This window comes from Spiroplasma phoeniceum P40, from assembly GCF_003339775.1.
GTDB classification, from domain to species: Bacteria; Bacillota_I; Bacilli_A; order Mycoplasmatales; family Mycoplasmataceae; genus Spiroplasma; species Spiroplasma phoeniceum.
On sequence record NZ_CP031088.1, the window covers coordinates 519,043 to 980,415 of the forward strand.

General features: G+C 25.6%; 577 protein-coding genes, 6 tRNA genes, 27 pseudogenes and 2 riboswitches (1 of these 612 only partly in view). Of the genes and pseudogenes, 240 read left to right on the forward strand and 370 right to left on the reverse strand.

All coding sequences use genetic code 4. From position 1 onward, the window contains the following. The 4 genes from SDAV_RS03350 to SDAV_RS03360 all read right to left on the reverse strand — a co-directional run. Positions 1–82, reverse strand: partial view of a hypothetical protein gene (locus tag SDAV_RS03350; RefSeq protein WP_151202504.1) — the beginning only. 389 nt of this gene lie to the left of the window's left edge; 82 of the gene's 471 nt are visible here — the first part of the coding sequence; its start codon is at positions 80–82; its stop codon lies beyond the left edge, outside the window. Positions 83–277: 195 nt separating this feature from the next. After that, positions 278–568, reverse strand: coding sequence for a hypothetical protein (locus tag SDAV_RS03355; RefSeq protein ID WP_114564544.1), 291 nt, complete (start codon positions 566–568; stop codon positions 278–280). A gap of 192 nt (positions 569–760) precedes the next feature. Beyond that, positions 761–913 carry a hypothetical protein gene (locus SDAV_RS11880; protein ID WP_186823461.1) on the reverse strand — a complete coding sequence of 51 codons (153 nt, stop codon included), beginning with the start codon at positions 911–913 and terminating at the stop codon, positions 761–763. Between the two features lie 17 nt (positions 914–930). After that, a complete protein-coding gene (locus SDAV_RS03360; protein WP_114564545.1) occupies positions 931–1,233 on the reverse strand; it encodes a hypothetical protein in 303 nt (100 codons plus the stop codon). Between the two features lie 433 nt (positions 1,234–1,666). On the opposite strand from SDAV_RS03360, the gene SDAV_RS03365 reads away from it, so the two are divergent. From SDAV_RS03365 to SDAV_RS03410, 9 genes are all read left to right on the forward strand, one after another. After that, positions 1,667–1,894 carry an integrase core domain-containing protein gene (locus SDAV_RS03365; protein ID WP_245938505.1) on the forward strand — a complete coding sequence of 76 codons (228 nt, stop codon included), beginning with the start codon at positions 1,667–1,669 and terminating at the stop codon, positions 1,892–1,894. Positions 1,895–2,648: 754 nt separating this feature from the next. Next, positions 2,649–3,218: a hypothetical protein gene (locus SDAV_RS03375; RefSeq protein ID WP_114564547.1), complete on the forward strand. Its 570-nt coding sequence runs from the start codon at positions 2,649–2,651 to the stop codon at positions 3,216–3,218. 12 nt (positions 3,219–3,230) lie between these two features. After that, positions 3,231–3,989: a hypothetical protein gene (locus tag SDAV_RS03380; protein ID WP_114564548.1), complete on the forward strand. Its 759-nt coding sequence runs from the start codon at positions 3,231–3,233 to the stop codon at positions 3,987–3,989. Between the two features lie 14 nt (positions 3,990–4,003). Next, positions 4,004–4,735 (forward strand): hypothetical protein, encoded by a 732-nt coding sequence (locus SDAV_RS03385; RefSeq protein ID WP_114564549.1) that lies wholly within the window; start codon positions 4,004–4,006, stop codon positions 4,733–4,735. A gap of 29 nt (positions 4,736–4,764) precedes the next feature. Then, positions 4,765–6,789: a hypothetical protein gene (locus SDAV_RS03390; RefSeq protein WP_245938506.1), complete on the forward strand. Its 2,025-nt coding sequence runs from the start codon at positions 4,765–4,767 to the stop codon at positions 6,787–6,789. A gap of 419 nt (positions 6,790–7,208) precedes the next feature. After that, a complete protein-coding gene (locus SDAV_RS03395; protein WP_114564550.1) occupies positions 7,209–7,454 on the forward strand; it encodes a hypothetical protein in 246 nt (81 codons plus the stop codon). A 187-nt stretch (positions 7,455–7,641) separates the two neighbouring features. Continuing rightward, entirely contained in the window at positions 7,642–8,043 is a 402-nt protein-coding gene (locus SDAV_RS03400) for a hypothetical protein (RefSeq protein WP_114564551.1), read from the forward strand. After that, positions 8,036–9,103, forward strand: a complete 1,068-nt coding sequence (locus SDAV_RS03405) for a PBSX family phage terminase large subunit (RefSeq protein ID WP_114564552.1) — start codon at positions 8,036–8,038, stop codon at positions 9,101–9,103. Before SDAV_RS03400 ends, SDAV_RS03405 begins: the two co-directional genes overlap by 8 nt. Beyond that, entirely contained in the window at positions 9,087–9,971 is an 885-nt protein-coding gene (locus SDAV_RS03410; RefSeq protein WP_245938507.1) for a DDE-type integrase/transposase/recombinase, read from the forward strand. The genes SDAV_RS03405 and SDAV_RS03410 overlap by 17 nt, the downstream gene beginning before the upstream one ends. A 483-nt stretch (positions 9,972–10,454) precedes the next feature. Here the strand turns inward: SDAV_RS03410 and SDAV_RS03415 are convergent, their stop codons facing one another. Next, positions 10,455–12,662, reverse strand: a complete 2,208-nt coding sequence (locus SDAV_RS03415; protein ID WP_114564553.1) for a hypothetical protein — start codon at positions 12,660–12,662, stop codon at positions 10,455–10,457. A gap of 71 nt (positions 12,663–12,733) precedes the next feature. Then, entirely contained in the window at positions 12,734–14,776 is a 2,043-nt protein-coding gene (locus tag SDAV_RS03420; RefSeq protein WP_114564554.1) for a hypothetical protein, read from the reverse strand. Positions 14,777–15,024: 248 nt separating this feature from the next. On the opposite strand from SDAV_RS03420, the gene SDAV_RS03425 reads away from it, so the two are divergent. The 6 genes from SDAV_RS03425 to SDAV_RS03455 all read left to right on the forward strand — a co-directional run bounded on the left by SDAV_RS03425 (position 15,025) and on the right by SDAV_RS03455 (position 17,493). Continuing rightward, complete coding sequence (locus SDAV_RS03425; RefSeq protein WP_151202505.1) at positions 15,025–15,378, forward strand: HNH endonuclease; 354 nt, start codon at positions 15,025–15,027, stop codon at positions 15,376–15,378. Between the two features lie 144 nt (positions 15,379–15,522). After that, positions 15,523–15,702 carry a hypothetical protein gene (locus SDAV_RS03430; protein WP_071937570.1) on the forward strand — a complete coding sequence of 60 codons (180 nt, stop codon included), beginning with the start codon at positions 15,523–15,525 and terminating at the stop codon, positions 15,700–15,702. 24 nt (positions 15,703–15,726) lie between these two features. Further along, the gene (locus tag SDAV_RS03435; protein WP_114564556.1) at positions 15,727–15,894 is read left to right on the forward strand and encodes an AAA family ATPase; all 168 of its coding nucleotides are present in this window, start codon (positions 15,727–15,729) and stop codon (positions 15,892–15,894) included. A gap of 13 nt (positions 15,895–15,907) precedes the next feature. After that, a complete protein-coding gene (locus SDAV_RS03440; protein ID WP_114564557.1) occupies positions 15,908–16,252 on the forward strand; it encodes a hypothetical protein in 345 nt (114 codons plus the stop codon). 500 nt (positions 16,253–16,752) lie between these two features. Beyond that, positions 16,753–17,082 (forward strand): AAA family ATPase, encoded by a 330-nt coding sequence (locus tag SDAV_RS03450; protein WP_114564559.1) that lies wholly within the window; start codon positions 16,753–16,755, stop codon positions 17,080–17,082. A gap of 153 nt (positions 17,083–17,235) precedes the next feature. Continuing rightward, positions 17,236–17,493 (forward strand): hypothetical protein, encoded by a 258-nt coding sequence (locus SDAV_RS03455; protein WP_114564560.1) that lies wholly within the window; start codon positions 17,236–17,238, stop codon positions 17,491–17,493. A gap of 178 nt (positions 17,494–17,671) precedes the next feature. Here the strand turns inward: SDAV_RS03455 and SDAV_RS03460 are convergent. The 26 genes and pseudogenes from SDAV_RS03460 to SDAV_RS13025 all read right to left on the reverse strand — a co-directional run. Further along, a pseudogene (locus SDAV_RS03460) lies at positions 17,672–18,307 on the reverse strand (thiamine pyrophosphate-dependent enzyme); the annotation flags it as partial. A 37-nt stretch (positions 18,308–18,344) separates the two neighbouring features. After that, entirely contained in the window at positions 18,345–19,331 is a 987-nt protein-coding gene (locus SDAV_RS03465) for a lipoate--protein ligase (RefSeq protein WP_114564561.1), read from the reverse strand. A gap of 5 nt (positions 19,332–19,336) precedes the next feature. Further along, positions 19,337–20,695: an FAD-dependent oxidoreductase gene (locus SDAV_RS03470; protein ID WP_114564562.1), complete on the reverse strand. Its 1,359-nt coding sequence runs from the start codon at positions 20,693–20,695 to the stop codon at positions 19,337–19,339. Between the two features lie 233 nt (positions 20,696–20,928). Further along, positions 20,929–21,870 (reverse strand): 3'-5' exoribonuclease YhaM family protein, encoded by a 942-nt coding sequence (locus tag SDAV_RS03475; RefSeq protein WP_114564563.1) that lies wholly within the window; start codon positions 21,868–21,870, stop codon positions 20,929–20,931. A gap of 44 nt (positions 21,871–21,914) precedes the next feature. Further along, a complete protein-coding gene (locus SDAV_RS03480; RefSeq protein WP_114564564.1) occupies positions 21,915–23,765 on the reverse strand; it encodes a 2-oxo acid dehydrogenase subunit E2 in 1,851 nt (616 codons plus the stop codon). Between the two features lie 42 nt (positions 23,766–23,807). Beyond that, complete coding sequence (locus SDAV_RS03485; protein WP_114564565.1) at positions 23,808–25,484, reverse strand: phospho-sugar mutase; 1,677 nt, start codon at positions 25,482–25,484, stop codon at positions 23,808–23,810. Between the two features lie 524 nt (positions 25,485–26,008). Continuing rightward, complete coding sequence (phoU, locus tag SDAV_RS03490; protein ID WP_053390556.1) at positions 26,009–26,668, reverse strand: phosphate signaling complex protein PhoU; 660 nt, start codon at positions 26,666–26,668, stop codon at positions 26,009–26,011. A gap of 20 nt (positions 26,669–26,688) precedes the next feature. Continuing rightward, on the reverse strand, positions 26,689–27,498 hold the full coding sequence (pstB, locus tag SDAV_RS03495) for a phosphate ABC transporter ATP-binding protein PstB (protein ID WP_114564566.1): 810 nt from the start codon (positions 27,496–27,498) through the stop codon (positions 26,689–26,691). After that, positions 27,498–29,603 carry a phosphate ABC transporter permease PstA gene (gene pstA, locus SDAV_RS03500; protein ID WP_114564567.1) on the reverse strand — a complete coding sequence of 702 codons (2,106 nt, stop codon included), beginning with the start codon at positions 29,601–29,603 and terminating at the stop codon, positions 27,498–27,500. Before pstA ends, pstB begins: the two co-directional genes overlap by 1 nt. Positions 29,604–29,605: 2 nt before the next feature. Then, complete coding sequence (gene ptsS, locus SDAV_RS03505) at positions 29,606–30,928, reverse strand: phosphate ABC transporter substrate-binding protein (protein ID WP_114564568.1); 1,323 nt, start codon at positions 30,926–30,928, stop codon at positions 29,606–29,608. An 89-nt stretch (positions 30,929–31,017) separates the two neighbouring features. After that, entirely contained in the window at positions 31,018–33,984 is a 2,967-nt protein-coding gene (locus tag SDAV_RS03510) for a chromosome segregation protein SMC (RefSeq protein ID WP_114564569.1), read from the reverse strand. 168 nt (positions 33,985–34,152) lie between these two features. After that, the gene (locus tag SDAV_RS03515) at positions 34,153–35,595 is read right to left on the reverse strand and encodes a uracil-xanthine permease family protein (protein WP_114564570.1); all 1,443 of its coding nucleotides are present in this window, start codon (positions 35,593–35,595) and stop codon (positions 34,153–34,155) included. Positions 35,596–35,847: 252 nt separating this feature from the next. Next, entirely contained in the window at positions 35,848–37,386 is a 1,539-nt protein-coding gene (gene guaA / locus SDAV_RS03520; RefSeq protein ID WP_114564571.1) for a glutamine-hydrolyzing GMP synthase, read from the reverse strand. Beyond that, on the reverse strand, positions 37,387–37,911 hold the full coding sequence (gene hpt / locus SDAV_RS03525; protein WP_114564572.1) for a hypoxanthine phosphoribosyltransferase: 525 nt from the start codon (positions 37,909–37,911) through the stop codon (positions 37,387–37,389). Between the two features lie 105 nt (positions 37,912–38,016). After that, a riboswitch (purine riboswitch) is annotated at positions 38,017–38,114 on the reverse strand. Positions 38,115–38,205: 91 nt separating this feature from the next. Beyond that, positions 38,206–38,526: a hypothetical protein gene (locus SDAV_RS03530; RefSeq protein ID WP_114564573.1), complete on the reverse strand. Its 321-nt coding sequence runs from the start codon at positions 38,524–38,526 to the stop codon at positions 38,206–38,208. Positions 38,527–38,882: 356 nt separating this feature from the next. After that, positions 38,883–39,956 carry a hypothetical protein gene (locus tag SDAV_RS03535; protein WP_186823462.1) on the reverse strand — a complete coding sequence of 358 codons (1,074 nt, stop codon included), beginning with the start codon at positions 39,954–39,956 and terminating at the stop codon, positions 38,883–38,885. Between the two features lie 455 nt (positions 39,957–40,411). Then, a pseudogene (locus tag SDAV_RS03540) lies at positions 40,412–41,035 on the reverse strand (ribonuclease HII). Beyond that, positions 41,028–41,918 carry a ribosome biogenesis GTPase YlqF gene (ylqF, locus tag SDAV_RS03545; protein ID WP_114564575.1) on the reverse strand — a complete coding sequence of 297 codons (891 nt, stop codon included), beginning with the start codon at positions 41,916–41,918 and terminating at the stop codon, positions 41,028–41,030. Before ylqF ends, SDAV_RS03540 begins: the two are co-directional and overlap by 8 nt. Before the next feature lie 55 nt (positions 41,919–41,973). Beyond that, positions 41,974–42,822, reverse strand: a complete 849-nt coding sequence (locus SDAV_RS03550) for a P-loop NTPase family protein (RefSeq protein WP_114564576.1) — start codon at positions 42,820–42,822, stop codon at positions 41,974–41,976. 66 nt (positions 42,823–42,888) lie between these two features. Continuing rightward, positions 42,889–43,245, reverse strand: a complete 357-nt coding sequence (rplS, locus tag SDAV_RS03555; RefSeq protein WP_114564577.1) for a 50S ribosomal protein L19 — start codon at positions 43,243–43,245, stop codon at positions 42,889–42,891. Positions 43,246–43,269: 24 nt separating this feature from the next. Further along, positions 43,270–44,001, reverse strand: coding sequence for a tRNA (guanosine(37)-N1)-methyltransferase TrmD (gene trmD / locus SDAV_RS03560; RefSeq protein ID WP_114564578.1), 732 nt, complete (start codon positions 43,999–44,001; stop codon positions 43,270–43,272). A 1-nt stretch (position 44,002) separates the two neighbouring features. Beyond that, a complete protein-coding gene (locus tag SDAV_RS03565; RefSeq protein WP_114564579.1) occupies positions 44,003–44,494 on the reverse strand; it encodes a ribosome maturation factor RimM in 492 nt (163 codons plus the stop codon). Continuing rightward, positions 44,495–44,746, reverse strand: a complete 252-nt coding sequence (locus SDAV_RS03570; RefSeq protein WP_114564580.1) for a KH domain-containing protein — start codon at positions 44,744–44,746, stop codon at positions 44,495–44,497. It lies immediately after the preceding gene. A gap of 25 nt (positions 44,747–44,771) precedes the next feature. After that, entirely contained in the window at positions 44,772–45,131 is a 360-nt protein-coding gene (gene rpsP, locus SDAV_RS14350) for a 30S ribosomal protein S16 (protein ID WP_114564581.1), read from the reverse strand. Between the two features lie 383 nt (positions 45,132–45,514). After that, positions 45,515–45,967, reverse strand: coding sequence for a hypothetical protein (locus SDAV_RS13020; RefSeq protein ID WP_245938510.1), 453 nt, complete (start codon positions 45,965–45,967; stop codon positions 45,515–45,517). Continuing rightward, positions 45,918–46,097 (reverse strand): hypothetical protein, encoded by a 180-nt coding sequence (locus SDAV_RS13025; protein ID WP_245938511.1) that lies wholly within the window; start codon positions 46,095–46,097, stop codon positions 45,918–45,920. The genes SDAV_RS13020 and SDAV_RS13025 overlap by 50 nt, the downstream gene beginning before the upstream one ends. A gap of 81 nt (positions 46,098–46,178) precedes the next feature. On the opposite strand from SDAV_RS13025, the gene SDAV_RS13950 reads away from it, so the two are divergent. The 7 genes and pseudogenes from SDAV_RS13950 (at position 46,179) to SDAV_RS03615 (ending at position 49,023) form a co-directional block, all read left to right on the forward strand. After that, complete coding sequence (locus SDAV_RS13950; protein ID WP_281268838.1) at positions 46,179–46,304, forward strand: hypothetical protein; 126 nt, start codon at positions 46,179–46,181, stop codon at positions 46,302–46,304. Positions 46,305–46,413: 109 nt separating this feature from the next. Then, positions 46,414–46,590 carry a hypothetical protein gene (locus tag SDAV_RS03585; RefSeq protein WP_114564582.1) on the forward strand — a complete coding sequence of 59 codons (177 nt, stop codon included), beginning with the start codon at positions 46,414–46,416 and terminating at the stop codon, positions 46,588–46,590. Continuing rightward, positions 46,559–46,810, forward strand: coding sequence for a hypothetical protein (locus tag SDAV_RS03590; protein ID WP_114564583.1), 252 nt, complete (start codon positions 46,559–46,561; stop codon positions 46,808–46,810). The genes SDAV_RS03585 and SDAV_RS03590 overlap by 32 nt, the downstream gene beginning before the upstream one ends. 317 nt (positions 46,811–47,127) lie before the next feature. Then, positions 47,128–47,582: pseudogene (locus SDAV_RS03595) on the forward strand (DUF3627 domain-containing protein). Between the two features lie 152 nt (positions 47,583–47,734). Further along, a pseudogene (locus SDAV_RS14355) lies at positions 47,735–47,939 on the forward strand (DUF2649 domain-containing protein). Continuing rightward, positions 47,939–48,506: pseudogene (locus SDAV_RS14360) on the forward strand (hypothetical protein); the annotation flags it as partial. The pseudogenes SDAV_RS14355 and SDAV_RS14360, both read left to right, overlap by 1 nt. A 100-nt stretch (positions 48,507–48,606) precedes the next feature. Then, the gene (locus SDAV_RS03615; protein WP_114564585.1) at positions 48,607–49,023 is read left to right on the forward strand and encodes a lipoprotein; all 417 of its coding nucleotides are present in this window, start codon (positions 48,607–48,609) and stop codon (positions 49,021–49,023) included. Positions 49,024–49,034: 11 nt separating this feature from the next. On the opposite strand, the pseudogene SDAV_RS03620 reads toward SDAV_RS03615, so the two are convergent. Next, positions 49,035–50,357 (reverse strand): annotated as a pseudogene (locus SDAV_RS03620) (spiroplasma phage ORF1-like family protein); the annotation flags it as partial. A 328-nt stretch (positions 50,358–50,685) separates the two neighbouring features. On the opposite strand from SDAV_RS03620, the gene SDAV_RS03625 reads away from it, so the two are divergent. The 4 genes from SDAV_RS03625 to SDAV_RS03640 all read left to right on the forward strand — a co-directional run bounded on the left by SDAV_RS03625 (position 50,686) and on the right by SDAV_RS03640 (position 51,711). Then, positions 50,686–50,835, forward strand: a complete 150-nt coding sequence (locus tag SDAV_RS03625; RefSeq protein WP_071890527.1) for a hypothetical protein — start codon at positions 50,686–50,688, stop codon at positions 50,833–50,835. Next, positions 50,835–51,044 carry a hypothetical protein gene (locus SDAV_RS03630; protein WP_114564586.1) on the forward strand — a complete coding sequence of 70 codons (210 nt, stop codon included), beginning with the start codon at positions 50,835–50,837 and terminating at the stop codon, positions 51,042–51,044. Before SDAV_RS03625 ends, SDAV_RS03630 begins: the two co-directional genes overlap by 1 nt. A 266-nt stretch (positions 51,045–51,310) precedes the next feature. Next, positions 51,311–51,460 (forward strand): hypothetical protein, encoded by a 150-nt coding sequence (locus tag SDAV_RS03635; RefSeq protein ID WP_114564587.1) that lies wholly within the window; start codon positions 51,311–51,313, stop codon positions 51,458–51,460. After that, positions 51,460–51,711 carry a hypothetical protein gene (locus SDAV_RS03640; RefSeq protein WP_114564588.1) on the forward strand — a complete coding sequence of 84 codons (252 nt, stop codon included), beginning with the start codon at positions 51,460–51,462 and terminating at the stop codon, positions 51,709–51,711. Before SDAV_RS03635 ends, SDAV_RS03640 begins: the two co-directional genes overlap by 1 nt. Positions 51,712–52,104: 393 nt before the next feature. On the opposite strand, the gene SDAV_RS03645 is transcribed toward SDAV_RS03640, so the two are convergent. Then, positions 52,105–53,088: an IS30 family transposase gene (locus tag SDAV_RS03645; protein WP_114564589.1), complete on the reverse strand. Its 984-nt coding sequence runs from the start codon at positions 53,086–53,088 to the stop codon at positions 52,105–52,107. 309 nt (positions 53,089–53,397) lie between these two features. On the opposite strand from SDAV_RS03645, the gene SDAV_RS03650 reads away from it, so the two are divergent. Genes SDAV_RS03650 through SDAV_RS03670 form a run of 5 tightly spaced genes read left to right on the forward strand, consistent with a single transcriptional unit; the run spans position 53,398 to position 60,155 of the window. Further along, positions 53,398–53,793 (forward strand): hypothetical protein, encoded by a 396-nt coding sequence (locus SDAV_RS03650; protein ID WP_114564590.1) that lies wholly within the window; start codon positions 53,398–53,400, stop codon positions 53,791–53,793. Positions 53,794–53,795: 2 nt separating this feature from the next. After that, on the forward strand, positions 53,796–55,256 hold the full coding sequence (locus tag SDAV_RS03655) for a PBSX family phage terminase large subunit (protein WP_114564591.1): 1,461 nt from the start codon (positions 53,796–53,798) through the stop codon (positions 55,254–55,256). Further along, a complete protein-coding gene (locus SDAV_RS03660) occupies positions 55,256–55,534 on the forward strand; it encodes a hypothetical protein (protein WP_105298871.1) in 279 nt (92 codons plus the stop codon). Before SDAV_RS03655 ends, SDAV_RS03660 begins: the two co-directional genes overlap by 1 nt. Then, positions 55,527–56,921, forward strand: coding sequence for a hypothetical protein (locus SDAV_RS03665; protein ID WP_114564592.1), 1,395 nt, complete (start codon positions 55,527–55,529; stop codon positions 56,919–56,921). The genes SDAV_RS03660 and SDAV_RS03665 overlap by 8 nt, the downstream gene beginning before the upstream one ends. Before the next feature lie 3 nt (positions 56,922–56,924). Beyond that, positions 56,925–60,155 (forward strand): hypothetical protein, encoded by a 3,231-nt coding sequence (locus SDAV_RS03670; protein ID WP_114564593.1) that lies wholly within the window; start codon positions 56,925–56,927, stop codon positions 60,153–60,155. 30 nt (positions 60,156–60,185) lie between these two features. Here the strand turns inward: SDAV_RS03670 and SDAV_RS03675 are convergent, their stop codons facing one another. Then, complete coding sequence (locus SDAV_RS03675; protein WP_114564594.1) at positions 60,186–60,713, reverse strand: lipoprotein; 528 nt, start codon at positions 60,711–60,713, stop codon at positions 60,186–60,188. A gap of 181 nt (positions 60,714–60,894) precedes the next feature. Next, positions 60,895–60,985 (reverse strand) — tRNA-Ser (locus SDAV_RS03680). Between the two features lie 241 nt (positions 60,986–61,226). Here SDAV_RS03680 and SDAV_RS03685 point away from each other — a divergent pair. The 7 genes from SDAV_RS03685 (at position 61,227) to SDAV_RS03715 (ending at position 66,916) form a co-directional block, all read left to right on the forward strand. Beyond that, entirely contained in the window at positions 61,227–61,688 is a 462-nt protein-coding gene (locus tag SDAV_RS03685) for a hypothetical protein (RefSeq protein WP_105299328.1), read from the forward strand. A 15-nt stretch (positions 61,689–61,703) separates the two neighbouring features. Beyond that, entirely contained in the window at positions 61,704–62,987 is a 1,284-nt protein-coding gene (locus tag SDAV_RS03690; protein WP_114564595.1) for a hypothetical protein, read from the forward strand. A gap of 428 nt (positions 62,988–63,415) precedes the next feature. Next, positions 63,416–63,643: a hypothetical protein gene (locus tag SDAV_RS03695; RefSeq protein WP_114564596.1), complete on the forward strand. Its 228-nt coding sequence runs from the start codon at positions 63,416–63,418 to the stop codon at positions 63,641–63,643. Positions 63,644–63,645: 2 nt separating this feature from the next. Further along, entirely contained in the window at positions 63,646–64,584 is a 939-nt protein-coding gene (locus SDAV_RS03700; RefSeq protein WP_114564597.1) for a hypothetical protein, read from the forward strand. Further along, positions 64,574–65,902, forward strand: a complete 1,329-nt coding sequence (locus SDAV_RS03705; RefSeq protein WP_114564598.1) for a hypothetical protein — start codon at positions 64,574–64,576, stop codon at positions 65,900–65,902. Before SDAV_RS03700 ends, SDAV_RS03705 begins: the two co-directional genes overlap by 11 nt. Positions 65,903–65,904: 2 nt before the next feature. Further along, positions 65,905–66,504, forward strand: a complete 600-nt coding sequence (locus SDAV_RS03710; RefSeq protein ID WP_114564599.1) for a hypothetical protein — start codon at positions 65,905–65,907, stop codon at positions 66,502–66,504. A gap of 115 nt (positions 66,505–66,619) precedes the next feature. Continuing rightward, positions 66,620–66,916 (forward strand): hypothetical protein, encoded by a 297-nt coding sequence (locus tag SDAV_RS03715; RefSeq protein ID WP_114564600.1) that lies wholly within the window; start codon positions 66,620–66,622, stop codon positions 66,914–66,916. A 35-nt stretch (positions 66,917–66,951) separates the two neighbouring features. Here the strand turns inward: SDAV_RS03715 and SDAV_RS03720 are convergent, their stop codons facing one another. From SDAV_RS03720 to SDAV_RS03765, 13 genes are all read right to left on the reverse strand, one after another. Further along, a complete protein-coding gene (locus tag SDAV_RS03720; RefSeq protein WP_114564601.1) occupies positions 66,952–67,230 on the reverse strand; it encodes a hypothetical protein in 279 nt (92 codons plus the stop codon). Then, positions 67,223–67,441 carry a hypothetical protein gene (locus tag SDAV_RS03725; RefSeq protein WP_114564602.1) on the reverse strand — a complete coding sequence of 73 codons (219 nt, stop codon included), beginning with the start codon at positions 67,439–67,441 and terminating at the stop codon, positions 67,223–67,225. Before SDAV_RS03725 ends, SDAV_RS03720 begins: the two co-directional genes overlap by 8 nt. 4 nt (positions 67,442–67,445) lie before the next feature. Beyond that, positions 67,446–67,913, reverse strand: a complete 468-nt coding sequence (locus tag SDAV_RS03730; protein WP_114564603.1) for a hypothetical protein — start codon at positions 67,911–67,913, stop codon at positions 67,446–67,448. Beyond that, positions 67,913–68,584, reverse strand: coding sequence for an ERF family protein (locus tag SDAV_RS03735; RefSeq protein WP_114564604.1), 672 nt, complete (start codon positions 68,582–68,584; stop codon positions 67,913–67,915). The genes SDAV_RS03730 and SDAV_RS03735 overlap by 1 nt, the downstream gene beginning before the upstream one ends. Further along, on the reverse strand, positions 68,568–69,221 hold the full coding sequence (locus SDAV_RS03740) for a hypothetical protein (protein WP_114564605.1): 654 nt from the start codon (positions 69,219–69,221) through the stop codon (positions 68,568–68,570). The genes SDAV_RS03735 and SDAV_RS03740 overlap by 17 nt, the downstream gene beginning before the upstream one ends. Next, entirely contained in the window at positions 69,212–69,637 is a 426-nt protein-coding gene (locus SDAV_RS03745) for a single-stranded DNA-binding protein (RefSeq protein WP_114564606.1), read from the reverse strand. Before SDAV_RS03745 ends, SDAV_RS03740 begins: the two co-directional genes overlap by 10 nt. Next, positions 69,637–69,885: a hypothetical protein gene (locus SDAV_RS03750; RefSeq protein ID WP_114564607.1), complete on the reverse strand. Its 249-nt coding sequence runs from the start codon at positions 69,883–69,885 to the stop codon at positions 69,637–69,639. Before SDAV_RS03750 ends, SDAV_RS03745 begins: the two co-directional genes overlap by 1 nt. Further along, positions 69,885–70,193, reverse strand: a complete 309-nt coding sequence (locus SDAV_RS03755; RefSeq protein WP_114564608.1) for a pentapeptide repeat-containing protein — start codon at positions 70,191–70,193, stop codon at positions 69,885–69,887. The genes SDAV_RS03750 and SDAV_RS03755 overlap by 1 nt, the downstream gene beginning before the upstream one ends. 1 nt (position 70,194) lies before the next feature. Then, entirely contained in the window at positions 70,195–70,332 is a 138-nt protein-coding gene (locus SDAV_RS11885) for a hypothetical protein (protein ID WP_157092848.1), read from the reverse strand. Between the two features lies 1 nt (position 70,333). Beyond that, positions 70,334–70,501, reverse strand: coding sequence for a hypothetical protein (locus tag SDAV_RS11890; RefSeq protein WP_186823344.1), 168 nt, complete (start codon positions 70,499–70,501; stop codon positions 70,334–70,336). Between the two features lie 154 nt (positions 70,502–70,655). Beyond that, positions 70,656–70,784 (reverse strand): hypothetical protein, encoded by a 129-nt coding sequence (locus SDAV_RS13970; protein ID WP_281268810.1) that lies wholly within the window; start codon positions 70,782–70,784, stop codon positions 70,656–70,658. Positions 70,785–70,793: 9 nt separating this feature from the next. After that, complete coding sequence (locus tag SDAV_RS03760) at positions 70,794–71,075, reverse strand: hypothetical protein (RefSeq protein WP_114564609.1); 282 nt, start codon at positions 71,073–71,075, stop codon at positions 70,794–70,796. A 517-nt stretch (positions 71,076–71,592) separates the two neighbouring features. Next, positions 71,593–71,829 (reverse strand): hypothetical protein, encoded by a 237-nt coding sequence (locus SDAV_RS03765; RefSeq protein WP_114564610.1) that lies wholly within the window; start codon positions 71,827–71,829, stop codon positions 71,593–71,595. Between the two features lie 88 nt (positions 71,830–71,917). On the opposite strand from SDAV_RS03765, the pseudogene SDAV_RS03770 reads away from it, so the two are divergent. Beyond that, positions 71,918–72,244, forward strand: a pseudogene (locus SDAV_RS03770) (spiroplasma phage ORF1-like family protein); the annotation flags it as partial. A 14-nt stretch (positions 72,245–72,258) separates the two neighbouring features. Here SDAV_RS03770 and SDAV_RS03775 read toward each other — a convergent pair. Then, entirely contained in the window at positions 72,259–72,783 is a 525-nt protein-coding gene (locus SDAV_RS03775) for a lipoprotein (protein WP_114564611.1), read from the reverse strand. Positions 72,784–72,899: 116 nt separating this feature from the next. On the opposite strand from SDAV_RS03775, the gene SDAV_RS12585 reads away from it, so the two are divergent. The 6 genes and pseudogenes from SDAV_RS12585 (at position 72,900) to SDAV_RS03795 (ending at position 76,270) form a co-directional block, all read left to right on the forward strand. Next, positions 72,900–73,076 carry a hypothetical protein gene (locus SDAV_RS12585; protein WP_222611589.1) on the forward strand — a complete coding sequence of 59 codons (177 nt, stop codon included), beginning with the start codon at positions 72,900–72,902 and terminating at the stop codon, positions 73,074–73,076. Then, positions 73,060–73,989: a DDE-type integrase/transposase/recombinase gene (locus tag SDAV_RS03780; protein ID WP_222611590.1), complete on the forward strand. Its 930-nt coding sequence runs from the start codon at positions 73,060–73,062 to the stop codon at positions 73,987–73,989. Before SDAV_RS12585 ends, SDAV_RS03780 begins: the two co-directional genes overlap by 17 nt. 318 nt (positions 73,990–74,307) lie before the next feature. Then, the gene (locus tag SDAV_RS03785) at positions 74,308–74,511 is read left to right on the forward strand and encodes a DUF2649 domain-containing protein (protein WP_114564286.1); all 204 of its coding nucleotides are present in this window, start codon (positions 74,308–74,310) and stop codon (positions 74,509–74,511) included. Next, a pseudogene (locus SDAV_RS03790) lies at positions 74,511–75,077 on the forward strand (hypothetical protein); the annotation flags it as partial. The gene SDAV_RS03785 and the pseudogene SDAV_RS03790, both read left to right, overlap by 1 nt. Before the next feature lie 105 nt (positions 75,078–75,182). Further along, positions 75,183–75,353 (forward strand): hypothetical protein, encoded by a 171-nt coding sequence (locus SDAV_RS12590; RefSeq protein ID WP_222611591.1) that lies wholly within the window; start codon positions 75,183–75,185, stop codon positions 75,351–75,353. Further along, positions 75,341–76,270, forward strand: a complete 930-nt coding sequence (locus SDAV_RS03795) for a DDE-type integrase/transposase/recombinase (RefSeq protein WP_222611592.1) — start codon at positions 75,341–75,343, stop codon at positions 76,268–76,270. The genes SDAV_RS12590 and SDAV_RS03795 overlap by 13 nt, the downstream gene beginning before the upstream one ends. Before the next feature lie 772 nt (positions 76,271–77,042). Here the strand turns inward: SDAV_RS03795 and SDAV_RS13975 are convergent. Both SDAV_RS13975 and SDAV_RS03800 read right to left on the reverse strand, forming a co-directional pair. Beyond that, a complete protein-coding gene (locus SDAV_RS13975; protein ID WP_281268840.1) occupies positions 77,043–77,168 on the reverse strand; it encodes a hypothetical protein in 126 nt (41 codons plus the stop codon). A 245-nt stretch (positions 77,169–77,413) separates the two neighbouring features. Continuing rightward, entirely contained in the window at positions 77,414–78,502 is a 1,089-nt protein-coding gene (locus SDAV_RS03800) for a DDE-type integrase/transposase/recombinase (protein ID WP_114564612.1), read from the reverse strand. Between the two features lie 116 nt (positions 78,503–78,618). Between SDAV_RS03800 and SDAV_RS12595 the strand changes: the two genes are divergently transcribed. Continuing rightward, positions 78,619–79,071, forward strand: a complete 453-nt coding sequence (locus tag SDAV_RS12595) for a lipoprotein (RefSeq protein WP_222611536.1) — start codon at positions 78,619–78,621, stop codon at positions 79,069–79,071. An 11-nt stretch (positions 79,072–79,082) separates the two neighbouring features. On the opposite strand, the gene SDAV_RS03810 is transcribed toward SDAV_RS12595, so the two are convergent. The 32 genes and pseudogenes from SDAV_RS03810 to SDAV_RS03950 all read right to left on the reverse strand — a co-directional run bounded on the left by SDAV_RS03810 (position 79,083) and on the right by SDAV_RS03950 (position 99,427). Further along, complete coding sequence (locus SDAV_RS03810) at positions 79,083–81,254, reverse strand: spiroplasma phage ORF1-like family protein (RefSeq protein WP_114564613.1); 2,172 nt, start codon at positions 81,252–81,254, stop codon at positions 79,083–79,085. A gap of 11 nt (positions 81,255–81,265) precedes the next feature. After that, entirely contained in the window at positions 81,266–81,502 is a 237-nt protein-coding gene (locus SDAV_RS03815) for a hypothetical protein (RefSeq protein WP_015967964.1), read from the reverse strand. After that, a complete protein-coding gene (locus SDAV_RS03820) occupies positions 81,502–81,897 on the reverse strand; it encodes a hypothetical protein (protein WP_114564158.1) in 396 nt (131 codons plus the stop codon). The genes SDAV_RS03815 and SDAV_RS03820 overlap by 1 nt, the downstream gene beginning before the upstream one ends. Further along, positions 81,890–82,903, reverse strand: a complete 1,014-nt coding sequence (locus SDAV_RS03825) for a hypothetical protein (RefSeq protein WP_114564614.1) — start codon at positions 82,901–82,903, stop codon at positions 81,890–81,892. The genes SDAV_RS03820 and SDAV_RS03825 overlap by 8 nt, the downstream gene beginning before the upstream one ends. Then, complete coding sequence (locus tag SDAV_RS03830; protein WP_105298526.1) at positions 82,903–83,106, reverse strand: DUF2649 domain-containing protein; 204 nt, start codon at positions 83,104–83,106, stop codon at positions 82,903–82,905. The genes SDAV_RS03825 and SDAV_RS03830 overlap by 1 nt, the downstream gene beginning before the upstream one ends. Positions 83,107–83,108: 2 nt before the next feature. After that, positions 83,109–83,258, reverse strand: coding sequence for a hypothetical protein (locus tag SDAV_RS03835; RefSeq protein ID WP_004027789.1), 150 nt, complete (start codon positions 83,256–83,258; stop codon positions 83,109–83,111). Beyond that, complete coding sequence (locus SDAV_RS03840) at positions 83,258–83,605, reverse strand: hypothetical protein (protein WP_114564615.1); 348 nt, start codon at positions 83,603–83,605, stop codon at positions 83,258–83,260. The genes SDAV_RS03835 and SDAV_RS03840 overlap by 1 nt, the downstream gene beginning before the upstream one ends. A 1-nt stretch (position 83,606) precedes the next feature. Beyond that, positions 83,607–84,056, reverse strand: a complete 450-nt coding sequence (locus tag SDAV_RS03845; protein ID WP_105298614.1) for a DUF3627 domain-containing protein — start codon at positions 84,054–84,056, stop codon at positions 83,607–83,609. Beyond that, the gene (locus SDAV_RS03850; protein ID WP_114564616.1) at positions 84,040–84,399 is read right to left on the reverse strand and encodes a hypothetical protein; all 360 of its coding nucleotides are present in this window, start codon (positions 84,397–84,399) and stop codon (positions 84,040–84,042) included. The genes SDAV_RS03845 and SDAV_RS03850 overlap by 17 nt, the downstream gene beginning before the upstream one ends. A gap of 380 nt (positions 84,400–84,779) precedes the next feature. Further along, positions 84,780–85,031: a hypothetical protein gene (locus SDAV_RS03855; protein ID WP_071937632.1), complete on the reverse strand. Its 252-nt coding sequence runs from the start codon at positions 85,029–85,031 to the stop codon at positions 84,780–84,782. Continuing rightward, complete coding sequence (locus tag SDAV_RS03860; protein WP_114564587.1) at positions 85,031–85,180, reverse strand: hypothetical protein; 150 nt, start codon at positions 85,178–85,180, stop codon at positions 85,031–85,033. Before SDAV_RS03860 ends, SDAV_RS03855 begins: the two co-directional genes overlap by 1 nt. A 324-nt stretch (positions 85,181–85,504) precedes the next feature. Next, the gene (locus SDAV_RS03865; protein ID WP_114564617.1) at positions 85,505–85,708 is read right to left on the reverse strand and encodes a hypothetical protein; all 204 of its coding nucleotides are present in this window, start codon (positions 85,706–85,708) and stop codon (positions 85,505–85,507) included. Position 85,709: 1 nt separating this feature from the next. After that, positions 85,710–86,390, reverse strand: coding sequence for a kinetochore Spc7 family protein (locus tag SDAV_RS03870; protein WP_114564618.1), 681 nt, complete (start codon positions 86,388–86,390; stop codon positions 85,710–85,712). A 257-nt stretch (positions 86,391–86,647) separates the two neighbouring features. Next, positions 86,648–86,854, reverse strand: coding sequence for a hypothetical protein (locus SDAV_RS03875; protein WP_114564619.1), 207 nt, complete (start codon positions 86,852–86,854; stop codon positions 86,648–86,650). Continuing rightward, positions 86,854–87,192 carry a pentapeptide repeat-containing protein gene (locus tag SDAV_RS03880; protein WP_114564620.1) on the reverse strand — a complete coding sequence of 113 codons (339 nt, stop codon included), beginning with the start codon at positions 87,190–87,192 and terminating at the stop codon, positions 86,854–86,856. Before SDAV_RS03880 ends, SDAV_RS03875 begins: the two co-directional genes overlap by 1 nt. Before the next feature lies 1 nt (position 87,193). Continuing rightward, positions 87,194–87,331, reverse strand: a complete 138-nt coding sequence (locus SDAV_RS11895; RefSeq protein WP_186823463.1) for a hypothetical protein — start codon at positions 87,329–87,331, stop codon at positions 87,194–87,196. A gap of 27 nt (positions 87,332–87,358) precedes the next feature. Beyond that, positions 87,359–87,538, reverse strand: a complete 180-nt coding sequence (locus SDAV_RS03885) for a hypothetical protein (protein WP_114564621.1) — start codon at positions 87,536–87,538, stop codon at positions 87,359–87,361. A gap of 224 nt (positions 87,539–87,762) precedes the next feature. Then, positions 87,763–87,894 (reverse strand): hypothetical protein, encoded by a 132-nt coding sequence (locus SDAV_RS13980; protein WP_281268841.1) that lies wholly within the window; start codon positions 87,892–87,894, stop codon positions 87,763–87,765. A gap of 289 nt (positions 87,895–88,183) precedes the next feature. Then, on the reverse strand, positions 88,184–88,417 hold the full coding sequence (locus tag SDAV_RS03890) for a hypothetical protein (protein ID WP_114564622.1): 234 nt from the start codon (positions 88,415–88,417) through the stop codon (positions 88,184–88,186). Between the two features lie 221 nt (positions 88,418–88,638). After that, complete coding sequence (locus SDAV_RS03895; RefSeq protein WP_114564623.1) at positions 88,639–89,109, reverse strand: hypothetical protein; 471 nt, start codon at positions 89,107–89,109, stop codon at positions 88,639–88,641. Next, positions 89,109–89,597: a hypothetical protein gene (locus SDAV_RS03900; RefSeq protein ID WP_114564624.1), complete on the reverse strand. Its 489-nt coding sequence runs from the start codon at positions 89,595–89,597 to the stop codon at positions 89,109–89,111. The genes SDAV_RS03895 and SDAV_RS03900 overlap by 1 nt, the downstream gene beginning before the upstream one ends. A 154-nt stretch (positions 89,598–89,751) precedes the next feature. Further along, on the reverse strand, positions 89,752–90,069 hold the full coding sequence (locus tag SDAV_RS03905) for a helix-turn-helix domain-containing protein (protein WP_114564625.1): 318 nt from the start codon (positions 90,067–90,069) through the stop codon (positions 89,752–89,754). 126 nt (positions 90,070–90,195) lie between these two features. After that, a complete protein-coding gene (gene asnS, locus SDAV_RS03910; protein WP_114564626.1) occupies positions 90,196–91,563 on the reverse strand; it encodes an asparagine--tRNA ligase in 1,368 nt (455 codons plus the stop codon). 20 nt (positions 91,564–91,583) lie between these two features. Continuing rightward, positions 91,584–92,293: pseudogene (gene deoD / locus SDAV_RS14610) on the reverse strand (purine-nucleoside phosphorylase). Between the two features lie 238 nt (positions 92,294–92,531). Next, complete coding sequence (locus tag SDAV_RS13045) at positions 92,532–92,831, reverse strand: MurR/RpiR family transcriptional regulator (protein WP_334199350.1); 300 nt, start codon at positions 92,829–92,831, stop codon at positions 92,532–92,534. A gap of 207 nt (positions 92,832–93,038) precedes the next feature. Next, on the reverse strand, positions 93,039–93,170 hold the full coding sequence (locus SDAV_RS13985) for a hypothetical protein (protein ID WP_281268842.1): 132 nt from the start codon (positions 93,168–93,170) through the stop codon (positions 93,039–93,041). A 4-nt stretch (positions 93,171–93,174) separates the two neighbouring features. After that, on the reverse strand, positions 93,175–93,990 hold the full coding sequence (locus SDAV_RS03925; protein WP_114564627.1) for a MurR/RpiR family transcriptional regulator: 816 nt from the start codon (positions 93,988–93,990) through the stop codon (positions 93,175–93,177). 5 nt (positions 93,991–93,995) lie between these two features. Further along, on the reverse strand, positions 93,996–94,952 hold the full coding sequence (tsaD, locus tag SDAV_RS03930) for a tRNA (adenosine(37)-N6)-threonylcarbamoyltransferase complex transferase subunit TsaD (protein ID WP_114564628.1): 957 nt from the start codon (positions 94,950–94,952) through the stop codon (positions 93,996–93,998). Positions 94,953–95,091: 139 nt separating this feature from the next. Next, on the reverse strand, positions 95,092–95,355 hold the full coding sequence (locus tag SDAV_RS03935) for an HPr family phosphocarrier protein (RefSeq protein ID WP_114564629.1): 264 nt from the start codon (positions 95,353–95,355) through the stop codon (positions 95,092–95,094). 125 nt (positions 95,356–95,480) lie between these two features. Next, positions 95,481–97,676, reverse strand: coding sequence for an ATP-dependent helicase (locus SDAV_RS03940; RefSeq protein WP_114564630.1), 2,196 nt, complete (start codon positions 97,674–97,676; stop codon positions 95,481–95,483). Positions 97,677–97,714: 38 nt separating this feature from the next. Further along, on the reverse strand, positions 97,715–98,449 hold the full coding sequence (locus tag SDAV_RS03945) for an RDD family protein (RefSeq protein WP_245938516.1): 735 nt from the start codon (positions 98,447–98,449) through the stop codon (positions 97,715–97,717). Between the two features lie 3 nt (positions 98,450–98,452). Further along, positions 98,453–99,427, reverse strand: coding sequence for a glycosyltransferase family 2 protein (locus tag SDAV_RS03950; protein ID WP_114564632.1), 975 nt, complete (start codon positions 99,425–99,427; stop codon positions 98,453–98,455). 118 nt (positions 99,428–99,545) lie between these two features. On the opposite strand from SDAV_RS03950, the gene SDAV_RS13990 reads away from it, so the two are divergent. Both SDAV_RS13990 and SDAV_RS13995 read left to right on the forward strand, forming a co-directional pair. Beyond that, positions 99,546–99,845 carry a hypothetical protein gene (locus SDAV_RS13990; protein WP_281268844.1) on the forward strand — a complete coding sequence of 100 codons (300 nt, stop codon included), beginning with the start codon at positions 99,546–99,548 and terminating at the stop codon, positions 99,843–99,845. Continuing rightward, positions 99,776–100,018 (forward strand): hypothetical protein, encoded by a 243-nt coding sequence (locus SDAV_RS13995; RefSeq protein ID WP_281268845.1) that lies wholly within the window; start codon positions 99,776–99,778, stop codon positions 100,016–100,018. The genes SDAV_RS13990 and SDAV_RS13995 overlap by 70 nt, the downstream gene beginning before the upstream one ends. Positions 100,019–100,054: 36 nt before the next feature. Here SDAV_RS13995 and SDAV_RS03960 read toward each other — a convergent pair whose 3' ends face one another. The 30 genes from SDAV_RS03960 to rpsJ form a co-directional block, all read right to left on the reverse strand. Beyond that, on the reverse strand, positions 100,055–100,234 hold the full coding sequence (locus SDAV_RS03960) for a hypothetical protein (RefSeq protein WP_114564633.1): 180 nt from the start codon (positions 100,232–100,234) through the stop codon (positions 100,055–100,057). 145 nt (positions 100,235–100,379) lie between these two features. Next, complete coding sequence (gene map / locus SDAV_RS03965) at positions 100,380–101,123, reverse strand: type I methionyl aminopeptidase (protein WP_114564634.1); 744 nt, start codon at positions 101,121–101,123, stop codon at positions 100,380–100,382. Positions 101,124–101,195: 72 nt separating this feature from the next. Continuing rightward, positions 101,196–101,555, reverse strand: a complete 360-nt coding sequence (gene rplQ / locus SDAV_RS03970) for a 50S ribosomal protein L17 (protein ID WP_114564635.1) — start codon at positions 101,553–101,555, stop codon at positions 101,196–101,198. 15 nt (positions 101,556–101,570) lie between these two features. After that, on the reverse strand, positions 101,571–102,524 hold the full coding sequence (locus SDAV_RS03975; RefSeq protein WP_114564636.1) for a DNA-directed RNA polymerase subunit alpha: 954 nt from the start codon (positions 102,522–102,524) through the stop codon (positions 101,571–101,573). 15 nt (positions 102,525–102,539) lie between these two features. Continuing rightward, positions 102,540–102,929: a 30S ribosomal protein S11 gene (gene rpsK / locus SDAV_RS03980; protein WP_004028449.1), complete on the reverse strand. Its 390-nt coding sequence runs from the start codon at positions 102,927–102,929 to the stop codon at positions 102,540–102,542. A gap of 18 nt (positions 102,930–102,947) precedes the next feature. After that, positions 102,948–103,313, reverse strand: coding sequence for a 30S ribosomal protein S13 (gene rpsM, locus SDAV_RS03985; protein WP_004028448.1), 366 nt, complete (start codon positions 103,311–103,313; stop codon positions 102,948–102,950). A gap of 17 nt (positions 103,314–103,330) precedes the next feature. Beyond that, complete coding sequence (rpmJ, locus tag SDAV_RS03990) at positions 103,331–103,444, reverse strand: 50S ribosomal protein L36 (protein ID WP_004028447.1); 114 nt, start codon at positions 103,442–103,444, stop codon at positions 103,331–103,333. A gap of 37 nt (positions 103,445–103,481) precedes the next feature. Continuing rightward, positions 103,482–103,700, reverse strand: a complete 219-nt coding sequence (gene infA, locus SDAV_RS03995; protein WP_114564637.1) for a translation initiation factor IF-1 — start codon at positions 103,698–103,700, stop codon at positions 103,482–103,484. Positions 103,701–103,725: 25 nt separating this feature from the next. Next, on the reverse strand, positions 103,726–104,364 hold the full coding sequence (locus tag SDAV_RS04000; RefSeq protein WP_114564638.1) for an adenylate kinase: 639 nt from the start codon (positions 104,362–104,364) through the stop codon (positions 103,726–103,728). 18 nt (positions 104,365–104,382) lie between these two features. After that, a complete protein-coding gene (secY, locus tag SDAV_RS04005) occupies positions 104,383–105,783 on the reverse strand; it encodes a preprotein translocase subunit SecY (protein ID WP_186823484.1) in 1,401 nt (466 codons plus the stop codon). Positions 105,784–105,809: 26 nt separating this feature from the next. After that, complete coding sequence (gene rplO, locus SDAV_RS04010; RefSeq protein ID WP_114564640.1) at positions 105,810–106,247, reverse strand: 50S ribosomal protein L15; 438 nt, start codon at positions 106,245–106,247, stop codon at positions 105,810–105,812. A 12-nt stretch (positions 106,248–106,259) separates the two neighbouring features. Next, entirely contained in the window at positions 106,260–106,733 is a 474-nt protein-coding gene (rpsE, locus tag SDAV_RS04015) for a 30S ribosomal protein S5 (protein ID WP_151202541.1), read from the reverse strand. A 159-nt stretch (positions 106,734–106,892) separates the two neighbouring features. After that, on the reverse strand, positions 106,893–107,258 hold the full coding sequence (gene rplR / locus SDAV_RS04020) for a 50S ribosomal protein L18 (protein WP_114564642.1): 366 nt from the start codon (positions 107,256–107,258) through the stop codon (positions 106,893–106,895). A gap of 21 nt (positions 107,259–107,279) precedes the next feature. Beyond that, positions 107,280–107,819, reverse strand: coding sequence for a 50S ribosomal protein L6 (rplF, locus tag SDAV_RS04025; protein ID WP_114564643.1), 540 nt, complete (start codon positions 107,817–107,819; stop codon positions 107,280–107,282). Between the two features lie 24 nt (positions 107,820–107,843). Beyond that, a complete protein-coding gene (gene rpsH / locus SDAV_RS04030; protein WP_114564644.1) occupies positions 107,844–108,233 on the reverse strand; it encodes a 30S ribosomal protein S8 in 390 nt (129 codons plus the stop codon). Positions 108,234–108,252: 19 nt separating this feature from the next. Then, positions 108,253–108,438, reverse strand: coding sequence for a type Z 30S ribosomal protein S14 (locus SDAV_RS04035; protein WP_004028437.1), 186 nt, complete (start codon positions 108,436–108,438; stop codon positions 108,253–108,255). A 13-nt stretch (positions 108,439–108,451) separates the two neighbouring features. Beyond that, a complete protein-coding gene (rplE, locus tag SDAV_RS04040) occupies positions 108,452–108,994 on the reverse strand; it encodes a 50S ribosomal protein L5 (protein WP_114564645.1) in 543 nt (180 codons plus the stop codon). 19 nt (positions 108,995–109,013) lie between these two features. After that, the gene (rplX, locus tag SDAV_RS04045; protein WP_114564646.1) at positions 109,014–109,334 is read right to left on the reverse strand and encodes a 50S ribosomal protein L24; all 321 of its coding nucleotides are present in this window, start codon (positions 109,332–109,334) and stop codon (positions 109,014–109,016) included. A gap of 10 nt (positions 109,335–109,344) precedes the next feature. Further along, positions 109,345–109,713 (reverse strand): 50S ribosomal protein L14, encoded by a 369-nt coding sequence (rplN, locus tag SDAV_RS04050; protein ID WP_004028433.1) that lies wholly within the window; start codon positions 109,711–109,713, stop codon positions 109,345–109,347. 21 nt (positions 109,714–109,734) lie between these two features. Beyond that, a complete protein-coding gene (rpsQ, locus tag SDAV_RS04055; RefSeq protein WP_186823485.1) occupies positions 109,735–109,995 on the reverse strand; it encodes a 30S ribosomal protein S17 in 261 nt (86 codons plus the stop codon). After that, positions 109,992–111,002, reverse strand: a complete 1,011-nt coding sequence (rpmC, locus tag SDAV_RS14615; RefSeq protein WP_114564648.1) for a 50S ribosomal protein L29 — start codon at positions 111,000–111,002, stop codon at positions 109,992–109,994. Before rpmC ends, rpsQ begins: the two co-directional genes overlap by 4 nt. Positions 111,003–111,005: 3 nt before the next feature. Further along, positions 111,006–111,419, reverse strand: coding sequence for a 50S ribosomal protein L16 (gene rplP / locus SDAV_RS04065; RefSeq protein ID WP_004028429.1), 414 nt, complete (start codon positions 111,417–111,419; stop codon positions 111,006–111,008). Next, positions 111,419–112,177 (reverse strand): 30S ribosomal protein S3, encoded by a 759-nt coding sequence (rpsC, locus tag SDAV_RS04070; protein WP_114564649.1) that lies wholly within the window; start codon positions 112,175–112,177, stop codon positions 111,419–111,421. The genes rplP and rpsC overlap by 1 nt, the downstream gene beginning before the upstream one ends. 19 nt (positions 112,178–112,196) lie before the next feature. Continuing rightward, a complete protein-coding gene (gene rplV, locus SDAV_RS04075; RefSeq protein ID WP_114564650.1) occupies positions 112,197–112,535 on the reverse strand; it encodes a 50S ribosomal protein L22 in 339 nt (112 codons plus the stop codon). A gap of 28 nt (positions 112,536–112,563) precedes the next feature. Further along, positions 112,564–112,839 (reverse strand): 30S ribosomal protein S19, encoded by a 276-nt coding sequence (gene rpsS / locus SDAV_RS04080; RefSeq protein WP_114564651.1) that lies wholly within the window; start codon positions 112,837–112,839, stop codon positions 112,564–112,566. Positions 112,840–112,922: 83 nt separating this feature from the next. Continuing rightward, positions 112,923–113,759 carry a 50S ribosomal protein L2 gene (gene rplB, locus SDAV_RS04085; RefSeq protein WP_114564652.1) on the reverse strand — a complete coding sequence of 279 codons (837 nt, stop codon included), beginning with the start codon at positions 113,757–113,759 and terminating at the stop codon, positions 112,923–112,925. A 55-nt stretch (positions 113,760–113,814) separates the two neighbouring features. After that, positions 113,815–114,102 carry a 50S ribosomal protein L23 gene (gene rplW / locus SDAV_RS04090; protein WP_114564653.1) on the reverse strand — a complete coding sequence of 96 codons (288 nt, stop codon included), beginning with the start codon at positions 114,100–114,102 and terminating at the stop codon, positions 113,815–113,817. Then, positions 114,102–114,728: a 50S ribosomal protein L4 gene (rplD, locus tag SDAV_RS04095; protein WP_114564654.1), complete on the reverse strand. Its 627-nt coding sequence runs from the start codon at positions 114,726–114,728 to the stop codon at positions 114,102–114,104. The genes rplW and rplD overlap by 1 nt, the downstream gene beginning before the upstream one ends. A 22-nt stretch (positions 114,729–114,750) precedes the next feature. Beyond that, entirely contained in the window at positions 114,751–115,527 is a 777-nt protein-coding gene (gene rplC, locus SDAV_RS04100; RefSeq protein ID WP_114564655.1) for a 50S ribosomal protein L3, read from the reverse strand. 64 nt (positions 115,528–115,591) lie between these two features. Next, positions 115,592–115,900 (reverse strand): 30S ribosomal protein S10, encoded by a 309-nt coding sequence (gene rpsJ, locus SDAV_RS04105; RefSeq protein WP_114564656.1) that lies wholly within the window; start codon positions 115,898–115,900, stop codon positions 115,592–115,594. A 256-nt stretch (positions 115,901–116,156) separates the two neighbouring features. Between rpsJ and SDAV_RS04110 the strand changes: the two genes are divergently transcribed. Next, positions 116,157–116,546: a hypothetical protein gene (locus SDAV_RS04110; RefSeq protein WP_245938517.1), complete on the forward strand. Its 390-nt coding sequence runs from the start codon at positions 116,157–116,159 to the stop codon at positions 116,544–116,546. Positions 116,547–116,672: 126 nt separating this feature from the next. Here the strand turns inward: SDAV_RS04110 and SDAV_RS04115 are convergent, their stop codons facing one another. The 14 genes from SDAV_RS04115 to SDAV_RS04180 all read right to left on the reverse strand — a co-directional run bounded on the left by SDAV_RS04115 (position 116,673) and on the right by SDAV_RS04180 (position 131,362). Beyond that, positions 116,673–117,143, reverse strand: a complete 471-nt coding sequence (locus SDAV_RS04115; protein WP_114564657.1) for a 23S rRNA (pseudouridine(1915)-N(3))-methyltransferase RlmH — start codon at positions 117,141–117,143, stop codon at positions 116,673–116,675. Beyond that, positions 117,143–118,366, reverse strand: coding sequence for a lipoprotein (locus SDAV_RS04120; protein ID WP_114564658.1), 1,224 nt, complete (start codon positions 118,364–118,366; stop codon positions 117,143–117,145). The genes SDAV_RS04115 and SDAV_RS04120 overlap by 1 nt, the downstream gene beginning before the upstream one ends. A 54-nt stretch (positions 118,367–118,420) precedes the next feature. Beyond that, on the reverse strand, positions 118,421–119,797 hold the full coding sequence (gene dnaB, locus SDAV_RS04125; protein WP_114564659.1) for a replicative DNA helicase: 1,377 nt from the start codon (positions 119,795–119,797) through the stop codon (positions 118,421–118,423). A gap of 3 nt (positions 119,798–119,800) precedes the next feature. After that, positions 119,801–120,253: a 50S ribosomal protein L9 gene (gene rplI / locus SDAV_RS04130; RefSeq protein WP_245938518.1), complete on the reverse strand. Its 453-nt coding sequence runs from the start codon at positions 120,251–120,253 to the stop codon at positions 119,801–119,803. Between the two features lie 79 nt (positions 120,254–120,332). Beyond that, positions 120,333–121,262 carry a hypothetical protein gene (locus SDAV_RS04135; protein WP_114564661.1) on the reverse strand — a complete coding sequence of 310 codons (930 nt, stop codon included), beginning with the start codon at positions 121,260–121,262 and terminating at the stop codon, positions 120,333–120,335. Between the two features lie 183 nt (positions 121,263–121,445). Beyond that, positions 121,446–121,521 (reverse strand) — tRNA-Ala (locus SDAV_RS04140). Positions 121,522–121,539: 18 nt separating this feature from the next. Further along, positions 121,540–121,616 (reverse strand) — tRNA-Ile (locus SDAV_RS04145). Positions 121,617–121,708: 92 nt separating this feature from the next. After that, positions 121,709–122,824, reverse strand: a complete 1,116-nt coding sequence (locus SDAV_RS04150; RefSeq protein ID WP_114564662.1) for a hypothetical protein — start codon at positions 122,822–122,824, stop codon at positions 121,709–121,711. A 126-nt stretch (positions 122,825–122,950) separates the two neighbouring features. Continuing rightward, positions 122,951–123,691, reverse strand: a complete 741-nt coding sequence (locus tag SDAV_RS04155) for a tRNA pseudouridine synthase A (RefSeq protein ID WP_114564663.1) — start codon at positions 123,689–123,691, stop codon at positions 122,951–122,953. Continuing rightward, on the reverse strand, positions 123,691–124,662 hold the full coding sequence (locus SDAV_RS04160; protein WP_114564664.1) for an energy-coupling factor transporter transmembrane component T family protein: 972 nt from the start codon (positions 124,660–124,662) through the stop codon (positions 123,691–123,693). The genes SDAV_RS04155 and SDAV_RS04160 overlap by 1 nt, the downstream gene beginning before the upstream one ends. Before the next feature lie 5 nt (positions 124,663–124,667). Then, a complete protein-coding gene (locus SDAV_RS04165) occupies positions 124,668–125,585 on the reverse strand; it encodes an energy-coupling factor transporter ATPase (RefSeq protein WP_114564665.1) in 918 nt (305 codons plus the stop codon). After that, positions 125,573–126,439 carry an energy-coupling factor transporter ATPase gene (locus SDAV_RS04170; RefSeq protein ID WP_114564666.1) on the reverse strand — a complete coding sequence of 289 codons (867 nt, stop codon included), beginning with the start codon at positions 126,437–126,439 and terminating at the stop codon, positions 125,573–125,575. The genes SDAV_RS04165 and SDAV_RS04170 overlap by 13 nt, the downstream gene beginning before the upstream one ends. Before the next feature lie 159 nt (positions 126,440–126,598). Further along, positions 126,599–129,592 (reverse strand): DNA translocase FtsK, encoded by a 2,994-nt coding sequence (locus tag SDAV_RS04175; RefSeq protein ID WP_114564667.1) that lies wholly within the window; start codon positions 129,590–129,592, stop codon positions 126,599–126,601. A gap of 102 nt (positions 129,593–129,694) precedes the next feature. After that, the gene (locus SDAV_RS04180) at positions 129,695–131,362 is read right to left on the reverse strand and encodes a ribonuclease J (RefSeq protein ID WP_114564668.1); all 1,668 of its coding nucleotides are present in this window, start codon (positions 131,360–131,362) and stop codon (positions 129,695–129,697) included. 290 nt (positions 131,363–131,652) lie between these two features. Between SDAV_RS04180 and coaD the strand changes: the two genes are divergently transcribed. Next, on the forward strand, positions 131,653–132,075 hold the full coding sequence (coaD, locus tag SDAV_RS04185) for a pantetheine-phosphate adenylyltransferase (RefSeq protein WP_114564669.1): 423 nt from the start codon (positions 131,653–131,655) through the stop codon (positions 132,073–132,075). 35 nt (positions 132,076–132,110) lie between these two features. On the opposite strand, the gene SDAV_RS04190 is transcribed toward coaD, so the two are convergent. The 4 genes from SDAV_RS04190 to SDAV_RS04205 all read right to left on the reverse strand — a co-directional run bounded on the left by SDAV_RS04190 (position 132,111) and on the right by SDAV_RS04205 (position 137,469). Then, positions 132,111–133,385, reverse strand: coding sequence for a glucose-6-phosphate isomerase (locus tag SDAV_RS04190; RefSeq protein ID WP_114564670.1), 1,275 nt, complete (start codon positions 133,383–133,385; stop codon positions 132,111–132,113). Between the two features lie 56 nt (positions 133,386–133,441). Further along, the gene (locus SDAV_RS04195) at positions 133,442–133,765 is read right to left on the reverse strand and encodes a S1 RNA-binding domain-containing protein (RefSeq protein ID WP_114564671.1); all 324 of its coding nucleotides are present in this window, start codon (positions 133,763–133,765) and stop codon (positions 133,442–133,444) included. Between the two features lie 127 nt (positions 133,766–133,892). Then, complete coding sequence (gene topA / locus SDAV_RS04200) at positions 133,893–135,887, reverse strand: type I DNA topoisomerase (protein WP_114564672.1); 1,995 nt, start codon at positions 135,885–135,887, stop codon at positions 133,893–133,895. Positions 135,888–135,972: 85 nt separating this feature from the next. Then, positions 135,973–137,469 carry a hypothetical protein gene (locus SDAV_RS04205; RefSeq protein WP_114564673.1) on the reverse strand — a complete coding sequence of 499 codons (1,497 nt, stop codon included), beginning with the start codon at positions 137,467–137,469 and terminating at the stop codon, positions 135,973–135,975. Positions 137,470–138,549: 1,080 nt separating this feature from the next. Here SDAV_RS04205 and SDAV_RS14000 point away from each other — a divergent pair. From SDAV_RS14000 to SDAV_RS04240, 11 genes are all read left to right on the forward strand, one after another. Beyond that, the gene (locus SDAV_RS14000; protein WP_281268810.1) at positions 138,550–138,678 is read left to right on the forward strand and encodes a hypothetical protein; all 129 of its coding nucleotides are present in this window, start codon (positions 138,550–138,552) and stop codon (positions 138,676–138,678) included. A gap of 13 nt (positions 138,679–138,691) precedes the next feature. Then, the gene (locus tag SDAV_RS04210) at positions 138,692–138,892 is read left to right on the forward strand and encodes a hypothetical protein (RefSeq protein ID WP_114564674.1); all 201 of its coding nucleotides are present in this window, start codon (positions 138,692–138,694) and stop codon (positions 138,890–138,892) included. Beyond that, positions 138,885–139,043, forward strand: a complete 159-nt coding sequence (locus SDAV_RS11900; protein ID WP_162475811.1) for a hypothetical protein — start codon at positions 138,885–138,887, stop codon at positions 139,041–139,043. Before SDAV_RS04210 ends, SDAV_RS11900 begins: the two co-directional genes overlap by 8 nt. A 5-nt stretch (positions 139,044–139,048) precedes the next feature. Continuing rightward, on the forward strand, positions 139,049–139,195 hold the full coding sequence (locus SDAV_RS11905) for a hypothetical protein (RefSeq protein WP_162475906.1): 147 nt from the start codon (positions 139,049–139,051) through the stop codon (positions 139,193–139,195). A 44-nt stretch (positions 139,196–139,239) separates the two neighbouring features. Beyond that, positions 139,240–139,377, forward strand: coding sequence for a hypothetical protein (locus SDAV_RS11910; RefSeq protein ID WP_186823464.1), 138 nt, complete (start codon positions 139,240–139,242; stop codon positions 139,375–139,377). A gap of 1 nt (position 139,378) precedes the next feature. Next, a complete protein-coding gene (locus SDAV_RS04215; RefSeq protein ID WP_114564675.1) occupies positions 139,379–139,687 on the forward strand; it encodes a pentapeptide repeat-containing protein in 309 nt (102 codons plus the stop codon). Continuing rightward, positions 139,687–139,833 carry a hypothetical protein gene (locus tag SDAV_RS04220; RefSeq protein WP_114564676.1) on the forward strand — a complete coding sequence of 49 codons (147 nt, stop codon included), beginning with the start codon at positions 139,687–139,689 and terminating at the stop codon, positions 139,831–139,833. Before SDAV_RS04215 ends, SDAV_RS04220 begins: the two co-directional genes overlap by 1 nt. A gap of 590 nt (positions 139,834–140,423) precedes the next feature. Next, positions 140,424–140,756, forward strand: coding sequence for a hypothetical protein (locus SDAV_RS04225; protein ID WP_114564677.1), 333 nt, complete (start codon positions 140,424–140,426; stop codon positions 140,754–140,756). A gap of 1 nt (position 140,757) precedes the next feature. Beyond that, complete coding sequence (locus tag SDAV_RS04230) at positions 140,758–141,234, forward strand: hypothetical protein (protein ID WP_114564678.1); 477 nt, start codon at positions 140,758–140,760, stop codon at positions 141,232–141,234. An 83-nt stretch (positions 141,235–141,317) separates the two neighbouring features. Beyond that, on the forward strand, positions 141,318–141,533 hold the full coding sequence (locus SDAV_RS04235) for a hypothetical protein (protein WP_114564679.1): 216 nt from the start codon (positions 141,318–141,320) through the stop codon (positions 141,531–141,533). Between the two features lie 63 nt (positions 141,534–141,596). Continuing rightward, on the forward strand, positions 141,597–142,400 hold the full coding sequence (locus tag SDAV_RS04240; protein ID WP_186823465.1) for a hypothetical protein: 804 nt from the start codon (positions 141,597–141,599) through the stop codon (positions 142,398–142,400). A gap of 208 nt (positions 142,401–142,608) precedes the next feature. Here the strand turns inward: SDAV_RS04240 and SDAV_RS04245 are convergent, their stop codons facing one another. The 20 genes from SDAV_RS04245 to rsmG form a co-directional block, all read right to left on the reverse strand. Beyond that, positions 142,609–142,881, reverse strand: a complete 273-nt coding sequence (locus SDAV_RS04245; protein WP_245938519.1) for a hypothetical protein — start codon at positions 142,879–142,881, stop codon at positions 142,609–142,611. Between the two features lie 332 nt (positions 142,882–143,213). Beyond that, complete coding sequence (gene arcC / locus SDAV_RS04250; protein WP_114564681.1) at positions 143,214–144,146, reverse strand: carbamate kinase; 933 nt, start codon at positions 144,144–144,146, stop codon at positions 143,214–143,216. Positions 144,147–144,182: 36 nt separating this feature from the next. Then, positions 144,183–145,688 (reverse strand): YfcC family protein, encoded by a 1,506-nt coding sequence (locus SDAV_RS04255; protein ID WP_114564682.1) that lies wholly within the window; start codon positions 145,686–145,688, stop codon positions 144,183–144,185. A gap of 35 nt (positions 145,689–145,723) precedes the next feature. Continuing rightward, entirely contained in the window at positions 145,724–146,728 is a 1,005-nt protein-coding gene (argF, locus tag SDAV_RS04260; protein ID WP_114564683.1) for an ornithine carbamoyltransferase, read from the reverse strand. Between the two features lie 39 nt (positions 146,729–146,767). After that, a complete protein-coding gene (locus SDAV_RS04265) occupies positions 146,768–147,967 on the reverse strand; it encodes an arginine deiminase (RefSeq protein ID WP_114564684.1) in 1,200 nt (399 codons plus the stop codon). 357 nt (positions 147,968–148,324) lie between these two features. Then, on the reverse strand, positions 148,325–149,200 hold the full coding sequence (locus SDAV_RS04270; RefSeq protein WP_114564685.1) for a hypothetical protein: 876 nt from the start codon (positions 149,198–149,200) through the stop codon (positions 148,325–148,327). A gap of 68 nt (positions 149,201–149,268) precedes the next feature. Beyond that, on the reverse strand, positions 149,269–150,033 hold the full coding sequence (locus SDAV_RS04275; RefSeq protein WP_114564686.1) for a hypothetical protein: 765 nt from the start codon (positions 150,031–150,033) through the stop codon (positions 149,269–149,271). After that, positions 150,011–150,919 carry a 16S rRNA (cytidine(1402)-2'-O)-methyltransferase gene (rsmI, locus tag SDAV_RS04280; protein ID WP_114564687.1) on the reverse strand — a complete coding sequence of 303 codons (909 nt, stop codon included), beginning with the start codon at positions 150,917–150,919 and terminating at the stop codon, positions 150,011–150,013. Before rsmI ends, SDAV_RS04275 begins: the two co-directional genes overlap by 23 nt. Continuing rightward, on the reverse strand, positions 150,909–151,478 hold the full coding sequence (gene pth, locus SDAV_RS04285) for an aminoacyl-tRNA hydrolase (protein ID WP_114564688.1): 570 nt from the start codon (positions 151,476–151,478) through the stop codon (positions 150,909–150,911). The genes rsmI and pth overlap by 11 nt, the downstream gene beginning before the upstream one ends. A 15-nt stretch (positions 151,479–151,493) precedes the next feature. Further along, entirely contained in the window at positions 151,494–152,786 is a 1,293-nt protein-coding gene (purB, locus tag SDAV_RS04290; protein WP_114564689.1) for an adenylosuccinate lyase, read from the reverse strand. Further along, a complete protein-coding gene (locus tag SDAV_RS04295) occupies positions 152,786–154,087 on the reverse strand; it encodes an adenylosuccinate synthase (protein ID WP_114564690.1) in 1,302 nt (433 codons plus the stop codon). Before SDAV_RS04295 ends, purB begins: the two co-directional genes overlap by 1 nt. Positions 154,088–154,154: 67 nt before the next feature. Beyond that, complete coding sequence (locus SDAV_RS04300; protein WP_114564691.1) at positions 154,155–155,750, reverse strand: CTP synthase; 1,596 nt, start codon at positions 155,748–155,750, stop codon at positions 154,155–154,157. 84 nt (positions 155,751–155,834) lie between these two features. Beyond that, positions 155,835–156,380 (reverse strand): DNA-directed RNA polymerase subunit delta, encoded by a 546-nt coding sequence (rpoE, locus tag SDAV_RS04305; RefSeq protein ID WP_114564692.1) that lies wholly within the window; start codon positions 156,378–156,380, stop codon positions 155,835–155,837. 18 nt (positions 156,381–156,398) lie between these two features. Then, positions 156,399–157,628 carry an HD domain-containing protein gene (locus SDAV_RS04310; protein ID WP_114564693.1) on the reverse strand — a complete coding sequence of 410 codons (1,230 nt, stop codon included), beginning with the start codon at positions 157,626–157,628 and terminating at the stop codon, positions 156,399–156,401. A 7-nt stretch (positions 157,629–157,635) separates the two neighbouring features. Further along, complete coding sequence (gltX, locus tag SDAV_RS04315) at positions 157,636–159,084, reverse strand: glutamate--tRNA ligase (protein WP_114564694.1); 1,449 nt, start codon at positions 159,082–159,084, stop codon at positions 157,636–157,638. Between the two features lie 26 nt (positions 159,085–159,110). Further along, on the reverse strand, positions 159,111–159,569 hold the full coding sequence (gene ispF / locus SDAV_RS04320) for a 2-C-methyl-D-erythritol 2,4-cyclodiphosphate synthase (protein ID WP_114564695.1): 459 nt from the start codon (positions 159,567–159,569) through the stop codon (positions 159,111–159,113). Between the two features lie 12 nt (positions 159,570–159,581). After that, positions 159,582–160,682, reverse strand: coding sequence for a redox-regulated ATPase YchF (gene ychF, locus SDAV_RS04325; RefSeq protein WP_114564696.1), 1,101 nt, complete (start codon positions 160,680–160,682; stop codon positions 159,582–159,584). Between the two features lie 21 nt (positions 160,683–160,703). After that, positions 160,704–161,600 carry a ParB/RepB/Spo0J family partition protein gene (locus SDAV_RS04330; protein ID WP_114564697.1) on the reverse strand — a complete coding sequence of 299 codons (897 nt, stop codon included), beginning with the start codon at positions 161,598–161,600 and terminating at the stop codon, positions 160,704–160,706. After that, positions 161,590–162,360 carry a ParA family protein gene (locus SDAV_RS04335; RefSeq protein ID WP_114564698.1) on the reverse strand — a complete coding sequence of 257 codons (771 nt, stop codon included), beginning with the start codon at positions 162,358–162,360 and terminating at the stop codon, positions 161,590–161,592. Before SDAV_RS04335 ends, SDAV_RS04330 begins: the two co-directional genes overlap by 11 nt. Positions 162,361–162,424: 64 nt before the next feature. Next, positions 162,425–163,123, reverse strand: a complete 699-nt coding sequence (gene rsmG / locus SDAV_RS04340) for a 16S rRNA (guanine(527)-N(7))-methyltransferase RsmG (RefSeq protein WP_114564699.1) — start codon at positions 163,121–163,123, stop codon at positions 162,425–162,427. A gap of 94 nt (positions 163,124–163,217) precedes the next feature. On the opposite strand from rsmG, the gene SDAV_RS04345 reads away from it, so the two are divergent. Beyond that, positions 163,218–163,721, forward strand: coding sequence for an isochorismatase family protein (locus SDAV_RS04345; protein ID WP_114564700.1), 504 nt, complete (start codon positions 163,218–163,220; stop codon positions 163,719–163,721). Positions 163,722–163,729: 8 nt separating this feature from the next. On the opposite strand, the gene SDAV_RS04350 is transcribed toward SDAV_RS04345, so the two are convergent. The 26 genes and pseudogenes from SDAV_RS04350 to tpiA form a co-directional block, all read right to left on the reverse strand. Next, positions 163,730–164,335, reverse strand: a complete 606-nt coding sequence (locus tag SDAV_RS04350; protein ID WP_114564701.1) for an HNH endonuclease signature motif containing protein — start codon at positions 164,333–164,335, stop codon at positions 163,730–163,732. Between the two features lie 9 nt (positions 164,336–164,344). Then, positions 164,345–164,938, reverse strand: a complete 594-nt coding sequence (locus tag SDAV_RS04355) for a DNA-3-methyladenine glycosylase (RefSeq protein WP_114564702.1) — start codon at positions 164,936–164,938, stop codon at positions 164,345–164,347. Positions 164,939–164,984: 46 nt separating this feature from the next. Beyond that, a complete protein-coding gene (gene nusG, locus SDAV_RS04360; RefSeq protein WP_114564703.1) occupies positions 164,985–165,638 on the reverse strand; it encodes a transcription termination/antitermination protein NusG in 654 nt (217 codons plus the stop codon). Positions 165,639–165,669: 31 nt separating this feature from the next. Beyond that, entirely contained in the window at positions 165,670–166,107 is a 438-nt protein-coding gene (gene secE, locus SDAV_RS04365; protein WP_114564704.1) for a preprotein translocase subunit SecE, read from the reverse strand. An 11-nt stretch (positions 166,108–166,118) separates the two neighbouring features. After that, positions 166,119–166,268 carry a 50S ribosomal protein L33 gene (gene rpmG / locus SDAV_RS04370; protein ID WP_114564705.1) on the reverse strand — a complete coding sequence of 50 codons (150 nt, stop codon included), beginning with the start codon at positions 166,266–166,268 and terminating at the stop codon, positions 166,119–166,121. 53 nt (positions 166,269–166,321) lie between these two features. Next, on the reverse strand, positions 166,322–166,885 hold the full coding sequence (locus SDAV_RS04375; RefSeq protein ID WP_245938520.1) for an RNA polymerase subunit sigma: 564 nt from the start codon (positions 166,883–166,885) through the stop codon (positions 166,322–166,324). 19 nt (positions 166,886–166,904) lie between these two features. Beyond that, positions 166,905–167,639, reverse strand: a complete 735-nt coding sequence (rlmB, locus tag SDAV_RS04380; RefSeq protein WP_114564707.1) for a 23S rRNA (guanosine(2251)-2'-O)-methyltransferase RlmB — start codon at positions 167,637–167,639, stop codon at positions 166,905–166,907. Positions 167,640–167,700: 61 nt separating this feature from the next. Further along, positions 167,701–168,297, reverse strand: a complete 597-nt coding sequence (locus SDAV_RS04385) for an FAD-dependent oxidoreductase (protein ID WP_281268848.1) — start codon at positions 168,295–168,297, stop codon at positions 167,701–167,703. Beyond that, positions 168,254–168,598 carry an FAD-dependent oxidoreductase gene (locus tag SDAV_RS14005; protein WP_281268849.1) on the reverse strand — a complete coding sequence of 115 codons (345 nt, stop codon included), beginning with the start codon at positions 168,596–168,598 and terminating at the stop codon, positions 168,254–168,256. Before SDAV_RS14005 ends, SDAV_RS04385 begins: the two co-directional genes overlap by 44 nt. Before the next feature lie 51 nt (positions 168,599–168,649). After that, positions 168,650–168,874: an FAD-dependent oxidoreductase gene (locus tag SDAV_RS13055; RefSeq protein WP_245938521.1), complete on the reverse strand. Its 225-nt coding sequence runs from the start codon at positions 168,872–168,874 to the stop codon at positions 168,650–168,652. Between the two features lie 19 nt (positions 168,875–168,893). Next, complete coding sequence (cysS, locus tag SDAV_RS04390; RefSeq protein WP_114564708.1) at positions 168,894–170,231, reverse strand: cysteine--tRNA ligase; 1,338 nt, start codon at positions 170,229–170,231, stop codon at positions 168,894–168,896. Positions 170,232–170,242: 11 nt separating this feature from the next. Continuing rightward, the gene (gene mnmG, locus SDAV_RS04395; RefSeq protein ID WP_408641554.1) at positions 170,243–172,126 is read right to left on the reverse strand and encodes a tRNA uridine-5-carboxymethylaminomethyl(34) synthesis enzyme MnmG; all 1,884 of its coding nucleotides are present in this window, start codon (positions 172,124–172,126) and stop codon (positions 170,243–170,245) included. A gap of 22 nt (positions 172,127–172,148) precedes the next feature. Beyond that, a complete protein-coding gene (gene metG / locus SDAV_RS04400; RefSeq protein WP_114564710.1) occupies positions 172,149–173,729 on the reverse strand; it encodes a methionine--tRNA ligase in 1,581 nt (526 codons plus the stop codon). A 157-nt stretch (positions 173,730–173,886) separates the two neighbouring features. Further along, entirely contained in the window at positions 173,887–174,264 is a 378-nt protein-coding gene (locus SDAV_RS13060; RefSeq protein WP_245938522.1) for a hypothetical protein, read from the reverse strand. Positions 174,265–174,533: 269 nt separating this feature from the next. Next, the gene (gene gap / locus SDAV_RS04410; protein WP_114564711.1) at positions 174,534–175,532 is read right to left on the reverse strand and encodes a type I glyceraldehyde-3-phosphate dehydrogenase; all 999 of its coding nucleotides are present in this window, start codon (positions 175,530–175,532) and stop codon (positions 174,534–174,536) included. A gap of 172 nt (positions 175,533–175,704) precedes the next feature. Continuing rightward, positions 175,705–175,995 (reverse strand): annotated as a pseudogene (locus tag SDAV_RS04415) (phosphate ABC transporter ATP-binding protein); the annotation flags it as partial. A gap of 24 nt (positions 175,996–176,019) precedes the next feature. Further along, the gene (locus tag SDAV_RS04420; protein WP_114565581.1) at positions 176,020–176,931 is read right to left on the reverse strand and encodes an ATP-binding protein; all 912 of its coding nucleotides are present in this window, start codon (positions 176,929–176,931) and stop codon (positions 176,020–176,022) included. A gap of 28 nt (positions 176,932–176,959) precedes the next feature. Then, a complete protein-coding gene (locus SDAV_RS04425) occupies positions 176,960–178,207 on the reverse strand; it encodes a DnaD domain protein (RefSeq protein WP_114564712.1) in 1,248 nt (415 codons plus the stop codon). Positions 178,208–178,372: 165 nt separating this feature from the next. After that, complete coding sequence (locus SDAV_RS04430) at positions 178,373–179,077, reverse strand: folate family ECF transporter S component (RefSeq protein WP_114564713.1); 705 nt, start codon at positions 179,075–179,077, stop codon at positions 178,373–178,375. Between the two features lie 3 nt (positions 179,078–179,080). Then, on the reverse strand, positions 179,081–180,205 hold the full coding sequence (locus SDAV_RS04435) for a folylpolyglutamate synthase/dihydrofolate synthase family protein (RefSeq protein WP_114564714.1): 1,125 nt from the start codon (positions 180,203–180,205) through the stop codon (positions 179,081–179,083). Between the two features lie 9 nt (positions 180,206–180,214). After that, positions 180,215–183,052 carry an excinuclease ABC subunit UvrA gene (gene uvrA, locus SDAV_RS04440; RefSeq protein WP_114564715.1) on the reverse strand — a complete coding sequence of 946 codons (2,838 nt, stop codon included), beginning with the start codon at positions 183,050–183,052 and terminating at the stop codon, positions 180,215–180,217. Between the two features lie 195 nt (positions 183,053–183,247). After that, complete coding sequence (locus tag SDAV_RS04445) at positions 183,248–183,571, reverse strand: hypothetical protein (protein WP_114564716.1); 324 nt, start codon at positions 183,569–183,571, stop codon at positions 183,248–183,250. Positions 183,572–183,722: 151 nt separating this feature from the next. Continuing rightward, a complete protein-coding gene (locus tag SDAV_RS04450; RefSeq protein WP_245938523.1) occupies positions 183,723–184,268 on the reverse strand; it encodes a hypothetical protein in 546 nt (181 codons plus the stop codon). A 23-nt stretch (positions 184,269–184,291) separates the two neighbouring features. Continuing rightward, positions 184,292–184,594, reverse strand: coding sequence for a GIY-YIG nuclease family protein (locus SDAV_RS04455; RefSeq protein WP_186823467.1), 303 nt, complete (start codon positions 184,592–184,594; stop codon positions 184,292–184,294). 4 nt (positions 184,595–184,598) lie between these two features. Then, positions 184,599–186,131 carry an ABC-F family ATP-binding cassette domain-containing protein gene (locus SDAV_RS04460; RefSeq protein WP_114564717.1) on the reverse strand — a complete coding sequence of 511 codons (1,533 nt, stop codon included), beginning with the start codon at positions 186,129–186,131 and terminating at the stop codon, positions 184,599–184,601. 122 nt (positions 186,132–186,253) lie between these two features. After that, positions 186,254–186,991: a triose-phosphate isomerase gene (gene tpiA / locus SDAV_RS04465; protein WP_114564718.1), complete on the reverse strand. Its 738-nt coding sequence runs from the start codon at positions 186,989–186,991 to the stop codon at positions 186,254–186,256. Positions 186,992–187,289: 298 nt separating this feature from the next. On the opposite strand from tpiA, the gene SDAV_RS04470 reads away from it, so the two are divergent. The 3 genes from SDAV_RS04470 (at position 187,290) to SDAV_RS14620 (ending at position 188,055) form a co-directional block, all read left to right on the forward strand. Further along, on the forward strand, positions 187,290–187,547 hold the full coding sequence (locus SDAV_RS04470) for a hypothetical protein (RefSeq protein WP_114564719.1): 258 nt from the start codon (positions 187,290–187,292) through the stop codon (positions 187,545–187,547). Beyond that, entirely contained in the window at positions 187,534–187,908 is a 375-nt protein-coding gene (locus tag SDAV_RS04475) for a hypothetical protein (RefSeq protein WP_114564720.1), read from the forward strand. Before SDAV_RS04470 ends, SDAV_RS04475 begins: the two co-directional genes overlap by 14 nt. Positions 187,909–187,971: 63 nt before the next feature. Next, positions 187,972–188,055 (forward strand): lipoprotein, encoded by an 84-nt coding sequence (locus tag SDAV_RS14620; RefSeq protein ID WP_186823486.1) that lies wholly within the window; start codon positions 187,972–187,974, stop codon positions 188,053–188,055. A 279-nt stretch (positions 188,056–188,334) separates the two neighbouring features. Here the strand turns inward: SDAV_RS14620 and SDAV_RS04480 are convergent, their stop codons facing one another. Next, positions 188,335–188,640 carry a hypothetical protein gene (locus SDAV_RS04480; RefSeq protein ID WP_151202506.1) on the reverse strand — a complete coding sequence of 102 codons (306 nt, stop codon included), beginning with the start codon at positions 188,638–188,640 and terminating at the stop codon, positions 188,335–188,337. A gap of 311 nt (positions 188,641–188,951) precedes the next feature. Between SDAV_RS04480 and SDAV_RS04485 the strand changes: the two genes are divergently transcribed. The 9 genes and pseudogenes from SDAV_RS04485 (at position 188,952) to SDAV_RS04530 (ending at position 194,679) form a co-directional block, all read left to right on the forward strand. Continuing rightward, positions 188,952–189,101 carry a hypothetical protein gene (locus SDAV_RS04485; RefSeq protein WP_083436084.1) on the forward strand — a complete coding sequence of 50 codons (150 nt, stop codon included), beginning with the start codon at positions 188,952–188,954 and terminating at the stop codon, positions 189,099–189,101. Beyond that, complete coding sequence (locus SDAV_RS04490) at positions 189,101–189,352, forward strand: hypothetical protein (RefSeq protein WP_071937632.1); 252 nt, start codon at positions 189,101–189,103, stop codon at positions 189,350–189,352. Before SDAV_RS04485 ends, SDAV_RS04490 begins: the two co-directional genes overlap by 1 nt. Before the next feature lie 385 nt (positions 189,353–189,737). Then, positions 189,738–190,187 carry a DUF3627 domain-containing protein gene (locus tag SDAV_RS04495; RefSeq protein WP_015967971.1) on the forward strand — a complete coding sequence of 150 codons (450 nt, stop codon included), beginning with the start codon at positions 189,738–189,740 and terminating at the stop codon, positions 190,185–190,187. Positions 190,188–190,339: 152 nt separating this feature from the next. Beyond that, positions 190,340–190,543 (forward strand): DUF2649 domain-containing protein, encoded by a 204-nt coding sequence (locus SDAV_RS04505; RefSeq protein WP_114564286.1) that lies wholly within the window; start codon positions 190,340–190,342, stop codon positions 190,541–190,543. After that, the gene (locus SDAV_RS04510) at positions 190,543–191,556 is read left to right on the forward strand and encodes a hypothetical protein (RefSeq protein ID WP_114564722.1); all 1,014 of its coding nucleotides are present in this window, start codon (positions 190,543–190,545) and stop codon (positions 191,554–191,556) included. The genes SDAV_RS04505 and SDAV_RS04510 overlap by 1 nt, the downstream gene beginning before the upstream one ends. Continuing rightward, positions 191,549–191,995, forward strand: a complete 447-nt coding sequence (locus SDAV_RS04515; RefSeq protein ID WP_114564723.1) for a hypothetical protein — start codon at positions 191,549–191,551, stop codon at positions 191,993–191,995. Before SDAV_RS04510 ends, SDAV_RS04515 begins: the two co-directional genes overlap by 8 nt. A gap of 15 nt (positions 191,996–192,010) precedes the next feature. Then, the gene (locus SDAV_RS04520) at positions 192,011–192,247 is read left to right on the forward strand and encodes a hypothetical protein (RefSeq protein ID WP_015967964.1); all 237 of its coding nucleotides are present in this window, start codon (positions 192,011–192,013) and stop codon (positions 192,245–192,247) included. Between the two features lie 11 nt (positions 192,248–192,258). Beyond that, positions 192,259–192,504 (forward strand): hypothetical protein, encoded by a 246-nt coding sequence (locus SDAV_RS04525; protein ID WP_222611595.1) that lies wholly within the window; start codon positions 192,259–192,261, stop codon positions 192,502–192,504. After that, positions 192,504–194,679 (forward strand): annotated as a pseudogene (locus tag SDAV_RS04530) (spiroplasma phage ORF1-like family protein). Before SDAV_RS04525 ends, SDAV_RS04530 begins: the two are co-directional and overlap by 1 nt. Before the next feature lie 11 nt (positions 194,680–194,690). On the opposite strand, the gene SDAV_RS12600 reads toward SDAV_RS04530, so the two are convergent. Further along, entirely contained in the window at positions 194,691–195,149 is a 459-nt protein-coding gene (locus SDAV_RS12600; protein WP_222611596.1) for a lipoprotein, read from the reverse strand. 116 nt (positions 195,150–195,265) lie between these two features. Between SDAV_RS12600 and SDAV_RS04540 the strand changes: the two genes are divergently transcribed. Continuing rightward, the gene (locus SDAV_RS04540; RefSeq protein ID WP_114564724.1) at positions 195,266–196,354 is read left to right on the forward strand and encodes a DDE-type integrase/transposase/recombinase; all 1,089 of its coding nucleotides are present in this window, start codon (positions 195,266–195,268) and stop codon (positions 196,352–196,354) included. Between the two features lie 420 nt (positions 196,355–196,774). Continuing rightward, a pseudogene (locus tag SDAV_RS14705) lies at positions 196,775–197,647 on the forward strand (IS30 family transposase). A 162-nt stretch (positions 197,648–197,809) separates the two neighbouring features. Here the strand turns inward: SDAV_RS14705 and SDAV_RS04560 are convergent. Further along, entirely contained in the window at positions 197,810–197,983 is a 174-nt protein-coding gene (locus SDAV_RS04560) for a hypothetical protein (RefSeq protein WP_114564728.1), read from the reverse strand. Positions 197,984–198,307: 324 nt separating this feature from the next. On the opposite strand from SDAV_RS04560, the gene SDAV_RS04565 reads away from it, so the two are divergent. After that, positions 198,308–198,664 carry a rhodanese-like domain-containing protein gene (locus tag SDAV_RS04565; RefSeq protein WP_114564729.1) on the forward strand — a complete coding sequence of 119 codons (357 nt, stop codon included), beginning with the start codon at positions 198,308–198,310 and terminating at the stop codon, positions 198,662–198,664. Here the strand turns inward: SDAV_RS04565 and SDAV_RS04570 are convergent. The 11 genes from SDAV_RS04570 to SDAV_RS04615 all read right to left on the reverse strand — a co-directional run bounded on the left by SDAV_RS04570 (position 198,654) and on the right by SDAV_RS04615 (position 212,349). Beyond that, a complete protein-coding gene (locus SDAV_RS04570) occupies positions 198,654–200,072 on the reverse strand; it encodes an APC family permease (RefSeq protein ID WP_114564730.1) in 1,419 nt (472 codons plus the stop codon). The genes SDAV_RS04565 and SDAV_RS04570 overlap by 11 nt on opposite strands. A gap of 64 nt (positions 200,073–200,136) precedes the next feature. Next, a complete protein-coding gene (gene whiA / locus SDAV_RS04575) occupies positions 200,137–201,072 on the reverse strand; it encodes a DNA-binding protein WhiA (RefSeq protein WP_114564731.1) in 936 nt (311 codons plus the stop codon). Positions 201,073–201,136: 64 nt separating this feature from the next. Beyond that, positions 201,137–203,527: a preprotein translocase subunit SecA gene (secA, locus tag SDAV_RS04580; RefSeq protein ID WP_114564732.1), complete on the reverse strand. Its 2,391-nt coding sequence runs from the start codon at positions 203,525–203,527 to the stop codon at positions 201,137–201,139. Between the two features lie 130 nt (positions 203,528–203,657). Further along, positions 203,658–204,896, reverse strand: a complete 1,239-nt coding sequence (locus tag SDAV_RS04585; RefSeq protein ID WP_114564733.1) for a phosphoglycerate kinase — start codon at positions 204,894–204,896, stop codon at positions 203,658–203,660. 63 nt (positions 204,897–204,959) lie between these two features. Then, entirely contained in the window at positions 204,960–205,901 is a 942-nt protein-coding gene (gene trxB, locus SDAV_RS04590) for a thioredoxin-disulfide reductase (RefSeq protein WP_114564734.1), read from the reverse strand. After that, complete coding sequence (locus SDAV_RS04595; protein ID WP_114564735.1) at positions 205,885–207,090, reverse strand: prolipoprotein diacylglyceryl transferase; 1,206 nt, start codon at positions 207,088–207,090, stop codon at positions 205,885–205,887. The genes trxB and SDAV_RS04595 overlap by 17 nt, the downstream gene beginning before the upstream one ends. A 21-nt stretch (positions 207,091–207,111) precedes the next feature. Then, the gene (gene hprK, locus SDAV_RS04600; protein WP_114564736.1) at positions 207,112–208,035 is read right to left on the reverse strand and encodes an HPr(Ser) kinase/phosphatase; all 924 of its coding nucleotides are present in this window, start codon (positions 208,033–208,035) and stop codon (positions 207,112–207,114) included. Positions 208,036–208,074: 39 nt separating this feature from the next. Next, the gene (gene uvrB / locus SDAV_RS04605; protein ID WP_114564737.1) at positions 208,075–210,039 is read right to left on the reverse strand and encodes an excinuclease ABC subunit UvrB; all 1,965 of its coding nucleotides are present in this window, start codon (positions 210,037–210,039) and stop codon (positions 208,075–208,077) included. Positions 210,040–210,202: 163 nt separating this feature from the next. Beyond that, a complete protein-coding gene (locus SDAV_RS13065) occupies positions 210,203–210,475 on the reverse strand; it encodes a hypothetical protein (RefSeq protein WP_245938524.1) in 273 nt (90 codons plus the stop codon). Positions 210,476–210,627: 152 nt separating this feature from the next. Next, entirely contained in the window at positions 210,628–210,852 is a 225-nt protein-coding gene (locus SDAV_RS13070) for a hypothetical protein (RefSeq protein ID WP_245938525.1), read from the reverse strand. Between the two features lie 474 nt (positions 210,853–211,326). Continuing rightward, positions 211,327–212,349, reverse strand: coding sequence for a ribose-phosphate diphosphokinase (locus SDAV_RS04615; RefSeq protein ID WP_186823468.1), 1,023 nt, complete (start codon positions 212,347–212,349; stop codon positions 211,327–211,329). 135 nt (positions 212,350–212,484) lie between these two features. On the opposite strand from SDAV_RS04615, the gene SDAV_RS04620 reads away from it, so the two are divergent. Next, entirely contained in the window at positions 212,485–212,712 is a 228-nt protein-coding gene (locus SDAV_RS04620) for a NifU family protein (protein ID WP_114564739.1), read from the forward strand. Between the two features lie 338 nt (positions 212,713–213,050). Here the strand turns inward: SDAV_RS04620 and SDAV_RS13075 are convergent, their stop codons facing one another. From SDAV_RS13075 to SDAV_RS04635, 4 genes are all read right to left on the reverse strand, one after another. Further along, positions 213,051–213,650 carry a hypothetical protein gene (locus tag SDAV_RS13075; RefSeq protein ID WP_245938526.1) on the reverse strand — a complete coding sequence of 200 codons (600 nt, stop codon included), beginning with the start codon at positions 213,648–213,650 and terminating at the stop codon, positions 213,051–213,053. A gap of 123 nt (positions 213,651–213,773) precedes the next feature. Continuing rightward, positions 213,774–214,193 (reverse strand): hypothetical protein, encoded by a 420-nt coding sequence (locus tag SDAV_RS13080; protein ID WP_245938527.1) that lies wholly within the window; start codon positions 214,191–214,193, stop codon positions 213,774–213,776. A 9-nt stretch (positions 214,194–214,202) separates the two neighbouring features. Then, complete coding sequence (gene rpiB, locus SDAV_RS04630; protein WP_114564740.1) at positions 214,203–214,634, reverse strand: ribose 5-phosphate isomerase B; 432 nt, start codon at positions 214,632–214,634, stop codon at positions 214,203–214,205. Between the two features lie 66 nt (positions 214,635–214,700). Then, entirely contained in the window at positions 214,701–214,988 is a 288-nt protein-coding gene (locus SDAV_RS04635) for a hypothetical protein (RefSeq protein WP_114564741.1), read from the reverse strand. A 148-nt stretch (positions 214,989–215,136) separates the two neighbouring features. Here SDAV_RS04635 and rpsT point away from each other — a divergent pair, with 148 nt between their 5' ends. Further along, positions 215,137–215,388, forward strand: a complete 252-nt coding sequence (rpsT, locus tag SDAV_RS04640; protein ID WP_114564742.1) for a 30S ribosomal protein S20 — start codon at positions 215,137–215,139, stop codon at positions 215,386–215,388. A gap of 72 nt (positions 215,389–215,460) precedes the next feature. Here rpsT and SDAV_RS04645 read toward each other — a convergent pair whose 3' ends face one another. The 9 genes from SDAV_RS04645 to SDAV_RS04685 all read right to left on the reverse strand — a co-directional run bounded on the left by SDAV_RS04645 (position 215,461) and on the right by SDAV_RS04685 (position 225,434). Further along, positions 215,461–216,951 (reverse strand): hypothetical protein, encoded by a 1,491-nt coding sequence (locus SDAV_RS04645; RefSeq protein ID WP_114564743.1) that lies wholly within the window; start codon positions 216,949–216,951, stop codon positions 215,461–215,463. A 35-nt stretch (positions 216,952–216,986) separates the two neighbouring features. After that, positions 216,987–217,952 carry a DNA polymerase III subunit delta gene (holA, locus tag SDAV_RS04650; protein ID WP_114564744.1) on the reverse strand — a complete coding sequence of 322 codons (966 nt, stop codon included), beginning with the start codon at positions 217,950–217,952 and terminating at the stop codon, positions 216,987–216,989. Between the two features lie 100 nt (positions 217,953–218,052). Then, entirely contained in the window at positions 218,053–218,703 is a 651-nt protein-coding gene (locus SDAV_RS13085; protein WP_245938528.1) for a ComEC/Rec2 family competence protein, read from the reverse strand. An 835-nt stretch (positions 218,704–219,538) separates the two neighbouring features. Further along, positions 219,539–219,763, reverse strand: coding sequence for an integrase core domain-containing protein (locus tag SDAV_RS04660; RefSeq protein WP_281268863.1), 225 nt, complete (start codon positions 219,761–219,763; stop codon positions 219,539–219,541). A 63-nt stretch (positions 219,764–219,826) separates the two neighbouring features. Further along, complete coding sequence (locus SDAV_RS04665; RefSeq protein WP_114564745.1) at positions 219,827–220,096, reverse strand: hypothetical protein; 270 nt, start codon at positions 220,094–220,096, stop codon at positions 219,827–219,829. 162 nt (positions 220,097–220,258) lie between these two features. Then, positions 220,259–222,859, reverse strand: coding sequence for an extracellular solute-binding protein (locus SDAV_RS04670; RefSeq protein ID WP_114564746.1), 2,601 nt, complete (start codon positions 222,857–222,859; stop codon positions 220,259–220,261). Continuing rightward, positions 222,843–223,811 (reverse strand): spermidine/putrescine ABC transporter permease, encoded by a 969-nt coding sequence (potB, locus tag SDAV_RS04675; RefSeq protein WP_245938529.1) that lies wholly within the window; start codon positions 223,809–223,811, stop codon positions 222,843–222,845. Before potB ends, SDAV_RS04670 begins: the two co-directional genes overlap by 17 nt. A 12-nt stretch (positions 223,812–223,823) precedes the next feature. Further along, complete coding sequence (potA, locus tag SDAV_RS04680) at positions 223,824–224,876, reverse strand: spermidine/putrescine ABC transporter ATP-binding protein (protein WP_114564748.1); 1,053 nt, start codon at positions 224,874–224,876, stop codon at positions 223,824–223,826. 24 nt (positions 224,877–224,900) lie between these two features. Then, on the reverse strand, positions 224,901–225,434 hold the full coding sequence (locus SDAV_RS04685; protein ID WP_114564749.1) for a helix-turn-helix domain-containing protein: 534 nt from the start codon (positions 225,432–225,434) through the stop codon (positions 224,901–224,903). 395 nt (positions 225,435–225,829) lie between these two features. Here SDAV_RS04685 and SDAV_RS04690 point away from each other — a divergent pair, with 395 nt between their 5' ends. Further along, the gene (locus tag SDAV_RS04690; protein ID WP_114564750.1) at positions 225,830–225,979 is read left to right on the forward strand and encodes a hypothetical protein; all 150 of its coding nucleotides are present in this window, start codon (positions 225,830–225,832) and stop codon (positions 225,977–225,979) included. Positions 225,980–226,682: 703 nt separating this feature from the next. On the opposite strand, the gene SDAV_RS04700 is transcribed toward SDAV_RS04690, so the two are convergent. Then, the gene (locus SDAV_RS04700) at positions 226,683–227,660 is read right to left on the reverse strand and encodes an IS30 family transposase (RefSeq protein ID WP_114564751.1); all 978 of its coding nucleotides are present in this window, start codon (positions 227,658–227,660) and stop codon (positions 226,683–226,685) included. Between the two features lie 302 nt (positions 227,661–227,962). On the opposite strand from SDAV_RS04700, the gene SDAV_RS04705 reads away from it, so the two are divergent. The 5 genes from SDAV_RS04705 to SDAV_RS04725 are packed head-to-tail and all read left to right on the forward strand — an operon-like array spanning position 227,963 to position 234,683. Beyond that, complete coding sequence (locus SDAV_RS04705) at positions 227,963–228,364, forward strand: hypothetical protein (RefSeq protein ID WP_114564752.1); 402 nt, start codon at positions 227,963–227,965, stop codon at positions 228,362–228,364. Next, complete coding sequence (locus tag SDAV_RS04710) at positions 228,357–229,817, forward strand: PBSX family phage terminase large subunit (protein WP_114564591.1); 1,461 nt, start codon at positions 228,357–228,359, stop codon at positions 229,815–229,817. Before SDAV_RS04705 ends, SDAV_RS04710 begins: the two co-directional genes overlap by 8 nt. Further along, complete coding sequence (locus tag SDAV_RS04715; protein ID WP_105298871.1) at positions 229,817–230,095, forward strand: hypothetical protein; 279 nt, start codon at positions 229,817–229,819, stop codon at positions 230,093–230,095. Before SDAV_RS04710 ends, SDAV_RS04715 begins: the two co-directional genes overlap by 1 nt. Further along, a complete protein-coding gene (locus SDAV_RS04720) occupies positions 230,088–231,482 on the forward strand; it encodes a hypothetical protein (RefSeq protein WP_114564753.1) in 1,395 nt (464 codons plus the stop codon). The genes SDAV_RS04715 and SDAV_RS04720 overlap by 8 nt, the downstream gene beginning before the upstream one ends. A gap of 3 nt (positions 231,483–231,485) precedes the next feature. Beyond that, complete coding sequence (locus SDAV_RS04725; protein WP_114564754.1) at positions 231,486–234,683, forward strand: hypothetical protein; 3,198 nt, start codon at positions 231,486–231,488, stop codon at positions 234,681–234,683. A 31-nt stretch (positions 234,684–234,714) separates the two neighbouring features. Here SDAV_RS04725 and SDAV_RS04730 read toward each other — a convergent pair whose 3' ends face one another. Next, positions 234,715–235,224, reverse strand: a complete 510-nt coding sequence (locus SDAV_RS04730; protein ID WP_114564755.1) for a lipoprotein — start codon at positions 235,222–235,224, stop codon at positions 234,715–234,717. Positions 235,225–235,531: 307 nt separating this feature from the next. Here SDAV_RS04730 and SDAV_RS04735 point away from each other — a divergent pair, with 307 nt between their 5' ends. Beyond that, positions 235,532–235,927, forward strand: coding sequence for a hypothetical protein (locus tag SDAV_RS04735; RefSeq protein ID WP_114564756.1), 396 nt, complete (start codon positions 235,532–235,534; stop codon positions 235,925–235,927). 27 nt (positions 235,928–235,954) lie between these two features. On the opposite strand, the gene SDAV_RS04740 is transcribed toward SDAV_RS04735, so the two are convergent. Further along, on the reverse strand, positions 235,955–236,179 hold the full coding sequence (locus tag SDAV_RS04740; RefSeq protein ID WP_114564757.1) for a hypothetical protein: 225 nt from the start codon (positions 236,177–236,179) through the stop codon (positions 235,955–235,957). Between the two features lie 218 nt (positions 236,180–236,397). On the opposite strand from SDAV_RS04740, the gene SDAV_RS04745 reads away from it, so the two are divergent. The 7 genes from SDAV_RS04745 (at position 236,398) to SDAV_RS04775 (ending at position 242,088) form a co-directional block, all read left to right on the forward strand. Beyond that, positions 236,398–236,859 carry a hypothetical protein gene (locus SDAV_RS04745; protein ID WP_105299328.1) on the forward strand — a complete coding sequence of 154 codons (462 nt, stop codon included), beginning with the start codon at positions 236,398–236,400 and terminating at the stop codon, positions 236,857–236,859. A 15-nt stretch (positions 236,860–236,874) separates the two neighbouring features. Next, positions 236,875–238,158 (forward strand): hypothetical protein, encoded by a 1,284-nt coding sequence (locus SDAV_RS04750; protein ID WP_114564758.1) that lies wholly within the window; start codon positions 236,875–236,877, stop codon positions 238,156–238,158. Positions 238,159–238,466: 308 nt separating this feature from the next. Next, on the forward strand, positions 238,467–238,814 hold the full coding sequence (locus SDAV_RS04755) for a hypothetical protein (protein ID WP_114564759.1): 348 nt from the start codon (positions 238,467–238,469) through the stop codon (positions 238,812–238,814). A 2-nt stretch (positions 238,815–238,816) separates the two neighbouring features. Then, positions 238,817–239,755: a hypothetical protein gene (locus SDAV_RS04760; protein WP_114564597.1), complete on the forward strand. Its 939-nt coding sequence runs from the start codon at positions 238,817–238,819 to the stop codon at positions 239,753–239,755. Then, positions 239,745–241,073, forward strand: coding sequence for a hypothetical protein (locus tag SDAV_RS04765; RefSeq protein ID WP_114564760.1), 1,329 nt, complete (start codon positions 239,745–239,747; stop codon positions 241,071–241,073). Before SDAV_RS04760 ends, SDAV_RS04765 begins: the two co-directional genes overlap by 11 nt. A 2-nt stretch (positions 241,074–241,075) precedes the next feature. Continuing rightward, entirely contained in the window at positions 241,076–241,672 is a 597-nt protein-coding gene (locus SDAV_RS04770) for a hypothetical protein (RefSeq protein WP_114564761.1), read from the forward strand. Between the two features lie 119 nt (positions 241,673–241,791). Then, positions 241,792–242,088, forward strand: a complete 297-nt coding sequence (locus SDAV_RS04775) for a hypothetical protein (RefSeq protein WP_114564600.1) — start codon at positions 241,792–241,794, stop codon at positions 242,086–242,088. 35 nt (positions 242,089–242,123) lie between these two features. Here the strand turns inward: SDAV_RS04775 and SDAV_RS04780 are convergent, their stop codons facing one another. The 20 genes and pseudogenes from SDAV_RS04780 to SDAV_RS04850 form a co-directional block, all read right to left on the reverse strand. Further along, positions 242,124–242,402 carry a hypothetical protein gene (locus SDAV_RS04780; RefSeq protein WP_114564762.1) on the reverse strand — a complete coding sequence of 93 codons (279 nt, stop codon included), beginning with the start codon at positions 242,400–242,402 and terminating at the stop codon, positions 242,124–242,126. After that, on the reverse strand, positions 242,395–242,613 hold the full coding sequence (locus SDAV_RS04785; RefSeq protein WP_114564602.1) for a hypothetical protein: 219 nt from the start codon (positions 242,611–242,613) through the stop codon (positions 242,395–242,397). Before SDAV_RS04785 ends, SDAV_RS04780 begins: the two co-directional genes overlap by 8 nt. A gap of 4 nt (positions 242,614–242,617) precedes the next feature. Next, positions 242,618–243,118 carry a hypothetical protein gene (locus SDAV_RS04790; protein ID WP_114564763.1) on the reverse strand — a complete coding sequence of 167 codons (501 nt, stop codon included), beginning with the start codon at positions 243,116–243,118 and terminating at the stop codon, positions 242,618–242,620. Continuing rightward, the gene (locus SDAV_RS04795) at positions 243,118–243,789 is read right to left on the reverse strand and encodes an ERF family protein (protein WP_114564764.1); all 672 of its coding nucleotides are present in this window, start codon (positions 243,787–243,789) and stop codon (positions 243,118–243,120) included. Before SDAV_RS04795 ends, SDAV_RS04790 begins: the two co-directional genes overlap by 1 nt. Further along, entirely contained in the window at positions 243,773–243,910 is a 138-nt protein-coding gene (locus SDAV_RS11920; protein ID WP_155522151.1) for a hypothetical protein, read from the reverse strand. The genes SDAV_RS04795 and SDAV_RS11920 overlap by 17 nt, the downstream gene beginning before the upstream one ends. A gap of 108 nt (positions 243,911–244,018) precedes the next feature. Then, a complete protein-coding gene (locus tag SDAV_RS04800; protein WP_114564765.1) occupies positions 244,019–244,426 on the reverse strand; it encodes a hypothetical protein in 408 nt (135 codons plus the stop codon). Then, positions 244,417–244,842 carry a single-stranded DNA-binding protein gene (locus SDAV_RS04805; RefSeq protein ID WP_114564606.1) on the reverse strand — a complete coding sequence of 142 codons (426 nt, stop codon included), beginning with the start codon at positions 244,840–244,842 and terminating at the stop codon, positions 244,417–244,419. The genes SDAV_RS04800 and SDAV_RS04805 overlap by 10 nt, the downstream gene beginning before the upstream one ends. After that, entirely contained in the window at positions 244,842–245,129 is a 288-nt protein-coding gene (locus SDAV_RS04810; RefSeq protein ID WP_114564766.1) for a hypothetical protein, read from the reverse strand. Before SDAV_RS04810 ends, SDAV_RS04805 begins: the two co-directional genes overlap by 1 nt. Continuing rightward, positions 245,129–245,437, reverse strand: coding sequence for a pentapeptide repeat-containing protein (locus SDAV_RS04815; protein WP_114564118.1), 309 nt, complete (start codon positions 245,435–245,437; stop codon positions 245,129–245,131). The genes SDAV_RS04810 and SDAV_RS04815 overlap by 1 nt, the downstream gene beginning before the upstream one ends. A gap of 1 nt (position 245,438) precedes the next feature. Continuing rightward, positions 245,439–245,681, reverse strand: a complete 243-nt coding sequence (locus SDAV_RS04820; protein WP_114564767.1) for a hypothetical protein — start codon at positions 245,679–245,681, stop codon at positions 245,439–245,441. Position 245,682: 1 nt separating this feature from the next. Next, a complete protein-coding gene (locus SDAV_RS11925; RefSeq protein WP_155522097.1) occupies positions 245,683–245,820 on the reverse strand; it encodes a hypothetical protein in 138 nt (45 codons plus the stop codon). Between the two features lies 1 nt (position 245,821). Continuing rightward, the gene (locus SDAV_RS11930) at positions 245,822–245,989 is read right to left on the reverse strand and encodes a hypothetical protein (protein ID WP_186823344.1); all 168 of its coding nucleotides are present in this window, start codon (positions 245,987–245,989) and stop codon (positions 245,822–245,824) included. A 13-nt stretch (positions 245,990–246,002) separates the two neighbouring features. Then, the gene (locus tag SDAV_RS14010) at positions 246,003–246,131 is read right to left on the reverse strand and encodes a hypothetical protein (RefSeq protein ID WP_281268852.1); all 129 of its coding nucleotides are present in this window, start codon (positions 246,129–246,131) and stop codon (positions 246,003–246,005) included. Positions 246,132–246,140: 9 nt separating this feature from the next. Next, positions 246,141–246,422 carry a hypothetical protein gene (locus tag SDAV_RS04825; RefSeq protein WP_114564768.1) on the reverse strand — a complete coding sequence of 94 codons (282 nt, stop codon included), beginning with the start codon at positions 246,420–246,422 and terminating at the stop codon, positions 246,141–246,143. A 529-nt stretch (positions 246,423–246,951) separates the two neighbouring features. Next, positions 246,952–247,188 carry a hypothetical protein gene (locus SDAV_RS04830; RefSeq protein WP_114564610.1) on the reverse strand — a complete coding sequence of 79 codons (237 nt, stop codon included), beginning with the start codon at positions 247,186–247,188 and terminating at the stop codon, positions 246,952–246,954. Positions 247,189–247,686: 498 nt separating this feature from the next. Continuing rightward, positions 247,687–247,926 carry a hypothetical protein gene (locus tag SDAV_RS13090; RefSeq protein ID WP_245938601.1) on the reverse strand — a complete coding sequence of 80 codons (240 nt, stop codon included), beginning with the start codon at positions 247,924–247,926 and terminating at the stop codon, positions 247,687–247,689. Between the two features lie 70 nt (positions 247,927–247,996). Next, a pseudogene (locus SDAV_RS13095) lies at positions 247,997–248,203 on the reverse strand (hypothetical protein); the annotation flags it as partial. Between the two features lie 235 nt (positions 248,204–248,438). Continuing rightward, positions 248,439–248,840 carry a PTS sugar transporter subunit IIB gene (locus SDAV_RS04840; protein ID WP_245938530.1) on the reverse strand — a complete coding sequence of 134 codons (402 nt, stop codon included), beginning with the start codon at positions 248,838–248,840 and terminating at the stop codon, positions 248,439–248,441. Positions 248,841–249,019: 179 nt separating this feature from the next. Beyond that, positions 249,020–250,639, reverse strand: coding sequence for a hypothetical protein (locus tag SDAV_RS04845; RefSeq protein ID WP_114564769.1), 1,620 nt, complete (start codon positions 250,637–250,639; stop codon positions 249,020–249,022). A 72-nt stretch (positions 250,640–250,711) separates the two neighbouring features. Continuing rightward, positions 250,712–251,518, reverse strand: a complete 807-nt coding sequence (locus tag SDAV_RS04850; protein ID WP_114564770.1) for a hypothetical protein — start codon at positions 251,516–251,518, stop codon at positions 250,712–250,714. Between the two features lie 182 nt (positions 251,519–251,700). On the opposite strand from SDAV_RS04850, the gene SDAV_RS04855 reads away from it, so the two are divergent. Further along, entirely contained in the window at positions 251,701–252,042 is a 342-nt protein-coding gene (locus SDAV_RS04855; protein WP_114564771.1) for a hypothetical protein, read from the forward strand. Positions 252,043–252,094: 52 nt separating this feature from the next. Here the strand turns inward: SDAV_RS04855 and SDAV_RS13100 are convergent, their stop codons facing one another. The 4 genes and pseudogenes from SDAV_RS13100 to SDAV_RS13110 all read right to left on the reverse strand — a co-directional run bounded on the left by SDAV_RS13100 (position 252,095) and on the right by SDAV_RS13110 (position 253,284). Then, complete coding sequence (locus SDAV_RS13100; protein ID WP_245938531.1) at positions 252,095–252,319, reverse strand: hypothetical protein; 225 nt, start codon at positions 252,317–252,319, stop codon at positions 252,095–252,097. A 276-nt stretch (positions 252,320–252,595) separates the two neighbouring features. Further along, entirely contained in the window at positions 252,596–252,778 is a 183-nt protein-coding gene (locus tag SDAV_RS13105) for a hypothetical protein (protein ID WP_245938532.1), read from the reverse strand. A 21-nt stretch (positions 252,779–252,799) separates the two neighbouring features. Beyond that, positions 252,800–253,030 (reverse strand): annotated as a pseudogene (locus SDAV_RS14370) (MBL fold metallo-hydrolase); the annotation flags it as partial. After that, positions 253,003–253,284 carry a hypothetical protein gene (locus SDAV_RS13110; protein ID WP_245938533.1) on the reverse strand — a complete coding sequence of 94 codons (282 nt, stop codon included), beginning with the start codon at positions 253,282–253,284 and terminating at the stop codon, positions 253,003–253,005. The gene SDAV_RS13110 and the pseudogene SDAV_RS14370, both read right to left, overlap by 28 nt. Positions 253,285–253,607: 323 nt before the next feature. On the opposite strand from SDAV_RS13110, the gene SDAV_RS13115 reads away from it, so the two are divergent. The 4 genes from SDAV_RS13115 (at position 253,608) to SDAV_RS04870 (ending at position 255,211) form a co-directional block, all read left to right on the forward strand. Continuing rightward, positions 253,608–253,802, forward strand: coding sequence for a hypothetical protein (locus tag SDAV_RS13115; RefSeq protein WP_245938534.1), 195 nt, complete (start codon positions 253,608–253,610; stop codon positions 253,800–253,802). A gap of 27 nt (positions 253,803–253,829) precedes the next feature. After that, complete coding sequence (locus SDAV_RS13120) at positions 253,830–254,138, forward strand: hypothetical protein (RefSeq protein WP_245938535.1); 309 nt, start codon at positions 253,830–253,832, stop codon at positions 254,136–254,138. 283 nt (positions 254,139–254,421) lie between these two features. Further along, entirely contained in the window at positions 254,422–254,700 is a 279-nt protein-coding gene (locus tag SDAV_RS13125; protein WP_245938536.1) for a hypothetical protein, read from the forward strand. A gap of 265 nt (positions 254,701–254,965) precedes the next feature. Continuing rightward, the gene (locus tag SDAV_RS04870) at positions 254,966–255,211 is read left to right on the forward strand and encodes a hypothetical protein (protein WP_114564772.1); all 246 of its coding nucleotides are present in this window, start codon (positions 254,966–254,968) and stop codon (positions 255,209–255,211) included. A gap of 68 nt (positions 255,212–255,279) precedes the next feature. Here SDAV_RS04870 and tyrS read toward each other — a convergent pair whose 3' ends face one another. The 3 genes from tyrS to SDAV_RS04885 are packed head-to-tail and all read right to left on the reverse strand — an operon-like array spanning position 255,280 to position 257,448. Continuing rightward, positions 255,280–256,542 (reverse strand): tyrosine--tRNA ligase, encoded by a 1,263-nt coding sequence (gene tyrS, locus SDAV_RS04875; protein WP_114564773.1) that lies wholly within the window; start codon positions 256,540–256,542, stop codon positions 255,280–255,282. Between the two features lie 43 nt (positions 256,543–256,585). After that, the gene (locus SDAV_RS04880) at positions 256,586–257,092 is read right to left on the reverse strand and encodes a hypothetical protein (RefSeq protein ID WP_114564774.1); all 507 of its coding nucleotides are present in this window, start codon (positions 257,090–257,092) and stop codon (positions 256,586–256,588) included. A gap of 2 nt (positions 257,093–257,094) precedes the next feature. Continuing rightward, positions 257,095–257,448, reverse strand: a complete 354-nt coding sequence (locus SDAV_RS04885; RefSeq protein ID WP_004572327.1) for a hypothetical protein — start codon at positions 257,446–257,448, stop codon at positions 257,095–257,097. A 176-nt stretch (positions 257,449–257,624) separates the two neighbouring features. On the opposite strand from SDAV_RS04885, the pseudogene SDAV_RS14625 reads away from it, so the two are divergent. Together SDAV_RS14625 and SDAV_RS04895 are read left to right on the forward strand one after the other, a co-directional pair. Continuing rightward, a pseudogene (locus SDAV_RS14625) lies at positions 257,625–258,973 on the forward strand (spiroplasma phage ORF1-like family protein); the annotation flags it as partial. Positions 258,974–259,451: 478 nt separating this feature from the next. After that, positions 259,452–260,302, forward strand: a pseudogene (locus tag SDAV_RS04895) (IS30 family transposase). 220 nt (positions 260,303–260,522) lie between these two features. Here SDAV_RS04895 and SDAV_RS04900 read toward each other — a convergent pair. The 8 genes and pseudogenes from SDAV_RS04900 to SDAV_RS04935 form a co-directional block, all read right to left on the reverse strand. Next, a complete protein-coding gene (locus tag SDAV_RS04900; RefSeq protein ID WP_114564775.1) occupies positions 260,523–261,353 on the reverse strand; it encodes an HAD family hydrolase in 831 nt (276 codons plus the stop codon). A 43-nt stretch (positions 261,354–261,396) separates the two neighbouring features. After that, positions 261,397–262,548 carry a methionine adenosyltransferase gene (gene metK / locus SDAV_RS04905; protein ID WP_114564776.1) on the reverse strand — a complete coding sequence of 384 codons (1,152 nt, stop codon included), beginning with the start codon at positions 262,546–262,548 and terminating at the stop codon, positions 261,397–261,399. 108 nt (positions 262,549–262,656) lie between these two features. After that, positions 262,657–262,762: riboswitch (SAM riboswitch) on the reverse strand. A gap of 51 nt (positions 262,763–262,813) precedes the next feature. Further along, on the reverse strand, positions 262,814–263,752 hold the full coding sequence (locus SDAV_RS04910) for an alpha/beta hydrolase family protein (protein WP_114564777.1): 939 nt from the start codon (positions 263,750–263,752) through the stop codon (positions 262,814–262,816). Between the two features lie 16 nt (positions 263,753–263,768). Beyond that, positions 263,769–264,569, reverse strand: coding sequence for a TIGR00282 family metallophosphoesterase (locus SDAV_RS04915; RefSeq protein WP_114564778.1), 801 nt, complete (start codon positions 264,567–264,569; stop codon positions 263,769–263,771). 12 nt (positions 264,570–264,581) lie between these two features. After that, positions 264,582–264,902, reverse strand: a complete 321-nt coding sequence (ylxM, locus tag SDAV_RS04920; RefSeq protein WP_114564779.1) for a YlxM family DNA-binding protein — start codon at positions 264,900–264,902, stop codon at positions 264,582–264,584. Further along, positions 264,902–265,888, reverse strand: coding sequence for a signal recognition particle-docking protein FtsY (ftsY, locus tag SDAV_RS04925; RefSeq protein WP_114564780.1), 987 nt, complete (start codon positions 265,886–265,888; stop codon positions 264,902–264,904). The genes ylxM and ftsY overlap by 1 nt, the downstream gene beginning before the upstream one ends. Positions 265,889–265,917: 29 nt before the next feature. Continuing rightward, positions 265,918–266,295, reverse strand: coding sequence for a zinc-binding dehydrogenase (locus tag SDAV_RS04930; protein WP_245938537.1), 378 nt, complete (start codon positions 266,293–266,295; stop codon positions 265,918–265,920). A gap of 420 nt (positions 266,296–266,715) precedes the next feature. Beyond that, positions 266,716–267,685 (reverse strand): annotated as a pseudogene (locus tag SDAV_RS04935) (IS30 family transposase). A 200-nt stretch (positions 267,686–267,885) separates the two neighbouring features. Between SDAV_RS04935 and SDAV_RS04940 the strand changes: the two are divergent. From SDAV_RS04940 to SDAV_RS11935, 5 genes and pseudogenes are all read left to right on the forward strand, one after another. Beyond that, a complete protein-coding gene (locus SDAV_RS04940) occupies positions 267,886–269,349 on the forward strand; it encodes a P-loop NTPase fold protein (RefSeq protein ID WP_114564781.1) in 1,464 nt (487 codons plus the stop codon). Positions 269,350–269,584: 235 nt separating this feature from the next. After that, entirely contained in the window at positions 269,585–270,586 is a 1,002-nt protein-coding gene (locus SDAV_RS04945; RefSeq protein ID WP_114564782.1) for a rolling circle replication-associated protein, read from the forward strand. 756 nt (positions 270,587–271,342) lie between these two features. After that, positions 271,343–271,657 carry a hypothetical protein gene (locus tag SDAV_RS04955; protein WP_114564139.1) on the forward strand — a complete coding sequence of 105 codons (315 nt, stop codon included), beginning with the start codon at positions 271,343–271,345 and terminating at the stop codon, positions 271,655–271,657. A 1-nt stretch (position 271,658) separates the two neighbouring features. After that, complete coding sequence (locus SDAV_RS14015) at positions 271,659–271,790, forward strand: hypothetical protein (protein WP_281268853.1); 132 nt, start codon at positions 271,659–271,661, stop codon at positions 271,788–271,790. A 143-nt stretch (positions 271,791–271,933) separates the two neighbouring features. Next, positions 271,934–272,107, forward strand: a pseudogene (locus tag SDAV_RS11935) (spiroplasma phage ORF1-like family protein); the annotation flags it as partial. A 10-nt stretch (positions 272,108–272,117) separates the two neighbouring features. Here SDAV_RS11935 and SDAV_RS04965 read toward each other — a convergent pair. Further along, positions 272,118–272,507, reverse strand: coding sequence for a lipoprotein (locus tag SDAV_RS04965; RefSeq protein WP_114564784.1), 390 nt, complete (start codon positions 272,505–272,507; stop codon positions 272,118–272,120). A 116-nt stretch (positions 272,508–272,623) separates the two neighbouring features. Here SDAV_RS04965 and SDAV_RS04970 point away from each other — a divergent pair, with 116 nt between their 5' ends. The 4 genes from SDAV_RS04970 to SDAV_RS04985 all read left to right on the forward strand — a co-directional run bounded on the left by SDAV_RS04970 (position 272,624) and on the right by SDAV_RS04985 (position 276,222). Beyond that, on the forward strand, positions 272,624–273,712 hold the full coding sequence (locus tag SDAV_RS04970) for a DDE-type integrase/transposase/recombinase (RefSeq protein ID WP_114564612.1): 1,089 nt from the start codon (positions 272,624–272,626) through the stop codon (positions 273,710–273,712). A gap of 564 nt (positions 273,713–274,276) precedes the next feature. Further along, positions 274,277–274,990: a rolling circle replication-associated protein gene (locus tag SDAV_RS04975; RefSeq protein ID WP_114564785.1), complete on the forward strand. Its 714-nt coding sequence runs from the start codon at positions 274,277–274,279 to the stop codon at positions 274,988–274,990. Positions 274,991–275,073: 83 nt separating this feature from the next. Then, the gene (locus tag SDAV_RS04980; protein ID WP_114564786.1) at positions 275,074–275,328 is read left to right on the forward strand and encodes a hypothetical protein; all 255 of its coding nucleotides are present in this window, start codon (positions 275,074–275,076) and stop codon (positions 275,326–275,328) included. A 507-nt stretch (positions 275,329–275,835) separates the two neighbouring features. Then, a complete protein-coding gene (locus tag SDAV_RS04985; protein ID WP_186823469.1) occupies positions 275,836–276,222 on the forward strand; it encodes a hypothetical protein in 387 nt (128 codons plus the stop codon). A 671-nt stretch (positions 276,223–276,893) separates the two neighbouring features. On the opposite strand, the gene SDAV_RS11940 is transcribed toward SDAV_RS04985, so the two are convergent. The 13 genes from SDAV_RS11940 to SDAV_RS05040 all read right to left on the reverse strand — a co-directional run bounded on the left by SDAV_RS11940 (position 276,894) and on the right by SDAV_RS05040 (position 282,581). Next, a complete protein-coding gene (locus SDAV_RS11940) occupies positions 276,894–278,309 on the reverse strand; it encodes a spiroplasma phage ORF1-like family protein (RefSeq protein WP_186823470.1) in 1,416 nt (471 codons plus the stop codon). Positions 278,310–278,319: 10 nt separating this feature from the next. After that, complete coding sequence (locus tag SDAV_RS04995; RefSeq protein WP_114564788.1) at positions 278,320–278,559, reverse strand: hypothetical protein; 240 nt, start codon at positions 278,557–278,559, stop codon at positions 278,320–278,322. Further along, positions 278,559–278,849 carry a hypothetical protein gene (locus tag SDAV_RS05000; RefSeq protein ID WP_114564789.1) on the reverse strand — a complete coding sequence of 97 codons (291 nt, stop codon included), beginning with the start codon at positions 278,847–278,849 and terminating at the stop codon, positions 278,559–278,561. Before SDAV_RS05000 ends, SDAV_RS04995 begins: the two co-directional genes overlap by 1 nt. Positions 278,850–278,855: 6 nt before the next feature. Continuing rightward, positions 278,856–279,623 carry a hypothetical protein gene (locus SDAV_RS05005; RefSeq protein WP_245938538.1) on the reverse strand — a complete coding sequence of 256 codons (768 nt, stop codon included), beginning with the start codon at positions 279,621–279,623 and terminating at the stop codon, positions 278,856–278,858. A gap of 236 nt (positions 279,624–279,859) precedes the next feature. Then, on the reverse strand, positions 279,860–280,057 hold the full coding sequence (locus SDAV_RS05010; protein WP_105299343.1) for a hypothetical protein: 198 nt from the start codon (positions 280,055–280,057) through the stop codon (positions 279,860–279,862). A 211-nt stretch (positions 280,058–280,268) separates the two neighbouring features. After that, positions 280,269–280,478, reverse strand: a complete 210-nt coding sequence (locus SDAV_RS05020) for a hypothetical protein (protein WP_245938539.1) — start codon at positions 280,476–280,478, stop codon at positions 280,269–280,271. 86 nt (positions 280,479–280,564) lie between these two features. Continuing rightward, positions 280,565–280,741, reverse strand: a complete 177-nt coding sequence (locus SDAV_RS11945) for a hypothetical protein (RefSeq protein WP_186823471.1) — start codon at positions 280,739–280,741, stop codon at positions 280,565–280,567. 1 nt (position 280,742) lies between these two features. Next, positions 280,743–280,922, reverse strand: a complete 180-nt coding sequence (locus tag SDAV_RS05025; protein WP_105298542.1) for a hypothetical protein — start codon at positions 280,920–280,922, stop codon at positions 280,743–280,745. 1 nt (position 280,923) lies between these two features. After that, entirely contained in the window at positions 280,924–281,193 is a 270-nt protein-coding gene (locus SDAV_RS05030; RefSeq protein ID WP_114564791.1) for a hypothetical protein, read from the reverse strand. Positions 281,194–281,389: 196 nt separating this feature from the next. Beyond that, on the reverse strand, positions 281,390–281,521 hold the full coding sequence (locus SDAV_RS14020) for a hypothetical protein (RefSeq protein WP_281268771.1): 132 nt from the start codon (positions 281,519–281,521) through the stop codon (positions 281,390–281,392). 1 nt (position 281,522) lies between these two features. Further along, complete coding sequence (locus tag SDAV_RS11950) at positions 281,523–281,696, reverse strand: hypothetical protein (RefSeq protein ID WP_186823329.1); 174 nt, start codon at positions 281,694–281,696, stop codon at positions 281,523–281,525. Between the two features lie 9 nt (positions 281,697–281,705). Then, positions 281,706–281,900 (reverse strand): hypothetical protein, encoded by a 195-nt coding sequence (locus tag SDAV_RS05035; RefSeq protein WP_114564792.1) that lies wholly within the window; start codon positions 281,898–281,900, stop codon positions 281,706–281,708. 381 nt (positions 281,901–282,281) lie between these two features. Further along, positions 282,282–282,581, reverse strand: a complete 300-nt coding sequence (locus SDAV_RS05040) for a hypothetical protein (RefSeq protein WP_114564793.1) — start codon at positions 282,579–282,581, stop codon at positions 282,282–282,284. A 926-nt stretch (positions 282,582–283,507) separates the two neighbouring features. Here SDAV_RS05040 and SDAV_RS14025 point away from each other — a divergent pair. From SDAV_RS14025 to SDAV_RS14030, 11 genes are all read left to right on the forward strand, one after another. Beyond that, a complete protein-coding gene (locus tag SDAV_RS14025; RefSeq protein ID WP_281268854.1) occupies positions 283,508–283,636 on the forward strand; it encodes a hypothetical protein in 129 nt (42 codons plus the stop codon). 13 nt (positions 283,637–283,649) lie between these two features. Then, positions 283,650–283,820 carry a hypothetical protein gene (locus SDAV_RS11955; RefSeq protein WP_186823445.1) on the forward strand — a complete coding sequence of 57 codons (171 nt, stop codon included), beginning with the start codon at positions 283,650–283,652 and terminating at the stop codon, positions 283,818–283,820. A gap of 1 nt (position 283,821) precedes the next feature. Next, the gene (locus tag SDAV_RS05045) at positions 283,822–284,157 is read left to right on the forward strand and encodes a hypothetical protein (protein ID WP_114564794.1); all 336 of its coding nucleotides are present in this window, start codon (positions 283,822–283,824) and stop codon (positions 284,155–284,157) included. A gap of 140 nt (positions 284,158–284,297) precedes the next feature. Further along, entirely contained in the window at positions 284,298–284,651 is a 354-nt protein-coding gene (locus SDAV_RS05050) for a pentapeptide repeat-containing protein (protein ID WP_114564795.1), read from the forward strand. Further along, positions 284,651–284,923, forward strand: coding sequence for a hypothetical protein (locus tag SDAV_RS05055; RefSeq protein WP_114564796.1), 273 nt, complete (start codon positions 284,651–284,653; stop codon positions 284,921–284,923). Before SDAV_RS05050 ends, SDAV_RS05055 begins: the two co-directional genes overlap by 1 nt. Beyond that, positions 284,923–285,261, forward strand: a complete 339-nt coding sequence (locus tag SDAV_RS05060) for a hypothetical protein (RefSeq protein ID WP_114564797.1) — start codon at positions 284,923–284,925, stop codon at positions 285,259–285,261. The genes SDAV_RS05055 and SDAV_RS05060 overlap by 1 nt, the downstream gene beginning before the upstream one ends. A gap of 111 nt (positions 285,262–285,372) precedes the next feature. Further along, entirely contained in the window at positions 285,373–285,705 is a 333-nt protein-coding gene (locus SDAV_RS05065) for a hypothetical protein (RefSeq protein WP_114564798.1), read from the forward strand. A gap of 109 nt (positions 285,706–285,814) precedes the next feature. Further along, positions 285,815–286,561 (forward strand): recombinase RecT, encoded by a 747-nt coding sequence (locus tag SDAV_RS05070; RefSeq protein WP_114564799.1) that lies wholly within the window; start codon positions 285,815–285,817, stop codon positions 286,559–286,561. After that, complete coding sequence (locus SDAV_RS05075; protein ID WP_186823472.1) at positions 286,546–287,049, forward strand: hypothetical protein; 504 nt, start codon at positions 286,546–286,548, stop codon at positions 287,047–287,049. The genes SDAV_RS05070 and SDAV_RS05075 overlap by 16 nt, the downstream gene beginning before the upstream one ends. After that, on the forward strand, positions 287,027–287,254 hold the full coding sequence (locus SDAV_RS05080; protein WP_186823473.1) for a hypothetical protein: 228 nt from the start codon (positions 287,027–287,029) through the stop codon (positions 287,252–287,254). Before SDAV_RS05075 ends, SDAV_RS05080 begins: the two co-directional genes overlap by 23 nt. Next, on the forward strand, positions 287,247–287,372 hold the full coding sequence (locus SDAV_RS14030) for a hypothetical protein (RefSeq protein ID WP_281268855.1): 126 nt from the start codon (positions 287,247–287,249) through the stop codon (positions 287,370–287,372). The genes SDAV_RS05080 and SDAV_RS14030 overlap by 8 nt, the downstream gene beginning before the upstream one ends. A 78-nt stretch (positions 287,373–287,450) precedes the next feature. Here the strand turns inward: SDAV_RS14030 and SDAV_RS05085 are convergent, their stop codons facing one another. Then, the gene (locus SDAV_RS05085) at positions 287,451–287,747 is read right to left on the reverse strand and encodes a hypothetical protein (protein ID WP_114564802.1); all 297 of its coding nucleotides are present in this window, start codon (positions 287,745–287,747) and stop codon (positions 287,451–287,453) included. 108 nt (positions 287,748–287,855) lie between these two features. Between SDAV_RS05085 and SDAV_RS05090 the strand changes: the two genes are divergently transcribed. Both SDAV_RS05090 and SDAV_RS05095 read left to right on the forward strand, forming a co-directional pair. After that, on the forward strand, positions 287,856–288,431 hold the full coding sequence (locus tag SDAV_RS05090; RefSeq protein ID WP_114564803.1) for a hypothetical protein: 576 nt from the start codon (positions 287,856–287,858) through the stop codon (positions 288,429–288,431). Next, the gene (locus tag SDAV_RS05095) at positions 288,421–289,236 is read left to right on the forward strand and encodes a hypothetical protein (protein ID WP_114564804.1); all 816 of its coding nucleotides are present in this window, start codon (positions 288,421–288,423) and stop codon (positions 289,234–289,236) included. The genes SDAV_RS05090 and SDAV_RS05095 overlap by 11 nt, the downstream gene beginning before the upstream one ends. A gap of 277 nt (positions 289,237–289,513) precedes the next feature. Here SDAV_RS05095 and SDAV_RS14390 read toward each other — a convergent pair. The 7 genes and pseudogenes from SDAV_RS14390 to SDAV_RS05130 form a co-directional block, all read right to left on the reverse strand. Further along, positions 289,514–289,660 (reverse strand): annotated as a pseudogene (locus SDAV_RS14390) (hypothetical protein); the annotation flags it as partial. A 265-nt stretch (positions 289,661–289,925) separates the two neighbouring features. Next, the gene (locus SDAV_RS11960) at positions 289,926–290,081 is read right to left on the reverse strand and encodes a hypothetical protein (protein ID WP_186823494.1); all 156 of its coding nucleotides are present in this window, start codon (positions 290,079–290,081) and stop codon (positions 289,926–289,928) included. Positions 290,082–290,153: 72 nt separating this feature from the next. After that, positions 290,154–290,305: pseudogene (locus tag SDAV_RS05110) on the reverse strand (hypothetical protein). A gap of 179 nt (positions 290,306–290,484) precedes the next feature. After that, positions 290,485–290,817: an alcohol dehydrogenase catalytic domain-containing protein gene (locus tag SDAV_RS05115; RefSeq protein WP_245938541.1), complete on the reverse strand. Its 333-nt coding sequence runs from the start codon at positions 290,815–290,817 to the stop codon at positions 290,485–290,487. A gap of 134 nt (positions 290,818–290,951) precedes the next feature. Continuing rightward, positions 290,952–291,710 (reverse strand): hypothetical protein, encoded by a 759-nt coding sequence (locus SDAV_RS05120; RefSeq protein WP_114564805.1) that lies wholly within the window; start codon positions 291,708–291,710, stop codon positions 290,952–290,954. Positions 291,711–291,942: 232 nt separating this feature from the next. Continuing rightward, positions 291,943–292,269, reverse strand: coding sequence for a hypothetical protein (locus tag SDAV_RS05125; protein ID WP_151202508.1), 327 nt, complete (start codon positions 292,267–292,269; stop codon positions 291,943–291,945). A 176-nt stretch (positions 292,270–292,445) separates the two neighbouring features. Then, the gene (locus SDAV_RS05130) at positions 292,446–293,438 is read right to left on the reverse strand and encodes an IS30 family transposase (protein WP_114564344.1); all 993 of its coding nucleotides are present in this window, start codon (positions 293,436–293,438) and stop codon (positions 292,446–292,448) included. A 227-nt stretch (positions 293,439–293,665) separates the two neighbouring features. On the opposite strand from SDAV_RS05130, the gene SDAV_RS05135 reads away from it, so the two are divergent. From SDAV_RS05135 to SDAV_RS05160, 6 genes are all read left to right on the forward strand, one after another. Beyond that, positions 293,666–294,025: a hypothetical protein gene (locus SDAV_RS05135; RefSeq protein WP_114564345.1), complete on the forward strand. Its 360-nt coding sequence runs from the start codon at positions 293,666–293,668 to the stop codon at positions 294,023–294,025. After that, a complete protein-coding gene (locus SDAV_RS05140) occupies positions 294,025–295,542 on the forward strand; it encodes a hypothetical protein (protein WP_114564346.1) in 1,518 nt (505 codons plus the stop codon). The genes SDAV_RS05135 and SDAV_RS05140 overlap by 1 nt, the downstream gene beginning before the upstream one ends. 4 nt (positions 295,543–295,546) lie before the next feature. Further along, complete coding sequence (locus SDAV_RS05145; protein WP_114564347.1) at positions 295,547–295,846, forward strand: hypothetical protein; 300 nt, start codon at positions 295,547–295,549, stop codon at positions 295,844–295,846. A gap of 67 nt (positions 295,847–295,913) precedes the next feature. Further along, positions 295,914–296,384 (forward strand): hypothetical protein, encoded by a 471-nt coding sequence (locus tag SDAV_RS05150; protein ID WP_114564348.1) that lies wholly within the window; start codon positions 295,914–295,916, stop codon positions 296,382–296,384. Positions 296,385–296,387: 3 nt separating this feature from the next. Next, the gene (locus tag SDAV_RS05155; protein ID WP_114564349.1) at positions 296,388–298,238 is read left to right on the forward strand and encodes a hypothetical protein; all 1,851 of its coding nucleotides are present in this window, start codon (positions 296,388–296,390) and stop codon (positions 298,236–298,238) included. Positions 298,239–298,666: 428 nt separating this feature from the next. Continuing rightward, positions 298,667–298,891, forward strand: coding sequence for a hypothetical protein (locus SDAV_RS05160; protein ID WP_114564807.1), 225 nt, complete (start codon positions 298,667–298,669; stop codon positions 298,889–298,891). A gap of 7 nt (positions 298,892–298,898) precedes the next feature. Here SDAV_RS05160 and SDAV_RS05165 read toward each other — a convergent pair whose 3' ends face one another. Then, a complete protein-coding gene (locus SDAV_RS05165) occupies positions 298,899–299,813 on the reverse strand; it encodes a hypothetical protein (RefSeq protein ID WP_114564351.1) in 915 nt (304 codons plus the stop codon). 59 nt (positions 299,814–299,872) lie between these two features. Between SDAV_RS05165 and SDAV_RS05170 the strand changes: the two genes are divergently transcribed. Together SDAV_RS05170 and SDAV_RS05175 are read left to right on the forward strand one after the other, a co-directional pair. Next, positions 299,873–301,279, forward strand: coding sequence for a hypothetical protein (locus SDAV_RS05170; RefSeq protein ID WP_114564352.1), 1,407 nt, complete (start codon positions 299,873–299,875; stop codon positions 301,277–301,279). Continuing rightward, positions 301,279–304,170: a hypothetical protein gene (locus tag SDAV_RS05175; protein WP_114564808.1), complete on the forward strand. Its 2,892-nt coding sequence runs from the start codon at positions 301,279–301,281 to the stop codon at positions 304,168–304,170. Before SDAV_RS05170 ends, SDAV_RS05175 begins: the two co-directional genes overlap by 1 nt. Before the next feature lie 16 nt (positions 304,171–304,186). Here SDAV_RS05175 and SDAV_RS05180 read toward each other — a convergent pair whose 3' ends face one another. From SDAV_RS05180 to SDAV_RS05190, 3 genes are all read right to left on the reverse strand, one after another. Then, a complete protein-coding gene (locus SDAV_RS05180; protein WP_114564809.1) occupies positions 304,187–304,546 on the reverse strand; it encodes a hypothetical protein in 360 nt (119 codons plus the stop codon). Positions 304,547–304,649: 103 nt separating this feature from the next. Then, positions 304,650–305,294, reverse strand: coding sequence for a hypothetical protein (locus SDAV_RS05185; RefSeq protein WP_114564810.1), 645 nt, complete (start codon positions 305,292–305,294; stop codon positions 304,650–304,652). Positions 305,295–305,310: 16 nt separating this feature from the next. Continuing rightward, complete coding sequence (locus SDAV_RS05190) at positions 305,311–305,649, reverse strand: hypothetical protein (protein ID WP_114564811.1); 339 nt, start codon at positions 305,647–305,649, stop codon at positions 305,311–305,313. A 182-nt stretch (positions 305,650–305,831) separates the two neighbouring features. On the opposite strand from SDAV_RS05190, the gene SDAV_RS05195 reads away from it, so the two are divergent. Genes SDAV_RS05195 through SDAV_RS05205 form a run of 3 tightly spaced genes read left to right on the forward strand, consistent with a single transcriptional unit; the run spans position 305,832 to position 308,224 of the window. Continuing rightward, positions 305,832–306,170 (forward strand): hypothetical protein, encoded by a 339-nt coding sequence (locus tag SDAV_RS05195; RefSeq protein WP_114564812.1) that lies wholly within the window; start codon positions 305,832–305,834, stop codon positions 306,168–306,170. Between the two features lie 45 nt (positions 306,171–306,215). Next, positions 306,216–307,622 (forward strand): hypothetical protein, encoded by a 1,407-nt coding sequence (locus SDAV_RS05200; RefSeq protein WP_114564813.1) that lies wholly within the window; start codon positions 306,216–306,218, stop codon positions 307,620–307,622. Between the two features lie 2 nt (positions 307,623–307,624). Beyond that, complete coding sequence (locus SDAV_RS05205) at positions 307,625–308,224, forward strand: hypothetical protein (RefSeq protein ID WP_114564814.1); 600 nt, start codon at positions 307,625–307,627, stop codon at positions 308,222–308,224. Between the two features lie 25 nt (positions 308,225–308,249). On the opposite strand, the gene SDAV_RS05210 is transcribed toward SDAV_RS05205, so the two are convergent. From SDAV_RS05210 to SDAV_RS14400, 39 genes and pseudogenes are all read right to left on the reverse strand, one after another. Continuing rightward, complete coding sequence (locus SDAV_RS05210) at positions 308,250–308,435, reverse strand: hypothetical protein (protein WP_114564815.1); 186 nt, start codon at positions 308,433–308,435, stop codon at positions 308,250–308,252. Positions 308,436–308,510: 75 nt separating this feature from the next. Then, positions 308,511–308,678 (reverse strand): hypothetical protein, encoded by a 168-nt coding sequence (locus SDAV_RS11965; protein WP_186823475.1) that lies wholly within the window; start codon positions 308,676–308,678, stop codon positions 308,511–308,513. A 101-nt stretch (positions 308,679–308,779) separates the two neighbouring features. Next, entirely contained in the window at positions 308,780–309,553 is a 774-nt protein-coding gene (locus SDAV_RS05215) for a DNA-methyltransferase (protein ID WP_114564359.1), read from the reverse strand. After that, positions 309,543–310,031: a hypothetical protein gene (locus SDAV_RS05220; protein WP_186823476.1), complete on the reverse strand. Its 489-nt coding sequence runs from the start codon at positions 310,029–310,031 to the stop codon at positions 309,543–309,545. The genes SDAV_RS05215 and SDAV_RS05220 overlap by 11 nt, the downstream gene beginning before the upstream one ends. Next, positions 310,016–310,927 (reverse strand): recombinase RecT, encoded by a 912-nt coding sequence (locus SDAV_RS05225; RefSeq protein WP_114564817.1) that lies wholly within the window; start codon positions 310,925–310,927, stop codon positions 310,016–310,018. The genes SDAV_RS05220 and SDAV_RS05225 overlap by 16 nt, the downstream gene beginning before the upstream one ends. A 1-nt stretch (position 310,928) precedes the next feature. After that, the gene (locus SDAV_RS05230; RefSeq protein ID WP_114564818.1) at positions 310,929–311,699 is read right to left on the reverse strand and encodes a hypothetical protein; all 771 of its coding nucleotides are present in this window, start codon (positions 311,697–311,699) and stop codon (positions 310,929–310,931) included. Next, positions 311,699–312,037 (reverse strand): hypothetical protein, encoded by a 339-nt coding sequence (locus SDAV_RS05235; protein WP_114564819.1) that lies wholly within the window; start codon positions 312,035–312,037, stop codon positions 311,699–311,701. The genes SDAV_RS05230 and SDAV_RS05235 overlap by 1 nt, the downstream gene beginning before the upstream one ends. Continuing rightward, positions 312,037–312,285 carry a hypothetical protein gene (locus SDAV_RS05240; protein WP_114564117.1) on the reverse strand — a complete coding sequence of 83 codons (249 nt, stop codon included), beginning with the start codon at positions 312,283–312,285 and terminating at the stop codon, positions 312,037–312,039. Before SDAV_RS05240 ends, SDAV_RS05235 begins: the two co-directional genes overlap by 1 nt. Beyond that, positions 312,285–312,593 carry a pentapeptide repeat-containing protein gene (locus SDAV_RS05245; protein ID WP_114564820.1) on the reverse strand — a complete coding sequence of 103 codons (309 nt, stop codon included), beginning with the start codon at positions 312,591–312,593 and terminating at the stop codon, positions 312,285–312,287. Before SDAV_RS05245 ends, SDAV_RS05240 begins: the two co-directional genes overlap by 1 nt. Before the next feature lies 1 nt (position 312,594). Further along, positions 312,595–312,732: a hypothetical protein gene (locus SDAV_RS11970; RefSeq protein ID WP_157092848.1), complete on the reverse strand. Its 138-nt coding sequence runs from the start codon at positions 312,730–312,732 to the stop codon at positions 312,595–312,597. 1 nt (position 312,733) lies between these two features. After that, positions 312,734–312,904, reverse strand: a complete 171-nt coding sequence (locus SDAV_RS11975) for a hypothetical protein (protein ID WP_186823477.1) — start codon at positions 312,902–312,904, stop codon at positions 312,734–312,736. Between the two features lie 13 nt (positions 312,905–312,917). Beyond that, entirely contained in the window at positions 312,918–313,046 is a 129-nt protein-coding gene (locus tag SDAV_RS14035; protein ID WP_281268794.1) for a hypothetical protein, read from the reverse strand. A gap of 504 nt (positions 313,047–313,550) precedes the next feature. After that, positions 313,551–313,802 carry a hypothetical protein gene (locus SDAV_RS05250; RefSeq protein WP_114564821.1) on the reverse strand — a complete coding sequence of 84 codons (252 nt, stop codon included), beginning with the start codon at positions 313,800–313,802 and terminating at the stop codon, positions 313,551–313,553. A 740-nt stretch (positions 313,803–314,542) separates the two neighbouring features. After that, complete coding sequence (smpB, locus tag SDAV_RS05255) at positions 314,543–314,974, reverse strand: SsrA-binding protein SmpB (RefSeq protein WP_114564822.1); 432 nt, start codon at positions 314,972–314,974, stop codon at positions 314,543–314,545. Between the two features lie 13 nt (positions 314,975–314,987). After that, complete coding sequence (rnr, locus tag SDAV_RS05260) at positions 314,988–317,105, reverse strand: ribonuclease R (RefSeq protein ID WP_114564823.1); 2,118 nt, start codon at positions 317,103–317,105, stop codon at positions 314,988–314,990. Between the two features lie 77 nt (positions 317,106–317,182). Further along, positions 317,183–317,479, reverse strand: coding sequence for a preprotein translocase subunit SecG (gene secG / locus SDAV_RS05265; protein ID WP_114564824.1), 297 nt, complete (start codon positions 317,477–317,479; stop codon positions 317,183–317,185). A gap of 110 nt (positions 317,480–317,589) precedes the next feature. Next, positions 317,590–318,423, reverse strand: coding sequence for an HAD-IIB family hydrolase (locus tag SDAV_RS05270; protein WP_245938542.1), 834 nt, complete (start codon positions 318,421–318,423; stop codon positions 317,590–317,592). 14 nt (positions 318,424–318,437) lie between these two features. Continuing rightward, positions 318,438–319,268 carry a Cof-type HAD-IIB family hydrolase gene (locus tag SDAV_RS05275; protein WP_114564825.1) on the reverse strand — a complete coding sequence of 277 codons (831 nt, stop codon included), beginning with the start codon at positions 319,266–319,268 and terminating at the stop codon, positions 318,438–318,440. Between the two features lie 143 nt (positions 319,269–319,411). Beyond that, positions 319,412–319,675, reverse strand: coding sequence for a FoF1 ATP synthase subunit delta/epsilon (locus SDAV_RS05280; RefSeq protein WP_114564826.1), 264 nt, complete (start codon positions 319,673–319,675; stop codon positions 319,412–319,414). Between the two features lies 1 nt (position 319,676). Next, positions 319,677–321,073, reverse strand: a pseudogene (gene atpD, locus SDAV_RS05285) (F0F1 ATP synthase subunit beta). 14 nt (positions 321,074–321,087) lie between these two features. After that, complete coding sequence (gene atpG / locus SDAV_RS05290; protein WP_114564827.1) at positions 321,088–321,945, reverse strand: ATP synthase F1 subunit gamma; 858 nt, start codon at positions 321,943–321,945, stop codon at positions 321,088–321,090. Between the two features lie 16 nt (positions 321,946–321,961). Then, a complete protein-coding gene (atpA, locus tag SDAV_RS05295) occupies positions 321,962–323,533 on the reverse strand; it encodes a F0F1 ATP synthase subunit alpha (protein WP_114564828.1) in 1,572 nt (523 codons plus the stop codon). 16 nt (positions 323,534–323,549) lie between these two features. Further along, positions 323,550–324,095: a F0F1 ATP synthase subunit delta gene (locus SDAV_RS05300; RefSeq protein WP_114564829.1), complete on the reverse strand. Its 546-nt coding sequence runs from the start codon at positions 324,093–324,095 to the stop codon at positions 323,550–323,552. 6 nt (positions 324,096–324,101) lie between these two features. Next, positions 324,102–324,632 (reverse strand): F0F1 ATP synthase subunit B, encoded by a 531-nt coding sequence (gene atpF, locus SDAV_RS05305; RefSeq protein ID WP_245938543.1) that lies wholly within the window; start codon positions 324,630–324,632, stop codon positions 324,102–324,104. 41 nt (positions 324,633–324,673) lie between these two features. After that, positions 324,674–324,976, reverse strand: a complete 303-nt coding sequence (gene atpE, locus SDAV_RS05310; protein WP_004028354.1) for an ATP synthase F0 subunit C — start codon at positions 324,974–324,976, stop codon at positions 324,674–324,676. Between the two features lie 52 nt (positions 324,977–325,028). Continuing rightward, positions 325,029–325,847 (reverse strand): FoF1 ATP synthase subunit A, encoded by an 819-nt coding sequence (locus SDAV_RS05315; RefSeq protein WP_186823479.1) that lies wholly within the window; start codon positions 325,845–325,847, stop codon positions 325,029–325,031. Further along, positions 325,834–326,292: an MG406 family protein gene (locus tag SDAV_RS14630; RefSeq protein WP_408641555.1), complete on the reverse strand. Its 459-nt coding sequence runs from the start codon at positions 326,290–326,292 to the stop codon at positions 325,834–325,836. Before SDAV_RS14630 ends, SDAV_RS05315 begins: the two co-directional genes overlap by 14 nt. After that, the gene (gene upp / locus SDAV_RS05325; protein WP_114564831.1) at positions 326,261–326,884 is read right to left on the reverse strand and encodes a uracil phosphoribosyltransferase; all 624 of its coding nucleotides are present in this window, start codon (positions 326,882–326,884) and stop codon (positions 326,261–326,263) included. The genes SDAV_RS14630 and upp overlap by 32 nt, the downstream gene beginning before the upstream one ends. A gap of 219 nt (positions 326,885–327,103) precedes the next feature. After that, positions 327,104–327,253, reverse strand: coding sequence for a hypothetical protein (locus tag SDAV_RS11980; protein ID WP_186823480.1), 150 nt, complete (start codon positions 327,251–327,253; stop codon positions 327,104–327,106). A 29-nt stretch (positions 327,254–327,282) separates the two neighbouring features. Beyond that, entirely contained in the window at positions 327,283–327,627 is a 345-nt protein-coding gene (locus SDAV_RS05330; protein WP_114564832.1) for a hypothetical protein, read from the reverse strand. A 137-nt stretch (positions 327,628–327,764) separates the two neighbouring features. Further along, positions 327,765–327,929, reverse strand: a complete 165-nt coding sequence (locus tag SDAV_RS13140) for a phospho-sugar glycosidase domain-containing protein (RefSeq protein WP_334199351.1) — start codon at positions 327,927–327,929, stop codon at positions 327,765–327,767. 104 nt (positions 327,930–328,033) lie between these two features. Next, the gene (locus SDAV_RS13145; RefSeq protein WP_245938544.1) at positions 328,034–328,258 is read right to left on the reverse strand and encodes a hypothetical protein; all 225 of its coding nucleotides are present in this window, start codon (positions 328,256–328,258) and stop codon (positions 328,034–328,036) included. A gap of 337 nt (positions 328,259–328,595) precedes the next feature. Continuing rightward, positions 328,596–328,943, reverse strand: a pseudogene (locus SDAV_RS05340) (PTS lactose/cellobiose transporter subunit IIA). Positions 328,944–328,946: 3 nt separating this feature from the next. Continuing rightward, positions 328,947–329,900 (reverse strand): ROK family protein, encoded by a 954-nt coding sequence (locus SDAV_RS05345; RefSeq protein WP_114564833.1) that lies wholly within the window; start codon positions 329,898–329,900, stop codon positions 328,947–328,949. Between the two features lie 14 nt (positions 329,901–329,914). Beyond that, on the reverse strand, positions 329,915–330,145 hold the full coding sequence (locus tag SDAV_RS13150) for a hypothetical protein (RefSeq protein ID WP_245938545.1): 231 nt from the start codon (positions 330,143–330,145) through the stop codon (positions 329,915–329,917). A 15-nt stretch (positions 330,146–330,160) separates the two neighbouring features. Then, positions 330,161–330,949, reverse strand: coding sequence for a Gfo/Idh/MocA family protein (locus SDAV_RS05350; RefSeq protein ID WP_245938546.1), 789 nt, complete (start codon positions 330,947–330,949; stop codon positions 330,161–330,163). 10 nt (positions 330,950–330,959) lie between these two features. Further along, entirely contained in the window at positions 330,960–331,133 is a 174-nt protein-coding gene (locus SDAV_RS13155; RefSeq protein WP_245938547.1) for a hypothetical protein, read from the reverse strand. 51 nt (positions 331,134–331,184) lie between these two features. Beyond that, on the reverse strand, positions 331,185–331,385 hold the full coding sequence (locus tag SDAV_RS13160; protein ID WP_245938548.1) for a family 1 glycosylhydrolase: 201 nt from the start codon (positions 331,383–331,385) through the stop codon (positions 331,185–331,187). A 207-nt stretch (positions 331,386–331,592) separates the two neighbouring features. Then, positions 331,593–332,438, reverse strand: a pseudogene (locus SDAV_RS14400) (family 1 glycosylhydrolase). 1,399 nt (positions 332,439–333,837) lie between these two features. On the opposite strand from SDAV_RS14400, the gene SDAV_RS05360 reads away from it, so the two are divergent. From SDAV_RS05360 to SDAV_RS11990, 3 genes are read left to right on the forward strand one after another with little or no spacing between them, the layout of a single operon-like run. Further along, positions 333,838–334,041: a hypothetical protein gene (locus tag SDAV_RS05360; protein ID WP_114564834.1), complete on the forward strand. Its 204-nt coding sequence runs from the start codon at positions 333,838–333,840 to the stop codon at positions 334,039–334,041. A 3-nt stretch (positions 334,042–334,044) separates the two neighbouring features. Then, positions 334,045–334,206 (forward strand): hypothetical protein, encoded by a 162-nt coding sequence (locus tag SDAV_RS11985; RefSeq protein ID WP_186823481.1) that lies wholly within the window; start codon positions 334,045–334,047, stop codon positions 334,204–334,206. A 45-nt stretch (positions 334,207–334,251) separates the two neighbouring features. Beyond that, positions 334,252–334,398, forward strand: a complete 147-nt coding sequence (locus SDAV_RS11990; protein ID WP_186823482.1) for a hypothetical protein — start codon at positions 334,252–334,254, stop codon at positions 334,396–334,398. Positions 334,399–334,480: 82 nt separating this feature from the next. On the opposite strand, the gene SDAV_RS05365 is transcribed toward SDAV_RS11990, so the two are convergent. From SDAV_RS05365 to SDAV_RS05375, 3 genes are all read right to left on the reverse strand, one after another. Next, on the reverse strand, positions 334,481–335,050 hold the full coding sequence (locus tag SDAV_RS05365) for a family 1 glycosylhydrolase (protein WP_245938551.1): 570 nt from the start codon (positions 335,048–335,050) through the stop codon (positions 334,481–334,483). Between the two features lie 74 nt (positions 335,051–335,124). Further along, on the reverse strand, positions 335,125–335,667 hold the full coding sequence (locus SDAV_RS05370) for a DUF402 domain-containing protein (protein ID WP_114564835.1): 543 nt from the start codon (positions 335,665–335,667) through the stop codon (positions 335,125–335,127). A 402-nt stretch (positions 335,668–336,069) separates the two neighbouring features. Then, positions 336,070–336,145: transfer RNA gene (locus SDAV_RS05375), tRNA-His, on the reverse strand. A 419-nt stretch (positions 336,146–336,564) separates the two neighbouring features. Here SDAV_RS05375 and SDAV_RS13175 point away from each other — a divergent pair. Then, positions 336,565–336,714, forward strand: coding sequence for a YigZ family protein (locus SDAV_RS13175; RefSeq protein WP_245938576.1), 150 nt, complete (start codon positions 336,565–336,567; stop codon positions 336,712–336,714). A gap of 378 nt (positions 336,715–337,092) precedes the next feature. On the opposite strand, the gene SDAV_RS05385 is transcribed toward SDAV_RS13175, so the two are convergent. The 5 genes from SDAV_RS05385 to SDAV_RS13195 all read right to left on the reverse strand — a co-directional run bounded on the left by SDAV_RS05385 (position 337,093) and on the right by SDAV_RS13195 (position 341,878). Next, positions 337,093–340,056, reverse strand: a complete 2,964-nt coding sequence (locus tag SDAV_RS05385) for a 2-oxo acid dehydrogenase subunit E2 (RefSeq protein WP_245938552.1) — start codon at positions 340,054–340,056, stop codon at positions 337,093–337,095. A gap of 168 nt (positions 340,057–340,224) precedes the next feature. Next, on the reverse strand, positions 340,225–340,509 hold the full coding sequence (locus tag SDAV_RS13180) for a hypothetical protein (RefSeq protein WP_245938553.1): 285 nt from the start codon (positions 340,507–340,509) through the stop codon (positions 340,225–340,227). Positions 340,510–340,564: 55 nt separating this feature from the next. Further along, the gene (locus tag SDAV_RS13185) at positions 340,565–341,119 is read right to left on the reverse strand and encodes an MATE family efflux transporter (RefSeq protein ID WP_245938554.1); all 555 of its coding nucleotides are present in this window, start codon (positions 341,117–341,119) and stop codon (positions 340,565–340,567) included. 33 nt (positions 341,120–341,152) lie between these two features. Continuing rightward, positions 341,153–341,566, reverse strand: coding sequence for an MATE family efflux transporter (locus SDAV_RS13190; protein WP_245938555.1), 414 nt, complete (start codon positions 341,564–341,566; stop codon positions 341,153–341,155). Positions 341,567–341,713: 147 nt separating this feature from the next. After that, positions 341,714–341,878, reverse strand: a complete 165-nt coding sequence (locus SDAV_RS13195; protein WP_245938556.1) for a hypothetical protein — start codon at positions 341,876–341,878, stop codon at positions 341,714–341,716. Positions 341,879–342,189: 311 nt separating this feature from the next. On the opposite strand from SDAV_RS13195, the gene SDAV_RS05395 reads away from it, so the two are divergent. The 11 genes and pseudogenes from SDAV_RS05395 (at position 342,190) to SDAV_RS14635 (ending at position 348,457) form a co-directional block, all read left to right on the forward strand. Further along, the gene (locus tag SDAV_RS05395; protein WP_114564836.1) at positions 342,190–342,369 is read left to right on the forward strand and encodes a hypothetical protein; all 180 of its coding nucleotides are present in this window, start codon (positions 342,190–342,192) and stop codon (positions 342,367–342,369) included. Next, the gene (locus SDAV_RS05400) at positions 342,338–342,589 is read left to right on the forward strand and encodes a hypothetical protein (RefSeq protein WP_114564837.1); all 252 of its coding nucleotides are present in this window, start codon (positions 342,338–342,340) and stop codon (positions 342,587–342,589) included. Before SDAV_RS05395 ends, SDAV_RS05400 begins: the two co-directional genes overlap by 32 nt. A 228-nt stretch (positions 342,590–342,817) precedes the next feature. Beyond that, positions 342,818–343,000 carry a hypothetical protein gene (locus SDAV_RS05405; RefSeq protein WP_233485479.1) on the forward strand — a complete coding sequence of 61 codons (183 nt, stop codon included), beginning with the start codon at positions 342,818–342,820 and terminating at the stop codon, positions 342,998–343,000. A gap of 344 nt (positions 343,001–343,344) precedes the next feature. After that, the gene (locus SDAV_RS05410) at positions 343,345–343,674 is read left to right on the forward strand and encodes a hypothetical protein (protein ID WP_114564838.1); all 330 of its coding nucleotides are present in this window, start codon (positions 343,345–343,347) and stop codon (positions 343,672–343,674) included. Further along, positions 343,667–344,107, forward strand: a pseudogene (locus SDAV_RS05415) (DUF3627 domain-containing protein). The gene SDAV_RS05410 and the pseudogene SDAV_RS05415 overlap by 8 nt, the downstream one beginning before the upstream one ends. A gap of 152 nt (positions 344,108–344,259) precedes the next feature. After that, on the forward strand, positions 344,260–344,463 hold the full coding sequence (locus SDAV_RS05420) for a DUF2649 family protein (protein ID WP_114564839.1): 204 nt from the start codon (positions 344,260–344,262) through the stop codon (positions 344,461–344,463). Beyond that, entirely contained in the window at positions 344,463–345,476 is a 1,014-nt protein-coding gene (locus tag SDAV_RS05425) for a hypothetical protein (RefSeq protein WP_114564840.1), read from the forward strand. The genes SDAV_RS05420 and SDAV_RS05425 overlap by 1 nt, the downstream gene beginning before the upstream one ends. After that, a complete protein-coding gene (locus tag SDAV_RS05430) occupies positions 345,469–345,864 on the forward strand; it encodes a hypothetical protein (protein WP_114564841.1) in 396 nt (131 codons plus the stop codon). Before SDAV_RS05425 ends, SDAV_RS05430 begins: the two co-directional genes overlap by 8 nt. Next, on the forward strand, positions 345,864–346,100 hold the full coding sequence (locus tag SDAV_RS05435; protein WP_114564842.1) for a hypothetical protein: 237 nt from the start codon (positions 345,864–345,866) through the stop codon (positions 346,098–346,100). Before SDAV_RS05430 ends, SDAV_RS05435 begins: the two co-directional genes overlap by 1 nt. A gap of 11 nt (positions 346,101–346,111) precedes the next feature. Beyond that, positions 346,112–346,357, forward strand: a complete 246-nt coding sequence (locus tag SDAV_RS05440; RefSeq protein WP_222611601.1) for a hypothetical protein — start codon at positions 346,112–346,114, stop codon at positions 346,355–346,357. Further along, positions 346,357–348,457 (forward strand): annotated as a pseudogene (locus tag SDAV_RS14635) (spiroplasma phage ORF1-like family protein). Before SDAV_RS05440 ends, SDAV_RS14635 begins: the two are co-directional and overlap by 1 nt. Before the next feature lie 156 nt (positions 348,458–348,613). Here SDAV_RS14635 and SDAV_RS05455 read toward each other — a convergent pair. After that, positions 348,614–348,817: a lipoprotein gene (locus tag SDAV_RS05455; protein ID WP_114564844.1), complete on the reverse strand. Its 204-nt coding sequence runs from the start codon at positions 348,815–348,817 to the stop codon at positions 348,614–348,616. 116 nt (positions 348,818–348,933) lie between these two features. Between SDAV_RS05455 and SDAV_RS12625 the strand changes: the two genes are divergently transcribed. Together SDAV_RS12625 and SDAV_RS14640 are read left to right on the forward strand one after the other, a co-directional pair. Further along, entirely contained in the window at positions 348,934–349,578 is a 645-nt protein-coding gene (locus SDAV_RS12625) for a hypothetical protein (RefSeq protein WP_222611602.1), read from the forward strand. A gap of 219 nt (positions 349,579–349,797) precedes the next feature. Beyond that, on the forward strand, positions 349,798–350,028 hold the full coding sequence (locus SDAV_RS14640; protein WP_255401093.1) for an integrase core domain-containing protein: 231 nt from the start codon (positions 349,798–349,800) through the stop codon (positions 350,026–350,028). A gap of 302 nt (positions 350,029–350,330) precedes the next feature. Here the strand turns inward: SDAV_RS14640 and SDAV_RS13200 are convergent, their stop codons facing one another. The 4 genes and pseudogenes from SDAV_RS13200 to SDAV_RS13215 form a co-directional block, all read right to left on the reverse strand. Beyond that, on the reverse strand, positions 350,331–350,594 hold the full coding sequence (locus SDAV_RS13200; RefSeq protein WP_245938557.1) for a hypothetical protein: 264 nt from the start codon (positions 350,592–350,594) through the stop codon (positions 350,331–350,333). Between the two features lie 87 nt (positions 350,595–350,681). Next, entirely contained in the window at positions 350,682–351,023 is a 342-nt protein-coding gene (locus SDAV_RS13205) for a hypothetical protein (RefSeq protein WP_245938558.1), read from the reverse strand. Between the two features lie 48 nt (positions 351,024–351,071). Then, a complete protein-coding gene (locus SDAV_RS14425) occupies positions 351,072–351,350 on the reverse strand; it encodes a PTS fructose transporter subunit IIB (protein ID WP_334199352.1) in 279 nt (92 codons plus the stop codon). Further along, positions 351,345–351,722: pseudogene (locus tag SDAV_RS13215) on the reverse strand (PTS sugar transporter subunit IIA); the annotation flags it as partial. The gene SDAV_RS14425 and the pseudogene SDAV_RS13215, both read right to left, overlap by 6 nt. A 202-nt stretch (positions 351,723–351,924) precedes the next feature. On the opposite strand from SDAV_RS13215, the gene SDAV_RS13220 reads away from it, so the two are divergent. Then, positions 351,925–352,242 (forward strand): hypothetical protein, encoded by a 318-nt coding sequence (locus SDAV_RS13220; protein WP_245938559.1) that lies wholly within the window; start codon positions 351,925–351,927, stop codon positions 352,240–352,242. A gap of 109 nt (positions 352,243–352,351) precedes the next feature. Here SDAV_RS13220 and SDAV_RS14645 read toward each other — a convergent pair whose 3' ends face one another. Together SDAV_RS14645 and SDAV_RS13230 are read right to left on the reverse strand one after the other, a co-directional pair. Further along, a complete protein-coding gene (locus tag SDAV_RS14645) occupies positions 352,352–352,576 on the reverse strand; it encodes a hypothetical protein (protein WP_408641556.1) in 225 nt (74 codons plus the stop codon). A 10-nt stretch (positions 352,577–352,586) separates the two neighbouring features. Then, entirely contained in the window at positions 352,587–352,769 is a 183-nt protein-coding gene (locus tag SDAV_RS13230; RefSeq protein ID WP_245938560.1) for a hypothetical protein, read from the reverse strand. Between the two features lie 157 nt (positions 352,770–352,926). On the opposite strand from SDAV_RS13230, the gene SDAV_RS05475 reads away from it, so the two are divergent. Further along, entirely contained in the window at positions 352,927–353,421 is a 495-nt protein-coding gene (locus SDAV_RS05475; RefSeq protein WP_114564845.1) for a hypothetical protein, read from the forward strand. Here SDAV_RS05475 and SDAV_RS05480 read toward each other — a convergent pair. The 43 genes and pseudogenes from SDAV_RS05480 to SDAV_RS05655 form a co-directional block, all read right to left on the reverse strand. Next, positions 353,414–354,424, reverse strand: a complete 1,011-nt coding sequence (locus SDAV_RS05480; protein ID WP_114564846.1) for a DUF3137 domain-containing protein — start codon at positions 354,422–354,424, stop codon at positions 353,414–353,416. The genes SDAV_RS05475 and SDAV_RS05480 overlap by 8 nt on opposite strands. Before the next feature lie 60 nt (positions 354,425–354,484). Then, the gene (locus SDAV_RS05485) at positions 354,485–355,099 is read right to left on the reverse strand and encodes a LemA family protein (protein WP_114564847.1); all 615 of its coding nucleotides are present in this window, start codon (positions 355,097–355,099) and stop codon (positions 354,485–354,487) included. A 112-nt stretch (positions 355,100–355,211) separates the two neighbouring features. After that, positions 355,212–356,402: an elongation factor Tu gene (gene tuf, locus SDAV_RS05490; protein ID WP_114564848.1), complete on the reverse strand. Its 1,191-nt coding sequence runs from the start codon at positions 356,400–356,402 to the stop codon at positions 355,212–355,214. A 118-nt stretch (positions 356,403–356,520) separates the two neighbouring features. Beyond that, positions 356,521–358,599 (reverse strand): elongation factor G, encoded by a 2,079-nt coding sequence (fusA, locus tag SDAV_RS05495; protein WP_114564849.1) that lies wholly within the window; start codon positions 358,597–358,599, stop codon positions 356,521–356,523. A gap of 21 nt (positions 358,600–358,620) precedes the next feature. Further along, on the reverse strand, positions 358,621–359,088 hold the full coding sequence (gene rpsG, locus SDAV_RS05500) for a 30S ribosomal protein S7 (RefSeq protein WP_114564850.1): 468 nt from the start codon (positions 359,086–359,088) through the stop codon (positions 358,621–358,623). Positions 359,089–359,113: 25 nt separating this feature from the next. Next, entirely contained in the window at positions 359,114–359,536 is a 423-nt protein-coding gene (rpsL, locus tag SDAV_RS05505; protein WP_114564851.1) for a 30S ribosomal protein S12, read from the reverse strand. A gap of 133 nt (positions 359,537–359,669) precedes the next feature. Then, positions 359,670–363,422 (reverse strand): DNA-directed RNA polymerase subunit beta', encoded by a 3,753-nt coding sequence (gene rpoC, locus SDAV_RS05510; RefSeq protein WP_114564852.1) that lies wholly within the window; start codon positions 363,420–363,422, stop codon positions 359,670–359,672. 14 nt (positions 363,423–363,436) lie between these two features. Then, positions 363,437–367,345, reverse strand: a complete 3,909-nt coding sequence (gene rpoB, locus SDAV_RS05515) for a DNA-directed RNA polymerase subunit beta (RefSeq protein WP_114564853.1) — start codon at positions 367,343–367,345, stop codon at positions 363,437–363,439. A gap of 455 nt (positions 367,346–367,800) precedes the next feature. Next, complete coding sequence (locus tag SDAV_RS05520) at positions 367,801–368,715, reverse strand: ABC transporter permease (protein ID WP_114564854.1); 915 nt, start codon at positions 368,713–368,715, stop codon at positions 367,801–367,803. Then, positions 368,715–370,871, reverse strand: coding sequence for an ABC transporter permease subunit (locus SDAV_RS05525; RefSeq protein WP_114564855.1), 2,157 nt, complete (start codon positions 370,869–370,871; stop codon positions 368,715–368,717). The genes SDAV_RS05520 and SDAV_RS05525 overlap by 1 nt, the downstream gene beginning before the upstream one ends. Further along, positions 370,855–372,417 (reverse strand): ABC transporter ATP-binding protein, encoded by a 1,563-nt coding sequence (locus SDAV_RS05530; RefSeq protein WP_114564856.1) that lies wholly within the window; start codon positions 372,415–372,417, stop codon positions 370,855–370,857. The genes SDAV_RS05525 and SDAV_RS05530 overlap by 17 nt, the downstream gene beginning before the upstream one ends. Positions 372,418–372,433: 16 nt before the next feature. Then, on the reverse strand, positions 372,434–373,837 hold the full coding sequence (locus SDAV_RS05535) for a BMP family ABC transporter substrate-binding protein (protein WP_114564857.1): 1,404 nt from the start codon (positions 373,835–373,837) through the stop codon (positions 372,434–372,436). Between the two features lie 266 nt (positions 373,838–374,103). Further along, complete coding sequence (locus SDAV_RS05540; RefSeq protein WP_114564858.1) at positions 374,104–376,587, reverse strand: hypothetical protein; 2,484 nt, start codon at positions 376,585–376,587, stop codon at positions 374,104–374,106. A gap of 19 nt (positions 376,588–376,606) precedes the next feature. Beyond that, complete coding sequence (locus tag SDAV_RS05545; protein WP_245938561.1) at positions 376,607–377,272, reverse strand: hypothetical protein; 666 nt, start codon at positions 377,270–377,272, stop codon at positions 376,607–376,609. Next, the gene (locus tag SDAV_RS13235; RefSeq protein WP_245938295.1) at positions 377,259–377,603 is read right to left on the reverse strand and encodes a hypothetical protein; all 345 of its coding nucleotides are present in this window, start codon (positions 377,601–377,603) and stop codon (positions 377,259–377,261) included. Before SDAV_RS13235 ends, SDAV_RS05545 begins: the two co-directional genes overlap by 14 nt. A 117-nt stretch (positions 377,604–377,720) precedes the next feature. Continuing rightward, positions 377,721–378,005 carry a hypothetical protein gene (locus tag SDAV_RS05550; protein ID WP_245938296.1) on the reverse strand — a complete coding sequence of 95 codons (285 nt, stop codon included), beginning with the start codon at positions 378,003–378,005 and terminating at the stop codon, positions 377,721–377,723. Between the two features lie 85 nt (positions 378,006–378,090). Continuing rightward, positions 378,091–378,630 carry an L-threonylcarbamoyladenylate synthase gene (locus tag SDAV_RS05555; protein ID WP_114564860.1) on the reverse strand — a complete coding sequence of 180 codons (540 nt, stop codon included), beginning with the start codon at positions 378,628–378,630 and terminating at the stop codon, positions 378,091–378,093. Between the two features lie 19 nt (positions 378,631–378,649). Beyond that, positions 378,650–380,080 carry a polypeptide chain release factor methylase gene (locus SDAV_RS05560; RefSeq protein ID WP_114564861.1) on the reverse strand — a complete coding sequence of 477 codons (1,431 nt, stop codon included), beginning with the start codon at positions 380,078–380,080 and terminating at the stop codon, positions 378,650–378,652. A 35-nt stretch (positions 380,081–380,115) separates the two neighbouring features. Next, on the reverse strand, positions 380,116–380,976 hold the full coding sequence (prmC, locus tag SDAV_RS05565) for a peptide chain release factor N(5)-glutamine methyltransferase (RefSeq protein ID WP_114564862.1): 861 nt from the start codon (positions 380,974–380,976) through the stop codon (positions 380,116–380,118). Then, positions 380,976–382,052 carry a peptide chain release factor 1 gene (gene prfA / locus SDAV_RS05570; protein ID WP_114564863.1) on the reverse strand — a complete coding sequence of 359 codons (1,077 nt, stop codon included), beginning with the start codon at positions 382,050–382,052 and terminating at the stop codon, positions 380,976–380,978. The genes prmC and prfA overlap by 1 nt, the downstream gene beginning before the upstream one ends. Positions 382,053–382,114: 62 nt before the next feature. After that, the gene (locus tag SDAV_RS05575; RefSeq protein WP_245938297.1) at positions 382,115–382,450 is read right to left on the reverse strand and encodes a hypothetical protein; all 336 of its coding nucleotides are present in this window, start codon (positions 382,448–382,450) and stop codon (positions 382,115–382,117) included. A 14-nt stretch (positions 382,451–382,464) separates the two neighbouring features. After that, positions 382,465–383,049 (reverse strand): thymidine kinase, encoded by a 585-nt coding sequence (locus SDAV_RS05580; protein WP_114564864.1) that lies wholly within the window; start codon positions 383,047–383,049, stop codon positions 382,465–382,467. 2 nt (positions 383,050–383,051) lie between these two features. Then, positions 383,052–384,014, reverse strand: a complete 963-nt coding sequence (locus tag SDAV_RS05585; RefSeq protein ID WP_114564865.1) for a DHH family phosphoesterase — start codon at positions 384,012–384,014, stop codon at positions 383,052–383,054. Between the two features lie 13 nt (positions 384,015–384,027). Beyond that, positions 384,028–385,956 (reverse strand): hypothetical protein, encoded by a 1,929-nt coding sequence (locus tag SDAV_RS05590; protein WP_114564866.1) that lies wholly within the window; start codon positions 385,954–385,956, stop codon positions 384,028–384,030. Positions 385,957–386,134: 178 nt separating this feature from the next. Next, positions 386,135–386,443 (reverse strand): 50S ribosomal protein L31, encoded by a 309-nt coding sequence (rpmE, locus tag SDAV_RS13240; RefSeq protein ID WP_114564867.1) that lies wholly within the window; start codon positions 386,441–386,443, stop codon positions 386,135–386,137. 83 nt (positions 386,444–386,526) lie between these two features. Continuing rightward, entirely contained in the window at positions 386,527–387,171 is a 645-nt protein-coding gene (locus tag SDAV_RS05600) for a nitroreductase family protein (RefSeq protein ID WP_114564868.1), read from the reverse strand. A gap of 28 nt (positions 387,172–387,199) precedes the next feature. Further along, a complete protein-coding gene (locus SDAV_RS13245) occupies positions 387,200–387,685 on the reverse strand; it encodes an NAD(P)/FAD-dependent oxidoreductase (RefSeq protein ID WP_245938298.1) in 486 nt (161 codons plus the stop codon). A gap of 28 nt (positions 387,686–387,713) precedes the next feature. Further along, positions 387,714–388,039: pseudogene (locus SDAV_RS13250) on the reverse strand (FAD-dependent oxidoreductase). A gap of 235 nt (positions 388,040–388,274) precedes the next feature. Next, a complete protein-coding gene (locus tag SDAV_RS13260; RefSeq protein ID WP_245938300.1) occupies positions 388,275–388,433 on the reverse strand; it encodes a hypothetical protein in 159 nt (52 codons plus the stop codon). A gap of 74 nt (positions 388,434–388,507) precedes the next feature. Next, entirely contained in the window at positions 388,508–390,049 is a 1,542-nt protein-coding gene (locus SDAV_RS05610) for a dicarboxylate/amino acid:cation symporter (RefSeq protein WP_114564869.1), read from the reverse strand. Between the two features lie 95 nt (positions 390,050–390,144). Next, positions 390,145–390,297 carry a hypothetical protein gene (locus SDAV_RS11995; RefSeq protein WP_186823324.1) on the reverse strand — a complete coding sequence of 51 codons (153 nt, stop codon included), beginning with the start codon at positions 390,295–390,297 and terminating at the stop codon, positions 390,145–390,147. A 74-nt stretch (positions 390,298–390,371) separates the two neighbouring features. Next, on the reverse strand, positions 390,372–390,758 hold the full coding sequence (locus SDAV_RS13265) for an ABC-2 transporter permease (RefSeq protein WP_245938301.1): 387 nt from the start codon (positions 390,756–390,758) through the stop codon (positions 390,372–390,374). After that, on the reverse strand, positions 390,749–391,012 hold the full coding sequence (locus tag SDAV_RS13270) for a hypothetical protein (protein WP_245938302.1): 264 nt from the start codon (positions 391,010–391,012) through the stop codon (positions 390,749–390,751). The genes SDAV_RS13265 and SDAV_RS13270 overlap by 10 nt, the downstream gene beginning before the upstream one ends. A gap of 97 nt (positions 391,013–391,109) precedes the next feature. Beyond that, entirely contained in the window at positions 391,110–391,241 is a 132-nt protein-coding gene (locus SDAV_RS14040; RefSeq protein ID WP_281268770.1) for a hypothetical protein, read from the reverse strand. 135 nt (positions 391,242–391,376) lie between these two features. Further along, positions 391,377–391,712 carry a YhgE/Pip domain-containing protein gene (locus SDAV_RS13275; RefSeq protein ID WP_245938303.1) on the reverse strand — a complete coding sequence of 112 codons (336 nt, stop codon included), beginning with the start codon at positions 391,710–391,712 and terminating at the stop codon, positions 391,377–391,379. Between the two features lie 92 nt (positions 391,713–391,804). Beyond that, positions 391,805–392,029: a 30S ribosomal protein S18 gene (gene rpsR / locus SDAV_RS05620; RefSeq protein WP_114564870.1), complete on the reverse strand. Its 225-nt coding sequence runs from the start codon at positions 392,027–392,029 to the stop codon at positions 391,805–391,807. Between the two features lie 18 nt (positions 392,030–392,047). Next, positions 392,048–392,488, reverse strand: a complete 441-nt coding sequence (locus SDAV_RS05625; RefSeq protein WP_114564871.1) for a single-stranded DNA-binding protein — start codon at positions 392,486–392,488, stop codon at positions 392,048–392,050. A gap of 23 nt (positions 392,489–392,511) precedes the next feature. Then, positions 392,512–392,961 carry a 30S ribosomal protein S6 gene (rpsF, locus tag SDAV_RS05630; RefSeq protein ID WP_114564872.1) on the reverse strand — a complete coding sequence of 150 codons (450 nt, stop codon included), beginning with the start codon at positions 392,959–392,961 and terminating at the stop codon, positions 392,512–392,514. Between the two features lie 113 nt (positions 392,962–393,074). Then, positions 393,075–393,761: an IspD/TarI family cytidylyltransferase gene (locus tag SDAV_RS05635; RefSeq protein WP_114564873.1), complete on the reverse strand. Its 687-nt coding sequence runs from the start codon at positions 393,759–393,761 to the stop codon at positions 393,075–393,077. Beyond that, positions 393,762–394,766 (reverse strand): class-II aminoacyl-tRNA synthetase family protein, encoded by a 1,005-nt coding sequence (locus SDAV_RS05640; protein ID WP_114564874.1) that lies wholly within the window; start codon positions 394,764–394,766, stop codon positions 393,762–393,764. It lies immediately after the preceding gene. Positions 394,767–394,774: 8 nt separating this feature from the next. After that, positions 394,775–396,277, reverse strand: a complete 1,503-nt coding sequence (lysS, locus tag SDAV_RS05645) for a lysine--tRNA ligase (RefSeq protein ID WP_114564875.1) — start codon at positions 396,275–396,277, stop codon at positions 394,775–394,777. Positions 396,278–396,294: 17 nt separating this feature from the next. After that, complete coding sequence (locus SDAV_RS05650; RefSeq protein WP_334199353.1) at positions 396,295–396,984, reverse strand: tRNA dihydrouridine synthase; 690 nt, start codon at positions 396,982–396,984, stop codon at positions 396,295–396,297. Positions 396,985–397,186: 202 nt separating this feature from the next. Continuing rightward, positions 397,187–397,525: a hypothetical protein gene (locus SDAV_RS05655; RefSeq protein ID WP_114564876.1), complete on the reverse strand. Its 339-nt coding sequence runs from the start codon at positions 397,523–397,525 to the stop codon at positions 397,187–397,189. Between the two features lie 528 nt (positions 397,526–398,053). Here SDAV_RS05655 and SDAV_RS05660 point away from each other — a divergent pair. The 24 genes from SDAV_RS05660 to SDAV_RS05760 all read left to right on the forward strand — a co-directional run bounded on the left by SDAV_RS05660 (position 398,054) and on the right by SDAV_RS05760 (position 410,919). Further along, positions 398,054–398,299 carry a hypothetical protein gene (locus SDAV_RS05660; protein ID WP_105298802.1) on the forward strand — a complete coding sequence of 82 codons (246 nt, stop codon included), beginning with the start codon at positions 398,054–398,056 and terminating at the stop codon, positions 398,297–398,299. A gap of 524 nt (positions 398,300–398,823) precedes the next feature. Continuing rightward, the gene (locus tag SDAV_RS05665; RefSeq protein WP_114564125.1) at positions 398,824–399,093 is read left to right on the forward strand and encodes a hypothetical protein; all 270 of its coding nucleotides are present in this window, start codon (positions 398,824–398,826) and stop codon (positions 399,091–399,093) included. Next, complete coding sequence (locus SDAV_RS05670; RefSeq protein ID WP_114564124.1) at positions 399,086–399,520, forward strand: DUF3627 domain-containing protein; 435 nt, start codon at positions 399,086–399,088, stop codon at positions 399,518–399,520. Before SDAV_RS05665 ends, SDAV_RS05670 begins: the two co-directional genes overlap by 8 nt. A gap of 152 nt (positions 399,521–399,672) precedes the next feature. After that, on the forward strand, positions 399,673–400,410 hold the full coding sequence (locus tag SDAV_RS05675; protein WP_114564877.1) for a DNA-methyltransferase: 738 nt from the start codon (positions 399,673–399,675) through the stop codon (positions 400,408–400,410). Between the two features lie 17 nt (positions 400,411–400,427). Continuing rightward, on the forward strand, positions 400,428–400,661 hold the full coding sequence (locus SDAV_RS05680; RefSeq protein WP_114564878.1) for a hypothetical protein: 234 nt from the start codon (positions 400,428–400,430) through the stop codon (positions 400,659–400,661). Then, positions 400,630–401,163 (forward strand): hypothetical protein, encoded by a 534-nt coding sequence (locus SDAV_RS05685; RefSeq protein WP_114564879.1) that lies wholly within the window; start codon positions 400,630–400,632, stop codon positions 401,161–401,163. The genes SDAV_RS05680 and SDAV_RS05685 overlap by 32 nt, the downstream gene beginning before the upstream one ends. Positions 401,164–401,299: 136 nt before the next feature. After that, positions 401,300–401,512: a hypothetical protein gene (locus SDAV_RS05690; RefSeq protein WP_114564880.1), complete on the forward strand. Its 213-nt coding sequence runs from the start codon at positions 401,300–401,302 to the stop codon at positions 401,510–401,512. Beyond that, entirely contained in the window at positions 401,505–401,663 is a 159-nt protein-coding gene (locus tag SDAV_RS12000; RefSeq protein ID WP_162475811.1) for a hypothetical protein, read from the forward strand. Before SDAV_RS05690 ends, SDAV_RS12000 begins: the two co-directional genes overlap by 8 nt. 5 nt (positions 401,664–401,668) lie before the next feature. After that, positions 401,669–401,815, forward strand: a complete 147-nt coding sequence (locus SDAV_RS12005) for a hypothetical protein (protein ID WP_186823325.1) — start codon at positions 401,669–401,671, stop codon at positions 401,813–401,815. Positions 401,816–401,859: 44 nt separating this feature from the next. Continuing rightward, complete coding sequence (locus tag SDAV_RS12010) at positions 401,860–401,997, forward strand: hypothetical protein (RefSeq protein ID WP_186823326.1); 138 nt, start codon at positions 401,860–401,862, stop codon at positions 401,995–401,997. A gap of 1 nt (position 401,998) precedes the next feature. Beyond that, entirely contained in the window at positions 401,999–402,337 is a 339-nt protein-coding gene (locus tag SDAV_RS05695; protein ID WP_114564881.1) for a pentapeptide repeat-containing protein, read from the forward strand. After that, positions 402,337–402,705, forward strand: a complete 369-nt coding sequence (locus tag SDAV_RS05700; RefSeq protein ID WP_114564882.1) for a pentapeptide repeat-containing protein — start codon at positions 402,337–402,339, stop codon at positions 402,703–402,705. The genes SDAV_RS05695 and SDAV_RS05700 overlap by 1 nt, the downstream gene beginning before the upstream one ends. Further along, entirely contained in the window at positions 402,705–402,911 is a 207-nt protein-coding gene (locus tag SDAV_RS05705) for a hypothetical protein (RefSeq protein WP_114564883.1), read from the forward strand. The genes SDAV_RS05700 and SDAV_RS05705 overlap by 1 nt, the downstream gene beginning before the upstream one ends. Positions 402,912–402,926: 15 nt before the next feature. Continuing rightward, on the forward strand, positions 402,927–403,214 hold the full coding sequence (locus SDAV_RS05710) for a hypothetical protein (RefSeq protein WP_114564884.1): 288 nt from the start codon (positions 402,927–402,929) through the stop codon (positions 403,212–403,214). A gap of 33 nt (positions 403,215–403,247) precedes the next feature. Beyond that, a complete protein-coding gene (locus SDAV_RS05715; RefSeq protein ID WP_114564885.1) occupies positions 403,248–403,925 on the forward strand; it encodes a hypothetical protein in 678 nt (225 codons plus the stop codon). A gap of 5 nt (positions 403,926–403,930) precedes the next feature. Then, positions 403,931–404,650, forward strand: a complete 720-nt coding sequence (locus SDAV_RS05720) for a PD-(D/E)XK nuclease family protein (protein ID WP_053391426.1) — start codon at positions 403,931–403,933, stop codon at positions 404,648–404,650. A 90-nt stretch (positions 404,651–404,740) separates the two neighbouring features. After that, entirely contained in the window at positions 404,741–405,175 is a 435-nt protein-coding gene (locus SDAV_RS05725; RefSeq protein WP_114564113.1) for a single-stranded DNA-binding protein, read from the forward strand. Beyond that, a complete protein-coding gene (locus SDAV_RS05730) occupies positions 405,166–405,408 on the forward strand; it encodes a hypothetical protein (protein ID WP_105298834.1) in 243 nt (80 codons plus the stop codon). Before SDAV_RS05725 ends, SDAV_RS05730 begins: the two co-directional genes overlap by 10 nt. Before the next feature lie 119 nt (positions 405,409–405,527). Continuing rightward, positions 405,528–406,382 carry a recombinase RecT gene (locus tag SDAV_RS05735; RefSeq protein WP_114564886.1) on the forward strand — a complete coding sequence of 285 codons (855 nt, stop codon included), beginning with the start codon at positions 405,528–405,530 and terminating at the stop codon, positions 406,380–406,382. A 4-nt stretch (positions 406,383–406,386) separates the two neighbouring features. After that, positions 406,387–406,740, forward strand: coding sequence for an HNH endonuclease (locus SDAV_RS05740; RefSeq protein WP_071937496.1), 354 nt, complete (start codon positions 406,387–406,389; stop codon positions 406,738–406,740). 12 nt (positions 406,741–406,752) lie between these two features. Then, entirely contained in the window at positions 406,753–407,865 is a 1,113-nt protein-coding gene (gene dcm / locus SDAV_RS05745; protein ID WP_114564887.1) for a DNA (cytosine-5-)-methyltransferase, read from the forward strand. Positions 407,866–407,882: 17 nt separating this feature from the next. Continuing rightward, the gene (locus tag SDAV_RS05750; protein ID WP_114564888.1) at positions 407,883–408,452 is read left to right on the forward strand and encodes a hypothetical protein; all 570 of its coding nucleotides are present in this window, start codon (positions 407,883–407,885) and stop codon (positions 408,450–408,452) included. Between the two features lie 257 nt (positions 408,453–408,709). After that, on the forward strand, positions 408,710–409,213 hold the full coding sequence (locus SDAV_RS05755) for a hypothetical protein (RefSeq protein WP_114564889.1): 504 nt from the start codon (positions 408,710–408,712) through the stop codon (positions 409,211–409,213). A gap of 2 nt (positions 409,214–409,215) precedes the next feature. Continuing rightward, the gene (locus tag SDAV_RS05760; RefSeq protein WP_114564890.1) at positions 409,216–410,919 is read left to right on the forward strand and encodes a terminase large subunit; all 1,704 of its coding nucleotides are present in this window, start codon (positions 409,216–409,218) and stop codon (positions 410,917–410,919) included. A 42-nt stretch (positions 410,920–410,961) separates the two neighbouring features. Here SDAV_RS05760 and SDAV_RS05765 read toward each other — a convergent pair whose 3' ends face one another. Continuing rightward, the gene (locus SDAV_RS05765; RefSeq protein WP_114564891.1) at positions 410,962–411,699 is read right to left on the reverse strand and encodes a hypothetical protein; all 738 of its coding nucleotides are present in this window, start codon (positions 411,697–411,699) and stop codon (positions 410,962–410,964) included. 767 nt (positions 411,700–412,466) lie between these two features. Between SDAV_RS05765 and SDAV_RS05770 the strand changes: the two genes are divergently transcribed. From SDAV_RS05770 to SDAV_RS05855, 18 genes are all read left to right on the forward strand, one after another. Next, the gene (locus tag SDAV_RS05770) at positions 412,467–413,678 is read left to right on the forward strand and encodes a phage portal protein (RefSeq protein ID WP_114564892.1); all 1,212 of its coding nucleotides are present in this window, start codon (positions 412,467–412,469) and stop codon (positions 413,676–413,678) included. Beyond that, positions 413,653–415,440 (forward strand): phage major capsid protein, encoded by a 1,788-nt coding sequence (locus SDAV_RS05775; RefSeq protein WP_186823327.1) that lies wholly within the window; start codon positions 413,653–413,655, stop codon positions 415,438–415,440. The genes SDAV_RS05770 and SDAV_RS05775 overlap by 26 nt, the downstream gene beginning before the upstream one ends. Positions 415,441–415,463: 23 nt before the next feature. After that, a complete protein-coding gene (locus SDAV_RS05780) occupies positions 415,464–415,832 on the forward strand; it encodes a phage head-tail connector protein (RefSeq protein ID WP_114564894.1) in 369 nt (122 codons plus the stop codon). Next, the gene (locus SDAV_RS05785) at positions 415,822–416,148 is read left to right on the forward strand and encodes a hypothetical protein (protein WP_071937189.1); all 327 of its coding nucleotides are present in this window, start codon (positions 415,822–415,824) and stop codon (positions 416,146–416,148) included. The genes SDAV_RS05780 and SDAV_RS05785 overlap by 11 nt, the downstream gene beginning before the upstream one ends. A 10-nt stretch (positions 416,149–416,158) precedes the next feature. Next, entirely contained in the window at positions 416,159–416,557 is a 399-nt protein-coding gene (locus tag SDAV_RS05790) for an HK97 gp10 family phage protein (protein WP_071937188.1), read from the forward strand. 5 nt (positions 416,558–416,562) lie between these two features. Continuing rightward, a complete protein-coding gene (locus SDAV_RS05795; protein ID WP_071937187.1) occupies positions 416,563–416,940 on the forward strand; it encodes a hypothetical protein in 378 nt (125 codons plus the stop codon). Between the two features lie 15 nt (positions 416,941–416,955). Further along, positions 416,956–417,543, forward strand: coding sequence for a major tail protein (locus tag SDAV_RS05800; protein ID WP_114564895.1), 588 nt, complete (start codon positions 416,956–416,958; stop codon positions 417,541–417,543). Beyond that, positions 417,536–417,868 (forward strand): hypothetical protein, encoded by a 333-nt coding sequence (locus SDAV_RS05805; RefSeq protein WP_114564896.1) that lies wholly within the window; start codon positions 417,536–417,538, stop codon positions 417,866–417,868. Before SDAV_RS05800 ends, SDAV_RS05805 begins: the two co-directional genes overlap by 8 nt. Before the next feature lie 187 nt (positions 417,869–418,055). Next, positions 418,056–419,603 carry a phage tail tape measure protein gene (locus SDAV_RS05810; protein WP_114564897.1) on the forward strand — a complete coding sequence of 516 codons (1,548 nt, stop codon included), beginning with the start codon at positions 418,056–418,058 and terminating at the stop codon, positions 419,601–419,603. A 9-nt stretch (positions 419,604–419,612) separates the two neighbouring features. Next, the gene (locus SDAV_RS05815; RefSeq protein ID WP_114564898.1) at positions 419,613–420,539 is read left to right on the forward strand and encodes a phage distal tail protein domain-containing protein; all 927 of its coding nucleotides are present in this window, start codon (positions 419,613–419,615) and stop codon (positions 420,537–420,539) included. A 16-nt stretch (positions 420,540–420,555) separates the two neighbouring features. After that, on the forward strand, positions 420,556–422,010 hold the full coding sequence (locus SDAV_RS05820; protein ID WP_114564899.1) for a hypothetical protein: 1,455 nt from the start codon (positions 420,556–420,558) through the stop codon (positions 422,008–422,010). A 147-nt stretch (positions 422,011–422,157) separates the two neighbouring features. Next, positions 422,158–422,248: transfer RNA gene (locus SDAV_RS05825), tRNA-Ser, on the forward strand. A 515-nt stretch (positions 422,249–422,763) separates the two neighbouring features. Continuing rightward, complete coding sequence (locus tag SDAV_RS05830; protein ID WP_114564094.1) at positions 422,764–423,270, forward strand: Panacea domain-containing protein; 507 nt, start codon at positions 422,764–422,766, stop codon at positions 423,268–423,270. After that, complete coding sequence (locus SDAV_RS05835) at positions 423,263–423,667, forward strand: hypothetical protein (RefSeq protein ID WP_114564093.1); 405 nt, start codon at positions 423,263–423,265, stop codon at positions 423,665–423,667. The genes SDAV_RS05830 and SDAV_RS05835 overlap by 8 nt, the downstream gene beginning before the upstream one ends. 479 nt (positions 423,668–424,146) lie before the next feature. After that, on the forward strand, positions 424,147–424,749 hold the full coding sequence (locus tag SDAV_RS05840; RefSeq protein ID WP_114564900.1) for a hypothetical protein: 603 nt from the start codon (positions 424,147–424,149) through the stop codon (positions 424,747–424,749). A 15-nt stretch (positions 424,750–424,764) separates the two neighbouring features. After that, positions 424,765–426,396, forward strand: a complete 1,632-nt coding sequence (locus SDAV_RS05845) for a hypothetical protein (RefSeq protein WP_114564901.1) — start codon at positions 424,765–424,767, stop codon at positions 426,394–426,396. 15 nt (positions 426,397–426,411) lie between these two features. Next, positions 426,412–426,693, forward strand: a complete 282-nt coding sequence (locus tag SDAV_RS05850; RefSeq protein ID WP_071937173.1) for a hypothetical protein — start codon at positions 426,412–426,414, stop codon at positions 426,691–426,693. Continuing rightward, positions 426,674–426,886, forward strand: coding sequence for a hypothetical protein (locus tag SDAV_RS05855; protein ID WP_114564225.1), 213 nt, complete (start codon positions 426,674–426,676; stop codon positions 426,884–426,886). Before SDAV_RS05850 ends, SDAV_RS05855 begins: the two co-directional genes overlap by 20 nt. A 36-nt stretch (positions 426,887–426,922) precedes the next feature. Here the strand turns inward: SDAV_RS05855 and SDAV_RS05860 are convergent, their stop codons facing one another. Further along, positions 426,923–427,444 carry a lipoprotein gene (locus SDAV_RS05860; protein ID WP_114564902.1) on the reverse strand — a complete coding sequence of 174 codons (522 nt, stop codon included), beginning with the start codon at positions 427,442–427,444 and terminating at the stop codon, positions 426,923–426,925. Positions 427,445–427,595: 151 nt separating this feature from the next. Between SDAV_RS05860 and SDAV_RS05865 the strand changes: the two genes are divergently transcribed. From SDAV_RS05865 to SDAV_RS05990, 27 genes are all read left to right on the forward strand, one after another. Further along, a complete protein-coding gene (locus tag SDAV_RS05865; RefSeq protein ID WP_114564903.1) occupies positions 427,596–428,003 on the forward strand; it encodes a hypothetical protein in 408 nt (135 codons plus the stop codon). 201 nt (positions 428,004–428,204) lie between these two features. Continuing rightward, positions 428,205–429,533 (forward strand): Mbov_0401 family ICE element transposase-like protein, encoded by a 1,329-nt coding sequence (locus SDAV_RS05870; protein ID WP_114564904.1) that lies wholly within the window; start codon positions 428,205–428,207, stop codon positions 429,531–429,533. A 631-nt stretch (positions 429,534–430,164) separates the two neighbouring features. Next, on the forward strand, positions 430,165–430,410 hold the full coding sequence (locus SDAV_RS05875; protein WP_105298802.1) for a hypothetical protein: 246 nt from the start codon (positions 430,165–430,167) through the stop codon (positions 430,408–430,410). A 442-nt stretch (positions 430,411–430,852) separates the two neighbouring features. After that, on the forward strand, positions 430,853–431,122 hold the full coding sequence (locus tag SDAV_RS05880; RefSeq protein WP_114564125.1) for a hypothetical protein: 270 nt from the start codon (positions 430,853–430,855) through the stop codon (positions 431,120–431,122). After that, positions 431,115–431,549 (forward strand): DUF3627 domain-containing protein, encoded by a 435-nt coding sequence (locus SDAV_RS05885; protein WP_114564124.1) that lies wholly within the window; start codon positions 431,115–431,117, stop codon positions 431,547–431,549. The genes SDAV_RS05880 and SDAV_RS05885 overlap by 8 nt, the downstream gene beginning before the upstream one ends. A 152-nt stretch (positions 431,550–431,701) precedes the next feature. After that, complete coding sequence (locus SDAV_RS05890) at positions 431,702–432,433, forward strand: DNA-methyltransferase (protein ID WP_114564123.1); 732 nt, start codon at positions 431,702–431,704, stop codon at positions 432,431–432,433. Positions 432,434–432,450: 17 nt separating this feature from the next. Then, on the forward strand, positions 432,451–432,684 hold the full coding sequence (locus SDAV_RS05895) for a hypothetical protein (protein ID WP_114564122.1): 234 nt from the start codon (positions 432,451–432,453) through the stop codon (positions 432,682–432,684). Continuing rightward, positions 432,653–433,192 carry a hypothetical protein gene (locus SDAV_RS05900; protein ID WP_114564121.1) on the forward strand — a complete coding sequence of 180 codons (540 nt, stop codon included), beginning with the start codon at positions 432,653–432,655 and terminating at the stop codon, positions 433,190–433,192. Before SDAV_RS05895 ends, SDAV_RS05900 begins: the two co-directional genes overlap by 32 nt. Before the next feature lie 336 nt (positions 433,193–433,528). Beyond that, positions 433,529–433,699, forward strand: a complete 171-nt coding sequence (locus SDAV_RS12015; protein WP_186823328.1) for a hypothetical protein — start codon at positions 433,529–433,531, stop codon at positions 433,697–433,699. Between the two features lies 1 nt (position 433,700). Continuing rightward, positions 433,701–434,036, forward strand: a complete 336-nt coding sequence (locus tag SDAV_RS05910) for a hypothetical protein (RefSeq protein WP_114564119.1) — start codon at positions 433,701–433,703, stop codon at positions 434,034–434,036. A 1-nt stretch (position 434,037) separates the two neighbouring features. After that, positions 434,038–434,175, forward strand: a complete 138-nt coding sequence (locus SDAV_RS12020) for a hypothetical protein (protein WP_157092848.1) — start codon at positions 434,038–434,040, stop codon at positions 434,173–434,175. Between the two features lies 1 nt (position 434,176). Beyond that, positions 434,177–434,485 (forward strand): pentapeptide repeat-containing protein, encoded by a 309-nt coding sequence (locus SDAV_RS05915; protein WP_114564118.1) that lies wholly within the window; start codon positions 434,177–434,179, stop codon positions 434,483–434,485. After that, the gene (locus SDAV_RS05920; protein ID WP_105298404.1) at positions 434,485–434,691 is read left to right on the forward strand and encodes a hypothetical protein; all 207 of its coding nucleotides are present in this window, start codon (positions 434,485–434,487) and stop codon (positions 434,689–434,691) included. Before SDAV_RS05915 ends, SDAV_RS05920 begins: the two co-directional genes overlap by 1 nt. A gap of 15 nt (positions 434,692–434,706) precedes the next feature. Continuing rightward, entirely contained in the window at positions 434,707–434,955 is a 249-nt protein-coding gene (locus SDAV_RS05925) for a hypothetical protein (protein WP_114564117.1), read from the forward strand. Beyond that, the gene (locus SDAV_RS05930) at positions 434,955–435,299 is read left to right on the forward strand and encodes a hypothetical protein (protein ID WP_114564116.1); all 345 of its coding nucleotides are present in this window, start codon (positions 434,955–434,957) and stop codon (positions 435,297–435,299) included. Before SDAV_RS05925 ends, SDAV_RS05930 begins: the two co-directional genes overlap by 1 nt. Then, positions 435,299–435,976, forward strand: a complete 678-nt coding sequence (locus SDAV_RS05935; RefSeq protein ID WP_114564115.1) for a hypothetical protein — start codon at positions 435,299–435,301, stop codon at positions 435,974–435,976. Before SDAV_RS05930 ends, SDAV_RS05935 begins: the two co-directional genes overlap by 1 nt. A gap of 5 nt (positions 435,977–435,981) precedes the next feature. Next, positions 435,982–436,701, forward strand: a complete 720-nt coding sequence (locus SDAV_RS05940; RefSeq protein WP_114564114.1) for a PD-(D/E)XK nuclease family protein — start codon at positions 435,982–435,984, stop codon at positions 436,699–436,701. 90 nt (positions 436,702–436,791) lie between these two features. Continuing rightward, positions 436,792–437,226 carry a single-stranded DNA-binding protein gene (locus SDAV_RS05945; RefSeq protein ID WP_114564113.1) on the forward strand — a complete coding sequence of 145 codons (435 nt, stop codon included), beginning with the start codon at positions 436,792–436,794 and terminating at the stop codon, positions 437,224–437,226. Further along, on the forward strand, positions 437,217–437,459 hold the full coding sequence (locus tag SDAV_RS05950; RefSeq protein WP_114564112.1) for a hypothetical protein: 243 nt from the start codon (positions 437,217–437,219) through the stop codon (positions 437,457–437,459). Before SDAV_RS05945 ends, SDAV_RS05950 begins: the two co-directional genes overlap by 10 nt. Before the next feature lie 119 nt (positions 437,460–437,578). Next, positions 437,579–438,433 (forward strand): recombinase RecT, encoded by an 855-nt coding sequence (locus SDAV_RS05955; RefSeq protein ID WP_114564111.1) that lies wholly within the window; start codon positions 437,579–437,581, stop codon positions 438,431–438,433. Between the two features lie 4 nt (positions 438,434–438,437). Continuing rightward, the gene (locus SDAV_RS05960) at positions 438,438–438,791 is read left to right on the forward strand and encodes an HNH endonuclease (RefSeq protein WP_071937496.1); all 354 of its coding nucleotides are present in this window, start codon (positions 438,438–438,440) and stop codon (positions 438,789–438,791) included. A gap of 12 nt (positions 438,792–438,803) precedes the next feature. Then, a complete protein-coding gene (gene dcm / locus SDAV_RS05965) occupies positions 438,804–439,916 on the forward strand; it encodes a DNA (cytosine-5-)-methyltransferase (protein WP_114564109.1) in 1,113 nt (370 codons plus the stop codon). Positions 439,917–439,933: 17 nt separating this feature from the next. Beyond that, the gene (locus tag SDAV_RS05970) at positions 439,934–440,215 is read left to right on the forward strand and encodes a hypothetical protein (protein WP_114564108.1); all 282 of its coding nucleotides are present in this window, start codon (positions 439,934–439,936) and stop codon (positions 440,213–440,215) included. 78 nt (positions 440,216–440,293) lie between these two features. Continuing rightward, positions 440,294–441,028 carry a DNA-methyltransferase gene (locus tag SDAV_RS05975; RefSeq protein WP_114564107.1) on the forward strand — a complete coding sequence of 245 codons (735 nt, stop codon included), beginning with the start codon at positions 440,294–440,296 and terminating at the stop codon, positions 441,026–441,028. After that, positions 441,015–441,692, forward strand: a complete 678-nt coding sequence (locus SDAV_RS05980; protein WP_105298385.1) for a type II restriction endonuclease — start codon at positions 441,015–441,017, stop codon at positions 441,690–441,692. The genes SDAV_RS05975 and SDAV_RS05980 overlap by 14 nt, the downstream gene beginning before the upstream one ends. Before the next feature lie 361 nt (positions 441,693–442,053). Then, positions 442,054–442,557, forward strand: a complete 504-nt coding sequence (locus tag SDAV_RS05985) for a hypothetical protein (protein ID WP_114564889.1) — start codon at positions 442,054–442,056, stop codon at positions 442,555–442,557. Between the two features lie 2 nt (positions 442,558–442,559). Beyond that, complete coding sequence (locus SDAV_RS05990) at positions 442,560–444,263, forward strand: terminase large subunit (protein ID WP_114564890.1); 1,704 nt, start codon at positions 442,560–442,562, stop codon at positions 444,261–444,263. 42 nt (positions 444,264–444,305) lie between these two features. On the opposite strand, the gene SDAV_RS05995 is transcribed toward SDAV_RS05990, so the two are convergent. Beyond that, positions 444,306–445,043, reverse strand: coding sequence for a hypothetical protein (locus SDAV_RS05995; RefSeq protein WP_114564891.1), 738 nt, complete (start codon positions 445,041–445,043; stop codon positions 444,306–444,308). Positions 445,044–445,810: 767 nt separating this feature from the next. On the opposite strand from SDAV_RS05995, the gene SDAV_RS06000 reads away from it, so the two are divergent. The 18 genes from SDAV_RS06000 to SDAV_RS06085 all read left to right on the forward strand — a co-directional run bounded on the left by SDAV_RS06000 (position 445,811) and on the right by SDAV_RS06085 (position 460,229). Further along, positions 445,811–447,022, forward strand: a complete 1,212-nt coding sequence (locus SDAV_RS06000; protein WP_114564892.1) for a phage portal protein — start codon at positions 445,811–445,813, stop codon at positions 447,020–447,022. Continuing rightward, positions 446,997–448,784 (forward strand): phage major capsid protein, encoded by a 1,788-nt coding sequence (locus SDAV_RS06005; RefSeq protein WP_186823327.1) that lies wholly within the window; start codon positions 446,997–446,999, stop codon positions 448,782–448,784. Before SDAV_RS06000 ends, SDAV_RS06005 begins: the two co-directional genes overlap by 26 nt. Positions 448,785–448,807: 23 nt before the next feature. Continuing rightward, entirely contained in the window at positions 448,808–449,176 is a 369-nt protein-coding gene (locus tag SDAV_RS06010) for a phage head-tail connector protein (RefSeq protein WP_114564894.1), read from the forward strand. Then, positions 449,166–449,492: a hypothetical protein gene (locus tag SDAV_RS06015; protein ID WP_071937189.1), complete on the forward strand. Its 327-nt coding sequence runs from the start codon at positions 449,166–449,168 to the stop codon at positions 449,490–449,492. The genes SDAV_RS06010 and SDAV_RS06015 overlap by 11 nt, the downstream gene beginning before the upstream one ends. A 10-nt stretch (positions 449,493–449,502) precedes the next feature. Then, a complete protein-coding gene (locus SDAV_RS06020; protein ID WP_071937188.1) occupies positions 449,503–449,901 on the forward strand; it encodes an HK97 gp10 family phage protein in 399 nt (132 codons plus the stop codon). 5 nt (positions 449,902–449,906) lie between these two features. After that, the gene (locus SDAV_RS06025; protein ID WP_071937187.1) at positions 449,907–450,284 is read left to right on the forward strand and encodes a hypothetical protein; all 378 of its coding nucleotides are present in this window, start codon (positions 449,907–449,909) and stop codon (positions 450,282–450,284) included. 15 nt (positions 450,285–450,299) lie between these two features. After that, positions 450,300–450,887, forward strand: coding sequence for a major tail protein (locus SDAV_RS06030; protein WP_114564895.1), 588 nt, complete (start codon positions 450,300–450,302; stop codon positions 450,885–450,887). Continuing rightward, entirely contained in the window at positions 450,880–451,212 is a 333-nt protein-coding gene (locus SDAV_RS06035; RefSeq protein ID WP_114564896.1) for a hypothetical protein, read from the forward strand. The genes SDAV_RS06030 and SDAV_RS06035 overlap by 8 nt, the downstream gene beginning before the upstream one ends. 187 nt (positions 451,213–451,399) lie before the next feature. After that, positions 451,400–452,947 carry a phage tail tape measure protein gene (locus SDAV_RS06040; RefSeq protein ID WP_114564897.1) on the forward strand — a complete coding sequence of 516 codons (1,548 nt, stop codon included), beginning with the start codon at positions 451,400–451,402 and terminating at the stop codon, positions 452,945–452,947. A gap of 9 nt (positions 452,948–452,956) precedes the next feature. Continuing rightward, on the forward strand, positions 452,957–453,883 hold the full coding sequence (locus SDAV_RS06045; protein WP_114564898.1) for a phage distal tail protein domain-containing protein: 927 nt from the start codon (positions 452,957–452,959) through the stop codon (positions 453,881–453,883). Between the two features lie 16 nt (positions 453,884–453,899). After that, the gene (locus tag SDAV_RS06050) at positions 453,900–455,354 is read left to right on the forward strand and encodes a hypothetical protein (protein WP_114564899.1); all 1,455 of its coding nucleotides are present in this window, start codon (positions 453,900–453,902) and stop codon (positions 455,352–455,354) included. Positions 455,355–455,501: 147 nt separating this feature from the next. Further along, positions 455,502–455,592 (forward strand) — tRNA-Ser (locus tag SDAV_RS06055). A 586-nt stretch (positions 455,593–456,178) separates the two neighbouring features. Then, positions 456,179–456,613, forward strand: coding sequence for a type II toxin-antitoxin system antitoxin SocA domain-containing protein (locus SDAV_RS06060; RefSeq protein WP_114564905.1), 435 nt, complete (start codon positions 456,179–456,181; stop codon positions 456,611–456,613). Beyond that, complete coding sequence (locus SDAV_RS06065) at positions 456,606–457,010, forward strand: hypothetical protein (protein WP_114564093.1); 405 nt, start codon at positions 456,606–456,608, stop codon at positions 457,008–457,010. The genes SDAV_RS06060 and SDAV_RS06065 overlap by 8 nt, the downstream gene beginning before the upstream one ends. 479 nt (positions 457,011–457,489) lie before the next feature. After that, positions 457,490–458,092, forward strand: a complete 603-nt coding sequence (locus SDAV_RS06070; RefSeq protein ID WP_114564900.1) for a hypothetical protein — start codon at positions 457,490–457,492, stop codon at positions 458,090–458,092. 15 nt (positions 458,093–458,107) lie between these two features. Next, a complete protein-coding gene (locus tag SDAV_RS06075; protein WP_114564901.1) occupies positions 458,108–459,739 on the forward strand; it encodes a hypothetical protein in 1,632 nt (543 codons plus the stop codon). A 15-nt stretch (positions 459,740–459,754) separates the two neighbouring features. After that, positions 459,755–460,036 carry a hypothetical protein gene (locus tag SDAV_RS06080; RefSeq protein WP_071937173.1) on the forward strand — a complete coding sequence of 94 codons (282 nt, stop codon included), beginning with the start codon at positions 459,755–459,757 and terminating at the stop codon, positions 460,034–460,036. Continuing rightward, positions 460,017–460,229, forward strand: a complete 213-nt coding sequence (locus SDAV_RS06085; RefSeq protein WP_114564225.1) for a hypothetical protein — start codon at positions 460,017–460,019, stop codon at positions 460,227–460,229. Before SDAV_RS06080 ends, SDAV_RS06085 begins: the two co-directional genes overlap by 20 nt. A gap of 36 nt (positions 460,230–460,265) precedes the next feature. Here the strand turns inward: SDAV_RS06085 and SDAV_RS06090 are convergent, their stop codons facing one another. After that, positions 460,266–460,787 carry a lipoprotein gene (locus SDAV_RS06090; protein ID WP_114564902.1) on the reverse strand — a complete coding sequence of 174 codons (522 nt, stop codon included), beginning with the start codon at positions 460,785–460,787 and terminating at the stop codon, positions 460,266–460,268. A 151-nt stretch (positions 460,788–460,938) separates the two neighbouring features. Here SDAV_RS06090 and SDAV_RS06095 point away from each other — a divergent pair, with 151 nt between their 5' ends. Beyond that, the gene (locus SDAV_RS06095; protein WP_114564903.1) at positions 460,939–461,346 is read left to right on the forward strand and encodes a hypothetical protein; all 408 of its coding nucleotides are present in this window, start codon (positions 460,939–460,941) and stop codon (positions 461,344–461,346) included. Positions 461,347–461,373: the final 27 nt, after the last annotated feature.

Genomic DNA, 461,373 nt, shown 5'->3' on the forward strand with positions numbered 1-461,373 from the left:
TTTGTTTGTTTATTAAAATATGCGTTTTATTTTTTATTTCTTGTGAAATTAAATTTTGGTTTAAATAAATTTTTTTTATCATATTTAACACATACATCACTTTTTTTGCTTTTAATTTTATTTTTCCTAAAGATTAATATCTAATAGTATTTTAAAAATAAATAATTAATTAAACCAAAAAATCACTTCTTAACGAACTGGTTCTATATTTTTGTCTGACTCTTTTTGTCATTTAATATCAGATAAATAATTTATCACTGTCACTGTATAACTAAATTTATCTTCAACTAATTTTATCTTCCTTACTTTCTAACTTACTTGGTAAATTATTAATATCTTTAATTAGGCAATATCTATGATTATTACTTTCACAATATTTTAAGTGAATTTCAATTGTTATTTCATCAGTTTGTAAACTTTCTCAATCATATGTAAGTTTATCTTCTTCACAAAGTAAATAAAATTCTTCTTTAAATAAATGTTTTGATTTTAGTTTTTTAATTTCTTTATCTTTTTCAGCAAGTTCTTTTTTAAGTTTGTCATATTTAATTAATTCTGTTATATTCATTATTTTTTCTTTCTAAGAATATATGATTTTTTTGCTAAAACACAATAATCATTACTGCATCATAAATATTTATCATCACCATCTATTTTTGATCTACATTTAGGACAACTTTTCCTCATTATTTTTTCCTTTCTTATTTATCAGAAATAAAGAACCAACTAATGTTAATAAATAGTTGGTTTAATTTATTTTTTATCTTATTTGATTTAAAATATTTTCAATATTGTTAACTTTGTCAATTAAATCTTCCATAATTTGTTCTAAATTACTTAAATTATTTTCTGTTGTTGCTTTAATTTCGTTAATTAAATCGCTAATCGTATTTTTGATATTATTTTTAACCATTTTATAATTTCTCCTTTCTAATTTTTAATATTAATAATTCATCATTTATTTTTCTTAAAAATTAATTTTTTAATAATTTGATGGTTATTTTTGCATTTTAAAGTCAAAAATCAAATACTATAACTTATTTTTTGTTTATTAATAAATTCTAATTTTGCTAAGCAATGCCGAGCATACTTTTTACAATATCATCCGCCTTTTCTGTTTTTAGTTAATTTTGTAAAGTACTCATTGATATAACACTGACATTTATTAATTAATACTGTCTTATTTGCTAATTTAATTTTTAACTCTTTTCAACAGAGTTCTTTAAAAGACACTTTCAAAACCTCCTTATAAATAGTAAAATTTCTAAATTTTTTTATTGTGGAACACTTACCCTTTAACCATTGCAGGTTAAAGATTTATCCCCAAACCACGATAACTCTTTTATATTGCCTAAAAGAATTGCCTCCATTATGTCGTAGCGGTACGGCCACCCCTGTATTGTTTATCCTCGCTTGCTTGATTTAACGACATTCCAAGTAGGAGAGTTTTATTTAGTTGGTTTTGCTGTTATTTTCTTATACTAAGCAAGGTTAACGACAATTTTAACCTAATTAAAAAAGATAGAATTTTATATCTATCTTTTTCTTAGTTTTTGGGGTATGATTTATACCAACCGAATATTTTACGCGGTCTAATTATCATAATAATCAAAAAATTAGTGTTAAAAAGACTAATTTTACTCAATTTTTAACAGATAAAAATATTTTGCATCAAACAACACCAGTTCGCTCTCCACAGTCAAACGGTAAGATTGAAAGATTTCATCAAAATTATACTAAATTATTTGTATTTGAAGAAAAAATATTAAATGCAGTTATTTTACAGAATAAATTAAATGATTATTATTATTTTTATAATTTTGAAAGAGTGCATAAGTCTTTAAATTTTCAGACACCATTTAATTTTTTGAATAGTTTAAGTTTAATTAAATAATTTTAAATTATTAAGTTTTTGTGTTTAAACTAAATAAGTTTATTATATTTTAATTAATTAATAATATGTAAATTAACTCATAAAATATGTTATTAAAATAATAAAATATGTATTTATTAATTAAAATTTAATAAATTCTAGAAAAAATAGAGTTGTTGGTGAAAATACATCGGGAATATTTGGTGAAGAAGAAGAAGAAGAACTTGAAATAAAAACATTTTTTCATAGTTCAAAACAAGAATATGAAAAGGCACAAGCAGAATATAAACCAGCAGCAGAAAAATATATAAAAACAGAAGAAAAATATAATGAAGAAAAAGACGAATTTATAATAAAAACATTTGATTATGAAATCTTTTTAGGAAAAGAAAATAATAGTTATACAATAAAAGATAAAAATGTTACAAAACAAAAACTTAATTATGAAAAAGTAAAATTAGAAGAAGTAAAAAAAGAATTTAATTTCAGCAGGAATAAGAGAAGGAATATTGTTTGTTTCTATTTCGTTTGATATTCTCATAAAATTTATTCTGATAATCAACGTAACTTTAATTTTTGTCTAATATAGAGTTTATAACTTCAAGATTAATGATTATTTTCTGGTGGCATTTTAATCGTTTAATCTTGCTTTTTTATGTATAGCCGGTACCTAAAAAATTTATTCTAAGCTTTTATTAAGAAAGATAGTATTTTTAAAAGAAAATGCTATAATCATTGTAAACAAAGGAGAAATTATTAAATTAGGTGATTATTGATGGAGAAAGCAACACAAGATTTTCAAAAAAATGATGTTCTGTTAACAAGAATGTATTTTACTACACCAATGGAAGTTATTGCTAGAATTATGATTTTAATTGGACAAGCGGTTATGCTAGGAGTAATTATTATTGTATCAGCTTCTTTAGCAATGATTGCAACTAGTAAATTACCAATTCCTGCCGTTTTTAATAATTTTGGTTTAGCTGATGGTGTTTTTCGTGGTCTTACCATTGTTATTGCTCTGTTTGGGATTATCTTTTCTTTAATATTTGTAGTTCCAACATTAATTGTTCGTAATATTAAACTTTTAAAGGTAACTGGAATTATTTTTAATACAGTCGGATGCATCTTTGTTTTACTAATGTTAGGATTAAGCATTATTGCATATCTTTATATTCCTGTTCGACTAAATTTACCAGGGATAATTATGGGTGGACTTTGTATGTTAATGTTATTTTGAGGCAGTTTTTTATTATGATTCTCAGCAATTTGTCAGCAGAAACGAATTAATCTTGCTGTTGCTGAAAGTTTAGATTTTAGTTCTAAATTAAATATAGTTGAATAGGAAGGTGCTTTAATGAAAAAAACAGAAAATAGTAAAACAATAAATCAAGAACAATCAGCAAAAGTAGTAAAAAAAATGCAGTTTGTTGTTGATAATCGTCCGCTAGTTTTAAAAAATTTAGATAAAACTGTTATTGATCACACCGTAAAATCATTAGGGGAATATGAATTAAATCGAAAGCAACAAATTCGTCCATTACCTTACCAATACAACATTGAAGCAAGTAAGTATTATTTTTCTACTAAAAGTGAAACAATAGCGAGAACTTTAATTGTCTTTTCACAATTATTGTTAATTTTAGTTGCTCTAATATATATTCCAACGTTAGGGCAGGTAGGAGCACAATTTATTATTTCTTTATTATCCAAATTTAAAACTCTATTTACTGATCAAATTGTAGCAATTGGTCAACCAATTGTAATTGGAATAATTATTTTATTAGCTATTTTATGGGTTACAACATTCTTTTTTATAACAATTCCAATTTTAATTACTAAAACATTAAAAACTGTTAATATTTGAATAATTATTGTTAGTATTGTTGGTAATATTAATTGCTTTTCAATTCTTGGATTAGCTATTTTACAATTTATTTATGCTAAAAATTCAGTTGCTGGATTAAATATTAACCCATTTGTTTTACCTTCAATTGCGATTGTTGCTTTTTGTTGTTTTATATTGGGGTGCTTATTTTTAAAAAGTGATTGTAAAAAATATCAAACCAAATTAGAAAATGAAATATCAAACCAAATTAGAGCACTAAGAGAGTAAGGAGAAAAGCTATTATGTTAACAAAAATTAGTTCAAAACGAGATGAATTAGCACTCCAATGAAATACACGAATTGAAGTTGCAGCACGTTTATTAGTTATTAGTTTTTCAATTTTAGGAACTTTTATGGGTTATTTTATTAGTGCTGGTTGTGCAATGTCTTATAATAATATTAAAAATTTAACAGGTGTTATTTCCCATCGAACTTATGAATTACATTATATTATTGCTGGTATTGTTGCTCTAATTTGTGCTTGTTTTTTCTTTTGTTTTATTGGTTTGCCATATGTAAAATTAAAAAAAGCAGCTAGTTTTAAAAGTTGAATTATTATTTCAAGTATTTTTGCAATAATATATTATACAACATGTTTTACCTTAGCAGTAATTTTTATGAATATGTTTAACAATATGAATAATTATTTTATTGTGGGTTTTACTTTAATTATTATTTGTTTTTTAGTAATTTTTTTATCATATTTTTTATTATGACGTGAAGTAAAAAAACAATGAATTTTACGAAAAAAAATTGAGTATTTAGCAGATGAAGATCAAATGAAACAAGTAGAAACAAAATTAGCAACTTTAGAATTACGACGTCAGCGCCTTGTTGAATTAGAAAAGATTAAGTATAATAAAGAAAAGTATAGTTTAAATCATTTAAAGGAAAAAAAGAAAAATATTTATGTACAAAAACCTGTTTTAGAAGAGAAAAAACAAGAAGCTTTAAAATCATCTAAACAAGAATAATATAATAAATATTAGAGGAGACTGTATTAATGAATAAAGAAGATAACAATAATAATGTGGTTAAATTAACAACTAAACCAGTTCGTCGAAAAATTTCTCGGAAAGCAAATTTAAATCTTTTTGCTATTATTGCAATAATAGCAATTACTGCTGGGTTAGGTGGAGTTATTTACTCAATTATTGCTGCTTCTTTTTATCATGATAAAAATCCGTGAGCAAATGCTATTTTGTTAGATGATAAAATTACAAAAAAGGTTAATTCACAATTGTCAAAAGCATTAGTTGATTCTAATGGGGTTGCAAAACCAGATCATTTAACTAGTTATGTTTGGTTTAATGCTGGTGAAAAAGATGGAATTGATATTTATGCTAATCTAACTAATATTCAAATTATTCAAGATATTTTTGCAAAAAATAATTGAATTGAAGATAATTTAAGTATTGTTGAAACAATGCTAAAAGGAACAGGGGCTAGTTTATCAGGAACCAAAGTAATTTATCAAAATAATCTTTTGAATTTAGTTTTGCGACCAAAAATTTTATCTTATCCATATAATGATGGTGATGATAAATATGGTTTAGTAACAATTGTCCCAGTGGATTATCAACAAGGACTCTTTACATATAAAGTTCGTTTTTCTTTGCAATTAATTGCAACTGATTTTACTGGTTATTATATTGATTTAAAGAAAACATTTGATTATACATATGATACAACAGAGGGTGCTTTTCCAGTTGCTTTAACATTAAGTCAACTTTTAAATTTAATTAGCAACCAAAAAATTATTAATTTAGTTCAGAAATATCATATTAGATTAGATAGCGACAATGAAGTAATTTTAAATAGTCTTTTAAGTGAATATTATCCAATTGCAAAACCAGATAATAGTATTCTTATTAATGAAGAAATTGCAAACAAAGATGGTGTTCCTTTTGCACCAATTGTTAAAACACCATCGGCAAGTGACTTAACATTAAATATTAAGTATGATTCTAAAAAATTTAGTTCATTGCAGCAATTTGGTACTAATCTTTTTAATTATCATGATAAAAATTATTCAGCAATTGCTAATATTTTTACTAAAATTGGAGTTACAATGCCAACATTTGAAAATGTTAAAAATAGTTATGATTTATATGATCGAAACAGTGAAGATACTTTTCTTGCTGATGAAATGATTAACCAACGAGTAAACTCTTATCGAGGATTTATTAAGGAAATGGGGATTGATTCCGATAATATTACTGATAATTTTAATTATGTTACTAATGATAATAGCCAGTATGTTTGAGGCTCAGAACATCAAATTTTTTATAATGAAGTTAAAATTAAATTTTTAAATATTAATAACAATTTAGGAAATAATATTTATCGAAGTCCAACTAAAATTTACTATGACCAACAACGTTATACAAATACTTCAATTAATTTCCAAGCATTTGATTTATCGGCAAATGTTCAAGATGTTATTGAAAAAGTTCAATATGATGATTCTGCAGTAGAAATTGATCGTCGTTTAACAAATCAAAGTGGAATTATTAAAACTCATTTAAAAGATTATTTATTAAAGAAATTAAATAACCCCTATATTAAAATTGATAATATTGTAAAAGAGATTACTGTTGGTGTTACAAATCATGCTTCTACAATTAAAGGAACAGTTTTTGTAAAACAGTCACCTATTAATGGAACTTTGCGTGGGAATGATAATAAAGTATATCAAGATAAATTGTTAACTTTACCAAAAATTGATATTACAGTACGTTTTTCTTATGATGGTACTAGCAGTAACACCTATAATTTATCTTATCAATATGATGCTGCACCTAAAGTAGTTAAAGATTGACGTGGTGTTGATAAAAATAATCTCAGTGTTTTACAAAGTGATTTTAACTTTTTTGAAAATTATACAACCCTTGATAAAATAACAAGTTTAGAAAATGATTATCGTGAAGAAATAATTGGTGTTGCTAATATATGAGAAAATAATAATCCAATGGGAGCAGGAAATAAATATAATAATTATGACTGTATAAAAAAAAGTAGGGTATAAAAATATAAAGAAATTAAATAAGAATAATTAAACCATTTACTAAAATGGTTTTTTTATTTTAAAAAACCTAAAATAACTAATTGATTCAAAACAAGGACAGCATCTTTAAATATTTATAATTTTTAAAATAATAAAAAAGTTGTTTCCTTTCAGAAAAAAACATATTAAATTAAGAAATTAGTAAATAACACACATACTAACTTAGTAAAGGTGTTGTCCTTGTTTTGTTTCACTTAGTTATATTAATAAATCAATCGTTAAATATTAGATTGGAAAAACTAAAAATGGAAAAAATCAATATTATGATTAAATGCAGTAAATGCGGAATGCCAAAGCGAATTCATAAAGTTAAACATCGCGGAAAAACAGAATGATTTGAAGATATTTATTATGGTTAATATTAAATTTGATTTATAAAAATGAAAATTATTAAACAACAAAAAATATGTGATGTTATTAATTGTTATAAATTATCATCATTTATCACCGAAGAATTTGAAACAAATAAAATTTTATGAACTTGTGAAAATCACAAAGTTTTATTAAATCAAATTAAGTATATAAACAAAGAAAAAATTTGACTTTATAATAATTTGGAAAATTCAAGGATAGATTCTGATTGAAAAACTGGGTATTTAAAAATCTTTTTTAGTAAAATTAAATAATTCTAATATAACAAGATGAATAACTCATCTATGGCACACTAGTTATGTTATTTGATTTATTAATTTTAATTTTATATTTCTTTTATTAAACTTGTTAATAGTATTTTTCAGTGTGCCAATTTTTACTATTTTATATTTTTAATAATGTTAATATAATATCAATTTTAATATGCAAAAAGGAGTAAAAATGAAAGAATTTAATCCAAAAACAGCAAGTTTGGCAACTTTTTATCGTAAAATAGAACAATTTTGAGAAAATAAATCACCTAATAAACCATATACTTTGAATGATTTAACCAATGAATTTAACCTTTCTCGCAAGTGAAGATATGATACTTATGCGAGCGAAAAGATAGTTCCTTTGCTTGAACGACAAGTTGATAAAATTGAAAGTGAAATAATTAATTTTATGATGAAATCACCTGATGGTGCTAAATTATATTGACAACGAGCATTTAATTATAAATATTCATTACAAGAAAAAGAAATGGAAAAAGAATTAAACTTAAATAATCAACAACCAATCATTGTTAATTTGCAAACTGACATTAGAGATATTAAAAAAGAAGAAAGTGATAATAATGCTTAATCATTTTACTTATTTGTTAGAAATTCCTTATTGGTTATTACAAAATAGTAGTATTGGTAATAAATATCCATTTACTAAAAAGTTTGAATTAGTTAATGAAATTAATCAAATTGGAACACGATATAGTGGTAAGACTATTTCAAATATTAAAATGTTTGGTGAATTATTAAAAATTAGTTTATTAATTAAAGAACCAATTTGTATAATTGCTAGTATGTATTGGAGTAAAGATTTAAAAGATAGTGTATTTCAAAATATATGAAATATGTTAGATGAAAATAATATTCCTTATACTATTAATTTATCAAATTTTACTTTTACTCTATCAAATGGTAGCAAAATATATTGTAAAGGTTTACATTCACCAAGTAGGAAAGAAAAATTGAAAGCCCTTTCTGACTTAAACAAATATAAATTAGTAATTGATTGACGAGAAGAATGTGATCAATTTCAACAAAAAGACTTAAGTGATTTAGAGTTTGCTATTCGTGGTTATCAAAATAAAATAACAATTAATACATGTAACCCTGAAAGTTTAAAAAGATATATTGTTGGTTATTGTAATCAATTATTACCTTTTAATGAAGAAATAATGCGTAGTAAATATGAACAAATAAAATATATTGAAAAATGAAATATGAAAATTATTATTCATTATTCTAGTTGAAGATTAAATTATGAACTACCACAAGATAAAGTTAATGAACAATTAAGATTAGAACAATTAGATATTGAAAGAGCAAAAGTGTGGAGTTGAGGTTTACCAGGCAATACTAGTGGGTCAATCTTTGCAAGATATATTGATATTATGCAAGCAACAGATATTATACAACCAACAAAATTATTAGGTGGTGTTGACTTTGTAGAAACCACACACATTTTTTATTTTTGGTTTTTACAGTTTTGGAAAGTAAATTTTTTTAATATTTTTAATTGAGGAGTTGAAATTATGAAAACAAAGCAATATTTTATTTTGCGGTCCCTAGTGAAAAAGTATGGTAAAGATAATGTTATTAATACTGTTAATAAGATTGCAAAAGATATTGAAATTAAAAAGTAAAAGAATAAATTATTCCGCTAATAAATTACGCGGAATAATTTATTCAGTAGTGTTTTTAATGGAGCAAAGCGACAACGAGCGGAGCGAGTTTGCAAATTTCAATTTTTTAGTTTTTTGTGATTTATATTTTGAATATTGTAATAAACATGATGGTGGTGTTTTATCTTTGTTTTATAATTTAAAAAAAGGAATTCATGGAGAAGAATTAAAAAATAAAGCACCAAAAAATTTAAAAACATTTTTTCGTTGACTTAAAAAAGATGAAAGATGATTAAAAATAAAAAATAAAATTAAAGAAATTAAAAAACAACATCCAAAATATGAAGTTAAAGAAATAGGTTTGTTACAGATGGACGCTAAATATTTTGTACCAAGTAAATTTCCAGTTGATAAAAAGTATTATGTTTATGATTTTATTGATGAAAAAACAAGATTAGCATTAGGATATGTTTATGATAAATTAAGTACTGATAATGCTATTGATGCTGTTAAAAAAGCAATTAGTGATTTTAAAAATATATTTGGTATTATAATAACACGGATTAGAACTGATAACGGTTCTGAATTTATTAATAATTATCGTAATAATCAAAAAATTAGTGTTAAAAAAACTAATTTTACTCAATTTTTAACAGATAAAAATATTTTGCATCAAACAACACCAATTCGCTCTCCACAGTCAAACGGTAAGATTGAAAGATTTCATCAAAATTATACTAAATTATTTGTATTTGAAGAAAAAATATTAAATGCAGTTAGTTTACAGAATAAATTAAATGATTATTATTATTTTTATAATTTTGAAAGAGTACATAAGTCTTTAAATTTTCAGACACCATTTAATTTTTTGAATAGTTTAATTAAATAATTTGCGAATTATTATTTTTTGTATTTAAACTAATTTTTAGTTTGTTTAATTTTATATTTTTTATTTATTTATTTTATGATATTTTTTTATTATAAATAAATATTTTTATTATTTTCTTGTAATCTTTAAAATGTGTGTGGTATACTACAAAAATATGATAAAATTACCTTTTTGTAGTTTTAATATCTGTTAAATTTTTCTTAAAAATTAACATAATAAAATAATCATTTGGTCTAAAATTTAGATAAAAAATCTTGAATATTCTATCTAAATCTATTTAGGTTTGAAACTGACTTTGAAAAATTTTTAGTCTTGTCAGTTTCAGATAGTATATCTAAGCCTACAGATGCACTAATTTTTGATTTACCAAATTTATTTTATGCATATGAAATTAGTACATAGACAGCTGGTTTTCTAATTTTAGGAACTACTTAACTTTTATTCTATCTAATAAAAGAAAAAACTCTTCTTTTTTGAAGAGTTTTAAGGTTGATAAATTAAGTTTATTTTTAACATAAATGTACCATTAGCGAATTGGCCAGTTGATGTTTTAACCTTAATAATCAATTCTTGTTGTGGATTATTTTCTGTTGGGAAATTAAATTGTTCAATGAATTCTTCTGATTCTGTATCATAAGATAATAATTCTCATAAAATATTTGGTTGTTGTCCTTTTAAACTTGGATTTTTTATGATTCCATCATATAGGATTGCATTAACCATATTTTTTACTAATTCTTTTTTATTTGCTAATGTTCTTGGTAAACTACGAATAAAGATTAGCAACATTGAACTTGTTAAATCAAGATTAAACTTAATTGGGACAGTTGGGGTTAAATTTAATTTAAGAGTAACTTGACCTTTAAAAATAGCATTATTTTTAGATGAAAACTGCAACTCTAAAGGAATTTTATTATCACTACTACTTACATCATATTTATTAATCGCTTCATTTAGTTGTTGACAAATTGACTCAAAGTAGTTTCAATCCGTTTGAATTTTAGAAAGCCCAAAAGTTGGTTCATCTTCAACAATAAATATTGGATTTTTAATAATATCGCCTCAAATTTGATGAGCTAAATATGGCACTTGGTTGTCCGAACTACTTTGTTTTCTTGGCACAAATTGATAAGTTTTATAGGATAAATCAACTACGGGGTTTTCTTCAATTGGCTTATTAACCATTTTAATTTGACCGTGAACAGTAACTTTAAAATCACGACCAGCAACCTCTTGTTTTCCAGAAATATTCATTACATAAGTTTCTCATTTTCCACTTTTTTTAGTTTCTTTTAAAGCATTACTTAGTCTGTCTAGGTCTTGAGGTTCAAAATTCACTAAATCACCTGATAAATGCGGATTCCATGCCTTATTATTAATCAGTTTATATCATACTAAATCTAAAACTGAGTTTGTTGTGTGTTTATCATCTTCAGCCAATAAAATTGGGTCTAATGCTAATAACCCAGGATCAATTCCTTGATTAATTAATGTTAATGTGATTGTAATATTGCCTTTAAACATTGGGTCAGTGTTAAGATTAAGTGCCTGCAAAGTAAATTTTTCTCTTTGCCCAATATTAGGTCAATTCTTATTAAATATTGATTGTCAACTTGTGGTGTCAAAATTAGTTAATGCTGGGCCACCATTAATGTTTGTTTCACGCATTACTAATTTTCAAATTCAATCTTTATCAACATTTGGTCGTTCTTGTTGAGTTACAATAATTGGAATTGATAATTCTATTGTTGGTGGTAATTCAATTTGATCTTTAAAAATGAATCCAACAACTCTCATATAATGATGAATGCTTTCATCAATTGGTGTTGCTAAAAAATTCAACTCTGTATTACTACCAATATTTTGTTCTGTTACAGTACTTCAATCAATTTGATAGTCATTATAATCACTTGAAACTTGCGAATCATTGTTAAACTGTTGTTTAATTTCTTTTCACACTAAGTCATATAACTTTGCTAGTTCTAAGTTATTCTGCTGTAATTTCAAATTAACCATAGCACGATAACTAATAATGCTTAATTTAATTGTAATTGTCCCACTAAAAAGACTTGTTGGCGTATTTGCTTTGCCATTATATTCAGCAAACATTGTTACAGGCAATGCTTTGTTATAATCTCCTGCCAATTGAAAACCTGAGATATCATAAGTTTCTGCATCAATTGGCGTTTCTGGTTTAAAACTACCAACGGCCTTTTCTCAAATCTCATTATATAATTCCTCAACATTTTCATATTTTGTGACATCTCATATATTTTCTAAGTTAACATTTTGACTAATATCCATTGACAACTTTTTAACTAAAGTAAAACGAACGGTAATTGAACCAATATATGGAATATTTTCATCGTGGCGAATTGTTAAAACAACATATCCAGTTTGTGGTGTATTAGCAGTAACCGGTTTTACCATATTTTCCGAATCAGTAATTTCAACAAAATCTAAAAGTAAATCTTGAGAAAGCCTTCCTTCAATTTTTGCTTGATTAAAAATTGATTCTTCTACAGTCATATTATCATCAGTAACAATAACATTATTAGTTAAAGTGAATTCTGTTGAAATATTCTCTCTTCCAGCAATTTTTGATGGAGAAGGCGTTCCGCATGATATAACACTAACTATCGGAGCACTTGTAGTCAGAAATGTTGTTAGGAGTGTTAAAATTTTACGCATGTAAATCCCTTCCTTTTCAAACATTAATACTTATTATCATTATACACATTTTCATCTTTTATACATAAATTTTAAATATAATTAATATTAAAACGGAAAGTAATTGATTGAAGATGGTCTGGAACATTTTCTTTTGCTTTTAATTCTAATTTAATATCAAGAACAGTTAAATTACTATATCTTTCTTCACTGCTAATTTGCAATGCATAAAATCAATCATTAAAAGTAGCAGCACTATTATGATAATTATTTAAAGGTGTAAATGTGATAATATCGTCTGCAATTCCATTAGCATAATCTATTTGTGATACATTATCACTAATGTTTAAATTGTTTCCTGCCATTTGACTAATATTTTGTATAAATTCCCATGTACGATTAACAATTTGTTTTTGTAGTATTGCTTTAAATGAAGTTACATCATGTGGAATATTTCGAACATCAATATCAATGTAATTTAATGGTTTTTGTGCTCAATATAAATTAGCACTTCAATATTTTGTAAATAAAATATTTCGTTTTTGTTTATCACTAATTAAATAGGCATCATGATCACCGGGATTAACTAAATTAGTAATTGAATGTAACGATGGTTGATCAATTATTACATAGTTTGTTTTTGCCACTTGATTATTATTAAAACTAATTGTTAAATCACCATTTTCTTGAATCGTTCTTTTAACAACAGTATAATCTGCTTTTTCAATTATTCCATATGATTGAAATGGTAAAATATTTCAATCATAAACTCATTTATATTTTGAACTATTAGGGTTACTCAAAACATCTTCTTGTAATTCTCTAATTGCTGTTGCTAATGAATATTTTCCATTTAAAACATCTTTAATTTGCTCTCCCAATCGATTTGCAATCACATTTTGAATTGTTTCACCTTGTGGTAAAAACATAAAGTAAAATTGCTCTGGTTGGTTAACATTTAAAGGTTTTGGTTGAAGATGTTGATATCAAAATTGTCATTCGGTTGGTACAAGTTCTTTTGGTAAGACTAAACCACGATTTTGTGATGTTTCTAAAATATTAATTAAAAAAATTAATAATTGTGGAATATATTTACCATTAATTTGAGTATCTGTTTTTTCAAAACTTTGCTCTGAATCACCCTTTTTATATGCTGACTGAATTACCCGATTAATATCAAGCATATAATGCGTACTATCAATAACAGTTCCTGGAAGCAGTTGATCATTTTGATTAACACTTGAAATAGCAAAATTACTATATGGATTATAATCACCAATAAATTCTTTATCATTTCCTTTATTTTCTGCATAAAAAGCAGCAAAACGTTCTTTATAGGCAGCATAAACTTGATCTGCTAACGCCAAACTATCATTAGTACCATTAATCATAATATTATTAGCTTGTTCACCTAGAACATTTGTTTGTTTTTCTCAAACTGTTGGTTTTAAATAATCTTTGTTTCTTGTTTCTCCTAATTTAAAACTTAAAAAGTTTGATAAAAATCCTTGATTTCCAACAAATAGGGTTGGCATTCAAACCAGATTTTTTTGGATTACGTCTTCGTATTTGATTTTTAAAAATAATAAATTTTTCATCAAATTAAATTGGTTTTTTTGCACATCAGCAAGACTTAACTGTTGTGCCCCTCGTGAATCAGTATAAATATCTAAAATTTGAATTTGCTTAGGATCTTTGTATTTATTCTTAAAAAAGATATTTTTTGTAATGTATAAACTAGGTGCTTTTTCAAAAATTAAATTATAAGCATATTCTAATCGTAATGATCTCGCACGAGCGCGAGTTTGTGCAACTTGCCCAGTATTACGGTCAGGAGGAATTTCATAAGTTTCAAAAACCGGAGTTGTTGTTGTATTATCGCGTAGTTTTGTTTTTGCAAAGTTAACTTCAAAATAATCCCCATCATTAACATCAGGCAAGGGTCCATCAGTTTCAATTCCACCATAATTTAAAATATTTGCTAAAAATGACACACCAAAATAAGCAGAGGGAATTAAAGCACCAAGATATAACACAGCACAAATTGCGGCAAGTCACCCTTTTTTACGTGATGCTACAGTAACATTCTTTGTTAAGTTATTAAGTTTATGTCAACTACCTGGTTTTCTTGCCATTGAAATCTCCTTTAGTAAGCTTAATAATAGACTTATTGAATGGGTTTATTATAACAAAATTAATATTAAATGCAAAGTAACCTTTTTGAACAAAATTAAGCTTTTTAATTGTTCTTTTTAAATAAAAAGTGGTAGTAAGAAAAAAGATGAATTAAATCTAAATTTAGAACAAGAATTTAGCAGTAATGAAATAAATGATGATGAAGAAATTGCTAAAACTGTTGATGAAATTTTTTCTGATTAAGAAAATGAAAAATAATTGAAAAGATTATGATAAAAATCGTCCAATTAGACATAAATTTTATCGCAATAAAAAATGAGTAAAAATAAGAAACGATTATTTTAATAGCAAAATGGGAATATGTAAACGATGTTATCAAAAAAGATATATAGTTAATGGCGTTATTGTTCACCACAAAGAATATATTACCGATCAAGATTTTATTAATTGAAACATTGATAAACTTTTTGCATGAAAAAATTTAGAACTATTATGTATGAAATGCCACAATAAAGAACACAAAACCGAAAAAGGATATCGCGATAATGTCATAATTGACGAAAAAACTGGCAAAGTAAAAATAATCGATAAAGAAGAATAAAGACTTTGATAAAGCAAGCAAAGTTGTTTCAGAAACACAACTTTATAAACAAGCTGGTAATAGCATTGTGATTGATGTATTAGAAAAGATTTTTATAAAAATGTTTAAAACAGAAAAGAAAAATTAACAAAGGAAGTGAAAAAAATGAATAGTTATAAAATAATAATAGGATATTATAATAAAATTTGTTCTGTTTGTAATAAAGAAATTCCAATTATTTTTACCCAAGCAGGATTATTAAAAATTAATGAAAATGAAAATCAATTACTTTATAATGGACATTTTAAATGTATAAAAAATAAGTATGATAAGATTAATTTATAAATATTAAAATAAGGAAAAAATATTATGGAATATAATTTTAAAATTAGTTTATTCAAAAGCATTGCAGAAGAACAAGAATTAACATTATATACAAATAAGCTAAATATTATTTTTGGAGAAAATAGTTCTGGTAAAACTGTTCTATTAGATGCTATAAAATGGGTATTAGGAGAAGATAATAACTTATATTAAAAATTATGATAAATTGGATAATTTTATTTTTAAAATAGAACAAATTAATAATTTAAAATTTAGTGAAAATGAAAAATTTATAACTTTTACCAGAAAATATAATGAGGGTACATTATGGGAAAACAATGAATTTGATTATGAAGGTAATCCTACTTTTATAAATAAAATTAAAAGAGAAATTTATGAAAAATATGAAAATTATTGACCAAAAAGTTTTTTAACTGTAAATAAAGATTTAAATGATGAAAAAATATTAATTTCTTTTAAAGAAAATATTACTCATCAAGATACTAAACCAAAAGTATTAAATAAATTAGTAAATAATAAAGAAATGAATCTAAAAGCAAAACAAAAATAGATTTTATTTATATTTTAGATAAATTTAATAAACTTAATTTTGATTTTTATAAAAATAATGATTATGATATTTCTTCTGCAACAGAAAATATTTCTTTCCCCTTAAATGAAATAACAAAAATATATTCAGATAATAAAAATTCAGATAATAAATATTTAAAATTATTTTGTGATTTCTTTGGAGGAAAAAAATCGCGGAAGAAATTAATAAATTTATTAATTTGAATAATATAACAGAATACGATAAACAAATTCGTAATAATTTTAAAAAAGTAATAGAGAATAATACTAATGAAAAAATTAAAAATATTTTTTTAAATATATTTTCAATCAATAAATTATTTTTATTACTAAAAATAAAATTAGAAAATGATTATTTAGAGTTATGTGTGGAAGATCAAAATAATTCTAGATTATTTGGTGGACAATCACCAAAAGAACAGAGTCAGGGATATAAACAAATTTTTTATTTAATAGCTATTTTAGAAGGAATAAAATTAATTGACGAAAACAAAAAAAGAATTAATTCTAATTCCAATAGTTGTTTTATTTGATGAACCCGATAAAAATATTCATTATTCTATTCAAAAAGAATTATCAAAATATTTAATAAAATATATTAACGAAAATAAAAATATTTTAATAGTTATTGCTACACACTCGGGATTTTTACTTTCTGAAGAAAAAGAAGAAAATAATGAAGAAAATAATATAATTATTACTAAATTATTAGAAAATGGTCAAACAGAAATTAAAGAATATGATGAAGTAAAAAAAATGATAATATTGATTTTGATAATTCAATTTTTCCTATTAATTCCTTTTATTTAATTTCTAACTGATATAAAAAAATAGAAGAAATAATTAAAAAAGTAAATTAGCATTTTGATATAATGAAGAGGAATATATTAAAAAATATAATAAAGATATTAATATAGAAAAAATTAGATTGAAAAAAATTTAAAAGATAGATATTTATATTTTTTGAGTGATGGAAAAAGATATAAAGATATTTTACATACAACAGAGAATGCAAATATTAGCGAAAGAACAATATCTAATATTTTTAAAAATGCCGATTTAGAAGAAACCGATTACATTAGTAATAAAAATAACAATAAAATTAAAATTCCAAATAATATTTTATATATTCAAATTGACGGAGCTTTTGTTCCTATGAGAGAAAATAAAAAAAAGAATTGAAAAGAAAATATTTTTTTCAACTATGCATGTAGGTATTAATGAAGAAAAATCAACTAAAACAAGAAAAGTAATTAAAAAGAAAAAGGGTGTTTTTCAAATAATGGATAAAAATGTTACTAAAAATAAAAAATCTAGTTTTAATAATTTTATTGACAAAATTTTTAAACTAATGTATACTTATGATATTAATGAAAATACTATAATATTAGTATTAAGCTGCAAAGTTTATTGCTTTCGTTGCTTTACGACGCGGAGTTGAAATTGCATACTGATTATTTTCCACAATAAAAATTGCTGGAACTTCATGTAACTTCGCAAGGTTCATTGCTTCATAAAATTCTCCTTCAGAAGAACCACCATCACCAGTTGTTGTAATAACAACACCATGACGTTTATTATATTTTTCAGAAAATGCTAACCCAGTTGCATGCGAATATTGTGTTGCAATTGGAATATTAATTGGTAAAGTATTAATTCCTTCTGGCATATAACTTCCCATTTCATTTCCACATCAATATAACATAATATTGCGCATTGGAACACCTGTTGCTAATCAAGCAGCATTATTTCGATATGCTGAGGAAAATCAGTCTTTTCCTTTAATAATTTGCATTCCATATGCTACTTCAGTTGCTTCTTGACCAGTTGATGAAAGAAATGATAGCATTCTTCCTTGTCTTTGAATTTTATTTTGAAAATCATCTTGGCGACGTGATAAGCACATTAATTTATACGCTGTTAAAACCTCATCGTCACTAATTTTTGGCACCAAATCTGGTTTAACAATCTTTCCCGTTGCATCCATAATTTGAAGCATTTCATTTTTTAACGAATCAAATTTGTTAAAATACATCTTTTTGATTCCTGCCTTTCCTGTTTTTTAAATATTTTTAGGTAAAAATAACATCTAAAATTTCTTGTAGTTCAAATTTATTCCCAAAAATATCTTTAATATTAATTTCTAATAATTTTGTTTTAATTTTATCCAGATTATATTCACAACCTGTTAAAAGAGTTTCAAGTGGCTCTGTTCCACTAGAACCTAAAAAATCACCAAAAAATTTAATGTTCGTAATTTTTCCTTCATTAACATTTAAACGCACATCAACGGTACCTTTTCCTTCATATCGAATTTTATTCTGATAACTAAATTCAGGTGAATTACCAAAGTTTCATTCCCATGTTTGATATTTTTCATCAGCTAGTTTATTAACTGCCGCAATAATATCTTGTGGTAAATCTAACACTGGTGTTCCTTGTGCTAAAAACTCATTAGTAATAAATAGCATAAATTCATCAATTGTAATATCATTTGTTAATAATGGTCGAATATTAGTTACTCGTGCCGGAATTGATTTAATTCCTTTTGAAATAATTTTATCTTGACTAACATTTAAGTATTTTTGCATTTTACTTAAATCAACATCAAATAAAAATGTTCCATGGTGTAGCAACCGATTTTTATACTTTATTTGTGCATTACCAGAGATTTTTTTGCCATCAATTTCAATATCATTTTTACCAGCAAACTTAGCATTTAAACCAAGTTTTTGTAAAACATTAATAATAGGTTGTAAAATACTTTCATAATTTTGCGCAATTTTATCATCTTTATTAACAATAATGGAAAAACACAAATTACCATCATCTTGATAAACAGCCCCACCACCTGTTATTCGACGAGCAACATTCACCTTATCAGTTTCAACCGCTTGTAAATTAATTTCTTCAATCGTATTTTGATTTCGACCAATAACAATTGTATTAAAATTTTTTCACAAAAAGAAAATGTTGTCTTTAATATCACTTTTTAAAAGATACTCATCTAAAGCCAAATTAAAATAAACATCTGTAGAAGAATTTTTAAAACAAATCATTTTTCTTATTTTTTAAAGTAATTTAATCCTAATACTTCTAAGCCTGGTAAAGTAATAAAGTTATATGGCTTATTAAAATGTGGCAAGAAGAAAATATCAATTAATGGTAGTTCATCAATTGTAACTCCCTTCATAATTGCTAATGAAAACATATACATAACTTCGGTATGATTAGCCTCTGAAGCTATTTGTGCACCAATAATTTTTCTTGTTTTTTTGTCTCAAAGAATTTTAATTAAAACTTCTTGATATGTATCCATAAATTCTGGACGATCATTATCAGTAAATGTAATTTGATCGTAATCAAATCCTAAATCTTTTGCCACCGTTTCTGTCATTCCTGTTGAAGCTAGCGCTCAACCAAAAACATTAATTGCATTTGAACCTTGGAATCCTGGTGATGCTAAACCTGCTGGTTTTAAAGCATTAACAGCTGCAATAACTCCTGTTCGGACAGCATTTGTTGCTAAAGCAATATATGCTGGCTGTTTCTTAGCATTATCATAAACTTCAACACAATCACCAATTGCAAAAATATTTGGGTCTGATGTTTGCATATATTGATCAACTTTAATGGCTGCATTTTTGTCTAAATCAATAACACCATTTAAAATTTCTGTTGCAGGTTTAAAACCAACTGACCAAATTACTAAATCAGCATCATATGAACCTTTATCTGTTACTACTTTTTTTACTTTATTATTTTTACCCTTAAATTTAATAACTTTTTCGCCACCACGTAAATTAACAACCGCTTTACGCATTGCTCCTTCAACTTTATCAGTAAAAGGTTTATCGTAATAACGTGGCATAATGCGATCTGAAATATCAACTAAAGTAACATTTTTTCCTTTTTGATGAAAAGCATCAACTAATTCAACGCCAATGTATCCTGCCCCACATACAACAACATTTTGAATATTTTTGTCATCATTTGCTTTTTTTACTAATTCCCCATGTTGAAATCATTTAACAATATGAACACCTTCCTGCTTAATTCCTTCAATTGGTGGAATAATTGGTCAAGAACCAATCGCTAAAATCAATTTATCATAATTATCATCAAATTCATTTCCTGATTTTAGATCTTTTACACGAATTTTTTGATTTTTATTATCAATTGATAATACTTCATGCTCCATGTTTACTTTAATACATTCATTTTTTAATACTTCTGGTGAAGCATAAAATAAACCGTTTGGATCTTTTACCTCTCCTGAAACTCATAGTGCAATTCCGCATCCTAAAAATGAGATATTGTTGTTTTTATCATAAGTAACAATTTCTGCTTTCGGATCTAATCGTCTTAAGGTTCTAACAGCAGTTGTACCTGCATGGTTAGTTCCAACTACAATAATCTTCATGTTATATTCTCCTTTTCTATTCTTAGTAGTATTAATAGTTCTTTCGATATAACTAAATGTGCCAATAGTTATTTTGTTATGGCATTTATTCCTGAAAATTAAATCATACCGTAATGCTATTATATACCTGTCATAAAAAAGAAAAAAGAAAAATCATAATTAAAAACAGAAAAAAATTGCAAAAAATATAAAATTTTAAAAAAATTTTAAACTTTTTACAATTAAACTAACCATTATTTTTCAAAATGTTTTAAAAATCAACGGCCTTCAACAGATAACAAGCGTTGTGTTTGCTCATTAAGCAATGTTTTTTCTAGTTCTTTATCAATACGGTAAATTCGTGCATCTAAATTATCTAAAAATGATAAGATTTCTGCTTCTAATAAGTGTGGTTCAACAGGTGAACCATATTCCAATCGACCATGGCTAGATAAAATCATATGTTCTAATAAAACAATTTTTGCTGAATTTAAATTATTACTTTGGGCAAGATGATTTAATTCATTTGCCATAATTGAAATATGACCAAGTAATTTTCCTTCAAATGAAAAATCATTCGTAGCACCACTTGTAATTTCAATAACTTTTCCTAAATCATGTAAAATAACACCACAATATAATAGTTCCGCATCAATTAAACGATCATGATAAACATTGACAACATTTTTTGCCATTTGCAGCATAGTTAAACTATGCCAAATTAAACCTGATTTAATTTCATGATGATTACGAATAGCAGCTGGTCAAATTTTAAATTGCTCACCATATTTTGCTAAAATTAAAGTCATAATTTCACGATATTCAGTTGTTTTCATTTTTTTTACTGTTATAATAATTTCATCATACATTGCATCTGCTGGAAGCGGCGCAACTTCAATAAAATCATCTAGATTAATACTGGCATTATCAACAATATTATAACTATTAATTTTTGCTTGTAAAACTTTTCGATACTCAATAATATTAATATTTACTTTGTAACAATTACCTTTAATTCAACTTTCAATGTCAGCAGGACGAGCATCTCATAACCTTGCTTCAATTGTTCCAGTACGATCTTTCAAGGTTATTGATAAATAAGTGCTGCCATTAGATGCTGTCCCTTGGGTCACCTTATCAGCAATTACGATTAATTCTACATTATTAACTTCTTTTGTTAAATCTTTAATATTCATTTTTCCCCTCCTAGAAATAAAAAAGTGAGTAATGACTTTTTATCTTATAATAAAAGCCCTGGATTTGATAATAAATATGCAACATAATGGATAAATTTACTTGCTTCAGTAATATCAATTACAGCTTCATTATACCCCAATGTAATTACCATAATATCACGAATTGCAATATCATTTTTTTCAACCACAACAGGTTTTTTAAAAATAATACCCATTGCAATTGCGGCAACATTATCATCTGGAATTGTAAATGTTCCCCGTGTTATTCCATATTCACCATAATTTATAATTGAGAATGAGGCATCTTGACAGTCTTTTTCTTTTAATTCATTATTAATACTTTTACTTATTAATTTTGTTACCTTTGAAGCAATTTCTTTAATTGAAACATTTTTTAAATTATATAAAACAGGCATTTTTACTGCAGTATCACTATCTACACTAAAAGCAATATTATAAAATCATTTTAATAAAATTTTATTTTTCTGACTAATAAAGGATGCATTTAAAACAGGGGTTTTTTTTAATCCATCATAGACTGCTTTAACATAAAAAGGCAATAATGTTAATTCAATATCATTTTGTGAATATGCTTCACGCATAATTGACAATAAACTAACTAACTCACTAACATCAACTTCAACATCAATAAAACAATGGACAATATTTTTTTTACTTTCCATAATTTCTTTTGCACGAATAATTGCTTCTTGATTTAATTTTACCTTGTCAACTTGCAAAGTTTGTGGATTTTCTTTTATTTTATGTTCTGAAGAAACGGAATGTTCCCTTGACGTTGCATCTTCTGACTTATGCTTTTTAAGATTAGAGGAAACAGACGAATGAACCGTCGAATGTGACTTTGAATGTTCACCATGATGTCCCTTCGGCTTATCCTCTACTGGCTTATGCTTTTCATAATGCGACGAAGCAGACGAATGAACCGTCGAATGTGACTTTGAATGTTGACTATGATGCTCCTTCGGCTTATTTTCCACTAATTTATCTTGCTCTAAATTTATAATAGGTTCCATTTTTGAATCATCAACATTATTTATACTTTGAGCAAAATTACTTTTTAATTCTTCTTTTGTATAATTTTCTTGTTTGTATTCTTCTCTATCAAAGGGTTGATGATGTAAGGGGTCTAGTTTTTTATCATCAACTTGTTTTCTCACAGCCATTTCTGCTGTAAATGCTAAATCACGTTCTAAATTTTCAAGTTCTTCAATAACTTCTTCTTCAATTGTTATTGTTGCTAAATCATCTTTAACAATTGCCAAATCTTCTTTTAAATCACCCAAATCTTTTTGCAATGTTTCAATATTTTCTTCACTAGGAATATTCTCAAGAACATTTTCAACTTTATCTTTAAACGGAAATGTCTTTGAATCATTATTCTGGCTAAAAAATGGGGTTGAATCTTGTTCTATATTTTCTTCTGATAAATCAATTTCAATTGAATCTTCAAAATCATCTTGTGGATTTTCACCAGCTACTTCACGTGCTAGTAATGTTTCAATTAATTCTTCGCGAAAAATTTCTGTTTCTGATTTTTTAACATCAATTGGTGACCGATTTTGTACATTATATTTTCCAGAACCATTAAAATAAATATTATTATAGGGTTGCTCAAAATTATTGCCATGTTCATTAAGGGTTGCCTCAAATGGTAATAAATCTAATAAAACATCACCACTATTAATAACTTTATTTTCATAAACAATAAGATTTAACACTTCACCAGTAATTGGCGCTTTAATTTCATAAACTTTATTTTGTGTAATAATGTTAGCAAGTTTATCCCCCTTTTGGACAACTTGTTTATTTGTAACAAAAATTTTATCAACAATTCCTTTGCAATTATCATCTGCTTCAAAAATAATTTTTGCCATACCCAACCCCCCGTATTTTCTAACTATATATTAGCATAACTTTTATTCTTTTAAATAATTAGTTTCTAATTCTTGGTACATTGCTTCCATTTTTCTTTTTGCTTCTTCATTTGTTTTATCAACACAAACAAAATAGAATTTTATTTTTGGTTCTGTTCCACTTGCACGAACTGCAAATCAACTACCATCTGCAAAATAAAACTTTAGTAAGTCTTGGCCTGGCATTTCATATAAACCATGCAAATAATCTTCTTTTTTAATACATTTAATTTTATCTAAACTAGTAATTGTTTCTTGTCGTAATTTTTTTAACATATTATTAATAATTTTTTTGCCATCAATTCCATCACGAACTAAATTAACTGTTTTACAATAAAAATAACCAAATTTATTATATTGTTCAACTAAAACATCATATAATGTTTTTCCTTGATTATGATAATACCAACAAGCTTCTGATAAGACTAATGATGATTGAATTCCATCTTTATCACGAGTTATGTCTTTTAAAACATAACCATATGCTTCTTCAAATCCAAATAAAAATTCTAGACCTTTATCTGCTGCTTTGCTCATTTGATCCCCAATTCATTTAAAACCAGTTAATGTTTTAATAACTTGAACACCATAACTTTCAGCTACTTTATCTGATAAATTTCCAGTAACAAAAGTATTATACATAACCCCATTTTTAGGTAATGTTTTTTGACGTTGATAATGGGAAAATAAATACTCAATTAATACCGGAGCTGTTTCATTTCCAGTCATTAAATAATACTCATTATCTTTAATTTTAACACCAATTCCTAAACGATCAGCATCAGGGTCATTTAAAATAATGACGTCAGCATTAATTTTTTTCGCATATTTTAATGCTAAATCATAACATTCTGTTAATTCTGGATTCGGATTAGGGGCAAAAGTAAAATTAGGATCATTATCAAATTGCTCTTCTACAATCGTAACATCATAGCCACATTCTTTTAAAATTCGTGGAGTTCATTCTTTACTTGTTCCATGCAAATTAGAAAAAACAATCTTAATATTACGTTTTTGATTTGGATAAAAATGCATTGCTTTAACATCGCTGACATAATTATCCTCGACTTCTTTTGCAACATATGTAATTAAAGTTGAATCTGGATTTAAAGTTAAAGTAAAAACTTCTTCTTTAATTTTTAAGTAATTTTCACCAATGACATCAGTTGCGACTGGCAAAAACTGTGAACCATTATGATCATAAATTTTATAACCATTATATTCACGCGAATTATGACTTGCTGTAATAATAACACCCGCTACCGCTTTTATTTTCCGAATGGTATAAGAAACCATTGGAGTTGGGCGAAGGTCATTATTAGTAAATAAAATTGCTTTAATATTATTACTAGCAAAAATATTTGCTACTTCTTGTGCAAATTCAGCTGAAAAATGACGGTTATCATGCCCAATTACAATTCCTTTTGATTTTAAATCTGTCGCAGAATAAATTGTTTTTAAATATTGCATAAAAGCTAATGTTGCTCTTCGAATTGTATATAAATTCATTTTTCCGGTTCCTGGACCTAATAATCCTCGCAATCCAGCAGTTCCAAATTCTAAATCATCTGAAAAAGCAGCAATTAAATCTGCTTCAGACATTTGTTGAAATTCAGTGGCTAATGTTGGATCTAAATTTTTAGCATCTTTCCATAATTTTAAATTATCTAAATATGACATCTTAATTCTCCTCTTTTTTTAACAAGCAACAAAGTTTTTGGTTTTAACCAAAATACATTCTTGTTTGCTACAACCAATAATTTTCACCTTATATAGTAAATTTTTCTATTTTGATTTTATCTATTTTATTGTCTTCATATTATTTAATGAGGATATTTTCTAGATAGAATTTTATAGATACTTAAATTAGTACTTATTACTATTGAAACAATAATTAAATACCAACTATAATTCAATATTATTTTCTTTTTTTGATTAAAACAATCTTTACAAAGATTTTTAATTTGTTCATTTCCTATTAACAATTTCATTAAGTGTAATTCTTCATTTTCAACATTTCATTGTATTTATTACAAATTTTCACATCTTTTTGTCACCTTCTTTATTTTTTATATACATTATAAATTATACTTTTATTTTTAAAAATTTAGCAATAAATTTAATTATATTAAATATAAAATTACAATTAATAAAAATTTATTGATAATTTTGCATTAAAAATGATCTTCATCATGAAGACCATATTAAATTGGTAATTCAAAATCATAAATTTTTCCTTCAATAATATAAATTAATGTTTCAGCAATATTAATGATATGTGTTCCAGCCCGTTCAATTGAACGTAATTGTTGCATTGTTAAAGTAATAACTTTAATTTCTTCTTTTGATTTTGCTTCACGAATTTTTTCAATTAAAGCATCATTTTCAACTTTATAAATCTTGTCTAATTCAGTATCATATTTTAAAATATTATATGCTGACTCAATTCGTTCTTCCTCAAAAATATTTGACACTTCTGTTAACATTTCAATGACTTTTGCAACTAATTTTTTTAAAAAATTAATTAACTTTGTTGAAGGTTTATATTTGATATAATAACGACAAATACTTTTTGCATAATCTGCAATACGTTCAACTTCCTTAACAATCAAAATGAAACCAACTATTCGTCGTAAATCTTTTGCAACCATTTGTTGTTTTGCAATTTTTCATAGTGAAACTTCAATGAAAGCCTCTTGCATTTTATTAATTGTTTCATCAGCGGAAATAACACTTTGAGCAAGCTCAACATCATTTGTTTCTAAACATTTAACCATATCATCATATTGATTTTTTGTCATTGCAATCATATCAATAATCATTTGTTTTGTTTGTGCTAAATCATTTTCAATTTTTATGCTCATATTTTGTCCCCCTCCTTTCGTTATTCAAAACGCCCAGTAATATAATCTTCTGTTTTTTTATTAGCCGGGCGAGAGAAAATAATCTTAGTTTTATTATATTCAATTAATTTCCCTTTTGCAAAAAAAGCAGTATAATCAGCAACTCGTGCGGCTTGTTGCATATGGTGGGTTACTAAAAAAATTGTAAAATCTTTTTTTAGTTGGGTAATTAATTCCTCAATTTTTGATGTTGAAATTGGATCTAATGCACTGGTTGGTTCATCCATTAACAAAATTTTAGGTTTCATCGCAATTGCCCGGGCAATACATAAACGTTGTTGTTGTCCCCCCGATAATGCAAAAGCAGAATCTCGTAAATTATCTTTTACTTCATCTCATAATGCTGCTCGTTTTAAACTTTCAACAACAATACTATTAACTAATTTTCGATCACGAACTCCTTGATTCCGTGGTCCATAAGCAACATTATCATAAATTGACATTGGAAATGGTGAAGGTTTTTGAAATACCATCCCAATGTCTGTTCGTAATTTAACAATATCTGTTTCAGGACTATAAATATTCTTCCCATTAATTAAAATTTCACCTTTAAAAATTGACTTTGGCTCAACATCATTCATTCGATTAAATAAACGCAATAATGTTGATTTTCCTGATCCTGAGGAACCAATAAAAGCAGTAACAGTATGTTCTTTAATTTTCATTGAAATATTAAAAAGAGCCTGCTTGTTTCCTTTGTAAAAAAAGTCAACATTTTTTACTTTAATTAAATCTGGATTATTATCTGATGAATCAAATGTTGGATTCTTAATAATTACTTTTGGATCCATTATTTTTCCCCCTTCTTCTTCTTCTTCTTCTTCTTCGTCTTATTTTCTTCATGGCGTTGTTTTTTCTTTGGTACAAATTTTTTTCAAAAATTATTAAAACTTTGTTTTTGATGAAGATAATTTTCTTTTGAAAAGAAAAATTTCAAGTTATTAATTCGATTTTTTCACTTCGCTCTAAATCCAATATTAACATAATTTGGTGCAAATTTCTTCCCTAAAATATGGGCCAAACTATTTGATAACCAAATTAAAACCATAATCGCAAAAGCTAATTCAAACATAATTCGCATTGCTCCTGCTGTTGCTCCTTCTTTTGAGAGCATTAGAATTTGTGTTGTCATACTTGCCCCTGGTGACATAAATCCAGCAATTGGTAACCGTGCCGCGGTTCCTAATGTTAAATAAACTGGCGCTGATTCACCAATAACACGTCCAATTGATAAAATAATGGCAGTAATAATACCTGGCATCGCATTTGGTAAAACAACTTTGAGCGTTGTTGATGTTTTGTTAGCTCCTAATGCTAATGAGGAATGTCGCAATGAGTTTTCAACACCTGATAAAGCATCCTCAATACTACGAATCATAATTGGTAAAATAACAATTGTTAAGGTTAAACCAGAGCTTAAAATGGATAATGGTAAACGACAAACACCAATAAAGAAAGCTAATCCAAAAGTTCCATAAATAATACTTGGTGTTGATGATAAAACATCAATTGCAAAACGCACCACTTTTGCAAAAATGCTATTTGGACGGGCATATTCATTTAAATAAATGGCAACCATTAATGATAATGGTATCGCAAAAATTATTGAACAAATAACTAATAACAGAGTAACTAAAAATGTTGAAAGAATTCCTGCTCCGCCATCAAAGGTTGATGTTGAAATTAGATCACTTCATACCATTCCAAATAATCCTTTTCAAATAATTGTAGTTAAAATAACTAATGTAAATGATACAACAATTACAGTTGAAGAGATTAAAAAGAACATTCCGATTCCATCTTTAAACTTTTTCAAACCCATTTTTTTTTCAATATGTTCATAAAATAACTTATTAATTTTATTAGCATTATATGATTTACTTAATCGTAAACCTTTTGTTGTTTTACGAGCATGATAGTTTAGTTTTCGATTATGAAATGCTTGTGATGAAATAATAAAAATATTAATAATACAGACGATAATAAATAATACTAGTCCAATTGCATATAATGCTGATTCATGCATTGGCCCTGAATTTTCCAACATTTCTAATCCAATTGTTGATGCTAAAGTTGCTATTGATAAAAAAATAAAATTAATAAAACCATTTCCAAGTTTTAAACCATCTGGTGCGTTTCCAGCAATCATCATCACCGCCATTGTTTCTCCAATAATCCGTGCAACTCCCATCATAATAGCAGTAATAATTTTAAATCAAGCTGAACGTAAAACAATACGATAAGTTGTATGGGTTTTACTTAATCCTAATGCTAATGAACCAAATCGATATGAATCAGGAACATTTTCTAAAGCATTGATTGATAATGAAATCATAATTGGTAAACCCATAAAAGCTAAAGTAATTGATGTTACTAATAAGTTTGAGGTTGAAGGAGCGCCCATTAACATGAAAAGCGGTCCTAAAATTGCTAAAGCAAATAATCCAAAAACAACAGATGGAATTCCAGCTAGCAATTGGATAATACCAATCACTTTACGTTTAATCCTTGGACTTAAATATTCTGAAATATATAATGATGAAAAAATAGTTAACGGAATTGCAAATAGTAAAGCAATTAATAAGACAAAAAATGTTGCAATAATAATTCGTCAAATACCAAATTGACTATTATTAGCATTTCAAGTATTACCTGATAAAAAGCCTCAAAAACCACCAGGATAATGCTGGAAGAAATAAATTGATTTATAAATGATAAAACCAACTAGAGTTAATAAAATTAAAATTGTTAAAATCGCAAAACAATAAATAATAATTTTTGAAGTAAAATCAATAATTTGTTTTCGTCCGCGAAAATTATTTGTAAAACGAATTTTTCATAATGTTATTTTTTGGGAAAACGGTTGTTTTTCTTTCGTGACTTCTTTCTTGGACATAGTTAATTCTCCATTCCGTTATATTCATATTCATAATATGCTTGATATTTTTCGGGAAACTTTTTCACAATAATATCTCAAATACTTTGATAATCTGATTTAAAATTTCAAGCTACTTTTTCACTATCAGTTGTTCTTCCACTTTTTGCAAAAGTTGTATTATTATTATACTTTCGGAATAAAAAGTCATCAATTGATAATGGTTCTTCGCCTTCTTCCATATATCAATATGCAGGATCATGTGGACTTAACTTAAAATTTCGATCATAATAAGGATTATCTTTCCCATTTCGTAGTTTTGGTTTTGTTTTTGAATATGGTAATGGATCTAACATTCATGCAATAAAAGGTAAGGCATTATTGAATTGTTTTCCTTGATAATTAATAATTCCAGTAAAGGGTCTTGTTAAAGAATAAGCTGGATTAAATTCATAATTATTATCAATAACTTTATATGGTAATTCTGGTTCTGTACTTCCTTTACTAATAACACTAGCAATTGCTTTTGGCCCTAAATCTTCATTGCTAATAATTCTTTTAATATATGAAAAAGAAATATAACCAATTGACCCAGGAGTAGTTGAAATTGCTTGATACATTGAGCCATTTGATGAAGCTACTTGATTTGTTTCATATTTTTTGCTTTTAATTACTGCTGATTCAAAAAAATCTCTTGTCCCACTTCCAGACTCACGTGTTAAAGTATAAAATTTATTGCTACCACTACTACAAACTAATTGCGAACCAAAAGCTTGTTGTCAAGTAAAATTTGGATCAGTATAAATCTTACGAATTAATTCAGTTCCTTCTCCACCAAAAAAACTTTGAAATTGTAACGAATCTTGGTGTGGTTTAATTTGACAACCATTTGGTAAATGATATACCAAGATAATATAATCACGGGCAAAAACAAAACGACCAGTATGATAATCTGCTCATAGTTGTTGAACATTAGAGCGGTTATCCCCTGGTTTAGGTGTTGAATTAACATCTTTTGATAAAAAACCAAAAGAATAACTACCATTTTTTACACCAACTAAGGCAGCAGCACTTCCTAATGAATTATATAAAATATCTTCTTTGTTATCACGTTTATATTGTTCCGTAATATTTGCCATTACTTGGGTAACTGATGTACTCCCTCCAGCAACAATTACATTACTCGCCGATGCAATTGTTCAAATAATAATTGATATTACTAATACCAAAGCAGAGCCAACTAAAGTAAACATTTTATGATGGCTAATCTCTCCTACTACACTCTTAAGAAAATGTTTTTTTTCTTTCTTTTCCTTAACAGCCTTAGTAGATTCGTTTGGCTTCATTCGTTAAGTTTCCTCCCCTTTATATGGTTTTATTTCTTTAAAACTTATTTATACTAATTGTATCAAAAAAATAAAAAATCATAAATAATTTATGCTTTTTTATTTTCAAGTTTATTCTCAAATTCTTTAATCATTTCAGCAGCTTGTTGTAATTTAATTCCAACAATTTTTGTAACTCCTTTTTGTTGCATTGTTGCCCCATATAATAAATCACAATGTTCCATTGTTCCAACGCGATGGGTAACAACAATAAATTGAGTGGTATCAACAAAACTACGAATATACTTAGCAAATCGCTCAACATTTGCTGGGTCTAATGGTGCTTCTGCTTCATCTAAAATTACTAATGGAATTGGTCGGACTTTTAAAATCGCAAAAAGAACTGATAAAGCAACCAATGATTTTTCTCCTCCAGATAATAAATTTAAATTAGTAATATTTTTCCCTGGTGGTGATACTTTAATATCAACTCCTGTTTCTAATAAATTTTCTGGTTCAGTATAAATAATTCTTGCTGAACCACCCCCAAATAATACTTCAAAAGTTGAAGGTAAATTCTCATTTACTTCTTTAATTGTTTTATCAAACTGTTCTTTCATAATACTATCCATTTCATCAATTGACTTTAACAAGTTTTTAACCGAATCATTTGCATCGTTATATTCATTATTCATAAATTGAAAACGATCATTTTCCTCTTTATATTCTTCAATTGCTTCTAAATTAACATTGCCAATTTGAGATAAGTCACTTCGTAACTGTTTAATTTCATCACGAATTAAATCTTCATTATCAATTACCTTTAATTCCAATGTCTTAGCATGGTCATATGTCATTTGATATTCTTCTGTTAGTCTTGTTAGATTTTGCTGAATTTTAACATTAATAATCGATAAATCAGTATTCATTTTGCTAATTTGTTCTTGCAAAGCTGAAATATAATATCGTTTTTCTCCAATTTGATTATTAAGCTCATTGATTACTAATGACTGCTTATCTTTTAAACTACGGGCAACATTTAATTGTTGTTCAATTTTTGTTTTTAAAAGTTCTTTTTGTTTAATTTGATCCGTAATATTAAGCACTGCTTCATTTTCAACTATTTTTGTTTCATTAATATTTTTTGATGTTAGTAACTGATATTCATTTTGCAACTTTGTTTGGTCATACATAATAATTTCAATTTGTCGTTTCCCCGCCCCAATTGAAGCTTGATTTTCAGCAATAACTTCATTAATTTCATCTAATTGTCGTCGAAGCATATTTAATTGTTTTAAAATATGATGATATTCTTCAGTTTGCATTGCTAATTTTTCATTAAGAATTCTTAATTCTTTTTCTGGATTAACAATGGTCATCCGTGTTCGTCTAGAACCCCCTGTAACAGCTCCTTGCGGGCGAAGAATTTCGCCATCTAATGTAACAATATTATAACGATATTTTGTTAACTTTCCAATTTCTTGTGCACTATCAAAATCAGTACAAATCAAATAACGACTTAGTAAATAATCAACTGCAATTCGAAATTCTTTTTTTACTTTAACTAAATTATTTCCTAAGCCTAAATATCCTCGCACTGATTTAATTACAAATTCTTCATCACTGTTAAGATAGCGTGGCGATATTACATCTAACGGAATAAATGTTGCTCGTCCAGCACGGTTTTGTTTTAAATATAAAATTGCTCGTTTTGCACTATCAACATTTTTAACTAAAATATCTTGTAAACGCCCACTTAAAGCAGTCACAATTGCTTGCTCATATTTTTCATCAACATTAATAATATCTTGAACTAATCCCATAATTCCAGGCAAAACATTTTTATTATTAATAATATTTTTAACACCTTCATGTAAATTATCCTGATTTTCAAAATTATGTTGTGCACGTTCTAATTCACTTTCTAAACGAATAATTGTTTTATTAATTGCTCCTAATTGCTCATTTAACCCAGCTTGCTTTGTATTAAAAGTTTCACGTTGAGCACGATATTCTTGTTGCTGTGTTTCTAATGTTGCCAATTTTTCACGTTCATTTTGTAAGTTAACGGTTAATTCATTATAATCATTAACCATATTAGTAATAGTAATATCATTATTAGACATTTTTAAAGATGCTTCTTTATTATCTAATTCAATTTTATGTACTTTTAAATCACTAATTTCTGAAACTAAACTTTGAAATTCTTTAGTTAAAACATTAATTTTACTATCCAAATTAAAGTTTTCTTTGTTTAATTCATTATATTCAATTTCTTTATTTTTTAATTCTCGATCAGCATCTTGTTTTGTACTAATAATTTTTTTCTGCTGTAAGCGTGATTCTAATAATTTGTCATTAAAAAAAGTAATATCTTTTACTAAAACAGCTAATTCAATTTGATTTAATTTATCTTTTAATGTTGTATATTTGATTGCTTTTTCACTTTGTCGTTTCAAACTTGGTAATTTACGTTTGATTTCATTTAAAATATCTTTTAAACGTGCTAAATTCTCATTTGAACGGTCCAATTTTTTTAAAGCTTCTAATTTACGGCGTTTATATTTTGCAACCCCAGCAGCTTCTTCAAATAAAGCACGTCGTTCTAATGGTTTTGCTTCTGCAAAAGCATTAATATTTCCTTGTGAAATAATTGCTAATGATGACTTTGTTAAACCACTATCCATTGCAAAATCCTGAATGTCTTTTAAACGAACTCGTTGTTTATTAATAAAATATTCATTTTCACCAGTTCCTCGAAAAACGCGACGAATAATTTCGATTTCATAATAGTCCATTGAAAAAATCCGGTTTGTATTATCAAAAATTAGTTTAACTTCTGCCATATTTAATGCTGGTTTTGTTTCTGACCCATTAAAAATAACATCTTCACTATTATTTCCACGAAGTGATTTAATTGATTGTTCACCTAAGCATCAACGAATTGCATCATTAATATTTGATTTTCCGCTCCCATTTGGTCCTACAATTCCTATCATTTCATGATCAAAATTGACTGTTAATGGATCAGCAAATGATTTAAAACCAAATGCCTCTAATTTTTTTAAAAATAACACTACTCATCACTTCCTTAAATCTCAAAATTAACAACCAATTTATTCTTTAATAATTATTCTATAAAAGTTTATTATTTGCAACTAAAATTAATAAAAACATCAAAATAAAGTTTCCTAATGAAAAATGAGAGTAAAATTTATTCTTATTTTATTCTTATTTATAAGTACTTACTTTTTCTTATTTTTTTCTCTTTTTTTACTCTTTTTTTGTTCTTTTTGTGTTTTAATAAATAACTTTAATTTTTCTCATCATTGAAAACCATTATTTTGATGATCTGGTAACAATAAATTTAAGAAAATTCCAGCAAATGATGCTAGTGCAACACCCGTAAATTGTAAATTACCAGTCCCTAAATTAAAATTAAAAAACGCCCCTCCTAATCCTAACACTAACATAATTGCTGTTACAAAAACATTTTTCATATTTGTATAATCAATTTTATTATTAATTAACACTCGAATTCCGTTTGTAGCAATCAAACCAAACATAATCATACTAATCCCGCCCATTACTGGTGCTGGCAACATTTGTACTAATTGATTCACTGGAGCAATAAATGATAATCCAATTGCAAACAAGGCAACCAATCCTGTTACTCATACCGAAGCAATTCGTGTCATCCCAACTACTGAAGCATTTTCACCATATGTTGTATTTGCTGGTCCACCAACTAAACCATCAAAAATAATTGAAACTCCATCAGCAACTAATGTCCGATGCATTCCAGGGTCTTTAACAAAATTTTTTCCTGTCATTTGCACCATACTAATATGATCACCAATATGTTCAGCAATCGCAATAATTGCCAAGGGACTAATTGATAAAATAGCTGGCCCAATATTACTTGCTTTTAAATCTCAAATTTTTTTAAACAATGGATATCATTGTCATTGACTTGGGTCAGTAATTTTTGATGTATCTAAAATTTGATATTCTGTTCCAATTACGAAATGAAGAATTACACATAATAAATATCCTGCGACAACACCAATAATGACTGGAACTACCTTAGCAAATCCTTTACATTTCAAAGCGATAATTGCTGTTACTAAAAAGGTAAAAATAGCAATTCCAATCTTATTCCAATGTGAATAAGGTTGCTTTCAAGCAGTTGGATTAAAACCAGCATTATTAATTGCACTTGGGGCAATAATAATAATAATAATAATTAATGGTCCAACAATTACTGCTGGTAAAATTCGTTCTAAAAATTTATTACCAATAAAATATACTAATACTCCAAAAGTGATATAAATAACACCAACCATCATTACGGCAATAAAAACCGCATTGCCATATAAAGGGAAATACACCCCCATTGCTCCCATATATGCAAACGAACTTCCCAAATACATTGGTACTTTTGCAGCGGTAATTGCAATATAAATTAATGTTCCAACCCCCGAACAAAACAAGGCCATTGCAATGTTCATAACTTCAACTCTAGCTGTTTGATTAATAATTAATGGTACTAACAACGTAGAACCAAACATAGCAAAAACATGCTGTAATGCTAAAATTGACCATTGCAAAAATCTTTTTGGGCGATCATGCGGACCTAATAATAATTTAATATTATTTTCAATTAAAGTATTTTGTTCTTTTTCCATTATTTTTTCTCCTTCTTTTTTAAAATTGCATAAAAAAACTAGTTTGTAAATTATTACTAACTAGTAAATTGCATTATTAACATTAATTATTGTTTTATTTTGTAGAATATTAAAGATATCAAAAACAATCTTCTTTTTTTGTAAAAAAACTTCAAATTATTTAATCAAACCAATTTGCATTTTGTACCTAAACATTCCTGCAAATAATGATAACATTTTTTAATATTAATGTAAAGAATTACTAATATTTTTTTATTCCCATTCAATTGTTCCTGGTGGTTTTGATGTAATATCATAAGTAATTCGATTAATTCCATTAACTTCACTTACAATTCGAGCTGATACTTTTTCCAATAATTCAAATGGCAGCCAACTTCAATTTGCTGTCATAAAATCAGTTGTATCAACACTGCGCACAACAGCAGTATATCCATATGTTCGTACATCGCCCATTACACCAACTGACTGAACAGGTAATAAAACAACAAATGCTTGTGCAACTTGATCATATAAATTTGCCCGATATAATTCATCAATAAAAATTTGATCAGCTGCTTGTAATAAAGCTACTTTTTCTGCGGTAATTTCACCAATAATTCGGACTGCTAAACCTGGTCCTGGAAACGGATGCTTATACACAAATTTAGAATCAATGCCCAATGCTTCACCAGTTCGGCGAACTTCATCTTTAAATAATTCACGTAATGGTTCAATTAATTGAAATGGTAAATCCTTTGGTAATCCCCCAACATTATGATGCGATTTAATTGTGGCAGATGGTCCCTTCACTGAGACAGATTCAATCACATCTGGATAAATTGTTCCTTGTCCTAATCATTTAACATTTTGAATTTTTATTGCTTCTTCATTAAAAATTTCAATAAATAAATTCCCAATAATTTTTCGCTTTTCTTCTGGATTAGTAAATCCCTTTAAAGCAGTTAAAAATCTTTCTTGCGCATTAATTTTAATAATATTTAATTTAAATTTTTCTTGAAATTTTTGTAAATCATTTCATCCACTATTTTGGCGTAATAATCCGGTGTCAACAAAAATACATGTTAATTGTTTTCCAATTGCTTTATGTAATAAAACTGCACAAACACTAGAATCAACACCACCTGATAATGCTAAAACAACATTATCAGTTCCAACTTTATTCTTAATCTCAGTTGTTGCTGCTGAAATAAACTCTGTAATTTTTCATTTTGGCTGACAACCACAAATGTTAAAAACAAAATTGCTTAATAATTGTTGGCCAATTAAAGTGTGGGTTACTTCTGGATGAAATTGTAAACCATAAATTTTCTTTTCTGAATGTTTAATTGCACTAATTGAATTTTCACTATGAGCAATTTGAATAAAATTTGTTGGCATGCCTTCAATATGATCAGCATGACTCATTCACACTTGTGATTTAACAGGGATGTTCGCAAATAAATCTTCTTGATTATCAATAATTAATTCTGAAAAACCAAATTCTTGTTTTGTTGCTCGTTGTACTGTCCCTTCATGTAAATGACTTATTAATTGCATTCCATAACAAATTCCTAAAACAGGAACTTTTAATTCAAACAATTGTTTATCAATTAAAAATGCATCTTCTGCATAAACAGAAGCAGGCCCACCTGATAAAATAATTCCTTTCATTGGTGTTGTTTTAATTTTTTCTAATGCTGTATTATATGGTCATACTTCACAATATACTTCTAAGTCACGGATCCGGCGGGCAATTAATTGAGTGTATTGTGACCCAAAATCTAAAATAATAATTTTATTTGTTGTTTTCATTTATTCACCTCTCCATATGTATACATTTGGTAATTGTCGAAATTGGTCATTATAATCAAAACCATAACCAACAATAAACTCATTTGGAACAATAAATAGTGCATCATAGGGATAATTAAAATTTGGATGCATAGCAATTTTATCTGCTAAGCAAACTACTTGTAAACTATTTGGTTTTTTTGCTTGAATTTGTTCAATCACAGCCGATAAAGTTTTACCGGTATCAATCAAATCTTCAATTAATAAAACATCTTGTCCAGTAATATCTTTTGAAATATCCTTATGAATAGTAAGTTTATTTGTTGACTGAGTTCCAATGTAACTTGAAATACTCATTGTATCAATCACAATTTGAATTTTAAGTTGTTTTAACAAATCACTCATAAAAAATAATGCTCCATTTAGTAAACCAATACAATATAATGTTTTGCCTTCGTATAATTTATTTAATTTTTCCGCATAATCCTTAATTTTATTTTGAATTTTATCCTCTGGTAGATATAATTCTAATTTGTCTATTTGCACAATTGTTATTCTCCTTTACAAAATAAAAAAATAAAAGCATAAACTATCATTGCTAATGTGCGAAATAGGTTATGCAAATTATTTTTGTTAAATTTACGAAAATAAAACAAAAAAATTATGCCCTATAGTATCTTAATGACGGTAAGATGTAGAAACATTAGTCCATAATACTAACATATATCAGCATTTTATCTTTTTATCACACGTTAACTATAACTTATTCTTAAAATTAATGCAAGATAATTTATAAAACTTTAATGTGGAAACCATATACATTTAAGACCAGTTCTATCGTTAGATTAAGTATACCGATTTTTTATTAATTTTTAAATCAACTAAATTAAATCTAAAAAATGACAAAGTACATTCAAATGCATTAGTAGCAGCCAATTTATTTCAGCCAGGACGTTCGTCTCTAATATTCGTTTTTTCGTAATTAATACATTTATATAATTCATCATATAGGTAACCATATTTTTTTGTAACTATATCTTCACCATTAATATTTTTATTAACAGTTAAATTTTTTGAAAAATATATTCTTCCAGAAGATAACAAGCGTTTTATCGTAAAATGTCGATCAAATATTTTTCATCCTTTTTCACCCGTAACCAAAATCCGACTAATACTATTTTCAAGACTTTTTTAATCTCAATTATGATTAATAATTAATTTTTCTCAAACAAAATCGCCTACTGTTCGTACATCATGCCCAATTCTATATTTTAATCTTCTTTTAATTTATGGTATTTTAAAGATCAATCATTAACTTTATTTGCCATACTAGAAACCTTTTTAGTCATATCTTTAAATTCAGTAGTTGAAATTGATTGTTCTTCTAAAATATAAATTTCAGTTGGAAAATTATTTTTATTATTTCTATCCCAACTAAAATTTGTACAGCATCGTCTTTCCCTTGAATACTATCTGCATAATCAGACCCAACAGCTATAAAACTAAATCAATATTTATTAAAATCTTTTCATCAAAATTCAGTTGGATCAAAAAACTTTGCTCCTTCTATATAGTTCTTTTCGATAACTATATTTTTCCAAAGCAAATTGACGTTCTTTTCCTAAAAATAAAGAATCGTATGTTTGTGGATTATTTTCCTTTAAAATTTCAGTATCTTGATTAATGTATTTTTCAATAGTATTAAAATTATCTTCTGTTATTTGTTCTTTGGTTAATAAATATAAGTTTTCTGAATTATAATCTAAATTTTCATTTTGCATAGTAAAACTTAATGATGACACGTTTTTTAACAAAGCTTCGGATGGATTAGTTGGATCAATTAATTCTGATAAAGAAAAACTTGGTTTTTCTGTTATATAAACTCTAATTTTTTTACCCTTAGAAATTTGTGTACAACAAATTGTAATTTTATTAAATGAAGCTCTAATTCCATTTTTAACATTATTTCCTGTTAACGATAATAACGGATAAATTCAATAATCTTTTACTTCGGCTTCGGAATATATTAAATCATTGTCAATTTCCTCCTTTTCAATTCCCTTTTTGCTCATCATTTGAATCGATGAAGCAATATTCTTGTCAGTTGTTAAATCAATTGTTACTTTTACTTTTCATTTTGAAAAATCAATATCTTTAATATCATTTTTTTCTGAAATATTACATTCATTCAAAAACATTAAAATTTTTTTACCAAAATTCGACAAAAAATTTAAAAATAACATTTTTTCTCGTTCAATAGTTGGTGATGTTAAAAATTGTTTTGCATAAATTTCAGCTGTTGTTTGTTGAACTGATTTAATTTCATCAATATTAGGAATGCCTAAGTCTTCTTTTATTTCATTTCACATATCATTTCTAGTATTTCGCATAGTTTGAATTATACTACGTGGTTGTCATGTGACAATTTGCTCTTGTAACGTATTCGAATATTGATCAAAAGCATTAGGTTTGATGTCGCTAAATTTTTTTAAAAGTAGTTGTTCCATAAATTTATAATTCTGCTGGGTAACATTTTCTGGTAAAACATCTTTACCGTTTCGCATAATTCCCCCACGTTCTCAAAATGGCAAAACTACTAATTATTCATCGTATGCTGCTAAAGTAACTAATTTATTATCGATATGTTTCGTTCGTGGTAAACCTTCTTTATTAATTTTTAAAATTTCTATTGGTAAAAATTTTTGCTTTATTTTTTCATTTTTTTCTAATTTTAAACTGTTAATTGTATCTAAAGTAAATATTTTTTTATATTTTTTAGAATCAACTTGTTTATTATTGGTTAAATCTCATATACTTCTTGTTATTGTTATTTTATTTTGAAAGATAGAAACTATTTCATTTAAAGTATAAATTAAATCTTCATAAGCAATTTTTTCTTTTGTTTCTAAGGCTTGATAAATTTTAAGTCAGTCCCCATCATATTTTAATGCAAAAAAACTTGACGCATATTAATTCCTTTCTATTTAATAATTAGAATTTTCTTAATATAAGAAATATAACATTAACAGTTTTACTTTTGTTATTTTTATTTATAATTAACATTATTTTTTAACATAGCTTCATGAACAGGGCGATAAGTTTTCCCATGCAATGATGTAATTCCAAATTCTTGTAATGCTAATAAATGTTTTTTGGTTCCGTACCCTTTATTATTTTTAAAATCATATTGTGGATAATCTTGATCAAATTTGAGCATTAAATTATCTATTGTTACTTTTGCTAAAATTGAAGCTGCCGCAATTGATTGTGAAAGACTATCTCCTTTAATAATTGCTTGGTGATGATAAGATGGTCCTAACTTTTCTGCATCAGTTAAAATTATATCTGGTTTAACCATTAAATTATCAATTGCTTGTTTTATACCAATAATACTTGCTTGCTTGGGATTCAAAGTTTCAACCATTGCAACAGAAATAATCTCAATCGTATAACTAATTGCAATAGACATAATTTCATCTGCTAATTTATTTCGTTACTTTACTGTTAATTTTTTAGTATACTTAATTTCATCGTTAACATAATTTAGCGGTAAAATAACAGCGCTAACAACTAAAGGACCTGCTAAACACCCACGGCCAGCTTCATCAGTTCATGCCATAATTGTTGTATTAGGATATGAAATTAAAATCTCTTGTTCAAATTTATTCATAATTAATTGTTCCTTTTCCAGGTGGAAACTCAAAAGACATTAAACCAAAATTATTATTTCATAAATTATTTAAAAAATCAGTAACAATATTATTAACATTATATTCATCAACTTTATGAAAACGATTTTTTTGCATTACTAATAATAATTCAAAAAGTTTTTGTTCATCTGTTACATCAAAATTATCACTTGGTAAAAGATGATATTGCTTCGCTAACAAAGAAAAATAATATTTATGCATTCATTTTATTGCAGCTAAGCAAATTTCTTCTTTTGGTAAAATATCTTCTTTGATTGACCGTGTAAAAGCTAAATTCATTGCTACTTGTGGGTCATTAATTTTAGGCCATAAAATTCCCGGAGTATCAACTAAATCAATTTGATGATTTAATTTTAATCATTGTTGACCTTTTGTTACACCTGGTTTATTGCCAACTCGAGTTGAATTTCGTTTTATTAAAGCATTAATAAAAGTAGATTTTCCAACATTAGGAATACCAATTACGATTACTTTTAGTTTTGGTGATTTAATTCCTCTATTTTGATCACGTTCAATTTTACCAGCTAAAACAAAATAAATTTTTTCAATAATTAATTTTGTAATATTGCCATGCTTACTATTCAATGGTAAAACAGCAATCTGTTGCGATTTGTAATATTCAAGTCATGCCTTGATGGCAACTGGGTCCGCTAAATCTTTTTTATTTAAAATAATTAACTTTGGTTTTAAACCACGTAAGTTATCAACCAATGGATTTGAAGAGGAAAACGGAATTCGACTATCAACAATTTCAATTACTAAATCAATTAATTTACTTTGCTCATCAATTTGTTTAATTGCCTTTGCCATATGGCCAGGAAACCAATGAATATTTGTTGTCATTTTATTTTCCTCCTTTTAATCTTTTTTTAATAATTTTTATCATTTTAAATAAAAATTATTTAACATAATCTTCAACTCATTCCAATGAAATTGCGGGAATTTTCTTCCCTTTTTTAATATCTTCTAAAAATTTAGCACATAGAAGTAAATTATCGGTTGTTTCACTATCAGGTAAAGATAAATTTGTTGTCATTAATTTAATAAATTCTTTAACAATTTGTTTTACTGATGATTTTGGTTGAATTCGAACACTATATGCTGTTTCTAATTTTTTTTGATATTTTGTTAATAACAATTGGAATGCTTTAATTGCTACTATTTCTGTATTATCCTCTATTTTAAAAAGTCCTAAAATTTGTGTATTTCAATAAACATCTGGTTGAGAAAAATTAATCCCTGTAATTGGTACTGTGTCAATAAATTCAACATTATTATAACGATAAATTTTTTCACGGGTAAAAAATATTCCTCTTCCTTTTTCAAATTTTTCATTATTATCAAATATTTTTTCTAATAAAAGTTCTTTATTACTATCTGGTAAACTAATAATTAATATCTTCTTATTAGCATACTTTTTTAAAAGTTTCTTAAAATTGGCTAAACACCTATGATATTCTTTACTAGTTTGCTCTTCATGACATAATAACATTTGACAATAAATTTCTTGGCTATGATAATATTCCATTCATTTTTTTGTTTGCTCAACATCAGCTTTTTGTGTGTTTGAAAATAAAATTATTCTTTTCACATCATTTAATTTCGCATAATTTAAAAGATTAGCACCAGAATGTGCAATTCTTGCATCAACTACTTCAATAATAACATCAGCTGTTTCAGCAAGTTTATAAACCCTCTTATTATTTTTAATAAATTCTTTGGGAATTGAAAATTTCTTATCACACATAATTGTGTTTCCTCCTTGTGTTATTATTTTAATACAAATTAAAAATACTTTATCAGTATTTTAGGGTTATTTTGTTTTAATAATCTCTTTAATTCGAGCAGCTTTACCAGTTCGATTACGCATGTAATAAATTCTAGCACGACGAACTCGTCCATATTTTACAATTTCAATCTTATCAATTAATGGCGAATGTAAAGGGAATTTTCTTTCAACGCCAGTTCCATTACTAATTTTACAAATTGTAACTGATTCTGCAATTCCGCTACCTTGTAACTTAATTACTACTCCTTCAAAAGCTTGAATTCTAAACTTATTTCCTTCCTGGATTTTATAATGTACTTTAATTGTATCTCCTGAAGAAAATTGTGGCAAATCACTACGAAGTTGATCTTTTGTAATTTCTTCTGTTAAATTCATCTTCATAACTTTTTTTCCTTTCTACGGTCGTTAAACCTTTTTTTCGTTTTTAATTTTTTCTAATAATATTTGTTGTTCTGTGGTTAAATTTTTTTTTTCTAAAAGGTCGGGACGTTTTAATCAAGTTTTTTTTAATGCTTCATATTCTCGTCATTGGGCAATTTTCTGATGATGACCACTTAATAAAACTTCAGGAACATAATGGCCATCATATTCAACTGGTTTTGTATAAACAGGATAATCTAATAGATTGTTAGAAAAAGAATCATTGAGATGTGATTGTGTATTAATTACATTTTCACATAAACGAGTAACACTATCAATTACAACCATACTAGCTAATTCACCGCCAGTTAAAATATAATCACCAATTGATAATTCATAATCAATATAATATAAAATTCTTTCATCAAAACCTTCATAATGCCCACAAACTAAAATTAAATCATTATCATTTGCTGCAAATTGTTGCACTTGTTCTTGCACATATTGCTTACCTTGTGGTGTTAACAAAATTGTTACACTGTCTTTTGTTTGGTGAGCTTTAATCGCTGCTACTAATGGTTCAATCATTAAAACCATTCCTTCACCACCACCATATTGGTAATCATCAACTTGATGATGTTTGCCAATGCTATAATCACGAATATCAACAATTTTAATTGCAATTAATTTTTCATAAAGTGCTTTTTTAATAATTGATGTTGTCATAAAATTATTGAACATTTCTGGAAATAAAGTTAATACTGTAAACTTTTTCATTTTAAATAACCTTTTTTAAAATAATTTCTTGTTGTTGCAGATCAACTTGTTCAACATATGCATCAACATTTGGAATCATCATTAATGTACCATCTGTTGTTTTAATTTCAAAAACAAGATGTGCCTTAGTTTCAAATTGATTTACTAAAATCCCAATTTTTTTTTGATTATGAAAGACTGTAAAATTAATTAAATTTTCCTGATTAATAACTTCTGTATAATTCAAATCTGCTTTTTGAGCAAATAAATAGCATTCTTTAAAAGCTATTACCTCATTAATATTAGTAAACTCTTTAAATTTTAAAATATAATCTTGCTTAGTAGCAGTAATTTTAATTAATGTTACTTGCGTATACATCATTTGAACTTGAATAAACATTAATTTATTAAGCAATTTATTTATATTTTTAATGTTTATTAATAAAGTTGCTTTAAGTTCACCTTTAATTGCATGGGGCTTTTTAAGTTTAAAAATTTTTAACAAAGTTTCCATCTATAAAACCTCAAACTTAATATTAACTTTATTTTGATCAACATGTGCTCTAATATTTAATAAAGTTCTTAAGCTATTAGCAATTAATCCTGCTTTACCAACAACATATCCTAACACTTCTTCATTACACATTACTAATAAATTAATTTCTCCTACATTTGTCGATGGCATTTGACGAATTTCATAATATAATTCATTATCATCCTGACAAATTAACGGATTAATTAAATTTTTAAGTTCAGTAATATACATTAATTAACACCACACTTAATTACAACTATTTTTTGGCATCTGTTGTTGTCTTTGCCTTCGGTTTCTTTGTTAAGTTTGCTTTTTTATCTGTTGCTGCCTTTTCTTTTGTACTCTTTGTTGTTTTAGCAGCATATTTTTCATTATGCAATTTAGTCATTAAGCCTTCTTTACTTAACAAATTACGAACAGTATCAGTTGGTTGTGCTCCTGTTAATAATCATTTGTAAGCAAGATCATGATTAATTTTTACATCACCATTAATAGGATTATATGTTCCAATTAACTCAATATATTCTCCATCACGTTTGACACGAGCATCTGTTGCAACAATTCGGTAGAATGATGCTTTCTTTTTACCTATTCTTTTTAAACGTAATTTTACCATTAATAATTTCCTTTCTAATTCTGCGTTCATGTTAAACTATAAAACTTAACATCCTTTATATAATACCTGAAATTAAAAAAGAGTCAAGTTTTTTAACTTAACACTTTATTTTTTGCTAATCATATTTTCCTTCTTAAGGAAAATCATTTTTAAAAACATTTAACACTGATTGTGTAATAAAAACATCTTTTTTATGTAATGTCATCCCTTTTCCACTAATTCCAAATATTTTTTCATTTACCCGTTTGTTTAATGTTTCGCCTTGATATTTAGAATGTAACTTATTATTTAAAAAAATATATAAATATTGTAAACCAATGAATAAGGTTAAAATACAAATAAAAGAAAAAGTTAAAATTAATCACCCCCATTCTTGAAACACATTAAGAAAAAAAATAATGATATCAAGTATCAGGTGGTCTTTTTTCTAAATTACGCAGTGTTCCTCGAATTAAAATTACAATAAAATAACAAACTGGATAAATTAAAATTAATCATAATGCTAATTTATAATGTTGTTTTAAATTATATTCAAAAGTCCCGACTGTTAAAATATAACTAATAATCATACTAATTGGAATTACTAAGTGCAAAACAATTGTCGATATTCAAGCATATACATTGTATTGATTAGCATCTTGTGTACTTGTAAAAATTACAAGTCAAAAAACTACCATTGTAATTGTAATATATATTGTCACAGCTAATTTAATTAAATAACTAGGACTTTGAATTTTAAACTTGTTTTCAAATAAATAAATGAAAAAATAAACAGCAACAATATAATTAGTTTGCGTTGTAAAAAAACGAATAATAATTTGATACTCGTTCTGCATATCCTAAATCACGAAATTGAGGTTGTGGACTAATTATTGCTAACACTAAATCAGTAATTAAAAAAAATAAAATTAAAAATAAAACACTTAATCGTACATAAAATAAAATTTTAGTATTTCACTTTAACATAAAAAAACCTCCTAATAATTAATATTATGCATTTTGTAATTGAAGTGCAACAAATCAACTTTGAAGGGAGTTGATTTTTTAATGGAAAGAAAACATTATTTTATTTTGCGGTCCTTAGTAATTAAGTATGGAAAAGATATTGTTATTAATACTGTAAATAAAATAGTAATTAATAATGTAAAAGATAATGTAAAAGAAAATAAATAAATTATCAGCGTAATTTATTAGCGGTAATTTATTTAATATTGTTTATTTTGAGCGTAGCGAATACGCAGAGCGTGACGCGATATTTAAAAATTTTGAAATGAGATATATTATGCCAACTTGATTAACTACAATATTTAGTGTTGTTATTATATTAGGGATTTTTGCTTGAATTGGTTTATCAATTTATCAAAAAATTAAACAAATTCGAGGAAAGAAAAAAGAAAAAAAATTGAAAGAAAGAAGGATAAAAAATAATGTTAGGTATGTATTTAACAACGGGGGTTAATTTTTTAACAGCACCTACACCTAAAACTATGACTGAGGGTATGACTGGGATTTGAACTGGTTTGACTAGTGCATTATGAAAAGTTAAAGAAGGTATAACAAATATTTTACCTGAGATAATGGTTTTCTTAGGTGAAGCGTGAATTATATTAATTTCATTTGCTATATTTTGTATTATTAAAATCTTAAACTTTTTCCGTGTTATGGTTAAAGGATTTTAATATTTATTATTTATCATGTATTTTGATTGTGGCACACTAGTTTTTATATGTGATTTGATGTAAAAAATGAATTTATTAAATAGAAAAATGAACTTATTATATTTACTATTAAAGTTCTTAATAGTTATTTTCAGTGTGCCAATTTTTATTATTTTATATATTTAAAAATGTTTATTAACAGTGTTTATTAAACATTAAATAAACAATATATTAGCATTATGTATAACATTGTTAATAATCAGTGTTTATTGCAATAAATAAACATTATATAAACATTATTTATAACATTGTTTATTAAACAAATATTTAGTTAGGAGATGATAAAATTGAGTAATTTTGTTAAGAAAAATCAGAATGTAGAAAATTATTTTATTAGTAAGGAATTTATCCCTTTTACAACAGATAAAGCAAGTTTTATTAATTTACCTAATCATAATCGCCATATTGGTTTTTGATTGAGTAATAAGTTTATTTATCCGAGTGAAAAACATTCGGAACAAGTAGCAATCGGTTTAATTTATGATAATTCTTATCCTATTATATTATAAAGTATGATGAAAATTTAAAGCGAAATATTTGAAAGTATTTAACTGGAACCGAATTAATCAATTTATATAATCAATATAAACAAAATTATTTTACTAAAATGAAAAAAGCTTTATTTTTAAGTGAACCTAAAAAAGTAAAAGCAAATAATAACAATAATAATTTAACAAATTTAAGTGTTGAAAAAGGACAAGAATTAATTAATGATTTAGAAAGTTTAAATTAAATGAGTTTATATGATTATTGAGTTCAATTTATTAGTTATATTATTGGTTCAAATGCCCCTGATTTTTTATATGTTATATCGTTTGTGTTATTTATTGTTTTGTTTTTTGGAATGTTTTTTAAACTTATTCAAAAAATGTGGAGTTTTTAAATATGCAAAATGATTGACAAGAATTCAAAGAGTTTTTTATTTATATCTTTTTGTTTATAGATAAGACGAATGTTGAAAGTATTACAATGTGGAATTTAACGCAAAAATGAATATTTAACTTTGATGGTTGGTGTTTGAATTGTGATTTTGTTTTTAACTTGGTTTTTGTTGTGAATGGTTTTTAAAATAGTTGGATATTTTAAATAATAAAAAAATTTATATTTTTCTTTAAAAACTATTGTTATATTAGTGGTTCAATGCTTTTGTTTAGTTTAATTGATTTATTACTTTGGATAATTTCTTTGTATTGTGTTGGTTTAGTATTTTGAATATTATTTGCTTTGCAATGTGTATATTTTGTGTGATGATTGTGAAAAAATATTTTTTATCAGTTAAATGCTTTTCGGTTAGTGAATTTTGTTTAAGATAATCCGTTATCGGTAATTATTGGTAAGTTAGGAACTGGTAAAACATTACTTTTAACTTATTTGTCGCAAACTATGAAATTATTGACAGATGAAATTTATAGTAATTATCCGTTAGAAGATGATAAAGTTAAAGTTTTAACATTTAAAAATTTAGATTTTACAGATAGAACAAAAACCGGTTCCCCCAGATGATAGTGTTATTTTATTTGATGAAAGTTATTTGTATATTGATGGAACTAGTCCTAACAATGAGAAAAAAGTTCATAGTGGTAAAATACCGTGAATTGTTTTAGCGAGACATTTTGGTAATCGTGCGTTGTTTACTGCTCAGAGTGAGGGTATGCTAAGTCATTTTTTCATATAGATTGCTCCTTTTTATTGTTTTATATATAATTGATATGTGATAAAATCAATTATATATAAAACAATAAAAAGGAGCAATCTATATGAAAAAATGACTTAGCATAATAGGAGCAATTGGATTAACCGCAACAAGCACAACAACATTAATCAGTTGTAAAAAAGAAAATAATAATGAAAACGGTGGAGGGGATAATAAACCAGAACCACAATATAATCCACAACAACCACCAGAAGGTAGTAATTGAAAATTAATTAATTATAAAGATGTTGATATAAATAATAATAATGAAAAATATTATTTTGGAATTAGAGTTTATGGTTCTGTTAATAATTGAATACCTTATGGTCCAATAAAAGGTAAAGAAATTAAACAAATTTCAAACTTTTATGGTTGTAAAGCAATTTATCGCTGAGATGGTGATAGTCAACCCGAAACACCAACCATTGATAAAAACACTGGTGAAATTACTGACTGAAAAGAACAAAAAGGAACTGAATAACAGTTCCTTTTTTATATTAATCGCACAAATTTCATAAAAATAATTAATAAAAAAATATTTGTTATTGTAATATACAATGCTGGATTAAATTTTCATACCTCAAATATTTGACTAAAAAAACTATATACTGTTTCAAAAACCTTACCAACACCACTCGCTAATTCATTAACTTGTTTAACACCGGGAATAGTATTGACAATTCAAATCACCGCATTTTTAATATGAGCACCAAAATCTTATCAACCCTCTGGCGTTACATATTGCACTTGTCATCATTGTTTATCGGGGAACAACCCACCATTATTAATCTCTTGTCAGTTATAAATCCCAAAATTAAAATCATAATATCGGTACATATCATTCTCTTTTTGTGCTTGCAATTCAAAAACATTATAACCGATTTTTTGTTCTTCAATTTTTTTATACTTTAAACCATATTTATCTTTTAAAGCATCTTCAAAAACATAACCCGAATTTGAGTTAATATTATAATTATTAGCAACCGAAAAATCATAATTAAAAACACTACCATAATTATTAATCGTATAAAACCGATTTTTAAATGCTGAATATAATTTAATGTCTAATTGCTTATATTTATCTGAAAAATAAAAATATCGTGGATAAATTTTAAAACCATTATTTACTAACAAACCATATTTTTTATTATAACCTTGAACATAAGTGTTATTCTCTAAATCAAAAATCGTACGTAAATAATTAGTATAAAATTTCTGTGAAATCTTAAACATACTATTTAATAATTTATCAAATTGTAATTTATCGTTAATATTTTCACTCAACAAAATATTATTAAAATTTTGTAATTTCAACGCAAAAAAGTTAACTAAAACAGTATCATATTGTAAATTATCAATATATCCATTTTCAATAAACGAACTACGATTTTGAAACACTGGCACCAATGCACTTGCAAAAAACGACTGTAAAAACTTAGATAAATCAAACTGACCGCTAAACTGTTGATAATACTTTAAATCTTTACTATTTAATGATGAATAAATTGAACCATTAAAATTAAAAACTTCACCCATTCCCGTTCGCATAAAACTAAAATTAAAACTTAAATCATCATTATTAATATTATTTAACTCTAAACTACCAGAAATAATTAAATTTGCTTCATCAACAGTCAAAATCATCCGATAAATTGCTTTTTTAATATTTTTAACATCCAATTCATCAACCGTCTCAAAATAAAAAATTATCCGCTTTGTACCAACGTTATTCGGATTTTCATAATCCGCACTACCACCTTGCTGAACTCTAATATTTTCTTGCAAAACAGAATATAAAGACAAACCAATAAATTTGTAGAAACCACATACATTTTGTATTTTTGGTTTTTACAGTTTTGGAAAGTAAATTTTTTTAATTTTTTTAATTGAGGAGTTGAAATTATGCAAACAAAGCAATATTTTATTTTGCGGTCCCTAGTGAAAAAGTATGGTAAAGATAATGTTATTAATACTGTTAATAAGATTGCAAAAGATATTGAAATTAAAAAGTAAAAGAATAAATTATTCCGCGTAATTTATTAGCGGATAATTTATTCAGTAGTGTTTTTAATGGAGCGAAGCGACAACGAGCGGAGCGAGTTTGCAAATTTCAATTTTTTAGTTTTTAGAAAGGAGATGTATTATGCCAACTTGATTAACGACAATATTTAGTGTTGTTATTGTATTAGCAATTTTTCTTTATTTTGGTTTATTAATTTATCAAAAAATTAAACAAATTCGAGGAAAGAAAAAAGATAAAAAAGAAATTGAAAGAAAGGAGAGTAATAAATAATGTTAGGTATGTATTTAACAACAGCGTTTAATTTTTTAACAGTAACTACACCTACACCTAAAACTATGTCTGAGGGTATGACTGGGATTTGAACGGGTTTAACTAGTGCATTATGAAAAGTTAAAGAAGGTATAACAAATATTTTATGTAGAAACCACATACATTTTGTATTTTTGGTTTTTACAGTTTTGGAAAGTAAATTTTTTTAATATTTTTAATTGAGGAGTTGAAATTATGCAAACAAAGCAATATTTTATTTTGCGGTCTCTAGTGAAAAAGTATGGTAAAGATAATGTTATTAATACTGTTAATAAGATTGCAAAAGATATTGAAATTAAAAAGTAAAAGAATAAATTATTCCGCGTAATTTATTAGCGGATAATTTATTCAGTAGTGTTTTTAATGGAGCGAAGCGACAACGAGCGGAGCGAGTTTGCAAATTTCAATTTTTTAGTTTTTAGAAAGGAGATGTAATATGCCAACTTGATTAACGACAATATTTAGTGTTGTTATTGTATTAGCAATTTTTCTTTATATTGGTTTATCAATTTACCAAAAAATTAAACAAATTCGAGGAAAGAAAAAAGATAAAAAAGAAATTGAAAGAAAGGAGAGTAATAAATAATGTTAGGTATGTATTTAACAACAGCGTTTAATTTTTTAACAGCACCTACACCTAAAACTATGACTGAGGGTATGACTGGGATTTGAACGGGTTTGACTAGTGCATTATGAAAAGTTAAAGAAGGTATAACAAATATTTTACCTGAGATAATGGTTTTCTTAGGTGAAGCGTGAATTATATTAATTCCATTTGCTATATTTTGTATTATTAAAATCTTAAATTGATTCCGTGTTATGGTTAAAGGATTTTAATATTTATTATAATCGATTATATATCTTAGTTAAGGCACACTAGGAATTTTTAGTGAAATAATTGTTTTAATTGGTGATACCATTCATGATAATCAAAAAATAGATGCTATCACATTTGTAAAAAATGAATTTATTAAATAGAAAAATGAACTTATTATATTTACTATTAAAGTTCTTAATAGTTATTTTCAGTGTGCCAATTTTTATTATTTTTATATTTATGTATTATGTAAATTCAAGTAGCAAAATCTGTCTCTTGTTAATTTGATAATAACATCATTTTTAACAAATGCAACTCTTTTTTTAAAAAAATAAAATATTTTATAAATATAGCTTAATTTAACCATATTTAAGCACACTAAAAAAGCATTTATTAAATTTTAATTAATAAATTTACTTAATATTCTGTAAAAACATTTCTTTTGCACTTATTCAATTTAAACACGGTCGGAGTTTATCATTTATAACATTAACTACTCAATCAATTTGTTTTTGACTAACATTATTAAAATCAGTGTCCTTAGGAAAGCGTTTTCTAAATTCACGGTTAATTCTTTCAATTAAGGGTTTTTGTTTTGGTGAACCAGGGTCACAATAATAAACATTAGAACCAGTAATCTTTTCCATCTCTTCAAATTTACTAAATTCTTTACCTCTATCTGTTATTATTCCTTTAATTTTTCCAATTAAATTATTACTTATAACAATATCTTTAAACTTTTCTACAACTTCATTAGCAGTATGATTTTCTAATTTCATAGCAAAGTATTTTTTACTTGATTGTTCTACTAAAACTAAAACAGCAGATTTATGGTCTTTTCCAACAACTGTATCCGCTTCAAGTCATCCAACATTAGAAACTTTATTTTCAATATCTCAAATTGACTTAAATCTTTCATCTAATTTGCCACGATTATCAGGTCTTTTCTTTGTTCTATTTCTTCTACCACCATTTAATAAATTTTTCTTTAACAAACCCAAAAGACCTAAATAAATTCATTTATACAATGTTTTTACACAAACGGGAAATTTAATCCCAAACTTTATTAAAAAACGCTGAATAATTTCTGCTGGTGAATCATGATAAGCATTAAATCTCAGATGAATGAAATTTAATTGCTCTTCTGTAAATTCAGGTAGTTTTTTAATACATTTTTTACGCTTTTTATAATAATCTTTTTGTGCTTCTATTGCTATATAATCTTCTATATTTTTAAATCGCTTAATTTCTCTTTTAACAGTATTCACACTGCGATTTGTTTGTCTTGCAATTTCAGATAAATTAAGCGTACCATTTTTCTTTTTACAACTATCAGATAAAAATAAATCCTTAAATAAATTTCGTTCATCATATTTTAGATGTGTATAATCTTTCATATATTCTGTCTCCAATCTTTTTAAAATTATTTATACACTATTTTTAAAAAACTATTGACAATTATTTTTAAAGTTATACAATTAATTTATAACAAGTTGCGAATATCTGTCTCTATACTTGTTTTACAAAAAAAGACTTGAAAAAGTCTTTTTTTAATTGTAAAATAAACATAATAAAAATAATATTAAGTTCTTTAATACATTTTGCTAAGTTTTTAGTTCTTGATAAGTTTGATAGGTTTTTATACTCTTTTATTTAATCATATTGTTTAAATAATAGCAATTTTAATATGCAAAAAGGAGTAAAAAATGAAAGAATTTAATCCAAAAACAGCAAGTTTGGCAACTTTTTATCGTAAAATAGAACAATTTTGAGAAAATAAATCACCTAATAAACCATATACTTTGAATGATTTAACCAATGAATTTAACCTTTCTCGCAAGTGAAGATATGATACTTATGCGAGCGAAAAGATAGTTCCTTTGCTTGAACGACAAGTTGATAAAATTGAAAGTGAAATAATTAATTTTATGATGAAATCACCTGATGGTGCTAAATTATATTGACAACGAGCATTTAATTATAAATATTCATTACAAGAAAAACAATTAGAACAAGAATTAAACTTAAATAATCAACAACCAATCATTGTTAATTTACAAACTGATATTAGAGATATTAAAAATGATGATAAGGAAAAATAATAATGCTTAATCATTTTACTTATTTGTTAGAAATTCCTTATTGGTTATTACAAAATAGTAGTATTGGTAATAAATATCCATTTGCTAAGAAATATGAGTTAGTTAATGAAATTAATCAAATTGGAACACGATATAGTGGTAAGACTATTTCAAATATTAAAATGTTTGGTGAATTATTAAAAATTAGTTTATTAATTAAAGAACCAATTTGTATAATTGCTAGTATGTATTGGAGTAAAGATTTAAAAGATAGTGTATTTCAAAATATATGAAATATGTTAGATGAAAATAATATTCCTTATACTATTAATTTATCAAATTTTACTTTTACTTTATCAAATGGTAGCAAAATATATTGTAAAGGTTTACATTCACCAAGTCGGAAAGAAAAATTGAAAGCCTTTTCTGACTTAAACAAATATAAATTAGTAATTGATTGACGAGAAGAATGTGATCAATTTCAACAAAAAGACTTAAGTGATTTAGAGTTTGCTATTCGTGGTTATCAAAATAAAATAACAATTAATACATGTAACCCTGAAAGTTTAAAAAGATATATTGTTGGTTATTGTAATCAATTATTACCTTTTAATGAAGAAATAATGCGTAGTAAATATGAACAAATTAAGTATATTGAAAAATGAAATATGAAAATTATTATTCATTATTCTAGTTGAAGATTAAATTATGAACTACCACAAGATAAAGTTAATGAACAATTAAGATTAGAACAATTAGATATTGAAAGAGCAAGAGTGTGGAGTTGAGGATTGCCCGGTAATACTAGTGGGTCAATCTTTGCACGATATATTGATATTATGCAAGCAACAGATATTATTCAACCAACTAAATTATTAGGTGGTGTTGATATTGCGAATGCTACTAGTCCCAAAGGACATACAACATCAGCGAGTTTTTGAATATATAATTCATTTGATAAAAAAGCATATAAAGTAGCAGAATATACACATTCAAATGCGACACAACAATTTAAAACTGAATTAGAACAAGTTAAAGATATTTTAGAGTTTTATAACAATCAATTAAATCAATATTTTAGTTTAATACAACAAGGTATATCAATTAATGTTGATGATAGTGCTTATTCAACATTACAAAGTTTAAACCGAGAGAAATATAATTATAATTTTGGTCAATATATGACATTTAAACCAGCACAAAAACAAAAATTTAAAATAAGACATCGTATTGAAGCATTTACAATGTTAATAAATACTAATCAATTAAAATGATTATGAGAAAAATGTCCTGTAAGTAAAACCCAATATGAATTAATTCAATGAGAAGATAAACCAGATGCCAGAGAAGAACGAATGTTAGACTTATATGATGATACATTTGATAGTGATTTCTATGCCTTACACTTTGAATTAATTCCAATGGTTAAACATAATAGTTCAGCAGATTATAAATTATGACAACAAAGGGAGTGAATAAATTAATGAAAAAAGATATATATGTAATACATGATGAGCGTGTAATAAATGCAAAAAGACCTTATATGTCTGTTTGTGGAAAAGTTAAAAAAAGACTTTGTAAAGAATTAAAAAAAGATAATATCGCAATATGTAAATTAAATTTATATAACGAGTATATTAAAAAATATCAAAAAGTTAAAGTATGTGTAAAAGTTTTATCAAATGAACCTAGTTTATTAACAGTAAATATAATTAATTATGCACTTATTTTAAAATTAAAGGAGCAAAATAACAATGAATAATAATACATATCCTACTTTACCAAACTTAAATGATATTAATAGTGTTTTAAAATATTATAATTATGATTGAACAATTAATTTAGCAAATATTATTGCTCGACATCAAATGCGATTAGTAAATGGTAAAGATATTTTATTTAAATCTCATCGTAAAGACATTTTAGAAAAATTAAATTGATGATATGAAACTTATAAAATAAAAGAAAAATTAGACAAAAATGAATTAACAGCAAGTTTAATGGGTAAAACTATCTTTGGTTTATTAGAAACATCAGATGGCAATATTGATTTATGAATTAATCCATTTAACTTTACTTCAAGAGTAAGTAAAATAAATGAAATTGAACAAGGTGCTGATATTTGATTAAATTATCATCAATCAGATAGTGGTTTTATTTTAAATTTAATTTGTACCAAAGATAAAATAATTATTAAAGGTTGACCTAAAAATAATGAAGTAGTTGTTGGGCAAAGTAAAACACAAATTAAAGATGATGTTAAACCTATTTTAGTACAAGAATTTAAAAATAAATTAGGTGTTGTACCTTTTTGAGAAATGATAAATGAACCTAATCCATTATTTTTATCTACATCAACTACATTAAATCCATGACCTACAATGGCAAATTGTTATAAATTACAATTTGATTTAGAAGATAGTTTTAATATTAAATCAAAAGAACGATGAGCAAATCGTACACATTGATATGGTCAATTAGATGATGATTTAATGACTTCTTATAATATGGGTAATAAAAAAGTATATCAAGATATTTTTGATGATATTTTTATTCAATCAGGTCAAACGGCAGCAGATGGTACATTGTCTCAATCTTTACAAGTAGTACAAGGGACACCAATCTTAGAAACATATACACAAGATCAAAAATCAATTATTGAACAAGTATATATAGCATGTAATTTTTCTAGTCCTTTTGGTGATGCCTCAGATAGTGAAGAAAATAAAACACAATCATTAATAAAAAAAACAAAAGATTTAGAAAAACAAGCATATTTACAAGCATATCGTAAGCAATATTATACTAAAATGTTTGATACTGTTTTAAAATATTATGGTTTATGAAATGGTGTTGGTGAACGACCTTATGGTTTTGATTTTGTTAGTGCTAGTTTAGTTGATCAAATGAGACAAAATGAATTAATTACTGCTAGATTAGAAAATAGAACAATGGAACCAATACGAGCAATTACTGAATATGATAATATTGATGAATTAGAAGCAACAAAATATTTTGAAAAAATTGAAAAATACTGAGATAAAATACAAACCAAAGAAATTGAACATAATAATAAATTAATAGAATATGATGAAACTGGTAATAATCAAAATGCTATCCAAGGTAGAACAGAAATAAAGGAGGATTAATAAATGAGTAGAATTAGCCCAGGTGCTATGAATGAATTAAGAGCACAAGCCCACGATACTTTAATGGATATAAGAGAAGACATCCGAAATAATCGACATTGAATGGTATTTCCTTTTAATGTTTATAGTTCATATATACCTGATACTGAAACCGGTTGAAAACCTAATAATGCTAAACCTAGTGATTATGGTAGTTATACCCGCATATTTGATAATATGGAAAGTACTATTGCTCAATGACAAGGCAGTTTAAAAATAGTTCAAAAATATAAAGGTGAAGAAATTAATATCTTAACGATAGATGATTTTAAAAATCAACCTATTAATTCAACGATATGAGCAAATAATGAAAAACCTTTTGCAATAAAATTAAAAGATGAAAATGAAAATAATTATTGAAAATTAATTGATGGTGAAAATATTTATGATATTAATAAAATGTTAGAATACTTAAAACAATATAAATTAAGTTATTTTATGAATAATGATAATAAAGCAGATAATTTTTATACAAAAGAAGTTAAAGTTGGTAAATATTGAGATGCTTATATGATTGATGATAGAAGTTCTATTCAATTTGGTGAAGCAAAATTTGAACAAGTATTTACTCAACAATCAACAGAACGACAATATACTTTATTAATTTTAGATGAAGATGCTGAGAAATTAAATATTAATGATTATTATAATTTTTATACTGTATTTAGTGATCGTGGTTTAAATATTGGTGGTGGTGATATTAATTCTGCACCCCAAGATAGACAATGATTATATCCCTCAAATGTTATTAATTATTATTCACCTTATGATGGTAGTTTTTTATGACAAGAAATTACTTTTTCAAGTATTAATGACAAAATTAGTCATAGTGGTTTATCAGTACGACAATTTATACAAACAAGTGCCCCAGGTGAGGGTTATTGTTTTCCTAAAATAACTTATGATGAAAAATTAAATAAAGGAATTGTTGAATTAGATGAGATTTTATTAAAAGACCCAGGCGTTAGAGCAATGGCAGTTAAATTTTATGGTAATCCTATTTTATTTGATATGCCAGTAATTGGGCGACCAATTATTAAGGGTGAATTTAATAAAAAAGTAATGAATTCAAGAGATTTATTAATGTATAACATGTATCCTGCTCCACCTGATAAAATAAATACTTATGCATCACCCGAAGTAAGTTGATATAACATTCAAGGGATACAACCAACAATGATAACAGGATTTAAAGATTGAAAACAAGATATGGAAAGTAGATATGACTTTTGAAGTTCAAAAAATAGTGAAGGTATTGTAATAACAGATAAAGCAACAACAACAGCAACTAATCCAACTGTTGGAACAACTATTAAGGAAGAAGATAATAATTCTGAATTTTATTGGTCTAAAAGTTGAAAAATAACACCACCAAATAAAGTAAAAGTAAATGAAAGTAATAAGGATAATATTATTAGTACCCAAGCATCATCTTATTTTAGGAGAAAAGATGAATTTGGTAATACTGTTGGACAAGTTCAAATTGAATATAATAAAATGGGTTCATGTAATGTTTGAGATATTTTAAATATGAATAATTTTATTAATCGGCAAATTACCGTATTACCTTTAAACTATACACAAAAATTAGTATTTAATCCTTTTACAATACCAGGTGGAGTTGGTAAATTCTTAAACTTTATTTCATTTGGTATTCCATGAGGATGAGTAATTAATCAAGATAAAAAAACTTGACCTAATTTTCAATGACTTAATGGTTTTATGAGTGCTAATGTTTATAGTTTTTATAATGATGCATTTTGAGGTGATAATGCCAAAGGTAAGGGTTATTTACCTTTTGAAATATTTAGAGAACAAGGTAATGATAAAGTTGGTGCTATTTTTGGAGCAAATGCTACTAGTTTAGGTTTTACTACTTTACTAACTGATAAATGTAAAGGTACTGTTTTAACTAACGATGGTAAACCAACAAGTCAGTTAGTTTATTCAACTTATAATTTAAAACAATTAAATCCTAAAACTAACCGAGTTTATTTAATTAATGAACAAACAAAAGCAGTTGATGCTCAAACACCAGTTAGTGATAGTGAAAAAGATAATGATTGTGAATTCTTACAAACACCAGATGGTACTGATTGTAGTTATATAATTGATATGTTTTCAATTCAAGCATTATATAAAGGTAATTTTGAAATTATCTTTTATGCTGATAATCCATATACAAATAATGAAGAAGATTATTTACGCTTATCAGTGTGGAGTTTTCGTGGTAAAACAAAAAGTGTATTAAATAATTATTTACGCGATATAACAACTAATTATAAAACTAGTTTCTTATTACCACACGACTATGAAATACCAACCTTTAATTATCCTCAATATGTTCTTCCACCAATACCATATAACTATCAACCTTATACAAAAGATATTATGCCTTCTGATGTAGTATTACCATTAAAAACTAAAATTACAGCACCAGCACAATGTAAAGTAGGTTCTAATACTCCTAATAGTTATATTAATTTATTTTCTGATGAATTTAAGGATGCTTATTATGAGGTTGAAATTGATTTAAAACAAATTGACCCAACAATTCAAAGTATTGAAAAATTTAAAAGTGCTTATAAAACTATTGAAATAAGTAATCTTAATAATTTACAAGTTGAATGTGGACCACCAAATATAGAAAATTTTATTCCTAATAGAAATGTTAATTTAAATGGTGGCCGTAATGATTGTTATGCTAATTTTGGTTTGTTATCTAATATAACTTTACAAGAAAGTGGTCGTTCACAAAGAGATAAAGTTAATTTTGATAATATAAGAACTTTGTATACAAATAATATAACTAATGAAATTCAAACATTTGAACCTATTGCACATACTAATGGATTACCAAATTATGATGATTATCAAAGTAGATATATAACTGAAAAGGGCAAAAATAGTGGCGATATTAAATTTTTACTTCAAATAACAAAATTATTTGATAATGATAAAGATAAAATCAAAGAAATATATTTACAAGCATATTACACTAATGATGTAAAATTAAAAATTAGATTTTCAAAAGTAATATTTACTCAATTATTTTTGCGTAATACTAATTACAATTTTCTATTTTTCTATTCTGGCAATGATAAAGAAATTATATTAGACGTCTCTAATCCAAATGTTTTAGGAATTAGAAATAAAGGCGATAGTCCAGTTAAAATTACAATTAAACCAAGATAAAAATAAAAAAGAGATTTAATATCTCTTTTTCTATTCCCCGTTAACTTTTATATTACCATCATTATCAATAATTAAGTCAGGTTCATTAGTATCTAAATTTCAACGATAAACTGATTTAAAATTATTACTATTTTCTTCTCAAATAAAAGTTGGTTCATTAATTGATTTAAAAATAATTAAATTAATCTTAGTATCATTACGTGAGTAATAGCGTAATTGAATTTTATATTTGCTTTTTTCTTCTATAGTCTTATATTGGTATTCATGCTTTTGAGGTATTATTTCTTCATAATTTTTAAACTTAGTAATATTTCAATTTTCACCTTTTCATACTACATAATATCATTTATTATCAACTTCATTAAATGGTTTTTCTTGTGGTGCTATTCATTCTAAATTATTTTTAATATTTTCATCAGCTGTATCTATTTTATTATTTTCTTTAAGTTTTGTTAATTCTTCGGGTGTATATTCTTGTGCTGTATTACAAGCAACTAAACTTGTTGTGCTTGTTCCTAGTAATGTAATTGCACCTATTATACTTAATAATCTTTTCATTGTATTCTCCTTCTTTATTTATTAGTTAAATTATATAATAAAAAATAAAAAAAAGAGATTTAATATCTCTTTTTTATTGTTATTACTTGTTTTAAGGGGTATATTAGCAATGAAATATATTAAGTTTAGAGTATTTTATTTATGGAGAATTATGAAATTAAGTAAAAAAACTCTAGTTAAATGGCGGAACAGGAGAGATTTGAACTCTCACATCGGTTACCCGACCTAACATCTTAGCAGGATGTCCTCTTGTCCAATTTGAGTACTGTTCCATATGGAAATACTAAAAATGTCGTATTTTACAGCATTTCAATTTTATTATAACACTTTTATGTTATTTGTTTAGTATTTATATATAAAAAGTATTGTATTGGTAAAATAATAGTGTAAAATAAAGTTAATGGTTTAATCTTTTGTTAAAAAAGCGTATTTCCGGTTTAAGCTTTCCGCCTTAAAAAGAGTTTATGCTGACTTGTTAATCGGACAAGAATAAAAAAAGAGAGGTTTATAAAAATGGCAATTACAAAAGAACAATTAATAGAACAAGGTTTAAGTGCTGAAATAGCAGATAATATATTAAATGAATTTAATAATGAAGCAAAACAAATTAGAGAAAGTTTGCAAAAAAGAACTGATACTATTTCAAAAGAAGAGTATTTAAAAGTTGCTAATGAATTAGATGAATTAAAAGCTTTTAAAGATGTTCCATCTACTAAAATTGAAGATATTAAAACTAATTTAGATAAAGTTAGTGGTAATTCTTTAAGTGAAAGAATGCAAACTTTAAAAGAATTAAAACCTGATTTGTTTGTTGAAGAACAACAATCAGTTTCACCAACTAATTTTATTAAAGATATGATTGAAAAATCTACTGAAAATAAAAATGATGAAATTGAAACTATTAAAGAAAAAGGTGCATATACACCTGATGAAGTTAAAAAATTAACTGATTTCACACTTAAAAACCTTAGATAATAAGGAGTGAAAATTATGGCAACAATTAATGTGCCACAAGTACCTTTTACATTACAAGGTAATACAACAGATCAAAAAGCATATGTTGATATGGTAAATGCTTTATTGCGTGGACCTTTATATAATGAATATGCAAGTATTATGCAATATGCAACAGCAACTGCTGAACAAGTTGCTTATTTACCTAATGCTGGACAAGCATTATATAATTTAACTCATCGTGTGGTATGACAAAATGATTATTCATTACCAAATGGTGGGACAACTCAAACTATGGGATTAACAAGAATTCCAGTTCCTATTGATAAAAGATTTAATTTAAAATTAATGAATGAAGCTTTTGATTTAGCATTATTAGAACAAAATATTAAAAATGGTGTTATTGCTGATGCTATTTCTAGTGTTGTTCAAAATAAATTTGTTAATTTAGAATGTGAATTAATACAAGGTATTTATGATTATTGTTTAGCAGATGGACAATATGAAGTAATTCCGTTTCGTACTTATACAGCAGATAATGCTGATGATGCTAATCGTGCGTTTTTTACATTAAATGAAACTTTAATTGAATTAACTAATCAAATTAGTAATTTATATTTTGGTTTACCAACAGATAAAATGTTTATGGTTTTAGGGCGAAGAGCTTATTTAGGATTAACACCTGCTTATTTAAAAGTAATTGGTTCACAAGCACAATTAAAAGCAATGGTTAATGGTGAATTATATGAAAATACAGCAATGGGTATTCCAGTATCTAAAAGTTTTCATTTAGAAAAAATATATACAAAAGGACAAGTTAATCGTGATAAAGGTTATGATTTTACTAATGTAAATGGTTTAATTATTAATAAACAAGTTTGAGCATATCCAATTAATATGGATACTATTCAACAAGTTTTAGATAATGATACTGCTAACCCTAAATGAATTGGTAAAGTTCAATATGCAACACCAACAATTTTATATCCAAAAACATGTAAAATTATTTTAGAAAGACAACCAACACAAACAGAAATTACACAAGCAATTAATAATTTAAATATAACTTACCGAGTTCCGATTGACTATACTATTGGTAAACCTGCTTTATCAACAGTTATTACAACACCTAATTTAGGTCAAATTACAATGGTTGGTGATACACCAACAACAGCAGAATTAGAAACTGCTATTAAGACAAAAAATACTAATTATCAAACTGGAGATGCAACATTCTCTGATATTACATCTACTGGCACATTAGCAACTGGAAATCCAAATAAATATAGTGGAACAGTTTCTTTAATTTATTCAAAGTAAGTAGTGCCGTAGATATTCACGATAAAATTAAAAATGTTGATAGTTTAACAAATGATGAAATAATTAAAGGAATTATTGTACCTCAAAAAGTATCAAGTGAAGATTTAAGACCGCTTTTAAATGATAAAGTTTTAAAAGCAGTTAAAGCGGTTGATGCAAGTTTAACAGCAGATGATTATGATTGATGACCGTTATATTATCAAGGTTCACCATCAAGTTATGATATTACTACAACAGATATTTATGTTGATATTTATATTGCTGGTAAAAATAAAGCAACTGGTGTTTCACAAGTTCAGTATTATAAAGTACAAAAAGTAAATCAAATAAGTATTAAACAATTTAATAAAGATAATATTGGAACTTTAAAAACACCTTGATATAGTGATGTTCCTGATTTAACTAAAAAAGCAGATGTAATTACTGAAATGAATACTGGTCTTATTAAAGCAATTCAAAAACTTAATGCTGGTTTAACAACTTCAGATTATATTGTTAATATTTTAGATTATGATCATTCAATATTTAATGATAGAGATGAGGGTAATTTTAGCAATAATGTTTCGGTACCATATAGTTTAATTGGTACAAATTGATTAACTGGTGAAACAACAGGAATGGAAATTACAGTTCCTGCTGCTACTAAAAAAACTTAATTATGAATTTATTAATTTTAAGAATATTAACCTTATTAGTTTCTAATTTAGAAAATAAAACATTAATAAATAAATTTGTTAATTTAATTAATAAAGTTAATCAAATTAAACAAACAGTATTAAAACCAATTAATTATACTACTGGTAAATATAAAAAAATTACTAATAAAGTTGAAGATATTTATCAGTGGTTAGACCCATTTACTTACTTAAATTTAATTAAAAAAGGTTATAAAAAAGAAATTCAACAAATATTAAATCAATTAGAAAAAGAAAATAATATTAAAAATAGAGAACAATTTAAAAATGAAAATTATCTAAATACTAATTGACAACCTTTAAATAGTAGTTGACTTGATAGTGGTATGTTTAATATTACAAATAAATTAACTTTAACGGGTAATTTAACTATTTTAATATATACAAAAACAGCAAAAAACCCTAAGTTTTATGGTCCATATGTTTATCCTAGTGTTCCAGTGGAAATTTGAAAATTATTAAGTAATGCTGTATCTAATGCAGGGACTTTATTTTGGCGTTATTGATTAAGAAAATGATTACCTAGTCATTTAAGAAATTATATTAAAAAACGATTACCACAAGCATTAAAAGAAAAATATCCAAAAGGAAATATTAAATTAACATTACCAACAGTTCAAAAATTACAGCAAATTAAAAAGTTTATTAATAATTTAAAGATTGGGCATTTTAATTTTAATTTTGCTGGTGAAATTAATAATAAAAAATGATATCGTGAACGCCGAAATGATATTAAAAATATTAAGAATTTATATAAAGCACCAGTTAATAGTAAATTTTATCAGGTTAATAAATCTATTAAAACAATTAATAAAAATAAAAGAAAAGTTAATAGTTATAAACCATCTAATTTAAAAAATAAATATCGTAATCAATTAAGGGGTGTTTTATATGGAAAATAATTTAAATAATTTGTTATTTATAACAGTTGAAGATGTTAAAGAAAGTAAACTTTGACAACCAATTAATGATAGAAAACAATCTGCTTATAATGATAATTTAATTTATAATGCTATTTTAAAAACTAGTTTATGAATGGATAGATTATCAGGTGGAACAATTTCCGATAAGATTAATAAAAAAGATTTATTTCCATGAGTAAAAAAAGATAATACAGGTGTAATTAAATATGATAAATGATTAAGTTATATTCAATCTGGTTGTTTATTAGCAGTTATAAATTGATATTTACCAAAAGGAGTAAATGATTTAACTGGTAGTGCATCATTTTCACAAGGTGGTGTTGCTTATTCACAAACTAATGACCCTGAAGCAAATGAAAATATTACTCGTGATGTTAAAAATGCTTTAAAATTAGCAGGTGAAATAATTGATATTATATCTAGTAAAACAAATATAAGACCATATAATTATAATTTAGGAAATTATGCTCATCCATGAGAAGAAGAATATAAATATATTACTAAAAAAACATTTTATGAAACATTATTATTTTGATTAAAAGAACGATTTCAAACAGATAATTCAATTAATATAACTTATCCTACTATTAATGATTTTAGTAAGATTGATTATAATGAGTATATTAAATTAATAGTGCCTTTTGATAATGATACGATTTATTATGAAAATAATGTATGAAAAGCAAAACAAGGCGGTGATATACCATCTGATGTTATTAAAGATAGTGATTTAAATAAAGATTATATTGATAAAGAAGATGGAAAATATATTGTTAAAAAAGCACAAAGTGGTAGTTCAATAACAGTTAATGCCCCATTACATCAAAAAGATGATAGTAGTTTAGAATTATTATTATCAGATGAATTTGGTGTTAAAAATAATAAATTATCTTTAAATCAAAGTTTTAAAGATACTTTTGAACAAGTAATAAAATGAATATTTGATATAGGTAAAAAAATAAAATGAGAAAAAGTAAGTATATCTTATACACCTGATAGTGCTAAGTATATTGATATTCCTGAATTTTCAGAAGAATATCGTTATCAAGTTTGATTATCACCAACTAATCGTAAAGGTGCTGAAGGTATGTTATGACTTGAACCACCTTATTTTACAGAAACAAAAGAAAATAAAACTTTATCTAAACATCAAGCAACTTGTTTTATTGATGATTTCGATAAAACCCCTTATAGTATTGCTTTATATAGTGCTAGTGGTCGGGTTTATTTAACTAATGGTTCAGAGGGTTCTAATATACCAATTAATAGTGTTCGTATTTTTCGACAAGAGGTGTAAATATGATAGATAAAGAAAATATTATTATTAAAAATAAAAATGGTACTTATTGACAAAGATTAGGTTTTGAACAAAGAAATCCAAGTCAAAGTTTTAAAGCATGAAAAAATCGTAAGTTTTTAAAATATGATAAATATCCATTTCATATTAAAAAAGCATATATTATGCGATATAATGCACTGTCAATTTTATATCATACTCCATTTTTAAGTTTATATGGTTTATTTTTTACTAGCTTACACTTTAATTGAATACCCACATTAGAACAAGTTAAAGAGTTTATGTTTGGTCAGCACAATATAACTGATGGTGGTTTTTTTGGATATGCTGGGATTGTTATATCATACCCAATATTACATGGTACTGCTTGATTAACAACAAAAATACCTAAAATACCAGCAATTAAATTACCGATTGGTAAATGTTTAGAGCAAGTTTATAAAATACCAAGTTATATCTTATATTTAATATTATTTGGTTGATTAATATTTCGTAAATATCTTAAAAAACATAATGTTAATATTTGTCATAATTGTAAAAAAACAATAGAACAAGTTAAAAGTTGAAATCAATATTGTCTTAAAAAAAGATGAAATAAATAGACTATATAGGGGTGGTAGATATTTTTGGGTGGTTATATAGTCTATTTTATAAATTATTTTGTTCTGAAAGAATAGATGGCCACTGTTTTAGTAAGGATAGAAAGGAAATAAAAAAATGAATATTTCAACAGATACATTAATGATTGTTTTACTTGTATTAGCGGGTTCAGTTGGAACTGGTAGTCTTGGCGTTCTTGGTTTATCTGCTAAAAAAATTAAAAAATATAAAGCAGAAATTAGAGAATTACGAACTGCTGTAATTGCTCATGAAAAGCATTTACGCGGTGCTGAAAGTGCAACAGAATTAGCAATTAAAACTGGACAAATTAAAAATGTCAAAAAACAAGTTAAAATTAATGATAAAGAATATGCTAAAAAAGAAGCGATTGAAAAACTTACAAATAGCATTTAAAAAAATAACCTTAATTGGTTATTTTTTATTTGTTATTATCACCATTTTCATTTTTCTCTTGTAAAATAAAATATATTTATTACAATAATAATTAAAATTGTTATTATTAACGCTATTAAAATGTTTTCATATTTTAAACATTCATCTATTCAACCAATTTCTATCATATAAGCATCAATTCTCTTTGTTTTTAATCCAAATTTAAACATAGCAATAAAAATTAAAATTGGCATAAATATTAATCATAATAATAAAAAATCAATTAATATATATAATAAAATTAACCGAGTTAACTTTTTATTTTTTTTACTCATTTTTATTATCTCCTTTGTTATTTACAATATAATAATTAATAAAATATTCTACTTTTTCTGAAAAAGTATAGTTTTGTGGTAAATTATTTCAGATTTTTTCTTGTTCGGTATTTAAGTAAAGATTAACAGTTTTACGAACCATACTAGAATAATATATTTTTCTTCTTTGATTATATTTTTCTTTTCGTTTTTTATTATATGTTTTCTTCATAATATTACCTCTCATAATTAGCAATTATAATTGCATCGCGGAGATGATTACTTATTTTTTCATTATTATATTTTCAACCTTTACCATATTGATAAGTTAAATTAGGATCTTTATCATATTTTCATAAACAACTATCATTATATTTACTTAAATTTTCAATATTTTTAACAACGGATTTAGTATATTTTGGTGATACTCAATTAATGTCACCTCAAAACTGTTTTTGTAAAACACCTAATAATCTCAATAAATCATCGCGGTCTTTTGAACCATTAGCACTTGTTGGTAAACAATCTTCAACATTAATAATCTCGCCTGATCGCTGATATTCTCAAATAATCTCAATAATATAATTATCATGATATTTTCAATCTTTATTTGTAAAATCTAGTTTTTTAATTAATTTATTATCTTCATAAATAACAATACCAGTAGTACCAGTACCTGATGGGTCAATACCTATTTTTATCATTATTTTAAAAACCTTTCTTTAAATTGATAATAAAAATCTTCACTTTGTTTTTTAATAATAACTGGTTCTAATTTTGTTGCACTTGTAGTTTCTTTAATAAATTTTTTTGCTTCTTCTTTAATATTTATATCTATTTTTGTATTTGTAATAAAATTTTTAATATTATTAAAATGTTCTAAACTCATTGAATTTGGATTATTATTTTCTTTAATAACTTGATTACTATTTTCTTTACTTATTTCAGTACTATCAGGATCTAATTCATCTGTTGCTATACCAAAAGTTTTACATAATCAATAACGAGCTCCATAAGTTAAAGCACTACCAATTGCTTTTGCAATATCTGAATTTTGTGCTGATAAAATAATTCCTAATTCTATTTTTTCACTACCTTTATAAAGTGTTAATAATCCTTTTGAATAATAATTTATTAATTTTCCACCTTTACTACTTTGTGTTTCTGTAAAACTTGGTTCTCCAACTGCTTGAATAGTATAAGTTATACCTTGTTTACGTAATTGTGGTTTTAAGGTTTGATAGAGGTCACTTTCTGTAAAATAATTATAATTATTATGGTCATTTCTGGCATTTTTACCAACAAAAAGATTTATATCAGATTGAATTTCTCCAATACTTTCAATTAAGGTTTTTGTTTTAGTTTCTTGTGGCATTTTCTCACTCCTCTCTTTCTTGTCATATTAAAATGGCTTCTTTAATTTGTTCTAAATCTTGTTTAGTAATATTAACTTTTTCTTTAATTACTATTTTTAATTTTGGATTTATAATTATCATTAATATTTTTTTATTATCTATACAAAAGTTTTTTTCTAATAAATAATAAAGTTTTAATTGTCAAATATAGCGTTCAATATCCGCTTTTTCATTAGAACTTGTAATTTTTCAATCACACATTATATATTCATTATCTGTTGTTATACCAATAAAATCAGTTGTACCACACATTAAAGGACTATAAAGTGTTTTTTCAGTTTCATAATGTCTAAATTTAATATCTTTAAAAGTTTCTTGATATAGTTTTATAAAATTTTTAAATAATTCACGATGTGATTTTATTTCACAATCAATAAATTCAATTAATTCATCATCAAAATTATTTTTTATTCAAACATCAATCATATTATGTATACATATTCCACGATTTTGTGCTAATTTTAAAATATTATCATCAATTTGCGAATAGTCTTTTGGTAATAAAATATTAACAATTTGACTAACACTAGGAATTAAAATGCTATACTTATGTAATTCATCATTATAAATATATAAAGGTTTTAAATCTAATCTCATAAAATTGCTTCATCATTACCAATATTTTGATTATCATTATTAAATAATTCTTTTGTATCAGATGAATTAAATTCTATTTTTTCTTGTGGTTTTTCAGATAAAGTATCTTTTTTTAAATTATTATTAGTTTGTAAAAATTCACAACTATAAACTCTTACCATTCATTGTATTTTATTATCTTTATCTTTATAAGATTGTAAAATACCTGTAATTGCAATTTGACTACCTTTTTGACAATATTGTTGTAATAAATTTGCTTGTTTATTTCAAACTTGACAAGGAATAAAATCAGTTTCTTTTTGGGTTGAATGTGGTCTTGCTACTGCTAATTGAAACATAGCATATTCTTTCCCATTTTGAGTTTTCTTAATTTCAATATCTTTTGTTGTTCTTCCAATTCCAATAAATTTATTCATTATTCATCCTCCTTACTAGGTAATTTGTCATATTTAGAATTATCTTTAAGATAAAATGTTATTCCATTATCGCAGCAAATTGAACTATGTTCTCATAAACAAGTTACTTTTTGAAAATCTTCTTTATATAATATTTGTTGTTTTAATTCTGTAAGTTCTTCTTTAAGTACATCATTATCACAAAATAAACAATAATCAGAGTTAATTTGATTAACAGGGCATTGACATTTTTTACAATATTTTGCCATTATTCATCCTCCTTAATAACAGTTAATTGGTCTAATTGTTTTTTTGTAATTCTAGCACCTAATAAACAAGCATTTTCTAAATTAGCACCTACTAAAAAAGCATTTCGTAAATTAGCACTTCGTAAATTAGCATATTCTAAATTAGCACATCATAAATTAGCACATCATAAATTAGCACCTTGTAAATTAGCACTTCCTAAATAAGCACCTTGTAAATCTAATGCTTCATATTCTAAATATTCATTTATTTTTTGTTCTTCAACAGTTATTCCTGTTAAATCTTTAATTAAATCTTGTAATGTTTTCATTTTATAATTCCTCCAAATTCTTTTCTGCAATTAAAGTATCAATATAGTCATAAGCACTTTCTTCTGAATGACATTCTTCTAATGCTTCATTAAATAAATCTTCTTTTGTGTAAACTTTGCCATCTTCATCTTTTCACATATTATTTATCTCCTTGTCATTTAATATTTTTATCTTCTAAATCAATAATGGTTGTTTGAGAACAACTTTTATTTTTAGCAGTATATTGTGCTTCTTCTAATGTATAAAATAATTCAGTATCTATTCCAGTAAATGAACTATTTGTTATTAATAAATATCTTTTTTCCATAATTTAATTCCTTCCTACTTTTAATCTTTTTAATTATTTTTTTAGTTTTAATGACTTGGATTATTCCATATATTGTAAAAGGTAATGACACTAAGCATGAAATAATATTTATTATGATTATTATTAATGTTCATATACTCATATTTAATTCCTCCTAATTCTTTTTATTTAATGCTCAATGTTCATCAGTAATTTCATTGTGGGTAAGGATATATTTATTTTGTTTATCACATTTAAAGCAATAACCTCAATATCTTTTTTTAAGACAATATTTCTTTTTCATATTTACCTCCTAAATTATTCCTTTTATTTTTTTCTCAAATTGTAATATTTTTCATCCATCTGATGCTAAATCTAAAATATCGTTAATTTTGTAATGTTCCATATAAGACGCAATAACACCTCATTTATCTTTAAATAAATTTAAGTACATTTTTGCTCATTCTAAACATTGAAAATCATAATGTTTTTTATGATGTAAAATACGACAATCAATAGGTTGACAATTAACTCAATCAAAAGATGTTGTTATTTCATCTCAAGTTTTATTAATATATTTACTTTTATATTCCATCATTTTTTCTCCTATCTTTAACTCGCTGGCACTCACTCCCAAGTGAAAGTGCCGAAGCGATAATTAGTTATATAAGTATTTATCTATTTATTTACTACGCCATCCGCTTTACTGGGGGTAAGCGGTGGCGGTGTTATGTTTGTTTTAGTATCTATTAAAAATCTGCAACTATATTTTTAAATTAGACGCCAGACATATATATGTCTTCCTTCTCCGTTCCTTTTTCAAGGAGGCAACGCTCAGTTTTTGAAATTAAATTTACTCGCATCAATTTGAAGGACCTAATGCTAATCGCAAATTTAATTGTTTGTGTCACCATCTCTATTTTTATTGTGGTTTGATGTTAGCCTTGGACACATCACCACTATCGCAAGTTATTAAAAATAATAACCAACGCCGATTTTCCTCTTTCCTCATACACTATTTCAGTACTTGCCTCGGACGGCTGTGGGAATGAGTTAATACTCATGTTCTTATGGAAGCACTTAGTTATTTAAAATAACCGTCCCACTCTGCATTAAGTTGTTTTATAAAATCAAATTTTTAATGAACCAGTTTCATAATCAAAGATAATTTTTGAATTTTCTAGTTTTTGATAAAATTGCTTTTGTGTTTTATCTTTTACTTTATTCAATAAATTTCTATGTTTTTCACAAGTTCATAAAACTTTATTTGATACAAATTCTTCGGTGATGAATGATGATAATTTATAACAATCATTAACATCACATATTTTTTGTTGTTTAATTATCATTACCTCCTTTTAGGAGTTGTTTTATTTCAAATAAAAAAACAACTCTAACAAGAGTTGCTTTTTTGCCGCTTCATCGTACATTATACATTTTAATTTTGGTATTTATAACTGACAAGAAATTAATAATGGTGGTTTGTTCCCTGATAAACAATGATGACAAGTACAATATGTAACGCCAGAGGGTTGATGAGATTTTGGTGCTCATATTAAAAATGCGGTGATTTGAATTGTCAATACTATTCCTGGTGTTAAACAAGTTAATGAATTAGCGAGTGGTGTTGGTAAGGTTTTTGAGACAGTATATAGTTTTTTTAGTCAAATATTCGAGGTATGAAAATTTAATCCAGCATTGTATAGTACAATAACAAATATTTTTTTATTAATTATTTTTATGAAATTTGTGCGATTAATATAAAAAAGGAACTGTTATTAAGAAGTTCCTTTTTGTTCTTTTCAGTCAGTAATTTCACCAGTGTTTTTATTAATGGTTGGTATTTCTGGTTCATCAACGCCATCTCAACGATAAACAGACTTAAAATAAGTTCCATCATCTTGTGACCAAGATGTTACAGGTCTTACAGCCCCTATTTTAATACGAAATAAGTTATCGCCCACTCTTGTTAATGCTAATTCATAATCTTCTTGTGTATCTAAAACTTTTCTTTTTTCTGAAAAATTAATATTTGGAAATTTAATAATTCTTCAATTATCATTTTCATCACCACGCCACACAACAAAATATCATTTATTATCAACTGTATTAAACGGTTTATCTTGTGCTATAACTTGTTTTCAATTACTACCTTCTGGTGGTTGTTGTGGATTATATTGTGGTTCTGGTTTATTATCTTCTCCACCGTTTTCATTATTATTTTCTTTTTTACAACTGATTAGTGTTGTTGTGCTTGTTGCGGTTAATCCGATTGCTCCTATTATGCTAAGTCATTTTTTCATATAGATTGCTCCTTTTTATTGTTTTATATATAATTGATTTTATCACATATCAATCATATATCAATTATTCGTATTAAATATTAATTTTATATATTTTTGATGGTAGGTGTAAATTAATGAAATATATTATTAATAATTTTAATTTGTTTGATTTACAAGCAAAATTAAAGAATTTTTTAAGTAAAAATTATAAAAATAAATATTATAAAAGAATAAAACAAAAAATATTTTCATATATTAATTTGTGTAATGATTATTATAATGGTAATTTTTTTTTTGAAAGATTTAATTAAAAAATATTTTAAAAATAAGTTTTCAACTTTTTATTATTGAGCGAATAAAATTTTAATTGCATATAAAAATAATGATTTTGCTGAATTATTATTAAAGTCAACAATTCCTAATAATATTAATTATCAATATAGTGATGATATTCGCAAAATTATTTGTGATTTATATTTTGAATATTGTAATAAACATGCTGGTGGTGTTTTATCTTTGTTTTATAATTTAAAAAAAGGAATTCATGGAGAAGAATTAAAAAATAAAGCACCAAAAAATTTAAAAACATTTTTTCGTTGACTTAAAAAAGATGAAAGATGATTAAAAATAAAAAATAAAATTAAAGAAATTAAAAAACAACATCCAAGATATGAAGTTAAAGAAATAGGTTTGTTACAGATGGACGCTAAATATTTTGTACCAAGTAAATTTCCAGTTGATAAAAAGTATTATGTTTATGATTTTATTGATGAAAAAACAAGATTAGCATTAGGATATGTTTATGATAAATTAAGTACTGATAATGCTATTGATGCTGTTAAAAAAGCAATTAGTGATTTTAAAAATATATTTGATATTATAATAACACGGATTAGAACTGATAACGGTGCTGAATTTATTAATAATTATCGTAATAATCAAAAAATTAGTGTTAAAAAGACTAATTTTACTCAATTTTTAACAGATAAAAATATTTTGCATCAAACAACACCAGTTCGCTCTCCACAGTCAAACGGTAAGATTGAAAGATTTCATCAAAATTATACTAAATTATTTGTATTTGAAGAAAAAATATTAAATGCAGTTAGTTTACAGAATAAATTAAATGATTATTATTATTTTTATAATTTTGAAAGAGTACATAAGTCTTTAAATTTTCAGACACCATTTAATTTTTTGAATAGTTTAAGTTTAATTAAATAATTTTAAATTATTAAGTTTTTGTGTTTAAACTAAATAAGTTTATTATATTTTAATTAATTAATAATATGTAAATTAACTCATAAAATATGTTATTAAAATAATAAAATATGTATTTATTAATTAAAATTTAATAAATTATTTTTTAGTGTGTTTAATTTTATGATATTTTTTTATTATAAATAAATATTTTTATTATTTTTATTATTTTCTTGTAATCTTTAAAATGTGTGTGGTATACTACATATCGTTTGTGTTATTTATTGTTTTATTTTTTGGAATGTTTTTTAAACTTATTCAAAAAATGTGGAGTTTTTAAAAATGCAAAATGATTGACAAGAATTCAAAGAGTTTTTTATTTATATCTTTTTGTTTATAGATAAGGCGAATGTTGAAAGTATTACAATGTGGAATTTAACGCAAAATGAATATTTAACTTTGATGGTTGGTGTTTGAATTGTGATTTTGTTTTTAACTTGGTTTTTCTTGTGAATGGTTTTTAAAATAGTTGGGTATTTTAAATAATGAAAAAGTTTATATTTTTCTTTAAAAACTATTGTTATATTAGTGGTTCAATGCTTTTGTTTAGTTTAATTGATTTATTACTTTGGTTAATTTCTTTGTATTGTGTTGGTTTAGTATTTTGAATATTATTTGCTTTGCAGTGTGTTTATTTTGTGTGATGATTGTGAAAAAATATTTTTTATCAGTTAAATGCTTTTCGGTTAGTAAATTTTGTTTGAGATAATCCGTTATCGGTAATTATTGGTAAGTTAGGAACTGGTAAAACATTACTTTTAACTTATTTGTCGCAAACTATGAAATTATTGACAGACGAAATTTATAGTAATTATCCGTTAGAAGATGATAAAGTTAAAGTTTTAACATTTAAAAATTTAGATTTTACCGATCGAACAAAACTAGTCCCACCCGATGATAGTGTTATTTTATTTGATGAAAGTTATTTGTATATTGATGGAACTAGTCCTCACGATGAGAAAAAAGTTCATAGTGGTAAAATACCGTGAATTGTTTTAGCGAGACATTTTGGACATCGTGCGTTGTTTACTGCTCAGCGTGAGGGATTGCTCCTTTTTATTGTTTTATATATAATTGATTTTATCACATATCAATTATATATCAATTATTCGTATTAAATATTAATTTTATATATTTTTGATGGTAGGTGTAAATTAATGAAATATATTATTAATAATTTTAATTTGTTTGATTTACAAGCAAAATTAAAGAATTTTTTAAGTAAAAATTATAAAAATAAATATTATAAAAGAATAAAACAAAAAATATTTTCATATATTAATTTGTGTAATGATTATTATAATGGTAATTTTTTTTGAAAGATTTAATTAAAAAATATTTTAAAAATAAGTTTTCAACTTTTTATTATTGAGCGAATAAAATTTTAATTGCATATAAAAATAATGATTTTGCTGAATTATTATTAAAGTCAACAATTCCTAATAATATTAATTATCAATATAGTGATGATATTCGCAAAATTATTTGTGATTTATATTTTGAATATTGTAATAAACATGCTGGTGGTGTTTTATCTTTGTTTTATAATTTAAAAAAAGGAATTCATGGAGAAGAATTAAAAAATAAAGCACCAAAAAATTTAAAAACATTTTTTCGTTGACTTAAAAAAGATGAAAGATGATTAAAAATAAAAAATAAAATTAAAGAAATTAAAAAACAACATCCAAGATATGAAGTTAAAGAAATAGGTTTGTTACAGATGGACGCTAAATATTTTGTACCAAGTAAATTTCCAGTTGATAAAAAGTATTATGTTTATGATTTTATTGATGAAAAAACAAGATTAGCATTAGGATATGTTTATGATAAATTAAGTACTGATAATGCTATTGATGCTGTTAAAAAAGCAATTAGTGATTTTAAAAATATATTTGATATTATAATAACACGGATTAGAACTGATAACGGTTCTGAATTTATTAATAATTATCGGAATAATCAAAAAATTAGTGTTAAAAAGACTAATTTTACTCAATTTTTAACAGATAAAAATATTTTGCATCAAACAACACCAGTTCGCTCTCCACAGTCAAACGGTAAGATTGAAAGATTTCATCAAAATTATACTAAATTATTTGTATTTGAAGAAAAAATATTAAATGCAGTTAGTTTACAGAATAAATTAAATGATTATTATTATTTTTATAATTTTGAAAGAGTACATAAGTCTTTAAATTTTCAGACACCATTTAATTTTTTGAATAGTTTAAGTTTAATTAAATAATTTTAAATTATTAAGTTTTTGTGTTTAAACTAAATAAGTTTATTATATTTTAATTAATTAATAATATGTAAATTAACTCATAAAATATGTTATTAAAATAATAAAATATGTATTTATTAATTAAAATTTAATAAATTATTTTTTAGTGTGTTTAATTTTATATTTTTTATTTATTTATTTTATGATATTTTTTTATTATAAATAAATATTTTTATTATTTTTGTTATTTTCTTGTAATCTTTAAAATGTGTGTGGTATACTACATCTTTTTCTTTAACTACATTATCGTTAGTGTCCGCTATTTCTGTATAAGATGGGGTATTTATATTATTTAATAAGGGTTCATCGATCATTTGCCCGTTATTTTTGGCGACATCAATATCTTTAAATGAAATATATTCAAAATTACCATCTTCTTTAATTTCTTTTTCATCTAAATCAATATCAGATATATCAATTCCATAAGCTAATGCTAATTTACGATATAATTTAGCTTAAACCATTTCTTTTGGTCATTTATTTCAAGGTGAATATTCACTATTACCACTAGGACTACTATTTCTTAAACGATCAATATCTGCTTTTCTTAATAAAATACCTTGATAATTTCCATTTTTATCTTTTGCAAAAGCAAAGCACCAATAATTTCATTATAATCACTAGTATTTGCATTAAAATTAATTTCATGTATTTTAGGACATGAATTTAAACTATCTCATTCAAATTTTTCACCTTTAAATATAATTGCTTTTCTTGGACTATACCCTGCTTCTTAAATTCTTTTACAATAAACCTTACTATCAATAACAGTAGTTAATTTATTTTTAAATGGAATAATATTAAAATCTTTACCAAAAATTAACCCTTTATTACTTAATTTGTAGTATACCACACACATTTTAAAGATTACAAGAAAATAACAAAAATAATAAAAATATTTATTTATAATAAAAAAATATCATAAAATAAATAAATAAAAAATATAAAATTAAACACACTAAAAAATAATTTATTAAATTTTAATTAATAAATACGTATTTTATTATTTTAATGACATATTTTATGAGTTAATTTACATATTATTAATTAATTAAAATATAATAAACTTATTTAGTTTAAACACAAAAACTTAATAATTTAAAATTATTTAATTAAACTTAAACTATTCAAAAAATTAAATGGTGTCTGAAAATTTAAAGACTTATGCACTCTTTCAAAATTATAAAAATAATAATAATCATTTAATTTATTCTGTAAACTAACTGCATTTAATATTTTTTCTTCAAATACAAATAATTTAGTATAATTTTGATGAAATCTTTCAATCTTACCGTTTGACTGTGGAGAGCGAACTGGTGTTGTTTGATGCAAAATATTTTTATCTGTTAAAAATTGAGTAAAATTAGTCTTTTTAACACTAATTTTTTGATTATTACGATAATTATTAATAAATTCAGAACCGTTATCAGTTCTAATCCGTGTTATTATAATATCAAATATATTTTTAAAATCACTAATTGCTTTTTTAACAGCATCAATAGCATTATCAGTACTTAATTTATCATAAACATATCCTAATGCTAATCTTGTTTTTTCATCAATAAAATCATAAACATAATACTTTTTATCAACTGGAAATTTACTTGGTACAAAATATTTAGCGTCCATCTGTAACAAACCTATTTCTTTAACTTCATATCTTGGATGTTGTTTTTTAATTTCTTTAATTTTATTTTTTATTTTTAATCATCTTTCATCTTTTTTAAGTCAACGAAAAAATGTTTTTAAATTTTTTGGTGCTTTATTTTTTAATTCTTCTCCATGAATTCCTTTTTTTAAATTATAAAACAAAGATAAAACACCACCAGCATGTTTATTACAATATTCAAAATATAAATCACAAATAATTTTGCGAATATCATCACTATATTGATAATTAATATTATTAGGAATTGTTGACTTTAATAATAATTCAGCAAAATCATTATTTTTATATGCAATTAAAATTTTATTCGCTCAATAATAAAAAGTTGAAAACTTATTTTTAAAATATTTTTTAATTAAATCTTTCAACAAAAAATTACCATTATAATAATCATTACACAAATTAATATATGAAAATATTTTTTGTTTTATTCTTTTATAATATTTATTTTTATAATTTTTACTCAAAAAACTCTTTAATTTTGATTGTAAATCAAACAAATTAAAATTATTAATAATATATTTCATTATTTTACACCTACCATCAAAAATATATAAAATTAATATTTAATACGAATAATTGATATATAATTGATATGTGATAAAATCAATTATATATAAAACAATAAAAAGGAGCAATCTATATGAAAAAATGACTTAGCATAATAGGAGCAATCGGATTAACCGCAACAAGCACAACATCATTAATTAGTTGTCAAAAACCAAATAATAATGAAAACGGGAAAGGAGATAATAAACCAAAACCATCATATAATCCACAACAACCACCAAAAGATAGTAATTGAAAATTAATTCCTAGGGTTAATGATGTTTTAGTACCACCCAAAATAATTGCTTCTACTGATAAAAATAAATATGTAAAAGAAGATGATAGGAAATATATTGTAATTTATCCATATCTAATCCAACAATGAAACATAATTAAAAAAGATGCAAAATATATTAATAATACCGCAGCATGAAGTTCAAAAGCAATAATTTATTATTGAGATGGTGATGGTGAACCCGAAACACCAACCATTGATAAAAACACCGGTGAAATTACTGATTGAAAAGAACAAAAAGGAACTGAATAACAGTTCCTTTTTTATATTAATCGCACAAATTTCATAAAAATAATTAATAAAAAGATATTTGTTATTGTACTATACAATGCTGGATTAAATTTTCATACCTCAAATATTTGACTAAAAAAACTATATACTGTTTCAAAAACCTTACCAACACCACTCGCTAATTCATTAACTTGTTTAACACCAGGAATAGTATTGACAATTCAAATCACCGCATTTTTAATATGAGCACCAAAATCTCATCAACCCTCTGGCGTTACATATTGCACTTGTCATCATTGTTTATCGGGGAACAAACCACCATTATTAATCTCTTGTCAGTTATAAATTCCAAAATTAAAATCATAATATCGGTACATATCATTCTCTTTTTGTGCTTGCAATTCAAAAACATTATAACCGATTTTTTGTTCTTCAATTTTTTTATATTGCAAACCATATTTATTTTGTAAATCACCGCCAAAAACATAACCCGAATTTGACTTAATATTATAATTATTAGCAACCGAAAAATCATAATTAAAAACACTACCATAATTATTAATCGTATAAAACCGATTTTTAAATGCTGAATATAATTTAATATCTAACTGTTTATATTTATCTGAAAAATAAAAATATCGTGGGTAAATTTTAAAACCATTATTTACTAATAAACCATATTTTTTATTATAACCTTGAACATAAGTATTATTCTCTAAATCAAAAATCGTACGTAAATAATTAGTATAAAATTTCTGTGAAATCTTAAACATACTATTTAATAATTTATCAAATTGTAATTTATCGTTAATATTTTCACTCAACAAAATATTATTAAAATTTTGTAATTTCAAAGCAAAAAAATTAACTAAAACAGTATCATACTGTAAATTATCAATATATCCATTTTCAATAAACGAACTACGATTTTGAAACACTGGCACCAACGCACTTGCAAAAAACGACTGTAAAAACTTAGATAAATCAAACTGACCGCTAAACTGTTGATAATATTTTAAATCTTTACTATTTAATGATGAATAAATTGAACCATTAAAATTAAAAACTTCACCCATTCCCGTTCGCATAAAACTAAAATTAAAACTTAAATCATCATTATTAATATTATTTAACTCTAAACTACCAGAAATAATTAAATTTGCTTCATCAACAGTCAAAATCATTCGATAAATTGCTTTTTTAATATTTTTAACATCCAACTCATCAACCGTCTCAAAATCAAAAATTATCCGCTTTGTACCAACCTTATTCGGATTTTCATAATCCGCACTACCACCTTGCTGAACCCTAGTATTTTCTAGCAAAACAGAATATAAAAATAAACTAATAAATTCTTTTACACGAGTTTGTTGATAACTATTTCAGTCAGTAATTTCACCGGTGTTTTTATCAATGGTTGGTGTTTCGTGTTCACCATCACCATCTCAATAATAAATTATTGCTTTTGAACTTCATGCTGCGGTATTATTAATATATTTTGCATCTTTTTTAATTATGTTTCATTGTTGGATTAGATATGGATAAATTACAATATATTTCCTATCATCTTCTTTTACATATTTATTTTTATCAGTAGAAGCAATTATTTTGGGTGGTACTAAAACATCATTAACCCTAGGAATTAATTTTCAATTATCTACTTTCAACTTAACTCTTGGATAATGATTTTCTTTATAACGATCAACATTCTCCACAATTTTTTTAGATACATCATACATCTTATATTTTACAGCAAAGGCATAAATAAAATCAGTTAAATCATTCAAAAAATTCTCTCTTTTAACATCATAAAATTTTTCAACCATATACCGATTTTTTAAACTATGTCATTGTTGATAATAATTCAAAAATACTTCATTAGGTTTATCATAAACAACTCCGGTGGAATAACTATCTTGTAAAAAATCTAAATACCATTTATCATTAAACAATAAATTTTTTGATGTTTTTAAAGTTGGATTAATAAAATAATTTGTTTCCGACCAATTTTCAAAAAAACTACTGCGTAAAAACATTGTATTAATAAAATCAGTTTCATTAATACCTTTACCAGTAATATTCTCTTGTTTAAGCGTATAATGCTCCTCATTTAAGGGTCTAAACGCCGTTAAAGTAATAAATGGAATAACCAAACCCAAAAAAGTTAAAATAAATATGGCAAATAAAGATAACGATTTTTTCATAAACTCAACTCCTAACTATACAATGTTTTTGAAACAATAAACCCAACAATATATAAACTTGATATCGTTAACATTAACGGATGACTAAACAAAACTGCCATTCTGCCAAATAATCAAATCAACCAAGTATCAGAATTATATAAATCCATAATAATATTTTTTGCTGATGTAAATTGATTAATAATAACAGTAATAAAACCAGTACCAAATATCGCAATCGCCGCCACCAATAAAACTAATTTAATCATTACTTTTTATCTCCTTTAAATTTAGTACTTCTAATATTTTTCGCTTGATATCTAATACTTTGTCGTTTAAGTTCTTTTTTAACTTGCTGCTTATTACTATTCTGATAAACATTTTTACCAACATTAATACCTTTTCGTACAGTTGACGAATATACTTGCGAAACACCATTATTAACTGTCGAACCTAAATTATTATATTGTGTTGATGTACCGTGAATTGCATAAATAGATAATTTAATAACCATAAAAAAGACTAAAAAATAAGCAATCGATGTATTTGTCATCGGTAATTTTGTATTTCAAATTACATCAAAAATAAACAAAAATATATCAAAAACAAAACTAAAAATCTTGTCTCAATTACTATTATTATTTTCAACTAATAAATTAATCATCTTTACTATTTCCTTTCTCTTTTTTAGGTTTTAAATTCTTTTTCAAAATATCAATATCAAATAACTCCAATCGTTCTTTAACACTTAATTTTGTGATTTCCGACCAATAATATTCTTTTTTATTAACAATTTCATCATTTTTTAAATCACGCACAAATTTTAATCATTGACTATCATATTTATTCGCAAATTCAAGGGGAATAATTATTTTAAAAAACCGAATTCCTAACCCAACATCCGACTTATGTTTTACTCTTTTACCTTCTGCTGTTCGTTCTACTGATTTTGTTTTTCAAATTTCATAATCCGTTATATCTTGGAAAATCCCAATTCGCATAATAAAGAAACGATTAAAAAAATTAAATCCTTTTTTAGCAACGGGTTTTTTCAATGAAATTGGAATAATAATCCCACTTGCTAACTGGCGAATATTATTTCAAATCATACCCTCACGCTGAGCAGTAAACAACGCACGATGTCCAAAATGTCTCGCTAAAACAATTCACGGTATTTTACCACTATGAACTTTTTTCTCATCGTGAGGACTAGTTCCATCAATATATAAATAACTTTCATCAAATAAAATAACACTATCATCGGGCGGAACTGGTTTTGTCCGATCTGTAAAATCTAAATTTTTAAATGTTAAAACTTTAACTTTATCATCTTCTAACGGATAATTACTATAAATTTCATCTGTCAATAATTTCATAGTTTGCGACAAATAAGTTAAAAGTAATGTTTTACCAGTTCCTAACTTACCAATAATTACCGATAACGGATTATCTCAAACAAAATTTACTAACCGAAAAGAATTTAACTGATAAAAAATATTTTTTCACAATCATCACACAAAATATACACATTGCAAAGCAAATAATATTCAAAATACTAAACCAACACAATACAAAGAAATTATTCAAAGTAATAAATCAATTAAACTAAACAAAAGCATTGAACCACTAATATAACAATAGTTTTTAAAGAAAAATATAAACTTTTTCATTATTTAAAATACCCAACTATTTTAAAAACCATTCACAAGAAAAACCAAGTTAAAAACAAAATCACAATTCAAACACCAACCATCAAAGTTAAATATTCATTTTGCGTTAAATTCCACATTGTAATACTTTCAACATTCGTTTTATCTATAAACAAAAAAATATAAATAAAAAACTCTTTGAATTCTTGTCAATCATTTTGCATCTTTAAAAACTCCACATTTTTTGAATAAGTTTAAAAAACATTCCAAAAAACAAAACAATAAATAACACAAACGATATAACATATAAAAACTCAGGGGCATTTGAACCAATAATATAACTAACAAATTGAACTCAATAATCATATAAACTCATTATAAAAAACCTCAATCATATTCATTTTTATAATCAAAACTAAACACACTAAATTCCACGGGTTTTTTATAACATTCCTCATATAAAAGTTCAAAAAATTCATGAGATAAGAATTTTTTGAATTTTTTATAACATTTTTTACATAAAAATGAAATCCTATATTCGCCACAAAACTTTCTAAAATAAACTTTTGCTTTTATAAATTTGTTAGAACAACCAAATAATTTAAAATAATATTCATTTGAATTATAAATAATATAACCATTATCACATAATTTATAACCTTTACTTTTTTCGTACTTTATTCTATCTTCTCTTTGTTCTTCTTTTATTGATTTAACTTCCATTTTATAATTCCTCCAAATCACGAATTAATTGTTCTTCTTTTTCAACACTTCAATTTGTTAAATTATTATTATTATTATTATTTGCTTTTACTTTTTTAGGTTCACTTAAAAATAACGCTTTTTTCATTTTAGTAAAATAATTTTGTTTATATTGATTATATAAATTGATTAATTCGGTTCCAGTTAAATATTTTCAAATATTTCGCTTTAAATTTTCATCATATTTTACAATAGGATAAGAATTATCATAAATCAAACCGATTGCTACTTGCTCTGAATGTTTTTCACTCGGATAAATAAACTTATTACTCAATCAAAACCCAATATGACGATTATGATTAGGTAAATTAATAAAACTTGCTTTTTCTGTTGCAAAAGGAATAAATTCCTTACTAATAAAATAATTTTCTATATTCTGATTTTTCTTAACAAAATTACTCAATTTTATCATCTCCTCACCTTACTGGTCTTAACATTGTGCCTTTTCCTAATCCTCCAATTATATTTTCTAACGGTAACATTCTTTTCTTTAACAACATAACTTTATATTCTTTAATTTCGCATATATGACATTGAATTATAAAAAATAAAAGAATAAATATTAAAAATAAAAATAAAGAAAAAAGTAAAATACCAACAATTATTTCTCTATTTGAAAACAAAACAAGACCTACAATAATTCCAATAAGAACAATGAAAAATTGAAAATAAACAAAACCAAAAACAAAATTCCTAATAATAAAATCTCTCTTTAATTTTTTACATTCCTTAGTTGTTTTAAATTTCATATCCATAAGATAATCTCCTAACTAAATATTTGTTTAATAAACAATGTTATAAATAATGTTTATATAATGTTTTTTAATTGTAATAAACACTGATTATTAACAATGTTATACATAATGCTAATATATTGTTTATTTAATGTTTAATAAACACTGTTAATAAACATTGTTAAATATAAAAATAATAAAAATTGGCACACTGAAAATAACTATTAAGAACTTTAATAGTAAATATAATAAGTTCATTTTTCTATTTAATAAATTCATTTTTTACAAATGTGATAGCATCTATTTTTTGATTATCATGAATGGTATCACCAATTAAAACAATTATTTCACTAAAAATTCCTAGTGTGCCTTAACTAAGATATAATCGATTATAATAAATATTAAAATCCTTTAACCATAACACGGAAAAAGTTTAAGATTTTAATAATACAAAATATAGCAAATGGAATTAATATAATTCACGCTTCACCTAAGAAAACCATTATCTCAGGTAAAATATTTGTTATACCTTCTTTAACTTTTCATAATGCACTAGTCAAACCCGTTCAAATCCCAGTCATACCCTCAGTCATAGTTTTAGGTGTAGGTGCTGTTAAAAAATTAAACGCTGTTGTTAAATACATACCTAACATTATTTATTACTCTCCTTTCTTTCAATTTCTTTTTTATCTTTTTTCTTTCCTCGAATTTGTTTAATTTTTTGGTAAATTGATAAACCAATATAAAGAAAAATTGCTAATACAATAACAACACTAAATATTGTCGTTAATCAAGTTGGCATATTACATCTCCTTTCTAAAAACTAAAAAATTGAAATTTGCAAACTCGCTCCGCTCGTTGTCGCTTCGCTCCATTAAAAACACTACTGAATAAATTATCCGCTAATAAATTACGCGGAATAATTTATTCTTTTACTTTTTAATTTCAATATCTTTTGCAATCTTATTAACAGTATTAATAACATTATCTTTACCATACTTTTTCACTAGAGACCGCAAAATAAAATATTGCTTTGTTTGCATAATTTCAACTCCTCAATTAAAAATATTAAAAAAATTTACTTTCCAAAACTGTAAAAACCAAAAATACAAAATGTATGTGGTTTCTACACTTTATTACTTAATTTAATAATTCCTAATGCTGTTATTTTAGCATTATCAGCATTATTAACTAATTGCATATAATTTTGTCCATTTTTCATTTTTAATTCTTCAAGTGCTAAAATATTTTCTTTTACATATTTATCATTAACTTTTAATTCATATTTAATAATTGCACCTTTAATATATTGTTGTAATTCATTTGTCATTTTATTTCACTCCTTTAATTTGAATATTTATTCCTTTAATACCAACTACTTTATTATCAGTATTTGTATCTCATTGTGCTTTAATTGTATTTTTAACTAATTTTTCATCAACAATTAAATATTTAATTAATTCCTTTAATTCATATTGATTAGCATTTTCTAAAAAATCATCATCAATACCTAATATTTCAATATCTTTAATTAATAATTTTTCTTTACGAAAATTGCTAGTAATAATTTTTAATTCTTGTTCTTGTTTTGCTACACTTTTAATTTCTAAAAATTGTTCTTTTTTATGATTTTCAACAATTTCATTTTGTTTTTGAAATTGAATATCAATGACACTATTTTTTAAATAATCATGATTATTCTTAATATTTTTTTCTAAATTTAAAATAACGTTTCTAATAGAATTTAATGGATCTTTAAAATTTTTTATTAATTCTAATAGTTCTCTAAAAACATAATCAATTTTTGAAACTACTAATTTTAAATCTTTTAGTGATTGTGATTTATATTCTCCATTTATTAATCAAGCTTGTTGTCTGTATATAAATTCTGCTAATTCTTGTCCATTTTCATCAATTCATTTTTTAATATTTAATGCTTTTAAACTTAATTCTTTAAAATCATTAACTTTAATTGCAAAAGGAAAAGAAACATTTTGAACTATATTTTTCATTATTTCACACCCTTACTAGGTAATTTGTCATATTTAGAATTATCTTTTAAATCAATTATTTTTTTTCAACTACAAGTTAAGCACCGATTAAAAAAATAATTATCTCCACAATTCATACAATGAGCAAATTATTTAAAATCTTCTTTATATAATATTTGTTGTTTTAATTCATCAAGTTCTTTTTTAAGTGCTTCATTTTCTGCTTTAAGTTTGTTAAATTTAATTGTTTCTGTTACATTCATTATTCTTCCTCCTCACTAGCAATATGAAATAAAACAATTAGCACATACATAATGCAATTTAGCTTTAAAATTTTGTCTTAATTCTCTAGCAGAACATTCGCTAACAATAAAATCAATTTCTTTTTGTGTATATCTTTTATCTGAAAAAGACCAATAATAACCATCATAAGGAATATTTAATCCGTCTTCTTGACAATCTTCACAATATTTTCTTTTTCCCATTATTCATCCTCCTCAATAACAATTAATTGGTCTAATTGTTTTTTTGTAATTCTAGCACCTACTAAACAAGCATTTTCTAAATTAGCACTTCGTAAATTAGCATATTCTAAATTAGCACATCATAAATCAGCACCTCTTAAATTAGCATTTTTTAAATTAACATCTTTTAAATTAGCACCAAATAAATCAGCACTTCGTAAATTAGCAACAGATAAATCAGCATCTATTAAATTAGCACCTTGTAAATATAATACTTCTTCTTCTAAATAATCACTTATTTTATCTTGTTCAACATCAATTCCTGTTAAATATTTTATCATTTCGTGTAATGTTTTCATTTTATAATTCCTCCAAATTCTTTTCTGCAATTAAAGTATCAATATAGTCATAAGCACTTTCTTCTGAATGACATTCTTCTAATGCTTCATTAAATAAATCTTCTTCTGTGTAAACTTTGCAATCTTCATCTTTTCACATATTATTTATCCTCCTTTAATATAAGTTCTAATATTCACATCATTTTCATTTAATATTTTCATTTTCTAAATCAATAATGTTTGTTATTCAACCATTTTTATTTTCAACATTAGCAGTAATTTTTGCTTCTTCTAATGTATAAAATGATTTAGATAAAATATCATTTGAAAAATCAATTTTCATAATTAATAAGTATTTTTTAGTCATAATTTAATTCCTCCTAATTCTTTTTATTTAATGCTAAATGTTCATCAGTAATTTCATTGTGGGTAAGGATATATTTATTTTGTTTATCACATTTAAAGCAATAACCTCAGTACCTTTGTTTAAGGCAGATTTTCTTTTTTCATATAAACCTCCTAGTTTTAACTCGCTGGCACTCACTCGCAAGTGAAAGTGCCGAAGCGAGAATTAGTTATATAAGTATTTATCTATTTATTTACTACGCCATCCGCTTCACTGGGGGTGAGCGGTGGCGGTATGTTAATTGTTCTATATTTTGTATTTTGTAAATATACAACTATTTTTATTTGTTTGACGCCAGAACATATGTCTTTCTTCATCCGCACCATTTTCAGGTCAAAGCGTTCAGTTTCTAAATTAAATCTACTCGCACCTTGAAGAGCCTAATGCTATACGCAAATTTATTTATAAAGTGGCCATCTCAATATTTATTGTCGTTCGATGTTGACCTCGCACTTATCACGACTATGGCTTAGTATTAACAAGCCCCGATTTACCTTTTTTCTCATACACTATTTCAGCACTTGCCTCGGACGGCTGTGGGAATGAGTATAAACTCATGTTCTTATGGAAGCACTTAGTTATTTAAAATAACCGTCTCACTCTGCATTAAGTTTTATAAAATCAAAGTTTTAAAAAACCAGTTTCATAATCAAAGATAATTTTTGAATTTTCTAGTTTTTGATAAAATTGCTTTTGTGTTTTATCTTTTACTTTATTCAATAAATTTCTATGTTTTTCACAAGTTCATAAAACTTTATTTGATACAAATTCTTCGTTGATGAATGATGATAATTTATAACAATCATTAACATCACATATTTTTTGTTGTTTAATTATCATTACCTCCTTTTAGAAGTTGTTTTATTTCAAATAAAAAAACAACCCTAACAAGAGTTGTTTTTTTGGAGCTTCATCGTACATTATACAAAATTTATGGTTGATTTTTGTAATTTTTATTATATTACTTAATTAATAAAGATTTGTTGCACTTCATTTTACATAATTCATTATTTTAATATTTTGATGGTATCTTTTTGCTAAAATTTTATTTCTTAAAAGAACTATTTAACATTTAAATTTTGTAATAACATTTGTGAACATTCTTGGCAAGCTAAAGAGGGAAAAACATCACCATTTGAAACAAATTTAATCCCAACTGGATTAAAAAAATTATGACAAACTTCACATTCTTTTAAGCCCTGTCTCACTTGTCCTAAACAGTCATCACACATATTGGCATTATTTTCTCGTAAAAAATATTGATGACAATGGATACAATTACCAACCATATTTTTAAATTGAGTTGTTTCTCATTTTGAATATTCATAAGAATCATTAGATCCAACATAACCATACACTTTTAAAATTCATTTATTATCCTTTGTAATTTTTTTTCCATTTAAATTAACTTTTGTTAACAAATATTTTCTTGCTAGTTCACTATCAGTAAAAACTTTAACAACTTTTCCTTGGTTAGGAGTATCAGCATTATCAGTGTAAAAAACAATATATAAATTTTTAATTGTATTCACTATATTTTCATCCCTTCTGTTTTTGTATTCTTTTGAAAATTTTGTGCAGCACATTTAAAACAAATTATATATTCTTTATTATTTACTAATAATTTTCCAAATAATTCGCGATTAAAATCATCTCAAACAAGACGATGTTTTTTACATAAATCACATTGAAAAGTTTCCAAACCAACTAATTCACTTTCACATTCTGAACAAAGTTGATAACGATCTAATTTGCTTTTAACACGATTACATTGTTGACAAATCGGTAACTTTTTAATAAAGTCTTCTGTTCCTTGCTTGTTTAGTTCGTAATTATCAGTTGTACTATCAAATGTAAATATTAAACAAAATGAAATTGCTTTAATAATATCTGCATTATATTTGTTATCTAAATAACAATCTTCTAACGCTAGTTCTGCATCAGTAGCTGTTTTACAAATACATCGTAAATTTTGTTCTTTACCGTTACCATCAAAGATAAAATAATAATCTCAAATCAATTTTTATTCCTCACATTGCTATAATTAATATATAGCATTATTATATCATTTTTTTTAAACCGTTTATTAAAACGCAAAAGACTTGGCAGGTCTTTATTTTATTTTCATAGTTAATTCAACTGCATGGTAAGACAAAATTATCTAACTTTTTTTCTTAATTAGTAAAAATTAGTAATACTTTTAATGATAATAATCGTGGATTTTGATCAAGCTCTTTACGAATTTTGGGGTTATCAATAATTAATGATAAAAATTCATATACTTTGTATTCATTGTATGTATATAATTTGTCAATAAATTTTTTAACATCTAATTTTAGTGCAACAAGTAATTTTAAAATTTTATTTCAACTTGTTTTTGAACAATCTTTTTCAATTCGAAAAATAGTCGATTGTTGTAACCCTGACATTTGGGCTAATTCACGTTGAGTTAATCCTTTATGAATTCGTAATTGTTTAATAACTTCGTTCATTTATATATTTTCCTTTAATATTATCATAAGTAACTAAGTTAAATATTTTATGTCCCCCTATCTATGCAATGCTAAAATTATAACAAAAAAAAAATATAATTAAATAAAATTTTTATATGCATCAAATTAAAATAATAAGTTTCGCGGCGTACGTGGAAAGGGAATCACATCACGAATATTTTTCATTCCTGTCACATACATGATAAAACGTTCAAACCCTAAGCCAAAACCTGCACTTTTATAATAACCATATTTTCGTAAATCAATATATCATTGTAAATCTGTCGTTGGAATTTTTAGTTCATTACAACGACTAACAATTTTATCATAATCATTTTCACGAACACTACCGCCAACTAATTCTCCAATTCCTGGTACTAGTAAATCACACGCAGAAACTGTTTTATTGTCATCATTAATTTTCATATAAAATGCTTTAATTTCTTTCGGATAATTAAATAAAAAGGTTGGTTTTTTTGTTTCTATTTCACACAAATATCTTTCATGCTCAGTTTGTAAATCCATTCCTCAAAAAATATCTGGATTTTCAAATTTTTGACCTTTTGTAACAGCTTTCTGCAAAATTTCAATTGCTTTTGTATATGATAAATGAACAAATTCATCATTTAAAACACTTTTTAATCTTTCCAATAATTTATCATCAACATTACTATTTAAAAAGTCAAGTTCATAATGGTTGTTAATAAATAAATAAATAATAATATGCTTAATCATTTTTTCAATTAATGTCATATTTTCTTCCAGGTCAATAAAAGCAATTTCAGGCTCAATCATTCAAAATTCAGCAGCATGTCTTGTTGTATTAGAATTTTCAGCACGAAATGTTGGACCAAAAGTATAAACATTTCGAAAAGCTTGTGCAAATCCTTCAGCATGAAGTTGACCCGAAACAGTTAAACTAGCTTTTTTTTCAAAAAAATCTTCATTATAATTATTATCAGTTCTTGTTGTTACAATAAATGATTCGCCAGCACCTTCAGCATCATTTCCGGTAATGATTGGTGTATGAACATAAATAAAATTATTTTTATTAAAAAATTCATGAATTGCAAAAGAACTACTACTACGAATTCGGAACACCGCATTAAAAGTATTTGTTTTTGCACGTAAATGAGCAATTTCACGTAAATATTCATAAGAATGCTCTTTTTTTTGTAATGGATAATCTTCACTTGCATCGTCAAGAATTTCAATTACGGATGCTTGAATTTCAAATGGTTGTTTGGCAGATGGTGTTACACAAAACTTTCCAACTACTTTAATTGCTGATGAAATTCGTAAACTACTAATTGCTAAAAAATTAGCAAGTTGCTCCGCTTTATAAACAATTTGCACATTATTAAAAACTGTTCCATCATTCATAACTAAAAAACCTAATTTACCACTACTGCGATTAGAACGAACTCACCCCAAAATTGTAACTTCACTTTGATTTTTAACTTGATCTTGGTATAGCTCTAAAACTGTTGTCATATGTTTTCTCCTTTTTTCTTTTATAATTTAATTGCACTTTCTAATGCTAATTCTACCATTTGGTAAAAATTATTTTGCCACTCAGCTGTTGTTGTCACAGCACCAGTAATAAAGGAATCATAAATTGTTAATAATGTTACTGCATTTTTCTTTAATGATAAGGCATTTGCAAACAAAGCAAATGCTTCCATTTCAACACATACTGTCTTATGCTTGACTTTATTTTTTTTAATCATCATCATTTTTACGATAAAAAAAAATCAGATGAATAAAAAATTCCAGGAAAAGTTTTAATTTGTTTTGCTTTAGCAACTTCTTCAATTGTTGCAAAAAGATGTTGTTAAGAATTTAAAACATCATCTTCTATTCATGCTACAATTCTAGCATAATTATTTTCGCCATAAGCTGCTGTTGCGTTAACAATATCATAAATCTTTAGTGCAGCATCATAACTACCTGCTGAACCAATTCGAATAATATTATCAACATTATAAAATTTAAATAATTCATATGAATAAATTCCAATGCTAGGACACCCCATTCCACTTCCAGCAATTTTAATTGTTTTATTTTTATAAGTTCCGGTGTACATAAACATATTTCGAATTTCATTCACTAATTTTATATTTTCGAGAAAAGTTTCCGCAATAAACTTTGCTCGAAATGGATCTCCGGGCATTAAAACTGTTTCAGCAATTTCTTCTTGTTTAGCATTGATATGTGGTGTCATTTTCATTCCCTCTTAACATTTTCTATATTTAATTTATATTGTACTATAAAAAATAAAAAGGAACATTAGTTCCTTTAATTTTAACAATATTTTTTTAAAATTTTATTACTTTTAATCCGATTTTCTAAATATTGGTGCTCTTTATCAATAGATAAAAGCGCTATAAAGAAGGAAAAAAAATTTCATTTTTTTCATATAAAGTTGAATAAACAACAGTATGCATAATATCAGTATATTTTTATAAATCCGAATTATATTTTGATGTAACACCAATTACATTTACCCCATTATTTTTGGCTTCCTTAGCTGCTGCTATTACAGCCATTGTTTTTCCTTCTAAACTTACACAGATTAATAAATCATCTGGTTGGATTAAACTGGCACGAGTAATAATATTATTTTCATTTTCTACCAACAAACTACAAGTAAAGCCAAAACTAAATAAACGGGTAACTAGTTCTTTTACTGCTAAAGATGAAATTCCTAAACCTGCTAAATAAATTCCTTTCGCTTTTTTTAATAAAGTAACTGTGTTTAAAAACTTAACATCATCAAAAGTTTGCTGATTACGCTATAGAATATCTTGATAATATAAAAAAATACTTTCTGTTTCATCTAAATGCAAATTATTGGTTTCTAAACGTTCTTGTTCTGCAACTATTGCAATAATAAAATCACGATAACCAATAAAGCCTAACTTTTTAATTAAAGAATAAATTGGTGAATAACCGATTCCAGTCGCTTTTTATAAATCTTCAATTTTAAGGTTTCGAATATTATGAATATTTTCACGAATATAGTTTGCAATTTTAATTTCTTTTTTTGTGCAAGTTCCTTGAATCATTGATAATTTTGATAGAATTGAAATATTATCCATTGTTTTAATAATCTCAACGATTATCTTGTTGAGCCATTACAAAATCTTTATCAACAATATCTGATGACCAGACTTTATTAATTAAATCATCAGTAAAATACATTCAAGGTAATAATTTATTAACATAAATTTTATGATCATTTACTCGTTGATTTGGGGTTGAAATAATATGCGACCAATTTGCTAATTTAACTGCTTTTGACATATCTTTCCCAGAAATTACTACAATCGTTACTCCTTTTTCTTTTGCAATTGTTAATGCTTTGTTAACTGCTTCATTATCACCAAATAATGAATAAGCTAGAATTAAATCATTTTTATTCATAATCCGAGAACGAACCATTAAGTCTTCTTCATTTTCATTTAGATTAAAAGCATTAAAACCAAAACTATATAATTCTAGCGCTAATGTTTGTGACAATGCATTTGTTGAACCCATCCCAATTACAAAAATTCGATATGCTCCTTTAATTGCATTAATTGTTTGATTCACCTTTTCATTATCAATCATCGTATCATTTTGATTCAGAATATCAAAATATGTTTTCTTCATTAGACTCTCCATATTTTCAAAATCTAATGATTTAATTTCAATATCAGCAGCAATCGCAATTAAAAAGTCTCGATAACCATTAATCTGCATTTTTCGTAACAAACCATATATTGCACTATAACCAGTATTTACTTGTTGCGCTAAAACTTCAATATTCATTGTTGTTACTTCCTTCATATTTTCTTTAATATATTTAATAATTTCATTTTCTTTTTTAGTAAAATTCTTTGAATCGAATGTTTCTAATTTTGATAAAAATGATGCCATTTTATCTAATCTCCTTTTATGTTATTTTCCAGTAGTTCTTGTGCTGCTAAGCGAGCAATCATTGCAGCATTATCAGTACAATATTCTAATTTTGGAATAACTATTTTTAAATTTGGTGTTGCTAAATTTAAAATTGCTGCTCGTAATGCGCTATTAGCTGAAACTCCACCGACTAACGTAACCATTTGCGGCTGAAAATTTTTAATTGCTAATTTTGTTTTTCGCATAATAATATCAACACATGTTTTTTGAAATGTCGCACAAAAATTATACAAGTTAATTTTAGTATTACGTTGTTCTTTTGCAATTAAATTAGCTACAGCTGATTTTAATCCGCTAAAAGAGAAATTATAACTTTGATCATTTAATGGTAATGGTAAGCGATATTGTGTTGTTGTTCCTGTCGCTGCAAGCTTATCAATAACAGGTCCGCCCGGATACCCTAAGTCCAGCATTCGAGCAACCTTATCATAACATTCACCAATTGCATCATCCAATGTTGAGCCTAAAATTTCAAAATTCAAATGTTTTTTCATTAATATTAACTGAGTGTGGCCACCACTAACTAGCACTGCTAAAAGAGGAAATAAAAAATCATTATCGATTGCGCTAGCATAGATATGACCATATAAATGGTTTAAAGGTAAAATTGGAATTTCTAAATAATTAGACAATGTTTCTGCTATTGTTTTCCCAATATGTAGTGCTCCAATTAAACCGGGTTTTGCTGTGTATGCAATGTATTGTAATTCTGTTATATGAATATTAGCTTTTTGCAAAGCTTCAAGTAGAACATAAGAAAAGTTTTTTAAATGTAACCGCGAAGCAAGTTCTAGCACAACTCCACCGTATTTTGTATGTTCCTTAATTTGTGATGAAATAATATTTGCTAAAATTTTTCCATTCTTAAAAATAGCAATACTAGTTTCGTCACAGCTTGTCTCAATTGCAAGAATTACCATTTCATCCACCTCCTCTATATTATTATATAATAATTTTTCCTTAAAAAAATACTAAGAAAGAAGCAAGTAACAAAAATATACAAAAAAATAATAGATAAATCTATTATTTTTTAATTTTTGTATATTTAATAAAATTACCCTAAATAACCTTGTTATCCTTCATTACTTTTTCAATCCCCGCAATTGCAGCGTCTTCATCAGAACCACTTGCAACTATTTCTACTTCTGCACCTTGATGAATTCCCAATGCAATAATAGTCATGATTGATTTTAAGTTACCAGTTTTTCCTCCTGAGAAAATAGTAATATCTGACTGGTATTTTCCTGCTTCTCCTACAATTAATGCCGCTGGACGTGCATGCATACCAACAGGATCAGCGATAACAGCTTTAAATGATGCCATTAAATTTCCTCCTTTAAAATATACTAACTCATTATATCAAAAAAACAAAAATAAGTATATTATCCCTTAACAATTTTTTATGTTTTTAAATAAAAATTTCAATTATTTGGTATTGTTATTTTCTTTTATGATTCCACTTTTTTAATTGCTTGACTATCTGCTGAAATAATCTTGACATTATAAGGATGAGGAAAAACAATTTGGACATTTTGTGCAATAATTTTAACAACAACTCCAATTCCAAATAATTCATGACTAACCGTATCATTTACTTTTCATGGATTAGTTTTAAAAGTTAATTCAATGTTTTTATTAAGATTAAAGACAGTTCGTGATTGTTTTTCACTTTGATTATTATAAGAAATAGTAATTGACTTTGGCTTACTAAACAATCTTTCGCTATTAACTTTTTCATAAAAATCGTTATCTAACTCTTTAATAAATCGTGATTCAAAGCGTTCATTACCTGTAATATATGAATAACCATCAGCATAACTAATAAACAACAATTCTTCTGCTCTTGTAATGGCAACGTATAAGGCTCGACGCTCTTCTTCTAATTGTTCAGTTCCCATCTTAATAGCTTGTGTCGTTGGAAAGATTCCTTCATTTAAGCCAACAATAAAAACAACCTTTTTTTCTAATCCCTTTGCATTATGAATTGTCATTAAAGAAATAGTATTATCAGTTAAATTATCACTATCACTATCAGTTTGTAATGAAATTAATTGTAAATATTCACTTAATAATTCTGTTCCTGCTAATTCCTTATTTTGCTGATCAAATTTACCAACTGACGCAATTAATTCTAAAATATTTTCTTCTCGTTCTTCTTCATAGTTATCTCGTAAACGCTGCAAATAACCTGTTTTATCTAAGAGAAGAACTAATAAACTTTCAACTGATTTAGCAGTTGGTAATTGTGCTAATGCTAGGACAATTGCTTCTCGCACTTTATTTAAACTATGTTGAAGATTTAATGGCAATAAATCAAAATGTTGCTCTAGTAATTTTGTAAAGATTATTTGTTGCTCTTTTAATATTTGCATAATTTGTTCAAATGCTTTTGGACCAATTTTTGGCGTTAACAACAAAATTCGTTCAATGGCTAAAGAATCATTATTCATAATTATTTTTAAAAAAGCAAGTGCATCTTTAATTTCTTTTCGTTCATAAAATTTAAAAGCCCCAAAAATACGATATGAAAGACCATAATCAGCAAGGGCCGTTTCTAAATCACGTGATAAGTAATTGGCACGATATAAAATTAAAATATCATTATAATCATAATTTTCTTCTTTAATTAAAGTTTTAATTTTACGAGCTACAAAATCACTTTCATCACTACTATTAGCACCGTGATATAAAATTGGTAATTGCCCTGAAGCTTTGATAGTAAATAAATCTTTTTCAATCCGATTTTTATTATGAATAATCAAATTATTAGCTAATGATAAAATGCTTTGTGTTGACCGATAGTTTTCATTTAAAACAATTGTTTGTGTATGCGGAAAATATTTATCAAAATTTAAAATTAAATTAATTTTTGCTCCCCGTCACGAATAAATTGTTTGATCAGGGTCCCCAACAATAGTAATATTGTGATTATCACCGACTAATCATTTAATAATATCAAATTGTAATTCATTGGTATCTTGAAATTCATCAACTAAAAAATAATCAAAACGATTTTGTCATTTTTTTAATACTTCCCCATTATTTTTAAATAACTTATATGTTAATAAAATTAAATCATTAAAATCAACGCTATTTATTTCTCGTAAACGTTTTTCATAAGTGTCATAAACTTCTGCTCATCGCATTTCATAACCATTTGCTGATGCTTTTGCGCTATTAGGGCTAATAAAGTCATTTTTTCATTTCGAAATAAAATTCTTCACCATTTTTGCTTCTTGTGTGTCATATTTCACAGGTAATGTTTTATAAATATTACGAATGATACTATCTTGGTCTGCCATATCAATAATATTAAAATGACGATCATAATTTAAATGAATAATATCTTCTCGTAAAATACGAACACATAGGGCATGATAAGTTGCAATCATACAAAGCTGGCCACTATTTCCAATCATCTCAAAAATACGGGTTCTCATTTCATTAGTAGCTTTATTAGTAAATGTAACAGCACAAATGCGTCATGGTTGCAAATTAGCATATTTAATTAAAAATGCAATTTTATTAGTAATAACGCGTGTTTTACCACTTCCAGCTCCAGCAATAATTCGCACTGGTCCAGTAATTGTTAAAACAGCTTCGCGTTGATTTAGATTTAAACTTTCAATAAATTCATTGGCCATAATATTCTGCCTTTCTTTACAAACAATTACATTTTACCCTATAATTCATCAATTTCTTTTAAAATTTCATCAGAAATATTTCCTGGTTGGTTTTCTTGTAAATGAATATGTTTTGTTTTTCTTGTTATTAATTCTTTTGTTATTGTTGGTGCTTTTTTAGGAATTGGTTTTTTCTTGACAGTAAATAAATGAAAATGACGATCAAATAAAATTTGATGATTTGGATTTAACACTAAACCAAAAATTAAACCAAGGTATCATAAAAAATAAATTGTTGTGATAGTTCGAATAATAATTAATGCAATTGGATTTTTATTAGTTGCCCGAAACAAATCACTTAAACTAACTTCAAAAATTAAATTTAAACTTAAATTTGTCAATAAAACAACAAATCAAGGTAAAAATGTAATAAATAATTCACGGGTAAAAATAACTGCTAACTTTAATTTTGCCTCACTCGTAACTAATTTAATTTGAAAACAAAATTTTCCAATTGTTTTACCATCTCAAAAATAAGGAATAAGAACAAAATAAAGAAAGAAAAGAACAAAAGTAACAGCAATAACTAAAATAGGCGCTCAAATTGTTCGAGCTTGATCTCAATACTTCATCGTTAAAGTTAATACTAAGGGAATTAAACTCGCTAAAATAATATCAAAGAAACGAACAAAAATCACACGAACTGGACGCGCTAATTGATGAAGCTGATATTCTTCTTCTGGTTTTGACATCATCGTAGCAGCTGAATTTTTATTGTTTGCTAATTCTTGCATTATTTATTTTGTATTTTCCAGTTTTCAATGTTTAATAAAACCTTTAATATCAGCAACAATCATTTTAAATTGTGGTTCTTTTACATTTTTAAGATATTTATTTTTCATAAAACTTTTATAACGACGTTCTAATTTATTTTCGGCACTATGGATAGCTTTAATTGATAATCTTTTATTGTTTTGTAAACTAACAATTTCTAAAAATGTTACTAAGCAAAAGCGAATAAAAGCATACTCTAATTCTTCTTGATATTCACGATATAAATTTAAATCACGATATAAATTAAAAATATAAATTCATTGTTTAATTAAATCAAAAACACTATAATTGACAATTCCTAATTCATAATCAACTAGCACATCTTTAATTGCAACATATCCCCCAGTATAAACTAATGCGTTATAAATAAAGAAAGTATCAGTACGACGATAATCAAGTAATGTAATATTTTTTTGTAAAATAAGGTTTCGACGAAATATCTTTGTAAAAAGTGAGCAATTAACATATGATAACACTTCTTTATTAGTTTTAGGCGACAGTAAAACATTACATTTATTTCAAATTTCACTTTTTTCTTTTGAATTCGCATAATGTAACCGAAATTCAAGCATATCAACTTTTTTATGTTCAACTTGATATACTTCAACTTTTTCTTTTAAAACTGCAACTGCTGTTTTATGAATTGTCTGTCCTTCATCAACAATCATAAAAAAATCTCCTTGTGCAATTGAAATAGCAGTATTAATACCATATGAAAAGCCTTGACTTCGTAAATTTGTAATTACTTGAATTTGTTTGCCAATATTATTATAAAAGCATTCATTCATAAATTCTAAGAGTGGTGATTTTGGTTGGAATCCACTATCATCAATTAAAACAATTTCATAATCGTCACTTGTTTGTTCCTTAATTGATAGTAAAGTCTTCATTAATTTTGTCTGATTATTTTGTACTACAATAAGAAATGATAAAAACATTCTAATCCCCTCTCTCAATCAATTCTTGCCATAATTATAACATTTTATCTCTTTTTAGTATAATTATTATATTAGAAAAGTAAAATAATTTACAAGTTTAAAAAGAAGGGTTCATTAAATGACAAATGAAACATTACAAAAAATTTTGCAAAAAAAAGAAATTACAACTGATGATAAAATAATATTTCGAACAATTTTTGATGTCTTGAGCACCTTATTTACTGATGAAAATCAGCTTTCAACTTTAACAAGTGACTATAATATTAATCATTATCAACAAGTTTGATTTCCTAATATTGTTTCTATCACCCAAAAAGCATTAGCAATTAAAAGGGATATGCAAATTATATGTCCGATGACTGAAATTATATTTATTATTTTAATGACACAAATGATAAGACAAAACAACAAAAATTAGGCGAAAAACAATTAGAACGTCAAACCCAATTAATTACTTTTACAAAATTAAATGAAAAAGAATTAGGTATTGGTTATAATTTTGTTGGTGTTTTTACATTTATTGGCTTTCTTGATAAAGATTACAAAACAATGATTTATCAAAAAACTAAAAATAGTTATCAACTTAAATAAATAATTTAAAAAATTATACGTTCTTAGTATGGTTTTTTAAAATTGATAGTTATTATTTTTATTTGCTTTTGCTTCTAATCGTTGTTTTCTAATTAATTCTCGGGTCATTTTTTTAACTCGGGCATAATCAAACGGATTTCGTTTTCCTGCTCCAGCTTTAATATGTTTGCAAAAAATATTAATTTTTCAAACTAAATTTCTTTGTTTAAATCGCATAATAGCTTCCTTCATGTTAAACATAAAGCGCTACTCATTTATGGTACACAATAATTACCAATTTTTCAATTCATTCACAAGAAAATTAAAAAATGGGTCAAATACTTTATTAAGGATTCGGTACGATTATTATTTTTAAAAATAATTAAGTTAAAACTTCATATCCAGTCGGAGTAATTAAAATTGTATCTTCAAAATGGGCACTACATAAATGTAACGCTGACACTGGTGTTAAATTATCATCTAACATTTTAATTGCTTTAGTCCCAATTTGAACCATTGGTTCAATACAAATTGTCATTCCAGCTTGTAAGCGCATTCCTACCCCCGCTGTTCCAACATTAGGAATCATCGGTTCTTCATGTAATTCACGCCCAATTCCATGACCAGTAAATTCAGTTGGTAAGAAAAAGCCTTCTCCTTCAACATATGTTTGAATTGTTTCACCAATATCACCAATTCGTACTCCTGGTTTTAAAATTGCGGTTGCTTTTGCTAGTGCTGTTTCAGTGACAGTTAATAACTTCACATGTTCTGTTGTGCGCGGTTTTCCAACAATTACAGTAAAAGCGCCATCACTATTATAACCTTCATATGAACAACCCGCATCAACAGAAACAAGGTCACCTTCCACAAATGGCGTATAATTTGGAATTCCATGCACTAAAACTTCATTTAAAGAAACACAAATAGTCGCGGGAAAACCATATAAACCTTTAAAATTTGGTTGGCAATTATTTGCTCGAATAATTTCTTCTGCGCGTTGATTAAGCATAACGCCTGTTACTCCTGGTTTAATCATCGCTTTTAATTCTTGATGAATTTGTTTTAATGTTAAACAAGCTTTGCGCATATATTCAATTTCTTGATCTGTTTTAATTGTAATCATCGTTAAATTCCTTTCAGATTTTATTTTATCATAAAAAGAAAAAAACTAACAACACAACAGTTAGTTTTTTGGTTAGACTAATTCAATAATCACAATCGGAGCATTATCTCCTTTACGATTATCTAATTTTAAAATGCGTGTATAACCACCATTACGAGTTTTATATTTTTTGGCAATGCCATTAAATAATTTTTGTAATGCGGTTTCCTTTTCATTTGCATCAATATCACGTAAAAAACTAGCAGCACGACGACGAGCATGTAAATCTTGTCGTTTTCCTAGTGTCACTAATTTATCAACATGACGGCGTAATTCTTTGGCACGTGTTTCTGTTACTTCCAACCGTTCATTAATAATTAATTCGGTTGCCAAATTACGCATTAAACCATTTCTTCATGCAGTATTTTTCCCTCTTTTTTGTTGGTATGACATTCTTTTTCACCTCTCTTAATCACGTCGAAAGTGTAAACCTAATTGGGCCACTTTGTCTTTAATTTCTGTTAATGATTTTTTCCCTAAGTTTCTAATTTCTTGAATTTCATCTTCTGATTTTGAAATTAAATCACGTAAAGTATCAATTTTTGCTCTTTTTAAGCAATTTTGTGAACGTTGCGTAAACTCTAGTTCATCAATGCTACGATCTAATTCATCTTCTTCCGCTTCTGCTTCAGATGAGATAATTTGGGTTGCTTTAATTGCTTCATTCAAGTTAACAAAGAATTCTAAATGCTCAGTAATAACTTTTGCCGCCATTGCAACAGCGTTAACTGGCGTAATTGAACTATCAGTTTGAATTTCTAATTCTAATTTTTCTAAGTCAGCATTTTTTCCCACCTTTGTTGGTTCAACATTATATGCCACACGCTGAATTGGACAATAATTTGAATCAATTACAATTAAATCAGCATATTTTTTTTCTTTTTTATTATCTGTAAATGATTTATACCCACGTGAATTACGAGCATGTAACTCCAATTCTAATTCTCCACCTTTAGCAATTGTTGCTAATAATAAATCACCATTGATAACTTCTACTCCAGTTGGGACAACTAAATCTCTTGCATAAATTTCTCCTTCTTTTGAAGAAACTACTTTTAAAATTACTGATTCTCCATCTGGAATAATATCTTGATTAATTTTTAATACTAAATTTTTAATATTTAAAATTATTTTTGTAACATGTTCAACAACTCCCGGAATAGCAGTAAATTCATGCGAGGCACCTTTAATTCGAACAGCAAAAACAGCGGCTCCTGGTGTTGCTGATAGTAATGTTCGACGTATCGCATTTCCTAATGTAACACCAAATCCTCGTTCTAACGGTTCAACTAAAAATTTTCCGTAATTATTGGCTTTATCTTCTGCTTGTAATTTAAATTCTGGTCTAATAAATTGTTTCATCGACTAATCTTTCTCCTATCCTCTTGGTCTTTTTGGTGGACGTGCCCCATTGTGAGGAATTGGCGTTACATCTTTAATTGAAGTGATTTCTAATCCAATTGCTTGAATGCTCCGTACCGCAGCATCACGCCCTGGGCCTGGCCCTTTTACTTCAACTTGAACACTACTCATTCCGTGTTCTTGGCTTGCTTTTCCAGCTGCTTCAGCAACCATTTGGGCAGCATAAGGAGTTGACTTCTTACTTCCTTTAAAACCCATTGCTCCTGCTGATGCTCATGAAATGACATTACCCGCTTCATCAGAAAGGGTAACAATTGTATTATTGAAAGTTGAATGAATATGTGCAATTCCTTTTAGGACATTTTTTTTAACTTTTTTCTTATTCGTTTTTTTTCTAACAGCCATAATTGTTCTCCTTATCTACTATTTTTTCTTATTAGCAACTGTTTTACGTGGTCCTTTAACTGTTCGTGCGTTTTGCTTTGACGACTGTCCGCGTGCTGGCAAACTTTTACGATGACGCATTCCACGATAACTACCAATTTCCATTAAACGTTTAATATTCAAGGCAACTTCACGTCGTAAGTCTCCTTCGGTTTTTAATTTGGCAATTTCATTTCTAATTGTTGTTAATTCATCTTCTGATAAATCTTTCACACGAATATCTTCTGATATTTTTGCTTCTTTTAAAATTTGTTGTGATTGTGGTTTTCCAATTCCATAAATATATGTTAACGCAATTACTACGCGCTTATCATTTGGAATATCTACTCCGCCAATACGTGCCATATTCTTTTCCTCCCTTTTTAACCTTGTCGCTGTTTATGTTTTGGCTGTGAACAAATTATCATCACACGCCCTTTTCTTCTAATTACACGACATTTGTCGCAGATTTTTTTAACTGATGATCTTACTTTCATCGTGTATTCTCCTTTACCAAAATTTTTGTTATTTTGTTTATTTATGTCTAAAAACAATACGCCCACGTTCTAAGTCATAAGGTGACATTTCAACAACTACTGTATCGCCGGGTAAAATGCGAATGTAATTCATCCGGATTTTACCCGAAACGTGAGCTAAAATAGTTTCACCATTTTTTAATTGCACCTTAAACATTGTATTTGGTAATACTTCTAAAATTGTTCCTTGTACTTCTAATAAATCAGTTTTGGCCATTTTAATCTATTACCTCCAATCTCCGTTATTTTAAAACTGCCATAATTTGGTCTCAAACAGCATTTCCTTCCATATCAGCATCAATAACGGTTAATACTTGCTGATTTAAATAATATTCAATTAACGGTGCAGTATCAGCATGATATGCCGCTAATCTAATTTTAATTTTTTCTTCATTATCATCTTTACGTTGTACTAATGTCGTTTGATCATCATCACAAACTCATGCCACTTTTGGGGGCACTGCTGTTTTATGATATGTTCGTCCACAAATTGAACAAGTTAAACGTCCCGTAATTCGTTCGATTAACTTTGCTTCATCAATTTCAAAATATAATGTATGATCAACCTTGCTATTTAGTTTTTGCAATAATTGATCTAATTTTTTTGCTTGCGCAATTGTGCGCGGAAAACCATCTCAAATTAAATCACCAGTTACTGTTTGTAAATGATTTTCAACCATTTGAATCATAATATCATCAGGAACTAATTTTCCCTGGTCAGCATACTGTTGGCACAAAATACCTAATGGTGTGTTTTGCTTAGTATTATCACGAATAATATTACCGGTTGAAATATGCGTAAAACCAAACTTTTTAACTAAATGGTCTGATTGGGTTCCTTTTCCACTACCAGGAGCTCCTAACAAAATAAAATTTCGCATTAACTTTCCTCTGGCTTTCTATCATAAATATGAATCTTTAGTATCATCTGTTAATTGTTGCGACTTTTTATCAATAAACGCTTGTTGCGTAATTCGCCCTTTAACTTGACGCATTGTTTCTAATGCGACTGATACCATAATAATTAATCCTGTTCCTCCAATTGCTAATGCACTTGGTAAAGCTGTTAATTTACTAATTACATAAGGTAAAATTGCAATTGCCGCCAAAAAGACTGACCCTAAAATACTTAAACGGTTAATTGTTCCCTTAATGTATTTTTCAGTTTCTTTCCCAGGGCGAACACCAGGAATAAAGGTTCCGACCTTTTGAAAATTCTCAGCAATTTTTTCAGGATTCATTTGTACTTGTGAATATAAGAAAGTAAATAAAATTGTTAAAATAGCATAAATAATAATTCCTGGTCATGTACTAAACGATAAATAATTATTGGTAAATTGCACAAAACCATTATTTGGATTACTTACACTAATAATCTGTGCAACAGTAATTGGGGCTGAAATTAATGCCGAGGCAAAAATTACGGGAATAACTCCAGCGGAATTAATTTTTAATGGTAAAAAGGGGCGGGTTTCTTCATTTCCAGTTACCAAACCACTTCCTGTTTGCTGAATTGGCAATTTCCGTTCTGATTCATTTAACATTACAACAAATAAAACCACTAATAAGAACATTACAACATACACTAAGAATTTTAAAATTCCATCAAATAATAAGTTAATGTCTTCTTGTCCTGAAATTCAGAATTTAAAAGTTGTTTGTAAATTATTTGGTAATTGCGCAACAATTCCAGCAAAAATAATTAATGAGACCCCATTACCAATCCCTCTAATTGTCATTTGATCTGCTAATCAAAGCATTAACATTGTTCCTGCAATTAAGGCGGTTGGAACTAATGTATAATAAAAGATCGGACTTCCAGTTCCAAAATCAGATGAATCTCATTTTGGAGAAATAATGCCTTGGTTTACCATAGTAAAAATTGTCGCAATTCCTTGCATAATTGCAAATGGAATTGTTAATCACTTTGTTAAGCGATCTAATTTTTTCCGCCCACGTTCTCCACTTTTTGCTCAGCGTGATAAAGGCGGAATTACATCAGTTGATAATAACTGTACAATAATCGAAGCAGTAATATATGGTGATACTCCTAAAGCTAAAATTGAAAACTTTCCAAGCGTTCCTCCTCCTAACATTGAAATCAAACTAAAGAACTGATCATTGTTTGATAAATCTTGAAAGTCAGATGAAATTTTTACGCCTGGGACTGTTAAATAACTACCTAAACGAATTAAAACTAAAATTAATAAAGTAAAACAAATTCGTTTAATCAAATCTTTATTTTTAACAAAAAAGTTTGATGATTTAACAATGTCAACCTCGCGATTATGGCGAGTCATTTTTCTTTTTTTCGCTTTAGTTTTCACTATATTACCTCCACTTTTCCTCCAGCTTTTTCAATTGCTGTTTTTGCAGTTTGCGAAACTTTGTTAACTTTAACATTAACACTCTTAGATATTGTACCATTACCTAAGATTTTAATTAATTCTTTTTCATTTTTTAGCACTTTTTTGGCAACTAATGTTTGATGGTTAATTTCATTCAATCCTAATTTTTCCAAATCACTTAAGTTTAATAAGACATATTTTTTGGTTGTTAAATTAGTAAAACCAACCTTTGGTAAACGACGGAAGATAGGAGTTTGTCCCCCTTCAAATCCAGGGCTAACACCACCACCGGTGCGGGCAGTTTGCCCTTTATGTCCTTTACCAGCTGTTTTTCCTAATCCTGATGAAGTTCCTCGTCCTAGTCGTTTCTTACTATGACGGGCTCCATCAGTATACTGTAATCCGTTTAATTTCATTGTTCTGTCCTCTTATCCTTGTAACTCTTCTACGGTTTTACCACGTAATTTTGCAATTTGATCAATTGTTCGTAAATTACTTAAACCATCTAATGTTGCACGAATCATATTAATTGGGGTATTTGTTCCTAATGATTTTGTATAAACATCTGCTAAACCTGCTAATTCAATCACAGCTCGGGCTGGTCCTCCAGCAATAACTCCTGTCCCTTTGCGAGCTGGTTTAATTAATACTTTTCCTGCTCCAAAATGACCAATAACTTCATGTGGAACAGTTGTTCCCACTAGTGGCACTTTTACTAATTGTTTTTTTGCCTCTTTAATTGCTTTTTTGATTGCATCAGGAACTTCGTTTGCTTTTCCAGTCCCAAAACCAACGCGACCTTTTTTATCGCCAATCACAACAACTGCCGCAAAGCGGAAATGACGTCCTCCTTTTGTTACTTTAGTAACCCGACGAATTGTTACGACTTTTTCTTCAAACATATTTTCATCACCACGACGATCATTATTACGTTCAAAACGTTGATTTCCTTGCCGAAAATTATGTTGTGGTCCTTCTTTTTTTGCTGCTGGTTGAGCTGAGTTTCCTGTATTTGGTTTTAAATCTGTTTTATTCTCTGCCATATCTTCTTATTGCTCCTTTTAAAATTTCAGTCCTGCTTTACGAGCAGCCTCTGCAAATGCTTTTACTTTGCCATGATATAAATATCCACCGCGATCAAATACTACCGTTATAACTTTTTTATCAAGTGCTTTTTTAGCAATTTCAGCGCCAACTTTTTCTGCCGCTGCAATATTGCTTGTTGATTTTAAACCAGCCATTTTTAATGTTGAGGCTGCAACAATTGTTTTTTGCTTCACATCATCAATTAATTGAGCATAAAAATGCCCATTTGATTTAAACACATTTAAACGAGGAACAGCTGTTGTACCATTAATTTTGGCACGAACACGAAAATGTCTTCTTTTTCGTTTTGCACTACGACTTTGACTTTGTAAATTTGCCATTGTTGATATTCCTTTCTTCTGCTATTTACCAGCAGATTTTCCTTCTTTACGGATAATGTGTTCGTTTTTGTTTTTAACTCCTTTACCTTTATAAGGTTCTGGCTTACGATAATTTCTGATGTTTTCAGCTACTTCCCCAACTAATTGTTTTGAAATTCCTTCTACAATAATTTGTGTTGGTTTTGGAAGTGTAATTGTAATTCCTTGCGGAATTTTATATTCAATTGTATGAGAATATCCTAAACTTAACGTTAACTTATCACCATCTAACGCCGCACGATACCCTACTCCATTAATTTCTAATTCTTTTTTGAAACCTTTGCTGACACCTTCTAACATTCCTTGAATTAAAGAATTAATTGTGCCATGTAATTGCTTACTATGTTTCACATCATTTGCTCTAGTTGTTGTCACAACACCTTCTTTGGCGGCAACAGTAATAACACTTGGAATTGCTTGTTCTAATTGTCCTTTTGCGCCTTTTACAATAACATTATTTGGTTGAATTGTTACTTCAACACCAACTGGAATTTTTAACTCTCTATTACCAATTCGAGACATTGTTTTGCTCTCCTTTAAATATTTCTATCACACATAAGCAATAACTTCCCCACCTAAGTGAGCTTGTTTTGCTGCTTTGTCTGTCATAATTCCTTGGTTTGTTGAAATAATTGCAATTCCCATCCCATTTAAAACTTGAGGTACTTCTTCAACGGTTACATAAACTCTTAAACCTGGTTTTGAGATTCGTTTTAATCCTGAAATAACTTTTGTTTTACCTTTATACTTTAAAGTTAACGTTAAGTCTTTTTTAATATCTCCTGATACTTTAAAGTCTTCGACATAGCCTTCTTCTTTCAAAATCTCAGCAATTCTTACTTTCATTTTACTTGACGGCATTTTTACACTTTTGTGTAAACGTTGATTAGCATTGCGAATTCTTGTTAACATATCAGCGATTGTATCAATCATCATAATTAATTAGTCTCTCTTTCTATCATGAAGCTTTTCTAACCCCAGGAATTTGTCCTTTACTTGCTAAATTTCTAAAGCATAAACGACATAAATCAAATTTACGTAACACAGCATGAGGTCGTCCACAGTTTCCACATCGAGTATAACCTCTTACCTTGAATTTTGGATGGCATTGTTGTTTAACTTTTAATGATTTTTTGGCCATATCTTCTTTCCTCCTATTTTTTAAATGGCATTCCCATTTTGCTTAATAATGCTCGAGCATCAGCATCATTTGTTGCACTTGTGACAATTGTAATATCCATTCCCCTTACTCTTTTAACTTTATCATAGTCAATTTCAGGGAAAATAATTTGTTCTTTAATTCCTAAGGTATAATTTCCACGCCCATCAAAGGCATCTTTATTAAGTCCACGGAAATCTCTTACTCGTGGTAAAGCAATGTTGATTAGTTTATCTAAAAACTGATACATTTTTTTCCCACGTAAAGTAACTTTTGCTCCAATTGGCATTCCTTCACGTAATTTAAAGGAAGCAATTGAACCTTTAGCTTTGGTAACAACTGGTCGTAACCCAGTTATTAATGCTAATTCATTTGTAATATCTTCAATTACTTTACTATTTTGTGTTGCATCCCCAGCTCCCATGTTAACAACAATTTTTTTAACAGCAGGAACTTGCATTATTGATTGAAAACTTTGCTCTTTGAATAATTCTTTAACAATTTTATTCTTATATTTTTTTTCTAAATTAACATTCATTATTAATCATTATTCCTTTCTACGCTAAATGCGCTTTTGATTTACGAGCAATGCGAACTTTTTTACCATTATCAGCAATTTGATAACTAATTTTAGTAATTTCTTTTTTATTTTTTGGATCAATTAATGCAACATTTGAAATATGAACTGAAGCGGGAACTTGTTGAATTCCTCCTTCAGTGTTATCTTGTGAAGGTTTCACATGTTTAATATTTGTAATTCCTTCAATTACCACACGACTTTTTTCACGTAAGACACGAATGATTGGACCTTCTGTTCCTTTATGTTTTCCGGCTATAACTTTCACAAAGTCACCTTTTTTAAATTTAACTTTATTCATAAATAGCCTCCTATAATACTTCTGGTGCTAATGATGCGATTTTTACAAAACCAGCATCTTTAACTTCCCGGGCGATTGGCCCAAAAATCCTTGTTCCACGTGGGTTTTTATCATCTTTAATTAATACCACAGCATTTTCTGAAAATTGAATTTGTGTTCCATCACTTCGTTTTAAACCACGTTTAGTACGCACGATAACCGCTTTAACAACTTGTCCTTTTTTGACAATTCCACCAGGGGTTGCTTTTTTAATTGTACATACAACGATATCCCCAATATTAGTAAACTTTCGTCATGAACCACCCAAATTTTTAATTACTAACACTTCTTTTGCCCCAGAGTTATCAGCAACTTTTAATCTTGATTCTTGTTGGATCATTTTTTTATTATCCTCTTCTTACTAACCAATTGCTTTTTCAATAACTTGAATTAGACGAAAGTGTTTAGTTTTTGATAAAGGACGCGTTTCCATAATACTTACTTTATCTCCAATGTGGGCTTGTTTTTGTTCATCATGTGCTAAATATTTTTTTGAATACTTTACACGTTTTTTATATAAGGGGTGATTTTTATATGTTTCAACTAAAACAGTAATTGTTTTTTCAGCTTTATCTGAAATAACACGTCCTTGTAAGACTTTACGACTATTTCTTTCCATTATTTTTTCCCTGTCCCTTTCTTAGTTGTTTTGTCATCGGCTTTTTTTGTTGTTTTACCAGCGGTTAAGATTTTATCACGATTTTCTTTTCAATTTGTACCATAAGTATATTCTTTTGAGTTAGAGTCTTTTGTTTTTAATTCTAAATCAATTTTAACTCCTGAACCACGCCCTTTTGCAGTGCCACCCATCGCAACAGAACTTTTAATTGCTGCTAATTTTTCTTTTGCATTAAGTTCAGTTGTTTTTTTAGTTGTCTTAGTTGGCTCTGATTTTTTTGTTCCTTTTGGTACTTCAATGTCTGCTTTAGCCGAAGTAACTGATTTAACAGTTACTGTTGTTTTGTCGCTTGGTGTTGTTTTACTTTTTGCTGCTGGTTTCTTTTCCGCAGCTTTTTCTTTAATTAAAGTTTTTAATGTTGCATCTTTATCATTTTTAGTTTCTTGTACAACATCTTTTTTAGCCACTGAGGGTTTTTTCACAGCTGATGTAGCTGCTTTTCCGGTTGTCGGTTTTTCTTCCCCAACAACTTTTTTCTTAGGAGATTCTTTCCCACCGGCTGGTTTCTTTGTCGCAACTGGTGTTTTTTGTTCATCAAGAACATTTGCTTCTCCTGTTGTTGAAACAACAGCTTCTTCTGTTAAGTCCATTGCGTCATTTAGTGGTAAATCCATTAAACTTGTCATTTCTCCTTCAGCAACTTGTTGCTCAGCCATCATTTGCTCAATTTTTGCCTTGCGTTGTTTTGCAAATGCTTGTGATTCTTTTTCAATTTTCGCATATGTTTCATTTAAATTAACTTTAACATTAATTGCGGTGTTTTCCCCAGCATTTTTATGAGCAGATAAGATTGTTAAAATGCGAGCAATTTGTTTTTTTAATTCCCCAATGCGATGTGGTTTTTCTAAATTCCCCATTGCTGATTGGAATCGTAACGCAAATAATTCAGCACGTGATTCTTCTTCCAGTTTTTTCAATTCTTCAACTGATTTTTTGGTTAAAACATTCATCTCTTACTCTTCTCCTTTTTTAACAATCTTACATCTTACTGGTAATTTATGCATTGCTAATCGTAATGCTTCACGGGCAGTTTCTTCAGAAACACCTGCTACTTCAAACATGACCGTTCCTGTTTTAACAACTGCTACTCATTCTTCAGGTGAACCTTTTCCTGAACCCATTCGAACTTCTAATGGTTTTTTTGTTTTTGCCATATGAGGAAAAATTCTAATTCAAACTTTTCCTCAACGTTTCATATAACGTGTCATTGCAATCCGCGCTGCTTCAATTTGACGGTTTGTAATTCACGCTCCATCTAGTGATTTTAATCCAAATTCTCCAAAATCTACTTTCGTATTTCCTTTTGCTTTTCCTTCATATTTAATACGATGCGGACGACGATATTTTGTTCTTTTTGGTAATAACATTATTTTGCCCCCTTAACAGCAGGGCGTGATTTTGGTCCTTGATCACGACGATTATTGTTTGAACGATTAAAGTCGCGTTTTTCAAACTTTGGTTTTTCATCACTTGTAGAAACTAATTCTTTGCTTAGGATTTCTCCCTTACAAATTCAAACTTTAACTCCAATTTGGCCATAGGTTGTTAAAGCTTCGGCTAAAGCATAATCAATATCACTACGTAAAGTTGCTAATGGTACGGTTCCTTCGGTATATCCTTCTGTTCGTGCCATATCTACACCACCTAAACGTCCTGAAACGGAAGTTTTAATTCCTTGTGCTCCAGCTTTCATTGCTTTTTTAATTGCTAATTTTTGAACACTTCTAAATGAAGCACGATTAACAATCTGTTCAGCAATGGTATTCGCCACTAATTGTGCATCAGTGTCTGGGTTTTTAATTTCAACAATATTAATTTTTACTTCTATTTTACGAACGCCGATTGTAACATGTACTAATTTTACTAATTTTGCGATGTTTTTTCCTTCTTGTCCTAAGACAACACCAACACGAGCAGTTCTAATAAAGATAACAATTTCTTTTTTTGTTCGTTCAATTTCAATTTTAGAAACACTTGCTCCTTTTAATTCTTTCATTAGAGCTTTTCTAATCTTGATATCTTGATGCAATCATTTGACATATTCTTGCTTTTCAGCGTATCATCTTGAATCTCACGTTTTAATAACTCCAACGCGTAATCCTGTTGGACTAACTTTTTGACCCATCTCTTGTTATCTTCCTTTCTTATTGTTGTCCATCACTAACAGTAACTGTGATGTGACTTGTTCTCTTCAATATTTCATATGCTCGCCCATGTGCACGCGGACGGAAACGTTTTAATGTTGGTCCTTCGTTAACGAAGATTTCTTTAATAAATAAGCGATCAGCATCCAATCCATTATTATTAACGGCATTTGCTACCGCTGATTTAACTAATTTTTGAACTGGAAATGATGATTTTTTGTTTGTGTTGTTAAGAATAACTATTGCGTCTCCCACTTTTTTATTCCGAATTAAATCGGTAACTAATCTTACTTTTCGTGGCGATATTCTAATACTTCTTAAGTTTGCTCTTACATCCATTTATATAATACTCACTTTCTGAATTTAATTATTTTTTTTTCTTCTTATCATCGCCATGTCCACCAAATTTTCTTGTTGGTGAGAATTCTCCCAATTTATGACCAACCATATCTTCGGTAACATAAACTGGAATATGTTCTTTTCCATTGTGGACAGCAAAAGTATGACCAATAAATTCTGGGAAGATAACGCTTCTTCTTGATCAAGTTTTAACAACTTCTTTTTTATTCGCAGTATTCAATGCTTCAACTTTTTTTTGTAAATGTTTATCAACAAATGGCCCTTTTTTCAGACTTCGTGACATTGTTTTACCTCCTATATATAATCTCTCTAATTTTGATTTTTACTTTCAACTATTATTTGTCGGATTGACCCTAATTAGCAAGATTATTTAGTACGTCTTCTAACGATTAATTTAGTTGAAGCTTTTTTCTTGTTACGAGTTTTCACTCCTAATGTTTTTTTACCTCATGGTGTCATTGGTGCTTTTCGACCAACCGGAGCTTTACCTTCTCCCCCACCATGGGGGTGATCATTTGGGTTCATAACTGACCCACGAACAGTTGGACGAATTCCACGTCAGCGGTTTCGTCCTGCTTTTCCTCAATTTACTAGGGCGTAGTCTTCATTTCCAACTTCACCAACTGTTGCTCGACATTCTCCTAAAACTTTACGAACTTCACCTGATGTTAATCGAATTGTGACATATTTACCATCTTCATCTTTCCCTAGTAATTGCACTGATGAACCAGCTGAACGAGCTAATTGTCCACCTTTGCCTGGACGTAATTCTAAATTATGTAGAACAGTCCCTTCTGGAATGTTTTTTAATTTCATGCAGTTTCCAACTTTAATATCTGTTTTATCACCACTAACAATTTGCATTCCAACTTTGATGGTTTTTGGTGCTAAAATATATCTTTTTTCACCATCAACATAATTAACTAAACAAATAAAGGCATTACGATTTGGATCATATTCAATTGTTGCAATTTTTCCAATAATATTATCCTTATTACGTTTAAAGTCAATAATACGATATTTAACTTTATGGCCGCCACCTTTATGTCTTGTTGTAATAACTCCTTGGTTATTACGACCAGCATGTTTTTTCCGAGTTTCAATTAATGATTTTTCCGGGCGATCAGTTGTCAACACGGAATAATCTAATGACGTCATATTACGACGACTCGGTGTGACTGGTTTAAAACTCTTAATTGGCATTTTTATTTATCCTCCTATTTCGCCAATAAACAGTCCCAGATAGTGTATCCTGGAATTATTTATCTTCTCCTAATAAATCTAATTTCTCACCTGGTTTTAATTTAATAATTGCACGTTTTGTGTATGTTGTCTCTCCAACAAATTTTCCCATTTTCTTTTCTTTTGGGTCATAATTAATAACATTAACTTTTTCAACCTTTACTTCAAAGATTTTTTCAAAAGCTTTTTTAATTTGAACTTTATTTGCTGTACGCGCAACTTCAAAAGTATAAACCCCATTCGCCATATTACGATATGTTTTTTCTGATAAAATTGGTTTTTTTATGACATTTGTAATATGCATTATGCGTACACCTCCTCAATTGCTTTTATTGCTTGTTCTGTTACTAATAATTTGTTTGCATTTAATAAATCATATATATTAATCCCAGCTGATGTAATTATATTTACCTTTTCAATATTACGTGATGATTTAAAATTAACTTCATCACCTTCTGTGGTAATAATTAATAGTTTTTCACCATTAACTTTTAAATTATTTAAAACTTTAACCATTGCTTTTGTTGAAGGTTTGTCAATTCCAAATTGATCAATTATCATAATATTTTTATCTTGAACTTTCAACGATAATGCAGATTTAATTGCTAATTTTCTAACTTTTTTATTAACATGTTTTAAATAATTTTTCTCTGGAGTTGGGCCAAAAACAATCCCTCCTCCTTTTCATTGTGGTGCTCTAATTGAACCTTGGCGAGCACGACCAGTTCCTTTTTGTCTTCAAGGTTTTCTTCCCCCACCAGATACTTCAGTTTTTGTCTTAGTTTTGTGTGTGCCTTGACGCATTGCGGCTTGTTGCGCAATAACAGCATCAAACATTGCTTGCTGATGTGGTTCAATTCCTCAAATGGCATCATTTACACTAATTTCTTTAACGCTTGTTCCCTTCGCATCAAGTACTTGTAATTTCATTTTAAAATTCCTTTCTACAAAACTATTCTGTCTTTGATGCTGGTGCATCAGTTACTGCTGTTGGCGTTGTATCAACTGCTGCATCAACAACTCCTTCAACTGGTTTTTCTTCTTTTACTGTGGGCTCTGGTGTTTTTGTTTCAACAGTTCTTTTAACTAATTCTGTTGGTGTATTTGGTTTTAAACCTTTAATTGCTTCTTTAATAACTACAAACTGTTTTTTTGGACCTGGAATTGAACCTTTTACCAATAAAGCATTTTTTTCAGTATCAATTGCAATAACTTCTAAATTTTGAATTGTTACTTTTTCGGTTCCCATATGTCCAGGCATTTTTTTAGATTTTAAAATCCGATTTGGGGCAATAGCTCCCATCGACCCAACACCACGGTGATAACCTGAACCATGTCCCATTGGTCCCCGTGAATAGTTATGTCTTTTAATTGAACCGGTAAATCCTTTCCCTTTTGAAGTTCCTGTAACATCAACGAATTCCCCAGCAGTAAAGATATCAGCTTTAATAATATCGCCAGGATTATAACCATCCATATTTCTGATTTCTTTAACGAAGCGCTTAGGTGTTGTATTCGCTTTTTTGAATTGTCCTTGGTCTGGTTTTGAAACCAAACTAATTCTTTTATCTTCGACAGCTAATTGAAGCGCTTGATAACCATTTTGTTCTTTTGACAATACTCGTAAAACAACATTATGTTCTACTTCAACTACTGTAACTGGTATTAATCTACCATCGGTAGCAAAAATTTGTGTCATACCAATTTTGCGTCCTAAGATTCCTTTCATTTCTTTCCTCCTTGAAAATACGTCATGTATATCTTGTCTATAAATTAAATTTAAGAATGGTTATTTATTTCATTTCAATTTCCACACCACTTGGTAACTGCACTCTTTTTAAAGTGTCAATTAACTTTGGACCATCAGGATTAATAATATCAATAATTCTTTTATGTGTTCTCATTTCAAATTGTTCTCTTGAATCTTTGTATTTATGAGTTGCTCTTAAAATAGTAATGATATTACGATCAGTTGGTAAAGGGATTGGTCCCTTTACCTCTACTCCTGCTGTTTTAGCTGCTTCAATGATTTTTTTAATTGATTGATCAACCACACGGTGATCAAAACCTTTTAATTTAATTCTCATTTTAGTTTGAGCCATTACTTTTCCTCCTAATTTATTCATATTTTTTGTGTAAACATTTACAACGCCTATCAGTGTATCGGTGATAGACCACAAAAGATGTTTCCACAAAATATACATGATTATTTATTTTATTGGATAATAGGCAATAATGCAAGTCTTTTTTAAGAAAAAAAATAAAATATTTTATTTTTTTACTTCTTTGTTTCATATAATTTATAATTAATATTATAATAAAATTGGAGTAATTACATGTTGAAAAGTAAGGAGAAAAATGGCAAAAGAAATAGAAAATAAAACTATTATATGAAAAAAAACAAAGGACAATGGTTATGATTTGCGTTATCAAAAAATTCAAGAACATAAAGCAAAGGTGGTTAAAATTCAACTTGAAACTTTAGCACGTAAAACATCACAAAGCCATGAAATTTACCGCAAAACAAACAAAAAACCACAGTTAGATAAAAATAAAATCATTGATAAAAATAATCCAATGTATAAAATTTTATTAAATGCTCAAAAAAAGAATAAGCAATTAAAAAACCAAGCTTATAGAACAAAGGATCCTAATTATATTGATGTTAATAATATGACTGTCGCTGACCAAATTAAAGTTATTAAATTAGCTAAAAAAATAGTCCTTATTATCGGCAATTATTATTAGAAAAAAATACAAATGCTTTATCCAGAATTAGCGCGAAAACGAAAAATTGCAATGATGGAGCAAACACGCCAAAATAAAAAAAGAACTAAAACCAAAAAAATATAATCTGGTTGTTCTTTTTAAAAATTACTTATTATAACTTTCATTATTAATAATCTTAAAACTACGATATATTTGTTCTAATAATACTAATCGGCATAATTTATGTGGTAAAGTTATTGCTCCAAAGCTTAATTGAAAATTAACCTTTGACAATAATTCATTATTATTAAAGCCATGACTGCCTCCAATAATAAACAATAACTTTGCTTTTTTAAAATCTTTAACTTCCTTAATATATGCAGCAATTTGTTCACTTGTTAAAATTTGACCTTGTGATGATAATAATACTTTATAATATTCTGAATAATCTAATAGTTTTTTTATTACTAATGCTGTTTGATCATTAATTTTTACTTGTTCATTCTTATTATTAACTTCTTTTAATTCAATAATTTCTAATTTTGCATAATGCTTAATTCGTTCAAAAAAAGTTTCACAGCCCATAATTAGATACTTTTTATCTAATGAACCAATTGCCAGAATTTTAATATCCATTATTTATATTGGTCAGTAATTGAATCAACATTAATTGTTCATTTTAGAGCTGGGAAAGTATAATCTGTTCCTGGTGTTGGGAATTGACCACGTTTACCAACTTCCTTATCTTCTTCATCGGTTAAAATTCCTTTATCATCATTTTTTTTAACAAAACCTAATGCAATTTTAATATTTTGATCAATCTTAGCAGCATCTGGAATCGCATTAAAATTATAGTGATGATAATAATCATCATTTAAACTCTCAAAGTCATAAAAACCATAACTTAGGAAAAATCATTGATGACCATAATTTGGACTATCTTTTGTAATATTTGGATTTTCGTAAACAAGATAATTTGCATAACCTATTAATTTATCAATTGTTGCTGTAAAAGTAAAAAGATTATGTTCTCCTTGAAACTCAAAGCGAATTGTCACATTAGGAATAACAATTGCAAGATAACGTGCTGATTGATATCCACGATTTTGATCAATTTGATCATAACCTTGATTATAGTCATTTTTTGGATCATTTAATCATTCAAGAATCGATGCTATAGGTGATAATACTTTTAATGATGAAGGTGTATAAGGAGTTTTTTTGCCATCTGGTCAAGTTTGTTCTTTAACTCATTCTTTATTCTTTGTTTTTTCTGCATTTCCAGTCATTGTCATTAAATTATCATTTGTTTTATTTAAAATTGTTTTATTTTCATTTGCAAGGAAAGCAACTTGACTATAGTATGAGTCATAACTAGTTGAATAATTGTTAAAAAATTCTTCTCATAATACTTTTTGATTAATTTTTTTACTATTATCAAAAGGATCTTGCGCATCAGTTTTTGCAGTTTTAATTAGTTCATCCTTTTGCCCTTTTAAGCCAGCTGCAATTTGCTCATCAGTTCACTTTGCTCCTTTACCAGTTGTTACACTATTATCTTTTGTTAAATTTATACCATGTAAAATAGGATTAATTGCATTATTAATTAAACCCAATTGCCCCCCCTGTAAACTGTATTCATAAGGAGCACCATTTTCATCTTTTCCTGATTGGGTTACATCATCAATTCCATTTGTTGATTTACCAGTTGCTGTTGGAGCATGACTAAATTTTTGATTTCCATTATACATAAAAGTAAGAATAGGATTTCCTTGTGGTGCACCACTACAAGCAACAGCTGATGCTGATGATGCTGTAACCAAAGTTGTTGCTGCAAAAATTGATAATAACTTACGCATTATAGTCCTCTTTTCTTAAACACTAATTTATTTTTCACTAATTAATATAGTATCCTAAATTTTTGTATTTTGCAAACCATAATCAGCAAATGAACCGTGTTTTTTTACAAACAATAATTCAACACTCCCAGTTGGACCATTTCGATGCTTTGATAAAATTAATTGTGCTTTTTCTGTTTCTAACATTGGTCCTTCCATATTATTTGAATCGTGAGAAGTATAATATTCTTCTCGAAATAAAAACATAATAATATCCGCATCTTGTTCAATTGCTCCTGAATCACGTAAATCAGACATAATTGGCCTTTTGTCTTCTCGTTTTTCAACTGACCGTGATAATTGGGATAAACAAATAATCGGAACCTCTAATTCACGTGCTAATGCTTTAAGTTGCCGCGAAATTGTTGAAACTTCCTGTTGACGTGAATCACCAAAATGAGTTCCAGTGCTAAGTAATTGTAAATAATCAATAACAACTAAACCAACTTCGTTTTCACGACATAATTTTCTTAACTTTGACTGTAATTCAATAACTTTCAAACCTGGTGTATCATCAATAAATAATTTTGTTTGTTTTAAAAAATCTGCCGCCTTGGTAATATTTTCTCAATCACGTGTTTTTAACCCTTTACCAGTTCGGACTTTAACAGAATCAACTGTTGAATAACTTCCTATCATTCTTTGAATTAATTGTTCCGCTGGCATTTCAACTGAAAAAATAGCAACTGCTTTTTTTGATTGAGCAGCTGATTTAACAGCAAAATTTAAAGCTAATGCTGTCTTTCCCATTGAAGGACGTGCCGCCAAAATAATAAAATCCCCTTTTTGAAAACCTGATGTCATACCATCTAAATCACGAAAACCACTTGGACTTCCTGTTAACATTTCACCGGAATTTTCTAACAATTCAATTTTTTGGAGTACTTTATCAACTTCATCATATGAAGTTTTAAATAAATTCCCTTTTCGCTCTTTTTTAACATCTAAGATTTCTTTTTCTGCATTACTAACAACTTCATCAATTGGCTGATGAGCATCAATCTGACGATTAATACTATCAACAACAGCCTTTAATCGACGTGAGGTTGTATTTTTAATAATAATATCTAAATATTCAGATAAATTAGCATCTGTTGTATATGATTGAAATAAATCAGTTAAAAATTCAATGCCACCAACTTTATTTAAAATATTATTTTTTAACATATAATTGCTTAATGTTGTAATATTAATAGCAACCTTTGCTGAAAATTGTTCTTGTAAAGTTTTGAAAATTACTTTGTAATTCATTACAGTAAAATCTTCTTCTGTTAAAATTGAAAAAACTTCTTCAGCTGCTGTAATGGAGTGTGCAATTATTGCTAAAACATTTTTTTCCGCATCATTAATAACATTAAGTTTATTTAATTCTGTTTTATTGATGTTTTCCATTAATTAACTCTCCTTTTTTTCTACCATCACTTTTAATGTTGCAATTATATTTGGAGCTAATTTAATTTTTAGGTAATGTAACCCAAAACTTGTTAAATTATTATTATCAATAAACTTCTTTTTATCAACTTTTAAATTAAATTCTTTTGCTAATCGATCTTCAATTTGTGTTAAAGAAACAGAACCAAATGTTTTATTATCATGAACTTTTAATTTAAAATTCAATGTTAATTCTTCTAATGTTGCTTTTAATTCTTCTAAAGAAGCTTTTGTTGCTGCTTTTTGTGCTGCTTGCTGTGATAAAACAACATTTAATTTAGCCAAATTAGCAGAAGTTGTTGGAATTGCAAAACCTTCTTTAATTAAATAATTTTTTGCATAACCATCAGCAACATCAATTACATCATTAACTTTTCCTTTTCCTTTAACATCTTTAATTAAAATAACTTTCATCATAATCACCTACTACAAATTATAACGGAAAACTTCTTAAAATAATTTTAATAAATAAAAAACGAATTATTTTCTTCGCTTTTTAACCAATATCTAATAAATATAACGATAGCACCGCTTTTTTAAAAACTTTATCCAAACGTTTTTCAGCTTCGCTATCTTCTTGATATGTTAAAGAATTCCGATATTTTGTATGTTGTAAAAAACTAAAAATATCATATTCTAACTTAGGATTAAAATCTTTAATTTCAGCTCGTTTTTCTTTTAACAGTGGTAATAACTTATTTAAAGCAATTAACTTAGCACTAATATTACCATTATTTGCAAAATACTCAGTAAAAATTATTTCTTTATTAATTTTGTTATCATCATTATCAATATTTTTTAAAGTTTTATTTGACATTAATCTTGGTTTTCTTCTTATCTTGCTATTACTGCCAGTACTATTGTCTTTAACACCAAAACGTTTTACTTTTAATCCGTTATTAATTGCATCAACAATTTGAATACCAAATCAATCTAATAATTCATAAATTTTTGTTGGATAACTATTAAAAGCAACTGATTTATAATTATTCAAAGCACTAATTGTTGGTCCATCCGTTTCCATTGATAAATTAGTAATATTTAATGTATATTCACAAAATTTTAATAATTCTGAATCTTCAATAAAAAAATTATCAATTTGGTTATAAATTAAATCATAATTTTTTCCTTCGTTTTTCTTATTTATTTTTTTCCTTAAATTAAAATCTAAATCATTTGTTAAATCAATACTATAACTTTCTTTAATAATTCCTAATTCATGTAATTCATTATTTGCATCTAAATTAATATCAAAAAATAAAATTGCTTTATCAACATTCATTCCAAATAATTTAGTTGATGAATTATCTAATGATGACTTAATAAATTGATCATTAATCATAACTACTCAATCTGCAAGGATTTCTTTAAAATTCGTTAAAAAATATGCATATCTTTCGTTTTCATTTTTATCAAAAATTGACATACTTCACCCCTGTTTATATTCTGTTTTGAATTAGATATATTATACCAAAAAAAGCCATTATATTAACCCCCCCCCTCACAAAAATTCAGGATAATAGTAACAAGCAACCATTAAATTCAATTAAAAAAGCATATTAATAATTTAATATGCTTTTTTAATTAATTGTTTAAATATATTTTGAAATGGTGGACCCGAACGGGATCGAACCGTCGACCCCCTGCGTGCAAGGCAGGTACTCTCCCAGCTGAGCTACGGGCCCAAAATTATTATAAAAAAATGGTCGGGCTAAATGGACTTGAACCATCGACCTCACCCTTATCAGGGGTGCGCTCTAACCAGCTGAGCTATAGCCCGAAAACCTAAACAATTATAACATTAATTTTATTTAAAAAACAACCATAAATTTAAAATATTTTAAAAAATAAAAAGCAAAATTAATTTGCTTTTTATTCTACAATTGGGTCTAATTCTTCAATATCAAGTGCCCCTTTACGTTTTGCTTTTTTACGATTCTGTTTTTCTAATTTTGTTTGCATTTTAGCTGCTTTTAATTCTTCTTTCATTAAACGTTTTGTTTCTTTTTTTGAAATTTTGGAATTGTTATTAAATTCTTGTTCATTAGCAAAATTAAAGAATTCATCATCATTAGCTACATTAATTGGTTTTGCCACTTGTTTTGGTTTCTCATATTGTTCTAGCTGTTCTGATTGTTGATTAAGAAAAACCGGATTAGAAACAAAAGCTTGTTCATAGTATGTTTGATTGTTGGTTGGTTGGGAATAATTTCCTTGTTGTTGCACTTCCTCTGAATAAACATTTGGAGTTATTATAGGATCTGGATTAGTAACTGGAACATCATTATATTGTTGTCGTAATATTTCATCAGTTGCAACCGGATTATTTTGGCCTTGATTAATAACTGTTTGAGAATTATATTCTTCAACCGGCGATTGAACTAGTTGTTCTTCATACCCATTATTTGAATATTCATCATTTTTTTGTGTTAAAGGAACTGTATCATCTTTTAATTGATTATTTTTTTTTATATCCAAATCATTGCTGGCATTATTTCAACCTGGTTTTAAACCTTCATTATTTTTAATCTGCGGATTTCTTTCAAAATGTTCATTATAATCTGAATTATTATGCCCACAAGTACATCCTCATGGTCCATAAGGATTATTTTGTTGCCCATAATAATTTGGATACATACCATGACACATTCCTCCCATTTGCGAAGTTGGTGGCATCATCGGATAAAATGGATATGGCGGTGGGGCTACTTGTTGCGCTGGAGCTGGTTGTTGAATAAAAAATACTTGTGGTGAAGCACCATTGGTCGGATATGGCGTAATAATTTGCTGAGGTTGCGATGAATATTGGGGAATTGAAGTTCCTGATGAATAATTATTTGAAAAGGCAGGGGTTGGTGATAATGTTAAAGTGCTAATAAACACTTCTGCATCACGACGACTTCTAAATAGCGCAATTTCAATATTAGTATCATGTGACTTTACTAAATATCCTTCTTCATTTGGTAAAATATAAAAACCATTATTCATTTTTTGCACCTCATTTTTCCCTATTTTCTACCCATACTCATTACTACAAATTGTACCATAAAAAAGTAAAATAATATATAGTATCATATTTATTTTTTAAAGAAAAGCATACTAATTAAAATTATTTTAATATTTAATTTTTTTCAAACATAAACCATATGGTTTTGCACAATATTTTGTTGTTGCTCCTTTAGGCGGGCAGTTTAATTGTGCTTTTAGTTCAGTTAAACTAACTTTGCCAGCATAACAAGCTAAAATATTTTGTGTCAACATGCGAATTTGATAACGAATAAAAATTTTCCCCCTAAAATTAATTTCAATTTTTTTTGCTTTGTTTCGTTTAACCCAAATTTTGTTAATTGTCCGTACTGTTGCAATATCTTCGGTTGGTTTAACCCCTGCAAAATAAGCAAAATCGTGTGTTCCAACAAAAATTTGACTAATTTGATGTAACTTTTTAACATTTAATGGTGCATTAACTTTAAGTTCATAACGGTGGTTAAAAAGATCATACTCTTGATCATTAATTGTATAAACATATTCTTTTACTTTTGCAGTTCGAACACTAAAATTTTCAGCTACAAACTGATATCCTTTAATATTAATATTTGGTGGTAAAGTTTGACTAACGGTTTTAATAAAAAAAGCTAAATGTAGTGGTTGGAATGTTAGTTTTACTAATACCTTTTGATCACAAGCGTGCACACCAGCATCCGTTTTACTAGCTCCTAAAGTTCAAATTTTTTGATGACAAATACCAAAAAATGCTTTTTCCAATTCACCTTGAATTGTTCGAGCATTTTTTTGTTTAACTCAGCCACTATAATCATAACCATCATATTCAATACTTAATAATAAATATAACATTATCATCCTAAAACAAATTCATCAATATGTGGAATCCGAATTTGTAAAAATCCTGTTTTAATTTTACCAAATATTCATGCATTAGAATTGTTATCTCAATGTCAAACTTGATAAAAAGTTTCATATTGCCCCATTGTTAATGATTGAGCAATAATAATGCTAGCAATTCCAACTCCAAAAATAAATAATAACACATCAGGAAAATGAATTCGATAATGACGATAACGTGTTCGTTTGGCATGGGGGTCATAACCACGAGCATCCATTGCATATGCTAAATCTTCAGCTTTTTGAAATGCTGATACTAATAATGGAATAATTAACGCTGTTGTTGACTTAATTTTATCTTTAAAATGACCATTTTTAAAATCAACCCCACGTGAGGCTTGCGCTTTCATAATCCGTCCCGCTTCTTCAATTAAAGTTGGAATCATTCGTAAGGCAATTGAAATAATTGTTGATAAAATATGAACTGGAAAGCGCACTAGTTTTAATGGACTTAATAAATCTTCTAGCGCTAAAGTTAAATCTAATGGGCGCGTTGTTGCCGTTAAAATTGTTGTAATTAAAATCATTAAATAAATCCGGCATGCCATATAAAGGGCATTAAAAATAGCTTTTTCAGAAAAAGCAAATCAACTTTTTACTCCCGCAGCAACAGGGCCTGTTGCTGTTGCTTTTCCACCTCAATGTCATCCAATATAACCATCCGTAACTAAAAAACAATTAATTAACAACAAAATAATAAACATAAATAAGATTGGTTTTAGTAATGCTCGTAATAACCTTGGCGGTAATTTGGCTAAAAAGAACAAACTAAAAATTGTTATTCCTAAAATGGCATAACCGGTAAAACCAGTTGAAAAAAATATTGATATCATTAATGATAACAACATAAATAATTTTACCCGTGGATCCATTCGATGAATTGGGGAATTATAAGCAATATAACGTCCAAATGATAAGCGCATCTCTTTTATCCCTTTCTTTTTTGTTCTTTATGTTCAATAATTTTTTTTGCTAATTGGTCAATATTACGAATATTAACATTTGTTAAATCAAGACCTTTTTCTTGCAATTGATAAATCAAATGATAAATTTTTGGTGGTTCAATTAATAATTCTTGTAATAAATTTTTATCCTTAAAAATTTCAAATGGTGATCCAACTTTTAAAACTCGGCCTTCTTTTAAAGCAATAACTTCATCAGCAATTTCTAAAACATGGTCCATATTATGCGTTACTAAAATAATCCGTTTATTTTGTTCCTTATTAATCCGTTGAAATAACTTAATAAAATCCTCTTCACCTTCAGGATCTAATCCAGCGGTTGGTTCATCTAAAATTAGAGTATTACCCTCCATCGCTAAAATTCCCGCAATCGCAACCCGGCGTTTTTGCCCTCCTGATAAATCAAATGGTGAACGCTCTAAATAATTTAATGGTAAACCAACCATTTCTAGGTATTTTTGGGCATTTTCTCGAGCAACTTCTTTAGTTTCGCCCAAGTGAACTGGACCAAACATAATATCTTTTTCAATTGTTTCTTCAAATAATTGATATTCTGGAAACTGGAACACTAAGCCAATTGATTTTCGTAATTGTTTAATATTTTTAATGCGTTTTTGTTTTGCTTTAATAATAAAACCATTTGCATCAACCACTCCTGTCGTTGGAATTAATAAACCATTGATATGTTGAATTAAGGTTGATTTGCCACTTCCTGTTGATCCAATAATAGCAGTAATTTTCCCAGGTTTAATAACAACATTAATATCTTGCAAGGAAGTATATTCATAAGGTGTTTTAGGAGCATAAACATAAGAAACATTTGTGAATGTAATATAAACATTTTGTAATGCTTCAATTTTAGGTTGTTTTTTTACTTTTGACATATCTCATCCACCAACTCTCTAAGATCTAGTGTATTTTTCACTTTTAAACCATTTAAGCGTAAACTATCAACGACTTTTGAAACAAAAGGAACATCTAAATGAATTGATTTCAAAAACTCTTCATCATACAAAACTTCATGTGGTTTTCCACATTTAACCATTTGACCTTTATTCATAACAATCACTTTATCAGCATTTAAAATTTCATCCATATCATGAGTAATTGAAATAATTGTTTTTTCGCGTGATTCTTTTAAATCCACCATAATTTGTTTAATTTCTTTTCGTCCTTTTGGATCTAACATACTTATGGCTTCATCAAAAATGATAATATCTGTTGATAATGCTAGTGCTGAAGCAATTGCAACCCGTTGTTTTTGTCCTCCTGATAGCATTAGTGGTTCATGGTCAAGAAAATTATTCATACCAACTTTTGCCGCAGCTTTATCAATAATTGCTTGCATTTCTTTTTGCGGAATTTGGCGATTTTCAAGTCCAAATGCAATATCATCACGAACTGTTGATCCAATAAATTGATTATCTGGATTTTGGAACACAATTCCTAAAAATTTTCGAATTCCTGTAATTGTTGATGAATGAACTTCATTACCAAAAACTTCAATTTTCCCTTTTTGTGGGCGTAAAACACCAATAATAATTTTACTAATTGTTGATTTTCCACTACCATTATGTCCAATGATTGTAACATATTCCCCATGGTTAATTTCAAAACTAACTCCATCAACAGCATTAGGATGATTTTCCCGATAGCGAAATTCAACATCAGTTAATTTTAATGAAATATCATTTAGTTTCTCTAACTTTGCATTTATTTTTTTTGTTTTTTTTGCCATTTCTTCTCATCCTTAATGTTTTTTTACATAATATTTTAATTATATACTCAATATTTAAAAATATTAATTGAAATTTTATCTTTCCAATTATACCATTAATTATATATAAAAATTATAAATACACAATAAATCATTACTTTTTTGTAAATTATCTGCGCTCTATAAATAACCGCCATCATTAAAAGGATTATCATCTAAGTCAATATTTTGAACATAGACATCTCGTGGTTTTGATCCATTTTGTGGACCAATAATCCCATTTTCTTCTAAAGTATCAATTAAACGACTAGCACGATTATATCCAATTGAGAATTTTCGTTGAATTAAAGATGTCGAAGCTTTTTGATTTAAAATCACAAAACGTTTAACTTCTTGATAGAATGAATCAATATTATCGTTTTCATTGCTACTTCCTGTTTCACTATTTATTTCAATATTTAAAAACTCTTCATCATAATCAGGTTCTTGTTGAGCACGGCAAAATTCAACTAATCGTTGAATTTCATCATCAGAAATAAATGCCCCTTGCGCACGTGTTGGAATATTTTGACCGGCAGGAGCATATAACATATCACCATACCCAATTAGTTTTTCAGCCCCACCTTGGTCTAAAATTGTACGAGAGTCAATTGCTGAAGTAACTGAAAAGGAAATTCGCGATGGAATATTTGTTTTAATTACCCCGGTAATAACATCTGTTGAAGGTCGTTGTGTTGCAATCACCATATGAATTCCAGCGGCACGAGCTAATTGCGTAATTCGCATAATTGAATCTTCAATATCTTTTCCAGCTGTCATCATTAAGTCAGCTAATTCATCAATTATAACAACAATATAAGGTAAGCGATCTTTTGCTGTAACTTTTTTATTAAACGATTCAATATTGCGGACTCCACGTTCTGATAGCATACTATAACGACGTTCCATTTCAGCAATTATTTTTTTTAAGGCAGAATTTGCTAATTTAGTATCTGTAATAACTGGCGCTAATAAATGGGGTAAATTATTATAAACAGCTAATTCAACCTGTTTTGGGTCAATTAATAATAATTTAACTTCCGATGGTTTTGTTCGTAATATTAACGATGATAAAATGGTGTTAATACAAACAGATTTTCCACTACCTGTTGAACCAGCAACTAATAAATGTGGCATTTTATCTAATTCAACAAAAATAATTTCTCCGTTCACACTACGACCAATGCCAACTAATAATTTACGATCTTGTTTTTCTAATGGTAACCGTTCCATAATTTCACGTAATGTTACTTTATTACTAATTTCATTAGCAATTTCAATTCCAACCGCTGACTTTCCCTGAATTGGGGCTTCAATTCGAACATTTTGAGTCGCTAAAGCATATTTTAGATCATTTTCTAAATGCATAATTTTGTTAACTTTCACTCCTGGTTGCATTTGAACTTCAAATTTTGTAATAGTTGGGCCAATATTAATTCCTTGGACACTAGCAGCAATATTAAATTGTTGAAAAACTTGATTAATTTTCACTGCTTTCTTTTGCGCAGCAAGTTTATTTCGTTCATTATTACGACGGTTATCTTCCTTTGGACTTAATAAACCTAAATTTGGTAATTTGTAATGTGGATTATTAAAAGTATTTCGACGCGAAATAGTTTGACTATTTTTTTTATTAATCTCAATTGACTTGGGTTTCATAACACGGTGGGATGGTTGATACGGGGTGTCAAAATTTTGTTGTTCAATTAATGGTGGCTCATAATTCGAATAATATTCATCTTGATATGGTTCTAATGGATGATGATATTCTGAATTACTTTGTCGATGATAAATTCCTTCATTAATATCAACTGTTTCAAATTGCTCTGATGGCGTTGGATTAAATTCTTCTGTTGGTAATTGTTCATCATAAAATGATGTTTGCTTTAAAGTTGTTGAATTACTACTTCGATTAATTTTTCCAAAAGGCGTGATAGTGATATCAGTTGCTGAATTCAACTTATCGCGTGCAACATCAATATTAATATCTTTTCCATAATAAGAACCATACACTGGTAAATCATCAAGTTTTTTATTAAGCGTATTATTACTACGGCGATTACGTGGTTGAATATATTGATCCGGTGTTAATTGCATTCGTGAACGGTGCGGCAATTGCGAAGAATGTGGTGACTGTGAAGGCCCTGAATGATAATCATTAAAAGGTTCTTTTGCATCGAAAGGTTCTTTTCGTAATTCTGGTGTAGAACTAGTTTGATTATAAAAACGAACATAATTTTGTTTCATTTTTTTCTTACCAACAAAATCATCGGCAATTAAATCATCAATTAAATGTTGGTCATGTAAGGCTGTATATGATGGCATTTGAATTGTAATATCTGATGCTTCTGTTGTATGCATAACTTGCCTAGCTGAAAATAATTCCTCATCAGGAATATTAAAATTTTGGTAAATATTTTGCTTTTGACGTCGATTTGCTGATAAACGTAATACACGTACACCTTGTTGCTGACGTTCATTTTTTGGTAAAAACATCCCAATTGCTGTTCCGGTTGCGACTCAACTTCCTCATAATAAAAAAACTGATAAACACAAAATTAATGAACCAAAAATGGTAGTATAACTAGCAATCCCAGCTAAAAGATTGCCAATCATACCCCCTCCAGCATATAAAGTAATTCAAGCACCATTAAAACCAACAAATGTTATCGGATGGTTTGGATTAGGATTAAAAATTGATGCATCTTGTCAGCGTTGCAAATAATTCTTAACAACATCTAAAAAAACAGTTTTATCAAAATATGCCATTTGCTCGTTAGCATATTGATAAATTAACAAAATGCTACTTACCAATCAGCAGGACAAAATGATAAAGGTTACCACCATTCAAATTAACCGTGATTTTAATCAAATCCGTACTCCAATAAAAATTGTCAAACCTAGCACTAAGCATACAAAATACATTAAATACTTAAACCAGCCAAATGCAAATGTAAATAAAACATCATCAATAAATTGCCCAATTAAAGTAATTCGCCCTATGGCAATAATAGTAAAAAACGTCACTAATAATGCCCCAATTACTCACCCGATGGAATCATTACGACGCTGCTTTTTTTCGACTTTTAAGATTGCAGTTTTCTCATTCTGATCATCATAAGATTTCTTTTCCATAGTGCAGCCCTCCTAAAATTCTAAATATTTAAAAATTACTTTAAATATAACCATACATTTTAAAAGCTTCAAATATTTATATACTATAAATATATCATAAAATTAAATTTCATTAACAATTGCTAAAATAATTGGTGTTTTTCCTGTTTCTGTTTTAACAAATGAACTAATTGTAGATCTAATTTCATTTTTTACTTCATTGACATCATACATTTCACCAACAACAACTTTTTTGTAATGTTTCTCAATAATTTCAATAATAACTTTTTGCATTTTACGGAAAATATCATTATTTTCTTGAATATAAATTACTCCTCGCATTTGCGTGTCAATTAAAGAAACCAATTCCTTTGTTTTACTATCAATTGAAACTCCTATAATAACAACTCCATCAGTAGCTAATTGCTTTCGTTCATTTAAAACAACTGCTCCAATGTCACCAACGCCAATCCCATCAACATATAAATCAGAGGTTTTTACCTTATTGCTTTTTTTCGTATATTCACCATCAATAAATTCAAGACCTTCGCCATTATCAACAATAAAAATATGTTCTGGATTAATCCCAGCTTCAATTGCTGCCATTTTTGCTTGCACAAAATCTTTATATAAACCTTTCACTGGCACAAAATATTTTGGATTAATAATTGAACTCATTAATTTAACATCTTCATAACTTGCTGTCATTGTTCAAACTTTTTTATCCGATAAAGCAATTGTTTTTGCCACAGTTCGTGCTAATTCATCTAAAACATTGGCATGATTTAATTCACTTCCTGGGTTTGGCGGTGTTGCTAAAATAATTGTATCACTTTCTTTAATATCTAGAATATCATCATTACCAGAAGCAATTTTAATCAAACGACTATATAAACGTTCTCCACTACCAGTTACAATAATTAATGATTTTTCTTCTTTAACTGCTTCTTGTAATCCTTTTAAATTAATTCCATTGAAATTTAGTTTTTTACTATCCGATAACACTTTTAATGACTCTAATAAAGTTTGACCATAAATTCCAACTGAAATATTATTTTCACGAACTAAATCAAATAACTCACTAATTTTATGTAAATCTTGATCAAAACAAGCTAAAATAATACGATCTTCTGTTTCTTTAACAGCTCGTTCAATATAATTTTTAATCTTATGGTTTGGTGCTGTATAATCACGGCGTGAAGCTGATGAGGCTTCTGATAAAAATAATAGTACCTTATTTTTAGCAATAATTTGATTTAAATGTTGTAAATCTGTTGCAAAATTAGGATCTGCTTTAGCATCAAAAATATAATCTCCAGTATAAATAATTGTGCCATCAGGTGTATGCAATGCAAAACCAAAACTATTTGGCATATTTGTTGTTGTTGAAAATACTTCAACCTTGCATAAACCAAAATCAAGAATATCTTTTGCATTGATAACATGAAAACATTCTTCTTTCCCACGAACTTTAAAACGTTGTAAATGGAATTTTAAAATATTACAAGTTAAATCACTTCCATAAACTGGGAATGCCAATTCTTTTAAAATATAAGTAAGTGTTTCAGAACATTCATCCGAAGGTTTTGTAATAAAAACACCTTTAATTCGAGTACGGTTTTCCTTTAGATAATCAAAATTAGGAATTACTACATCAATTCCTAAAATTCCACGTTCCGGATTTTTTGTTCCCGCATCAAAAATAAAAATATCTTGTTCTACCTCAATGCAGTATAAATTTTTACCTCGCTCGTCTAATCCACCAAGAGCGAAAAAATTAATTTTTGCCATAATTAAAATCGTCTACTTTCTATTCGCTGTTCATTAATTAATACTTATTTACATTTTATTTTTTAAATGTATTTATACATTTTTCCCCTTAATACAAATGTAATCTCTCTAAATAAATGTAATCTTAATTATTATACATTACTATTAAAAAAATATCCAAATAATCGGAAAAAAAAAAAAAAAAAAAAAAAAAAAAAAAAAAAAAAAAAAAAAAAAAATATCATATTTCTATCATCATAACACATTTTTTGAGTTAAAATAATAATATTTAAAAGGATGTGAAAATAATCTTGAAAGCAATTTTTCCAGGTAGTTTTGACCCAATTCATGATGGTCATCTTAATATTATTAAAAAAGCAAGTACTCTCTTTTCAAAATTATATGTTGTAATTACGAATAATTTAGAAAAATCAAATCAAACAAACATTAAAACGCGTGCTGAACAAGCTGCCATAGCTTGTCAAAACATTAATTTAAATATTGAAATTGTTATTAATGACCAAATGTTAACTAATGATTTTGCTAAACAATTAGGGGCTAAATATATTATTCGAGGACTACGAAATAATAACGATTTAAAATATGAAATGGAATTAGCTTTTGCTAATAAACAATTAAATAAAGATCTTGAAACAATTTTTTTTATTGCCGATTATGGTTTGAATGAAATTTCTTCAACTTTTTTAAACCAAATTAAGAAATTAAAAAAATAAAAAATATTGAGTTTCAATATTTTTTATTTTGCCTTTTATTTTCCTAATAAATTAAACATATTTTGTTTATAAATCTCAACTCCTGGTTGATCAAATGGATTTATCTCTAACAAGTAAGCTGACATTGCACAAGCTTTCATAAATCAATATGCTAAATAACCAAACATTTTATCATCCATTGTTGCAAATTCTAAAACAATATTTGGAACATGCCCAACTTTTGTATGAGCAGCAACAACGCCTTCAACAGCAATCGTATTTACTTCATGCAATGTTCTTCCAGCGAGATAATTTAAACCATCGGTATCTACTGCTGCTTTTGGCAGGTTAAGATCAATTTGTGGTTCTTTAATTGCAATAACTGTTTCAAATAAAATATTTTTTGTCCCTTCTTGAATGAATTGACCAAAAGAATGTAAATCTGTCGAAAAAACACACGATAATGGTAGTAAACCCTTTGAATTTTTTCCTTCTGATTCCCCAAATAATTGTTTCCATCATTCGGTAATCATCTGCATTTGTAACTCATAAGTTACAAGCATTTCTGCTTTATATTTTTCTTCTTGATTTAAAATATAACGTCCAACAGCATATTTATAGGCATGATTAGTGAAATCATCAATTAAAGTATCTTGATAAGCTTGTTGTGCTCCTTTAAAGACATTATCAACATTAATACCACTTACTAACATTGCAAAAATACCAACTGGAGTTAACACTGAATATCTTCCCCCAATGTCATCCGGAATAACAAAGGTTTGATAACCTGCTTTATCAGCTAATATTTTTAGAGCACCTTTCTCTTTATCTGTAATAGCAACAATTAAGTTGGCTGCTTTTAGGCTTCCTTCTTTTTTTTCTAAAAACTCTTTGCAAAGACGAAATGCAATTGCTGGCTCAGTTGTTGTCCCTGATTTAGACACAACACAAATTCCAAATTTTTTGTCTTGAAGATATTTCAAAACTTGTGCTGTATAAGTTGAAGACATTGTATTTCCAATATAAATGATTTCTACTTTTTGTTGACTATATAACCCATTAATCATTTCAATTGCTGCTCGCGCACCAAGATAACTCCCGCCAATTCCAATTACCAATAAAACGTCAATTTCACTAGCTAATTTCTTTGCTGTTTGTTTCATTTTTGCAAGCTCTGCTTGATCATAATTATTTGGTCACTCAACTCAACCAAGGAAATCATTTACTAATACTGTTTTATTATGAATCATTTGGTGAATATCTTTAACTCGCCCTAAATATTTTTTAAAAACAGATTCGGCTAATGCATTGGTAAAATCTACTTTAATCATTTTAATAATATGCCTGCTTTCTATCTAAAAAACCTTACATTTGTAAAAATTTTAATTTATTTACTTGTTAGTGAATTAATTTTTTCACTTAACATTTGGAATCCTACTCCTGTTTCTTGAATTTGACTATTATTCTTTTTCAATAATTCAGGTCGGCAATTTTTATAACTTAATTTTACTTGTTTCTTAACTGGGTCATAGTCTAGTACCTCTACTTCAACATTGTCACCAATATTAACAAATTCTTTGATATCTCTTACATAGTAATCTGAAATCTCACTAATGTGGATTAATCCAGCAGCATTTTTTAATTCACAAAATGCACCAAACGGTGTAATGTTTGTAACTTTTGCAAGAACTTTACTTCCTTTTACATACATAATTCGTCACATCCCCTTTCTGAAACTGTACTAATTATACCACTAGAACTATGAAAATCATTTTCTAAATAATAAAATATTTTGCATAAATATCTAGCATAAAAAAAAAAAAAAAAAGTATCGTTTATTATTTTAATAAATTAATTCGATACAATCCGTTATTTTCGCTATTATTTTCTTCTTGTTCGGTCTTTTCTTCTTTATATGAATCAGTGTAATTACAATTTGGATAATTAGTACACGCCTTAAAACGTTGACGTCGCTTATTAAATTTCAAAATAATTTCACCAACGCCGCATTCTGGACAAGGACCAAATTTTGGACCAATCTGATGAATATAATGACATTTTGGAAACCCTGAACATGCAATAAATTTACCATATTTTCCATACCGATATACTAAATCATTTCCACATTCTGGACATTCAATCCCCGCCTTCTCAACTGGGATTTCTTCCATTAATTCCATTGCTGCTTCAATGCGTGGCTCAAATCGTTCTCAAAATTCTTTTAATAATGGCTTTGGTTCTGCGTCACCGTGTGCAATCACATCCAAACTTTCTTCAATTGTTGAAGTGTATTTTTCGTTAATAATATCACTAAAATATTCTTGTAATTTATCACTTGTTAAAATCCCTTTTTCAGTTGCTTTAATTGCTTTGTTTTCTACAATAATATAACCACGATTTTTTAATGTTCGCATAATTGGTGCATAAGTTGATGGACGTCCAACCCCAATTTCCTCTAATGTCTTAATTAATTTCGCTTCAGAGTAACGACTCGGTGGTTTAGTAAAATGTTGAATTCCATATAATTCATTTAAATTAAAAATTTGATTTGGTTTTAACATTGGCAACTTTAAAATTTCTTCATCACCTTCTAAAACATAACATTTTAAAAACCCATCAAATTGAATCGTACTTCCTGTCATCCGAAATTCATAATTATTATTATCTAAAATAATTGTTTTACTTAATAACTTTGCATTCGCCATTAAACTAGCTAACGAACGATTATAAATAATTTTATATAAACGTATTTGATCACGACTTAAATATTCTTTTGCCGCTTCTGGTGTCATTGTTAAATCAGTTGGACGAATTGCTTCATGAGCATCTTGCACATTTTTTTTATTTTTTGGTGGTGTTTTAACTCAACCTAAATATTCTGTTCCATATTTAATTGTAATATAGTCAAAAGCATCCTGAACAAACTTATCACTTAATCGAATTGAATCTGTCCGCGGATATGTTATAAATCCAGTAATATTATCTTTAACTTTAATTCCTTCGTATAATTGCTGAGCAATTAATGATGTTTTATTTGAAGCAAAACCCATTTTACTACTTGCTTCTTGTAACATTGTTGAAGTAGTATGTGGATTCGGTGATTTTTGTTGTTTTTCACTTTCTTTAATTTGAACAACAACAAAATCTTTTTTTAAAGCTTTTTTAACTTTTAGAACATCTGCTTCTACTTTTAATTCAATTTTTTCATCCTTAAATTTTGTTAATTTCACAACTGCCTTTTTATATAATCCTTCAACAGTCCAATATTCATCCGGCACAAAGTTTTGCCATTCTTTTTCTCGTTCAACAACTAACTTTAAAGCAACCGATTGTACTCGTCCAGCTGATTTTGACTTAATCTTTTTCTGTAACAATTTGCTTAAGCGAAAACCAATAAAACGGTCTAAAATTCGTCGAGTTTCTTGTGAATGAACTAAATTCATATCTAAATCTGTTTGATGTTGAAATGCCTCTAACACTGCTTCTTTTGTAATTTCATTAAAGCGAACACGGCGAGATTTCTCACCACAATTTAATACTTCATTTAAATGATAAGCAATTGCTTCTCCTTCTCGGTCAGGGTCGGTTGCTAGAATAACCAAATCTGCTGCTTTGGCTTCTTGTTTTAATTTTTTAACAATTTCTTTTTTTCCACGTTCCATTTTATAACTTGGTTCAAAAGTTTTAATATCTACTCCTAACCCATACTCACCTTTTGTTGATAAATTACGAATATGTCCTTCTGATGATAAAACTAAATAATTTTCGCCAAGATATTTTTCAACCGATTTTGTTTTAGTTGGGGACTCCATTATTACCAGCGTCTGTGCCATGTTTTCTCTCCTTTATTTTTTAAAACACATCAATAATTATTATACATAATATTTAAAAAACTATTTTGAAATTTATTATTCTAAATTAAAATATTTTTTTTATTTTAGCAATTATTGTATCAATTCCTTCAGTAACACTAGTAACAGTAAAATACAAAATAACAGTTATTGCAATTAATAATAAAATAACACCTAAAACACTGATCGTAATTCAAAAAGCTTTAGTATTAAATTTTGATTTAGTAACTACTCCAAATTTATTTTTTTTAATTTTTTTTGTTTTATTTTCTTTTGCATGATAAAAATTTTCAATTAATTGATCATATTGTTTTTCTGTCAATCCAAATTGGGCCATTGCTTCATAATGATCCATTTTAAGATTACCATATTCATCAAATATTTTTGAATAAATCTCACTAGCTCGTTTTTCCCCTAATGATGTTTTAATTGTATAATCCTTATATGTCCCAAAAGCTGGTTTTGTATCCTTTACTTTATCAATATCAATAAAGGTTATTTCATCATCTAAAATATCTGTTTCTATTATTTCTGGATTAGATTCCATTAAATCAAAGTCTGGTGATTTGACACCTAAAAAATCATGAATATCTTCAGCAGCAACCTTATTAACATCATTATCATTTTTTAAAATATCATTGTCATTTTTCTCAGGTGAATCTTCTACTTTAAATTCATCATTAAAAAAGAAACTATGCGTATCATCTTCAGGATTAAAATTATTATCTGAATCATCTTCATTAAACTTATCTTCTACATTATTTTCAGTTAAAGATGAACTTTTTTCTGGTTCAGAACTAACAATTATTGGAGAAACTTTTTTTTCATTTAAAGCATCAGATTGGTCAGATTTTGACTTTAATAATTTAGAATCAATACTATCTGTTGGTAAATGTACAGAATTATTATTACTTGAATTATCATCCTTTTTTGCTCAAGTATTAACCAATTTTTGGTTTAGTGCTTCTGCTTCTTGCAAATGGCGTAATGAAGTATCTAATGTCTGTTTTAAATTTTGATATTCATCAAAATTAGATTTTGGTCGACTGCGATGACGCCGAATAAACTCATCCAAAATATCAGAAATATGTAATGCTCAATTATATTTTTCTTCAAAAATTAATGGTAAACTTGGACGACGAAAATCATTATAATATCGTTCTGTCCCTAATGGAATACGAGAATTATAAGGAGATAAATAATAATCTTCTCTAACAGGTTGAGATTGATATTGAAAATTATCATTAATTCTAGCATTATTGGTTAAATTATTAAAATTTTGCCCAACATTATGTGGGTTATATTGATATGGTTGTCCTAGTGACAAACTTTGATTTGGTTGAAGTCCTGTCATTGGATACTGAATAATTGGGGAATATTGATATTGTGCAAATAACGGTGGATATGGAGGTTGCGGAATTGAATACTGAATTAATGGTGGTGTTCCACACCCATAAGAAGGAAAAACAGGATATTGATAACAATTAAAAAAATTCAGATGGTGATGAATCCGACAATTATTGTGACAATTACTGCTATGACCCTTTTTACTGTTTTCACACATATGTTTACCCTACTTATATTAATCTCTTATATTTATTATATCATAAAATAATGTTTTCTTCTATTAGCGTTATTAATAAAGATGCTGTTTTATTTTTTGGGGGAAAATAAAAAAGGGTTATCTTATTTATAATTAGTTTGTTAAAAAATTAATTAGAAAGGTACCCTATGTCTTATGATTATAAACCAAATATCAAACTTACTAAATAAATTTAAAATTGATTTACCTACTTTATTTAAATTTCGTATAATGTACGATGAAGCTCCAAAAAAACAACTCTTGTTAGAGTTGTTTTTTATTTGAAATAAAACAACTCCTAAAAGGAGGTAATAATAATTAAACAACAAAAAATATGTGATGTTAATGATTGTTATAAATTATCATCATTCATCACCGAAGAATTTGTATCAAATAAAGTTTTATGAACTTGTGAAAAACATAGAAATTTATTGAATAAAGTAAAAGATAAAACACAAAAGCAATTTTATCAAAAACTAGAAAATTCAAAAATTATCTTTGATTATGAAACTGGTTTTTTAAAACTTTGATTTTATAAAACTTAATGCAGAGTGGGACTGTTATTTTATAAATAACTAAGTGCTTCCATAAGAACATGAGTATTAACTCATTCCCACAGCCGTCCGAGGCAAGTACTGAAATAGTGTATGAGGAAAGAGGTAAATCGGCGTTGGTTATTATTTTTAATAACTTGCGATAGTGGTGATGTGTCCAAGGCTAACATCAAACCACAATAAAAATAGAGATGGTGACACAAACAATTAAATTTGCGATTAGCATTAGGTCCTTCAAATTGATGCGAGTAAATTTAATTTCAAAAACTGAGCGTTGCCTCCTTGAAAAAGGAACGGAGAAGGAAGACATATATATGTCTGGCGTCTAATTTAAAAATATAGTTGCAGATTTTTAATAGATGCTAAAACAAAGATAATACTGCCTCCGCTCACCCCCAGTGAAGCGGATGGCATAGTAAATAAATAGATAAATACTTATATAACTAATTCTCGCTTTGGCACTTTCACTTGCGAGTGAGTGCCAGCGAGTTAAAACTAGGAGGTAAAGATGAAAAAGAAATATTGTCTTAAAAAAAGATATTGAGGTTATTGCTTTAAATGTGATAAACAAAATAAATATATCCTTACCCACAATGAAATTACTGATGAACATTGAGCATTAAATAAAAAGAATTAGGAGAGATTACTATATGAAATGTCAAAGAATTAATTGTAATAATAAAAATGCTTATTGTGGAAATAGTTATATTGAAAAAAATGATAATAAATTAGAGTGAAATTTAGGTTATAAAAAAGAAATTATATTATGTGAAGAACATTGATTACAAAATTATCAATTAGAAAATTTAATTGTAAATAAAAAGAATTTGGAGGGATTAAATTATGACTAAAAAATACTTATTAATTATTAAAAATGAATATTTAACTACTTATGCTTATTACACACTAGAAGAAGCAAAAGTACGAGAAAAAATTGAAAATAATAATTATGGCTTATCAACGGCAATTATTGATTTAAAAGATATTGAATGAAAAAGGTAAATAATATGGAAAAAATAAAAAGAAATATTGCTAAATTATTAATTTCAATAAATGATGGTGAATTTGATGGATATGGGCAAAATACTATGAAGCAAATGATTTATGCTGAATTAGAAAAAATTTTTAATCAAATTAATAAAGAAAGTTTTTAAAATGCAAAATATACAAAGAATTACAAATAAAGGAGATAAATAATATGTGAAAAGATGAAGATGGCAAAGTTTACACAGAAGAAGATTTATTTAATGAAACATTAGAAGAATGTCATTCAGAAGAAAGTGCTTATGACTATATTGATACATTAATTGAAGAAAAGAATTTGGAGGAATTATAAAATGAAAACAATACAAACTTTAATTAAAGATTTAACAGGAATAACTGTTGAAGAACAAAAAATAAATGAATATTTAGAATATGAAGCATTAGATTTACAAGGTGCTTATTTACGAAGTGCTAATTTACAAGGTACTGATTTATGATGTGCTGATTTATGATGTGCTAATTTAGAATATGCTAATTTACGAAGTGCTAATTTAGAAAATGCTTGTTTATTAGGTGCTAATTTAGAAAATGCTTGTTTATTAGGTGCTAGAATTACAAAAAAACAATTAGAACAATTAACTGTTATTGAGGAAGAAGAATAATGAATGTAACAGAAACAATTAAATTTAACAAACTTAAAGCAGAAAATGAAGCACTTGAAGCAGAAAATGAAGCACTTAAAAAAGAACTTGCAAAATTAAAACAACAAATATTATATAAAGAAGATTTTTATTTACTTTGTGAATAAGATAAACTTACATATGATTGAGAAAGTTTACAAACTGATGAAATAACAATTGAAATGCACTTAAAATATTGTGAAAGTAATAATCATAGATATTGCCTAATTAAAGATATTAATAATTTACCAAGTAAGGAGGGTGAATAATGAATGATATTGTAAAAAATAGAGTAAATAGTATTACATTTCAATTTCCTTTAAAAGGAGATGATTTTAAAAATGAAAGTATTTTAGCATATAATGTTTAAAAATTTAAAGAAGAAAATAAACAAGAATTAACTGAGTATATTTTTAGACATATTAATCATTATGCATTAAATGGTTATCAAGATCTACATTTAAAAGATATTCCAAGTGCTATTACTAAAAATAATTTTGTTTTTAAAGAATGATTACAACCTATTCAAAAATTATTAGATGAACATAATATAATTGGTAAAATAATTACTAATTATAGGAATTATATTGAAAGATACAGAGTTGAAATTAATAATAATTTAACACAAGCTCGTAAACAAAAACAACAAGAGTTTTTAAAAGAACAAGAATTAAAAAAACAAGAATTAATTGAAAAAGCAAATAGTTTAACACCAGATATGGGTCTTGATATAGACCAAATTCAAGATGAACAAGTTCGTGTTATGGAAAAAGTAGTTGAAATTGATAAATCATTAGAACCAAAACAATTAAAAAAAGTTGGTATTAATTTAATAAAAGAAAAATTATTAATTAAAGATATTGAAGTAATTGGAATTGATAATAATTTTTTAGAAAATGCTAATCAATATGAATTAAAACAATTAATTAAATATTTAATTATTGATGAAAAGTTAGTTAAAAATACAATTAAAGCACAATGAGATACAAATACTGATAATAAAGTAGTTGGTATTAAAGGAATAAATATAAAAATTAAAGGAGTGAAATAAAATGACAAATGAATTACAACAATATATTAAAGGTGCAATTATTAAATATGAATTAAAAGTTAATGATAAATATGTAAAAGAAAATATATTAGCACTTGAAGAATTAAAAAAGAAAAATGGTAATAGTTATTTACAATTAGTTAATACTGCTGATAATGCAAAAATAACAGCATTAGGAATTATTAAATTAAGTAATAAAGGGTTAATTTTTGGTAAAGATTTTAATATTATTCCATTTAAAAATAAATTAACTACTGTTATTGATAGTAAAGTTTATTGTAAAAAAATTGAAGAAGCAGGGTATAGTCCAAGAAAAGCAATTATATTTAAAGGTGAAAAATTTGAATGAGATAGTTTAAATTCATGTCCTAAAATACATGAAATTAATTTTAATGCAAATACTAGTGATTATAATGAAATTATTGGTGCTTTGCTTTTGCAAAAGATAAAAATGGAAATTATCAAGGTATTTTATTAAGAAAAGCAGATATTGATCGTTTAAGAAATAGTAGTCCTAGTGGTAATAGTGAATATTCACCTTGAAATAAATGACCAAAAGAAATGGTTGAAGCAAAATTATATCGTAAATTAGCATTAGAAATTGGGATTGATATATCTGATATTGATTTAGATGAAAAAGAAATTAAAGAAGATGGTAATTTTGAATATATTTCATTTAAAGATATTGATGTCGCCAAAAATAAAGGGCAAATGAGCGATGAATCATTATTAAATAATATAAATTACCCCATCTTATCCAGAAATAGCAGACACTAACGATAATGTCGTTAAAGAAGAAGATATCTCAAATGTAGTACCAGCAGTTAATAATGATGAGGAGTGAGCAACTTGATAAAAATAGGTATTGACCCATCAGGTACTGGTACTACTGGTATTGTTTGTTATATAAATAACAAATTAGTAGATAAAACAGAAATAATAAGCAAAGAATGAACAATACATGTATTAAAAATCTTGGAATATATAGGAGAACAACAAGAATGTAAAATATATATTGAAAATTGTTTACCAACAAATGCTAATGGTTCAAAAGATAGAGATGATTTATTAAGAGTATTAGGTGCTATTGAATTAAGTGATGGCAAAAAACAAATTAAAAAAATTTACAAAGCCATAAAAACAAACTATAAAAATAACACTGTATCATATAGTTTGGATAAATTTCATTTAGTAAAAAGATTTAAAGACTTATTTTCATATAGAAATAGAAACAAAATTCATAGATTAAAATATAAATTAGCAAAAATATATTTTTTTACTGGAAATTATGAAGCATTATTAGATTTTTTAATTTGTCATTTACCCTATGTTATTGACAGCAAAAAGAAATTTTTATTAGAAACTATTGAATTAATTAAAAATAATAAAGATGGTATTGAAAATCAAGCATTAGAATATAATATTGGTTGTCATGTTGAAGGTGATGTTTCACATTATATTAAGGCTGTTAAGGGGCGTGGTGCAAAAATATATTGTAAAGAAACATTTAATAATATGTTAATTGCTTCAATATTAAGACTTAATAGCAGAATTAATGAAGTTAAAATTAATAAAAATAAAGAAAAAATTGAATCTAATATTTTTAAATTAAATCAATCTCAAAATCAATTTTTATCTTTATAAATAAAAAACTTTTTAAAATTAGTAATAACTTTAAAAAGTACTTTTTAGTTTGTCAAAATTCATAATTTTATAAAATTATTTATTCAATTAAAAATATAATTTTTAAAAAAGTTGAATTTTTTATAAATTTTGTTATCATTTATTCATAAGCGAAACTTAATTTGTTTCTAATTACTTAATTTTATTAAAAACCTCAAAATAATATATACTACCATAAATCAGCCATTTTTAGTATATTTTGTTTTAATTCCATCATTTTGGATTTATATAAATTTTTTAATATTTTTAAATTAGTTTGGTATTCTTCTGTAGTTATTTTTTTATTATTTTTTAACCTGGTTAAATCTGTTAAATGATTTTTAAAATCTTTTTTTAAGGTTTCTAATAGTGTACTAAAATAATATAAATCAGTAACAAAATTATCCAAATTATCTTCTTGTGTTAATATTTGATGTTGAGTACTATTTAAATCCTCTTTCATTCTTTACCTCTTTGACTAAAATAGTTAATATTTTCTATTGTTTTAGACTTGATTGTATCACATTTTTCTTCCTTGAAATGATGGTTGTATTAACTTTTATTATTTTATAAGCTATTAATAAAAAAGTTTGATTAATTATTTTTTCTTAATTTAATTATTACTCAAATTTTGAGAAAAATATTTTTTTTTTTTTTTTAAAAAAAAAAAAAAATTTCTAATTAATATTTAACCCTTACTTTTATTAACTTTACGATAATAAAAACCTTTTTTATTAATTATACTTCCTACAAAGTGTAATTTTTAGAAAAAAGGTTTAAATAATTCCTATGAATTTATTTACTAATTGTTGTACCAGCTTTACCAGCTAATGCTGCTTTAGCTTGTGCTAATTCAGCAATGATTGCTATTTTTTGCGACCCAGAACTAGCAAACTTCATTGCAGCTTGTACTTTTGGTAACATACTACCTGGCACAAATTGATTCTCTGTAATATATTTTTCTGCTGCAGTTAAAGTTAAAACATCTAATGCTTGTTGGTTAGGTTTTCCATAGTTAATTGCAACTTTTGCTACCGCTGTTAAAATCATCAATTTATCAGCTTTAATTAATTCTGCTAACTTTGCACTAGCAAAATCTTTATCAATAACAGCAGGAACTCCTTGATAAGCAGCCCCTGTTTTCACAACGGGAATACCTCCACCACCAACGGTAATTACAATATGTCCTTGCTTAATTAAATCTTCGATAATTTCTTTTTCAACAATATCAATTGGTTGTGGTGATGCAATTACTCGGCGTCATCCTCGTCCAGCATCTTCCTTAACAGTAAAGCCATTTTTTTCAGCTAATGCTTTTGCCTCTGCTTCAGGATAAAACGCACCAATTGGCTTTGTTGGATTATTAAAAGCAGGATCTTTATGGTCAACTTCAACTTGTGTTACAATTGTTACAACATTTTTCTTAATTTTACGTTTATTTAATTCATTTAAAATTGCATTTTGCAAATGATAACCAATATAGGCTTGTGACATTGCTCCACATTCGGGAAATGGCATAATTGGAATTTTATTATTAACATGGGCTGCTTCATCAAAAGCATTGTTAATCATTCCAACTTGTGGTCCATTCCCGTGCGCAATAATTAATTCATCACCATTTTCAATGATGTCAACCATTGCCTTCGCAGTATCTTTTACAATTTCTTGTTGTTCACTGGGGGAATTTCCTAATGCGTTTCCTCCTAACGCAACAACTATTCTTGCCATAATTTACATATCCTTTCTTTTAAAATGAAAACTTGCTTACTCAACTGGCATTGAGAATCAAGGACTAGTGTTTGAAATTGGTAATAAATTTCCAATTCCTAACAAAATAATTGTTGCAACAACAATTCCAACAATTAATGGTCATGATGCTTTTATAAAGCTACCATAAGGAACTTTTGAAATTGATAACGCTGCCATTAAAATTGCACTTGTTGGTGAAATTAAATTAATAATTCCATTTGCAAATGAAAAGGCAGTAATTGTTCCTGATGTTAAACCTGTTGCTACCCCATTAGCAACAGGACCCAAAATTGGGAAAACAGTTTGGGCAAATCCTGAACTAGATGGAATTACAAATGAGATAATTAGGAAGAAGAAGAAGGCTACCATAATAAAGCCTGTTTTACCTAATGTTGACATTGGTGTAGATAATCCACTAACTAATTTGTTTTGCATTCCAGTATTTGTCATAATAAACCCAATCCCAGCTGCAAAGGCAATAACCAAGCAAACAGATAGAATATCAGCTGAACCACTAATAAAACTATTAACGTATTTTTCTTCTCCTTTTCAATTAATTAATGCAATAATAATTGATGCAATAAAGAATAATGCTGAAATTTCCATAAATGATCATTGCCCTAATGGAGCAAAGAAATTAGCAATAAATGGGGCATGCTCACTAACTAATTTTGTAAAATTAACAAAGACAGGAATTCCAAATTTATCCCATCCAATTAATAAAAAAATCATTAAGACAAAACTAATCATAAAAATCGCAATAATTGCTTTACGTTTACCATTGTATGCTGGTAAATCATCAACAATTGCAAATTCTGCTTCATAAAAATCTTTTTTATCAAATAATGGTGATTTCCCTGGTGTACGACGAACACGTAACGCATATCAAACAACAAATGAAATTCCACCTGCTGTTAATAATAATCATGACACGGCTCTTCAAATAATTCCTGTTGTTGATGTTAAATCAGGCACACCAGCAGCATCAACAGCAACTTGGATAACAAATGGATTTAATGTTGAACCAATACAACCAATTCCAGCACCAAATAAAATTGCCATTACCGCTGTTAGCACATCAAAACCAGCAGATAATAAAACAGGAATAATAACTGGGTATAATGCGATTGTTTCTTCCCCCATCCCATAAGTTGTACCACCAACTGAAAATAAAAACATTACAATTGGAATAATTCAAATTTCACGGCCTTTCATTTTTGCTACTAAACGCCCAATCCCAGCATCTAATGCTTTTGATTCAATAACGATGCCTAAGAAACCTCCTAAAACTAAAATAAAGACAATAACATCAACTTTACTTTTAAATCCTTGCATCGGAGCTAAAAATAAGTCAAAAATTCCCGCAGGTCCACCATTGTGAAGTTCACCATCAGCGTCTTTTCATGAACCAGTTGTTCCTGGAATTCAAGAGACAATAATAATTAAGAGCGTAATTCCTAATAAAATTGTAAATGCTGTCGGCAATTTAAATTTAAACTTTTTTTTCTTTTTTACATCCATTTTTGCGCCCCCTTTAACCTTTCATAATTAATAACCTAGCCACGAATTGTTGCTAGCATTACTGCTTTAATAGTATGTAAACGATTTTCTGCTTCTTCAAAAACACTTGAATATTTTGATTGGAAAACTTCATCAGTAACTTCTAATTCACCAGTTCCACCAAATTGTTTAATCACTTGTTGCGCAGTATCCGTATTTCCATCATGGAAACTTGGTAAACAATGTAAAAAGATAGCATCTTCTTTTGCTTGTTTCATTTTTTCCATTGTTACTTGATATGGTGTTAAATCCTTAATTCTTTTTCCTCAAACAGCAGGATCTTCTCCCATTGATACTCAAACATCAGTGGCAATTGCATCAGCATCTTTTGCCGCTGTTTTATGGTCTTCAGTTAACGTAATTGAACCACCATGTTCTTTTGCAATTGCTTGTACTTTTTTCAATAATTCTGCATTTGGTCATAAATCCTTTGGCGCACAAGCAACAAAATGAATTCCTAATTTAGCACTAACAACCATATAACTATTTGCCATATTAAAACGAGAATCACCAAAATAAACAAATTTTAGCCCTTTCATATTGCGTTGTCCTTTTTCTTCTTGCAATGTTAAAATATCAGCTAACATTTGCGTTGGGTGAAATTCATCAGTTAATCCATTTCATACTGGAACACCTGAATATTTTGCTAATGCTTCAACATCAGTTTGTTTAAACCCACGAAATTGAATTCCATCAAACATTCTTCCTAATACTTTTGCAGTATCTTCAATTGATTCTTTTTTTCCCATTTGGCTACCACTTGATCCTAAATAAACAGGGTGCATTCCTAAATCAAATGCTCCGACTTCAAAAGCACATCTTGTTCGTGTTGAATCTTTTGCAAATAATAAAGCAACAGATTTTCCAGCTAATGGTTTTTGCTCAGTTCCAGCATATTTTGCTTCTTTCAATTGTCTTGATAAATCTAATAAATAATAGATTTCTCTTTGCGTGAAATCTAATAAAGTTAGAAAACTTCTTCCTTTTAAATTTACAGCCATATTATTTTTTCTCTCCTTTTAAAATATAATATTAAGATTTTAGATATCCTCTCTTCAAATTGGCATTGACATACAACGAGGTCCCCCACGTCCACGTGATAATTCAGCTGAATCAATAACGTGCACTTTAACACCAGCTTGTTTTAAAATTTCAATTGTAATTTGATTTCTTGAATAGGCAATCACTTCACCAGGACGAATTGTAATAACATTTGTCCCATCATTTCATTGTTCTCTTGCCTGTGCAATTGGATCTTCTCCACCACATTTAAAAATTTGAACTGGCTTACCAACTTCTTCTGATAAATAATCTTTAATTGTTTCTTTAATTTCTTTAACTCCATTTTTTGTAATTTCAAAAATTTTAAACTCACCCATTGCTTCAAAAATTAATGGATGTGCGATAAATTTATCATAATCAATATTAGTAAAAACAGTATCTAAATGCATAAAAGCACGATTTTTTGTATTTAAATCTAATGCAATAACTTTTTCATAACTAACTGAATCATTTTCAATTAGATTTTTTGTTACTATTTTAATAGCTTCCATTGATGTCCTTTGTGAAACACCAATAATTAATGTTTTTGAATTTAAAACTAAAATGTCTCCACCTTCTAAAGTTTCTTTTTCATTACGATCATATCAAAAATTAATTTTTCCTTTAAAACGGGAGTGATGTCTTAAAACAACATCAGAAAATAATGTTTCACGATTTCTAGTAACCGTAAACATTTTATGAATAGTTGCTCCATTTCCAATTGATGCAAATGGATCACGTTGGAATAGAATATTTGGCATTGGATCAACCGCTAGCGGATAATTATCTGTAATTTCTACTCCTAACTCATATTTTGTTACCCCTGCTATCATTTTATTAACAAGATCTTGATTATCTAATTTTCCTAAATAAGTACGTAACTTACTAATGTATTCTTCTTTTGCACCAGATTCTTTTAAAAACTGTTCTAGTAATTCTTGCCGCATTTTTGAATCAGTGTCTAAAACTTCAGCGACTAATTTTTCAATATACAACACCTCAACACCTAAGTTCCTAAAAGTTTGCACAAAAAAGTCATGTTCTTTTTGTGCAACTATTAAATCTGGTGTATCATCAAACAATAATCGTTCCAATAAATCTGGTGATAAGTTAGCTAATTCATCACCAGGGCGATGTAACAATACTGTTTTTAAATTACCTATTTCTGAATAAACATTAATACCATATTTTTCTGTCATGTTACTTGTCCTCTTTCTCTTTCTACGTCCATTTTTATTAAAATCCTTTAATAAAAATTAAAGATAAACATGCAAAACTAAAAAATGCAAATTGCTGTTAAATACACAGAATACCTATCAAATTGTAATGTCCTTTAATGCCATTTAAATAAATATACTTAAAATTGATTATGCTATCCTTTTAGCAAATATATTTAAGCAATGCACTTTTCGATATTGCATAAGTAAAAATGCCATTGTTTACTTTTTTTATCCTTATACTTTTATATTATTCTTTTTAATTTTAAAAGCAAGTCTTTAAATTTTTTTATTATTTTTTATCACTAGAAATAAAAAAAAAAAAAAAACAATAAATTTTTATTGTTTTGCTGTATTAATGATATTTGTTGCAGTTAATATATTAATTAATAAATCATGTAAACATTGAATAATTTGAACTAAAGGAGCGACTTTATTACGATATTCTGTTGTTTTTTCAGCAATTTCTAATCGTTTTTCCGGACTTAATGCAATGACAAAATTATGATATGCTTGGACCTCTTCAATAATTTTTTCTTTATTAAATTCTGGTAATTTAATTTTTCCATCATTATAATCTTTTTCAATTTGATCAATATTTGCTAATTTTCCTTTTAACTTTTCTTCTTCTTTTTCAGGAAAAAAATCAGTTAACATAATATCACGTTGTAAAAATAAACCTAATTGATTTACTAAATTTCAAATTTCCAAGGCATCATTAGCATTATTAATCTCTTTTAAACATTTTTCAAGCGCTGGGTCAAGATCTTTAATCTCATCATCATAAATTTTTGTTAACTCACCAATTTCTACTTTCATCATATTTACAAAAAGTTTATTTAAATCAACCGGACTAGCTTCTTTCGCACTAGTCATAAAATCATTTAAAAATCGTGGTAATGGAATAATTGCGTTAAATAATTTGCTTACTTCAATTAATGTTGTAATTTTTTTCTGATCAATTTCTTCTGGTTTTTTATCTTGTAAATATTCTTCTCTAATATCATCAAATAATGGTTTGATTTCTGTTTTCACAAAATTAAATAAATCTTCAAAATTAGTTTTAAACTTTGCTCCTGCTAAAAAAGCTTCTATTTTTTGATTTTTTTCCGCTGTGTCTTTTGCATAGTCTGTTTCAAAAAGATTAATATATTTTGTTAAATAACTCATCATTCCTTTTTCAACATCTGTTCAGAAATTACTCTGTTCTGTCATTTTTTCCCTCTATTCTTCTATAATTTTTATGTATTTCAATTTTACCGTAAAATAAGAATTATTTAAACTTAATTTATTTTTTCTTGACTTTCTTTAATTTTCTGGTGGTTAACTAATAAATTATTTAAATTAACAATGAACGTTATTAATAAAGCAATAATGATACTTAACAAAATTAAATATAAAAGATAATATTCTAACCGGCGAAAATCTTGAAAAAAATATGGTACATAGTAGTTATTTGCTGGCATACTATAATTTCACAATTTTTCATCAATTGGAGTTAATAATAAAACGCCCTCCCGAACAGCAATAAAAATAGTATAAAAAATTGGATGAAGATAAAACTTATATAACTTTTGTAAATAAAAATTTTTATAATTAATACATTCTTTTTCTACCACAATGCAAAAATAAATAATGAAAATCGCGGGACACAATCAATGCTGCACTGTTGTACTAATTCAATAAATTGCGAGGCTATGCCAACTGGGAGTAAACTTTTCACCAGTAATGGCACCGATAACTGTCCCAAGTGTAAAAAATAAGAATGTTAACAAGGCAGCAAAGACAATGTATAAAATAAAAAACTTGTTTTTTACAAAATGACAATTTCGTAATTTTGTAAAGTAAATTAATCCTCCGAAGGCAAATAATAAAATTAAAACAGCAGTTTGGACACTTCATCAACTAACAAAATATCATAAATAACTTAATAAATTTAATTGATAATAAATTAAACTATAAAAATAAGTTAAGAGTAAAACAATAATTTCTAATCTAAAGAGAATGCTACAAAACACTAAGTGTTTAATTCGTTCTGTTTTTTCCATCGTGCTCCTTTTGCTGATGATATTTATTATATAAAACATTTTTACTAATTTTATATTTATTTGCGACAAAATCAATTGCTTGTTTAACGCGATAATTTTGCTTTGTAATTAATTGGTCAATTTCGGTAACTAAAATTTCATCTGCAATAACAGGAACTGGAAGATTCCCCGCTCCATCAACAACAAGGACATACTCACCAAAAGCAGCATTTTCTTCTTGTTGTAAAAACAAAAGCACTTCACTTAACTGTCCACGATATCATTGCTCATGAATTTTTGTAATTTCCTTACCAATGGCAATTTTACGCTCACCAAAAACTGATTTAACTATTTTTAATGTTTCTAAAATTCGATGCGGTGCTTCATAAAAAATAATAGGATATGAAAATGATAGCAGTTGTTGTAACTCATTAATTTTTTTTGTTTTTGCTTTATTTAAAAAACCAAAAAATAAAAAATGGTGCGGATTAAGACCCGAACTAACAATGGCGTTTAAAGCAGCATTAGCACCACTAATCGGAATTACATCATAAGGATAATGTTCCAAAATATGGTTAACAGCATAATAACCTGGATCACTAATCAGTGGATAACCGGCATCACTAATAATTGCAATTGATAAGTTTTGTGCTAAATCATTTAACATTTCTGTTAAGCGTTGCATTTCATTTTCTTTATTTAAAGAAATTAACTGCTTTTTACAATTAAAATAATTTAATAGTCTAATTGTGTTCCGCGTATCTTCACAATAAATTTTTTGAACATCATGTTTAATAACTTCAATTGCTCGTGGTGTCATTTCTTGCAAATTACCAATTGGAGTTGCAATTAAGTAAATTTTCGGATTATTACTTTTAAAACTATATTGTTTAATTTTATTTGCCATTATAGATACTCATTAATTTATCAAAACTAGTTTCTTTTTCTAAATATTGCACCATAATTTGATAAACTCTTTCTAATAAATCATTATTAATAAGTTCTAACTGACTAGGAGAAAATTTTCCTAGTACTCAGTTTCGGGTTGGAATTTGGACATCTTTACCAATTCCTAAACGAATCCGTAAAAAATTTTCACTACCTAGTTTTTGAATTAAATCTTTAATTCCATTATGACCAGCACTTGAACCATTCTTTTTTAACTTAATAACATTGAAAGGAATATCTTTATCATCATAAATGACAATAATATCTTCTAATGTTAATTTATAAAATTGTTTAATTTGATAAACTGCAAATCCACTTAGATTCATAAAAGTCTGTGGTTGACAAAAAAGAACTTTCTCGTTGTTAATTGTTGTTTCTCATATTAAAGCATTAAAAGCATTTTTTGTCTTTGCTAAATTAAATTTATCTACCAACTTAGCAATGGCTAAAAAACCAATATTATGTCTTGTATAAGTATATTCATTACCTGGATTCCCCAAACCCACAATTAACTTCATTATCTCGCTCCTTTTTTAATTTAGCACTCGTTGATAAATCTGTTCAATATTTCGTAAAAAATAATTGTTATCAAATAATTTTTCTAATTTTGGTAAGGCTAAATATTTTGCTATATTATTATCAATTAAAACATTTTTAAAATTAAGTTGCTGTTGTTGTGCGATTAAAGTACATTTTTGAATAAAATCATAAACTTCTTCTCGTGAATAATTAGTTTCTTTCAAAATATTTGTTAAAACAACTTGACTAAAATAAATTTGATTGGCTTGTTGTAAATGTTCAATAATTTTATCCGGACTAACAACCAAATTATTAATAACACTGATCATTCGTTTCAATAAATAAACTACTAAATGATATGTGTCGGGAATAATAATTCGTTCATTACTACTATGGGAAATATCACGTTCATGTCATAATAAATTATTTTCAAATGTAACATTCATATTACTACGCACTAAACGAGCTAAGCCAGCAATGTTTTCCGCACTAATTGGATTTTTTTTATGTGGCATTGAAGATGAACCTTTTTGACTTTTGCTAAATCCTTCCTCAATTTCAGCCACTTCTGAACGTTGGAAATGGCGAAATTCAAGCGCCATTTTTTCTAACAAACTAGCAATTTGACTAAAACTTGTAAATAATGCAATATGATAATCACGTGATGTTACTTGCGTTGTAATTGGGTCAAGGTTTAGCCCTAATTTTTTTGCCACATATTCTTCAACTTGAACTTCAACATGCGCAAAATTACCAACTGAACCTGATATTTTTGCAACAGCAATTGCTGAACCTGCAGCATCAAACCGCCTAATATTACGCTCTAATTCAGCATATCAAAGTAAAAATTTTAATCCTAATGAGGTTGGTTCGGCGAACATTCCATGGGTACGACCCATAATTAATTGATTTTTATAATTAAGAGCTTTTTCTTTTAACGCTTCTTTTAATTCAAGCATATATTTTTTAACAATATAGTTTGATTCTTTAATCAAATAATTTTGACTAGTATCAACAATATCAGTTGATGTTAAACCATAATGAATTCATTTTTTTTCTGGTCCCAATGTTTCTGATAACATTCGAGTAAAAGCAACAACATCATGCTTTGTTTCAGCTTCCAGTTCTAACATTCGTGGTAAGTTTACTGTTAAATTAGTTTTAATTTTTTTAATATCTGTTGTGGGAATTAATCCTAATTTTGCCCATCCTTCACAAACCAATAATTCTACTTTTGCTCAGCTATTATATTTATTTTCATAACTTCAAATTTTTCCAATCTCTGGAACAAAATAACGTTCAATCATTAAAAAATCTCCTTATTCATTAAAATAGTTTGTTCACGGTCAGGACCAACAGAAAATAAACTAATTGAAACACCAACGATTTCTTCTAACTTCATTAAATATTGTTGAGCATTATGTGGTAAATCTTCAAATGTTGTAACATTACTAATGTCCTCATCTCAGCCTGGCATTGTTATTAAAATTGGTTTACACATCTCATATTCTTTAATTGTACTTGGAACATAATCAATTTGTTGTCCTTGATATTCATAGCCAATACAAATTTTTAATTCCTTAATAGTAGTTAAAACATCTAATAACATAATTGCCATACTAGTATAACCACTAATTCGCAACGAATATTTCATTAAAATACCATCAAATCATCCAATTCGACGCGCACGCCCCGATACAGTCCCATATTCACGTCCTGTTTCACGAATATATGTTTCAACTTCGCCAAAAATTTCTGATGGAAATGGCCCGGTTCCAACACGAGTATTATATGCTTTAACAATTCCTAAAACATTGTTAATATAACGCGGTGCAATCCCAACACCAACCGGAATTGAAGCTGCTGTTGGATTTGATGACGTAACAAAAGGATAAGTACCATGATCTAAGTCTAACATTACTCCTTGTGCGCCTTCAAACAAAACTTTTTGATGCGTATGAATTGCATTATCAACTAAAATTGAAGTATCAGTTACTAGTGTTTTAATTTGTTGAAATAATGCCAAATATTCTTTTCAAATTAATTTTGGGTCAAATCCTTCACTATTAAAAACTTTTGTTAAAACTTCATTTTTAAATTTTAAATTATTTTCTAATTTTTGTAAAAATCCTTTTTCATCAAATAAATCACCTAATCTAATCCCAATTCGTTCTGCTTTATCTTGATAACAAGGACCAATTCCTTTTTTTGTTGTTCCAATTGAATCTTTTTGGCGATACTCTTCTTGCAATTCATCAATTTTCATATGATATGGAAAAATTAAATGGGCACGATCACTAATTCGTAAATTTTTGCAATCAAAACCATGTTCTTGTAAATAATTAATTTCACTAACTAATTTACGTAAATTGACAACACAACCATTCCCAATTACATTAATTGATTTTTTATTAAAAACACCAGAAGGAACAATACTTAACTTATATTTTGTTCCTTTAATGACAATTGTATGTCCAGCATTATCACCACCAGCTCAACGAACAATAACATCTGCTTGTTGAGCAAAATAATCAGTAATTTTACCTTTTCCTTCATCACCCCACTGGCTCCCAACAATCGCTAGTGTTCGATAATTTGTACCACTCATAACTTATTTGCAACCTTTCTACGGTTTAATCTTAATATAAATCTACCTATTTTTCAAATTTTTCATCTTATTTATTGTTAATTACTGCTTGCACAAAACCATTAAATAATGGATTTGGTTTATTTGGTCGAGAAGTAAACTCCGGGTGATATTGTGCAGCAAGATAAAAAGGATGGCTCGGGATTTCAATAACTTCCACTAAGTTTTTCTCAGCATAAAGACCACTAAATACTAATCCAGCTTGTGCTAATTGTTCACGAAAATCATTATTAACTTCATAACGATGGCGATGACGTTCCAAAACCTCATCTTTCCCATATAACTTATGTGCTAATGTGTTTGGAACTAAAGATGTCTTATAATTACCTAAGCGTAATGTTCCTCCTAAAGCATCAGTTTTATCTTTGCCACGAATAATATCAATAATTGCATTTTTTGTTTCTGTTAATTCTGAAGAATTAGCATCCTGAATGTGACAAACATTACGGGCAAATTCAATTACAGCTGCTTGCATCCCAAAACAAATTCCAAAGAATGGAATGTTATTTTCACGAGCAAATTGACATGCTAAAATTTTCCCTTCAAAACCACGTTTACCAAAACCACCAGGAACCAAAATCCCTTTTGCATTTTTTAATAATTGTTGATAATTTTTTTTATTAATATCTTCGGCTTTAATTCAATCAATTTTAATTTTAACCTTATTTTCATATCCAGCAATTCGTAACGATTCACTAACTGATAAATAAGCATCTGGAAGTTCAATATATTTTCCAACTAATTTAATCTCAATTACTTCTTGTGAGTGATTAATTTTTTCAACAAATTGTTTTCATTTTGACATATCAGTTTTTGTGACTTTTAAGTTTAATAACTTGCTAATTACTATTTGAGCATTTTGTTCATACATTTTTAATGGTACTTCATAAATACTAGCAACATCAGTAGCTACTAAAACATTATTTTTTTCAATATTACAAAATAGCGCAATTTTTTCAAGGACATTATCTTCTAAAACTTGTTCAGTTCTAGCAACAACAATATCTTGTTGAATACCTAATGATAATAGTTCTCGCACTGAATGTTGTGTTGGTTTTGTCTTTGATTCTTTTGATGCTGCAATATATGGAACTAATGAAACATGCATATAAATAACATTTTCTCGTCCTTGTTCCATGCGAACTTGACGAATTGCTTCAATAAAAGGCAACGATTCAATATCCCCAACTGTCCCCCCAATTTCAGTAATAATAATATCCGCTTTTGATGTTGATGCCGCATAATAAACTTTCTTTTTAATTTCATTAGTAACATCGGGAACAACTTGAACTGTCCCACCTTCATATTCGCCACGGCGTTCTTTTTCAATTACATTTTTATATATTCGTCCTGAAGTGATATTTGATTCTTTTGTTAAATTTTCATCAATAAAACGTTCATAATGTCCTAAATCTAAATCTGTTTCAGCACCATCTGCTGTTACAAAAACTTCACCATGTTGATAAGGGCTCATTGTTCCAGGGTCAACATTTAAATATGGATCAAATTTTTGCATAAAAACATTTAATCCACTTGCTTTTAATAAAACACCAATTGAAGAAGCTGTAATGCCTTTCCCTAAGCCACTGACAACTCCACCAGTTACAAAAATATATTTTGCCATTGTCTTATCATCCTTTCATCCTCAAATTAAAAAGAGTTTAGAAATTAACAGGGTTGTCGCTTCTAACACTCTTTAATCTTGGTATTAATTATTTTCTTCCATTTCTTTTTCAAGAGATTTTCAGTCAATTTCTTCTGTAATACCCAATTTAGCTGCTACTGTTTCATCATCATCATCAATAGAATAATCATTTTCAATTAAATCATCATCAACTTCTATTTCAACAAAATCATCTTCCTCGTTATCATCATCATCTAATGTATCATCAAAATCAAGAGTATCAATTAATGATTCTTCTTCATCATTTTCCTCTTCATCTTCTTCATCTAAATCAATATCTTCAAATTCTTCTGTTGTTTCAAACTGGTCAGTATAATCATATTGTTTTTTAATTTCATCATATTTTAAGAATTCACGTAACCCTCACATACCTTCACTTGTCAACACAAAACGATTATCTAACACCAAATCAGTATATAATTCTGCAATGACATCTTCTTTGCTGGCTCCTTGAACTGTTACATCACTTTTTGATGCTATATCATTTCAAATATTTTCAAAAGTATCGCTATTTTTTTTCTTTTTTAAATATGAATACACTAATTCTAATAACTCTACATTATAGTTCATTAATTTAAACCTTTCTTATTAATCATTCTCATATTTTTCTCCAATTGAAAACCAAATTGTTGTTGCTGTCTTTTTACTATTATTTTTAAATGCTAAGACTTCTGAAACTTCCATAATGCATTTAATTCCTTTTGGTGTATCAATATAAATTGTTTTAGTATCACTATCATATAATTTAACTGGTTTTAGGTTATATTCAACCATAAAGTAATTATAATGGTTTTTATATTTTTTTATCAAATTATTTTTAATTTCTTCGAAATTTCTTTTTGCTGGGTTTATTTTTTGCAAAAAATTTCGTGTTGTGAACATTTTAATTAATGTAACTAAAATTTCATCATTTTCATTTTCTAACATTTTTAAATATGTAAATAATGTATAATCATCTAATGTACAATATTGATCTGGACTCATCATTTTTCCTTCCAACACTGGAATTAATAAAGTAATTATTACTTTATTTTTAAATTGATAATTGCTATGGTATAAATCATACAATCGTTTGAACATCATTTGGAAAGTTAAATCAAATCCAATGCTTAGTGGATGTAAATAAATTTGCTTATACATATGATAACGGCCAATTAAAAATGATTCAATTGCATACTGTACTTTTAACGGAAAAACAATCTTTTTATCTTTAATAAATAAATGCCGAATAATTCACTGTGTATCAACATGACTATAACCTACACCGCTTGTTTGTCCATCACGTAATAAATAATCCATTCGGTCAGCATCTAATTGTGAAGATACTAACGATGATAAAACCCCGTCCGGATGTTTACCTTTAATCATCATACATAGTTCATTAATTTCTTCTGGACTAAATTCAACCGCTAAGATTTTATTAATATTTGTTGTTGGATTTTTAATTAATAAAGACGAATAATTTTCATGACTAATATTATTTTTTGTGACATGATTAGTCATTTCAAATGTATGTGAAAATGGACCATGACCAACATCATGTAGTAATCCTGCTAATTTAACCAATAATTGTTCATGCGTACTATACATTTCTTGAAAACTTGCTGTTTCTAACATTTTACTAACTAAATGATAAACACCAATACAATGTGAAAAACGCGTATGCGACGCACTTGGAAAAACAAATTGTCCCCCGGCTAATTGACTAATGCGACGCAAGCGTTGAAATTCTGGAGTGTTAATTAATTTTACGGTAATTTCTTCATTAATTTCAATATCGCCATGAACACTATCTCGGATTGTTAGTGGTAATTTCATTTTTTCGTTATTGTAATTTAGTAATATTATTAATTACTTGTTCTTTCCCTAATAAATAAATAACCTTGGCTAGTTCTGGTCCATGTTCTTGATGAGAAGTAAAAATTCTAATTGGCATAAATAAATTCTTTCCTTTCATAGCATATTGTTCCCCCATTTTACTAATTAATTGCTTAATATTTGGTTCATCTCAAACTGGCAATTGACTTAACGCTGTTTTAAAAGATGTTATCATTTCTTCATAACCGCTCAATTCTGTTAACACTGCTTGCGTTGACATTGATAACTTTGTTGGTGGTTCAAAAAATGGTTTTGTTAAGGTCACAATTTCTGCCCCATATTGAAGTTCTTTTTTATAAATTAATAATAACATATTTACTCATTCTGGTGTTTTTTTTGTTAAATCATAGCTTTCTGCTAAAAAAGGTCGAACAAAAGTTAGATAATCCTCATCATTCATTGCTTTAAGATAATAATTATTTATTCAAGTTAATTTTTTAACATCAAACATACTTGGCGATTTACTAAACCGCGTTTCATCAAAAATTTTAATTAATTCATCATGACTAAAAATTTCAACAGTGCCCGAAGGCGATCATCCTAATAAACTAATAAAATTAAAAATTGCTGTTGGTAAATATCCTAATGTTCGATATTGGCTAATAAATTGCATTAAATGACTATCTCGTTTTGACAACTTTTTATGTTGCTCATTAACAATTAAGGTTAAATGAGCAAAAATTGGTGGCTTAGCATTAAATGCTTCGTAAATCATTAATTGTTTTGGTGTATTAGAAATATGTTCTTCCCCCCGAACAACATGACTAATTTCCATTAACATATCATCAATTACGACCGCAAAATTATAAGTTGGAATTCCATTTGATTTTAAAATAACTCAATCGCCAAGATCTTTTCCTTCAAAATGAACAGGACCGCGGACTAAATCATTAAAATCATAACTTGCTTCATAAGGAACGAAAAAACGTAAATTATATGGGGTTTGTTTTGATAATTTTTCAGCAATTTGTTCAGAAGTTAATTGTCAACATTTGCGATTATAACGTGGTGAAAGATATCCTTTTGCCAATTGTGCTTCACGGTCTTTTTCAAGTTCAGCTGGTGTACAAAAACAATAATATGCTTTTTTTGTTGTTAATAATTTTTGCGCATATTTTTGATAAAGTTCTAACCGTTCTAATTGTCGATATGGTCCATAAGCCCCTGGGCGATCAATTGTTTCATCTGGTTCAATTCCTAATCAACTTAAATTATCTAATTGTGACGCAATCGCTCCTTCAACATTTCGTTCAATATCTGTATCTTCAATTCGTAGAACAAAAACACCATCATAATGTTTTGCAAATAAATAATTAAATAATGCTGTTCTTGTATTACCAATATGTAAAAATCCCGTTGGACTTGGTGCGTAACGTAATCTGACTTTTTGTTTCATTTTAATCCCCCATTCTAACTTTTTACCTAATCATTTTGCTTTAAAATTAATAATGTTGTATAACTTTGGATAATATTTGGAAAATTTTGTTCAGTAGTTGTTGCTTTTAAGTTAATTTTTTCAGCTGTAATTTGTAATAATTTTTGTAAATTAGTTTTGATTGCTTTTTTATGCTTTTGCAAGTGTGGTTCATCAATAATAATTGTTACATCAATATTACTAATTTGATAATTCTGTTCAGTCATTAATGTTAATGCTTTTTTTAAAATTAATTGTGAATTAAGTTTTTTATTTGTTTCATCAAACCATTCTCCTAAATCACCTAATCCTAAGGCTCCAATAATTGCTTCACTAATTGTATGTAACAAAATATCACCATCAGAAACAGCTTCAATTTGGTATTGGCATGGAATAAAAATTCCCCCTAAATAAAAACCAATTCCTACTTTTAAATTATGTAAATCATAACTATTGCCAATTCGCATTATTATTTCTCCCTAAACATTAAATTTAAAAAAACATATATCGCCGTCTTGCATAACATAAGTTTTTCCTTCGCTTCGTAACCGACCATTTTCTTTTACAGCTTTTTCACTACCATATTGCACTAAATCATCATACGAATAAACTTCTGCTCGAATAAAACCACGTTCAAAGTCAGAATGAATGATTCCTGCACACATTGGTGCTGTTGCTCCTTTTTTAAAAGTCCATGCTCGTACTTCTTGCTTGCCAGCAGTAAAAAATGTTTGTAAACCTAATAAAGCATAAGATTTTTTAATTAATTGACTTAAACCAGCTTCTTTAATGCCATAATCAGCCATTAATAATTTCCGATCATCTGGTTCTAATGCTGATAATTCTTCTTCAATTTTAGCACAAATAGCAACGACTTCAATTGCTTGTTGTTGAGCATATTCTTTAACTGTTTTTACATAAAAATTATCTGGTTGGTTTAAATCACTTTCTGCAACATTAGCAACATAAATAAAAGGTTTAATTGTTAATAAATTAAAATTCTTTACTACTTTTAGTTCATCATCTGATAATGTTAAATCTTTTAATAATTTATTTTGTTCTAATCCTGTTGCTAACTTTAATAATAATTCATACTCAAAAACATCTTCTTTTTGTTTTAAAGTTTGTGCTTTTTTGCTAATTTTATCAATTCGTTTTTTAATTTGTTCTTGGTCAGAAATAATTAATTCTAAATTAATAATTTCAATATCACGAATTGGATCAATTGTTCCTTCAACGTGGGTAATATCTTTATTATCAAAACAACGGATGACCATACAAATTGCATCAGTTTCGCGAATATTTTGCAAAAAAGCATTTCCTAAACCTTCACCTTTACTAGCACCCGCAATTAATCCAGCAATATCATAAAATTCAAAGGTACTATGAATTGCTTTGTGCGGAGCACAAAGAGTAATTAAAGTATCCATTCGTTCATCAGGAACTTCTACCGTTCCAACATTTGGATTAATTGTTGCAAATGGATAATTAGCTGCTTCAACTTGTGAATTTGTAATTGCGTTAAATAAAGTTGATTTACCAACGTTTGGTAAACCAACTATTCCCATTTTTAATGCCATTATGTTCTTCCTTACTATTAATTAATCATCAATTAAACCTAATAATTCTAAAATACGGTTTAAATCTTTAATTCCAGTATACTTGATAACAATTTTGTCAGTATCAATAACTACTTTTGTCCCTAATTTTCGCATTATTTTATTTTCCAAAAATTCATTAACAGCTCGTTTTGATGAATCCTTCTCTGAATTTTCAATTAATGGTTTCGTTATTTTTGGATTATATTCTTTGACCAATTCTTCAACCTGACGCGCATTTAAATTTAAATTAATAATCTTATTAATAATATTTTTTAATTCATTTTTGTCAACATTTAAACTAATTAATGGTTTAACTTGCCCCATTGTTACTTTATTTTCTAATAACAAGGTTTGCACTTCAGTTGGTAAATTTAATAATCGCATCGTATTTGTGACATGACTTCGTGATTTTCCAATTCGTTGTGCTAATTCTTCTTGGGTTAATCCTAGTAACTCAATTAATTCTTTATAAGCATTAGCTTCTTCAATTGAATTTAAATCAACCCGTTGAATGTTTTCAATTAAAGCAACTTCTTTCATCTGCTGATCATTAAAATCAACAAAAATTGCTGGAATTGTTGTTAATCCTGCTAATTTGGCAGCCCGACTACGACGCTCTCCGGCAACTAAATAATAACCATTATTCGTTTTTTTTACAATAATAGGTTGAATTAAACCATATTCTTTAATTGACTGTGCTAATTCTGTTAATTCTTCTTGATTAAAATTTTTGCGGGGTTGATGCGGATTAGGAAAAATTTCCGCTAATACAATTTCATTCGCTGTTTCTTTTAATGCATCATTGCTTTCAATACCTTTAATTACTTCGTTGATTCCTTCACCAAAAATTTTATCTAGCCCTTTTGAACTTAATCGACTCTTAGTATTACTTGCCATTGTTTGCCAACACCTCTCTCGCTAATTCTTCATAAGCAACTGCACCTGCACCACCTTTATCATATTCAAAAATACTCAAACCATGTGATGGTGATTCACTAATTTTAACATTTCTTGGAATATGTGTTCGATAAACTTTTTCATTAAAATATTTTTTAACTTCTGTCATCACTTCAAATGATAATTTTGTTCGTGAATCAAACATTGTTAAAACAATTCCTTCAATTGTTAAACTTTCATTAAACATTTTTTGTACAAAATGAATTGTTGTTAATAACTGTGCCAAACCTTCTAAAGCATAATACTCTGCTTGAATTGGAATTAAAACAGAATCAGCACAAGCTAGTGCGTTTCGATTAATTAATCCTAAGGAAGGGGGGCAATCAATTAAAATAAAATCATACTTATCACGAACCGGTTTAATCCGCTCTAATAAAATGCTTTGGTTATATTCTGTTCTTTCCATCAAATAAATATCTGCTCCCGCTAATGAAATAGTTGCTGGTGCTAAATCAACATTAGTCATAATATTTGAAATAATAATATTTTTTAATGGGATTTGTCCAACTAAAACATCATACATACTTTCATGAATTTCTTCTTTATTAGCACCTGTCCCCGTTGTTGCATTTCCTTGGGAATCAATATCCACTAATAAAATCTTTCGTCCAGTACGTGCCAATCCGGCCGCTAAGTTAATCGAAGTTGTTGTTTTACCAACGCCACCTTTTTGGTTTGTGATTGCAATAATTTTTCCCATAATTGTCCTTTCTGTTCCGTTGCATCTGATAATTTTATACATTATTTTATTATTATATAACACTTTATCCAATTGGAAATTTTTTTATTTGATTAAAACGACGAGGATATGGTTCTGCAGTTGCCTCTGTTTTAATCAAATAACAAATGTTCCGTTCACCAAGTTGTGGAATCGTTTCATGTTGAATTTTTTCTAATTTTAAATTTAAAACTGATAAAGTTTTTTGCGCTGCTTGTAATTCAGCCTTAACATTTGGCCCTTTATAACAAATAATCCTTCCCGATGTTTTAACCATTCGCACTACTAATTCTAAAAGCACCCCTAAATTAGCAACAGCACGAGAAACAACAAGTTCAAAAGATTCAGCATGCTCTCGACTATATTCCTCTGCTCGAGAATGAATAATTTCAACATTTTTTAATTGTAACTTCATCACTAATCGTTGTAAAAATAAGCATCGTTTTTCTAATGCTTCAATAATTGTTAATTTAATTGTTGGGCAAAGAATTTTTAAAACCAGCCCTGGAAAACCAGCCCCACTGCCAACATCACTAACTGTAATCTCCTTTGACAATGAGAATTCTTTTAATAATAATCCTGAATCAAGAAAATGTTTAATATAAACCTCGTCTTCATTAATAATTGTAGTTAAATTCATAATTTGGTTTTGTTCAACTAAATATTGATAATATAATTGTAACTGTTTTTCTTGCTCAGGTGTAATTTCTAATTCTGGTAACGCTGTTTTAATTAATTTAATCATCAATATCCCCCTAGAATTTTTAATTTCTTTTAACATTATAACAATATATATGGTAATATATAAACATTTAAAAAATAATTGAGAGGATTATGAAATGAATAAAAAAGCCTTAATTGTGGTTGATTATCAAAATGACTTTGTTAATCCTAAAGGAGCGTTATATGTTCCGGGAGCAGAAAAATTATATGAAAAAATTGTTGCTTTAATTGATGAATTTCATCAGAATGGTGATTTAGTTATTGCGACAAAAGATTTTCATCCTAATAATCATTGTTCGTTTGCTAAATGAGGTCCACATTGCATTGCAAATACATTTGGCAGTGAGTTATATAAATTAACTACATCGCAATTTGACCATATTATTTTAAAAGGAACAAAACAAGATTTTGATAGTTACAGTGGTTTTTTTAGTGATAATCATACTTCAAATGGATTACATGAATTTCTTCAAGAACACAAGGTTACTAACTTAGTCATTGTTGGTGTTGCTACAGATGTTTGCATATCAGCAACACTTCTTGATGCTATTAAATTAAACTATCATGGTATTATTGACTTAAATGCTAGTGCTGGACTTAAACCACAAATCATTTTTTAAAAAAACTATTATGAATAAACAACATAATAGTTTTTTTTAAAATCATCATCATCACCATTATTAGAATCAATATTTTTGACACGCATAATTGTTTCACCATTTGGTAATTGACCAATTCGCCCTTTACTACTTCCTTTTCATTTCACTTGATAGTATATAATTCCTTGAGCATGTAATAGCTTTAAGATTTCAATTCAATTATATAGTTCACCACGATACATTCATCGTTTCTCACTATGTGCTTCCACTAAATCTCGATTATAAAAACTATGCGGATGTGATCACATCCTAATTTGCCGAATTGTATTTTCTCGTTTTGAAACAATTTCTAAATTTTCTGCTCGATTATCACGAGGATTACCATTAATATGATCAATTGTCATATTTGGCGGAACTGAACCAATAAATAACTCAACAACCAACTTATGTAATGGCCTTGTTTTTGTTTTTCCATCTTCACGACGACGAATTAAATAATAATTAGTATTTTTTGGCTTCTTTAATTCCTTAACTTTCTTTGTTACAATATTACGAACACGCCCCATATTGCTAATCTCAAGATAAGGAAATTCCCGGTGAACCTTTCAAATTTCTGCTTTTTTTGCTTTATTCATTTTAACCTCTTATTTTTTCGAAACTGCTTTATGATCTGTAATATAAAATCGATATGGTTTTAATTTAAAATTTGTTGCATACTCAATGTTGACCCGTGGTGTAGTTTTAATTTCAATTGCAGTTGGTGCTGTATCTTCGGCAAGATATAAAACTGAACTTTCTAGCAGAGAAAGTCCATCATCAGCTTTAGTAATTTTTAAATAGCGTGATAACTTCCCAGGACCATTTGCTAACCGTGGTGTTGAAACAAAGTCAGGAACAGTTTCATTAATAATAATTTCACCAGCGCGTAATAAAACTGCACTTGGAAAATCAACTTTGTCAGTAACAATATTAAAACAATGATACATCCCATAAATGAGAAAAACATGTGCAAAGCCACCTTTTCAAAAAAGTGTTTCATTACGAGAACTACGTTTATTGTTAAAACCATGATTAGCATCATCTTCGGGTCCATCATAAGCTTCAGTTTCAATAATTTTACAAATAATTTTTTTTCCATCAATAATTCGAACTAAATATTTTCCTAATAGTTCGCGTGCAACAACAACAGCATTTCGCATAAAAAAAGTATCCTCAGTTAAACGGTTTACATTTATCATTTTAAAAAAAGCATAACAAAAATTAATATTAATTTGCTATGCTAACCTAACCAATTTTTTTACATTGGTCAAATTCAACTTCAGTAGGCGTCAAACGACCAAACATTTCTAAATTTACTATCGCAATCCCTTTTGAAGTATCAATTTTTGTTACTTGTCCTTCCATATCAGTAAAAGTTCCTGATAAAATTCGAACATAATCATTCACTTCAAAGTTTGCCACAAATACTTTTTTAACTTTTTTCCCTTGATGTGTTGCTGTTTTTTTAGCTGCCAATGATTTTGAAAGCATTGTCCTTGCTTCTTGATCTGTTAAAGGAAAAGGTTTTGTTCCTCGCCCTGATGAGCCAATAAATCCAGTAACCCCTGTTGTGTTCCGAACAATATATCAAGCTTCATCGTTCATAATCATATTAATAAAAATATAACCTGGATAAACATTTTTTTCTTTTTCTATTAGTTTTCCACCTTTTTTGGCTGAAACTATCTCTTTTACAACTCTAATATCAAAAACAACATCTTTCATATTTAATGATTCTACCCGTTGAATTAAGTCATCACGAACACGGTCTTCATGTCCAGAATAACAATTAATTACATATCATTTTCCAGGATACTGTGTAACATCTTCTAAAGTTTCTCTGTCTTCACTTTTATCATTATCAATGATTTCATCTGTTATTTTGTTTTTTCCTAACATTACCTTACTTTACTCCTTTTAAACTTATCTATTATATAATGCGAGCAACAGTTAGTAAATGATGTAAAACTAAATCTAATACTAAATAAAACACCACAAAAGCAATAATAAATAAAATTGTGATTAAAAACTTGCGCCCTAAACTACCCTTACTTGTTCATCGAATTCTTGTGACTTCTTTTGCCATTTTGACAGGAAATTCACGAAAAGATAATTTTCAATTTGTTTTTTTACTTTTATTTGAATTTTTATGCTTAAAAAGACCTTTTTTAATTGGTTCACCATTCTCATCAACCTCTGGTGTTGTGCTTACTTTTTTTGCCCCAACTTGAATTGGTGCTGTTTTACTTGCTTTTTTTTGAAAAATTAGCGCTGCTTTTTCATTTTTCTTTTGAATTTTTAACGCTTTTTTTTCTTCTTTTGTTAAAACAGTTTTAATATTCTTTTTTGATTTTTCATTTTTTTTCATTGCAAACACCTCTACCTTGTTTCTTTATGTTTAGTATGTTTAGTACATGTTTTACAAAACTTATTTATTTCTAATCGTTCTTTTTGTGTCATTTTGTTTTTAAATGTTGTATAGTTTCGATTTAAACATTCTGAACATACTAATATAATCTTTTCGCGCATAATATTCACCATAATTAATTATAGTATATTAATAACAATATTCATATACTTAATTAACTATTTTTGTAAAAATCTCTTGTTTTTTGCATAATTCGTTTCATTGCATTATCAACTTGCCGATAATTTAGCCCTAATAAGTGGTGAATATTATAAATATTTTCACCAGCAAATCATAACCGAAATACTTCTTTTTCTAATGGTGATAATCGTTGATAAAATATTTTAATAATTTGTTTTTGTTCATCAAAACAAGCAATTTTATTTGAAAAATTTTCATCTTGATTAGTAATATTTTTATTAGTTAATTTAATGTAATAATTTAAAACTTTATTTTTTAAATTAAAAAATTGACGAATTTGTTTATGAATATCTCATTTGTAAAGTTGAAAAATAAAGTCTTTTAATTTTTTTGACGAATGGGGATTATACATTTTGGCACTTTCTAATACTGAAAAATACTTTAAACTTTCTAAATCAGCTAATTCAATTGGTAAACCAAAATACTTATAAAAATTTCGGCGCTTAACATCTTCTAGAAAGGGTAATAATGCTGTTTGATTATGACCTTCTTGAAATAAATAAAGTAATTCATATTCATTCATCGTAACAATAATCAAATCCTTTCTAAATTAAATTTTATTGTTGCAACATTTTAATTTGATAAATTAAAATAGCACTAGCAACCGATACATTTAAAGAATCAAGATGACCTGTTGTTGGAATATAAATATTAAAATCAGAATGCTTTAATAATTTTGCGCTAATCCCTGTTCCTTCATTCCCTACGATTAGACAAATTGGCGTATCATATTTTAATTCACTTACATTGTGGGCTGTTGTAGTTAAACTTGTTGCATAAATTCAAAAACCTTGTTTTTTTAAATATTCAATTGCATTAGTTAAATTATTTACTCGACAAACTGGAACATAATTAAAAGCACCTGCAGAAGTTTTGGCAACAGTAGCATTAATATCAACTTGGCGTTTTTCTAGAATAATAACCCCATCAACATTAAACAAATCACAAGTACGCAAAATTGCCCCAAAATTATGTGGGTCAGAAATTTGATCAAGGACTAATAAAAATGGATGCCTATTTTGTAATGCTTTTGTTGTTATTGCAGTTAATGAATAATTTTCTGGCTTACAAATTTCCAATACCAGACTTTGATGCTTACTAGTTTGTACAAAAGATGTCATTTTATCTGTTGAACAAAAGACAACTTTAATTTGACGACTTTTAGCTAGTTTCAAATAATAATCATTATTTTTCCCCTGTGGTAATAAATAAAGTTTATTAATTTTCACTGCTGGATTTAGTAATGACTCCAAAACAGTATTAATTCCGTAAATGTATATATATTCTTGCATATTTTCTTCCTTTTCCTGTTTTATTATTCATAATCTATATTAATAAATTTCTTTATAAGTATTATAATTTAATTTGATATTTTTTAATAGTTTCTTTTATTTTTTTTATTGCCCGAGAATAAAGTGCTAAATTTTTCTCTGGTTTATTTTTAAACTTAGTTATTAAAGTTGGCATAATGCCAAGATTTGCTTTCATTGGTTTTAAATCTCGTTGTTTTGGATTTGTAACATAGTTGACTAATGCTCCTAACACAGTTTCTGAAGGAAATTTAATTAATGGTAAATCCATTACATATTGATAGACATTTAAAGCACATAATAAACCTGCTGCCGCTGATTCTAAATAACCTTCTACCCAAATAATTTGAACAGCAAAAAAAATATTATTATTTTGTTTATATTGTAAAAATTGATTTAAAACTTTTGGTGAATTAATATAATTATTTTTATGTAAAACTCCATATCGAACAATATCTACTTTTGCTAAACCTGGAATAAATTGTGTAATAATTTGTTTTTGTTCTGGCCATGTTAAATTCGTCTGTCAACCTACAATATTATATAAACTATCAATTACATTATCTTGCCGTAATTGAACCACTGCAAATGGCTGCTTACCATTTTTTGTCTGGTAAATTATTACTACTCATTGGTCCATTCAAAAGAATTTTTCGTAATGTTTGTTCCATAATCTCAATTGGTTGACAACCTCTAAAATATTTTTCAAAATCTGCAATAAGAACTCGTTTTGCCTTTACTAATTCTGTAACTAATTGATTAAGCTCATCTTCTGTTAATGGACAAATAATATAATCTTTTTGTTCTGAATGTCGTGCGCCATAATATGCTTTTGAAAAATCAATTCCAGCTTTTGTTACAATTGGGGCTGAACCATCATAATAATACAATGCTTTCTTACCAACTAAGTTTTTAAGTTCAAGAGCAAAATTTGTTGTCACTAATGTCCCAACAGCAATAATAGTAATTTGTTTTGGATCTATTTTAATAAATTAATCATAAATAATGGTAATATTAGGATGTTTTATTAAAGTTGCTGTAACTTTTTGTGAAAATAACTCCCGGTCAACACTAAGTGAATCATCAGCAGGAACTTGAACATCATAAGCTGTTTTTAAAATGAAAGAATTTAATAACTTTAATTCTTCTTTTAAAATTCTAATTGCATTTTCTCTTGTATAGCGGTTCAAGCGTTCTTGATAACTTAATAATCGCATTGCTTTTTGTTTAATTCCGTTACAAAATATCTTTTTCTAATAAAACCTTACGAAACTCATCTGCTTTGACAAAATCTTTATTATTTTTTGACTTAATTCATTCTAATAAATATTTACGAATTTCACCACTAATCACTGGTAACTTAAAATTAAAATTCATAATATTAAAAATAATATTATAAAAATCACTAGCAAGTTGCAAATTAAGTTTTTTATCACGTAATTGAGTATTAATAATTTTAATCATTTTACTAATAATAGTTAAAACATTTGGACTATTTAAATTATTTGCTAACTCAGCAAGAACTTTCTTAACATTGTCACCATGTTGTGCTAAATTATAATTTAAGTTATATTCAGCTAAATATAAATTTACTGCTTTTAAGACTTTAAAAATCTTTTCGGTTTCACCTTGTGCACTAATAATTAAAGTTTCTGTTACATTTAATGGTTGTGTATAATTAGTCGCATATAACAAATAACGTAATGTATTTGTTCCGTATAATTTAATAAAATCACGAACTAAAATAGTATTATTTAATGATTTACTCATTTTTTTATCAGCAACATTTAAATGCCCATTATGCATTCAAATGTTTGCAATTTCCTTATTATTTTTTGCTAAAAATTGAATTCGTTCATTTTCATGATGAGGAAAAACTAAATCAATTCCACCGGCATGAATATCAATTGTTTCTTTATGAAAAAATTTATCAATTAAGACAGCACATTCTGTATGTCAACCTGGGCGACCTTGATATAATTTACCCGTTTGATCATAAAAGGGAAAAGAAACTCCTTCGGTTGTTTGCTTTCATAAAACAAAATCATATTGACTATGCTTATTAGCATCATGTTCAATTCGAATATTAGTTTCTAATTCTGAAATTTTTTTATTAGCTAATTGCCCATATTGTGCTTGATATTTTGCAATATCAAAATATACACTACCATTAACTTCATATGCAGCATTAAGTTTAACTAATTTTTGAATAAAAGTAATAATATCTTTAACATGGTCTGTTACTCGTACTCGCTTTGCTGGTGTTCTAACATTTAAATTAAAAACATCTTCTTCAAAAGCTTTAATATAAAATTCTGCAATTTCTTGTTCAGTTTTATGTTCTATTGCTGCTTTAGCAATAATCTTATCATCAATATCCGTGTAATTTTGAATATAATTAACCTCAATATGTTGAAATTGTAAAAAACTAACTAATAAATCAACAGTAATAATTGCACGGGCATTACCGATATGAATGTAATTATATACAGTTGGTCCACAACCATAAATATTAATTTTTTTTGCTTGACTATAATATGTAAAATTACGAGTCAAAGTATTATATAATTTCATACTTCACCCTCTTATCTATTTGCATCCAATTCCATTTTTTTTAAATAAAATAACAGCATTTGAATATCAGCTGGATTAATTCCTGAAATTCGATTCGCTTGACCAATTGAAATTGGTCTAATCTTTTTAAATTTTTCTCGTGCTTCAAGTGCCAAGTTATCTACCAAATCATAATTCAAATTAACTGGAATTAATTTATTTTCCAACTTAATTGTTTTTAAAGCAATTTCTTGTTCTTTTTTAATATATCCTTCAAAACGAATATTAATTAATAAATTTTGTTTTAAAAATGATTTTAAATTATTTAACGGTGGTAACTCCTCCTCTAAATATTTTAACTCAATATTTTGTCGTTTTAATAAATTATAACCAGAAATGCGTTCTGTAATGTTGGCAACACCTAATTTAGTTATTTTTTGAATTAATGGTGATTTTGCCGTAAAATAAGTTTCTTTTAACAATTGCATTATTTCATTATAACTTTGCACATTATTTTGATATTCAATTCAACTTTTTTGATCAATTAAACCAAATTGATAAGCATAATTTTTTAATCGTTCTTCAGCATTATCATTGCGCAATAATAAACGATATTCAGCACGAGAAGTTAATAAACGGTAAGGCTCTTCTGTCCCTTTTGTAATTAGATCATCAATTAGCACTCCAATATAAGCTTGGTCACGACGTAAAATGAAAGGTTCTTTTTGGTCAATACTTAAAACAGCATTAATTCCAGCCATTAAACCTTGGCAAGCAGCTTCTTCATAACCACTTGTTCCATTAATTTGACCCGCCGTATATAAATTTTTAATTTTTTTTGTTTCTAACGTATGTTTTAATTGTGTTGGTACAATTGCATCATATTCAATTGCATAAGCTCATTTTAAAACTTCAACATTTTCAAATCCTGGCAAGGAACGTAGCATCTTTTCTTGTACATCAATTGGCATTGAAGTTGAAAATCCTTGCACATAAATTGTATTTAAACTCTTTGATTCTGGCTCTAAGAAAATTTGATGACGTGGTTTATCAGCAAACCGCACAATTTTATCTTCAAAACTTGGGCAATAACGTGGCCCTGTTCCTTTTACATTTCCAGAATACATTGCTGATGCTGTTAAATTTTTTTGCACAATATTATGTGTTTTTGGTGTTGAATGAATTAATCAACATAATTCTTGCTCTTGTAATGGTGTAAAGGTTTTTGTTGAATAAGAAAAAGCTAGTTGCAAATCACTACCTGGTTCTGGTTGTGCTTTACTATAATCAATTGAAGTATTAAGAACACGTGCTGGTGTACCAGTTTTTAAACGAAATAACTCAAACCCTAAATGTTTTAACTGGGTTGATAATCCTGCTGTTGTAATGTCGCCATCAGGTCCTTCTGCTTTTTTTGTCATTCCTTGTAACACTAAAGATTGCATATATGTTCCTGTTGTTAAAATAACTTTTTTTGCAAAAAATTGTGTTTGATCTTTTAACATTACTCCATAGCAATTATTGTTATCATCAACCATTAAAGATTGAACTGCTCCTTCATATAAATCTAAATTATCTTGCTTTTCAATTACTTTTTGCATATATTTTGCATATTCATTCTTATCTGATTGAGCGCGTAATGCTCATACAGCAGGACCACGTGAAGAATTTAATAATTTCATTTGTAAAGCTGTTGCATCAGCTGCTTTTGCCATTTCACCACCAATGGCATCAATTTCACGAACAACAATCCCTTTAGCTGGACCACCAATTGAGGGATTACATGGCATTAATGCAATTTTATCTTTATGCAAAGTAACTAATAATGTCTTTTTTTTCATTCTTGCTGCAGCTAAACTTGCTTCGACGCCAGCATGACCAGCACCAATTACAATTACATCATATTTTTTCATTAAACTCCCTCCTTTACTAGTTTTATTAATTTAATTCTGCTTCAATTTGTTTTAATTCTTGTTCTACATTAACACGATTAAATAAGTTTTCTTTTTTCTCTATTGTTTTATTATAAATGATTTCTTGCGTTAAAATTGTTTCAAATGTTAAATCAGTTAAATTAACATTAAAATAATCGGCAATTTTTTGCGCATTATCAACTAAAACTGGTTGCAATAAAAAAGCACTAACAATAATAGTATAAGCTAAACTTGCTAAATTTTCATATAATTGCTCAATTTTTTCGTTTTTTTCTAACTCTCAAGGTTTATTTTCTTCAATATATTTATTCGCCTTATTACATAATTCCAAAATAATGTTTAGTCCTGATGAAATTTGATAAGCATCCATTGCCTGCTGATAATTCTGCACCGCTTGGATACAACTTTCAATTAGCACATTATCCAATTGTTGTTGTTTTACTAACTGACCATTAAAATATTTACTAATCATATTACTTACTCGTGATACCAAGTTCCCTATATTATTAACTAAATGAGCATTATATGATTCTAAAAACATTTCATAAGAAAATTTACCATCATTTTCAGTTGGAATTTCATATCCTAAATAAAACCGTAATGTATCTCGACCATATTTATTAATTAAATATAATGGATCAACAACATTTCCAATTGATTTACTCATTTTAGTATCTTTAAATAAAATTCAACCATGCGATAAAAGTTTGTTAGGCTGACGTAACCCTAAACTTTCTAGCATACTTGGCCAATAAATCGTGTGAAAACGAGCAATTTCTTTTCCTAATAGTTGCAAAATCTCAACATCCTCATTATTTCAAAATTTATTAAATAATGTTTCATCATTTGATAAATAACCTAATGCTGTTAAATAATTTGATAATGCATCAATTCAAACATAAATAATGTGTTTATCATTTTCTAAGGTTTTAATTCCTCAGGAAAAAGTTGTTCTAGTAACAGATAAATCAGTTAAACCTGGTAAAATAAAATTATTTAACATTTCATTTTTTCTTGGTTCTGGTTTAATAAAACCAGGATGATTATTATAATAATTAATTAAAAATTGACTATATTTTGAGACTTTAAAGAAATATGTTTCTTCCTTTACTTTTTGTGGTTTATTACCACAAACTAAGCACTGGTTTGTTACTTTATCAATTTGTACTTCAGTTAAAAATTCTTCACAACTAACACAATATAAACCTTCATATTCTCCTAAGTAAATATCTCCATTATTATATAATTTACTAAAAATTTTTTGGACTCCAACTTCATGCTCTTTATCAGTAGTACGAATAAACTTTGAATATTCAATTCCTAATTTATTTCATAATAATTTAAAATTATCAACAATCATTGTTGTAAATTGATATGGTGTTACCCCTGCTGCTTTTGCTTTCTTTTCAATTTTTTCACCATGTTCATCGCTGCCTGTTAAAAAGAAAGTTTCATAACCAGCCATTTTTTTATAACGATTAATAATATCAGCTAGTGTAGTAGTATATGCATGTCCAATATGTAATTGCGCACTTGGATAATAAATTGGGGTTGTAACATAAAATAATTTCTTGTTTTGACTCATAATATATCCCTCTCATTGTTATACATTTTAACAATATAAATTATATCGCATTTTTGCCAATAAAATAAGGGTTTTTTAAAGACAATTAAGGTCTTTGAAAATTACTAAAATAAAATAGTTATTTCCATAACTATTTATTTATAAATAAAACTTATTTTTATGCTGTTACTTCATGTAATTTTCGTGAAGAAATATTGCGTAAACCTTCATTTAACATTTCTGTCATCTGATAAGGAATATAAATAAAATCTATTTGCATTAGTTTATCAGCATATTTTTCATTTAATATTTCAACAGCATCAGCATATAAATCATCGCGTCATTCTTTAATATCTAATTTTTCTTTAAAATAACTAAAAGCTAATGTTTTAGCATTTTGTAATAATGAATCAATTAGTAATGACAGTGTTTTATAAGTATCTGCCAAGGCTAATTCTAAACGATATGTAAAATCCTCATCGGTAATAACGCGTCCATTGTTTCGAAGTAAAAGAACATTATCATATACATAATTGGATTGGGTTTGTTGAGTCATAAATTTTTTCTGTATTTAAAACTAATTTTAGTTGATCACGAATATTACTAAAATGCTTTTCTAAAATAGGATTTTTCATTTTTTGCTCTCCTTAATTGCTTTAATTGTCTCCATTATCAATAGTAAATAAACAAACTGATATTAACTATAGTTTGTTAGATTATTTTTATAAGAGTAATTCTTATATAAATATCATAGCATAAGAAATATCTTTTTTTAGAAAAATAAAAAAAACACTAAAATATTTTTTAGTGTTTTGTATATTTTAATTAGATTGTCGCAAAGTATAATAATGTACGTACCATTTGTGATACATATGACATTTCATTATCATATCATGCATATACTTTAACTAATTGTTTACCATCACGTTCAATAATTTTTGTTAATGTTGCATCAAAAATTGATCCGTGTGTTTCACCAATAATATCTGATGAAACAATTGGTTGTGTATTATAACCAAAAGTTTCTGAAGCTGCTGCTTTCATTGCATTATTAATTTCTTCAACTGTTGTTGTTTTTTTCAATTCAACTGCTAAGTCAACAATTGAACCAGTAATAGTTGGAACACGTAAAGCCATTCCATCAAATCGACCTTCCAATTGTGGTAATACTAATGCAACTGCTGCTGCTGCTCCCGTTTTGGTTGGAACAATATTTGAAAAAGCAGCACGTGCTCTTCTTAAATCATCATGTGCTAAGTCCAACAATCTTTGATCATTTGTTACCGCATGAACAGTTGTCATATATCCTTTTTCAATTCCAAATTCTTCGTATAATACTTTTGCCATTGGTGCTAAACAGTTAGTTGTACAACTTGCCCCTGAAATAATAGTATCTTCTTTTTTAATTTCCTTATGGTTTACATTATAAACAATTGTTTTAACATCGGTTCCTTTCGCTGGAGCTGAGATTAAAACTTTTTTTGCTCCGGCTGTAAGGTGCTTTGAAGCACCAGCACGATCAGCAAAGAATCCTGTTGATTCAACAACAACATCAATGCCTAATTTACCTCATGGTAACTCAGCAGGATCTTTTTTGGCATAAACATTTATTTTTTTCCCACCAACAATAATAACGCCTTCTTCTGAAGAAATTTTTCCTCTTTTTCATCCTCCTTGGGCTGAATCAAGTTCTAATAATGTTGCTAAAGTTTTTGCCGCAGTTAAATCGTTAATTGCGACAATTTCAACATTTTTTTCGTCAAATAATCTTCTAAAAGCTAAACGGCCAATACGTCCAAACCCGTTAATTGCAATTTTTTTCATCTACTTTTTCTCCTCTACATATATTTAATACCTTCTTAGTCTGCAATAAAAATATTGCATACTTACTATATATTCTACAACCTATAGAGTCAATTTGCAAGAAAATTAGAAAATATCCAAATTAAAGGTTACTTTATCAGCAAAATAGAACCAAATAATAAATTTAATCTTTTTAACCAAAACGACCTGTAGTATAATCTTCTATTTTTGATTCACGATAATGAGAAAACAATAATGCTGTTTTATTATATTATATTAACTGTCCCATTCAAAAAAATGCAGTATAATCAGAAATTCGTAACGCTTGTTGTAAAGAGTTCGTTACAATAATAATTGTAAAATTCTTTTTTAAATCCAAAATTAACTCTTCAACTTTAGCAGTTGCAATTGGATCTAATGCACTTGTTGGTTCATCCATTAACAAAATTTCTGGTTTTAACGCAATTGTACGATTTGTAGCAAGCACCCCCACCAACAGACAACATTCCTAGCCTGTTAACTTTTCCACATAATCCTCATCAGTTCTCCTGCTATTTCCCAACAATTCTAATTCGGTTGCTAACCCACGAATCCGATCAACAATTCTTAATGCTTTTACTTTATTAATTTCTTTATCATTAATTTCAGTTTTAACATTTGCATAAATCGTTGTTAAAGCTGTTGTTGTAAAATTTGATGAAAAAAAAGTTGGCAGTCGACGACTAATACGGTCATTTAGAATACGAAATAATAAATCATCACGAACTCATGGAGAAACAGTTTCTCCACCAATATCATCTAAAAATAAAACATCCGCTCCTAATAAAATTTCTACTAATGATGATTCACTATTAAAAAGATTAAATGATTCCTTTACTCGATTAATTAAATTAATTACTGAAATAAAAGCAACTTTACGATTATTATTTGCTAACACATTAGCTAATCGAATTAATAAATAAGTTTTACCAACTCCTGGCTGACCATGAATATATAAACCTTTTTTTCGTTGACCTTTAACAAATTTAACCATTTCGCAAATAATAAGATGCATATTATTAAAATTTTCATCTTTTTTAATATCATTTAATCGTAATTTTAATAATTCATCACTAAAGTCATAATAAAGATAATTATTTTTAACTTTATTTTTTTCTTTAATAGCTATTGTATGATTACATTCAACTCGTGTTAAAAACAAATTATTATTTTCTTTTTTAATATAATATTTGTAACCTTTAAAGGATTGTTGGCATAAAGATAAAGATGGTGTTTTTTCACATTGATGATAATTTTTTAAATATTCTTGAAAGAGTGTCTCAAACTGTTGATAATTATTAATATCAAACGCAATTTCTTGTAAATTAAGTATTAACTCTGCATTGTTTTGAAGTTGTTTTAATAAATTTAGTTTTGACATTGCCCCCATCTCTCTTTCATTTTTACTATTATAAATTTTTTAAATCATCTAATAATTGTGTAAGATCAACTTTTTTAATTCCTTGTTCTTGTCGTTTTTGTTCATAAATTTTATTATATTCTAATTCAGCCATATTATGTTTAACTATTTTTTCTTTCCATTGATATGTTTTTGCTTTAATAGCATCTTTTGTAACTTTACTTTTTTGTGTTTTTGCATAAGCACCACGTAAATGCTCCATCGCTTTATCAACAGTATTAATTTGTAATTGATGAAAAGTGTTTGCAATTTTTTCACAATACTTTCTTTCAATTCGATGAGCATTTTTAAATCAAACATATTCAATTAAACAATTAACTACCCCTGGTGTTAATGAATAATTAATAATTAAATCGCGAATTAATTCAATTTCAATTGGTGTTGGCTTCTTATTTTCTCGTAGTAAAATTAAGTATTGAATTGGATCAATTGAAACCATTTCATTAATTTTTGCTTCTAACATGTTAGTTGGCTTAATAACATTTTCATTATTAAAAATTAAATTTAATTGTTCTCTATTAAGTTGTTTTTTTAATATTGTTTTTTTATGAAAATCAGATAGTAAATGTTGAAATGTTTCATAATTAAAAATTCGTTCTTTGGCAGTTAACTCAATACTTTTATAAATAAAAATAGCAAGATTATTTGTTAAAACATTGTAATAATTTGCTAACTGGATAATTTTTTCACGATATGGTAAATATAATTTATGATTTGCATTTTTTGATTCTAAGTATTTATCAATATAAACAAAATCAAATGTCATTGTTTCATCACTTAATTGACCAGATAAATCATTATGCTTCTGTTTAGCCTCTTGCTGATTAACAATGAATTTAGCTTTAATAATTTCAAAAGATTTTTCTCCTACAATATTCAATAAATAATTTCTTAAAATTTGATTTTCAAAAAAAGCAATTGCGGAAAATGGTAATTGTGGTTTTAAAATATAGTGCTTTCCTTTTTCACGTTTTAAAATCTTTAATAAACCAATTGTTTCTAATTTACTTTTTGATACTAAAAATTCATCATATGATATTTGTAATAATGTTAAAAGATTGTCTAAATGATATTTAGTATTTAATTCTAAGATGAAATCTTGTGCTGTTAAGGCAATATATAACATATGTGATTTATCGCCAATAATTGGCCGATATAAACATAAAAGTAACATACGTTCATCATCTGACAATTGATACTCTTGTTTAATTAAATAAGTAGTTTCTTTTTCCATCATTTTCCCGTTCCTCTTTGTTTAATCATTAATAATATTACAATGAACAATTAATAAGTAAATATAATTTGTTAAAATAATGTTATTAGCTGACTTATCCACAATCTTTTTTAAATAAAACAGTTATAATTATTAAGTTTTTAAAACTTTTCCACATATAAACAACTTTTAACTATTATATCTTTTCTGTTTTTTAAATTTAATTGGTGTTAAAACTAATAATCCTTTTTGGGTGCATCATAAAGCAAGATTATGACGTGAAGTAATTAATTTATATAAAATAGTAAAACTTGAAATAACCATTGGTAAATAAATTGCCAATTGAATTGGAAACTTAATTGCTTTAATAACAAAAGCCATTGGGAAAAGAACTTGTTTTAGACCGATTGCATATAATCATAAAACATTAAATGCAAATGAAATTAAAGCAAACCCTATTGCATATAAGATAATTGTTTTTAATATTCAAAATTTATCAGTTTTAAATAAAAAAACCATACTTCCTAAAAAACCATATAAAGCAAGATTAAAGGAAAAACCACTATGATATGTTCCACCAATATTTATCAAAGCCCCTAAAGCATCAGTAGAAAGACCACTCAATACACCCAAAAATGGTCCAAATAACATTCCAATTACAAAAATTAAAAAGTTACCTAATGCTAATTGAATTACTCCTCCTCCCATAAATGGGAACGGAATAGTATAACTAATGATATTTGTTAAAATAACAGATAATGCTATTAATAAACTTATAATTGTAATTGTTAAAATACTAATTTTTTTTCAATTTTTATAATCTAATAATACCCCAAGATAAAATAAAATAGCAATCCCTAAACAAGCACCAATATTTGTTAATATATATAGCATATTTTACACCCTCTCTAAATAAAACTGATAAACCAACGGAATAAAATATAGAGACCCACAAACTAAAATATTTTTTGTTTTATTTTGTAATAATAATTTTTTTCAATTTTTAACTTTGTTCTGCATCTTAATATTATTAATGTCTCATGACATTGGATGCTGAAATTCCGTAATATATAAATTATTGCCAAAATGTTCCTTCAATAAAGTTAAATTTTGCATATAATCTTTTTTTTGTGAAGAAGCATATAATACTAATACTTCATTTCGATTAAAATTATGTAACATTTCAAAAGTATGAATACAAGCACGAATTCCTTCTGGATTATGTGCTCCATCAATAATAAAATACGGATTTTTACTTAGTTGGGTAAAACGCCCTAAGACTGGGTTCACTTTAAAAAGCTCATAATTAATTTTAAACTTAAAAATTTTTAAAAACTTAATAACTAAGCCAACATTAAATTCTTGGTAATAATTAATTGCTTGTGAGTAAACTTCGCTTGTAATAATATTATCCGAATTATAATATTTTGCAATTAAATTAAAATGTTTTTTACAACTAGCACTAATAAAAAGTTGACAATTGTTTTTTGCAATTCCAACTTTATTTTGAATAATACTATCCAAAGTATTGCCTAATATCTCAGTATGTTCATAATCAATTGAAGTTAATAAAACAGCTAATTGATTATTAAAAACATTCGTTGCATCTAAACAACCACCAATTCCAGCTTCAATAATTGCAATATCAATTTTTTGCTCTAAAAAATATTTAATACAAATTAAAACTCAAATTTCAAAAAAAGTTAATTGATAAGTTTTAATTTCTTCTTTAATTTCTTTGATAATTCGTTTTAAATCACTATCACTAATCATCTTGCTATTAATTTTAATTCGTTCATTATGTTTTGAAAATGCTGGTGATGTAAAAATACCTACCCGTTGATAATTTAACATTAACTGGCGGTGTAAGTAATTTGAAACTGATCCCTTTCCGTTTGTACCAACAACATTAATTACTTTAATTTTATTTTGTGCATCCGCATATTTTTCTGTTAATAATTTTGCCAAATTATATTTTTTTTGAAAAAATGTTTCCTTAAAAAGTTGTTTTTTAACATCCATTGTAACCTCTTACTTTAATAAAGGTTTTAAATATTGTGCTGTATAACTAGTGCCACTTTTTAAAACAAGTTGTTCTGGTGTTCCTGTTGCAACAATCATACCACCACCAACGCCACCTTCTGGTCCTAAATCAATAATATAATCAACCATTTTAATAACATCTAAATTATGTTCAATCGTAATAACAGTATCACCATTATCAACAATTTTATTCAAAACTACTAACAATCTTTTAACATCATCAACATGTAATCCCGTTGTTGGTTCATCTAATAAAAATAAAGTTTTTCCCGTTGTCCGTTTTAACAAGAAGGTTGATAACTTAACCCGTTGGGCTTCTCCACCAGACAATTCTGTTGCTGATTGGCCTAATTTAATATAACCTAACCCAACCTCTTGCATTGTTCCTAACTTCTGACTAATTTTTGGTTGTGTCGCAAAAAAACCACAAGCTTGGTCAACTGTCATTTCTAAAACATCATAAATATTTTTATCTTTGAATTTAACTAATAATGTTTCATCATTATAACGTTTCCCTTCACAAACTTCACAAGAAACATAAACCGTTGGTAGAAAGTGCATTGAAATCTTAATAATTCCATCACCTTGACAATGTTCACAACGTCCACCTGGCACATTAAACGAAAAACGACCCTTCAAATACCCTCGTGCTTTAGCTTCATTTGTATCGGCAAATAAATCACGAATATCATCAAAAACTGATGTATAAGTTGCTGGATTACTCCGTGGTGTTTTCCCAATTGGATCTTGGGAAATATTAATTACTTTATCAATGTTATCAATCCCAAGGATTTTATCATGTGCCCCTGGTCGTTCAGTTGCTAACCCTAAATTTTTCTTAATACCCTTTCATAAAATTTCATTCATTAAAGTTGATTTACCACTTCCTGAAACACCTGTTAAACAAACAAATTTATTTAAAGGAATTGTAACATTAATGTTTTTTAAATTGTTTTCTCGTGCTCCTTTAATTTCTAATACTAAGCCATTACCACCACGCCGTTTTTTTGGCACATCAATTGCTAATTCACCAGTTAAATATTTACCAGTAATTGAATTGGGGTTTTGTTGAATATCATCAATACTTCCCGCAGCAACAACTTGCCCCCCATTAATTCCTGCACGTGGACCAATGTCAATAATATAATCACTAGCACGAATCGTATCTTCATCGTGCTCAACAACAATTAAAGTATTTCCTAAATCACGTAAACTTTTTAATGTTTCAATTAATTTATCATTATCTCGTTGGTGTAATCCAATTGAAGGTTCATCAAGAACATACAAAACCCCTGTTAATTGACTACCAATTTGCGTTGCTAATCGAATTCGTTGAGCTTCTCCACCTGATAATGTTGAAGCATTACGTGATAACGTTAAATAACCTAATCCAACACGACTTAAAAAATCCAAACGATTAACTAATTCATTAATAATTAATCGTGCAATTTCTTGTTGTGATTCTGTTAATTTTAAATTCAAAACTTCTTTTAATTCATCTTCAACAGATAAATCAGTAAATTCAGAAATACTAATATTATTAATCCTAACTGATAAAGGAATTTCATTTAATCGCTTTCCTAAACAAGTTCCACATTTTTTATCTGTCATAAATTGTTTATAATATTCACGTTGTGATTCACTTGATGTTTCTGTATAACGACGTTCAATTAACTGCCCAATTCCTTCAATATAATCGTATCCCCGCATAATGTTCCCACTAGCTGTTTTTAAATTATATTCAATTGGTTCATCACTACCACGAATCAAATATTCTAGCTGCTCTTTTGTCAAATCACTGACGGGTTGTTCTAACACAATATGATAATAATTAGCTAAAACTTTAAACTTTTGCCATTCAATATTTGTTGTATTAACAATATTTTTTAAATAAATAATTGCCCCTTGTAAAATTGATAATGACCGATTAGGTATCAATAAATCTTCATCAACTTCTAATTTTACTCCCAATCCTTTACATTCACTACAAGCTCCTGAGGGTGAATTAAATGAAAATAATCGTGGTTCTAATTCCGGAATAGCAAAACCACAAATACTACATGAATAATTAGTTGAAAAAAGCATTTCCTTTTTTTGATCAGCAAAATCAATTTTTACTAATGCATTACCATATTTTAACGCTACTTCAATTGCATCATGAATTCGACTTAATAAATCTGCTGATTCTTTATAAACCAAGCGGTCAATAATAATATCAATATTTTGTTGTTTATTTTTATCTAATTCAATTTCTTCATCTAAAATTTTGATTTCATCATTAACCTTGACACGAATAAAACTTTCTTGTTTTAAACGTGAAAATAAATCTTTAAAACTACCTTTCTTATAACGAACTACTGGCGACAAAATCATAAATTTTTCACCTTCTGTTAAAAGTTGTTTTAAATTATTTATTATTTCTTTAACTGTTATTGATTTAATAACCCCATGACCATTAATACAATATGGTGTCCCAACGCGAGCATATAATAAACGTAAATAATCATAAATTTCAGTAACTGTTCCAACAGTACTGCGAGGATTATGACTAGTTGTTTTTTGATCAATAGAAATCGCTGGTGACAAACCTTCAATTGCATCAACATCAGGTTTTTCATTTCCACCCAAAAATTGGCGAGCATAACTTGATAGACTTTCAATATAACGACGTCTTCCTTCTGCATAAATGGTATTAAAAGCTAATGATGATTTTCCGCTTCCTGATAAACCAGTAAAAACAACTAATTTATCTTTAGGTACCTTAACATCAATATTCTTTAAATTATTCTCTCGAGCGCCTTTAACAACGATTCAATCTTTTCCCATTTTCTCACCCTCTTAATTAGTTTTTTGTAAATTAGCATCATAAAATAATCTTATTTCACCCTCTTAATTAGTTTTTTGTAAATTAGCATCATAAAATAATCTTATTTTTAAAAAAGAAAATTGTAAATTTTTAATATTTACAAATGATTAAATCTAAGTTTAAAAAAACTAACATTAACTGTCAGATTAATAAAATTAGTTAAGTTCTGTCACAATTTGACTTACTTTGGTTTCAACAAAATAAGCATATTCTTTAATTAATTCTTCTTGTCCTTCTAAAAAGAATAAAATTTTCAGGATTTTTTCTTTTAGATCTGAAACTTCTTCATCACTACTATAATTTTCAATAAAATAGATTTCAACTAATTGCTCTGCAATTTCTTCATCAGCAACTGATTGTTCATAATAATTATTGTAATTAGCTTCATTTAGAACTTCGCCAATAAAATCACGAAAAAGTTTATCATCATTAATTTTAGTTTTAATTTCTAATAATAATTCCTTTAATTCTGGTTTCATAACTTCCTCCATTGTTTAAACTAATTATATTGTACTATATAAATTAATTATTTGTTTGAAGAAATAATTTTTTATATTGCTTCAAATATTTAGCACGATGTTCATTAATTGCAAGCAATTGCTTACTAATTAATGTTTCTTTCGTTAAAAATTAATTTTTTTCAATTTCAAATGGTTTTAAAATTAGAATTACAACATTTTGTAATCTTAATACTAATTCTTGATTATCCAATAATTGAATAGCATTAGTTAATATTTTTTCATAATTAAAGCCTGCTAAAGAATCATTTACGGGGCCAATTAGTTTGGCGTTCCTTTTTAAAAGTAATCGTTGTAAGCGCTCATATTCATCATCAAAATAATTTCGTTTAATATAAAACTCAACTTCTTTTTCAAAATCATTAGTATTTTTTGACTTTTTGCGACGAAAAATATTACGATGGTTACCAGTTGTATATCCTTTAGCAACTAAATTTGATAAATCCGTTGTTAAATCAATATTTTCTTCAACCTTTACTGTTACAATAAACAAAACTCGTACGACATAACCAATAAAAATTTGATTATTTTTGTCATTAAAATCATAATATTTTAAAATATCTAAGCAAGTCATAATATCATTACGCAGTGATTCTGTTTTATAACGATGATATAGTTTAGTTAATTCATCAACTAAAACTTTAATATTACTATCCATTCTACCCCCGCTTCATGCTCCTATTATGATTTTACCATATCTGATAAAATTATAAATGGTAAATTAATATTATGTTCTTGCAAAAATATAATTTTTTCTAACCGTGATAATTGCTTAAAAGCGTCTTCACGTTGCATTGCTGCAGAACGAGTTGCATATTCTTCACTATAAATTATTTTGACTGGTCGCCGTTTTGCTAAAGCGGTATATTTTGCCCCAATGCCCATATTATGTTCTTTTTCGCGCCTCCTTAAATCAACCGTATAACCAGCATAGATTGTTTCATCAGCACAGAATAAGACATAAAAATAATGTTTTTGCATCATATTGCTAAACCATCGTTTCAAAATCAAGCACCTTGTCAGCTCAATTAACATTAAAATTAATATCATGCGTTGTAATTAGAACTGTTCCATCAAAGACTTGAATTGCTTCTAACAATGCTTCTTTGGCCAAAACATCAATATGGTTCGTTGGTTCATCTAAAACTAGTAAACTACATGGTTGTAAAGATAATGCCGATAACCGAACCTTTGTTTGTTCACCACCCGACAATTTTGTCATCTGATTTTGCATTAAAGTACTTTTAACGCCAAAGTTGGCTAAAATACTTCGAATTCGCCCTTCTTCCAAGTCTGGATATAAGTTTTTTAAATATTCAATTGGTGTCATATCCATTAATTGTTCAATTTGATGAAAATACGCAATAACTACTCCATTACCAATTTTTAATGTTCCACCTAACTTAGGAATATTTCCTGCTAAAGTATTTAGAAAGGTTGTTTTTCCAATTCCATTATATCCTCGCACAATACATTTTTCACCATCACGAATATCAAATGTTAATGGCTTAATTAAAGGAAACTGATATCCTATTGCTAATTGCTCTGCACTAATAATAGTTGTACTAGCTGGTCTCTTATATTTAAAAACAAATTTTGGTTTTGTTAATTCATGCCTTTTATCCATTACCTCAATTTTATCAATTTGTTTTTGCCGTGACTGGGCACTTCTTGCTGTTGAAGCACGCGCCTTATTTTTTGCAACATAAGTTTCCAATTTTTTAATTAGACGTTCTTGCCCTTTTTGTGCTTTATCATATTGTTCATTTTTTAATTCAATTAATGCTAAATATTGTTGATAATTACCAACATAGCGATTAATGCTTAAGTTTTCAATAGCATAAATCACTTTTGCTACTTTATTAATAAAATCAATATCATGCGAAACAACTATAAACGCTTTTTCATAATTTTGTAAAAATTTGGCTAATCATTCAACTTGTTCTAAATCTAAAAAGTTAGTTGGTTCATCTAATAACAAAAAATCATTTTCTGATAATAATAACTTTGCTAGTATAACTTTTCCTCGTTGACCACCCGATAATTCGGATAATTTAACATTCAATTTTTCTGGATCAATTCCTAAACCATCAACTAAACTACGAATTTCCTTATCAATTGTTTCAAAACCATTTTGATCTAAGTGTTCTTGTAATTTCAGTGCTTTGACAAGTTCATCTTCATCATAATTAAGACTCATTTTTTCATAAATTGCATGAATTTTTTCCTCAATTTCAAATAAATGTTGATATGTTAATTTTAAAAATTGATCAACTGTTAATGTTCCATCTAACTCTTGGTGTTGGTCTAAATAACCAATTTTTACTCTTGGATGCAACTCAATGTTTGCTTCATCAGGAGTAAGTTTTCCATAAATAATACTTAATAATGTTGTTTTCCCTGTTCCATTTGCTCCAATTAAAGCTAAATGTTCACCTTTATTAATTCGAATTGCTGAATTTTTATATAAAACTTTCCCACCGTTAGCATGACTTAAATTTTCAATATTAATTAAACTCATTTTAACCTCAATCCTTTATTCCAAAACATAATTATATCTTATTTTAAAAAAATAAAAAGAAGTTAAATCACTCAAGTTTAACTTCTGAAAATAAAATCTTATTTATTATTTTTTATTATTAATTATTTTACTAACCTTAAAAAAGTTTTCGGTTCTAAACTAGCACCACCAACCAAAGCACCATCAATATCTGGCTGAGCTAATAATTCTTGAATATTTTCCGGTTTAACACTGCCTCCATATTGAATCCGTATCATATTTGCTACTACTTCATCATAAAGATTAGCAATTTTTGCTCGGATTATTGCACAAACATTTTGTGCAATCTCATCTGTTGCTGTTTTCCCTGTCCCAATTGCTCAAATTGGTTCATAAGCAATAACAATTGTTTTTGCATCTTCAAAATCAATACCTTGTAATGCTTTTTCAATTTGTGTTTCAACAATTTGCTGTGTTTCATTGTTTTCATATTGTTGTAATGTTTCACCACAGCAAATAATCGGCACCATTCCTTTTGCTAATATTTTTTTTGCTTTTAAGTTTACTGTTTCATTTGTCTCATTAAACATTTCACGACGTTCTGAGTGTCCAATAATAACATGTGTAATCTTTAAAGCTTGCAACATTTCAACTGAAATTTCGCCAGTAAAAGCCCCAAAATCTTCATAATGACAATTTTGAGCCGCAATAATTAAATGATGCGCATGTTGTTTTGCCACTACTAAATTAACAAATGGTACTGCAATACCAGATTCAAGTTTTAAATCATGACATACATTATCAACTTGTTTTAAAAAGTCAATTGTTTCATCCGTTGTTTTATGCATTTTTCAATTTCCAATAATAATTGGTTTTCGCATTCTTCTCCCTCGTTTCTATCTAACATTTTAATTATATACTTAAATTTTAATAATTTCTTAATAAAATGAATTATGTAAAATGAAGTGCAACAAATCTTTATTAATTAAGTAATATAATAAAAATTACAAAAATCAACCATAAATTTAAAAAAATTAAAAATATTTTAATTTTTTTTTTATTTTATCCATATTTAAGCACACTAAAAAATAATTTATTAATTTTAATTAATAAATACATATTTTATTATTGGCCCTGTACATCAACACATTATATCTAATATTAACAACTTATTAAAAAATGAAAAAAAATGCACAAATATACTTAAATGATAATATTAAAGAATTGTGTAATAAAATTTATGTCGTATTTAGTAAATATACAGATGAAGAATTAGCGGAATATACACATAATGATTTATCATGAATGTTAGCATATGAAAAACGAGAATTCTATGGAATAGAGAAAAATCCAATAGATACAATTGAGAAAAATTTAGACTACTACAAAATTGCTTTAAAAGATACAATTGAGGTTCTTGATAATGTTAAATATTAATATTGGTAATATAGTTTGATTTAAAACCACTTTTAATTACGGTAAAAATGATTATACTAATAAAAGACCATATTTAATAATTGGAGAAAAAGAAGATAGTATTTTTTTATTAGTAATTACAAAAACTGATAAAAAACCATATCAACATATGAAAAAAATAGAAAGTATTAGATGCTTATCAGAACCTATTAGCAAAGTAAATTGTAAAAAAGTATTTTATTTATCAAAAAATAATATTTCACAATCAAAAACATTCAGTTCTTGTAGTATAAAATGTAGACCTTGTTGTTGCTATTATTTCGAAAAAAAGAAATTATTTCTCTTGTTAATCATTATAAAAATAGTAAATATTTTAAAATAGAATCTTTAAATTTTGATGAATACATTATATAATTAGCATAGCAATAAAAGAGGGAGATATACAATGAAAAGATTATTAAGTATAATAGGTGCAATTAGTTTAATAGGTACAAGTACAACAAGTTTAGTTGCTTGTAATCAGCAATAATGATACAAATAATGAAAAAATAGATAATTATAATAAATATATTCTTATTTTTAAACCACCACGATTTCGTTATTATACATCATTAATTATACATCATTAATTAAAGAGGGAATTATTAATACAACTAATACTTGATATGCTGATAATGGTTCATATTTTAAATCAGTTTTTCGTTGAAATTTATTAGATAAAGCATCACCCGATTTAATTATTGATGATAAGGGTAATGTAAAAGGTTATTAATGGAGAATAAAAAAAAAAAAAAATAGGTATAAAAACCTATTTTTTCTTTAAAGTAATATTTGTTACTGCCATAGTATTAATTTCAAAATTTGCTTCAACAGTTTCACCTAAAATTTCATAATTACCACCTTTAACAAATAATTCATATAAAACTCGCATTTTTAATTTAATACCCTCATTGTAAAATACAATTTGTGTTTTAAAATGATAACCTGAATAATCTCGGTTGGGATGCCATGGATAATTTTTTTCTTCTAAATTATTAAAAATAGTATATCCACTTTCATTAATATTTTTTATTTTAATAATATATCTTTCCGCTAATGTAGAAACCACACACATTTTGTATTTTTGGTTTTTACAGTTTTGGAAAGTAAATTTTTTTAATTTTTTTAATTGAGGAGTTGAAATTATGCAAACAAAGCAATATTTTATTTTGCGGTCCCTAGTGAAAAAGTATGGTAAAGATAATGTTATTAATACTATTAATAAGATTGCAAAAGATATTGAAATTAAAAAGTAAAAGAATAAATTATTCCGCGTAATTTATTAGCGGATAATTTATTCAGTAGTGTTTTTAATGGAGCGAAGCGACAACGAGCGGATCGAGTTTGCAAATTTCAATTTTTTAGTTTTTAGAAAGGAGATGTATTATGCCAACTTGATTAACGACAATATTTAGTGTTGTTATTATATTAGGGATTTTTGCTTGAATTGGTTTATCAATTTATCAAAAAATTAAACAAATTCGAGGAAAGAAAAAAGAAAAAAAAGAAATTGAAAGAAAGGAGAGTAATAAATAATGTTAGGTATGTATTTAACAACAGCGTTTAATTTTTTAACAGCACCTACACCTAAAACTATGACTGAGGGTATGACTGGGATTTGAACGGGTTTGACTAGTGCATTATGAAAAGTTAAAGAAGGTATAACAAATATTTTACCTGAGATAATGGTTTTCTTAGGTGAAGCGTGAATTATATTAATTCCATTTGCTATATTTTGTATTATTAAAATCTTAAACTTTTTCCGTGTTATGGTTAAAGGATTTTAATATTTATTATAATCGATTATATCTTAGTTAAGGCACACTAGGAAGTTTTAGTGAAATAATTGTTTTAATTGGTGATACCATTCATGATAATCAAAAAATAGATGGTATCACATTTGTAAAAAATGAATTTATTAAATAGAAAAATGAACTTATTATATTTACTATTAAAGTTCTTAATAGTTATTTTCAGTGTGCCAATTTTTATTATTTTTATATTTAACAATGTTTATTAACATTGTTTATTAACATTGTTTATTAAACATTAAATAAACAATATATTAGCATTATGTATAACATTGTTAATAATCAGTGTTTATTGCAATAAATAAACATTATATAAACATTATTTATAACATTGTTTATTAAACAAATATTTAGTTAGGAGATGATAAAATTGAGTAATTTTGTTAAGAAAAATCAGAATGTAGAAAATTATTTTATTAGTAAGGAATTTATCCCTTTTACAACAGATAAAGCAAGTTTTATTAATTTACCTAATCATAATCGTCATATTGGTTTTTGGTTGAGTAATAAGTTTATTTATTCGAGTGAAAAACATTCGGAACAAGTAGCAATCGGTTTGATTTATGATAATTCTTATCCTATTGTAAAATATGATGAAAATTTAAAGCGAAATATTTGAAAATATTTAACTGGAACAGAATTAATCAATTTATATAATCAATATAAACAAAATTATTTTACTAAAATGAAAAAAGCTTTATTTTTAAGTGAACCTAAAAAAGTAAAAGCAAATAATAACAATAATAATTTAACAAATTGAAGTGTTGAAAAAGAAGAACAATTAATTAATGATTTAGAAAGTTTAAATTAAATGAGTTTATATGATTATTGAGTTCAATTTGTTAGTTATATTATTGGTGCAAATGCCCCTGAGTTTTTATATGTTATATCGTTTGTGTTATTTATTGTTTTGTTTTTTGGAATGTTTTTTAAACTTATTCAAAAAATGTGGAGTTTTTAAAAATGCAAAATGATTGACAAGAATTCAAAGAGTTTTTTATTTATATCTTTTTGTTTATAGATAAGGCGAATGTTGAAAGTATTACAATGTGGAATTTAACACAAAATGAATATTTAACTTTGATGGTTGGTGTTTGAATTGTGATTTTATTTTTAACTTGGTTTTTCTTGTGAATGGTTTTTAAAATAGTTGGGTATTTTAAATAATGAAAAAATTTATATTTTTCTTTAAAAACTATTGTTATATTAGTGGTTCAATGCTTTTGTTTAGTTTAATTGATTTATTACTTTGGATAATTTCTTTGTATTGTGTTGGTTTAGTATTTTGAATATTATTTGCTTTGCAATGTGTATATTTTGTGTGATGATTGTGAAAAAATATTTTTTATCAGTTAAATTCTTTTCGGTTAGTAAATTTTGTTTGAGATAATCCGTTATCGGTAATTATTGGTAAGTTAGGAACTGGTAAAACATTACTTTTAACTTATTTGTCGCAAACTATGAAATTATTGACAGATGAAATTTATAGTAATTATCCGTTAGAAGATGATAAAGTTAAAGTTTTAACATTTAAAAATTTAGATTTTACAGATCGGACAAAACCAGTTCCGCCCGATGATAGTGTTATTTTATTTGATGAAAGTTATTTATATATTGATGGAACTAGTCCTCACGATGAGAAAAAAGTTCATAGTGGTAAAATACCGTGAATTGTTTTAGCGAGACATTTTGGACATCGTGCGTTGTTTACTGCTCAGCGTGAGGGTATGATTTGAAATAATATTCGCCAGTTAGCAAGTGGGATTATTATTCCAATTTCATTGAAAAAACCCGTTGCTAAAAAAGGATTTAATTTTTTTAATCGTTTCTTTATTATGCGAATTGGAATTTTTCAAGATATAACGGATTATGAAATTTGAAAAACAAAATCAGTAGAACGAACAGCAGAAGGTAAACGAGTAAAACATAAGTCGGATGTTGGGTTAAGAATTCGGTTTTTTAAAATAATAATTCCACTTAAATTCGCTAATAAGTATGATAGTCAATGGTTAAAGTTTGTGCGTGATTTAAAAAATGATGAAATTGTTAATAAAAAAGAATATTATTGGTCAGAAATCACAAAATTAAGCGTTAAAGAACGATTGGAGTTATTTGATATTGATATTTTGAAAAAGAATTTAAAACCTAAAAAAGAGAAAGGAAATGGTAAAGATGATTAATTTATTAGTTGTTGAAAATAATAATAGTAATTGAGACAAGATTTTTAGTTTTGTTTTTGATATATTTTTGTTTATTTTTGATGTAATTTGAAATACAAAATTCCCGATGACAAATACATCGATTGCTTATTTTTTAGTCTTTTTTATGGTTATTAAGTTATCTATTTATGCAATTCACGGGACATCAACACAATATAATAATTTAGGTTCAACAGTTAATAATGGTGTTTCGCAAGTATATTCGTCAACTGTTCGTGGTGTTTCTGATATTAAACAAGGTATGCAAAAACATATTAAAGAGCGTAAACAATTTAAAATTAATAGTAATAAAATTAAAATTAATAGTAATAAACAACAGTTATCAAGTTTAGCAAAACAAGCAAAAATAAGAGAACAAGGTTTTAAAAGAGTACACACAACGCGAAGAATAAAAAAATAAGTTGGAGGTTTATATATGATTAAATTAGTTTTATTGGTGGCGGCAATCGCGATATTTGGAACTGGTTTTATTACTGTTATTATTAATCAATTTACATCAGCAAAAAATATTATTATGGATTTATATAATTCTGATACTTGGTTGATTTGATTATTTGGTAGAATGGCAGTTTTGTTTAGTCACCCGTTAATGTTAACGATATCAAGTTTATATATTGTTGGGTTTATTGTTTCAAAAACATTGTATAGTTAGGAGTTAAGTTTATGAAAATTAAAATTTTAAAGTTTTTAAAAGAAAAATTATGAGAAATATTAGTATATATTTTAGTTGTTGGTTTTGGTTTTTCTTTATTTATTGGGTCAATTTACGATAAATGAGATAGATTAATTAATGAATTTGGCATTTTATTTTGATATATGTTATTTGCAAATTTGTTTTTTTGATTTGAATTAGTTTGATGTATTTTATTTATAATTAATTTTAAAAATAAGAAAGGTGGTAAAGAATAATGCGTAAGTTATCATCTTTATTTGCCATATTTATTTTAAGTTTTTTGGGTTTGGTTATTTCATTTATTACTTTAACGGCGTTTAGACCCTTAAATGAGGAGCATTATATGCTTAAACAAGAGAATAGTACTGATTAAAGGTATTAATGAAACTGATTTTATTAATACAATGTTTTTACGCAGTAGTTTTTTTGAAAATTGGTCGGAAACAAATTATTTTATTAATCCAACTTTAAAAACATCAAAAAAATTATCTTTTAATGATAAATGGTATTTGGATTTTTTACAAGATAGTTATTCAACGGGAGTTGTTTATGATAAACCTAATGAAGTATTTTTAAATTATTATCGACAATGACATAGTTTAAAAAATAAGTATATGGTTGATAAATTTTATGATGTTAAAAAAGAGAATTTTTTGAATGATTTAACTGATTTTATTTATGCTTTTGCCGTTAAATATAAGATGTTTAATGTATCGAAAGAAATTGTGGAAAATGTTGACCGTTATAAATTAGTTCATTATCCAAGAGTTAGGTTAAACCAAGATAATTGAAAATTAATTGATTATCCTACATCTAAAAATAAAGTTCATGATTTATTTAAAAATCCAGATAATAAATGATATATTGTAATAGTTTCATCAAATGGTGAAAAAGTTATAAGAAAATTTAAATTTACAACAAATACTAAATTAGTAAATAATGGAGTTTATAAAGGATTACCAACTGAATTAGTTGGATATTATAGATATATTTATTGTTGAGATGGCGTTGGTGAACCCAAAACACCAGAAATAACTAGTGGTGGTGAAATTACTGACTGAAATAGTTATCAACAAACTCGCGTAAAAGAATTTATTGATTTATCTTTATATTCTGTTTTGCAAGAAAATATTAGAGTTCAGCAAGGTGGTAGTGCGGATTATGAAAATTCGAATAAGGTTGGTACAAAGCGGATAATTTTTGATTTTGAGACGGTTGATGAATTGGATGTTAAAAATATTAAAAAAGCAATTTATCGGATGATTTTGACTGTTGATGAAGCAAATTTAATTATTTCTGGTAGTTTAGAGTTAAATAATATTAATAATGATGATTTAAGTTTTAATTTTAGTTTTATGCGAACGGGAATGGGTGAAGTTTTTAATTTTAATGGTTCAATTTATTCATCATTAAATAGTAAAGATTTAAAGTATTATCAACAGTTTAGCGGTCAGTTTGATTTATCTAAGTTTTTACAGTCGTTTTTTGCAAGTGCATTGGTGCCAGTGTTTCAAAATCGTAGTTCTTTTATTGAAAATGGATATATTGATAATTTACAATATGATACTGTTTTAGTTAACTTTTTTGCGTTGAAATTACAAAATTTTAATAATATTTTGTTGAGTGAAAATATTAACGATAAATTACAATTTGATAAATTATTAAATAGTATGTTTAAGATTTCACAGAAATTTTATACTAATTATTTACGTACGATTTTTGATTTAGAAAATAATACTTATGTTCAAGGTTATAATAAAAAATATGGTTTGTTAGTAAATAATGGTTTTAAAATTTACCCACGATATTTTTATTTTTCTGATAAATATAAGCAATTAGATATTAAATTATATTCAGCATTTAAAAATCGGTTTTATACGATTAATAATTATGGTAGTGTTTTTAATTATGATTTTTCGGTTGCTAATAATTATAATATTAACTCAAATTCGGTTTATGTTTTTGAAGATGCTTTAAAAGATAAATATGGTTTAAAGTATAAAAAAATTGAAGAACAAAAAATCGGTTATAATGTTTTTGAATTGCAAGCACAAAAAGAGAATGATATGTACCGATATTATGATTTTAATTTTGGGATTTATAACTGACAAGAGATTAATAATGGTGGGTTGTTCCCCGATAAACAATGATGACAAGTGCAATATGTAACGCCAGAGGGTTGATGAGATTTTGGTGCTCATATTAAAAATGCGGTGATTTGAATTGTCAATACTATTCCCGGTGTTAAACAAGTTAACGAGTTAGCGAGTGGTGTTGGTAAGGTTTTTGAAACAGTATATAGTTTTTTTAGTCAAATATTTGAGGTATGAAAATTTAATCCAGCATTGTATAGTACAATAACAAATATTTTTTTATTAATTATTTTTATGAAATTTGTGCGATTAATATAAAAAAGGAACTGTTATTCAGTTCCTTTTTGTTCTTTTCAGTCAGTAATTTCACCAGTATTTTTGTCGATAGTTGGTATTTGTGGCTCACCAACGCCATCTCAACAATAAATATATCTATAATATCCAACTAATTCAGTTGGTAATCCTTTATAAACTCCATTATTTACTAATTTAGTATTTGTTGTAAATTTAAATTTTCTTATAACTTTTTCACCATTTGATGAAACTATTACAATATATCATTTATTATCTGGATTTTTAAATAAATCATGAACTTTATTTTTAGATGTAGGATAATCAATTAATTTTCAATTACTACCTTCTGGTGGTTGTTGTGAATTATATTGTGGTTCTGGTTTATTATCCCCTCCACCGTTTTCATTATTATTTTCTTTTTTACAACTGATTAGTGTTGTTGTGCTTGTTGCGGTTAATCCGATTGCTCCTATTATGCTAAGTCATTTTTTCATATAGATTGCTCCTTTTTATTGTTTTATATATAATTGATTTTATCACATATCAATTATATATCAATTATTCGTATTAAATATTAATTTTATATATTTTTGATGGTAGGTGTAAATTAATGAAATATATTATTAATAATTTTAATTTGTTTGATTTACAAGCAAAATTAAAGAATTTTTTAAGTAAAAATTATAAAAATAAATATTATAAAAGAATAAAACAAAAAATATTTTCATATATTAATTTGTGTAATGATTATTATAATGGTAATTTTTTGTTGAAAGATTTAATTAAAAAATATTTTAAAAATAAGTTTTTAACTTTTTATTATTGAGCGAATAAAATTTTAATTGCATATAAAAATAATGATTTTACTGAATTATTATTAAAGTCAACAATTCCTAATAATATTAATTATCAATATAGTGATGATATTCGCAAAATTATTTTTGATTTATATTTTGAATATTGTAATAAACATGCTGGTGGTGTTTTATCTTTGTTTTATAATTTAAAAAAAGGAATTCATGGAAAAGAATTAAAAAATAAAGCACCAAAAAATTTAAAAACATTTTTTCGTTGACTTAAAAAAGATGAAAGATGATTAAAAATAAAAAATATAATTAAAGAAATTAAAAAACAACATCTAAGATATGAAGTTAAAGAAATAGGTTTGTTACAGATGGACGCTAAATATTTTGTACCAAGTAAATTTCCAGTTGATAAAAAGTATTATGTTTATGATTTTATTGATGAAAAAACAAGATTAGCATTAGGATATGTTTATGATAAATTAAGTACTGATAATGCTATTGATGCTGTTAAAAAAGCAATTAGTGATTTTAAAAATATATTTGGTATTATAATAACACGGATTAGAACTGATAACGGTTCTGAATTTATTAATAATTATCGTAATAATCAAAAAATTAGTGTTAAAAAGACTAATTTTACTCAATTTTTAACAGATAAAAATATTTTGCATCAAACAACACCAGTTCGCTCTCCACAGTCAAACGGTAAGATTGAAAGATTTCATCAAAATTATACTAAATTATTTGTATTTGAAGAAAAAATATTAAATGCAGTTAGTTTACAGAATAAATTAAATGATTATTATTATTTTTATAATTTTGAAAGAGTACATAAGTCTTTAAATTTTCAGACACCATTTAATTTTTTGAATAGTTTAAGTTTAATTAAATAATTTTAAATTATTAAGTTTTTGTGTTTAAACTAAATAAGTTTATTATATTTTAATTAATTAATAATATGTAAATTAACTCATAAAATATGTTATTAAAATAATAAAATATGTATTTATTAATTAAAATTTAATAAATTATTTTTTATTGTGTTTAATTTTATATTTTTTATTTATTTATTTTATAATATTTTTTTATTATAAATAAATATTTTTATTATTTTTGTTATTTTCTTGTAATCTTTAAAATGTGTGTGGTATACTACAAGTCTTTATTTTTAGTAATTTTTAAACAAGAGATTTAAGGTTGTATAATTCTATTTGTATTAAATTACATCACTATCCTAACATCATTTAATAAAATGTCAACAAAATTTTAAATTTTATGATAAAAATATTTTCAGAAGGGGTTGGTTAAATCTTATGAACAAGAAAAAATATAAACATTTTAGTATTGATGAAAGATATAAGTTAAAAGAATATTTAATATCAGAAACATTTAAAAAGAAAAATGCTACACCTAATTATTCTAAAATAGGAAAAGTAATGAATAAAAGTCCTAATACAATTATATTAGAGGCTGAAAGACTTAAAAAAGAATATGATCCTGAAAAAGCAAATGATTATTAAAAAAAATATAATGAAAAGTTTCCATTTTCACATGTGACACTTTATAAATATATTGAATATAAAGTTTTTGATGATGAAAATACTGAAATTAAGAAAAAATTACCATTTAAAGGAAAAAAGTTTAAAACAAAAAAGAGAAAAGATGATCATGGTCAATTAACTAATATTAGATTTATTGATGAAGCAGAACATGAAAAGGGAACTTTTAGTTGATTTCAAATGGATTGTATTGTTGGAAAAGAACATCAATCTGCTTGTTTAACTTTTACAGAAGAAAAAAGTTTATACACGATTTGTTTTAAATTAAATCAACATAATTCAGAAGAGGTTAATAAAGCTCTTAAAAGTATTATTAGAAATAAACTTTATAAGATAAATATAAAAGGAATTATTACAGATCAAGTTAAAGAATTTAGTAAATGAAAATAGATGGAGAAAATTACTAATGCTAATGTTTATTTTTGTGATTCTGGAACTCCGACACAAAAAGCAAAAGTTGAAAGAATAAATAGAGATATTAGAGAATATTTACCTAAAGGAACTGATTTTAATACTGTTACTCAAAAAGAAATTAATAAAGTTATGAAAATTATTAATGAAAAGCCGCGACCGAGTTTAGATTGATTATCCTCCAAAGAGGTATTTTTACAAAATATTAATATTTAATTTTTTTAAATATAAATTATATATTTGTAGCAAACTTTTCTTTTTGTCGTGCTTAATATTAACTTATATTTAAAAAAATAATTTTTTTTTGAAAAAATATTGCATTTTAAAATAAAAGATATAATATCATATTAACAAGGTTGGAATTACCTACTTGCATCTTTACAATAAAAATACATACCTAACATTATTTTTTATCCTTCTTTCTTTCAATTTCTTTTTTTCTTTTTTATTTCCTCGAATTTGTTTAATTTTTTGATAAATTGATAAACCAATTCAAGCAAAAATCCCTAATATAATAACAACACTAAATATTGTCGTTAATCAAGTTGGCATAATATATCTCATTTCAAAATTTTTAAATATCGCGTCACGCTCTGCGTGTTCGCTACGCTCAAAATAAACATTATTGAATAAATTACCGCTAATAAATTACGCGGGTAATTTATTCATTTTCTTTTACATTATTAATTAGTATCTTATTTACAGTATTAATAACATTATCTTTATCATACTTAATTACTAAGGACCACAAAATAAAATAATGTTTTCTTTCCATTAAAAAATCAACTCCTTTATGAGTTGATTTGTTGCACTTCGATTACAAAATGCAAAATATTAACTTTCTTAATGTTATAATGTTTTCATAGAGGTGAAAAGATGTTTTTATCAGCATTTGAAATGAAATACAATACTAAATCAATTAAAAGACTACCAAAAATTAATAATTCAGATAAATGGTTAATTATTGATATTCGTCCAAAAGAAGAATGAATTGAAAGTCATATTATTAATAGTATTAATATTCCTCATAATCTTTTTCGTTTAATTTATTCGAAAAAAGTAACTAAAAATAAAAAAATTCTTTTTGTTTCAAGTGCTGGCCATTCTCATTTAGATTTATACCGTTTATTAAAAAAACATAATTTTAAAGTTTATATTCTTCTTGGTGGATGAAAAAAAGTTCATCAAACTGATGAACTTGACAAAATTCTTACTTATAATCCTATTGATTAACATTATTAATCAATGGGGTTTTTATTTTTACTTCACCAGCAGGTGGTGTTGCTTTATGCCATAATAATAATTCATTAATACCTCATATTACTAATGTTCCCCCAATAATAATTAATAAACTATATAAAGTTTTATGATTACTAATATAAGCAAAGAAATTATACATAATATAACCTATTGAACCTATTAGCAAGAAAAGAGAAAAACCAGCACAATAATACATTCCTTTTACTTTTGCTACTTCTACTCGCTTTGTATAACGATTAACATAAACAGCAATAATTAAACTAATATAACATAGAAAAGCAGTAAAACTAACGGCATTAGAAGAAAGATCTAATAAATACATTGGATCACCTATAACGCCAAGACTAAGTCCCATTAATATTAAATTGAAACAAACAGTAATTGCCATTTGAATCAAACCAATTTGTTGATAACTTAATTCTTTCTTTCCAATATAAACAAGATTTTCTTCTTGCACTGTATGTCCAAATGAAGGAGCTACAAAGGTTAAACCATTAATACTCATTAATGCTGTTAACATAATAAATCACATTAAGACTTTTGCAATTGGTCCACCAAGGAGATTTTTAAATAAAGTAAAAACACTACCATCATTTGTTCCTAAAAACAAAGAAATAACTTCTAAAATATAAAAAATAGTAATAAATAACATTGCAGCAAATAATGCTTTTGGAACAACATTTTTGTTAGAAACTTCTTTTTGTAATCCTGCAGCATAAATAAAACCATCAAATGAAAATAATACTGGTAAAATCCCCATAAAGAAGTTACCAAACTTTAATTCTCTATATTTATCAAAAACATTATTTTCAATTGGAGCAACAAAGCCTATAACTAGACTAACTAGTAAAGGAATAAATTTAATAAATGTTCCAATTGTTTGAACTCATTTACCAACATTTCGGAAAAAAATATTTATTAAGTAAAATAAAATTAAAATAACAAGGCCAATAGCAATCGCAATTATATGTTGTGTTTCCTTACTAATGCTTTGCACTTCTAGTGCATCAAACATTGCATTAATACTAAAAATTGGTAAAAGACCCAATAAAATTGGGAAATAAAAAAAGATATAAAATAATGCTATTAAACTACCAACTTGCCGACCAATTAAAATATTAGCCCATGATGGTAATGTCCCATGTCCACTTTTAGTTTTTACTGATGTAACTTCAATAAAGACCATAATCATTGCCATTCCTAAAATTCCAACTAAAATCCATAATCCAATTGATAAATAAGGATTTTGAGTAAAATATAAAAGATGTCCTTCTGAAGTATCATTTTTTAAATAAATTCCAATTCCAATTGTAATTCCAACTGCTGTTGAAAAAACAGTTAAAAATTCAAAAAATTTAACGTGCTTTTTAGGCTTTCCCATTAGTTTTTCCTCCATTTTTAATGGCCTATTTTAATAAAAAATAATAAATAAATTATAACATAAATTATTTTATATTTTCATAATATTTTTTCTTAATTTCACGAAATAAGTGGTTTACTCCCGATTTTGAAATTTTAATACTAGTTTCATTTTCTAATAATGCTGACAAATCTTGCAACGATGCATCGGGATAAGCAATTCGTAATAAAGCTACTTTTTTGGTATTTTCATTTAGTTCATCAAACAAATCATGTTCAAGTAAATAATTAATCATTGCAACTTGTTCTTCCCCAGCTTTAATTGCTTTTTGTTGATTTGAAATTTCAATATTATTTAAACGATTAATACTATTAACCATATCCCTTGAAATACGAGTATTTTCAAAAGCAAGGACACTATTAATTGCATCAATTAATTTTAAGAAATCTGAAACTAAAATTGATTTTTTTAAATAACAAACATAACGATCATGACGGACAATTATCTTAAATTGAAAATGAAATTTATGCAATAATTTTTGAAAATATTGTGCTGAAACTTCATCATTAAACTGAACTTCTAAATGATAATTACTTGTTTCTGGTGAATTAACACTACCACAAGCAATAAAAATGCCCGCAATATAAGCACGTTGTTGTCGTTCATTTCATTCTGATGGGATGGCAACAATTTTTTGATTAGTTTCTGCATCAAAAATTTGTAGGTCTTTTAATATTTCAGTAGCTCGTTCTTTAATTCGTAAACTGAAGGTTTTGCTATTTTTTAATTTTGTGCCTTGAACAATAATGATGTCAATTTTAACTTTATATAAATTTTTTAAAAACGTATAAATTGTTCGAATAATTAGATTACTAATTGAGGTTACTTCAAAGTTAAAAAAATGATTACTAATATTTAATGTCATATTATATTTAACAAAACCAGTTAAAAAAGCTTTCTGACACATTTGGTCAAATTCTTTTCTAACAATTTCCTCTTTTACTTCCAACGCAAAGCTCATCTTTATCCCCCATTATAATTTAATAATACAGAAAAACCACTACTTTAGCATAGTGGTTTATTAATTACCCTTTTTGTTTAAATTCTCGAATTTCTTGTTCTGAATCATGAAACGGTTCAGCTTGAATATCACCATCAATTTTGCGAATAACAACATTTGCTAATTTAATTACAACTTCATGTGCAATTGATAATTGCATATGCTCAAATAATTTTGCAGCTTCTTCAACATAAGCGTGTAATGGATTTGTTTGAGCATAACTTCGTAAGTAAATTCCACTTCGTAATTTACTTGCTTGATCAATATGTTTTGTTCAATAATCATCAAACGAAGTAATAATTGCACTTCGTTCAATTTGATTAATAACATCAGCAGGAACATCTTCTGTTCGCGCTAAATAAAATTCATTCATTTTTGTTGCCACATATTTAGCAACTTCTTCTCGCTTCATTTTTTCCATGGCTGCTTTATCTAACACATTAGCTGCAACAACTTTATCACTAATCCCCTTAATTAAGTCATCATAATGAATAAATCATTCCCCATGCGATTCATTACCAAACATTTTGGTTAAATCATAAGCTGCCGAATATTGCATTTTTTTAATAATTGGTTTTAAATCAGTTGCTGTTAAAATTTGATCACGTCGTGCATACATTGCTTCACGATGTTGTGCTAAAACATTATCATAATCTAAAATATGTTTTCGTTGATCAAAATTCATTCCCTCAACTTTTTTTTGTGCATTAGAAATTGCTCTTGTTAACATTCTTGATTGAATAAAATCCGAACCTAACCGAGCAAAAATTCGACGTAGGCGATCCCCACCAAAGCGCATCATTAATTCATCATCCATCGCAACATAAAACCGCGAAAAACCAGGATCTCCTTGTCGTCCTGCTCGCCCTCGTAACTGGTTATCAATTCGACGTGCTTCGTTTCGTTCAACCCCAAAAACAGCTAATCCTCCAATTTCTTTAACACCATCACCTAACTTAATGTCTGTTCCCCGACCAGCCATATTTGTTGCTAAAGTAATAGCTCCTTTTTCACCAGCTTTTGCAATAATGTCTGCTTCACGCTCATGATTTTTCGCATTTAACATTTCAAATTTTAAGTTAGCATTTCGTAAATAATGCGACACAATTTCTGATGAATCAACTGAAGTTGTTCCAATTAAAATTGGTTGTCCCTTTTCATGCAAGGCAATAATTTCTTTCATCATTGCTTGCATTTTTGCATCACGATTTGCAAACATATAATCAGCTTCATCACTACGAATTAATGGGCGATTAGTTGGAACTTGAATTACACGCATATTATAAATTTTAATAAATTCTTCTTCCTCTGTTTTTGCAGTACCAGTCATCCCACTTAATTTATTATATAATCGGAAAAAGTTTTGGTAAGTAATTGTTGCCATTGTCACTGTTTCTTCTTCAATATCAACACGTTCCTTTGCTTGTAATGATTGTTGCAAACCATCACTATAAGCACGTCCCGGCATTAAACGGCCAGTAAACTGATCAATTAAAATAATTTCATTATTTTGAACAACATATTCAACACCATTTTTAAAAACAAAATTAGCTTTTAAAGCATTTAGGATTAAATGGTATAATTCAGTATTTTTAATATCAAATAAAGAATTAATTGAAAAGATTTTTTCTGCTTTAGTAATTCCTTCTGGAGTTAAATAAACTTGTTTTGTTTCTAAATCAATTTCAAGATCATTCTCTCGTGATAATGATTTTGCAAAATGATCAGCTGCTTGATATTGCGGTGTTCGGTTTTGACGTCCCCCCGAAATAATTAATGGCGTTCTTGATTCATCAATTAAAATTGAATCAGCCTCATCAATAATGGCATAATTTAATCCTCGTTGGACTTTCTCGCTGTAAACTTTTACCATATTATCTCGTAAATAATCAAATCCTAATTCAGCATTAGTAGTATAAGTAATATCACAACTATATGCTTCTCTTTTTGCATCTTTAGTAATATCACGAGAATTTAAACCAACTGTTAAACCTAAAAAACTAAAAACTTGACCATTAATTTCTGAATCCCGTCTTGATAAATATTCATTAACAGTAATAACATGAACACCCTTACCAGTTAAACCATTCAAATATGTTGGCATTAAAGCAGTTAAAGTTTTTCCTTCCCCTGTTTTCATTTCAGCCACATCACCTTCATGAAGAACAATGCCCCCAATTAGTTGGACACGATAAGCATGTAATCCTAAAATTCGACGAGCTGCTTCACGGGCAACAGCAAATGCTTCAACTAAAATATCATCTAATGTAGCACCTTCTGCTAACTTCGTTTTAAATTCATTTGTCTTTTCTTTTAATGCATCATCAGACAATGCTCGCATTGTTTCATCTAAAGTCATAATTTTATCTGCTATTTTCCCATGTTTTTTTACAATTTTACGATCGCTAACTGCCATTCATTTATCTCCTCTATTCTATAATAATTATAAATATTCACATTTATTCTATCATAAAAAACAATAGTTGGCATAGTTATTCTATTTTGACAAAAAAACGACATTTTGTTGTTTTTGTTGTTTTATTATATTATTTATTTTGAACAGCTTCAATACCAGGCAGTGGTTTCCCTTCCATATATTCTAAGCTAGCACCACCACCAGTTGAAATATGCGTAAATTTATCTTTATATCCTAATTGAATTGCCGCTGCAGATGAATCGCCTCCTCCGATTAAAGTAAAGGCTCCTTTTAGTTCAGCAATTGCTTCACAAACAGCTTTTGTTCCAATACTATAATTTTTAAATTCAAAAACTCCCATTGGTCCATTTCAAGCAACCGTTTTTGCATCCGCTAATTCTTTTTTAAATAATTCAATTGTTTTGGGACCAATATCTAATCCCATATAACCATCATCAATATCCAAACCTGTTGTAACTTTTGCTGGTACATCATCAAATTCAGGTGCTTCTAATGCATCAATTGGTAAAATAATTTTTCCTTTTCCTTTTGATAAAAAGGTTTTAGCAATTTCAACATTATCAACTTCTAATAATGAATTTCCAATTTTGTGACCTTGAGCAGCAAAAAAAGTATATGCCATTCCACCACCAATTAAAATCTTATCTGCTTTTGTTAATAAATGTTCAATTACCCCAATTTTATCGGAAACTTTTGCGCCACCAATAATAGCAACAAATGGTTTAACTGGATTGTCTACTCCTTGTGACAACATTTTTACTTCTTTTTCCACTAAAAATCCTAAACATGATTCAGCAATATTTTCTGCAATCCCAACATTTGAAGCATGAGCACGATGCGCAGTTCCAAATGCATCATTAACAAAAACATCACCTAAACTTGCTCAATATTTCCCTAAAGCAGAATCATTTTTGCTTTCTCGTTTTGCAGTTGCTTTACCATCACTATCAACACTAATTTGACCATTACTATTAATAATATCAGCAAAGCGTGTATTTTGAAATAAAATTACATCTTGATTATGCATTTCATCAATAGCTTCTTCCAATTGTTTTCCTTCAAAATCATTAATAAACTTAACTGGTTTTCCTAATTTTTGTTCTAATACCTTTGCCACTGGCGCCATATCACGTTTTTCTAAATCATCAGCTGTTTTAACTTTCCCTAAATGAGAAAATAAAATTACTTTTGCTTCTTGTGCTAACAAATATTTAATTGTGGGTAAAGCTGCAGTAATCCGATTATCATCAGTAACTTGCCCTTCCTTCATTGGCACATTAAAATCAACACGGACTAAAACTTTTTTTCCTTTAACTTGAACATCTTTTAATTCTTTTTTGTTTGTCATAAATCCTTCTCACTTTCTTTTTCATCTTTATCCAATATATATCTTACCGCAAAAAACACCTTTTTAATGACAACTATTAAGGTATTCTAAGGCAAATTGCGCTGCTTTTGCTCCATCACTAATCGCAGTTGCAATTTGTCGTAATGTTGTATTTGTCACATCACCAGCCGCATATAATCCTGGCAATGCTGTTAAACATTTATTATTAACAATAAAATAGCCTTCTTTATTTAAAACTCCTAAGTTTTTTGCAAAATCACTAATTGGAATCGCCCCAATATATGGGAAAATAGCACTAACTGGTAAATTATCAATTTTACCTGTTTTCACATTTTTAATAACAACTGTTATCACCCGTTTTTCGGTCACATCCTTAATTTCAGTTACTATTGTATCAACAATAAAATTAATTTTAGGATGTGCTTTTACTTTATTCACAATATTATTATCAGCACGAAATTCATCACGACGATGAATTAGATAAACTTTATTAACAAAGCGCGATAAATAAAGAGCTTCTTCAAGAGCAGCATAGCCTCCCCCAACAACAACTACATCTTTTTCTTTATATAAAGTGCCATCACAAACTGCACAATATGAAACTCCATGTCCTTCTAATTCTAATTCACCAGGCACTCCTAATTTACGTTCAACTGTTCCGGTTGCAACAATAACTGCTTTTGCTAATAAGATTTTTTTTGAAAATAACTCTAATTTAAACAAATTATCTTGTCTTATAATATTTGTAACACGATCAGCAATATATGGGATTTTTAATTTTTGGGTTTGTTTAAACATTTTCATGGCTAATTCATAGCCTTGAATATTATCAAAACCAGGATAATTTTCAATTTCACTTGTCTTTGTTACTTTTCCTCCTGGTGCTCCTTTTTCAATCATTGCAATATTTGTCATTGCTCGTGCAGCATAAATTCCTGATGTCATCCCACCAGGACCAGCTCCAATAATTAAAATATCATATATTTCATTAGTATTGTTTTTCATATAATCATCCGCCTTTTCTTCATTTTATAACAGCTATCCATTGGGCAAATAATATTAAAATAATACCAATTACAATCATTAAACTAAGAATAACATAATCCAATGTTCGCATATTTTTTAAAAATAAATCATGATAATCTCGTTGTGTTTCTAAAATAATCCGAATGAAATTATAACCAGCAATATACACCCCAGTTTTAATTCCACAACGGAAAATTTTTAAACTATGAGGGTTTTCTATTTTTTCTAATTCTCGGACATCAGCTGTAAAAATTTGTTTTAATCGTGCACCACAATATTTCAAATGTGCTTTCATCACTTGTTTTTTTGTCATCTTATGTTTATTTTTAAAATAAACTTTTTTCAAATTTACTTGTTGTGATAAATTATTAACAACTATTGGATCGGGTTTGATATCATAATATCATTTTGCTCAAACACCTTTTCACGATAACTGCATAAAATCGGGTTCTTCTTTTTTAAACCTTAAATAATAACTATAACGAAATATTAATGGTAATGCAATCACAATTAAGAATCATAATAAAATATTAGCCAATGATTCATATAGAAAAATTGGTTGAAAATATTGCACATTATTAAAATCAGTTGGGTCAACACGGTTTCCGTTAATCCCAATTGCCTCTATTGGATGAAAATTATTTGGTACCGGAGTTGGGACATATCATTTAAATAAATTATCACGAATAAAACTTGGCAATCACATTAATTGTTCGCGTGCAATTGGTGCTCCTAATAATTCATGATTAAAAAAATTACCTCATCGCCCAATTGCTTGTGCTAACAAAATATTTGGAACAATTAAATCAGCATATACTCATAACGAAATATTGTGTTTTCGTGATTCAAAACCAAATCAAATTCAGCCGGCAATTAAACCAAAAATTAGCCCCCCATGAATACTCATTCCTGGTTCTCAGAAAGCAAATAATGTAAAAAATAAAATTGGATTTTTAACATCATATTTACCAAAAAAACTAGCCCCTAATAAAGCAATCGGTGTAATCACAAAAATTCCTCAGTAAAATACTTGCGTTGGAATATCACGTTTACGAAAATTAATTCATGATAAAATAATGGTAATTGCAAAACCACAAAAAATTAAAAATCAATAAGGACGAAATCAATTTCCATAAGTATCGTTGGCAATTCATGTTGCTAAATTCACGCTATAAACTCCTTCTCAATTCTATTTTGAATATTCTTTAAAACGATCTTGTAAAATTTGCATCGAAGAAATTCCTGCTTCATCTAATTTTAATTTTGAAACTGCTGTCTCAACTAATTCACTAACATTACGCCCATATGTAACTGGAATTGTTACAATTGGTACCTTTGTATCTAAAATTTTAATATGTTTATACTTAGATCCTAATCGGTCAATTGATTTATATTGTTCATCATCTAAATGAATTAATTCAATTACTAAATCAATTTTTGATTCATCTAATAAGACTTGCAAACCATAAATTTTACTTAAATCTAAGATTCCTAAACCACGGACTTCAATTAAATTTTTTAACATTTCATGTGATTGACCATATAATCTATTATTTCGTTGCTGAATAATAATCCGATCATCACCAACAAACAAATGATTTTTTTTAATTAATTCTAATGTCATTTCTGATTTTCCAATTCCTGATTTTCCTTTTAATAAAATTCCTTTTCCAAAAACATTAATTAATGATGCATGTTCTTCTGTTACTGGGGCGAAATGTTCATCAAAAAATTCTAATACCATTTTATATAAACGACTTGTTGTAATATTGCTTGCACGAACAACTGGACAACTATGTTTTTCCGCAATTTCTAATAATAATTTATCAGTAAATTTTTCTGTTAAAATAATCATTGGAATATTTTCATTTAAAATATACTCATAGCGCTCTCTTCTTTCTTTTTTACTTAAGGTATTCACAAATAATTGCTCTTTATTTGATAACAAAACTACCCGACGATTACTATTATTTTTTTCAAAATCAAAGCCAGCTAATTCTAATCCTGGTCGATTAAGACCATAAATTTTAATAGGTCGATTAAGACCTTCCCTTCCAGCTAACACCTCGTAGCCAAATTTATCAACAATATCTTTTACAATAAACTTTGTCATTCCCAGTTCCTCCCTGTAAATTAATACTATCACAAATCATTATTCTGATTCAATTTCAATAATAATATCGCGTAATTCTGCAGCTCGTTCAAAATCAAGTTTTTTACTTGCCTCATACATTTCTTTTCGTAAATCTTGTAGTAATCCTTCTTTAGCTGTTTTATATTCTTTTGATTTTTTATTTTTAATGTTATGTAATTTATCACCTTGACGTTTAATATTAGTATAATCACGAATATTCTTAATAATTGTTGTTGGAGTAATATGATATTTCAAATTATATGCCTCTTGAATTTGCCGACGGCGAGCAGTTTCTCGCATTGCTTTTTGCATTGATTCAGAAACACTATCAGCATATAAAATAACATGCCCAGCCGCATTCCTTGCAGCACGACCAATTGTTTGAATTAAACTTCGTTCATTTCGTAAAAATCCTTGCTTATCAGCATCAAGAATACAAATTAATGATACTTCTGGAATATCAATTCCTTCACGAATTAAGTTAACACCAACAATACAATCATAAACTCCTTTTCGTAAATCCAATAATATTTGACTACGTTCTAAAGTTTTTAATTCACTATGTAAATATGCAACTTTAACATTTTGTTCTTGTAAGTAACTTGTTAAATCTTCTGACATCCGAATTGTTAAAGTAGTAATAAAAACACGTTCATTTTTTTTCCGACGAATTTTTACTTGTTCAATAATATCATCAATTTGTCCTACTGTTGATTTTACTTCTACGGTTGGATCTAATAATCCCGTTGGACGAATAATTTGTTCAACCACTTCATTATTTACTAAACCTAATTCATAATCACCCGGAGTTGCTGAAACATAAATAATATTTTTTAATTTTTGATTAAATTCATCAAAATTTAAGGGACGATTATCTAATGCACTTTTTAAACGAAAACCATAATTTACTAAGGTTTCTTTTCGACTTCGATCTGTGTTATACATTGATCGAATTTGTGGCAATGACATATGTGATTCATCAATAATAGTTAAAAAATCTTGGCCAAAAAAATCAATCAAAGTATATGGCGCTTCACCTTCTTCTCGTAAATCTAAATGTCGTGAATAGTTTTCAATTCCAGAACATATTCCACTTTCACGAAGTAAATCTAAATCATATTCAGTTCGTTGTTTTAAGCGTTGTAATTCAACAATTTTTCCAGCTGCTTCTAATTCAGCTAAGCAAACTTTTAATTCTGATTCAATTCGCTTAATTGCTTCAACTAAGCGTTCTGGAGAAGTAATATAATCTTGCGCTGGAAAAATTGTTAATGTTGATAACCGCTGTGTAACATCACCAGTAATTCCATCAATATAAGCTAAATCATCAATTTCATCTCCAAACAAATCAATGCGAATAAAAGTTTTAACATTTCACCCTGGAACAATTTTAATTACATCACCTTTAGCACTAAAACTACCTGGAATCAATTCAATATCATTACGAACATATCCTGATGATACTAAAAAAATGGCTAAATCTTTTTTACTAATTTTTTGATTACGATTAATTTGCAAAAAAGATTTTTTATATTCATTTGGATCTTGTGCTGCATAAATTGCAGCAACAGAAGCCACGACAATAACATCTTTACGAGTTGTTAAAGCATTAAAAGCACTTAACCGCATCATGTCTAACTCCATATTTTGGCGAGCATCTTTATTAATGTATAAATCTTTTCCTGGCAAATAAGCTTCCGGTTGATAAAAATCAAAGTTTGAAACAAAATACTCAACACGATTTTCTGGAAACATTTCTTTTAACTCAACATATAATTGCATTGCTAATGTTTTATTATGTGCCATCACCAATGTTGGTTTTTGATAATTTTCAATAACATTTGCCATTGTAAATGTTTTTCCAGTTCCCGTTGCTCCTAATAAAACTTGATGTTTTTTATTTGCTAATAAATTGGTAGTTAATTTTTCAATTGCCAGGGGTTGATCACCTGCTGGCAAATAATTTGATGTTAATTTAAACACTATTTCACTACTCCTTTATAATTTTACTTTTCTATAATTATATCAATAATTATATCAATCTTCCTTATAATTATTTTAAAAATAAAAAAGTAATATTAGCAACAGGAATATAAACACCATCTCAATAAAGATCAATTGTTTCATTGGTTGTAAATTGCATTACTTACACTTTCATTTCATAACTACCCGTTACTTTTCCCCCATTTTGTGTAATTGTTACAATATATTCTCCCTTTACTAACTCAGCACCAGTTGCTCCCGTTGATTTCTGCTTAATTGCTGTATTTAAAGAAACTCCAGCACAATATTCTTTTGACAATCATTCCATAACAGCTGTTTGAACACTTTTTTCTAAATCTTCTTCTTTAAAATTATTATTTAAAAATGAAGGAGCTGGAATTTTATTTGCAAACTTTGTTAAATCTAAATCAAGCATTAGTTCACCAACAAACTTAACTGTAATTTTAATTTTTTTAGTAACACTTGTTGCTGTTTCTGGTGCTGAAGCAGTAACATTATATGCTTGTTCTAATAGTTTTTTTGTATCATCAGTTTCTTTTCCAACTTTATATTCAATTTCATCTTTTTTTAACTGCTGGTGCTAGTTTTCCTTCAACATACTGTTGAACAGCTTTTTAAATTACCCACAGTATTATTAACCGTTAAATTACTCTTAAATCCTTTTGCTGAAATAGTTGCTAAATCAAATTTAAATTTACTTTGATCAACAACATTAATACTAAAATTACCCATTCCTTGGACGGTCTTTTCATTAGCTTTTGCTGTTAAGGTAAGTTCATAATTTCCAACCACTAATTTTCCTCCTGTAGTACTACCAGCTGGTCTTGTTTTTACCTCTAATTCAATTTCATCAGGATTTACTTTAATATTACTTTCTTTATCTAATTCAGCAACAATAACATCTTTAATATTAGATTCACTTTCATTGGTTGTGAAATAATCCTTTTTTAATATGGTAAAATCAACTGCCCCTAAATCTGGTAAAACTTAATAACCATATTGATGAATTTTTGCTTTACCATTGATTTGATAATAACCCTTTAATGTTCGCTTTGCTTCTGCACTAACTTTTGCTTTATGATATATTGTAATATAATAATAATTTGGATAAATAGTTTTTTCTTAATTTAATTATAGCAAAAAAACTACTTTAAAATTGATTATCTAATCATAAATAAATTACTCTCTTTCTTAATAAAAAAAATTATAAAAAAAAAAAAAAAGTTTGCATTTCTTAACTAAACAATGCAAACTTTACCAACTATTTTATTTTTTTATTTTCTCAATTATTTTTTTTATTTGCTCATTACATTTTGAATAAACATCTGATAAACTACGTTTTTCAATCATTGCTCTAATCATCTGTGAAATTAAATCAGCAATTGAAATGACTTCTAACCCGTCAAATAATCGATCTTGATTAATATCAATTGTATTTGTAACAATAACCTTTTTAACTGTCCCATCATTAATAAGTTCTGTTAAACGCTCTTTTGCTGGGGGTGAAAATACTCCATGGCATGATAATAAATAAACTGCTTTTGCCCCATGCTGTTTTAATGCTTTTGCTGCATTACAAATTGTGCCAGCTGTATCAATCATATCATCAACAATAAAACAAATACGGTCTTTGACATCTCCCAAAATAAATTGAACTTCACTAACATTTGGTTTTGGGCGGCGCTTATCAATTACTGCAATATTCCCAGCTAAATTTCCTAAACGATTAGCCACATCTCGTGCCCGTACTAATCCACCATGGTCTGGTGAAACAATTGTTATTTCTTCTTTAAGATGGTCTTCTTCAATTTTTCGAACAATTGTTCTTACTAATTCTTGTGTTGAGCGTAAATCATCAACTGGAACATCAAAAAATCCCATTGATTGTGGCGAATGTAAATCAACAGTCATTACTCTTGTTGCCCCTGCTGTTGTTAACATATTTGCCACTAATTTACATGTAATTGGTTGGCGACCACGTGCTTTTCGATCTTGACGAGCATATCCAAAGTAGGGAATGATCACATTAATGCTTTGTGCACTACCGCGTTTTAGAGCATCAATCGCAATTAATAATTCCATTAGATTTTCATTGACTGGCCAAGATGTTGATTGAATAATATAAACATCTTTCCCCCGCACTGAATTCATTGCCCTTACCAAAATTTCACCATCAGCAAAAAGAACAGTTTCCATTTCTTGTCTTGTTACACCTAAAATTTTACAAATTTCGTGTGCTAATTTTATTCCAGCAGATAGGCCATATATACTAAAACTTTTTTCTTCCATTAGTCCTCCTCTAAACATTTAAACTCCAATAAAAATTCTAAATTGAATCTCTACGTATTATTATATACATATCCATAATTAATTAAACTAACTTTGTTATAAAAATGCTATAATTAAATAGTGAAGGTGATTAGAATGACACAAAAAAATCAAGCAAAAGATATTATTGATAATCTTCGCCCTTATATTAACCAAGATGGCGGCGATATTGAATTTGTTGAAGTTAAAAATAATATTGTTTATGTTCGTTTGGCAGGAGCATGTGTTGGTTGCGGATTAATTGATTCAACAATTAAAGATGGTGTTGAACAAATTGTTAAACAAGAAATTCCTGATATTATTGCAGTAGAAGTTATTATGTAACTTCTTTTTTTGTAAATATTTTTTTAAAGCAATTTTTTGATCAATCTCATGGATAACAATCATTCCAACTAATTCACTAAGCTTACTTTCAAATTGGTTGCGATTATAATATTCACCACTAATAAATTTAATGCTAAAGAAAGCAACAACAATTAAAATAAAGCAGCTAATAGCACAACTTAAATATAAATATAAAATAACTTGCTTTAATGAATCTAAAAATAAATCATTTTTAATAAATGGTAAATTTCAATCTAAATTTAAATTACTAAAAATACCAACTTGATAATGGGCAAAAACCCGGATTAAGAATTTTACAAGAAATGTTACTAAAGCATTTAATGCTGAAAAATAACCCGTGACAGGTTGATTTTGAATCCGATAATTCCACATCATTGTAATTGAAAATAAAATTCCAAAAAAAATATCATTGCAAAACCATTTAAAAATTGACAAATTAATAAAACTTCCGGAATTGGAATGATAGCAACAAAAATAAAATATAGACTTCAAATTATCAATGCTAAAATTAATGAATTCTTAATTCCAATTTTTCTAATAAAAAAATAAATAGACATTGCTCCAATAATTTGTGCAAACCATCAAATTTCCTGAACTAAATGTAAATAATGTTCCACCATCATTTTACTGTGATAATGTACTCAAGTTTCTTGTGCTAAAATAATATTTAAAAAATCACCTTGACTTAATTCTCTTAAAATAGCAATAAAAAATAATAGACTAAGAATAACAATAATTTTTCATCATGAAAATGTACTAAAATGTTTTAAAACTTTCGGAGAAAAAGCACCAATATTGTTTTTAATTTCCGGCATATAAAAACAAAAAGCAAATGAAAACATTAGGATAATAGTAATTATTCCAAAAATAATATAATGGAATGTTAATTCACTATTATTAAAATTTTTAACAAACATCAATACATTAGCATCAGTCATATTCGATATTACAACAATTGGTAAATTTAAAGTTACTGTTGCAAAAGGATTAGTTCGATAAAAATAAATCTCATTAAAACTTAAATATCATAATGAATTTGTTTAAACACCAAAGCCAAAAGTAATCGTACAAATAATCATAGTAATTCAATTTTGCGGTAAAATAAAAACTAATAAAATTCCTAAAAACATTAAGCAATATGAAATTCAAAACCATAATTTCCGACTTTGAAATAATCCTGTAATGCATGAAGCTGGAATAAAAAAGATTGCCGCATATAAAGATGTACTAACTACTAATAAAAGAGTAATTGAATTAATATTTTTAGCAAAATTAAAAATGATAAAATTATAATTTAAAGTTAGTGAACATGATAATGCTAACCAAAAACAAAAATTCTGAATAATAAAAACTCATTGATAAAAAGATTTTATTCCTTTTTTAACCAAGTTAGTTATATATCCTAACATAAGTAAAATTGTTAAAAAAGGATACAAAAATAAATTATCTCAATTATTCATAATTTTATCCTAAAGGTTATTAAGTTTTTCAACACGAAACGCATGACGACCAGCATCAAAAGTACTATTTAAAAACATATCAACAATTCAAATTGCATTTTGATTTGCAATAACTCTAGCACCCAATGCCAAAACATTAGCATTATTATGTTCGCGCGCTAATTTTGCTAGCATTGTTTCATTACACAATGCTGATCTAATTCCTTTTACTTTATTTGCCGCAATTGAAATTCCAATTCCTGTTCCACAAATTATAATTCCAATACTATTTTTTTCTTTAATTACGCGTTCACCAAGAGCTTGACCAATATCAGGATAATCAACTGCCTCAATACTATCTGTACCTAAATTAATAATTTCATATTTTTGTGCAATTAAATGTTTAACAATTGCATTTTTCATTTCAATACCTGTATGATCATTCCCAATCACAATTTTCATTCTTGTTGTTCTCCTTTTCCTACAATTTAACTATAACATATTGATTTTTTAAATAAAAAACAAAAATTAATTCCTTGTAATAATATCCAATAATTTTCCAGGACTCATTGGCGTTACTGTTACAATTAGTTTTGTCTGTTTTGCAACTACAACATATAAGTTCCCTTTTAAATCATCCAATTTAATATATAAATTTTTTGTTGTCTCAATTCGATCAGAAGAATTATCAATCATTTTAATAATTTTTTCTTTAATAATTCAGTCATTTTCATTTTTAAAAGCAGAAATTCGTTCTCGAATTCGTTGCAAACAATGAAAAGAAAACCCTAAACGGTGTTGATAATAATATCCCATTTCTATATCCACCTACTTTACAATTATTATACAGATATATTTAAAAAAAAATAATGATAAAATATTAAAAAAGTAGCACTTTCTTTTACACTTTTTTATCTATTTGATATAATTCGTTTGTGTATTAAAAGTCGAAAGGAGAGCAAAAATGGCTAATATTAAATCACAAATTAAAAGAGTTAAAACAAATTCAAAAGCTAATTTAGAAAATAAATCTTTTAAATCATCAGTAAAAACAGCAATCAAAAAAGCAGAAATCGCTATTAACGTACAAGAAGCAAACGCATCACAATTAGTTAATACTGCAATTAGTTTAGTTGACAAAGCAGTTACTAAAGGAATTTATCATGCTAATAAAGCTGCTCGTGTTAAAAGCAGATTAATGCTTAAAACACATTAATTTCAAAATCCTTTTCAACAAAGACAGTAAATATTAAAAAAATAAAAAAAATCATAATTAATATGATTTTTTTTATTTATCTTTTGATTTATTATAATCATCTTTTTCAAAAACATTATCATCCTTAAACTCATCATCAAATAATGTTGGATCCATTTCATATTTTTGTCCATTCATCATTGCAGTAACTGCTTTTTGGTATTCTGTATTGGCACGAATTAATTTATTACGGTCTGTTTTAGGAACTAAAACTGCTAAAATAATAACCATAATTCCCGCAAGAAGACCAGCAATCATTGAAATAATTGTAAAAATATGTAATACTTGGTAAGTTGTGCTATTATAAACTTCTCTTACTAAACTATTAATTGTCATAGTTAAATCTGAATCTGGTAATAATAATCATTCTGTTATTTCTAATTGTGGGTCGTTTTTAATAATATAGCCATTATTAGGTACCGATATACTATTAAAATATTTCTCAACAACATTTGGTAATAATACTTGAATTAATGACAATGAAGAATAAAAAAGAATAATGATTGATAATACAACTGGTCAGAATCTAACAACATAATTATCCCGTTTAAAACGCTTTTTCACTAATAATTCATAACCCAAGAAAATTCCTGGCAAAATCGATAAAATTCCTGAGAAAGTTTGCAATCCGGCGGACTGCATTAATAAAAATTTATATTTTGAACCAAAACTAAATACTTCACTAAAATTATTGTTAGCATTATGTAAAGCACTATCAGCACCACCACCAATAATAACAATTGCACTAGTTCGTGGGATTGTATAAACAATTACTTTTGTGTCTAAATAGATATTTAAATAGGAATTTAAAAATCACAATAAAATTAACAAAGCAGAAGCTAAAATAACAAAACCAGCAACAATTTTCTTTAAAATTGACATATACTTTGGTTTTGAAGTATAAAAATAAAACCGTGGGTCTAAGCGTGGATGAATTGGCATATTTGCCATTTGCTGCATCATTTGTGATATATCAAATTTACTTGAATCACTAAAGTCCGGGCTAATGCCACCCATTGGCTCTCCTATGCCTCCAATTCCCCTTGCTGGCCCTACTTCCGGTTGTGATTCGTCTGCCCCTTCTTCATTAGCTTTAACTTTTAACTTCTCACGAGCATTATCAATTGCTTTTTCATCAGTAAAATCAGCTGTGGCATCAATTAACTCATTAGTGACGATGTTTTCTCTGGTAATATAATTTTTTTCAACACCAAAATTTGAAACAATATATTTCACAAAAGCAACATATTCTTCATCTAACATATTAAAAGTAGCCCCGTCAACCTTTTCAATTGTTTCTGATTCATTAGTAATATCAGCCAAAACTTGAGCAAATGAAAGAGTAAATTTATTATCATTTAAATTTGCATTAAATTCTTTTTCTAATGTTAATAAATTACAAATTTGTTGAATTACTAATTTTTTAAAGTTCTGGTTAACTATTACTTGTGCCTTAATATTATCATCGTTAAAGATATTATATAATGTATAAACTATATGGGCATATAATTTATTTTCTTTCATTTATTTATGTCCCTCATCTCTCTTTTTGTAATAATTTAATTTATATCAAATAATTTAATTAAATACAAATCACTACTAATTTCTTTTCTTATTATACCTTTTTTTATATTATAATCAATTCAAAATAATTCTTGAATAATATTATTTGCTTTATTAATACTGAAATTATGCATATGCTCTGAAATTTTTTTTACTCGAAACGGATGAATTTGTAAAATTTCTGCAATTTGTGAGGGTGTTTTTTTTAAAGCAGATAAAACAATAATATCTCTTGTAAAAATAATACTATTGGTAATTAATGCTAATAAAGCAATACTATTTAAACCGCGTTCTTGTAAATAATGATAATTTATTAAAAAACTATTCAAATCATTTTTTAATAAATCATCAACTAATTTAAAAATATTGGTATCTAAATACTTTGTCATATTATTTTCAATTAATTCCATCGTAATATTTGAATTTATTAATAATAATTTTTCTAATTCATTTTTAATAATATATAAATTATTTGGCAAATATTCAACAATCTTAGGAATTAAATTTTGTTTAATCGCCCCATTATGCTTTGTAATATAATCATCAATAAACTTAATTAATTCATTATATGATAAATTTGTTGCTTTTAAAACACTAGTTAACGCTAACATTTGTTTAGTTATTTTTAAACGATTACTAAGTTTATTGACTGGACAAATAAAAATAATAAAAGTACTCGGATTTGGAGCTGCTAAATATTCCATTAAACTTGTTAAATAAATTTTATTGTCTATTTTTGTATTAATCTTTTCTTCTGTAAGAAAATAACTATCATTAACTATTATTATTCTTTTTTCTGAAAACATTGGAATTGTGTTGGCATCATTCAGAATAGATAATAGGGGGTCTTCTAAGTAATTATATTCTTGTAAATCATACTCATTATAAGGATTAATTTTTTTTAAAATCTTATTTTTTTGCATTTTAATTAAAAAAGCATCTTCTCCATATATTAAAAACATCTTTTAAAGCTCCTTTAGAATGTTCTAAAACTTATGACAAAGTAATATTATCATATAAAGTAAAAAATAAATTAAGGATTTAAAATAATTTAATTGCTGTTTATGCTGACATAATATTAAATTGAAGATTTCTTCTACCATTTGTAAAATAAATTTGACACCTAATTGTTTTTAAATTTTCAACAACAATTGGCGCCGGATAATTTTGGCGTTTTGTTTTTTCACCAGAGATTAAGCAAACCTTTGGTGTTATTTTTTGTAAAAATGCTAAGCTTGAACTAGTTTCTGAACCATGATGCGGAACTTGTAACAGAGTGATTGGAGATAATTTTTCTCGTAATAAATTTATTTCAATTTTTTTACTAATATCACCTGTTAATAAAATTTGATATTGACTTATTTTAACCAAAAGAACTAAACTATTATTATTTTCATCTTTATCATTAATTGTTTTATGTAAGACAGTAAATCCTAATCCACCAAATTGAAATGTTTTCAATTTTGTATCATTTTGAATTACTTGTTTAACATTAAAATATTTTTTTACAGTTGGTAAATTATTCTTATGATCATCATGTTGATGTGAAACAAAAATAGCATCAATTCAATTAATACCTGCTCATTTTAAATAATTACTAACTAATTGTTTTGAACGACCATAGCCAACACCAACATCATATAAAACTATTTTTAAAGTACGCTTGTCTTGAAAAACAATTGTTTGACCGTTACCAACATTTAACATTGTCATTGAATAATGAATACTAGTAAAATATGATTGCAAACTATAACAAATTATTCATAGAATGCAAAATATTCTAAATATTTTGTTTCCAAACACACTTTTATTCATTCCTAATAAAAGAATATAATAAAAGAAATCACAAAGGGACATAACCAATATTTCATATTAAATTAATTTTATTTAAAATCACCATATAATTAATTAAAAATAAGTAAAAATATTTATAAATAAAATAACATGATGGTATAAAAACAATTAGTTAAAGAGAATAAATAAATTAATGATAAGATTGGTAACAATAATAAATTAAATAAAATAGTAGAAAAATTTAATTGATAATTAAAATATAGCATTCATCCAAGTATAAAAATAAATACCATTAAGTTATAATATAGCAATTTCTGTCAAAAATAATAATGTTTTGTTTTTAAATTTAAGTTTAAAAATAATTATGTTATTGTAAAACTATATCAAAACCCACTTCCTAAAAAACTATATGGAAAAAATAATAATATTAATAAAATACTTAAATTTCATTTTTGCTTTGCTATTAATTTATAGTCTCAAAAGTGAACATTAAATAGTGATAACGATAACAAGACAATTGCTTTTACACTAGTAAAAGAAAAATTTAATAAATATAAATAAAAAAAAATAAGAATAAGTAAATTAAAAAATAATATATATTATACCACAGACATTTTAAAGATTACAAGAAAATAACAAAAATAATAAAAATATTTATTTATAATTATAAAAATATCATAAAATAAATAAATAAAAAATATAAAATTAAACAAACTAAAAATTAGTTTAAATACAAAAACTTAATAATTTAAAATTATTTAATTAAACTATTCAAAAAGTTAAATGGTGTCTGAAAATTTAAAGACTTATGAACTCTTTCAAAATTATAAAAATAATAATAATCATTTAATTTATTATGTAAACTAACAACATTTAATATTTTTTCTTCAAATACAAATAATTTAGTATAATTTTGATGAAATCTTTCAATATTACCTTTTGACTGCGGAGAACGAACCGGTGTTGTCTGATGAAAAATATTTTTATATCAAACATTTTAGTATAATATTGTTTACGATATGCTTGTAAATATGCTTTTTTTCTAAGTCTTTTGTTTTTTTATTAATGATTGGGTTTTATTTTCTTCACTATCTGAGGCATCACCAAAAGGACTAGAAAAATTACATGCTATATATACTTGTTCAATAATTGATTTTTGGTCTTGTGTATATGTTTCTAAAGTTGGTGTACCTTGTACTACTTGTAAAGATTGAGATAATTGACCATCAACAGCTGATTGACCTGATTGAATAAAAATATTATCAAATATATTTTGTAATACTTTTTTATTACCTTTATTATAAGCAGTCATTAAATCATCATCTAATTGACCATATCAATTACTCCGAATAAAATTGTAAACATAAAATACCCCTACTTTCTAATTGTTCTCCCCTACTTTCAAATTACTATATAATCATCTTATTTTTTATTTTCCTTTTGTTAATTAAAATTTAATGTTAAAAAATAATTATTAGTTTTTCCCAGCAATTAAAATATTATATTTATTTAATACATAACCATCTAAATCAGTTATTTCAAATGTTCTATCGGACATTTCTGGTTGAGCAACATACATTCCCTTCTCATTAAGTTTCGCTACAGGAACATAATCACGTTGATAATTAATTATTGCGCCAAATTCTGGATCATGACCATTACGATAATAATTATAATTATTTTCATAATCCATTACTTGTTGATATGGTGAAGTATAATTAGCTTCTTCTGTTAATGCTGATGAATTTTGAATAATAAAATTCATAAATTTATAAGCTAACTCCTGATTTCTAGCATTTTTTGATAAAACCATATTATCACTTCAAATGTTAGTTCCTTCAACTGTTTCTGGTGTTCAGGCCGTTGTTGCTCGTGGGCGGGTAATAATTAATTTTGTTCCCTTCGCTTCTTCATGACTCTTTGCAAATAATGTATCCGCATAAATTGCATCCCCATTATACATAAAAGCAAAATCAAAATGTCCATCACCAACTGCATTGATTAACTCATCATTCATTAAGGTAACATTATTATGTTTTAACAATGTTGCTAATTCGTTGTAACCATGATCAACTTCCATTTGCGTTGTTGGTACTGGTTTGAAATAATTTTTTTCAGTAGTTAACATAAATAAATTTCGTGGATCATTATTAATTAAAACTCGTTTATTTGCTGCGGTTGCTTGTCATAAAATATCTCATGAAATGCCATTTGAGATAATCTTATTATTTTCAACATCATTAAGTTTAATTTGAACGCGATTTATACTAGGTTCTCACTCTGCACGTTGATAACCAAATTTTCCTTGAGCTGTTGTTGGTAAATTTTGATTTGCTTTAGCAAATATCTCATCTAAAAATTTTAAGTTACTTTCTGTTGGATTAATCACAAGTGATACTTCTCCTCAAAAATAAGGTAAACTATAATTAACAATTGAATTAACAATTGTTTTTTGAGTAGCATCTTTCAGTTTATTTTTATTTAAAACATTTAATAATCCATCAACTAATGATGCCGCATAATTTTTATCAAAACATTTTGCTGTTGTTGGATCCAAAGTAGAAGGAACAATACAATTTTGATAAAATTCTGGATTTGTTTTTTGTACTGTTGCTACATCAACATTTAAATCATTAAAATATTCATTCCCAACTGTTCGTTCTTTGACATCTTGTCCATGATAATTTGGATTAGGTTTAATAATGTTGAAATTTTTATCAACATCATTTAATTTTTGATAATCAATTTCTTCTAAACGTCCTTCTTGCGCTAACTTATTAACCATATATTCACTTGGAACCATCACGTCATAATGTGTCGTATATAATTTGTTATACAATGTTTCATTACTATCATAAACACTATATTTAACTTTTACATTATATTTTTTTTCAAACTTACTAATTAAATCTGAAGTAATATATTCACCTCAATTTGCTACTGCTAAATCATAAATATTATTTTTAATATAAACTGCTGTTAGCAAAGCAATTGAGCCAACTGAAATTGTTATTAACAATAATGACTTTCAACTTTTTGCCAATCAACGAAATTTTTTTCGTGATATTTTATTAATATTTTCTTTTGTTTCTTGTCTTTCAATAAAAGTTTGTTTTTTATTCTTAATTCATAAAACACTTTTATCATATTTTTTTTCTAGTTTAATAATTTTTCAACGTAATTGTTCTTTTTGTTTTTCATTATTAATTTTTTTATTATTTAATTTATGATAAAGAAAAGCTAATTTCTTTTCATATCGCATAATATCTTTATCTTTATAAGTTCCTTTTAACATTTCTCGGCGAAATTTATTATAATTAATTTTATAAACATTTCATCCATTTCATCCAATAATAATAACTCCAATAATTGCAATACAAATCGTACCAAAAGCATTAATAAAAGGTTTAATTCTTTTCATTGTATAAATAAAAGTTGCAACATTGACATCGTCACCACCAGTAAAATAAGAGATAATAAAGTCATCAAAACTCATTGCAAAGGCAATTGCTGCAGCTGCAATAATTGCTGGTTTTAAAATTGGTAAAATAATTTTTCGCAAAGTTTGTGAGGGCTTTGCACCTAAATCTAATGAAGCTTCAATTAATTTTGGATCAACTTTCCGTAAACGTGGTAATACTGTAATAATTACATATGGAACATCAAATGAAATATGTGCTAAAACTAATGTTAACATTCCAAAATTTGCTCCTAAAGCAATAAATAACATCATCAACGAAACAGCTGTAATAATATCAGCATTAATTAATGGAATATTAGTAATTGATAATGTCATTTTTTGTGTAACTCGCCGTGCTCAACTTAATCCAATCGCAGCTAAAGTGCCAATAATAACCGATACAACAGTTGCAATTACTGCTGTAAAAACTGACACAATAATACTTTGTAAAAAAAATTGCTCACTAGCAAGTTGTTTATACCAACGATCAGAAAAACCATTAAAAATACTCATACTTTCACCACTATTAAATGAAAATAAAATTAAAATCATAATTGGAATATAAATGAATAACATAATTAATGCCATATAAGATGATTTAAAAAACTTTTTCATTGCGACGCCCCTTTCTTGTTTCAAAATATTTTGATAATGAATTTGATAGCACAATAATTAAAAAAACAATAAGGGCTAAGACAACTGAGATTGCTGCGCCAATTCCAAAGTTTTCTCCTTTAAAGAAATATGCTTCAATTACATCAACAATTAAATTAATACGACCATTCCCCATAAATTTAACAATAATTAACGAAGTTGCTGCTTGCACTAATAATAATGTTCCACCTGAAATAATACCTGGGATTGATTGACGAAAAATAACTTTTCAAAATGTTTTAAAACCATTTGCTCCCAAATCTTTTGAAGCTTCAATTAATGAAGTATCAATTTTATCTAAACTATTATAAATTGGTAAAATTACAAATGGTAAAAATGCATACACCATTCCAATAACAACCGAAATTGGGGTTCCAAGTAAACTTGGAACAATAATATTAAACATTGTTTGTAATCCAATAATTTTTAGTAACATATTAATTCAAATTGGTAAGATTACTAAAATTCAAATATTTTTTGACAATAGTTTTGATTTACAAAATGCCATCACATAAGCAACTGGATAAGCAATCACAATTGCAATTAAGGCGGCAATTAATGAATATCCTAAAGCTAAGAATAGTGCAATAACAAATTTTTGCTCTGAAAAAAAAGTTACAAAATTATTATAATTAATTTCAAAAACTAAACTATTTCCCGTTGGTTGAATAAACGAATATAATAAAATAATTAATAATGGTACAACAATTAATAAAATCATAATAATAAGGTGTGGCCATAAAATTTGATTGAACCCTCTTTTAAACCATTTGTTTTGTTTTGCATGATAAGAAATATTTAAATATTTTGTTCGACATCAAGCAGCAAAATGTTGACTAATTGATTTAATTTTACTACCTTGTTTTTTAAATCATCCTTTACCTTTTTTTGGTGGTTTATTTTTGTTTTCCATCATTCTTGCTCCTTAATCATCAATCTCTTTCCACATAACATGAATATCTTCAACATTTCATGAAATATCAACTTGATCACCTTCTTCAACTCTATCTGTTGAATGAATTAAATATTTTCGTTCTTTACATTTAACAATAATTTCCCAATGAACTCCTTTAAAATTAACTCTTTTAACTGTTCCTGTAAAAAATCCTTTCCCAACTGGAACAATTTCAATATCTTCAGGACGAATAATAATATCAATTTGTTCTTCATTTTCACCAAATCCACGGTCAACACAAACAATTTTTTTGCCATCAATTGCTACTAAATTATCTTTAATAAAAATTGCATTTGAAATAATATTTGAGTCACCAATAAATTGTGCTGTTCATAAATTCTCTGGTTCATTATAAATTTCCGCTGGTGTTCCAACCTGTTGAATTGCTCCATCATTCATTACAATAATACGATCAGACAATGTTAATGCTTCTTCTTGATCATGCGTTACTAAAATAAAAGTAATTCCAATTTCTCCTTGCAAAGTTTTTAATTCTGCTTGCATTTTTTTTCGTAACTTAACATCTAATGCAGCCATTGGTTCATCTAATAACAAAACCTTTGGCTTATTAATTAATGCTCGTGCTAATGCAACGCGCTGGCGTTGACCACCCGATAATTGTTCAACTGATTTATCTTCAAAACCTTCTAATCCTACTAATTGTAAAAATTTCTTTACTTCAGTTTCAATAACATCATACTTATTGCGTTTAACTTTTAAACCATAAGCAATATTATCAAAAACAGTTAAATGCGGAAATAAAGCATAATTTTGAAAAACAGTATTAACTTCTCGTTTATGAACTGGCGTTTTTAAATAGTCCTTTCCTAAAAATAATAATTCCCCACTATTAGGTTGTTCAAATCCAGCAATAATTCTTAATGTTGTTGTTTTTCCACATCCTGATGGTCCTAGTAATGTGACAAATTCTCCTTCTTTAATGTTTAAGTTAATTCCTTTCAAAACTACTTTTCCTTCATATTGTTTTGAAATGTTTCTTAACTCTAAAATATTTGTTTCCAATGCTCCTGCTCCTTTTCTAATCTTTTAAAATATTGGTGGTGTTGAAATTCATAATACCTCAACAATTTCATTTGTTTCATTTTTTAAATAGTGTTGATTATTACCATATAAATAAAAACTATCACGAGTATGTGCTGTTTGTACTTTTTGCCCAGAATAAACTAACACTGTTCCTTTCAAAACATAACCAAAAATCTGACCCTCAAATGGTAATATCCGTTCTGATTTTCCTTGCTGCTTAATTTGAATTAAAATTGGTTCTAATTCATTTACTTGCGCATTAGGAACTAATCATTCAATTCGATAATCATTTTGTTCAACTTCATAATGTTCTTCTGCTGCATAAACAAATTTTCTATTTTTTTCTTGTTTAAAAAAATCTGCTAAGTTGGTGCCTAAAACTTCTAAAATACTTTCTAGTGTTGCAATACTTGGAGAAGAAATATCGCGTTCAAGTTGACTAATAAAGCCTTTCGTTAATTCACAACGATTTGCTAATTCTTCAATTGTTAAATTATTTTTTTGACGTAATAGTTTAATCTTCTCTCCTAGTAACATAGACAACCCTCCTTTGGTAATTTTGTTTAGTTATACTAAACTTTTTTTTTAAATTACGACAACATTAATTATAAAAAAAACAAAAAAAATATCAATAGTTTTGATGATATTTTTTATTTTGCATTTTGTAATCGAAGTGCAAAAAATCAACTCCTTTATGAGTTGATTTTTTAATGGAAAGAAAACATTATTTTATTTTGCGGTCCTTAGTAATTAAGTATGGAAAAGAATTGTTATTAATACTGTAAATAAAATAGTAATTAATAATGTAAAAGAAAATGAATAAATTATCCGCGTAATTTATTAGCGGTAATTTATTCAATAATGTTTATTTTGAGCGTAGCGAACACGCAGAGCGTGACGCGATATTTAAAAATTTTGAAAGGAGATATATTATGCCAACTTGATTAACGACAATATTTAGTGTTGTTATTATATTAGGGATTTTTGCTTGAATTGGTTTATCAATTTATCAAAAAATTAAACAAATTCGAGGAAAGAAAAAAGAAAAAAAAGAAATTGAAAAAAAGGAGAGTAATAAATAATGTTAGGTATGTATTTAACAACGGCGGTTAATTTTTTAACAGCATCTACACCTAAAACTATGACTGAGGGTATGACTGGTATTTAAACTGGTTTATCTAGTGCATTATGAAAAATTAAAGAAGTTATAACAAATATTTTACCTGAGATAATGGTTTTTTTCTGTGATGCGTGAATTATTTTAATTCCGTTTGCATTTTTTTGATTATTAAAGTATTAAAATTTTTCCGTGTTATGGTTAAAGGGTTTTAGTATTTATTATTTATCATGTATTTTAACTGTGTCACACTAGTTTTTATATGTGATTTGATTAAATAATATCAACTTAAAACTTATGATTTTATATTTTAATAACTATTGTTAAAAATTAAATAGTATTTTTAAGTGTGCCAATTTTTACTATTTTATATTTTTAATAATGTTAATAACAATGTTTATTAAACATTAAATAAACAATATATTAGCATTATCTATAACATTGTTAATGTTAATAATCATTGTTTATTACAATTAAAAAACATTATATAAAGGAATCCTGTAAATGCAAGTAGCAAAATCTGTCTCTTGTTAATTTGATGATAACATCATTTTTAACAAATGCAACTCTTTTTTTAAAAAATTAAAATATTTTATAAATATAACTTAATTTAACCATATTTAAACACACTAAAAAAGCATTTATTAAATTTTAATTAATAAATTTCTTTAAATATTCTGTAAAAACATTTCTTTAGCACTTTTTCAATTTAAACACGGTCGGAGTTTATCATTTATTACATTAACTACTCAATCTATTCTTTTCTGACTAACCATATTAAAATCTGTGCCCTTAGGAAATCAATGTCTAAATTCACTATTCATATATTCAATTAAAGGTTTTTGTTGTGGTGAACCAGGATCACAAAAATAAACTTGTGTTTCAGCAAATAATTCCATTTCTCGTCATTTGCTAAATTCTTTCCCTCTATCTGTTATTATTCCTTTAATTTTTCCAATTAAATTATTTTTTATAACAATATCTTTAAACTTTTCTACAACTTCATCAGCAGTATTATTTTTTAATTTTATTGCAAAATATTTTTTACTTAATTGTTCTACTAAAACTAAAATAGCAGATTTATGGTCTTTTCCAACAACAGTATCCATTTCTAATCAACCAACATTAGAAACTTTATTTTCAATATCTCAAACTGACTTAAAATCAGTTAATTTACCACGATTATCAGATTTTCCTTTTGTTTTATATTTTTTACCACGATGTCGCAAATTCTGTTTTAAAAAACCATAAAAACCTAAACGAATTCATTTATACAATGTTTTAACACAAACCGGAAATTTAACACCAAACTTTATTAAAAAACGCTGAATAATTTCTGCTGGTGAATCATGATAAACATTAAATCTCAGATGAATAAAATTTAATTGTTCTTCTGTAAATGTAGGTAGTTTTTTAATACATTTTTTACGCTTTCTTTTGTAATTTTTTTGTGCTTCTATTGCTGTATAATCTTCTATATTTTTAAATCGATTAATTTCTCTTTTAACAGTATTCACACTGCGATTTGTTTGTCTTGCAATTTCAGATAAATTAAACGTACCATTTTTCTTTTTACAAGCATTAGAAAATAATAAATCCTTAAATAAATCACGCTCATCATATTTTAGATGTGTATAATCTTTCATATATTCTGTCTCCAATCTTTTTAAAATTATTTATACACTATTTTTAAAAAACTATTGACAATTATTTTTAAAGTTATACAATTAATTTATAACAAGTTGCGAATATCTGTCTCTATACTTGTTTTACAAAAAAAGACTTGAAAAAGTATTTTTTTAATTGTAAAATAAACATAATAAAAATAATATTAAGTTCTTTAATACATTTTGCTACGTTTTTAGTTCTTGATAAGTTTTATAATACTCTTTTATTTAACCATATTGTTTAAATAATAGCAATTTTAATATGCAAAAAGGAGTAAAAAATGAAAGAATTTAATCCAAAAACAGCAAGTTTAAGCACAATTAAGCGTAAAATAGAAGAATTTTGAACCGATAAGAAACCCAATCAATTATATTCTGTTAATCATTTAACCAATAAACTCAATCTTTCTAAGCATTGAAGACAAGAAAATTACCGGAGCGAAAACATAATTCCATTAATTGAAAGAAATATTCAAAAAATAGAAATGGAAATAATAGAGTTTATGATGAAAACACCTGATGGTGCTAAAACATATTGACAACGAGCATTTAATTATAAATACTCACTACAAGAAAAACAATTAGAACAAGAATTAAACTTAAATAATCAACAACCAATCATTGTTAATTTACAAACTGATATTAGAGATATTAAAAAAGAAGAAAGTGATAATAATGCTTAATCATTTTACTTATTTGTTAGAAATTCCTTATTGGTTATTACAAAATAGTAGTATTGGTAATAAATATCCATTTGCTAAGAAATATGAGTTAGTTAATGAAATTAATCAAATTGGAACACGATATAGTGGTAAGACTATTTCAAATATTAAAATGTTTGGTGAATTATTAAAAATTAGTTTATTAATTAAAGAACCAATTTGTATAATTGCTAGTATGTATTGGAGTAAAGATTTAAAAGATAGTGTATTTCAAAATATATGAAATATGTTAGATGAAAATAATATTCCTTATACTATTAATTTATCAAATTTTACTTTTACTTTATCAAATGGTAGCAAAATATATTGTAAAGGTTTACATTCACCAAGTCGGAAAGAAAAATTGAAAGCCTTTTCTGACTTAAACAAATATAAATTAGTAATTGATTGACGAGAAGAATGTGATCAATTTCAACAAAAAGACTTAAGTGATTTAGAGTTTGCTATTCGTGGTTATCAAAATAAAATAACAATTAATACATGTAACCCTGAAAGTTTAAAAAGATATATTGTTGGTTATTGTAATCAATTATTACCTTTTAATGAAGAAATAATGCGTAGTAAATATGAACAAATTAAGTATATTGAAAAATGAAATATGAAAATTATTATTCATTATTCTAGTTGAAGATTAAATTATGAACTACCACAAGATAAAGTTAATGAACAATTAAGATTAGAACAATTAGATATTGAAAGAGCAAGAGTGTGGAGTTGAGGATTGCCCGGTAATACTAGTGGGTCAATCTTTGCAAGATATATTGATATTATGCAAGCAACAGATATTATACAACCAACTAAATTATTAGGTGGTGTTGATATTGCGAATGCTACTAGTCCCAAAGGACATACAACATCAGCGAGTTTTTGAATATATAATTCATTTGATAAAAAAGCATATAAAGTAGCAGAATATACACATTCAAATGCGACACAACAATTTAAAACTGAATTAGAACAAGTTAAAGATATTTTAGAGTTTTATAACAATCAATTAAATCAATATTTTAGTTTAATACAACAAGGTATATCAATTAATGTTGATGATAGTGCTTATTCAACATTACAAAGTTTAAACCGAGAGAAATATAATTATAATTTTGGTCAATATATGACATTTAAACCAGCACAAAAACAAAAATTTAAAATAAGACATCGTATTGAAGCATTTACAATGTTAATAAATACTAATCAATTAAAATGATTATGAGAAAAATGTCCTGTAAGTAAAACCCAATATGAATTAATTCAATGAGAAGATAAACCAGATGCTAGAGAAGAACGAATGTTAGACTTATATGATGATACATTTGATAGTGATTTCTATGCCTTACACTTTGAATTAATTCCAATGGTTAAACATAATAGTTCAGCAGATTATAAATTATGACAACAAAGGGAGTGAATAAATTAATGAAAAAAGATATATATGTAATACATGATGAGCGTGTAATAAATGCAAAAAGACCTTATATGTCTGTTTGTGGAAAAGTTAAAAAAAGACTTTGTAAAGAATTAAAAAAAGATAATATCGCAATATGTAAATTAAATTTATATAACGAGTATATTAAAAAATATCAAAAAGTTAAAGTATGTGTAAAAGTTTTATCAAATGAACCTAGTTTATTAACAGTAAATATAATTAATTATGCACTTATTTTAAAATTAAAGGAGCAAAATAACAATGAATAATAATACATATCCTACTTTACCAAACTTAAATGATATTAATAGTGTTTTAAAATATTATAATTATGATTGAACAATTAATTTAGCAAATATTATTGCTCGACATCAAATGCGATTAGTAAATGGTAAAGATATTTTATTTAAATCTCATCGTAAAGACATTTTAGAAAAATTAAATTGATGATATGAAACTTATAAAATTAAAGAAAAATTAGACAAAAATGAATTAACAGCAAGTTTAATGGGTAAAACTATCTTTGGTTTATTAGAAACATCAGATGGCAATATTGATTTATGAATTAATCCATTTAACTTTACTTCAAGAGTAAGTAAAATAAATGAAATTGAACAAGGTGCTGATATTTGATTAAATTATCATCAATCAGATAGTGGTTTTATTTTAAATTTAATTTGTACCAAAGATAAAATAGTTATTAAAGGTTGACCTAAAAATAATGAAATAGTTGTTGGACAAAGTAAAACACAAATTAAAGATGATGTTAAACCTATTTTAGTACAAGAATTTAAAAATAAATTAGGTGTTGTACCTTTTTGAGAAATGATAAATGAACCTAATCCATTATTTTTATCTACATCAACTACATTAAATCCATGACCTACAATGGCAAATTGTTATAAATTACAATTTGATTTAGAAGATAGTTTTAATATTAAATCAAAAGAACGATGAGCAAATCGTACACATTGATATGGTCAATTAGATGATGATTTAATGACTTCTTATAATATGGGTAATAAAAAAGTATATCAAGATATTTTTGATGATATTTTTATTCAATCAGGTCAAACAGCAGCAGATGGGACATCATCCCAATCTTTACAAGTAGTACAAGGGACACCAATCTTAGAAACATATACACAAGATCAAAAATCAATTATTGAACAAGTATATATAGCATGTAATTTTTCTAGTCCTTTTGGTGATGCCTCAGATAGTGAAGAAAATAAAACACAATCATTAATAAAAAAAACAAAAGATTTAGAAAAACAAGCATATTTACAAGCATATCGTAAGCAATATTATACTAAAATGTTTGATACTGTTTTAAAATATTATGGTTTATGAAATGGTGTTGGTGAACGACCTTATGGTTTTGATTTTGTTAGTGCTAGTTTAGTTGATCAAATGAGACAAAATGAATTAATTACTGCTAGATTAGAAAATAGAACAATGGAACCAATACGAGCAATTACTGAATATGATAATATTGATGAATTAGAAGCAACAAAATATTTTGAAAAAATTGAAAAATACTGAGATAAAATACAAACCAAAGAAATTGAACATAATAATAAATTACTAGAATATGATGAAACTGGTAATAATCAAAATGCTATCCAAGGTAGAACAGAAATAAAGGAGGATTAATAAATGAGTAGAATTAGCCTAGGTGCTATGAATGAATTAAGAGCACAAGCCCACGATACTTTAATGGATATAAGAGAAGACATCCGAAATAATCGACATTGAATGGTATTTCCTTTTAATGTTTATAGTTCATATATACCTGATACTGAAACCGGTTGAAAACCTAATAATGCTAAACCTAGTGATTATGGTAGTTATACCCGCATATTTGATAATATGGAAAGTACTATTGCTCAATGACAAGGCAGTTTAAAAATAGTTCAAAAATATAAAGGTGAAGAAATTAATATCTTAACGATAGATGATTTTAAAAATCAACCTATTAATTCAACGATATGAGCAAATAATGAAAAACCTTTTGCAATAAAATTAAAAGATGAAAATGAAAATAATTATTGAAAATTAATTGATGGTGAAAATATTTATGATATTAATAAAATGTTAGAATACTTAAAACAATATAAATTAAGTTATTTTATGAATAATGATAATAAAGCAGATAATTTTTATACAAAAGAAGTTAAAGTTGGTAAATATTGAGATGCTTATATGATTGATGATAGAAGTTCTATTCAATTTGGTGAAGCAAAATTTGAACAAGTATTTACTCAACAATCAACAGAACGACAATATACTTTATTAATTTTAGATGAAGATGCTGAGAAATTAAATATTAATGATTATTATAATTTTTATACTGTATTTAGTGATCGTGGTTTAAATATTGGTGGTGGTGATATTAATTCTGCACCCCAAGATAGACAATGATTATATCCCTCAAATGTTATTAATTATTATTCACCTTATGATGGTAGTTTTTTATGACAAGAAATTACTTTTTCAAGTATTAATGACAAAATTAGTCATAGTGGTTTATCAGTACGACAATTTATACAAACAAGTGCCCCAGGTGAGGGTTATTGTTTTCCTAAAATAACTTATGATGAAAAATTAAATAAAGGAATTGTTGAATTAGATGAGATTTTATTAAAAGACCCAGGCGTTAGAGCAATGGCAGTTAAATTTTATGGTAATCCTATTTTATTTGATATGCCAGTAATTGGGCGACCAATTATTAAGGGTGAATTTAATAAAAAAGTAATGAATTCAAGAGATTTATTAATGTATAACATGTATCCTGCTCCACCTGATAAAATAAATACTTATGCATCACCCGAAGTAAGTTGATATAACATTCAAGGGATACAACCAACAATGATAACAGGATTTAAAGATTGAAAACAAGATATGGAAAGTAGATATGACTTTTGAAGTTCAAAAAATAGTGAAGGTATTGTAATAACAGATAAAGCAACAACAACAGCAACTAATCCAACTGTTGGAACAACTATTAAGGAAGAAGATAATAATTCTGAATTTTATTGGTCTAAAAGTTGAAAAATAACACCACCAAATAAAGTAAAAGTAAATGAAAGTAATAAGGATAATATTATTAGTACCCAAGCATCATCTTATTTTAGGAGAAAAGATGAATTTGGTAATACTGTTGGACAAGTTCAAATTGAATATAATAAAATGGGTTCATGTAATGTTTGAGATATTTTAAATATGAATAATTTTATTAATCGGCAAATTACCGTATTACCTTTAAACTATACACAAAAATTAGTATTTAATCCTTTTACAATACCAGGTGGAGTTGGTAAATTCTTAAACTTTATTTCATTTGGTATTCCATGAGGATGAGTAATTAATCAAGATAAAAAAACTTGACCTAATTTTCAATGACTTAATGGTTTTATGAGTGCTAATGTTTATAGTTTTTATAATGATGCATTTTGAGGTGATAATGCCAAAGGTAAGGGTTATTTACCTTTTGAAATATTTAGAGAACAAGGTAATGATAAAGTCGGTGCTATTTTTGGAGCAAATGCTACTAGTTTAGGTTTTACAACTTTATTAACTGATAAATGCAAAGGTACAGTTTTAACTAACGATGGTAAACCAACAAGTGAGTTAGTTTATTCAACTTATAATTTAAAACAATTAAATCCTAAAACTAACCGAGTTTATCTAATTAATGAAAAAACAAAAGCAGTAGATGCACAAACACCAGTTAGTGATAGTGAAAAAGATAATGATTGCGAATTCTTACAAACACCAGATGGTACTGATTGTAGTTATATAATTGATATGTTTTCAATTCAAGCATTATATAAAGGTAATTTTGAAATTATCTTTTATGCTGATAATCCATATACAAATAATGAGGAAGATTATTTACGCTTATCAGTATGAAGTTTTCGAGGTAAAACAAAAAGTGTATTAAATAATTATTTACGTGATATGACAACTAATTATAAAACTAGTTTCTTATTACCACACGACTATGAAATACCAACCTTTAATTATCCTCAATATGTTCTTCCACCAATACCATATAACTATCAACCTTATACAAAAGATATTATGCCTTCTGATGTAGTATTACCATTAAAAACTAAAATTACAGCATCAGCACAATGTAAATGAAAAAATAATCCTGGTTATTATAATAATATATTTTCTGATGAATTTAAAGATGCTTATTATGAAGTTGAAATTGATTTAAGACAAATTGACCCAACAATTCAAAGTATTGAAAAATTTAAAAGTGCTTATAAAACAATAGAAATAAGTAATCTAGGTAATTTACAAGTTGAATGTGGACCGCCAAATATAGAGAATTTTATTCCTAATAGAAATATTAATTTATCTGCGGGAGAATATTCATGTAATCAGGATTTTGGTTCCTTAGCAAATATTACTTTAAAAGAAAGTGGTCGTTCACAAAGAGATAAAGTTAATTTTGATAATATAAGAACTTTGTATACAAATAATATAACTAATGAAATTCAAACATTTGAACCTATTGCATATACTAATGGTTTACCTAGTGGAGATTATTCAAATAGTTATATAACTGAAAAAAATAATGGAAATATTACATTTTTATTACAAATAACAAAATTATCTAATAAAGATAAAAATAAAATTAAAGAAACATATCTACAAGCATATTATACTAATGATATGAAATTAAAAATTAGATTTTCAAAAGTAATATCTGCTCAATTAGTTATTGTTTGAGATTATTTTGGTAATAATAAAGATATTGTATTGGATGTTTCTAACCCAAATGTCTTAGGTATTAGAAATAAAAATAATAACCCAGTTAAAATTACAATTAAACCAAATTAAAAAAACAAAAAGAGATTATTAAATCTCTTTTTTATTTTTCTTTAACTTTTACATTGCCATCTTTATCAATATCTAAATTAGGTTCTTGTGTATCTAAATTTCAACGATAAACATATTTAAAATAAGTACCATTATCATTTTCTCAATAAATTTCTTTAAAAGTTCATGCAATATTTAATGTTTGTCCTGATCCAAATTTATAGGGACTACTTTTTCATAAATCTGCTTTTTCAAAATTATCAATTTCTATAAAATCGAGTGTATTATTTTTATGTTTAATTAATCTTCAATTATCATTTTCATCACCACGCCACACTACATAATAATACTTATTATCAACTTCATTAAATGGTTTTTCTTGTGGTGCTATTCATTCTAAATTATTTTTAATATTTTCATCAGCTGTATCTATTTTATTATTTTCTTTAAGTTTTGTTAATTCTTCGGATGTATATTCTTGTGGTGCATTACAAGCAACTAAACTTGTTGTACTTGTTCCTAGTAATGTAATTGCACCAATAATACTTAACAATCTTTTCATTGTATTCTCCTTCTTTATTTATTAGTTAAATTATATAATAAAAAATAAAAAAAAGAGATTTAATATCTCTTTTTTATTGTTATTACTTGTTTTAAGGGGTATATTAGCAATGAAATATATTAAGTTTAGTATTTATATACAAATTATATTGTATTGGTATAATATTATGATATTATTATTTTAGTTAAATAAAAAAGAGAATGACCCGACATCATTCTTATTAGTAATAATATATCAATAAATAATAATTTCAAGTAAGAATGATAAGGTTTTACCTCTTTATTAATTTAATCAAAGGGGTGAAAAAATGAATGAATTAAAACAAGACTTTATTAATTTATTAGAAAAAGACGAAACATATATTGAATATCTTAATGGAAAAAAACAATGACACTCTAAGTGTATGGACTATCTTAAATCTAAACTTATTAGTTTAAAAGAATTATATTTTTTAACAGATGATAATGCTAATGGTTTTCAAAATATAATTATGACACAATGATGGAATTTATGAAAATCTCATTACCCTCTTGTATCAAAAACTATTACAAGAGAGGATTTTAAAAATAAATATATTAAATCTAATTATTTTAATTCTTTAAATGATATAAAAAGAACAGAGATGTTATCAATTTTAATGGAAAACAAAATTATTTCAAAAGAAGAATGTATAAAAATTTATGAGAATTATGAAATTAAGTAAAAAAGTCTAGCAAAAATGCTAGATTTTTTATACTAATGTAATTTTTAAATTGTTATTTCATTCTTTGGTTAGAAATTCAATATCAGCAATTTTACATTTATCTAAATCCGGTATATATAATAAAAAATTAATATTATTAAATTTATCTCTTTTAAAATATTCTTTTTTACTAAATTTATACTGTTTATTATTAAAACAAATAACTAAATTACTTTTCATATTAATTTCATTTAAAAAATCTAAAAATGTCATTTTATTACCTCATTTCAATTTTATTATAACACTTTTATGTTATTTGTTTAGTATTTATATATAAAAAGTATTGTATTGGTAAAATAATAGTGTAAAATAAAGTTAATGGTTTAATCTTTTGTTAAAAAAGCGTATTTCCGGTTTAAGCTTTCCGCCTTAAAAAGAGTTTATGCTGACTTGTTAATCGGACAAGAATAAAAAAAGAGAGGTTTATAAAAATGGCAATTACAAAAGAACAATTAATAGAACAAGGTTTAAGTGCTGAAATAGCAGATAATATATTAAATGAATTTAATAATGAAGCAAAACAAATTAGAGAAAGTTTGCAAAAAAGAACTGATACTATTTCAAAAGAAGAGTATTTAAAAGTTGCTAATGAATTAGATGAATTAAAAGCTTTTAAAGATGTTCCATCTACTAAAATTGAAGATATTAAAACTAATTTAGATAAAGTTAGTGGTAATTCTTTAAGTGAAAGAATGCAAACTTTAAAAGAATTAAAACCTGATTTGTTTGTTGAAGAACAACAATCAGTTTCACCAACTAATTTTATTAAAGATATGATTGAAAAATCTACTGAAAATAAAAATGATGAAATTGAAACTATTAAAGAAAAAGGTGCATATACACCTGATGAAGTTAAAAAATTAACTGATTTCACACTTAAAAACCTTAGATAATAAGGAGTGAAAATTATGGCAACAATTAATGTGCCACAAGTACCTTTTACATTACAAGGTAATACAACAGATCAAAAAGCATATGTTGATATGGTAAATGCTTTATTGCGTGGACCTTTATATAATGAATATGCAAGTATTATGCAATATGCAACAGCAACTGCTGAACAAGTTGCTTATTTACCTAATGCTGGACAAGCATTATATAATTTAACTCATCGTGTGGTATGACAAAATGATTATTCATTACCAAATGGTGGGACAACTCAAACTATGGGATTAACAAGAATTCCAGTTCCTATTGATAAAAGATTTAATTTAAAATTAATGAATGAAGCTTTTGATTTAGCATTATTAGAACAAAATATTAAAAATGGTGTTATTGCTGATGCTATTTCTAGTGTTGTTCAAAATAAATTTGTTAATTTAGAATGTGAATTAATTCAGGCTATTTATGATTATTGTTTAGCAGATGGACAATATGAAGTAATTCCATTTCGTAGTTATACAGCAGATAATGCTGATGATGCTAATCGTGCATTTTTTACATTAAATGAAACTTTAATTGAATTAACAAATCAAATTAGTAATTTATATTTTGGTTTACCAACAGATAAAATGTTTATGGTTTTAGGACGAAGAGCTTATTTAGGATTAACACCTGCTTATTTAAAAGTAATTGGTTCACAAGCACAATTAAAAGCAATGGTTAATGGTGAATTATATGAAAATACAGCAATGGGTATTCCAGTATCTAAAAGTTTTCATTTAGAAAAAATATATACAAAAGGACAAGTTAATCGTGATAAAGGTTATGATTTTACTAATGTAAATGGTTTAATTATTAATAAACAAGTTTGAGCATATCCAATTAATATGGATACTATTCAACAAGTTTTAGATAATGATACTGCTAACCCTAAATGAATTGGTAAAGTTCAATATGCAACACCAACAATTTTATATCCAAAAACATGTAAAATTATTTTAGAAAGACAACCAACACAAACAGAAATTACACAAGCAATTAATAATTTAAATATAACTTACCGAGTTCCGATTGACTATACTATTGGTAAACCTGCTTTATCAACAGTTATTACAACACCTAATTTAGGTCAAATTACAATGGTTGGTGATACACCAACAACAGCAGAATTAGAAACTGCTATTAAGACAAAAAATACTAATTATCAAACTGGAGATGCAACATTCTCTAATATTACATCTACTGGCGCATTAGCAACTGGAAATCCAAATAAATATAGTGGAACAGTTTCTTTAATTTATTCAAAGTAAGTAGCGCCATAGATATTCACGATAAAATTAAAAATGTTGATAGTTTAACAAATGATGAAATAATTAAAGGAATTATTGTACCTCAAAAAGTATCAAGTGAAGATTTAAGACCGCTTTTAAATGATAAAGTTTTAAAAGCAGTTAAAGCGGTTGATGCAAGTTTAACAGCAGATGATTATGATTGATGACCGTTATATTATCAAGGTTCACCATCAAGTTATGATATTACTACAACAGATATTTATGTTGATATTTATATTGCTGGTAAAAATAAAGCAACTGGTGTTTCACAAGTTCAGTATTATAAAGTGCAAAAAGTAAATCAAATAAGTATTAAACAATTTAATAAAGATAATATTGGAACTTTAAAAACACCTTGATATAGTGATGTTCCTGATTTAACTAAAAAAGCAGATGTAATTACTGAAATGAATACTGGTCTTATTAAAGCAATTCAAAAACTTAATGCTGGTTTAACAACTTCAGATTATATTGTTAATATTTTAGATTATGATCATTCAATATTTAATGATAGAGATGAGGGTAATTTTAGCAATAATGTTTCGGTACCATATAGTTTAATTGGTACAAATTGATTAACTGGTGAAACAACAGGAATGGAAATTACAGTTCCTGCTGCTACTAAAAAAACTTAATTATGAATTTATTAATTTTAAGAATATTAACCTTATTAGTTTCTAATTTAGAAAATAAAACATTAATAAATAAATTTGTTAATTTAATTAATAAAGTTAATCAAATTAAACAAACAGTATTAAAACCAATTAATTATACTACTGGTAAATATAAAAAAATTACTAATAAAGTTGAAGATATTTATCAGTGGTTAGACCCATTTACTTACTTAAATTTAATTAAAAAAGGTTATAAAAAAGAAATTCAACAAATATTAAATCAATTAGAAAAAGAAAATAATATTAAAAATAGAGAACAATTTAAAAATGAAAATTATCTAAATACTAATTGACAACCTTTAAATAGTAGTTGACTTGATAGTGGTATGTTTAATATTACAAATAAATTAACTTTAACGGGTAATTTAACTATTTTAATATATACAAAAACAGCAAAAAACCCTAAGTTTTATGGTCCATATGTTTATCCTAGTGTTCCAGTGGAAATTTGAAAATTATTAAGTAATGCTGTATCTAATGCAGGGACTTTATTTTGGCGTTATTGATTAAGAAAATGATTACCTAGTCATTTAAGAAATTATATTAAAAAACGATTACCACAAGCATTAAAAGAAAAATATCCAAAAGGAAATATTAAATTAACATTACCAACAGTTCAAAAATTACAGCAAATTAAAAAGTTTATTAATAATTTAAAGATTGGGCATTTTAATTTTAATTTTGCTGGTGAAATTAATAATAAAAAATGATATCGTGAACGCCGAAATGATATTAAAAATATTAAGAATTTATATAAAGCACCAGTTAATAGTAAATTTTATCAGGTTAATAAATCTATTAAAACAATTAATAAAAATAAAAGAAAAGTTAATAGTTATAAACCATCTAATTTAAAAAATAAATATCGTAATCAATTAAGGGGTGTTTTATATGGAAAATAATTTAAATAATTTGTTATTTATAACAGTTGAAGATGTTAAAGAAAGTAAACTTTGACAACCAATTAATGATAGAAAACAATCTGCTTATAATGATAATTTAATTTATAATGCTATTTTAAAAACTAGTTTATGAATGGATAGATTATCAGGTGGAACAATTTCCGATAAGATTAATAAAAAAGATTTATTTCCATGAGTAAAAAAAGATAATACAGGTGTAATTGAATATGATAAATGATTAAGTTATATTCAATCTGGTTGTTTATTAGCAGTTATAAATTGATATTTACCAAAAGGAGTAAATGATTTAACTGGTAGTGCATCATTTTCACAAGGTGGTGTTGCTTATTCACAAACTAATGACCCTGAAGCAAATGAAAATATTACTCGTGATGTTAAAAATGCTTTAAAATTAGCAGGTGAAATAATTGATATTATATCTAGTAAAACAAATATAAGACCATATAATTATAATTTAGGAAATTATGCTCATCCATGAGAAGAAGAATATAAATATATTACTAAAAAAACATTTTATGAAACATTATTATTTTGATTAAAAGAACGATTTCAAACAGATAATTCAATTAATATAACTTATCCTACTATTAATGATTTTAGTAAGATTGATTATAATGAGTATATTAAATTAATAGTGCCTTTTGATAATGATACGATTTATTATGAAAATAATGTATGAAAAGCAAAACAAGGCAGTGATATACCATCTGATGTTATTAAAGATAGTGATTTAAATAAAGATTATATTGATAAAGAAGGTGGAAAATATATTGTTAAAAAAGCACAAAGTGGTAGTTCAATAACAGTTAATGCCCCATTACATCAAAAAGATAATGGTAGTTTAGAGTTATTATTATCAGATGAATTTGGTATTGAAAATAATAAATTATCGTTTAATAAAAGTTTTAAAGATACTTTTGAACAAGTAATAAAATGAATATTTGATATAGGTAAAAAAATAAAATGAGAAAAAGTAAGTATATCTTATACACCTGATAGTGCTAAGTATATTGATATTCCTGAATTTTCAGAAGAATATCGTTATCAAGTTTGATTATCACCAACTAATCGTAAAGGTGCTGAAGGTATGTTATGACTTGAACCACCTTATTTTACAGAAACAAAAGAAAATAAAACTTTATCTAAACATCAAGCAACTTGTTTTATTGATGATTTCGATAAAACCCCTTATAGTATTGCTTTATATAGTGCTAGTGGTCGGATTTATTTAACTAATGGTTCAGAGGGTTCTAATATACCAATTAATAGTGTTCGTATTTTTCGACAAGAGGTGTAAGTATGATAGATAAAGAAAATATTATTATTAAAAATGAAAATGGTACTTATTGACAAAGATTAGGTTTTGAACAAAGAAATCCAAGTCAAAGTTTTAAAGCATGAAAAAATCGTAAGTTTTTAAAATATGATAAATATCCATTTCATATTAAAAAAGCATATATTATGCGATATAATGCTTTATCAATTTTATATCATACCCCATTTTTAAGTTTATATGGTTTATTTTTTACTAGTTTACATTTTAATTGAATACCAACATTAGAACCAGTTAAAGAGTTTATGTTTGGTCAACATGATATAACTGATGGTGGTTTTTTTGGATATGCTGGGATTGTTATATCATATCCAATATTACATGGTACTGCTTGATTAACAACAAAAATACCTAAAATACCAGCAATTAAATTACCGATTGGTAAATGTTTAGAGCAAGTTTATAAAATACCAAGTTATATATTATATTTAATATTATTGGGTTGATTAATATTTCGTAAATATCTTAAAAAACATAATGTTAATATTTGTCATAATTGTAAAAAAACAATAGAACAAGTTAAAAGTTGAAATCAATATTGTCTTAAAAAAAAGATGAAATAAATAGACTATATAGGGGTGGTAGATATTTTTGGGTGGTTATATAGTCTATTTTATAAATTATTTTGTTCTGAAAGAATAGATGGCCACTGTTTTAGTAAGGATAGAAAGGAAATAAAAAAATGAATATTTCAACAGATACATTAATGATTGTTTTACTTGTATTAGCGGGTTCAGTTGGAACTGGTAGTCTTGGCGTTCTTGGTTTATCTGCTAAAAAAATTAAAAAATATAAAGCAGAAATTAGAGAATTACGAACTGCTGTAATTGCTCATGAAAAGCATTTACGCGGTGCTGAAAGTGCAACAGAATTAGCAATTAAAACTGGACAAATTAAAAATGTCAAAAAACAAGTTAAAATTAATGATAAAGAATATGCTAAAAAAGAAGCGATTGAAAAACTTACAAATAGCATTTAAAAAAATAACCTTAATTGGTTATTTTTTATTTGTTATTATCACCATTTTCATTTTTCTCTTGTAAAATAAAATATATTTATTACAATAATAATTAAAATTGTTATTATTAACGCTATTAAAATGTTTTCATATTTTAAACATTCATCTATTCAACCAATTTCTATCATATAAGTATCAATTCTCTTTGTTTTTAATCCAAATTTAAACATAGCAATAAAAATTAAAATTGGCATAAATATTAATCATAATAATAAAAAATCAATTAATATATATAATAAAATTAACCGAGTTAACTTTTTATTTTTTTTACTCATTTTTATTATCTCCTTTGTTATTTACAATATAATAATTAATAAAATATTCTACTTTTTCTGAAAAAGTATAGTTTTGTGGTAAATTATTTCAGATTTTTTCTTGTTCGGTATTTAAGTAAAGATTAACAGTTTTACGAACCATACTAGAATAATATATTTTTCTTCTTTGATTATATTTTTCTTTTCGTTTTTTATTATATGTTTTCTTCATAATATTACCTCTCATAATTAGCAATTATAATTGCATCGCGGAGATGATTACTTATTTTTTCATTATTATAAAATCAACCTTTACCATATTGATAAGTTAAATTAGTATCTTTTTCATATTTTCATAAACAACTATCATTATATTTACTTAAATTTTCAATATTTTTAACAACTGATTTAGTATATTTTGGTGATACTCAGTTAGATACTCAATTAATAATAGTATAATGTTTCTTTTTAATTTCAATAGCTTCAATAGCACCTAGTAATCGCAATAAATCATCACGGTCTTTTGAACCATTAGCATTTGTTGGTAAACAATTTTCAATGTTTATAATACTAAGAAAATTACAATATTTGCATTTGCATAATATATCTTTTATAAAAGATATGTGTTTTAATCACAACATACTAGTAAATTCGAATTTTTCCTTTAATTTATTATCTTCATAAATAACAATACCAGTAGTACCAGTACCTGATGGGACAATACCTATTTTTATCATTATTTTAAAAACCTTTCTTTAAATTGATAATAAAAATCTTCACTTTGTTTTTTAATAATAACTGGTTCTAATTTTGTTGCACTTGTAGTTTCTTTAATAAATTTTTTTGCTTCTTCTTTAATATTTATATCTATTTTTGTATTTGTAATAAAATTTTTAATATTATTAAAATGTTCTAAACTCATTGAATTTGGATTATTATTTTCTTTAATAACTTGATTACTATTTTCTTTACTTATTTCAGTACTATCAGGATCTAATTCATCTGTTGCTATACCAAAAGTTTTACATAATCAATAACGAGCTCCATAAGTTAAAGCACTACCAATTGCTTTTGCAATATCTGAATTTTGTGCTGATAAAATAATTCCTAATTCTAATTTTTCACTACCTTTATAAAGTGTTAATAATCCTTTTGAATAATAATTTATTAATTTTCCACCTTTACTACTTTGTGTTTCTGTAAAACTTGGTTCTCCAACTGCTTGAATAGTATAAGTTATACCTTGTTTACGTAATTGTGGTTTTAAGGTTTGATAGAGGTCACTTTCTGTAAAATAATTATAATTATTATGGTCATTTCTGGCATTTTTACCAACAAAAAGATTTATATCAGATTGAATTTCTCCAATACTTTCAATTAAGGTTTTTGTTTTAGTTTCTTGTGGCATTTTCTCACTCCTCTCTTTCTTGTCATATTAAAATGGCTTCTTTAATTTGTTCTAAATCTTGTTTAGTAATATTAACTTTTTCTTTAATTACTATTTTTAATTTTGGATTTATAATTATCATTAATATTTTTTTATTATCTATACAAAAGTTTTTTTCTAATAAATAATAAAGTTTTAATTGTCAAATATAGCGTTCAATATCCGCTTTTTCATTAGAACTTGTAATTTTTTAATCACACATTATATATTCATTATCTGTTGTTATACCAATAAAATCAGTTGTACCACACATTAAAGGACTATAAAGTGTTTTTTCAGTTTCATAATGTCTAAATTTAATATCTTTAAAAGTTTCTTGATATAGTTTTATAAAATTTTTAAATAATTCACGATGTGATTTTATTTCACAATCAATAAATTCAATTAATTCATCATCAAAATTATTTTTTATTCAAACATCAATCATATTATGTATACATATTCCACGATTTTGTGCTAATTTTAAAATATTATCATCAATTTGCGAATAGTCTTTTGGTAATAAAATATTAACAATTTGACTAACACTAGGAATTAAAATGCTATACTTATGTAATTCATCATTATAAATATATAAAGGTTTTAAATCTAATCTCATAAAATTGCTTCATCATTACCAATATTTTGATTATCATTATTAAATAATTCTTTTGTATCAGATGAATTAAATTCTATTTTTTCTTGTGGTTTTTCAGATAAAGTATCTTTTTTTAAATTATTATTAGTTTGTAAAAATTCACAACTATAAACTCTTACCATTCATTGTATTTTATTATCTTTATCTTTATAAGATTGTAAAATACCTGTAATTGCAATTTGACTACCTTTTTGACAATATTGTTGTAATAAATTTGCTTGTTTATTTCAAACTTGACAAGGAATAAAATCAGTTTCTTTTTGGGTTGAATGTGGTCTTGCTACTGCTAATTGAAACATAGCATATTCTTTCCCATTTTGAGTTTTCTTAATTTCAATATCTTTTGTTGTTCTTCCAATTCCAATAAATTTATTCATTATTTCACATCCTTACTAGGTAATTTGTCATATTTAGGATTATCTTTTAAAATTAGAATATACTTTGATAATTGTTCTTCTGTTGGTTCTTCTTCATCTTCAACTATACATTGGTCTCAATGTCCGTGATAACTACAATAATATTGAGCATCAAAATCTTCTTTATATAATATTTGTTGTTTTAATTCTGTAAGTTCTTCTTTAAGTACATCATTATCACAAAATAAACAATAATCAGAGTTAATTTGATTAACAGGGCATTGACATTTTTTACAATATTTTGCCATTATTCATCCTCCTTAATAACAGTTAATTGGTCTAATTGTTTTTTTGTAATTCTAGCACCTAATAAACAAGCATTTTCTAAATTAGCACCTACTAAACAAGCATTTTCTAAATTAGCACTTCGTAAATTAGCATATTCTAAATTAGCACATCATAAATCAGCACATCATAAATCAGTACCTTGTAAATTAGCACTTCGTAAATAAGCACCTCGTAAATCTAATGTTTTAATTGCTAAATATTTACTGATTTGATTTTGTTCAACATCAATTCCTGTTAAATCTTTAATTAAATCTTGTAATGTTTTCATTTTATAATTCCGCCCCACATGTATGACAATACAAATAAGAAAAATTATTTTTGAGATATTTTACATAATCACATATCATTTCAAATTCACCCTCTATATTGATAACTATTGACCATTGTTTTGATTTAGAATATTTACATTCTTGACAATGATCACAATCACATTCAATTCATTGTTCTAAATCACAATAATCATTAATTCTAAATTTATCTTTATATTTTGTATTAAATTCTTCTTTTGTCATATTAAATTTCCTCCAAATTCTTTTCTGCAATTAAAGTATCAATATAGTCATAAGCACTTTCTTCTGAATGACATTCTTCTAATGCTTCATTAAATAAATCTTCTTTTGTGTAAACTTTGCCATCTTCATCTTTTCACATATTATTTATCTCCTTGTCATTTAATATTTTTATCTTCTAAATCAATAATGGTTGTTTGAGAACAACTTTTATTTTTAGCAGTATATTGTGCTTCTTCTAATGTATAAAATAATTCAGTATCTATTCCAGTAAATGAACTATTTGTTATTAATAAATATCTTTTTTCCATAATTTAATTCCCCCTAATTTTGTTTTCCTAATGCTCAATGTTCATCAGTAATTTCATTGTGTGTAGGGATATATTTATTTTGTTTATCACATTTAAAGCAATAACCTCAATATCTTTTTTTAAGACAACTATTCTTTTTCATCTTTACCTCCTAAATTATTCCTTTTATTTTTTTCTCAAATTGTAATATTTTTCATCCATCTGATGCTAAATCTAAAATATCGTTAATTTTGTAATGTTCCATATAAGACGCAATAACACCTCATTTATCTTTAAATAAATTTAAGTACATTTTTGCTCATTCTAAACATTGCAAATCATAATGTTTTTTATGATGTGAAATACGACAATCAATAGGTTGACAATTAACTCAATCAAAAGATGTTGTTATTTCATCTCAAGTTTTATTAATATATTTACTTTTATATTCCATCATTTTTTCTCCTATCTTTAACTCGCTGGCACTCACTCCCAAGTGAAAGTGCCGAAGCGATAATTAGTTATATAAGTATTTATCTATTTATTTACTACGCCATCCGCTTTACTGGGGGTAAGCGGTGGCGGTGTTATGTTTGTTTTAGCATCTATTAAAAATCTGCAACTATATTTTTAAATTAGACGCCAGACATATATATGTCTTCCTTCTTCCGTGCCCATTTGTGCTTTCGCTCTGGGATTTAACGCTCAGTTTTTGAAATTAAATTTACTTGCATCCATATGAAGGACCGAATGCTAATCGCAAATTTAATTGTTTGTGTCGCCATCTCTATTTTTATTGTGGTTTGATGTTAGCCTTGGACACATCACCACTATCGCAAGTTATTAAAAATAATAACCAACGCCGATTTTCCTCTTTACTCATACACTATTTCAGTACTTGCCTCGGACGGCTGTGGGAATGAGTTAATACTCATGTTCTTATGGAAGCACTTAGTTATTTAAAATAACCGTCCCACTCTGCATTAAGTTGTTTTATAAAATCAAATTTTTAATGAACCAGTTTCATAATCAAAGATAATTTTTGAATTTTCTAGTTTTTGATAAAATTGCTTTTGTGTTTTATCTTTTACTTTATTCAATAAATTTCTATGTTTTTCACAAGTTCATAAAACTTTATTTGATACAAATTCTTCGGTGATGAATGATGATAATTTATAACAATCATTAACATCACATATTTTTTGTTGTTTAATTATCATTACCTCCTTTTAGGAGTTGTTTTATTTCAAATAAAAAAACAACTCTAACAAGAGTTGCTTTTTTGCCGCTTCATCGTACACGATGCCTTTTTATAAATCAAATTTAATATTGACTATAATAAATATCTTCAAATCATTCTGTTTTTCCGCGATGTTTAACTTTATGAACTCGCTTTGGTATTCCGCATTTACTGCATTTAATCATAATATTGATTTTTTCCATTTTTAGTTTCTCTAATCTAATATTTAACGATTGATTTATTAATATAACTAAGTAAAACAAAACAAGGACAACACCTTTACTAAGTAAGTATATGAATTATTTATTAATTTCTTAATTTAATATGGTTTTTTCGGAAAGGAAACAACTTTTTATTATTTTAAAAATTATAAATATATAAAGATGCTATCCTTGTTTTGAATCAATTAGTTATTTTGGGTTTTTTTAAATAAAAAAACCATTTTAGTAAATGGTTTAATTATTCTTATTTAATTTCTTTATATTTTTATACCCCAATCTTTTTTATGCAGCCTACCATCTCGAATCACTGTTGCTTTATTACTAACAATATTAATTAATTTTTTCGTTACAAAATGTGCTTTTATTGTTTGAATATAAACAACTGTTCCACTTGCAAAAATCATAACTGCTACAATAATTCCTGGTAAAATATCAGCAATTCCCCGTTCTGCAATAGGAGTTGAAAAATACTCATAAAAATTTTGAAAAATACTCATAAAAATTATAAATACTAATCGCAATTAGTACTAAATTAAAAGGTCCAAAAAATGATTTAAAAAAGTTTAGAACTAAATTAAATTTAGTAGTATCTACTTTATTGTGTCCATATTCTTTTTGTAAATCTTCGACATCAGCTGTCTTTATCCGAAACTGATTACTTTTAAATTCGTTTAATAATTCAAGTTGGTTAAGTTTTGAACATGCTTTTAATTTTTTATCATTAAAACTTAGCTTTTTTAATAAAGCTTCTTTTGTTCTGTCTTTTCCAAACATGATTTGTTTCCTCTCTTACTTTGTTTCATGACACAACAAAATAAGATAAATTAACACAACTAAAAATAGTAGCAATTATAAATAACTGCGGTGATTATCTTCTTGATGGTCAGAAACAATATTAAATAATGTATTACTTTTGTAAAAATTGATACCCTTAATAATCCGGATTAATTGTAAAAACAGTCCGGACTGTTCCTGCTGTCCAAGCAAAGAAATCACCACTCTTTCTTTCTTAAAAATAATACCTATATATTATAGCATAAAAAAAAAAAAAAAAAGAAAAATATACCTTATTAAAAAAATTATCGTAAAATTGAATAAAACAAAAATTTTTAACAAAAAATTTGAACTTATAACGTATTAACAAAATCAATAATCCTTTAGAATCATTATTAATATATAATTCTGATGGTAACACAGCAACTTTGCTATTCTTCGCAATAGCAACTACTTTTGTTGATAAATATTCTACTTGAGGATCTAATAAAATAATATTGTAATTATTTTCTAATTGCTCTGGTGTTATCACAAAAAATTGCATATAGTAATTATTTTTAACAATAACATCATTAATCTTATCTAAAATTCGATTAGCACTAATTCCTGCTGAACAAATTAAAGCAATTTTTATCATTTAGACCTCCATTTATTACTTATAATCTTTTTAAATTATACTGATTATAATTTAAAATGCAATCATAACAATAAAATGTTATTACATTAAATTAATTCAATAATTTTTTAAAATAAAAAGAATACTTCTGTTAATTAATAATTAAAGTATTCTTTTCCTATTTTATTTTTTAAAAATAGCTATTTCACCAAAATTTTAGAATCAATATCTGGAATAAAGATTAGATGTAAATCCGGATCAGTTGTTTCAAGTAAAATCATAGGATCATTAATTGATTTAACTTTAAACTTAATATTATTAATATTAATTCGCATTTCTAGTGCTGATGCTAAATCAGTAATTTCAGTAGCTGTTTTTCATGTTCCTCCTTTTTCATCCTGATATTCAATTTGAACTAATCCACTAACTAATTCTACAGCAATATTATCAATTGCATCACTACTATGTCCACTAATTTTTAATATTGATGGTATAAGTTTTTTAATTTGCCCATTAAGTGGAATTGAAAAATTAAAATCTCACTTAATAAGTTTTACTTTTATTGATAAATCAGTTGTTAAATCGTAATTAAATAATTGGTTAATAAATACTTTAATTTTATCAATAAGTCCCTCTGACACAGATGTTAATTTTCATCAACTTGTCTCAATTTTTTCATATTTAATATTAATCGTTGTAGTTGATATTCATCAATAAACTTTTACTACAATTGAAATTGGAGTTCTATTAGCTGACCATTCACCACTTTTGCTTTTTCATCCTTCTAACAAATTATGTAAAATATGTTCTAAATTAGTACTAAATTGAAGGTTCTCTTTTTTATTTTTAGTACTTTGAATATTTTTATTAACATCTAAAAACCCATCATTGTTAATTTCTCGTGGTTTTTCAAATAAATATTGTAATAGTAATAAGATCAAATTTTGTGATTTTTGTTGTTCACGTTTCTCAAGAACAAAATTACGGAAATGAATAATATCTGGTACTAAACTATTTAAAATATTAAGATATTTTGCTTTAATTTTTATTTCTGCAGTAGTACCTAACAAGAGATCTTTGTTTATTGTTTCATTAATTTCACCATTTTTAAGCATTTCATCAGCAAGTGGTAAATTCATTAATTCATCATTAACAAAGGCTTCTCATTTTTTTCAATTTTCATCATCCGCATTAAATGAAGTTGGAATAACTTTTGGCAAATTATCAAAAAGATGAAACGTTGTAACCAACGATAAAATCTTGCCAATTGCTAAGGTAGTTCCTTGAAAGGGAAGATTCATTTTAGTTAAAACAATCGTCATACTTTTATTTAATTTTTGAACTGTATCATTTGTTCATTTTAAATTATTAGTAGCAACAGGAATTAAAAAATTTGAATCTTTTGTTTTTGGATTAGTTAATTCTTTATCTTTATAATTAGCAACAACTGTTAATTCTCCATAATGAGCAGTTTCATCTTCTGCAATTTCAATAGGCGTAAAATTTGTTTTTTTTAGCATTAAATTATCACTAAATTCTTTAAATTTACTTTCTAAAATGCTGAAAGCAGCATCATTGTTAACATTTTGGTATTCATCACTATCAACAACAAGAGGTGACAATTCACTAAAACTAGTTAATCGTTTAATAATTCGATTTTTTTCATAATCAACACTACTTCCCCCATTGTTATCATTATCTTCCCCACTTGTTGTATCAATATCACGGCGTTCAGCAGGGGTAGGTGCACATCCACTCAGGCCAAAAACAGGTGAACTTGTTAAAATAACACTACTTAAGATAACTAAAATTTTTTTCATTATTTATATCTCCTTTTTATTTTTTAACTTGTAAAATTTTATTTAATTAAAAATAACATTTATAAGACTATACTAATTTAAACACTCTCGTTGATAACCATTTACAATAATTTTTAATTCTTTTTCACTACGTTTATTTACTAGCATATGCATTTGCAAAGACTTAATAGCATTATCTAATTCACATAAATTAATGAAACTAAAATTTTCCCTAATATTTTGTTGTTTTAAAATTAATAAAAGTTTTTTAAACATAATTGTACTATTAACAGAAAAAGCAAGGGAAATTAAAACAAAAACATTTTGTGAAAATAATACAAGAGAAATATTATTTTCATTTAAAGCACGATGAAATGGCTTAAATGTATTGATATAAGCTAAAATTTTATTAATTAAGACAATTTTTAAATATTTTGTTCAATATTGTTTAAAAAAATATATTGTTGCAATAAACGAAATAAAAACTAGAAAAATAAGAATAACCATATTGTCTGAGCCTTTGATGCTAGCTTTATGAATTGCAAATATTGTTATTAAACTAACTTTAAATATAATTGAAAAAAGACAAATAATTGAATCATTATAATAATTAGGAAGCAATTGTTTCCCAATTAAGATTCATAAACTAATTAAGCAAACTGTTAAGGAAAGGAGATTACGAAGAACCAATAAATTCGTTGTATCCATTATTAAAAAATAAAAACTAGTTTGAATTCCAACTAAAAAGATAATTGTTAAACTTTGTTTTGTTTTTTTCTTTAAAACAGTAAGATTTGTAAGATATGAAGCAAAATAAACAACAGCAAAAAAGACTAATACCTTAGCAATAAATAATATTAATGGTCAATCAATATAATTAATTTCAAATAGCCTGTTCATTTTACTACACCTTACCTTTAAAGAATTATTTTACCTTATTTGCAAATATTATATAGATTTATTGTCAAAAATGCAAAAATGTTTTTTAAAAATAAATGTTATAATTAAAGTGAACTTAATAATGTCAATAATTAAAAATTATTAATATTATTAAAAAAATATAGTAGGAGGTAAAAACAGCTATGTTGCCAGAAAAAATTGATCTTTTTATCGATGAACATGTTGATAAACCCTTATCAGAATATATTAAAGAGAATCCAAGATTTATTTTAGAATTTGTTAATAACTTATCATGAGAAGAAAAATTTGAATTAATTAATGATTTTGTTACAGAAAATGATGAAATTAATCACGCAGTTAATACTTTAAATAAATATCTTTCTTTATTTATTGAAGAGGAAATTAAAGAACGCCTTATTCATAATATTTCAGAAGAAGAATATTTACGTCATAAAGCAATTGTTGAGATTTATGAAAAAGCTAAAAATGAAGGAGAATTAAATAAAAAAGATTCTTCTAATTAAAAAAATAATACATTTGGTTAAATGTATTATTTTTTTAATTAATTACTTTTATCTAAAGAGAATTTAAAATCGTATTTTTAAAATATTTTTTACCAAAAATCTGCCAGTTTTTATCTAAATAAATAGTAATTATCACTTCAGTAATATTAATTTTTTCTAATTGACTAGTTGTTAAACCATTATATGGTTTTCCTGTCATACTAATTTCTTTACAACCACTTTCTTTTAATTGTTCAATAATATTACCATCTGGAAATTTGTGGCTTGCTGCTCCCATAAAATTACGTCATGATGTATTTTCCTCATCATATGTAGCTAGAATATAACAATTTTCTGGACTTAATTTTTTAAAAAAGATTTATCAAGAGAATTTTTATTTCCATGATGTGGCACTTGATAAATATCAATATTTTTAAAAATATCAGGTTTTTGACTAGCAATAGCCTCTCCGAGTTATTTTTCAGCATCACCAGTAAATAAAAAATCTGTTGGTCCACTTTTATTATTAATGCTACTATTGACTACATATTTTTTATTTTCATCAATTTTTAAACTAAAATAATTTTGATAAATTATTTCGATTTACTTGTTTTTTATGACAAGAAATTACTTTTTCAAGAAAATCTTTTGCATAATAACTCCAATTATGAAATTTAATACCCTCAAAAATATAAAATTCTTCCAACTTATCATAAATTTTTGTATTAAGGCTAATTGAATCAATAAATTTTTTCATAAATTCATTTGCTTCATAATTAAAAATGATATTATCAACTTGAAAATTATTTAAGATACTTCTGAAATTTGAATAATGATCAATATGAAAGTGACTGAAAAAAATAGTCGAAATCTTATTAATTACCTTTTCTTTTAAAACCTTAGTTGGTCAAATATTACCATTATATAATTTAGTATTTCATGCACGTGGTGACCCACCAATTCCAGTATCATAAACAATCGCTATATCACCTTTTTTATAAATTGAAATAAACCACTACCAGTTGCTAACATTGTATATTCATAATATGGTTTTGTTTCATTATCTATTGTTTTATCATCTTTTGTTTCATCATCTATTGATACTTTCACATCTTGAGAATCCTCATTAGGTTTAGAATCAATATTTTCATTTGGTAAATTTACTTCTTTTGAATTATTTGAACAAAATGTACAACTCACAATAGAAGTAACAAATATATTATTTACTGATAAACTAGTTAATAATGCTAATATCTTTTTCATTTAATATTTACCTCGCTTTCTTTATTAAAAAACAATAATTTTTTAATTTAAAATACAAGCAAAAACAAACAAAACTTTTCTCATAGTCTGCCCTGATTGTAGCATTGCATAAATGAAAATGGTTTGCTATTTTTTATATATTGATGTCCGCATTAAATTTTAAAAACTAAAATTTTATTTTTATCAAATTATTTGTAAAATTATAATAATAAATTAGAAATAATTTGATAAATGTTAAATTTATTTTTGTTTATATTATTTTAAATCATGATAACTATATAATGAATTTTGAAAAATATTAAATAGTAAAGGTGGTAATAGTAATGAAAAAACAAAAAAAATTAATTTATACAACCAACATAGTATTAATTTTTATCGTAGGATTTTTATTAAGCATTATTTTATATTTGCTATATCATACTTATTTAAACCAAAAAATAATACTACTAAATACAATTATTAGTAGCCCAAATTTACAAGCAATTAAAACTAATGGTTCCCATCTTCCAACAGAATAGCAAATTAAAACTATATTAAAACAAAAGTTGCCAGCATTAAAGATTAATAAAATTCACATTAAAAATAATATTACGGCTACAACGGCTACAATTACTTCTAATGATTTTAAGATTTACCGAGGTTCAGTTACCCTTAATTATCTTCTTGATAAATCAGTGTTAAATCAAATTAATTTAAATCAACAATATGTTCCAAATCAAACTTGAATGCAACAACGTGGCTATAATGGCTTATGAATTAGTAAAAACCCAGCAACAGATCTTGAAAAAAATTTAACAAATGCCTTTTTAAGTCATGCTGAATATCCTAACTTACCATTTTATGAAAAACGATAATTTAATTCATATGAAGAATTATTAAATTTTTTAAATCCAAAAACTAAATCATCTTTAACAAATTTTATTAATAATTATTGTCCGACATATATTAATAAATTAAAACAATTAATGGTAAGATTTTATAATTATATGGCTAGTAGTTGAGAAAAAAAATAATTTTCATAATGTATTAAAATGAATTGATATTGCTCAAGTTCTTGATGCAGATGGATACGGTCATTTTGACCATCATATTCAAATTCAAATTCATGCACGAACATTACAATGTTATTATAATGCTATGGGAAATCATTCATTTTATACTGCTTATTCTTCTGTTCTTGATCCTTTTAGAGTTTTCTTTCATGAATTAGGACATATGTTAGATCACTTTTTAAAATATAATATGCATATAAGTATAAGTAATAAATTAAAAGATTTTTTAACAAGTAAAATTATTAATTTTAATAATTGAGCAATCTTAGACAAAGAAAAATTTTTAAATTATTTCATCTTAATTCATATTCTTTTTCTAGTTTATATGAAGTTATTGGTGAAGGATTTGTATATTGATTTTTAATACCAAATGAATTAAAAACAAGAGCATGAGAATTCTGACATGAATTTTTGACATTATATTTACCAAAATCAAATTAATTTTAAAATGTTTATTTTTATATTATATATTACTATTTAGTTAAGAAATTTATTACATTTACAATTTAATGTAAAAATATCTTAATTTAAAAAAAAAAAAAAAAAATCTAATATTTTTAAGCTAAAATAATACTAAGTGTAATTTTACACATATTAAATATGGAAAAATTCAAAGAAAGGTCACAAGTATGAAAAAAGGTCAAAAAAGAAAACTAAAATTATGACATAAAATTACAATTTGGGGAATCTTAAATGCTTATGCGTTATCATTATTAATTGCTGTGTTTGCTTTACCACAAACACCTTGACATTGTCGTTTATTCGCTTTTATCAATATTTTTGTTATATTATTAGCACAATTAATTTATTATACTCGTCTTTATTTTAAAAATAAAAAGAAAGCAACTAAAAATAAACCTATTAAATTGCAATAATTTAAAAAACTAAAAAGAACACTTTATTCCTATAAATATCATTATTTAAATGGTAAAATGTTCTTTTTTTATTTTTTGTTAGTTGTAAGATAAATTAAATGATATTTTCGTTTTCCACGACGAATAATTAAATATTTATCAAATAAAAACTTATCTTTTGCTACAAGTCAAGTTTCTTCTTTAACAATTTGCCCATTAATAGTAATTGCACCTTGTTCTAAAAACTCACGACCTTCACGTTTAGAAGAAACAATCTGTGCTTGTACTAATAAATCAAGCAGCGGCAAATTAAGATTTGTTAAATGAAAATTAGGTAAATTGTTATCAAGTTGGTCTAGCTGTTGCTCTGATAATTCATGTAAATTGCCTTTAAATAAAGCTTCGCTAACAATTTGTGCTGTTTTTAATCCTGCTGCTTGATGAACAAATAAAGTTACTTCTTCTGCTAGTTTTTTTTGTGCAATGCGTTGTGCTGGTTCATTTTGGTGAGCTGCTTCAAGAGCAATAATTTCTTTTTCAGATAACATTGTTAAATAACGTAATAATTTCCCCGCTTCTTGGTCATCTTGGTTATAAAAGAATTGATAAAATTCATAAGGTGATGTTTTTTTTGAATCTAATCAAACTGCCCCTGATTCTGTTTTTCCAAATTTGGAACCATTAGCTTTTGTTAATAAATTCATTGTCAAACCACAAGCTAAATTATCTTCTCCAATTTGTTTATAAATATAATCTGTACCCGAAGTAATATTTCCTCATTGGTCACTACCACCAGTTTGAACAGCACAATCATAATTAATATATAATTGATAAAAGTCATAAGCCTGCAATAATGTGTAAGCAAATTCAGTATATGATAAACCAACTTCAATTCTAGTTGCAATATTTTCTTTTGATAATAAATAACTAATATTAAAATCTTTACCAACATTTCGCAAAAAATAAATCAAGGTCATTTTTTGCAATCATTCAGCATTATTAACCATTTTAACTTTTGAACCAATTAATTGTTGCATTTGATTACTAATGGTTTCCACATTATATTTAATTGTTTTATCATCTAGCAATACCCGTTCTGCTTTTTTTCCACTAGGATCACCAATCATTCCTGTCCCACCACCAATAATAGCAATTGGTTGAAATCCAAACATTTCAAAACGTTTTAATAACATAATTTGAATTAAATGCCCAACATGTAATGAATCACCGGTTGGATCAAAACCACAATAAACTCCTTTTTTTAATTCTTGCGCTTTTAATAATTTTGCTTCATTAGTTACTTGTTTTAATAGTCCTCTTCATCTTAATTCTTCTAAAATATTTTTTACCATCATTTATCTCCTTTGCTATTTAAAAAACTCTAAATTATTAGAGTTATTTCTTATCTACTTTTGAATCTTTTTTAATTGGGGCAGACTTTCCTTCTTCAATAATTTTTTCAGAAATTGATGCTGATGTTTTTTTTAAATCTTCAGTTACCTTAATTCCAGCGTCAATTGCTGAAACTGTTATTTTTGCTAAATCTTTTGCCACTGCGCGCACATTAGGTGATTTTGCTGATGCTTTAATTAATTTAACTGCACCATTATCAATTTTCTTTAATGTCTTATAAGCCATTTCTTTTGTTGAAGCAGAATCTAAAATTTCAACTGCACCTTTGACATTTTTAATGTGCAATTCAATATCAGCTGCAACTTCATCTGATTCTATTCCTTGCGATTTTTCTCATACAATCTCAATTTTATTAACCATTTTTTTAAGTTGTGGATTATATTTTTTAACTAAATTAATGAAATCTTGTCGTAATTCTGAACCTTTTTTCGGAGCAATTAACATTCCTACTACCATCACTGCCAATGTTTTAACAAATTTAAATGCCATAATTATTCCTTCTCATCAGAATTAGCAAAATCTTTTAATTTATCAACAATTCGATAGGCAATGTCTTTATTACGAGCAATAATTTTCACTCATGCTTTAACATTTCGTTTTGCAAAAGCTTCAAAAACATCAATATAATTTGAAACTTTAACAACGGTATCAACAGTAGAATTTAACATTTCTGATTTATAAGTTAAGTCTTCAACAAAATAATCAAATTTCTTAGCAGCAATTGCAACTTTTCGCGCAGCAATAATGCCATAACAGCAAAAAACAATTGCTAAACATAATAAAACAATGATTAAAATTGTTTGTGAAATTAATAAATTATCATTTGTTGCTAACATATATATCATTCTTTTCAACCCTTTTTCTAATCGTATTAAATATTACTTTTATATTATAACTTATTTTATAATTTATTTTAAATAATATTAGAATAATTAGTTAACTTAATGATAAAAATTAATATATACTAATTTACAACAATATATAATTTATCTTTACAAGATAATATATTGTTAATTCATATTATCGTTGAGATGGTGATAATGAACCACAAATACCTATTATTGATAAAAACACCGGTGAAATTACTGATTGAAATAGTTATCAACAAAGTCGTGTAAAAAAATTATTAATTTATCTTTATATTCTGTTTTTGCAGGAAAATATTAGAGTTCAACAAGGTGGTAGTGCGGATTATGAAAATCCGAATAAGGTTGGAACAAAGCGGATAATTTTTGATTTTGAAACGGTTGATGAATTGGTAGTTTAGAATTAAATAATATTAATAATGATGATTTAAGTTTTAATTTTAGTTTTATGCGAACGGCAATGGGTGAATTTTTTAATTTTAATGGTTCAATTTATTCATCATTAAATAGTAAAGATTTAAAATATTATCAACAATTTAGCGGTCAGTTTGATCTATCTAAGTTTTTACAGTCGTTTTTTGCAAGTACTTTGGTGCCAGTGTTTCAAAATCGTAGTTCGTTTATTGAAAATGGATATATTGATAATTTACAATATGATACTGTTTTAGTTAACTTTTTTGCGTTGAAATTACAAAATTTTAATAATATTTTGTTGAGTGAAAATATTAATGATAAATTACAATTTGATAAATTATTAAATAGTATGTTTAAGATTTCACAGAAATTTTATACTAATTATTTACGCACGATTTTTGATTTAGAAAATAATACTTATGTTCAAGATTATAATAAAAAATATGGTTTATTAGTAAATAATGGTTTTAAAATTTATCCACAATATTTTTATTTTTCAGATAAATATAAGCAATTAGATATTAAATTATATTCTGCGTTTAAAAATCGGTTTTATACGATTAATAATTATGGTAGTGTTTTTAATTATGATTTTTTGGTTACAAATGAATATAATATTAAATTAAATTATGGTTATGTTTTTGGCGGTAATTTACAAAATAAATATGGTTTGCAATATAAAAAAATGAAGAACAAAAAAATCGGTTATAATGTTTTTGAATTGCAAGCACAAAAAGAGAATGATATGTATCGATATTATGATTTAAATTTTGGTGTTGATAGTCAAGGAAATTAATAACGGTGGTTTGTTCCCCGATAAACAATAATGATGACAAGTGCAATATGTAACGCCACAGGATTGATGATATTTTGGTGCTCATATTAAAAATGCGGTCATTTGAATTGTTAATACTATTCCCGGAGTTAAACAAGTGAATGAGTTAGCGAGTGGTGTTGGTAATGTTTTTGAGACAGTATATAGTTTTTTAGTCAAATATTTGAGGTATGAAAATTTAATCCTGAATTGTATAGTGCAATAACAAATATCTTTTTCATAATTATTTTTATGAAATTTGTACGATTAATATAAAAAAGGAACTGTTATTCAGTTCCTTTTTGTTCTTTTCAATTAGTAATTTCACCGATGTTTTTGTTAATGGTTGGTATTTGTGGTTCATCACTACCATCTCAACTATAATAATATGAATTAACAATATATCATACTCCATTAATTATATGATAAGGTACTCCAACACTTCAAACTAATTTATCTTTAAAATTAAATTTTATAATAGAAAAATCATCAGTTCGTTCTTTTTTAACAATTGCAATATATCATTTATTATCTGGTAAAGTAAAACGAGTATTTAATTTTCAATTACTATTTTCTGGTTGTTGTTGTGCTTGTTGTCGTTAATCCGATTGCTCCTATTATGCTAAGTCATTTTTTCATATAAATTGTTCCTTTTTATTGTTTTATATAATTGATCTTATCATATATCAATTATATATCAATTATTTTGTATTAAGTATTAATTTTATAAGTTAATGAAAGGTATATAAGTTTTATGTATAGTCATTTGAGTTTTATGGATAAAGTTAAATTAGAACAATTATTATTATCAAAAATGTTTTTAAAAAAGAATGGTAAACAGAATATTTCTGTAATTGCTAAATTTTTGAATAGACATCGTAGTACTATTTTACGAGAAATTAAGAGATTTAAAACTATTAAAGAATATAGTGCTTATAAGTCAGATAAAATGTATTATAAGAAAAGAAAAAAGAATAATAAAAGATGTAAATTTACGGAAGAACAGATTAATTTTATGAAAATTAAACTTAATAAATATCGTGATGCTCCGAGAGAATTTATTTATCGTTATTTTTTAAAATTTGATAATTGTGGTAAATTAACTGATTTTAAGTCAATTTGAGATATTGAAAATAAAGTTTCTAATGTTGGAGGATTTGAAATGGATACAGTAGTTGGTAAAGACCATCAATCTGCTGTTTTAGTTTTAGTAGAACAATCAAGTAAAAATTATTTTGTAATGAAATTAAAAAATCATACTGCTAGGGAAGTTGAGAAAAATTTTAAAGATATTGTTATAAATAATAATTTAATTGGAAAAATAAAAGGAATAATAACAGATAGAGGTAAAAAAAATTTACTAAGTGAAGAGAAATGGAAATATTTGCTGAAACACAAGTATATTTTTGTGATGCTGATAAACCTCGTCAAAAACCTTTAATTGAATATATGAATGGTGAGTTTAGAAAATTATTTCCTCCTGGAACTGATTTTAATAATGTTAGTCAACAAAAAATAAATTGAGTAGTTAATGTTATAAATGATAAACTTCGACCGTGTTTAAATTGAATAAGTTCTAAAGAAATGTTTTTGCAGAATATATAAACAAAAAATATTTAAAAATGTATATTAAATTATAAAATATGTTATTAAAATAATAAAATATGTATTTATTAATTAAAATTAATAAATTATTTTTTTAGTGTGCTTAAATATGGATAAAATAAAAGAAAAATTAAAATATTTTTATTTTTTTTAAATTTATGGTTGATTTTTGTAATTTTTATTATATTATTTAGTTAATAAAGGTTTCTTGCACTTCATTTTACATAATTCATTTTTTAAAATATTTATTAATTGCTTTTGCTACTCCTGAACGACGATAATGGGCAGTTGTATCATCAGAAATAGTTTTAATATCCGCTTTAGCATTTCCCATCGCAATTCCAACGCCAGCTCATTTTAACATTTTATAATCATTTGAACCATCACCCATCGCAATAATTTCTGCTGGTTGAATATTATATATTTTAGCAAGATATTCTAAAGCATCTTTTTTGTCACTATCCTTTGGACTAATTTCTAAATTTAAACTTTGATTTTGCAAATATGACCAATCAAAAATATTAAATTCATATTTTACTAAAAGTTTTGCTTTAAATTTTAGAACATTCTCTTTTTTACCACTAACAACAAACTTGTAAGCTTGGTCATGTAAAGTAGTAGGATCATATACTAATATTCTTTTTCGTTTTGTGTGAAAACTCATTCATTTAGTCATCAAACTATGCTTAGTATTAACATAAGCAAAATGTTCATTCTTAACGGAATATGCTCATAATTGAATTTTACACTCATTAGCAAGATAAAAAACATTGATTAATTCATCATTAGAAAAAACATTTTGTTGAAGAATTTTTTCTTTCGCAAAATCATAAATTATGCCACCATTAAAACCAATTACTGGCATTTTATTTTCAATAATGCCTAATTTTTTTGCAACTTTTCTAATCGCACCAATACTACGCCCAGTTGCAATAATCACTTTAATACCATTTGCCAATGCTCACTTAATTGCTGCAACATTTTGCTTTGAAATTCGATTTCTCTTTGCTGTTGTACCATCCAAATCAAGAGCAATTAACTTATACTTCATTAGTTTTTCTCCTCTTATTCTTTATGTTAATTATATCTAAAAATTAAACATCTGGTAAATATTTTATTAAACTTTGAACTTTATCTAATCTTTCTCATGGTAGTTCAGTATGGCAACGACCAAAATGCCCATAAGTTGCCGTTTGTTGATAAATTGGTTTTTGTAAATCTAACGTTTCAATCATTGCTTGGGGGCGAAAATAAAAATTTTCTTTAATCGCCTTCAATATAATATCATTTGCAACAAAATTAGTTCCAAATGTTTCAACAAAAATTGAAATCGGTTCAGCAACTCCAATAGCATAAGATAATTGAATCTCACATCGTTCAGTTAATCCTGCCGCAACAATATTCTTTGCAACATAACGAGCCATATATGCTGCTGAACGATCAACTTTTGTTCCATCTTTTCCCGAAAAAGCACCACCACCATGCCGTGCATAACCACCATATGTATCAACAATAATTTTTCGCCCTGTTAACCCAGCGTCACCTTTTGGTCCACCAATTACAAATCGACCAGTTGGATTAATTAAAACTTTAAAATCTAAATTCATTTTAAATTCTTGCACAACTGGTTTCATAATTTCCGTAATAACAAAGTGTTTAAATTTAGCTTCATCAATATCTTCATCATGCTGAATTGACATTAAGATTGTATCAATATAAATATGTTTAGCATTTGTTATGTCTAACGTTACTTGTGATTTCATATCTGGTCGTGCCCCAATAAACATTCCTTTTTTACGCAGCATACTTGCTCGCTTTACTAAAGCATGAGCAATAGAAATTGCTAACGGCATATAATTATCTGATTCATTTGTTGCATAACCAAACATAATTCCTTGGTCACCAGCTCCAGCTTTATCAACACCAAGTGAAATATCTGGTGATTGTGTTTTAACTAATATTTCAACTTCACAAGTTTGTCAATCAATTCCTCATTCTGCATCATTATAACCAATTTCTTTTAATACTTTACGTGCTACATTGGCATAATCAACTTTTGCTTTTGTTGTAATCTCACCACCAATAATAACCCGGTTTATTGTAATAAAGCATTCACATGCTACCCGTGATAAGGGGTCTTCTTTTAAGCATGCATCTAAAACAGCATCTGAAATTTGATCACAAATCTTATCAGGATGCCCTTCTGATACTGATTCTGATGTAAATAAAATTCGCTCTTTTCCCATCTTTTTCTTCTCCTTAATCATAAATAAAACCACATCAGAATAATGTGGCATTAATAACAATATGTTTACATATAAATTAATAGTTAAGTTCTATTCAATAACTAATAAATCTTATTGGTAGCATATCATTTTGCCCTGCTAAAAGCACCTTCTAGTTAAATATAGGGTTGCTAGTGGATCATTGCTTAGCGTACTAACCACTTCTGAATAAGTTTTATGTTGTTACTTGACAACAAGTATATTATAACTTAAAAATTAGTTAATTTTAATTTAAATTAATTATTTCGGTAAGAATTTCAACACTAATATTTTGATTAGTGAATAAGTAATGTTTTGCTGTTTCAATTTTTTTTATTTTAACTAGTCCATTATTAATTAAAGTTACTTGTTTTGTATCATAAAATTTATCAACCTCTGCTTGTAATATTAAAGTTTTTACTTTAAGATTATTAATTTGTTTTACTATCTTTTTATTAAGATAATTAAATTGTAAAATTTGATTTAAAAAATAAGTTTGTTCTTTTTCCATCATTAAAGTACTATAATCTTCATTTTGAGTTAAAAGTTGATAATCAATATGAATTTTAAGAGTTTTGTTTAAATTAAATAAAAAACCAAATCCAATCCCAATTTTGCTAATCATTGAAAATCTTATTCCATTTAAATTTGTAATTGGATTAACAAAAACAACTTTTTCAATTAATGGTTTTTGTTTCAATAATAAATTAATTAAACCACATGAAAATCCTTCTAATAATAAAATAATTCTTTGTTGTTCATATTTATTTTTTAATGCTGTAATTACGTCAATAATATCATTCACTAAAACTCCAACATTTTTAATACTAGTTGGCACATTATCTCCGACATTGCGTTGATTAAAAGCAATTACTGAAACTTTATGCTTAGCTCATATTTCATTATTAATTAAACCAGTAAAATTTTCCTTACTACCGTATAAATCATGAACTGCTAAAATAATATCCTGACCAGTTTTATCAATTGTTCCTAATGTTGATAATTCATATTGATCAGAAGTAATAAAGTATTTATGTTCGATATATTCAGGTAATTGAATTTCTCCTCGTTTTGTTTTCTTGTTTAAAAGACGATAACAACGTAGAAAAAAATAACAACACAAAAAAAATCCTAAAATAATACAAACAACAATAATTATTACATTCGTTTTAATTAAACTAGTCATTTAAGTTACTCCTTTATTATCCTAAAAAATCAACTTCATTTTCTGGATGAATTAAAATTCGTTCAATTTTTACTGCTTGGTTAGTTTTATCATCTACTTGTAATCATACCGCTGAAAAAATTAATTTATCATTTTCAGCTGCTGGTTCAAAACGAACTGGTAAACCAGTTTTTTCCTTAAGAATAATTTCTTCTGGATTTGCCCCAATAATTGAATTATAACTACCACACATCCCAACATCGGTAATATATGCTGTTCCTTTTGGCAATATTCGATTATCTGCTGTTTGAACATGAGTGTGCGTTCCAAAAAAACCAGTAATAATACCATCATAATTCCAAGCAAAAGCTAATTTTTCTGCACTAGCTTCGGCATGAAAATCAACAAAATGAAACTCACTATCATCATTATTAATAATTTCTTCAAAAATTGTGTATGGATTATCTACTGGGTCCATAAAACTACGACCCATTAAATTAGTCACACGAATTTTTTTATTATTAATCTTAATAACAACTGTGCCTTTCCCAGGTGTAAACGAATTCATATTTGCTGGTTTTAATAAATTATTTACTTCTTCAATATAATTTAAAACTTCTGGATTACGAAAAATATGATTTCCGGAAGTAATAATATTAATCCCCATTTCTTTTAATTCATTATAATGATTCTTTGATAATGATTTCCCATGGGTAGTATTTTCACCATTTGCAATAATTAAATCAATCTTATATTTTTTTATTATTTGTGGCAAATATTTATTAACAGCTGTCCGTCCAGCTTGTGCATAAATATCACCAATCATTAAAATATTCATTTCATTTTCTCCTTAATCACTATCAATTTTTTTTAATTTTTTTATTAATCCAGCACATTCCTTAATATTTTCAAATTCTTGATAAATGATATCTCGCTGATGTTGCTTATAACCTAATTTTAAGTTATTTTCAAATTTATGCAAAGCATTTGTAATTTTTACCAATGAATCATAAACAGCATTACGCGAAACATTTTTTAACCCTGCAATTTCACTTAATGAATAATCATCAAAAAAATATAATTCAAAATATTCTCTTTGCTTTGTTGTTAATAATTCCCGATATAATTCATATAAAAGAATTAACTCATTTGATTTTGCCAAATCTTTCATTATTCTATTTCCACTTCATCCTTGTTAAATAAATCTTTGGTTAAATTATAAATATATTGCTCAATATCAAATTCTTGTAAATCAGTTGGTTGCTCACCCAAACCAATTAACTTAACGGGAATGTTTAATTGGTCCTTAATTGCTAAAACAACGCCTCCTTTAGCCGTACCATCCATTTTTGTTAAAACAATCCCACTAACATCGGTTACCTCCGAAAAATTCTTTGCTTGTGAAATACCATTTTGACCAGTAACCCCGTCAATTACTAATAAGGTTTCATGTGGAGCATCGGGAATTTCTCGTTTAATAATACGATTAATTTTATTTAATTGATTCATTAAATTAACTTTATTTTGTAAACGTCCCGCTGTATCAATAATAATAATATCAACTTGTTCTTTTTTTCCTTTAACTAATCCATCATAAATAACACTAGCTGGATCTTGCCCTTCTTTTAACGGTTTAACAATATTAACATTTAAACGTTCTGCTCATTGGTTTAATTGTTCAACCGCCCCTGCCCGAAAAGTATCACCAGCAACTAATAGGACCTTTTTCTTTTGATCAAGAAATTGTTTTGTTAATTTAGCAATAGTTGTTGTCTTACCGGCACCATTAACACCAACCATCAAAATAACATTTAAGCGCTGGTCTTTAATATTTAATTTATTTTGTTTACTTTTTGGATAATTATATAAATCCATAATTACTTCAACCAAATAATCATTTGTGTCCTCAATGCTTCAACCTTTTTTTACTTTTTTACGAATTTGATTAGTAATTTGTAAAACCATATTCATTCCCATATCACTTGCAATTAAAATTTCTTCTAATTCTTCTAAGTATTGATCATCATATTCTTTATACTTATGTGCTAATTTTTTAATATCATTAGAAAAGGTTAAACGTGTTTTACGTAATGCCTTTTCTAATTTAATCTGTTTTTTTTCTTCACGTTTTGCTTTTAATTTTTGAAAAAAACCCATTTCTTTCCTTCACCCTATTCTATTGCTTGTTATAATTTTACAACAACTTTAAAAATATCTGTCTCCATAAAAGTTTCATATGCTTTTAACACTTCATTTTTATTAAAAGTTTTTGATACTAAATACTTTGGAATAATTTCCTTATTTTCAATTTTTAATACAAGTTCTTTTAAATTATAACAATTTAAAATTCCGGTATGAATAGTAATATTTTGATTTCATAATTGTTGTAAGTTAAAGACAACTGGTTTTTTAAAAACACCAATTGTAATAATTGTACCATTAAAATTAATCATTTGTTGTGCCTGCTCAAAAGTACCCCGGTCATTACCGACACATTCAATTACTAAATCATATTTAATATCAAAAGTATTTAAAGTACTATCATAAATTTTATGCGCCCCCATTTTTTTAAAATAATTTAATTTTTGACTATTATGACCATAAATATCAATCTTTTTATTATATTTATATTAATAACAATAAAATACCTAAACAAATTGGCCCATCACCAATAATAGAAATATTATTAATTTGTTTTTAATCAATTTTTTTAATAACATTTTCATATACTGTTGGTAACACATCGCTTAATGAATTATGTAAAATGAAGTGCAACAAATCTTTATTAATTAAATAATATAATAAAAATTACAAAAATCAACCATAAATTTAAAAAAAATAAAAATATTTTAATTTTTCTTTTATTTTATCCATATTTAAGCACACTAAAAAAAATAATTTATTAATTTTAATTAATAAATACATATTTTATTATTTTAATAACATATTTTATAATTTAATATACATTTTTAAATATTTATTGTTTATATATTCTGCAAAAACATTTTTTTAGCACTTATTCAATTTAAACACGGTCGGAGTTTATCATTTATAACATTAACTACTCAATTTATTCTTTTCTGACTAACATTATTAAAATCAGTTCCCTTAGGAAATCAATATCTTAATTCACTATTCATATATTCAATTAAAGGTTTTTTGTTGTGGTGAACCAGCATCACAAAAATACACTTGTATTTCAGCAAATATTTCCATTTCTCGTCATTTGCTAAATTCTTTCCCTCTATCTGTTATTATTCCTTTAATTTTTCCAATTAAATTATTATTTATAACAATTTCTTTAAACTTTTCAAAAACTTCATTAGCAGTATGATTTTCTAATTTTATTGCAAAATATTTTTTACTTGATTGTTCTACTAAAACTAAACAACTAGATTGATGGTTTTTTCCAACAACAGTATCCATTTCAAATCATCCAACATTAGAAACTTTATTTTCAATATCTAAAATTGACCTAAAATCAGTTAATTTACCACGATTATCAGATTTTCCTTTTGTTTTATATTTTTTACCACGATGTCGCAAATTCTGTTTTAAAAAACCATAAAAACCTAAACGAATTCATTTATACAATGTTTTAACACAAACAGGAAATTTAACACCAAATTTTAAAAAATAACGATAAATAAATTCTCTCGGAGCATCACGATATTTATTAAGTCTAATTTTCATAAAATTAATCTGTTCTTCCGTAAATGTACATCTTTTATTATTCTTTTTTCTTTTCTTATAATACATTTTATCTGACTTATAAGCACTATATTCATCAGTAGTTTTAAAACGCTTAATTTCTCGTAAAATAGTACTACTATGTCTATTCAAAAATTTAGCTATTGCAGAAATATTCTGTTTACCATTCTTTTTTAAAAACATTTTTGATAATAATAATTGTTCTAATTTAACTTTATCCATAAAACTCAAATGACTATACATAAAACTTATATACCTTTCATTAACTTATAAAATTAATACTTAATACAAAATAATTTATATATAATTGATATATGATAAAATCAATTATATATTAAGTAACACAACTGTCCCAAAGGATTTTTAAGGACATTAAAAGTTTAAAAATTGACAATTAATCAAAAATAAATATAATACAAATTAGAAATAAAAAGGAGAAAAAAATGACATATAACACAGAAATTATAATAAATTCAATTAATGCTTTTTTTGCAAAAACGGAAACAAAGCAATTAAATAATACAAATAATGATAATAATAATTTAAATATTAAAGGACAATGGGGTAGTGGTAAAACAACATATATTAAAAAATTAAAAGAAAAAATTAAAGAAATAAAAAATGAAGATAATAAAAATAAATATCAAGTAAAAATATTTAATGTTTGAGAATATGAAATTTCTGACAATATTTTTGTAAGTATACTATGTGATATATTAAGATTTTTTAATTATCAACCTAAAAATAAATTTGATTTAGGAAAATTTGTAAAAAGTTTTATAACTGTTAGTGGTGAATATGCTATTAATTTTTTAAGTCATTATTTCAAAATTGAATCACCTTTAAAATATATCAAAAAAATAATTCAGAAATCAAAAGACAAGGAAGATAATTTATTACAATTTGATAATTACAATGAGGCAATTAATGAAATTATTAGGCAAATAAATTTATATACTCAATATTCAAAAAATATCTTTATTTTTGATGAACTAGACAGATGTACTACACCAAAAATGATTGAATTTTTAAGTATTATTAAAAATATATTATTTAGATTAAATAATTGTTTTTTTATTGTTAGTTGTGATTCAGATAGAATAAACAGAACTATTACCCAAAATGAAAATAATGGAATAAATGAAAATGAAAATGAAAATTATACTGATAAAATTTTTTATGTTAATATAAAAATTACCATTTTATCAAAATTAGATGAAAAAATTATTAATAATGATAGTGAATTAATTAAAAATTATATTTCTAATTTTGAAAATAAAACTGAAAATAATTATAGGCAGTTAAATAAAGCAATAGAAAGAAAAAATAAAGTTATTAAAATTATTGAAAATAATTTTAATATTAATGAAAATAAAAAACTTTTTGAATTTGTTACTTTTTGAATTTATTACAAAGAAATAGATTTAGAAAAATGTATAAAAAATATAAGTGATAAAAATTTAGAAATAATTGTTAAAAATTATTTTATGAAAAATCAAAGTTATGATATAAAAAGTGATTATTTTTACAATGAAAAAATTAGTATGCAACAGAAAGATAATATTAAAAATGAAATTCTTAATATTAATTTTAATGGTTATTTTTTATTTGTATATGATGATAGAAATCAAAGTTTTCCTTTTTCATTTTTAATTCCATTTATAGATATTAAAAATTTTGATTTTAAATGTATAGAAAATATTAATAATTTTAGTGGCAGTAAATATATGCAACTAAAAAATGGTGTTTATTATGTATCATACAGAAATATTGTTAATTATATATCTAATAATTTTAAAGATTTAATTGACATACTTTTTGAATTTTTTGATAAAAATAAAAAAGATAATTTTAATACAAATATAAATATTAAAGAATATTTTGAATATATGCAAAATATAATATAAATAAAATTTCTTATTTGCATTTTTTATAAATGTTTTATATTGGTGAGTATATAATAATTAATTTAAAATTAAAAAAATTGTTTTATTTTTGAGTTAAAAAATTTATAATTTAAATTAGAATAAAAAAACATTTATCCAAATGTTTAATGTATTCAAACCAATAAAGGTTTCTATTCCCGAAACTTTAAATATAGGTAAATGTTTTTTTATTTTTGTTTTAGAAAGGAAATACAAAATGAATGTAAACATAAATCCTTATAATCGTTTGACTGGAGAAGTTCTATACAGACCTTATATTGATAGTAGTAATTTTGTTAATCAAAAATATTATGTTAAAAAAGTATATTATGGTCCTTATATTAAAACGATTGTATTACCGTTAGAATGTATTAATAAATTTGGTAAAGGCAATTCAAATGGTATTAAAAATACTGGTGAAAATGAGACTAAATTATTAAATAGTCGTGTTCGTTCACAAGCAAATTGTATTCGTAAAGCAATTCATAATTTTAGTGGTTGTAAAAATATGGGTTTTTTAACTTTAACTTATGCTGAAAATGTCCAAGATATTAAAAAAGCAAACCATCATTTTAGATTGTTTATCCGAAGATTAAATTATTATTTTTCTAAATATAAAAAAAATAAATATAAAGATTTAAAATATCTAGTTGCCTATGAATATCAAAAAAAAGGAAGAATACATTTTCATATAATATTTAGTGAATATATTCCTAATAAAGTAGTTAGAAAATGTTGACCTTATGGATATAATAAAAATTTACCCGTTGAAACTGGTACAAATGAATTTGTTAGTAAATATGTTGCTAAATATATTGTAAAAGCACAAAGCGAAGAAAAAAGTAAAAATATTTATGACTTAAATACCAAAGCATATCGTTTTAGTGCAAATTGTACTGACCCGATTGTTAAGGTTGGTATTATTGAAATGTGTGAAATGGAGTTAATTGCTTCATTAAAAGGTACAAAACATAATTTTATGTTTAATAATAAAGATGGTTATTTAATGGGCGTAAGTATTGATAGTGATTGATATAGTGATTATTTTTGACAAATGGAAGAATATGTCCCATATGATAAAAAAATATTCCGATTTTTTAATAAAATAACGGATATTGGCATATACAAGACACGGAAAAAATTAGATAAATACCTTAATTTAGGTAAACAAAGGTATATTAAAAAAAGTACCTTCCAAATGGAAAGTACTAGTGTGTAATATAGACTATTCCCAACCTATATCACATTTTTTATTATATATATATATATATATATATGCAAGTTATTAGATTAAAAAATAATAGATTTTAAAAAATTATGGAATTAATGTATTTTATTTTAATTATATTAGTTGACATATTTATTTTGTTATGTAAAATTAAATTAGAAATAATAATATAGCATTTAGTTATATTTATTGTTTCAAACCAATAAAGGTTTCTATTCCCGAAACTTTAAATATAGGTAAATGTTTTTATTTTGTTAAAAACAGTTCAATAGTTTTATGAATAAGATAGCAAAATATAATACAACTAGTAATTAAAATTATTGGTATACTTATCATTTCAATTAATTTAATTATAAATTGTATTATTAAATTGTTTATATTAAGATTCAAAGATTCAAAAATTAAAATAATTAAATTTAAACCAAAAAACTCTTTTGAAGCAAAACCTATACCAAAAAATATAAAAAGTATAGTAGGTATTATTTTAAAAATAGGATAATGATTATATATTTTTTTCATTTTTTATTTCCTTTCTATTTTTAAATAAATGTTTAAAATAAAAAATAGTTTTATTGTTTATAAGTTTATATAAGTAATTTTTTAAAATAATTAAAATAAAAACTCTTTTGTATAATTTAATTAATGATTTGGTTGTTTTTTGATTTAATTATACATTTATATATTTAAAGTTTCAAATTTTGTGAAACCTTTATTTACATATATGTAAATGAAAGGAATTTTTTAGTTATGTTTAAAGTTTATTTAAGTGATATTAAGTACAATCAAGTTATTAAAGATAAGTCAAATAAAGAAAATTATTATGATGTATATACATTTTTACGAGTTGAAGGTAAAAAAATAGTTGGTAAAGAATACCAAGATAAATGAGTTCGCAAAGATAGTGATTTTCAAAATAGTTTGCCCGAAATGATTGAAGGTAGTTTCTATAATGTAGAAATTGGTTTTAACGGTAAAATATCAAAAATATTGCCTTATGAAACCGAACAAGATTTTATTAATAAATATTCTAATAATTCAACAATAACAGAAAGCAATAGTTAATATGCAACAACAGTTATGTATGATTTGTATTAATGATACTGTTTGAGAAAATGGGTCTCGTTATTGTTGAAATTGTGTTAATAAAAATGTTGTTTTAATTAATCAATGTTATTCTAGGTTAGATAATGACTAAGAAAAAATCAGATTGTTATTTATGTAATAGGCAAGATATTATTTGTCCTAAACATAAAAAATAAAATGAAAAAGCAAACTAAGTTATATAAACAAAGATTACAATATTTGGTTAATGTTATTCATCAATGTTTACCTACTAAACCTGGTGTTAAACAAGTTAATGAATTAGCGAGTGGTGTTGGTAAGGTTTTTGAAACAGTATATAGTTTTTTTAGTCAAATATTTGAGGTATGAAAATTTAATCCCGCATTGTATAGTACAATAACAAATATCTTTTTATTAATTATCTTTATGAAATTTGTGCGATTAATATAAAAAGGAACTGTTATTCAGTTCCTTTTTGTTCTTTTCAATTATTAATTTCACCGGTGTTTTTGTTAATTGTAGGTGTTTCTGGTTCACCAACTCCATCTCAACGATAAACTTTATCATAATAATATGAATAAAATTCTTTGTTACCATTTCATTTTATAATATTTCATTTATTATTTTTTTTGAAAATACCTATATATCATTTATTAGTATTTCCTTCTCCTAAAACACTTAAAACTTCTTTTCAATAATTATCTTTTGGTGGTTGTTCTTCTGTTGTTGGTGTAATAGGTATATTATCTTTTTCGTTTTCATTATTATTTTCTTTTTTACAACTGATTAATGTTGTTGTACTTGTTGCGGTTAATCCGATTGCTCCTATTATGCTAAGTATTCTTTTCATATAGATTACTCCTTTTTATTTTTTTATATATAATTGATTTTATCTTATATCAATTATATATCAATTATTCGTATTAAATATTAATTTTATATATTTTTGATGGTAGGTGTAAAATAATGAAATATATTATTAATAATTTTAATTTGTTTGATTTACAATCAAAATTAAAGAGTTTTTTGAGTAAAAATTATAAAAATAAATATTATAAAAGAATAAAACAAAAAATATTTTCATATATTAATTTGTGTAATGATTATTATAATGGTAATTTTTTGTTGAAAGATTTAATTAAAAAATATTTTAAAAATAAGTTTTCAACTTTTTATTATTGAGCGAATAAAATTTTAATTGCATATAAAAATAATGATTTTGCTGAATTATTATTAAAGTCAACAATTCCTAATAATATTAATTATCAATATAGTGATGATATTCGCAAAATTATTTGTGATTTATATTTTGAATATTGTAATAAACATGCTGGTGGTGTTTTATCTTTGTTTTATAATTTAAAAAAAGGAATTCATGGAGAAGAATTAAAAAATAAAGCACCAAAAAATTTAAAAACATTTTTTCGTTGACTTAAAAAAGATGAAAGATGATTAAAAATAAAAAATAAAATTAAAGAAATTAAAAAACAACATCCAAGATATGAAGTTAAAGAAATAGGTTTGTTACAGATGGACGCTAAATATTTTGTACCAAGTAAATTTCCAGTTGATAAAAAGTATTATGTTTATGATTTTATTGATGAAAAAACAAGATTAGCATTAGGATATGTTTATGATAAATTAAGTACTGATAATGCTATTGATGCTGTTAAAAAAGCAATTAGTGATTTTAAAAATATATTTGATATTATAATAACACGGATTAGAACTGATAACGGTTCTGAATTTATTAATAATTATCGTAATAATCAAAAAATTAGTGTTAAAAAGACTAATTTTACTCAATTTTTAACAGATAAAAATATTTTGCATCAAACAACACCAGTTCGCTCTCCACAGTCAAACGGTAAGATTGAAAGATTTCATCAAAATTATACTAAATTATTTGTATTTGAAGAAAAAATATTAAATGCAGTTAGTTTACAGAATAAATTAAATGATTATTATTATTTTTATAATTTTGAAAGAGTGCATAAGTCTTTAAATTTTCAGACACCATTTAATTTTTTGAATAGTTTAAGTTTAATTAAATAATTTTAAATTATTAAGTTTTTGTGTTTAAACTAAATAAGTTTATTATATTTTAATTAATTAATAATATGTAAATTAACTCATAAAATATGTCATTAAAATAATAAAATACGTATTTATTAATTAAAATTTAATAAATTATTTTTTAGTGTGTTTAATTTTATATTTTTTATTTATTTATTTTATGATATTTTTTTATTATAAATAAATATTTTTATTATTTTTGTTATTTTCTTGTAATCTTTAAAATGTGTGTGGTATACTACATTACATTTAAGATTATGTTAAGTTCTATTTTAGTTTTAGCAATGGTTAACGGACTTTTACGCTATTTTTAGGACTAAATAATGTAATGTTGTTGGTAAAAAAAGTAAGGTGGTGTGGTGGTTTATCCACGCACCACCTTACTTAAAGGGGTAAAAGTCGCGGAGCGACTTAGGGACGGAGTCCCTTTCCTTGATTAACTAGCACAACGGGAGAAAAAGAAAAATAACCCAATAAAATCAAGGTTTTAAAATTTAGTTTTTATAAAAAAATCATCAAATTTTAACGAAAGGAGGTAAAAAAATGGAAAATAATATAAATATAAATGCATATAATCGTTTAACAAAAGAAAATTTATATAGACCATATATCGATAATAGTAATTTTATTAATAAAAAATACTATGTTAAAAAAGTATACTATGGTAATTATGTTAAAAATATTGTTCTACCCTTAGAATGTGTTGATAGTTTTGGCAATGGTAATTCGACTGGTATTAAAAATACTGGTAAAAATGAAACTAAATTATTAAATAGTCGTGTTCGTTCCCAAGGTAATTTTATTCGTAAAGCAATTCATAATTTTAATGATTGCAAAGAATTAGGTTTTTTAACTTTGACTTATGCCGAAAAAATGCAAGATTTAGATAAAGCAAATTATCATTTTAATTTATTTATTAAAAAGTTAAAATATCATTTTTCTAAATATAAGAAAAATACTTTTATTAATCTTAAATATTTAGTTGTTTATGAATATCAAGACCGAAAAGGAATTCCAGTTATACATTTTCATATAATATTTAATAGATTTATTAGTTCAAATTTAATAAGAGAATATTGACCTTATGGAATAAATAAAAATCTTAAAGTTAAAAAAAATACAAATGTTTTTGTTATTAAATATTTAACTAAATATTTTGTTAAGTCATTATCTAATACTGAAAGACAAAAAAGGAACTTTGCAAAGAATTTGATATTCCTTACAAAAAACCTAAAAAAGTATCAGAAGTTAAATTAAGAAATATTTATAATTTAAATAAAAAATCATATCGTTTTAGTGCAAATTGTACCGACCCACTTGTAAAGGTTGGTGTTATTGAAATGTGTGAAATGGAATTAATTGCTTCATTAAAAGGTATAAAAAATAAATTTATGTTTGTTGATAAACAAGGTTATATAATGGGTGTTAGAATTGATAGTTATTTAGAAAACGATTATTTTTGACAAATGGAAGAATATGTCCCATTTTATAAGAAACAATATCAGAGTTGAAAAAATCAAAAACTATTTTTTGAAAATTATAAAAAACGGCATAAAAAAAGTATTAGTCTACACAACAATTTACTAATACAATAAAAAATTAAAATTAAATATTTACATTTAGAATTATACATCTAAAAGTAATTTTTGTCATTAATATTTTAATAAATATTAATTTTTCAGCGTGCTTAAATAAACAAAACTGATATAATAAAAAAGTAGAGTTCTTATGCAATGTGGACTCTACACTTTTATTTTATAGTAATTTTAGAAATATTTGACTTTAATTTAGTTATGGTATATAAGTAAGTTATTAAGTCATTAAAAGAGATAATGGTTTAATATTTAAGTTGATAAACAACTTTAAACATTGCAAAATAATTAAATAATTTTCTCTTTTTTTAATTTAATTTTATTTTGTAAATTAAATTATAATTTTTTGTTATTTAAGTTTGTTTATCAGTAGAACAGATAATATTTTATTAATTTTATTAAAGACAAATAATTTAAATATAAATGTGTGTGTCTTAGCAAATTATTTGTATTGTAAAAAATAATAAACACTATTTATAAGTCTGATTATTATATTATTCAAAAATAGAAATGTGGTGAATAAAAAATATGAACGACCGTACTAAAAAGATTAATATTACTGAATATGAAGAAATTTTTAAAATTGATGAAAATTTTAAAGACAAAAACATTATATCGTTTTACTTACCAATGTCTTTAAAACATTATTCTAAAATAATTCAAATAAGAGATAAGATTAAAACATGGTCTTTTTCCAAAGCAGTAAGATATTTAATTGATAATTGAGATATTAATAATATCTTAGAAATTGATAAGTCATTTTATAAAAAGTTAGTTTATAAAACAATAAAAATAACTCCTATTCAATATAATAAATTGCTTCATTTACAAGATACTTATAATTTACAATTTTTATCTAGTGTAATGTTTCAATTAGTAAACAATTACAATATATAATTTAACATAAAAATTAAACAAAATAATAATGGTTAGAATAATATAAAAATTGTGCTTTTCTCTCCACTGTTAAATATTGGCGTGTCAAATGATATTTAATAAAGCAAAATGTAGGATAAATAAATGTGTGTAATCTTATGCAATGTGATTTTTTTAATTATTGATTAAATAAGTGTAAATTAATTTAATGAATAGTTGGAAAAATAAAAAAATAATATATAATGAAATCATAAAAAATAAATTATGCTTTGTACTAGCCCTATAAAGTGTTATAATTTTCACGAGAATAAACATCAAAAAAATCTCAATATTAATACATAGATTAGGGTTAGTAATCTGTGTCTTTTTTTGTTTATATAAAGCGTTTTAAGGAGTAAATTAGACATTAATAGTAAGCAGTCATATAAAAAAAGTAAAGGCAGATACAAATACAACCAAAACAAAGACAGACACAGACAGAGACAAACAGACAGCAAACACCACGGTGCAAAAAGTTTATCTTTGCCCGTGTGTTGTTTGCTGGGTGAATGGTTGCCCGCAGGGCAAGCAGAGGGCTTTAGCCCTTTTCCTTGATTAACTAGCACAACTGAGGGAGAAACGGAAAAATAAGACGTGGTGTTTTCCTATCTATTTGTCTCTGTCTGTGTCTGTCTTTGTTTTGCTTGTATTTATTATAAATATCGCATAACACCATTAAACATCGCTAATGAGATAATAGCACCAAGGAATAATTTAAAAGTTATATCAAAGGCAAATAAATTACTAATATTTTCTCAAAGCAAATTAACATTATGGATAGTATTTCCCAAGGCATTAATATATTTACCAACCTCTTTAATACCAGGCAAATTATTAAACGCTCAAATAAGAACATTAATAATATGTTTATCCAATCTATATCACGGAGCATCTAAATAAGGTAATTGTCATATTTTTCCACCATTAATTTCATTCTGTCAGTCTTTAACATTATATATACTAAAATTAAAGCCATGAATTTCAATAGAATTATGAGCAGTTAATTTAGTACTAATAAATTCAAAAACATTAAAACCTTTATATTTATCACTATTAGCCATATCTAACATTTTTACTTCTGAAAATACCTCATATATACTCGGTAATTTATCAGTTTCAGTGTTTCAATTTGAATAAAAATAATATGAAAAATCTTTAACATCTACCTTATAAGCATTATAAAACCGAACTATTGGACTAGAAAAATAATTATCACTTCCAGCTCCTCGTAAACTAAAATACAAAGCCTTTGGATATAACAAAAAACCATTTTTTACAAAAAACGAAAAACCAAAATCACCATTAGAAGAAAAAAACTTAACATATTCGTAAGGATTACCAACATCAAAAATACCACGCAAAGTATTTGAATAAACAAAATCTAAAATTTGAAATAAATTTTCTAAATTTCAATTACCTTGTAAAACATTATCAATATAATATTTTGGTTCTGCTAATTTAAAATTCTCTTCGGTAATTTTATATTTTTCAAAAAGACTGCGATAACTAAAATTAAAAATTAAATACTCCATATCAAAATAACGAGCATTTTGATTATTAAAATAAGGCATAAATAATAAAGCTAATGTTTGACCGGGAAAATAAAAAGTAAATTTATATTTAACACCATCTATAAAAACAAAAAAATATAAAAAATAATCTTCGTCATCCATTCAACTCATATTAAACTCTGCTAATGTTTTATCATTATTTGTTTTTTGGTCTTTTTGTATTAATGTAAATTTAAATTTTCAATCTTTATTATATGATTTATCAACAAATTTTTTTAATCAAAAATTTTTGTCTTTTGGTTCAATACTAACTCCATACAACGGTTTTGCCAATCTTATACCAAAGGAAAAAGCATAATTTTCAAGACTTAAATTATGCATAAAAAAATCTTGTCTTATCATTAAAGTACTTTGTAAATCATATTTATTTAATTCATTGATAGTTTTTTCGCTAAAATTGTCTTTTTTTTCTGAAATAATGCCATTAAAAAGAAATATTCACCCAAAAGGAATTAATAAAACAAGAAAAAAACTTAATATTTTTTTTATGCATAACATATTTTCCTTTCTATCTAACCACAAATATAACCCTTATAATCATAAGCATAATTCCAAAGGCGATAAACAATCTAAAAATAGGGTGGGTTGCAATAATAAATAAATGAGCAACTAATTTATAAAATTCGTTTGAACTATTAAACCATTGTTTTATTGTTGCCATTGCTGTCTCTGATGCTAAAAAAATATTTGCAACAAACGCAGAACCAATAATGCCTATTACAAGAAAAAATCATAATAATTTAATCATTATTTTTCACCTTTATTATCTTTAGTATGTTCAATTTGTTTGCTCTCTTTCAAACGAATAGCACCTAAACCTATAGACATAGCAGAAGCGGTATTTTTTGACATAGTAGATAACTGTGGTGGTGATCCAACCAAACGCATAATAATTCCTAAAATACCCCCTATAATTCAAATAACATATAAAGGTATATCAGTTGCTGGTAATTTTAAAGTTCACATTCAATCCATTATTTTCATAAAAATATCAATAACAACATTAAATGCATCGTCTCAACTTGTTAACAAATTCATAATTATTTACCTCCTTTTTGTAAATTTTCAACCAATCTTGTTGCACCCATTTTTTTCTAAATCTTCTAAACTATCAAAATTAACATAATCTCAATAAGTCAATGATTTATCTTTAACTCTGTCATTTTTAATATCTCTAACAAATTGTAAATATTTTGTATCATAATTCATAACATCTAATAAAGATACTGTAATTTTAAAATTACGCATAGCAATAGCACTAGCATTTTTTAATTTTACTTTTTTACCATTAGCAGAACGCTTAACACTTTCAGATTTTCAAATATCATAATTATCTTTATCTTTAAAAATACCAATATTAAATTTAAACTTAGGAAAAAATCAAATAAAATATTTTAATATTCCCTTAAATTGTAAAAGTGGTGTTTTGCAGTCTAAAGGCAACATTAATGCGGTTGCTAACTCTCTATATTCTACTCAATGATGTTTTTCTCTTTGTCCAATAAATACAACATTAATATCATATTGACACATAAGAACCAAACTCGGAATAACGCCACTATATTTTTTCATAGCACCATCTTTAACCTCATTAGAAGGAATATATAAAGCCATTTCATCTAAAACAACTAAATTACTTTCACTATAAGGTATCGGATTTTTTAAATTATTATTATCAAACATATCAAATGTTCCTAGTGCGATATCATTGTTAAAAATTGAATAATTAGAATATTTAGTTTCATATTTTGAATATATTAATAAATAAGTTGCTAACGCTGTTTTCCCAGAACCTAAATCACCAATCACCATCGTTATAGGGCTTTGTTTAATAGTTTTAAAAAATGCAAGTTGACTTTTTAAGTCTTTAAAAAATAAAAATATTACATATATACTAAATATATAAACAAAAACTATAAAAATAATATTTAATCAACCACTAAATATATTTTTTTAAATATAATTAAACAATTTAAAACAATCATAATTAATGTAAAAAATCAATTCATTAAATATCAATTTATAATTCATTTTCTAATATTTAACATTTAAGATACCACCTTACATATTTTAAAAATCATATAAATAACAAACCATATAGTAAAGAAAATAAACAATCATATAACTACCATACAGACATAATATTCAACAGTTTTATCAATCAAACCTAATTTATTAGCAGGAATAAAAAAAGCAAACTGATATAAACCTTGATAAACTTTATCTAAAAACTGATTTCAAGTCATTAACAAAACCCCCTAAATATCAATCTAAATATTCAAAATATAACACCAATAATAAAAGTTAAAAACAAAGTAAAACAAATATAAGTCAAAGCCGGTGGCATATCTATACCAAATATAATCTGCATAAATTCAATATAAATATCAAAAACACTTTTTTCTAACATTTTATTTATTTCTTTCTTTTCATTAATATTCAATACTTTTTAACTTTTTAGGGGTTAAAAAATACTAATATCCGTGTATTAATTTTCGCAAAGTTTCAATACCTAAAAAAACGAACATTAATACAATCGGAATAATTAAAATAGCGTTTGCACCCCAAAAAGGCTAAAAATCAAGTTGTAAAACCTCCGGCTCATTTAGCAAGCGTTCCGGCTCAACCCTCAATCGCTTTAATAATTCCTGTTGTACCTGCATCCATAAAATATATTTTCCTTTCTAAATTAATAACTAGTATCAATATTTTTAACCCCTAAAAAGTTAAAAAGTAATATAAAATATTACTAATTAAATTTTATTAATAACTTTTTGTTGTCTTATTTGTTCTTTAAGAGATTTAATAATTCCACGATTATTTTTAATTTCTTTGCGATGTTTAAACGCTACAATGCTATCAGCAATATAAAATATTAAAATCAAAAATAATGTAATAAACACCATAATAATATATAAAAATGTAATCATATTATTTGACCTCCTTTTGTTTTCTTTTTTCCAATTCAACTTTTAATTTTCGAATTTTTTTACTTTGTCTTAAAATTATTGATGTTTCTTTTTCTTTAATAATTTTTATAATTCCAGCAATAAAATAAGCACAAATCGGCACCATAAAAAATATTAAAATACCTGCTGATACATATTCCAAATTAATTAGCCTCATTTTCATTTTTTCTATTATTAACTTTATTTTTAATTCATAAAATTAATTGAACAATATAAGAACCTATTAATGTTCAAAACATTAAATATCCAACATCCATTAAAATTGCTATTAAACCGAATTTTTTTAAAAATAATTCTAATTCTTTAACATCAACACAATCAAGTATTAATAATGCCCCAAAAACAATTCATAAAATATGAATTAAAATTTTTCATCAATTATTTTTTAAAAAATTTAATACTTTAATTTTCATTCCAATTTTTCTTTACTACTTCTCATCGCTCGTTAGTAATTTCATCTATCGAAACCAAATATGACCTTAACATTAATTCCACTAATTTAACAATCAATTTATCTTTATTCTTTGTCATTATTTAACCTTAACAATTTTTTTATGTTTAGGACAAATAATATCTTGTCTATTACATAAATAACAATCTATTTTTTTCTTAGTCATTATCTAACCTAGAATAATATTGATTAATTAAAACAACATTTTCATTAACACAATTTCAACAATAACGAGACCCATTTTCTCAAACAATATCATTAATACAAACCATACATAACTGTTGTTGCATATTAACTATTGCTTTCTGTTATTGTTGAATTATTAGAATATTTATTAATAAAATCTTGTTGTTTATTGTATGGAACAACTTTAACAACGCTAACTTTGTTATATTTTCTTCCCGTTTTTCTATCAGTGACAACCGGAAATTTAATATCAATTAAATAATAATTACCTTTTTTCATTTCTGGTAATTAATTAGCCAATTTGCTTTCTTTTCAAACCCACGAAATTATATATTCGTCTGGCATTGGCATATCATCTTCATCAAGTTGCATAAAAGTAAAAATATCAAAAAATAAACCTTTATTATCATTTTTTTCACAATCTTTTTTTTTACTATCCATTTGATGGTTAAAATCAATTTGAGCTAATAATACTTTATACATAATAAAGTACTTCTTTCTTCACTTAATTAAGTAAATAAAGGTTTCATATAGTTTAAAACTTTAAATAATTATAAATGCTGAAAATAAATTAAAAATAATTAACAAATTAATTGAAAAATATAATTAAAAATGAATATAAATATAAATGCAAAATAAAAACATTTATTTATATTTAAAGTTTCGTGTCAGAAAACCTTTATTGGTTTGAATACTTAAATATAACTAAATGTTATAAATAATATTCTAATTTAATTTTACATAACAAAATAAATATGTCAACTATTACATATTTTCATAACAAAAAATAAATTTATTTATAAATTTACATTCTCAACTTGTTTTTTTGTTTTAATTAATTATGTGGTATAGGTAGTGTCAGAACTATGCTACACAAGGAATATTTTCCATTTGGAAAGTACTTTTTTTTATATATTTTTGTTTACCTAAATTAAGGTATTTATCATATTTTTTTCGAATTATATACCTATCTAAATCAGATATTTTATGAAAAAACCGAAATATTTTTTTATCATATGGAACATATTCTTCCATTTGTCAAAAATAATCACTATGTCAATCACTATCAATACTAATACCTAACATATGCTTTTTTTGTTTATCCGCAAACATATAAAAATGTTTTACACCACATAATGCCATTTTTAACTCTTCTTTCGTCATTTCAATAACACCAACTTTAACAACTGGATCGGTGCAATTTGCACTAAAACGATATACTTTGGTATTTAAGTCATAAATATTTTTTGATTTTTCTTGACTATATGCTTTTACAACATATTTAGCAACATACTTACTAACAAATTCGTTTGTACCTTTTTTAACGGGTAAATTTTTATTTAATCCATAAGGTCAATATTTCCTTATTAATTTATTAGGGATATATTCACTAAATTCATCAACGAAGAATTTGTATCAAATAAAGTTTTATGAACTTGTGAAAAACATAGAAATTTATTGAATAAAGTAAAAGATAAAACACAAAAGCAATTTTATCAAAAACTAGAAAATTCAAAAATTATCTTTGATTATGAAACTGGTTTTTTAAAACTTTGATTTTATAAAACTTAATGCAGAGTGGGACGGTTATTTTATAAATAACTAAGTGCTTCCATAAGAACATGAGTATTAACTCATTCCCACAAGCCGTCCGAGGCAAGTACTGAAATAGTGTATGAGGAAAGAGGTAAATCGGCGTTGGTTATTATTTTTAATAACTTGCGATAGTGGTGATGTGTCCAAGGCTAACATCAAACCACAATAAAAATAGAGATGGTGACACAAACAATTAAATTTGCGATTAGCATTAGGTCCTTCAAATTGATGCGAGTAAATTTAATTTCAAAAACTGAGCGTTGCCTCCTTGAAAAAGGAACGGAGAAGGAAGACATATATATGTCTGGCGTCTAATTTAAAAATATAGTTGCAGATTTTTAATAGATGCTAAAACAAAGATAATACTGCCTCCGCTCACCCCCAGTGAAGCGGATGGCGTAGTAAATAAATAGATAAATACTTATATAACTAATTCTCGCTTCGGCACTTTCACTTGCGAGTGAGTGCCAGCGAGTTAAAACTAGGAGGTTTATATGAAAAAGAAAATCTTCCTTAAACAAAGGTACTGAGGTTATTGCTTTAAATGTGATAAACAAAATAAATATATCCTTACCCACAATGAAATTACTGATGAACATTGAGCATTAAATAAAAAGAATTAGGAGGAGTTAAATTATGGAAAAAAGATATTTATTAATATCAAAATCAGAAATTATATTTGGAATAGATACTGAATTATTTTATACCTTAGAAGAAGCAGAGAATACTGCTAAAAATAAAAAGTATTTTCAAACAACCATTATTGATTTAGAAGATAAAAATATTAAATGACAAGGAGATAAATAATATGAAAGAAATTAGAAATTTACAATTATCAGAATTTCAAAAAGAAATTATTAATAAATTAGATGATGAATACTGCTATAAAATTTTATTCCAGGAACAAGATAAAGATGCTGTTATTAATATTATTGATAATGATGGTAATTTCTTGTTACAAATATTAAGTAGCGACGACTATGTATCAATATACGAGAAAATAAAAAATGTGGAAAAAAACACTGAAAATATTAACGGATATCTTAAAAAAGAATTAAATAGGTGTAAACCATATACTGAAATTATTGAAAATAATAAAAAAACTATTAAAGTATTAGAACTTATATTAAAGGAGAATAAATAATATGTGAAAAGATTAAGATGGCAAAGTTTACACAGAAGAAGATTTATTTAATGAAGCATTAGAAGAATGTCATTCATAAGAAAGTGCTTATGACTATATTGATACTTTAATTGCAGAAAAGAATTTGGAGGAATTATAAAATGAAAAAATTACAAGATTTAATTAAAGATTTAACAGGAGTTACTGTTGAACAAGAAAAAATCAATGAATATTTAGAATATGAAGCATTAGATTTACAAGGTGCTTATTTACAAGATGCTGATTTACAAGGCGTTAATTTACAAGGTACTGATTTATCTTTTGTTGATTTACGAGGTACTGATTTACAATATGCTAAATTACAAGATGCTAATTTACGAGGCGCTAAATTACAAGATACTAATTTATATCGCGCTGATTTACAAGGTGCTAATTTAGAATGAACTAATTTACAAGGTGCTAGAATTACAAAAAAACAATTAGAACAATTAACTGTTATTGAGGAGGAAGAATAATGAATGTAACAGAAACAATTAAATTTAACAAAGTTAAAGAAGAAAATGAAAAACTTAAAAAAGAACTTGCTGAATTAAAAAAACAACAAATATTATATAAAGAAGATTTTTATTTTCAATGTCGATGGGGAAATGTTGATTATGATGAAGATTGTGAAACAAGTTGACAAGCAGATGAAATTTGCCATAACAATGAACATAAAGATGATTGAACTTGACAATTAAAAGATAATTCTAAATATGACACATTGCCTAGTAAGGAGGGTAAATAATGAATGATATTGTAAAAAATAGAGTAAATAATATTACATTTCAATTTCCTTTAAAAGGAGATGATTTTAAAAATGAAAGTATTTTAGCATATAATGTTAAAAAATTTAAAGAAGAAAATAAACAAGAATTAACTGAATATATTTTTAGACATATTAATTATTCTGCATTAAATGGTTATCAAGGTGTGCATTTAAAAGATATTCCAAGTGCTATTACTAAAAATAATTTTGTTTTTAAAGAATGATTAGAACCTGTTCAAAAATTATTAGATGAACATAATAGAATTGGTAAAATAATTACTAATTATAGAAATTATATTGAAAAATACAGAGTTTAAATTAATAATAATTTAACACAAGCTCGTAAACAAAAACAACAAGATTTTTTAAAAGAACAAGAATTAAAAAAACAAGAATTAATTGAAAAAGCAAATAGTTTAACACCAGATATGGGTCTTGATATAGACCAAATTCAAGATAAACAAGTTTGTGTAATGGAACAAATTGAGCAAATTGATAAATCATTAGAACCAATACAATTAAAAAAAGTTGGTATTAATTTAATTAAAGAAAAATTATTAATAAAAGATATTGAAATATTAGGTATTGATGATGATTTTTTAGAAAATGCTAATCAATATGAATTAAAGGAATTAATTAAATATTTAATTGTTGATGAAAAATTAGTTAAAAATACAATTAAAGCACAATGAGATACAAATACTGATAATAAAGTAGTTGGTATTAAAGGAATAAATATTCAAATTAAAGGAGTGAAATAAAATGACAAATTAATTACAACAATATATTAAAGTTGCAATTATTAAATATGAATTAAAAGTTAATGATAAATATGTAAAAGAAAATATTTTAGCACTTGAAGAATTAAAAATGAAAAATGGACAAAATTATATGCAATTAGTTAATACTGCTGATAATGCAAAAATAACAGCATTAGGAATTATTAAATTAAGTAATAAAGAGTTAATTTTTGGTAAAGATTTTAATATTATTCCATTTAAAAATAAATTAACTACTGTTATTGATAGTAAAGTTTATTGTAAAAGAATTGAAGAAGTAGGGTATAGTCCAAGAAAAGCAATTATATTTAAAGGTGAAAAGTTTGAATGAGATGCTATAAATTCTTGTCCTAAAATACATGAAATTAATTTTAATGCAAATACTAGTTATTATAATGAAATTATTGGTGCTTATGCTTTTGCAAAAGATAAAAATGGAAATTATCAAGGTATTTTATTAAGAAAAGCAGATATTGATCGTTTAAAAAATAGTAGTCCTAGTGGTAATAGTGAATATTCACCTTGAAATAAATGACCAAAAGAAATGGTTGAAGCAAAATTATATCGTAAATTAGCATTAGAAATGGGAATTGATATATCTGATATTGATTTAGATGAAAAAGAAATTAAAGAAGATGGTAATTTTGAATATATTTCATTTAAAGATATTGATGTCGCCAAAAATAAAGGGCAAATTAGCGATGAACCCTTATCAAATAATATAAATACCCCATCTTATACAGAAATAGCGGACACTAACGATAATGTAGTTAAAGAAGAAGATATCTCAAATGTAGTACCAGCAGTTAATAATGATGAGGAGTGAGCAACTTGATAAAAATAGGTATTGACCCATCAGATACTGGTACTACTGGTATTGTTTGTTATATAAATAACAAATTAGTAGATAAAACAGAAATAATAAGCAAAGAATGAACAATACATGTATTAAAAATCTTGGAATATATAGGAAAACAACAAGAATGTAAAATATATATTGAAAATTGTTTACCAACAAATGCTAATGGTTCAAAAGATAGAGATGATTTATTAAGAGTATTAGGTGCTATTGAAATTGAAAATAAATTTAATCTTATTGGAGGACTTAGTTTTTCATTCTGTCCTTATTTTATATCACCAAAATATACTAAATCAGTTGTTAAAAATATGGAAAATTTAAGTAAATATAATGATAGTTGTTTATGAAAATATGATAAAGATACTAATTTAACTTATCAATATGGTAAAGGTTGATTTTATAATAATGAAAAAATAAGTAATCATCTCCGCGATGCAATTATTATTGCTAATTATGAAAGAATTTAATAATTTTATGAAAAAAGATAAATATAATCAAAAACGGAAAATATATTATTCTAGCTTTATTCGAAAAACAGTTAATTTGTATTTGGATCAAGAACAAGAAAAAATATGAAATAATTTACCACAAAACTATACTTTTTTTGAAAAAGTAGAATACTTTATAAATTACTATATTGTAAATAATAAAGGAAATAATAAAAATGAATAATTATATTTTATGTTATCGTTCAGAACAAGGTAATCGCCCTTGTAAAACCCCCCTTGGTGAATATATAACTGGCACTGATATTGAAGATATAAATATCAATTCAACCTGAGACTGATAATATTTAATCAATAAATATGGTGAAAAGAATTTAATTATCTTAAAAACAAATAAAAAATAACCTTAATTGGTTATTTTTTTAAATGCTATTTGTAAGTTTTTCAATCGCTTCTTTTTTAGCATATTCTTTATCATTAATTTTAACTTGTTTTTTGACATTTTTAATTTGTCCAGTTTTAATTGCTAATTCTGTTGCACTTTCAGCACCGCGTAAATGCTTTTCGTGAGCAATAACAGCAGTTCATAATTCTCTAATTTCTGCTTTATATTTTTTATTTTTTTTAGCAGATAAACCAAGAACGCCAAGACTACCAGTTCCAACTGAACCCGCTAATACAAGTAAAACAATCATTAATGTATCTGTTGAAATATTCATTTTTTTATTTCCTTTCTATCCTTACTAAAACAGTGGCCATCTATTCTTTCAGAACAAAATAATTTATAAAATAGACTATATAACCACCCAAAAATATCTACCACCCCTATGTTTAATATTACAAATAAATTAACTTTAACGGGTAATTTAACTATTTTAATATATACAAAAACAGCAAAAAACCCTAAGTTTTATGGTCCATATGTTTATCCTAGTGTTCCAGTGGAAATTTGAAAATTATTAAGTAATGCTGTATCTAATGCAGGGACTTTATTTTGGCGTTATTGATTAAGAAAATGATTACCTAGTCATTTAAGAAATTATATTAGAAAAAGATTACCAAGAGAATTAAAAGAAAAATACCCAAAAGGAAATATTAAATTAACATTACCAACAGTTCAAAAATTACAGCAAATTAAAAAGTTTATTAATAATTTAAAGATTGGGCATTTTAATTTTAATTTTGCTGGCGAAATTAATAATAAAAAATGATATCGTGAACGCCGAAATGATATTAAAAATATTAAGAATTTATATAAAACACCAGTTAATAGTAAATTTTATCAGGTTAATAAATCTACTAAAACAATTAATAAAAATAAAAGAAAAGTTAATAGTTATAAACCATCTAATTTAAAAAATAAATATCGTAATCAATTAAGGGGTGTTTTATATGGAAAATAATTTAAATAATTTGTTATTTATAACAGTTGAAGATGTTAAAGAAAGTAAACTTTGACAATCTGATTATAATGATAAATCTGCTTATAATGATAATTTAATTTATAATGCTATTTTAAAAACTAGTTTATGAATGGATAGATTATCAGGTGGAACAATTTCCGATAAGATTAATAAAAAAGATTTATTTCCATGAGTAAAAAAAGATAATACAGGTGTAATTGAATATGATAAATGATTAAGTTATATTCAATCTGCTTGTTTATTAGCAGTTATGAATTGATATTTGCCAAAAGGTGTAAATGAACTAACTGGGAGTGCTTTATTTTCACAAGGTGGGGTTGCTTATTCACAAACTAATGACCCTGAGGAAAATGAAAATATTACTCGTGATGTTAAAAATGCTTTAAAATTAGCAGGTGAAATAATTGATATTATATCTAGTAAAACAAATATAAGACCATATAATTATAATTTAGGAAATTATGCTCATCCATGAGAAGAAGAATATAAATATATTACTAAAAAAACATTTTATGAAACATTATTATTTTGATTAAAAGAACGATTTCAAACAGATAATTCAATTAATATAACTTATCCTACTATTAATGATTTTAGTAAGATTGATTATAATGAGTATATTAAATTAATAGTGCCTTTTGATAATGATACGATTTATTATGAAAATAATGTATGAAAAGCAAAACAAGGCGATAGTTCAATAACAGTTAATGCCCCGTTACATCAAAAAGATGATGGTAGTTTAGAATTATTATTATCAGATGAATTTGGGTGCCTTAACTAAGATATATAATCGATTATAATAAATATTAAAATCCTTTAACCATAACACGGAAAAAGTTTAAGATTTTAATAATACAAAATATAGCAAATGGAATTAATATAATTCACACTTCACCTAAGAAAACCATTATCTCAGGTAAAATATTTGTTATACCTTCTTTAACTTTTCATAATGAACTAGTCAAACCAGTTCAAATCCCAGTCATACCCTCAGTCATAGTTTTAGATGTAGGTGCTGTTAAAAAATTAAACGCTGTTGTTAAATACATACCTAACATTTTTTTATCCTCCTTTATTTCAATTTCTTTTTTTTCTTTTTTCTTTCCTCGAATTTGTTTAATTTTTTGATAAATTGATAAACCAATTCAAGCAAAAATCCCTAATATAATAACAACACTAAATATTGTCGTTAATCAAGTTGGCATAATACATCTCCTTTCTAAAAACTAAAAAATTGAAATTTGCAAACTCGCTCCGCTCGTTGTCGCTTCTCTCCATTAAAAACACTACTGAATAAATTATCCGCTAATAAATTACGCGGAATAATTTATTCTTTTACTTTTTAATTTCAATATCTTTTGCAATCTTATTTACAGTATTAATAACATTATCTTTACCATACTTTTCACTAACAACCGCAAAATAATATATTGCTTTGTTTGCATAATTTCAACTCCTTAGTTAAAAATATTAAAAAAAATTTACTTTCCAAAACTGTAAAAACCAAAAATACAAAATGTGTGTGGTTTCTACACCTAAGAAAACCATTATCTCAGGTAAAATATTTGTTATACCTTCTTTAACTTTTCATAATGCACTAGTCAAACCAGTTCAAATCCCAGCCATACCCTCAGTCATAGTTTTAGGTGTAGGTGCTTTTAAAAAAATTAAACGCTGTTGTTAAATACATACCTAACATTATTTTTTATCCTCCTTTCTTTCAATTTCTTTTTTTTTCTTTTTTTCTTTCCTCGAATTTGTTTAATTTTTTGATAAATTGATAAACCAATCCAAGCAAAAATCCCCAATATAATAACAACACTAAATATTGTCGTTAATCAAGTTGGCATAATATATTTCCTTTCAAAATTTTTAAATATCGCGTCACGCTATGCGTGTTCGCTACGCTCAAAATAAACATTATTGAATAAATTACCGCTAATAAATTACGCGGATAATTTATTCATTTTCTTTTACATTATTAATTACTATTTTATTTACAGTATTAATAACAATATCTTTTCCATACTTAATTACTAAGGACCACAAAATAAAATAATGTTTTCTTGCCATTAAAAAATCAACTCCTTTCAAAGTTGATTTGTTGCACTTCGATTACACGATGCCTACAATGAGTAACACATCCAATTGCAACGCGATCACCAATTTTAAGTTTTGTAATATCAGCTCCAATTACTGTCACGACACCAACTCCTTCATGCTCCATAATTATGTTAGGAACAACACTATTATCATGCCCCGAATATGGACAATAATCCGCATGTAAAAAATTAAATCCCTCAATTTTAACAATAATATCTGTTGCTTTTTTTAATTGGCTCGTTAGTTTCAGTTCATTCAATTTTCTTTTTTCCTTGAAAAATTAATGATTGCATTTTCTTCCACTTCACTTTCTACTTATGATTATACCGAAATAATAATGATGTTAAACAAAAAAGAATAAGACTAAATAACTTTAACCTAATTATTTTGATCTTATTCTTCAACTTGCAAGGTACCTCGTTCAAGTTCTCCTGCAACATTAGGATCAATTAAATCCGTAAATAAACGTTGACGAGGTGTTCTTAAATTAAAATATTGACGTGAATTTTTTCGAATTAGTTCTTGATTCTCATCAGTTAAATTCATAAAAACCCAGGCATCAGTACAAACTGGTAAATTATTAAACATAATAACTTCTGCAGCATATGTTTCTGCTAATTGCACACTATCCTTAATATCTTCATCAAATGGAACAATAAAACTCTCTTCTAAATCGTTAATTCTTTCAATTGATGGATCATTCGCAATCCCAATGCCAATTCTAACCTCACGGACAGCTTGATATTTTTCATATAATGTATAATTAATAATTTTAACAGTTGTATTAATATAATTAGCAATTTCAATTAAATAATTTAAATCCCCATCATCTTCGTATAATGCCAAATAAATATTTTCATGGCGATGAATTCCAATAATATTTTCACCCATTTTTAAAGAATTTAAAATAGTTTCTTCTAAACTATTTATAATTCATTGATAAGTATTTTTATCATATGCTTTTTTAATTTCTTTTTCATTAATAAAACGAACAACAACTGATGAAACAGATTGACTTTTATCTTCTTTTAAATAAAAAGGTGGTAATTGTAAATTTGATAATGCCACACGATTACGATATTCATCAAGTCTGTTTTTACTATAAACATATTCTTTTAATATTTCAATCGTTTGTTGCGGTTCTCACTTCATATTGGTTACCTCTTATTATAAATTAATTAAGTTAATTATAACATAAAAAGCCCTAAATTAAAGGCAATTATTAGGTTATAGTTTAAAAACCATAACCTTTTAAGTCTTTAAAATAAATTTATAAGGAAGAACATAATACCAACCATTATTTTAAAGTTAACTTTAGTAAGAACATAATTTAATTATTAAAAAATTCTTCTTATAAAACTTTTTATTTTGTAAGAAGAATTTTTTAACTAGATATATGATAATTATATTTATTTTTCAATGTATGATAAAAATTAGAAATAGATGTTATCACATCATTGCTTAATTTTTTATTTTTAATTTTTCCTTCTCATTCTTTAATCATATTGTTATTAACTTCTTTTAAAAAGTGCTTTGCAAAAAGAATAAATTGGTCTGAATTATTATTTTTTTCAACAATGTCTAAGGCAAGACTTCAATCAATTCTATTTAATATTCATTGTCATATTTCTTCACTACGGTCAACAGATAGCCGGATTATCAAAGCCATTTTAATAAATAATACTTGATACTCTTTTGAAGCTTTTTTCAATAATTGTATTGTAAAGATGCAAGTAGGTAATTCCAACCTTGTTAATATGATATTATACCTTTTATCAAAAAATGCAATATTTTTTCAAAAAAAATAACTTTTTTAAATATGAGTTAATATTTAAGCACGACAAAAAGAAAAGTTTGCTACAAATATATAATTTATATTTAAAAAAATTAAATATTAATATTTTGTAAAAATACCTCTTTGGAGGATAATCAACCTAAACTCGGTCGCGGCTTTTCATTAATAATTTTCATAACTTTATTAATTTCTTTTTGAGTAACAGTATTAAAATCAGTTCCCTTAGGTAAATATTCTCTAATATCTCTATTTATTCTTTCAACTTTTGCTTTTTGTGTCGGAGTTCCAGCATCACAAAAATAAACATTAGCATTAGTAATTTTCTCCATCTCTTTTCATTTACTAAATTCTTTACCTTGATCTGTAATAATTCCTTTTATATTTACTTTATAAAGTTTATTTCTAATAATACTTTTAAGAACTTTATTAACCTCTTCTGAATTATGTTGATTTAATTTAAAACAAATCGTATATAAACTTTTTTCTTCGGTAATAGTTAAACAAGCAGACTTATGTTCTTTTCCAACAATACAATCCATTTGAAATCAACCAAAAGTTCCCTTTTCATGTTCTGCTTCATCAATAAATCTAATATTAGTTAATTGACCACGATCATCTTTTCTCTTTTTTGTTTTATATTTTTTACCTTTAAATGGTAATTTTTTCTTAATTTCAGTATTTTCATCATCAAAAACTTTATATTCAATATATTTATAAAGTGTCATATGTGAAAATGGAAACTTTTCATTATATTTTTTTTCATATTCATAAATAATTAATCTTGGTGAATAACTTTTTTTACTTAAAATTTTCTTTACATAATTTACAACTTTTTTTGTAATTGTAGTATATTTAATAGATTTTTTTCTTTTCTTTTTATAATCATCATTTGCTTTTTCAGGATCATATTCTTCTTTAAGTCTTTCAACCTCTAATCTAATTGTATTAGGGCTTTTATTCATTACTTTTGCTATTTTAGAATAATTAGGTGTACCATTTTTCTTTTTAAATGTTTCTGATATTAAATATTCTTTTAATTTATATCTTTCATCAAGACTAAAATGTTTATATTTTTTCTTTTTCATAAGATTTAACCAACCTTTCCAAAAATATTTTTATCATAAAATTTAAAATTTTGTTGACATTTTATTAAAAGATGTTAGGATGGTGATGTAATTTAATACAAGTAGGATTATCCAACCTTAAATCTCTTGTTTAAAAATTACTAAAAATGAAGACTTGAAAAAGTCTTTTTTTATTTTACTTTTTTATATTTTTTTGTAGAATGGTGATGACAAAAGAGGTAAAAAAGATGGCAAAAGTAGATAAAAAGTGATGAATAATGGCAAATTTAACAAAAATAAAGCAAAAATTAACAAAATTTGATGAATATTGTAAAGAAAATAATATTAAACTTGCCACAAAAGAAACCTTATTAATCTTTTGTAATTTAGAAGAAGATGAATATAATACCTTAAAAGACACTAATTTATTAGCATTTAATGAACTTAAAATGAAAATACGAATATTAGAAAATAATATAAAATTACATCTCTTAAATGAAACTAAGGGGGGTGTATCTGTATATGCTCAGTATTATGGTCGTGAAAATGAAAGTGAAATAAATTATGCTCCCCCAGTAATTAACATAACAGATGGGAGAAACATATAATGGCAATGTTATATGAATATAGTTATCTTAATAAGATAGTAATTAGTTTGTTAAATAATACTGAATATATTGCAGATGAGATTAATTTAGCAGGTAGTCGTAAAGCAGGTAAAACATATTCTATTGATGAATTAATAGCATTATTAAGTTGTGTAGTATTAGCACATAAAGATAAAAAAATAGCAATATATGGTTTTAGATTAAATAGTGCTGATACTGCTGAAATGCAACAAGATATTCAAGATGCATTAGATAAAATAGGTTTAATTCTTAATCCTACTAAAAAATGAAAAGGTGGTCATTATCAATATAATGCTAGGTTTAATAAACCTACTTGATTATTTCCTAATGGTAGTTTTATTAAATTACAAGGAGCAAGAAAAAGTAATTCATCGCAAGTATTAGGTAAAGGAACAGCACGAGCAAATGGTGCTGATTTATGTATTATTTGATTAGAAGAAGCAAATGAATTTAGTAAAGCAGAAAAAGAAGCAATTATGCAAGCAGTTCGTGATTATAAAAAAATGATATTAATTACAAGTACTAATCCTGATAGTATTTATCAAGATCATATTGATTATTTAAATAAATTAATGCCATTTAATCGTAAAGAATTAGAAAGTAATGGTGAGCAAATATCTAAATTAATAGTGCCAGTCTTAGATCCTAAAACAGGTCAAAAAGCATATGATAAAAAAGTAATTAATCATTATACTAATTATTTAATTAATAAAGATAATTTAAATTATGATGAATTAATGAAATTATATGAATTAAAAGCAGAATGACCTAAAAAATATGAGGTTTGAGGAATTGGAATGCCAGGTGCATTAGATGGTAGTATTTTTGCTAATTATTTATTTAGTAAATTATATGATTTTGAACCAGTTAATTTTAGAGCAGGCTTAGATTTAGGTTATGCTGAATCACCATTAGGACATGCTACTCATGCAATTTTAATAGGAATAGATAAAGATTATAAAAAAATGGCACCATTAATGGAATATAAACATAGTAATGCTGAAATGGTACAAAAAGATATAATGAAAGTTTTACATGAAATAGTACATTTTTATATAATATGTGCTACACAGTGAAATGATTTATATAATGGTTTAGAAATAAATGTTGATACTGGTGGTGGTCATTTAGTAGAGGTTGATACATTAAATAATATTAGACGAAAGTTTTTCCCTGATGCTAATTGATTAAGATTTAAACCAGTTAATAAAGAAATATGATATAGAACTGATAGAATTGATGCTATAATCATCCTGCTAAATAAGAATTATTTACAAATTAGTCAAAGATTAACACCAGAATTATTTAAAGATATGTTAAAAATGGAATGAAGAAAACCGCCAGCAAATAAATCTACTTATAAATTAGAAGATAATAAATTATTTGATGATGGTTTCGATGCTATGACTTATGCTGTTATGGATATAATGGAATATTTTATAAAAACACTAGATAATCCATTTTTAATAAGTAAACAATTTGGAAAGCGAGGTTAAAATTATGGCAAAAAAACAAATTAAAAAAAATGTTGAAAAAATGCGAATGGATAAAAATATTTGTTGAATGATAATTGATGGTAAAGAATGTTTTAAAAAAGTAAGTAAAAATTGAAATGGTATTGGTGTTCCTGCTTGTGAAGAACATACTAAAATATTTCAAGAATTAATGAAAGAAACTTATGATTATGGTGTAAATAATCAAAAAGAATATTTAGATCAATATGAAAAAGGTTTTAAAAAAGGTATTGAAGAAACTAGAACTGAAATTAAGAAAAAATATCCACAAGTTTACAAAAATTAAAATGATGGTAAGATGGTGACGATAGTTTTTGAAATTTTCTATAAAAAAATAATGGAGGGATTAAAGTATGTCAAACTTTAAATATGAATATAAAGAAAATATGACACAAGATGAAATTAATGCTTTATTAGAACAAAAAGAAAAGCAAATATTATCTAATGTCTTACCAAGTGTAGAAACTCGTATTAAAACTGAAACTGAAAAACAATATGAAGAAAAAATTAGTAATTATCAGTCAAAAATAAAAGAATATGAGTTATCACAAGTACCACAAGAAAATCGTAAATTAGTTGAAGAACTATTAAATAGTGGTAAAGATATGGAATATGTTAAAACTAACTTTAAAGATTTAATTGAGAAAAAACCACAATTAGATATGAAAAACCTAATGAATGGTGGAATTCAAATTAAAGATGAAAATATGTTTATTGAAGAATTATCACAAAAAATTAAAGAAAATTTACAAGATAATCATAATATTCCCATTAATGAAAGAATTAAAAACTTAGTTCAAAAAGAATACCAGAAAGGAAAATAAAATATGGCATCAATTATAGGATTACATGAAGGGTTTGTTATTGGTAATGGAGTAGCAAATTTAACAAAAGAAGGACATTTATTATTATCAGCACAAGAAATGCGAGTAAAAAATATTTTAACTAATCCTGATTATTATACATTTCACCGTTTAACAGCAACAGCACAATCAAGTCCTAATATGGAAAGTGCAGATTATGCAGTAGCAATTTATACAATTCCAGAACGATTATTTTATGGTGATTCAGAATGAAATCACGAAAAAGGAAATCCAAAACAAAATCAAAATGCTAAGCGTGGTCGTTTAGTAATTGATCATACTATTGGTTTAAAAACACAATGAAGACGATTTGATTTAGATCGTTTAAAAAATACTGACCCATCATTACGCGGTGAATTAGTAGCAAAATGAACTGGTTCAATTACAGAAAATATGATGTTTAATTTAGAATTATACTTTTTAAAAGGTGTAATTGATAATTATATTGCTAGATCAAAATTTAAACCTGATTATGCTTTTATTTATGACACAAGTACAATTAAAACTCAACAAGATGCATTAGATTTAATGTATAAATTAGCACATCGTATGACTGATGAAACAAGAAAAATTAATGCATCTCAAATTGGGACAAATACTAGTGATTGAGAAATGATATGAGAACCACATTCATATTTAGATTTAACACGAGCATATACTCAATTAATTGGTGAAAGTATTTCAGCAAATACAATGGTAACAGGTACTTTATTCCAAGATAAAGTAATGGGTTATATGATTTCTAAATCATTATGACTTGGGCAAGAAATTGAACCTTTATATGGTAAAACATCAGATGGGCAATTACAAGTTAATTTAGAGGGAATGAATAGAACTCGTGGATTTGATTTATCTATTGATAAAAAAATTGAAGGACTTGTAATTCATAGAGAAAATGCAGCAATGATTACTATTTTTACTGAAAATATTAGTTATGTTGATAATGATACACAAGAACCAGCATTTACAAGTCGTGTATTATTTTCATTACCTGCTTTAACAAGACCTGAATTAGGTTTCTTAATTGTTAAAGAAATGTTTACAGAACAAGAACAAAATGATGCCATTGCTCGTTTATGAGATAATACTAATACTACTAGTGATAGTTGACAAAAATATAATGAATTTACTGGTGAATGAGAAAACGAATTAACTTATCAATTATTAGATTATGATCCAAATTATAAAGATTTTTATAATCCTATATTTAAAACTGCAATGCAAAATACTATTAATAATATTAATAATTTAGATGTAGATCAAACAGCATTAAATATGGATGTTAAGAAAAAATATCATGAATTCTTTGGAATTATTCCATCAACTCTTGACACAGCAGAAATTAAAAAATTATTTGATAAAGTATTAGATAATAATTTAACTACATATCAAAAAAACAAAGTTATATCATTTATGCGTTCTGCCATAATATTAAGTGATGGTAAAAATGATTATCCAATTCAAATAAATTCAGCAGGTATTTATTTACCAGTTAATGAAATTGTAAGTGGAAATATTTATTTACATATTAATGCAGGTGTTATTGATAATCAAAATATTAATGATAAAAAAATATTAATTAATAGTACAACAAAACCTGCTTTATCAACAGTTATTACAACACCTAATTTAGGTCAAATTACAATGGTTGGTGATACACCAACTACTGCTGAATTAGAAACTGCTATTAAAGCAAAAAATACTAATTATCAAACTGGAGATGCAACATTCTCTAATATTACATCTACTGGCACATTAGCAACTGGAAATCCAAATAAATATAGTGGAACAGTTTCTTTAATTTATTCAAAGTAAGTAGTGCCGTAGATATTCACGATAAAATTAAAAATGTTGATAGTTTAACAAATGATGAAATAATTAAAGGAATTATTGTACCTCAAAAAGTATCAAGTGAAGATTTAAGACCGCTTTTAAATGATAAAGTTTTAAAAGCAGTTAAAGCGGTTGATGCAAGTTTAACAGCAGATGATTATGATTGATGACCGTTATATTATCAAGGTGAACCATCAAGTTATGATATTACTACAACAGATATTTATGTTGATATTTATATTGCTGGTAAAAATAAAGCAACTGGTGTTTCACAAGTTCAGTATTATAAAGTACAAAAAGTAAATCAAATAAGTATTAAACAATTTAATAAAGATAATATTGGAACTTTAAAAACACCTTGATATAGTGATGTTCCTGATTTAACTAAAAAAGCAGATGTAATTACTGAAATGAATACTGGTCTTATTAAAGCAATTCAAAAACTTAATGCTGGTTTAACAACTTCAGATTATATTGTTAATATTTTAGATTATGATGATTCAATATTTAATGATAGAGATGAGGGTAATTTTAGCAATAATGTTTCGGTACCATATATTTTAATTGGTACAAATTGATTAACTGGTGAAACAACAGGAATGGAAATTACAGTTCCTGCTGCTACTAAAAAATAAAAAGGATTTATTTCCTTTTTATTTTATTTTTTGTTGTATTTATTGGGTTTTTAATTATATTAAATCCTTTTTTAATTTCATTATAAAGATTAATTGTTTTTGGTTTTGATATTATTTTAGTATGTAATTTTTGATAACCTAATTTTAAATTAGTAGCATATTGTTTTTGTTGTGTTAATCAATTTTTATTATCTATATATTGTTTATGATTATTTAATTTAGCATCTTTTGTATTATAAAAATTAGTACTATAACGATTTATTTCTTTATTTAATTCTAATAAGTTTTTATTAATTCTACTTGCTCTTAATTTAACATCTCCGCTACCTTTATTTTGTTGTGTATATATTTGTCAATTAACATATTCTCTTAATTCACTGCGTAATCATACATGTAATCACATATTTCAAAATACTGATCCTGATCCAGTTCCATTTTTACCAGTTGCTGATTTCATTGCTTGTCATACTTGAATGTGTACTTTTGGATATGTATATGGTCCATATCATCTTTTTTGTTTATCATTATCTGATTGAATTAAAATAGTTAAATTACCTATTAATTTTTGTTTATTAGTTATTTGAAAAAATCCCTTTTTACATCAACTACTAGATAATATAGTTCAATTACTTTCTGTTGGTGTTAATGAATTTATAATTTCTTTATATTTATTTTTATCTAAAAAACTAATATCTTTAAATAATTGTATTTCTAAACTTTTAGGTAATTTTGCTAATAAATCACTTAATATATTAGGATTTAAATAATATTGAATTTGTGCTAATTGATGTTCAATATCTTTAATGCTTTGTAAAATTGATTTTATTTTAGAATTCCCATATTTTTCTAATAATTTTATAATTCTTAATGCTATTTTAGGATTTTCTAAAATACTAGTAATTAATGTTAATAATTTTCACATATTTTGACACTCTCCTTATGGTGATTATATAATGGGTGATGACAAAAAGAGGTGTAAAAATGAATAATGAAATAGATTTTAAAGAATTAAATAAACAACCCGAATATTTAAATTATTTGGAAAAAGGAAAATACCCAATATTATCAGAACAAAAATATTATATTGATATTCCTTGAATTATTGCTAATAGAAAAGCAGCTCCATTAACTATTGGACAAGGTCTAATGTTTAATTGTGATAATGATGATACACAAGATTGAATAGAAGAATGATACGAAAAAAACTATGTTTATTCTAAATTATTTCAAAATGAATTAGCAAATAGTTTATATGGGCGTAGTGTAATGTATTTATTAAAAACAGAAACTGATGATTTAACTATTGATGTTGCACCTATTGGTTCAAGTGTTCGTATTGCTAAATATTCAGAAATAGAACAATATGCAGAAATGTGAATATTACCTGCTCAATCTGATTATATGTGATATCAAAAAGTACAATTTTATCCAAGAAAAGCAAAAATAACTTATTATACTGCAAAAGATTTAGAAATTGGTATTTGACAAACTTATGGTGAATTAGAAAGTAAATTAAGACCAGTTTCTATAATGGAATATGATACTGGAATAGATATATTACCTATTGTTGAATTTACAAATTTACCTAAATTAGTTCAAGGTACAAAAACAACAGCAGATGCTGTGCCCGATTGTTTACCTGTATTTAATTTAATTAAAGATGTACAAGATAATATTTATTATAAAAGAATTGAAAGAATTATTAATCGTACTCATTTTGTAGGACGAAAAAATACATCTCCACTTGGTGATAATGATAATGGTAATGGTGATGAAGAATTAGTACAAGCAGATGCTTTAATTAGTAGTACAGTTCAACAATATGCTATGACTGGTACTACTGGTGTTGGTTTAATTCATGCTCAACAAAATTATACTGAAATAACTATTGATAGTGATTATTCTATGAAAATGATATTTAATGGTGCAGGTTATGAATATGATAATTTTTCAGGGAATAATTATACAAATAAAACAGAGTCATTAATGAATAATAAATTAGATATTCATACTACTTTACAAAAAAGATCTTTACGATTTCCTAAATTATATCGCTTATTTGATTATATATTTAAGCATTATAAAAAATGAGATAGTTTAGATGATAACAGTCAGAATAATGATAATTTTAGACCTTATACCTTAGAATTTATAGATATATCAATAGTTAATGAAATTACTCAATCTGAGGTAATTGATAGACAAATAAATAATGGAACTATTACTCATGTTAGAGCAATTCATAAACAAGAAAAAGTAACAAATAAAAAAGCAAGAATGATGTATGAAGAAATTAAAAAAGAACAAAAAGAACAATTAGATCAAGAAATGAGTTATATTGATGATAATCAAACAAGAGAAGAAGATATTAAAGGAGATATACAATAATGCAAGTACCTAATATTAATAGTATTTTTAAAAACTTAAATGAAAGAATAATGGATAATAGTGTTAGATCTGATTTAACTAAATTAGATATTGATATTAAAAGTAATTATTTCTTTTTTCCATTTATTATTAAAACTGGTTTAGTAAATATTACTGATAAAGGTTTTCAACCTAATAATGGAGTACCACAAAACTTTACACAAATGTCACAAATATTTACTGGGAAAGAAGGAATAATAGCACAATGAAAAAATGCTATTAAAATTAGATCTCGTGCTATACCTGATATTTGAAATTATGATTTTTTCCAAAATAATAAAGATTGATTTACTTATTCTATTAATGAATTTAAAAATAGTTTAACGGATAAAGTTAGTTATTTATATATTACTAGTACCGAAAAAACTTATTTATGAGATGCAACAAAACAAGTTTTTATTAATAAAGATAATCCTGATAATAATTATCCAGTTAATGATATTTGAGAAAAAATTAATAATGAAAATGGTTTTAATGTTTATGTTATGAATTTACAAAAAATTGATAAAGCATTAGATAATTTTGCTATTAAAAGAAAATTTAAAGGTGATGCTTATAAATGTCATATTGTTAATATTAATGATACTGTTGAATTTTCTAAATTAGGTGGTGAAGAATATTTTGGCGAATATAATGCTTGATATCTTGATCGTACAATTACGATTGAAACTACTTATAATTTTCAAAGAGAAGATTTTTTAAGATTTTATTTAGTTCCTTTACAATCTGATAAAGAAGATGTTGATGATAATTTATTAATGTTTATTTCAAATGCTCAACCAAAATATAATGATTTAAATGAATTAGTATATTGAGTTATTACTTTTAGTTATGTTAAAGATTATATTAATACTACTGGACAAACTATTCAGCAATTCGTACAATTTTCAGCACCAGGTGAGGGTTATGTAATACCTAAAATAATATGAGATGATTTAGGTATTCCAAAAGATTATATAATTAATGAGAAATTTACTGGTGATCGAGGTATTAAAAGTATTCAAATTAGTTTATTAGGTAATAATGCTTTTTCAGCACCAGTTATATTTGGTCGCCCTATTGAAAATTTAGGGAAATGAAATGAAAAAGTATACCCAAGTCGTAGACTATTTATTGAAAGTATTAAAACACCAATTTCAGATCCAATTACTAAAAATAGTAAACCTCTTTCTACTTATTATTTGACAAATGCTATACCCGCTATTAATGGTCAATATGATAATTGATTAAAAAGAAAACAAGGACAAACAAACCAAGAAGTTAAAAAGAATTATGAAGGTTATTTAAATACTGATAGAGATTTAACACAAGCAACTAATCCAAGTAATTTAACAGTTAAAGATAAGGATTGACTATTTAAGAATAAAGATGTAATAAATATAGAATATGATGTTAGGCCAAATGGGTATTTTAGATATAATAAAAAAACTGGAATTGTTAATATTAATCCATCTAAACATTCAAAAGGAACTTTTAAAGATATGTTAAATTTATTTTCAATAATGAATAATCATATTATTAGTTTGCCAATAGATATAAATGAAAGTGTTGTTTGAACACAAAGAGATATACCCGTTATTGGTAAATTTTTAAATGCAATAACTTTTGGAATACCTATTTATTGAAAAATTATAGATACAAACACTAATTTAAATTACCCTAATATTAAAACTGGTATTCCTTTATTTATAGGTAAATCAAATTATACATTTTATGATGAAAGTTATTGACCTAGTGTTATTATTGACAATAAAGAAACATCAAAAAATCAGGGTAATATACCACTTGATGTTTTTAGATATAATACGCAAGATGAGGTTAATGATATTATTAATGCATCATCAAGCAACACAAGTATGGCATTTACTTTAACAGATAAAATAAAATTACATAAATATAATAAAGAAAATGGTACAAGTTTAGGTTATCAAAATGTATCAAGTATTTATTTAGGTCAATATGATTATGAAGATAATAATATTGTTTATTTAGCAGATGGTCAATTTGAAGCATTTAGTGCTTTAAGTGAAAACTTTTTAACAGATATTAATGGATATACTTATATTATTGATGCTATTGGATTTTATAATATTGGTAAAACTGCTTGCAAAATTTATATGTTTACAGATGATATAGATCAATTTGAACCATTTAGTATTATGGATTATCAAATTAGTTTACAAACAACATCTTTATATAATAATTCAGTACGAGATTGATTAACAATATATCCTTTAAGTTATTTAGATCAATTTATAGATGATAATGTAATACATGAATGACCACAAACTTTTCCACAACCTGAACCTGATTTAAATTTATATCCTATTGAAATTGATTTAAGCAAATTAACTGTAAATTTAGATATTTATGCAAATATTAATGATCAAGAAGGAAAGGAAAAAACCTATAATGTAGAGTATGAATTATATGATTTTTCAAAACAAGGTATAAATAATTGACAACAAGTAGTAAAAAATTATCATAGTTTCTATATAACTAATTTAAATACATCATTGCCTAATAATTTAAATGTTTATGCAAAAAAATCTAAATCTGATGATATAGTAGATGTAGCAAAAAATGATTTAAGTTTAGCAAATTATATAGTTTTAAATGATATTACAACAGATGGTTATGCTCCTTTAAATTATTCATTTTATAAAAGTGATAATGTTGCTCGTGTAAAAATATTATGTAAATTATTATTTTATAGAGATGGTGTTAAGTTAAAAGTTAAATTTAGTGTAATATTAAATGCTAATATTTATCATAGTGCATTGTTTGGTGATATTTGAGGTTATTTATCTATGGCTACAAATGCCACTACTAAAATTACTTTAAAAAAATAAAAAAAATGTCTTTTTGTTATTCTTTAACAATTACATTTCCATCTTTATCAATATCTAAACTAGGAGATTTATTTTCTTCTCCATTTCAACGATAAACTTTTATCCATGAGTTAGACCAAGGCAATTTAATATTAACATCTGGATTATTATTTATTCTTTTTGATATTTTTATATTATTAGAGTTATCTTTATATATCATGTAATATCATTTATTATCTACTAATTCATTAAAAGGTTTTTCCTGTTTTGTTATTCATTCTAAAACACCATCGTTTGTTTTTATATTATTTTTTTCTTTTAAATCTGCCAATTCTTTTTCAGTATATTGTGCTTTATTACACCCAACTACGCTTGTTGTACTTGTTCCTATTAACAATATTCCCCTAAAATACTTAATAATCTTTTCATTGTAGAATTATCCTCCCTTTATTGTCACCATCATACCATCAACAAAGTTAATTTCAATATTTATTTAAAATTTATATACCATAATTATATTTTTTATTTAAAATACTAAATATTTTATAAACTTTATCACTCAATTTTTCTTCTGACTTTTCATTAATTTTTCATTCTTTCATAATATTATTTAATGCTAATTTTCATTTTTTTTCTAAATTACTATATATTTCTTTATTAATTTTTTTATCTTTTATAACTTCATAAAATTCTTGCACATTTAAATTACTTAATAATTTTTCTAATTTATTATTATCTTCTTCTTCTGATAATTGAATGGCAATAAAAACTCTAATTACTAAATTTTTTAAACCTGAATCTGCTTTCTTTATAAAAGAAATAAATTTTTTTGTAAAATTATATACTTCTTTATTTTTTGAAAAAATATTTGCTGTTGAATGTAGTTCATCTTTTACTAGTTTTTTTATTTCTTCTTTACTTTTTCCAATAAAATCTAATAATCGATCTTTAATTTCAATAAAACTATCTAAAAAAATTACTGCTGCGGAATTATAAATATTATTTTCTTTAATTGTTGAATTATATTTTTCAAGTTCTTTGCTATAATCATACAAAATATCATAAATTTCATTTTCTAAAATTTTCTTTCTTGTTTTTAATTTTAATTCTTCCAATTGATTATAATTAATTTTATTGTTTTTCATTTTTTTCACATCCCTACTATAATTTATTTTTCTCTAAAAAATCTTTTAATACTGAGCCATTAACTTTCTTTTGATTTTTATTTTGATTAATTTTTTCTTTTACTTCTTTTTTCTTTTTTTCTTTTTTAATTTTTTCTAAAATATCATTTTGAGGGTTTTTTTCTTGTTTAATACATAAATTATTTTCAATAATTTTAAGTATTGTCATTCAACGTTCTTGCTCGTATTTTAATTTAATTTTTTCTAAATCATTTTTTACTCTAGTAGACCTTATACCAAATAGTATTGTTAGTAACGTACTTATTACACTTAAAACACTTCCTATTAAACCAAAAATGCTCGATCAATTATCCATAAAATTTTTAACTTTCTATACATATAAAAACCCTCTCTTTTTATTAACTTAATTATATAACAAAATTATACAACAAAAATAAAAAGGGTTGCATATATTTTAATTTTTAATATTGTTGTTGATTATTTTTATCTTGATGCTAAGATGGTGATGTGAAAATTAAGAAAGGACGATAAAAAAATATGAGTACAGAACTTTTAATTGGTATTGGAGTTGGAATTGCTTTTGGTGGGGTTTTAGGTTATAAAGGATTAGAACTTTTAATTAAAAAAATAATTAAAAATAAAGTTAAAGAGTCTGCAAATAAAGTGGTAGGACAAGAAACATTAGATGCTATTCATTTAGGTTTATTGCAAACTGCTAATACTTTGGGTCTTGGTAATACTGAATGAGCACAAGTATTAGAAACAAATAAACCTGTTAGTGAAGAAGAATTTAATCATATTGTTAAATTACAAAGAGCAAAGAAATCAATTTCTAAAAAAGATATTAAATTATCGGATAAAACAATTAAAGTCTAAAAAAGACTTTTTTTGTTTATAATGGTGATGCGAAGAGGTGAAATTATGGCAGATATAACAAAATTAGAAAGTTTTAAATTAATAACATTAGAAGAGTTTAAAAATTGAGAGGGTTTTGATAAATTAGTAGCACAATATGGTAAAAAACTTTATGATGATACTATTTCAAATTATTTAATTGAGGGTATTACAAGAGCAAGTTTACAATTAGATAGTATTTGTGGTTATCGTTTAGAAACTGAGTTTCCATTGCTTGATCCTAATAGTGAAATTGATAAAAAGCGGATTAATTATGTAAAAATTGCTTGTTGTTTGCAAACTCAATATTTAATAAGAACTGGGATTGAATATTCAAATGGTGGTGAAAATAGTAGTGATAGTGTTGCAAGTTATACATATCCTAGTAATATGAAGATAGAATTTTCTCCTGATATTATAAGTTTATTAGAAAAAGCAAAGTTTTATAAATCACAAACTATAACTAAAATAAACCCTGATAATTATGGTTTTAAAAATGAATATAATACTGGATTTGTGCAACCTGATACTAATCATAAAGATCGACCAATTATGTTAAGTGAGGCAGATGCTAAATATGTATGAAAAAATAGTATGTTTACATCTAATACTTTATCTATTATTCCATGATCTAGTACTGAAAAAAGTGGAATATGACAAATTGAAATATCAAGGGAATTATTAGCAAATTATATTGATAATTATATAAAAAATATTTCCGTTAAACTTGATAATAAAAGTATTATATATAATTCTAATAATGAATTATCAGTGCCTTTTGATAATGATACGATTTATTATGAAAATAATGTATGAAAAGCAAAACAAGGTGGTGATATACCATCTGATGTTATTAAAGATAGTGATTTAAATAAAGATTATATTGATAAAGAAGATGGAAAATATATTGTTAAAAAAGCACAAAGTGGTAGTTCAATAACAGTTAATGCCCCGTTACATCAAAAAGATGATAGTAGTTTAGAATTATTATTATCAGATGAATTTGATATTGAAAATAATAAATTATCTTTAGATAAAGGTTTAACAGATACTATTGACCAAATGTTAAAATGAGTGCTTGAAATAAATAAAAAAATAAAATGAGAAGAAGTACCGATATCATACACACCTGATAGTTCAACTTATATTGATATTCCTGAATTTTCAGAAGAATATCGTTATCAAGTTAGAATGTCACCAACTAATCGGAGTACATCTGAAGGTAACTTACGACTTGATCCGCCTTATTTTACAGAAAAAAAAGCAAATAAAACTTTATCTAAACGCCAATCAATCGCTTTTATTGATGATATGGATAAAACCCATTATAGTATTTCACTATATAATGCTACTGGTCGAGTTTATTTAACTGATGGTAATGCTGGTAATAATGTAAAAATAAATAGTGTTCGGGTTTTACGACAAGAGGTGTAAATATGATAGATAAAGAAAATATTATTATTAAAAATGAAAATGGTACTTATTGACAAAGATTAGGTTTTGAACAAAGAAATCCAAGTCAAAGTTTTAAAGCATGAAAAAATCGTAAGTTTTTAAAATATGATAAATATCCATTTCATATTAAAAAAGCATATATTATGCGATATAATGCACTGTCAATTTTATATCATACACCATTTTTAAGTTTATATGGTTTATTTTTTACTAGTTTACATTTTAATTGAATACCAACATTAGAACCAGTTAAAGAGTTTATGTTTGGTCAGCACAATATAACTGATGGTGGTTTTTTTGGATATGCTGGGATTGTTATATCATATCCAATATTACATGGTACTGCTTGATTAACAACAAAAATACCTAAAATACCAGCAATTAAATTACCGATTGGTAAATGTTTAGAGCAAGTTTATAAAATACCAAGTTATATCTTATATTTAATATTATTTGGTTGATTAATATTTCGTAAATATCTTAAAAAACATAATGTTAATATTTGTCATAATTGTAAACAAACAATAGAACAAGTTGAAAGTTGAAATGAATATTGTCTTAAAAAAAGATGAAATAAATAACATTTAAAAAAATAACCAATTAAGGTTATTTTTTATCTGTTTTTAAGATAATTAAATTCTTTTCACCATATTTATTGATTAAATATTCTCAGTCTCATGTTGAATTTATATTTACATCTTCAATATCAGTACCAGTTATATATTCACCAAGAGGAGTTTTACATGGTCGTTTACCTTGTTCTGAATGATAACACAAAATATATTTATTCATTATTATATCTCCCATCTTTTATTGCATTTCTTTTTATAACAACACTTTAATCTTTTATGCTTATAAGACTTTCTTTTATTTACTTTCATCTTCTTTATTATTTACAATATAGTAATTGATAAAATGCTGTACTCGTTGGTTATGTGTATATAATTCGGGTAATTCATTTCATATTTTTGCTTGTTCTTTATTTAAGTAAACATTAATATTTCTAATTACAACTTGATGATTTTTTGTTTTCATTTTTAAATAACCTTTTATAACAAACATAATGCATTACTTTATTATTTTTAGAAACAATATTACCATAATTAATATTTTTATTACATTCATTACATTTTATTTTAATAGAATAATGTTGGTTGAACATACTTTAATCGCTCCTTTGTTAATTTATAATATTTTTCATTAATTTCTATTCCAATTCAACGCCGATTTAATTGTTCACAAGCATACGCGGTTGTACCACTTCCTAAAAAACAATCTAATACAATATCTCCAACTTTACTATGCTTATTTATTTGTAATTTAATTAAATTAATATCTTTAATAGTAGGGTGTTTTATATTTCCTATAAATTGATTATTGCTATTAGTAATTTGATAAATAGTCTGCATATCTTGATTTCAAACATTACTATAACTAATTGGGTTTTTGTAAATATATAAACATAATTCTTTATCTTTACGATATGCAGCATTAGTAGGTGCATCATTTGTTTTTTTGTAAATTATTAATTCAAACTTTAAGTTATAATTTTCTATTTCAATTAAATAATCTTTTAATTGTTGTTTTGATAAATAAATTATAAAATTTGGTTTTTTAATAATTCGCATTCATTCTTTAAAATATGATGGTATATCAAAACTACTAATAAATTCACCCTGTAAAAATTCAAGTTCCCTTTTACGAATTTGATATTGAATATTAGAACAATTAGGATCTTGTATTTTTTTTAAATTATATTTAATATGCTTTTCTTTATTTTCTAATTTTTTAGCAATATCAGGGTAAAGGTAAGGTGGATCAGTTAATATTAAATCAATACTTTTGTCAGATATTGTTTTTAATATTTCTAAACTATCACCAAAATATAACTGACCTAATTTAGTTTTCATAATTAGCAATTATAATTGCATCGCGGAGATGATTACTTATTTTTTCATTATTATAAAATCAACCTTTACCATATTGATAAGTTAAATTAGTATCTTTATCATATTTTCATAAACAACTATCATTATATTTACTTAAATTTTTAATATTTTTAACAACTGATTTAGTATATTTTGGTGATACTCAATTAATTTCAATTTGTAAATCATTTAATTTAATTTCTAATGCACCTAATAATCGTAATAAATCATCTCTATCTTTTGACCCATTAGCATTTGTTGGTAAACAATTTTCAATATTAAATTTATATGAATTTTTATATCTAAATGCAGAAAATGAATCTATTATAAACTCTAATTGTTTTAATCAATTATTATATATAATTTCAATTTTTCTAATAATTTTATTATCTTCATAAATAACAATACCAGTAGTACCAGTTCCTGATGGGTCAATACCTATTTTTATCAAGTTGCTCACTCCTCATCATTATTAACTGCTGGTACTACATTTGAGATATCTTCTTCTTTAACGACATTATCGTTAGTGTCTGCTATTTCTGGATAAGATGGGTTATTTATATTATTTGATAAGGGTTCATCGCTAATTTGCCCTTTATTTTTGGCGACATTAGTATCATTATCAATATAAATATTTTCATCATTAGTAGTAATAACTGATTGATCTGATTTATATGCTTGTTGTAATTCAACAGACATAATACCTCATTTTCTTAATAATGATGTTAATACTGTTTTTAATGCCATTTCATCAAAAGTAGCAATATAAAATGATTTATTTTTAGCATAAGTTTTAGAATATTTCATAAAATGATTTTCCATTTGTTCTTTTGTCATATATAAAGTTTTTTCAAAACCATTAACCATTTTAAAATATGCTACATATCCAATAATGGGTAATTTTTCTCGTTCATTTTCATTTTGATTTCAATTAAAACTAGTTCCTTTTAAACGGTCATAATTTACTAATTCACCAACTCTAACATCTGTTACTGCTATATCTAAATATTGTCCACTTCTTTGTGCTAATTGAATATAACCTTTATAACCCATTTGAAATTGTGCTTGATTAATTCATTCTTGTACTTCACGACCATTAATAATTCTTGTTATTTTAGTATTATATGGAACAACATAAGCATAACCAAATTGTTTTTCCATTGGTAAATTTAATAAAACACCTTGATAACAAGCAGTCATAATAGTTCTTGGGTCTGCTTTTTGTAATAAATCATTACTATTTGAGATTGCTACAATATTACTTTTAAATCTTGCAATTTCATTTTCATTAGAAAATTTACTTTTTATTCATTCATTTACCTTATCTGTTTTTAAAAATTCAACAATATTTGTCATTTTATTTCACTCCTTTAATTTGAATATTTATTCCTTTAATACCAACTACTTTATTATCAGTATTTGTATCTCATTGTGCTTTAATTGTATTTTTAACTAATTTTTCATCAATAATTAAATATTTAATTAATTGTTTTAATTCATATTGATTAGCATTTTCTAAAAAATCATCATCAATCCCTAATACTTCAATATCTTTTATTAATAATTTTTCTTTAATTAAATTAATACCAACTTTTTTTAATTGTATTGGTTCTAATGATTTATCAATTTGCTCAATTTGTTCCATTACACGAACTTGTTCATCTTGAATTTGGTCTATATCAAGACCCATATCTGGTGTTAAACTATTTACTTTTTCAATTAATTCTTGTTTTTTTAATTCTTGTTCTTTTAAAAACTCATTTTGCTTTTGAATTCGCACTTGATTAATATTATTTTTAATTTCAATTTTATGATTTTCAATATATTTTTCAAAATGAATAATATTAGTATGAATACGATTTAAAGCATCTTTAAATTCTTTAACTGGATCTAATGGTTCTTTAAAAACAATATCAATTTTAGTTAATGTTGATGGAATATCTTTTAAATGCACATCTTTATAACCAGTCGTATTATATTGATTACGATGTCTGTATATAAATTCTGCTAATTCTTGTCCATTTTCATCAATTCATTTTTTAATATTTAATGCTTTTAAACTTAATTCTTTAAAATCATTACCTTTAATTGCAAAAGGAAAAGAAACATTTTGAACTATATTTTTCATTATTTTTCCTCCTTACTAGGTAATTTGTCATATTTAGAATTATCTTTTAAAATTAGAATATACTTTGATAATTGTTCTTCTGTTGGTTCTTCTTCATCTTCAACTATACATTGGTCTCAATGTCCGTGATAACTACAATAATATTGAGCATCAAAATCTTCTTTATATAATATTTGTTGTTTTAATTCATCAAGTTCTTTTTTATATGTTTCTAAAATATTTTCAAATATTTCTTTATATGATTCAAGAATAACAGGAAAAGTCAAATCCCCATATTTCCCCGAATCATCTGCTCAATCTAATTGGTCTTTTATTAATTCTTTAACTGTTATATTCATTATTCATCGTCCTTACTAGGTAATTTGTCATATTTAGAATTATCTTTAAGATAAAATGTTATTCCATTATCGCAGCAAATTGAACTATGTTCTCATAAACAAGTTACTTTTTGAAAATCTTCTTTATATAATATTTGTTGTTTTAATTCTGTAAGTTCTTCTTTAAGTACATCATTATCACAAAATAAACAATAATCAGAGTTAATTTGATTAACAGGGCATTGACATTTTTTACAATATTTTGCCATTATTCATCCTCCTTAATAACAGTTAATTGGTCTAATTGTTTTTTTGTAATTCTAGCACCTAATAAACAAGCATTTTCTAAATTAGCACCTACTAAACAAGCATTTTCTAAATTAGCACTTCGTAAATTAGCATATTCTAAATTAGCACATCATAAATCAGCACATCATAAATCAGTACCTTGTAAATTAGCACTTCGTAAATAAGCACCTCGTAAATCTAATGTTTTAATTGCTAAATATTTACTGATTTGATTTTGTTCAACATCAATTCCTGTTAAATCTTTAATTAAAGCTTGTAATGTTTTCATTTTATAATTCCTCCAAATTCTTTTCTGCAATTAAAGTATCAATATAGTCATAAGCACTTTCTTCTGAATGACATTCTTCTAATGCTTCATTAAATAAATCTTCTTTTGTGTAAACTTTGCCATCTTCATCTTTTCACATATTATTCACATCCTTGTCATTTAATATTTTCGTTTTCTAAATCAATAATGGTTGTTAATCATTCATTTTCATTTTCAACACTAGCAGTAATTTTTGCTTCTTTTAATGTATAAAACGATTTAGTTAGAACTTCATTTTCAAATTTCATTACTAATAAGTATCTTTTTTCCATAATTTAATTCCCCCTAATTTTGTTTTCCTAATGCTCAATGTTCATCAGTAATTTCATTGTGTGTAGGGATATATTTATTTTGTTTATCACATTTAAAGCAATAACCTCAATATCTTTTTTTAAGACAATATTTCTTTTTCATATTTACCTCCTGATTATTAATTTTGGTAATTGTTGGTATATTAACTACAATGTTCTACAATTTGTAGTTGTTTGTATAGTTAAGACGCCATATAATTACATTTCTTCATCCGCACCATTTCAGGTCAAAGCGTTCAGTTTTTAAAATAAATTCACTCGCACCTTGAAGAACCTAATGCTAATCGCAAATTTATTTATAAAGTGACCATCTCTATTTTTATTGTGGTTTGATGTTGACCTCGCACTTATCACCACTATCGCTTATTAAAGCGTCTATTATTTCCAGACTGATTACTGTTGGGTTAGACCACCAAAATATCTATTAAATTGTTAGATTGTTTTTCAAATAAAAAAACAACCCTTTAACAAGAGTTGCTTTTTTCCTACTTCATCCTTTATTCTACAAATTTAAACATTTTTTAACTTGTCTTTGATATTTAAAATTTTGAAAAAAATAAAAGTGTTCTTTAAAATTTTCTGGTTTTTTGCTTTCTACTTTTTCTTGTTAAAGTTCAGTAAAAGTTTTTTTACTATTATTAAATATTTCATGTTTTAAACTAATAATATTATTTAATAGTTTTTTAACAAAATTATCTTCCAATTGTTTAGACGATGTTCTTTTTTCTATCTTATTTTGATTATTAATCTGCTTATTCTTTAATAATGTCCAGTAATTAAAAATTACATCATAAAATTCATTTTTAATAAATCCATTAATAAATTTTGCTTGTAATTTTTCTTTATCTTTATAAGTCATAATTTTTCTCCTAAACATTATTATTTTCATATGACTTTTTTATTTTAAAAGCATCTTTTAACTAATATCGGGTTCATTGGAGGTTGTTATTTCCCCTTCCATTCTTTCATATGATTGATCTTTATTACTTTGGTTAAATAATTTTATAAAACCATTAATTGCATTGTCAATTGTGGAAGATGTTTTGTTTATTAGAATTTCCATTATTCTTGAATGATTTTCTATTAACTTTTTATGTATTTCATCAATTTTTACTTCATTTAGTTGATTATTTTTATTAGCAATAAAGTAAATATTGAAGAAATAATTGTACTTATGAATGATAAAGAAGCAACAATAACGGTAACTATTTCTCCCATATTCATTTCTACTTCATCTATTATTTATACTTTTATTATAACTTCTAACAGTTTTACACTCATATATTAACTAAAAAATAATATATTTCCTTATTATTAATCATATTTATTATAATTATTTCTTCTTTTGTTTTAATTTTATATATAAAATTCCTCCCTTTTCTTTAAAATCATAACTGTCTTAAAAATTGTTTTTTAAAAATAATGAAAATTTATTATTTTGTGCCCCATAATTTTTGGGATTAAAATCTGGAATTTTTCGAAGTAAATTTTCAATAATTATAGAAAACTGAGTAAACCCATCATTATTTTTATCATTTTCTTTAATTATTGAATTTACTACCTCAATTAATTCTTTTTTACCTTCTAACTTTTTAAAAATTAATATTTCCGAAGTAAGCGCTCATTATCGCGTTGCTTAATTGTTTCTCGTTTATCATAATTCTTCTTCCCACGAACTAAAGCAATTTCTAATTTAGCATAATTATTTTTAAGATATAACTTTAATGGTACTAATGTTAAACGTTCTAATTTAATTCGTTGCAAAATTTTTTTAATTTCTTTTTTATGCAAAAGTAATTTTCTAGTACGATCAGCATCTGGTGCATATGATGTTGAAAATTTATATTGAGCAATTATCATATTGATAACAAAGGCCTCATTTTTTCTAATAATAACAAAGGCCTCATTAATTGATACATCATTATTACGAATTGACTTAATCTCACTGCCTGTCAAAACAATACCAGCTTCATAGGTTTCAATAATTTCATAATTATACCGTGCTTTTTTATTAACTGTAATTGTCAACATTAATATCAACTCCTTAATCAACTAGTTCAAAATCAATTTGCCGTAATTTTTTACTTGCTTTCTTTACTCTAATTCGTACTTTTTTTCCTAAAAAATATTCTTTTCGTTTCCGTTCTCCAATTAATTTTAAACTTTTTTCATCAAAAACGTAATAGTCATTTTTTAAATCAGTAATATGAACCAATCCTTCAATTGTATTTGGTAATTCAACGAAAATTCCAAACGAAGTAACTCCAGAAATAATGCCATCATATTCATAACCAATTTTATCTTCCATATATTCAGCTTCTTTCGTTTTGTCAACTTCTCGTTCACATTCCATTGCCCGTAATTCTGCAAGGGATGACTGTTTACTAGCATGACTAACAAAAGTTCGCGTTTGTTCTAAATTAGTAATTTTAACTTTTCCTTGAAATAAATATTCTTTTAATAAACGATGAACAACTAAATCGGGATAACGCCGAATTGGTGAAGTAAAGTGCGTATAACATCAAGATGCCAGTCCAAAATGGCCATCATTAATAGCACTATATTTAGCTTTTTCCATACTTCGTAATACTAAAGCTGAAATAACTTTAAAATTTTCCTTATCCTTTAACTTATTTAAAATTTGCTGTAAATCTTTAGAATGAATATTTTCTAACTTTCCTTTAATATTTAAACCTAAATAAGATAATTGCGTATATAAATCAAACAATTTTTTTGGTTTTGGCTTATCATGCACACGATAAACAAATGGCAAATCCATTCAATAAATTGTTTCGGCTACCGTTTCATTAGCGCGAATCATAAAAATCTCAATCAATTTTTCTGCATCAGCACGCTCTCGCACAACAATATCTTTAATCTTACCATTTTTATCAACAATAAACTTTGGTTCATCTAAATCAAAATCAACAACCCCATCATGTTCTTTTTTTAAAACTAAAATTTGATATAACTGTTGCGCTAAAAGCAACATTTGAGCAATTTCACCTGAGATTTGATTTTTTTCTTGGCAGAATAACTTATTAACTTCATCATAAGTTAATCGCGCTTTTGAAATAATGACAGCTTCATAAATACTAGAATTAACAACATGTCCCTGCTTATTAATTTCCATTTCACAAATTAATGTTAATCGTGGTTCAAAAGGATTTAACGAACAAATCCCATTACTTAATTTTTCTGGTAACATTGGAACAACCCGGTCAATTAAATAAACTGAACATCCTCGGTCAAAAGCTTCTTTATCAAGATAACTATTCTGTGGAACATAATGTGCAACATCAGCAATCGCAACCAATAATAAATAATTACCATTTTGATTTTTTTTAACTAAAATAGCATCATCAAAATCTTTTGAATCATTCCCATCAATTGTAACAAACATTTCTGCTTGTAAATCACGGCGTGATTTATCTGCTAACATTCTTGCAACATCAACATCTTGTTTAATTTGATTGGCTTCATTTAATGTTTCTTCATTAAATTTAGTACGAATATTAAATTCATGTAAAATAGCCAAGACATCAACACCGACTTGATTAGTATTACCAATGATCTCAATGATTTTAACTTGCATTAAATTGTTTTTACTATTAATATTTGTAATGATTCCCTTTACAATTGTATTTTCAATTGCATCAGCTAAATTAATAATTTCAGCACGATATTGCGTTAATTTATTATTTAAAATTTCTAAATATTTTTGTTGATGACGATTCTTTTTAATAACTCCAACTACATATTCATTATTTCGCTTCAAAACTTTAATTACTTGTGCTTCTGCTTTTTTAGAATTATTAATATTTTTTTGTTTTTTTAAAATAAACAAAACTTGATCTTGGTCTAATGCATTATTTAAATCATCTTGTTTAACATAGTATTCTTCTTGGTTTTCACTAATTTTAATAAAACCAAAACCTTTTTTATTAATGCTAATAACTCCTCGTAAATAAATTTTTGGATCAAAATAATAAAACCGATGTTGTTGTGTGACCCCAATAATATTATCATTTTCTAATTCGACCAAAACTTTTAACATCATTTTATTATCATTAATTTTATTAATATCTAATAACTGTTCTAATTCAATCGTATCAATTGGTTTTGTTTGTTTTTTTAAAATAGCTACAATTCGATCGTGCATATACCTTTCCCCCTAAATGAAAAAAGAGACATTTTTAAATCTCTTTTCAATTAATGAAATTTTTAAAGATTTAATTATTACAATAGAACTTTTGTTAATAAATTTATCAATAATGTAATAACTAATAATGTTGAACCAAATGCTAACATAAAAATAGATAATGTTTGATCTAACCCACGTTCTTTACTATTAGCAAATAATTCATCATTACCACCATTTAAAGCACTTAACCCTGTTTGTGCTTTTTTGTTTTGTAATAAACCAATAATAATCATAATAATTGATACAATTAAAGCAATTATTTCAAAAACATAAATAATTGTATTGGCTACTTGTGGATCAATTGCTAAAAACATCATACTTGATAGGTTCATTAAAACATCCCTCTCTAAATTAAATTATGTTCCTATTAATAATACTATAAAAATACTATAAAATTACCAAAATTATTGTATTTTAAATTAATTTTAATTTTTTTTCAAGGTTATTTAAATAATGATAAATTCCTCCGGTATTTATTGCTGCTAGCTACATCGTATGCTAAATTTAAAATCGGAGTTGGACTATGTTCCATTGCAATTGCATAAGGTAAAATTTCAAACACAGAACGGTCATTATAATTATCACCAAAATATAAAACATTCTCTAATTTAATTTCACGTTCTTGCCTTTGATTTAAAATATCAATTAAATGTAAAATTGATTGCACTTTATTTGAATTACCATGTACAATATCACATCCATATTCAGACAGTGGTTCAACATTAATATTTAAAAATTGTTTTAAAGATGTATACATTTCTTGAAACATTATTTTGGATGAATGCTTTGCAACAATTTTATTGGCTATTCTAATATCATCAAAGCAAAATGGTTTTACTTGTTTCATTCCATCTAAAAATGCACCTGGTTTTGATTTAATTTTTAATAATTCTTCACCCACACAATATAAATTATCATAATCTTGATATGAAATTGTAAAATCACATTGATATTTTAATAAAATATCAATTACAATAACTAAATCCGAAACTGGCATTAAATTACTATAAATTGACTTATTGTTTTTAGTATCATACACTAAAGCACCATTAGCACCAATAACATATTGACAATAATTCTTAATTTTTAATTCTCTTGTGTAATTATCAAAACCAAGGGGCATTCATCCTGATGCAATTGATACAGCAATCCGTTTTGCTTGCAATGCAAGTAATTTATTTTGAACAAGAGTTGGTAATTCTTGCTTATCAGTAATCAATGTGCCATCAATATCAGTAACAATTAATTTAATTTGATTACCATTAATTTTTAACATGACAACCTCATCTTCTATTTTAATATTGTCTTATAAAGATAATCAGCAATTCCTGCCGCATTATTATCTTTTGCAGTAACTGCAAAAGCAACTTCTTTTAATTGCGGTGTAGCATTGGCTAATGCAATTCCATATTTTGAATTTTTAATCATCTCATAGTCATTCATTTGATCACCAAAACACATAATTTCATCTGAATCAAGATGGTGATTTTCTTTGTGTTTAAGTACTTCAATTAATTTTAAAATTCCCTGTCATTTATTAACATTTTTAGGAATAATCTCAATAAACCCATATCCCGTAACTTCTGTCCTTAATGTTTTACTGACCGCAATTTGTTGTCGTAACCAATTTTGTTTTTGTTCATCATGACAAGAAATTACAATTTTACGCATTTGCGGAATTTCATTTCAATCTAAAACAATTGCTTTAATGTCAGTATTACGAAATAAAAAAAGATCATCTTTAATAATTCTTGATTGTGAAACATAAGCTTCTTGTTCATTAAGTGGCGCTAAATAAAAATCATGACCAAATTCTCGAACAATATTCATTGCTCATAATGTATCTTGATATGAAATTGTTTCATCATAGACATATTCTTTTGTTTTTAAATTTAAAACAGACCCACCATTAGCACCAATAACATACGGACAATTGTCAATAATTCCTAATGTTGTTGCATAATCAGATAAACTACTAGGAACCCGTCCTGAAGCAATCGTTACTAAAATACCCATTGCTTGAGCCTTTTTTAAAGCCTCAATATTTATAGTTGGAATCTTTTTATCTTTATCAGTTACTAATGTTCCATCAATATCACACAAGATCATTTTTACTATCATTACATTGCCTACCTTCTTTTAATATTACTTAGCTTATCATATAAGTAGTCTCAGACATTATCATTCTATCATGTTTTATTTTATATTTATAATTAAGAAAATTAAAACAAAAAATCTCAAAAAAGAGATTTCTACTTTCGGATTTAACTAATAGGTTCAACTTCATCAGCAAGAATTTTAACAAATTCTTGTTCAACTTGCAAAATTCCACCAGCAATACTTAATTTATATTCTTTATTATTAACTTTGTATGTCATTTCAGATGTAACAATTGTTGAAACAATAGGAATATGACCATACAAAATACCCATATATCCCGTAATTGTTTTCACTGTTATAATATCAACTAAGCGATTAACAATGACACCCTGTGGTGTAATAATTTTTAAACTAATTTGATTCGCCATTTTAATTATGTTTTAAAGCTTCGGCGGCTTTAACAACCTCATCAATTGTTCCAACATATAAGAATGCTTGTTCTGGTACATCATCATATTTTCCTGCTAAGATTTCTCTAAAAGCACGAATTGTTTCTACTACAGGGACATATTTCCCTGTTTTTCCAGAAAACTTTTCAGCTACAAAAAATGGTTGTGATAAAAAGTTACGAATTTTTCGTGCTCTTGTAACAGCTAATTTATCTTCATCTGATAATTCATCCATCCCTAAAATGGCGATAATTGATTGTAATTCTTTAAACTTTTGGATGATTTCTTGTACTCCTCGTGCTACTTCATAATGTTCTTCACCAACCACTAATGGGTCTAATAATCTAGACGAACTTCCTAATGGATCAACTGCTGGATAAATTCCTAATGCTGCAATTTCACGGTCTAATACAACCTTAGCGTCTAAATGAGCAAATGTTGTTGCAGGAGCTGGATCAGTTAAATCATCCGCTGGCACATATACTGCTTGGACAGAAGTAATACTTCCTTTTTTTGTTGAAGTAATTCGTTCTTGTAATGCTCCCATTTCGGTTGCTAATGTCGGTTGATAACCAACTGCTGATGGCATCCGCCCCAATAAGGATGATACTTCAGAACCAGCTTGGGTAAAACGGAAAATATTATCAATAAATAATAAAACATCTTGGTTTTTATCATCACGGAAATATTCAGCAATTGTTAATCCAGTTAAAGCAACTCGCATACGAGCTCCTGGTGTTTCATTCATTTGCCCGAAAACCAAAGCTGTTTTATCAATAACACCAGCTTCAATCATTTCATAATATAAATCATTACCTTCTCGTGTTCGTTCACCAACACCAGCAAAGACAGAAATTCCTCCATGTGCTTTTGCCACATTATTAATTAACTCTTGTACTAGTACTGTTTTTCCTACTCCAGCACCACCAAACAAACCAATTTTCCCCCCTTTGCAAAGGGAACTAATAAATCAACAACTTTAATGCCTGTTTCTAAAATTGCAGCTGTTGTTTGTTGTTCTTCATATGATGGTGCTTCACGGTGAATTGGACGCATTGTCTTTGTCTTTGGCTGTGGTTTTTCATCAATTGCTTCTCCAAGAACATTAAACATACGCCCTAAAACCTCTTCACCAACCGGAACTGTAATTGGCGCTTTTGTATCAATCACATCCATTCCCCGAGCCATTCCTTCTGTTGGTCCTAAGGCAATTGCCCGTACGGTGTCATCACCAATATGTTGAACAACTTCTAAAACTAACTTTGTACCATTATTATTAACCGTAATAGCATTATATAATTCAGGCAAATATTCTTCCGTAAACCGTACATCAACAACAGGCCCTAACACTTGTGATACTTTTCCATTTTTCTCCATTTTTTAACCACCTCTTAATTTTCTTGCGCGCCAGCCCCAGCAACAATTTCTGTAATTTCCTGTGTAATTGCTGCTTGACGCTTACGGTTATATAATAACGATAATTTTTCTAACATTGCATTTGCATTATCTGTTGCATTTTCCATTGCTACTAGCCGTGATGCTTGTTCTGAAACCTGTGATTCAACGATTGATGAAAATAAAATAGTATTTAAATACATTGGCACCGCATTTTCTAAAATCGTTGCTGGATCTGGTTCAAATTCGGTAATAACATTAATGTGTTTTGGTTCTTCATGTTGTGTTACCTTAATAATTGGTAACAATTGTAAAATTGTTGGTTCAAAAGTTACATTATTAATAAATTTTGTATAAGCAATTTTAATTTCATCATAATTATTTCCATTAAAACCAGATAAAATTTCTTGTGCAAACTCACGTGCATCATCATAAGAAAAATTAATATCAATATCTTTTCTTGTTTGCATAATTTCATAACCTTTATGGGCATAAAATGTTTCTGCTTTAGAACCGATTGTAATAATACAATCACTTTTTCGTAATTGTTGTAACACCAACTTATTAATATTAATATTATAACCACCACATAAACCTAAATTTGAATTAACAATGATTCAACAAGTACGTTTACTATCTTTTATGCCATCTTTTTTTTGATAAATTGAATCATCTGCTTTACTAATGATATCATTAAAAACAGTATAAACTTCAGCAAAATATGGTTTTGAATTAGAAATTCGTTTACCAACTTTTTTTAATTTTGCTGTCGCCACCAATTTCATTGCTTGTGTTATTTTAGATGTTGAAGTAATTGAAGTAATTTGTTTTTTTAAATCTGTTCCGACTGCCATTTTGTCCTTTTAACCTTTATTGTCCTAATTTTTTCCACTCTTCAATTTGTCCAAACATTTCTGGTTTATAATTAGCAATTTTATTGGTAATTTTTTTAACAACATTAATAATTTCATTATCAATATTAGTCATTAAGGTATCGCTATAGGATTTGGCCTTTGCTAATTCAGTATAGTATTTTTTTGCTTTTGTATTAAAATGTTCAATTATTTCTTCTTTAAATTCTTGAATTTTATCAACTGGAATTCAACGAATTCTTTTTTTCTTAACTGCTAATAAAATGATTGCTTGGTCAATTTGTGAAAGCGGTGAATATTGTTTTTGTTTTAAAATTTCAATTACTCGTTTTCCATGTTCTAATACTTCTTTTGTCGCATCATCCAAATCAGAACCAAATTGAGCAAAGGCTTGTAGTTCACGATATTGTGCTAATTCTAATTTTAATGAACCAGCAACTTGTTTCATTGCTTTAATTTGTGCTGTTGACCCTACTCGTGACACCGATAATCCCACATCAACCGCAGGACGAATTCCAGCATTAAACTGATCATTATTTAAGAAAATTTGCCCATCAGTAATTGAAATAACATTAGTTGGAATATATGCTGAAATATCACCCGCTTGTGTTTCAATAATTGGCAAAGCAGTAATACTTCCGCCTCCATATTCTTTTGTTACTCGCGCGGCGCGTTCTAATAACCGACTATGTAAATAAAAAACATCACCAGGATATGCTTCACGACCAGGTGGGCGGTGTAATAATAGTGCCATTGTTCGATAGGCAACAGCATGTTTTGAAAGATCATCATAAATAATAATGACATTTTCACCAGATTCCATCCATTCTTCACCAATAGTAACACCAGTATATGGTGCTAAGTATTGTAATGGCGATAATTCACTTGCTGTGGCTGAAACAACTGTTGTATATTCTAATGCACCAGCAGCTCGTAATTTTTCGACAATTTGTGTAACAGTTGATGCTTTTTGTCCAATTGCAACATAAATACATTTTACATTTTTCCCTTTTTGATTTAAGATTGTATCAATTCCGATAGCTGTTTTTCCTGTCTGGCGATCACCGATAATTAATTCTCGTTGTCCTTTCCCAATGGGAATCATCGCATCAATTGTCATAATTCCCGTTTCCATTGGTTCATCAACTGATTTTCTAGTCATAACACCAAGTGCAATTCGTTCCACAGGACGTGTTTTTGTTGCTTTTAATGGTCCTTTCCCATCAATTGGTTGTCCTAATGCATTAACAACACGGCCTAACAACGCATCACCAACTGGCGTTTCAACAATTTTTCCTGATCGACGAACTTGATCACCTTCACGGATTGTTTTATCGTCACCCATTAAAACGGCCCCAACAGCGCCTTCTTCTAAGTTTAATACCATTCCATAAATTTCATTCGGAAAAATTAGCAATTCACTCATCATTGCATTGTCAAGACCATCAATTAAAGCAATTCCATCACCAACTTTCACAACAGTTCCTTCTTCATGAATTTCAATTTTTTTACCATATTCTTTAATCTGTTTTTTAATTATTTCGGAAATCTCATTTACATTTAAAACCACTTTTTCACCCCATCTTCTATTTATTATATATTGCTTTTTGTCGCATTGTTTCTAATTGTCCTGCAATTGAACCATCAATAATTTCGTGCTTAATTTTAATCCGAACTCCGCCTAATAAAGATGCATCAATTTTGTTAACTAACTCAATATGATAACCAAATTTTTTACTTAATTTTGTTTCAATTGTTGTAATTTGTTTTCTTGTTAATGGTTGGGTTGAATAAATATTTCCATATTGAACATCATAACTAATATTTATTAATTTTCTTAAACTTTTAAAAATTCTTCTAACATAACAAAAAGCTTCACGATCAATTAATAAAAAAAGGGCATTTAAAATTAACGGATCAATAACTTTTTGAAATGGTTTTGCTAAAATGTTCTTTCGTTCTTCTTTTGCAATGTCAGCATTCATCATTAACTTAATATAATCTGGTTCTTGTTTAAATAAATCTACGATTATATTACTAACTTCTAAAAAATGATTAATTTTTTTTGTTTCAAGCGCCAACCCCATTAAAGCAGCTGCATAATTATCAATAAATTTTTTACTAACTAACATAACTTACTACTCTAATTCTTTGATAAAGTCTTCTACCAATTTTTCATTTTTTTCTTTATTAATTTCTTTGCTCAATAATTGCTCAGCTGCATTAAAAGCAACATTAATAATTGATTTTCGAATATCATCATAATATTGCTCTTTTTCTTTTTGAATTTCTTTATGGGCCTGTTCATTTAACTGCATAACTTCAGCTTTTGCTGTTTCTAAAACTTGATGACGTTTTGCCTCTGCTTCAGTTCGAGCCGCAACAATAATACTATTTGCTTCTACCTTCGCTGTTGTTAACAATTTCGATGCTTCTTTTTGATCAATTGTTGCTTTTGCTTGTTTTTCAGCAGCATCTTGAATTAATTCTCGAATTTTATTGCGACGAGCCCGCATTGCTTTTCGAAATGGATTATAAACTCATTTTGATAATAAAATTAATAAAATAATTGTCGCAATAACATGCGCAATAAAAACCCATAGATTAGGAAATAATTGATTAATAATTTCTGCTGGTTCAATTGGTTTTGACATTAATCACATTGTCATAGACATCTAAGCCTTCTTTCTTTCCAACTTTTTACTTTTCATTAACCAGTAACAAATGCTAAAATAATAGCAATAACTAATGCATAAATTGACCCTGATTCAGTAATCGCAGCAGCAATAATATATTGTGTTCTAACTTTACTTTCAACTTCTGGGTTTCGAGCAATTGCTTCAACAGCTTTTCCACCAGTATACCCTTGTCCAATTCCTGAACCACAACAACCAATGGCAGCTAATCCTGCACCCAATAATGACATTCCCTTTGTAAAACCATCATTAATTCCGGCCATAAATCATATTGTCATCATATTCGATAGCAAATCTATTGTCATAAAATTTATCATATTATAATTCTCCTCTTCCTTAACAAATATATAATTTTATTTTAATCCTTTTTTAGCCATTTAAATTAACATTTTTAATTTTTTGTTCTTTTTTTAACTTAATTATCTTTTCGTTTTTATCTTTGGTTTCTGTTTTCATTTCCATTGCCCAATAGGCAATTGTTAAAATTGCAAAAATATATGCTTGAATTAAACCATCGAAAACATCAAAATAAATACTTAAAAAAGGTAAAAATACACCAGATAATAAATCAACAGGCCCAATATAAGGAATCTGTCCTCAAATAAAGCTCATTAAAGCTGTGAACAAGGTAATAATAACTGTTCCTCCCAAAATGTTTCCAAATAAACGAAATGAAATTGAGATCAAAGGAACAAATTGGGTTAATAATTCTAATGGATTGACAAAAAACTTTTTAAAATATACTAGTTTTTGATATTTAATCCCAAAATAATATATTCCAAAAAAGGTAACCAATCCCGTTGATAATGGGACAGTATAAGCTGTTGCAAGTGATTCAAACCCAACAACACTCATTAAATTTCCAATCCCAATATACAATAATAAGTATATAACATAAACTGTTAAAAATTTATATTTTGGTCCCATCAAATCAACAACTTGTTTTTCAACTCACTTAATTGTAATTTCAGCAAAAAGTACTAAACCAGTTGGAATATCGGTTGGACCAAGTTTTTTTAAGCGTTTATAATAACCTATTGATAAAAGCATAATAATAAAGGTAGTAATAACTATCGTTACTAATTGCGGTAATAAAATTGTATAACTTCATGCATCCATTCCACTTTTATTTGGATCAGGGATTAAATCCATTGCAAGAAATTGACCAAAGTTACTATTCATTGCCATTTTTTTTTTCCTTTCTGCGTTGATGAATGGGAAATTTAACATTTGCAAATAATGATGAAAATGGACATAAACTAATTCCAACAATTATTGTGTAGATACTAAAAAAACTAGTATTCTTAGCATAAATAACTATAGGTATAGTATAAATCACTAAGCGAACTAGGTACAATAAGATAAAAAAGTACTTATTTAAACTTATACTTAACAATCATCCAGAAAAACAAATGATTAAGAAACCTATAAGAGAAAACAAATACCCCAAAACTAATCCTGTGTATAAAGTTCAATCTCGTTTTAATGTCAAATATATCATCGTCAATACTATTAGTATTCCCAAAAACATTATTAAACTTATTATTGACAGTTTATATTCTACACCTTTAAAATGGTTTTTTCAATTTAATTTATTTTTTTTATTTAGTTCCAAAAATACGGTCTCCAGCATCACCTAGACCAGGAATAATATAACCATGTTCATCTAAACGTTTGTCTAATGCAGCAACATAAATATCAACATCTGGATGATGCTCTTCAATACATTTTTTTCCTTCAGGTGCAGCTACCAAACATACTAATTTAATATTAGTTGCTCCTCATTCTTTAACTTTTTGAATTGCCACATTAGCACTGCCCCCTGTCGCTAACATTGGATCTAAAACTAAAACATTTGCTTTATTAATATTTTCTGGTTTTTTGGCAAAATATTCATGTGGTTCTAAGGTTTTTTCATCTCGGTATAATCCAATATGTCCAATTTTAGCGTTTGGGACTAAATTAATAATTCCATCGACCATCCCCAAACCTGCTCTTAAAATTGGAAATAAAACAATATCATTTGCAATTTTATATCCCTTTGTTTTTGCTACTGGTGTTTCAATTTCAAATTCATTTAATTCAATATTTCGAAATATTTCATACGCCATTAATTGCGCAATTTCATCTAAATTTTCTTTAAAGACCTTTGAATTACTCTCCTTTTTGCGCATTCTTGTTAATTTATCCAAAATTAACGGGTGTTTTATTACAGTAAATGACATTAATTACTTTTCCTCCTTAATTTATTAGATTTTAACATAATTATAAAGATAATACCAAGATTTAATTTGGAATTACTTACATTTTTAAAAATAATTAAATAAAAAGAAATAAATTGAACTTTCAAACTTATTTCTTTTTTTAATCTTTCATTATTTTTTTATCACTTGTAATGTTGAACCTGATTTTATCCTTAGATTAATGTAATTAGAAGATGAAGGTTATTTTTCTGTAATCTCAAAACTATAAAATAATTTTAAGTACAAAATTGCAGTGTTGATATCCATTCAAACAACTCCCTTCATATAAAAATAACCTGAATATCATTGCTTATTAATAGTTGTTCTAAAATCATTTTTATTATCTAACATTACCCAATCAAATTCATTCGTAAGTACTTTTAAATCACTTGTAGGAATAAATAGTGCAAAAAATAATTTGGATTATCAATCTTATTATCATTAACTGTTATTTCAAAGTCAGGCAAACAAACGACAGAAAATGTTTTTAACTCATTTAAATTATTAATTCCTAACGCTGTTAAATTAACTTTTTCTGTTTTATAGTTAATTTTCGCTACTTTTAATGCTTTATTTAAAAACACTTCAGATTCAATTAAGTAAGTTTTATCTTTTTGCTGGCTATTATTATTTTGTCAAGGCTCTTGTACCTTATTAGCTGTAACAAGAGAAGCAATATTATTAAACATTATTATTGCTCCTAATAAACTTAATATTTTTTTCATAACTTAATAACTCCTTTCTTTAAAATAATAAGAGTTAATAAATTAATAACTATTTATTTAATATTGCAATATTATTTTTTATTTTTTAATTATATCCCTCAAAATAAAAAAAGTCATAGGTTTTAACTACAGCTTTTTTAACTTAAATTAAATCTAAATTCTTGATTTGGTAATAAACAATCAACAATTTTTTGTTCATTTTCGTCTAATTGACCAACAAGGTTACGAATACCATCGTTTATCATCCGTTTTGTAATAATTTGAACTTCACCTTTATAATTTTGTGCCTTATTATTTAAAATAACAACATCACCTTTTTCAAAATATTAACCATTGAAGGGGCGGGCAGGCAAATCACAATCTTGATATTTAATCCGAGCAAATGTACTACGAATCATGTACTCCGCTAAATATGGGCGAACAAAATTAATTGTTTGGTCAAGAAGTATCCCCTTTTCAGTAGGGACACTCCCCTATCTGTTTTTAAACTTAATGTAATTAAATGTAAATTAATGTTTTGTAAAGTTGCAAATTCTTCATCATTTAAAAACTGCGTTGATACAATAATGTCGTCTACACCTAAGGCCACAAAATGACGAATTTGGAAATCTAATGTTAAATCACGATGCATTTCAATGCTTGGTAATTTATCATTATATTGCCAAGGTCCTTATTCAGTCATAAAAAATTCACAACTTGTTAACGATTATTTTTATCTAATTCAAATTCTTCATAAACAGCACCATTGACATCACCATAAACATCAATCCCTAATTTATTTATTAGCTGTTTTTGTTAATTGTAAAAAGCGATTAAATAACTTTTGATCACTTTTTTTAACATTAATTAAATTAAGGTAGTAAAAATAACCTTAATTTGAGCTTTTGCACATTTTGTTAAATATGTTTCTAAAACATAGTTCTCTGCAATCAAATGTGGATATAAACTAACACCAATGCGCATAACAATTAATCCAAAACTTTTTTTGTAAGTAATTTATCATATAATTCAATAAATTCTTTTGCTAATTCAATAACCATTTGTGCTGTCATCATTTGATCTTCGGCATGCATAAATAACACGGGAATTTGATGTTTTGTCCCTTGTGCCTCTTCTTAAATAATAGTCATATGTTGTTTTTCTGCTTCAATAATATTTTGCTCTGCTTCTATAATTAAATTATTAGCATCCGCAGTTTTTCCTTCTTTTGCAGACTTAATTGCAATTAAGGCATTTGATTTTGCCATACCAACATAAGTAATAATCCCAAAAGATACTTCTTCAAAATTTATTTCTTTCATTTTTATGTTCTCCATTTCTTATTTTGTTTTATCCATTTTAGAAATCGCATAATATCCTGCCCCATACATTCCTGCCTTATCTTGTAAATTTGAAATCTCAAGAGTAAAAGTTTTTAACATAAAATCACCAATTCGTGATTTTACTAATTCTTCTAATATATTTTTTAATTTTACTCCTAAATTAGTAACACCCCCAGCTAAAATAATGACTTCTGGGTTCAAAATATATAACATTGTTACAATGTGATACGCTAAGGGAATTAATCCTCTAGTAATTGTTGCAATTGTTAATTCATCATTTTGATCAAATAAGGGTTTAATATCAACTAATTTTAAAGCATGTTGTTCTTTTTCTTTTAACTGGTGTAATAAACTACCCGGATTTTTATCAGCAGCTTGGTTAATTAATTTTGTCAAACCTGTAGCTGAAGAAACTGGTTCAATACAATTTTCTAACCCACAAGTACAAGCAAATAATTTTTGAAAAGAACCGCCATGACCAAGTTCACCAGCAAAACCATTTGCACCTGTTCACAACTGGCCATTTAAAACAATTCCACCACCAATTCCAGTTCCTAATGTATATAAAACTAATGATTCTTTTTTATCATAAATCCGATCTCAATATTCTGCTAATGCAGCTGCATTAGCATCATTAATAATATGAACTGGTTTTTGAAAAATTTTCTCAGCTTCTTCTTTAATATTAAAATTACATCAATTTAAATTACCAGCTAAAGCAACAATCCCATTTTTTTCATCTAAGAAACCAGGAATTGCAAAACCAATTTGACTAATTGTTGCTCAATCAATTTGATGTTTTTTTAATTGCTGATCAATTTCTAATTTTATGGTTTGTAAAATTGCTGCTTTATTTGTTGTAACTTTAAATTCACAACGAATAACTTTTTTTTCTGAAAAAACAGCACACTTAGAACTAGTTCCTCCTAAGTCAATTGCTAAAACATTCATTAATTTTTTCCTCTCTATAACTCAATAATTTGATGATCATTATTATTATTTGTTAATTCTAAAATTTTAATAATTTCTAATGAAATTGCTTTTGGAACAACATTTGACTCATTTTTTTTATTTTTTCATAAATCATACACATGTTCAATTTCAAACCGTAGCCCTTCACCAGCGGTTGTAAATGGTTCATCAACAGTTTTAATTAAATTACCTTGTAAATCATAAACTTGATAAGTATATGCCATATGACAAGAATCTTTCTAATAATCAACATTGTATTTTTGCAAATTACCACCTAATTTAATGTAACCTTTTGTCCCTAAAATTTGTGCTGATAATTCACTAGATAAACTATCACTAGCAATAATTTTTGAAATCCCCTGATTTTTATGACTAATATTTAAAATAGAAGTAGAAATTGCATTATGTGTTGAATAAGCATTATTTAAATGTGTTACTAATTGAGCTGGCCCTAATAAATCAAGTCCAATAAATAAAGCATACATTCCACCAGCTAAATGTAGTCCAACAAAATTTTTATCATTTGATTTTGGTTCTGGTTTTTTACCACTTGTTGAAACTTTCGCATGACTAGCACTCAAATATTCAATTGTTCCAATTAAACCAGTTTTCAAATCTGCTTTCATCATTTGATAAGCTGGTGAAAATCCACTTTTAATACCATCAAATAATAAAACATTATTTGTTGTTGCTAAATCATATAACTCTTGTACAGTTTGATATGATAATGTTAATGGTTTTTCACAAAAAAAATTTATTTTATGGGACAATAATTGTTTAGTAATTTCATAATGCGTTGCATCACTTGTACCAATATATACTAAATCAAAATTTGTAGCATCTTGAATTAACTCATCTAATGACTGGTAAACTTTGTGAATTTGGTAAATATCTTTATATTGCAAAGCTTTTTCATAAGTTAAATTATAAATTCCAAATAAAGTAATTTGATCTTTACATTTTGTATTTTGTAAATCATCTAAAAATCATTTTGTAATTCGTTCTGAACCAATTAATACAATTTTCATGTCAGCCTCCTTATTTATATCAAAAGTCTCGTGTTGTTAATTCCGTCTTTAATAAATTCGTTAAAACATCAATATCATCATATGCAAGATTTTTACCATTTGTCGCAATTACTCGTTTATATCAAACATAAGATAATTTTGGTGTTCGCGTTTTAATTTTACTATTAAAATCAACAGAAACCAAGCCATAATCTTTCCGATATCCTCCACTTGGAGAAAAAATATCATAATAAGTTTATAATGAATAACCAATTAAATTAACTTCACGCTTAAGTGCTTTAAATACTTCTGCTAAATGTAAACTTAAATAGCGAATCCGATCTTGATCTAAAATTAATGGTTCTGCTTTATTATCAAAATCACCCATTCCATTTTCAATAATCATTACTGGCTTTTGATACTCTTTTCATAATATTTCAGCTCCAATTGCTAACATCTTTGGGTCAATAATTCAATTTCATTTTGTATATTCAATACCTTTTGGAAATAATTGTTTAAAACCCGATATAAAAAAGTATGACTTTTTTGGTGCAATTCTTTTAAATTATCAACATAATTATCCCTAGTAATATAACATGGACGATAATAATTTCAACCAATTAAATCCAATTGATGTTTTTTTAATAAGTTTAAATCTTCATTACTAATTATAAAATCAATGTTTTCATCTTCTAATCATTGGAAAAAAATCTGGATAAGTTCCTTTTAAATTTGGATCCAAAAAGAAATTTTTAAATCATTGGTTATACTTTTCAACTGCTGCTTCATCACCTTCTCGTAATTGATATGGCGGCGCTCAATCATGGTCAATTCCTAACATTGCATCATTAGCAAGATAACCTTTTTGCTTAGCTAAAACAAATTCTTGTTTTGTAATTGCTGCACTAAGGTTTAAATGATGAATTGATTTAGCAAAAGCTGTTTTATTTTTTGGTGGTGGTAAATAATCATTTAAATAAGCATCTAATGTAAAAGTAGAATTCTCGTCATTAACAAATCATAAATTACTATATTTCCCTAAATATTGAAACACAATGCGTACATAGTTTCGGAATCATTCAATTACATTACGATTCTCAAATCCACCTTAAATTTCTGCCCACATTGGTGTATCTCAATGATATAAAATTGGGATTGGTTTAATTCCATTTTCAACTAATGTTTTAAAAACATCATCATAAAATTTAATCCCTTCTGGATTAAAATCAGTACTATTTTTAAGAAAAAATCGAGTTCAATCCATATTATAAACTAATCCTTGTAAGCCCATTCGTTTCATGATTCGAGTATCAGTCTTATACTTACTATAAAAATCAGCTGCAACTTCAATTGAATTAATTTCCCTTTCTGCTTTTCCTAATGGCGGAATTGAAAAATTACGTTTTGTAAACTCATCTCAAATTGATTCTGTTCGCCCACCTAAACTACGACCTCCTTCAATTTGAAATGCACATGTTGATACAGCAAAAATAAATTTCTTTTTAATCATAATTTTCCTCTTTCTAATTTTTATTATTATTTTCTCTATTATATTTCGTTAAAATTAAGAAAGTTTATTGAAATGACAATTCAACAGATTATTATTCTAATAGCAGTAATTTTCTTTATTATCCCATTTATTGTTTGAACAATTGTTCGATTTAGAACAAAAGTATTACAATGCTATTCAGCATGACATAAAATTGCTTTAATTTTATCATATAGTATCTGTTTAAGCATTTTTTTAATTCTCTTGTAGTATACCACACACATTTTAAAGATTACAAGAAAATAACAAAAATAATAAAAATATTTATTTATAATAAAAAAATATCATAAAATAAATAAATAAATAAAAAATATAAAATTAAACACACTAAAAAATAATTTATTAAATTTTAATTAATAAATACATATTTTATTATTTTAATAACATATTTTATGAGTTAATTTACATATTATTAATTAATTAAAATATAATAAACTTATTTAGTTTAAACACAAAAACTTAATAATTTAAAATTATTTAATTAAACTTAAACTATTCAAAAAATTAAATGGTGTCTGAAAATTTAAAGACTTATGTACTCTTTCAAAATTATAAAAATAATAATAATTGTAGAATAAAGGATGAAGTAGGAAAAAAACAACTCTTGTTAAAGGGTTGTTTTTTTATTTGAAAATTAACTCTAAAAATTAAATATATTGGCTCTACAATTATTTAATTTACAATTACATATTTTTTTAAGGGAAGGTTCCCCAGCAAGGCATTTTGCCGGTATGAAATCATTAGAGCTGTTAACTTGTTTTTTGCGATTTTGTAAATTAATGACTTTAATTAAGATAGGCGCGTAGCGGTGCATTCATAACTATTAATTGCAAGAAAAAAATAAAATCGTGTGCGTAGAGGTTGAATAACTTTTAAGAACTGGGCAAGGATTTCTTAATTAATCTACTAGTGGGGGCTTGATGAGGAGGTGCTTAATACTACAAGTAACTACAAAATGTAGAACATTGTAGTACTTTGTAGTTAATTGTAAAAAGGAGAATTTAAAAATGACTATAAAAAAGAAAATTTGTTTAAAAAAGATATTGAGGTTCTTGTTTTAAATGTAATAAACAAAAGCAATATATTCTTAAACACAATGAAATTAATGATGAACATTGAGCATTAGGTAAAAAGAATTAGGATTAAAAAATCTATGAAATGTCAAAGAATTAATTGTAATAAAATTAATTGTAATAATAAAAATGCTTATTTTGGAAATAATTATATTGAAAAAAATTGGTGATAAATTAGAGTGAAATTTAGGTTATAAAAAAGAAATTATATTATGTGAAGAACATTGATTACAAACTTATCAATTAGAAAATTTAATTATAAATAAAAAAAATAGGGGAAATATAAAATGTTAAAAAATGAAATTAATTATAAAAATGCTTGATTAACATTTATTGGTATTAATTGAAAAAATGTAAAGATAAAAAAATATAAATGTTATTGAAAAGATAATTCTATTGAAATATTTACATTATCAGAATTATATTTTAATTTTAAAAATACAAGTGAATTAAATAATTTATTACGAGTAAAAATGATTAAGGAGGATTAAATTATGACTAAAAAATACTTATTAATTATGAAAGGTGATTTTTCAAATGATATTTTAACTAAATCATTTTATACATTAGAAAAAGCAAAAATTACTGCTAATGTTGAAAATAAAAATGGTTGAATAACAACCATTATTGATTTAGAAGATAAAAATATTAAATAAAAAGGATGTGAATATTAGAACTTATATTAAAGGAGAATAAATAATATGGAAAAAATAAAAAGAAATATTGCTAAATTATTAATTTCAATAAATGATGGTGAATTTGATGGATATGGGAAAAATACTATGAAGCAAATGATTTATGCTGAATTAGAAAAAATTTTTAATCAAATTAATAAAGAAAGTTTTTAAAATCCAAAATATACAAGAAATTACAAATAAAGGAGATAAATAACATGAATTTAAAAGATTTATTAAATGAAATGTTTGATAACTACATACCATGTTGCATATTAACTTCATTTGGAAAATATCAATCATATCAATAACTACCTTCAATTACAACAATTGGTTCATTAAAAGTGGTAAACATTTCAACTCGATCACCAAATAATTCAAAACAAGTTTTTGCATAAAAAACAAAAGCATCAACGACTTTTCGTGAAAACCAACCACCTTTTTGTTGTGCTCAATATGGCATATCAAAATGAAATAAATTAATAATTGGTTTAATATTATTTTTTAACATTTCATTAATTACATTATTGTAAAATTCAATTCCTTTTGGATTAACTGTTTTTCCATCAGGAATTAATCTAGTTCATTGAATTGATGTTCGTAATGAATTAAAATTTAACTTCCCTTGCAATTTTAATATCTTCTTGATAACGATGGTAAAAATCATTCAAACAAGGTTGTTGATTAAAAAACGATATTTTTCTAACTTAAATCAATGATCTCAATTTGATGCAGATTTTCCATCTTTCAAAGATGCCCCTTCTGTTTGCGGCGCAGAAAAAGCACTACCTAATAAAAAATTTTTTTTAAAATTATACTGTCCCATTAGAAATCTCCTCTCTAAAACACTTTTATTATATCTATAGATATAATTATATTTAGAGAATAAACAATAAAACATTATTTAAGTAATTTGGATTTTAATACTAAATATTGTTTCCATAATGTTTTTACACGACTATGTTCAAAAATAAAAAGTTTATTTTTAATTAAATGCTTTAAATTATCAATTTCTGTTCAAATTTCATTAACAATATCACGACTATATTTTCAAGCAATGCGATTTCGATTAAACTCTTTTAAATCTAAAATTTTATAACTACCATCGGCAAAAACTTTAATGTCTAAATCATAATCAATATACTTAATTGTTTTTTGCTCCATAATAAATGGTGATGCAATATTACAATAATAATTTATTCCGGTATCTTTAAGCATACAAATAATATTACTTCAATTTTTCCGATTAAAAATCCAGATTGCTGGTTCATTTGTTTTTCATTTTCTACCATTCAATTCTGTAACAGTAACATCTTCATTTACTAAAACAATATATTCTTCTTCTAGTAATAAAAAAACTGCTGATTCTCAACTACGGTAAACTGAACCATTATGTTTATAAGCATGTACTAAGACACTATCTCCAACTTGTAACGAGTCCATAATGTTACCTCCCATAATTTACTTTTTTAAAATTACAGCAAAAAAACAACTAAAAATAATACAATAAAAAATTATGTAAAATTATTAAATTTAAATTGCCATAATATTTAATTTTATTTTGATATTAATTACTTTAAAATAAAATGCTATTTTAAATACGTCAACATTTTCATTATATCAGTTGTATTTATTAAGTAAATAGACAGACTTTAACTAATTAGAAATTTTTTTATTGGAAATAAATTATTTTGGAAATTATAAATTTATATATTGCTTTTTACAAGACCTTATAGTTAAGTAAAAATCTCCCCTATTTGTTTGATAATTTTAATAGGGGAGATATTATGTTAGATTTGATATTTTTTCTTTTTAAAAATAAAAAACTACTTTTGTAGTTAAAAATGGGGCGGCTGATGGGACTTGAACCCACGAATGCCGGAGCCACAATCCGGAGCGTTAACCTCTTCGCCACAACCGCCATATATGATTATATAAATAACCTTAATTATTATAACTTAAAACAAAAAAATGTAAATAGAATTATTTCTACATCTTAAAAACATATTTTTTATAACAGGCATCGTGTAATCGAAGTGCAACAAATCAACTCCTTTCAAATTTGATTTGTTGCACTTCATTTTACATAATTCAACATTAAAATAAATAAGATATTACTTTAAAAAGGATTATTATGTTAATAAATCTTATCATTAATTTTATATTATATAATATATTAGGTACAGCTATGTAGTACCCAAGGGAGTAAAAATAGAAAAAGAATAACAAAATGTATATATTAAGAAAAATAAAATTTTAACTAAAGAATTAATAATTCGTAATGTTAAATTTCTTTGTTTTGCTAGTTACGTTCAAACTGAAACAGATGTTATTAACTTCTTAAAAAAGTATAAAGATAAAAAAGCAAACCATAATGTATATACATATGTCATTGGGAATCGTAGTGAAAATATTTACAAAACCGATAATGGTGAAATACGAAATATTGCAGGGAAAACTATCTTAGAAAATATTCTTGAAAAAATATAACAAATATTATTGTTCTAGTTCTTCGGTATTTTAATCCAATTTACAGTTTACCCGAAGATTGAATTAAAAATGGATATGTAACAATTACGCGTATTATTTTAAATTCTGCTCAGTTAGAAAAAATTAATGAACAAATTAAAATTGGAATTTTATTACGCCCATTAAATGAAGTATTTTTACGAGAACTTTTAGACAAAAATAAAATTAATATTATATCTAGGTTAATTTATCTTGGTGACTTAATTTTTACTATAATTATTGATCGTAACAACAGTATACTAATTGAATTAGATAATTTAATTATTAAAGGAAAAAATTATAGTTATAAAATTTTAAAAAATTAAAAAATCTTATTAATTAAAAATTAATAAGATTTTTTTATGACAACGTAATTAATTCTGGTGATTCTAAAATTTCTTTTAATCGTGTTAAGAAAATACCTGCTTCTGCAGCATCAATAATTCGTTGATCAATTGTTAAAGCAAAATTCATTATTGAACGAATTACTAGTTTATCCCCTTTTATGACAATTGGTTTACGAACAATACGCCCAACACCAATTACTGCTGAATTAGGATAAAAAATTGTTGGTGTTGCATTAACTGCTCCAACCATTCCATAGTTGGCAATAGTAATAGTACTTCCTTTTAATTCATAATCATATAATTCACCTTGACGTAAACGTTCAATTGTTTCTTGAATGTTAATTGCAATTTGTTTTAAACTCATTCGCTCAGCAAATTTAATAACTGGAATAACTAATCCCTCACTAGTTTCTGTTGCTAACCCAATGTGTTGTGAATTTTTAATTACAATTTGATTTGTTTTTGAATCATAATATGAATTTAATTTTGGATATTCACTTAAAGCTAACGAAACTGCTTTTACTAAAAAACTCATTGTCGAAAATCGAACACCATACTCAGCATTAGCATTTTTTAATTTTCGTTGTTGATCAATAATTGCTGACATATCAATTTCAGTATTAATTGTTAATGGTGGTACATGTGCTTGAGACATAATCATTGATTGAATCGCAGGATATCTTGTTGATTTAATTTCTTCTCTTGTTTCTAATCCCTGTGGTTCAACTTTACTATTAGTATTAATAATATTTAAATTGTTATTTAATGGTTGTACCAAGTTTCCATAACTATTAGGAATTGTAGTTTCTGTGGAATTAAATTTTTTAACTTGTAAATTATGTGTTTCACAATTATGTTCAGTTTTTAATTCAGGCCCTTGTTTATTATTAAATTTAAATTCTTTTAACATCTCTTTTAAAAAAGGATCTGACTCATTCATTGTTTTTAACATTTGTTGCATTAACATATATTGCATCATTTTTTCAATGTTTGTTCCATCTGTATTATTATTATTATTATTTACTTGACGTAAACTTTGAATTTCTCGTAATAATTCATTTTGACGATTATTTTGTTCTTGATTAGCTAAGCGTTCTTTTAAAATTGCCAATTCAATCATTACATTATTGTCAATTGTACCTTTTAAACTACAGTTACTTTCATCACTGTTTTCAAGTTGAGTTAATTGCTTAGATGATTGTTGTTTTTCATATGATAAAGATGGTTTAACTATATCATCATTTGTTTTTTTTTGCTGCGAATTATTATCATAGTATTCATTATCTAATATTTTATATTGTGATTCAACTTCCTCAAAAGAAGGACGCTGATAATTACTAATTCCTCCTAAAACAGAATCAACTTCAACATTTCCTTTTGCAATTTGCTCCATTCTTTTCTTAATTAACTCTCGTTGATTTCTTGTTTTTAAAATTTTTTCTCGTTGCCCATTATCATTTAATTTTTCATATAAACGATCACGATAAGATTTTAATGGAGAAAAATGTCCTTGTTTTTTTTCTTTCGCTTCATTTGACTCATTTGGATCAATTGTGTAACCATCAGCAGAAATATAAACTTCATCAGATAATTTTTTGTAATTTGTTTTAAAAGTATTAACATTGTCATTATAATTAGAAGCAGAACTACTATACCCAGTTTGTACTTCTGATGATACATTTCTTTTAATTAAATCATTCATTCTTCCTTGGATAATATTACGTAAAATTTTAGGACGTCCATCTTCATCTAAAAAATCCATTGAATTTTTGGAATTACCACTTTCTAATGATAACTCATGAAAATCATTATTATTATGTAATTGCTCACGACGTTGATTTACAAGATTACGAAAACTAGTATTTTCATTTTGACCACCAAAAAATGCTGCTGCATTAATTGGTACTTTATCTTGATGCTTTGTTGTATTAACTAAATATTTTGCATATTCTTTTGCTTGATTTTCTTCTGTTAATTTTGTTTGTCCAATTGTAATAGCATTCGTTATAATATTTTGGTCGGGAATAGAAGGCGGTTGATTCAAACTATTTGTTTGTGATTCAAAGTTACCATCTTGAAACATATTACTATTCAAATCAGGAATATTAACCATTGTTGTCTTCGCCTCACTTTTTATTTCTTTATTCATTGGGTTTTTTATTGAATCAATTGAAGGAATTTTTTCTCGATTATTAATAATATCATTATCATTAATTTTTAAATTTTTAAATGATAATCTTCGTGTTTTCTTAGGACCAAAAGATAATGCTGTTTCATCCCATCGTTTCTGTTCTTCTTGTGTTATTTTAGTGGGTTGTTCAAAAAGTTGTTTTTGTGATGATGAATTTTTTTGTTGCTGAAAATTAATGGATTGATTTTGTTCAATATTTGTTGAAAAATAAGAACTATTATTAATAGTATTCTCTTTAGAAAAGGGAGTTCCACCATTTTGGTTAAAATTTTGTGATAATATCGAAGTATCATATGGTTGTTGTTCATTAATTAATACAGTTCTTGAATTAATGATGTTTTCATTATTGTAAACTTGTTGCTGATTAAATAAAGGTGGCGTAAAAGTTGGGTGTAAAGTATTTTCGTTCCCAATACTAATTCCTGAATAATCATCTTCTTCAACATCATTTCATTTTGTTCCAAATTGATCATTTTTTGTTGTCGAAAATTTTACCCCTTTTTTATTTAAACGAGTAAATTCGTTATCTTCAAGACGTTTAAAATAATACTTTTCAATTTCATCTTCAGTTGTTAGCAAATTAGCAATAACAGCATTGGGTTTAATTTTAGTGCCTTCTTTAATTGGCTTAACAATAATTCCATCCATTGGGGCTGTAATAATAGATTCGCCATTTTCAGTTTCAATTAAAGCAATTTTATCACCTAATTTAACCTCTTCATTCTGATATAAGAATTTTTTTAAAATTCCTTTTTTTCCTAACGTTAATACTCTAATTTTTTTCATTGTTTCTGATTACCCCATTCAAAAAAAACTTAATATGTTTTATTAAATTTAGTTTAGCCACTTTTATACCCATTTTATTACAAAGTAATTATATCATACATTCACTGTTTTTTAGTATTAAAATAAAAAGTAAAATTATACACAAAAAAATAAAAAAATGCAAAATTTTTACATTTCTTTCGCATTTCTTTTTATCCTTTTTACTTTATTATCAAATTCTGTAATATGCTTAGTTTCTGTTAAATTTTTTACCCATTTTTTTCGTTTTAAAATAATCAATGCTCAAATTGCTTTTAAACTGTCAACTGATTGCATAATTAATACAATATAAATAATATCTAAATTTGAAGTAAAAATTAAAATTTCTAATAATGGTACTGGCACTAATCATGTGAATAAAGCATCTAAAACAAAGGCATTCATCACAGCACAACCTGTTCTAAATAATGGCATAACTTGTTGCAGCAATCATTAAACAAGGATATCATAATCCATAAGCAAAAAGCATCTAATGTGCAATTCTAAATGTTTCTGGCGTATTATTTACAAACAATAATTCTGGTAAAAATCATCCTCCGACAAGTAAAATTAATCCCGCAATAATTCCAATTAGAAAAGACAAAATAACTAAATGTTTACCATTATATTCTGCCTCTTCTAAATTATTGGCCCCTAACCGGCTGCCAACTAAAACTGAAGTTCCCGCAGCAAATCCATGATACAGCGGCGTATATAAAGCAGCAATAATTGTTGAAAAAATCGCATTTGCTGTTAAAGCATCTAAACTATAATATGCTCGTAATTTAACTTGTACTACCATTCCGACTGATCAAAAAATTTCATTTAAAACAATTGGTCAAGCTTTTTGAAACGCTCGTTTTGTAACATAACCATCAAAGTGTCATCAATTTCGAGGAATAAATTTATACCGTTTATATGAAAATAAAACTATTATAAAAACAAGTTGCAAAATACGTGAAGCTGACGTAGCAATCGCGGCTCCTTGTACACCAATTCCATTAAAATTTGCAATAAAATTTGGTTCAATTAAAAATGGATTCATAAAACAATTCGTACTTAAAGCAATAACTGAAATTTATACTGTCAAACCTGTTCGACCAGTTTCACGTAAAGTCGTAATAAAAGCAATGTTAATTGCTAACAATGGATATGATAAAGCAACTATTTTAAAATAATCTGATCCTTCTAATGTTGAAATTGACGCTGCTCTATATTCAAAATATTTAAACCACTGAATTGCTAAATCTTTATCCTCAGGTTTTAATTGTGCAACTATCTCAGGGCGAGGAGCATATTTTGGTGTTGTAGTAAAACTAATCATTTCATAACCACAAACCTGCGATAAAATTAATACAATAAGGCAAATGATTAAACAAACATAAATTTTTAATAATGTTACTTGTTGTAATTCTTTATATTTTTCAGCACCATAATATTGTGCATTAAAAACTCCAAAGCCATAACAAACTCCGCTTAGAATTGCAAACATAATAAAATAAAGTTGGTTAGAGGCAGCAACTCCATTAATTGCTAATTGTCCTGCTGTATAATGATATCCAACATAATTTCCTAAACCCCAACTATCTCAAACTGCTTTTACATGATAAACATTATCTGCTCCAAAAATATATTTAATCTAATTAAATAGTTCTTGATAACCATGGACATTTTTTTGAATTAAACTTGCAAAAAAATTATCAACTAAGTCTGTTGATTCCATAATAATTTCTTGTAATGTTGCTAATAAAATTAGTACTAATGCAGTCGCATATCATTTTTTTTGTGTAGAAACCATATACATTTTGTATTTTTGGTTTTTACAGTTTTGGAAAGTAAATTTTTTTTAATATTTTTAACTAAGGAGTTGAAATTATGCAAACAAAGCAATATATTATTTTGCGGTTGTTAGTGAAAAGTATGGTAAAGATAATGTTATTAATACTGTAAATAAGATTGCAAAAGATATTGAAATTAAAAAGTAAAAGAATAAATTATTCCGAGTAATTTATTAGCGGATAATTTATTCAGTAGTGTTTTTAATGGAGAGAAGCGACAACGAGCGGAGCGAGTTTGCAAATTTCAATTTTTTAGTTTTTAGAAAGGAGATATATTATGCCAACTTGATTAACGACAATATTTAGTGTTGTTATTATATTAGGGATTTTTGCTTGAATTGGTTTATCAATTTATCAAAAAATTAAACAAATTCGAGGAAAGAAAAAAGAAAAAAAAGAAATTGAAATAAAGGAGGATAAAAAAAATGTTAGGTATGTATTTAACAACAGCGTTTAATTTTTTAACAGCACCTACACTTAAAACTATGACTGAGGGTATGACTGGTATTTGAACGGGTTTGACTAGTGCATTATGAAAAGTTAAAGAAGGTATAACAAATATTTTACCTGAGATAATGGTTTTTTTAGGTGAAGCGTGAATTATATTAATTCCATTTGCTATATTTTGTATTATTAAAATCTTAAACTTTTTCCGTGTTATGGTTAAAGGATTTTAGTATTTATATTTATTATTTATCATGTATTTTAAATGTGGCACACTAGTTTTTATATGTGATTGATTAAATAATTTTGTTGTTTATTTTTGCACTATACACTGTCTACAAATTTATTTTTAAATAAATTTAATTATTTTGGTTATTATTGATAATGTTAACAAGATGAAAAAACTTGTAGGCAGTATATAGTGTAAAAATATCAATTTTAATTATATTTAAGGTATTATTATGGTTTTCTCTCTGTATAAAAATATTTATAAATTTGTTAATTTATTAAAAATTCAAATAATAAATTTAAAAGTTATTATTAAAATTATTATTAGTGAAATAATTGTTTTAATTGGTGATACCATTCATGATAATCAAAAAATAGATGGTATCACATTTGTAAAAAATGAATTTATTAAATAGAAAAATGAATTTATTATTTCTTCGATATTTTATTTCTCCTTTCTATTTAAAATAATTTATACAGAGAGAAAACCATAATAATATCAACTTAATTATAAATTTATGATTTTATATTTTAATAACTATTGTTAAAAATTAAATAGTATTTTTCAGAGTGCCAATTTTTATTATTTTATATATTTAACAATGTTTATTAACAGTGTTTATTAAACATTAAATAAACAATATATTAGCATTATTTATAACATTGTTAATAATCAGTGTTTATTGCAATAAATAAACATTATATAAACATTATTTATAACATTGTTTATTAAACAAATATTTAGTTAGGAGACTATATTATGGATATGAAATTTAAAACAACTAAGAAATATAAAAAAATAAAGAGAGATTTTATTAAAAATATTTTTTTATTAAGTTTAATTGTTTTTTTGGTATATTGTTCACTTTTTTTAAGTTCTTTTATTTATTTTTCAATATTGAGTTGAAATGATAAAGATTTTCCATTCTCTGTATTTTTAATTATTATGTCTGTATATGCTTTTATAGTTATTATTTTTGTGATTATTATGTATATAAAATATATTTTTGAAATTAAGGTAGAATTTGATGTTGAAAAAGAAAAATTAAATCAATATTGACAAATTGAAGGAGTTGATAAAATTGAGTAATTTTGTTAAGAAAAATCAGAATGTAGAAAATTATTTTATTAGTAAGGAATTTATACCTTTTACAACAGAAAAAGCAAGTTTTATTAATTTACCCAATCATAATTGCCATATTGGTTTTTGGTTGAGTAATAAGTTTATTTATCCGAGTGAAAAACATTCGGAACAAGTAGCAATCGGTTTGATTTATGATAATTCTTATCCTATTATAAAATATGATGAAAATTTAAAGCGAAATATTTGAAAGTATTTAACTGGAACAGAATTAATCAATTTATATAATCAATATAAATAAAATTATTTTACTAAAATGAAAAAAGCGTTATTTTTAAGTGAACCTAAAAAAGTAAAAGCAAATAATAACAATAATAATTTAACAAATTGAAGTGTTGAAAAAGAACAAGGATTAATTAATGATTTGAAAGACTTAAATTAAATGAGTTTATATGATTATTGAGTTCAATTTGTTATTTATATTATTGGTGCAAATGCCCCTGAGTTTTTATATGTTATATCGTTTGTGTTATTTATTGTTTTGTTTTTTGGAATGTTTTTTAAATTTATTCAAAAAATGTGAAGTTTTTAAAAATGCAAAATGATTGAATTAAATTAAAAGAGTTTTTTATTCATATATTTTTGTTTATAGATAAAACGAATGTTGAAAGTATTACAATGTGGAATTTAACGCAAAATGAATATTTAACTTTGATATTTGGTGTTTGAATTGTGATTTTGTTTTTAACTTGGTTTTTCTTGTGAATGGTTTTTAAAATAGTTGGGTATTTTAAATAATGAAAAAGTTTATATTTTTCTTTAAAAACTATTGTTATATTAGTGGTTCAATGTTTTTGTTTAGTTTAATTGATTTATTACTTTGGATAATTTCTTTGTATTGTGTTGGTTTAGTATTTTGATTGTTGTTTGCTTTGCAGTGTGTTTATTTTGTGTGATGATTGTGAAAAAATATTTTTTATCAGTTAAACGCTTTTCGGTTAGTAAATTTTGTTTGAGATAATCCGTTATCAGTTATTATTGGAAAGTTAGGGACCGGTAAAACATTACTTTTAACTTATTTGTCGCAAACTATGAAATTATTGAAAGATGAAATTTATAGTAATTATCCGTTAGAAGATGATAAAGTTAAAGTTTTAACATTTAAAAATTTAGATTTTACCGATCGAACAAAACCGGTTCCCCCAGATGATAGTGTTATTTTATTTGATGAAAGTTATTTGTATATTGATGGAACTAGTCCTCATGATGAGAAAAAAGTTCATAGTGGTAAAATACCGTGAATTGTTTTAGCGAGACATTTTGGACATCGTGCGTTGTTTACTGCTCAGCGTGAGGTTATGATTTGAAATAATATTCGCCAGTTAGCAAGTGGGATTATTATTCCAATTTCATTGAAAAAACCCGTTGATAAAAAAGGATTTAATTTTTTTAATCGTTTTTTTATTATGCGAATTGGGATTTTCCAAGATATAACGGATTATGAAATTTGAAAAACAAAATCAGTAGAACGAACAACAGAAGGTAAAAGAGCAAAACATAAGTCAGATGTTGGGTTAGGAATTCGGTTTTTTAAAATAATTATTCCGCTTGAATTTGCCAATAAGTACGATAGTCAATGGTTAAAGTTTGTGTGTGATTTAAAGAATGATGAAATTATTGATAAAAAATATTATTATTGGTCGGAAATTACAAAATTAAGTGTTAAAGAACGATTAGAATTGTTTGATATTGATATTTTGAAAAAGAATTTAAAACCTAAAAAAGAGAAAGGAAATGGTAAAGATGATTAATTTATTAGTTGAAAATAATAATAGTAATTGAAACAAGATTTTTAGTTTTGTTTTTGATATATTTTTGTTTATTTTTGATGTAATTTGAAATACAAAATTATCGATGTCAAATACATCGATTGCTTATTTTTTAGTCTTTTTTATGTTTATTAAGTTATCTATTTATGCAATTCATGGCACATCAACACAATATAATAATTTAGGTTCAACAGTTAATAATGGTGTTTCGCAAGTATATTCGTCAACTGTACGAAAAGTTATTAATGTTGGTAAAAATGTTTATCAAAATAGTAATAAGCAGCAAGTTAAAAAAGAACTTAAACGACAAAGTATTAGATATCAAGCAAAAAATATTAGAAGTACTAAATTTAAAGTAGATAAAAAGTAATGATTAAATTAGTTTTATTGGTTGCGGCAATCGCGATATTTGGAACTGGTTTTATTACTGTTATTATTAATCAATTTACATCGGCAAAAAATATTATTATGGATTTATATAATTCTGATACTTGGTTGATTTTATTATTTGGTAGAGTGGCAATTTTATTTAGCCATCCGTTAATGGTAACAATATCAGGTTTATATATTGTTGGGTTTATTGTTTCAAAAACATTGTATAGTTAGGAGTTAAGTTTATGAAAATTAAAATTTTAAAGTTTTTAAAAGAAAAATGATGAGAAATATTAGTATATATTTTAGTTGTTGGTTTTGGTTTTGGTTTATTTATTGGGTCAATTTACGATAAATGAGATAAATTAATTAATGAGTTTGGTATTTTATTCTGATATATGTTAGTTGCAAATTTGTATTTTTGATTTGAATTAGTTTGATGTATTTTATTTATAATTAATTTTAAAAAGAAGAAAGGTGGTAAAGAATAATGCGTAAGTCATTATCTTTATTTGCCATATTTATTTTAAGTTTTTTGGGTTTGGTTATTCCATTTATTACTTTAACGGCGTTTAGACCCTTAAATGAGGAGCATTATACGCTTAAACAAGAGAAATAGTACTAATAAAGGTATTAATGAAACTGATTTTATTAATACAATGTTTTTACGCAGTATTTTTTTTGAAAATTGATCGGAAACAAATTATTTTATTAATCCAACTTTAAAAACATCAAAAAAATTATCATTTAATGATAAATGGTATTTGGATTTTTTACAAGATAGTTATTCAACTGGTTTTTCTTATGATAAACCTAGTGATAAATTTATGTATTTATATAAAAATTGAGATAATTATGTTAGACAATATAACATTAATGAATTTTTTGATGTTGATAAAAAACAATTTTTAAGAGAGTTAACAAATTTTGTTTATTCATTTGTAAATAAATATAATTTAACATCAATTTTAAATAAATTAAAAACAAATATAACTGATTTTAAATTAGTTAATTTAAATTATGATTTTGATAATTGAAAATTAGTATCAAGTATTTTAGAAGAAGGAAATACTAAAAAATGATATATAGGTATCTTTAAAAAAGATAATAGATGAAATATTATAAAATGAAATGGTAATAAAGAATTTTATTCATATTATTATGATAAAATTTATCGTTGAGATGGTGAACGTCAACCACAAACGCCCCAAATTGATAACAATGGTAATGTTAAGTTTAAAATAGATATTTATAAACAAAAAGTTAAAGATTTTTTAAATAATTATTTAGATGTTATTATCCAAGAAAATATTAGAGTTCAACAAGGTGGCAGTTCGGATTATGAAAATCCGAATAAGGTTGGTACAAAGCGGATAATTTTTGATTTTGAAACGGTTGACGAGTTGGATGTTAAAAATATTAGAAAATCAATTTATCGGATGATTTTGACTGTTTATGAGGCAAATTTAATTATTTCTGGTAGTTTGGAATTAAATAATATTAATAATGATGATTTAAGTTTTAATTTTATTTTTATCCGAACGGGAACTGGTGAGGTTTTTAATTTTAATGGTTCAATTTATTCATCATTAAATAGTAAAGATTTAAAGTATTATTAACAGTTTATCGGTCAGTTTGATTTATCTAAGTTTTTACAGTCGTTTTTTGCAAGTGCTTTGGTTCCAGTGTTTCAAAATCGTAGTTCGTTTATTGAAAATGGATATATTGATAATTTACAATATGATACTGTTTTAGTTAACTTTTTTGCGTTAAAATTACAAAATTTTAATAATATTTTGTTGAGTGAGAATATTAACGATAAATTGCAATTTGATAAATTATTAAATAGTATGTTTAATATTTCACAGAAATTTTATACTAATTATTTACGTACGATTTTTGATTTAGAGAATAATACTTATGTTCAAGGTTATAATAAAAAATATGGTTTATTAGTAAATAATGGTTTTAAAATTTAACCACGATATTTTTATTTTTCGGATAAATATAAGCAATTAGATATTAAATTATATTCAGCATTTAAAAAACGGTTTTATACGATTAATAATTATGGTAGTGTTTTTAATTATGATTTTTCGGTTGCTAATAATTATGATATTAAGTTAAATTCGGGTTATGTTTTTGAAGATGCTTTAAAAGATAAATATGGTTTAAAGTATAAAAAAATTGAAGAACAAAAAATCGGTTATAATGTTTTTGAATTGCAAGATCAAAAAGAGAATGATATGTACCGATATTATGATTTTAATTTTGGAATTTATAACTGACAAGAGATTAATAATGGTGGGTTGTTTCCCGATAAACAATGATGACAAGTGCAATATGTAACGCCAGAGGGTTAATGAGATTTTGGTGCTCATATTAAAAGTGCGGTCATTTGAATTGTTAATACTATTCCGGGAGTTAAACAAGTTAACGAGTTAGCGAGTGGTGTTGGTAAGGTTTTTGAAACAGTATATAGTTTTTTTAGTCAAATATTTGAGGTATGAAAATTTAATCCAGCATTGTATAGTACAATAACAAATATTTTTTTATTAATTATTTTTATGAAATTTGTGCGATTAATATAAAAAGGACTTTGCTAGTCCTTTTATTCTTTTCAATTTGTATTTTACATGTTTTAGGGTTAATTGTTGGAATTTGTGATTCAGTAGGTTCAGCATTACCACTTCAAAAATAAACTTTATCATAATAATATGAATAAAATTCTTTATTACCATTTCATTTTATAATATTTCATCTATTTTTTTTAAAAGATACCCTATATATCATTTTTTAGTATTTCCTTCTTCTAAAATACTTGATACTAATTTTCAATTATTATTTTCTGGTGGTTTTTCTGCTAATTTATCATCATAACAAGCAATTAAGTTTGTTGTACTTGTTGCGGTTAATCCAATTGCTCCTATTATGCTAAGTCATTTTTTCATATATATTGCTCCTTTTTATTTTTTTATATATAATTGATTTTATCTTATATCAATTATATATCAATTATTCGTATTAAATATTAATTTTATATATTTTTGATGGTAGGTGTAAAATAATGAAATATATTATTAATAATTTTAATTTGTTTGATTTACAAGCAAAATTAAAGAGTTTTTTAAGTAAAAATTATAAAAATAAATATTATAAAAGAATAAAACAAAAAATATTTTCATATATTAATTTGTGTAATGATTATTATGTTAATAGTGGTAAATTTTTATTGAAAGATTTAATTAAAAAATATTTTAAAAATAAATTTTCAACTTTTTATTATTGAGCGAATAAAATTTTAATTGAATATAAAAATAATGATTTTGATGAATTATTATTAAAATCAACGTTACCACATAATATTAATTATCAATATAGTAATCATATTCGCAAAAATATTTGTGATTTATATTTTGAATATTGTAATAAGTGTGCTGGTGGTGTTTTATCTTTGTTTTATAATTTAAAAAAAGGAATTCATGGAGAAGAATTAAAAAATAAAGCACCAAAAAATTTAAAAATATTTTTTCGTTGACTTAAAAAAGATGAAAGATGATTAAAAATAAAAAATAAAATTAAAGAAATTAAAAAACAACATCCAAGATATGAAGTTAAAGAAATAGGTTTATTACAGATGGACGCTAAATATTTTGTACCAAGTAAATTTCCAGTTGATAAAAAGTATTATGTTTATGATTTTATTGATTAAAAAACAAGATTAGCATTAGGATATGTTTATGATAAATTAAGTATTGATAATGCTATTGCTGCTGTTAAAAAAGCAATTAGTGATTTTAAAAATATATTTGGTGTTAAAATAACACGAATTAGAACTGATAACGGTTCTTAATTTATTAATAATTATCGGAATAATCAAAAAAATACTGTTAAAGAAACTAATTTTACTCAATTTTTAATAGATAAAAATATTTTTCATCAGACAACACCGGTTCGTTCTCCACAGTCAAACGGTAAGATTGAAAGATTTCATCAAAATTATACTAAATTATTTGTATTTGAAGAAAAAATATTAAATGCAGTTAGTTTACAGAATAAATTAAATGATTATTATTATTTTTATAATTTTGAAAGAGTACATAAGTCTTTAAATTTTCAGACACCATTTAATTTTTTGAATAGTTTAAGTTTAATTAAATAATTTTAAATTATTAAGTTTTTGTGTTTAAACTAAATAAGTTTATTATATTTTAATTAATTAATAATATGTAAATTAACTTATAAAATATGTCATTAAAATAATAAAATATGTATTTATTAATTAAAATTTAATAAATTATTTTTTAGTGTGTTTAATTTTATATTTTTTATTTATTTATTTTATGATATTTTTATAATTATAAATAAATATTTTTATTATTTTTGTTATTTTCTTGTAAGTTATCTTTATCTTGATTTTTATTCTTATTTACTGTTTTTTGCTTTTTGTGTTTTTTTCTTGACTTACCAATTTTTTGCCATAAACTTTATTAATGGTTTTAATCCTTTTGGAACATTTAAACTATTAATTCATTTAACAGTATATCCAACTGCTAATCCAGCTGCAATTGCTCCAACGAATCCAGTTGGAGTATTAACTGCTTCAATTCCTGGTAAAGGATAAAAGTTAGAAGCATTATTTCCAATAAATGAAACAACTAAAGCTGGAACAATTGCTGAACGACCAGCAATTGAATTAGCAATAAATTCTCCCAAAATTGGAATCATTAATGTAAAGGCTGATACCCATATAACATTAAGATAATAGAAAAAGTTTTTTGGGTCAGTTAATGGGTCAGTATAAAATATTTCTCCTTAATGTGCTGTTGTTTCGCTAGCATCAGGAATTCAACCCATTCCTTTTAATGAACCATGAAAATTATCATAGTTGGGGCCATAAATTGCTTTTGCTAATCCTAATGAAATAGCAATAAAAATTCCTCCTAAAATAACAATTGTAACCATATATGAAACCCCAGCCATTAAGTGTTTCATTACTCCAACTTTTTGGTTGCTACCATTAGCACCCTTAGTAATAAATTCTCCAGTTGGTTGCACTTTTCATTCTTTTAGAGCGGCATTAATAAACCCTTCTGGATCTTTAATTGCTTTTGCAACTGGACAGTTATAAACTTTTTTTTCACTAAATCTTTCCATATCAAGTCCAATATCCGTTGCAGCAATGATTACTTCGGCTTCTTTAATTTATCCCTCTGTAAAATCATTGCGAACACCTTCAGCTGCATGTGTTTCAACTTTAATGTCGTATCCCATTTTAGGAACAGTTTGGTTTAATTTATCCGCAGCTAAAAAAGTATGCGCTACTCCTGTTGCACAAGCTGTCATTGCTAAAAGCAACGGCTTTTGACCAGTTGGAGTCGTTTTGGTTGGAACCTCTTCTTTTCCAATTCCAGTTAATAATGCTGCTGAAATTTTTGCTTTGTCTGTTTCAAATTTCATTGCTTTTTTAAAATCTTCATCCATTAATTTTCGTGCTAATTCACTTAAAATTCCTAAATGAATTTCTCCTGATTTATCTTCAGGAATAATTAAAGCAATGGCAACTTTCGTTGGTTTTCCATCCATTGCATTTCAATCAACATCATTTTTGAAACGAATAAATAAAACCGCTGAATTTGTAACAGCACTAATTCGTGCATTAGGAATTGCAAAACCATCTTCAAAACCTGTTTAAGATTCTTTTTCTCGGGCCTCAAAACCTTTAACAAGTTTATTGCGGTCAGAAACATATCCAAGATTTTCAGCTAATTGAGCAAGTTCTAAAAAAGTTTCTTCTTTAGTTTTAGCTGTTGAATCTAAAATAATATGTTTTTCATTAAAAATGTTATTATACATATACTTTTTTTTCCTTCCATTTATAGTTTACTATTTTAAAATTAAAACTGAATAATTTTATTTAAAAAAATCTATTTTTAAATATAAAATGTAATTTTTTTTCTATAAAATTAAAATTTAATAGGTGTCATTTTTTTTAGTTAAAAAAGAGCAAAAATTTGAATTTTTGCTCTTTTTTAAATTTATCTTTTATAACTTAATAATGCTTTTACCCTTAACATTTATTGTTAATTTTTGTGCTAATTCCACAATTATTGCTGATTCACCTGCTAAAAGTTCTGTTGTTCCGATGGTTATTTTTCCTTCAACAACTGTTACTTGTGCTCATTTTATAGTATTTAAATCAAGTTCTCGTGTTTTTGTTAATAAATGTAATGTAAAATATTCATTATCAATTAAAATTCCTTCATTACGATGAGCAATTTGATTAGTTGAATCAGGAACTGTTGTTACATCAAAACATTCTTGTAAATGAAGCGGACGAAAGTTTCCATATTTATCAGCACGATCAAAGCCATAAAAACGATATGTTATATCTGATGAACGTTGTAATTCAAAAACTGTTACACCTGGGGTAATGGAATGAACTTTACCTGGAGGAACATATAAAAAATCCCTTTTTTGTACTTTTACTTCTGTAAATAATTGTGCTCATGCCTTTTTTCAACCAATTGAATTAATTCTGCTTTTGTTTGAGCATAATGTCCATAAATCATTTTAGCATCAATAGGGCAATCAAGGATATATCAGCATTCAGGTTTACCTAATATTTTGTTATGTTTTAAGCTATATTCATCATCAGGATGAACTTGAACTGATAAATAATCATTTGCTGTAATAATTTTGGATAATAAAGAAAATTCTTTATCAGTAGTTCCAAAATATTATGGATGATTTACAAAAAATGTTTTTAATGATACTCCCCGTCTCAGAACCATTCGCAATATAACTCATTCCATTATCTAATGCACTAATCACTCATGCTTCACCATATAAGTCATTTGTTGGCAATTGAAAACCAAAATCCGCTAATTTTTGCCCCCTCATAAACGTTCTGAAAAATATGGTGTCACTTTAATTACTTTATACATAAATGTCCTCCTCATTTTTTCTATTATATTAAACCACAAAAACTGAAAAAATAATATTATCATTAAAATTTATAGTAAGATATATTTAGTTAATAAAATGATTGGAGTCAACAATGGAAATTATTCGTATTCGAAGTTATCTTAAAAAAATTAAATGGCATTTATTATGACTTTTTGCTGCATTAGGTATTGTAACAATTATTTTTATAATTATTTTCCTAGCATTAAAAAACATGTCATCACAAGATAAATTAATTTATTGTTCAATTTTTCTTGTGGTTAATTTAATTATATTATTTATTAATTATTTAATTATTAAAAACCCCTTTATTTTTTCAAAAATTTATTATTATGACAACAACAAAAATCGATTACGTTTAAGTTTATATTTTTATTTTTTTGTTTTAATCATTACAATTGTTTTCTTCTTTTTAACTTTAATTTCCATCCAACTAATTTTAAAAAGAACTTTTAGTCTTGTAATTAAACGATTGTGATATGTTGGCTTAGGATATGCTCTATGAAGTTGTAGTATTATTGGTGGATTTAATATCATTAATTTAATTATTTTAAATAAACCCATTCCACCACAAAAATCTACTACCTAAAATCATACACTAAAACTCATTGCAAAACAGTCAATAATCATTCAATGTCTTGATGAATAACATCAATAATATTTGTCAAAATATCTTGATAAGTTCCAATAAAATAGAATCCAAGTAGTCGTCCTTGAGGGTCATCAAAACTATTAACAAAATAATTATCAAAAACAATTGTCAAGCTCCCATCATCAAAGTACATTGTTGGGATTTTTGTTTCTTCTTTTGCTAACTCAATTAAATTGACTATTACTTTTGGTGTTAATAATTTTCGTATTAAAATTTGGTCATTTGCATTAACAGCAAACATTTTTTCAAATTCTGTTGATTCTAATGTTGTATTATCTCTTGTTTTAAAAATTTTTAAGAAGGTGTGCATTGCTTTAATTGTAGCAACTAATTCTGGCATTTGCTTAACATCAAGCGTCAAATATGGATATCGCGTATAAGTAACTTCTTCATCTTTACCTCAACCATTCACTTCGCGTCGTGTCAATGTTCCAAATGAGTAATTAATATCATTTTCATAAAAATTAATAACATAGTCTTCTTTAAGATCTTTCGTATTAGGTACTCCCATGCGTGGAAAAAGATTAAATTTTTGAGTAATAGTAACAATTTGATATTGTTTTTTTGCCAAAGCATTAAGACCAATTTGATAAAATTTCTCAAACGGTAGTTCTTGCATAATAATTTTTTGTAATTTTGCTGCTTGATAATACTTTGTAAATAATCAAATACCTAAACTTAAAGTAACTAAACTACTAAAAACTAAAATAATTTTGCCAACAATACCTAATTCTAATAATCCTTTTAAAAAACTAACTGGAATTCCCATAATTATTGCTAATAATAAAAACCACAATAAAAAAGTAATAACAACTAAGATAAAATTCAAAAAGATATACCGCTTTTTAAAATATTTAAAATTAATATTTTTTATTTTATGTTTTTGCATTAACATTTGAAAATCATGTTCAATAATTGTTTCTAAATCTGATTTAATCATTCTTATTTTATCCTTTTATATTTTTTTAATTAATTAAAAAATAGAATTAAACCAAAATAATTATTGGCCTAAATCTATCTTAACATCTTGACGATCAGCAGCATTAGCTTCAAAATATAAGAATGTACTTAATTTTAATGAACTTGCTGCAACATTTGATGGCCATGTTTTTAAACTAGCATTAAAGTCACGAACTGCTGAATTATAAAAACGTCGTGCAGCGGCAATATTATCTTCACAATCTCTAATTCCTGCTTGTAATTCAATTACACTGTTATTAGCTTTTAAATCTGGATAATTTTCTAATAATACATTAATTTTACCAGCTTGACTTGTAACAGCATTATTAACTTGCTCTAATTCATTCACATTTAAGTTTTTATTTGCTTGACTACGTAATTCAACAACTGTTGTTAAAGTATCTTTTTCATATTTCATATATTGCTTTGTGCTATCAATTAATTTTGTTAACATATCAATTCTTCGTTTTAATTGAACATCAATGTCAGAAGCTGTTTCTTCAATTTTTTCTTTATTTCTAATTAAATTATTTCTTGATAAAATAAATAAGAAAATTGGGATAATTAAAATAAATCAAATGTATACAAAGAATTTTCCTCAAAAACTACTTGTTGCTGGAACTTCCGCATTATTAACTGTTGGATTATATCCCATTGTTACTACTCCTTTCAGAACTTATCTAATATTGTATAAGAAAAAAATATAAAAACAAGATTAATTATAATTAATAAAAAAATAACTCTCTTTGAGTTATTTTTTAATGTTATTATTTACTAATTGAAACAACTGTTCCGGCACCAATTGTACGTCCACCTTCACGAATTGAGAATTTTGTTCCTTCTTCAATCGCAACTGGGGCAATTAATTCAACTGTCATTTCAACATTATCCCCTGGCATAACCATTTCAACACCACTTGGTAATTTAATTGAACCTGTAACATCAGTTGTACGGAAGTAAAATTGTGGACGGTAGTTTCCGAAGAATGGTGTATGACGTCCACCTTCTTCTTTTGTTAAAACATAAACTTGTGTTTTAAATTCTTTATGTGGTTTAACTGAACCTGGTTTAGCAATAACTTGCCCACGTTCAACATCACTACGATCAACTCCGCGTAATAAAACCCCAACATTATCTCCAGCTTTAGCATCATCTAATAATTTTCTAAACATTTCTAAACCTGTTGCAACAACTTTTTTAGTTTCATTTTTTAATCCAACGATTTCGACTTCTTCATTAACTTTAACAATTCCACGTTCAACACGACCTGTTGCCACTGTTCCACGACCTGTAATTGTGAAAACATCTTCAACTGGCATCATAAATGGTTTAGCAGTATCTCTTTCTGGTTCTGGAATTCATTCATCAATTGCGTTCATTAATTCCATAATTTTTTCTTCTCATTGAGCATCACCTTCAAGAGCTTTTAAAGCTGATCCTCTAATAACTGGTGTTTTTTCACCATCAAAACCATATTCGCTTAATAGATCTCTAACTTCCATTTCGATTAAATCCATCATTTCAGTATCGCCATCCATCATATCACATTTGTTTAAGAAAACAACCATTTTTGGTACACCAACTTGTCTTGATAATAAGATATGTTCTCTTGTTTGAGGCATTGGCCCATCTGTTGCTGCAACAACTAAAATTGCACCATCCATTTGTGCAGCACCTGTAATCATGTTTTTAACATAATCGGCATGCCCAGGACAGTCTACGTGCGCATAGTGTCTTTTATCAGTACGATATTCAACGTGTGAAGTATTAATTGTAATCCCACGTTCTTTTTCTTCAGGAGCTTTATCAATATTGTCATATTTTTGGGCTTCTGCAAATCCTTTTTTAGCTAATACAGTTGTAATAGCTGCTGTTAAAGTAGTTTTACCATGGTCAACGTGGCCAATTGTTCCAACATTTACGTGTGGTAAACTTCTATCAAATTTTTGTTTTGCCATTTTAATCTTTTCCTCCTATATTTTTAATTAATAGACAAATGTCATAACTATTGTAAATTAATTCTTTTTACTTTGCAATCTTTTTTTAGTAATGGTAGATTAAACCATTGTGTAATAATTAATCTGTTGATTTTCCTGCTTTTTTAATAATTTCTTCGGTAATTGACTTTGGTGCTTCTTGGTAATGTGAAAACAACATTGTATAAGTTCCCCGTCCTTGGGTAAAACTTCGTAAGTCAGTTGCATATCCAAACATTTCTGATAATGGAACTTTTGCCTTTACAACTTGGGCATTTCCACGTTGATCATTTCCTTCAATTTGACCACGACGTGAAGATAAGTTTCCCATTACATCCCCATAGTATTCTTCTGGAACAGTAACTTCAACAGCCATAATTGGTTCTAAAATAACTGGTTTACATTTTTTAGCGGCTTCTTTTAAAGCTAAACTAGCGGCAAACTCATAAGCCATTTGTGATGAATCGACATCATGGTATGACCCATCATATAATGTTGCTTTAATATCAATCATTGGATATCCTGCTAATTTTCCTGTTTGCATTGACTCTTCTAAACCTTTTTTAACTGAACCAATGAATTCTTTTGGAATTTTTCCACCAACAATTGCGTCAACAAACTCAAATCCTTTATCATGATTTGGTTCAAACTTAATTCATACGTGTCCATATTGTCCACGTCCTCCTGATTGTTTAATGTATTTTCCTTCTACTTCAGCACTATCTTTAAATGTTTCACGATATGAAACTTGTGGTGCTCCAACATTAGTTTCCACTTTAAATTCACGTTTCATTCGATCAACTAAAATATCCAAGTGTAGTTCTCCCATTCCAGCAATAATTGTTTGCCCTGTTTCTTCATCTGTTCATGTTCGGAAAGTTGGATCTTCTTCTGCTAATTTTTGTAATGCTAAACTCATTTTTTCTTGATCAGCTTTTGTTTTTGGTTCTAAAGCTAAGTTAATAACTGGTTCTGGGAAAACCATTGATTCTAAGATTACTTCATTTTTTTCATCACAAAGCGTATCTCCCGTTGTTGTTAATTTCAAACCAACTGCTGCTGCAATATCACCAGCATACACTGCTTCAATTTCTTCACGATTATTAGCATGCATTTTTAACAAACGACCAATACGTTCTGTTTTATCTTTTGTTGAGTTTAATACAGAACTTCCTTTTTTTAACACTCCAGAGTAAACCCGAAAGAATGTTAATTTCCCAACAAATGGGTCTGTCATAATTTTAAATGCTAATGCTGAAAATGGTTCACTATCATCAGCATGACGTTCAACTTCAGTCCCATCTTCTAGAACACCTTTAATTGATGGAATATCAAGTGGTGAAGGTAAATAATCAATTACCCCATCCAACATTAATTTAACTCCTTTGTTTTTAAAAGCACTTCCACAAAAGACTGGGAAAAAATCACCAGTTAATGTTGCAGTACGAATTGCACTTTTAATTTCTGGAATTGAAATATCATTACCATCCAAGTATTTCATCATTAAATCTTCATCAAAGTTAACCGCTGCTTCAATTAATTTCATTCGGTATTCTTCAACTAAGTCTTTTAAATCATCTGGGATTGGAATTTCTTTTGCTTCTTCGTTTGCTGCTCCATCATAATGATGAGCTTTTCGTTCAACGATATCAATAATTCCTGTAAACTGGTCTTCAGCTCCAATTGGAATTTGAACTGGATGAGCATTTGCTTGTAAACGGTCATGAATTGTTTTTACTGAGTATAAAAAGTCAGCTCCAATTTTATCCATTTTATTAACAAATACAATCCGTGGTACACCATATGTAGTTGCTTGACGTCAAACCATTTCTGTTTGAGGTTCAACTCCTGATTGTCCATCAAGAACAGCTACTGCTCCATCTAACACACGTAATGATCTTTCTACTTCAACAGTAAAATCAACGTGCCCTGGAGTATCAATAATATTTAAGCGCATATTTTTTCAAAACGCCGTTGTTGCCGCAGAAGTAATTGTAATTCCACGTTCTTGTTCTTGAGCCATTCAATCCATTTGGCTAGCTCCATCATGGGTTTCACCAATTTTATGAATTTTCCCAGTATGGAATAAAATGCGTTCTGTTGTTGTAGTTTTTCCAGCATCAATATGTGCCATAATTCCAATATTTCTCGTATTTTCTAGATAATATTCTCTTGCCATTTTTCTTTTCCTTTCTATTTTTTATCAACGATAATGAGCAAAAGCCTTATTAGCTTCCGCCATTTTATGAGTATCATCTTTTTTCTTAACTGCTCCCCCAATTCCATTTGAAGCATCAATAATTTCATTTGCTAAACGATCAATCATACTTTTTTCATTACGTAATCTTGCATAATTAATTAATCATCTTAATCCTAACGTAACTTTACGATCTTCATTTACTTCAATTGGAACTTGGTAATTAGCTCCCCCAATTCGGCGAACTTTTAATTCTAAATGTGGAGTAATGTTTTCAATTGCTTTATTAAAAACTTCTAACGGTTCAGTATTTGTTTTTTCTTTAACAATCTCAAATGCTCCATATAAAATTGTTTGAGCAACTCCTCTTTTCCCATCAATCATAATTTTATTAATTGCACGTGTTACTAATTTTGAACTATAAATTGGATCTGGTAAAACATCTCTTTTCTCTGCTTGGCGTTTACGCATCGTAATAATCCTCCTTTCTGTTTAATTAAGATTTTGCAGCTTTTGGTCTTTTTGTTCCATATAGTGATCTTCCTTGTTGGCGGTTATTAACTCCAGCAGTATCTAAAGTACCACGAATAATATGGTAACGAACCCCTGGTAAATCTTTAACCCTTCCACCACGGATTAATACAACACTATGTTCTTGTAAGTTATGTCCTTCACCAGGAATATATGCTGTTACTTCCATTCCGTTTGTTAAACGCACACGAGCATATTTTCGTAACGCTGAGTTCGGTTTTTTTGGTGTCATTGTTGCAACCCTTGTACAAACACCTCTTTTTTGTGGTGCTGTAACATTAATAGGTTTTTTTTGTAAAGAGTTTAGCCCTCTGTTTAAAGCAGGAGCTTTTGTTTTTCACACTTTATATTTACGTGGTTTACGCACTAATTGATTAATTGTTGGCATTAATCTTTCTCCTTTCTTTTTCACATATCCGAGTGTATCAAAGAATACAATCCATGTATAATATTACATAAAACAAAAAATTAAGTCAAGATTTATTCTCAATATTCCCAAGAAAAAAGACCATTAGGTCTTTTTAGTATTCTTCAGCTTTTGCTGCAATTCCAGCCGTAATAATATCTTTGGGATTTTTTAATCCTGTTCCCGCCGGAATTAAATGTCCTAACATAATGTTTTCTTTTAAACCTTCTAAACAATCAACTTTGCCTTTAATAATGGCCTTAACCAATACTCGTGTTGTATCTTGGAATGACGCTGATGATAAGAATGACTCAGATTCTAATGGTGCTTTTTTAATTCCAAAAATAACATGTTTTGCTGTTGGCGGTTTTTTCATTGAACGAACAGCGTTAATTGTTTCATTACGATAGCGTTTAATTGTTACAATTTCTCCTGGTAATAATTCAGTATCACCAGCATCAATAATTTTAACTTTATTTAACATTTGTTTAATAATAATTTCAATATATTTATCAGAAATTTCAATTCCTTGTAAGCGATAAACTCGTTGTACTTCTTTTAAAATATAATTATGAACATCTTCAATTTTGGCAACTTCTAATAATTCTTTAATATTAATTGAACCTTCCGTCAATTTTTGACCACGAGCAACTTTGTCACCAATTTTAACTCTTAAAACAGCATTATATTGCGTTTTATATTTTCGTTCATCACTATCTGATTTAACATAAATGGTATGAATTCCACCTTCATCACGAATATCACTAATTTTTCCATCAATTTCAGAAATAACAGCAATTGATCCTTTTGGTGTGGTTACATCTAATAATTCTTTAATCCGTGGTAGCCCTTGGGTAATATCAGCTCCCCCAGCAACACCACCAGTATGGAATGTTCGCATTGTTAACTGTGTTCCTGGTTCTCCAATTGATTGCGCAGCAATTGTTCCAACTGCCTCACCAATTTCAACTTCCATTCCTGTAGCAAGGTTTTTCCCATAACAACGTTGGCAAACACCTTTTTCTGCTTCACAAGTTAAAACAGAACGGATAATAACTTCCTTAATATCATTATCAACAATTTTTCGACTATCTTCTTCAGTCAATAATGTATTAGCAGCAATAACTTCACCATTTTTTAATTTAATATCTTTTAAATTATAGCGACCAACTAAACGGTCAAATAATGGCACAATAATGTTAGCATGTTTTTGCTCAATAATATCTGATACAACAAAACCACGACGAGCATTACAATCTTTCACTGTAATAATAATTTCTTGTGAAACATCAACTAATCGTCTTGTTAAATATCCTGAGTCAGCTGTTTTTAAAGCAACATCAGCCATCCCTTTTCGTGCCCCATGGGTTGAAATAAAGAATTCTGACACTGTTAAACCTTCACGGAACGAAGACTTAATTGGTAATTCAATAATGTCTCCTTTTGGATTATTCATTAACCCCCGCATCCCAACTAATTGGGTAAAGTTTGAAACATTTCCCCGTGCTCCTGAATCCGCCATCATAAAGATTGGATTTTTTGGGTCTTCACGTAAAACATGTTCTAATTCAGTTTGAATGTTATCTTTAACTTTTGATCATACACTAATAATGCGGTGTTGTTTTTCACGACTGGTCAACATTCCCATTTTAAAGTAATCATTAATTTCTTTTACCTTTTGATCTGTCGCTTTAAATTCTTCTTGTTTTTTATAATAAACTTTAACATCGCCTGCTGATACTGTTACTCCTGATTTCCCTGAATATTTGAAACCAAGATTTTTCATGTTATCTAACATTTCAGCAGTCTTATTAGCTCCATATTGTTTAAAGTAGCGATCAATAATATTTGATAAATCTTTTTTCTTAAATGGTGGATTAACTTTTCAACTCGCTAAATATTCAACTAAATTAACATTGTCTTTAATTAATGAGCGAGCAGGTAATGCTGTTAAATTTTCAACATTCGGTTCATTTAAGTATGGAAACTCTTCTTTAAAAATTTGATTAAAAATAATTTTTCCTGGGGTTGTAATAATATAATCTTTCATTTGTTCTGGTTTAAATTTTTTATTTACAAAACCAACAACAGGAATAGCAACTAAAGCATGTAAAGCGACAGCTCCAGTTTCATATGCAATAACAGCTTCATTTAAATCTTTAAAGATTGTTCCTTCCCCTAATTGTCCTTTTTCTTCATATGTTAAATAATAATTCCCTAACACCATATCTTGGGTTGGTGTAACAATTGGTTTACCATCTTTTGGTCCTAAAATATTTCGACTTCCTAACATTAAACTTCGTGCTTCAGCAACTGCTTCTTCTGTAATTGGGACATGAACCGCCATTTGGTCACCATCAAAGTCAGCATTAAAAGCAGTTGTTACTAATGGATGTAATCTAATTGCTTTTCCTTTGACTAATTTTGGTTCAAATGCTTGAATTCCTAATCGGTGTAGCGTTGGCGCACGGTTTAATAACACTGGACGAGTCTTAATAACTTCTTCTAAAACTTCTCATACTTTATCATCTTGATTTAAAATTAATTTTTCCGCAACTTTAATATTTGCTGCTAAACCATCTTTAACTAATTTGCTAATAACAAATGGTTTAAATAATGTAATGGCCATATCACGCGGCAACCCACATTGATACATTTTTAAGTCAGGTCCAATTGCAATAACTGACCGTCCTGAATAGTCAACTCGTTTTCCTAATAAGTTTTGACGGAAACGACCTTGTTTTCCTTTTAAAATACTTGTTAATGATTTTAATGGTCGTTTATCTTTTCCCGTTACTGGTCGTGCCTTACGTTCATTATCTAATAAAGCATCAACAGCTTCTTGTAGCATCCTTTTTTCATTATTAACAATAACACTTGGTGCTCCCATTGCTTTAACTTTTTTTAATCGTTCATTTCTAATAATAATTCGACGATATAAATCATTAATTTCTGATGTTGTAAAACGACCACCATCTAGTTGAATAATTGGACGAATATCTGGTGGAATGACTGGCACTGCTCGTAAAATCATTCATTCTGGTCGTGAACCTGATTTTTTTAATGAATCTAAAACTTCTAAACGTTTCATTAATTTATTTTGATCTAATTGTGTTTTTTTATCTTTTAAATCTTGCTTAATTTTTTCAATTTCATCATCAATGTTTAGATTTTTTAATAATACTTCAACAGCTTCTGCTCCAATTCCAAATCGTGCATTAGTATGACGATTAATGAACTGAGCACATTCATCCATTGAAAATGGCAATGAAGTATTTTTTAAATCTTCAATCATTGTTTCTCCCACTTCATAAGCAATTGTGTTAGGTTCTAGTGTATCTAAAATTTCACGCAATGTCTTTGTTAATCGTTGACGTGTTTGTGCTGATGTTTTAGCATTTCCTAAATCTAATACCATTTTTTGTTTCAATGATTTTGCATCACCAGCATCTAATACAATATATGAAACAAAGTAAACAACTTCTTCAAGTTCTTTTGTTTTCATATCTAAAATTAAAGCAATTCGACTAGGTGCTGCTTTTAACATTCAAATATGTGTTACTGGTTCTTCTAATTCAATATGCCCCATTCGTTCACGACGAACAATCGCTTCAGTAATTTCTACTCCACAACGTTCACAAATTTTTCCCTTATTTTTTGATTTTTTGTACTTCCCACAAGCACATTCAAAATTTTTGGTTGGACCAAAAATCTTTTCATCAAATAATCCATCGCGTTCTGGTTTTAATGTTTTATAATTAATTGTTTCTGGTTTTTTTACTTCCCCATATGATCAACTACGAATATCATTAGGGTTTGCTAAGCCGATTTTAATCATACGATTATTTTTTTCATTATTTTTAATCATTTTTTTCTTCCCCCTTAATCTAATTCATCTTGATCATTAAGTTCATCAAGTTCATCATCAATGTCATATAACTCATCATCGTCTAAATTATCTACCAAGTCAAAACCATCTTCAACTTTAACAAATTTATCTAAATTATCATTTTTTTGTGGTTCACGATTAGTACTTAAAATAAAGTTATCAATATCAAATTCATCTTCAAATTCATCACTATCTGTTAATAAGTCTTCATCAACATAATCTGTCTCATCATAACTCTTAATATTCTTAATGTTTCCTTTTTCGTCAATCATATGAATATTAAATCCTAACCCTTGAATTTCACGAGTTAGCACATTAAATGATTCTGGGATTCCTGGTTCTGGAATCTTTTTATCTTTCACAATTGATTCATAAGCACGTGTTCTTCCTTTAATATCATCAGACTTAATTGTTAAAATTTCGCGTAATGTATGAGCTGCACCATAAGCTTCTAACGCTCATACTTCCATTTCTCCAAAACGTTGTCCCCCATTTTGGGCTTTTCCTCCTAATGGTTGTTGTGTAATTAATGAATATGGTCCAACATTTCTTGCATGTAATTTATCATCAACCATGTGTGATAATTTCAACATATACATTACTCCTACCGAAACTGGATTATCAAATTTTTCACCTGTTCGACCGTCAATTAAAACTTCTTTCCCAAAGTTTTTCATTCCTGCTTTATCCATAATTTCAATTAATTCTTTATTTGTCATTCCATCAAAAACAGGAGTTGAAATTTTTTGTCCCAACTTTTTCGCTGCCATTCCCAAATGAATTTCTAACACCTGTCCAATATTCATCCGTGATGGTACCCCTAATGGATTTAACATAATATCAATTGGTGTTCCATCTTCCATATGTGGCATATCTTCCAACGGTAAAATTTTCGAAATAACCCCTTTGTTCCCATGACGACCAGCCATTTTATCTCCTTCTTGGATTTTTCGTTTTTGAACAATATAAACTTTAATAACTTCTAAAACATCAGCTGATAATTCATATTTTTCTCGTGGAAAGCGTTTAATTGCTTGGATAATTCCTTCACCACCATTTGGAACTCGTAATGAATTATCTTTAACATTTTTTGATTTTTCACCAAAAATTGCTTGTAATAATTTATCTTCTGGTGATAATTGGGTTTGTCCTTTTGGTGTTACTTTTCCAACTAAAATATCACCGGGTTTAACTTCTGTCCCAATAATAACTAATCCATCATCATCTAAAAATTTTCGTGCATTTTCAGAAATATTTGGAATCTCACGAGTAATCTCTTCTGGACCTTGTTTTGTTTGACGACGTTCAATTGTATATTCTTCAATATGAATTGATGTAAAAACATCTTCGGATACTAACCGTTCTGAAACAATAATTGCATCTTCATAATTGTAACCATTTCATGTTGTAAAAGCAACTACTACATTTTGTCCTAATGCTAGTTCTCCTTTATCAATTGATGGTCCATCGGCTAAAACTTGTCCTTTTTCAATTTTTTGTCCTTGACGCACTAATGGGACATGAGTTAATGATGTTCCTTGGTTACTACGAACAAAAGTGTCTAAATTATAATTTTTTAACCCTTCTTTTGTTTTTAAAACAATTCTTGTTGCATCAACAAAATCAACAGTTCCATCATATTGTGAAACAATTGCTAATCCCGAGTCACGAGCAGCAACATATTCAACTCCTGTTCCTACATGTGGTGAATTTGGCGCAATTAAAGGAATTGCTTGTCGTTGCATATTAGCACCCATTAAAGCACGATTGGCATCATCATTTTCTAAAAATGGAATACAACTTGTTGCAATTGAAACAATTTGTTTTGGTGAAACATCAACATAGTCAACATCGTTTCGTCCAGCAATAATATTTTCTCCTTGGAAACGTGCAACCACTTGTTCATCTAAAATTTCACCCTTATCACTTAAACGAATATTAGCTTGTGCAACAACATAATTTTTTTCTTCATCAGCTGTTAAATAATCATTCTCCATTGTAACTTTGCAACCAATAACACGACGATATGGTGTTTCAATAAATCCATATAAATTAATTTTGGCATATGTTGCTAAGTTATTAATTAATCCAATATTAGGCCCTTCTGGGGTCTCAATTGGACAAATACGACCATAATGTGAGTAGTGAACATCTCGGACCTCTAACCCAGCACGTTCTCTTGATAATCCTCCTGGTCCTAGGGCTGTTAATCGACGTTTATTTGTTAATTCAGCTAAAGGATTTGTCTGATCCATAAATTGTGATAATTGTGATAAATTGAAAAATTCACCAATAATTGCTGATAATGGCTTATTATTAATAATATTTGAAGGTTTCATTTTAAATAAATTTGAAGTTGACATTTTTTCTTTAACATTTTTTTCAATTCTTAGTAAACCAATTCGAAATTGATTTTGTAATAATTCCCCAATTGTTCGAACACGACGATTTCCTAAGTGGTCAATATCATCAACTTCCCCAATTCCATCTGTTAAATTTAATAAATATGAAAATGTCGCCAAAACATCAGGCACTGTTACATATTCATCAGTTGCATTAGGATCAATTCCAATAATATTCGCTACACGTGAACGAACTTCATTATCAACATACACTTTAATTTTTTGGATTTTATTAGAACAAATAATTTCATCACTAAATTTAACTTCTTGTAAACAAGCTCCTGCTTTTAAAATTCCTTTTAACTTGTTAATAGCTTCTTTATCCATTAACATTCCCTCGGTAAAAACAACTTTACCATTTACATCTTTAATGTCTTCAGCTAATATTTTGTTATAAATTCGATTTTCAACTGATAATTTTTGAATTAATTTAAAACGTCCTGCTTTGGTTAAATCATACTTACGTTTATCAAATAATAATCCATATAAATATTTTGTCGCACCATCTGGAGTTGCTGTTTCTCCTGAACGAATTTTTTTATAAATTTCTTGAACAGCAATACTTTGGTCATATGAAATATCACCTGTATATGAATCTAATTCATAGGTGCTTTTTACTAATTTATTATCGCCAAAAATTTCTAGAGCATCTTCTTTAATAATTCCTAACGCCGTTAAGAAATTAGCAACCGATACTTTTCTAGATTTATCTATTTTTACATAAAAAACATTCTCAAATTTTTCTTCTTTTCCAACTTTAATTTTTTTATGATCTGATTCAAACTCTAACCATGTCCCTCGTGATGGAATTAAATCAACATAGTAAACATTTTCTCCATTTTTACGATTTAAATCAATTTTATAATATGCTCCTGGTGAACGAACTAATTGTGAAACAACGACTTTTTCTGAACCATTAACAATAAAAGTTCCTTTTCCTGTCATTAGTGGAAAATCACCAAAAAAGACTTCGCCTTCTTTTTCAATTGTAATATAAATAATTAGTTTATCATCTAATCTTTCTTTAATTGTTACTGTACATGTTGCTGTTTCATTGCCAGAATGAATATCATAATAAATAACATCAGTTGATTTTTTTAAAATTGTAATCATATGCCCGACACGTTCTTCAATTCACGCTTTAATTAATTCGGGTTCTCCCTTAACAATTGCTTTTTCAACTTCTAAATCTTTTGAATTAATTGTTAATTTTAAATTTGAATAAATTGGTGCTTCAAAAATTTTTGACTCATCTTTTGCTTGAGAAATTGTTCTTCGTGGCTCTCTAAATTCTCAATCTAACATCTCTAAAACGATATTTCCTTCATGTCCAACAATCGGAAATACCTCCCCGAACACTTCGCTAATCCCTGTTTTCTTGAATCAATCATATGTTTCAGTTTGAATTTCAATTAAGTTTGGTAAATCTAAATTCCCACTTACTTTTGTGTAATCAATTCTTTTAGCGTAATGCCCAAATTCTTTTTCTTTTAATGCCATTAATTATTAACCTCACTTTTCACAATATACGCTTATAAATTGTATATTGGTTTGACACAAAAGTCAATTCTTTTTATTAAAAATTAAAAAAGCATCAACTGCTTTTTTTCCTTATATTAATTCTTACTTATGACGATCACAAATAAAAATTTCATAATCAACTGTACAAAACATTGCTTCTTTTATTTTTCCAAATAAGAATCCAGCAGCTCCGCTTAATTAAATAATTTTAAATTATTAATTTTTTGTATTTAAACTAATTTTTAGTTTTCTTGTAATCTTTAAAATGTATGTGGTATAATACACACTGGTAAATAATCCGACAACACTAAAAATAATGAATAGTTTTTTCATAAATATTTTTTTTCCTTATTTTTTACAGAATATATCCTCAGAATGCATTAATTATAGAAAAAAAAGAAAATGTAAATAAAAACAGCCGATATCGGTTGTTTTTATCGTAATGACTTATCAAATGGAATTCCGGATGATTTTGGTACTTTTGAATATTTTGAGAAAATAACCATTGTTATTAATGCAAAGACAAATGGTAAAATTTTTAATAACTGATTTGATGGATCAGCAATATTTCAAACTGCAAAACGTCATAATGTTCCTGCTAAAGCAATTAAAAAGCTGAATAAGACTGCTCCCAATGTAATATATTGAATTCGTCATTGCCCAAAAATCATAATTGCCAAGGCAATATATCCTTGTCCTTGGACGTCACCACGAAATTGCCCAGAAACATAATGAGTGAACATTGCCCCTGCTAGGCCTGCTAAGCATCCAGAAATAATAACTGCCTTATATCTTGTTTTAATTACATTAATTCCAGCTGCATCAACTGCATTAGGATTCTCACCACATCCAACATAGCGTAGTCCTGTTTTTGTAAATCTAAAGAAAATAAAGGTAAAACCTGCTAAAAAAATTGCAATAATTAAGAAAATATTAATAATTTGATATGAATCAACCCCAATTGTACTAAAACCTGTTTGAATCATATTTCCAGCCGCTAAGGATGGAATGCTTACAAAAAATAATCCGATTCCAGTTACTAATAAATTTAACGCTGTTCCAGAAATTACTTGTTGTGCTTTTAAAGTAATTGAAGCAAAACCATGTAATAAGGAAAAAGTCCCACCACAAATTGTGGCAATTAATAAAGAAATAATTTGCATTCAATTACCATATTGTGATAATACTTTACCAAGTAACGCATAAACTAACGCACCAATGATCATCATTCCATCAATAGCAATATTAACAACTCCTGCGCGTTCTGAATACAAACCAGCCATTGCCGCAATTAACAATACTGCAAAAAGAATTGAACCATTAGCAAATAATTGTGAAACTGCTTCCATTATTTTTTTCCTCCTTTTTGCATTTGATAATCGGCATTTTGACGATGATATTTTGCTTTTAAAATTTTATTATCTTCTGAAACAACTTTTCGAATATGTTTTAATTTTTGATTTAATTCCTTTTTCCACTGTGGCATCTCTCTTTTATGTTTTTTGCGCATAGCTTGATATTCAAGATTAAATTGTTGTTTCATCTCTTTTAATTGCAGTTTTAAATTTTGTTTTAACACAGCCACTTCCTGTTTAATCTTAACATCTGCTTTTACTTGACGATTAATTATTCTTAATTTCCGTTTTTTTTTCTTACTTTGATAATTTGCTATTTTAAATTGATAAATTTCACGACGTTGTTGGCGTTTTAATGCTTTAATTTCTTGATTTAATTTTTTAGTAATCAGTGCTTCTTCTTTTTGCAATCTTTTAAAATCATTTCCATATTTTTGTTGAATTTGATTAAAAATAGGATAATAACTTTCACGTAATTTTTTAATAGCTTCCTCTTTCTTTAGAACTAAATCACCATATTGCGACTGTAAATGTGATAATTTATCATATAATTCTTTTTTCGGCAAATTATAAAACTGTGATAATTCTTGTTTTGCTTGCCCTTTTACTTTTCATACGGCTTGATAATAATTATTTTTTAAAAAACTAATTTCTTGTTTTTTTAATAAATATTCATTTTTCACTTGTACAAAATGGTCTAATGCGGAACCAAGGGCAATAAATGTTGCTAATTTATATTTTGTTTTAAGACCACGTTGCCCAATTTTTGTTGCTTCCTTATATTTTAAATTTTTAAAAAAACTAATTTCTTTTTTTAAAGTGGTAATTTTCCCAGCATATAACGTTAATTGATCATTAATTTCATTCCGATATGCTTTAATTTCTTCTTTAGTTCCTTCTTTTTTTAATTCTTGCATTTTAATTCGATATATTTTATTCGTATTTTTAATTTGTTTTTGATAGTCATTAATTTGTTTTTGATATTTATTATATTCTTGCTTTCATTCTACATTTTGTTGAATATTTCATCAACGACGCAATCAAAAGATCGGTTTAAAGTAAATAAATAATGTAGAAATTGCAGACATATAAATAATGATTCCGAAAATCAATTGCCCCATTTGTTTTGACATTTGAAAATCAGGTAATTGCGTTGCTTGCAAAGCAGCTGTTTTAATAATTCCTCATAATAAAGCAATTGGTAAAATAGCAAACCCATTTGTAAAAGCAACTAATGCAACAGCAATTGCATCAAAACCGACAACTGGTAATGCATCAGTTGTAAATTGTAATACTGTTGATTGTGTCATATAATATAACATTCCTAACACGCCTGCTAAAGCACCTGATAGTGCCATTGAAACAATAGTATATGCTTTAACATTTGTTCCAGCGTATAAAGAAGCATTTTTTGATTTTCCAACCGCTTTAATTCGAAAACCTAAAACAGTATAATTCATAATAAAAATAATTATTCCTAATAATAACATTGCAATAATAAATGGAATAATTCATAATTGCCCATTCAATGCTAAATTAAAATTTGGGGCTGTTGTAACAATATCAATTGTTGAATTTTGATTTGAATTTCACATCCCATGCGCTGGATTCATAAACATTCATTTCATGACATACCAAACAATTCAATTTAACATAATTGTTGAAACAACTTCATGAATATTAAAATAAGCTTTTAATGCCCCAGCAATTGTTGCTAACATTGCACCAACAAGAATTGAAATAAATAAAGATCCAATTACGCCAGCTCCTTGACTAATTGTGGGATTCTTTAAACCTAAAACAATTGTCATACTACCTGCTAATAACATTTGTCCAGGAACACCAATATTAAATAATCCAGCTTTAAAACCAACCGCAACAGCTAATCCCGCAACAATATAAATTGCTCAATAAGTTAATGTCGAATCTTTTAATAATGGGTGAAAAGCTAGTCGAAAAACATAACTAAAAAATAATAATGGATCTGATGCATTTGCACCGATAATAATAAAACTAAGCAGAACTCCTGCAATAATTGCACAAATAGATGCCTTAAAATAGTTCATTTTAGTTTTAAATTCATTTGAACAAAAGAAAATTCTTGTTTTCTGTTTTAATAATCATCCATAATTTTTAATTTGTGTTTGCATTAATTTTTATTCCTTTCTTATGATATCTTCCTGCCATCATTAAACCAATTTCTTCACGTTTAATTTTATTGCCAGTAACTTCACCAGTAATGCGTCCATTATGTAAAACAACAATACGGTCAGCTAAACTCATAATTTCTTCTAATTCATATGAAACTAATAATACTGCTTTCCCTTGTGCTTTTTCTTCCAAAATTTTATTATGAATATATTCAATTGCTCCAACATCTAAGCCCCTTGTTGGTTGAACAACAACTAAAATATTATGTTGTCGTGATAGTTCTCGCCCAATAACTAATTTTTGCTGATTACCTCCTGATAAGCTGCGTGTAACAGCAAAACCAGAATTTACACCTCGTACATCATATTTATTAACAATTTGTTGAGCATATAATTGAATTGCTCCTTTATCTAATAAACCATAATTTGAAAATGGTTTTTGATTAATATTTTGTAAAACAACATTATCAATTGCATTGAATTCTAAGATTAAACCATATTTATGACGATCTTCAGGAATATGAGACATTCCATTTTGATAGCGTTCATAAATACTTTTTTTGGTCACATTAATATCATTAAAAATTATTTCTCCAGAGGCTCTTTCTAATCCGGTTAGAACATTTACTAATTCAGTCTGCCCATTTCCTTCTACTCCAGCAATTGCAACAATTTCTCCTGCATGAACAGTTAAATTAAAATCATCTAAAGCCATCAAACGCGTTAGGCCTCTTTTCTTTACTGATAAATTTTCAATTCTTAATAAAACTTCTTCTCGTGGTGCTTGCCCTGAATTTTTAATTTCAACTAAATTACGGCCAACCATTGCTTCAGCAATTTCTTTCTCATTTTTATCTTGCACATTAAAAGTTTCGACAACTTTTCCACGTCGAATAACTGTTGCCCGATCAGCAATTTTTTTCACTTCATCTAATTTATGGGAAATAAAAATAATTGTTTTCCCATCTTTTTTTAAATCTAACATAATATTTAATAAGCCTTCAATTTCTTGTGGTGTTAAAACAGCTGTTGGTTCATCAAAAACTAAAATATCTGCTCCACGGTATAAAATTTTTAAAATTTCAACTCGTTGTTGCATTCCAACTGAAATATTTGCAATTTTTGAACGAAAATCAACTTGCAAATTATATTTAATTGCAATTTGAGCAATATCACGTGCTTCTTTTGAACGATCTAAAAATACTTTCCCTTTTAACTGTTCATATCCTAATGTAATGTTATCAAGTACAGTAAAAATATCAACTAATTTAAAATGTTGATGAACCATACCAATTCCTAATTGATTCGCTTTAATAGGATTATTAATATATTCTGGTTTTCCATTAATAAGGATTTCTCCCTTTGTTGGTTCATACAAACCAAATAAAATACTCATTAATGTTGATTTTCCTGCTCCATTTTCGCCAATTAAAGCATGAATTTCACCTTTTTTTACTTTTAAGGTAATATCATCATTTGCAATTAAATCACCAAAGACCTTGGTAATATTATTCATTTCTATTGCATATTCATTATTGTTTTTCATATTATGTCCTTTCCTTCTATTGCAAGGCGGTTTCAATTGCATTTAAAATATAAGTTTTCAATGTATCACTATTTTGATAAGTATTTGCTAATGTTGTTGTAAATACCGTTGCTGCTACAGGAGGGGCATCATCAATTCCTCGGGAATAAACATCTTGTAATAGCTTAATAATTTTATCAAATGCTGTATCCTTTGTCAAATCATCAGTTTTATTATGAATAAAATTAACAGTATCTTCATTAATTAATTTTGTTGTTTCAATACCCGTCCAAGTTGGATGCTGAATTGATGATTGATCAGTATTAATTCAACATTCCGGTGTCACATGATTATTGTCTCAAGTATTACTATTAGATGAATAACCACATTTATCTGAATAAATATTCTTGAGAGCTTCTTGAGTTGAAGTTGCAATTTCTTTTAAGGCACTTGTTACGATTATGTCTTCTCCATAAATTTTAGATTGTTCTGTATCCACACCAATAACTTTAGCTGGTGATTTATTATATTTAATTCGGCCAATAGTATCTTGGGTCTGCGGACCTGCAACAGGGAAAATAATACTTGCTCCACGAGAAAGTAATTCATCTGAAATATCTTTCCCATGTCCAATTTCAAATGATTGTGAAAATCATGATTCATTATTTTTTATAACATTTTGTACTTTTTCAATTTTTTGTAAAGCAGTTACTGCTGGATTCATTTTTTTAACTTGTGCTAAAAGATCTGTTCTAATGTTAAATAAGTTTGGCAAATTGCTATTACTAATGATTGCATTAAAAATATCAGCAGCCACTAAAAATCCTCACATATAATTTGAAACAGCGTCAGGATTATCCATTCCACCATATGTAGATATTTTTAAACCTGAAGGATATTTGCTTTTATTAGCATTTAATCATAATGCTGTTGCAATTCCTGCAAAAAATCCCGATGATTCAGCTTCATAACTTATTCCAACAACATTTGTTGCTAATGGTTTTTGGGGATCCATTCCTAAATGAATATTTTGACTACTTCCATCAATATAAATTAAATTATCAACTATTTCTGCACCTCATCCAACGGTATTACCATGCATAAAACCTGGCAAAATTAATGTTTTTGCGCCAGCAATATATGCTGTTAAATAAGCTGTTTTAAAGTCAGATGGTGTTTGACTTGCTGGTTCATAATAACTACCTCGATGTTGACTTTTTTTTCACTCTGATGGTAAAATTTCTTTATCCTTTTGTGAAATGACATATTTACTTGCTCCATCTCATGCTGATTCATTAAACGATGAATCGGTCACAATACCAGCATCGGTAATAACTCAAATATTACTATCAAAATAATATTTTTTAGCACATGCAGCAAGAAAAAGACTCGAACCATTTAGCAAAGTTGATGCTACAAAAACACTGATCAATTTTCTCATTGTTTATTTCCTCCCTTTTATTACTAATAAATTATATTTTTTAATTAATTATTATTCGGCAATTGAATATTTCCTTTCATACTTAAATTACTATGTTTAATGCCCTAACAATGTAATATCTCATTGCTAATTTATTTTTAACATATTTTTAAACGAATGAAAAGAAAAAAACTACTTTCTAAATAAAAAAAAGTTAAATTTAATCAACCTAAATTTAACTTTTTTAATAAATTTATTTATAATATTAATAAATAAAATAATAATTTTTATTTGTTATTCTTTTTACAAAATGGACAATTTTTTTCAAATGGAATATCTTGTTTAGTATATTTAGAAATATTATGTAAATTAAGATGATTATAATCAGCAAATTGATTATTATTTGCCCTTATTTCTTCTTGAGATGAATTACTATTTTTAGTTCGATAATAATTACCCAAACCATATGAACTTTCACTTGAGTTAGCAACACCATATGTGTTAGAATAATCTTTTTTATTATATAAATTATAACGTTTTGATGCTAAGTTAATATCACTAATTTGAGGATAAAACTGATCAATTGGTACAACACCGTGATGCTTAATATATTTTTTAGTTTCAAAATCGTTAATTTTTTTTGCAAAATCAGCAGATTTTGCCTCTAACGATTCAACTTTTAAAGTTAAATTTTTTAAGTGATTTTGCACTTCTCCTAATGTTTTTGTGTGTGTTGTGTGTAAGTTAATTGAATCTTTAATTAATTCTTCAATTTTTTCAAAACGATATTCAAAATCATTTGAAATAACTTGTTGTAATGGTGGTTCTTCTACAAATGGTGTTTCCTTAATTGGTTCTGGCTTTTCTTGATTAAAATATTCAATTACTTCATCATCTAAATTTGAAAAATCACCATTCATAATTTTATCATCTAATTCATCTAAACTATACGATACTTCGTCTTTTAAAATTGGTCGAATTTCTGGTTGCAACAATTTATTTGTTTCATTTGTAACAACATCACGTAATAAATGACCTTGATGATCTTCTATTTTATTCTTATTTAATTCATCTGCGTTAACTTCTAATTTATTTGTTCCTTTAACATCTGTTGTAAATATTTCTGCAGGTACACTATCTTCTGTTTCTGTTAAAATAGTATTTTGTTTTTCATTCATTGAGATATTAAACATATCTGCTCCCACATTGTTTGGTTCTGTTGTATCTAGTGGCTCAGGAGTTAATTCTAAATTAATTGCATCATTTTTTACCTCATGCTCGGGTTTTACTTCATTAGTTCTTAAGATTTCATCTTCAACTAGAGTTGCCATATTATTTTCTATTTGTTCTACTGTTTGTTGTTCAACTGATGGACCTGAAAGCTCATTGTTTTCAGAATATTGTATTTCATCATCATAATTATCTTCATTTGCAACTGAATCAATTTCATCAAGATGCCCAACTTGTGAATCATCTAACCCGGCTAGTTCAGCAAAAGGGTAATCATAATTATCTGGTACATTATCTGTTTTTGTTTCTTCATCATCTGATGTTTTAATATCAGGTAATAATTTTCCTTTTAATTTATCAATATTATGATCAGATGGAATAAATATAATTCCTGTCCGTTGTGATTCTTGGTTTGCTAGTTTAATATTGTTATTCATAATTTCTATCTCTTTTTTTGTTTTACCATTATCTACAACATTATTAAAAGTATTAATTTCTAAACTAATATTTTCAGCAAAACTTTTAATATCAGCATTAAACTTATAATCAGCATTTGGTTTTACATCCAAGAATGGAGCAGGAATTTTTTCAACTCGTTCATTTTGTGGAGGATCATTTGCTGAATTTTGATCTTCTAATTGGTCTGATTTCAAGTTTGATTTTTCTTGTTGTTTAACTTCATTAACAACTGGTGGTTTTGATAATTCTTTTGATTTACTTTGTTTTAAATCAGTTTCCGTTGTATTTGATTTTGTTTCAAAAACCGCTGGCTTCTTAGGATTTATCATAGTTTGTGTCATATCATTAATTAAATTTGCTAATTCATGTTCATCAACATCATTTTTATTAGAATTAAATAAATTATTTAATTCATTTGATGAAAAAATCGAATTTGATTTTTGATAAGATAACTTTTTACTATCATCCTCTTTTGCGTAATCATTGTTTTTGAAATCTCTTTCGGTTTCTCCGATCCCTGCGATAGTCGCGTCAACTCCCAAAGTTGCGCTTCCATGATACTTTCCCTCTTTATTTACCTCTCTTTCAAGTTTTTTATCTTGGTGGTAAATAACAATCATATTTCGTTCTTCAACAAAATTTTGTAAAGACTCAACATCAAATAATGATGATTCAATAAACAATAAACCAATAAACATTAATGCTGCTAATATTAATACTGCTACTTTTCCATAAATTAATGCTGCAATAATTAATGTAACAAATATCATTTTAATATATGGTTTTGCAATTAATTGTCCTTTTTTAACACGATGCAGTTGAAGTGATACTAGTGTAATAACTAATAATGCAACAAAAATTGTTAAAGCAATAATTGTGTATCCTCAAATATCTCCTGTCAAATAACTTAAAATTTGTTCTTGTTTAAAAATTGATGTTTGAAAAATATCATTCATTGATTTTAAAATTGATGGAAGCGCAACAGATTGTATTACCATAAAATTTAAAATAGCAGTAAAAATTTGAACTATCGCTCCAATTATAATTAAACTTCACCCTAATGTTACTAAAAACACAAACATTTTAATTATCCTCCTATATCTACTTTCCACCGCGCATAGCTCAATAATCAAAGCCAATTGTTTCATCATCCTCATCTTCTGTTTCAACAGAAGCAAAATCTGACATTGGATGATAAGAATCAGCTGCTTCTTTTGTTGGTTCTTTAGTAACGACATTATCATTTTCATTTTTAATAATATATCGCTTGTTATAAGCACTAACTTCATGCGCAACCAATTGGTCTGTTGCATAATTGCCATACATCTGTTTAACATAAGTTTCAATTAAAAGTGGATTTAATCCAGCAATAAATTTAAACTGTAAAATTCCTTTAAAAATAGCTTGTACTAAGCTAAATATTTGTTTAAATTTGACATATCCCACTAAATCAATATTATTAAAAATTACTACAATATTTTCTGTGATGTCATAAGCACGTAAAATTTCTTCAAATTCTCTTCTAATATACTCTAATGGATCATCAAATTCTAACTCATTAACAATTACAATTGAATTAGAATCACTAACTTGTTCTAATAATTCACTTTGTTTTAAAGTTCGTGCAAATAATTTAACACGATCTCATAAAACTTTTTTATCCTCTAAACTAACTTTTGGTAGTCCCTTAATAATTTTTTTAAGTAAAAATAAAAATGGTGAAGCATACAATTCAATACGTAATAAATCAATATTAACAAGCGGCATTAAAAAAAAAAGTAGCAATTTCAGACATTGAATCACAATTTCCTTTATCCATAACTGCTAAGAAAAATTGCATTTCGTTATTTTTTTCTTTAAAAATTTTCATTAAATCACGAATAATTTCAAAACTTGATAATGTAATTCCATCAATCTTAAGTTCATCAGTTTTAATATTATGATTACTATTCTTTAGAAAGTCTCCTGTCAGTTCCCCATCTTCATTTTTACCTTGTAATAAATTTATATCTCGTTCATTACTTTTCATATTTATTGTATTTGTTTCATCAATATTTAATTTCATATTTTTCATTCTTTCGAATGGATTGATGTACATCGCGTAGTCCTCCTGCTTCGTTTATTTATAGTTAAATTATATCATATTTCTAAAAAAAAATTATAAAAAAATTGCATTATGAAATGCAATTTGGTATGATATTAACCTTTTCTAAAATTAACCATTGTGCTCTTTCTTTAAATCCGCAAGTTCTTGTTCTAATTGTTTAATTCTTTCTTCCTTGTTTCCTAAGGGTGGATTGCTACCATCATCATCTTTTTTACGATAGTCCCTCATTATTTTTCTTGTCCCAATTTGAAGATTATCTTTATTCATAAAAAAGAAATGCCCCGTAAAGTAACCAATAACTCATACACCTAAAAATAAGATTGTAATTAAGAAAGCAACAGTATATTTTTCTTGGTTAATAATAAATAAAACAGTAAAAATACATGTTAACAAAATTAAGATACATAAAACAACAACATTAATAATTCGATATCATGATCATTGTTTTTTATTTATTTTTTTGCCATTTTTTGCCTTCTTATCTAATAAATTCTTTTGTTAAAGAATTATAAATCTTTGAAGGACGATTATCTAAATAACCAGCGTCAACAATAATATCAACATTAAATTTTTGAAGATCATTAAATTCTTTAGCATAATTTTGACCGCTAATATTTACACTTGTCCCATAAATTGGCCCAACCTTATTAATAATTTTTTTTAATCATTTTGATTTTGTAATTCTAATCCCAATTGTATTATCTTCTGTAATGTTATAAAGCTTATTAATATCATCTTTTATGTTACCTATTATAGTAATAGTTTCATTCTTTTTAAAGAGCTTTAAATCATCACGTGGCAAGTCAATAAAATTATTCGCCATACGAACTGAACTAACAATAACTGATAAATACATTTTTTCTGATCGTCCTTTAACTTTAAAAATTCTCGCTTTTGCTACTGGTGAACTAATAATACACGTCATACCATAAATAGTATCTGTTGGAACAATAATAACTTTTTCTGCTAAATAACCAGCAATAATATCTTTGCGATCTTTTACAGTATATACTTTCATATATAATTAGCCTCCTTTCTTATGAACCCTTTGAATTTGATTTAATTTGTTCATTGCTAATATGATTACTTTTAATTTTTGAAATATGTGAAAGAACAATAATTGATAAAACAGTAATGAAAGCAGATAATAGAATACCACTTGCTAATAATTCATTTCCTTGTAATCAAAAGTAATCTAAATGTGTTGTTTTAAAAATTGGCTCCATTACTGTTTCTTTAAAATTATCACTTTGACTATTTCAATAATCAACTGCTTTTTTTAATTCATATTGAGAAACCAGAAACATTACTAGTGAAGTCCCAGTTACAATTAAAAAACTAACATAAAAACTAATAAAACCTTTTTTAGTTAAATTTGGTTTTTTCAACATTACAAAAGTAAATGCAAATAACATTGAAATAATTAAAGCAGAAGAAACAATTGGTACAACACTAATAAAAATTCCTGACCCGGGCATATTCATTGTCATCTCAAAATAATCAATATTTGGTTGATCTAAAATACTAGTTGTATTCGGTATAATAGCATTAATTGTTAATTGTGGATAAAAGTAAGAAAATAAAAAAAACCGGTTTGCATCAGTAAAACTACTGCCAATAATAATTGTATAAACAAATTGGGGAATAAAAACCATACTTGAAAAAAAAACGACTCATAGTGAAATATTAAATTCATTTGGAATTAAATATAGACTAATAAACTTTTTAAGACGACTTTGATTAAATGTATCTTTTAAAACAAATAATTCTTCTTTTTTAGTTGGATTAATATTATCATTTAATAATCATTCTAATTTAAAACTAACTTTCAACATAATAAAAATAATAAAAATCATTTGTAATCCTGTAATTCATCAAATAGCATTAAGACCAATTCATGTTAATGGATATTTATTGTTTGTACCAGGCCCTGTTGCTAAATTAATTAATGCTTTAACAATTGCATCTCGATTTGGAATATCTTTATGAATCTGAATCATATCTTGAATATTTTTAACAAACTCAGGACCAGTATAACCACCTCTTAAAGAACGACATCACTCTGTAAATAAATCATAATAATATTCTGCAAGTGAAAATAATAAACAAGCACTAAATAAAAAAGAGATAATAAAAACTGTTCCAATTAACAACATTCTATTATTAAAATTAACTGTTCGTTTCTGATGATGAATGTAAAAAACACTACTAATAATGGCACCTGCTAATGTTCCTAATGCAATATATGGCAAACAAAAGATTAAAAACTCATTTGGTAGATTAGGTGTTGTAAATGTTGTTAACACATCCTTAGGTACTGTTGCAATAAAATTAAAGTATTTTTTTAAAAGTTGATCACTATGTGATACATATATAAAAGTAAAATATGGGACCATAATAAATAAAACTAATAAAAAAGCAATACTAATAATGCGAGTTCTTTTAATATTTTTAAGTTTATCTTCCATATCCTGCACCTCACACTTAAGTTTCTTTTATTTTACTACAAAATATTAATAAATAACATTCGTCATTTTTTATTTATATCTTTTTGAAAATAATATTTCTGATTTGGAAAATATTCTTTTACTAATTTTTCTAAATCTTTTTTTTGGTCATAACCATGTTCAAAACATAAAATGCCATTTTTTTTAACAACCTTTTGTCAATTTTGAAAAATTTCTCGATAAAAATATAGGCCATCAATATCACCAAACAAAGCAACGTGTGGTTCATAATTTTTAACACGATTACTAATATTTTGATTCTTTGGAATATAAGGTGGATTACAAACTAGCAGATCAGCTTTAATCTTATTTTTAATAAATGGTTCTAGCATATCACCTTCCAATAATTTAACATTTTTGCAATTTAAATGCTTAATATTTCTTTTTGCTACTTTTAATGCTTCAGTTGAAATATCACTAGCATAAATTGTTAAACTTGGATTTTCTAAGCCTAAAATAATTGCAATTGCTCCGCTCCCAGTTCCAATATCAATTAAAGTTAATGGTTCATCACCATTATTAAGCAATATTTCATCAATTATAATATTAATATTATCAACTAATTCTTCTGTTTCATAGCGAGGAATTAAAACATTATAATCAACATAAAAATCATATCCATAAAAATTTTGTAAATTAGTAATATGTTGGATTGGTTTTCCATTACGATATGCCATTAACTGTTGTCAATAATCATAAATCTTAAAATTAATTTTATCATTTTTAATTGCATATAATTTTGCTAATGAAGTTTTCATAAAAAATGCTATTAAAATTTTAATATCAGCAAGATAATTAGCATTATTCGAGTCTTTCAAATAATCTTCTGACTTTTGAATTAATTCATTAACTGTCATTAGTTTCCTTCCATTTTCAATCTTTGTTCTTCATTAATTAATACTACTACAATTTCATCTAAATTACCTTCCATAATTTGGTCTAATTTTTGTAGTGTTAAATTAATACGATGATCAGTAACCCGATTCTGAGGATAATTATATGTTCGAATTTTTTCACTCCGGTCGCCTGTTCCTACTGCATCTTTTCTTAATGTTCCACGCTCTTCATTAATTTTACGTTGCTGTTCTTCATATAATTTACTTCGTAAATGTTGCATTGCTAATGCCTTATTATCATGTTGACTACGACCATCTTGGGAAGTTACAACAACTCCTGTTGGTAAATGAGTAATTCGAACAGCTGAATCAGTTGTATTAACATGTTGTCCCCCTGCTCCTGAAGCACGGTAAGTATCAATTTTTAAATCAGCAGTTTTAATTTCAAAATCAACTTCTTCAATTTCTGGTAAAACAGCAACCGTTGCTGTTGATGTATGTACTCGCCCTTTACTTTCTGTTTTTGGAATTCGTTGAACACGATGTGCTCCTGATTCAAATTTCATTTTTGAATAAACACGATCTCCTTTAACCATAAAGGAAATTGTAGAAAAGCCACCTGCTTCTGATTCATTTGCTTCAATTAATTCTACTTTTCAATGTTGTTGTTCTGCATATTTTATATACATTCGATATAAATCACCAGCAAAAATGTTTCCTTCATCACCACCTGCTGCTCCACGAATTTCAAAAATAACATTCTTATCATCATTAGGATCTTTGGGCAATAACATTACTTTTAACTCTGCTGTAAGTTGTTCTTTTCTTATTTCTGAGGTTTTTAATTCTTCTTTTGCTAATTCAATTAACTCATAATCCTTTTCTGTCTCTAAAATTAATTTTACTTCATTAATATTATTTAAAACATTTTTATAATTTAAGTATAAAGCAACGGTTTCCTCTAATTGTGCTTGTTCTTTTGCTAAACTAGTTAACTTTTTTACATCATTAACTATTTCTGGTTTTGTTAATTCTTCATTAATTAAATTTCACCGCCTTAACATTGTTTCTAATCGTTCAATTGTTTTTTGATTCATTTGCTTCACCTCTTTTTTAGACACTTAACAATTATAATATATTTTAAATAATAATGATTAATTTAATTCATTATAATAAAATGACTTTTTACTGATTTGAAATTAATGTTTGAAATTTTGGCAAATTTTTTAATTGGTCAACTAAAGTTAAACGATATTCGCAACTTTCAAATGTTTTTTTTAATGGGATGTTTATGAATAATTTTTTGGCTAATTTTAAAAACATTATCATTAACAATCACATTGTCATTTTCCTCAATTAATAAGTCTTCTAAAATTATTATTTTGGAATTAATTGCCAAATTTTCAACAAAATGAGCTTTAATTTTTTTTATATTTTTTGACTTACTATTTACAATAAAATAAACTTCAGCATTTAATCGACTTTTTGTTAACATTTTTTCCTCATACATTAGTATGTTACTTCATGACAATGACGACAGCGAGCTTCATATTTATCCTTTTCACCAATTAAAACAATTTGATCATAATAATTAGCTGGTTTCCCATTAATTAAACGTTGGGTTCTATTTGCTAAATTTCCACATTTAACACAAATTGCATGCAATTTCTTAACCTCTTCTGCTCGTGTCATTAATTGTTCAACATTAATAAAAGCTTCACCTCGAAAATCTTTATCTAAACCATTAACAATAACAATAATTCCTTTATATGCTAAAGAATCAGCAAGTTTAACAATATTATTATCAAAAAATTGGACTTCATCAACCCCAACAACATTTGTTGTTGGTTTAAGGTTTGTTAATAACTCTTCAGAATTCTTAACTGATATTGCTTCAACTGCTTTTTTGCTATGACTAACAACTTGGTTTTCACTATAACGATTATCAATTGTTGGTTTAAAAACTTGAATTTCAAATTTAGCATAACCTAGGCGAACTAAGCGGCGAATAAACTCTTCGGTTTTTCCAGCAAACATACAACCAGTGATAACTTCTATTCAGCCTATTTGAGCTTTACTATTTAAAAAATACATTCTTAACCTCCCATATATTTAATGTTATTTTTAACTACAAAACTTAAGTCTTTTAAAACTCGCTCTAAATCTTCTCACTGATAAATTTTTGCACCGCTTGCTAACTGATGACCACCACCACAGTACTTTTCTGCTACTTTATTAATAATATAAGTATTACTACGAATGCTAAGGTTTATATAACCCTCTGCTTTATTTTCAATTACTAACATTCAAATTTTAAATTCTTTAATATTACTCATAATATTAACCCATGGTTTAACAGTCTCATAACTCATATTATGTTCTTTTAACATTTCATCAGTTATCTTAACATAACTAATTTCTTTATCATAAATAACTACTTGCGATAACAAATAATTTTTAAAGCGTAGATTAACTCATGATTCTTCATATAAATTTTGATAAATTGATTGCAAATCAAAACCTGTCGCAACTAATTTCCCTGCTAACATAAAAGTATTATGACAAGTTTTACTATACATAAAACGATTTGAATCTGTTACAATTCCAGTAAAAATTAATTTGGCTGCCTCTGGTGTTACTATTAATTTTGATGTTAAAACTAACTCAGCAATCATTTCTGAAACTGCAATTTTAGTTTCATCAATTCATTGTATATCACCAAATGGCGTAACATTAGGATGGTGATCAATTTTAATAACTTCTTTTGCTTTCTGCCAATATTTACTATCAATTCGTTCAATGTTCGCTGTATCAGTCACAATTACTAATGCATCTTTATAATCTTCTGCTTGAAGAAGATCAGGTATTGCTAAGAAGGCTAAAAAATCATTTGGTGCACCATCAACTAATACCCTCTTATTTGGAAAATTATCTTTAATGAATTGTGCTAATCCAAATGCTGAACCATATGCATCACCATCTGGTGAAATATGACGTAAACAAATAATTGTCTTATAATCTTTAATTTTTTGTAAAATAATTCCTTTTAAATCTTGCATTTGTTTTCCTCGCTTATATGTTAGCAACTAAATTATTGTTAACTTTATCATAAACTAATAATGCATTCTTTTCAAAATATATTGTTGTTGTTTTTTTTAAATTTAGTTCTTTTTCTGACACTAAAATTTTAAAAATAACTTCATCATCATTAACTTCAAAAAAGCAAACAATTGATTTAAAGACTTTTTTAATTGACTTAACATGTCCTTTATATAATAAATGTAAATCTTTGTTAAATTTCTTTGTCTTTTGGAATGAGATTAAGTTTGGATTAACTGCTAAATAATATTCTTTTTGATCAATTAATTTAGTTCCTTTAGGTAATTTAATCTTAATTTTTTCATTTTCTAAAAAATTTTCTGCTATAGAGTATTTCATACTAAAAACATTTTCTGAACTATTATACATTATTTGATATAAATTAATTGTATTAGGTAAAAATTCAGCATGATTTTTTGACATCAATTTGTAATTATTATCCTTATCAAAAAATAATAATTGTGTAACATAATTTTTAATATTCTCAATGTTCTTTGCTAAAACTAAAAAAGTTAACTGTGGATTATAATTTTTTAAACTAAGTAAAATTTCATTTAATTCATTTGCTTCATTATGAGTTAAATTGTCAAAAGTATTATGTAAAATAATTAATTCTTTCTTACTTAAAATGGCATTAATCAATCTAATTTTAGTATGATCAAAACTACTTAAATTTTTAGTAAGTTTAAATCAATTCATTTTAATATTTAAATTACTCATTAATTTTTTAACTTCTTCAAAAGCTTGATTATAAACTGTTACAACTTTTTCATTTGCTTCTTCAATAGCAAGTGAATTATCTTTTTCACGAGTTTCTAATGTATTATTTAATAATTCCAAATGATATTTATGAAAATATTCTAAAACTTTTCCCTTAATAATTGTTGCTTCATCTGGTAATAAATTTGCAATTAATTGTTCTTGTTTTTGATTATAGTTAAATCATTGATCTTCTGATAATTTTGTTCAAGTAATTATATTTGAGGAATTACTTTTATTTAAAATTCCTTTAATAACACTCTTATGTTTACTATCTTTTAAAACCATATTTATAACATTAAGACGATATTTTTTTAATGCTTTTCGTGCTTTAATTAAAAGATAACGTTCATATGTAATTTCAGTCTGCAATATTTTTAAATACTTTTCACAAACTAATTTTGCCCCAATAAAACCAAAACTTTTATCTTTAAGTTTTCTTTTTTTAGCAATTTCATAACAATCACACAAATAATCTAAGTCAGAAATATAATAAATTTTATCTCATAAAGCTTGTAAAAATGCAAGATAACCTTCATATACACGAATTTCTTCTCTTTTGTAAGTATAAGTATGTAAACTTTGAATAAAAATTGAATCTTTATCATCATCTAAAATTTTACTAATTTCTTTTTTATGGAATTCACTAATTTGAGTTAAATAAGTCTCAATTCATTCTTCTTTAATATAAATTGAATTATTAAAATATTCATTAATGATTTTATCTATTTTTAATATTAAATTTTGTTTATTTAAATCATTACCAATAAAAACTAAATTTTTATAAAAATATTTATTTTTATTATATTTTAATGAACTATCATGTAAAAATTTTGGCGTTTTTAAAATATGATAAGCCAAACGTAATTTTGTTGGTAAAAAAGCTAATCTTAATGGGCCGGGTGATACATAACCAATTCTACGTTCTTTTGGTAATAAAGTTGTGATATTTCTATTGTTTAAATAAATTTTTCCATTACGTGGTTTTTTCTTTCCCAATAACAATTTTAAAAAATATAATTGTGAAAACTTATTCTCAAAATGAGTCCCCAAAATTTCTTGACTATCAACACCAAAATTTAAATCACTAAAAATAATTTTTTTATATCGTTTATACTTTAAATTATTAATTTTAAATCCCATTAAAATACCACGCTCCCAATTAATTTTATTATACCCAAATAAAAATAATAAAAAATAGTTATTGTTAAGTTAAACTTATATTTCCGCTAATTTTTGAAAAATTATGTTTCTAATTTAATAAAATTACATTACAAAATATAAAAAAAACCTTTATCTTAAAAAGATAAAGGTTTACCAATTATTCTGCTGCTTTTTGTTCATCAGATTTTGGTTTCGCTTTTTTTTTGTTAAGTTCTTTTTGTGCTTTTGATGCTTTTTCTGTTTGTTTTACTAACTCTTCTTTTTTATTAAATTTAGATTTAAATCGTTCAACACGTCCAGCTGCATTAGCAAACTGTTGACTTCCTGTATAGAAGGGATGGCATGAAGAACAAGTATCAACTTTTAATTCTTCTCCTTTAGTAGAACCACTTATGTACTCAGTTCCACAAGTTGTACACATAATTTTAGTATCAAAATATTTTGGATGGATTCCTTCTCTTGCCATATAACTCACCTCACTTTTAATAATATGACTGCATATTATTTGCACCTAAGTAATGATAACACATATTTAAACAAAAACAAATATTATTTAATAATCTTTGCAAATTCATTAAAATCAATTCTAACACGTGGCATTGTTGCTTTATCATCATCTTCATCATAGTATCCTAACGCTAAAGCTAAGACTGTATGATATTTTCCTTGATCAAACGTACAATGTTTTGCTAATAACTCATCACATTTTTTTGCATCAAAACCACCCATAATAGTAGTTCCTATTCTTAAATCAGCAGCTTGAATTGTAATAAAACTAGTTACAATATGAGCTTGTTCTGAAACAAATGCAGAAAGATGTTCTTTTTTTTGCAAAAAATTTTGATATTTTTTAATTGCATTTTCTAAATCATCTGCTTGATTAATAACTCGTTCTAAGCGTTTTGTTAAAAATTCAGTTGAAACTAAATAAGATGGATTAGTGCCCGTAATAAGCATTATACAACTAGCATTTTTGACTTTTTCTTGATTTCAGTCAAACATTGCTTCATCAGCAAATTTCTTTTTTAATTCTTTATTTGTAATACTAACAACATTAGTTACTTCAATTCCTAATGAACAAGGTGCTAAGCGCCCTGCTTCAAGTATTACTGTTAAATCTTCTTGATTAATTACTTTTTCACTATTATATTTTTTAATAGTTTTTCGTCAATTAATTGCATTTTTTACTGTCATTTAATATTATTATCTCCTTTAATTTTTATTACTCATTAATTTTTGTCAAAGCAACGTTTAATACATCAACACTTTTTGCAAAAGGAGGTGAATATGGTAGATCTAAATACTCAATTTCACCAATTTTAGTTTTTGTTCAAATAATTGGGATTAAAGAATTGATTCTTAAACTAACTTTATTATAACCAAAAATTTGTGCACCAACAATAATTTTATCTTTTTGGTCATAAATAATTTTAATTGTTACTGGCTTCGCATCAGCAACATAGTTTGTATGATCTGTTCCATTTACAACGACCTCTTTCACATTAAAACCATTCAAAATTGCTTGTTCTTTTGTATATCCTGTTCGAGCAATTTCACTTTCGAAAACCTGCATAATACTTGTTCCAATTCCACCAGGAAAATGATCTTTCTTTCCTGCTAAAATATTACCTAGAACCTTACCATTTTTGGCTGCAATTGTTGCTAACAACATATAATTTAATTTATTATCAATAATATTTTTTGTCATCACACAATCACCTACAGCATAAACATCTTTAATATTTATTTGTTTCAAATTGGTTATTCACTAAAATTGCCCCAAATTCATTCATTTTTAAATCTGTTGTTTTTAAAAAATTAGTTGCCAGAGTAACCCCAATTGCAACTAATGCTAAATATGTTACATTTTCTTCTTCCGATGATAATTTAATTTTTGTTACCTTATTATTTTCAACAACAAGTTTTGTTACTTTGGTATTTGTTTTAATTTTAATTCCTTTTTTTCTAAATCATTTGCTAATAAATGTGCAATATCTTCGTCAAGCAATTTTCGTGAAATTCATTTGTCAGCTTCAATTAACGTAATTTTTTTTCTTGCCAAGCCAAAACTTTCACAAAATTCTAATCCAATAAAACCTCCGCCAATAATAAATAGTAAAATTTTTTACTTTTTTTAAACGTTAATGTAATTCAATGGCAGCTTCCAAGGTTGTACCTGTAAAAACATTTACAGCGTCTTCTCCTGATAAATTTAAACGACGTGGTGTTGCTCCAACACTAATAATTAATTTGTCATAATTATCAATAAATTCTTGATTTGTATTATAGTTAATTCCTTAAATTGGAACAAATCCTTGGTGAATTCCAAAAGCTCCTAATGATGGATATTTAAACTTTTGATAAGCAATAATTTCAACATCATTTTTTAACATACGTTTTAATTTACTTTCTGCTGTCATGCCAGATGTTGAACCACCAATTACTATTACTTTCATATTTTTCAACTCTCTTTCTTCTATAGTAATATTATAACCTTAGATTATTAAAATAAAAATAAAGGACTAAGCCTTTATTCTTTGTTTTTGCTTTTTTCCCGTTTTCGTTTTTTTCGCAATTTTGACCATTTAAAAAGAATTAAGTCTTCATTTTCTAATGAATTAGTTAACTGAGCAGCAATTGTTGTTGCTTGTAATCCCCCCGCAACATTGACAGCTGTTCGTCCCATATCAAATAAACCATCTAGAGCACCAATAATTGCATAAACTGGCACATACAATGTTTCTAATCCAATTCCTCCTAAAACACCAGCAATAACAACACTTGCTGTCCCTGGCAAACCAGCAATTCCTAACGATGCGACAACTACTACCAATAAAACAATAAAGAAATTAGCAACAGTTAAATCATATAAACCAGATGTTGAAATAAAAGAAACAATAATTCCTGCTTGTACACCTGCACAAGCAGTTAACCCCATTGTTGTAGTTAAAGGAGCAGATATTCCAACAAGATTCTCTTTTACTTTTATATCATCTTTTAAAACTTCCATTGTTACGGGTAAGGTTGAATTAGAAGATTGAGTTGTAAAACCCTGAATTACCGGTTTGATAGCAAACTTCCATCATTTAAATGGATTTACTCCTGATAATGTTAATAATAATGAATGCCAAATTAAAGCAATAATTAAACATAAATAACCAACTCCAACAATAATTCCAATGTGTGCTAAGTATCCAATTGGTCGTGAAATAATAGCATAAGTTATCATTGACATTACAGCATATGGCATTAATTTAATAATAAAAATTAAACATGACATAATAACTGTTCATCAACGGTCAAAACCATCACGAATCTTTTCCATATCTTCTGGATGTCGCTTAGTTGATTTTTTAACAGCTAACCCAATTAAACCAGCAATTACCATTACAGGAATAATTGTTGCTAAAAGAAATGGTTGTACAAAATTAGACGGAACATAATTCCAAATAATTTCTGGCAATGGCTTTGATACATCTTTTTCATAACTCCCACTTCCGGAAATTATAAATCCACTACCAATATTAAATGCAATCCCAATAAATAATGTAATAATAAACATTGCTGCAACATTTAATAATAAAATAGTAATTGTAATAATTGTTCCTCTTCGTGAAGATGCATATTTTCCTGGTTTTGAAACAGCTCTTGCAATTGCTAAGAATACAACAGGAACAGTCATTAATAAAATTGCATTTAAGAAAATCATTCTAAATAAATTAACTCAAATTGAAAACTCATGTACTCATAAAACATAAATATTATTTAGAATAGTTTTATCCGGATTATTTGGATCTGGAATCTCTGGATTAATCATTGACCCTGATGGTTCCGTTGCATTATATGGGAAACCATTAATTGCTTGAATAATAATCCCAAAAATTAAACCAATTACTAACCCTAATAAAACACGAAAAATAAATCGCATTTTTGTTCTTTTAATTCAAAATCATAATAAAAACATCACTCCAAAGAAAATAAGAATACTAATAAGTGATTGTCAAGTTGAAATTGATAAAAAATCATGCAATGGATTACTATTGTTTGAACTGAGTAATAAATTAAAATGCATTTGTCATACCTTTCTTGGAATAAATTGATAGTTTAATAATACATTTTAAACTATTATTAACAACAAAAGGATAAAATATTTAAAAATAAAATTAATTATTTATGCTGTTTTTTTAATTTCTTTTTCTGTTGTTTTGTCGCTAATTGTGCAAAAACCTCTGCTTTTATTAAAGTTTGTTCTTCTTTTGTCAAATAATTTAATGTACTAGTATTTTTTTTATAATCTTTAACACTATCAATATGATTCATTACTTCATAAATTACTTTTATCTTGAATGTCCCATATTTTATTTTTAAAAAACGATAATAGGTTCCTACTAACCCTATTGTAACAAAAAAAGTGCAAGAATTGTGGTTTGAAGTACTATTGTAATTAACATTAGTAACAATTTTGAAAAATAGTGTTGATATCAACGAGCTATTTTTGTTCGACAAGTACGGTCAAAAATAAATGTTTGCATTAAAACACCAACTCACATTGCAATCGCTATAAAAAATTTACCTAAACCAATTCCATATTCCCCATATTGGTAACCTTGAATATGAACTGGAACTTGAAAAATTGATGAATTTAAATTTGCTCAATCACGAATTACTTGTTGTGCTCTTGCACTATATTTTGGTCAAGTTATATGTTCATCCAAATTAGGAAAAATCTCACGAACAAAGCTATCAATAAATTGTTTCCCTTCGCTTTCAATTACTTCCAATTTTTTTTTAACAATTTCATAATATTGTTGATGTTTTTTTCAACATAGTCTAAGATTACTTTTCCAATTGAAGTATTAGGACCAATAATTAATAAAATTTTTTCTAAATAATTGCTAAAATCACGACCAGTTAAATAATATCTATTAGTTGATTCATCTCATTGCGCAAAAGCTCAGAACATTGAAGTACCTAATACCTCTGGTAAGGCAGAATCAACTAAATCAGTTTTAATTTGGGTAAATGTATATAACACTTGTCCAGGTAAAAAATTTTGTTTATATGTTGATCAAAACTGAGGAATGTTTTCTATTAAATATTCTAAAGTTTTAATAACTTCTGTTGGAATATGATTACCAATAGCACCGCATTAATTTAAAAATATTTTCTGTAAAACCACTATTAACTTGCAATTGAGCCCAATATTTATCAGCTGGTTTAAACATAGTTTCATCACCATACAAATAATTTAATTTAATGGTCATACCATTTTGGTCTAATTATAATGCTTTTGTATTAATATTATAAAATTTATTATTTGTAACAGATAAATTCACCATGCTATCATAACGATATTGCAATTTATAAAGATCTTTATCAATATCTCTATTATTATCAAATTATTCTTGTGCTTTTTCTTGACAAACTGCTAATGTGTCAGAATTAAAATATTCAACAGTTGGCGAAGTTAATAAGTTATTTTCATCAGTTCCTTGTTTCTGAAAAACATAGGCGATACAAGGTGGTCTATCATTGTCAACAATTGCCATAGGAATATTACCAATTTTTGTTAATGGGTTTCAAAAAGCTCAGCAACAAATAAAACCACACAAAAAATGCACAAAGCAAATTAGCATATACTTAATCATATACTTAATTATTTGTAGTCAATTTTTTGCTATTTTTTCTTTTGCATCTTTTCTAAAAACATTAATAAATCTTGGATTTTGTTTCATAATGTCATCCCTTAACTCTTTTTTACTGCCTATGATATATCATATTAATTCTACACGAAAAAAGAAAAAATACTCACAAAAGTAAGTATTTTTTAATCAATAACAAATGGTAATAAAGCCATTTGACGAGCTCTTTTAATTGCTGTTGCTAACATTCTTTGATTTTTAGCAGTTGTTCCTGTTACTCGTTTTGGCAAAATTTGCCCATTACCAGAAATAAATTTTTTTAATAATTCAATATCTTTATAATCAATGTATGTTATTTTATTTTTTGTAAAATAACATTGTTTTTTAAAACGTTTAAATTTTGGATTCATTTTCTTTTTCCTTTCTTTTTAATCTCATAAAATTGCATCATCGCCATCAAAAGTAATATTATTATCATCTTGTGGTTCTGGTTGTTCAAAAGTTGTGTTAGAAAAATCATTAGCAATTGGCATTGATGGACCACCAATGTTAGTAGCAGCACTAGCACCTTTTGAATCTAAAAAAGAAACCATATCAGCAATTACTTGAACAATTGTTGTAACTTGACCATTAACATTATTACTTCTCGTTTGTAAACGTCCATCTAATGCAATTAATGATCCTTTTTTTAAATAACGGGCCATATTTTCTGCCGTTTTATTCCAAGCAAAGCAAGGAATAAACGAAGCTTGGTTATTAAAACTATTATTTACTGCTAATGTAAAAGCAACAAATGGTTTACCATTAACAGAATTTTTTAATTCTAAATCACGGGTTAATCTTCCTACTAATGAAACTCGATTTAACATAACTCTTGCACACTCCTAATTTTTTATTCTTTTGTTTCAGTTGGTGCATTTTCTGGTTTTGCTTCTTCACCTTCTGAACGTTGTTCATGACGTTTATAATCAGTTTTTTTATTCCCTGGTCTACGATCACGGTCTTGTTTATCATTCTTAACTTCTGTTTTTGCATAAACAGTTGATTGAATATATCTTTTTTCTTTTTCTGTATTAATTACTAAAATTCGTAATACATCTTGTTCAATATGACTAATTCGAACAAATTCATCAATGTTTTCTGATGTTGTATTAACAATTAATACTCCATAATATCCTTTTGTTTTCTTTTTAATCGGATATACTAAATCTTTAATTCCTCATTTTCCGTGTTCTTCTATTTTTCCCCCATTAGCTTCTAAAATTTGGTGTAATTTAATTTCTAATTCATCCAAATTAGTTGCTTCGGGATTTAATATATACATAATTTCATATTTACGCATTTTATTTTCCTCCTTTTGGTCTAGGTCCTATTCGGACAAGGAGCTAATAATTATAATTCAAGCACTATTAACTCACAAACTATTATACCTTATATTCCCTTTAATTGTAAGCGTTATTTTAATAATTTTAATAATTTTAAATCATCAACATAAGTTAATTTAATGTTTTGTTTTTCACCATAAATTGTATGAATTTTTGTTTCTGGTGAAAATAACTCTACTAAATAACTATCATCATAAATTATTGTTCTATTTTTAGTTTGAAAATATCTGTCATAAACTTGATATAATAATCTTGCTTTAAAAACTTGTGGCGTCTGAATTGTAAAATATTCTTCTCGAGGTAATGTTTTTTCAATAAAATTATTTTTAACTTTTTTAAGGGTTTCAGTAATTGGTAAAATTGGAATTAGCACTTCATAATTTTTTTGTTGAAAAACTTGATTTAATTGATTAATAAAAGTTAAACTAGTAAAACAACGCACACCATCATGAATCATTATAATTTTATTACTAATTTTATGATTAATTAAACATTGATAAATCGTATCAACTCGTTCTATGCCACCCATAATAAATTGGATATTTTTTGCTTGGTAATTTTTTTTCAATAAAAAAGTTAAAATTTCTTCATTAACACCAACAATAATTTCTGTACAAAGTGGATCACTTAAAAATAACATTAATGTTTGTTCAATAATAGTTTGTTTATTATCAAGTTGATATAGCAACTTATTGTCCTTCTGATTAAAACGTGATGACTTCCCAGCTGCCACAATTATTCCCGTATAATTTTTCATTTATAAAATTTCAATTCCATTTTTCTTAACATATTCTAAAAAATCATCACTTCAAACCGAAGCAATAACTTCACCAATATGTTGTTTTTCTAATAAAAATAAATCTAATTGTGACTTAAAAAGTCCGAACGAAAGTGTCACTGGTAAGTCATTTGTTGCTACTTTTGCATCATATTCTGTTCTTAATTTACTTGTTTCTTTTGTTACTGCTAATTGACTTTTTAAAACATCACGATTAACATTAGCAGCACAATAACCAATACAAGTAGCTTTTTCTAACACAAAATCATAAACAAAAATTTTCGCATAGAGTTCCCAATTAAAAACATCTTGCGATTCACTAATTTCAATCGTATTATTAGTAATACTATTTTTTAAACCATAGAGGATTGTAGCACCATTTTCTCTTGTATAGCGGTTCAAGCGTTCTTGATAACTTAATAATCGCATTGCTTTTTGTAATTCAATTTGACTTGTTCAATTTAATTTTTTCTTAAATTTCTTATTTAATTGCGGAAATTTTAATAATAAAATGTCTTCTACATCACTAACAATATTAGTTGCTTTATCAATTGTTTGTTTAATTTTTAATAATGTAATGTCTTTTTCTTCTAATAATAAATCAAATCCAATTTCGCTAAAACTTACTGCTTGGCTATTTGATTGCTTAATATCACGACGCAAAACAATTGCCGTTGTTAAAATTCCTTCGTTTTCTAACAATTCATATTGTTTAATTGCATTTCGTCGCCATTTATTGTGTGACTGTAATATTTCACCAACCAAATTAGTTGGTGAAATATCAAAATCAATTGGCCGTTCTGTCATTCGAAAATCATCATTAAACCCTTTTTCTTCTGTAGTAATTAAAGGCGCATCAACTTTTAATAAATTAAATTGAATAATAAAACGACAAACTAATTCACGTTTAATTAAACTAATTGCTTCTACTGTTTCACGTAATGTTAAAATTGAACTATAACCAATTTCAATACCAAATGCCATACAATCACCTATTTTCCTCTTGGTCGCATGTGGGGAAATAATAATACATCTTTAATTGAATCTTGTCCTGTTAATAACATAACTAGGCGATCAATTCCAATTCCTAAACCACCTGTTGGTGGCATTCCATATTCCAATGCTTCAATAAAATCAATATCTAATTCTTGTGCTTCATCATTACCATTATCACGTTCTGCTAATTGACTAACAAAACGCTCATATTGTTCAACTGGATTGTTTAATTCTGAATAAGCATTTGCATATTCACGCCCTTTAATAAATAATTCAAATCGATCAGTAAATCTTGGATCTTCTGCATTTGTTTTTGCCAATGGAGAAACTTCAACGGGATGACCATAAATAAATGTTGGTTGAATTAATTTATCTTCCACAAATTCTTCAAAAAACAAATTAATAATATGTCCAACAGAAGTATGAAATTTTTCAATTGGTAGTTTTTTTTCTTTTGAAATTTTCTTTGCTTCATCAAAAGTCATTGGTTTTCAAAAATCAATTCCCACTAACTCTTTAATTGCATCAACCATATGTAAACGTTTTCATGGCTGTTTGAATGAAATCATTACTCCATCGTATTTTGTTTCATCTTTATTTAAAATGTTTTTTGCAATGTAGCAGATAGTATCCTCTGTTAATTGCATCATAAAATTCATATCTTGATATGCAACATAAATTTCAACTGTTGTAAACTCTGGATTATGGCGTGTATCCATTCCTTCATTTCTAAATAATCGCCCTATTTCATAAACTCCCTCAAAGCCACCAACAATTAACCGTTTTAGAGGTAATTCTGTTGCTACTCGTAGATAAAAATTCATATCTAATGTATTATGATGAGTTATAAATGGTTTTGCCACTGCGCCACCATGAATAGGCTGTAAAACAGGTGTTTCAACTTCTAAATATCCCTTACTATTAAAAAAATCTCGCATTAAAGCAATAATCTTACTACGCTTAATAAAAATATCTTTTGTTTCCGCTGATGTAATTAAATCAACATAACGACGACGATATTTTTCTTCAATATCAGTCATTCCATGATATTTGTCAGGTAATGCACGCAATGCTTTTGCTAATAAAACAAATTCTTTAACTCGCACTGTTAATTCCCCAGTGTTTGTTTTCATCATTATTCCAGTAATTCCGATAATATCTCCTAAATCAAAATTAATAAATTCTTGATATTTTTCATCACAAACTTCATCATTTCGAACATAAATTTGAAAAATTCCATTTTGATCTTGTAACGTTACAAAACTAACTTTTCCTGCTTCGCGAAATGTTTTAATTCGACCCGCAATTTTAACTATTATATTATCACTACTTGTGACTAATTCCTCTTTTGATAAATGATTAAATTGTTCATTAAGTTCTTTACTTGTATGTGTTCGGTCAAACTTGGCAATTACAAAAGGATTATGCCCATCGTTAACCATTGTTTTTAATTTATCACGTCTAATTTGCTCTTGTTCTGTAAAATTACGTTTCTCCATTTTAATTCTCCTTTTTACTATTTAGCAACACTAATATTACTATTATAATAGGCAATATATTCATTAACAAGCATTTTTAACTCAAATATTGTATTTATTTGCGTTGCCCGAATTTTATAATTAGTAGCTTCTGGCTTTCCTTTAAAATAAAAGGCTAAATTTTTCCGCATTTCACTTGCTGCAATTCGTTCTCCCTTTAAATTTAATAATAATTCTTCATGGCGGAAAATAATATTCCGCCATTCATCTAATGGTGGTTGCTCAATTTTTTCACCAGTATCTAAAAAATGTTGAATCTGTTTAAATACTCATGGATTGCCTTGTGTTCCTCGTGCTAACATAATTGCATCACAACCAGTCTCTTTTAACATTTGTTTTGCATCTTCACAAGTAAAAACATCACCATTACCAATTACTGGAATTGCAACATTTTCTTTTACTTTCCTAATTCAATTTCAATCAGCTTTTCCAGAATAAAATTGTTTTAGTGTTCGAGCATGAACTGCAATTTCTTGTGCTCCTGCTTGTTCACAATATTTTGCAATTTCAACACAATTAATATTCTCTTCATCTCAGCCAATTCGAATTTTAACAGTTACTGGTTTAGTAACATTTTCAACCACTGCCTTAACAACTTCATAAACGCGTTGAGGATGTTTTAATAAATATGACCCTGCTTGTGACTTAATTGCAATTTTTGGTAGTATTCATTATTCTTAGGTTTTTAATAAAATTAAGTAATTAGAAACAAATTAAGTTTCGCTTATGACTTAAATGATAACAAAATTTATAAAAAATTCAACTTTTTAAAAAAAATAATTTTTAATTAAATAAATAATTTTATAAAATTATGAATTTTGCAACAATAAAAAGTGCTTTTTAAAGTTATTACTAATTTTAAAAAGTTTTTTATAAAGATAAAAATTGGTTTTGTCTTTTATTTAAATAAAAAATATTAAATTTAATTTTTTCTTTATTTTGAATATTTTTTTCAATTTTAACTTCATTAATTTTGCTATTAAGTCTTAACATTGAAGCAATTAACATATTATTAAATGTTTCTTTACAATATATTTTTGCACCACGACCTTTAACAGCCTTAATATAATGTGAAACATCGCCCTCCATATGACAACCAATATTATATTTTAATGCTTGATTTTCAATACCATCTTTATTATTTTTAATTAATTCAATAGTTTCTAATAAAAATTTCTTTTGTTGTCAATAACATAGGGTAAATAACAAATTAAAAAATCTAATAAGGCTTCATAATTTCCAATAAAAAAATATATTTTTGCTATTTTATATTTTAATCTATGAATTTTGGACTGTATAAAAAAAAGTAGGGTATAAAAATATAAAGAAATTAAATAAGAATAATTAAAACCATTTACTAAAATGGTTTTTTTATTTTAAAAAACCTAAAATAACTAATTGATTCAAAACAAGGACAGCATCTTTAAATATTTATAATTTTTAAAATAATAAAAAAGTTGTTTCCTTTCAGAAAAAACCATATTAAATTAAGAAATTAGTAAATAATTCATATATCTACTTAGTAAAGGTGTTGTCCTTGTTTTGTTTCACTTAGTTATATTAATAAATCAATCGTTAAATATTAGAATGGAGAAACTAAAAATGGAAAAAATCAACATTATGATTAAATGCAGTAAATGCGGAATGCCAAAGCGAATTCATAAAGTTAAACATCGCGGAAAAACAGAATGATTTGAAGATATTTATTATGGTTAATATTAAATTTGATTTATAAAAATGAAAATTATTAAACAACAAAAAATATGTGATGTTATTAATTGTTATAAATTATCATCATTTATCACCGAAGAATTTGAAACAAATAAAATTTTATGAACTTGTGAAAATCACAAAGTTTTATTAAATCAAATTAAGTATATAAACAAAGAAAAAATTTGACTTTATAATAATTTGGAAAATTCAAGGATAGAAGTTGATTGAAAAACTGGGTATTTAAAAATCTTTTTTAGTAAAATTAAATAATTCTAATATAACAAGATGAATAACTCATCTATGGCACACTAGTTATGTTATTTGATTTATTAATTTTAATTTTATATTTCTTTTATTAAACTTGTTAATAGTATTTTTCAGTGTGCCAATTTTTACTATTTTATATTTTTAATAATGTTAATAACAATGTTTATTAAACAATAAATAAACAATAGATAAACAATATAAAAACATTAAAAAAAACAATAGATAAACATTAAATATAACAATGTTTATTAAACAATAAATAAACAATAGATAAACAATATAAAAACATTAAAAAAAACAATAGATAAACATTAAATATAACAATGTTTATTAAACAATAAATAAACAATAGATAAACAATATAAAAACATTAAAAAAAACAATAGATAAACATTAAATATAACAATGTTTATTAAACAATAAATAAACAATAGATAAACAATATAAAAACATTAAAAAAAACAATAGATAAACATTAAATATAACAATGTTTATTAAACAAATATTTAGTTAGGAGGTTTTAACTAATGAAAAAACAAAATAAAAAACAGTTTATTATTAATAATTTATTATATTCTTTTGTATATTTTTTATCTTTAATTAGTTTTATTTTAATTATTTTCGGTTTTATTTCAAATAAAAGAACAATATACGATATTTTATTTCTTTCTTTACATTTATTTTTATTATTTATTATTTTATTTTATGAAGTTAAAAAGCATATATCACAAATTAAAGAATTTAAAAGAACAATAGAAGAAAGTAAAAAAAAGAAAGATTTTGATAAAATTGATTAATTTTGTTAAGAAAAATAAGAATATAGAAAATTGTTTTATTAGTAAGAATTTTATATCTTTTGCAACAGAAAAAGCAAGTTTTATAAATTTACCTAATCATAATCGTCATATTGGTTTTTGATTGAGTAATAAGTTTATTTATCAGAGTGAAAAAAATTGTAATCAAGTAGCAATCGGTTTAATTTATGATAATTCTTATCCTATTCTAAAATATGATGAAAATTTAAAGCGTAATATTTGAAAGAGTTTAACTGGAACGGAATTAATTAATTTATATAATCAATATAAACAAAATTACTCTACTAATATGAAAAAAGCATTATTTTCAAGTGAACCTAAAAAAGTAAAAACAAATAAAAATAATTTAACAAATTTAAGTGTTGAAAAAAAAGAACAATTAATTAAAGACTTAAAAAGTTTAAATTAAAATATTCCCAAAAAAGTTTTAAATAATATACAAAGTTTTAAGATTATATATTAAATAGACATAACATATAAAGCTCACTGCATATTTTAAAACACAATAGTATAGTGCCTGCGTTCACCTTTAAAGTGAAGCGAAAGGCAAAGGGTGAAAAAATGTTTAAAACAAATTTAGGAAAATTAATAAATGGAGATGCTTTGGAATTTATAAAGACATTAGAAAACGATAGCGTTGATTTAATATTAACTGATCCGCCCTATTTATATAATTTATCAAAAAGAGAAAACGAACAAAAAAATGAAAAAAGCAATATAACCAAAAGCATAAATAAATATATTAATGCTATTTATGATAATAATTTGCATAATTCATTTGATATAAATACTTATTTAGATGAGTTTTATCGAATTTCAAAAACTAAATTTATGTTAATTTGAATGAATAGATGACAAATTAAAGATTATTTAGATTGAGTTTATAAAAATAATATGAATTTTGATTTTTATTTGTGAGAAAAAACAAACCCAATGCCAACTAATAATTTTATTTTGCAAGATAAAGAATATTGTATGATTATTTACTCTAAAAAACACCAAATTCCAAATTATCAAAATAACTATGAAAATAAAAAAACAATATTTAAAAATTCAACAGGATCAGCTTATAAAATAACAGAACACCCAACAGAAAAACCATTATATATATTTAATCGATTAATTAGTAAATATAGTAAAGAAAATGATGTAATTTTAGATTGTTTTCTAGGTAGTGGTACAACGGCTTATGCTTGTGAACAGTTAAAACGAAAGTGATTGGGTTGTGAAATAAATAATGAATATTACAAAATAATTAAAAAAAGATTAAAAAATATTCAGTTTAAATTTGAATTTTAAGAGAAAGGAAAGAAAAAATGAATATTGCTTCAATTTTGGCTAAGTTAGAAAAAATAGAATTAGAACAACAAAAACAAAAACTTTATTTAATTGCATTATCTAATTGTGGTTTGTCTGACTTACAAAAAACAGAATTATTAAACAACATTAATTTAATTGATGAAGAATATAAACAAAAACAAAAAGATAAACGACAAGCTAAAAAATTGGGCCTTAGTTATGCTAAATATAAAAAAATGCAAAAACAATAATTATTTTTTATTAATTAAAAACATAAATTATATAGCAGTTTTAATTGCGATGATGGTTGTATTATCCCAAGTAATGCGAATACAAATTATTTTAAGAACATCAATTCCATTATTTTTAATTCCAGTTTTTATTAGTACTTTTATTTTAAATTGATATTGATGTTTATTTATTGGTTTTGTTGGTCATTTATTAGTTGATTTATCATTATGAGGTTTTACGCTAGGATCATTATGTTGAAATTTAGGAACTGGTTTATTAGCAATTTTATTAAGGATTATTTATTTAATAAAATGTCATAATTTCTGAAAAATTATCCTACTATTATTAATAAATTTAATAATTTATTTTCCAATCGATTTTATACTTTTTTGATTAAATCTTGGAATTTTAAATATAGAACAAATAATAATCGGAGTTTTAATTGTAAACACAATATGCTTACCAACTTTTTATTTATTAAGTATCAAAATAATAAAAAAAATTAACCAAAGAAATTTTTAAGGAGGTAAAGATGAAAAAGTTAAATAAAAAAACTATCAACAAAATAAATGAATTAATGCTTAGAAGTTATCCAGTTTCAAAAGATCAAATTACTGATGAACATTGAGCATTAGGTAAAAAGAATTAGGAGAAAAAAATGGCAAGTTATAAACATTGTAATCAATGTAGAAGAATATACCTTCCTAGTGATTATGAAATTAAAAATAAACCCTTAGAAACTTTAAAAAAAATTAAAATACATGGTCATTTTGAAATGACATTTAAATTTAATAGTTATTGTGGCATTACGGAACATAGACATAGTGGCATAACTATAAAAGAATATTCGGAGGAGTTAAATTATGACTAAAAAATACTTATTAATTATTAAAAATGAATATTTAACTACTTATGCTTATTACACACTAGAAGAAGCAAAAGTACGAGAAAAAATTGAAAATAATAATTATGGCTTATCAACGGCAATTATTGATTTAAAAGATATTGAATGAAAAAGGTAAATAATATGGAAAAAATAAAAAGAAATATTGCTAAATTATTAATTTCAATAAATGATGGTGAATTTGATGGATATGGGCAAAATACTATGAAGCAAATGATTTATGTTGAATTAGAAAAAATTTTTAATCAAATTAATAAAGAAAGTTTTTAAAATGCGAAATATGCAAAAAATTACAATTAAAGGATGGGAATAATGTGTGAAAAGATGAAGATGGCAATGTTTACACAGAAGAAGGTTTATTTAATGAAGCATTAGAAGAATGTCATTCAGAAGAAAGTGCTTATGAGTATATTGATACATTAATTGAAGAAAAGAATTTGGAGGAATTATAAAATGAAGAAATTACAAGATTTAATTAAAGATTTAACAGGAATAACTGTTGAAGAACAAAAAATAAATGAATATTTAGAAAATGAAGCATTAGATTTACGAGGTGCTAAATTAATAGATGCTGATTTACAAGGTGCTAAATTAATAGGTGCTGATTTACAAGGTGCTAAATTAATAGGTGCTGATTTATATCGTGCTGATTTAGAAGATGCTAATTTATATAGTGCTAATTTACAAGGTGCTTATTTAGAGGGTGTTAATTTAGAAAATGCTTATTTAGAAGATATTAAAATTACAAAAAAACAATTAGAACAATTAATTATTATTGAGGAGAATGAATAATGAAAACATTACAAAATTTAATTAAAGATTTAACAGATATTACTGTTGAAGAACAAAAAATAAATGAATATTTAGAAAATGAAGCATTAGATTTACGAGGTGCTGATTTAAAAGAAGCTGATTTACAAGGTGCTTGTTTAGAATATGCTGATTTAAAAGATGCTTGTTTAGAATATGCTGATTTACAAGGTGCTTGTTTACAAGGCACTAATTTACATCACTCTAATTTAGAATATGCTGATTTATCTTGTACTAATTTAAAAGATGCTTGTTTAGAATATGCTGATTTACAAGGTGCTAATTTAAAAGGTATTAAAATTACAAAAGAACAATTAGACCAATTAACTGTTATTGGGGAGGATAAATAATGGGAAAAAGAAAATATTGTGAAGATTGTCAAGAAGACGGATTAAATATTCCTTATGATGGTTATTATTGGTCTTTTTCAGATGAAAGATATACACAAAAAGAAATTGATTTTATTGTTAGCGAATGTTCTGCTAGAGAATTAAGACAAAATTTTAAAGCTAAATTGCATTATGTATGTGCTAGTTGCCTTATTTCATATTGCTAGTGAGGAGAATGAATAATGAATGTAACAGAAACAATTAAATTTAACAAACTTAAAGCAGAAAATGAAAAACTTAAAAATAAACTTGATGAATTAAAGCAATTTCAATTAAAGAAAAGTGATATAACTTTACACTATATTGAATGTAATGAATGTGAAACAGAGGAGTTTTGCGATGATAATAATTTATTTAAAGTAGTTAATGAATTTGAACATGATGAATATTGTTCAGATTATGGAAATATATTAAATTTAGATATTAGATGTATTATTGAATATAAAAAATATGAAAGTTTAGAGGAATAATTATGACAAATTACCTAGTAAGGAGGATAAATAATGAATGTAATAAAAAGCGAAAATCAAATAAATCAAATTATTAAAACAAATAAAGATTTAGATGATTTTAAAAATAAAGATGAATTTATTATCTCAACATTAAAAAAATGTGTGGCAAATAATTTATTATTTTTAAAAAATATTGATAATGATTTAAAAAATTTGAATAATTTAATTAAAAATATTAACAATTTTCAAGTTAATAACAAAAGTGATGCAGATTATGGTACTGAATTAAAAGTATTATTAAAATCTACAATTAAAAAAATAATAACTCCAATTGTTAATAATCGATCAGAACTTAAAATAATTGATAGTTTGTATAGATACATTACTAAATCTTTTGAAAAATTAGAAACAGATGTTATTCAAATTGAAATATTGACTAAACAAATTAATTGAATGAATGCGGCTGAAAATCAATTAAAAGAATTAAATAATAATAAAGAAAATAATTTAATTTCTGAAATTTTGAATAAAGAAGACATAAAAGTTAAAGGTTTAAAAACAAGATGAGATTTAAAAATAAATATTATTGATATTGAAAAAGTGCCAGAAAAATTTATTATTAAAACTATTGATGAAGAAGCGATTAAAAAAGCAATTAAAGAAAATAATAATGAAATTCCAAATATTAATGGTTTAGAAATATTATATGAAAAGAAACATCATTTTTAAAGATAATGCAATTTATTAGTAATAATATTAAATTAAAATATAATGTAAATTTTGAAAAAGATAACCATTCTTATTTTATAGATAATATTATTTTCCCCAGCATTACCGCTATTATTAGTTATTTTAATAATACTGAAATTCAATATGATAAATTAATGAAAAATAATGAACTTTTTAAAAAAGCAACAGAAAGAGGAAAAATTATTCATGAGTTTATTTCACGGATTTTATATGATGCAATTTTCCAAACAGAAAATAGAAAAGATTATAAAACAATTATTAAAAATAGTAAAAAAATATCAACAATAAAAGAAAGTTTAAAAATAATTGAGTTATTCTATAATTTTTTTAATAGAATAAAAAACGATTTTATTAAATCAATTATTATGTTTGAAATACCCTTATCAGACGGAAAAGTGTGTGGCACTCCCGATTTAATTTATTATGAAAATAACAAAGCTATTGTTGTTGATTTTAAAACTTGAAAATACTTTAATGCTGAAAAAATTAATAAAGCAAAAATACAAATTACAGCATATAATTATTTACTTGAAAAAAATAATATTTTTACTAGTAATATTGGTGAAATTTGAATAATTAACGAAAATGGCGTTAATATAAATCGTTTCAATATTACCAATCAATTAAAGTTAGAATGACAAGAAATAATGCATACATTTTTAAAAAATAATTCTAATAAGGAGAAAAGAAACTATGAAAATTAAAAAATATTGTCCCAAATTAAAATATTGAGGTTATTGCTTTAAATGCAACAAAGAAAATAAAAAACCAAAACACTAGAAAGGAATATTAGTATGAATCAATTTATTGCCATTGGTAGAACAACAAAAGATATTGAAATTAAAAGAACACAAAATGGTAAAGAATATGCCATGTTTCAATTAGCAGTAACAAGACCACATTCAACCCAAAAAGAAACTGATTTTATTCCTTGTCAAGTTTGAAATAAACAAGCAAGTGTATTACAACAATATTGTCAAAAAGGTAGTCAAATTGCAATTACAGGTATTTTACAATCTTTTAAAGACAAAGAAAATAAAACACAGTGAACGGTAAGAGTTTATAGTTGTCAATTTTTACAAACTAATAATAATTTAAAAAATAGCACACCGCCCATAACACCCACAAAAATAAATCAGACCCAATCAGCAACAAGAAATATTCGTTTAGAAGAAATAGAAGCAAATAAATCATTTGAAAATAATGATGATGCGATTTTATGAGATTAAATATGGAAACTAATAAATATATTTTATGTTATCGTTCTGAAAAAGGTAAACGACCATGTAAAACTCCTCTTGGTGAATATATAACTGGTATTGATGTTGAAGATGTCAATATTAATTCAACTTGGGAATGAGAATATTTTAAAAAAAATTATGGTGAAAATAATTTAGTTATTTGTAAAGATGATAAGTTAGATCTAATTTTAGAAAGAAAAAAATATAATGAAAAAATGTAATAAATATCGTAATCATTTTTTAAAATGTAAAAATATAAAATTATGCTTTTTTACAAAATTACATAAATATAATTGCTATTTGTGTTATTTGTGAAAAATAAAAAAGGAGAAAAAATAAAATGAATAATAAAATTGAATTAATATTAAATAATTCAAAAGTTAATAATTGAATTAATGAAAAATTAACAAATCAGAAAGAAATTAATTTATTTCGTAAAAATATCTTAACAATTTATAATAATAATCCCAATTTATTTGATAAAGAAAAAATAAATTTAATGAGTGTTTTATCTGCTTGTGTAAAAGCAATGTTATTAGATTTACCGTTAGATCCTAACTTAGGATATGCCTATATTGTTCCATATAATGGAAAAGGACAGTTGCAAATTGGTTATAAGGGTTATATTCAGTTAGCAATCCGAACAGGAAAATATTTAACAATAAACGCAATAGAAGTAAAACAAGGTGAATTATTAAATTTTGATGAATTAGAACAAGAATACAATTTTAAATGAATAACCAACGAAAATGAGCGAACAAAAAAAGAAACAATCGGATATGTTGCGTTTTTTAAACTACTAAATGGTTATAAAAAAACTTTATATTGAAGTAAAGAAAAATGCGAAAATCATTTTAAAACATATTCTAAGAATTATCAAACTTACGGAAAATTTACGGCTGGAAGTTATGAGGGAATGGCACTTAAAACAGTATTAACCCAACTTTTAAGAAAATGAGGTATTATGTCAGTTGAAATGCAAGAAGCCTATCAACATGATCAAGCAATAATTATTAATAACAGCAAAGAGTTTAGTGATAATCCTAACATAAAAAATAAAGAAGATAACAATGTTATTGAATTAAATAACAAAAAAGATGAATTAAATCTAAATTTAGAACAAGAATTTAGCAGTAATGAAATAAATGATGATGAAGAAATTGCTAAAGCTGTTAATGAAATGTTTTCTGATTAATAAAATGAAAAATAATTGAAAAGATTATGATAAAAATCGTCCAATTAGACATAAATTTTATCGCAATAAAAAATGAGTAAAAATAAGAAACGATTATTTTAATAGCAAAATGGGAATATGTGAACGATGTTATCAAAAAAGATATATAGTTAATGGCGTTATTGTTCATCACAAAGAATATATTACCGATCAAGATTTTATTAATTGAAACATTGATAAACTTTTTGCTTGAAAAAATTTAGAACTATTATGTATGAAATGCCACAATAAAGAACACAAAACCGAAAAAGGATATCGCGATAATGTCATAATTGACGAAAAAACTGGCAAAGTAAAAATAATCGATAAAGAAGAATAAAAAGAGGTTATTATGATTAAAGTAATAGAATTATTTGCTGGAATTGGAAGTCAAAGAAAAGCATTAGAAAATATTGAAATTAAACATAAGATAGTTGCTATTTGTGATAATGATAAATATGCTGAAAAATCATATCGAGCAATTTTTAATGATTATGACACACCAAATTTAGGTGATATTACCAAATTAGAAACTTTACCGTATGCCGATTTAATAACTTGATCATTTCCATGTCAAGACATATCAAACGCCAATAATAATGGACAAGGATTAAATGGTAATAGAAGTGGTTTAGCTTACAAAGTTGTTGATTTAATAAAAACAATGCCAATAAAACCTCAATATCTTTTAATGGAAAATGTGCCAAATTTATTAAGTAAAAAGTTTTTTGTTGGATTTCAAAATCTACAAAATCAACTTAATAAATTAGGATATCATAATCAATATTTTACAATGAATGCCAAGGATTATGGAATTCCCCAAAATAGAAAAAGATTGTTTATGATATCAACATTAAAGCAAGATTTTAAATTTCAATATCCCCAACCTTGTAATTTAAAATTTTTAGTAAAAGATATTTTAGAAAACAATGTAAATGAAAAATATTTTATTAGACAAGAATCAATGAAAAAAGCAATTGAAAACAATAAACTTAAAATCATTCAACAATGTTCTTATACAATTACAACAAAACAAATGCGATGAGGAAACGCAGGAATTATTGCAATTCCAACAATTAAGGATTATGGTAATTTTATTGTTTTACCACGAGCAAAAGATGGTTTGCTAATTAATGGATCATATAATCGGTTTTGAAAAACAGAAAATAATTATATAGGAACAATCGCAGCAAGTAATGTCAATAAAATTATGATTGATAATAAAATACAAAATCAATATACTAATAAAATATTATCTTTTTTAATTGATGAAAAAGAATACTTTTTACGAGTATTAACTCCAAGAGAATGTTGATTATTAATGGGGTTTAGTAATAAAGACTTTGATAAAGCAAGCAAAGTTGTTTCAGAAACACAACTTTATAAACAAGCTGGTAATAGCATTGTGATTAATGTATTAGAAAAGATTTTTATAAAAATGTTTAAAACAGAAAAGAAAAATTAACAAAGGAGAAAATACAAATGAAAAAAGTAAATAAAGAAATAAAACCTTTTATTAAATCAAATTTAGAACCAATAATAATAGATGATGATTATTTGGGAATATTAAATACAATTTATGAACTAGGAAAAAGGTTAAAAGAACTTCCTAATTGCTATCGTGGGAAAAGAGAAAATACAATTAGAGATTTTATTTTATTAATTCTTTCTTTAAATTTTAAAGTATTTGTGATTTCCGAGTCATTTAATAGAGGTGGGAAAACAAATATAATGCTTAAATATAATAATGAAAATGTTTTTATAATTGAATGTAAGTTTTGAAAAGGAGAAAAAAACTTTTTAGAAGCAATAGATCAATTACAAGGTTATTTAACTTGAAGAGATACAAAAACGGCTTTAATTATTTTTGTAAAAGAAAATAATATATCATCAATTATAAATAAAATAAGAACTAAAATAATTCAAAAACATAAAAGTTTTATTAAAGAATGTAATTTTTTAAATGATTCTTGTATTATCTATGATTTTTCATTTAAACAAGATACAGAAAAGAAGTTTAAATTAGCAGTTTTATTTTATCATTTAGTATAATAATAATTTAAAACAACAAAATTAATTGTTGTTTTTTATTTGACAAATAATTTTAATGACGGTATCATCACGGTGTAATTAGTTATATAAATATTAATTTTATTTTACTTATATACCCCCCTATAAGTCCTTTAAAATAAGGACTTTTTGGGTTCCGATGTGGTGGGGTTCCGTGTACACTTTTTTTAATTTTGAAAAAAACCGCACTTTTATACTAAAAATAATAAAAAACCCCGTAAATAAAGGAGTTTTTATAAATGAATGAGTTAAAAAATAACAAAAAACAAGCAAAAAATAGCCAAAATTTAACAAAAAATGCCCCTTTTTTGACAAAAAATGAAAGCATTTTAACAAAAGAAAACAATAACTTAAACCAACAAAAAAACCTTTTAAATTGAGAAAAAGATAAAGAAAAATTAATAAATAAATATAAACGATTTTTAAAAGAAAAAAATGTTATTTTAGATATTATTAAACTTGATTTTTTAGAAGAATTTTGTACCCTTAAATTAACTTTAAATAACATTAATAATGAAATCCAAACCTTAATTAATGACGGTAAATTATTTTCTGAAACCGATAATAATCGCGGAAAACCAAAAGAAGTAAGACACCCCGCTTTAATTTCTTATGGACAAGCATATAAAGATTATAAAGCTGGATATGAAATAATAGAACAATGAATAAAAATAGCTAATCAAAAAGATAATTCCGATACTTTTAATTTTAATAATTTATATGATAATTCAGAGGAAAAATAAGAATGCAAGCAAATAATGAAAAAACAAATTTAGAACTATATTATGAATGAATAAATAAAAACTCCAATAAAAATAAAGTTGGAATAAAAATTAAAAAAATTGTTTCCACATTAGTAAAAGAATTAAAATCAAATAAAGATTATTATTTTAATCACAAAGAAGCAAATAAAACAATTAGCTTTATTGAAAAATCTTGCTTTCATACAACTGGAGAATATAATAAACAAAATTTTAAATTAGAATTATGGCAAAAAGCATTTTTAGAAGCATTATATGGTTTTTATGATAAAAAAACAAATTTAAGAAGATTTAAAGAAGCACTCTTAATTGTCGGAAGAGGAAATGGAAAAACCGCCCTTGCTTCTGCAATCGCTTTAAAAAGTTTAATTTTAGATAATGAAGCAAATGCCGAACTTTATTCTATTGCAACCAAACGAGATCAAGCAAAAAGAGTTTATGAAGAAATGCGACGAATGATTTTTATTAATCCTAACTTAAATAAAATTTTAAAAGTTAAGCGAGATAAAATAGAGTTTATACATAATAATTCTTTTTTTCAACCACTATCATCAGAAACAAAAACATTAGATGGTTTAAACCCCTATTTTGTTGTTTTAGATGAAGTAGCAATGATGGAAAAGCGTGACATTTATGATGTTATGCGAACAGCAACCGCAAAAAGAAAAGATTATTTAATGTTATTAATAACAACCAATGGATCTATTAGAGAAAATATTTTCGATGAAAGATATTCTTATGCTGAGAAAGTTTTAGAAAACACAATAAAAGATAATAAATTTTTACCTTGAATTTATGAACTTGATGAAAGAAATGAATGAAAAAATTTTAACAATCTTTATAAAGCTAATCCAAATTTGGGTATTTCTAAATATATTGATAATTTTAAAGCCGAATGACAAGAAGCATTAATTACACCAACTCAACAACCAAATTTTTTAATTAAACATTGTAATTTAAAGAGCAATTTAGATAGTGCCCTTTTTAGTCGATTAGATTTAGAAACTAAAAATAATAAAATTATTAATACCGATGAATACTTAATAAAAAATAGAATTTGTACTATTGGAATTGATTTATCAAAAACAAACGATCTAAGTGCAGTTGTATTTTTAATCCCAAATTTAGACACAAATGAATTTATATTATTATCACAATTTTTTATGCCAGAAGCAAGAATAATTGAAAAAACAACAGAAGATAAAATTCCATATAAACTTTACCAAGAACAAGGAATATTAACATTATGCAAAGGAGAAGAAATCAATATTAGTGAAATTGTTAATTATATTATAAATATAATGAAAAAATATAATTTAATTTGTTATGGTATAGGATATGATACTTTTAACTCATATCTTTTAAAACAACATTTAGATAATGCAGGATTTTATCTTATAAATAATTTAATTAGATTTGGAGTAAGAACAATTAGCCCAATTATAAAAGCCCTTAAATTAGAATTTGATGACAATAAATTTGTTTTTAATCAAAACCCTTTATTAAAATTACACTTTAATAATGTTGATGTTCTTATTGATGAAGAAAAAGAAAATATGATGCCAATTAAAAGATCAAAAAACAAACGAATTGACGGATTTATTGCTCTTCTATTTGCTTATAAAATCTTTCGCGATAATAAAGACCGAATTTATATTGAATTATATAAAATATATTCTCAAAAATAAAAAAGAGATTTAATAATCTCTTTTTCTATTCATCCTTAACTTTTATATTACTGATTTATATTGTTTTTTTCAATTTCTTATTATAGAATTGTATTTTTTTAAATTTGTAAATTCTTCGTTATTAATATGTTTTTTTTGTAAAGAATTATATAAATTAGATAACATTTGATAAAATGTTTTTTCTTCTATATAAATACTTTTATTTTTATTGTAATAATCTAGTATTACTATTTCATTTATATTTTTAATTTTAGTTCATGTATTAATAAAAAAAGAATTAGCATTATCATTATTATACATTTCTTTAATTTTTACACCATTTTTTCTATTTCATGGTTTATCTCTGCTAGAAAAATAAAAAATCATAACCTTACTACTAAAATTATTAATTTTTTTAAAAATACATGGCCTATATTCAACCTCACTACATTTTGGATTATAGTATTCACATCTATAAACTTTTAGTTCTTCAATATCTATATTTTGTTTTATTCATTTTCTTTCATAATTATTACGTCAAAAATTAATTGCTTTTATTAAAATATAATAATCAATTTTTAAAGCTTTTCTACTTCTTTTTGACTCAGGATTTATTCGTTTAATTTCTTCTAGTAAAGGAACAATTATTTGTTTTCTTGTATGACTATCAAATAAATTATCTTTTCATGTCCATCAATAATTTTGTTCCTTATCATATTCAGCATAACTTAAAAAAAATACTATTTTTGAATATCATTTATTTCTAATTCTATTTTTATTTATTTTTTTTAGCATATCCATTATTTTTATATCCGTTCTAATTTAATTATTTTATTATTAATTAATAAAGTAAAAGGGCTATACAGCCCCAATATGTACACCTGCATTTCAGCAAGCGAGCCTCCAACAGTCTAACCTGAGGATTAAGTATATTATACATAAATATAATTGTTTGTAAATACCTTTATTATTTGTTTATAAATTGTTTTTTTTATTTGACAAATAATTTTAATGACGGTATCATCACGATAATAAGTAATGATTATTACTTATTGAAAAAAACTTTTTTATTTCTATTGATAAATTAATTTATTAATTTATAATAAAAGTATATAGAAAGTAGTAGATGAATTATTTATTTTTCTATATACATTATTTTTAATAGAATACAAAGTTTTAAGATTATATATTAAATAGACATAACATATAAAGCTCACTGTATTTTATTTAAAAATAAAATTAAAAAAAGTAATGTACATACTTTTTTATTAATTTCTTATATTTAAAGTTAGTTTTTATCTGGAATAAAAACTAATTTTTTTATTTTTATTTGTTTTTTAAAATTAAAATAATAATTGTAATTATAATTAAAATTAAAATAATACTTGGAATGTCCAATTTATCAACCCCTTTTACGGAGTATGTACATTACTAATAAAATAATATCATCATTAATTTTAAAAGACAATATAAATTGTCTTTTTTTATTTGACAAATAATTTTAATGACGGTATCATCACGACGACAATAAATGATGGGGTTAATTATTATTGTTAAGGCTGGTGATTATGTTTTGATATAAAAAAAATAAAGAAAATAATAATAATGATGATGTAAATAAAACGCCTAAAAATTCTCAAGTTGATATTGTTAAGTTTGAATGAAAAGACTTTTTTACTAATTTTCAGAATAATTATCAAATTGATGTAATTAAAAGCACAATTAATCGGATTGCTACTGATATAGCACAAGTATCAGTTAATACATATCGCCAAAATGAAAAAATAAAAAAATCTAATTTTGACTATTTATTAAATTTGAGACCAAACAATTTAATGAGTAGTTATGATTTTTATTATAAGATAATTACTAATTTATTTTTGCAAGGGAATGTTTTTATTAAAATAGAAAAAGATATTAATGATAAAATCATTTCTTTAATTCCAATCGAATACAGTACTATTGAATTATTGTCTAAGGATGATGAATTATTTATAAGATTTTATCAAAATAATAATGCATTTGAGATATTACCGTATTCTCAAATAATTCATCTACGGAAATTTTATAATAAAAATTTCTTAGGGGATAATCCTAATAATTCGCTTGAACCAAGTAAAAGAATATTAGAAGAAATGACAAACTCTATTATTAACAATTTTAAAGAAACAAATTCTTTAATGGGGATAATTACCACAAATATGCCACTGGGGCCAACTGGTGCTCCTACGCAGTTTAACCAAGAGAGATCCCAAATGTTGCCAGTTTTACCAGTTGAAGATATTAATTTTAAAAATACCAATTTTAGTAATAAAAGAGTTGCATATTTATCTTATGGACAAGATTTTAAAAAAATTGATAGTAATATATCAAAGTTTAGTAAAGAACAAAATGAATATTCTGAAAATTTAATTTATAAATTTTTTAATATAGCACCCGAGATTGTTAAAGGGACTTATAATTCAGAACAATTTTTAAGTTATTTATCTACTGTAATTCATCCAGTTTTAAGACAATTAGAAAAAGAATTTACCTTTAAAATTTTTACTAAAAAAGAATTAGAATTAGGGCAATATTTTGAGTTTGTATTAGATAGTAGATTAATAATATTAAACTTATCAAATAGTTTAAAAGGTGTTGAACTTGGTGCAATAAACCCAAATGAAATAAGAAAATTATTATTTGGTTTAGATCCTTATGAGGGAGGAGATACCTTTTTAAATTGAAATTATGGAAAAATAGATGATGAAAAAAATGGAGAAAACAATGGACAACAATAAAATTATTAATAATGAAATTACTAAAAAAATTGATTTTAATATAAAAAAAATAAAAGAAATAAAAGAAGATAAATTTAGTACAAACGAAATTATCGGAATAGCAAATAAATATGATGTAGTTGATTATCACAATGACATTACTGACTACAAAAGTTTTGAAAATGATTTAAAAAATGGTAAAACTGTGCCAGTGTTTTTATCTCATAATCACGAAAAAATTTTGGGTGTTGCAGATTTAGAAAACCGAAAAGACGGATTATGGGCAAAAATTAAAATATATACTAATACTAATTATGGAAAAGAAACTTACGAAATTGCTAAACAAATGCAAAAAGATAATAGACCAATGCAGTTAAGTATAGGATATCGTATTTTAAAATCAGAACCAACAGAAATAAACGGCCAAGTTGTTCGTTATTTAAAACAAATTGAAGTTGACGAAATTTCTTTGGTTCCATTAGGAGCAAATCCACAGAGTAAAATACAAGAAATTAAAAATATCAAAGGAGAAAAAAACATGGAAAAAGTGAATTTAAAAGAATTAAATGACAAAATTATTGATTCCAACAATGAATTAGAAGAAAAAAAAGAACAATTAGAAAATATGGAATTAAAGAAAAATAATTTATCTAATAAAGAATTACAAGAACAAAAAGAGTTATTAACTGCAATTAAAAAATTAAATGAAGAAATTACAGAAACTCAAAAAATAAGAAATGAATATTTAGAAAAAAATATTAAAAATATTGAAAACGGAAATAGCACAATTTTACAAACATTAAGGGGAACAGAACAAATGGAAATTAAAACTATCTATAATCAAAAAGATATTTTAGATACAAGAGAATATAAAAATGCATGATTAAAAAATATGCAAAGACAACAATTAACGCCACAAGAAACAAAATTCTTACAAGTTGGAACAAATCCAACTGGAAATGAAGATGCGAGTCCGCTTGTACCTACTACAATATGAAAAAACATCTTAAATGAAATTAAATTAACTTCTAATTTAATTAATGAAATAACTATTTTAGAACACCGAGGAAAATTAGATATTGCGTATGAAAAAGATTCAACAGCAGCTAAATTTGTCACAGAGGGGCAAGAAGTAAAAGGAGAATCAAACTTAGATAGTATTAAATTTGATGGTCACATTATTGCCACTTCGCTTGAATTTTCAGAAACTACAAGATTTATGACGATTGAAGATTTTGAAGCTTTTGTAATTAGAGTAATTACAAACAGAATTAAAGAGGGTATTGAACAATCAATCGCCACTGGAACTGGAAAAGGTCAACCAACTGGAATATTATCAGATACAAGCATTAAAAGTGTAAAAATTAAAGAATTAAATTACGATGCTATTATTGAAATGATTAAATCATTAAAATTAGGATATTCAAATGGTGCTAAATTTGTAATGAATAACGAAACATTCTGAACTATTCAAAATATTAAAGATAAAAATGATCGCCCTATTTGAAACCACAATATAAGTTCAGATGGAGTTACTAACAAAATCTTAGGTTATGATGTTGTTTTAACAGACACATATCCTACATTTTCTAAAACAAATAAAAATAATTGCATTTCTTTTGGAAAATTAAACACTTATTATGTAAATTTCCAAGAGTCTTTAACTCTAAGATATTCTGAACATATCGGAATTAAAAAACTTTTACATACTTATGTGGGAGCAGCCATTTTAGACGGGAAAGTTGTTGAAAAAAATGCTTTTGTAAATTTCCAACCTGAGTAATTTAAAAATAAAGGAGGATCAATATGGACTTATTAAATTTTGTTAAATTAAGTTTACGAATTCAGCATAATTTATTTGATGAAGAAATAAAAACTTTAATTCAATCATCAAAAAATATTTTAATAAATTCAGGTCTTCCTTTTAAAATTATTGAGGAAGCAAATGATGAACAAATAAAAAATATTATTTCTATTTATGTTAAGGAAAATTTAGGGCGAGAATTAATTGGAGAAAAATTTTATACTATTCTTAACTATAATATTCAACAATTAATGTATAAATATGCTAATTATCCACAAACAACTATATATCAATTAGAAAAAGAACTCACAGAATTAAAAAAGAAATTAAAAGATATTAAAAAACTAGAAAAAAATAAAAATGAAAGATAATTTAATTTTATTAAATGATTACGCTTTTCTAATTGATAAAGAAGATGACGAAAATCCATTAAGTCATAAAAAAATAACTAAAAATAAAAAACAAGTATTTTGTGATATTAAATCAATTTATGCTAATGATTTTTACACCGCTAGAATGGCGGGCATAAAATTAGAAATAAAATTACTTATAGATAAATATATGTATGATAATGAAAAATTTATTTTAATTGATTATAAATATCAAAATAATTGACAAGAATATGAAATTATTAGAACTTATGACAGACAAGATGGATTTTTAGAACTATTTTTAAGTTTAAGATAAGGTGTTAAAAATGAAAAAAAGTAATTCAGTAGTTGATATATTTGATTTTGTTGCAGACTCAATCCAACAATATACTTATGATATCCAAGAACAAATAAAAGCAGAAATTAAAAATGTAGGTGAAAAAATATTGGCAGAAATTAAAATTACTTGCCCTATTAGCAATAAACATTTAACAAAAAGAAGACATTTAAAAGATTATTTTGTTTTTAAAATAAAATTAACCAAAGATAAAATAATTGGTGTAATTTATGCCACTAAACAATATCAAATAATCCACTTATTAGAATATGGATATATTAATCATTGAAATAATGAAAAAATTAATCCTCGCCCATTTTTACGAAATGCTTATAATAAGTATATTGATGAATATATTAAAAAAATAGAAACTATTTTAAAATATTAGTTAAGATGATTATTAATAATAAAAGAGAGCAAAATATTAATTTAATTATTGAATTATTAAAAAAACTTTATCCAACTAAAAAGATTAAATATACATTTTTTAATTTTAATGAAGATAATTTCAATAACATTGAAAATAATATAACTTTTTATAGAATTAATGATAATACCTTTTTTTCATCAGATAATATTAATAATTTTATAAGACAAACATTCCAAATTTGCTTTAATTTTAAAAATGAAATTAATTTTAATGAAATTGAAAAACTAGAAAATGAATTAATAAATAAAAAAATAAATTATCAATTGGCACAAGAGTTTTATTTATACGAACAAAATTTATATATTGTAATTTATGAAATATTTTTGTTGCTAAAAAGATAAAAGGAGAAAATACAAATGAATAACAACATTATTGAATTTGGACTAGAAAATGTTCATTATGCAAAATTAAAATACAATCAAACAACAAACAAAACAGAATATGCAATCCCACAAAAAATATTAGGAGCAGTAAATTTAAGTTTAAATGTTAGTGAAAACACTAATACCTTTTATGCTGATAATAAACCATACTATATTTCACATTCTTTTCAAGGTTATAGTGGTAGTTTAACAATAGCAAAACCATCTGATGATTTTGAACAAGAAATTTTAGGAATTGAAAAAGATAAAAGTGGAAATTATATTGAAAAATCAACTAGTTTAAAGAGTGAGATTGCTTTGGGGTTTGAAATCAAAGGTGATTTAGAAGAAAAAAGAATTTGACTTTTAAGAGTTAATTTAAAACGCCCCAACCAAACTCATAACACTCAAACCGAAAATGTAAACCCAGATACTTATACTTTTGAATTAAACGCCCTACCACGAATTGAAGATAATGTTATTAAAATTAAAACAACAAAAAAAGCTAATGAAAATAATTATAATAACTATTTTTCCCAAGTTCCAAAATTAGAAAAAGAAGAAAAAAACGAAAATGAATAGATATTTAGAAAGTTTAAAATTAAAAGTTAATATAAGCACTTATGCATTAATTATTTATGAGGATTTATTTGGTTCATACGGAGAATTGTTAAATAAATTAGAAAAAGACAAATATGAATTTTCATTTATTTTAAAATTATTATTTTCTTTTGCGAAAGCAGCTGATGAAAATCAATTTAAAGATTTTAAGGAATTTTGTAAAAAAATTACATTTAAAGAAATTACCGAAAATGTTAATGAAATTAATAACTTAATAATGGAATTTGTAGGTGCTAGTGTTAATGACAAAAATTTACAGGAATACGGCGAATTAACAAAAAAGTAGATTATAAATTTAATAAATTTACTCCTAACTTATTACTATGACTTAGTCATTTAGGGTTTTCAATTATAGACAGCAAATATATTAAATTAAAAACATTAATAGAAATTATAGAAATTTATAACAATCAAAATAAAAGATTAGCAACACAACAAGATATTAATAAATTTTTTTAAAGGAATAGTTAATTATGGCAAAAGAAATTAAAGGAATGAGCATAACTCTTGATAGTAATGTTTTAGAATTAAATAACAATTTTAAAAAAATAGCCGATAACATAAAACTATCAGGATCTAAATTAAAAAATTTTGATAATAATTTAAAATTTAAAAACGGTGATGAAATTGATATTTTAAATGAAAAATTTAATGAATATAAAAATATCATTGATAATATTTCAGAAAAAAAAGAACTTTTAATTGAAAAATATAATCAATTAAATAAAGCCATTTTAGAAACACAAGAAGCATTATCAAAAACAAGTGATACTGCTGAAAAAGAAAAATTAATACAAAAACAAAATAAATTAAATAAAGAATATGAATATACAAAAATAAATATTGATGCATCTAATCGCAGTCTAAACAACTTTAATGAGAAATTAAAAAATACTGCCCAAGAAATAAAAAATATTCCCTTTAAAAAATTTGAAGAATTTGGAACAAAGTGTCAAGAAATCGGAAAAAAATTAAGCACACATATTACAATACCCATTTTAGCAATCAAAGGAATTTTAACAAAAATAACTGTTGATACCGCCAAATATGCTGGTGAGCTTAAAAAAACATCAAAAGAAATTGGTATCACAGCAGAAAACTTACAAATATTTCGTTATATTGCAAAAAGAACTGGAATTACTAGCGAAGAATTAGAAAAGAGTTTTAAAAAATTACAACAAGGTATTAGTGCTATTTCTTATGGAATATCAAATGAAACAACAGAAGCTTTTAATAAATTAGGAATTAATATTAAAAATAATGAGGGATCTTTAAAAGATACAGGAACTATTTTTTTAGAATTAAAAAAATCATTAGAACAAATAAGTGATGAAACTGAAAAAAATAATTTAATAATGGATATTTTTGGTTCTAAGTTAGGAAAAAACCTTATTCCAATGCTTGCCTTATCAGATGAAGAAATTAAAAAAATGACAAACAACATTAAAGATTTAGGTATTGTTTCAAATGAAAATGTTGACAAAACAACAATATTAAATAAAAAATGAAATGAATTTAAACATGTTATTAATATTACAAAAATGAATTTAGCATCCGCCCTATTACCCGTGTTTGAGTCTTTGGTTTCTTTTTTAGAAGTCAGTTTAATACCAATTATTAAAGGAATAACAAATTTTTTTAATATGTTTAATGATACAACCAAAAAAACTATTTTTATTATTTTGGGAATATCAGCAAGTTTGGGGGCTGTTGTTTACACAATTGGAAAAATAATAAATGTTATTAGTTCATTAAAAACACTTTTATTAGGAATGGCAAAGCACCCAATTCTTTATGGTGTTTTAGTTAGTTTGTCTGCCTTAGCTGCTGGTGGGGTATGATTATATAATAAATTTAATAAACCACCACAAAACATTAACCAAGAAAGCCAAACTAATAACTATAATAAAATTGAAAATAAAAATGAATTTAAACCAACAATTATTATTGAAGGAGAAAATGATAAAGAACGAGCTGAAAAAATACTCGAATATATAGGGCAATGAAATAATAGAGTATAGGGAGAAAATATGTATAATTTACCATTTAGAACTTTTAAAATTAGTAATAGTAAAGATAATTTAATTAATTTATGTGATTTAGATAATATCATTATTTTATCATTTAATGGATTAAATATTAATTTTGATAATAATTATTTAAACATCGATAATAATTTTATTTTAAATAATAGTAAGCATTCTTTAAATCAAATAAATTTTAAATTATTATTTATAGGCCCAAATCCCTATGGTAAATTTAATGATTTTATTAATAAATTAAATATTAATTTAGATAATAAATCTTCCCCCTTTTTATTATTTTATAGTTTTTGAATAAATGAAAAAACAAAATTGGAATATTATTGTGAGGTAATTATTAAAAGTATTATTAAAACAGAATTGAATAATAATAATGATTTAGAGGTTGATTTTATTTTAGAACAATTAACTAACTGAAAAAAAGAAGAAGATAAATTATTTGAAATTAAACCAAATAAAACAAGCGGAAAAAGATACAATGAACATAATAAAAAATATTATTTTAAGTTAAATCGCATTAAATATACCAATCAATATAATGAAAAAATTAAAATTAGTAATAATAGTTATTTAGCATCAGATACTCTAATAACAATCAATGGCCCCACAAAAGACCCATATTTAAAATTAGAAAATATTAATGGTAAAGTAATAAGTGAACTTAAAATTAATGCTGAAATAAATGAAAATGAAAAAATAATAATAGATAGTAGAATAAAAACTCAAAGCATTATAAAAGTTGATTTAAAAAACGAAAAATCATACAACATATATCAATATCAAGATTTTAAATACACTAATTTTATTCAAATTCCACCAGGAAACTATCATATTTTATATTCTTCTAACCTTTCAAAAGACAAACAAGTTGGAAATATTAATATTAAAAAATTTGAAGAATATATTTTAATTTAGAAAAAGGAGAAATTAAATGGGTGTAGGAAGTTCAACAAAAAGATACTGAAGTGACGAAATAATTGCAATTAGAGAAGATAAAAAAGAAATTATTAATAAATTAAAAAACAATACTTTAAATGCAGAAATTGTAAAACAAATCCAAGAATTAAAAGAAGAAATATCAGAATTAACAAAAGAAATTAATGACGAAAAAATTAATTTTGATGAAGCTGTAAAATTAAATCCTCAACATGCCGAATGATTATTACAAATTCCTGATTATAAATTAATGATTGATTATCTTGATGAATTATCTAATATTGTGCTTGAAATTAATAAAGCACAACAAGAAGCAGAAGAAAAAGCAAGACAAAAAGCAAGAGATGAATTATTAAAATTAGAAATTAAAAAAGATAAAAATATTTATCAAGATAATAGAACTAAATTAATTATATTTGGAGTTGATTTTGAAAAAGGATCTTTATTTTATAAAGATAATTGTATTGTTGAAAATTATAAGATATTTTTAGATATTTATACCCCGCAACTATCAACTTTTAATGCTTATAATTATTATAATCTTAATGTTGAAATTGAAGACATTGTTTGTATTTTGAATAATGAAAATCAATTATATATTGGAATTATTACTCATATTGAAAAAAACAAAGATGAAAATTTATATACCTTTACTACTAAAAATATTGAATCTATTTTTGATTTTAAAATTTACAACATATATAAAAATAAAAGTTGATATATTTTTCTTACTTTAATAAAAATTATTTATAAAAACCTTCCCTTTATTAAACTTAATAAAAAAATTAATGATGAAAATAATAATAATCCTAAATTTTTTGAAGAAAATGAAGAAAAAGAATTTAATTGTTATCAATTTATTAACAAAATATTTAAAATAACAAATATATTTTTAAAATTTAATATTGATTTAAAAAATTTTTTTTTAAATTGTGACATTTGCAAAGATGGACAAGAAGATATCAAATTAAATAATTATAAAGTAAAAGATAATATTAAATGTATTACAAATATAGAAATTGAAGAATTAAACCAAAAAAGTATCAACAGAATTGATTTTTACCAAAAAAACAACTCAAGCAGTTACACAAGAGCAAACTTATTAAAAAATAATACAATCTCTTATGATGAAAATAATAATAATAATTTACAAAATAATTTAATAAAAAATAAAATTTATGAATTAGAAGAAAAAGACTTTACCTTAGAAAATATTATAACTATTAGCAATCAAGAATTTAAGTTAAGTGAATACTCACACCTCATAAAATTTGATATCACAAAAGATAACAATATTTTAAATTTAAACAATTTACAATTAAGAGATAAATTTACCCTATTATTTAACAATAAAGAATATAACAGCATTTTATCTGGGATAATTTTAGAAAGCAATAAAAACACAATTACTCTAATATTCGGCCAAGTAAGATTATGAAGTAAGTTTTAACATTTATTAACTAATATGCCCCTTAAAACAAGTAATAAAGGTATTTACAAGCAATTATATTTTATATAATTAATGAGAAAAAATAGAAAGAATATAGGTAAATATTAAAATGATTTACTATAAATGACATTTTTAGTATTTCTATATGGAACAGTACTCAAATTGGACAAGAGGACATCCTGCTAAGATGTTAGGTCGGGTAACCGATGTGAGAGTTCGAGTCTCTCCTGTTTCGCCATTTAATAAAAAGTAAATATAAAAAAAGAGATATTAAATCTCTTTTTTTTATTTATAGTATTGCACAGACTATTGACTGGCAAGGTTTCTTTTCTTTATTTAAACTTGCAAGTAGAACCTAGAATAACTCGCAACATCACTTGCTATTTAATTATAGCATGTTTTTATAAAATTAAAGGAAAAATAAAAAAATATGGTATTATATATACAAATTTTCATTTATTATATATTTGACAAATATTTTTAATGACGGTATCATCACCACAAATAAGTTATGTTTCTAGTTGTAAGAATATCTATGGTGTTCTATTGCTTTTACTCGTAAACCAAAAGGGATTTTACTTATTTTTTAACCCTTAAATTAACTATTGAATGAAAACTAGATATAATAGTTATTAAGCAATACAAAAAAGAGATTTAATATCTCTTTTTTTATTTAATTAAATTAAAATATATGCAACAATATTTTATTTTTATTATATAATTAATTATATTTATCAGAAAGGAAATAAAAAAATGAAAGCATATAAATTAAGCGAATACATAATACAGCGTATTTATGAAATTAATAACGGTGTTGAACATAAATGTGAAATTACACAATTAAAATTGCAAAAAAGTCTTTATTTTATATATGTATATTTTTTAGTTAACAAACAACAAAAACTTTTTAATGATAAATTTGAAAGATGAGATCTAGGACCAGTAATTAAAAACATTTATAGTAAATATAAAAAATATAGAGACAAACCTATTGAAGTTCCAAAAAACAAAGTAAAATTGAATAAAATAACTAATTTAGAAAAAATAGAATTAGATTCATTATTATTTGAATTAAATAAATTTTCAACAACTAAACTAATTGATTTTTCACATGAATGTGATCCATGAAAAGAAACCCCAAAAAATAAAAATATTAGTGATGAAAAAATTATAAATTATTACTCTAAAAATGATTTATTTAAATTATTAGGAATAAAAAATTATACATTATTAGATTTAAGTACAATACGGTATGATTAGTATTAAAAATATCATCATAGGTGGAATTATTCATATTGGAAAAAAATTTCGTTCAATAGATAATTTTATTTTAGAAAACAGATATATGTGTATTTTAGGTTATTATGAATCTGAAATAGCAATTTTACCAATGTCTACATATAAAGATGAAAAACATAAAATAGAAAAAAAAAATAAAATAGAAAATTTAGATTATTCATTAAAACATGGAAATGTTAAAGATGGATATATTAAGTGTGATCAGATATACTTATTATCAATAGAAGATTTTAATGAATTTGAAGAAGTTGAATTTAAATTTAAAATGGATAGTGAGTTCTTTGAAATTAATTTAATAAATAAAATTAAAGAATTAAAACAAAAAAATAAAATAAAAATAAAAAAAATAAATTTTTAAATAAAAAAGAGATTTAATATCTATTTTTTTATTTGTTTATTTGACAAATAATTTTAATGACGGTATCATCACGATAATAAGTAATAATTATTACTTATTGAAAATTAAACAATACTAATTATAATTATTAAAATTAAAAAAATTTGTATTTATTCAGTCGTATTATAGTAAATAAATAATGTTGAACTACTTGAATGAATTTAACTCATAACCGAGTTCCCCTAGACAACCACAAACAGGCAGACAAGAAGATTATTCACATAATATTTAAGGAATTTGTTACGACTGAATAAGTACAAATTTGTATATATTATAACATAAATTATTTTAAAGACAATATAAATTGTCTTTTTTTATTTGACAAATATTTTTAATGACGGTATCATCACGACGACAATAAATGATGGGGTTAATTATTATTGTTAAGGCTGGTGATTTTTTATGTTAGATAATAATGAAAATAATAAGGTGGTTAAATTATGGCAATAGTTTTAAAAACATTTCCTAATTGTAATGTAGAAGCGTGTGATGATGGAATTATTCAAGATTTTTTTGCTAGTTTTTTTGTTAAAGATAAAAATATTATTTTTTTAAACGAAGAAAAAAAGTTAATAAAAAGACACCTTGGAAATAAAGTTGTTTTTAATCAAACATATATATTAATTTATGGGCGAATTATTGAAATTGAAGAAGATACAGAATATGAATTACAAGCAACCAGTGGAAATTCAATTAAAAAAATTATTTTTAATATTAATTTAAGAACAAAAAAGAATGAAATTAAAACACTAACAAACGAATTATTAAATGAAAGTAATTTATCATGAGAAGATATTAAAAACGAAGAATGAAGCTATGATATTGAATTATTCACCTATCAATTACAAAATAACACAATTTACAATATAAAAGAAAATCAAAAATATTGAGAAGACTTAAAACCACACACAAAAATAAACAACAATCTAAACAATAATTTTAACAACATTAAAGAAACAATGAATAAAAAAATGATTGCTAATAACGCATTACATAGTGAATGAGATAAAACATCTAACAAATTAGAAAAAAAATATTTATAAAAGAGAGGCAAAAAAATGGCATTTAGATTTATAACATTTGACAATACAGAAGATTATTTAACAGACCGCGACCAAGCAATATATTACGATTTTTTATTAAGAAACCAAACAATCCCCTACTATGCTAATAAAGAATTAAGCAATAAAAACGCTATAAACTTATTAGGCAATAGCGATAATTATAACGAAGAAATGTTAAAACTATGTGATAACAATTCAACTGGTTTTTTATTTTACGGATTTGGCGAACAAGAAAACTTGGAAGCAGAATTCAAATATGAAGACAACGGAATTCAAGTAAAAATAAAAACAAAAAAAGGAAACAAAGAAATACCATTTTTTTACTTAAGCATTTGCGGAAGAATGATTAAAGTAGAAAACAACACCACAAACGATATCAACGACTTAATTCCCTATGCAAAAAACGAAGCAGAAACAACAACAACAATATTTTTAACAATTAAAATAGATATGTCAAAAGCACCATTAGTATATCCAATCCCCGATATAGACAACCAAGATGAAAACTACCAATATATTAATAAAAATTTTATTGAAAGTTTAGGAGAAAACAAAAGCGAACAAATTGAAAAATTAACAGAATTATTAGAACAATGCCCCATTAACACTAAAATTGACGAAGTTGAACCAAGCGGAATTGACAATAAATTCTATTTTGAAAAAACCAACGAAGAAGAAAACAAACCATGAAAAAATATTAAAAGTGCCATGACTTGAAACGATAATTCAAAAACAATAGCAACAGCCATAATCGATAACATTAATCAAGTAAATGATTTTAAATACCGAGCAATTTATCAAAATAAATGTGCTAGCGAATATTTTGTATGAACAGACAAAGGAAGATTAACCCAAGATAACTTAAACACAAGACATAAAGACGGAATTTATGAATTCCCTATCCTTAGTTTTAATTTACCCCTAAAAGGCGAAAAAATAAAATCCTTTAATTGAGAATATACCGCACGAGTTCCCATTCGTTATCAATCAATCAAAGACCCTAGCAATTTTATTAATTTTTGTGAATATGCCCAAGAAAAAAAAGAAGAATTCAATAAAAAATGAACCAAAGAAATGGAAAAAATGGATCAAAAAACAGCACAACTAGACAAAAGAATTAGAGAAATGCCCTACAAAATAGAAAGCAGCGTCAAATATGTCAAAAGCAGATTAAAAGAAATGACACCAGACGAACAGCCATTTAAAACAACTGATAATAAATGATATTTTGTAGTGTGGCGTGGTGAAAAAACAGAAGAATGAAAAATTACAAAATTTCAAAATAACATAAATGTAAATTCGTTAACAAATACAATTGATAATATAAAAAATGAATATTATTTAAATTTAGGTAGTTATTTAGGTATTCGAAAAATTACTTTATTTGTATATAAACATGGTTTTACTGGCTTTGCAGAATTATGAGAAAATAACAATCTTATTAAATCAGTTTATCGTTGAAATGGTGGAGAAGAATGATCACCAATATTAAAATATGATGGTGGGATGATTAAATTTTGGGTATGAAAAGATTTTAAAACATGAGATAAAGCCCAGCGTGGTATTGTGACAACAGCCGCTATTGGTTTGCTATCGTTTGGAAGTTGAGAACCATTAATTTGATAATAAGGAGAATAAAAAATGAGTGAAACTATTTTAGAAATTATTGTTTTGGTTATATCACTTTTTACTGGTGGAACAACCGGCATAACAGCAACTATTTTGAGTAAAAAACAACAAAAAATTAGAGATGAAAATAAAGAATTAAAAGAAAAAATAAATGATATTAAAATTGAAATTAATAATATTAATACAAAATTAGATGTTATTACAATCATAAATAACAAACTTGCTAATAACAATAAAATAAATATCAGACAAAAAAATAAGGATGGTAATAAAAATGAAAAAGAAAAAGACTAAGTTATTTTTTCTACGATTAGCATATTGAATAGTTCACGGTTTAACATTGGGATTGCCAATTTTATTCACTGAAATTAATAAACTAATGCTAAAATTAAAAGAAAAAATTAATAATGAATGTATTTTGTTAGATGAAAATAAAGAAGATAATATTAATGACATAATTAAAAAAGATGATGAAAAAGAAAATTAAATAAATTAAAAAAGCAATTTTTACTAAATTGCTTTTTTATTCACTATTAACTTTTACATTGCCATTATTATCAACAATTAAATCAGGTAATTTTTGCTCATCACCATTTCAACGATAAACTGATTTAATAAGATTGTTATTTTCTCATAATTCTGCAAAGCCAGTAAAACCATGTTTATATACAAATAAAGTAATTTTTCGAATACCTAAATAACTACCTAAATTTAAATAATATTCATTTTTTATATTATCAATTGTATTTGTTAACGAATTTACATTTATGTTATTTTGAAATTTTGTAATTTTTCATTCTTCTGTTTTTTCACCACGCCACACTACAAAATATCATTTATTATCAGTTGTTTTAAATGGCTTTTCTTGTGGACAAATTCATTCTAAGTTTTCTTTTATTTCTTGGCAATTTGTGTATATTTGGTTTTCTTGTTTTAGTTGTTGTAATTCTTCTTCGTTATATTGTGGTGTATTACAAGCAACTAGACTTGTTGTGTTTGTTCCTAATAATGTAATTGCTCCTAAAAAACTTAATCATTTTTTCATAAAAAACTACTCCTTTCTTGATATTTTATTTATATAAAAATTATATAATGAATATAAATATATACAAAGAATAATGATAAAAATTTATTTTTTTGATAATATATTAACAATTATCAAACAACAATTTTAATTTTAAGAAAGGAAATAAAATATGGCTCAAAATAAACCATCATTGAGTTTAAAAATAGACAAATATTTACAACTTTATAAAAAAAGTTATATATTATCAGTTAAGGGGCTAGCTCTTTTAGAAATACTAGAAAAATTAAAAGAAGAGGCAAAAAAAGAATATGAAGAATTTATTGATATAGCTGCCAAATTTATAAACTTATTTTGAGAAGAATCTAGAATAAAAAAAGAAATTAATTTTAATTCTCTAAGTAAAAATAAAATTAATAAAATTAATAGAATTTATAAAGAATTAAAAGAAGACAAAGAACTTTTTTTCAATATTATTGTAAATATTTTTGCCACAGTCGTTAAAGAAGAAAATATAATAATTTTTGAATTTAAAGGTTTAAATAATAAAGTTGTATTCGATTATATTCAAAAAAATTAATCAAGATTAAAAATCTTGTTTTTTTTATTTTAAATTAAGATATAATGTTTTTGTTATCAAAAAAGTATCAAAATTGTATTAAATAATATTAAAAAAATTAAATATTGAAAAAACAAGTTAAAAATAACTTGCTTTTTTTAGGTGTTTATTTTAATGTGTGTGATGATTTATTTTTAAATCAAGAAAGGAAACAACTTTAAAATGGATATTAATAATATTATTAATGGGGAAAACTTTTTTAATAAAACATATGAAGATTTGAATAGATATGCTGTTGGAGAAATTGCATATAGGTTAGAAAAGTACGATGATCTTATTTTTCAAAATTATCAAAAATATGATAAATTTAAACATTATCGAGTAAAAGAAATAAGAACAAAAACATTAATTACTTTAAAAGGTAAAATAACATTACGCAGACGACGATATTATAAAATTAATCCAATAACAGGGAAAGAAGAATATATTTTTATTTTAGATAAATTTTTAGGAATTAAAAAATGACAAAGACTGGGGAATGACGTCAAAGAAAGAATTTTATTGTTTTTAAGTGATGATAAAAAATACCGCGATATTTCAGATGCATTAGAACAAGCAAAAATTAGTTTAATGACAATTTCAAATACAATAAAAAACGCAACAACAAACGACAAATATTATATTAATGATACCAATATCAAAATAAATGTTCCGCATACTTTATATATTCAAGTGGATGGAACATACTTAAAAATGAAAGTGTGATATGAAGGAAAAAAGATTAAAAAACACACCTTAATTTCTACCGTTCACACTGGATATGATCAAGAAAAATCAACCGAAAAAAGACATGTAATTGCAAATAAGTTAGGTGTTTACGAAATAGATAATATTCCAATTTATATTTCTAAAAAAACAAAATTAACCCGTTTTGTTGTTAAATTAATACTTTTGATAATAAGTAATTATAATATTCAAGATGATACCGAAATTATGATTTTAGGTGATGGAGCAGATTGAATTAAAGGGGTTAAAAAAGTTATTGCAAATCGTTTTCCTAATAACAAAGTTCATTATACAATAGACAAATTTCATTTAGTAAAAAGATTTAAGGATTTATTACCCCACCGAAGAAAAATTAAAGAAAATAAAGAAACTTTTAAACAAGTTGTTGATTATTTTTATAATGGAAAATATTATGAATTATTACAATGTTTAAAAGAAAGTGAGTCATTTATTCCTAGTTCTAAAAATTTTTTAAGAGAAACAATTAACTTAATTAAAAATAACGAAGAGGGTATTAAAAATCAAACATTATGAAATAATATTGGTTGTCATATGGAGGGTGATGTTTCCCATTATGGTAAGGGCATATTTTCTAAAAAAGGAATTTATAGCAAAAAAACTGTTAAAAATAAATTGAATACTAGTATGCTAAAATTAAGAAATAATATTAAGGATTTTAAACAACCAGAAAAACCACCAGAAAATAATAGTATTTTATATAATAATTTTAATAAAAATGAACAACAAAACTTACATCTTTATTAATTTTATTTTTAAATTAAATAATTTTAATAAAAATGCATTTTTTGCTGTGATTAAATTTAAAAAAATATAAAAATTTGTTGACAATAAAATTAAACATGGTATCTTTAAATTAAGTATGTGGATTATTTATTCCATAATTTCTTAAATATACTAAATACCCTTAAATAATTTATACAATCATAATGACTGTATAAAAAAAAGTAGGGTATAAAAATATAAAGAAATTAAATAAGAATAATTAAACCATTTACTAAAATGGTTTTTTTATTTGAAAAAACCTAAAATAACTAATTGATTCAAAACAAGGACAGCATCTTTATATATTTATAATTTTTAAAATAATAAAAAAGTTGTTTCCTTTCTGAAAAAAACCATATTAAATTAAGAAATTAGTAAATAATACACATACTAACTTAGTAAAGGTGTTGTCCTTGTTTTGTTTCACTTAGTTATATTAATAAATCAATCGTTAAATATTAGATTGGAGAAACTAAAAATGGAAAAAATCAACATTATGATTAAATGCAGTAAATGCGGAATGCCAAAGCGAATTCATAAAGTTAAACATCGCGGAAAAACAGAATGATTTGAAGATATTTATTATGGTTAATATTAAATTTGATTTATAAAAATGAAAATTATTAAACAACAAAAAATATGTGATGTTATTAATTGTTATAAATTATCATCATTTATCACCGAAGAATTTGAAACAAATAAAATTTTATGAACTTGTGAAAATCACAAAGTTTTATTAAATCAAATTAAGTATATAAACAAAGAAAAAATTTGACTTTATAATAATTTGGAAAATTCAAGGATAGAAGTTGATTGAAAAACTGGGTATTTAAAAATCTTTTTTAGTAAAATTAAATAATTCTAATATAACAAGATGAATAACTCATCTATGGCACACTAGTTATGTTATTTGATTTATTAATTTTAATTTTATATTTCTTTTATTAAACTTGTTAATAGTATTTTTCAGTGTGCCAATTTTTACTATTTTATATTTTTAATAATGTTAATAACAATGTTTATTAAACAATAAATAAACAATAGATAAACAATATAAAAACATTAAAAAAAACAATAGATAAACATTAAATATAACAATGTTTATTAAACAATAAATAAACAATAGATAAACAATATAAAAACATTAAAAAAAACAATAGATAAACATTAAATATAACAATGTTTATTAAACAATAAATAAACTATAGATAAACAATATAAAAACATTAAAAAAAACAATAGATAAACATTAAATATAACAATGTTTATTAAACAAATATTTAGTTAGGAGGTTTTAACTAATGAAAAAACAAAATAAAAAACAGTTTATTATTAATAATTTATTATATTCTTTTGTATATTTTTTATCTTTAATTAGTTTTATTTTAATTATTTTCGGTTTTATTTCAAATAAAAGAACAATATACGATATTTTATTTCTTTCTTTACATTTATTTTTATTATTTATTATTTTATTTTATGAAGTTAAAAAGCATATATCACAAATTAAAGAATTTAAAAGAACAATAGAAGAAAGTAAAAAAAAGAAAGATTTTGATAAAATTGATTAATTTTGTTAAGAAAAATAAGAATATAGAAAATTGTTTTATTAGTAAGAATTTTATATCTTTTGCAACAGAAAAAGCAAGTTTTATAAATTTACCTAATCATAATCGTCATATTGGTTTTTGATTGAGTAATAAGTTTATTTATCAGAGTGAAAAAAATTGTAATCAAGTAGCAATCGGTTTAATTTATGATAATTCTTATCCTATTCTAAAATATGATGAAAATTTAAAGCGTAATATTTGAAAGAGTTTAACTGGAACGGAATTAATTAATTTATATAATCAATATAAACAAAATTACTCTACTAATATGAAAAAAGCATTATTTTCAAGTGAACCTAAAAAAGTAAAAACAAATAAAAATAATTTAACAAATTTAAGTGTTGAAAAAAAAGAACAATTAATTAAAGACTTAAAAAGTTTAAATTAAAATATTCCCAAAAAAGTTTTAAATAATATACAAAGTTTTAAGATTATATATTAAATAGACATAACATATAAAGCTCACTGCATATTTTAAAACACAATAGTATAGTGCCTGCGTTCACCTTTAAAGTGAAGCGAAAGGCAAAGGGTGAAAAAATGTTTAAAACAAATTTAGGAAAATTAATAAATGGAGATGCTTTGGAATTTATAAAGACATTAGAAAACGATAGCGTTGATTTAATATTAACTGATCCGCCCTATTTATATAATTTATCAAAAAGAGAAAACGAACAAAAAAATGAAAAAAGCAATATAACCAAAAGCATAAATAAATATATTAATGCTATCTATGATAATAATTTACATAATTCATTTGATATAAATACTTATTTAGATGAGTTTTATCGAATTTCAAAAAATAAATTTATGTTAATTTGAATGAATAGACAACAAATTATAGATTATTTAGATTGAGTTCGTAAAAAAGATATGCTTTATGATTTTATCCTTTGAAACAAAACAAATCCAATGCCAACTAATAATCATATTTATCAAGATAAAGAATATTGTATGATAATTTATTCTAAAAAACATCGAATTCCGAATTATAAAAATGATTATGAAAGTAAAAAAACAATTTTTAATTATTCAATCGGAAAAAAATTAACGAGACACCCAACAGAAAAACCATTATATATATTTAATCGATTAATTAGTAAATATAGTAAAGAAAATGATTTAATTTTAGATTGTTTTATGGGAAGTGGCACAACCGCGTATGCTTGTGAACAATTAAAACGAAAGTGATTGGGTTGTGAAATAAATAATGAATATTACAAAATAATTAAAAAAAGATTAAAAGATATTCAGTTTAAATTTGAATTTTAAGAGAAAGGAAAGAAAAAATGAATATTGCTTCAATTTTGACTAAGTTAGAAAAAATAGAATTAGAACAAGAAAAACAAAAACTTTATTTAATTGCATTATCTAATTGTGGTTTGTCTGACTTACAAAAAACAGAATTATTAAACAACATTAATTTAATTGATGAAGAATATAAACAAAAACAAAAAGATAAACGACAAGCTAAAAAATTGGGCCTTAGTTATGCTAAATATAAAAAAATGCAAAAACAATAATTATTTTTTATTAATTAAAAACATAAATTATATAGCAGTTTTAATTGCGATGATGGTTGTATTATCCCAAGTAATGCGAATACAAATTATTTTAAGAACATCAATTCCATTATTTTTAATTCCAGTTTTTATTAGTACTTTTATTTTAAATTGATATTGATGTTTATTTATTGGTTTTGTTGGTCATTTATTAGTTGATTTATCATTATGAGGTTTTACGCTAGGATCATTATGTTGAAATTTAGGAACTGGTTTATTAGCAATTTTATTAAGGATTATTTATTTAATAAAATGTCATAATTTCTGAAAAATTATCCTACTATTATTAATAAATTTAATAATTTATTTTCCAATTGATTTTATACTTTTTTGATTAAATCTTGGAATTTTAAATATAGAACAAATAATAATCGGAGTTTTAATTGTAAACACAATATGCTTACCAACTTTTTATTTATTAAGTATCAAAATAATAAAAAAAATTAACCAAGGAAATTTAAGGAGGTAAAGATGAAAAAGTTAAATAAAAAAACCATCAAAAAAATAAATGAATTAATGCTTAGAAGTTATCTAGTTTCAAAAGATGAAATTACTGATGAACATTGAGCATTAAATACTAGAAAGAATTAGGAGAAAAAAATGGCAAGTTATAAACATTGTAATCAATGTAGAAGAATATACCTTCCTAGTGATTATGAAATTAAAAATAAACCCTTAGAAACTTTAAAAAAAATTAAAATACATGGTCATTTTGAAATGACATTTAAATTTAATAGTTATTGTGGCATTACGGAACATAGACATAGTGGCATAACTATAAAAGAATATTCGGAGGAAATAAATTATGGAAAAAAGATACTTATTAGTAATGAAATTTGAAAATGAAGTTCTAACTAAATCGTTTTATACATTAAAAGAAGCAAAAATTACTGCTAGTGTTGAAAATGAAAATGAATGATTAACAACCATTATTGATTTAGAAAACGAAAATATTAAATGACAAGGAGATAAATAATATGAAAGAAATTAGAAATTTACAATTATCAGAATTTCAAAAAGAAATTATTAATAAATTAGATGATGAGTACTGCTATAAAATTTCATCACAAGAACAAAATAAAGATACCGCTATTAATATTATTGATAATGATGGTAATTTCTTGTTAGAAATATCAAGTAGCGACGACTATGTATCAATAAATGAATTAATAAAAAATAGGGAAAAAAGCATTGAAAATCTTAATGGATATCTTAAAAAAAGTTTAAATATGTGTAAACCATATACTGAAAGCATTGAAAATCATAAAAAAACTATTAAATTATTAGAACTTATATTAAAGGAGAATAAATAATATGTGAAAAGATGAAGATGGCAAAGTTTACACAAAAGAAGATTTATTTAATGAAGCATTAGAAGAATGTCATTCAGAAGAAAGTGCTTATGACTATATTGATACTTTAATTGCAGAAAAGAATTTGGAGGAATTATAAAATGAAAACATTACAAGATTTAATTAAAGATTTAACAGGAATTGATGTTGAACAAAATCAAATCAGTAAATATTTAGCAATTAAAACATTAGATTTACGAGGTGCTTATTTACGAAGTGCTAATTTACAAGGTACTGATTTATGATGTGCTGATTTATGATGTGCTAATTTAGAATATGCTAATTTACGAAGTGCTAATTTAGAAAATGCTTGTTTAGTAGGTGCTAATTTAGAAAATGCTTGTTTATTAGGTGCTAGAATTACAAAAAAACAATTAGACCAATTAACTGTTATTAAGGAGGATGAATAATGGGAAAAAGAAAATATTGTGAAGATTGTCAAGAAGACGGATTTAATATTCCTTATGATGGTTATTATTGGTCTTTTTCAGATGAAAGATATACACAAAAAGAAATTGATTTTATTGTTAGCGAATGTTCTGCTAGAGAATTAAGACAAAATTTTAAAGCTAAATTGCATTATGTATGTGCTAATTGCCTTATTTCATATTGCTAGTGAGGAGGATAAATAATGGCAAAATATTGTAAAAAATGTCAATGCCCTGTTAATCAAATTAACTCTGATTATTGTTTATTTTGTGATAATGATGTACTTAAAGAAGAACTTACAGAATTAAAACAACAAATATTATATAAAGAAGATTTTCAAAAAGTAACTTGTTTATGAGAACATAGTTCAATTTGCTGCGATAATGGAATAACATTTTATCTTAAAGATAATTCTAAATATGACAAATTACCTAGTAAGGACGATGAATAATGAATATAACAGTTAAAGAATTAATAAAAGACCAATTAGATTGAGCAGATGATTCGGGGAAATATGGGGATTTGACTTTTCCTGTTATTCTTGAATCATATAAAGAAATATTTGAAAATATTTTAGAAACATATAAAAAAGAGCTTGATGAATTAAAACAACAAATATTATATAAAGAAGATTTTTGACCTCAATCATATTGTATAAATTGTGAAAAAGTTGACAGATGTATATTATCAAGTTGTTCAGAAAATACTTGAAGAAACAACTATGTTTTAAAAGAAAATTATGTTTTAAAACATAATCCTAAATATGACAAATTACCTAATAAGGAGGAAAAATAATGGATGTAATAAAAAGCGAAAATCAAATAAATCAAATTATTAAAACAAATAAAGATTTAGATGATTTTAAAAATAAAGATGAATTTATTATCTCAACATTAAAAAAATGTGTGGCAAATAATTTATTATTTTTAAAAAATATTGATAATGATTTAAAAAATTTGAATAATTTAATTAAAAATATTAACAATTTTCAAGTTAATAACAAAAGTGATGCAGATTATGGTACTGAATTAAAAATATTATTAAAATCTACAATTAAAAAAATAATAACTCCAATTGTTAATAATCGATCAGAACTTAAAATAATTGATAGTTTGTATAGATACATTACTAAATCTTTTGAAAAATTAGAAACAGATGTTATTCAAATTGAAATATTGACTAAACAAATTAATTGAATGAATGCGGCTGAAAATCAATTAAAAGAATTAAATAATAATAAAGAAAATAATTTAATTTCTGAAATTTTGAATAAAGAAGACATAAAAGTTAAAGGTTTAAAAACAAAATTAGATTTAAAAATAAATATTATTGATATTGAAAAAGTGCCAGAAAAATTTATTATTAAAACTATTGATGAAGAAGCGATTAAAAAAGCAATTAAAGAAAATAATAATGAAATTCCAAATATTAATGGTTTAGAAATATTATATGAAAAGAAACATCATTTTTAAAGATAATGCAATTTATTAGTAATAATATTAAATTAAAATATAATGTAAATTTTGAAAAAGATAACCATTCTTATTTTATAGATAATATTGTTTTCCCCAGCATTACCGCTATTATTAGTTATTTTAATAATACTGAAATTCAATACGATAAATTAATGAAAAATAATGAACTTTTTAAAAAAGCAACCGAAAGAGGAAAAATTATTCATGAGTTTATTTCACGGATTTTATATGATGCAATTTTCCAAACAGAAAATAGAAAAAATTATAAAACAATTATTAAAAATAGTAAAAAAATATCAACAATAAAAGAAAGTTTAAAAATAATTGAGTTATTCTATAATTTTTTTAATAGAATAAAAAACGATTTTATTAAATCAATTATTATGTTTGAAACACCCTTATCCGACGGAAAAGTGTGTGGCACTCCCGATTTAATTTATTATGAAAATAACAAAGCTATTGTTGTTGATTTTAAAACTTGAAAATACTTTAATGCTGAAAAAATTAACAAAGCAAAAATACAAATTACAGCATATAATTATTTACTTGAAAAAAATAATATTTTTACTAGTAATATTGGTGAAATTTGAATAATTAACGAAAATGGTGTTAATATAAATCGTTTCAATATTACCAATCAATTAAAGTTAGAATGACAAGAAATAATGCATACATTTTTAAAAAATAATTCTAATAAGGAGAAAAGAAACTATGAAAATTAAAAACTATTGTCCCAAATTAAAATATTGAGGTTATTGTTTTAAATGCAACAAAGAAAATAAAAAACCAAAACACTAGAAAGGAATATTAGTATGAATCAATTTATTGCCATTGGTAGAACAACAAAAGATATTGAAATTAAAAGAACACAAAATGGTAAAGAATATGCCATGTTTCAATTAGCAGTAACAAGACCACATTCAACCCAAAAAGAAACTGATTTTATTCCTTGTCAAGTTTGAAATAAACAAGCAAGTGTATTACAGCAATATTGTCAAAAAGGTAGTCAAATTGCAATTACAGGTATTTTACAATCTTTTAAAGACAAAGAAAATAAAACACAGTGAACGGTAAGAGTTTATAGTTGTCAATTTTTACAAACTAATAATAATTTAAAAAATAGCACACCGCCCATAACACCCACAAAAATAAATCAGACCCAATCAGCAACAAGAAATATTCGTTTAGAAGAAATAGAAGCAAATAAATCATTTGAAAATAATGATGATGCGATTTTATGAGATTAAATATGGAAACTAATAAATATATTTTATGTTATCGTTCTGAAAAAGGTAAACAACCATGTAAAACTTATTTTGGTGAATATATAACTGGTATTGATGTTGAAGATGTCAATATTAATTCAACTTGGGAATGAGAATATTTTAAAAAAAATTATGGTGAAAATAATTTAGTTATTTGTAAAGATGATAAGTTAGATCTAATTTTAGAAAGAAAAAAATATAATGAAAAAATGTAATAAATATCGTAATCATTTTTTAAAATGTAAAAATATAAAATTATGCTTTTTTACAAAATTACATAAATATAATTGCTATTTGTGTTATTTGTGAAAAATAAAAAAGGAGAAAAAATAAAATGAATAATAAAATTGAATTAATATTAAATAATTCAAAAGTTAATAATTGAATTAATGAAAAATTAACAAATCAGAAAGAAATTAATTTATTTCGTAAAAATATCTTAACAATTTATAATAATAATCCCAATTTATTTGATAAAGAAAAAATAAATTTAATGAGTGTTTTATCTGCTTGTGTAAAAGCAATGTTATTAGATTTACCGTTAGATCCTAACTTAGGATATGCCTATATTGTTCCATATAATGGAAAAGGACAGTTGCAAATTGGTTATAAGGGTTATATTCAGTTAGCAATCCGAACAGGAAAATATTTAACAATAAACGCAATAGAAGTAAAACAAGGTGAATTATTAAATTTTGATGAATTAGAACAAGAATACAATTTTAAATGAATAACCAACGAAAATGAGCGAACAAAAAAAGAAACAATCGGATATGTTGCGTTTTTTAAACTACTAAATGGTTATAAAAAAACTTTATATTGAAGTAAAGAAAAATGCGAAAATCATTTTAAAACATATTCTAAGAATTATCAAACTTACGGAAAATTTACGGCTGGAAGTTATGAGGGAATGGCACTTAAAACAGTATTAACCCAACTTTTAAGAAAATGAGGTATTATGTCAGTTGAAATGCAAGAAGCCTATCAACATGATCAAGCAATAATTATTAATAACAGCAAAGAGTTTAGTGATAATCCTAACATAAAAAATAAAGAAGATAACAATGTTATTGAAATAAATAACAAAAAAGATGAATTAAATCTAAATTTAGAACAAGAATTTAGCAGTAATGAAATAAATGATGATGAAGAAATTGCTAAAGCTGTTAATGAAATGTTTTCTGATTAATAAAATGAAAAATAATTGAAAAGATTATGATAAAAATCGTCCAATTAGACATAAATTTTATCGCAATAAAAAATGAGTAAAAATAAGAAACGATTATTTTAATAGCAAAATGGGAATATGTGAACGATGTTATCAAAAAAGATATATAGTTAATGGCGTTATTGTTCATCACAAAGAATATATTACCGATCAAGATTTTATTAATTGAAACATTGATAAACTTTTTGCTTGAAAAAATTTAGAACTATTATGTATGAAATGCCACAATAAAGAACACAAAACCGAAAAAGGATATCGCGATAATGTCATAATTGACGAAAAAACTGGCAAAGTAAAAATAATCGATAAAGAAGAATAAAAAGAGGTTATTATGATTAAAGTAATAGAATTATTTGCTGGAATTGGAAGTCAAAGAAAAGCATTAGAAAATATTGAAATTAAACATAAGATAGTTGCTATTTGTGATAATGATAAATATGCTGAAAAATCATATCGAGCAATTTTTAATGATTATGACACACCAAATTTAGGTGATATTACCAAATTAGAAACTTTACCGTATGCCGATTTAATAACTTGATCATTTCCATGTCAAGACATATCAAACGCCAATAATAATGGACAAGGATTAAATGGTAATCGAAGTGGTTTAGCTTACAAAGTTGTTGATTTAATAAAAACAATGCCAATAAAACCTCAATATCTTTTAATGGAAAATGTGCCAAATTTATTAAGTAAAAAGTTTTTTGTTGGATTTCAAAATCTACAAAATCAACTTAATAAATTAGGATATCATAACCAATATTTTACAATGAATGCCAAGGATTATGGAATTCCCCAAAATAGAAAAAGATTGTTTATGATTTCAACATTAAAGCAAGATTTTAAATTTCAATATTCCCAACCTTGTAATTTAAAATTTTTAGTAAAAGATATTTTAGAAAACAATGTAAATGAAAAATATTTTATTAGACAAGAATCAATGAAAAAAGCAGTTGAGAACAATAAAATTAAAATTATTGAACAATGTGCTTATACAATTACAACAAAACAAATGCGATGAGGAAACGCAGGAATTATTGCAATTCCATCAATTAAGGATTATGGTAATTTTATTGTTTTACCACGAGCAAAAGATGGTTTGCTAATTAATGGATCATATAATCGGTTTTGAAAAACAGAAAATAATTATATAGGAACAATCGCAGCAAGTAATGTCAATAAAATTATGATTGATAATAAAATACAAAATCAATATACTAATAAAATATTATCTTTTTTAATTGATGAAAAAGAATACTTTTTACGAGTATTAACTCCAAGAGAATGTTGATTATTAATGGGGTTTAGTAATAAAGACTTTGATAAAGCAAGCAAAGTTGTTTCAGAAACACAACTTTATAAACAAGCTGGTAATAGCATTGTGATTGATGTATTAGAAAATATTTTTATAAAAATGTTTAAAACAGAAAAGAAAAATTAACAAAGGAGAAAATACAAATGAAAAAAGTAAATAAAGAAATATCAGATGAAATAATGAAATATGTAATTAATTCTGATTTTGATAATTTAAGAAATATAACTAATGAATTATATATAAAAGGTAATTTTTCTAACGAAACTAAGGAAATGTTATTCGATATAATTAATAAATTTGATAAAACAACTATTAAAGAAAATAAACGAATTGTAATACCTGTAAAAAAAATCACTGATGAAAATAGTATTTTTTCAGTATCTCCGAAAAAGAAAAAGAAAATAATAAATATCGTTTTTAAATAAAAAATAATAAAATAATTTAATTTTAAATATATTAAAATTAAAGATGATAATATTAAATATGAAATGAGGTAAATATATATGGAAAATAATAAATCTGTTTTTACAAAAATTAGAACAAAAAAAATGCCATTTGGTATAGATATATTTAAAAATAAAATTATGAAATTTAATTTTAAATATTTTATAAATGGTTTTGAATTACTTAGTAATTTAAAGGATGACTCAATTCCTGTAGTTTTTTTTGATCCACAATATAGAGGTATTTTAGATAAAATGTCATATGGCAATGAAGGAAAACGGCAAATAAAACGTTCAGAATTAGAACAAATGGATGAAATAACTATTAAGAAATTTATGGAAGAAATAAATAGAGTTTTGATGGAAACAGGACATCTCTTTTTATGGGTAGATAAATTTCATTTATGTCAAGGAATTGCACCTTGAATTAGAAATACAAATTTAACAATAGTTGATATGATTGTATGAGATAAAGAAAGAATGGGAATGGGCTATAGGACGCGGAAACAAAGCGAATATCTTCTTATTTTACAAAAACCGCCAATTAGGGCTAAAAATATTTGAAAAACACGTAATATTAGAGATGTTTGATCAGAAAAAATTGATGTTAAAATTCACCCACACCAAAAACCACGTGGTTTGCAAGAAATTTTAATAGAAGCGGTTTCTAATGAGGGAGATGTTATTTTAGATCCAGCAGCTGGGAGTTTTTCTGTAATGGATTCTGCAATAGTTAAAAATAGACTTTTTTTAGGTTCAGATTTAAAGGATTTTACTGAAAATGGCACTAATTAGTGAAAGAAAGAAAAAAATTAATTCAAGTGGTTCATATGCAAGAGTTTTTAATAATATAGATTTAGGTGAACTTATTACAAAAATTCATTCAACTTCTATTTCAAACGGTAATGAACTAGAAAGAATTATTTTGGAAAAATCTGAATATGTAATTAGTAATGTAAATGAATTTGAAAGAATTTTAAGAAGAGAAGAAATAAATTGAAATATTGTAATAATTCCCAAAAAAATTGTAAAAAAATCATCTGTTAGTAATTCAAAAGAACCTGATTTTATAGTTATTCAAAAAACAAACGAAACATTAAATATTATTGAATTAAAAGATGGTTGAGTTTTTGATACAAAAAAAGCAATTGGAGAATATGAACAACTTTTAGAATTTCAAAATGATATTTCTAAAATTGTTAGTTTTAAGACTAAAATTTATATGTGTAGTTTTAATAATAATGATAAAAATGAGATATTTAAAGGATTTAAGAAAAAGATACCTTTAGAGGATATTATGATAGGACAAGAATTTTGTAAATTACTAGGTCTAGATTATTATTCAATAGATTTGGAACGTAGAAATCATGCAAATAAAAATTTACAATATTTTATTCAAGAACTTTTAAAAATTGATATTGTAAAAACTGAAATTATTAAACAACTAAATAAAAAATAATTAATAAATATAAATTTTAAAATTTTTTAGTATTATACTTATATTATAAATTTTTATAATAAATATAGACATCTAATATATGTTTGGTATTTCTTTTATTTTTTTACTTATTTAAAACAACATTTAATTTTGTTGTTTTTTATTTGACAAATAATTTTAATGACGGTATCATCACGGTGTAATTAGTTATATAAATATTAATTTTATTTTACTTATATACCCCCCTATAAGTCCTTTAAAATAAGGACTTTTTGGGTTCCGATGTGGTGGGGTTCCGTGTACACTTTTTTTAATTTTGAAAAAAACCGCACTTTTATACTAAAAATAATAAAAAACCCCGTAAATAAAGGAGTTTTTATAAATGAATGAGTTAAAAAATAACAAAAAACAAGCAAAAAATAGCCAAAATTTAACAAAAAATGCCCCTTTTTTGACAAAAAATGAAAGCATTTTAACAAAAGAAAACAATAACTTAAACCAACAAAAAAACCTTTTAAATTGAGAAAAAGATAAAGAAAAATTAATAAATAAATATAAACGATTTTTAAAAGAAAAAAATGTTATTTTAGATATTATTAAACTTGATTTTTTAGAAGAATTTTGTACCCTTAAATTAACTTTAAATAACATTAATAATGAAATCCAAACCTTAATTAATGACGGTAAATTATTTTCTGAAACCGATAATAATCGCGGAAAACCAAAAGAAGTAAGACACCCCGCTTTAATTTCTTATGGACAAGCATATAAAGATTATAAAGCTGGATATGAAATAATAGAACAATGAATAAAAATAGCTAATCAAAAAGATAATTCCGATACTTTTAATTTTAATAATTTATATGATAATTCAGAGGAAAAATAAGAATGCAAGCAAATAATGAAAAAACAAATTTAGAACTATATTATGAATGAATAAATAAAAACTCCAATAAAAATAAAGTTGGAATAAAAATTAAAAAAATTGTTTCCACATTAGTAAAAGAATTAAAATCAAATAAAGATTATTATTTTAATCACAAAGAAGCAAATAAAACAATTAGCTTTATTGAAAAATCTTGCTTTCATACAACTGGAGAATATAATAAACAAAATTTTAAATTAGAATTATGGCAAAAAGCATTTTTAGAAGCATTATATGGTTTTTATGATAAAAAAACAAATTTAAGAAGATTTAAAGAAGCACTCTTAATTGTCGGAAGAGGAAATGGAAAAACCGCCCTTGCTTCTGCAATCGCTTTAAAAAGTTTAATTTTAGATAATGAAGCAAATGCCGAACTTTATTCTATTGCAACCAAACGAGATCAAGCAAAAAGAGTTTATGAAGAAATGCGACGAATGATTTTTATTAATCCTAACTTAAATAAAATTTTAAAAGTTAAGCGAGATAAAATAGAGTTTATACATAATAATTCTTTTTTTCAACCACTATCATCAGAAACAAAAACATTAGATGGTTTAAACCCCTATTTTGTTGTTTTAGATGAAGTAGCAATGATGGAAAAGCGTGACATTTATGATGTTATGCGAACAGCAACCGCAAAAAGAAAAGATTATTTAATGTTATTAATAACAACCAATGGATCTATTAGAGAAAATATTTTCGATGAAAGATATTCTTATGCTGAGAAAGTTTTAGAAAACACAATAAAAGATAATAAATTTTTACCTTGAATTTATGAACTTGATGAAAGAAATGAATGAAAAAATTTTAACAATCTTTATAAAGCTAATCCAAATTTGGGTATTTCTAAATATATTGATAATTTTAAAGCCGAATGACAAGAAGCATTAATTACACCAACTCAACAACCAAATTTTTTAATTAAACATTGTAATTTAAAGAGCAATTTAGATAGTGCCCTTTTTAGTCGATTAGATTTAGAAACTAAAAATAATAAAATTATTAATACCGATGAATACTTAATAAAAAATAGAATTTGTACTATTGGAATTGATTTATCAAAAACAAACGATCTAAGTGCAGTTGTATTTTTAATCCCAAATTTAGACACAAATGAATTTATATTATTATCACAATTTTTTATGCCAGAAGCAAGAATAATTGAAAAAACAACAGAAGATAAAATTCCATATAAACTTTACCAAGAACAAGGAATATTAACATTATGCAAAGGAGAAGAAATCAATATTAGTGAAATTGTTAATTATATTATAAATATAATGAAAAAATATAATTTAATTTGTTATGGTATAGGATATGATACTTTTAACTCATATCTTTTAAAACAACATTTAGATAATGCAGGATTTTATCTTATAAATAATTTAATTAGATTTGGAGTAAGAACAATTAGCCCAATTATAAAAGCCCTTAAATTAGAATTTGATGACAATAAATTTGTTTTTAATCAAAACCCTTTATTAAAATTACACTTTAATAATGTTGATGTTCTTATTGATGAAGAAAAAGAAAATATGATGCCAATTAAAAGATCAAAAAACAAACGAATTGACGGATTTATTGCTCTTCTATTTGCTTATAAAATCTTTCGCGATAATAAAGACCGAATTTATATTGAATTATATAAAATATATTCTCAAAAATAAAAAAGAGATTTAATAATCTCTTTTTCTATTCATCCTTAACTTTTATATTACTGATTTATATTGTTTTTTTCAATTTCTTATTATAGAATTGTATTTTTTTAAATTTGTAAATTCTTCGTTATTAATATGTTTTTTTTGTAAAGAATTATATAAATTAGATAACATTTGATAAAATGTTTTTTCTTCTATATAAATACTTTTATTTTTATTGTAATAATCTAGTATTACTATTTCATTTATATTTTTAATTTTAGTTCATGTATTAATAAAAAAAGAATTAGCATTATCATTATTATACATTTCTTTAATTTTTACACCATTTTTTCTATTTCATGGTTTATCTCTGCTAGAAAAATAAAAAATCATAACCTTACTACTAAAATTATTAATTTTTTTAAAAATACATGGCCTATATTCAACCTCACTACATTTTGGATTATAGTATTCACATCTATAAACTTTTAGTTCTTCAATATCTATATTTTGTTTTATTCATTTTCTTTCATAATTATTACGTCAAAAATTAATTGCTTTTATTAAAATATAATAATCAATTTTTAAAGCTTTTCTACTTCTTTTTGACTCAGGATTTATTCGTTTAATTTCTTCTAGTAAAGGAACAATTATTTGTTTTCTTGTATGACTATCAAATAAATTATCTTTTCATGTCCATCAATAATTTTGTTCCTTATCATATTCAGCATAACTTAAAAAAAATACTATTTTTGAATATCATTTATTTCTAATTCTATTTTTATTTATTTTTTTTAGCATATCCATTATTTTTATATCCGTTCTAATTTAATTATTTTATTATTAATTAATAAAGTAAAAGGGCTATACAGCCCCAATATGTACACCTGCATTTCAGCAAGCGAGCCTCCAACAGTCTAACCTGAGGATTAAGTATATTATACATAAATATAATTGTTTGTAAATACCTTTATTATTTGTTTATAAATTGTTTTTTTTATTTGACAAATAATTTTAATGACGGTATCATCACGATAATAAGTAATGATTATTACTTATTGAAAAAAACTTTTTTATTTCTATTGATAAATTAATTTATTAATTTATAATAAAAGTATATAGAAAGTAGTAGATGAATTATTTATTTTTCTATATACATTATTTTTAATAGAATACAAAGTTTTAAGATTATATATTAAATAGACATAACATATAAAGCTCACTGTATTTTATTTAAAAATAAAATTAAAAAAAGTAATGTACATACTTTTTTATTAATTTCTTATATTTAAAGTTAGTTTTTATCTGGAATAAAAACTAATTTTTTTATTTTTATTTGTTTTTTAAAATTAAAATAATAATTGTAATTATAATTAAAATTAAAATAATACTTGGAATGTCCAATTTATCAACCCCTTTTACGGAGTATGTACATTACTAATAAAATAATATCATCATTAATTTTAAAAGACAATATAAATTGTCTTTTTTTATTTGACAAATAATTTTAATGACGGTATCATCACGACGACAATAAATGATGGGGTTAATTATTATTGTTAAGGCTGGTGATTATGTTTTGATATAAAAAAAATAAAGAAAATAATAATAATGATGATGTAAATAAAACGCCTAAAAATTCTCAAGTTGATATTGTTAAGTTTGAATGAAAAGACTTTTTTACTAATTTTCAGAATAATTATCAAATTGATGTAATTAAAAGCACAATTAATCGGATTGCTACTGATATAGCACAAGTATCAGTTAATACATATCGCCAAAATGAAAAAATAAAAAAATCTAATTTTGACTATTTATTAAATTTGAGACCAAACAATTTAATGAGTAGTTATGATTTTTATTATAAGATAATTACTAATTTATTTTTGCAAGGGAATGTTTTTATTAAAATAGAAAAAGATATTAATGATAAAATCATTTCTTTAATTCCAATCGAATACAGTACTATTGAATTATTGTCTAAGGATGATGAATTATTTATAAGATTTTATCAAAATAATAATGCATTTGAGATATTACCGTATTCTCAAATAATTCATCTACGGAAATTTTATAATAAAAATTTCTTAGGGGATAATCCTAATAATTCGCTTGAACCAAGTAAAAGAATATTAGAAGAAATGACAAACTCTATTATTAACAATTTTAAAGAAACAAATTCTTTAATGGGGATAATTACCACAAATATGCCACTGGGGCCAACTGGTGCTCCTACGCAGTTTAACCAAGAGAGATCCCAAATGTTGCCAGTTTTACCAGTTGAAGATATTAATTTTAAAAATACCAATTTTAGTAATAAAAGAGTTGCATATTTATCTTATGGACAAGATTTTAAAAAAATTGATAGTAATATATCAAAGTTTAGTAAAGAACAAAATGAATATTCTGAAAATTTAATTTATAAATTTTTTAATATAGCACCCGAGATTGTTAAAGGGACTTATAATTCAGAACAATTTTTAAGTTATTTATCTACTGTAATTCATCCAGTTTTAAGACAATTAGAAAAAGAATTTACCTTTAAAATTTTTACTAAAAAAGAATTAGAATTAGGGCAATATTTTGAGTTTGTATTAGATAGTAGATTAATAATATTAAACTTATCAAATAGTTTAAAAGGTGTTGAACTTGGTGCAATAAACCCAAATGAAATAAGAAAATTATTATTTGGTTTAGATCCTTATGAGGGAGGAGATACCTTTTTAAATTGAAATTATGGAAAAATAGATGATGAAAAAAATGGAGAAAACAATGGACAACAATAAAATTATTAATAATGAAATTACTAAAAAAATTGATTTTAATATAAAAAAAATAAAAGAAATAAAAGAAGATAAATTTAGTACAAACGAAATTATCGGAATAGCAAATAAATATGATGTAGTTGATTATCACAATGACATTACTGACTACAAAAGTTTTGAAAATGATTTAAAAAATGGTAAAACTGTGCCAGTGTTTTTATCTCATAATCACGAAAAAATTTTGGGTGTTGCAGATTTAGAAAACCGAAAAGACGGATTATGGGCAAAAATTAAAATATATACTAATACTAATTATGGAAAAGAAACTTACGAAATTGCTAAACAAATGCAAAAAGATAATAGACCAATGCAGTTAAGTATAGGATATCGTATTTTAAAATCAGAACCAACAGAAATAAACGGCCAAGTTGTTCGTTATTTAAAACAAATTGAAGTTGACGAAATTTCTTTGGTTCCATTAGGAGCAAATCCACAGAGTAAAATACAAGAAATTAAAAATATCAAAGGAGAAAAAAACATGGAAAAAGTGAATTTAAAAGAATTAAATGACAAAATTATTGATTCCAACAATGAATTAGAAGAAAAAAAAGAACAATTAGAAAATATGGAATTAAAGAAAAATAATTTATCTAATAAAGAATTACAAGAACAAAAAGAGTTATTAACTGCAATTAAAAAATTAAATGAAGAAATTACAGAAACTCAAAAAATAAGAAATGAATATTTAGAAAAAAATATTAAAAATATTGAAAACGGAAATAGCACAATTTTACAAACATTAAGGGGAACAGAACAAATGGAAATTAAAACTATCTATAATCAAAAAGATATTTTAGATACAAGAGAATATAAAAATGCATGATTAAAAAATATGCAAAGACAACAATTAACGCCACAAGAAACAAAATTCTTACAAGTTGGAACAAATCCAACTGGAAATGAAGATGCGAGTCCGCTTGTACCTACTACAATATGAAAAAACATCTTAAATGAAATTAAATTAACTTCTAATTTAATTAATGAAATAACTATTTTAGAACACCGAGGAAAATTAGATATTGCGTATGAAAAAGATTCAACAGCAGCTAAATTTGTCACAGAGGGGCAAGAAGTAAAAGGAGAATCAAACTTAGATAGTATTAAATTTGATGGTCACATTATTGCCACTTCGCTTGAATTTTCAGAAACTACAAGATTTATGACGATTGAAGATTTTGAAGCTTTTGTAATTAGAGTAATTACAAACAGAATTAAAGAGGGTATTGAACAATCAATCGCCACTGGAACTGGAAAAGGTCAACCAACTGGAATATTATCAGATACAAGCATTAAAAGTGTAAAAATTAAAGAATTAAATTACGATGCTATTATTGAAATGATTAAATCATTAAAATTAGGATATTCAAATGGTGCTAAATTTGTAATGAATAACGAAACATTCTGAACTATTCAAAATATTAAAGATAAAAATGATCGCCCTATTTGAAACCACAATATAAGTTCAGATGGAGTTACTAACAAAATCTTAGGTTATGATGTTGTTTTAACAGACACATATCCTACATTTTCTAAAACAAATAAAAATAATTGCATTTCTTTTGGAAAATTAAACACTTATTATGTAAATTTCCAAGAGTCTTTAACTCTAAGATATTCTGAACATATCGGAATTAAAAAACTTTTACATACTTATGTGGGAGCAGCCATTTTAGACGGGAAAGTTGTTGAAAAAAATGCTTTTGTAAATTTCCAACCTGAGTAATTTAAAAATAAAGGAGGATCAATATGGACTTATTAAATTTTGTTAAATTAAGTTTACGAATTCAGCATAATTTATTTGATGAAGAAATAAAAACTTTAATTCAATCATCAAAAAATATTTTAATAAATTCAGGTCTTCCTTTTAAAATTATTGAGGAAGCAAATGATGAACAAATAAAAAATATTATTTCTATTTATGTTAAGGAAAATTTAGGGCGAGAATTAATTGGAGAAAAATTTTATACTATTCTTAACTATAATATTCAACAATTAATGTATAAATATGCTAATTATCCACAAACAACTATATATCAATTAGAAAAAGAACTCACAGAATTAAAAAAGAAATTAAAAGATATTAAAAAACTAGAAAAAAATAAAAATGAAAGATAATTTAATTTTATTAAATGATTACGCTTTTCTAATTGATAAAGAAGATGACGAAAATCCATTAAGTCATAAAAAAATAACTAAAAATAAAAAACAAGTATTTTGTGATATTAAATCAATTTATGCTAATGATTTTTACACCGCTAGAATGGCGGGCATAAAATTAGAAATAAAATTACTTATAGATAAATATATGTATGATAATGAAAAATTTATTTTAATTGATTATAAATATCAAAATAATTGACAAGAATATGAAATTATTAGAACTTATGACAGACAAGATGGATTTTTAGAACTATTTTTAAGTTTAAGATAAGGTGTTAAAAATGAAAAAAAGTAATTCAGTAGTTGATATATTTGATTTTGTTGCAGACTCAATCCAACAATATACTTATGATATCCAAGAACAAATAAAAGCAGAAATTAAAAATGTAGGTGAAAAAATATTGGCAGAAATTAAAATTACTTGCCCTATTAGCAATAAACATTTAACAAAAAGAAGACATTTAAAAGATTATTTTGTTTTTAAAATAAAATTAACCAAAGATAAAATAATTGGTGTAATTTATGCCACTAAACAATATCAAATAATCCACTTATTAGAATATGGATATATTAATCATTGAAATAATGAAAAAATTAATCCTCGCCCATTTTTACGAAATGCTTATAATAAGTATATTGATGAATATATTAAAAAAATAGAAACTATTTTAAAATATTAGTTAAGATGATTATTAATAATAAAAGAGAGCAAAATATTAATTTAATTATTGAATTATTAAAAAAACTTTATCCAACTAAAAAGATTAAATATACATTTTTTAATTTTAATGAAGATAATTTCAATAACATTGAAAATAATATAACTTTTTATAGAATTAATGATAATACCTTTTTTTCATCAGATAATATTAATAATTTTATAAGACAAACATTCCAAATTTGCTTTAATTTTAAAAATGAAATTAATTTTAATGAAATTGAAAAACTAGAAAATGAATTAATAAATAAAAAAATAAATTATCAATTGGCACAAGAGTTTTATTTATACGAACAAAATTTATATATTGTAATTTATGAAATATTTTTGTTGCTAAAAAGATAAAAGGAGAAAATACAAATGAATAACAACATTATTGAATTTGGACTAGAAAATGTTCATTATGCAAAATTAAAATACAATCAAACAACAAACAAAACAGAATATGCAATCCCACAAAAAATATTAGGAGCAGTAAATTTAAGTTTAAATGTTAGTGAAAACACTAATACCTTTTATGCTGATAATAAACCATACTATATTTCACATTCTTTTCAAGGTTATAGTGGTAGTTTAACAATAGCAAAACCATCTGATGATTTTGAACAAGAAATTTTAGGAATTGAAAAAGATAAAAGTGGAAATTATATTGAAAAATCAACTAGTTTAAAGAGTGAGATTGCTTTGGGGTTTGAAATCAAAGGTGATTTAGAAGAAAAAAGAATTTGACTTTTAAGAGTTAATTTAAAACGCCCCAACCAAACTCATAACACTCAAACCGAAAATGTAAACCCAGATACTTATACTTTTGAATTAAACGCCCTACCACGAATTGAAGATAATGTTATTAAAATTAAAACAACAAAAAAAGCTAATGAAAATAATTATAATAACTATTTTTCCCAAGTTCCAAAATTAGAAAAAGAAGAAAAAAACGAAAATGAATAGATATTTAGAAAGTTTAAAATTAAAAGTTAATATAAGCACTTATGCATTAATTATTTATGAGGATTTATTTGGTTCATACGGAGAATTGTTAAATAAATTAGAAAAAGACAAATATGAATTTTCATTTATTTTAAAATTATTATTTTCTTTTGCGAAAGCAGCTGATGAAAATCAATTTAAAGATTTTAAGGAATTTTGTAAAAAAATTACATTTAAAGAAATTACCGAAAATGTTAATGAAATTAATAACTTAATAATGGAATTTGTAGGTGCTAGTGTTAATGACAAAAATTTACAGGAATACGGCGAATTAACAAAAAAGTAGATTATAAATTTAATAAATTTACTCCTAACTTATTACTATGACTTAGTCATTTAGGGTTTTCAATTATAGACAGCAAATATATTAAATTAAAAACATTAATAGAAATTATAGAAATTTATAACAATCAAAATAAAAGATTAGCAACACAACAAGATATTAATAAATTTTTTTAAAGGAATAGTTAATTATGGCAAAAGAAATTAAAGGAATGAGCATAACTCTTGATAGTAATGTTTTAGAATTAAATAACAATTTTAAAAAAATAGCCGATAACATAAAACTATCAGGATCTAAATTAAAAAATTTTGATAATAATTTAAAATTTAAAAACGGTGATGAAATTGATATTTTAAATGAAAAATTTAATGAATATAAAAATATCATTGATAATATTTCAGAAAAAAAAGAACTTTTAATTGAAAAATATAATCAATTAAATAAAGCCATTTTAGAAACACAAGAAGCATTATCAAAAACAAGTGATACTGCTGAAAAAGAAAAATTAATACAAAAACAAAATAAATTAAATAAAGAATATGAATATACAAAAATAAATATTGATGCATCTAATCGCAGTCTAAACAACTTTAATGAGAAATTAAAAAATACTGCCCAAGAAATAAAAAATATTCCCTTTAAAAAATTTGAAGAATTTGGAACAAAGTGTCAAGAAATCGGAAAAAAATTAAGCACACATATTACAATACCCATTTTAGCAATCAAAGGAATTTTAACAAAAATAACTGTTGATACCGCCAAATATGCTGGTGAGCTTAAAAAAACATCAAAAGAAATTGGTATCACAGCAGAAAACTTACAAATATTTCGTTATATTGCAAAAAGAACTGGAATTACTAGCGAAGAATTAGAAAAGAGTTTTAAAAAATTACAACAAGGTATTAGTGCTATTTCTTATGGAATATCAAATGAAACAACAGAAGCTTTTAATAAATTAGGAATTAATATTAAAAATAATGAGGGATCTTTAAAAGATACAGGAACTATTTTTTTAGAATTAAAAAAATCATTAGAACAAATAAGTGATGAAACTGAAAAAAATAATTTAATAATGGATATTTTTGGTTCTAAGTTAGGAAAAAACCTTATTCCAATGCTTGCCTTATCAGATGAAGAAATTAAAAAAATGACAAACAACATTAAAGATTTAGGTATTGTTTCAAATGAAAATGTTGACAAAACAACAATATTAAATAAAAAATGAAATGAATTTAAACATGTTATTAATATTACAAAAATGAATTTAGCATCCGCCCTATTACCCGTGTTTGAGTCTTTGGTTTCTTTTTTAGAAGTCAGTTTAATACCAATTATTAAAGGAATAACAAATTTTTTTAATATGTTTAATGATACAACCAAAAAAACTATTTTTATTATTTTGGGAATATCAGCAAGTTTGGGGGCTGTTGTTTACACAATTGGAAAAATAATAAATGTTATTAGTTCATTAAAAACACTTTTATTAGGAATGGCAAAGCACCCAATTCTTTATGGTGTTTTAGTTAGTTTGTCTGCCTTAGCTGCTGGTGGGGTATGATTATATAATAAATTTAATAAACCACCACAAAACATTAACCAAGAAAGCCAAACTAATAACTATAATAAAATTGAAAATAAAAATGAATTTAAACCAACAATTATTATTGAAGGAGAAAATGATAAAGAACGAGCTGAAAAAATACTCGAATATATAGGGCAATGAAATAATAGAGTATAGGGAGAAAATATGTATAATTTACCATTTAGAACTTTTAAAATTAGTAATAGTAAAGATAATTTAATTAATTTATGTGATTTAGATAATATCATTATTTTATCATTTAATGGATTAAATATTAATTTTGATAATAATTATTTAAACATCGATAATAATTTTATTTTAAATAATAGTAAGCATTCTTTAAATCAAATAAATTTTAAATTATTATTTATAGGCCCAAATCCCTATGGTAAATTTAATGATTTTATTAATAAATTAAATATTAATTTAGATAATAAATCTTCCCCCTTTTTATTATTTTATAGTTTTTGAATAAATGAAAAAACAAAATTGGAATATTATTGTGAGGTAATTATTAAAAGTATTATTAAAACAGAATTGAATAATAATAATGATTTAGAGGTTGATTTTATTTTAGAACAATTAACTAACTGAAAAAAAGAAGAAGATAAATTATTTGAAATTAAACCAAATAAAACAAGCGGAAAAAGATACAATGAACATAATAAAAAATATTATTTTAAGTTAAATCGCATTAAATATACCAATCAATATAATGAAAAAATTAAAATTAGTAATAATAGTTATTTAGCATCAGATACTCTAATAACAATCAATGGCCCCACAAAAGACCCATATTTAAAATTAGAAAATATTAATGGTAAAGTAATAAGTGAACTTAAAATTAATGCTGAAATAAATGAAAATGAAAAAATAATAATAGATAGTAGAATAAAAACTCAAAGCATTATAAAAGTTGATTTAAAAAACGAAAAATCATACAACATATATCAATATCAAGATTTTAAATACACTAATTTTATTCAAATTCCACCAGGAAACTATCATATTTTATATTCTTCTAACCTTTCAAAAGACAAACAAGTTGGAAATATTAATATTAAAAAATTTGAAGAATATATTTTAATTTAGAAAAAGGAGAAATTAAATGGGTGTAGGAAGTTCAACAAAAAGATACTGAAGTGACGAAATAATTGCAATTAGAGAAGATAAAAAAGAAATTATTAATAAATTAAAAAACAATACTTTAAATGCAGAAATTGTAAAACAAATCCAAGAATTAAAAGAAGAAATATCAGAATTAACAAAAGAAATTAATGACGAAAAAATTAATTTTGATGAAGCTGTAAAATTAAATCCTCAACATGCCGAATGATTATTACAAATTCCTGATTATAAATTAATGATTGATTATCTTGATGAATTATCTAATATTGTGCTTGAAATTAATAAAGCACAACAAGAAGCAGAAGAAAAAGCAAGACAAAAAGCAAGAGATGAATTATTAAAATTAGAAATTAAAAAAGATAAAAATATTTATCAAGATAATAGAACTAAATTAATTATATTTGGAGTTGATTTTGAAAAAGGATCTTTATTTTATAAAGATAATTGTATTGTTGAAAATTATAAGATATTTTTAGATATTTATACCCCGCAACTATCAACTTTTAATGCTTATAATTATTATAATCTTAATGTTGAAATTGAAGACATTGTTTGTATTTTGAATAATGAAAATCAATTATATATTGGAATTATTACTCATATTGAAAAAAACAAAGATGAAAATTTATATACCTTTACTACTAAAAATATTGAATCTATTTTTGATTTTAAAATTTACAACATATATAAAAATAAAAGTTGATATATTTTTCTTACTTTAATAAAAATTATTTATAAAAACCTTCCCTTTATTAAACTTAATAAAAAAATTAATGATGAAAATAATAATAATCCTAAATTTTTTGAAGAAAATGAAGAAAAAGAATTTAATTGTTATCAATTTATTAACAAAATATTTAAAATAACAAATATATTTTTAAAATTTAATATTGATTTAAAAAATTTTTTTTTAAATTGTGACATTTGCAAAGATGGACAAGAAGATATCAAATTAAATAATTATAAAGTAAAAGATAATATTAAATGTATTACAAATATAGAAATTGAAGAATTAAACCAAAAAAGTATCAACAGAATTGATTTTTACCAAAAAAACAACTCAAGCAGTTACACAAGAGCAAACTTATTAAAAAATAATACAATCTCTTATGATGAAAATAATAATAATAATTTACAAAATAATTTAATAAAAAATAAAATTTATGAATTAGAAGAAAAAGACTTTACCTTAGAAAATATTATAACTATTAGCAATCAAGAATTTAAGTTAAGTGAATACTCACACCTCATAAAATTTGATATCACAAAAGATAACAATATTTTAAATTTAAACAATTTACAATTAAGAGATAAATTTACCCTATTATTTAACAATAAAGAATATAACAGCATTTTATCTGGGATAATTTTAGAAAGCAATAAAAACACAATTACTCTAATATTCGGCCAAGTAAGATTATGAAGTAAGTTTTAACATTTATTAACTAATATGCCCCTTAAAACAAGTAATAAAGGTATTTACAAGCAATTATATTTTATATAATTAATGAGAAAAAATAGAAAGAATATAGGTAAATATTAAAATGATTTACTATAAATGACATTTTTAGTATTTCTATATGGAACAGTACTCAAATTGGACAAGAGGACATCCTGCTAAGATGTTAGGTCGGGTAACCGATGTGAGAGTTCGAGTCTCTCCTGTTTCGCCATTTAATAAAAAGTAAATATAAAAAAAGAGATATTAAATCTCTTTTTTTTATTTATAGTATTGCACAGACTATTGACTGGCAAGGTTTCTTTTCTTTATTTAAACTTGCAAGTAGAACCTAGAATAACTCGCAACATCACTTGCTATTTAATTATAGCATGTTTTTATAAAATTAAAGGAAAAATAAAAAAATATGGTATTATATATACAAATTTTCATTTATTATATATTTGACAAATATTTTTAATGACGGTATCATCACCACAAATAAGTTATGTTTCTAGTTGTAAGAATATCTATGGTGTTCTATTGCTTTTACTCGTAAACCAAAAGGGATTTTACTTATTTTTTAACCCTTAAATTAACTATTGAATGAAAACTAGATATAATAGTTATTAAGCAATACAAAAAAGAGATTTAATATCTCTTTTTTTATTTAATTAAATTAAAATATATGCAACAATATTTTATTTTTATTATATAATTAATTATATTTATCAGAAAGGAAATAAAAAAATGAAAGCATATAAATTAAGCGAATACATAATACAGCGTATTTATGAAATTAATAACGGTGTTGAACATAAATGTGAAATTACACAATTAAAATTGCAAAAAAGTCTTTATTTTATATATGTATATTTTTAGTTAACAAACAACAAAAACTTTTTAATGATAAATTTGAAAGATGAGATCTAGGACCAGTAATTAAAAACATTTATAGTAAATATAAAAAATATAGAGACAAACCTATTGAAGTTCCAAAAAACAAAGTAAAATTGAATAAAATAACTAATTTAGAAAAAATAGAATTAGATTCATTATTATTTGAATTAAATAAATTTTCAACAACTAAACTAATTGATTTTTCACATGAATGTGATCCATGAAAAGAAACCCCAAAAAATAAAAATATTAGTGATGAAAAAATTATAAATTATTACTCTAAAAATGATTTATTTAAATTATTAGGAATAAAAAATTATACATTATTAGATTTAAGTACAATACGGTATGATTAGTATTAAAAATATCATCATAGGTGGAATTATTCATATTGGAAAAAAATTTCGTTCAATAGATAATTTTATTTTAGAAAACAGATATATGTGTATTTTAGGTTATTATGAATCTGAAATAGCAATTTTACCAATGTCTACATATAAAGATGAAAAACATAAAATAGAAAAAAAAAATAAAATAGAAAATTTAGATTATTCATTAAAACATGGAAATGTTAAAGATGGATATATTAAGTGTGATCAGATATACTTATTATCAATAGAAGATTTTAATGAATTTGAAGAAGTTGAATTTAAATTTAAAATGGATAGTGAGTTCTTTGAAATTAATTTAATAAATAAAATTAAAGAATTAAAACAAAAAAATAAAATAAAAATAAAAAAAATAAATTTTTAAATAAAAAAGAGATTTAATATCTATTTTTTTATTTGTTTATTTGACAAATAATTTTAATGACGGTATCATCACGATAATAAGTAATAATTATTACTTATTGAAAATTAAACAATACTAATTATAATTATTAAAATTAAAAAAATTTGTATTTATTCAGTCGTATTATAGTAAATAAATAATGTTGAACTACTTGAATGAATTTAACTCATAACCGAGTTCCCCTAGACAACCACAAACAGGCAGACAAGAAGATTATTCACATAATATTTAAGGAATTTGTTACGACTGAATAAGTACAAATTTGTATATATTATAACATAAATTATTTTAAAGACAATATAAATTGTCTTTTTTTATTTGACAAATATTTTTAATGACGGTATCATCACGACGACAATAAATGATGGGGTTAATTATTATTGTTAAGGCTGGTGATTTTTTATGTTAGATAATAATGAAAATAATAAGGTGGTTAAATTATGGCAATAGTTTTAAAAACATTTCCTAATTGTAATGTAGAAGCGTGTGATGATGGAATTATTCAAGATTTTTTTGCTAGTTTTTTTGTTAAAGATAAAAATATTATTTTTTTAAACGAAGAAAAAAAGTTAATAAAAAGACACCTTGGAAATAAAGTTGTTTTTAATCAAACATATATATTAATTTATGGGCGAATTATTGAAATTGAAGAAGATACAGAATATGAATTACAAGCAACCAGTGGAAATTCAATTAAAAAAATTATTTTTAATATTAATTTAAGAACAAAAAAGAATGAAATTAAAACACTAACAAACGAATTATTAAATGAAAGTAATTTATCATGAGAAGATATTAAAAACGAAGAATGAAGCTATGATATTGAATTATTCACCTATCAATTACAAAATAACACAATTTACAATATAAAAGAAAATCAAAAATATTGAGAAGACTTAAAACCACACACAAAAATAAACAACAATCTAAACAATAATTTTAACAACATTAAAGAAACAATGAATAAAAAAATGATTGCTAATAACGCATTACATAGTGAATGAGATAAAACATCTAACAAATTAGAAAAAAAATATTTATAAAAGAGAGGCAAAAAAATGGCATTTAGATTTATAACATTTGACAATACAGAAGATTATTTAACAGACCGCGACCAAGCAATATATTACGATTTTTTATTAAGAAACCAAACAATCCCCTACTATGCTAATAAAGAATTAAGCAATAAAAACGCTATAAACTTATTAGGCAATAGCGATAATTATAACGAAGAAATGTTAAAACTATGTGATAACAATTCAACTGGTTTTTTATTTTACGGATTTGGCGAACAAGAAAACTTGGAAGCAGAATTCAAATATGAAGACAACGGAATTCAAGTAAAAATAAAAACAAAAAAAGGAAACAAAGAAATACCATTTTTTTACTTAAGCATTTGCGGAAGAATGATTAAAGTAGAAAACAACACCACAAACGATATCAACGACTTAATTCCCTATGCAAAAAACGAAGCAGAAACAACAACAACAATATTTTTAACAATTAAAATAGATATGTCAAAAGCACCATTAGTATATCCAATCCCCGATATAGACAACCAAGATGAAAACTACCAATATATTAATAAAAATTTTATTGAAAGTTTAGGAGAAAACAAAAGCGAACAAATTGAAAAATTAACAGAATTATTAGAACAATGCCCCATTAACACTAAAATTGACGAAGTTGAACCAAGCGGAATTGACAATAAATTCTATTTTGAAAAAACCAACGAAGAAGAAAACAAACCATGAAAAAATATTAAAAGTGCCATGACTTGAAACGATAATTCAAAAACAATAGCAACAGCCATAATCGATAACATTAATCAAGTAAATGATTTTAAATACCGAGCAATTTATCAAAATAAATGTGCTAGCGAATATTTTGTATGAACAGACAAAGGAAGATTAACCCAAGATAACTTAAACACAAGACATAAAGACGGAATTTATGAATTCCCTATCCTTAGTTTTAATTTACCCCTAAAAGGCGAAAAAATAAAATCCTTTAATTGAGAATATACCGCACGAGTTCCCATTCGTTATCAATCAATCAAAGACCCTAGCAATTTTATTAATTTTTGTGAATATGCCCAAGAAAAAAAAGAAGAATTCAATAAAAAATGAACCAAAGAAATGGAAAAAATGGATCAAAAAACAGCACAACTAGACAAAAGAATTAGAGAAATGCCCTACAAAATAGAAAGCAGCGTCAAATATGTCAAAAGCAGATTAAAAGAAATGACACCAGACGAACAGCCATTTAAAACAACTGATAATAAATGATATTTTGTAGTGTGGCGTGGTGAAAAAACAGAAGAATGAAAAATTACAAAATTTCAAAATAACATAAATGTAAATTCGTTAACAAATACAATTGATAATATAAAAAATGAATATTATTTAAATTTAGGTAGTTATTTAGGTATTCGAAAAATTACTTTATTTGTATATAAACATGGTTTTACTGGCTTTGCAGAATTATGAGAAAATAACAATCTTATTAAATCAGTTTATCGTTGAAATGGTGGAGAAGAATGATCACCAATATTAAAATATGATGGTGGGATGATTAAATTTTGGGTATGAAAAGATTTTAAAACATGAGATAAAGCCCAGCGTGGTATTGTGACAACAGCCGCTATTGGTTTGCTATCGTTTGGAAGTTGAGAACCATTAATTTGATAATAAGGAGAATAAAAAATGAGTGAAACTATTTTAGAAATTATTGTTTTGGTTATATCACTTTTTACTGGTGGAACAACCGGCATAACAGCAACTATTTTGAGTAAAAAACAACAAAAAATTAGAGATGAAAATAAAGAATTAAAAGAAAAAATAAATGATATTAAAATTGAAATTAATAATATTAATACAAAATTAGATGTTATTACAATCATAAATAACAAACTTGCTAATAACAATAAAATAAATATCAGACAAAAAAATAAGGATGGTAATAAAAATGAAAAAGAAAAAGACTAAGTTATTTTTTCTACGATTAGCATATTGAATAGTTCACGGTTTAACATTGGGATTGCCAATTTTATTCACTGAAATTAATAAACTAATGCTAAAATTAAAAGAAAAAATTAATAATGAATGTATTTTGTTAGATGAAAATAAAGAAGATAATATTAATGACATAATTAAAAAAGATGATGAAAAAGAAAATTAAATAAATTAAAAAAGCAATTTTTACTAAATTGCTTTTTTATTCACTATTAACTTTTACATTGCCATTATTATCAACAATTAAATCAGGTAATTTTTGCTCATCACCATTTCAACGATAAACTGATTTAATAAGATTGTTATTTTCTCATAATTCTGCAAAGCCAGTAAAACCATGTTTATATACAAATAAAGTAATTTTTCGAATACCTAAATAACTACCTAAATTTAAATAATATTCATTTTTTATATTATCAATTGTATTTGTTAACGAATTTACATTTATGTTATTTTGAAATTTTGTAATTTTTCATTCTTCTGTTTTTTCACCACGCCACACTACAAAATATCATTTATTATCAGTTGTTTTAAATGGCTTTTCTTGTGGACAAATTCATTCTAAGTTTTCTTTTATTTCTTGGCAATTTGTGTATATTTGGTTTTCTTGTTTTAGTTGTTGTAATTCTTCTTCGTTATATTGTGGTGTATTACAAGCAACTAGACTTGTTGTGTTTGTTCCTAATAATGTAATTGCTCCTAAAAAACTTAATCATTTTTTCATAAAAAACTACTCCTTTCTTGATATTTTATTTATATAAAAATTATATAATGAATATAAATATATACAAAGAATAATGATAAAAATTTATTTTTTTGATAATATATTAACAATTATCAAACAACAATTTTAATTTTAAGAAAGGAAATAAAATATGGCTCAAAATAAACCATCATTGAGTTTAAAAATAGACAAATATTTACAACTTTATAAAAAAAGTTATATATTATCAGTTAAGGGGCTAGCTCTTTTAGAAATACTAGAAAAATTAAAAGAAGAGGCAAAAAAAGAATATGAAGAATTTATTGATATAGCTGCCAAATTTATAAACTTATTTTGAGAAGAATCTAGAATAAAAAAAGAAATTAATTTTAATTCTCTAAGTAAAAATAAAATTAATAAAATTAATAGAATTTATAAAGAATTAAAAGAAGACAAAGAACTTTTTTTCAATATTATTGTAAATATTTTTGCCACAGTCGTTAAAGAAGAAAATATAATAATTTTTGAATTTAAAGGTTTAAATAATAAAGTTGTATTCGATTATATTCAAAAAAATTAATCAAGATTAAAAATCTTGTTTTTTTTA